Origin of the sequence: Paenibacillus sp. FSL W8-1187, assembly GCF_037965485.1 — a bacterium.
Taxonomy (GTDB): domain Bacteria; phylum Bacillota; class Bacilli; order Paenibacillales; family Paenibacillaceae; genus Paenibacillus_O; species Paenibacillus_O pasadenensis.
Genome location: NZ_CP150181.1, coordinates 3,772,439 through 4,233,811, shown reverse-complemented (window position 1 = coordinate 4,233,811; position 461,373 = coordinate 3,772,439). Strand labels below are relative to the sequence as shown.

Sequence of the window (461,373 nt, the reverse complement as noted above, 5' to 3'; positions counted from 1 at the left end):
CCATAGCGCGACCAAATATCTCGGCGGCCACAACGACGTGCTCGCCGGCCTCATCGTCACCAAGGGCAAGGAGCTGTCCGCCGAGATGGCGGTGCTGCACAACTCGATCGGCGCCGTCCTCGGTCCGCAGGACAGCTGGCTGCTCATGCGCGGGATGAAGACGCTCGCGCTGCGCATGGAGCGCCATCAGTACAATGCGACCCGCCTGGCCGAGTACCTCCAGGGGCATGACGCGATCGCGGAGGTGTTCTACCCGGCGCTCCCCGAGCATCCGGGCCATGACGTGCAGAACCGCCAGTCGTCCGGCAACACGGGCATTTTCTCCTTCAAAGTGAAGGACGCGCGCTACGTCGAGCCGATTCTGCGGCATATCCGGCTGATCGCCTTCGCCGAAAGCCTCGGCGGCGTCGAGTCGCTCATGACGTATCCGGCCGTGCAGACGCATGCCGACATTCCCGAGGAGATCCGCCGCGCCGTCGGCGTCGACGACCGGCTGCTGCGCTTCTCCGTCGGCATCGAGCATGCCGACGACCTGATCGCCGATCTCGGCCAGGCGCTGGAGGCGGCGCGCCGGGAGATCGCCGGCGAGGTGACGGCATGAGCGGCCGCGTACCGGGGCAGGACGACGCGCGCGGACCTCACAAGGCGCCCTCCGAGCGCCGCTTCGCCACGAAGCTGCTGCATTTCGGCGGAGAGATCGACGCGGTCACCGGCGCCTCCAGCGTGCCGATCAACCAGGCGTCGACGTTCCACCATCATGACATCTACGCCCCGCCGGCGTTCGACTACAGCCGCTCCGGCAACCCGACGCGCGCGGCGGTCGAGAGCGCGATCGCGCTGCTCGAGGGCGGCACGCGCGGCTTCGCCTTCGCCTCCGGCATGGCGGCGATCTCGAGCGCGCTGCTGCTGCTGTCGGCGGGCGACCACATCATCGTCACCGAGGACGTCTACGGCGGCACGTACCGGCTGCTGACGACGATCCTGACGCGCATGAACATCGAGACGACGTTCGTCGACATGACCGACCTGGGTGCGGTCCGGGCGGCGCTGAAGCCGAACACGGCCGCCGTCTTCATGGAGACGCCGTCCAATCCGACGCTCAAGATCACCGATGTCGCCGCCGTCGCCGCCTGGGCCAAGCAGCATGGCCTGCTGACGATGGTCGACAACACGTTCATGACGCCCTATCATCAGCGTCCGCTCGAGCTCGGCGTCGACATCGTGCTGCATAGCGCGACCAAGTTCCTCGGCGGCCACAGCGACGTGCTGGCGGGGCTGGCGGTGACGAAGGACGAGGCTCTCGGCAAAAGGCTGTACGCGCTGCAGAACGGCCTCGGCTCCGTGCTCGCCCCGCAGGAAGGCTGGCTGCTCATGCGCGGCATGAAGACGCTGCAGGCGCGCATGGACCAGAGCGAGCGCAGCGCGAGACGGCTCGCCGAGTGGCTCGCCGCGCGCCGCGACATCGTCCGCGTCTACTATCCGGGCTTGCCGGAGCATCCCGGCCGCGACGTGCATGAGCGCCAGTCGCTCGGCTACGGGGCCGTCGTCTCGTTCGACGTCGGCAGCGGCGAGCGGGCCAAGCGCGTGCTGAGCCGCGTCCAGCTGCCGCTCGTCGCGGTCAGCCTTGGCGCCGTCGAGAGCATCCTCTCCTACCCGGCGATGATGTCGCATGCCGCGATGCCGCCGGAGGTCCGCGCCGAGCGCGGCATCGGCGACGGACTGCTGCGCTATTCCGTCGGGCTGGAGCATATCGACGACCTGCTGGAGGATCTGGAGCAGGCGCTTGACGAGAACTGACGGTTTTCAGATGTGACTTTTTTCCTAGCAGTCCCGTCGGCTCGTCCGGCCGGGCTGCTTTTTGCATCGTGGACACAAGCCGAGCTCGGATGCAACACCGCGCGCGGCTTGAATGGAGCGGCTGCGGCGGGCGGAAGCTCCGCTTGCTCCTCCGTGCTCGCTCTACGTCACGGGATTGCAACGTGACGAGGGATGCCGTTCATGTTACGATAGGCTGTGAAAATAGGAACGTAGTGAATCATGACAGCGGCGGCGCCGCCGGGCGATCGGGCCCGGTCGCCGCCTCGCGATAGAAGGAGGCCGCAAGGATGCAACAAGTGGACCGCGTGCTGGACAAGGCGCTGCAGGGCGAGCGGATCAGCCTCGAGGACTGCATCGTCCTTCTGGAGTCGGACGAGATTGAAAAAATGGGACGGGCCGCGGACGAGATCATGAGGCGGCGCCATCCCGAGCCGATCGTCACCTTCAACATCGGCCGGAACATCAACTACACCAACGTATGCGACGTGTACTGCCGCTTCTGCGCGTTCTACCGTCCGCCGGGCTCCAAGGAAGGCTATGTGCTGCCGGACGAGACGATCCTGCAGAAGATCCAGGAGACGGTGGATGTCGGCGGCGACGAGATCCTGATGCAGGGCGGGGTCAACCCGGACCTGCCGTTCGAGTATTACCTCAATATCCTGCGCAAGATCAAGGACCGGTTCCCGGGCATCACGATGCACAGCTTCTCCCCGGCGGAGATCCAAAAGATGAAGGTGCTCTCCGGCCTGTCGCTCGACGAGACGCTGCGCGAGCTGCATGAGGCGGGTCTCGACTCGCTGCCGGGCGGCGGCGGCGAGATCCTCGACGACCGGACGCGCCGCAAGATCAGCCGGCTCAAGGGCTCCTGGACGGACTGGATGGACACGATGAAGGCCGCCTGGCGCAACGGCATGAACACGACCGCCACGATGGTGTACGGCTTCGGCGAGTCGATGGAGGAGCGGGCGCTGCATATGCTGCGCGTGCGCGAGGCGCAGGACGAGTGCAAGGAGCTCGGCTATCCTTCGCCCGGCTTCCTGGCGTTCATCACCTGGCCGTTCCAGCCGGACAACACGAACCTCAAGCGCGAGAAGTCCAAGCCGGAGGAATACCTCAAGATGGTCGCGATCAACCGGATCATGCTGGACAACATCCCGAACATGCAGGCGAGCTGGGTGACGATGGGGCCGGAGATCGGCAAGCAGTCGCTGTCTTACGGCGTCAACGACTTCGGCAGCACGATGCTGGAGGAGAATGTCGTCTCCGCCGCCGGCACGACGCATAAGGTCAACATCGAGCTGATCCTGCAGTATATCCGCGAGGCCGGCAAGATTCCCGCGCAGCGCAACACGCGGTATGACATTCTTCGCGTCTTCCACGAGGGCGAGCATGCCGAGCGCGATTTTGTGATGCAGAACTGAAGCTGGACGTAGTGGAGGAGCCTTTTCCCGATTCCGGGAAAGGGCTTTTTTGTCGTTGGACAAGAAGCCCGCTGCGCGAACCGAGCCACTCCCGGTGGACAAGCAGTCCGCTGCGCGATCCGAGCCACTCCCGGTGGACAAGCAGTCCGCTGCGCGAGCCGGGCCACTCCGTTGGACAAGAAGTCCGCTGCGCGACCCGAGCCACTCCCGGTGGACAAGAAGGCCGCTGCGCGACCCGAGCCACTCCCGGTGGACAAGAAGTCGGCTGCGAGAGCCGGGCCTTTCTCGGCAGGCAGCCGACAGCATACTAAGGACAAGAAGCCCGCTGCGCGATCCGAGCCACTCCGGTGGACAAGAAGCCCGCTGCGCGATCCGAGCCACTCCGGTGGACAAGAAGTCCGCTGCGCGAACCGAGCCTTTCTCCGATTCCACTGGAAGCCGGATGCCCGGATTGCCTGACCTCCCATGCGGAGGCCATCCGTCTTCCAAGAGGACCGCTGCCGCTTCTCCGAAAGGCATCGGCTCGCTTCGCTTGCCTTGTCCCAGCCCGCTGCTCCCCCTTTTTATTTGGGGGAGGGGTCGTCTCCCGCTTACCTGGGAGACGGCGGCGCTTATCGCAGCCGGCACGATTCGGCTGCCGCAGATCAGCCAGCAAGCCGCATGCGGCTTGCCGCCTCTCCCCCCTCGACTCGGGCGTATAAACCAAATCGCTGGCGCGAACCAAGGCGCTTGCGTGCCCCCCTCGTAGAGCCGGCACGCCAACTATCCTTTTGGAGATGCGCGGAAAAACCGAGTAACTCGGTCAAGTAGAGGGGCAAACGGAGGGAGTTACGCGGAAAAACCGAGTAACTCGGGCAAGCAGGGGCCAAACGGTCGGAGTTGCGCGGAAAAACCGAGTAACTCGGGCAAGCAGGGACCAAACGGTCGGAGATGCGCGGAAAAACCGAGTAACTCGTGCATTGGGAGGGCCAAACAGTCGGAGTTACGCGGAAGAACCGAGTAACTCGGGCAAGCGGAGGCCGACCCGGTGAGAGTTGCATGGAAAAACCGAATAACTCGGGCAAGTAGAGGGGCAGCAGAGGCGTTTCGAGAAAACACGGAACGAGTCCAAAGAAGCTGCAATGCAATTGGAACAAGGCAATGCAAACCGAATACCAAGCGCGAAGCATGAGTTTGAACTAGGCAGAGCTTGCGAGCAGCTGTAACCCGATTAATTCAGGTTGGAGGCCGAAAGACGAGCTTGCGAGCAGCTGTAACCCGATTAATTCGGGTTGGAGGCTGAAAGACGAGCTTGCGAGCAGCTGTAACCCGATTAATTCGGGTTGGAGGCTGAAAGACGAGCTTGCGAGCAGCTGTAACCCGATTAATTCGGGTTGGAGCCTAAGAGACGGGCTTGTGAGCCGCTGTAACCCGATTAATTCGGGTTGGAGCACGAAAGACGGCATTAGCACTTAACCGATCGGATCGTGATGGGGCTAGCGGTAATGAGCGAGGGCACCGAGCCTATCGTTGAAACCAAAGAGCGAAGCGGACGGGGGCTCGTGGAGAAGCGTCAGCGTTTCCCTTGGAGGCCGGATTCCTTCCGTTTCGGAAGAATAGAATCAAAGGAATCTGGGCTCCAGGGAGATCGGAACGAGTTCCCGCTCCGCGAAGCGGATGCAGGGTTCACTTGCTCCGCGAAGCGGATGCAGGTTTCACTCGCTCCGCGAAGCGGGTCCATGTTTCACTTGCTCCGCTTCGCGGGTCCCGGCTTCACCCGCTCCGCAAAGCTGAAAAAAAGCCCCTTCCCGCAGGAAAGGGCTGTCATAATACTCACTGCCACGCGAAGCGGGACTTCGACCCGGGGTCGGGCTCCGCTGCGGCGGTGACGATGCGATTTTTGCCCGTGGACTTGGCGGCGTAAAGCGCCTGATCCGTGCGCACGAAAAATCGCTCCTTGCCCTCGCCGAGGTAATCGGCGAAGCCGATGCTCACCGTGATCTTGCGCGAGCCGAGCTCCTCGTACGAGGCCGCCTCGATGTTATGGCGGATCGTCTCGAGGAGCTGCAGCGACTTGTCGGCGCTTTTGTCCGTGAAGATGAGCGCCAGCTCCTCGCCGCCGTAACGGGCGACGAAGTCGTTCATGCCGGCCTGGGAGCGGACGAGATCGGCGACCTGCTTGAGCACGGAGTCGCCGGCGCGATGGCCGAACTGGTCGTTGACGGACTTGAAGTTGTCGATATCGATGAGGGCAAGCTGCAGCGGCATCGAGGTCGTATCGTGATGCTCGATCAGCTTGTCCAGGTATTCGTGGAACGTAATATGGTTGTACAGCTCGGTCAGCGCATCGGTCTTGGCCAGCTTGTCCATCAGGATGTTCTTGACGAGCAGCTCCTGGTTGGACTTGGCGGCGTGGATGTAGTAGCTGCGCATCTCCTTGCCTCGGGAGATGACGCCCCAGGCGATGAGGCAGAACGCTCCCAGCATCGCGGTCAGCGACAGGATGCCGACGACGGAGATGTCCAGGCTCCGGTTGAAGAAGTACAGGCTGTACAGCGTCGTCAGCGACATGACGACGGCGGCGATGAGCTTGCGCGAAGAGAAGTAGAAGATCGAGACGAGCACGGGCAGGAACAGCGCCGGAATGATGTAGCCGATCTCGATATTGATGTCGACGATGATGAAGGTCAGCAGCGAGGAAGCCGCCAGCAGCGCATAGTCGCGCAGCCGCTCCTCGAGAAAGCGCAGGCAGAGCTCCGTCAGCACGAGCACGCTCAGATGGAGTGACGTCGGCAGCAGCATGTAGCGCCGCAGAAAGACATCCGGAGCAAGCGGAGTGATGAAGATCAGAAACAGGCCTTCCAATATGACCATCAAGACGAGCAGGCACCAGAAGCCGTTCATCAGCATCCGGTTCCAACGCGCCCGGGTGAAGTCGAGCAATTGATCATCCAAGGTTAGGTTCACTCCAGCTAGAAAGCTAATGATGCACGCACGTTAACCAATATACCATGAATATGGATTCAATCCAATCCTCCTCTAAATAGATATTTCATGATTAACCACCATTTTCCTACATCTATAGGGCTTGGAGCCGACTCCTTCCGAGCCGCATATCCGACCGCGCTCAGCCATATACTAGCGGAAGGAAGGGAGGCGGATGGCGATGGAACTGCTTGTCGTGGAGCTCATCGATAAAGGAGAGGACGGCGGAGCCGCGCTGCTGGACCGTCTGAACGCGCTCGCCGCCTCGGTCGCGAGCCAAAACGGAGCCGCCTCGGAGGAGCCTCTCTGGAGCTGGCGGCTGTCGGAGGAGGGCTGCCGGCTGAGCTGCATGGCGAATCTGCCCCGCTTCCGGCTCGGCGAGCACGGAGCGCTGCTGTACGACGGCGCGGCCAGCGTCCTGTCCGACTATATCGTCGATCGGCATGAGGGCGATCTGATCCGCCACATCATCCGCAAGAACTACCGCTATTCGCGGGAGGAGGAGCTTGCGGTCGAGCGCTGCTGCGGCCTCGTGCTGTCCGGCGAGCAGTGGAGCCCCGGAGAGGACGGTCCTTCGCCGACAGCCGGACGCAGCCAGCGGAGCGGCCGGATCGCCGCCGAGCTGAGGGCCTACATCGAGGAGAACTCGAGCCTGCATCTGCAGGGCTACGTGACGTTCCGCCTGCACGGCTATTGGCAGGAGCTGCGGGAGGCGGCGGAGTACGCGGTCGAAGAATACGTGATGGATAAGCAGTATCAAGAATTCATCTCGCTGCTCAAGTATTATGTAGCCTCGCAGCCGAGCCGCCGCGGCCTCGTGCATGTGCTGCATGAGCCCGAGCGCGGCATCCGGCTGCTCGACGAGCGCTGCGAGCCGCTCGACATGCGGTCGGAGGAAAAGGCGCTGTCCGAGCTCGTGGACGCGGAGCTGAACATGGAGGACATGGTGCTGAGCAGCCTGATCGCCGCCTCGCCGGCTTCGATCCGGATCCATACGTCTGATCCGGAGCATCAGGTCGTGCGCACGATCCGGTCGATCTTCGACAGCCGGATCGGCATCTGCGAGGGCTGTCCCGACTGCGCCGGACAGCGCAGGGAAGGATTGGGCGGCGGCGAGCCTTGACGGGCTCGCCTGATCGTCGCTATAATGGCATCACAAAGCCGTGACGAAGACACGCGGCATCCGACAGCCCTTTTTCAGAGACGGGAGCCTTGGCTGCAAGCCCCCGATGCGAGCGCGGATGGCGTACCCCTTCGAAGCTGCAGGATGGAACCCGGTCCCCCGGCAGTATATCCTGACGACTCGTCCCCGTTACCGGACATCAGGAGAACGCTCCTTTTTCGGCCGGCGCGGCCGAGGGACGTTGAATGAGGGTGGAACCACGGGTCTGAACCGACAGCACTCGTCCCTTTGCGGGACGCAGTGCTTTTTTGCGTCCTGACACACTTCTATTTCACGGAGGCGAATGGACATGGCAGTAGAAATCAAGCTCCCCGACGGAGCGGCGCGCTCGTACGAGGCGGGAGCGACCATCGAGGACGTAGCCGGCTCGATCAGCTCCGGCCTGCGCAAAAACGCGGTCGCCGGCAAGCTGGACGGCAAAGTCGTCGACCTGAACACGCCCGTGACCGAAGGCGCGGTCGTCGAAATCGTCACGCTCGACTCGGCCGACGGCCTCGAGGTGTACCGGCACAGCACGGCCCATCTGATGGCGCAGGCGATCAAGCGCATCTACGGCGACAAGACGGTGAAGCTCGGCATCGGGCCGGTCATCGAGGACGGCTTCTATTATGACATCGACATGGAACAGTCGCTTACGCCGGAGGATCTGGAGAAGATCGAGAAGGAAATGGAGCGCATCATCAAGGAGGACGTGCCGATCCGCCGCCGCGAGGTAAGCCGCGAGGAAGCGGTCCGCCTCTTCGCCGAGCTGGAGGACCCGCTCAAGCTGGAGCTGATCCGCGACCTGCCGGAGTCGGCCGTCATCTCGATCTACGACCAGGGCGAGTTCTTCGACCTGTGCCGCGGACCGCATCTGCCGAGCACGGGCCGCATCAAGGCGTTCAAGCTGCTCAGCGTGGCGGGCGCCTACTGGCGCGGCGACTCCAAGAACAAGATGCTGCAGCGCATCTATGGCACGGCATTCCCGAAAAAGGCTCAGCTCGACGAGCATCTGCATCTGCTCGAGGAAGCGAAAAAGCGCGACCACCGCAAGCTCGGCCGCGAGCTGAAAATGTTCACCTTCTCCAAGGAGGTCGGCCAGGGCCTGCCGATCTGGCTGCCGAACGGCGCGCGCGTGCGCCGCACGCTCGAGCGCTACATCGTCGACCTGGAGGAGCGTCTCGGCTACCAGCATGTGTACACGCCGGTGCTCGCCAACGTCGAGCTGTACAAGACGAGCGGACACTGGGAGCACTACAGCGAGGACATGTTCCCGAAAATGGTCATGGACAACGAGGAGCTCGTCCTGCGCCCGATGAACTGCCCGCACCATATGATGGTGTTCAAGAGCGACATGCGCAGCTACCGCGATCTGCCGATCCGCGTCGCCGAGCTCGGCACGATGCACCGCTACGAGATGTCCGGAGCGCTTACCGGCCTCCATCGCGTGCGGGCGATGACGCTCAACGACGCGCATATCTTCTGCCGTCCCGATCAGATCAAGGAGGAGTTCGCGCGCGTCGTGAACCTGATCCAGCAGGTGTACGAGGACTTCGGCATCAAGGAGTACCGCTTCCGCCTGTCGTACCGCGATCCGAAGGATACGGAGAAATACTTCCAGAACGACGAGATGTGGGAGATGAGCCAGCGCATGCTGCGCGAGGTCGTCGAAGAGCTCGGCTTGCCGTTCTTCGAGGCGGAGGGCGAGGCGGCGTTCTACGGGCCTAAGCTCGACGTGCAGATTAAGACGGCGCTCGGCAAGGAAGAGACGCTCTCCACCGCCCAGCTCGACTTCCTGCTGCCGGAGCGGTTCGAGCTGGAGTACGTCGGCGAGGACGGCAAGAAGCATCGTCCGGTCGTCATCCACCGCGGCATCATCAGCACGATGGAGCGCATGACGGCGTTCCTGCTCGAGAACTTCGCCGGCGCGCTGCCGCTCTGGCTGAGCCCGCAGCAGGCGCGCGTCATCCCGGTGTCCCAGGCGTACGAGAGCTATGCCCGCAGCGTCGAGGAGCAGTTGCTCGCCGCCGGCGTGCGCGCCGAGAGCGACCTGCGCAACGAGAAGCTCGGCTACAAGATCCGCGAGGCGCAGCTGGAAAAAATTCCGTACATGCTCATCGTCGGCGAGAACGAAGCCGGAGCCGGCACCGTCTCGGTTCGCAAGCGCGGCGAGGGCGACCTCGGCGCCCGTCCGGTCGCCGAGCTGGCGGCTCAGCTGGCGGAGGAGATCCGCAGCAAAGCCGTGCAATAGGATCACGTCTACAGGTATCATCGACACCGTATGGATCGTGATCAACGACCCGAAATCAGCGCTCTCCAGCAAGTGGAGGGCGCTTTTTTTGGCCCAAATCTGAATAAGCCCCGGCGGCGGCGGGTAACCTCCGTCTAAAGGGGAGATTGCCACCATGCCGAAAGGCTATCGAAAGCATCCATCTGCGAATCCGCGGTTCGCCTGGACGTTCGTCCATCCGCTGCTGCTCGTGCTCGTCGCCGCGCTTTGCCTGGCCGCCGGACGAATCGTCGTCGTGGCGGACGAAGCGAAGCAAGCCGCTGAGCCGGCAGCCGCTGCCGGGGCGAAGCGCGAGGAGCCGCGCGAGACGAGCCGAATCCGGATCGCGGCAGCTCCAGTCAAGCCGCTGCGCGAGACCGCCGGACTCGTCGCTCTGAACGCGCGAGCCGCCGTCCGTGACGGCGCGCAGGGCCAGCCCGGCATCGCCCGGCTGCAGCGCGTCATCCGGGCGCGCGAATCCGCGGCGGCGAGGCCGGCGATTCCACAGCGGCGCCATGCGGCGGACAAGCTTGCCTCCGCCGCTCCGGCGAGCCGCGCGCTTCCGGCCGCCCTCAAGTCGATCTCGGTGCTCGCGACCGGCTATACGGCCGGCATCGAGTCGACAGGCAAAAAGCCGGGGCATCCGCTCTACGGCATCACCCGCTCCGGCGTCAAGGTCCGGCGCGGCGAGGTGTCGACGATCGCCGCCGACACGAAGGTGATGCCGATCGGCACGATCGTTTATGTGCCCGGCTACGGGTACGGCGTCGTCGCCGATACCGGCTCCAAGATCAAGGGTCGGCGCATCGACCTTTATTTCGATACGACGAAGCAGGTATACAAGGAATGGGGCAAGAAGCAGGTCACCGTGCAGGTGCTGAAATACGGCAGCGGGAAGCTCGACCAGTCGACGCTGAACCGGTTGAACCAAGCGATGAAGACCGGCAAGGGACTGCTGCTCGACGAACAAAAAAGCTGAAGCCTCCCTCGGGAGGCTTCAGCTTTTTTGCGCTTCATATCGGAATGCTAGACGTCCAGCCCGCTGGCTGACTTGTATTTCTTGATCATGAGCTGGGTCTGCACATTGACGACGCCTGGGAGCACATAGAGCTTGTCGTAGAGAAACATCTCCAGCTCCTCCTCGTCCCGCAGCAGGGCGTGGACATGGAGCGTGCTGGAGCCGGTCATCTGGTAAATGCTGATGACCTGCACCTCCTCGGACAGCTGGAGGCCGACGGCGTCGACGTGGCGTGGCTCGACCTGCACTTCGAAAAAGGCCGAAACCGTCCGTCCGAGCTTGGCGACATTGACGCGGACGGTGAAATGCTCCAGCACGCCGCTCTCAAGCAAGGACTCGACGCGCTTTTGGATGGCGACGCGCGACAGGCTCAGTGTCTCCCCGATCTTGGCGTAAGGCATCCGTCCGTTCTCTAGAAGCAGCTGTACGATCCGTTGATCGATCTCGTCCAGGTGGGGGAGCTTCATGGCCGTTGAACTCCTTTCTAGAATCCACTTTAATGTTAATAAACATAACATATGGATAGGAAAATGAATAGAGGTTTTTGATTGCGAACAGCAACGCCGCCTCGTCCATTTAACGCTTTATGCAAGTAAAATGAGGAGGCTGGAGAGTGCGGCGGGAAAAAATGGATTCACTGGAGCGCTTGCGCCGCATGAGCTATGTGAGATGAATGTGAGGAAAGCGGCTTCGGGCGGCTTTCCCTTCCAGCTGCCGAAAGCAGGAGCCGCAACCTGTCCTCGGTCTGCAGACCGAGGCGGGCATCGACCGCCAGCCTCTGGAGGGATGCATTTCCATGCGCTATACTTCAACTATCACAAACGGTATTACATCCAAGGAGCGTGTCATAGATGAACCATGCCAAACTGAACCAGGTGCTGACGGGCCTCGCCATCATCGGAATCGGGGCGCTGTTCCTGTTCCATACGGCCGGACTGTTCGGCTTCGAGCCGCTCGGCATCGGCGAGTTCATTTCCCGCTACTGGCCGATCGCGCCGCTTTATGTCGGCGTGTCGATGCTGCTCGCCGGAGGGTTGCTGCCGGGAATCGCGGTGACGCTATTCGCGTTCGTCATGCTCAGCCGCAATACGGGCATCTACGATCTTGAATTCAGCGACGCGATGCGCTACCTGATTCCGGTGGGCATCATCGCCTATGGCCTCCAGCTGCTGCTGGTCCGCTCGGGCAAAAGCCATCGCAAGGAGCTCAAGGAGGATGAATGGACCTCCTACAATTCCTATCCGGACGACGTGCCGGAGCCGCCTCCGCTGCATCCCGATCCGCTCGGCAAGGATCTGGATCGGGAAGGCCGGCCGGAGGCCGGCTCCGCTCCTCCGCCGCCTTATGGCGACGAGGCCGGACGGCGCGGAGACGCCGGCGCGGGCCAAGGCGGCGGTGGCGGCGGTGGCGGCGGTGGCGGCGGAATATTCGGAGGCGGCGGTGGCGGAGGATCTCAGGGGAAGGACGACTGGCGGGAGGAGCTGCGCCGCGCCAAGCAGGAGCTGAAGCATGATTTCAAGGAGATCAAGGAAGATATCCGGGAAGCGGCCAAGCACGGCCGCCACTCCCATCGGTCCCATCGCCGCGAGCGCCAGGAGGGGGCCGGCGGGCGCACCGAATGGTGGAACACCGACGAGAACGTCCAGACCCGTTCCAACTTCATCGGGGACATCCATCTCGGCCATGACTATTGGGATCTGGTCCCGCTCAACATCTCGCATTTCATCGGCGACACGGTGATCGACTTGACGCGCGCGAACATCGCGCCCGGAGAGACGCGGATTACGGTCAGCTCGTTCATCGGCGACGTCAAGGTATTTCTGCCGACGGACTGCGACATCGGCATCCAGGTCGTCTCCAGCGCGTTCATCGGCGACTCCAAGGTGCTGGGACGCAAGGAAGGCGGCATGTTCCGCCACATGGACACGCAATCGTCCGGCTACCGCGACAACGAGCGCCGGATCAAGCTGGTATGCAGCACATTCATCGGCGATGTGCGAGTGACGAAGGTCGGGTGAGAAATCGGTCATGATGGTCAAGCTGCTGAGAAGCGGGAAGATGGAGCTCGTGATGTTTTTCATCGTCAGCTCCGTGCTTCCGTGGAGCATCCTTTATGCAATCAAGCATGCGGTCATGCCGGAAGCCTCTACGGCGCAGCTGTGGGCGATCGGCACGATCGTGTTCACGCTGACAAGCGTAGGCTTCGGGTACGGCGTGGGCCGCAGGCAGCAGTCGCGCATCGACGCTCTGCACCTGGCGCTCAAGCAGGCGGCGCAGGGCAATCTCGCCGTTCGCCTGCCGGAGCGCGAAGGCTACTCGCTGGGCGCCGCCTACGCGGAGTTCAACGAGCTGGCGAGCAAGCTGGAGCGGCGGCTGCAGGTGATGCAGCGGCAGAACGAGATGCATGTACTGCAGCAGGCGGCTTCTAATGAAGAAGCGGTGCTCGAGGAGCGCAAGCGGCTGGCGCGCGACCTGCATGACACGGTGAGCCAGCAGCTGTTCGCCATCCATATGTCGGCCTCCTCGCTGCCCAAGCTGCTCGCGGCGAGTCCGGAGCGCGCGGGCGAGGTGATGGAGCAGCTCATCACGATGAGCTCCCATGCACAGAAGCAGATGCGCGGCCTGATCGCCCAGCTGCGCCCGCTGGAGCTGGAGGGGCGCTCGCTCGAGGATGCGCTGGAGCGATGGTTCCCGGACTATTGCCGGCAGAACGGCCTGCAGGGCGAGCTGGACTGGCGCGTGCAGGGCAGCATATCCGAGGCCAAGGAGCATCAGCTGTTCCTGATCGTGCAGGAGGCGATGGCCAACGTCGTCAAGCATGCGCAGGCGACGAGCGTCACGCTCAGCCTGTCGGACAACAGGACGGGGCTGACGATGCTGCTGCAGGACGACGGCCATGGGTTCCGCGCGGATCAGGTCCGGCCGGGATCGTACGGGCTGTCGACGATGCAGGAGCGGGCGCTGCAGCTCGGCGGAGACGCCGCCATCGTCAGCAAGCCGGGAGGAGGCACCCGCATTCGGGTGTCGCTCCCTAATTATGGAGCAGAGGAGCGGGCGGAAGGATGACGGAGACGCAAACATGCCGGATCATGATCGTAGACGACCACGATATGGTGAGGATGGGACTGAAGACGTATTTGATGCTGGAGCCGAAGTTCGAGGTCGTAGCGGAGGCGGGCAGCGGCGAGGAAGCGCTGCGGCTGCTGGAGAAAGGCTTGCCGGACGGTCCGCCGGACCTCGTGCTGATGGATCTGATGATGCCCGGCATGGACGGCGTCGAGACGACGCGCCGCGTCATCGAGGCGTTCCCGGAAATGCGCATCGTGCTGCTGACGAGCTTCCTCGAGGACGAGAAGGTCGTCGCCGCGGTGGAAGCCGGGGCGGTCAGCTACGTGCTCAAGACGGTCAGCTCCGAGGAGCTCGTCTATGCGCTGAACGGAGCGCTGCGCGGCATGCCGGTCATGACCTCCGACGTATCCCAGGCGCTTACGCGCGGCTTGCGCCAGCGCTCCGCGCAGGGCGTCGACGAAGGGCTGACCGAGCGCGAGAAGGAAGTGCTGCTGCTCATCGCCGAAGGACGGGCCAACAAAGAAATCGCCGAGGAGCTTCATATCAGCATCAAAACGGTTAAGACCCATGTAAGCAACCTGCTTATGAAATGCGAGATGGAGGACCGGACCCAGCTGGCCGTCTATGCGCACCGCAAGGGCTGGGCCAAAAGCTGACCGGCCGGGCGCGGCACGAGCGCCTGCGCGCCTCTGGCGCCGATCCGCTCCGATGAACATCGGGCGCTGCTTGCATGGCGCCTCTTCTCTCGCACATAAGCCGGCTCCCGTCAGGGAATGCTGATCCTACTTGAGCCGACAAGGAGAGGTGTCCATGATCGCGATTCAATCCCCGCTGGAGGGGACCGAGCATGATTTCGTTCAGATCAAGCGCGTGCTGGAAAAGCAGGGCTTCGTGCTGGGAGGCAACTGGGACTACGGCAGCGGCTCCTTCGATCTGAACCTCGACGAGCAGAACAAGGTGTGGCTGCGCCTCGGCTTCGACGTGCTGCGCGGCAACATCGACGACCAGACGGAGGACAACGACGCCTCCATCAAGCTGACGACGCCGTATGTGCTTCGCCATCTGTACCGGGAAGGCAACGATCCCGAGGCGAAGGCGCGCACGGTCGGCGCGCTGTTCGACCAGTTTCAGGCGCCGGTCGATCCGGACGCCGAGGTGGACGGCAAGTGGGTCGATCAGGCCGGCGAGCAGCTCCGCCGCGCGGAAGATCAGCTGCTGACGGCGCGCTGACGTGGATATCCGGCTCGCGGACAGCGAGAAGGAACGGGAAGTTCAAGAGCCCACGCCCCGAAATTGGGGCGCATGGGCTTTTTTATGTTGTCTTAAACGCTTTTTCAGTTTCTTTTAAGGAAGGTTGTGCATGATAGGAACATACCAGTCAGGCGCCGCTAGGCGCATCTCATAGAGGACTAAGAGGAGGAACATGGACATGGACGATCGCAAGCGCTATGACGAGTTTTGGAACGGCAAGGACTCCGAGCCGGGGCAGGAGCGGGAAGAGCGGCAGGAGCGCGAGGAGCGCTCGGATCGAGCTCAAGGCTCTTCCTCCTACTATTATTCGTACGGGCCGTTCAAGCAGGGCCAGCCGGACGGCGCGCAGCGAGAAAGCTCCCGTCTGCCGGAGGAGCGGGCTCAGGCCGATAGCGAAGAAGCCGCTCCCCGCAACGTCGTCGTCACGCCGCCGCGCCAGCTCCGGCCGTTCGTGCCCGCCTCCTCGGCCGGCAAGGGCGAATGGCAGGGCGGCGGCGGCGGAGGCGGCAAGAAGCGCGGCAGCGGGCTGCGCACGGCGGCCGTCTCGTTCCTGGCCGGCGTCATCGCCGTCGGCGGCCTGATGTGGAAAGCCGACACGGACAATTGGTTCACCGGCGATTCCGCTCCGGCGGTCGCCCTCTCCGGCCAGAACTCCACGAACGTGCCGGCGAGCGGCAAAGCTTCCACGGCCTCCGACACGACCCGCCCGATGAACATCGCCCAGATTTCCGAGCAGGCGTCGCCGGCAGTCGTGCTCATCACGACGTTCGCGAGCGGGCGCAGCAGCAGCTCCGGCAGCAGCCTGTACGACGATCCGTTCTTCCGTCAGTTCTTCGGCGACCAGTTCGGAGGCGGCCAGGGCGGCCAGGGCAACGGCGGTCAAGGCGGAAGCGGCGGCGAGCTTCAGGAAACGGGCCTCGGCTCCGGCTTCTTCTTCGAAAAGGACGGCTACATCCTCACCAACCAGCACGTCATCGACGGCGCTCAGGAGATCAAGGTCAAGGTGCAGGGCGAAAGCAAGGAGCTGACCGCCAAGCTGCTCGGCTCGGCCAAGGATCTCGACCTGGCCGTGCTGAAGGTCGAGCCGGTGGACGGCAAGGAATTCCCGACGCTGCCGCTCGGCGACTCCGAATCCGCGGCGATCGGCGACTGGCTCGTCGCCATCGGCAACCCGAACGGCTTTGACCATACGGTGACGGTCGGCGTGCTCAGCGCCCGCGAGCGCACGATCCAGGTCGCGGCGGACAGCACGGGCAGCACGGCGCGCACGTATCAGCATCTGCTGCAGACGGACGCCTCCATCAACCCCGGCAACTCCGGCGGACCGCTGCTCAACACGAGCGGCGAGGTCATCGGCATCAATACGGCCATCAGCGCGGACTCGCAGGGCATCGGCTTTGCGATCCCGACGTCGACGATCAAGGAAGTGCTCGAGCAGCTGAAAAGCAGCCAGAACGTCACGATGCCGACGCCGTTCATCGGCGCGACGCTCGCGGACATCAGCGAGCAGATGCAGCAGAACCTCGGCCTGCCGAGCACGGACGGCTCGATCGTGCGCGAGACGCTGTTCAACTCGCCTGCGTACAAGGCCGGACTGCAGCAGTATGACGTCATCACCGGCCTGGACGGCAAAGCCTATGCCAAGAAGGAAGAGCTGATCGCGGAAATTCAGAAGAAAAAAGTCGGCGACAAGGTCGTCCTGGACGTCATCCGCAAGGGCGACAAGATGCAGGTGACCGTGGAGATCGGCGACAAGAGCAAGTTCGACGTGCAGTAATTCCCGGGAGCCGGCGATTTATGGCGGCAGGCCGGAGCCGCTCCAGACGCGCAGGCGCTTTGAACAGGCGCCTGCGCTTTTGCATGCGGCAGGAATACGGTACGATAGAGGCAGCATGGACGGAAGGGGAGCGGAACATGAGACCGCATATCGTCATCGTCGACGACGACGAGAAAATCATATCGATGCTGCGCCGCAGCCTGGCTTTCGAGGGCTATGAGGTGACGACGGCGAGCAACGGACTGGAAGGGCTCAAGGTGCTGCTCGGCATCGAGCCGCAGCTGCTCATCCTCGACGTGATGATGCCGCAGGTGGACGGCTGGGAGGTATGCCGCCGCGTGCGCGAGGGAGGCAGCTCCGTGCCGATCCTCATGCTCACGGCCAAGGACGACATCGGCGACCGGGTCAAAGGGCTCGATCTCGGCGCGGACGACTACCTCGTCAAGCCGTTCGCGCTGGAGGAGCTGCTGGCGCGGGTGCGCGCCCTGCTGCGGCGCAAGCCGGACAAGCTCGAGGAGCCGTCGAACCGGCTCGTCTTCGAGGACCTCGTGCTCGATCTCGATTCGCGCGAGGCGATCCGCGGCGGGCGGCGCATCGAGCTGACGGCCAAGGAGTTCGACCTGCTGCAGTATTTCATGAGCAACCCGAAGCGGGTGCTGACGCGCGACTCCATCATGGATAAGATCTGGGGCTACGACTACAGCGGCGAATCCAACGTGCTCGAGGTGTACATCGCCATGCTGCGCCAGAAGACCGAGGACGCGGGCAAGGAAGCCCGCCTCATCCAGACGGTGCGCGGCACCGGCTACGTGCTGCGCGGGGGAGGGGGCTGAGATGCCGATCCGCCTCAAGCTGACGCTCTGGTACAGCGGCATCCTGGCATTCGTGCTGCTGATCCTGAGCGGTTCGGTGTATGCTTTCCTCTACCACAACACGTACAACGAGATGAAGGGCAAGCTGCAGAATCAAGGCCAGAACCTGGGGCAGCAGATCGTGCAGAACAGCGTGTTCGATCCCGGCCGGCTGCAGCTCAACCGGTCTTCTTATCTTCAGGACGAGTATTACATCCAGATCTACAATTATCGGACCAGCGAGGGACAGCAGTCTACGGGCCTGGCGCAGCGCAAGCTCGTCTTCCCGTACGAGAAGGACCCCTCCAAAGTCGGCGAGGCGCGCTTCGTCAAGACGGTCGTCTCCGGCAATCCGTTCTACATCTACGAGGTGCCGATCCAGGCGACGAGCACCCAGCAGACGGTCGGCCTGCTGCAGGTCGGACTGTTCGTCGGCGCGCAGGAGAACCTGCTGCAGCAGCTGCGCACGATTCTCGTGTTCTCGTCGATCATGGGGCTGCTGCTGGCGTTCTCGGTCGGGCTCATCATGGCGCGGCAGGCGCTGCGGCCGATCGAGATCGTCATTCAGGCGGCGGAGCAGATCGACAAAGGCTCCGACCTGCGCATGCGCATCGCCTGGGACGGGCCGAGCGACGAGCTCGGGCGGCTGACCGACACGCTCAACGGTATGCTCGGGCGGATGGAGCGCGCCTACAACGAGCTCGACGAGGCGTACGACGCGCAGCGGCGGTTCGTCTCCGACGCCTCGCATGAGCTGCGCACGCCGCTGACGACGATCCGGGGCAACATCGACCTGCTTGAAAAGATGTGGACGCCCGCACTCGAAGCCGAGGCCGGCCGCTCCGAGCCGATCTCGGAGCAGGAGGCGCTGCGCCAGGAGATGTCGCGCGAGTCGATGCGCGACATCGGCGACGAGGCGCGGCGCATGAGCCGGCTCGTGAACGACCTGCTCGCGCTCGCTCGCGCCGACGCCGGCTTCGTCATGGAGAAGCAGCCGATCGAGCTGCTGCCGCTGCTCGACGATGTCGTGCGGCGAGCCGCGCTGCTGCCGCGCACGGCGCAGTGGCGGCCGGGCGACCTGTCGGTGCTGGAGGGCATCGGCGTGGTCGGCAACGCGGATTACTTGCGCCAGCTCATGTTCATTTTCATCGAGAATGCGTTCAAGTACACGCCGGAGGGCTTCGTGCGGCTGGAGGCGACGCTGAGCGGCGGCCAGGCCGGCATCCTGATCCGCGACACCGGCCTCGGCATGAGCCCGGAGCAGATCCCGCACATCTTCGAGCGGTTCTACCGCGCCGACGAGTCGCGGGGCGTGACGAGCGGCACCGGCCTCGGCCTGTCGATCGCCAAGTGGATCATCGACGAGCACGGAGGCTCGGTCGAGGTTCATACGAGCCCAGGCGCGGGCACGACGTTCACCGTCTGGCTGCCCGTCGCCTTTTCCGTCCCGGCTAGATAGAGTATACTGGAGACAGCTAGCGCCGCGGGCTCGGGATTCCTCAGCGGGATCTTCACGAGCGGCGGCAGGGAAGGCAGGTCATCCAAGTGGAAGTTGTCAAAATATCGCCCAGGGGCTACTGCTACGGGGTCGTCGACGCGATGGTGCTGGCGCTGCAGACCGCGCGCAATCTCGACCTCCCGCGCCCTATCTATATTCTCGGCATGATCGTGCACAACGCGCATGTCACGGACGCCTTCAAGGAAGAAGGCATCATCACGCTCGACGGCGAGAATCGCCTGGAAATCCTGGAGCAGGTCGAGTCGGGCACCGTCATCTTCACCGCGCACGGCGTTTCTCCGGAGGTGCGCCGCCGTGCCAAGGAGAAGGGGCTGACCGTCGTCGACGCCACCTGTCCGGACGTCACCAAGACGCATGACCTCATCCGCGAGAAGACGGCGGAGGACTACCAGATCATCTATATCGGCAAAAAGAACCATCCCGAGCCGGAAGGCGCCGTCGGCGTCGCGCCGGACCGCGTGCATCTGATCGAGCGCGAGGAGGACATCGAGCGGCTGGACGTGACGGGCGACCGCATCCTTATCACGAACCAGACGACGATGTCGCAGTGGGACATCCGCCATCTCATCTCCCGCCTGCTCGAGAAATTTCCGCATGCGGAGATTCACAACGAGATCTGCCTCGCGACGCAGGTGCGCCAGGAAGCGGTCGCCGACCAGGCGGGCGCGGCGGAGCTGACGATCGTCGTCGGCGATCCGCGCTCCAACAACTCCAACCGGCTCGCGCAGGTGTCGGAGGAGATTTCCGGCGTGCCGGCCTACCGGATCGCCGACCTGTCCGAGCTCAAGCTGGAGTGGCTGCAGGGCAAGCAGCGCGTCTCGGTCACGTCCGGCGCCTCGACGCCGACGCCGTTGACGCGCGAGGTCATCCAGTTCCTGGAGCAGTACGACGAGCAGGACCCGGCCACCTGGGAGCTGAAGCGGACGGTCGACATGGCCAAGCTGCTGCCCAAGGTCAAGGTCAAGTCGACCCCATGACCGCCCGTAGAGCAGCGGAAAGGCCGCGGCGGGCGGGACTTCGCGGCTGGCTGGCCGGCATCCGCCGCTGGGCGCGCTTCAAGCTGCTGCAGCTGCTGCGCGCCCCGGGCGGGCCGACCTTCGTCGCGACGGGCTTCGCCGTCGGCTTTTTCTGCGAGATGTTCACGCTGCCGACGTACGGTCTCGCGTTTTTCTTGATCTTTCCGCTCATCTATGTGCTGCGGGGGAGCTTGGCGGGCGCGCTCGTCGGCTTCGTGCTGGGCAAGGTCGTTTATTTGCCGCTCGCTTACCTGCACTCCGTCGTCGGAGGGTGGGTGCTGCCGACGCGGCTCAGCTTCCATCTGCCGCTCATCGGCGAGGAGATTAACCGCATGCTGCTGCTCAACCTCAAGCTGATCGTCGGCGGCATGGTCGACGGGCTGTGGATCGGCGCGGTGCTGTTCATCGCGATGCGCTCCTTGCTGCTTTATCTGGCGGCGCAGCGCAAGGAACGGCGCCGGCTTCGTCGGCGCCCCGGTGCTGCGGCCGAGCCGGACATCGCGCGGGGCTGAGCGGAGCGCTGTCCGCTTGGCGGCCTGCTGATGGCAGCCGCCGGCGCAGGCAGCGTCGCATTTGCCATTCACCTAAGCCGTCCGCGAGCTTCGAGCTCGCGGACGGCTTTTTGCGCGTCACGCCGGCCTTCGGAGTAGCGCGGAAAAACCGAGTAACTCGGGTAGGGGGAGGCCGAACCGGTGGGAGTAGCGCGGAAAAACCGAGTAACTCGGGCAGGCGGGTGCCGAACCGGTGGGAGCTGCGCGGAAAAACCGAGTAACTCGGGCAGGCGGGGGGCGAACCGGTGGGAGTTACGCGGAAAAACCGAGTAACTCGGGCAGGCGGGTGCCGAACCGGTGGGAGCTGCGCGGAAAAACCGAGTAACTCGGGCAAGCGGGTGGCGAACCGGTGGTAGTTGCGCGGAAAAACCGAGTAACTCGGGCTGGCGGGTGGCGAACCGGAGGGAGTTGCGCGGAAAAACCGAGTAACTCGGGCTGGCGGGTGCCGAACCGGCGGGAGTAGCGCGGAAAAACCGAGTAACTCGGGCAAGCGGGTGGCGAATCGGAGGGAGTTACGCGGAAAAACCGAGTAACTCGGACAGGAGGAGGGCGATGCGCATCAAGTACCTTTTGCCAAGCATGAGTTGGAACTAAGTGGAGCGAAGTAAACGGGGCTCGTGTAGCGACAGCGATTCCTCTGAAGCTGGATTCCTTCCGCTACAGAGGGGCTTACGAATAGCTGTAACCCGATTTAATCGGGTTGGAGCTTGAAGGACGGGCTTGTGGGCCGCTGTAACCCGATTTAATCGGGTTGGAGCTTGAAGGACGGGCTTGAGAGCCGCTGTAACCCGATTTAATCGGGTTGGAGCTTGAAAGGCGAGCTTGTAAGCCGCTGTAACCCTAAGTTTTCGGCATTCAGCTCGATATAGGATTTTTTCTAGGGTTCCGGAGAAATGCGCTCAAAGAAATCTGGGGTGCATGGAGAGCATAATGAGTTTCCACTCCGCGGTTGGAGGCAGATTCGGCATTATTCTCTAAACGATCGTATCGGTGAGGTCACGAGAGTTAGTGCTGATGAGCGAGGGCACCGAGCCTATCGTCGAAACCAAAGAGCGAAGCGGACGGGGGCTCGTGGAGAAGCGTCAGCGGTTCCCTTGGAGGCCGGATTCCTTCCGTTTCGGAACAGGGAATCAAAGGAATCTGGGCTCCAGGGAGATCGGAACGAGTCTCCGCTCCGCGAAGCGGGTGCAGGTTTCGAATGAGCTAGCTCGCAGCAAAGCGGGTGCAGGTTTCGAATGAGCTAGCTCGCAGCAAAGCAGGTGCAGGTTTCGAACGAGCTAGCTCGCAGCAAAGCGGATGCAGGTTTCGAATGAGCTAGCTCCGCTCCGCGAAGCAGGTGCAGGTTTCGAATGCGCTAGCTCGCAGCGAAGCGGGTGCAGGTTTCGAATGGCCAGCTCCGCGCAAAGCGGCCCATTCAGATCCCGAATCCTGGTCGTCCGCCCCAGTGGTTCGTTTTGAGCGCGGCCTCGTTCATTTTTCGTTCATTTTGATCCCGTAAGATGGTGGAATCAGCCCGGATTGGACGAGGAGAGTGGGAAACGATGAACGGACAAGAGAAGGCGGCGCGGCTGCGCCGCGGCATCGCCGTGGACGGCTGGCTGCTGGCGGCGGTCGCCGCCGCGGTCTTCCTGAACGGATACGGCATCTGGCAGGAGGCCTATGCCAACACGTACTACACGACGGCGGTCGGAAGCATGCTGCAGAGCTGGCACAACTTCTTCTACGGCTCACTGGACTCGGCCGGGTCGGTGACGGTCGACAAGCCGCCGCTGACCTTCTGGATCCAGGCGGCGTTCGCCTGGGTATTCGGCCTGCAAGGCTGGTCGGTCATCCTGCCGCAGGCGCTGGCGAGCGTCGCGACCGTACCGTTGCTGTACGCGTGCGTGAAGCCGACGTTCGGCGCAGTGGCGGCGCGTGCGGCCGCCTGGGCGATGGCGCTGACGCCGGTCGCGGTCGCGGTGTCGCGCACGAACAACATCGACGGGATGCTCGTGTTCACGCTCGCGCTCGCGGCCTGGTTCCTGCTGCGCGGCGTCCGCGAAGGACGCGCGGGCAACCTGCTGGCCGCCTTCGCGCTGATCGGGGCGGGCTTCAACATGAAGATGCTGCAGGCGTACATGGTGCTGCCGGCGTTTTACCTGCTCTATGTGCTGGGCGTGCGGATGAAGGCAAAGGCGAAGTACGGCCTGCTGGCCGGCTGCACGGCTCTGATGCTGCTGATCTCGGTCTCGTGGGCGGTCGTCGTCGACGCGGTGCCGGCGGACAAGCGGCCGTACGTCGGCAGCAGCGAGACGAACTCCGTGCTGGAGCTGGCGTTCGGCTACAACGGCATCTCCCGCCTGACCGGCGACCGCGGCGGCGCGGGCGGCCAGGCGGGACAGGGAGGCTTCCCCGGCGCGATCTCGCCGGACGGCACGATGCAGGACGCAACCGGGCAGGGCGGGTCAAGCGTCTTCGGCCAAGGCGCGGCGGATGGCGGTGGGGCTGGCGGGAATGCGGCCGGCAGGCCGGGCGCGGCTGGCGGCGCAGGCACAGACTCCGGAGCAGAGCGGCCGGAGGGCGGAGGCGCAGGAAGATTCGCTGCCGGAGGCTTCGGTTCTGCCGAAGGCAGGACGTTCGGCGATGGCGGAGGCCGGATGGGCGGCGGAGGCGGCATGTTCAACACGGGCGAGGCGGGGCCGCTGCGCCTGTTCCAGCAGTCGCTGTCCGGCCAGGCCAGCTGGCTGCTGCCGCTGGCGCTGCTGTCGGCGCTCGTCCTGCTCTTTCCGCTGCGTCTCCACAGCCTGACGGCGGCGCAGAAGGAGACGCTGTTCTGGCTGGCGTGGCTGCTGCCGGCAGCGGCATTTTTCAGCGTCGCAGGCTTTTTCCACTCGTATTATCTCATCATGCTGGCGCCGCCGATCGCCGCGCTGGCAGGCGCCGGAGCGTGGACCCTATGGGTCCGCTACCGCGAGGGGGCGGGCTGGCAGTCCTGGCTGCTGCCGGCCTCGATCGCCGCGACCGCGCTGTTCCAGTGGTACATCCTGCAAGCCTACGAATCCACGATCGGGCTCGGCTGGTCGATCGCCGTCGCCGGTCTCGGCCTGCTCGGCGCGCTTTTGCTCGGCGCGACCGCGACAGCGGGAAGAGACCGCCGCTCCGTCCGCTGGATCGCGGCAGCCGGGCTGGCCGTGCTGCTGATCGGCCCGGCCTACTGGTCGGCGACGCCGATCGTGTACGGGCAGAACTCGATGATTCCGGCCGCCGGACCGGACTCCGGCATGGGCGGCTTCGGCGGGGCGATGTCGGGCCGAGCTGCGGCCGGCATGGCCGGCGGTTTCCCCGGCGGTTTCCCCGGCGAAATGCCGGCCGCGGGGGGACCGGGCGGCGCCCAAGGCAATGGCGCGGATGACGGCGCAGGCGGCGGCTGGAGCGGGGGAGCCCCAGGCGGAGGGCAAAGCGGCGGGGCGAATCCGCAGGCGCAGGGCGGCATGGTCGGCATGATGCCCGGCTCGTTCTTCGGAGGAGGTCGCGGCGAGGCGGTTTCGGTCGATCCGGGCTTGCTCGCGTACTTGCGGGACAACCAGACGACGGACTACCTGCTTGCCGTATCCGACTACGGTACGGCGGCCCCTTACATTGTCGGCGAAGGCGAGAAGGTCGTCATCCTGCACGGCTTTCAAAACTCCGATCCGGTCTACGACGAACAGAAGCTTGAAGCGCTCGTCCGTTCGGGCAAGGTGAAGTATTTCCTCGTCGGAGGCGGAGGCTTCGGGGGCGGCGGACGCGGCGGCAGCAACGGCGGCAGCGGCAGCGATCTGAATGCCTGGATCGCCGAGCACGGCAAGGCGGTCGATCCGTCCGCCTACGGCTCCTCCGCGAGCGGAGCGGCGACGCTGTATGAAGTGACGCTCGATTAGCGGCAGGCGGCCGCTCCCTGGCTTCGGGGAGCGGCCGCTTTTCGTGCGAGGAGCGGGCCGCCTGCTCTGGAAGGGCGTCTTGACAGAGGGAGCGGAATCGCGTATATTTACTTTAGCAAATAAAAGCATAAAAGCTTAAAAGCGAACAAGTGCGAAAGTCTTGTCCGAATGCATAGCGCCACCTTATCCGAACCCCGAAGGAGAGAACCATCCATGATCGTCATCACTCAGCCATCCGTCACCGACGAGCGCATCGCCGAGATTGTCGCCCAGATCGAGCAGGCCGGCGTCACGGCCCATGTGTCGAGAGGAACGGACCGCACCGTCATCGGCATCATCGGCCAGGCCGCGCCGACGCTCGCCGAGCATCTGCGCCAGCTCAAGGGCGTCGAGAACGTCATCAAGATCTCCAAGTCCTACAAGCTTGCGAGCCGCGACTTCCATCCGGAGGATACGGTCATCGACATCAAGGGCGTCCGCATCGGCGGGGACAATCTGGTCATCATGGGCGGTCCGTGCGCCGTGGAGTCGGCGGCCCAGATCGACGAGATCGCCCGCCTCGTCAAGGCGGCCGGAGGCCAGGTGCTGCGCGGAGGCGCGTTCAAGCCGCGTACGGGGCCGTACAGCTTCCAGGGCGTCGGCGTCGAAGGACTGCAGATGATGCGCGAGGCGGGCGAGAAGCACGGCCTGCTCACGATCACCGAGGTGATGACGCCGGAGTACGTGGACATCTGCGCGGAGCATGCCGACATCCTGCAGGTCGGCACGCGCAACATGCAGAACTTCGACCTGCTGCGCAAGCTCGGCACGATCCAGACGCCGGTGCTGCTCAAGCGCGGCTTCAGCAGCACCTACGACGAATTCCTCAACGCGGCCGAGTACATCCTCGCCGGAGGCAATCCCAACGTCATGCTGTGCGAGCGCGGCATCCGCACGTTCGAGACGTACACACGCAATACGCTCGACCTGTCGGCGATTCCGGTGCTGCAAGGGCTGAGCCATCTGCCCGTCATCTCCGATCCGAGCCACGGCACGGGGCGGCGCGAGCTCGTCGAGCCGATGGCCAAGGCGTCGGTCGCCGCCGGCGCGAACGGGCTCATCATCGAGATGCATACCGATCCGGACAACTCGATGACCGGAGACGGCGTCCAGTCGCTCTTCCCCGACCAGTTCGCCGGCCTGCTCAAGGATCTCGAGCGCCTCGCCCCGATCGTCGGCAAGAAATTTGACACGAAAAAGGAGCAGCCCGAGGCGTTCGCCGTCTGGCAGCGCTGAACGGAGCTTTTCGAGGAGAGAGAAAGAAAGCGTTTTCGCATAAATATGTAGAGAGACGAATAACGACAGGCTCCGCATTCGCTCCTATTGTTCGTGAACATCCGTAAAACCTTGGATTCTCAGGGATTTACGGATGTTCGTGCGGAAAGGCGGTTCGCAATGTGAATATTGTATAAATGTTGTGAGTAATGCTTACACTTGTGCCAAAAATACCTTACATAGCTATTGACGGTGTTAATCGAGAGTTTTATAATTACTTCAAGGTTTAGGGTCAAAGTTGAACAATTTGGGCTCCAATCAATGCTAACGTTCGGAAATGGAGGAAATTTCAGATGTCAGTTCAAGGTGTTTTGGACAAAATCAAAGAAAACAGCATCCAGTTTGTCGATTTCCGTTTTGTGGATCTTGCCGGCCGCGCTCACCACATCACCCTTCCTGCGACGGAAGTGGATGGTGACACGTTCGTCAACGGCGTAGCGTTCGACGGTTCCTCGATTCCGGGCTTCCGCGGCATCGAAGAGTCCGACATGGTCATGATGCCGGATACGGAAGCCGTCTTCATCGATCCTTTCACGGACCATCCGACGCTCAACGTGATGTGCAACATCCACACGCCTGACGGCGAGCGCTACGATCGCGATCCGCGCAGCATCGCCCAAAAAGCGGAAGAATACCTCCAATCCTCCGGCGTTGGCACGGCGGCATTCTTTGCCCCAGAGTCCGAATTCTTCATCTTTGACGACGTGCGCTACGAGAGCTCCATGAACACCTCCTTCTACTCGGTCGACTCCGAGGAAGCGGCTTGGAACACGAACCGCAAGGAAGAGGGCGGAAACCTCGGCTTCAAGGTCGGCGTAAAAGGCGGCTACGTGCCGGTGGCGCCGGTCGACTCCCAGCAGGACATCCGCAGCGAGATGGTCCGCCTGATGCAAGAAGCGGGCCTGCGCGTCGAGCGCCATCACCACGAAGTGGCGACGGCCGGCCAAGCGGAAATCAACTTCCGCTTCGACACGCTGACCAAAACGGCTGACAACCTGCTGCTGTACAAATACCTCGTGCACAACACGGCTCGCCAGTACGGCAAGGTCGCGACGTTCATGCCGAAGCCGCTCTTCGGCGACAACGGCAGCGGCATGCACGTCCACCAGTCGATCTTCAACGGCGACAGCCCGCTGTTCTACGAAAAAGGCGCTTATGCCAACCTGAGCCAGATGGCGCTGCACTACATCGGCGGCATCCTGCACCACGCTCCGGCGCTGATCGCCCTGACGAACCCGAGCACGAACTCCTTCAAGCGCCTGGTTCCAGGCTACGAAGCTCCGGTCAACCTCGTGTTCTCCAAAGGCAACCGTTCCGCCGCGGTGCGCATTCCGGTCGCAGCGGTCACGCCGAAAGGCTGCCGCATCGAGTTCCGCACGCCGGACTCCACGGCCAACCCGTACCTCGCGTTCGCCGCGATGCTGCTTGCCGGCCTGGACGGCATCCAGCGCAAGATCGACCCGACGGCTCTCGGCTACGGTCCGTACGACAAAAACATCTACGAGCTGTCCGACGAAGAGAAAAAAGAGATCCGCAGCGTTCCTGGAACGCTGGACGAGGCTCTGGACGCTCTCGAGGCCGACTCCGCGTTCCTCACCGAAAGCGGCGTCTTCAGCCAGGACTTCATCGACAACTATGTGGCCTTCAAGCGTCAAGAAGCCAAAGCCGTCGCGATCCGTGTCCATCCGCACGAGTACGGCCTCTACTTCGACTGCTAGTCGGAACGCACTCATACCTTCAAGGCTCCCTGGTTCAGGGAGCCTTGTTTTCATGCGAGGAGCGGCGAGGCATAGTTCTAGCCTAAATCCGAATAATGTCGGGTCTTTTCCCGGTCAGCATTCGCGAATTTGCCCTTGAAGGATGAACTCAAACTTGTTAAGATACTCATAACTTTACTGGAGCGTTTCGTTCCAGCGACAGAGACAGGGGTGCGAGAGCGTGACGAAGAGAGCCTACAATTTCAATGCCGGTCCGGCGGCGCTGCCGCTTGAAGTGCTGCGGCAGGCACAGGAGCAGTTCGTCGACTACAACGGAGCGGGCATGTCCATCATGGAGATGTCCCACCGCAGCAAGGCGTTCGAGGGCGTCAACGACAACACGGAACGCCTCGTGCGCGAGCTGTTCGGCGTGCCGGACGGCTACAGCGTCATGCTGCTCCAGGGCGGAGCGAGCACCCAGTTCGCGATGGTGCCGATGAACCTGCTTGCGGACGGCAAGACGGCCGCCTACGTAAACAGCGGCAGCTGGGCCAAAAAAGCGATCAAGGAAGCGAAGCTGATCGGAGAGACGCGCGTCGTCGCCACGTCCGAGGGCGCGCGCTTCACCCGCATGCCGGACCTCGCCTCGGTGGAGCTGCCGGACAATGCGGCCTACCTGCATCTGACGTCCAACGAGACGATCGAGGGCACCCAGCTCGCTTCCTTCCCGAGCACGGGAGCGGTTCCTCTCATCGCGGACATGTCGAGCGACATCATGTCGCGTCCGCTCGACATCGCCTCGTTCGGCATGATCTATGCCGGCGCGCAGAAGAACCTCGGCCCGTCCGGCGTCACGCTCGTCATCGCCCGCGACGACCTGCTGGAGCCGAGCCGTCCCGGCGTGCCGACGATGCTCCGCTACGATACGCATGCCAAGTCCAAGTCGCTGTACAATACGCCGCCTTCCTTTGCGGTCTACATGGTCGGCCTCGTGCTGGAGTGGATCCGCGGCAAGGGCGGGCTGGCCGAGATCGACCGCCTCAACCGCGAGAAGACGGGCCTCATCTACAGCGCCATCGACGGCAGCGGCGGGTTCTATCGCGGCGTAGCGGAGTCCGGCAGCCGCTCGCTCATGAACGTCACGTTCCGCTTGACGAGCGAGGAGCTGGAGAAGAAGTTCATCCAGGAGTCCGAGCGGGCCGGCTTCGTCGGCCTCAAGGGCCATCGCGACGTCGGCGGCCTGCGGGCTTCGACCTACAACGCGGTGCCGCTCGAGAGCTGCCGGGCGCTTGCCGAGTTCATGGCCGAATTCCAGCGTAAAAACGGCTGAAGCGGAACGCGCCGCTTGGCCTGAAGCAGCAGCGCCCTTGCCGGAGATGCCGGCAAGGGCGCTGCTTTTTGGGGCGAGAAGGCGGGGAGCGATGCCCTTGAGCAGGTTGGCGAGCACGCTCTAGCACGCTCTAGGCCAGCGCGCTCCTCCGATCGTTCGGTCCGGGGCCGGTGAGCTTGTATCCGACGTTGCGCACGGTCATAATGAATTCCGGGGAACGGGCGCTGCGCTCGATCTTGTCCCGCAGATGGCTGATATGCACGTCGACGATGCGGGTATCGCCGAGGAAGTGGTAGTCCCACACGCCCTGGAGCAGCTGCTGGCGGCTCAGCACCTTGCCGCGGTGCCGGCAAAGGAAGGCGAGCAGCTCGAATTCCTTCGGGGTCAGCTCGATCGCGGCGCCGTTCAAGTGAACCTCGCGGCGGCCGAGATCGACGCGCAGCGGGCCAATCTCGTAATGGATCTCTTCCATCTGTCCGGGCTGCGCCTGCACGCGCCGCAGGACGGCCTGAATCCGCGAGATCAGCTCCTGCGGACTGAACGGCTTGGTCATGTAATCGTCCGCGCCGTTGTCGAGCCCGGCGATGCGGTCGGTGACGTCCTGCATCGCCGTCAGCATGACGATCGGAACGGCGTTGCCGCGCCGGCGCAGCTCGCGGCATACCTCGATGCCGTCCATCTTGGGCAGCATCAGGTCGAGCACGATCAGATCGGGGCGGAACGGCTTGAGCATATCGAACACGGCCAAGCCGTCGTGGACGGAGCGGACTTCAAAGCCGGCAAGGTTGAGATTGAATTCCAGAAGCATGGAGATGGAAGGCTCGTCATCAACAATGAGAACTTTTTTTTTCGTCACCTTGGTCGGTCTCCTTTTCCAGGTTCTTTAATTCAGAATAAAGCGTTACCTTCAGAAAGGAATTAATGGCGCGTAAAAGGAATGTAAAAGCGTAAACGAAAGGATGCATGAAAGCCATGGCTTTTCATATCGTACTCGTCGAGCCGGAGATTCCGGCCAATACCGGCAATATCGCCCGCACCTGCGCGGCGACAGGCGCTCATCTGCATCTCGTCCGCCCGCTGGGCTTCCAGACGGACGACCGGACGCTGAAGCGCGCCGGCCTCGACTACTGGCACGCGGTCCGCGTATCCTACTACGATTCGTTCCAGGAGGTGCAAGAGCGGTTCCCGGAAGGGCGCTTCTTCTTCGCCTCGACCAAGGCGAGCCATCGCTATGATAAGGTCGCATATCGCGACGGTGATCTGCTCGTATTCGGCAAGGAGACGAAGGGGTTGCCGCCGGAGCTGATCGAGGCCAACCGCGAGACGGCGATCCGCATGCCGATGACGGGCGACGTGAGATCGATGAATCTGTCCAATTCAGCGGCTGTCATTTTGTTCGAGGCGCTGCGCCAGAACGGGTTTCCGGGGATGGACTGAGCTTCGGAGCCGGAATCCGCTTTTCGGACCATCCAAACGAAGTCCATTTTGCCAAGAGTTGGACTATATTAAGAAATAAGGCGATTGCGGAAGGATTCTGATCGCGCAAAGCGAACAACAGGGGAATAGACATCCAATAGCCCTGAGACTGCAAGGTCCGCCGAGGGTTGGTTGTGACTAGATTTTCAGACATAAGGAGAGAATACAACCGATGAAACCGGCCGGAGTCGTGCGCAAAGTCGATCAGCTGGGACGAATCGTCCTGCCCAAATCGCTGCGCAAACGCTATCAAATGAATGAAGGCGATCCCGTGGAGATCCTCGTGCAAGGGGATCACATCATTCTCGAGCGCTATCGTCCCCGCTGCGTCTTTTGCGGATCGATGGAAGAGGTAAGGGAGTTCAAGGAACGGTTCCTGTGCGCGGAGTGCATGGGACAGATGCAGCAGCTGCGACGCTGAGCCGTTGCAGAGGCGGAGCACGCGCAAGAAAAAGGCCAGGCTGGCCGGAGAGATCCGGGCCGCCTGGCCTTTGTTGTTCGTCGTTTTGCAGTGCCGAGCCTAAGCCTTTTTAAAGGCCTTTGGTCTTGTCGTCGTTGTACGCCGCGGTAAGCATCGCCGTCAGGAAGAGCAGCGAGACCAGCACGACCACGATAAACGGTAAGGACATATGTAGCACCTCCGTACGAATTGTCTTCATTATACCCAACTGGGGAAAAAAAGAAAACGATTCAAGTTGTGAACAGAATGTGTCAGTCGCGATGGCGGTATTGGCCCGGCGAGCAGCCGGAATGCTTCTTGAACACTTTGCTGAAATATTTCTCGTCCGTATAGCCGACCTGGGCGGCGACGTCGCTGACGCGCAGCTCCGACGAGGACAGCAGCTTGCGGGCCTTGTCCATGCGCAGGCTCTCGACATGCTCGCTCAGCGTCTGGCCGGTCTCCTGCTTGAAGCGCCGGCTCACATGCTCGCGGCTGAGGAAAAAGCGCGAAGCCAGCGCCTGCAAGCTCAAGTCTTCCTCCAAATGCGAAGCGATATACGAGCTCATCTCGTCGATGATGCTGCGTTCCTGGCGGATGCTGCGCAGCAGCGCGTCGAGCCAGTCGAGCAGCAGGAGGCGCCATTCCTTCTCCGTCTCGTCGAGCAGCAGCCGGCCCTGGTCGCTGAACACCAGCGGCAGCTCCTGGTCGCGCAGCGTATCGATCTCGTACTCCTGCTCGATGCGGCTGCGGATGACGCCCATCTGCGTCTCCCACGCGCGGACGGAGGCCGGCGTGACGACGCCGTGGCTGCGGACGAGGCGGAACCAATTGCCGAGCGCGGAGGTCGCCTCGGCGGCGTTGCGCACTTGAATCGACAGGCGCAGCGCGTCGCCGAGCGCCGACAGGTTCGGGAGCGCCGCGCCTGCCGCCGCCGGAATGCCGCCGCGATGGATGCGCAGCTCCGGCGTCAGCAGATTGCGCTGGGAGAGCGCGATCCGAGCTTGCTTGACGGACTGCCAGGCGGCGGACGCCCGCTCTTCCTTGCCGCCGATGCCGGCATGCAGCTCCGCCTTGAGCGTCATCGACACCGCCTCGATCAGCAGGCGGACGCGCTCCTCCAGCAGGTCGAAGCGGTCCCAGAACAGGGCGATCAGCTCGTCGGGCGCCTCGGAGCTGCGGAACGCGTAGCCGCAGCGCCACTCCGAGCGCAGCAGGTCGTTCAGCACGTTGACGATTGCAAAATCGAGCAGCTCCCGGTCGCCGCGGAAGCGGCGCAGCAGCTTGTCCGGGATCGGGTACAGGCTGAGCAGCACCGCTTGCATCGGCGCCTGGTCGGGAAAGCCGGAAAACTCGGCCTTCAGCTGCACGGCGGCCGCCTCGGCCTCCTGGGAGCCGGCGAGCAGCCGGCCGAACAGATGGCTCCAGTACACGGGCTTGTACTGGTTCAGCGCGATGCCGCTCTCGACCTGGCGCTGCTTTTCCCTCGTCTCGCTCCGATGCTCCTCGAGCGCGCGCTGCACCGCCTCGTTCAGCTGGTCGGGGTCGATCGGCTTCAAAATATAGTCTCGGCCGCCGTACTTCATCGTCTTGCGGACGTACTCGAAGTCGTTGTAGCCGCTGATGGCGATCACCTTGGCTTCCGGATGATGCGTGCTGGTCCACTCCATGAAGCGGATGCCGTCCGTGATCGGCATATGGATGTCGGTCAGGATGAGCATCGGATTGTGTTCATCCATGAGCATTTTGGCGGCTTCGCCGTTGTCCGCCTCGAGCACGCGCTCGAAGCCGAGTCCTTGCCAGTCGACAAGCAGCTTCGCCGCATCGCGCGCGTGGCTCTCGTCGTCGACGATCAATACGTTCATGGGGACACCTCGCTGGTCTGGGATGGAAGCTGATCGGGCAGCAGGAGCGTGACGGAGAAGCCGCCGAGCGGCTCCAGTCCGGAATCGAGCCTCATCGAGGCTTCCTCGCCGCAGTGAAGGGCGAGCCGCGCCGCGACGTTGGCGAGTCCGATGTGCTCGCCGATCGAGGCGCTCTCGTCATCGACGCCGAGCAGGCTCGCGCGCAGCGCCTGCAGCCGCTCCGGCTTGACGCCGGGACCGTTGTCGGCGATCTCGATCCGGATCCGGCCGTCCTCGCGGAAGCAGCGGATCGATACATGGACTTCTCCGCCGGACGGATCGAAGGCATGCTTGAATACATTCTCTACGATCGGCTGGATGACCATGCGCGGCAGCGGCGCCTCGCCGACTCCTTCGTCCATCGCGATCTCGTAGGTGAGCTTGTCGTCGAAGCGATGGCGCTGCAGCTCCAGATAGGAGCGGGCATGGTCGATTTCCTGGGAAATAGCGACAAATTCCTCGGCCGTATTCATCGAGTACCGCATCATCTTGCCCAATTGCATGATGAGCTTGTACAGGTCGGGAACGCCGCGCTTGAGCGCGGTCGTGCCGATCGACTGCAGCGCGTTGTACAGGAAATGCGGATGCACCTGCGCCTGAAGCGCCTTGAGCTGGTTCGTCTTGTTGGCCAGCTCGAGCTTGTACTCGCGCAGGACGAGGTTGTTGATCGTCTCCATCATCATGCGGAACCGCCGGGCGAGCTGGCCGATCTCGTCGGCCTGGCCGAGATGGATGTCGGTCTGCAGCTGGCCGGACTGGATCTGGCTGACGTAGCCGGTCAGCCGCTTGATCGGGCCGGTGATCCAGAACGAGATGAACAGCGCGGCGGCTGCGACGATGAGCAGCGAGCCGATCAGCACGCCGGTATTGACCTGCGTCACTTGATTCGTCGCCCTTCTCAGCACGGAGTCGGGAATGCGCTTGACGAGCGTCCAGTTGCTGTCCCCCGCCTCGATCTGCTCGTAGATGAACACCGCTTCGTGATCGCCGCCGCCGAGCCGCGTCGAGCGGGCTCCGCCCGGAGCGTCGTGGCCATCCGGCAGCGACGACTGCTCGAGCAGCTCCTGCGCCCACTCGGCATCGAGCTTGAGGCCGAACCGGTCGGAATCGGGACCGTAGATGATGACGCCGGACGGATCGAGCAGGTACACCTCCTCGCCTTGGTCGCGCTGATACAGCTGATCGCAGATCGAGATGATCATCTCGGGCGTGATGTCGAGCGAGAGCGTGCCGATCTGTTTGTCGCTCGGAATTTGCAGGATCGGACGGATGACGGTGATGACGCGCTTCGAGAGGAACGGCGGCGCGGCGCTGATGTTGTAGTTGGTGCTCATATGCAGCGGCCGGATCGAATAGGCGACCCCTTCCGGCAGCGACGTGCCGGGAGCGTTGACGATCTGCTCCATCCGCTTGTACTGGCCCTTGGAGTACAGGTAGCCGCGTTCGGCAAGCGGAGAGTGGAGGTACACCTGGTAGATTTCCTTGACCGACGACGACATGAGCTGCAGGCTGACGAAGATCTGGTTGTCCGTCAGATAGTCGCTCCGTCCGGTCTCGAGCGTGCGGTACAAGGTCGTGTCGGAATAAGGCGCGAGCGAGGTCTGGAAAAAGGAACGGAAATAGTTGTCCAGATTCGTCTTCCCCTGGTAGAGCAGATTGGAATTTTGCCGGATCGTGTCTTCCTCGACGAAGCGGGCCGTCCGCGTATTCGTAATCGTGATGGAGACGAGCATCGGAATGCCGATCGCCAGCAGCAGGAAGACGGCCAGCTTGGTCCGGATGCTGCGCCTCACCCAGTAAAATTTCACGGCAGAGCGCTCCTTTGCCTGCCTTCCGGTCGGGAAGGGCTATCGTTCGATTATAGCGGCAAGCGGCTGCAGCATCAATATTTTACACCTTTCCCGTCATCATCCTCGGTGGGAGGAGGGTCCTTCCGCCTTTATACTTAAGGATAATCAGGCAAGCGGTGGGCATATTTCGACATTCTGCAGGCCAAACTGACTACGATTCAAGCGAAAGGGGAGATACGGGATGAAAAGCAGCGGATGGTCCAAATCATGGATCCAGCAGATCGTCTTCACGGGCCCGGTCACGCTCGCGTTCGCGATCATTGTTGCGCTTCCCTTCTTTATGGGCATGTACTACTCGTTCTTCGAGTGGAACGGCGTGTCCGACAACGCCGAATTCATCGGCCTGAGCAACTTCATCAACATTTTCAGCGATCAGACCTTTTTGAGCTCGTTCGCCTTCACGGCGCGGTTCACGGTCGCCGCGGTCATCCTCTCCAACCTCGTCGGCTTCCTGCTGGCGCTGCTGCTCGTGCAGCCTCTCAAGTCGCGGAACGTGCTGCGCACGATCTTCTTCATGCCGAACGTCATCGGCGGCTTGCTGCTCGGCTTCATCTGGCAGTTCATCTTCGTCAAAGGCTTCGCGGCCGTCGGCGAAAAGACAGGCTGGGCGCTGTTCAACCTGCCTTGGCTCGGCGACGAGACGACCGCCTTCTGGGGCATCGTCATCGTGACGATCTGGAGCACCGCCGGCTATCTGATGGTCATCTACATCTCCGCGCTCATCAACGTGCCGCGCGAGCTGATCGAGGCGGCGTCGATCGACGGAGCGACCCCTTGGCAGCGGCTGCGCCACATTACGGTGCCGCTCATCATGCCGGCCGTCACGATCTCGCTGTTCCTCGCGCTCAGCTGGTCGTTCAAGTCGTTCGACATCATCCTGTCGCTGACCAAGGGCGGACCGTACAACTCGACGCAGTCCGTCGCGCTCAATATCTACAATGAAGCGTTCCAAAACAACAACTACGGTCTCGGCACGGCGAAGGCGCTGGTCTTCTTCATCGTCGTCGCGCTGATCTCGTCGGCGCAGGTATGGCTGACGAAACGCAAGGAGGTGCAGGTCTGATGGAAAACAGCCGCTATCGCTGGTCGACGATTATCCTGGAAATCGTCGCGGTGCTCATCGCGCTCGTGTTCCTCGTCCCGTTCTACTTCCTCGTCAGCAACTCGCTGAAAAAGTACGCGGACATCCTGCTCGACTCCGCCGCTCTGCCGAATCCGTGGACGTTCGACAACTTCACCCGCGCCTGGGAAATCATGAAGTTTCCGGCGTCGTTCATGAACTCGTTCCTCATCACGGTGACGAGCATCATCGGCCTGGCGATCATCTGCTCGATGTGCGCCTACCGGATGGTCCGCCATCCGTCCAAGTACAACAACATCCTGTTCATGGTGTTCGTCGCGGCGATGGTCATCCCGTTCCAGTCGATCATGATTCCGCTGATGAAGGTAGCGGCTACGTTCGGCCTGACGAACAGCATCTGGGGGCTGTGGGTGTGCTATATGGGCTTCGGCTCGTCGCTCACGATCTTCCTGTATCACGGCTTCGTCAAGTCGATTCCGGTCGAGATCGAGGAGTCGGCGACGGTCGACGGCTGCTCGCCTTACGGCGTGTTCTGGCGCATCGTCTTCCCGCTGCTCAAGCCGATGACGGCGACGATCATCATCCTGAACAGCCTTTGGATCTGGAACGACTTCCTGCTGCCGAACCTGATGCTCGGCGAGGCGAACCGGACGATCCCGCTCTCGACGTATTCCTTCTTCGGGCAGTACACGAAGCAGTGGGACTTGGCGCTCGCCGGCCTCGTCATGGGCGTGCTGCCGATCCTCGTGTTCTTCCTGACGCTGCAGCGTCATATCATCGAGGGCATTACGGCCGGCTCGGTGAAGGGCTGATCGGATCAAAGGAGCATAGCCGGACATTCCCCGAGGGGGAGGATGTTGACCCGCGCGAAAGCGAGGTCAATATCCTCCCCCTTTTGCCGCAATATCGTATGTGCCAACGTTTGCACAGAACGGGTATACTAAGGCCATAAACCAGAGACGCTTCCGCATCCGATGCCGAAACATTGGCATACTAAAGGGAGCAAGGATAGGAAAGGGGCTTGAAAAAGATGAAAAAGAGCTTGATGACCGCGGTATCCGCGGGCGTAGCCATCGCCATGCTGGCCGGCTGCAGCACGACGAACAACGGCGGTGCCGGCAACGAGGCGGCGGGCAATTCCGGAGGCGCCGGAAGCGGCGAGAAGGTGACGCTGAACATCTTCCAATTCAAGGTGGAGATCGCCGACGCGATGAACCGCCTCAAGGCCGATTACGAGAAGGAGCATCCGAACGTCACGCTGAACATCGAGACGATGGGCGGCGGCGCGGACTACGGCGCGGGCCTGAAGGCGAAATTCGCCTCCGGCCAGGAGCCTGATATTTTCAACAACGGCGGCAACGCCGATCTGACGACCTGGGTCGACAAGCTGGAGGATCTCAGCGGCGAGCCTTGGCAATCCGACGTTATCGATACGGCGAAGGAAGGCATCACCTCGGGCGGCAAAAACTACGGCCTGCCGATGGGCATCGAAGGCTACGGCCTGCTGTACAACAAGGATCTGTTCGCCAAAGCGGGCATCGATACGCCTCCGAAGACGCTCACCGAGCTGAAGGCGGCCGTCGAGAAGCTGAAGGCAGCCGACATTACTCCGTTCGCGAACGGCTATCAGGAGTGGTGGGTCCTCGGCAACCACACGTTCAACGTCGCGCTGGCGGATCAAGAGGACCCGGCCGCGTTCATCCAGTCAATGAACGAGAAGAAGGGCGATCTGGCGGGCAATAAAGTCGTCGGCGACTGGTTCAACCTGTTCGACCTGATGATCCAGAACAGCAACAAGAACCCGCTGACGACGGACTACAATACGCAGGTAACGCTGTTCGCGAGCGGCAAGGCGGCGATGATGCAGCAGGGCAACTGGACTCAGGTGCAGATCGACGGCATCACCCCGGACATGAACATCGGCGTGCTGCCGATGCCGATCGACGACAGCGAGAAAAGCGGCAACATCTTCGTCGGCGTGCCGAACTATTGGGTCGTGAACAAAAACGCCAAGAACAAGCAAGCCGCCAAGGACTTCCTCAACTGGCTGGCGACGAGCGAGACGGGCAAGCGCTACACGGTCGAGGAGTTCAAGTTCATTCCGGCGCTCAAGTCGATCGAGGTGACCGACGAGAAGGTGCTCGGCGCGATCGCGAACGACATCATGGCCTATTCCAAGGACGGCAAGACGTCCGGCTGGTACTTCAACCAGATGCCGGAAGGGCTGCCGCAGGAAGTCGGCGCGGAAATGCAGGCGTACGTCGCCGGCAAGTCGAGCAAGGAGCAGATGCTTAAAAACATTCAGACCAAGTGGGGCACGTTCGCGAAATAAGGCGGCAAGCCCGCAGGGGGAAGATATTGATCCGGAGATTCGGCATCAATATTTTCCCCCTTTTTGTTCAACATCCTCGGTGGTAGCGTTTGCATGACCGAAGGTATACTTGGATTGTTCCCAGGAGAATCTAAGGGAACATCAGCCAATATAGAACTCAGGGCGCTTGCAGGACGAACGAGGGTCATTATCCAAGGAGGAAAAGCGAATGAAAAAAACGATGGTAACCGTCTTGTCCGCCGGTCTGGCGCTCAGCCTGGCGGCAGGCTGCAGCACTTCCGGCAACTCGGGCTCGAACGGCAACGAAGCCCCGGCCAATACGGCGACGAACGCCGGCTCCGGAACGAACGCGGGCAGCGGCGAAAAGGTCACGCTCAATATCTTCCAATATAAAGTCGAGATCGCCGATGCGATGAACCGTCTGAAAGCCGACTACGAGAAGGAGCATCCGAACGTCACGCTGAACATCGAGACGATGGGCGGCGGCGCGGACTACGGCGCGGGCCTGAAAGCGAAATTCGCTTCCGGCCAGGAGCCGGACATCTTCAACAACGGCGGCAACGCCGAGCTGACGACCTGGATCGACAAGATGGAGGATCTGTCCGACCAGCCGTGGGTAAGCGACGTGCTCGACACGGCGAAGGAGCCGATCAGCCGCGACGGCAAGATGTACGGCATGCCGATCGGCATCGAGGGCTACGGCTACATTTACAATAAGGACCTGTTCGAAAAAGCGGGCATCACCGAGCTGCCGAAGACGCTCACGGAGCTCGACGCGGCCGCCAAGAAGCTGCAGGACGCCGGCATCACGCCGTTCTCCAACGGCTACCAGGAGTGGTGGGTGCTCGGCAACCATCTGTTCAACGTCGCGCTCGCCGATCAGGATGATCCTGCGGCGCTGATCCAGGGCCTCAACGAGGGCAAGGGCGGCCTGGCCGGCAACCCGGTCGTGGAAAAATGGTTCAACCTGTTCGACCTGACGATGAAGTACAGCAACAAGAACCCGCTGACGACCGACTACAACACGCAGGTGACGCTGTTCGCCAGCGGCAAGACGGCGATGATGCAGCAGGGCAACTGGACGCAGGTGCAGATCGACGGCATTACGCCGGACATGAACATCGGCGTGCTGCCGATGCCGATCGACGACAGCGAGAAGAGCGGCAACATCATGGTCGGCGTGCCGAACAACTGGGCGGTCAACAAGAACTCCAAAAACAAGGAAGCGGCCAAGGAGTTCCTCAACTGGCTGGCGACGAGCGAGACGGGCAAGCGCTACATCGTCGAGGAGTTCAAGTTCATCCCGGCGCTCAAGTCGATCGAAGTGACCGACGAGAAGGTGCTCGGCGCGATCGCGACGGACATCATGGCCTACTCCAAGGACAACAAGACGTCCGGCTGGTACTTCAACCAAATGCCGGAAGGCTTGCCGCAGGAAGTCGGCGCGGAGATGCAGGCGTATGTCGCGGGCAAGGTGGATAAAGCCGGCCTGCTGAAGAACATCGAAGCGAAATGGACCAGCATGGCGAAAAAATAAGCGGTTCTAAGGCGCGTCCCTGAAGCATATATGCTTCAGGGGCGTTTTTTTGCGCGGAGGGATCGAGGCAGGCGCCGGGCAAGGGGCGGATGGAGCGGGCTGGGCGAAGGCGGCCGTGCGGCGGCGGCGTGGAATGGAGGGCCTGAGGCCGGGCCGAAAAAAGGAGGGCGCCGGGCATGGCGATGGAGAGAAGCTTCGGCTGCATAGCGCTGGACCGTCCGGGGGAAGCGCTGCGGCTGTACGCCGACAGCGAGGTGCTCGAGGCGGCTCGGCGGACGCTGGCGCAAGGGAAGACGGCCCTAGGCGAGGACGCCGGCCAGCGGCTGGCCGCGCTGCTGCAGCGCGCGCTCGGCGCGGAGGAGACGGCGCGGCCTGGCGAGGGCATCGTCGTCGCGGCGAGCGCGGAGGCGGCGCTGGAGCTGGTCCGGCGCGCGCTCGCCGCGACAGGCGGCAGGCTCGGCCCGGTGCCGCAGCGGCAAGGCGCAGGACATCTGCGCGAGCAGCCGCAGCGGAGCGATGGGCAGCGAGCGCGCGGGCAAGCGGGCGAGGAGCGGCAAAGTCCGGGGCGGAGCGGCGCCGCGCCGGACGACGCGAATGAGGAGCCGAATGCTTGGCAGGTCGAGCTGCGGCCGGACAGCGCCTGGTCATGGCGTCCGGCATCGGGAGCAGGGGCGGGCGCAGTAGCGGGAGCAGGTGCAGGCGGAGTCGCAGGGGGCGTGCAGGAGCAGGCGGCGGCGCAGGAGCGGATGCAGGAGCGGGGCGGCGGCGCAGGAGCGGATGCAGGAGGGCGTGCAGGAGCGGGCGAAGGCGCAGGAGCGGCGGCGCCGGCGAAGCGGGGCGCGCCTGGCGGGCATGCCGCCAGGCGGCTGCTCGCCGTCGGCTCGCTCGCGAGCGGCGTGCCCGGCCTGGGCGCAGCCTGGGCGAGCGGGCCGCCGGAGCTGCTGCGGCGGGTGCGCGAGGAGCAGCGGCGCTCCGGCGCGGCGAGCGGCTGGGAGCTGCTCGTCATGGAGGAGCTGCTCGGCCTGGGCGAGCTGGAGCCGCGCCGCGCCGCGGCGGCAGCGGCTTGCGAAGCGGCGCTGCAGGAGCTGGAGGAGGCGCTGAACGCCGCCTCCATGCCGGCCGGGCTGCGCTGGCGGCGCGATCCGCGCGGCGCAGCGATGGAGCTGCTGCTGCCCGAGGGGCTGGACGCGCGCGCTCTGCAGCGCGCGGCCCGGCTGCGCGGGCTGTGCATCGGGATTGCCGGCGCCGGCCTCGGCGCAGCGCCGGGTTCAGGCGCAGCGAGGCTGGCCGCCGGAGCCGCGAGCGGAGCGCAGCTGGCGTTGGCGCTGAGCGGACTCGCGGAGGCGATGCGCGAGTTCACCGCGCGCAGCTGAAGAAGCCGGGGAGCGTGGCCGTATCCTCCGCCGAGCGGGGAAGGCGCTCCGCCTCTCGAGGCGGGCGGTCCGGGCCGCCGAGGCAGATTCGAGCCTCGCCGGAGGGAGAGCCGCTTCCGGCTCTCAGTCCCGCTCCGCCTCCCGAGCGGCCGCGCCCTGCTGCAGCAGCCAGCCGTCGATGACTGCGGCATGCTCCGCGAGAGCGGCTTCGCCGGCCGGCAGCAGCCGGTAGATGCCGCGCTCGACCTTGGCGAACCAGCCGTAGTAGTTGGCGCGCAGGAACTCGCCTGACTTGGCGACGCCGGTCAGCTCGCGCGCGCGCGCCGGCGACAGCGCTCCGTGCGCCTGGAGAGCCCAGGCGAGGCGGAGCGCTTTTTCGCGGTAGGCGGTCATGAGCCGGCTGCCCCGGACGCGCCCGCTGCCGCCGACGTTGTAGTCGCCGCTGCGCTCGCGGAACTCCTGCAGCAGCCGCCGCTCGCGGGACGGGCGCCGTCCGCGCAGCGGCGCGTCGCCGGGCTCGCAGAGCAACTCCAGGACGGGAGATTTGGTCTTGTAGAACGTAACCGTCATCAGGCCGAGCCCGAGCATGCGGCACAGCTCCGCCAGCTCGCCGAAGCGCTGGTTGACCGCCCCTTTGCGGGAGCGGTTGCGTTCGACCGCGAGCAGCACCTTGTCCGCGATCCGCAGCCGCTGGACGCCCTGCAGCAGCAGCGCGAGCGTGAACGTCTTTTTCATCTCGACGATTAGCGTATCGCCGTCCGGCCGGACCGCCACCAGATCGCAGCTCAGCACCTCGCCCTTCACCTCGTAGCCCCGCGCCTCCAGATAGGCCTTCACCGGCCCGTACAGCTCCGCTTCCTCCTTCACCGCCATGCCCTCTCGGCCTCCCCGCCGCCCGCCGCTCCACCGGCACAGGCGTTCTCATTCCGTCCATTATAGGAGATCGCCGAAGGTCTGGCAAATCTTGTCCGACTCCAAATTTCCGGTCAAGTTATCGCCCCCCTCCGCATAGGCTTTAATACTTCGAATACGATGCTATTCAGGAGTGGGAAGCAGAGATACAGCCTGGGCGGAGCGGACGGCGAGGGTCTTGACGCGGAAGGAATGGGAGGAGGCGCAGCATGGATATTTTCAAACGGATCGCGGAATACAAGTCGGAGGGCGAGCGGCTCGCCTGGACGGGGACGTTCAAGGAGTACATCGAGCTGCTGCGGAACGATCCGGCGCCGGCGATGACGGCGCATGCGCGGGTGTACGAGATGATCAAGTCGCATGGCATCGACGAGAAGAACGGACAGAAGAGCTACAAGTTCTTCGAGCAGGAGATTTTCGGCCTCGACCGGGCGGTCGAGAAGCTGATGGAGGAATATTTCCACTCGGCGGCGCGGCGGCTGGACGTGCGCAAGCGGATCCTTCTGCTCATGGGTCCGGTCAGCGGCGGCAAGTCGACGATCGTCACGATGCTCAAGAAAGGGCTGGAGAAATTCTCGCGCACGGACCAGGGGGCGGTGTATGCGATCAAGGGCTGCCCGATGCACGAGGATCCGCTCCACCTCATCCCGCATGAGCTGCGGCCGGAGCTCGAGCGGGAGCTCGGCGTACGGATCGAGGGCAACCTGTGCCCGCACTGCCAGCTGCGGCTGAAAAACGAGTTCGAGAACGACATCGAGAACGTGCAGATCGAGCGGGTCTTCCTGTCGGAGGACAACCGCGTCGGCATCGGCACGTTCAGCCCGTCGGATCCGAAGTCGCAGGACATCGCCGACCTGACCGGCAGCATCGACTTCTCGACGATCACGGAGTACGGCTCGGAATCCGATCCGCGCGCCTATCGGTTCGACGGCGAGCTCAACAAGGCCAACCGCGGCCTGATGGAGTTCCAGGAAATGCTCAAATGCGACGAGAAGTTCCTCTGGAACCTGCTGTCGCTGACGCAGGAAGGGCAGTTCAAGGCCGGCCGCTTCGCGCTCATCAGCGCGGATGAGCTGATCGTCGCCCATACGAACGAATCCGAGTACAAGGCGTTCATCTCCAACAAGAAGAACGAAGCGCTGCAGTCGCGGATGATCGTCATGCCGATCCCGTACAACCTGCGGGTGTCGGAGGAAGAGAAGATCTACAGCAAGCTGATCGCCCAGAGCGACCTGCGCCATGTGCACATCGCGCCGCATGCGCTGCGCACGGCGGCCATCTTCTCGATCCTGACGCGGCTCAAGGAGTCCAAGAAGCAGGGCATGGACCTCGTCAAGAAGATGCGCATGTACGACGGCGAGGAAGTCGAAGGCTACAAGGACGCCGACCTCAAGGAAATGCAGAACGAATTCCTGGAAGAAGGCATGTCGGGCATCGACCCCCGCTATGTCATCAACCGCATCTCCAGCGCCCTCATCAAGGGCGAGATGGACCATATCAATGCGCTCGACGTGCTGCGGGCGCTCAAGGACGGGCTCGACCAGCATCCTTCGATCACGAAGGAGGAGCGCGAGCGTTACTTAAACTTCATTTCGGCGGCGCGCAAGGAATACGACCAGCTGGCCAAGAACGAGGTCCAGAAGGCGTTCGTCTATTCGTTCGAGGAGTCGGCGCGCACGCTGTTCGAGAACTATCTCGACAACATCGAAGCGTACTGCAACTGGTCGAAGATCAAGGACCCGCTCACCGGCGAGGCGCTCGATCCCGACGAGCGGCTCATGCGCTCCATCGAGGAGCAGATCGGCGTCTCGGAAAACGCGAAGAAGGCGTTCCGCGAGGAGATCCTTATCCGCATCTCGTCCTACTCCCGCAAGGGGCGCAAGTTCGACTACACGAGCCACGAGCGGCTGCGCGAGGCGGTGGAGAAGAAGCTGTTCGCCGACCTCAAGGACATCGTCAAGATCACGACATCGACCAAAACGCCGGACGAGAACCAGCTCAAGCGCATGAACGAGGTGACCAAGCGCCTCGTCGACGAGCATGGCTACACGCCTGCCAGCGCCAACGAGCTGCTGCGGTATGTCGGCAGCCTGCTGAACCGGTAAGGGCGAAAAACTTGGAGGAAACCTCCGGATTGTAAAACGTGGGATTCGAAAATAACCCGTTTCCAGAGGCTAACTTGGACGGGTTATTTTCGTTTTAAGTAAGCGAGCAATGCTAGCAGGAACATCCCGAGCATCATCACTTCCTGTAGCGAAAATGACATAGGCGTCACCTCCATTCTGGAGGCGAGCTTTTCCATCCAAGCGTCGTGCATGGACAAATAGACGAATTCAGTAAGCCCCTGTATAGGGGGCTTTTTTACGCTCCATTAATGTCAACTATATTGACATGAATTGATAGATCCTTGTATGATTGGGTAAATATACCCAAGCGCTTCGATCCATCATGGAGGGCACCTCGAGCGTTTCCCGCTGCAGGTTGACCCGGAGGGAGGCCGTCAGCCATGTCTACCGCAGAACCGACCCGTGTTCCAGCCTATGATTCCCGTTCCTTCTACGACGAGATGTATGACGAGCAAGGCCGCGTGCGGCTCCACTACGAGCAGGTGCATCGGAGCTTCGCCGCGATGGGGCCGTCCGAGCTGGCGAGACGCCGGCAGGCTTTCGGCAGCCGCATGCTGGAGGAAGGCATCACCTTCACGCTCCATGCGCCGGGAGCTCCGGACCCGCTGGAGCGCACGATTCCTTTCGACTGCGTCCCGCGCATCATACCTGCCGCCGAATGGAGCCTGCTCGAGGCCGGGCTGCGCCAGCGGACCATCGCGCTGAACCGCTTCATCCGCGACCTCTACCACGGCCAGCGCTGCGTGCGCGACGGAGTCATCCCGCGCCGCATGATCGTCGGCAACACCTACTACCGGCCGGAAATGGCCGGACTGGACGCGCCGGGAGACGTCTACGTCACGGCGGCCGGCATCGACCTGATCCGCGACGAGACGGGCTATTACGTGCTGGAGGACAATCTGCGCAGTCCGTCGGGCTTCTCCTATCTGTTCAAGGGGCGCAGCCTCATGAGCGAGCTGTTTCCCGACCTGTACCTGCCGAGCTCGATCGAGGATACCGAGCGCAGCCTGAACGTGTTTTTGACCAGCCTCCGCTCGCTCGCCCCCTCGGGCAAAAAAGACCCGTTCATCGTGCTGCTCACTCCCGGTCCGTACAATTCGGCCTATTACGAGCATACCTTCCTCGCGCAGCAGCTCGGCATCCATCTCGTCGAGGGACGGGATCTCGTCTGCAAGGACCACAAGATCTACTTGCGTGATCTGCGAGGATTGCGTCAGGTCGATGTCATCTATCGTCGCATCGACGACGAATTTCTCGATCCGCTTTCCTTCCAGCCCGACTCGATGCTCGGCGTCGCCGGCCTGATGAACGCCTATCGGGCCGGCAACGTGGCGATCGCCAACGCTCCCGGCACCGGCGTCGCCGACGACAAGGCGGTCTATGCCTATGTGCCTGACCTGATCCGCTATTATCTGGGCGAGGAGCCGATCCTGTCGAACGTGCCGACCTACATCCTGTCCCGCAAGGAGGAGCGCGAATATGTGCTGGATCGCCTGGAGGAGCTGGTCGTCAAGGAGACGTCGCTGTCGGGCGGCTACGGCATGCTGATCGGACCGCAGGCGTCGGCGCAGGAGCTGGCGGCGTTCCGCGAGCGGATCCGGGAGCAGCCGGGCCGCTATATCGCTCAGCGCACGATGAAGCTGTCGACCGCGCCGGTCATGGGGGCGGGCGGCATGATGCCTCGCCACATCGACCTGCGTGGCTTCGTGCTCAGCGGCAGCGGCGGAGAGCCGCATGTCGTTCCCGGCGGGCTGACCCGGGTCGCCTTGCAGGAAGGCTCGCTTGTGGTGAACTCCTCGCAGGGCGGCGGCGTGAAGGATACATGGGTGCCGAGGCGCGGACGTTCGGGCCCGCGCGGCGATCAGAGCCGGTGCGAGGCGCAGAGTCAAGACCAGGATCGGAACGAGGAGGAATGCGGATGCTGAACCGGAACGCAGAGGCACTATGCTGGATCGGACGGTATATGGAGCGGACGGAAAACCATGCGCGCTTCGTGGACGTGCTCTATCATCTGCAGCAGCTGCAGCCGCGCGAGGCGGTCGACGACCGCCTGAGATCGGAGGTGGACAACGCGGGCAAGTGGGCGCTCGTCGTCGGCGCCATCGGCGACCGCAAGGAGTTCGAGAGCGCGTACGACGGCTATTACGAGGATGACGTGCTCCAGTACGTCACGATGGACCGCGCCAATCCGAACTCGATGCTCAGTTGCGTAAGCGCCGCGCGCGCGAATTTGCGGACGCTGCGGGAAAAGCTGCCGGGGGAGCTGTGGGATGCGCTCAACGGCATGTACCTGTGGCTGCGGGAACGGCAGGAAGACGGCTGGCGCAAGGAGGCGCCGCATGCTTTCTTCCGCCAAATGAAGGATTGGGCGAGCCTGTTCCAGGGCTATAGCCAATCCGTCATGCCGCGCGAGAACGAATGGCGCTTCCTGGAATGCGGCCGCTATCTGGAGCGGATGGAGAACACGCTGCGCATCCTGCAGGCGGTGCGCGGATGGGTGCCGGGCGGAGGCTGGCACGAGCCGGAGGCGTATCCGTACCTGCAGGCGGTGCTGCGCTCGATCAGCGGCTACGACTCGTTCCGCCGCTATCATGCGGACGGGCTCGGCGTGGATGCGATCATGGAGTTCGTGCTGCTCAACGCGGCCTTTCCGCGCAGCGTGCAGTATTCCCTCCGCAAGATGGACGCGCATCTGAGCCTGCTGGAGGCGCAGGAGCCGGCGATGCGCGCCCGCCGCGACAAGCTGCTGCGCAGCTCGGCGCGGGTGCTGGCCGATCTGGCCTGCCTCGAGCGCGACGACCTGCTGCTCGATCGGGACGGCCGGATCGTCGCGCATCTGCTGGAGCAGTCGAGGCAGCTGGGGGCGGCGATGGAGGCGGCGTTCTTTCGCCTCGGGGAGGCTACCGCATGAAGCTGCGCATCTCGCATGTCACCACGTACCGGTACTCCGACCCGGTCCGGGACAGCGTCAACGAAATCCGGCTCACGCCGGTGACCAATAAGCATCAGTCCTGCTATCAGCACAGCATCTCCGTCGAGCCGAACGCGCCGCTGCTCGCTTACGAGGATGCGTTCGGCAACAAGGTGCATGCCTTCACGGTCAACGCCGCCCATCGCTCGCTGACGGTGCGGACGCACTCCATTGTGACGACAAAAGAGCCGGGCGGGGCCGCAGGACGGGCGGAGGCCGAAGCGGATGCGGCATGGAGCTGGCTCGGCGGGGACGAGGCGCTCGACCGCTTCGCGGAATATTTGCTGCCGACCGGCTATACGGAGCAGACTGCGGGCATCCGCTCCTACACGGACGGCCATCCGCCGGACGAGCGGGGCGTCGGCTCGTGGCTGGAGCGGCTCTGCGGCCGGATCCGCGACGAATTCATCTACGATCCGCTGGCGACGACGGTGCAGACCAAGGCGTCCGATCTGCTGCAGACGCGGCGCGGCGTCTGCCAGGATTTCGCCCATCTGATGATCGCCTGCTGCCGCTGCCAAGGCGTTCCGGCCCGGTATGTGAGCGGGTACCATTTCGTCGGCGACCTGAGCGGCGGCAACGCCGACTTCGAGCAGGCGTCCCACGCTTGGGTGGAGGCCTACGTGCCCGGCGCGGGCTGGAGAGGCTACGATCCGACCAATGCGTCGCTCGTCGGCGAGCGCTACGTCAAGCTGGGGCACGGACTCGACTATCGCGACATCGTCCCGTTCAAAGGCGTCTATCTCGGCAGCGGCGTCCAGACGCTCGAGGTCCATGTCGACGTCAGCCCGGCGGAGGAATGACATCGGGCAAAAAAAGCAGCCGGCTCCGTCATGAGGACGGGGCCGGCTGCTTTTTGGCGCGCGCGCGGATGAGGTGGACGGCGTAGAGGAGCAGAGGCGCGAACACGAGGAAGATCGAAGCGAACGGCGTCCAGTTCTTGGAGAGGAAGTCCTGGACGAACACCGTATTGGGGTAGCACAGCTGGGCGACGACAACCATGCCGACGCCGAGCGGCAGCGTCAGCGCCAGCGTGGAGCGCAGGCCGAACAGCTGGCCGAGTCCGATGAGGGTGGCGTCGAACGTGATGACGATCTTGATCAGGATGGACAACACCCAGATGAAGATGATCATGCCTTCGATCCGCTCCAGGAAATGCCCGATGCTGATGTTCTTGGCGAGCGCATAGGCCGGGAACAGCTGATTGGCCGTCACGCCGGCGCACAGCACGCCGATGCTGGCGGCAGTCGTGACGACGAGCACGATCCCGCCGAGCACCGTGCCTCCGATCATCGCGCCGGACCTGCCGGCCGCCCGGCGCACGTACGGATAGAGCATGAGCAGCACGATCATCTCCTGCAGCGCGAACAGATTGATGCCGCCCTTGAAGATCGGCCGCAAGCCGAACTCCAGCAACGGCTCGAAATTGCGGGGATCGATCCGCGGAAGCGTCGTCAGCACGAGCAGCGTGAACAGCAGCAGCAGGAACGGAAAGAACAGCTCCGCCGCCCGCGAATAAGCCGACTTGCCGAGACGGACGGCGTAGACGGCGAGCAGGACGAACAGCAGCTGCAGCACCTCGACCGGGGTTTCCGGCAAGTTCTGCGTCGTCAGGAAAAAGCCGAGATCTCCGATCATGAGCGAGGCGAGCAGGTAGAAGAAGGCGACGAAGGCGAGCCCGAGCAGTCCCCCTGCCCAGCGGCCGAGCGCGCTGACGCACATCTGCACGAGCGACTCGTGCCGGCGCAGCTTGCCGAGGGCGGCGTAGAGCGCGACAAGCGCGATGTTCAGGCCGACCCCGAACAGGGCGGCCATCCAGGCATCCTGCTTGGCCGCGACGGCGAGGCCGGCAGGGGCGATCAGGATGGAGGTGCCGATCATGAAATAAACCGTCAGCACGGCGAACCCGCGCGCGGAGATCGAGGTGTTCCGTTCCTCATTCATGATGCCAGCCTCCTTCGTTAGGAAAAGAGCGAATTAAAGACGTCGACGTACCCGTGCAGCGCCACGGCGATCCATTGCAGCGGATTGGGCGGCTCGGGGAGAGTCCCGTACAGCGTCGCTCCGATCGCCGCCGCCGCCCAAGCCGCAGCGGCGGCGAGACGTTCCTTCGCCGCTCCTTTGCGGCGCAGGCGGGGCCAATCGAGGAGCAGCGCGCCGAGCAAGCCGGCGCACAGTCCGATCCAGAGCCACATGGCTTTTCCTCCTAAGGTCGCGATTCGTCCTTCATAGACTTGAAGGTCGTGCCGATCCGGCGAATCGTCGTTTTTGAGCGGATGTCGATCTTGGCCCGGTCGTAGATGGAATCCCAGTCCTCGATGCGCCGCCACAGGCCGGGATGCTGGCGATGAAGCGCGCTTCCGAAGCCGAACACGTCGGACTTCAGCTCCTTCTGCGATTTGCGGATGCTCCGCTGGAGCAGATCGACGAGCTTGGCGTCGACCAGTCGCTCCAGCTTCTCCTGATTGGCCGGATCGATCACGTCCATCTTGCAGCCGATGTCGGCGATGTCCTGCTGCGAGCGCAGCTCGACCTCGAACGCATCCGGACGATGCGCGGTGATGCGCGCATGCGCCTGATTCAGCTCCAGCGTCACGAGCCCTTCCTCGTTCGGGCACTCGACGGTGAGGAAGGTATGATGCGTCTCGTTCTGCAGCAGGTTGAGCGCGCGGACGTCATTCTCGTTCAGCCAGCCGACCATGCGATCGTTGCGGAAAGCCGCCATGCCGTCGTATCGGAGCAGCGTCTGCGGCTCGATGTTCTGGGCGCTTTTCATCTCCTCGCCGCTGTGGCGGTTGCCGAGCAGCTCGATGGACGTGAGCGCGGGTCCCTTGCCTTCGGTCGCCAGATCGCGGATGAGGCGGTCGAGCGTCACCTTGCCGGTCGCCGACCAGATATCGTCCGACGTGTCCAGCTTCGTGTACAGGCTGTTCGCCGGGATCGGATCGATCGGGCTGTACATGTCGAGAATATCCGAGGCGGACGCCTTTTTGGCGACGACGAGATAAAAGTCCGTCCGCAGCTCGCGGTTGCGGGCGATGAAGTCGAGCGGCTTGCTCAGGCCGCTGCGCGCGATCTCCTCGCCGATGACGAGGATGCGCAAATGGGCGAGGTAGAGCTCGCGGGCCGCCTTGAGCGTCAGGCGCGCCAGAGCGTCGGGCAGCGTCTTCCCGTAGGAACGGAAGGTGACGACGGGACTGAAGGAGCTGGTGGACGTTTTTTTCGTCGTCACCTGGCTCGGATTGACGATCTGGACCGACACGATATACCCGTCGTCCTTTGCTTTGTCCACGCCCATGCCGACGACGATGTTGATGCCGTTGAGCTCGTTGCGGCTCCAGCAGCCGGAGAGCGGGGCGGCCAGCGCGGCGATCAGCAGCAGCGCGAGCAGCCTGGACGCCAGCCCGAAGCGGTTCATGGCTGCCTCCGCAGCTTCTGCGGCTTGAGGCTGATCGGCCGGTTCTTCATCCAGGGAATCGGCAGGCGGAACAGCGTATCCTTCTGATCGTCCCGCTGGTACGGAGCGAGCGGCGCCATATAGGGAACGCTGAAGGAATGGAGGCTGCACAGATGCAGCACGAGCGCGATGATCCCGATGAATACGCCGTACAAGCCGAACGAGGCGGCGAGCGTCATGAGGCCGAAGCGGATGATCCTCGCGGCGATGCCCATGTTGAACGCGGGCAGGACGAAGTTGGCGATGGCCGTGATGGAGACGACGATGACCATGGCCGCGCTCACGAGCCCGGCGTCCACCGCCGCCTGGCCGACGACGAGCGTGCCGACGATCGAGATCGACTGGCCGATCGTCTTGGGCATGCGCACGCTCGCCTCGCGCAGAATCTCGAACGTCACTTCCATGAGAAGCGCCTCGATGAACGCGGGGAACGGCACGCCCTCGCGCTGGCTCGCCAGGTTGTAGAGCAGCGTCGTCGGCAGCATCTCCTGATGGAACGTCGTGATGGCGATGTAGAACGACGGCGTGAGCGTCGCGAGCAGGAAGGAGAGGAACCGCAGCAGCCGGATCAGCGTGCTGAAGTCGGCTCGCTGGTAGTAGTCCTCGCTCGACTGGAAAAACTGGCTGAACAGGGCCGGGACGAGCAGCGCGAACGGCGTGCCGTCGACCAGGATGGCGACCCTGCCTTCGAGCAGGCCGGCGGCGATGACATCCGGCCGCTCCGAGTTGAACACGGTCGGAAACGGCGTGTAGATCCGATCCTGGATGTACTCCTCGATGTAGTTGCTCTCGAGGATGCTGTCCATGTCGATCGTCGCCATCCGGTCCTTGACCTCCTGCAGCACCTCCGGCGAGACGATGTCGCGGATGTATACGATCGCGACCGCGGTATTCGTCACCGTCCCGAGCGTCGTCGGCTCGAACCGGAGGTCGGGACTGGCGATCTTCCTCCTCAGCATGGCGATGTTCCAGGCGAGCACCTCGGTGAAGCCCTCGCGGGGGCCGCGCACGACCGATTGGACGTTCGGCTCCTCGATCGAGCGGGCCTTCACATCCTTGGTCGCGACGGCAAGCGCGTGCGGGCTGCCGTCCGCGAACAGGACGGTATGGCCGTCGAGCAGCATCGAGCAAACCTCCGCCAGCGTGCCCAGGACATGGATCTCTCCCTCCGGCAGGATGCGGGCGCGGCATAGGTCGAGCCATTCCTCGGCGCTGCCGCAGATGAGGCTTCTTCGTACATCCGGGGCGAACAGAGCCTGCAGCAGCGGAGCGGAGTTCGAGATGCCGTCGATCGCCCACGCCGTTCCGCGCATGATCTCCCCGCCGTCCAGCTCCGCCTGGAACTCGCGCGCGAGCAAGTCGGGGCTGATGCCGAAGCGGTCGCGGAGCCGGCTGTCATTGACCTTCAGCGAGCGGCTGAGCGAGTCCGCGGACTCGGCGGCCGACTGTTTCGTCATCCTCTCACCTGATTTCCTTTCCAGATTAGATGTCTTGAACTAGGATGTTCCAGTTGAGGGCCGGCTATCCATGACTTGCGAAGCGGGAGCGGCGGCATCGCAAAAAGCGGCTTTCCGCGCGGCGCCAGGCCGCGGGAAAGCCGCTTTGGGGACAGTGCGGGAGGAGACGTCCGCACTTGCCCGAGGGAAGGGAGGTCGAGGAAAGGGAGCGGCAGAGCCTCGGCTCAGCGCCGGTCCTTCACCGATCCGCTCTCGACGAGCGAGACGTAGATCCGCTCATGCTCGACCTCCTCGCCGGCGATCATCCGCAGCAGCTGCTCGGACGCCATCGCGCCCCAGCGGTACTTGGAATACTCGATCGTCGCCAGGCGAGGCTGGATGTAGCGGGTGAGGGCGATGTTGTCGAAGCCGACGAGCGACAGCTCCTCGCCGACGCGGATGCCGGAGTCCGACGCGGAGACCGCGTTGAACAGGCCGATCGCCATTTCGTCGTTGAGGCAGAAGACGCCGGCCGGTCCTTGCCACTGCTCCAGGATGAGCCGGCCGGCCGCTTCGCCGGAGCCCTGATTGAAGTCGCCCTCGAGCACGGTCGCTTCGAGCTCCGGATGCCGGTCCAGCGTCTGCCGCACGGCGCCCATCCGCTGGCGCGCGTCGAAGCTGTCGGACGGGCCGGCGACGATGTAGAGGCGGCGATGGCCGGTCTCGATCAGATAGTCCATCGCCAGATTGGCGCCGGCCTTGTTGTCGAGCAGCACCTGATTGACGGCGGGATGGTTCAGCTCGCGGTCGAGCACGACGAGCCGGTGGCCCCGGTCGGCGTAGTCGAGCAGCTCCTCGTCCGAAAAGGCCGAGTCAAGGATGATCGCGCCGTCGATCATCCGCTCGGGCAGCAGCCGATGCGACTGCAGTCCGCTGCAGACGATCAGGTCGTAGCCTTTGCGGTTGAGCACTTCCTTCATTCCTTGCAGCAGATCGCCGTAGAAAGCGCCGGTGAAATCGGTCAGGAACGCGCCGATGATCCGGGACTCCCGCTTCTTGAGCTGGCGGGCCGCCCCATTGGGGATGTAGTTCATTTCCTTGGCGATCGCCCGTATTCGAGCGCTCGTTTCAGGGGTTACCTTGGGATTGCCGTTCAGCGCATAGGAGACGGTCGAGATCGACACGCCGGCCTTGCGGGCAATATCCTTGATGCTGACCACCGCGATACCTCCCGTGGACGGCTTTTTGTTCACTATACCACAACTTTCCATCGCTGTTCTCGTGCGGCTGCGGCAGCGGAAGCTCAAGCCTCGACGAGAATGTCCTGCAGCGCCCCGGATTCATCGTTCCAGAGCGGCTCCAGCTCGTCCAGAGACAGCTCCGCGCCTCCGCTCCGGTACGGATGGGGCAGGCGGGCGAAGGCGGCCTCGCGGCCGTTGACGGAAATGCGCGACACCGGCGATCCGCTCAGGCGGTACACGATGCGGACCGGCCTGCCGGCGAGCTCGAAGCGGACGGAGAGGCCGTCGAGCGATGCGGGCAGCGCCGGGTCGAGCACGATCCGGCCGGCGGCCGCGCGGATGCCGAGCACGCTGGACACGAGCTGGTTGAGATAGATGCCTGGACCGCTCGAGTAGATGCGCCAGCCGCCCTTGACGGGCGCCGCGCCGCTGCGCAGCTCCTCGAACCGCGCCGCCGCCTCGCGGCGATTGGCGAAGGCGCCGTCCGAGCTGCTGAAATAAGCGTTGCTCTGGCGCGGAGCGGCGTTCGGGACCGCGTCCTCGATGCCGACCGGACTGATGACCTGCAGCGCATGCCACGCTTCCTCGCTTTGGCCGAGCTTGGCCATCGCCTCGATGTAGCGGATATGCGCATGCACGTACTGCAGCCCAATCTCGCGGCCGAAGTTGGCCGCCTGCTCGGCTCGCTTGAAGCGCACGCTCACTCCGCCCTCGTAAGCGGCCGGACGGTTCATGAGGCGGACGCCGTCCGGGAAGCGGAGCTCGCGCCGGATGAGCTCCCGATGCGCCTCCGCCTGCTCGGGCGTGAGCAGCTCCGCGATCATGCTGCGCGTCATCGGCAGCAGGCGGTAGCGGATGCCGGTGCGGACGTCGTCCGGATGGAGCAGCTTGGCCGGACGGGCCGGGTCGGCGAGATCGAGGAAGCCGGGAATGACGCCGTCCGGATCCATATAGGCGGCGAAGTCGCGGCGGATGCCGTCCGCCAGGGCGAGCAGCTCCTCCGACCAGGAGGCGTGCCCGGGCGCGGAGGCGAGCGCCCGGCCGAGCGTCCGCATCGCCTGATAGGTCAGCGCCACCGTCCAGCTGCTCGCCATCGAGGCGCGCAGCTCTGGACGCGCCGGCTGCAGCGTGTCGTCCCAGTCGCCGTCGCCGTAGGCGGACAGCATCGTGCCGGGCAGGAAGCGGTCGCGGATATGGGCGAGCTGCCGCTCGACATGCTCCCGCAGCGGATGCCGCCCCGCCGTAAAGTCGAACGTCGTCTCATCCGTGTACGGAAGCTTCTCGTCCAGCAGGCCGTAATCGCCGGTGGCGGAAAGATAATCGCCGAGCAGCTTGAGCGGCCACACGACGATGTCGCCGTGGCTCTCGTGCTGCTGGATGCGGCTGTAGCGGTCGAACATGAACCATTGCGGCCAGCCGCCGCTCTGCTCATATTGATGCTCGTACACGGTCCGCAGGATGCCGCGGACCGCGTCCCAGCGCTGCATCGCGAGGAAGAACTCGGCCGGACCCTGGCAGACGTCGCGCGTGCCCCAGGCGGCGCCTCCGTACTGCTCGAGGCCGTGCGGAGAGAGGAAATGCACGCGCATGTTGTGGACATACCACCATGACAGCAGATCAAGCCGCCGCACCGACGGATCGCCGCCGGGATGCTCGAGGCGGAAGCCGCGCATGAGCTCCGCCATGCCTGCGCGGTACGCCGCCGCCGACTGCGGGAGCTCCGGCGCCGGCGCAGCCGCGGCCGGCAGCCCGTCCAGCCGGCCCTCGATCCGCACGCTCCAGCTCGCCGACGCTTCCGTCTGCAGGACGAGCAGCGGCGAGACGCCGGGCTCCAGATCCGGCACGAGCCTGCGATCGTCGAAGCGCTCGAAGCCCGTGCCGGCGACCGTCAGCCGGTACGCGAGCTCGGGGTAGGCGCCGGCGATCGGCGAGCCGGCGGCCGCGCGGAAGCGCAGCGAGCCGTCCGCCGGCGCCTCGAGCCGATACGGGCCTTCCAGCTCCCGCTCGCCCATCGTAATCTGCGCCGTGAGCAGGTAGCGCCGCGAAATGCCGGCGGCGGACGCGATGTCCAGCGTCGCCTCGGGCGCGTCCGCGGACGTCCAGCTCGTCACCGTGACGGTGTCGCCGTCCAGCGCATACACCCAGCGGGCGTAGTTGAAGCCCATCTCGAACAGGCTCGGCATCGCCAGCAGGCGGAACCGGCCGTCCTGCTCGGCGTACAGGCGCAAGCCCGACGCATGCGCCGCGTTCAGCGCGCTGCGGGCATGGCCGATGAGCTTGTTGAAGCTGGTGTTGCCGACGACGAGCTGCGAATGGAAGATGCCGTACATATAAGCGGTCGTGGCCAGCACTTCCGCTCCGGGCATATCCGGCGCTCCGCTGAGCAGAATATGGCCATGCGGCCGCTCGAGGAGCAGCTCCTTGGCCTTGAGCGCGACATGGGCGTACTCCGGCGTGAAGAAGGCATGCAGCTCCCCGTCCCGCCGCTCCTCCTCGATCCGCAGGGGGTAGAGCGCCGCGATTTCCTGCTCGCTCAGCGAGCGAGCCTGCAGCGGCTCGCCGAGATCGTCCGCGCGGCGCGGCGTCGGCTGCGTCGGGACGGCTTCATTTTCCTCTCGGCAAAGCTCCGTCCATGCCCGCTCGATCTCCTCGCCGAACTCGGCCCGTTCGACCGCCTCGGGATGATCGTCGCGGAACAGTCCGTAAAATACGATCTCCGCGCCGTCGGCCGGATCGACCTCGCGCGACTGGAGCGCCGTATAGGCGAACTCATACTGCAGCACCTCGCCCGGCAGCCGGTCCAGCTTCAGCGCCTCCGGCTGATGCGTCTCCTTGAACGAGCGGCCGAAAAAGGCGAAGCCGTCGGTCGCGAACGAGACCGCCCCGGTCAGGCAGCCTTGCTGCGCATACGGGAAGCGCCCGTCCTGCGGCTGGTTCTGGCGGGTGCAGACGATCCAGCCGCGCTGCTCGTCCTCATAGGCGGAATGGTCCAGGTAATGAGCGTTGTACGCTTCGTTGCCGCGCACGGCGCCCGGAGCGCCCAGGCCGATATCCTGGCCGTAGACGATGTCGGCGGAGCGTCCGCGCTCGTCCGCCTCGAGCCGGACGCGCCAGAACCAGGCGCCGCCCGAGCCGAGCCGGAAAGCGGCCTCGTAGCGGACGCCGTCGGCCTCGCCGCTCCAGACGATGCGGTCGCTCCCGCGGCCGACGCGGCTGTCCGAGCGGATGCCGATCAGCGGATAGGCGCGCATGCCCTCGGGACCGCGCACGCGCAGGTACAGCTGGTTGAGCGAGCCGTCCAGCGGATGGCTGCGCAGCTGGTTCAGCATCATGCCGCTGCCGGACGCCTCATACAGGTCGCCGGTCGGGTGGAAGGTGAAGGCAAGTCCGTCGCGCTCGAGCCGCCAGCTGGCGGATGGCAACGGCTTGGATTGGGATCGCATGGTGCTTCCTCCTTTTCTTGCAGAGCCGCTTGATAAAAGTCGTAGAAACGTTTCGAAAACAACCAAGACGAGTATATACAATAGCGCTGAAGGAAGTCAAACGGCGCTCCGGGCCATGGCGTCGAACGGGTGTATCGACTTCCCCGCTATTAATGAAGCGAAAAATGATTGGCAAAGAGGACTTGAATGCGATTTCAATTTGATTTATACTTTGTTCGAAACGTTTCACTTATAACGGGAAGCAACCGGAATCCAGGGGAGGATATGGCGAATGGATACGAAAAGAACGATCGCGGCGCTGGCTGCCGCCGCGCTGGCAGGCAGCCTGATCGCAGGCTGCTCGTCTGGCGGAAGCGGCGCAGAGGAAGGCAAGACGAAGCTCACCGTATGGGCGATGGGAGACAGCAGCAAGCCGATGGAGCAGATGGCGGCCGCGTACCAGAAGGAGAACCCGGACGTCTCGATCCAAGTGCAGGCGATTCCGTGGGGCAGCGCGCATGACAAGCTGCTGACGGCCGTCGCCTCCAAAAAAGGTCCGGACGTGCTTCAGATGGGCACGACGTGGATGCCGGAGTTCGCGGCGGCCGGCGCGCTGGCCGACCTGACCGCCGACCTGGCCGACTACCCGGAGCTGGCCGCGGACAATTTCTTCGACGGCACGGTCACGTCCACGCAGTTCGACGGCAAGACGGTCGGCGTGCCGTGGCTGGCGGAGACGCGCGTCCTGTTCTACCGCACGGACGTGCTGCAGTCGGTCGGCTACGATCATGCGCCGAAAACCTGGGATGAGCTGCTCGACGCTTCGAAGAAGCTGACCGAGCGGGGCAAGGACAAATACGGCATCGGCCTCGATCCCAAGGAGCCGACGCTCAGCTTCATGTTCGCCCGCCAGAACGGCTCCAAGCTGATCGAGGACGGCAAGGCCCAGTTCGATCAGCCGGCATTCGCGGAGACGGTCCGCTACCTGGACGGGTATTTCAAAAACGGCTACGCGCCGGTCGATCTCGGCCTCGATACGTCCCAGACGTTCGGCGGCGACGGCATGGTGCCGATGTTCATCAGCGGCCCGTGGATGATCAAGACGGTCGCGGACCAGATCCCCGACATCGAGGGCAAGTGGGCGACGGCGGTGCTGCCGTCCAAGGACGGCAACATGAGCTCGCTCGGCGGCTCCAACCTGAGCGTATTCGGCTTCACCGAGCAGAAGGCGGCCGCGATGAAGTTCATTGCGTTCCTCAGCAAGCCGGAGAACCAGCTGGAGTGGATGAAGCAGACCGGCGAGCTACCGGCGAACAAGAAGGCGTGGGAGGACCCGCAGCTGAGCGGCGATCCGAACATGGCCGTCGTCGGCGAGCAGCTGAAAAATGCCGAGCCGATGCCGCTCGTCAAGGCGTGGGACAACATCTCCCAGAACTTCCTCAAGACGTTCGAGGAGATCTACCGCGCGGACGCGGACATCGACGCCAAGCTGAAGGACTTCAACGAGCAGTCGCAGAAGCTGCTCGACAAGTAAACGAACGAGGCCGCGGCGGCGGCCGGAGGACGGGAGCAGCCCGCCGCCGGCTTCCGCCTGCCGTTCGGAGCGGCCACGACTTGCAAAGGAAGTGAGTGTATGAAGGGTTCCTCCAAAATGGCGCCGTACGTGTTCATCGGACCGACGCTGCTGCTGCTGGCGGTGTTCTCGCTGCTGCCGATCCTCGTCGCGCTGGGCATCAGCCTGACCGACATGGACCTCGCCGGGCTGGCCGACTACTCGTCCATCTCCTTCGTCGGCCTGGCCAACTATGCCGACGTGCTGGGCGATCCGGTATTCCTGCTGGCGCTGCGCAACACGCTGTTCTACGTCGTCATCGGCGTGCCGCTCGTCATCGCCTGCTCGCTCGGAGTGGCGCTGCTCATCCAGTTCGGCCGCTCGCGCCTGTTCAAGGTGTTCCGCGTCGTCTACTACTTGCCGTCGGTGACGAACGTCGTCGCCGTGGCCGTCGTCTGGAGCTATCTGTACAACCCGGGCATCGGGCTGTTCAACTACATCCTGACGTCGATCGGCTTCGACAAGGTGCCGTGGCTGACGGAGCCGACGATCGCCAAGCTGTCGCTCATCCTGCTGGCGCTGTGGCGGAGCATCGGGCTGAACATGATCATCTTCATCGCCGCGCTGCAGGGCATCGACCGCTCCTACTACGAGGCGGCGCAGCTTGACGGGGCGAGCGGCTGGCAGCAGCTGACGCGGATCACGCTGCCGATGATGCGCTTCGCGATCTTCTTCGTGACGATCACGACGATGATCGGCTGGCTGCAGTTTTTCGAGGAGCCCTTCGTCATGACGCAGGGCGGACCGCTGAACGGCACCGTCTCGGCGTCGCTGTTCATCTACCAGAACGGCTTCCAGTACAGCCACTTCGGCTATGCGGCCGCCGGCTCGTTCGTGCTGTTCTTCCTCATCATCGCCGTCACGATGGTCCAGCTGCGCCTGCAGCGGAAGCAAGCCGAGGAATAGGAGGAGGCTCTCATGAAACAAGCGACGACTCGAAAGCCCGCCTCGGCCGCTCCGAGAGGCCGGCTCCAGCAATGGGCCGCGGGCATCGTGCTGACCGTATTCGGCATCGCCATGGTGCTGCCGTTCGTCTGGATGGTGCTGTCCGCCTTCAAGACCGAAGGCGAGATCAAGCGCATCCCGCCGACGCTGTGGCCGGAGGCGTTCACCGTGGACAATTTCACCCGGCTGTTCACGGAGATGGACTTCGGCACGTACTTGGGCAACACGCTGCTCATCACGCTGTTCTCGTTCGTCGGGCTGCTGCTGAACGCGATGGCCGGCTTCGGCTTCGCCAAGTACCGGTTCAAGGGGCGGGAAAAGCTGTTCCTGCTCGTGCTCGCCACGATGATGATCCCCGGCCAGGTGACGATGATCCCGGTCTACCTCATCCTGAACGGCGTCAGCCTGACCAATACGATGCTCGGCATCGTGCTGCCCGGCTTCACGAGCGCCTTCGGCATCTTCCTGTTCCGCCAGTTCATGAGCACGCTGCCGGAGGAGATCATGGAGGCGACGCGGCTCGACGGCGCGAGCGAGTACCGGCTGTTCGCGCAGGTCGTGCTGCCGATGTCCAAGCCGATCCTCGCCGTGCAGGCGATCCTGACGTTCATCGGCGGCTGGAACAGCTTCCTGTGGCCGCTCATCATCGCCAACGACGAGAAGCTGTACACGCTCTCGGTCGGCCTGCAGCTGCTCAAAGGGCAGAACACGACCAACTTCGCCCTGCAGATGGCCGGCGCGGCGTTCATGGTGCTGCCGATCATGGTCATCTTCATCTTCTTCCAGCGGCAGATCATCGAGAACTACAATATTTCCGGCATCAAGTGAGCGGTTGAGAAAATAATGACAGCGAAAAGCGCCCCTTCAGGGCGCTTTTTTCGCTTTGTTGCAGATCAGCTTGTAATGCCGTCCGTAGCCTTTGCCGTACTCGACGATGCGCCGGATGATCGCCGGATCGTCGAGCTTGGTGAACGGGCACGGATCGGGGCGCGTGTTCACCTCGAGGATCCACGGCTTGCCGCTCGTATCGACCGCGAGGTCGAGGCCGAGCTCGCGCAGCGCCGGGTACGACCGGCCGAGCTCGCCCGCCGTCTGCAGCGCGATCCGGTCCATGCGGCGCAGCAGCGCCTCGGCCTCCGTCTGGCCGAAGGCGGGCGCGAGCAGACGCATCGGCTCGAAGATCGTGCCGCCCTGGCTGCCGTTGCTGACGATCTTGGCGGGATGGGCGACGCGCGCCGCGGTGCCGTTGCATGCCCATGCCCCCGACCGGTCCTGCTGGATCATGAGGCGAAAATCGAACGGACGTCCTTCGTGCTCCAGCATGCGGATGCCCCTCTGCACCAGATAGGGCGTATCGCCGATGCGCTTGGCGAGCGAGCGGTACAGCCCGCTGCGCGTCGCGAAGCGCCGCACCTTCTCTCCGCTCTGGTAAGCCCAGCCGCTGCCGGTCCGCTCGACGCGCATGACGCCGATGCCCATCCGGCCGACGTCGGGCTTCACGTAGACCATGCGGTGCTTGCGAAGCAGCTCGGCGAGCGACTCCTCGCTCAGCCAGCGCGTCGCGGGCACGGACTTGGCCAGCTGCGGATGCTGAAGCAGCCGCTGCGTCTTTTCCATCTTGCTGGCGACGGATCGCCGGGTGGCGTCGCCGCCTTCGCCGCTAGACATGCCGCTGGCTCCTCTCGCTAGGGGATGGTTCCAGTGTATGGGCAATTGGCGGCGGGCGACTGGGCGGGCGGGGAAGGATCGTGACCGTGGAGCTCGTAGAGCCCAATTTGCCGTTGGCGGCGGCGTTGCGGGCACATACACACGAACCTGACAGGCGTCATGGGCATACGGTAGTGCGATGGGCGGAATCGACTCCGCCGACTAGAGGAGGCGAAGCGATGCGGACAGCGGAGTGGAGCGCGGCGATCGGACGGCTGCGCCGGAGCTTTCCGTGGATCGACGGGCTGGCGGGGGCAGCCGTCGAGGGAGCGGCGGGCAGAGCGGATGCGGCGGCCGGGGCAGCGGACGAAGCCGGCGACGGTCTGGCGGGGGCCGCGGATGCCAAGGACGAAGCCGGCGGCGGAAGGCCGGATGAGGCTGATTTCGGCGACGGTCTGGCGGGGGCCGCGGATGCCGAGGATGGAGCTGGAGGCGAAAGGCCGGATGAGGCCGATTCCGGCGACGGTCTGGCGGGGGCCGCGGATGCCGAGGACGAAGCCGGCGATGGAAGGCCGGATAAGGCTGATTCCGGCGACGGTCTGGCCGCGGCGCTGCAGCTGCTGGAAGGGTTGCCGCTGCTGACGGCGTCGGCGCTGGAGCGGCACTACTATGCCGAGGGCAACCCGCTCGCCGCGCAGCCGGGCCTGAACGTGTACCGCACGTCCGGCACGAGCTCCGGCCGGCGCAAGGCGATCTACTACTCGCCGCAGGACGAGGCGGATTACCTGCGCGTCAAGCTCGACGTGTTCCGCGAGCTGCTGGCCGGCGGCGAGTGGCGGACAGCCGTCTCCGACATGGGCACCGGCCATGCCGAGGCGACGGCGGGCGAGGTGTTCCGCGAGCTCGGCTTGTCCGTGGAGACGCTGCCGTTCCGGCTGCCGATCGCCGAGCATGTCGCCGCGCTCGAGCGGCTGCGGCCGGAGGTGCTCTACACGATGCCGTCGATTCTCGACCGCATCCTGGCGGCGGCGGCGCGGCCGGCGGAGCTCGGCATCCGGCGCGTGCTGCTCGTCGGCGAGCTGGCCTCGCCGGGATGGCGGCGCGCGGCAGCGGCTCGGCTCGGCTTGACCGAGCTCGACATCGCGGATACGTACGGCTCCATCGAGATCGGCACGATCGCCTCCTACTCCCCGGAGCATGGCCGCTATTTGCTGGCTGACGGGCTGCTTGCGGAGGGCGTGCCGGCGGAAGCGCTCGGCGACGGGCTGGAGCCGCTGCCGGAGGGCGAGGCGGTGCTCGTGCTCACCTCCGCGCTGCGCGAAGCGTTCCCGGCGCTTCGATATGTCACCTATGACGTCGTGCGCGACCTGCGGCCGATCGTCGCAGGCGGCCGGCTGCGCCAAAGCTTCGCCGGACTCGTCAAGCGCATCGGGCCCGACCTCAAGCATGGCGAGAAGATCAGCCTCTATGACATCGAGGACGCGGTCAGCCGCCGGCTGCCGGACGCGCGGCTGCGCGTCGAGGTGCGGGGCAACCGGCTGGCGATCGGCATCGACAGTCCGTCCGCCTCGGACGAGGAGTTCGAGCTGGCGGGGCGGGACGTGGAGGCGCGCATCCCGGCGATCGGGGAGATGATCCGCAGCGGCTTGCTGGAGGACATCGCGGTGCGGCGGGTGCGGCTCGGGGACGAGGCGGCCGAAGGGCCGATCAAGCGCAAGAAGATCTTTTACGGAGAAGGAGAGACGCCGTGATGCGGGAACCGGATCTGAATGGAGGCATCGCGTCGGCGATCGGGCGGACGCCGCTCGTGCGGCTCTCGCGGCTGTTCGAGGGGGAGGCGTTCGAGGTCCATGCCAAGCTCGAAGGGATGAATCCGGGCGGGAGCGCCAAGGACCGGGCCGCGCTCCATATGCTGAAGGAGGCGATCCGGCGCGGAGAGCTGGCCGCCGGCGGCACGGTCGTCGAGTCCAGCTCCGGCAATCTGGCGATCAGCCTCGCCCAGCTATGCCGGCAGGCGGGCCTGCGCTTCGTCTGCGTCGTCGATCCGCGCACGACCGAGGCGCATAAGGCGCTCATCTCCGCTTACGGCGGAGAGATCGAGCTGGTGAGCCGGCCCGATCCGGCGACCGGCGAGTTCCTGCCGGCGCGCATCGCCCGCGTGCGGCAGCTGCGGGCGTCGATTGCCGGGGCGTACTGGACGAACCAGTACGCCAACCCGGACAACGCCGCCGCGCATGAAGCCACGACGATGGCCGAGATCGCCGAGAAGCTCGGCACGGTCGACTGGCTGTTCTGCGGCGTCAGCTCCTGCGGCACGATCCGGGGCTGCTCCGACTACATCCGCGGCCGCGGCTGGCCGACCCGGATCGTCGCGGTCGACGCCCAGGGGAGCGCGCTGTTCGGCGGGGGCAGCGGCGTTCGCCGCTTTCCCGGCCTCGGGGCGGCGCTGGAGCCGGGGCTGCATCGCGCGGACTTGGCCGACGAGGTCGTCCGCGTCAGCGACGCCGATTGCGTGCGCGGCTGCCGCAGCCTGCTGCGGCGCGAGGCGATCCTCGCCGGAGCTTCCTCGGGCGGCGTCGTCGCCGCGATCAAGCGGATGGCCGGCAGCCTGCCTGCCGGAGCGGTCGTGGCGGCGATCCTGCCGGACCGGGGCGACCGCTATCTCGATACGGCGTTCGACGCCGGATGGGCGAGCCGCGAGCTCGGCCTTGGACCGGACGAGGAGCTGGCCGCCGCGCCGTGACGGAGCGTTTGAGCGGCAGCGAGACGGGCAGCAGCGAGACGACGGTCGGGGAAAAGGCCAGGAAGCGCAGGAAAGAGGAGGAGAAGCGATGCTTTACTTGAACGACGAGCATATCCGCGAGCTCGGCTGGGACTGGAGCCGCTTGGCGGATCTCATCGAGGAAGCGGTGCGCACGATGGACGCGGGCGGTAGCGCCGCTCCGCTCAAAGGCTATCTGCGCTTTCCCGGCACGCCGAACCGGATCATCGCGACTCCGGCCTATCTCGGCGGAAGCACGGAGCTGGCCGGCATCAAGTGGATCGCCGGATTTCCCGGCAACCCGCAGCGCGGGCTGCCGCGCGCCCGCAACCTGATCGCGCTGAACGATCCGTCGACGGGCGAGCCGCTCGCCGTGCTGCGCAGCGATCGGCTGAACGGACTGCGCGCGGCGGCGGTCAGCGGCGCCATGCTGCGCTGGTACGCCGAGCTGCGTCCGGCGTCCGGGGGCGGCTTCACGGTCGGCATCATCGGCTGGGGGCCGATCGGCCGCCTGCATCTCGACATGGCGGCGGCGCTGCTCGGGCCGCGCCTGGAGCGGGTGCTGCTGCATGACGTGCGCGGCATCGCGGAGGACAGCATCCCGCCGGAGCTGCTCGGCCGCGTCGAGGCGACGACGGACTGGCGGGAGCTGTACCGGCAGTCGGACGTGACCGCGACCTGCACGGTCGCGCCGAGCCGCTACATCGACGAGCCGCCGCCGCAGGGAGCGCTGCTGCTGCATGTGTCGCTGCGGGACTACGAGCCGCACAGCGTCGCCGGCCTGCGCACGTTCGTCGACGACTGGAGCCAGGTATGCCGCGAGGATACGGACATCGAGCGGCTGCACGCGGCGGGGCTGCTGGCGGAGCCGGACGCGCTGACGCTGGCGGACGCCGTCTGCCGCGACGCGCTGGCTCCGCTCGCGGGCGAGACGATCTTTTTTAATCCGATGGGGCTCGGCATCTTCGACCTGGCGCTGGCGGGGGATTTCTACCGCCGCGCGCTGGCGGAGGGGCTTGGGGTGGGGCTGGATTGACCTGACGAGATGATTAAGGTCGCAAGGATGATTCTGCAGGAGGGGGAAGGGAGCACGTTGCGCCGCCAGGCGTGATGCGCTTCCAGACCCGCTAAGCTCCATGCCCGCCAAGCTCCAGACCTGCCGAGCTCCATGCCCGCCGCGCCGCTTCGCTCGCCCATCGGGGCGAGCGAAGCGGCGTTCCCATACGCCTGCTCCGCGATCTAATGATACTCACAGACCTTATTTCGTCCGATTGGCGCCGAATGAAATCCTAACGATACGGACAGACCTTATTGCTGCCCAAGTCGCTCCCGAAGCTGCTTTTTCGACAAAATAGCGCTCCTCCGTATCGTTGGCTGCGAAAAAACCATCAAAACCGCCGAATAGCGTTTCCTGGTATCATTGAGACGTCAAAAAGTTCGATCTGGCTGCATAACCAGCCCCTCCTCCCAACGAATCTTCGTTCATGAACCGTCCGCGGTCGGGTCATGCCCGCGAGCTTCCGCATAAGTTCATCATCGTCATCTGATGACGGGATATGACTCGTTCTCGATTCGCGCGATAGGATCGCTTTGCTTTGGAGGAAATTTTAAAGTTGACGATCTTGCTTTTCATCCCTAGAATAGGTTGTGCAAACGTTTTCTGTGAAAGCGCTTTATATTTATCCTGGTGCTTGCCGTCCCGTGGATTGCCTTCGTTCCTTGGACGAGCGGGTATCTTTTTCCACCCTTATGCAAACGTTTGCTTAACGATCATTGTCTTAGGAGTCATTCATTCAGAGGAGGGTCTAGTTGAACATGATCATGAGCGCTACGACGAAGCGTTTCGCTTCCATCACCGCCATTTTCGCGCTGCTGCTGTCGCTGTTCGCCGGGGCTTTGCCCGTGCAGGCGAACGCGGACGCGGCGGCTGGCGAAAACGCAGCCGTGCAGGCGGAAACGGCGCCGCCGGTGGCGGATGGCCATCTGCGCGTCCATTACCAACGTACGGACGGCAACTATGAGGGCTGGGGGCTATGGCAATTCGAGGACGTCGCCCAGCCGTCTTCGAACTGGCCGAACGGCGGCACGCCTTTCCCGGCCGGACAGGCCGACGGATACGGAGCGTACGTCGATATTCCGCTGAAGGCGGACGCCAAGAACGTCGGCCTCGTCGTCATGAAGCCGGCCAACGGCGACAAGGACGCCGGCGACAAGAAGTTCTCGCTGGCCTCGCCGGCGATGAACGAGGTGTGGCTGAAGCAAGGCTCAGATGCGGTACATAGCTTCGAGCCGGTCGAGCTGCCGGCCGATACGGTGCGCGTGCATTATCAGCGCTCCGATGGCGAGCATGCCAAATACGGCGTATGGTCGTGGGGAGAGGTCGCGGCTCCTCCGTCCACATGGCCGACCGATGCGGCGATGTTCTCCGGCGAGGACGCCTATGGCGGATTCGTAGATCTGAAGCTCAAGGAAAACGCCCAGGAAATCGGCTTTCTGCTGCTTGATCCATCCAAGGGCGACGCCGGCAAGGACGGCGGCGACAAGAAGTTCGCCTACGTGAGCAGCTACAAGCATCTGTTCGTGAAGCAGGGCGACGACAAGGTGTATATCTCTCCGTTCGGCGAGCTGCCGGTGAACGAAGGAGCGCCTGCGCTCCTGTCCGCTCAGCTGCTCGCCGGTGGCCGCATTCATGCGGACTTCACGCTGACGACAGGTCTGGATACGGCGGCGCTCAAGGAGGCGCTGCAGCTCAAGGACAAGAGCGGAGCGCAGCTTTCGATCGCTTCCGTCGAGATCGACAGCGCGACGTCGATCCGCATCCAGGCGGATTTCTCCGACGCCCAAGCGCCGCTGCAGCTGACCTACGAGGGCAAGACCGTCGCCGCCGCTGCCGGCTGGCGCATGATGGACGAGCTGTACGCCTACGACGGCAGCGATCTCGGCGCGACCTATGCCGCCGGCGGAGCGACGCTCAAGCTGTGGGCGCCAAAGGCGTCAAGCGTCACAGTCAACGTCTACGACAAGGACGACGCGACCGTCAAGGTCGGCTCCCTGCCGCTCGACCAAGGCGAGCGCGGCGTCTGGTCGATCCAGCTCCAGCCGAACGATCTCGGCGTGACGGATTTCAAGAACTATTTCTACCAATATGAAGTGACCAATGGCGGCGTGACGAAGCGCGTGCTCGACCCGTACGCCAAGTCGATGGCCGAGTTCCACGTCAATACGAAGGGCGAGACGGGAGCGGACGGCGACGCGGTCGGCAAGGCGGCGATCGTCGATCTGGCCGGCACCGATCCGGAAGGCTACGGCTTCGCCGACATCGACGGCTACGAGAAGCGAGAGGACGCGGTCATCTGGGAGATCCACGTCCGCGACTTCACGTCCGATCCGTCGGTCGAGAGCGACCTCCACGAAGCGACCTGGGGCACGTTCGACGCCTTCAAGCAGAAGGTCGACTACATCAAGTCGCTCGGCGTGACCCATGTGCAGCTGCTGCCGGTGATGGCCTGGTACTACGGCGACGAGGCGGCAATGAAGGAGCGCGAGCTCGCCTACTCGGCGATGAACAATGAGTACAACTGGGGCTATGATCCGCACAGCTACTTCTCTCCGGACGGAGCATACTCCGAGAATCCGGCCGATCCGGAGCTGCGCGTCCGCGAGCTGAAGGCGATGATCGACGCGATCCACGACGCCGGCATGGGCGTCATCCTGGACGTCGTCTACACGCATATGGCCAAGGCGGACTTCCTGAACGACATCGTTCCGAACTACTATGCGTTCCAAGGACCGAACGGCAACTTCCTCGGCGGGTTCGGCAACAACCTGGCGACGAACCGCAAGATGGCCGAGAAGCTCATGGTCGACTCGGTGAAATATTGGTTCGATGAATACAAGATCGACGGCATGCGCTTCGACATGATGGGCGACGCGACCTATGAGTCGATCCAGAACGCTTACGACGCGGCCGCGGCGATCAACCCGCAGGCGCTGTTCATCGGCGAAGGCTGGCGCACGTTCGCCGGCCATCAGGCAGATCCTTACCTGGCGGGCCACGGCGCCGATCAGGACTGGATGGACAAGACCGACGATGTCGGCGTCTTCTCCGACGAGTTCCGCAACGAGCTGAAGTCCGGCTTCGGCAGCGAAGGCGAGCCGCGCTTCATCACGGGCGGGGCGCGGGACATCAGCGTCATTTTCAACAATATCAAGGCTCAGGCCGGCAACACGAAGCAGGACGATCCCGGCGACATGGTGCAGTACGTCGAGGCGCATGACAACCTGCCGCTGTACGACATCGTGGCGCAGGCGATCAAGAAGGATCCTTCCGTTCCCGAGAACAATCAGGAAATTCTGAAGCGCGTCCGTCTCGGCAACCTGCTGACGCTCACGTCTCAAGGGACTGCGTTCCTGCATGCCGGTCAGGAATACGGCCGCACGAAGCAGTGGCTCGGCGAAGGGGTGCCGGAGCAGAAGTACCATGAGCTCAAGGATGAAAAAGGCGTTACGTTCGGCTATTTCGTCCATGACTCCTATGACTCCTCCGACGCGATCAACAAGTTCGACTGGGCGAAGACAACGGATGCGAACGTCTACGGCGAGAACGTCAAGACCGTCGAGTATACGAAAGGCCTCATCGATCTGCGCCAGTCGAGCGACGCGTTCCGCCTCGGCGACAAGGCCCTGGTGGATCGCAACGTGACGCTGCTCCAGGTTCCGGAAGTGAACGCGCAGGATCTGGTCATCGCGTACAAGAGCCAGTCCTCCGACGGCAAGGACGACTTCTATGTGTTCGTCAACGCCGACAGCAAGTCCCGGAAGCTGACGCTCTCCGAAGACCTGACCGGCGGTCTGGTCGTCGCGGACGACGACGAAGCGTTGGCGGCGGGCGTATCCGCTCCGAGCGGCTTCTCGCTCGAGTCCGGCTCGATCACGCTGCAGCCGCTGACCGCGGTCATCATCCGCACGGAGGGCAAGACGGCTCCTCCGACGGAGAAGCGCTACGTGCAGGTCAACTATATCCGTCCGGACAAGAGCTACAAGGACTGGAATATGTGGGTATGGAATACGGGTGTCAAGAACGACCAAATCGATTTCCAGACGTTCGACAACGGCATCGCTTCGGTGCTCATCGAGGTCGCGCCGCAAGCGACCAGCGTCGGCTTCGTGCTTCGCAAAGGCACCGATTGGAATACGGCGAAGCAGGATATTCCGGATGACCGCATCATCCCGCTCGTTCCGGGCGAGGCCTTTACGAAGGTCAACGTGACGAGCATGGTCCGCGAGCTCGACATCAAGCCGAGCCTGACCGGTCCGACGCTCGACGACGGAACGATCACGTTCCGCTATCGGGACGATGCGCTGTTCCGCACGAACCGCATGAATGAGATCGAGGGCGTGAAGCTCCTCATCGGCGGACAGGAGCATGCGATGACGTATGTGCCGGAGCAGGAGCTGTTCCGCTACGTGCTGAGCGGCATCGAGCCGGGCACGCATGAGTATTCGTTCGCGGTGACGAAGAACGGCCAGACGGCCGAGATCACCGATCCGAAAAACACGGTGGATGGAAAGTCGACCGTCACTTATGTAAGGCCGGATGTAGCCATCTCCGCATCGGCATCCCCAGCAGCGATCGCTGCAGGCCAGCACGCCGTGCTGGAAGTGGAAGCGGAAGCTTCCGAAGAAGTTGCATTCAAGGAAGCTTATCTGGATCTGACGGCGCTTGGCGGACCGGCCAAGGTGAAGCTGGACACGGAGCTCATGCAGCAGACGGTCGCCGTCAAGGACTCGGTGCCTGCGGGAGAGAAGACAATCCCGATTACGCTCGTCGATTCGTACGGCAACCGCCACCATGGCAGCGCCGAGCTGACGGTGCAAGCGAAGAGCACGGCCGGCGGCAAGCTGGACTTCGACTTCGACGAGTCCCGCATCTACTTCGTGCTGACCGACCGCTTCGCGGACGGCGACGAGACGAATAACTTCAACGTGAACAAGAACCATCTGGAGGCGTATCATGGTGGCGACTTCCAGGGATTGATCGACAAGCTCGACTACATCGAGGATCTTGGCGTCAATACGCTGTGGATCACCCCGATCGTGGACAACATCGACTTCAACAAAGGCACCGACTTCGGCGGCGAGCAGTACGGCTACCATGGCTACTGGGCCAAGGACTTCGCCAAGCTCGACGAGCATCTCGGCGATCTGGACACGTTCAAGCAGCTCATCGACGAGGCTCATGACCGCGGCATCAAGATCATGGTCGACGTCGTGCTCAACCATACGGGCTACGGCATGAAGCCCGGAGATCAGTACCCTGGCGTGACGCAGGCAGACAAGGATCGCTTCGCGGGCATGCTTCGCACGGACGGCCTCTCCGCCGATACGGATGCGATCAAGGGCGAGCTGGCCGGCTTGCCGGACTTCTTGACGGAAAATCCGGATGTCCGCAGCCAGGTCATCCGCTGGCAGACCGACTGGCTGGAGCGCGCGAAGAGCGATCGCGGCGATACGATCGACTACTTCCGCGTCGATACGGTCAAGCATGTCGAGGACACGACGTGGAAAGCGTTCAAGAACGAGCTGACGCGCATCGATCCGAACTTCAAGCTGATCGGCGAATACTTCGGCGCGACCGTCGACAGCGACGGCGGCACGCTGCAGAGCGGCCAGATGGACAGCCTGCTCGACTTCGGGTTCAAGGGCCAGGCCAAGGCCTTTGTCGAAGGCAACGTAGAGGCGGCAGACGCTTATCTGACGGAGCGCGCCGCCAAGCTGGACAATACGCGCGTCATGGGGCAGTTCCTGAGCAGCCATGACGAGGACGGCTTCCTGAGCGAGTATGTCGGCGGCGACAAGGCCAAGCTGATGGCTGCCGCGGCCATGCAGATTACGGCCAAGGGCCAGCCGGTCGTCTACTATGGCGAGGAGCTCGGCCGCTCCGGCAAGAGCGGCGGCAAGTTCGAGAATGGCGAGTTCAGCGAGAACCGCGGCGACATGCCGTGGGACAAGCTGGAGTCCGAGTCCAAGCTGCTGGCGCATTACCAAAAGCTGCTCGGCATCCGCGCCGACTATTCGAAAGTGTACGCCAAAGGCGAGCGGGTCAGCCTGGAGGCTTCCAATGAGAAAGGCTACATGGCCTTCCTCAACCGCTATGAAGGCGAGCAGCTCGTGACGGCGCTCGGAGTCAAGACCGCCGCGCAGGAAGTGACTCTGGCCGTGCCGTTCGCGGCAGGCAGCAGCGTAAAGGATCTGTATGGCGGCAAGACCTACGCGGTCTCTGCCGACGGCAAGGTGTCGTTCTCGCTGCCAGCGATGGCGGATGGAGGCACGGTCGTGCTGGCGAGCGTGAAAACGACGCCGACGCCGACACCGGAGAATCCGACGCCGACGCCGGCAACCCCGACGCCGACACCGGAGAACCCGACGCCGACACCGGCAACCCCGACGCCGACACCGGCAACCCCGACGCCGACACCGGCAACCCCGACGCCGACACCGGAGAACCCGACGCCGACGCCGGCAACCCCGACGCCGACGCCGGAGAATCCGTCGCCGACACCGGAGAACCCGTCGCCGACGCCGGAGAACCCGTCGCCGACGCCGGAGAACCCGTCGACACCGTCGCCGGTCACTCCGACTCCGGCGCCGAGCTCCTCTCCTGCCAAGCCGGAGAACGTGGTCGAGCTGACCGCGGATGCGCTCAAAGCCTCGGCTTCCATCACGCTTGAAGCTGGGATCGCGGAAGTCCGCCTGCCGCTTGACGCGAGCACGATTCTGGGCTCGAAGCCGCTGGAGCTGAAGCGCGAGGGACTGACGGTGCAGCTGCCGTCAGCTCTGCTGGCGCAGCTCGCCAAGCTGATGCCGGCAGGCGAGTCGGAAGGCGCGTACCTCCGCTTCCAGGCCGCCGATCTGGATGCAGCGGCAGCCGTAGCGGCCGCGGATCAAGCGGCGACGAAGCTGGATGCCGAAGTCAAGCTCGGCAGCAAGCTGGTGGAGCTGAGCCTCGCCGTCGTGACGAAGGCAGGCCAAGCCTACTCGCTTGATCGCTTCGAAGCTCCGGTCCAGCTGACGTTCGCGCTGGACTCCGGCGTGAGCTTGCAGCTGGCCGGCATCTACTACCTGTCCGGCGAGCAGCCGGAATACGTCGGCGGCAAGCTGGCGGATGGACGTCTGACGGCCAGCGTAAGCCACTTCAGCCGCTATGCGGCGCTTGAAGTCGACAAGACGTTCGCCGATCTGTCCGGCCACTGGGCCGAAGCGGCCGTGAAGCGGCTGTCGGCGAAGCAGATCGTCGCCGGCACGAGCTCCACGACGTTCACGCCGGCCAAAGCCGTCACCCGCGCCGAGTTCGCCGCGATGCTGGCGAGAGCGCTCCGACTGGACGCGCCGGCAGCGGGCAGCGCGTTCAACGACGTTCCGTCCGGCGCCTGGTACGCCTCCGCCGTCGAGGCGGCTCGCCATCACGGCATCGTCACCGGCAAAGGAGACGGAACGTTCCAGCCGCACGCGGCGATTACCCGCGAGGAGATGGCGCTGATGCTGGTCCGTGCCTACCGCGCGCAAGCGGCGGATGCCGCAGCTGCCGCTCAAGCGGCTGCTGTCCGCGATCTCGACCGCGTATCCGCATGGGCGGCCAAGGACGTGCAGGACGCGCTGGCGCTCGGCCTGCTCAAAGGCCGCGCCGACGGCAGCTTCGCGCCGGCGGCTTCCGCAAGCCGCGCGGACAGCGCGCAAGCGATCCTCAATCTGGCGGATCGTCTCGGGCTGTAGCGAGCCGAGGCGACTCCAGCAGCATGCTGCATGCAAAAAGGACTGCCCTTACGGGGCAGTCCTTTTTCGGTCTTCAGGTACAGGCTGATTTTCGCCTTCCAGGGAGAGAAGCACACAAGCGGCGCGTCTCCGCATGGCTTACGAGCTGAAAGACGAAGCAGTCCGAAGCGAGCATGCTGGATTTCATCGAGAGCGTAGACAACCCGCAGAAGCGCGAAGATGCCTATCGGCTGCTGGACCTGTTCACGGGAACGACCGGACAGGAGGCGAGGATGTGGAGGCCGAGCATCATCGGCTTCGGCTCCCCTATCCTTACAAGTACGCCTCCGGTCACGAATCGGTGCAGGGGCCTTTAACCAACCCCGTCACCTTTTCGCCCACGCCGGTTCATTCAAGGCTGGCTTTTATGAGCTGCTTCCGATAAGCCATCAGCTCCGCGATCGCTTGAAACTGCCGCTCCAGCTGACCGTTCAGCTTCTCCAGAGCGAGCTCGAAGGAAGCCTCGACGCTGGAGAGCTGCCGGCCGTCCAGCTCATCGAGCAGCTTTTTCATGTTGTCTATCGAATAGACCGATTGTCTCAAGCTGCTGATGACAAGAATCCGGCGCAGCTGGCGATTCGAGAACAGGCGGTAGCCGTTGGCGGGATTCCGCTCGGAGGCGATCAGCCCCTCCTTCTCCCAGTGGCGGATCGCGGATGGCCGGACGCCGGCCAGCTCCGCCGCTTCTCCGATCGTCCTTCCTTTCTTGCGGTCCGCTCTCTCTGGCGGATCCGACTCAGCCGACCGGATCCAGACGAGGAGCGACTCGACCCGCTCCTTTTCCGCCTGGATATCGGCTTGCTGCCGATTGACGCCCCACAGCGCCTGCCCGCCTCGTCCCTGCTTGAGGAGCCGCATCGTTTCGTAGGCGAGCGGGATCGAGCCGGCCTTCAGCAGAGCCCGGATCGTCTGAAAAGCTTGCCGATGAAGCTCGGCATAGCCTCTGCGTCCGCTTTCCGTTCGAGGCACATCCGGGATCAGGCCCAGATCCTCGTAGCGGCGCAGCGTCGTCGTGCTGACCTTCAGGAGCTCGGCCAGCTGGCTAGGCGCGTAGAGCTTCTGCATCTTCTGCATCGCCTCACCTTTCCTCCTTCATGTAGAACCTTGAAGCGCTACAACAACATTGAACCGGATTGAGACCCGCAAATCAAGGCTTTCCGCCCGTCGAACCGAAAGCTTGCCTTCATGTAGTAGCCTGATAAGGAGAGGGAAAAGGAAAGGAAGGATGCCGAATGGACCGAAAGGCGAAGCTGTCTCGCGGGGAGATCGATGTCGGGGTTGCGGGGAGGCCGGATGGACGAGTCGTCCTGCTGCCGGGAGCAAAACGGAGCGTATACGGAAAGGAGGCCGATGCGCTCTTGCAGTGGGGAGTCGACCCGCTTCTTGGAGAGCGGTTCGTTCAAGGGCTGGCGGAATCGTTTCGGGTCGTATATTTCGACTATGAAAGCTATCTTTTCTCGAATCCGTATCCGGAAGGCTTGACTGCCGAGCGAGCCGCAAGGGACATGCTGGAGATCGCGGATGCCGCGGAGGTCGGGCGCTTCAGTTATTACGGGTACTCGTGGCTCGCTCTGGTCGGCTTGCAGGTGGCGATCCGCACCGATCGGATGGAAAGCCTCGTCATGGGAGGTTTCCCTCCTCTGGACGGGCCTTATGCAGAGATGCTGGAGGTGACCCGCCGCACGCATGAGCTGGCCCGGCAGAACTGGCTGCGGCCTGGCGCTTCCGTGCCGCCTCCAGAGTCTCCGCCATCCATGGAGGAGCATGACTGGGACAGCGCTCCGGTCACGGTCGATCCGCAGGTCGCGCTGCAGTTTCGGACGTTGTATGAAAGCCTGGCGGACTTCGATGATCGGCGCGTCCAGGACAAGCTGGGGATGCCGAGGCTGGTCTTTGCCGGAGAAAGGGACATGATCGCCTACGGGGAAAGGTTCGGCGGCGTGACCGTCGATATCGCCGGGCCGATCGAGCGCCATCGGAGATCCATGGAGCAGGCAGGATGGCGGGTGGAGCTTCTTCGGGGAGCGGATATGGACCATGTGAAAGCGATGCAGCCGGACGCCGCGCTGCCGCTGATCAAGCCCTGGCTGGAAAAAGCTCTGGCTCCCCGATGACCCGGCATCGGTCGCCCGAATAGCAAAAAAACGGAGGATCTCCATGCCAGGCATGGGGATCCTCCGTTCGTGGTTGCAGCCGTTTCTTAGAAGTCGGAAGCGACAGCCTTCACTTTGTCCAGACCTTCGCGCAGAATGTCGGCGGAGCGGTCGCGGAACTGGTTGTGGCCTTCGATGACGAGCTCTTGCACGTCGGCTCCGAACAGGCCGAATGCGCCTTTGAGCGGACGGACAGCCGCTTCGAAGTCGGCCATCGGACCTTCGGAGTACACGCCGCCGCGCGCGCTCAGCAGCACGACTTTTTTGCCTTTGGCCAGGCCTTCCGGACCGTTCGCCGTGTAGCGGAACGTCTTGCCGGCTTGGGCGATGTATGCGACATAGTTGATCAGCGGAGCCGGAGCGGCATAGTTCCACAGCGGAACCGTGATGACGACCTTGTCGGCTTCGAGGAACTGGTTGACGTATTGGTTGACGCGATCGGCCGCTTCCTGCTCCTCGGCCGTCAGCTCCATGCCTTGCGCGCCTTTGAACATCGCGGTCATCGCCGTGTTGCCGTAGAACGGCAGGAGCTCCGTGTACAGATCAAGCTCGGTCACCGTGTCGCCGGCATGAGTGCTCTTATAAGAGTCCAGGAAGGCGTCGTACATTTGAACGCTGACGGCCTGATCCGAAGGACGGTCGTTTGCTTTGATGAATAGAACATTTGCCATGAAAAAAATCGCTCCCTTGAAAATGAATTGTGACTGAATAAGTCACAGTATAGCGTGATAACTAAAAATGTGCAACTAACTTTTTTTAGGACTGAGGACAGGATCTGGGGATCGGTCCTGAGGATTCGATAGCTTGCCTGTTGGAAGCGATCTCAATGTGTCGATTCCGGGGCGGTCGGCATATTTACACGATAAGGAAAAATCTGTATGCTAGATCCATCGAAATGAGGTGGGTTCATTGAAGGATGGGTTGGCTTCGACCCTCGGCGAGCCGATCGGCAGGGGGAACACGGCGACGATTTACCGCTGGGGAAAAACGGAGGTCGTCAAACTATTCCATGACGGTTCGACGGCTCGTCAGGAAGCCGAGAAAGAAGCGGCCAAGGCCGTCTTTTTTCAGAAGCTCGGCTTGAATGCCCCTTCTTTTGGCGGATTCGTCGAGTTTGAAGGTCGGCCGGGACTGATTTATGAGCGGATCGAGGGCTTGACGATGCTATGGACGATCGAGCCGTCGGCGGCAAGCGTTTCCGCCTATGCCCGGATGATGGCTCGTCTGCAGAACGAGCTGCACGGCGTCCGCGCCGAGGGCGGTCCGGAGCTCAAGACGGATATGGCGCGGATGATCCAATGGGCGCCTTGGCTCACGGAAAGCGAAAAGCAGGCGTCTCAGGCCGTGCTGGACGTTCTGCCTGCAGGCGAGCGAGTATGCCATTATGATTTTCATCCGGACAATATCATTCTGTCTCCGCGAGGACCGGTCATCATCGACTGGATGAACGCGCTTGTCGGCGATCCGGCGGCGGATGTAGCCCGCAGCTCGATGATGCTCCAGGGGCGGTCGCTCCCGCCCGGCGCTCCGGAATGGGTGCGCCGGCGCGAGCTCAGGGAGCTATTTCATCACGACTATCGCCAGGAGTACTTCTCGCTGTCCGGGATGGACCCGGCGCTGGCGGATGCCTGGATGGTTCCGACCTTCGCGGTCCGCGCTGCGGAAATGGACCGTGGCGACGACGGCAGGCATGCGGCTCAGCTGCGCAGCCTGCTCGCCGCGACGCCAGGAGGATGGACATGATTCTAATCGTGCTTATCGCGCTTCTTATGCTGACGTTCAGCCTGTACCAGAAAACGAAGTCGGTTCAGGAGGATTTGACCGCCATTCGCGAAAAGCTCGGCCTGCTGCGGCCGGAGGAGCTCGCGGAGCGCGAGCTGAAGCGGGCGATGGAGGAGGAAGCGAAGCTTGCGGAGCGCGAGACGCATGATCCCGAGCTTGAGGCGTACAACCGCGAGATCGAGGAAGAGCTGGAGAGGATGCACGAACCAGAAGAATCCGTCTCTAGCGCTGACGGCTCGGGGCCTGGCGCGCAGGTGCGGTTGGTTCCGGCTGCCGTCGAGGATGCGCCGCGACTTGCGCAGATGAATCGGATGCTGATCGAGGACGAGCGCAGCTCGAACCCGATGAGCGACGAAGAGCTGCTGGAACGGATGCGCGGCTGGCTCCTCTCGGAGGAGTGGCATGCCCAATGGATCATGCTTGACGAGCGGACAGCCGGTTATCTGCTGCATCGGCGGAGCGAGGATGGGAACGGCCAGATCCGGCAGCTGTTCGTGGAACGGCAGCATCGGCGCAGCGGCATCGGGCAGCAGGCTGTCCGGCTGTATGTGGACCGCCATGCTTCTGCAGGCACGGAAGTGACCGTCGATGTTTTGGAGAGCAATCCCGAAGGGATGGCTTTCTGGAGAAGCGCTGGCTTTCGGCCCTATTCGACCCGGCTGAAACGGCCGACAAAATCTGCGGCAGGAAAAAATGCCGCTGAATCCGAGGAGGAGCAATGAATTCGGCTACCGGCTTTTCCGCATTTAGCTTCTTTTTGCCCCTTGGCATTGGCATCGTCTACCTGCTATTGATTGGTATTGGATTTTACGTGCTCTATCTTCTAATTAAGCTGCTGAAACGCGCTATCGCCGCGCTGGACATCTACCTGGACGAAAAGCGCAACCATCGGCTCTAGTTCCTTACGCTGATACAAAAAGAAATCCAAGGCTCTCATAAGCCTTGGATTTTTTGTTCAGCCGGCGTTGGCCGCTTGCCGGTTCAGCTGGCGGCGGATCGCCTGGACGGCTCCGATATGCAGTCCTTCGTGAAAGATCGTGCGCACAAGCACTTGCTCGATCGTATGCATCCCCATCTCCGTCGGCGGATAGCTCTCCTCGAGCCGATCGCCGTACCGCTCCCTCAGCTGCAGCGGCTGCTGCCGCAGCAGCTCCAGCAGCTGGCCGTACGAGGGGGTCTCGGCCGTGAAAAGGCTCGGGTTCGTGCCGTATCCGAACCAAGCGGGGAAGCCTGGCGGCAGGGGGACCTCCTCCTTCGTCAGCGCCCGGATCCACAGGTACTGGTCCGTGAACACATGTCCGAGATTCCAGCGGATGTTGTTGGCGAATCCGTCCGGGATCCGGTCGGCGGCGTCCTCGCCTGCCGCCTCGGCGAGTTCGAGCAGCTCGCTTCGATACGCTTCAAGCTGGTTGAACAACACTTCATGCCGGGTCTGCATCGCTCATTCCTCCTCCTTTTTCCACGACTACTTTGGCATCAGAGGGCCGAATTCCTCCAGTCGTGTAAAAATCGGGGAGAAAATGTCGCGTCGTCGTCCCGATCAGGCTATGCGCTTAATGCGCGTGGTCATGCTCCTCGCCATGCTCATGCCCTTCGCCGTGGGCATGGCCGCCCGCGCCGAGCAGCTGGATGCCGAGCAGGCTTTCCAGATCATGCTCCTGGATGTAGGCGGAGCCGCCGACGAGCCGGATCGGAGCATGCAGCTCCGCCGCCTTGCCGCCTGCCTTCGCCGTCCGGCCGCCGATCGTCAGCTGCACGGACAGGCCCTCCCCGCTCACCGCGATGCCGGCGCCGGCTTGCCACTGCACGCGCAGGCCGAACGCTGCGGCCGTGCTGCGCAAAGGCAGCCAGGCATGATCGTCCTGCATCAGCGGAGCGGCCGCCAGCGGCACGGATTTATCGCCGCGCTTCAGCGCCGGCTCCGCTGCCGCTGGAGAAGCGGACGGCTCGGAGGCGGACGGCGCATCGTCGCCGCCCTTTTTCTCCAGCAGCTCCAGCCGGGTCGGCTCGCCGCCGACCTCCAGGTAGCGGACGAGCTTGCCGGAGGCCAGCTCGACCTGGGCGATCCGTCCCTCGCCGGGCAGGCTGACATAGGCGTAGCGCGCGCTCGTGGCGATATCCGGCAGCACCGCCTTGTCGACATGCTCATGGAAGTCGGCGCTCCAGCCTTTGCCGATCGCCGTCGCGCGCAGCAGGCTGCCGCTGGCCGAGTCGCGGATCTCCAGCATGCCGGATCGGCGCAGGCTCAGCAGGTACGCCTGATCCGAGGACACCGCCTGGCGGATCGACGGCTCGATCGCGACCGTCTCATACGCATAGGGCTGGCGGCTGGCGTCCAGCTTGTACAGCAGCGGCAGCGTGCCTTCCGTGTAGCCCCAGAACACGCGGTCCTTGCCCTCCAGGAAAGCGGCGACGCGCTGCTTCTCCGGATAGTCGATGCGCGCGACGGCCTTCGCCGTCTCCGCGCCCTGCGTGCCGACGACCAGCGTGCCGTTCTGGCAGCCGAACAGCAGGCGGCCGCTCGGCTCGTCCTCGGCGATTCCGTGCAGCACCGGGCAGCCGGGGATGCGCGTCTTTTCCTGGCCGCTCTCGAGGTCGAGCACCTGGACGAAGCCTTGCTGCAGATGGCCGACGTAGAGCAGGCCGCCCGCCTCGGCATAGTGGTAATGGGCGTTGCCCGCCAGCGCGAGCTTGCGTACGCTCACGCCGTCCAGCGAGTCGAGATCGCCGCTGAGCAGCAGCAGCTCCGCTTTGGATTCGTTGGCGATCGTCGGCAAGCCGGCCACGGGATGCGAGCTGTCGGGCGAGTAGCCCTCGAACGTGCGTGAGACGATCGGAGGACGGGCGGCGCCGGTCGCCGGATCGAAGCCGGTGTTCACGACGGTGACGTAATCCTTGTCCGTGTCGCGGCCGCGCGTGACGAACAGATGGCGGGCGTCCGGCGCCAGGCTCAGGCTCATGATCGAGGCCGGCGTGGACAGCCGCGAGACCGTCTTGCCGCTCGGCAGATCGATCGTGACGAGATCGCCATTCTGGCCGTCAGCCACGAACAGCCGGGCTTCGGCTGAGGTGCTTTCCGAAATGCGTTCTACCGTCCCGTGCGCCATGGCGCCGGATGCAGGCAGCAATAGAGCAAGCGCGCTCAGCGAAAGCGCGAATGCGGACAGCTTGTTCAATCCAACCCTCTCCTATATGTAAAAATTACGAACAAGGATGATGCTACAGCTATTCGGCAATGCTTGTCAATGCTTTTTTCAAGGAATGGCGGCTGAAGGATGGACGAGCCGGCGGTGCTGGCCGTATAGTGGAAAGTAAAATCGGAACCGCCGAACGGAAATGAGGACGGAAGCATGATTACGCTGCGAATGACCCAGTCGCTGCTGAAGGACATGAAGGCAAAGCCGGACGAGCAGGCGGCGGACGGCCTGTACAGCTGGCATGCGAACATCATCAAGCTGAACAACCGCAAGCAGATCCTGCTCGTCAATGACGAGACGCTGCTCTGCCTTTTTCTCGAGGGCATCCGCGCCGGCCAGCTCGACAAGCTGCAAAGCGCCTTCGTGCAGACGCTGCGGGAGTACCTGCTGCAGCAAAAGCTGGAGGAGCGGGCGGTAAGCCTCTACCTGGAAGAAGCCACGACTTTCTCCATCGCAAAAACGAACAGCCGCAGCGTCATCGGCACGATGACGGAAATCTCCTTCTTCCAGCGGGATGATTTTGCCCATCCGCTTGACCGCATCGGCTATCATAACCGCATCATCCGAAAGCCGCTGAACTACGACCGGCCGATCGAAGCTTTCCAGAAAGCGCTGTGGCTGAACATGAAAGCAAGAGCGGGCGGCTGACGTCCGGAGTTTCCCTGCTCAGACAAGCAAGCCGTCCCGTTCGCGCGGGGCGGCTTGCTTTCGCTTCCGATTCAGATGAATTTCCGGCTCGTCTTTTTGCCGTCGCAGCTGAAGACGATTTTTTTGTCCTCGACGACCGTCTCCAGATGGACCGCCTTGCCCCAGAGGTTGACGACATGCGGCAAGGTGCGCTCGACGTACTTGAGGTCGAGCTCGACGCCCTCGTACTTGTGCCCGAGGTACAGCTCGCCGACGCGGTTGAAGTCCCCGTTCAGCACCTCGAGCACGGGGAAGCCGCCGTTGATGCGGGAGACGACGAGCTGCTCGCGGACGTTTTTCCACGTCTTGTCGGTGATTTTCCACTCCGGGCCCTTCTTCTCGAAAATGTACAGGTCCATGTCCTCGACGAGCTGCTTGGTCAGGTAGTTGCGGAGGAACGAGATGTCGGAATCGAGCTCGCGCACCTCGAAGATCTTCTCGCGGCCGCGTCCCGGCTTGTAGCCGAAGCGGCGCCGGTCGTCCTCGCTCGGCTCATCCCAGCGCTTCTCGATGTCCTCGAAGATCTTCAGCCCCAGGTAGTACGGATTGAGGCTGCCGCGTCCGGGGATGACGACGGAGGAGTTGAGCTTGGCGAACTCGATCGTCTCCTCGCTCGTCAGGTCCATCTCGCGGATGATGCGCTGATGCCAGTAGGAGGCCCAGCCCTCGTTCATGATCTTGGTCTCCATCTGCGGCCAGAAATACAGCATCTCCTCGCGCAGCATGCTCATGATGTCGCGCTGCCAGTCCTGCATCGTCGGACTGTGCTCCTCGATGAACCAGACGAGATCCTTCTCCGGCTGGCGGGGGAAGCGGTGGGGGTCCGGCTGCACGTCCTGGTCGCCGGCATCGTCCTCGTCGAGCGACCAGAGGTCGTCGTAGGCGCCCGCGGGCGGCGCTTCGGCTTCCTCGGCTTCCCGGCGCAGGAACTCGCCCTGCAGCGACTTGTCGAGCTGGCGCGGCTTCACGAGCGCGGGATCGATATGCTCCTGGATGGCGAGCACCGAGTCGATGAACGCCTCGACCGTCTCCGTGCCGTACAGCATCTCGTACTGCGTCACGCGCTCGGCCGTAGCGGACATGCTCTCCACCATGTCGCGGTTCGTATTGCGGAAGCGGGCGTTGTTTTTGAAAAAGTCGCAGTGGGCGAGCACATGCGCGACGATGAGCTTGTTCTGGATGAGCGAGTTGCCGTCGAGCAGGAAGGCGTAGCAGGGGTTGGAGTTGATGACCAGCTCATAGATCTTGCTGAGGCCGAGATCGTATTGCAGCTTCATTTTGTTGAAGGACTTGCCGAAGCTCCAGTGCGAGAAGCGGGTCGGCATGCCGTAGGCGCCGAACGTATAGATGATGTCCGCGGGGCAGATCTCGTAGCGCATCGGGTAAAAGTCAAGGCCGAAGCCGGCCGCGATCTCCGTGATCTCGTCGATCGCCCGCTCCAGCTGGCGGATCTCGTCCTGAGTCATGTCCGTTCCATCCCTCCGTGCGAAAGTTGAGGTTCATACCCAATCTATGCGACGGTGGACGGGACTATGAGGGATGGGGGCAAGTGCAGTCCCTGAAGAGATGGGGTATACTTTCCCTAGAACGATCCGAGGATGCAGGAACTCGAAGGAGGAGAGACCGATGTCATTTCCGGACGAAAAAGCCGTCTACAGCTACCAGGACTGGCAGACATGGGAAGGAAACTGGGAATGGATCAACGGGAAGGCGTACAGCATGTCTCCCGCCCCTACACCGCTCCATCAGTCCGTCGTCGGAGAGCTCCATTTCGCTTTGCGAGCTTACTTCCAGCGCAGAAGCTGCCAAGTCTTCGTCGCTCCCTTCGATGTCTTTCTCAGCGAAAGCGGTGATTACCGCTCGCCCGATCATGTGGTGCAGCCGGATCTCTCCGTCGTATGCGCCAAGGATCAGATCGGGAAAAAGGGCTGTCATGGAGCCCCGACGCTGGTCATCGAGGTCTTGTCGCCGTCCACCGCCCTCAAGGACTTCAATGAGAAATTCGAGCTGTACCAAAAATATGGCGTCGCCGAATATTGGATCGTAGACCCAGGCAACCGTGCCGTCCATGTGTTTGCGCTGGCAGATGGCGAGTACAAGGTCAAGGAGCTGTATATGGATAAGGGCAGCGTGCCCTCCTTTGTATTCGAAGGGTTTCAAGTCCAGCTGGAAGAGCTGTTCCGCTTGGAGGCGGATGCCTGATGGGGACGATCGGCATCACCTCCGACCTCGTCCAGAGGCTGATCGCCCGCCAGTTCCCCCAGTGGAGCCGTCTGGAGGTGCGTCCGGTCGACGAGAGCGGCCATGACAACCGCACGTTCCGCCTCGGTCCGGAGCTGGCCGTCCGCCTGCCGAGCCATGAGCGCTACGCATCCGCCGTGGAAAAGGAGCAGAAATGGCTCCCCGTCTTTCAGCCGCATCTGACGCTGCCGATCACCGTGCCCGTCGCCAAGGGCGAGCCGGATGAGGAGTATCCGCTGCCCTGGTCGGTCAATCGCTGGCTGGCCGGCGAGCCGGTCTCCCGTGCCGCGATTCGCGATAAAATCGAGTTCGCCGAGGATCTTGCCGCTTTCCTGCTGGAGCTGGAGGCCATCGACGCGACGGACGGCGTGCCGGCAGGCGAGCAGAATTTTCATCGCGGCGGCGATCTCGCGGTTTATGAAGACGATGCCCGCTCCGTGCTGGCGAGGCCGGGCGCTCCGTTCGATGCCGCGCTGCTGACTGAGGTCTGGGAGAGGGCGCTGGCGGCGCCGTTCTCCGGCCAGCCGGTCTGGCTGCATGGAGACGTCGCGGTCGGCAACCTGCTGGCGAGCGGCGGCCGCCTGAGCGGCGTCATCGACTTCGGCACGATGGGCGTCGGCGACCGGTCCAGCGATTTGGTGATGGCATGGAATTTTTTTGATGCCCCAAGCAGAGCCGTGTTCCTGGGGCGCATGGCCGCCGACGAGGGCGTGATCGACCGCGCCCGCGGCTGGGCGCTCTGGAAGGCGCTCATCACCTACGAGTGGCATGAAAAAGGCTCGGAGCTGTCCGAATGGGGCAGGCGCGTAATCGATGAGATCGCGGCGGAGCATCGCGGCCGGCGGAGCTGACGGATCGTCGGCTATCCGGGCCGATAGGAGGGGGACAGCGTTCGGGGCCGGCATCCGGCGCCGAGCGCTCTTGACCGTTGCGCAGCGGAGTGATATAACCCAGTGAGTAAGTACTTACTTTTGAATCGGGAAGAATGAGGTGAACGGAGGTTGACCAGCAACCTGTTCCAGGAAATCCTGCTCTCCGGCGCATCCAAGCTGACGGTCAAGCAGGAGCGGATCGTCGAGGCGGCCATTCAATTGTTCGCCGAAAAGGGCTATTCCAATACCTCGACGGCGGAAATCGCAAAAGCGGCCGAGGTGTCGGAGGCGAGCATCTTCAAGCAATACGGGACGAAGGAGAAGCTGCTGCTTCATCTGCTCGTCCCTCGCGTCAAGGAAATCTTTCCGGTCATGGCGGAAGAGGTCATTGGAAGCATCGTCCGCACCAACTCGTCGCTCGAAGGGTTCCTGCGGGCGTTCATCCGCAACCGGGTCGATTTCGCGCTGGAGAACAAGGACATCCTCCGCGTCCTGATCAAGGAGCTGATCTACAAGGAAGAGCTCAAAAACGACATCCTGCCCTATCTGGCCGATGTCGCGGCTTCCCGGCTCATTCCGGTCATCGAGCTGTTCCAGCAGCGGGGGGAGCTCATTGAACTGCCTCCAGCTATGCTGCTCAAAAATCTGTTCACGTTCGTCGGCGGATTTTTCGCTTCGCGCCTCGTGCTCCTGAACCAGGACGTCATCGAGGACGAGGAGATCGAGGAAGCGGTCCGCTTCCTGCTCCGCGGAATTGGAAATCCATCGTCTATCTAAAGGGAGGATCCTGACATGCAAGCCAAAGAAAAAAAGCTCGTCCTGCTCGCGCCGGTCATCGCGCTGCTGATCGTATTCGTATTCTCGCTCACGCTGTTCCCGAGCGTGCAGATCAAGCCTCGGCAGCTGCCGATCGCCGTCGTCAACGAGGATCAGGGAGTCGAGATCTCCGGCCAGCCGAAGCTCAATATGGGCGAGACGATCGTCGAGACGATCCGGCAAGCGCCGACGGCCCCCGGCGAGGAGCCGGCTGTCGAGTGGGTCGTCGTGAAGGATGAGGACGCGGCGCGGCAAGGCCTGAACGACAAGGACTATTATGCCGCGCTCGTCATCCCGCAGGATTTCAGCGCCAAGCAGGCTTCGCTGCGGACTCCGTCTCCCTCGTCGCCGGAGCTTCGGATCTACCTCAATCAGGGCTTGAACGCGGCGGCGGCTACCGCGGCCGGCCAAGTGCTGAACGGCGTCGTCGATACGTTGAGCGAGAAGATCCGCGCGCAGGTGCTGGATGCGTTCCAAGCCCAGGGAGCGACGCTGTCGCCCGACCAGGCGGCCGCGCTGGCCGTTCCGATCGCCAAGAAGGTGACGAACGTCAACGAGATCGGCACGAAAAGCGCAAACGGCAACGCGCCGATCTCGCTGTTCCAGCCTCTCTGGATGGCGAGCATGGCCTGCTCCGCCGTCCTGTTCCTGGCATTCGGCAAATCCGCGGCCTCCGATCGCAAGCGGTCGCTCGCGACGAAGCTCGTCCACATCGGCGCGGGAGCCGTCGTGGCGCTGCTCGTCGGCTTCGGCTTCGCCTGGATCGCGGAGGCTATGATCGGGCTTGCGATTCCGCAGTTCGTCGATACGGCTTTGTTCCTCGCGCTTGCCTTCTTCAGCTTTTTCCTGCTCATCACGGCCGTGGTGTCCTGGCTGGGGCTCAAGGGCATCGCCGTGTTCGCGCTGATGCTGTTCTTCGGCGCTCCGCTGCTCGCTCTGGCTCCGGAGATGATGTCGCCGTTCTACCGGGACTGGATCCATCCTTGGCTGCCGATGCGGTTTATGGTCGACGGACTTCGGGAGCTGTTCTTCTTTGGCAAAGGACTGAGCTGGAATCATGCCGTCGCCGCGCTGACCTGGATCGGAGCGGGCGGAGCCGCCGTCACGCTCGCTTCGGCTCTCAAGTCCGGCGCAGCCGAGAAGCGCCGCCGCCAAGACTCTGCTTTTCGCTGAAACAAGTCGGATATCTGTATGTCATCCCGCTCGTGAAGCCGTTATAATCCATTACAAACGACAGCATGCGGACGGAGCAGGCCGAATGTCCGCATGCTTTTCAGGAAATGGAGGGCTTGGACGGATGAACATACTGGCTTCCGCGGACCGGCTGAACCAGGTGGCGGATCGGGTGGTCGACTATACGTTCGGGATGGATCTGACCTGGGACTGGCCGGGCGGCGTCGCGTTTTACGGCGTCAGCCGGGCATACGAGGCGACGGGCGACAAGACGTATCTGGAGCGGATGATCCGCTGGGTCGACGAGTATATCGAGGTCGGCCTGCCCGGCTGGACGGTGAACACCTGCGCCATGGGGCATATGCTGCTCACTCTGTACGAGGAGACGAAGGATCAGAAATACCTCGACATCATCCTGAGCAAGATCGATTATTTGGAAAATCGCGCGCTGCGGTTCGGCGACCGGGTGCTGCAGCATACCGTGTCGTCCAAAAACGACTTTCCGGAGCAGTGCTGGGCGGATACGCTGTTCATGGCGGCGTACTTCATGCTGCGCGTCGGCGTCAAGCTGAACGAGAAGCGGCTGATCCATGACGGGCTGCATCAGTTCCTGTGGCACATCAACTACTTGCAGGACGAGGACAACGGCCTCTGGTACCACGGCTACACCCACGTCCACCAGAACCATATGTCCGGCATCCACTGGGCGCGCGCGAACGCCTGGGCGGCCTATACGATGTCCCGAGCCGCCGGCGAGGTGCCGGAGGGCTACCTGTATCCGCCGATGATGCATATCTGGAGCTCGTTGCGCGACCAGCTCGCAGCGCTCAAGAAGCTTCAGAAGGACGACGGCCTGTGGGGGACGGTGCTGGACTGCCCGGATGCGTACGGCGAGGTGTCGGCGACAGCGGGCATCGCCGCGGCGATGGTCCAGCAGGGCAACCCGCTTCATACGAAGTACGTTCAAAAGGCTCTCGACGGCGTGCTGGCGAATATCGCCGACAACGGGCGGGTCCGAAACGTGTCGGGCGGCACCGCCGTCATGAACGACGTCGACGCTTATCTTCAGATCGACCGCAAATGGGCGCAGGGCTGGGGCCAGGGACTGGCGCTCGCGCTCCTCTCGTCCGTCATCCAGCGGGCGGCAAAGCGGAATGAAGCCGCAGCGGCCGGGCCGGCGGAAGAAGAGGCGGCAAGCGCAACGGAATAGAAGGACAACAGCGTCGGCGGATCCCGCCGGCGTTTTTGCTTGCGGGGAAAAAAAGCGGCCCGCCGGTGGCAGCCGGCGAGCCCAAGATGATGCTCTATTCAAAGGGGGGTCATGTGTTCATTTTAAGCATCGAATCTTAAACCAACCTGAAGAAAAAATCTCAATCCCGTTACATCTCGTTTACAAATGAAACTGCCGGTGGAAAACAGGTTAAGCCGAATCGGGCCTCGCGGGGGAAGAGACGCGCCTCTATGATGGAGGGAGATGCAGAATAAAGGAGCAGGAACGACATGGCAATCGACAAGCGCGGCCGTCTGAACGAAGAAATATTTACCTATAAGCGCACCAAAAACAACGGGATATTCCTCTATTGGAATGGCAAACATGTAAAGACTCTCGCCGGCAAGGCAAGCGACAGGTTCTTGAGCGCGATTGCAGGCCAGGACCATAAAGGAACGCAGCTCGTCATGGCCAAGCTGACCGGAAACTTCAAGCACGGCAACGAGAAGGACGACAAGTCCAGTCATTGAGCCGCCTCCGCCGAAGAGCTCTTGCCGGCTGCAAGGGCTCTTCGGCGCGTTCAGGCCGAACGGGACGGCTCGAATTGCGTTTCGGAAGGATGGTTTTCGGTTGAAAGGAGAGAAGCAAGAAGCTTAGGTGTAAATGTTTATTTACAGCGATAAGGGCCGGGTGTAAGATACATCATGGCTCCGGCGCAGACGGGGCCGCCAGCACTCAACCATGTCAAGGCGCAGCGCGCGCAAAGGGGAAAGCAAGCATGATGGCAAACCGAATGAAACGGCTGCTGATCGGCCGGCCGATGAAAAGCAAGGAGCTCGAAGGAGAGAAGCTGGGGCGGCTTAAGGCGCTCGCCATCCTGTCCTCGGACGCTTTGTCCTCCGTCGCCTACGGCACGGAGCAGATCCTGATCGCCTTGATGGTCGCCGGCTTCGCCGCGGTCTGGTACAGCATCCCGATCTCGATCGCGGTGCTCGGCCTGCTGCTGATCCTCATCCTGTCGTATCGCCAGACGATCTTCGCCTATCCGATGGGCGGCGGCGCCTATGTCGTGGCCAAGAACAACCTTGGCACGACGACCGGCCTGCTGGCCGGCGGCTCGCTGCTGATCGACTACATCCTTACCGTCGCGGTCAGCGCCTCCGCCGGCACCGATGCGATCACGTCGGCGTTCCCGTCGCTGCACGACCACCGAGTGCTGATCGCGACGGTCGTCATCCTGTTCCTCACGCTCATGAACCTGCGCGGCGTCACCGAGTCGGCCTCGGTGCTCGCGATTCCGATCTATCTGTTCGTCGTATCCATCTTCGTGCTTATCGTCTCCGGCGTCATCCGCTACCTGACCGGCGGAGCCCATCCCGACATTCCGGAGCTCGGCACGGCCGTCAGCAACGTCAGCCTGTTCCTGCTGCTCAAGGCGTTCAGCTCCGGCTGCTCGGCGCTGACCGGGGTCGAGGCGGTGTCCAACGCCATTCCGAACTTCAAGCAGCCGGCCGAGCGCAACGCCGCCGCGACGCTCGTCATGATGGGCCTCATCCTCGGCGGCATGTTCCTCGGCATCAGCGTGCTGGCGTATTGGTACGGCATCACGCCGAGCCACAACGAGACGGTCGTGTCGCAGATCGCCGCCTCGACGTTCGGCCGCGGCTTCCTGTACTATTTCATCCAGGGCGTGACGGCGCTCATCCTGTTCCTGGCGGCCAATACGGCGTATTCGGCGTTCCCGCTGCTGGCGTTCATGCTGGCCAAGGACAAATACATGCCGCATGCGTTCATGGTGCGCGGCGACCGGCTCGGCTTTTCCAACGGCATTCTATTCCTCGCCGCGTTCTCGATCGTGCTCGTCGTGCTGTTCGGCGGCGATACGGAGAACTTGATCCCGCTGTACGCCGTCGGCGTGTTCATCCCGTTCACGCTGTCGCAGCTCGGCATGATGGTGCGCTGGGTGCGGCTGCGGCCCAAGGGCTGGGGAGGCAAGCTCGCGATCAATACGGTCGGCATGCTGACGACGCTGGGCATTACGCTCATCTTCATCTTCACGAAGTTCTCCCAGGTGTGGATGGTGTTCGTCTTCCTGCCGGTCGTCATGTGGCTGTTCCTGCGCATCCATCGCCACTACGTCAAAGTCGCCGACGAGCTGCGCATCGACCTCGCCGCCGACAAGCCGGTCATCAAAGGCAGCACGGTCGTCGTGCCGGTCGCCGGCATCACGCGCGTCGTGAGCAACTCGATCGGCTACGCCAAGTCGCTCACGGACAACGTCGTCGCCGTCTACGTCGGCTTCGACGACGACTCCATCGAGCGGATGGAGGCCAAGTGGGCGGAGTGGAACCCTGGCGTGCGCCTGATCGTGCTGCGGTCCAGCTACCGCAGCATCACGCGGCCGCTGCTCAAGTTCATCGACACGGTCGAGTGGAAGACGGCGGAGACCGACCATATTACGATCCTCATCCCGCAGTTCGTGACGAAGCACTGGTGGCAGCACATCCTGCACAACCAGACCGGCCTGCTGCTGCGGACGTATTTGTTCAACCGCAAGGACATCGTCATCGCGACGGTCCCTTATCATTTGAAGCATTGACGAGAGACAAGAGCGCTCCGCTCCGATCTCCTGCGGCCGGCTCGACTTTGAATGAAGCCGCTCGAAATGGATACGATAGGGAAGAGCCGAAAAGGGACGAGGCGGGCGCTGCTCGCAGCGTCCCTTTTTCATGGGAACGAATCGGATCCGCAGACGATTGCATCTATTTACTTAATGTATTATACTAACTAAAAATAAGTAACTAATGAGGTGCATCCATGATGAACAATCCTTTGCAGGGCTCGATCGATCCTGCCGTCCGCATCGGCAAGGTCCGGCTCAAGATCCGCGACCTGGACCGTTCCATCGCCTATTATCGCGACATCCTCGGCTTCCGCGTACTGAGCCGCAGCGGCGGCGAGGCCGCGCTGGGCCATGCCGGCTCGGACGAGGCGCTGCTGGAGCTGGAGGAAAGGCCGGATGCCGCGGCGGTCGACCGCCGCTCGGCGGCCGGACTGTATCATTTCGCGGTGCTCGTGCCGGATCGCCGGTCGCTCGGGCTCGTGCTTCGCAACATGGCCGAGGCGGGCATCCACATCGGCCAGGGCGACCACTGGGTGAGCGAGGCGCTGTACATCACCGATCCCGACGGCAACGGCATCGAGATCTACCGCGACCGTCCGCGCAGCGAGTGGACGTACGACGAGAGCGGTCATGTGCGGATGGGCACCGATCCGGTCGACGTCGAGGGCTTGCTCGCGCTGGCGGAGGGCCAGCCGTGGGAAGGGCTGCCGGACGGCACGGTCATCGGCCATGTCCATTTCCATGTGGCGGATCTGGAGGCGGCTCGCCAGTTCTACTGCGGCCTGCTCGGCTTCGATCTGATCGTCGACGGCTGGCAGTCGATGGGGGCGCTGTTCATCTCCGCCGGCGGCTATCACCATCATATCGGGCTCAACATCTGGGCCGGACGAGGCGCCAAGCATCCGCCGGAGAACGCCGTCGGCCTGAAGTTCGCCACGATCCTGTTCCCGGACGAGGCGGCGCGCCTGGCGGCGGCGGACCGGCTGCGGGCAGGCGGCGTCGACGTTCGCGAGGCGGAGGGCGGCCTTGAGGTCGTCGATCCTTCCGGCATCACGCTGCGCCTGTCGATCGGCTGAGCCGAGCGCGGCAGATGCCGGGAGGGGCGCGCTGTGGTATAATCGCCTGCGAGCAAGCTAGACGCGAGGGGAGGATGCCGCAATATGGCCAAAAAGAATCGGGGCCGCGCGCCGGAGCCGCGTCCGGAAGCGGCGGCGAAGCCGGCGACGCTGAAGGATCTGCTGCCGGCGGAGCTCGTCGACCGCCTGAAGAACCAGGCGGGAGACATGCGCGCGGAGCAGGAGCGCGTCCGCGAGGAAGAGCGCCGTCGCGCCGAAGAAGCGCGCAAGGCCGAGCAGAAGCGCAACGAGAGCAGCATGGAGTATCTGCTTGAGAACAGCAGCATGGACTGGAAGAAATTCAAGTAGAATCGAGCCCTTTTTCCGCATGGTCTGCGGCGGATGGACCCTTTCCTTTCCGGCAAGGCCCTTCCCTTCCATAAGGGAGGGCCTTTTCGTTGTTTCACTCGGGCTCGCGGTGGTAATAAAGGAAGCGGACGGCAGCGAGGGCTGCCCGGCTCGGAGCGAAACGAGCCCATCCGGACCGAAACGAACGCGAGAAATCAGGAGGTACGACAACGATGAATTCCATCATGATGACGATGAACGAATACAGGATGCAGGACGATCGGCTGAGCCAAGGCTTTGCCGCCAGCCAGGCCGAGCTTGGGGATCTGGAGGAGCTTGAGCTGACGCTGGCCGAGATGCGCCAATATGTCGAGCGCTACCCGGAGGACGAGACGGGGGTGCTGCATCTGCAGCAGTTCGAGCGCAAGCGCGCGGCGCTCGCCGGCGAGCTGGAGCTGCTCGATGCGGCGATCCTCGCCTGCTCGATCGGCGGCGCGGAGACGGCCGGCTCGCTCCATGTCTAGACGATGAGCGAATTTGCCAACTCCCAGTCCCGCCCGAAGCGCCGGCGCAGCACCAAGGCGGCGATGTGGATCGGCGCCTCGCTGCTCCTGCTGGCTGCGGCCGGACTGATCGTGCTGAAGGCGCTGAGCTACGGTCCCGCTGCCGAGGCCGAGGAAGCGCTGCGGGCAGCCGACGTCGAGGTCGAGCAAACCGACTCCTTTATCGCCTTTGTCCCGACAGGCGATCGCAAGAGCCCGTCCGTCCTGCTGTATCCCGGAGCGCTTGTCGATGAGCGCAGCTACGCGCCGCTGGCGCTTGAGCTCTCCCGCCGAGGCTACCCGGCCTATCTCATCCGCATGCCGCTCGACCTCGCCGTGCTGGGAGGGAGCCGCGCCGACGGGGTGCTGGACTCGGCTCGGGACGGGAGCTTTGTCATCGGCGGCCATTCCCTCGGCGGCGTGATGGCGGCCCGATATGCGGCGGAGCATCCGGACCGGCTGGCGGGCGTGTTTTTCCTCGCCTCCTACCCCGACCCCAAGGGCGACCTGAACGGCAGCGGCCTGAAGGCTCTGTCCGTGTTCGCGACGAACGACGAGGTGATGGACCGCGGCGATTGGGGCCAGGCGAAGCGCTGGCTGCCGCCGGACACGGCGTATGTGCCGATCGAGGGCGGCAATCATGCCGGCTTCGGCGCTTACGGCGAGCAGCGGGGCGACGGCAAGTCGACTCTCCCTGCAGGCGCGCAGGCGCGTCACACCGCCGAAGCGATGGCCGCGTGGCTGGAAAGCCTGCCGTGAAAGCGGTCCTCCCGCAAGGCGCATGGCGTAGAGGAATGGAAGCAGCAAACGAGACGAAGCCGCAGGAAGCGGCTTCGTCTCGTTTGCGTTGCATCATTTTCTTGACGGCGCGGCTCGCCTGGCGGAGAAGCTTCGTTGCGGCCAGGCCGGTTCGCTTGCCGTTTCCGTGCTGGCTTGCAAGCCAGCAGCCGGAATGATGCCGACTAGCAGCTGAACTGCTGCGCGGCTGACGGCATTCCGCGGCAACGATCCCTGGTGCGCTTAGAGACCCATATTCCGCCTTCATGATCGACTAACGACGCGTCATACGCTTAAACCGCTCCGACGCCCCCATTTCGCTCATTTTTTTCGTCTTTTTAACGGCTAAGCCCGCCACGCGTCGTTAGGCATGGAAATGGCGTCATTTCAACCTGCTAACGATCTGATTCGTCGTCAGCTCCCTGGCTTCGGCAAGAGAATTGCTTCGGCCGCTCGAGCCGCCGCTGAATCGTTCCAGATGGACGATGCCGATTCCGTCTAGAGCCGGTCGGCTTGCCCATTTGCGGACATTTCCATTCCACGATCTAGAAATACGTCCGGCATCTGCAAAAGGATGTCCTGGAAGCGCTTCCCTGAACCGAGTAGACTGGGCTTGGCGCATCTCGCATATGCGACCATCCCAAGGAGGAATCGATCATGATCAAACGCTTCGCCCTGATGGCCCTCGCCTGCTTCCTCGCCGTCACGCTGGTGCTGCCGCTCGGCGCCGAGCGCGCGCATGCCGCCCCGGTCTCGACCTTCTTCAACGTCATCAAGCAGGACGGCGCCGATCCATGGATGTACAAGCATACGGACGGCTACTACTATTACACGCAGACGACGGGCGGCAACATCACGCTGTCCCGCTCCAGGACGATCAGCGGCATCGACGCCGGCGAGAGCGCCGTCGTCTGGACGCCGCCCGCAGGCACGATGTACAGCTCCAACCTATGGGCGCCCGAGCTGCACTATCTCGACGGCAAATGGTACGTCTACTTCGCCGCCGACAACGGCAGCAACGAGAACCATCGCATGTACGTCCTGGAGAACGCCAGCGCCAATCCGCTGACCGGCAGCTGGACGCTCAAGGGCAAGATCAGCGACGCGACCGACCGCTGGGCGATCGACGGCACCGTGCTGACCGTCGGCGGCAGCCGCTACTTCCTCTGGTCGGGCTGGGAGGGAACGGTCAACGACAAGCAGCATCTGTACATTGCGCAGATGAGCAACCCATGGACGATCAGCAGCGCGCGCACGCGCATCGCCACGCCGACGTACAGCTGGGAGACGAACACGACGCCGCAGGTCAACGAGGGCCCGCAGGTCATCGTGCGCGGCAGCACGATCAGCCTCGTCTACTCGGCGAGCGGCAGCTGGACCGACGGCTACTGCCTCGGCCTCATCACCGCCGGCACGTCCGCGAACCTGCTGAACGCTTCGTCCTGGACGAAAAAGAGCACGCCGATCTTCGCCAGCGCGAACGGCATCTACGGCCCCGGCCACCACAGCTTCACCAAGTCCCCGGACGGCGCCGAGGACTGGATCGTCTACCACTCCGCCCGCTGGCAGGGCGCCGGCTGGACGCGCCAGGTGCGCGCGCAGAAGTTCGGCTGGAACGCCGACAATACGCCGAACCTCGGCTCCCCCGCCGCGCCGAATGCGCCGATCGCCGTTCCGTCCGGCGAGCCGTCCCGCGAGCGCTATGAGGCGGAGAACGCCGCGCTCGGAGGCGGCGCGGCGGCGACCAACGAGGCCAGCGCCTCCGGCGGCCGCAAGGTCGGCTACATCGATACGGCGGCGAGCTACGTGCAGTTCACGGTCAGCGCTCCTGCGGCAGGCTGGTACGTGCTCGCGGCGCGCACCGGCAACGGCACGAGCGGCCAGCCGTGGGCGATCCACGGGCTGTCGGTGAACGGCGGAGCGGCCTCGAACTTCTATGTCGCCTACTCCGGCTGGAACAACTGGGGGACGTCCACGGCCAAGGTCTATCTGAACGCCGGCTCGAACACGGTGCGCTTCACCCGCGTCAGCAACTACGCCGAGATCGACAGCCTGGATCTGTTCCCGAGCCTCTGACCGAAGCCGGCAGCCTCGAGGGATGCCGGCGCAGCGTCTTGTTTTTGGAACGACTCCATCGGAGTCCATCGAAAGATGAGGGTCAAGCCAAAATGGAGCGGACATTCTGAAGCACGCTCTTGAAAAAGTCCGATTCCGGCGCCGCGTTCCCGACGACCTTGATCTTCCTTTTCCGAACGTCAAGGCTCTTGAATTGATCGGTCAGGACAACTCCGGAAAACGCCAGGCCTTCCGGAATCGGCACTTCAAACGCATAGTCTTTGGCTTGATTGGTGATGGGACATACAACGGCAAAGCCGGTAAGCTCGTTGAACAAAGCTTCCGACAAGACAAGGGCGGGGCGGCGGCCTGCCTGCTCTCTGCCTGCCTGCGGATCAAAATCGAGCCAGACGAGATCGCCGCGTGCGGGAAAGGTCAAATGAGCTCGTCTCCTTCGATTCCCAAGTCGATCTCCTCATGCCGCGAGGAATCCGGCTTGATTTTCGAGAGCAGCATGTTCAGATGCTCCCGCAATTGTTCGTTCGCATCCGTCTGATTCAGTGGACGCAGCAAGATGCAATTATCTTCCGTCAGCACGGCTTCCATTTCCGCGCCTTCGACCAGATTCATCCTCTTGAGAAACTGGTTCGGAATTCGGATGCCGCTGCTGTTGCCCCAACGGCTGAGCGTTACCGTCGTCATAAGGACCCTATCCCTTCGTATTTGATGGCTCAATTATATCGCTCACCTCCCAAATTGTATATCCACAGGATATACAAATAAGCGGGTTTAGATTCCTCTTTCCCAAGACAGGACCTGTAAAAATGTCCACTTCATCTGTAGAAGCGCCATTTTTCGAAGCGCCTCCTTCCCTTACGATAAGGCTATCCAACGAGCCTCGCTCGTGGAAGACCGACATAAAAGGGGAGTATCTCGGATGAGCAAACGCAACCGGAAAAAAGCCTCGATCCTCGCCATGACGCTGATGGTGCCGCTTCTGGCCACCGCCTGCTCGGGCAACGGAAACGGAAATGGAAACGGCAGCGGCAGCGCGGCCGAAAATCAGTCCTCCGGAGGAGGAAGCGGCAAAGCGACGGAAATTCTGTTCTGGTCTCCTTTCTCCGGCTCGGACGGCCCGTTCATGAAAAAGATCGTGGACCAATACAACAGCTCGCAGGACGCCTACAAGGTGAAATTCGTCATCCAGCCGAACGGCGAGTACTACAAGCAGCTCGACGTCGCGCTCAGCACCGGCAAGGAGCGGCCCGACCTGATGATCATGCACGTCGACTCCGTGCCGACGTACCAGAGCAAGGATCAGCTGCAGCCGGTCGACGACCTGGCGTCCCAGGCCGGCATCAACGCCGCGGACTTCGCCGAGGCGCCGATCAAGTACGCGACGATCGACAGCAAGCTGTACACGATCCCGCTCGACATCCACCCGGCCGTCATGTACTACAACAAGGATCTGTTCGAGCAAGCCGGCATCTCCGCTCCGCCGACGAACCGCGCCGAGTTCGACGCCGCCGTCGAGAAGCTGACGAACAAGGACAAAGGCGTTTACGGCTACGTCGTGCCGACGCTGTGGCCGCAGCAGTTCATCTTCCCTTCGCTCGTCTGGCAGAACGGCGGCGAGCTGTGGAACGGCTCCGACGTGGCGTACAACTCGCCGGAGGCGGTCGAGATGGTGCAATGGCTGCGGGATATGGTCGAGAAGGGCATCTCCCCGGGCAACGTGCAGCAGGACGGCGAGAACACGCTGTTCCTCCAAGGCAAAAACGCGATCCAGTTCAACGGTCCGTGGATGAAATCGCAGTTCGACGAAGCCGGCCTGAACTACGGCGTCGCCGTCATGCCGCAGATCGGCAAGGCGAAAAAAGCGGTCTACGCCGGCTCGCACGGCTTCGTCGTGCCGAAGGCGGTCACGGATGCGGATAAGCTCGCCGCGATCGGCGACTTCCTCAAGTTCGTCTCCGGCGACTCGCTCGCTTGGGCGGAGTCCGGCCAGGCGGTCGCTTCCAACAAGGTGCTGGAATCGCCGGAGTTCAAGGCGCTGGAGTTCCAGAGCACGGTCGCCGGCAGCTTCGCCGACGTGCAGTTCGCGCCGAACGTGCTCAACTGGGGCACGATCGTCGAGCCGCTGTGGGGCGAGCTGAGCAACGCGATCCTCGGCAAGAAGCCGGCTCAGCAGGCGATGGACGACGCGGTCGCCAAGTCCCGCCAGGCGATGAAATAATCCGGCTTGCCGGGAAGCGAAAGCGGAAGGACGGCAGAGCGGGCTGTGCGCTCTCTCGTCCTTCTTTCCTTCTCGCCCGCCCGCTGCCCATGAAAGGAAGGACCCATCCATGAAATGGACCTCGCGGCTCACCTCGTTCCTGTTCGTGCTGCCCTATCTGGCCTGCTTCGGCCTGTTCCTGCTGTTCCCGATCCTGTACGGGGTCGTCATCAGCCTCCAGGACTTCGAGCTGCTCTCGAGCGAGCATGCGTTCGTCGGCCTGAGCAACTACATCTCCATCCTCACGCCGGGCACGTACGAGAACAGCCTGTTCTTCCGCGGCCTGTGGACGACGGCGCAGTTCGTCCTCTACTCGGTGCCGCTGCTCATCTTCGTCGCGCTCGCCCTGGCCATGCTGCTGAACGCGCTGCCGGCGCGCGTGCGCGGGCTGTTCCGCACGTTCTACTTCCTGCCGTACGCGCTCTCGGCGTCGGTCATGGCCGTCATCTGGCTCATGATGCTCGATACGAACGCCGGCTTCATCAACAGCCTGCTCGCGCGGCTCGGCTTCGCCGGCATTCCGTGGCTCACCGACACGCCGTGGGCGTGGGTGTCGCTGATCGGAGCGACGATCTGGTGGACGATCGGCTTCAACATGATCATTTTCATCAACGCGCTCAACGAGGTGCCGGAGGAGCAGTACGAGGCGGCCTCGATCGACGGGGCGGGCGCCTGGTCGAAGTTCGTCTCGGTGACGCTGCCGACGATCCGTCCAGTCATGCTGTTCGTCATGATCACCTCGACGATCGCCTCGTTCAACATCTACGCGCAGCCGTTCCTGCTGACGCGCGGAGGGCCGGGCGACACGACGCGCGTGCTGCTCATCAACGTGCTCGACCAGGCGTTCGCGCGCAAGGACGTCGGCTCGGCGTCGGCGATGGCGATCCTGATGGCGCTGCTCATCATGGCCGTGTCCGTCGTGCAGTTCAAGCTCACCAACCGAAAGGAGAAGGCTTAGATGACGACTTCGAAACGGAACCAGGCGATCCTTCTCCTGCTGGCCGCGATCATCGCCGCGGTCATGGTGCTGCCGCTGATCTGGATGCTCTCGACCGGCTTCAAGAACGACTTCGAGGCGCTGTCCGGACGGATGGACTTCCTGCCGCGCAAGCCGACGCTCGACAACTTCCGGCAAGGGCTCGGCGGCGAGCTGATGAACACGCCGGTGCTGCGCTGGATCGCCAACTCGCTGTCCGTCGGCGCCATCGGCACGGCGATCGTGCTGGTCATCGACTCGATGGCCGCCTTCGCGCTAGCGCGCCTGACCGACCTGCCGCTGCGCCGGCTGCTGCTGCCGATGTTCATCGCCTCGCTGATGATTCCGGGCGTGCTGACGTTCCTGCCGATGTACATGGAGTTCAATGCGCTCGGCCTCATCAACACGTATCCCGCGCTCATCCTGCCGGCGACGGCGGGCGCGTTCGGCGTGTTCCTGCTGTACCAGTTCTTCCTCTCGTTCCCCAAGGAGATCGAGGAGGCCGGGCGCATCGACGGCGTCAACAAATGGCAGCTGTACGCCCGCATCCTCATGCCGTCGGCCGTGCCGATCCTGGTGACGCTCGGCATCTTCACGTTCATGGGCATCTACAACGACTTCGTCTGGCCGCTCTACGCCACGACGTCGCCGGAGATGCGCACGATTACGGCCGGCATCGCGATGATGGCGACGGGCAGCTACACGCAGAGCTACGGCAAGCTGATGGCGATGACGACGGTCGCCGCGCTTCCGGTCGTGCTCATTTTCATCCTCGGGCAGAAGTCGTTCGTCCGCGCGATTACGAGCAGCGGCGTCAAATAAGGCAGCTTAGAAGGAGAACGAGGCGATGCGGCTGAAAAGGAATCGAGGGACGGCGACGCTGCTGGCGGCGCTGCTCCTGCTTTTGATCGCGGGAGGAGGCTATTGGATGTGGAGCAAGCAAGGACATCCGGATGAGACGGATGCGTCGTACGCCGGACACGGCGGCACGTTCAAGAACACGCTGGCCGAGATCGACACGCCGGACCCGAGCGTCGTCCATCACGGCGGATTCTACTACATGACGTTCACCCATGGCGGCACGGACATCATGGTCATGAAGTCGCGCACGCTCGACTTCCGCTCCGCCGAGCGCAAGGTCGTCTGGCATCCGCCGGTCGGCACCGCCTACTCGGCGAACCTGTGGGCGCCGGAAATCCAGCATGTGCGCGGAAAATGGCTGATCTACTTCGCGGCCGACGACGGCGACAACGCCAACCACCGCATGTACGCGCTCGAAGCGGCGACGGACGACCCGATGGGCGAATACGCCTTCAAGGGCAAGATCGCGGACGAGACGGACAAATGGGCGATCGACGGGCTCGTCATGGAGCATGAGGAGCGGCTGTACTTCATCTGGTCGGGCTGGGAGGGCGACGTCAACGAAGCCCAGAACACGTACATCGCTCCGATGAGCGATCCGCTCACGATCAGCGGGCCGCGCGTGCTGCTGAGCCGTCCCGACCTGGACTGGGAAAAGGCCGGCGGACCGCCGTACATCAACGAAGGGCAGTCGGTGCTGCGCCGGGACGGACGCGTCCATATCGTCTATTCCGGCGCCGGCAGCTGGACGCCGTACTACAGCATCGGCGCGCTCTCGCTGCGCGAGGGCGGCGATCCGCTGCGGGCGGAGGACTGGAGCAAGCATCCCAAGCCGCTGCTCGCGCCGGACGCGGAGGCCGGCGTGTACGGGCCGGGGCACAACTCGTTCGCGGCGTCGCCGGACGGCACGGAGACGTGGATCGTCTACCACGCGACGAGCGGCGAGTCCGACGGCTGGGCGAACCGCAAGGCGCGCGCCGCCAAGGTCGGCTGGACCGCGGACGGCCTGCCGGACTTCGGTCCGCCGCAGCCGCTGGAGGCGGCGATCGAGGCGCCGTCCGGCATGGGCGTCCTGCGGGCGGAGGACGCGCGGCCGGACGGCGAGGAGCTTGTGTTCAGCGACGTCGTCTCCACCGTCGAGACGGTCGTGCCGGTGCTGCTCCACTACCGGATGGCGGAGGGCGGCGCGGGACGCATCTCGCTGAGCTCCTCCGCCGGCAAGGCCGAGACGGCGGAGCTGGAGCCGACCGCGACGGGAGCAGTCGGCTATGCCTACGCCGAGCTGAAGCTGCCGGAGGGCGGCGGCGAGCTGCGGGCGCGGGCGAGCGGCGGAGCGGAGCTGCTGGCGCTGGAGCTGCCGCGCTTCGAGGCGGAATGGGGCGAGATGCTCGGCGGCGCGGAGGAGAACGAGAACGTGTTCGCCTCGCGCGGCGCTGCCGCGCTGCTGCATGAGGCCGGCGCCGGCGTGCGGCTGCCGAACGTGCGCGTGCCGAAGTCCGGCACGTACACGGTGTCCGTGGCCGTGCTGAACCCGGCGGACGGCTCCAAGCTGGAGATATCCGCAGGCGGCGCGAAGCGGACGCTCGACATCGAGCCGCAGCAGCGGGGCGAGCTGCGGATGTACGAGGCGGAGCTGAAGCTGCCTGCCGGCGCGAGCGCCATCGAGCTGACGGCGCGGGCCGGCAGCCTGCGCGTCGACTTTGCCGACATCTGGATTCGTCCCGGCGGTTGACGGCAGCCGCCTTGCCGGAGGAAACTTAAGGCGACAACGATGAAGCGGCAGGGGGATGGCGCATGAGAAGCGGCGGACAGCTCGGCAGGAGCGGCGGACGGCACGGATGGAAGCGCGAGGGCGGCAGCATGGACTGCGAAGCCGGAAAGGCGCGGCGGAGCGGAGCGCGCGCCGCCGGAGACGGCGGCAGGAGCGCCTGGAAAGGCAGCGGCGGCTGGAGAGGCTGGAAAGGCAGCGGCGGCTGGAGAGGCTGGATCGGCCGGAGAGGCTGGCGGCGGCTCGGATGGGCCGCAGCGGCGGCGGCGCTGCTCGCGGCGGGCTGCTCCGGGGCGGCCGAGCCGCAGCCCGATCCGGGCCCGGCGGTCGAGCCGATCGTGCTCGAGTACTGGACGCCGTTCAGCGGCGGCGACAACATTTTCATGACGGATATCGTGGAAGCGTTCAACTCGGAGCATCCGGACATCCGCGTCGAGCAGATCAACTCGCGGCTGGACGACTACTACTCCCGCCTGCGCACGGCGATTCTCGCCGGCAACGCGCCGGATCTGGCGATCGTGCATGCGACGAACCTGCCGCAGTTCGTGCAGAACGGCTACATCGAGCGGCTGGACGAGCCGGCGGCCGCGGCGGGGCTGGACTGGAGCCAGTTCAACGCCAACATCGTCGAATCGACGCTCTACGAGCAGGCCCACTATGCGGTGCCGCTCGACACGCATGCGCTCGTGCTGTACGCCAACCAGGCGCATCTGCGTCGCGCCGGGCTGCTCGGCGACGACGGCAAGCCGCTGCTGGAGCCGGGCAAGGAGGGCTTCCTCCGCTTCCTGGAGCGGCTCAAGGCGAGCAGTCCGCCCGGCGTCGCTCCGCTCGCGCTGCCGAGCACGCGCATCGACTCCGTATGGCTGTGGTGGAGCCTGTACAACCAGATGGACGGCGGCGGCGCGTTCTACAGCGCGGACGGCGGCAAGGCGGTGTTCGACAATCCGCAGGCGCTCGAGGCGCTGGAGCTCGTCGACAGCCTGTACCGCAAGGAGCTCATCCCGTCCGGCATCAACGACGCGTTCCAGCTGTTCCACGACGGCGACGCGGCGCTGCTCGTCACCGGCATGTGGGGCACGGGCGCGTTCGAGCAGGCGCCGGGACTGGAGCTGTCGGTCGTGCCGTTCCCCGTGCTGTACGACCATGCCGCCGTCTGGGGCGACACGCATACGCTGGCGCTGCCGGCCAAGGCCGGCTTGACGCCGGAGAAGCGGGCGGCGGCGCTGACGTTCGCCAAGTGGGCGGTCGAGCACGGCGACCTGTGGGCCAAGGCCGGCCATGTGCCGAGCTCGAGCCAGGTCGTGGCGAGCGAGGCGTACGCGCGGCTCAAGTTCCGCAGCGACTATGCGGAGGTGGCCAACGACGTCGCCTACTGGCCGCGCCAGGTGAAGCAGTGGAGCATGATCGAGCTGCTCATCAAGGAGTGGGAGCGGATGATCTACCGGCAGCAGACGCCGGCCGAGGCGCTGCGGCGGGCGCAGGCGGCGGTCGACGCGGCGCTGGCCAAGTAGCGGGCGAAGGAGAGAGGCAGCATGAAGGCATTCGGCATCTGGTTCCGCAGCCTCGAGCTCGCGCGCAAGCTCATCCTCATCAACGCCGTGTTCATCGTCCTGCCGCTCGGGCTGATGGGCGGCTTCGCCTTCGCCCGCTTCTCGGAGACGACGGAGGCCAAGGTCGGCGAATCGCAGCTGCAGGCGATCAAGCAGATGACGCTGAACATCGACACCTATATGAACGAGCTGAACCGGCTGACGGTCATGCCGTACCAGTATCCCAAGGTGACGGCGTTCCTGGAGTCCAAGCGGACGCCGGGGCAGCCGCTCACGCTCGAGGAGATCAGCGAGCTCAACAATTTCGTGACGCAGGTGTTCCTGAACGGACGGGTCGACATCCTCGGGGTGTCGCTCTACGGCCGCGACGGCGCCTCCTATGTCGTCCTGCCGGAGAGCCAGTACGTGACGACCTACAAGCTCGACGAAAGCGTCGCCTGGCTCGACCGCTTCGAGGGCCATTACGGCGAGCCGGTATTCGTGCCGACGCATGATGTGCGCTCGACCGGCGGCATCGTCTACCAGGCGTTCTCGATCGCGCGCGAGCTGCGCAGCTTCGACAGCGGCCGCACGCTCGGCCATATCGTCATCGACGTCGACCCCAAGTTCATCCGCGAGATCCTCTCCAAGGTGAAGCTCGACGCGGAGGAGTCGCTGTACATCGCCGACGACGAGGGAAAGCTCGTCATCCGCAAAGGCGGGGGCGGGGCGGCAGCCGCTCCGCTCGACCTCGCCGGAGCGGGAGCGTCGCTTGTCGCCGGAGGCGACGGGCTGAGCCAGGTCGAGGAGCGGGGCCGCGGCCTGCTCGTCTCCCGCTTCAAGTCGGAGGTGACCGGCTGGACGACGGTCGGCGTCGTGCCGCTCGCGAGCCTGATGAAGGACGTCGACACGCTGCGCACGTTCCTGATCCTGTTCGGCACCGTCTGCGTCGGCCTCGCGCTGCTGCTCTACGTGTTCATCGCGTACCGCGTCACGCAGCCGCTGCGCAAGCTGAGCCGGCTCATGCGGGGCGTCGAGCGCGGCGACCTGAGCCAGCGCTTCCCGGCCGAGGGGCGCGACGAGGTCGGCGCGCTCGGCCAGTCGTTCAACGAAATGACGGCGAAGCTGAGCGAGCTCGGCTACCTGCTCTACGAGACGGAGATCCGCGAGAAGGACGCGCAGATCGCCGCGCTGCAGAGCAAGATCAATCCGCATTTCCTCTACAACACGCTCGGCTCGATCAGCATGTATGCGGAGATCGAGGGCAATCGCGAGATCATCACGATGGCCAACAGCCTCAGCCGCCTGCTGCGCTACAGCCTGAGCGGGCGCAAGGAGCGGGTGACCCTCGGCGACGAGCTCGACCATGTGCGCGGCTACATGAGCATCCAGCAGATGCGCTACGAGGAGCGCATCAAGTTCACGCTGGAGGCCGATCCGGCGCTGCTCGGCTGCGAGGTCATCCCGCTGCTCGTGCAGCCGCTCGTCGAGAACGCGATCAACCACGCGATCGACAAGGGCGCCGGCGAAGGCCGGATCGTCCTGAGCGCCGCGGCCGAAGGGCAGACGCTCGTCATCGCCGTCGCCGACGACGGCATCGGCATGACGGGCGAGGCGCTGGAGGCGCTGCGCGAGCATCTGCGGCATACGCGCGAGCTCGGCGGCAGCTCCGGCAACGGACTGCTGGGCGTCCACCGCCGCCTCGTGCTGCACTATGGAGAGGAGTACGGCCTGCAGCTGGAGAGCATGCCGTACCGGGGCTTCCGCGCCGCGCTGCGGCTGCCGCTGCTGCCGCTCGATACCGGAAAGGAGGAGGATTCGGATGCCGAGCATCCTGATCGTCGATGATGAATCGATCTTCCGCAAAGGGCTCCGCAAAATGATCGGCGGCCTCGGCGAGGACTGGACGGTCGCCGGGGAAGCCTGCGACGGCCATGAGGCGCTGGACCGGCTCGAGGAGCTGGCGCCGGACGTGCTGCTGACGGACATCCGCATGCCGCGGATGGACGGCATCCAGCTGCAGCGGCTCGCCGCCAGCCGCCAGCCCGGCCTGCTGACCGTCGTCGTCAGCGGCTACGACGACTTCTCCTACGCGCAGCAGTCGATGCGCCAAGGGGCCAGGGACTACCTGATGAAGCCGATCGAGCGCGAGGAGCTGGCGCGCGTGCTCGGCCGGCTCGGGGAGGAGCTGCGGACGCGGCGCAGCGCCGAGCGCCGGGCGGAGGCCGGCTGGAAGGCGCAGCCGGAGGTGCGCCGCCATCTCGCCGGCCATCTGGCCGAGGCGCTGCTGGCGGGCCGGATCGGGCCCGGCGAGCTGGAGCTGCTGGAGCAGATGGGAGCGAGCTTCCGCCACCCGTACTTCGTCTGCCTCGTCATCAACCTCGACAAGCATTCGGTCGGCGAGGAGCGCTACCGCAGCGGCGATCCGTCGCTGTTCCAGCTGTACATCCAGCAGTTCGCCCAGGAAATGCTCGACCGCCATGCGGAAGGCATCAGCTTCGTGCTGTCGGAGACGAAGGTCGTCGCGCTCGTGAACCGGCCGACGCCGGAGCCGCTGCGCTCCGGCGCGGACTCGCTGGCGGAAATGATCCGCCGCCAGATCTCGTCGCTGTCGCGGCTGACGGTGACGATCGGCGTCAGCGCGCCGGCCGAGGGGCTGGGCGGCATCCCGCGCGCCTACGGCGAGGCGGAGATCGCCCTGCTGCACCGCCTGATCGCGGGCGGCGACTGCGTGCTCGACTACGCCGAGGTCGGCGGCCGCGGCTCGGCTGCCGGCGAGGCGGCCCGGCGCTCGGCCGACCGGCTGGAGCAGGCGGTGCTGGAGGGAGCGCCGGAGCGCATTGCCGCCGAGGCGGCCCTCTGGGTCGGCGAGCTGTGCGAGGCGGCCCGCTCGCCGGAGGCGATCCACCAGCAGCTGTGCAAGCTGCTGCTGCGCTACTACGAGCTCGCGGAGGAGCTCAGGGCGTCGTCCGCCTGGCTCGGCGGCCAGGACATCGGCAAGCGGCTCGCGGAGGTATGCGCGATCAGCTCGCGCGAGGAGCTGTCCGAGCGGCTGCAGGAGCTGCTCGTCCGGCTCGCGGCGGCGATCGCGCAGGCGCGGGCGCTGCAGGAGCGCGATCCGGTGGCGGCTGCGGCGCGCTACATCGCCGAGCATTACCGGGAGCCGCTGACGCTGCGCGACGTGGCGGAGGCGGTGTACCTGAATCCGGCCTATTTCAGCAATCTGTTCAAGCAGCGCACCGGCGAGACGTTCGTCGAGCATTTGACCGGACTGCGGCTGCGCGAGGCCGAGCGCCGTCTGGCGCTCACCTCCGACAAGATCCAGGCGATCGCCGAGGAGACGGGCTTCGCCCATGTGAGGCATTTCAACCGGGTGTTCAAGAGCCGGACCGGCGCATCGCCGAAGGAATATCGGGAACGCATGAGAGGGAGCGCCGAGGCGCGCTCCCGCTAACACGAGGAGGATTCGCAACATGGCAGAACAACCGCGCGCGGAGCATCCGCGGCCGCAGTTTTACCGCGAGGCATGGATCAATCTGAACGGGGAATGGGAGTTCCAGTTCGACGACGCCGGCGAGGGCGAGAGCCTCGGCTGGCAGCGGGGAGAGACGGAGCTCGGGCGGCGCATCGTCGTGCCGTTCGCGCCGCAGAGCAAGCTCAGCGGCATCGCCGAGCCGGGCTTCCACGACATCGTCTGGTACCGGCGGGAGCTGGAGCTGCCGGAGGCGTTCGCCGGCAAGCGCATCCTGCTGCACTTCGGCGCCGTCGACTACGAGGCGAGCGTCTGGGTGAACGGCGCGCTCGTCGTCCGGCACGAGGGCGGCCATACGCCGTTCCGCGCGGACATCACGGACGCGCTGCGGGCGGCGGGAGACGGGCCGCAGCGGCTCGTCGTGCGGGCGGCCGACTACAGCCGGGACGTGACGCTGCCGCGCGGCAAGCAGTATTGGAAGGAAGACTCGGCCAGCATCTTCTACACCCGCACGACCGGCATCTGGCAGACGGTATGGCTGGAGGCCGTCGAGGCGACGCGGCTCGACCGAATCAAGCTGACGCCCGACATCGACGCCGACCGCATCGAGCTGCGCTCCTGGGTGAAAGGTCCGCTGCCGGACGGGCTGACGCTGCGCGCCGACATCTCGTTCGAGGGCGAGCCGGTGGCGAGCGACACGTTCTCCGTGCGGCGGGGCGAGGAGTCGCGCGCCATCGCGCTCGGCGACTTCAGCGACCACGGCCTCGGCCGCTGGTGGTCGCCGGAGAAGCCACAGCTGTACGATGTCGCGCTGCGGCTCGTGGACGGCGACGGCAAGACGCTCGACGAGGTGCAGAGCTATTTCGGCATGCGCAAGATTTCCGTGGAGAGCGGGCGGCTGTGCCTGAACAACCGGCCGTACTTCATGCGGCTCGTGCTCGACCAGGGCTACTTCCCGGACGGCAACCTGACGCCGCCGAGCGACGAGGCGATCCGCCGCGACGTCGAGCTGACCAAGGACATGGGCTTCAACGGGGCGCGCAAGCATCAGAAGCTGGAGGACCCGCGCTACCTGTACTGGTGCGACCGGCTCGGCCTGCTCGTGTGGGGCGAGGCGGCCAACGCCTACGCCTACTCCGAGGAGTATGTCGGCCGCTTCACGCGGGAGTGGCAGGAGAGCGTCGAGCGCGACTACAACCATCCTTGTCTCGTCGCCTGGGTGCCGCTCAACGAGAGCTGGGGCGTGCCGAACATCGCCGTCGACAAGCGCCAGCAGCAGCATGCGCTGGCGATGTACCATCTGACCAAGTCGCTCGACGCGACGCGGCCGGTCGTCTCCAACGACGGCTGGGAGATGGTGCGCACCGACCTGTTCAACATCCACGACTACGAGTGGCGGCGGGGCGTGCTCGAGCGGCGGTACGCCACGGCGGAGAGCGCCGTCGCCGCCTCGCCGGCCGGCCGCGTGCTGGCGGTCGACGGCTTCCCGTACGAGGGACAGCCGATCCTCGTCACCGAGTTCGGCGGCATCGCCTACAAGAAAAGCGACTGGGAGGGCTGGGGCTACTCCGGCGCGTCGAGCGACGAGGACTTCGCCGAGCGGCTGGACAACGTCATCTCGCCGCTGGCTGGCGGCGTCGTGCAGGGCTGGTGCTACACGCAGCTGACCGACGTCGAGCAGGAGATCAACGGCCTGCTGACGTACGACCGGCAGCCCAAGCTGCCGCTGGAGACGATCCGCGCGATCGTCGAGGGACGGTACGCGCAGGGCTGAGGCGGGGCAGCGGGAATAGGAAGGCAAAAACAGGACGATGCGAGGGACCTCCCTCTGCATCGTCCTGTTCGGTTTCCATGAAGTTGAATCGGCTTCAGCTTCGCGCGGAGCTTTATTTCCTGCTCAGCGTGATGCCGAACGCCGAGCCAGGCTCGCCCGCGAAGACGACCGTTCCGCCCGCCGGCAGCGCGACGGAGGTCGTGCCGATGGCGACGCTGCTGCCTGCGGGGAGGCCAGCGGCGTCATACACGGTGAATCCGCCTGCGGCCGGCAGCTTCACCGTCATCGTCTTGCCCGCTGCCGCAGCGGGAATCGTGAACCATCTGGCATGGCCGTCCTGCTTCACCGTCACGGCCGACTGCTTGCCCGGATGCAGCGGCTTGACCGCATCCTCGCTGATATAGCGGATTCCGGCCGATTCCAGGTATTCGGCGCCGGCCTGGCGGTAGAAGCGGTAGGCGGCCAGATCGCGGCCGCCCATGGCGGGAATCTGCAGCCGGCTTGCGGCGCTGTTCGGGCCGGTGATCTGCTTGTCGTTCGCATACCCGCCGAACTCGACGACGCGCCGGATGTCCTGCTTCGGGTTCAGCAGGTAGAGCATCGACGTGTATTTTTCATTGAGCGGGTAGTAGGTCTTGCCTTCCCGTTTCGCCCAGGCCGAGGCCGTCTCCCGGGGAAGCGGATTGCTGGCGAGCTTCTGCATCGTATAGTGGGACAGCGCGGTCTGTCCGAGTCCCGGCACCGAAATGTACTGGCGGACCCAGACATAGGTCTGGCCGTTCGTTTCCTTCACGAGCTCGATCTTGACGGTTCCGGCTTCGTCCATGAACGTTCCGTCTGCCGTATACATATATTTCTCCGCGGGATATTCCGGCGCGTTAGGCAGCGTGACGGACATGCCGTCGCCCTTCAGCTCGACCTTCGCCAGCTGTCCGGACATGCCGTAGTAGCCGGCGAGCTTCTTCATGCCGGCCGGCAGAGGGGCCGGCGCCGGCTTGCCGAACGATTTGTCCGGCTTGATGTCTGGGATTTCTCCTTTTTCCTTCAGCGCCTCCAAAAGAATCTGGTTCGCCAGCAGCTGGGCGGTCGAGCTGCTTCCGCCCGAGGACAGGACGGCCGCCGCCATGTCCTGCTCCGGCAGGACGACGAGCGACGCATGGTAGAACATCGTGTCGCCGCCCTTGGTCAGCGCCTGGATGCCGTAATCGCCGAACGGATACAGGCGGACGCTGTCCCAGCCGAGGCCGTAGTCGATGCTGTTGTCCGCTTCTTCGGGCCACAGCCCCCTCTTGTATTCGGGCTGCTCCATGGCCTCCGCCGCCTCGGCCGAGAGGATGCCCTGCTCCTCGTCCGTAAACAGCTGCGAGAACCGCGCCAGGTCCTCCGCCGTGGAATAGATGCCGCCTGCGCCGAAGATGTTGACCGTCTCATTCGGCAGCTGCCGCGCCATCGCCGGGAAGTACAGTCCCGCCATCCGGGCGGGATCGACCCCGTCCGCAGGCGTCTTCGTATGCTCCATGCCGAGCGGATCGGTGAAATGCTGGTGCACGAAGGCGGTGAAGGCGATGCCGCTCACGCGCTCCACGAGCAGCTCCGCGAGCGTGAAGCCGTCGTTGCAATAGACGGAGAAGGCGCCGGGATCGGCTTTCAGGCTTTGCTCGGCCAGCTGCTGCAGCAATGTATCGTGGGCGTAGGAGTCCGGATCCTCGAACAGAAACACGTTGTTCAGGCTCGAGCCCGGCAGTCCGGAGGAATGGTTCAGCAGCATGCGCGGGGTGATCTGCTTATGCCGCTCGTCCTTCATCGTGAAGTCGGGCATGTACTGGACGAGCGGGACATCCAGGTCGATCTTCCCCTCGTCGACCAGCTTCATGACGGCTGCTGCGGCGAACATCTTGCTGACCGAGCCGATGCCGTACATCGTGTCCGCGGCCAGCGGAATTTTCCCTTGCTCGTCGTTCTTGCCGTTCTGGCCGGAGACGACGATGCTCCCCTCGTCGATGAGCGCGTACTGGACGCTGACCGTGCCGTACTGCTCGGTGAGCAGCCTTGCCTTGTCCGCGGCGATCCGCTCCAGTCCTTGTCCTTGGGCGGGAGCGGCCCCTTGCGGGGCGGACGGAGCCGCGGAGACGGGCAGCACGGGAGTCGCGACGAGCGCGGCGGCCAGCATCCAGGCGATCCTTTTTTTCATTGAAAATTCCCTCCTTTTGTAAGGCGATCCATCTTTCGTACGCCTGAAGCGCCGGCAAAGTTCAAGATCGGCGATAAAAAGGAGTTTGGTCGCAGCTTCTAGGCTCCTTCTAGGACCTGCCGGCTAGTACAGGTCCGAAGCAGCCCTCGCCCCGAGGCGGGGGCTCGAGCCGGCCCTCCGCCGGGGCGGGGTCCCGGTGTCAGCCCTCCGCCGGCATGCCGCCGCCGTAGCGCCGGACATACTGCGCCAGCACGCGCAGCGGCCAGATGTAGCGGCTGCTGCCGTAGTGCAGGTATACATGCCCCGGCAAGCCGCCGCCGGCGGGATAGCGTCCGCGCCAGTCGTCCGCCTCGAGCAGCGCGCACAGGCAGGCGATGCCGCGCTCGACCGCCTCCCGCGGCGCATGCGGATGGGCGAGCAGCCCCTCCAGCGCCCAGGCGGTCTGGCAAGGCGTGCTGGCGCCGAGCGGCACATACTTGCCCTCGACGTCGCTGGCGCAGGACTCGCCCCAGCCGCCGTCGCCGTTCTGCACGGAGAGCAGCCATTGCATGCCGCGGTACAGGGCGGACGCCGAGCGGGGCGCCTTGACGGCGAGCAGGCCGGCCAGCGCCGCGCCGGTGCCGTGCACGCGGCAGATGCCCCAGCGTCCGGCCCAGCTGCCGTCGCGGTCCTGCTGCGAGACGATCCATGCGCAGGCCCGGCGCACGGCGGCAGCGGCGGCGGCCGTTTCCGCATCGTCGTCCTCCGCCTGCAGCGCGGCGGCGAGCCAGCCCGGCAGCGGGGCGGAGGCCAGCGCCGCCCACTGGAGCGTGCGCGCGGTCAGGTCGACGGTCGGCGGATCGGTTACGATCTGCGCGCTTTGCTCGAACTGGATCAGCCCGATGAGCGGGCTGCCCGACTCGCGCTCGAACGCCGGCCAGCCGCCGCTGCGGTTTTGCAGCGCCCAGGCCCAGCGGCTGCCGCGCTCCTGCGCGGCCTCGCTCCAGTACGGAGCGCCGCCGCTCTTGCCTGCCGCCCGCTGCAGCAGCAGCAGCGCCGCCGTCGTATCGTCGACATCGGGATAGCGCGTGTTGACGGCGCTGAAGCCCCAGCCGCCCGGCTTGACGCCGGGAACGCGGCGCCGCCAGTCGCCGGCCTCGCTCTGCTGCCGGGCGGCGACCCAGCGGGCGGCCCGCTGGATCGCGTCCGCTTCGGGGGGCATGCCGCTTTCCAGGAGGGCATTGGCGATCATGGCCGTATCCCACAGCGCGGAGTCGGCGATCTGCAGATGCGCTCGCTCCGGCTGCGGCGCCGGGCCGGCCGCGGCATGCTCCGGAGGTGCCGATGCCGTTCCCGTGGCCGCCGCCGCCGCCGCGATTTCCACAGCCTCGGCCTCTTCCGGCTCCTGCCAGACGAGCGAGCGGACGCCGTCCAGCGCGCGCCGGATCGTCTCGTCGCCGGGATCGTAGCCGATCGACAGCAGCGCCGCGACCATGAGCATCGTGGCGGTCGAGTACGTGAGCAGCGTGCCGTTCGGCTCGATCCGCTCCAGCAGGTAGCGCTCGGCGCGCTCCAGCGAGGCCGGGTAGAGCGGCGTGTGGCCGTCCGCCATCGCCTGCAGCATGCCGGCGAGCGGCTCGGGCAGCAGCGTCGGCAGCGAAAAGCCGCGGTCCTCGCCGGCGATCAGCTCCGTCAGCTGCGGCAGCCGGCCCTCGCCGAGGCGGAACGAGCCGGAGCTGAGCATGAGCACCGGCACGAGATGGGCGCGCGCGTGGCCGGACAGGTCGAACAGCGACAGCGGCAGCCAGGAGGGGGCGAGCAGCGCCTCGACCGGCAGCCGCAGCTCCTTGGGCCACGGCAGCTGGCCCGTCATCGCCAGCAGCACCTGCGTCATCATCGCCCGCACGCGGGTCAGGCCGCCCCGCTCGAGAATGAAGCGGCGGGCGTGGACGAGCGCGGGATCGCCGTATTCCAGCGCGCCGCTCGCGAGCAGCGCGTAATACGCCTCCACGCTCGACTCCAGATGGCCTTCGCGCTGATCGGCATGCAGCCGCCAGCCGCCGTCCTCGTGCTGCAGCGAGGCGATGCGCGCGGCGATGCGGCGGATCAGCTCCTCGTCCTGCGGCGGGCGTCCGAGCGCCTGCAGCAGGATGAGCAGGTAGGCGTCGCTCATGACGCCGCTTTCGCATATCATTCTCCAGGCGCCGTCGCCGCTCTGGCTGCGGAGCAGCTCCTGCTGCAGCCTCGAGATGGCGGCCGAGGCGAGGCGGGCCGGGTCGGACATGGCGTTCAGGCCTCCTTTCAAGATCGGATCGTTCCGGCTGCAAGGGCATGGGCATGCGTCCAGAGCAAACGCCCGAACCGGGCATATGCTGGACTATTCAAGGCAAAAGGAGTGAAGCATCCATGTCATATGCTGCAGGAGCCGGGGCAGGCTGGACCAGCACGAGCGTCATCCTCGTCCTTTTCATTCTTCTCGTCATCATCAGCCGCATCTTCCTGGTGTAGCGCCTCGGGGCTGAAGCCCGGCGCGCCGCATCCCGCCAGCCAAAGGGCTGCGCATCTTCCGCGACCTGCATGCAGGTCGCGGAAGGGCGCAGCCCTTTTTCATGCCGGACGCCGGCGGACAGGCGGGGCGCCGGGCTCAGCCGGCGGGCTTGGCGAAAAACTTCTTGAGCGCGTCGTACACCTCGCTCTTGTCGCGGATGACGGAGAACAGGAATTTTTTGTCCTGGATATGCTTGTAGGCGGACATGAGCGTGCTGCTGCGGTTGTACTGGTTCACCTCGCCGTAGCCGAACAGGTTCGAGCGCTTCATCAGCTCGTCGATCAGCTTGACGCATTTCTCGTTGTCGGAGGTCAGGTTGTCGCCATCGGAAAAGTGGAACGGGTAGATGTTCCAGTTCGCGGTCGGATAGCGGCTGTCGATGATGTCGAGCGCCTTCTGATAGGCGGACGAGCAGATCGTGCCGCCGCTCTCGCCGCGCGTGAAGAACTCGTCCTCGGTCACCTCCTTCGCCTCGGTATGGTGGGCGACGAAGACGATCTCCACATGCTCGTACTTGCGCCGCAGGAACTTCGTCATCCAGAAGAAGAAGCTGCGCGCGCAATATTTCTCGAACGAGCCCATCGATCCGCTCGTGTCCATGAGCGCCAGCACGACCGCGTTGGAGTGGGGCTTCATGACCTCCTGCCACGTCTTGTAGCGAAGGTCCTCGGGCGTGATGCCGCCGATGCCCTTGCGTCCGCTGCCCGCGTTGCGGCGCAGGTTCTCGAGCAACGTCCGCTTCTTGTCGATGTTGCTCATGATGCCCTTCTTGCGGATATCCTGAAAGACGACGTCGGCCGCCTGCACGTTCTCCTTCTGCTTTTGCTCCAGCCGGGGGAGCTCCAGCTCCTCGAACAGCAGATCCTCCAGCTCATCCATCGTGACCTCGGTCTCGAAATAATCCTCGCCCGCCTGGTCGCCCGCGCCCTGGCCCTTGCCGGAGCCCTTGGCCGAGCTCGGATCGACGCCGAGCACGTCGCCGACCTGCGAGTCGCCGTCGCCTTGTCCGACATGCTGCTTCTTGTTGTAGTTGTACACGAACCGGTACTCGTCGATGCTCTTCACCGGCACCTTGACCGTCTCCCTGCCGTTCGACAGGATGATGCTCTCGTCGCTGACGATGTCCTTGAGGTTTTTCTTGATGGCCTCGCGGACCTTCTGCTGATGCCGGGTCTGGTCCTGATAGCCCTTGCGGTGCAGGGACCAGTCCTCGCGCGAGACGATGAACAACGGTTCCGTCATGCCGCTCACCCCGCTTCGTTCGATATTCAGAGTCCGCCGGACCTGTTCTCCAAGTATATTCAGATGGAGGACGATCATGACGGAGCGCCGGGCGGCGCGGACGGGACCGGCGCCGGCGGGTTGTGCTATACTACGGTAGAATCCGTTCCTTCCGGGACGACAGAAGAGGTGAGTCCAACCGATGTTTCCCCGCTACGTCGCCTTCGGCGCCCTTTACGCTCTTGCGGGCGTCGCTCTCGGCGCTTTCGGCGCCCATGGGCTGGAGGCTCATGTGGAGCCGGACCGGCTCGAGATTTTTGAAACGGGCGTGCGCTATCAGATGTACCATGCGATCGGCCTCATCCTGCTCGCCTTCGCCGCGAGCAAGCTCGGCGACCGGAGGCCGCTCCGCCTCGCCGGCCGCCTCATGCAGGCCGGCATCTGGATCTTCTCCGGCAGCCTGTACGTCCTCGTCCTGAGCGGCGTCACCTGGCTCGGCGCGATTACGCCGATCGGAGGCGTCTGCTTCATCGCCGCCTGGGGGATCGCCGCCTGGAGCGCCTGGAGGGCGAGGGGAGAAGGCTGATCTGCCGCATCGGCCCTCATGCTTTAAAAAAGAAGACCTTGCCTCGGACAAGCATCGAGGCAAGGTCTTTTGAGTTGGGAAAAGGTTCGGGCCGCCAGCCGCCAGCCGGCGGCTACAGCAGGAAGTCGTCGATCTCGCCGATGCCGAACGTGTACACCTGCTTCTCGTCGACATGGTAGACGGTCAGCAGCGAGGACGGCTCGTCCCAGCGCAAGATCCGGCAAGGCACGCTCAGCCGCACGCCTTTGCCGCGGTTGATGCTGAGCCGTACGAGGCGTCCGTCATCGACGCAGCGCCGGATCAGATCGAGCGCGAGATCGCGCAGGCCGTCGGCAGGCTGGCCCGGGGTCGGGACGGGCGCGGCCGGGACGGTCGCGGCGCCGGATGCGGCAGGGGCGTCGGTGTCGGGCAGGAGCGAGAAGCCGATGAGGGTTCCTTTGCCGATCCGGTAGCGGTCGAGCCCCGCCTCGTCGAGGCGCTGCCTGAGCAGCGCCTCGGCCGCATCGCGGGTGCTTGCCTCGACGACCAGATCGGTCTGGAAAGAATAGGTATGGAGTCCTTTTCCATTCTTGATAGCCATAGTTCCTCCGTACTTGATTGAGATAGTTCATTAACTATATCATTGGAATTGTTGAACATATAGTCCTATTTTTCTCGGCATTTCAAGGCTCTCTTTGAATATGGTGGGATGGGTGAATGGACGTTTTTTCTCGCTCCATGCCGGGATGTACGGCAGCGACATTTCCGCCGAGGCGGTTAAGGAAGAGGTGGATCATGGGCCAATCGATCATGGAACGGCTTCGCGGCCAGACCGCGGAGGAGCACGAGCGCATGGAGGAGAACCGGTATGCTCGGGCGATCATGGAAGGCACGCTGGATGCGGCGGGCTATCGCCGCTATCTGGAGCTGTTCTACGGCTTCATCCAGCCGGCGGAGGAGCGGATCTATCCCGATGCGGAGCTGGAGTCGCTCGGCCTCGAGGCGGCCGTTCGGCAAAAGGCGCCGCTGCTTGAAAGCGATCTCGAGAAGCTGGGGTTGTCGAGGGAGGAGCTCGGCGCCATTCCGCGCTGCGCGGAGCTGCCCGACTTGTCCGATCCGGCGCGCAAGCTCGGCTATCTGTACGTCCTGGAGGGCTCCACTCTCGGCGGACAGATCATTTCCCGCAAGCTGGCGGCCAGCCTCGGGCTGGACGAGGACCGGGGACTCGCTTATTTCCGCGCCTACGGAGACGACACCCGCAGCCGCTGGCTGGAGATGAGGAGCATCATCGAGCAGGGAGCGGCGGGACGCGAGGAAGAGACGATCGCCGCCGCCAAGGAGACGTTCGCCCTGCTGGAGCGCTGGGTCGCCGCCTCCGCCTGACGGACGCCGCGCGTTCCGCGAATCCAACCGCCGAGGAGGAGAATTCCCATCAAGAAGGAACGAGCAAGCATGGAGGAGGGGACGCTGGACCGGACTCTTCTGGACGAGGGAGAGTACGAGCACGGTGCGCAGATCGACCTGACGAACTGCGACAAGGAGCCGATCCATATTCCCGGCAGCATCCAGCCCCACGGGGCGCTGCTGGCGGTGACGCGGGACGAGCGGCCGCTCATCGTGCAGGCGAGCCGCAGCACGCTGGAGCTGTTCGGCTATCCGGCGGAGGAGCTGATCGGGCAGCCTCTCGAGCGCCTCGTCGGCCAGGACAAGGCGGAGCAGATCGCAAGCACGGATCCGGACGCGACGATGACGGCGGACCTCCATTATGTCGCCGTCCCGGTCTCGCGCGCCGACGGCAGCCGGATGACGTTCACCGGCATCGTCCATGTGAGCGAAGGGCTGCTCATCCTGGAGCTGGAGCCGTGCGAGGAGGAGCTCGGCCCTTCGCTTCACGATTTCCAGTGGATCAATACGTTCTTTTCCCGGATCAAGCAGGCGTCGAGCCGGATCGAGGCGAGCCAGGCGGCAGCCGAGCAGGTCAAGGAGATGCTCGGCTACGACCGCGTCATGATCTACGAGTTCGATGCGGACTGGAACGGCAAGGTCATTGCCGAAGCCAAGGAAGAAGGGCTGGAGCCGTTCCTCGGCCATCACTATCCGGCCTCCGACATTCCGAAGCAGGCGCGCGCGCTGTACTTGCGCAACTGGCTGCGGACGATCGTCGACGTCCGGTACGAGCCCTCGGCCATCGTGCCGACGGTGCAGCCGCTCACCGGCAAGCCGCTCAACCTCAGCCTGTCCTCCCTGCGCAGCGTGTCTCCGCTCCATATCGAATACTTGGGCAACATGGGCGTCGCGGCGACGACGACGATCTCGCTCATCCACGACGGCGAGCTGTGGGGCCTCATCACCTGCCACCACTATTCGCCCAAGTACGTTCCGCATCGGGTGCGGAGCCTGTGCAACTTTCTCGGCGCGTTTTTCTCGAACGAGCTGTACCAGCGCCAGCAGCTGGAGGAGTACGAGCGGACGCTGAGCACCCGCTCCGCCGCGTCCCGGCTCACCGGCCTGTTCGCGGGCGGCAATGCGCTGCGGACGATGCAGAAGGTGGAGCAGAGCCAGCGGCAGCTGCTCGAGCTGCTCGGAGCGAGCGGCGCCGCCGTCTGCTTCCGCGACAAGCTGCAGCTGTTCGGCAGGACGCCGACGGCCTCGCAGGTGCGCGAGCTGGCCGGATGGATGGGAGCGCAGTCGGCCGACTACGCGTACCATACGTCCAGGCTCGGCCAGGAATACGCTCCCGCCGCCGCTTATGCGGACAAGGCGGCGGGAGCGGTGTTCCTCGCGCTGTCGCCCGGCCTGCAGCATTACATCCTCTGGTTCCGTCCGGAGCAGGTGGAGGTCGTCGAGTGGGCGGGAGATCCGGCCAAGGCGGTCATCCAGGCCGATGACGGCTTGCGGCTCTCTCCGCGCAAGTCCTTCGAAAAATGGCGAGAGGTCATCAAGGGCAAGTCGGAGCCGTGGAAGGAATCGGAGCTGAGCGCGCTGCAGGAGCTGAAGTCGATCGTACAGCGCGAGACGGAGCATCAGCTCGTGCAGGCCGAGGAGCAGGCGCTGCAGAACGCCCGCGTGCTTCGCGACAACGAGAACCGCTATCTGCAGCTGATGGAGTACTCTCCGGTTCCGTTCCTGACCGTCACGGGCGGGCGCGTCGTATACGCCAACGGCCAGGCGGCGGAGCTGCTCGGCTGCAAGTCGGCCCGGGAGCTGGAAGGGGCCGGATTCCTCGACTTCTTCGACGAGCAGGGACGAGGCGAGCTCGGGGCGCGGCTGGACAGCCTGGGCGAGAACGTCGCCCTTTTGGACTCGTATCGGGGGACGTTCCTGCCCAAGGGGAGCGGTCCGGTCGAGCTGGATCTGACGCTGGCCTCCGTCATCCACGGCGGAGAGCCGTCCGCGATGGTCATCGCCAAGGAAGTCAAGGCGGAGCCCGAGCAAAAGGAGAATTTCTCCCATATCGCGAGCCAGCTGGAAAGCTATGTGACGAGCGATTCGCTCACCGACCTGCCGAGCCGGCTTACGTTCGAGCGGGATCTGGAAGCCGACTGGGACGAGCCGGAGCGGACCGGCGAGCCGCTGTCGCTGCTGCTCGTCGACATCGACGATTTCCGGTCGTACAACGCGCTGCACGGCTTCCGCGGCGGCGACTTGTGCCTGCAGTGGGTCGCTGACGCTCTCGGCGTCATCTCCAAGCAGCATGGAGCTTATTTGGCCAGAATCACGGGCGATACGTTCGTGCTGAAGCTGCGCGAAGACGAGGAGGCCGCGGCGCGTCTGGCGGAGGAGATCCGCAGCAGCGTGCTGTCGCTGCAGATTCCGCGCGACGGCGCGAGCGGCGGCTTCATCTCCGTCGGCACGGGCGCGGCGACGGCGCGGCCGGCCGACGGCCAAGCCTCCGCGCAGCTGCTGCAGGCGGCGCAGGAGGCGCTGCGGCAGGCGAAGGCCGCCGGCACGGGCCGCGGCGCGAGCGCCTCGCCGCAGTAGGCCGCGGCCGCGATCCGGCAGCGGCGCGCGTTCGCAGCGCGCGGCAGCCAGAGGCTGTGGCGGCGTCGGAGCTGATCGCCGCCGGCGATAGAGTGAAACGAGCGGGGAAGTCCAAGGCGGGCCGACTCGTCGAATCCAAGGCATAAATGTGCCTTGGATTGCCGGACGCAGGCCGACTCGTCGAATCCAAGGCATAAATGTGCCTTGGATTGCCGGACGCAGGCCGACTCGTCGAATCCAAGGCATAAATGTGCCTTGGATTGCGGACCGCCGGCCGACTCGTCGAATCCAAGGCACAAATGTGCCCTGGATTGCGGACCGCCGGCCGACTCGTCGGATCCAAGGCATAAATGTGCCTTGGATTGCGGACCGCCGGCCGACTCGTCGAATCCAAGGCATAAATGTGCCTTGGGATTCAACCCTCGTGACACCGTCACAAGCAGCGCGCAAAAGGCCCAATAGCACGAATAGCGCGAATAGCGCCAAACAGGCGCAAAAGCAAAAAAACCGCCGGCCTCCCAAGCAATCGCTGGGAGGCCGGCGGCCTTTCGCGTCCAGCTTCAGCCTTCGCCGAAGCCGAAGTAACGAGCGGCGTTGCCGTAGGAGATGTCGCGCACGAGCGCGCCGAGCGTCTCGGCGTCGTCCGGCGCTTCGCCGCGGGCGGCGTACTCGCCGAGCAGCTCGCACAGCACGCGCCGGAAGTATTCGTGCCGCGTGTAGGAGAGGAAGCTGCGCGAGTCGGTCAGCATGCCGACAAAGCGGCCGAGCAGGCCGTGGTCGGCGAGCAGCGTCAGCTGGCGGCGCATCCCTTCGCGCGTATCGTTGTACCACCAGCCGGAGCCGAGCTGCATCTTGCCGGGCACGTCCTTCTGGAAGCAGCCCATGAGCGCGAGCAGCGCCGGATAATCGTTCGGATTGAGCGAGTAGAGGATCGTCCGCGGCAGGCCGCTCGACGTCTCGGCCCGGTCGAGCAGCCGGGACAGCGCGGCGGCCAGCGGCCCGTCCTGGATCGCGTCGAAGCCGGTGTCCGGGCCGAGGCGGCGGCCCATCGGGGTGTTGTTGTTGCGGCTGGCATGGATATGCAGCTGCATCGTCCAGCCCTGAGCCTCGTACATGGCGATCAGCTCGAGCAGCAGCGCCGTCCGGTAGGCGGTCTTCTCCGACTCTTCCAGCTGCTCGTCGCGGATGCCTTTGGCGAAGATCCGCTCCAGCTCCTCCGGCCCCGCCTCGCCATAGGCGAGCGTATCGAGCGCATGATCCGACAGCCGGCAGCCCTGCTCATGGAAAAAGCCGACCCGCGCCCGCAGCGCCTGCACCAGCTCCGCATAGCTGCCGACCGCCGCTCCCGACGCCTGCTCCAGCCGTCCGATCCACGAGGCGAAGCCCTCGGCATGGATGTTCAGCGCCTTGTCCGGACGGAAGGTCGGATAGACGGAGAACTCGCTCTCCTCCTCGCGCAGCAGGCGATGAAACTCGAGGCTGTCGGCGGGATCGTCGGTCGTGCAGATGACGCGCACCTGCGAGCGCTTGATCAGGCTGCGCCGGCGGAACGCATCGGTGGCCAGCAGAGCGTTCGCGCGCTCCCAGATATCCGGGGCGGTCCGCTCGCTGAGCAGCTCGTCGATGCCGAAAAAGCGCCGCAGCTCCAGATGCGTCCAGCTGTAGAGCGGATTGCCGACGGCGAGCGGAAGCGTGCGCGCCCAGGCGAGGAACTTGTCGTAGTCCGGCGCGTCGCCGGTGATGAGCTCCTCGGGGATGCCGTTCGCGCGCATCAGCCGCCACTTGTAGTGGTCGCCGGCGAGCCAGGCTTCGGTCAGGCTGCGGAACGGCTTGTCTTCGTAGATCTCTTTCGGATCGAGATGGCAGTGGTAGTCGATGATCGGCTGGCCTGCGGCATGATCGTGGTACAGGCGGCGCGCGGTGCCGGTCGTCAGCAGGAAGTCGTCGTTCAGAAAGCTCATCGCAATATCGCTCCTTGTCGATTGAGGATCGGCGTGCCTGCAGCGTCACGCCGGTATTGAAGGGGGACGTTCCGGGACGGTCTCGGAAGGCGTTCCGTGTTTCGGTTCCGATTTCGCACACGTTAACATCTTGCTGCAAAAAGCGGACGCTACCGCAGGTCCGCCACGCTGTCCCTCGCCATCAGCTCGGTCTTCACCAGCAGCTGGGACGCCGCGAGCGACGGATCGCGCATGAGCGCCAGCAGCTGCTCCGCTCCGAGCCGGGCGATCTCCGCCACGGGACGGCCGACGGTCGTCAGCGCCGGGCTGGCATAACGCGCATAGGGGATGTCGTCGAACCCGATCAGCGACATCCCGGAGGGAATCGCGACGCCCTGGGCATAACAGGCGTTCATCGCGCCGATCGCCATGTCGTCGTTGGAGCAGATGACGACGCTTGGGCGCTCCTCCAGCTCCAGCAGGCGGAGCATGGCGGCATGGCCGCTTTCGGGGCCGTAGTCGCCCTGGACGAAGCATTCCTCGCACAGCGGCAGGCCGTGGCGGATGAGCCCGTCGATGTAGCCGGCCCGGCGCTGCGCGGTCGAGCGGAAGCCGCTTCGTCCCTCGATCAGCGCGAAGCGGCGATGGCCTCTGGCGGCCGCGTAGGCGACCGCTGCGGCGACGCCGTCCCGGTCGCTGGCCGACACCGTCGCGACGCTGGGATCGTCCAGCTGGCGGTTGAGCACGACGAGCGGCAGCGACGCCTGCCGGACATGGTAGATGAAGCCGTTGTCCGCGTCGCTCTGGCTCATCAGCAGGATGCCGTCGTAGCGCTGCGGCGTGACGGAGTCGTAATGCTCCATCATGTCGAGGCCGGCTACGGACAGCAGGTAGTCCTCGCCGATCTGCTGGCGGATGCCTCGGAGCGCCTCGGCGAGGAAGCTGGCCGACGTGCCTTGCGCGATGCTGGAGAAGAACAGGCCGATCGTGTACGTCCTGCGCTGGACGAGGCTCTTGGCGCTGAAGTTCGGCGCGTAGTTCATGTCGGCGGCGATGCGGGCGATGCGCTCGCGCGTCTCGCGCTTGATCTGCGGGCTGCCGCCGAGCGCCCGCGAGACGGTCGTGTGGGAGACTCCGGCCGCGCGGGCGATGTCCTTGATGGTGACCATGCTGTCGTCGTCCTTCCTTTCCCGCCGCCGGCTCGATTCCGTCCTTCGTGCATTTGGCGACGCCTTCATTGTAGGCCCGGCCCGCGAGCCCGTCAAGGACCGGAAAGCGTTTTCCGCACACGTTTTAAAAATATTGGCAGATCATGGAATGCGAATTATAATAGGGCAAGAACGCTGAAGAGGGGCTCATATCGCCATGACCATCCGGTTCCGCCAAGGCAAGACCTTCTACCGCATCTTCCTGCCGATCCTCGTGCTGGGTGTCGCGCTTGCTTCCGGGCTCGGCAGCTATATTTACATGACGACGACCCATTCGGTCATCGACCGGCTGGCCGCGGGCAAGCTGAGCTTCGTCTCCCAATCCAAAAATACGCTCGAGCAAAGCATACGCACGATTGAATACGCTTTCACAACCTACAGCACGACGAGCTCCTTCCGGGAGGCCGTCTCGCAGCCGATCAGCGAGCAGTCGTTCCAGGAGTTCCGGAGCGTCAACTCGCAGCTGAACTACATCGCCACGATGGGGATGGACGGCGCCGAGTATACGCTCATCAGCCTCCAGCAGCGCTGGCAGATCGCCAGCGGCAAGCTGACCCAGCTCTCGGACGAGGAGCTCCGGCGGCTGCAGGACGACTACATCGGCGGCCGCAGGACGGGCTTGTTCTGGATGCCGACGCAGGACGGCCTGCGGCTGGTCCATACGCTTCCGGCCTTCTCGATCGCCAAGACCGCCGTCGCGCTGTCGGACCTGCCGAAGGCGAGCCTCGACCGGATGCTGGCGACGCGCGAGGACTCGCCGCTGCTCATCCTCAACAGCGAGGGGACGCCGCTGTACGAGCCGCGTCCGCTCGGACTGGACGCCGCCGCGGTCCGCCTGCTGGCCGGGGAAGCCGCCAAGGGGACATCCGGCGTCGTGACGCTGACGGACAGCTCCGGGCGAAGGACCCAGGCGGCTTACGTCCGCTCGGACTACAACAGCTGGGTATACGCGACGCCGCTGCGTCCGCAGGAGACGGCCCAGGCGCTTCGCCCCGCTTTGTACGGCCTCATCCTGATGGGAGCGCTCATCGCCGGCCTGATCGTCGTCGTCGCTTATTTCATCGCCTACTACTTCGCCAACTCGATCCGCCGCATCCAGGTCCGCCTGCCGAGATCCGCCGGAGCGCAGGCCGCCGACGCGCCGGCCAAGGACGAGATCGACTGGATCGTCCGCTCGATCGACCATCTGCTCGTCGAGAAGCAGAGCCTGGAGAGCCTGCTCGAGACGGAGCTGCCCAAGCTGGAGACGCAGCTGCTGCTGAACCTGTTCCGCGGCCGCATGGAGGCGGACGAGCTCGCTCACCAGCTCCGCCGGTTCGGCTACCGCCTGTCGCCCGAATGCCGCTATGCGGTCATGCTGATCCAGCTTGACAGCTACGGCTCGCGAGGCGCGGCTGACAAGGACATGCTGCTGCTTGCGGCCAGCCATCTCGTGGAGGAGCTCGTGCCGCGCGAGCGAAGGCTGCTGCCGATCGTGCTCAATGAAGGCACGCAGGCGACGGTGTTCACGTTCGACGGCTGGACCGACGAGGAGATCCAGCGCTGCCTGCAGCAGGCGGCCAAGCAGGCGATCGTCGGCGCGCGCGAGCGTCTCGGCGTCTCGATCAGCGTCGGCTTCAGCCGGATCTACCGGGATCTTGCCGGCGGCAGCAGGGAAGCCGTCGAGATGGGCAAGCAGGCGCTCCATCAGCGGCTGCATCTCGGCAAGGAATCGATCATCTTTTACGAGGATGTGGCGGAGGTCGTCTCCGGTCCGGTGCTGCTCCGCTATCCGGCGCAGCTGGAAAACATCCTGTTCGACGCGATCCGCCTCGGCGACGAGCAGGCGGCCGCGGCCGCGCTGTATCCGTTCCTCGCCGAGTGGATGAAGACGAGCAAGAACTCGACCGACTTCGAGGTGATGCTCGTCCGGTTCGTGCACGACCTGATCCAGCTGGAGCAGCTGCTCGGCATCCAGGTGCTGCTGGCGCCGGACAACGAGTCGCTCTACCAGCGCGTGCTGCAGATCCGCAATCCGGAGGAGATCGAGCGGATCCTGATGGAGGGCGCGGTGCTGCCGATGGCCCGCTCGATGAAGCAGAAGACGAACGAGCAGTTCCGCTCGCTGTCGGACCGGATCGCCGCGATCGTGCGCAGCGAGTACGACCGGGAGCTGTCGCTGGAGTCGATCGCGGACCGGCTGCACTACAATCCGAACTACTTGAGCAGCATTTTCCGCAAGGAATACGGCATCACGTTCAGCGAGTTCCTCATGAACTACCGGCTCGAGACGGCGAAAAAATGGCTGGCCGAAACGGAGCTGCCCGTCAAGGAGATCGCGGAGCGGCTGCAGTACCAGAATCCGCAGAACTTCATCCGCTCCTTCCGCAAGAAGGAGAACATGACCCCGGGCGCCTACCGCAAGGAGCGCCGCGGAGCGTGAGCCTCAAGCGGCGCCGCCCTGCGGGCCGCCGGCCGCGCCCGCAAAAAAAGCGAGGAGGGAGCCCGCCCAGGCAGGCTCTCTCCTCGCTTTTCTCATCCCTTGACCGCCCCGAGCAGCGCTCCCTTCACGAAATGCCGCTGCACGAATGGATAGGCGAGCAGCATCGGCAGCGTGGCGACGACGATGACGGCCATCTTGATCGTCTGGGCGGGAGGGACGACGTCGACGGAGCCGCTTTCGGCCTGCATGCCGCTCGAGACGATGACGATCTGCCGCAGCAGCACCTGGATCGGCCAGCGGACGGAGTCGGTGATGTAGAGGATCGCGGTCATGTAGGTGTTCCAGTAGGCGACGGCATAAAAAAGCGAGATCGTCGCCACCGAGGGCAGCGCCAGCGGCAGCATGATCTTGAAGAAGATGCCGAGGTCGTTGGAGCCGTCGATCTTGGCCGATTCCTCCAGGCTGTCCGGGATCGCCTGGAAGAAGTTCCGCATGATGATGAGGTTGAACGCGTTGACCGCGACCGGCACGATCATCGAGGCATAGGAGTTGATCAGGCCGAATTCCTTGACGACGAGGAACGTCGGGATCATGCCTCCGCTGAACAGCATCGAGAAGACGACGATGAAGTTGATCGCTCCGCGGCCGCCGAGATAGCGGCGCGACAGGCCGTACGCCATGAGCGCCGTCAGCGCCATGCTGACGATCGTGCCGGCCGCCGTCACGCCGAGCGAGACGCCGAGTCCTTTGAACAGCGTCGGCGTGGAGAGGATGTAGCGGTAGGCGTCGAGCGAGAACGTCGTCGGGAACAGGATGAAGCGCCTCGAGACGACCTCGGATGTCGAGGCGAACGAGCTGGCGATGACATGGATGAACGGCAGCACGCAGACGAGCGCGGCCGCACCCAGAAAGCTGTAGTTGAACACATCGAACAGCCGGCTTCCGGGAGCGGGACGGTGGGATCGGTTCATGCGAATTCCTCCTTGGAGATGGTCCATGCTCCGACTGTATCAAGGGAACGGAGTTCCGCCTATAATCACCAGGCGCGGATCTGCGATGCCGTCCGGAAGCGCCGCCGCGCGGCGGCCGCCGCTGCGATGATCCTCAGCTGATTCCATGCGCTCCGTCTCAGCTCCATGACCGGAAAAGCCCGCAGCGGCAAGGAAAAGGCCACGATGATCAGCAAATGATTATAGGCGGAATGGCGGGCGCGGGCTATGCTGGAAACAGATTTGACAGCGCTTGCGAGGGGGCAATGATTCATGAAGGATTCCTTGGCGGCACCGGCGAGCCGCTCGCCCGGAGCCGCTCTGAAAAGCAGGGCCGCGCATCGATGGAAGGGATGGCGGCGAGACAAGCTCCTCTATCTGATGATTCTCCCCGGCTTCCTTTATTTCGTCGCATTCAAGTATTTGCCCATGGGGGGGCTGATCATCGCCTTCAAGGACTATCAGCCCTTCCTCGGCCTCGGCGGCAGCCCGTGGGTCGGACTGAAGCATTTCGAGCGGTTGTTCGCCGAGCCGACGTTCCTGATGCTGCTGCGCAACACGATCGTGCTGTTCCTGATGGACGTGCTGCTCGTGTTTCCGCTGCCGATCCTGTTCGCGCTGCTGCTGAACGAGGCGCGGGCGAGGCGGTTCCGGAACGCCGTCCAGACGCTGCTCTATTTGCCCCACTTCATGTCCTGGGTCATCATCGTCTCCATCTGCTACGTGTTCCTGTCGGTCGACGGAGGCGTCGTCAACGAGGCGCTCGCCAGCGTCGGGCTGCCCCGGATCGACTTCCTCACCTCGCCGGAATGGCTCCGCTTCATGTACATCGGCCAGATCATCTGGAAGGAGCTCGGCTGGTCGACGATCATTTTCATCGCGGCGATCTCCGCCGTCGATCCGCAGCTGTACGAGGCGGCGGACATGGACGGCGCGAGCCGGCTGCGCAAGATGTGGCATGTGACGCTGCCGGCCATCCGTCCGGTCATCATCACGCTGCTGATCCTCAAGATCGGCCATACGCTCGACCTCGGGTTCGAGCATATGTATCTGCTGCTCAACTCCATCAACCGCGAGGTGGCGGAGATCTTCGATACTTACATCTATACGGCGGGGCTGAAGAACGGACAGCTCAGCTACAGCACGACGATCGGCCTGTTCAAGGGGCTGGTCGGCCTGGCGCTCGTCATGCTGGCCAACCGGCTGGCGAAGAAGATGGGCGAGGACGGAGTCTATTGAATCAACCACATGAAGAAAAGGGGCGAGCGACATGGAAACCAAACGAATGAAGCAGGCTGGGCTGACGCTGCTCGGATGCGCGCTGCTGCTGTCGGCATGCAGCGGCAATGGGGCGGGAGGACAAGCGGAAGGCAAGGGCAGCGCAGGAGCGAATGCCGGAGCGGCAGGGACGGGCGGCGCGGCCGAGCCGGCCGAGCCGGTGTCGATCACCTGGCTGAACGTGCTGCATACCGCCTCGCCTCCGACCGGCACGGTCGTGAAGAAGATCGAGGAAGCGACGAATACGAAGCTCAGCTTCTCCTGGATCCCGGACGCTTCCAAGGAAGAGCGGATCAATACGTCGCTCGCGTCGGGCTCGCTGGCCGATATCGTGACGCTGACGATTCTGGACAATTCCTCGGTGCGCAGCGCGCTCAAGTCCGGCATGTTCTGGGAGGTCGGGCCTTATCTGGACGAGTTCCCGAATTTGAAAGGCATCTCCGCCGATACCCGAAAGTCCGCCTCGATCGAGGGCAAGCTGTATGGCGTGCCGCTGCAGAAGGCGCTCGCCCGCAACGGCGTCATCATCCGCAAGGACTGGCTCGACAAGCTCGGCCTGCCGCTGCCGAAGACGACCGACGAGCTGCTGCAGGCCGCCAAGGCATTCACCGAGCAGGATCCCGACGGCAACGGCATGGACGACACGACCGGATTTACGGACCGCAGCGATCTCGTTTACGGCGCGTTCAAGACGCTCGGCTCCTATTTCGGCACGCCGAACGTATGGAAAGTGGAGAACGGCAAGGCGACCCCGGAATTCGAGACGGAAGGCTACCTGAACACGATGAACTACATGAAGCAGCTCTATGACGGCGGCTACATCAATCAGGACTTCGCCGTGACAGCCAAGACGGACCAGCAGCAGAAGCTGGCGCAGGGCAAGGCCGGCATCTACGTCGGAGCGCTGTTCGACAGCAAGAACCTGCTGAACATGGCCAAGGGCGTGCAGGACGGCATGGAGCTCGCGATGGTGAACGACATTACGGCGCCAGGCCAGCCCCGCGCGCTGTGGAGCGCGAACAACGGCATCGGCGGACTGCTGGCCTTCCCTCGATCGGAAGTGAAGGACGAGGCGGAGCTGAAGCGGGTGCTGAAGTTCGTCGACGATCTGATGAGCGAGGACATCTACGCGCTCACGACCTACGGCATCGAGGGCGTCCACTATTCGGTCGATGCCGACAAGGCGGCGACGATCACGAACCAGGATCTGTGGCAGCAGGAGGTGCAGCCGCTCGCCGGCTCTCGGCCGAAGGACTACGATTACGCCATCCATGACGCCGACAAGCTCAAGCAGGAGGCCGACCGGCTGATCGCCGAGAACGCGGATTACGCCGTGCTGAACCCGTTCTATTCGCTGGAATCCCAGACCTGGTCGACGCAGGGCTCCGAGCTGCAGAAGATCATCACGGACGCGACGTACAAGTTCATCCTCGGCAAGATCGACGAGGCGCAGTTCAAGGCGGAGGTCGAGAAGTGGAGGAAGTCCGGCGGCCAGTCGATCATCGAGGAATACGAAGCGGCCTACAAGCAGGCGGGGCATTGACATGAGGGAGACGACCTGGGCGGTCCGGACGGCCGAGACGATCCTGCAGCGGACGCCGCTGCTGAGCCGCGACAAGGGTTATGGAGGCAAGTGGTCGTACGATTACGGCGTCGTGCTGCAGGGCTTCCTGCAGCTCTGGAAGACGACGGGGGAGAGCCGCTGGCTCGACTTCATCCGCACGAACCTCGACGAGTTCGTCGCGGAGGACGGCAGCATCCGCAGCTACCGTCTGGACGAGTTCAACATCGACCATATCAACAACGGCAAGCTGCTGTTCGACCTGCATCGCGAGACCGGGGAGGAGAAATACCGGCTCGCCGCCGGCAGGCTGCGCGAGCAGCTGCGCCGCCACCCCCGCACGGCGGAAGGCGCGTTCTGGCACAAGCAGATCTATCCTTATCAGATCTGGCTGGACGGCCTGTACATGGGAGCGCCCTTTTACCTGCGATACCTGCTCGAATACGAGGGCGGGGAAGGGCTGGACGACGTGACCCGCCAGTTCCTCCTCAGCGAGCGCCGCACCCGGGACGAGAAGAGCGGCCTGCTCTATCATGCCTGGGACGAAAAGCGCGAGCAGCCGTGGGCGGATCCCGTCACCGGGCAGTCGCCGAGCTTCTGGTCGCGCTCGATGGGCTGGTATGCGATGGCGCTCGCGGACGTGCTGGAGCTGCTGCCGGAATCCCACCGCGATCGCGGAGAGCTGATCCGCATCCTGAAGGACCTGCTGCAGGCGCTGCGCCGCGTCCAGGACCCGGCCTCCGGCGTCTGGTTCCAGGTGCCGGATCAGCCCGGCCGCAAAGGCAATTATCTGGAGGCGTCGGCTTCGTCGATGATCGCGTTCGCGCTGGCCAAAGGACTTCGCCTCGGCGTGCTGCCGGAAGAGTGGCGGCCGATGCTACATCAAGCGTTCGCCGGCATCGTGGCGGAGTTCGTGCTCGAGACGAAGGAGGGCTGGATCAACCTGAACAAGGTATGCCAGGTCGCTGGCCTCGGCGGCGCCGACAAGCGGGACGGAACCTACGCGTACTACATCAGCGAGCCGATCGTGGCCAATGATCAGAAAGGCTTGGGCGCGTTCCTCCAGGCCTGCGTGGAATATGAATGGAAGCTGCTGCAGGGAGTGCCGCCGTTGCAGGCGGGGCAGGCGGCCCAGACGCCAGGCGGGCCTGCCTGACGGCGGCACCATCCCTCCCCTGGCTCGCATACGATAGGGAAGCGAGCTTGGGAGGAGGTAGGGGAACGATGATGCAACTGGTTCCGATCCCGCTCGGGGACGGAATGACGGCGCTCGGCGTCGAGGTCAAGCTGCCCAAGACGACGCTGCTCGCCGTGACGACGGACAAAGGCTACATCATGTGCGGTGCGCTCGACGTAGCTCTGTTCGACAGCAATCCGAAGCTCAAGGAGCGGGGCGTGCTGGCCGCGCGGGCCGTCGGCGTGCGCACCTTGCAGGAGCTGCTGGACGCGCCGCTGGAGTCGGTCACGGAAGCGGCGCAAGCGGCAGGCCTGTCGGTCGGCATGACCGGCATCGACGCGGTGCGCAGGCTGGCTTCGCTTTAAGCGGGCCGAAGAAATGAAAAAAGGCATCGCGTTTTCCGAAATGGAAAGCGCGATGCCTTTTTTGCTCAGCCTTGCTTCAGCTTTTCGAACAGCTTTTTCAGGCTGTCGCCGTACGGCGGGCGGATGACGCCCTTCTCGGTGATGATGGCCGTGACGTACTCGGCCGGCGTCACGTCGAACGCCGGATTGAACACCTTGACGCCCTGCGGCGCGGTGCGCTTGCCGAAGCCCTCGGTCACTTCCTCCGCGTGGCGCTCCTCGATCGGGATCTCGGCGCCGGTCGGCGTGCCCATGTCGATCGTCGACAGCGGGCAGGCGACGTAGAACGGGATGCCGTGCGCCTTGGCCAGAACAGCCACGCTGTAAGTGCCGATCTTGTTGGCGACGTCGCCGTTCGCCGCGACGCGGTCGGTGCCGACGATGACGGCGTCGATCCAGCCCTTGCCCATGACCATGCCGGCCATGTTGTCGCAGATGAGCGTCACGTCGACGCCGGCCTGCTGCAGCTCGAACGCCGTCAGGCGCGCGCCCTGCAGCACGGGGCGGGTCTCGTCGGCGAAGACGCGCAGGTTCATGCCCTGCTCCTTGGCCAGATAGAACGGCGCGAGCGCCGTGCCGTACTTGGCCGTGGCGAGGCCGCCGGCGTTGCAGTGGGTCAGCACGCCCATGCCGTCCTTCATCAGCTCGAGCGCATGCTCGCCGATGCGGCGGTTCGTCGCTTCGTCCTCGCTCTGGATGAGGATCGCCTCGTCCAGCAGCGCCTGCTTGGCCTCGTCCAGCGGCACGATCGCTTCGGCGAGGGCGGCGGCGCGGGCCTTCATCCGGTTGAGCGCCCAGAACAGGTTGACGGCCGTAGGACGGCTCGTCGCCAGGTAGGCGGCCGTTTCCTGGACGCGTCCGAGCCAGGCGCCGAGGCTGTCGTCCGGCGCTTCCTGGCCGGGCAGGCCGCTGCCGAGGACGACTCCGTAAGCGGCGGCGATGCCGATCGCGGGCGCTCCGCGCACCTTCATGTGGCGGATCGCTTCCCAGACGCCCTCGGCGTCGGTCAGCGGCAGATAGACGGTCTCCTCCGGCAGCAGCCGCTGGTCGAGCAGCTGCAGCTGGCTGCCGGCCCAGATCAGTGAGATGAGGCCGGGATACGTGCTGGCAGTAGTCATGTTGAATGTTCCTCCATTTCAAATCGCCATGCGGTCAGGCCGGCATGAGGCGGCGGCCGGTCAGCGCGCGGCTGCGGTGAGGGCGATGTCGATCGCCTGCTCGATCGAGCGGATCGAGCGGTTCTGGCGGATGAGCTCCTTGCCGATGGCGAGGGCGAGGCGCTTGGCGCGCTCGCGGACGGCGTCGTCGGGAATCGTGTCGAGGTCCGCGACATGGGCGAAGCCGACGACGCGGCGCACCATCTTGGCGCCGGCGAAGCCGATCGTATCCTGAAGCAGCCGGTCCATATACAGGTCCTGATAGCCCGGAGCGTTGGAGAATACCGGGTCCTTGCCGTGCTCGTCCCACAGCGTGCGGAACTTGGCGCTGAACTGCGTCCACGTGCCGCGCACCGTCTCGAGCAGGAACTCGCGGTACTCCTTGCGGGACGGCTCGTCCGCGCTCCAATGCTCCTGGCCGGCGTAGTTCAGCAGCAGGTTGGCGATGACCGCGCCGATGTCGAAGCCCATCGGGCCGTAAAAGGCGAATTCCGGATCGATCACCTTGGTCGAATCCGGCAGGGCGAAGATGCTGCCCGTATGCAGGTCGCCGTGCAGCAGCGCCTCGCCGCGCGTCAGGAACTTCTCGCGCAGCAGCGCGATCTCCGTGCGCAGGGCACCGTCGGAGCGGAGGGCGGCCGCCTCGTCGGCGATGGCGTCCTCGTAGTTGTTGCGCTCATGCTCGCGGTACGGCTCGTCAAAGATGAGGTCCTCCGTGATCTGGCACAGCTCCACGTTGACGAACGCCTGCTGGCGCAGCTTCTTCTCCTGCTGGCTCATGCCGAGGTCGGAGGTGAAGAACAGCGTCTGCGCGAGGAACGTCGAGATGTCGCCCGCGAAGCGCGGGTAGACGGTCCGGTCCATCAGCCCCTTGCGCAGGATGACGTGGTCGCTCAGGTCCTCCATGACGGTGATCGCCTGCTCATGGTCCGTCAGGAACACCTGCGGCACGAGCTCGGGCGCGAGCGCATGCTGGATCTTGAGCGCCTCGCCCTCGATGCGGGCGCGGTCGATCGACAGCGGCCATGATTCTCCGAACACCTTTACATAAGGAAGGGCCTGCTTGATGATGAGGCCCTTGCCCGTCGCCGGCTCGGTGATGTGGAAGACGAGGTTGAGGTTGCCGTCGCCGATCTCGCGGCAGCTCAGCTCCGCTTCGGGAGAAAATACGTCCGGGAACGAGCGCGCCAGCTCGATCGCTTCGGCTTCGCTGTAGGGATGATAACCTGGCATGATGGTTGAACCGCCTTTCCTGCTCCATTTAATAAGGATTGTCCAATTATAGCCCATCTTTTTTCGACTTGAAATAGCGGGATTTGGTATAATGGCACGAGACATGGAAGGATAAGGAGCGTGAGGACCGTGACGAACGGGGAAGCAGCGGAGGCGCGGACAGCCGAGGCTGCGCTCATGGAAGGACCGGCCGCCCTCAAGGAGTGGGCCGCCACCGTGCGGGCGCTCGAGCAGGGCCGCCAGATCGTCGTGCTGCGCAAGGGCGGCATCGCCGAGGAGACGCGACGCTTCCGGCTGGAGACGCCGGACTTCTATTTGATGCCCGCGTACGAGCATCAGCGCCGGGAGCTGCTCAAGCCGGAGGCGCAGAGCCTGCTGGACGAGGTGCTGGGCGAATGGGAGGGGCCGCAGGCGGGCGCGATCGCCATCTCGAGCCGCGCCCATGCGGCCGAGGACATCCTCGTGACCGATCCGGAGGCGCTGCTGCGCATCCGCGATCTGCATATCTGGACCGACGCGTTTGCCGAGGAGCGGCTGAAATGGAAAAAGCGCGAGCCGCTGCATGTGCTGCTGCTTCGGGTGTACCGGCTGGCGGAGCCGATCCGGCTGCCAATGGAGCCGGCTTTCACCGGCTGCAAGTCGTGGATCGCCGCCGGGCCGCCGATGGCAGGGGACGGCGCCGTGCCGGTGCTGGACGACGCCGAGTTCGCCCGGCGCAGCGACGAGATCCGCCGCCGGTTGGGAACAGCTGGCGAACATTGATTTATAACGAGTTTTATACTAAAATTATTATTGAGAATCAAATGAGAATGACCTTCCTCGCCGCGGATCCGGTCCGCGCGGGGACGATGCATGCGAATACCCGCTTGACCGCCAGCGGCGGCAAGTACTCATAGGTCGAAGGGAGCAAGGTTCATTATGGCAACGCAATTCACGATTGAAGGACTCAAGGCCGAGATCGAGGGCAAGGAAATTCTCAAGGGGCTCAGCCTGAGCATGAAGGGCGGAGAGATCCACGCGATCATGGGTCCGAACGGCACGGGCAAGAGCACGCTGGCCTCCGCGCTGATGGGACATCCGAAGTATGAGGTGACGGAGGGCTCCGCCGAGCTGAACGGCGAGGACCTGCTGGAGATGGGCGTCGACGAGCGCGCCCGCGCCGGCCTGTTCCTGGCGATGCAGTATCCGAGCGAGATCACCGGCGTGACGAACTCCGACTTCCTGCGCAGCGCGATCAACGCCCGCCGCGAGGAAGGCAACGAGATCAGCCTGATCAAGTTCATCCGCCAGATGGAAAGCAAGATGAAGGAGCTGGAGATGAACCCCGAGTTCGCCCACCGCTACCTCAACGAAGGCTTCTCCGGCGGCGAGAAGAAGCGCAACGAGATCCTGCAGATGATGTTGCTCGATCCGAAGGTCGTCATCCTCGACGAGATCGACTCCGGCCTCGACATCGACGCTCTCAAGATCGTCGCCCAAGGCGTCAACGCGATGCGCGCCGATGATCGCGCGTTCCTCATCATCACCCACTACCAGCGCCTGCTGAACTACGTCAAGCCTGACTTCGTGCACGTCATGATGCAAGGCCGCATCGTCAAGTCCGGCGGACCGGAGCTGGCGGAGCGCCTCGAGGCGGAGGGCTATGACTGGGTCAAGGCGGAGCTCGGCATCGTAGACGAAACCGTCGGCCAGGCTTAAGAGAGACGGGAGGGATTAGGATGAGCACACAACTGGACAATCCCGTCGGACGGGAATTCGCGGAGGCGCTGTCCCGCAGCAAGGGAGAGCCGGCATGGCTCACTTCCCTGCGCGGCGAGGCGGCCGAGCTGGCCGAGTCGCTGGAATGGCCCAAGCCGGAGAAGATCCGCATCGACCGCTGGAACCTGACGGCATTCGGCGAGTATGCCAAGCCGCAGGCGCTGTCCTCGGAGAGCGAGCTGCCGGAAGCGGCCGCATCGCTCGTCTCCGGAGACGGCGCGCTGCTCGTGCAGCGCGGCTCGGGCACGGTGCTGCGGCGCCTGCCGGAGGAGCTGAGCGCTCGCGGCGTCATCTTCACCGATCTGGAGACGGCCGCGGCCGAGCATCCGGAGCTGGTGCAGAAGCATCTGTTCCAGGCGATCGCCAAGGACGAGAACAAGCTGACGGCGCTGCACGCCGCCCTCTGGAACGGAGGCGTGTTCCTGTACGTGCCTAAGGAAGTCGAGATCGACGTGCCGCTGCAGGCGTTGTTCTACAATGACGACGCGTCCGTATCGTTCGCGCCGCATATCCTTATCGTGGCCGAGCGCCACAGCCGCGTCACCTACGTCGACAACGCGCTGACGATCGGCGGCGGCGCGGATGCCGTGCACCACTCGATGATCGAGGTCATCGCCGGCGACGGCGCCAAAGTCGACGTCGCCTCGATCCACCAGCTCGGCGCCAACGTCATCGACACGACGATCCGCCGCGCGGTGCTGGGCAGCGACGCCCGCATCCAGTGGGTCATCGGCGACCTCAACGACGGCAACGTCCTCTCCGACACGCTGTCGGTGCTGAAGGGCAACGGCTCCTCGTCCGATGCGGCCGTCGTGAGCATCGGCGCCGGCAAGCAGCGCATGAGCCTGACGACGCAGGCCAAGCACTTCGGCCTGAACTCCGACAGCAACATGGTGACGCGCGCCGTCATGAAGGAAGAGGCGACGGCGATCATCAACGGCATCACCAAGATCGAGAAGGGCGCGACCAAGGCGAACGGCGTGCAGACCGAGAAGGTGCTCATGCTCAGCCCGAAAGCCCGCGGAGACGCCAACCCGATCCTGCTGATCGACGAGGACGACGTGACGGCAGGCCACGCGGCGAGCGTCGGCCAGGTCAACCCGGAGCAGGTGTACTACCTGATGAGCCGCGGCGTGACCAAGGCCGAGGCGGAGCGGCTGATCATCTACGGATTCCTGGCTCCGGTCGTGACGGAGGTTCCGATCGACGCCGTCCGCGAGCAGCTGCAGCAGCTGCTCGAAAGGAAGCTGGAGGCATGAACATAGAGGAAATCAGGAAGCAGTTCCCGATTCTCCATCAAGAGGTGAACGGGCATCCGCTCGTTTACCTCGACAGCGCGGCGACTTCCCAGAAGCCGCGCTCCGTCATTGAGGCGGTCAAGCGCTACTACGAGCTCGACAACTCCAACGTGCACCGCGGCGTGCATACGCTCGGCTCCCGCGCGACCGAGGCGTACGAAGGGGCGCGCGAGCGCGTCGCCCGCTTCCTGAACGCCCCGTCCGCGGAGCAGATCATCTTCACCCGCGGCACGACCTCGGCGCTCAACCTCGTCGCGACGGGCTACGCTCCGTCGGTGCTCCAGGAAGGCGACGAGATCGTCATCACGCCGATGGAGCATCACAGCAACCTGATTCCGTGGCAGCAGGCGGCGAAGCGCTCCGGCGCGGTGCTGAAGTACATCCCGCTGCAGCCGGACGGCACGATCGCGCTGGCGGACGTGGAGAAGGCGATTACCGGCCGGACTAAGATCGTCTCGGTCATGTACGTCTCCAACGTGCTCGGCGTCATCAACCCGATCAAGGAAATCGCCGAGATCGCCCATCGCCACGGCGCGGTCATGGTCGTGGACGGCGCGCAGAGCACGCCGCATATGCGGATCGACGTGCAGGCGCTGGATTGCGACTTCTATGCCCTCTCGGGCCACAAGATGTGCGGTCCGACCGGCATCGGCGCCCTCTACGGCCGCCGCTCGCTGCTCGAGAACATGGAGCCGATCGAGTTCGGCGGCGAGATGATCGACTTCGTCGATCTGTACGAATCGACCTGGAAGGACATTCCGTGGCGCTTCGAGGCCGGCACGCCGATCATCGCCGGCGCCGTCGGGCTGGCCGCGGCGATCGACTTCCTCGAGGAGATCGGGCTGGACAACATCGACCGCCACGAAAAGGAGCTGGCCGCTTACGCGTACAGCAAGCTGTCGGAGATCGACGGCATCACGATCTACGGCCCGCGCGAGGGACGCGTCGGCCTGATCACGTTCAACCTGGACGACGTGCATCCGCATGACGTCGCCACGGTGCTCGATTCCGAAGGCATCGCGGTGCGTGCCGGACACCACTGCTGCCAGCCGCTCATGCGCTGGCTGGATGTGACGGCGACCGCCCGGGCAAGCTTCTATCTGTACAATACCGAGCAGGACGTAGACCGGCTGGCGGCCTCGCTGCTCCGGACAAAGGAGTTCTTCGATCATGCAATTGGATGATCTGTACCGCCGGGTCATCATGGATCACTACAAGAATCCCCGCAACCGCGGCACGATCGACGAAGGATCCGTGACGGTCAACCTGAACAATCCGACCTGCGGCGACCGCATCTCGCTGCAGCTGCAGGTCGAGGACGGCAAGGTGTCCGACGCCCGCTTCACGGGCGAAGGCTGCTCGATCAGCATGAGCTCGGCCTCGATGATGACGGAGGCGGTCAAAGGCCGCACGCTGGACGAAGCCTACGCGATGGCGGAGAAGTTCTCCGCCCTCATGAAGGGCGAGCCGGTCGAGTTCGACGAGCTGGAGGACATCGAGGCGCTGTCCGGGGTCAACAAGTTCCCGGCGCGCATCAAATGCGCGACGCTCGCCTGGAACGCGCTGCGCAAGGGCGTCGAGTCGCAAGGCCAAGGCAAGCCGGAAGGGCATTGACCTTTCCATCCAAGCCCCACCACAAGGAGCGTGACCAAGATGGCAAAATCGATGCCGGAAATGGAAGAATATAAATATGGCTTCCGCGACGAGCACAAGGCGATCTTCCAGTCGGGCAAAGGCCTGACGCCGGAAATCGTCCGCACGATCTCGGAAATGAAGGGCGAGCCGGAGTGGATGCTGAACTTCCGCCTCAAGTCGCTCGACCAGTTCAACAAGATGGCGATGCCTAAATGGGGCGGCGATCTGGACGATCTGGACTTCGACGACATCCAGTACTACGTCAAGCCTTCCGAAAAGCAAGGCAAGACGTGGGAGGAAGTGCCGCAGGAGATCAAGGAAACGTTCGACAAGCTGGGCATTCCGGAGGCGGAGCAGAAGTTCCTCGCCGGCGTCTCGGCGCAGTACGAGTCCGAGGTCGTCTACCACAGCATGCAGGAGGACCTGGAGAAGCAAGGCGTCATCTTCACCGACACCGACACGGCGCTGCGCGAGCATCCGGAAATTTTCCGCGAGCACTTCGGCACGGTCATCCCGCCGGCGGACAACAAGTTCGCGGCGCTCAACAGCGCGGTCTGGTCCGGCGGCAGCTTCATCTACGTGCCGAAGGGCGTGAAGTGCGAGATTCCGCTGCAGGCTTACTTCCGGATCAACTCCGAGAACATGGGCCAGTTCGAGCGCACGCTCATCATCGCCGACGAGGACAGCTTCGTGCACTACGTCGAGGGCTGCACCGCTCCGGTATACAGCACGAACTCGCTGCATAGCGCCGTCGTCGAGATCATCGTCAAGAAAAACGCGCGCGTGCGCTACACGACGATCCAGAACTGGGCGCCGAACATCTACAACCTCGTCACCAAGCGCGCCGTCGCCGACGAGAACGCGACGATGGAGTGGGTCGACGGCAACATCGGCTCCAAGCTGACGATGAAGTACCCGGCCGTCATCCTGCGCGGACGCGGCGCCAAGGGCATGGTGCTCTCCATTGCCGTCGCCGGCAAGGGCCAGCACCAGGACGCGGGCGCGAAGATGGTCCACCTGGCGCCGGACACGACGTCGACGATCGTCTCCAAGTCGATCTCCAAGCATGGCGGCAAAGTGACGTACCGCGGCCTCTGCTCGTTCGGCCGCGACGCCGAAGGCGCCAAGGCGAACATCAAGTGCGACACGCTCATCCTCGACAACCAGTCGACGTCGGACACGATCCCGTACAACGAGATCAAGAACGACAACGTCACGCTTGAGCATGAGGCGACGGTCTCCAAGGTATCCGAGGACCAGCTCTTCTACCTGATGAGCCGCGGCCTGAGCGAAGCCGAAGCGACGCAGATGATCGTCATGGGCTTCATCGAGCCATTCACCAAGGAGCTGCCGATGGAGTACGCGGTCGAGATGAACCGTCTCATCAAGTTCGAGATGGAAGGTTCGATCGGGTAAATCCCCGCGAGCCTTGTTGCAGCAAGGCTCGCGAGGCATGGCTCACTGCGCCGAAAGGACTGGCGTGCCGATTTTGTGCCGAATCAAATATTTTTTCTGGTGTAGGAGGCGAACTTTCCAAGTTCGTCTTCTTCTATTTTCGGGTTTTAGAGAAGGGACGTATCTGCGGTCGTTTTGATCGTCTTGTGTCCCATTCGCTTGGATACATGAAGGAGGCTCTCCCCCGCTCCGAGCAAAAGAACAGCGTGTGTGCCTAAATTCATAATATGCGACTCCATCTTGTTCGCAATTGCTTTGGATGGTTTCTCTTATCGTAGAAGGGGTCACGTATCCATCAAGATAGTTGTAAGTAATCGCACATTCGGACGTGCGTGTTGCCGCTGCCAGGCAACTGCTGCCACTCGGCGGATGCTTCGCCAGTCCTGATAGAGTCCGAGCACGCCGTCGTCCGAGAGGAACGGCTTGTCCGTGGCGTGGCAGACATACTGGCTGTTCGCGCTTCAGCTCGGCTAGTAAATGAGCCACATCGCCTTTGTTGGGATAAATTTGAAGAAAACTTTAAATTAGTGAATAATGATTTCTATTTTGCCAATAAATAATACTGGGTTTGATATCCATAGAAACACTCCTTTTCCCTACATACATAAGGTCAATTAATTGATCTATGTCAGAACTTATTGTTCTGAATTCGCGTTACATAGGAAAAGGAGAGAAGGAAATGAAATTGAAGAGAGGTACAATGGAACTTGTGATTAGTCAACCTGTGCTCTTAATGGCTATAGCGCTTTTTGCCAGGAGCAAAGGAATCGACATCCCCCTAATCTGATTAGGGGGACTTTTATTTAAATCTCCGATAAGCGGGAAGGTAGATCCGCGTAGAAACGCTATTTGGATCGGCTACACTAAGTTGGACAAGGCGTGGTTTTAGAAGATTGCACAATTGGTCTATGAGGCTGTTGCGAGCCTGACTGTGGGACTGGATCGCATCCAGATGTTCCATACCGATCGTGGCAGCGAATCTGACAACCGTTTGATATCGGAGGCGCTCGAAGCTTTTTGATATTCAGCGTTCGCTTAGCAACAAAGGCTGCCCCTACGACAATGCAGTTGCGGAGGATACTTTCAAGATCTTTCAAGACCGAGTTCGCCAATCAACGGCAATTTAAGAGCCTGGAGCAGCTAGACTTGGAACTGCGTGATTAAATTCACTGGTACAACCACCACCGTCTTCATGGCACGCTGGGGTACAAGCCCCCCGTTAATGTAAGAAAACAGTCCTCATAATTTTTGTCCAGTTTAGTGTTGACAATCCAATTTGGAACTCGTCGAGCGACTGGCTCTGGCCGCGGGAGGTACAGCTGGCACCTCGCTCTCAAGGGCCTCGCGCAGCATCCGCTTCAGACCATCCGCGCAGTCATGGAAAAGGCGCATCGGCTCACCGTAGGTGGCCGAAGCCGCTGAATTTGCGGTTCATCAGACGAATTACTTCAGTTGTCGGAGCAACATCCGTCATCATGTTGGACTGTAAAAATCTGGCGCTTCATTGGAACCCCTTTTTTACCGTTAATTATATAAAAGGGGGACTTCATTTGAAAAAAATCTCAAAATGGTTCAAATCTTTAATGGCCCTTGCCGTTCTTTTATTCATCTTGTTTATTTTCGCGGCTCTCTTGATTGGACTCAGAGAACCCAATCTCTTAAACAATTCCGTATTTGTTAATCAAATGGCGTTTGTTCTTGCTATAATGGCGCTTCCCGGATTGGGGATGCAGTTTTTCTCAATGATTCACGAAGACAAGAAGGTGTACGTTTCTACTTCTGTTTGCCACTACTGCAAACAGAAAGTTGATATTGAGCTGAGGGAAAAAAAGGATTAATGAAAAGGAGCGTCTCGTATTCAATTCTCCTCTTCACCTGTTAGCTCCAGTGATCGCTAGGTTTATACTCGGGAGTGTTGGGCTAGAAACGTCTCACTTCGCCATTCATTTCAGGCCTCTTCCGGCTGCTTACCGAGCGGAGTCCTCCAACGCTTCCGAGCGAATCAGCACGACGGTCTCGCCGAACTGCGCGGCTCGTCCCACCAGTCCTTGGGCTATGGTGTTGGCATAGGCTGCGTTGACCAGGTCGTTAATGCGGCCTGGAGCGAGGCCGAGCGGCAGCGGAATCGTCTCCACACCCTCCTTCCCGTGCTCCCAGTAAATCTCGCCGTTCAGCATGAAAGGACTTGTCCGACTCGTGCGTGCGGATGACGACGTCAGTGGATCCAATTTTATCTAAAATCAAGCGCATCGAAGTTTGCGGCGAGATCGCAGGAAACCGGCTGCTCGAAGTGCTGCACCGTGCCAAATAGCGTGGTTCGCGCTGAATATCACAGCGCCAACTACTTTTTCCATATCCAGCAGATCTCGCATGACCGAGTTATCATGCCGATGGAACCCGATATGCATTATTATATTTTGAAAAGTGATTTAGATAGGATCGACGCCGAATCCAGTAGGAAATGAGCGGGCCTGAAAACAGGTGTTTATCAAATTTGAGATGGAAGGTTCGAATGGGTAAGCGATAGCAGATACAGGCAAAAAACCACGCGAGGCCGCCCTGACGGTTCGCGTGGTTTTTTACTATAGCACCCATCAGCGCTCGAACATCTCGACGACGCCGAGCGGATCGAAATAAAGCGTGAACCGGTCGAGCACGACCAACTGGCCGTACTTCTCCTGGTAGTGGACGATCGACTCCTGCAGGAACGCCTCGGTCACCTCCAGGTAGTCGGCGATCTCAAACGCGTTGCGGCAGCCGGCGAGATAAGCGCCGATCAGCTCCGACAGCGGGACGAGCTTCTCATAGCCCCAGTTGCGCGCGAGCTTCTCCTGCTTGCGGTTGGCGATGACGGACTGGTCGGTGATGTCGCCCGCAGTCGTATGGTAGTGCCCGAGCTCCTCGGCGAGAATGCAAGCCTTGTCGGCCGATGTGCGCAGGCTGCGGCTGAGCAGGATCGCCTGGACGGCGCGCGTTTCCATATACAGTCCCTTGACCGCTTCGGGCAAGTCGGCGTCCTCGCGAAGAAGGATGGGCGTCTGCTTCAGCAGGCGTTCATATTTGGACATAACCTCTCTCCTAAACGGGTCCTCGTGTCGTTCGTTACGGCTTGGCCAGGGCGATGCGCAGCGCAAGCTTGATCTGCTCCAGCTCCTGGCCGGTCAGCGGCCCTTCATGGCCGATCCGATGCGCGGCCAGCGTCAGGATCTGCTCTTCCGACAGCTCCAGCTCCAGTTCCTGAAGGCTCGGGGAGGCGGCAACGGAGCCGGCGAGCAAATAATCCGAGGAGACGCCGAGCAGCTCCGCCAGCTGGCTGAGCTTGTCGCTCGGCGGGGCGCTTTTGTCCCGTTCGTAGCTGGATATGTTCGCTTCCGACATTTGGAGCTTCGTCGCGAGCTGCATCTGGGTCAAGCCTCGTTTGACCCGGTATTCCCGAATTCGTTTGCCGAGCGACATGGCGGTCCTTCCTCCCTTTTCCATTTCCCTCTTGCTCAAATATAATTTGGGTGTTATGCTAGTATTCCGCAAGGATGCTCAAAGGAAATTCGTCTTTATGGATGCATTATACCTTGAAATAGGCTGATAGACAACAAGGGGTTGAAAAAAGGAATTTCAATGGCTTGAACTCAAATTAAATTTGAGTCAACGAAAAGGGGCTTGGAAAGAATGGAACGACTCGAAAATCGCGCTGAAGCGGAACGGGGACGGAGACCGCTCGATGAGCTGCTGGACGAGCTGGACAATCGGCAGCTGGAAAGCCTCGTCCGCGACGAATGCCGCCGCTGGCGAGAGCTGAAGATGCAGGTGAAGGTGCTCGGCAGCTATTCGATCGGAGCCGGAATGACCGTCAGCCGCCTCAATCAGGAGGACCAGCTGCAGGACCTTCACCGCCGTCTGAAAGGGATGCCTTCTTATATGTATCTGAACGCTCGGGAGCAGAAGCTGGAGACGATCGCAAATGCGTACCTCGATCCGGACAAGCATCCGGTCGGCACGAAAGCGCAGCTGGCGGCGATCCCGACGAGAGGGAATGATCTCGAGGACGACCGGCTGCTGCGGGAGCTCAGAGGCAAGCTGGAGAAGGTGATCGAGGCTCGCGCGGGGCGGATCGGCGATTATGATGCCGTGCTGGAGCGGATGGCGAAGCTGCAGCGGCTGCAGGCCGAGCTGGAGCAGCTGGAAGAAACGATGCGGCTCGCGGAGGAGCAGCAGGAAGGGTACGGCAGCCTCATCCGGCTTTACTACGTCGAGAAGCGGACAGCCGAGGCTTGCGCGATGGCGCTTTGCATCTCCCGCCCGACGTTCTTCCGCTGGAAGCCGCAGGCGGCCCGGCTGTTCCTGCGGATTCTGGAATGGCAGCGGGATGGATAGAGGACCGCCAAGCGGCGGCAGCATAGGATGGAGATAAGGACGGAGCGAAAAAGCGCTCCGTCCTTTTTCATGCGCCGAAACGACGCGAGAAGATCAGCCTCCCCCGGTGAGACTCCAATGAGACGGAGTGGAGACGCGAAAGAGACGGAGTTGAGCCGCTGAGGCCGTTTTGACCGTGGTAAGATGCTAGTATCAGGAACGATGACAAGAGACGAGCCGCCCCTAACCGGGCGGCTTTTGTCGTTCCTGTGCCTGTCGGAGGAGAAGAGGCCGCGAGGAGAGCTGACGATCGGTCTGCACGAGAAACGGCGGGAAGCAAGAGAAGGAAGGAGGAGCTGGCATGGGAGGAATCGCAGCTTGGAGGCTGGACGATCCGGACCAGCTGCTGCGCAAGCTGAGGGAGCTGGAAAAGCGGGCGCCGATCGTGCTGGAGCGGCATCTGCTGGAGCAGGCGGAAGCCGCGGCTCGATCCGCAGCGGCTCGAATGCCGCCGGGAAGCGGCGAGCTGGCGAAGGGCTGGCGCGTCGGACCAGTGAAGCGCGCGAGCCGGGTGCTGTCGGTGGAGATCAGCCACCCGGCGCCGGAAGCCGCCCGTCTCGAGTACGGGACGGAGGGCGAAGGCGGACAGCGGGGGCGCTTCATGCTGGCGCTCGCGCTGGCGGAGCTGGAGCGGGACTGGCCCCGGCGGCTGGAGAGCGTGCTCGAGACGCTGCTCTCCGGGAAAGGAGCAAGCCGATGAGCGAAAGCTGGATCGACGTGCTGCTGGACCGGCTGAGAGCGGCGTTCCCGGATTACGCCGTGTCCGCCGGCCAGTCGGAGCCCCCGCCTGCGCAGCCGAGCCTGGAGCTGGTGGAGCTGGCGGTCGAACGGCAGCGGCTGCTCGGCGGCCGCTGGCGAGAGGCGTGTCGACTGGCGCTGATTTGCCGGTCCGCGGAGCGGGCCGACCTTGTCGCGGAGCGGCTGCTGCCGCTGCTGGCGTCGGTGCCGCTGGCGGACGGGCGGTTCGCCAAGGGCTCCGCCGTAAGCCGTGAGCTGGCCGAGGGCAAGGTCGTTTTTACTTGGAGCGTACGCCTGGACGGAGCGGATGAGACGGATCGTCCGCCGCTCATGCGGAGCTTGCGCAAGGAGGTCGAGTCGAATGGCATTTAGGAAAAAGGCGGAAAAAGCGACTGACGCGTCCCGTGCGGACGTCAAGCCGCAGCAGCAGCAGGCAAGCCTGGAGCCGCGCTTTACGAAGGCGGCGCTGCTGGGGAGCCGCAGGTACGGCGCCAGCAAGGACTTGATTTCCGTGCTGGTCGGCGACGAAGAGCGCTGCGGGCATGAGGAAGTCGAACGGCGCATTCAAGCATTCATTAAAAAGGAGGCCGACTAAATGGCTGGAGGCATGTTTACGGCAATGAACAAGGTACGTCCGGGGGTCTACATCAATTTTGCGACGGAAGGGACGGCGGTGACGACGGGCGACAGGGGCACGCTGGCGCTGCCGCTGCCGCTGTCGTGGGGAGAGCCGCGGCGGATTACGGTGCTGGAGGGCGGCGAGAATCCGCTGGAGAAGCTCGGCTACGCGCTGAGCGCGCCGGAGCTGCTGCTGGTGCGCGAGGCGATGAAGCGCGCGGGCAAGCTGCTCGTCTACCGCATCAATGGTGGAACGGCGGCCAAGGCGACGCTTGGCGGCGTCACCGCCGAAGCCCGCTATCCCGGCGTGCGCGGCAATGATCTGCGAGTCTCGGTCGAGGCGAGCGTGGACAAGCCGGGCCAGATGGAAGTCGCGACGTTTGTCGGCGGCTCAGAGGTCGATCGCCAGATCGTGCTGAACGCACAAGGCCTGAAGGCGAACACGTGGATCGTCTGGACGGGCTCGGGAGCCCTCGAAGCCACGGCAGGCGTTCCGCTTGCGGGCGGTACGGACGGCGCGGCGACGAACGAGGATTATGCCGGGTTCCTGCAGGCGATCGAGCTGCAGGACTTCCATGTGGCGGTGTATCCGGGGACGGATGTCACGATGAAAAGCCTGTTCGCGGCGTTCGCCGCGCGGCTGCGCGAGGAGGAGGGACGCAAGATCCAGGTCGTGCTGGAAAACTACGCTTCGGCCAATCATGAGGGCGTCATCAGCGTGCGCAACGGCGTCACGCTGGAGGACGGCAAGACGCTGACGCCAGGACAGGCGGCGGTCTGGGTCGCGGCGGCGACAGCGGCGGCCGGTCCGGCCGCATCGCTGACCTACGCCGTTTATGAGGGCGCGAGCGACGCTTCTCCGCGCCTGACGAACTCGGCTACGGCGGCGGCGCTGCTCGGCGGCGAGTTCGTCTTCACGGCCCGCTCCGGCTCGGTCGTCGTCGAGCAGGACATCAACTCGTATCATAGCCCGACGCCGCAGAAGGGCCGCATTTTCGCCAAAAACTCTGCGCTGCGCGTGCTCGACGGGATCGCGACGGACTTCAAGGCGACCTTCGAGAGCCTGTATATCGGCAAGGTCGGCAACGATGCGAACGGCCGCGCGCTGTTCCGCAAGGACTGCGTGAAGCTGCTGGAGCAGTACCAGGAGCTGGGGGCGCTGCAGAACTTCGACGCCTCCAAGGACGTGACGGTGGAGCAGGGAGCGGAGGCGGACGCGGTTGTCGTATCCGTATCCGTGCAGCCGGTCGATGCGATCGAAAAAATCTACATGAAAGTACAGGTGAGCTAAATGAGCGTACTGAAAGCGGGAGACACGATTGCCGGGCACTCCGGGACGGCCTATGCGACGATTGGCGGACAGACGGTGGAGATGTTCTATGTGAAGAACCTGCGGGCAACCGCGAAAAAGAACAAGGCCGACATCAAGACGCTCGGCAGCCGCAACGTGCAGAAAAAAGCGGCCGGCTGGGAAGGCACCGGCACGATGACGCTGTATTACGTGACGTCCCGCTTCCGCGAGATGATGCGCGATTACATCAAGACCGGCGTGGACACCTATTTCGACATCCAGGTGACCAACGACGATCCGGCCTCGGCTGTCGGCAAGCAGATCGTCACGCTGATCGGCGTCAATCTCGACGAGGTCGTCATGGCCGCGCTCGACGCGGAGTCGGATGCGCTGGACGAGGAAATTCCGTTCACGTTCCATGACGTCAACATCGGCGAGCCGTTCAAGGACATCCAGGGACTGGGCTGATCGGGCGCGACGGCGCCGACTCCAGGCAGAGCAAGCGTCCCGCCGATCCGCCGGCCTCATTCGCGGTCATTTGCCGGGAGCGTCCGTCACGGACGCTCCCGCTTCATTCGATTTTCCATTCCAAGGAGGAACTGTTCATGTCCATGAAGCTGTTTTTTGCCCACAATGCCGTCGCCGCCGAAACGCAGGAGGTCGTCGTCTCGGACCGATTCCGCGACGAGTCGGGCCGGCCCGCCGCCTGGAAGCTGCGCGCCATCTCGGAGGAGCTGAACGAGGAGCTGCGCTCCGCGTCGATGAAGCGGACGAAAGGAAAAGGCGGCCAGGCGATGCCGGAGATGGACTACAACGCTTATCTCGGCCGCATGGTCGCGGCTTGCGTCGTGCATCCGGATCTCAATGACGTCGAGCTGCAGCAGTCGTACGGCGTGCGCGGCGCGGCGGCCGTCGTGCGCAAGATGCTGCTGGCGGGCGAGTTCGCCAACCTGGCGGCCAAGGTGCAGGAGATCAACGGCTTCGACCGCGAGGTCGGCGAGCTGGCCGAAGAAGTAAAAAACGACTAGAGGAGGGGGAAGGCGAGTGGAATTATGCGTACTTCGCTCTCAATGAATACGGGGTGCTGCCATGGGAATTCGCAGAGCTGGGAACGCGGCGCAAGGCCGCGCTGATCGGCATGATCCGCGTGCGGCTGGAGGCCGAGAAGCAGGCGCGGCTCCAGTCCTCGCGGAGCGGCAAGCGCCGATGACGGAAAGGAGGGGGCGAAGCGATGGCGACTTTGCAAGCGACGATCCGGCTGTATGACCGCTTCAGCGGCGAGCTGCGCAAGGTGAATCAGACGCTGGAGCGCACGATTCAGCTGAGCGACAAGCTGCAGCGCCAGCTGGCGAAGCCGCTCAAGGTGTCGGTGCAGACGAGCGGCGCGCATCAGGAGATCAATGGCGTGATGCAGCGGCTCGGACGGCTCCGGCAGTCCCGCCTCGCGCTGCAGGTCCGCCTGAACGTGCCGGAGGAGGACATCAGCCGGCTACGCAAGCAGATTCAGAAGCGGCTGGACGAGCCGTTCAAGGTGAGCGTGAAGGCGGCGGGGGATGGAGCGCAGAGGGATCCAGGCGGAGGATTCGGCAAAATGGACCGCGTTACGAGCATTTTTCGGTTCGTCGCTGGCGCTAAGGACTTCCTTAAAGCGCTCCCGGAGCTTACGAAAATGTTCCTGGCCTTCCGTGCGGGCGGGCTGAAGGCGCTGCTTGGGCTTGGCGCCGCTGGAGCCGGAGCTGCCGGAGCGGGCGCTCTGGGCGCCGGCGTGCTGGGAGGAGCGGCTGGCGCGGCCGCGGCAGGAGCGTCGCAGGCCGGAGAGGGAGCACCGAGCGTCGCTCAGCTGATGACAAGCGGCCTGACGGCGGCATTCCGAGCAGCGGTGCCGTTGTTCAAAAGCTCCGTCGGGGGCGCGATGGCGCAGCAGGAGACGATCGACCGCTACTCGGTGGCGGCAGGCAGCGACGCCGGCGGCCAAGCGATCTTCGATGCGGTGAGCAGGCAAGCGCTCGGCGCGAACGTGAATCCGGCGGAGGCGCAGCAGACGGCGCTGTCTTTCCTCAAGGTGACGACCGACCCGACGCAGGTGGCCGCTCTCAACCGGATGGCGATGCGGATGCAGAAGCTGAACCCTCAGAGCAGCCTCGAAGAATCGGCCGGCGCGATGAGCGCCATGATGGCGGGCGATCCTGCGGAACTGCTGAAAGGGCTTAATCTGTCCGAGAAGCAGTTGCAGGAGAGCGGAGCCGGCAAGGCCGTCGCTTCGGGCGACATGGACGGGTTCTTGCGCGCTATGGATGGATTGCTCGCCAAGCAAGGCATGAGCGATGCCGGCTTCAGCAAGCTCACCTCGACGCCTGGCGCGAAAATGGAAGGCATCCAGCAGCAGGCGCAGTTCAAGCTCGGTCAAGCCGGCATGCCGGCCATGGAAGCGCTCGTGCCGGTTCTGGACAAGATCATGGCTGCATTCGACTCCGGCAAGCTCGATCCTTTCTTCGACGCGCTTTCTGCCGGACTGTACATCATGGCGGAGCTGCTCTCCGCAGCGGCAGATGCCGCGCTGTTCCTGATGGACCTGTTCGTCTCGAACGGGGATGCGATCGGCGACGTGCTGACCGTGCTGACGGCGGTGCTGCTGCCGCTCATGGCCGTCTGGCTATGGAGCATGGTGGCGCCGATCATGGCGATGGCCGCTGCCTTCTTCATGGCGAACTGGCCGCTGCTGCTCATCATTGCGATCATCGGGCTGCTGGTGTACGCGCTGCTCCAGACGGGCACGAGCGCAAGCCAGATCATCGGCTTCATCGTCGGGCTGTTCTTCGTCCTCGGCGCTACGATCTACAACATCATCGCGTCCGCCTGGAACCTGTTCGCGACGTTCGCGGAGTTCCTGATTAATCTGTTCATCGACCCGGTGTATGCGGTGCAGAAGCTGTTCTACGATCTGGCGATGATGTTCGGCAACGCCTTGTATGAAATGCTGCTCATGACGGAGTCCTTCGCAGGCGGCTTCATGAAGATCATTCTGGAGGGGATCAACGGAGTCATCGGCTTGGTGAACGGGCTGGGAGCCGGCATGGCGAAGCTGTTCGGCAAAGAATACAAAGGTATCGCAGAGCTGGACGTAAAGGATCCCCATGCCCTGAGCAGCAAGCTGAAGGGCATGCTGGATAAAATCGAGCCGCCGACTTCGGAGAAGGACCCCGTCCGCATCGGACGGTTGGACGCGCTGGATCCATCAGCGGCAGGCAAGAAGGGCTACGACTTGGGCAAAGGAGCGCTGGACAAAGCAGGCTCGCTCTTCAACGGGGAGAAAGATCCTCTGAAGGAAATGTTCAAAGGGGAAAACAAGCTGGGCGGCGGAGGCGGCATGGCCGACAAGCAGAACAGCATGATGGGCGGCGCAGGAGCCGGCGCGACGCCGGGCGGAAACATCCCCAACATCGGCAAGGTCAACGAGGTCGGCAGCATCGGCAGCGAGGTCGACATCGGCAGCGAGGAGCTGAAGGTGATGCGCGATCTGGCCGAGATGAAGGCGATCCAGAACTTCGTCACGCTGACGCCGACGGTGCAGGTGACGACGGGACCGATCCACAAGCAGGTCGACGTCGACGACGTCGTGCGCAAGATCGCCGCGAGCATGGAGCAGGAGATCGAGTCGTCCGCCCACGGGGTGTACGCCCGCATTTAGCAACATTACGAAGCGCAGCATTGCGCGGAAAGGAGGTCGCCGATGGCTATACCGATTCGGGTCAGCCCTCAGCCGGCCAAAGCGTTCGCCGGCATCCGGCTCGACTTTAATCACGGCACGGAGGGCTGGGAGCTGCCGGTGCTGCCGTCCAAGCTGTCGATCCGCCGAAGCGGCTCCGGCAAGGACTACAATCTGCTCGGAGCGGGACCGATCGCGACGATCGAGAAGCCGGGACTGGCCGAGGTCGAGTTCGAGAGCTTTTTTCCCAGCCAGCCCGGCCCTTACGTCGCGACCCGGTCCATCCTGAAGCGTCCGGAGCAGTTCGCCGACGACACCGGCCGCTGGATGCGCTCCGGCTATCCGCTGCGGTTCATCTATGCCCGCCATGCCGACCGGTTCGAGAATCCGTACACGCTGCAGATTCCGATGACGATCACCGGCTTCGATCGCTGGGAGGAGGCCGGCTCGCCGGGCGACGTGTTCTACACGCTTAAGCTGAAGGAATACGTGTTCTACGCGCCGGTGAAGCTGCAGGCGGTGAAGACGGCGGACGGCTCGACCGCCGTGGCGAAGGAGCCGGACAAGCGGCCGGACCTGAAGGTGCCGCCGAAAGCCTACACGATCGTCAAGGGCGACACGCTCAGCGGCATCAGCATGAAGCTGTACGACGGCGACAGCAGCCGTTGGCCGGAAATCCAAAAGCTGAACGGCATCGGCAACTCGGAGCTGAAGCGGCTGCAGATCGGCCGCGTGCTTCAGGTGCCGCCGCCGAAGGAGTGAGGGCATGCTGAAGATTGAGCTCGACCTCCGCGACGGACGGCTGTGGGACGTCACCGGCATGGCCACCGAGCTGAGCTAGAAGACGTCCCGCATCGGCAAGGCGGGTACGCTGGAGTTCTCGATGATGCGGGGGCCGAGCCTGGCGGCGCAAAGCCAGCTGCCGATCGCTCCCGGCAACGTCGTGCGGGTGAGCGACGGCGGCGTACGGCTGTTCTACGGCTATGTGTTCACCTTGGAAGAGGACGAGGATCGGGTCGTGCGGGTGAAAGCGCAGGATCAGCTCCGCTATTTGCTGGAGACGGATACCTACGTCCGCACGAACGTGACGGCGACTCAGGTCATCCGCGACCAGGCGCTGGCCATCCAGGCCCGGCTCGGCCCTATCGCGGATACGGGCCATCCGATTCCGAAGTTCAGCCAGGACGGGCAGAAGCGGCTGGACATGATTTTCAAGGCGCTGGACGAGACGCTGCTGGCGAAGGGGAAGCTCTTCGTCTTTTATGACGATGCGGGCCTGCTGACGCTGCGCGACGTGGCCGACATGAAGGCGAACGTCGTCATCGGCGAGAACAGCCTGCTGACGGGCTATTCGTCCAGCCGCAGCATCGACAGCGAGACGTATAACCGCATCAAGCTCGTGCGCGACAACAAGCAGACGGGCGGGCGGGACGTCTATATCGAGCAGGACGGCGCCGCGATCGCCCGCTGGGGACAGCTGCAATATTACCAGAAGGTGGACGAGGGACTCAACGAGGAGCGGATCAAGGAGATGCTGAAGCAGCTGCTCCAGCTGAAAAACCGCGAGCAGCGGAAATTCAGCCTGGAGGCGCTCGGCCATCCGACGATCCGCGCCGGCTCGGTCGTGCAGGTGGCGATTCCGCGCTTGCAGCTGAACCGCCACTTTCTCGTCGAGGAGTGCACGCACGCCTATTCCGGCCGCTCGCACACGATGCAGCTTGAGCTGTACGTCATCGACGGCATGGTAAAGGAAGGATGAAGCATGAGCATCAACGATTCGATCAAGCAGATCATGGCGCGCTCGCTGGAGGCGCAGCAGCTGACGAAGGCGGTATTCGGCAAGGTGACGGGGCTCGAGCCGCTGGAGGTGGCCGTCGAGCAGCGCTTCACGCTGCCGGCGGAGCTGCTCGTCGTGCCCGAGCATCTGCGGGAGCTGGCGGTGGAGCTGGGCGGGGAGCGCTTCGTGCTGCGGCGCGGCCTTGAGCTCGGCGACCGGCTCGTCCTGCTGCGCTCGGAGGGCGGCAGCCCTTACGTCGCGCTGGGGAGGGTGGAGGCATGAGCGTGCCGGAGCAGACGGGATTGGACTGGACGGCGGCGGAGGCGGTCGAGCGGCCGAGCCTGACGTACCCGATCCATTTGGACGGACGCACGGGGGGGAGGATCGACGGGCTGGCCGCGATGCGCCAGTTCGTCTTCAAGCAGCTGTCGACCGTGCGCTGGGAGCATGAGGTGTACACGGGAGAGGTCGGGCTCGAGCGGTCGAGCTACGACATCGCCGCCGCGGTCGAGGAAGCGCTGCTGGCGGACAGCCGCGTGCTGGCGGTCGAGGACATGCAGATGAGGCGGGAAGGAGACGGCGTGTCCTTGACGTTCACGGTGCGCACCGTCTTCGGCTCGTTCAAGGAGGAGGCGATGGCCGGTGTATGAGCATCAGACGTACCGCGAGATCATGGGCCGCATGCTGGCCCGGATTCCGGATGAGCTGGACAAAAGGGAAGGCAGCGTCATCTTCGACGCGCTTGCGCCCGCAGCGGCCGAGCTGGCGGCGCTTTACGCCGAGCTGGACGTGCAGCTGGCGCTTTCGTTCGCCGATACGGCGGACGGGGAGTATTTGACGCGCCGCGCCGCTGAGCACGGCGTGCGTCGAAAGGCTTCGAGCCGGGCGATGCGCCTCGGCCGGTTCTTCGGCACGGCCGGAGGCCCGGCGGAGGTGCCGCTGCGCTCGCGCTTGGCGGCCGAGGGGACCGCCTACGAGGTGGAGGAGCGGCTCGCGCCGGGGACGTATCGCCTCGTGGCCGAGCAGCCCGGCCGAGCCGGCAACGAGGTGGCGGGAGCGCTGCTGCCGCTGGACTACATCGACGGCCTGGCCCGCGCCGAGCTGGCGGACGTGCTCGTGCCGGGCGAGGACGAGGAGGGAGACGCCGAGCTGCGGGCCCGCTTCTGGCAAGCGGTCAGCGAGCAGCCTTTCGGCGGCAATATCGCGGATTACCGGGCGAAGATCGGCGGCCTGCCCGGAGTCGGCGGGGTCAAGATCCATCCCGCTTGGAACGGCGGCGGCACCGTGAAGGCGACGGTAATCGCCAGCGACTTCGCTCCGGCGGCGGCCGCGCTGGTGCAGGAGGTGCAGGCGGCGATCGACCCGGAGTCGGCGGGACAAGGCATCGGTCTCGCCCCGATCGGCCATCGGGTGACGATCGTGGCGGCGGACGCGGTCCCCGTCGACATCGCCACGCAGCTCACGCTGCGCGCCGGCGTGAGCGCGGTCCAGCTGGAGCGGGACATCGAGGCGGCGGCAGAAGCGTATCTGCTGGAGCTGCGGCGAGCCTGGGCGGGAGAGAGCCGGCTGATCGTGCGCATCTCCCAGCTGGAGACGAGAGTGCTCGCGCTGCCGGGCGTCGAGGACATCGGCGGCACGACGCTGAACGGCGCGCCGGCCAATCTGGAGCTGGAAGCCGACGAGGTGCCGACGCTCGGGACGGTGACGCTGAATGGCTGAGCCGCTGATCGGAAGGCTACCGGCGTTTTATTCGGACAGCCGCGAGATGACGGAGCTGTTCCGTTCGGAGGATGAAGAGATCGCCTCGGCGGAGCAGGCGCTGGAGCGCCTGCTGGATGACCGCTTCGTGCTGACCGCGTCCGTGGAGGCGATCCGCCGCCACGAGCGGCTGCTCGGCATTCGGGCGGACGAGGCGCAGGAATCGCTGGCATTTCGGCGCGTGCGCGTCGTCAACCGGTATTCCACGAAGCCTCCTTTTACCCTGCGGTATCTGCAAGAGAGGCTGGACGATCTGGTCGGGAAGGGCCGCGCGCTGGCGCAGGTAGACCTGGAGGCGCAGGTGCTGACGATCTCGGCCGCGATCCAGAACGCGCCGCTGTTCCGCGAGGTGGAGCAGACGGTGACGGCGCTGAAGCCGGCGAGTCTGGTCTATGTGCAGCAGACGGCGGTTGCGGATACGCTGCGCCTGAGGGAGGGCATCCGCCATCGGCGGCTGGCCCGCGAGACGAGGCTCGGCAGCTGGAAGCTCGGCGCGACCGGATTCACGACAGAGAAGGAAGAGGTGATCGTACGATGATGGAGGCTTCGCTGATCCAGGACGTGGCCGCCTATGTGGACGGTCGGATCGCCCGCGTCTCGCTCAACGGCGGCGCGGTACTGCTGACGGAGTTCACGCTGAAGCGGGCGTCGCAGGGAGTTGTCGAGCTGAGGTATTACATTCCGGCGGAGGCGGTAGGCACGGTGCATCGGATCGAGCTGCAGGATGCGTACGGCAAGACGCTGAGCACAAGCGACGTGCAGATCCCGATTGCGAGCGATACGCTGATGCTGCAGTCGATCACGGTAGAGGAGGGATGACGATGGCCAAGACGGATTGGAAATTCAACGATGTCGTCACCGAGGCGGATCTGAACGCGCTCGGCGGCGAGGTGAACGCCGCGTCCGCCCATGCGGCGTCGACGAGCGGCGCTCACGGGGCGACGAGCGAGGCGTCGCCAGGCAAGCTCATGCAGCGCGACTCCGCCGGCCGCGTCAAGGTGGCCGCCCCGGCGGCCGCTGATGACGTGGCGCGGAAGGCGGAGGTAGATGCGGCGATAGCAAGGGCAGACGCATCGACAGCTCCCCTGGCTGCGGAGCTCGAGGATCGGATTCCGACAGCCGTTACGCTTGTTCCGGGCGTGCAGACGGTCCAGGTGCCGCGTCCTGCGCCGCTTCGGATCAAGAGCATCAAAGGACGGACGCTAGTGAATTTGTTAGGGCGAGTTGGTAACTGCGAAGATTTAAGCAAATTCGCTGCAACTGGAGCAACTGTCGCTCTTAGTGCTTCAGATGTCTATAGCGGTACAACGTCCCTAAAGGTAACCGCTAACGCTACCACGGCCTTTGCTTATTCGACTCAGCAATTCAGCCTGATCGCAAACCGCTTCTACATCCTTGTCGGCATGGTGAAGAATGGGAATGCGGCATCCGGAAAAGTGTATTTGGGAGGCACGTCCGCTTCCAAGGGAGACACGATTGCAGCTACCAGCACAACTTCCTACACTCCTGTCTGGAGAGCTTATGCGCCAACATCTGGCGTCTCCGGCTTAACGCTGCAGCTCGCCGTGACTGGAGCAAACGGGCAGTACGTGTTTGGAGATGCATTCAGGCTTTACGAAATTACGATAACGGAGTATGCAGCTTTGGATGGTATGACAGCCAATCAAATCGCGGCTAAGTATCCTTACGTCGATGACTTCAAAAACGTCAACGGTATTTATATTCGTCAGATTGCTGCGCAGTCTGCTGATGATCAATATATCTTTTATCCGGATTGCCAGCTCGCTGCTAGTACGGACGGGAATGTATCTGACGAGTTGTATATGGATTCGGATGGGCGGGCGCGGGTCAAGCGACGGTTTCGGTCACTGGAATTGACTGGGGACATGGCGTGGACTTTTTTAGGAGCTGCAACAGGGTATAAGACCTTGCTCTGCAAAATTCATAATCCCTTGAAAGACACAGGGCAGGTTGTTAAATATGACGGTAAATTAACAACTCGTATTAATCAAGGCGCAAATCCAATAGGTGTCGATCAGCACGTTATAACGGATGAAAGTGATCCTTCTAATAAATCGGTCGTGGGCCTTTTTGTTGCAAATATAGATTCTGGTTGGGGCGACAACTATATACCGTCGACGGATGAAATTAAGGCGTATTTTAACGGCTGGGTCATGTATGACGGTTCAGTTGGAGCGAATTATGCACCTTTTAATGGATCGGGCAGTAAATGGTGGGCCTATCGCCTTTCATCGTGGACGCCGACCAATCGATCGGCATTAGGGGGTGGAGGGGAGAATTCGGTCCCCTCAGCTAACGTCTGGGGAAATGGTTTTGCTCCTTACCGCTTGCAGTACCAACTATCTACGGCAGTTGACGAGCCACTGAGATCTGAAGGTGGGATTCTGCAGTTAGCGGGTACGAACAATGTGGAGGTCGGTTGCGGGGGAATCGTTCGGGAACTCGCTAACATTAAGATAAATACTACGAACGGTTTCGCAGAAATCAATTCGACAGGGGCAAGTGGCACGTCCGATAGTCGCCTTTCTTTTCGATCCAAAAAAATACTTTCAATATTTCGCAATCGGACGTTGGATCGGAATTGGATTGCGCATGAGCTGGCTGATATTACCGATTACGGAGTCGACCGGGCTTACATTCGGCTTAGTGAGTACGAAGCATCCGCCGTATACGAGGTAACCTATCTTGCATTGGACACACATCTAATCGGCATCCCGCCTGCACAGATTAGCGCGGAGTACACGACCAACCTGCGGACGATCACGACCGATGCCTCCAAGGCAGCCGTGCAGCTGGCGCGGCGGGTTTCGGTTCTGGAATACGGGTCTGCGCAAGTCAAGCAGCCTCAATGGATTACGCCGACGCTACTCAATGGGTGGGGACCTTATTCAGACCAGGTCTACTCCACCTCATATCGAACTGCGCAGTATCGTCTTAATACAGATGGATCTGTTTCCCTGCGTGGAGTCATATCCGGAAGTACGGGAACTTCTACTACCGCTCTGTTTATCTTGCCTCCGAGTTGCCGACCTCTTTATCCGGAGACATTCATTGTACCTTATTCGGGAAGTGGTGTGGCTTACACCAATCCCGGTCGTGTAACAATTATGCCTAACGGCATGGTCGTAATCGCAAACGACTTGACAACCCACAGTCAGACGGCGCCGTTTTGGCTTGCCTTGTTCGGCGTTAGAATCGGAGGTTCTCAATGAAAGAAGCCATCATCACAGACCTTGACGGCCTGCTCGCGGATGTCGCCCTCGCGGACGACAGCGAGACGGGCTATTCGCCGATCTACGAGACGGCGGCCGTGGGCGGCGAGCCGGAGCTGATCGGCTATCGCGTAGCCGTGCCGGTTCCTGCTGGACTGTACCGGCCGCGCTTTGACAAGCTGGCGTACGACGAGCACCAAGAGGCGTTGAGGCTGCACTTATCCGCTGTGGCTGCTTGGGAGGCTCTGCCGGAGCACGAGCGGAGCGAATGGCCCCAGCAGCCGGATGTTCCTGCTTTTTGGGTCGAAGGGTTGACCCCGGAGGAAATCGCATCGCTGCAGTCGGGCACACATGAGATTTCTCCAGTCGAGCAGCTGCAAGCCGATAATGCCTTGCTTCTGCTTGATCTTGCCGAGACACAGGCGCGCCAAGCCCAGACGGAGCAGGACAACGCCATCCTATTGCTGGCGGTGGCGGAGCTGGAGAGCAGGCAGCGCCAGATGGAGCAGGATTATGCGGCATTGAGGCTTGCGGTTGCCGAAAGAGAGGTGAGCTAAATGGACTGGCATGCCACGATCAAACGATATTACGAGCTTGGCTGCTACTCCGCGGCGCAAGTCCGTCGTTTTGCGGAGCTCGGAAAACTCACTGCGGAGCAGGCCGATGCGCTGCTTGACACGGCTCGGCAGGAGGTCCCCGCCAGCGAGCCGTAACTCGCCGCAAAAGCCCCCCGTTCGAAAGGAGAAACCCGGCATGAGCAGACCCGAGAACCAGCTCCAGGCGATCGTATCCCAAGTGGTGAAGCTCGAGACGCTGCAGGAAGTCAACACTCGGGCTCTCGGCGAGTTGGCCTCCGGAGTCGCGCGGCTCATCGAACGCCTGGAAAAAAGCGACGAGACGGCGCGCGAGGCCGCCCAGAGGGCGCGCGCCGCGCATCACCGGATCGACGAGATCCGAGCCAGCATCGACGGCATCAAGCAGGGCCAGCGCTGGCTGATCACGACCTCGTTCACGCTTATCGGCCTGGCGGCCTCGCTGCTGGGCCTCGTTTTCAAAATACTCGAATAAAGCGAAGCCAAAGGAGGAAGCCAGATGGACTGGACGCTCATCCAATCGATGATCCATCCCGAGCTGGCCGGCGTCGTCGCCGTCTGCTGGATCATCGGCTACGGCCTCAAGCGGACGGCCGGCATCCGGGACTGGATGATCATCTACTTTGTCACCGCGGCCGGCATCGTCTTCGCCGGCTTCACGGCCGGCTGGACCGCCGACGGCGTCATGCAGGGCATCTTTTGCGGCGCCGTCGCCGTCTACGGCAACCAGCTTGTGAAGCAGACCGCGCAGGCGCTGCGCAAGGAAGACGCCCATGATTGACCTCGGCTATCCGATCGAGCGCCGCTACATCCGCATCCGTCCGCAGACGAGGCCGGGCCTTCGGCTGACCGCCGGAAGCCCGGCTTTTTTTGTCGCTCATGATACCGGCAACCCGGGCGCGACGGCCGACGCCCATTACCGCTATTTCGACCGCCAGACGGAGCGGATCGCTTCGGCCCATGTGTTCATCGACGACACGCGGATTTTGGAGATCATCCCGACGGGCACGGGAGACGACCCGGCGGAAAAGGCGTACCATGTGCAAAGGCAGGCCCCGGAGGACAACCGCCGCTTCGGCGCAGACGCCAACGACGCCGCGCTCGGCATCGAGCTGTGCTATGGCGGCGCGATCCGCTTCGAGGCGGCCTACGACCGCTATGTCGCTTATCTGGCCTATTGCTGCGCCAAGTGGAGCAAGGTTCCTTCGACGCATATCGTGAGCCACGGCCAGCTCGATCCGACGCGCAAGCGCGACTGCGAGCAGGCGCTGGCGACGGCCGGCCGCACGCTCGCCGATCTGATCCGCGACGTCGAGCGCAAGCTGGCGGCGGCCGTCCAAGCGGAGGAATCCTCCGCCCGCCCAGCCGAGCCTTCCTCCGCCGGCTCCAGCGGGCGGAATCAAGCAGGAGCGGCCGCCGATTCGGCCAAGACGCAGCAAGACGGCGCGACTGCGGCCTCTTCGCCGGCTGCCCTTTCTGCCGCCACCTGTTCCCATCTTGTCCGCTCCTACATCCAGCCGGCGTGGCACGAGCGTATCCAGGCGGGAGACAGCGAAGGCGCCGCGCACTACGCCCGCTTGGCCGAGCGCCTGCGCCGCTGCGTGGACGGAGAAAGGCTGCTTAAAAGCAACGCGCAGGAAATCATCGTCGGCTGGCTGTCCCCGGCTTGGTTCAAGACCCGCGCCAAGGGCGAGAATCCGGACCGCTTCCGCGCCATGGCGGACGAGCTGCGCCGCTGCGCGGCCATTCCCCCGAGCGGATCCGCGCTATGGTAAGATAAGGCTATCTTTTCTTCCTCTTCGAAAGGAGAAGCCGATGACTCCAAGCTCCCTTTTTCTGCTCGCTCTCTTCGCTCTGCTCGTCCTGTCCCTCGTATCGGCTCGAACGAAAACTCGCCGATCGGCGGAGCGTCCCTTGTCCTCCTCCAAAAATCCGCGTCGGAACGCGGTCGCCGAGGCCGCCCGCGAAACCGCCGGCTGGCTGGATCTCGGCGCCTTGCCGGACGCGCCGCTGCAAGCGACGGCGGCCAAGCTGGACAAAGCTTTGCCCGCCTCCTATGTCGAGCAGCTCCGGCAGCGCTATTTGACGGAGCATCCCGACTGCTCGCCAGAGCGGTTCGAGCTGCTGCTGCTGGAGCTGAAGCGCTATTTCGTGCTCTGCTCGCTGCTGCGTACCGTGCCGATGTTCGGCGACGAGGTGGACGGGGTCTGGCATGAGATGCTGATGTACACCCGCGAATACGAGCGCTTCGGCAAAGAACTGATCGGCGGACCGCTGCATCACGCGCCGGCGGCCGAAAGCGTCCCGGATCCCGGAGGTCGCGCCTGGTTCGATCTGGCCTATGCGGCGCTGTTCCGTTTCCACGCTTTCGCTCCTGTCGCCTGGGGAGCCTTTTTCCGCCATCCGCTCAATGCAAAGAGGCTGGAGCGGCTGCAGGACGCGGAGCCGCGAGAGCTGCGCTCGGAGCTGTTCCGTCCCGAAGCGGACGAGCGGCTCGTCTCCTATATGCTGGATAAGCTCCGCCGTCAGGCCGCCGACGCGCGCGAGGCTCGAAGCGCCGATCGCAGCGACTCGCCTGGCCGATTGTCCGGGAGCAGCTATGCCGATCCCGGCTACGGAGCGATGCTGGGAGGAGCGCTGCTCATGAGCTCGATGGGCGGCTCGTTCGACGAGCAGATGGAGCGGCATCTGCCGGAGGCGGAGCGCGAGCGTTCCCAAAGCGGCTGCTCGGCATCGGGCTGCGCGGGCGGCGACTCGTTCGACGAACGGGGAAGCGGCAGCTCGGACAGCGGCGGAGATGGCTCTTCCGACGGCGGTTCCTCCAGCAGCTGTTCCTCGAGCAGCTGCAGCTCGAGCAGCTGCTCGTCCAGCAGCTGCGGCGGAGGAGACTGACGAGGGACAGCGAACGTCCGGGCCGACGCCCTGCATGCAAAAGACCCCCTAGCCGCCTCATGGCGGCTAGGGGGTCTTTTCAATTTACATATAAATCTGCGTAATCTCCAGCTCCCGCTGCTCGGACAGGTCGAGGAAATCCTCGCCGACCTGGATGAGCGGGCGGAAAAACTCGCTCGGATGCGTCATGATGAAGGTTCCGAACTGTCCGTTGTCGAGCTCGACGCTTTTGCCGATGAAGTTCGGAATCATATGGCGGATGAACGTGTGGGTCGTGTGCGGATCCAGCTCGTGGAAGCTCATGCGGTACAGCTCGCGCAGCACGTAGAGCAGGTCGCGCTTCTGCTGGTAGGAGCGGGTGGAGATCATGGCGCTGTACACGTCCGCGACGGCGACGATCTTGGCGATCGGGGAAATCTCGATGCCGTCGATGCCGTGAGGGTAGCCGGTGCCGTCCATGCGCTCATGATGCTGGAGAGCGGCGGAGGAGAGGAACGGATCGTCGTAGGTGCTGAGGATGATCTCTTCGCCGTACAGCGTGTGGCGCTTGATCTCGCGGTACTCCTCGCTCGTCAGCTTCTCCGGCTTGTTGAGGATGTCCTTGGAGATTCGGCATTTGCCGATGTCGTGCAGGAAGCCGGCCTTGCCGATGCGCGCCGCCTCTTCCTCCGGGAAGCCGAGCCAGGAAGCCAGGTAGTAGGACAGCATGCCCACCTGGACGGAATGCTGGTACGTATAGTCGTCGTCCGTATTGAGCAGCAGCAGCATCGAGACGACGTCTTTCTCCATCTGGAAGCTGGACATGAGCGGACCGAACGACCGGTCCACGTCCTCTTCGCTCACTTTGCCTTCTTCCAGCGCCTTGCGGAAAAGATCCTCGCAGCCGGAGATGGCGTTCTCGTAAAGGGGCTTTATGGACGGCAGCCAGCGCGGCGGCAGGCCGGACTCGATCGTCCGGTATCCGGCGGCGACAGGCGCCTCCATCTCGACCTCCACATAGTCGATGCTGTGCTGCGTCAGCTTGGCGATCTCGTAGGAGGTCAGCCGGGTTCCTTTGGCCATGACATTCAAGCCAAAATGGTTGAAGGCGTCGCTAGACAGCAGATCGCCTTCCTTTAGATCGGAAATATGAACCCTCATGGTGCACCTCGGCAAGGTTAGTCTTGGACGGCATCGTGCCGTCTGCTACTATTGTCGGATCTGAAAGCGGGGCAATATCGTTCGTCCGACCTATTATCATCCTAGTATATCGGCATAAACGGCTTTCGCTTTAATAGGATCTTCCAAGCCTTGGATGAGCGCTCTCGAATCGGGGAAAAAGACGACCGAAATCCGCTCGTCCCGCTCGTACCGGAGCGAGTAGGGAGTCAACCGGACTTCTCCCGCCATCGCGAGCCGTTCGGCCAGCGCGGGCAGATCGAGCGGCCGGCTGCGGGCCGGCCGGATCTGCACGGTGGCGCGCCCGCACAGCGCCGCCGCCATGTCCTCCTCCGGCTCGAGAAACGGAAATTCGCGGCGTCCGCAGCATTCGCAGTCGGAGCGCCTGGCTCCGGCTACGCCGAGCGGCATCCACGAGTTGCGCCAAAGATCCAGCTGCAGCAGGTCTCCCCGCATCTCCTCGCGCCGGCCGGAAAGCCACTTGATCGCCTCCATCGCCTGCAGCGAGCCGATCACGTCGACGAGCGGCGAGACGACGCCTGCCGTCTCGCAAGTATCCGCCAGCCCCGAGGCGGGCGGCTCGGGGAAGAGGCAGCGGTAGCACGGACCGGCGTCCGGCAGCACGCTCATCGTCATGCCCCCGGCTCCGACCGCGCCGCCGTAAATCCAGGGAATGCCGGCGCGCACGGCATAGTCGTTGAGGAGATAGCGAGTGTGGAAATTGTCCGTGCCGTCGAGGATCAGGTCCGTACCCCCGAGCAGCTCGTCGGCGTTGCCGGCATGCAGGTCCGCCGCATAGGCGCGGATGGAGACGCTGCTGTTGGCGCGGCGCAGCTTCGCCGCGGCGGCCTCCGCCTTGGGTAGGCTGGAGGCGGCATCGTCCTCGTCGTACAGCAGCTGCCGCTGCAGGTTGCTGAGCTCCACGATGTCGCGGTCGATCAGCCGCAGCTCGCCGACGCCGCCGCGCGCCAGATGCGAGGCGATGACGCAGCCGAGCGCGCCGACGCCGACGACGGCGACGACGGAGCCTCCGAGCCGCTGCTGGCCGTCCGGGCCGATCGGCGCGAAACGCGTCTGGCGGATGTAGCGGTCTGGGAGCGCCGGCCGGCTGCCTTCGCTCATTCGGATAGCTCCCGCTCGGCTCCGACCGCAGCCGCGGCTTCTTCCGCAGGAAGCTTGTCCGAGGCTGCGGGCGGGACCGGCGGAGCCAGGTCCGAGAGCGGATTCCAAGGCCCCGTCTGATGTCCTTTCCACTCCGAGCCGTCCTCCCACACTTCCTTCTTCCAGATCGGAACGATCTGCTTGAGGCGCTCGATCGCGTAGCGGCTCGCCTCGTAGGCGGCCGCCCGATGCGGCCCGGAGACGGCGATGACGACGCTCGCCTCGCCGATGCCGACGACGCCGATGCGATGATGGATCGCGCAGCGCGTGCCCGGCCAGCGCTCGTCCAGCTCGCGGCGGATCTGCTCCAGCGTGCGCAGCGCCATCGGCTCATAGGCTTCGTACTCGAGCTTGACCGTCCGCTGTCCGGCGGTCCACTCGCGGGTCGTGCCGATGAAGACGATCGCCGCCCCGTGGTCGGGATGCTCGACCAGCGAAGCGACCTCGGCCGCGTCGAGCGGCTCGGCGCAGATGCGGCAGGCGGCTGCCGCCGCGATAGGAGCGCCGCTGCCGTCGCCGCCGGATACCGGCGGCAGCAGCGCGAGCTCGTCGCCGCAGCGGACGAGCTCGCCGTCGGCGGCATAAGCTTCGTTGCGGGCCGCGAAGCAGACGGCGATCAAGCCGGCGTGGGCGGGATAGGCCTCGCTCAGCGCGGCCTTCAGCTCGCCGACGGTCATCTCGGACCGGTCGGATGAGAGCTCGGCCTGCCGCGTCCCGAGACGCTCCGGCAAGCCGGCGAACAAAGCGATGCTCCAGCTGTAGCTCATGGTAGATAACCTCACCTGTCCCCGCGGGGTTTTGCTTCCAGCATATCATAAGTCCGCCAAAAATGATAAACTGATAGACACGAAACTGCAGGCTTCCGGCAGGAAGCCCGGCCGAGGGGGAAACGCGATGCTGAGGGACCGATTCGGAAGAATACACGACTATTTGCGCATCTCGGTGACGGACCGCTGCAACCTGCGCTGCCTCTACTGCATGCCCGAGGAAGGAATGGAGTTCGCCGACTCGTCCGAGCTGCTGAGCTACGACGAAATCGTCCAGGTCGTCGAGGCCGCGGCCGGCCTCGGCTTCCGGAGGTTGCGCATCACCGGCGGCGAGCCGCTCGTGCGGCCGGGCCTGGACGGTCTGATCCGCCGGCTCAAGGCGATCCCCGGCATCGAGGAGATCTCGATGACGACGAACGGCATGCTGCTCGCGAAGCAGGCGGCCGCGCTGAAGGCGGCCGGCCTCGACCGCGTGAACATCAGCCTCGACACGCTGGATGCGGCCCGCTTCCGCTTCATCGCGCGGCGCGGCGGGCTGGAGCAGGTGCTCGCGGGCATTCGCGCGGCCGGCGAAGCCGGGCTCGGCCCGATCAAGCTGAACTGCGTGCTGCTGAAGGGCATCAACGAGGACGAGATCAAGAGCTTCCTGCGCCTGTCCGTCGAGCAGCCGCTCCATGTGCGCTTCATCGAATACATGCCGATCGGCCATGCCGACGAGCAGTGGCGCAGGACGTACCTGCCGCTGACGGCGGTCATGGACGCGGCGCGCGAGCTCGGCCTGCCGATGGCTCCGCTCGAGGAGCTCCGGGGCAACGGCCCTTCGGAAAACTGGGCGTTCGAGGGGGCGGCCGGCTCGTTCGGCCTGATCCATCCGGTCAGCGACCGTTTCTGCGCGCGCTGCAACCGGCTCCGGCTGACGGCGGACGGCAGCCTGCAGCCTTGCCTCTACTGGGTGGACGAACTGAACGTCAAGCCCGCGCTCGGCAGCCGCGCGGCGCTCGAGGCGCTGTTCCGGCGCGCCGCGGACATCAAGCCGGAGAACCATGAGATGGCGGCGAGGCTGCACGGCGAGGCGCTCAGCCATAGCCCGACGTCGCGGCGGATGTCGCAGATCGGCGGCTGAGCAAGAGTGCAGCGGATAGGAGAGATGGAGCATGGCAAAGGAAATTGAAATCCGGCAGCAGCGTCGGGGCGTCCGGGCCGCTGCGCCCGAGTCGCTCTCGGCGCGCATGATGGCGGAGCAGGCCGGCGCCGTCTTCCCGCTGTTGGAGCGGGTGCCGGACGGCAGCGGCGAGGCTTTCGGATTGATCGACTGGCATCGGGGCTGGCTGGAGCAGGCGGCCGCAGCCGGCAGGGAGGACGTCGTCGCGGCGCCGACCCATGTGAAGGTCGTCGCGGATGACCGCTTCGAAGCGGTCATTTCTTGGCGCGAGGCCGCTCAGGCGGCGTTTCTGTTCGCCCGCGAAGGCGTGCCGCTGGAGCGCGAAGGGCCGCTGCGCCTCTATGTGCCGGACGGCAGCAGCAAATGCCTGAACGTCAAGCGGGTCGTCTCGCTGACGCTGCTGGAGGAGCCCGAGCTCGGCGGCGACGCTGCGTACGGCTTCAAGTCGGATTTTTCGCCGGAGGACCTTAGGAAACGCCGCTGAAGCCGCCCGCCGGCCGGCACGCAGGCGAAAAAGGGCAGGCATGGAAGGAGCGCGCGCATGGAACGATCAACGGACAACAAACGAAGCCGGCTGCTCCTGCTGCACAGCAACGACGTGCACAGCCGCCTGGAGGAGGCGGGGCGGATCGCCGCCGCCGTCAAGGACGCGCGCCGGGATGAGGGCGAGCAGGGCGTGCTGTACGTCGACATCGGCGACCATCTCGACCGGATGCGGCAGGAGACCGAAGGCACCGGAGGCTCCGTCAACATCGCGCTGCTGAACGCGGCGGGCTGCGAGGCGGCCGTGCCGGGCAACAACGAAGGGCTGACGTTCACCCGGGACGAGCTGGAGCGCATCTACGCGGGCGCCCGCTTCCCGATCCTCTGCTGCAATCTGCTCGATGCGCGCACAGGCGAGCGGCCGGAGTGGCTGCTGCCCGGGACGGTGCTCGTCAAAAACGGGCTGCGCGTCGCGCTGATCGGCGCGACTGCGGCCTACCCGGCCTTTTACAGCCTGCTCGGCTGGACCGTCACCGATCCGCTCGAAGCGGTCCGCGAGCAGGTCGGCCGCCTGCGCGGGGCGGCGGACGCGGTCGTCGTGCTGTCGCATCTCGGCTTGCCGGTGGACCGCCGGCTGGCCGAGGAGATCGACGGCATCGACGTCATTCTCGGCGGCCATACGCATCATCTGCTGGAGGAGCCGGAGAGCGTCCGCGGCGCGCTGCTGTGCGGAGCCGGCAAGTTCGGCGAGCGGCTCGGCCTCGTCGAGCTCGGCCTCGATCCGTCGAGCGGGCGGCTCGAGGCGGCCGGCCGCCTGCTGCCGATCGCCTCGCTGCCGATCGACGAGGAGGCGGCCGAGCTGCTGAGCGAGCACGGCGAGACGGCCCGGCGCGAGCTGTCGCGTCCGGCCGCCACGCTCGAGCGGCCGCTCGAGCTCGACCCGGCCCGCGAATCGCCGCTCGCGAACCTGCTGGCGGCCGGCGTGCGCGAGTGGACCGGGGCGGACATCGGCCTCGTCAACGCCGGGCAGCTGCTCGGCGGGCTGCCGGCCGGAGAGATCAGCGAAGGGCTGCTGCATGCGCTATGCCCGTCGCCGGTCAATCCTTGCCGCATGCGGCTCATCGGCCGGCGCATCCGCGAGGCCGTGGAGCAGTCGCTGCAGCCGGAGTTCTACGGCAAGGAGCTGCGCGGCTTCGGCTTCCGCGGCACGGTGCTCGGCACGCTGGCCGTGGACGGGCTTGAGATCGACTGGAGTCCGGCCGCGGACGGAGGCGGCCGGATCGTGTCGATCCGCTGCGGCGGCCGCGAGCTGGAGGACGAGCGCGAGTACGACGTCGGCACGCTGGACATGTTCACCTTCGGCGCCGGGTATTTGCCGCTCAAGGAAGGGCGGGACGTCCGCTATTTTTTGCCGGAATTCATCCGCCAGGTGCTTGCCGCCGAGCTGAACAAGCCGGAGGCGCTGCGGCGCTGCGGCGAGCCGAGGTTCAGGCTCGTCCGCTGATCTGTCGAATCGACGCCGATCGGCTCGAAAAACGCTGTCGAATCTAATGTTTTTCCTCGTCGATGTCGATAGATAACAGGATAGGATTCTAATCGTACCCAGGGAGCGACCCGTCCATGATACTGATGCCCCTAAGCATGTGCCGGCCCGGGATGAGGCTGGCCAAAAAGGTTCTCTCCGGGGAGGGACTCGTCCTGCTTGGCGAAGGCTTCGAGCTGACGAGCCGGCTCATCGAGCGGCTCCAGGAATGCCAGATCAATTTCCTTTTCATCCAGGACGAGGCGACCGACGACATCCTGATCAACGAGCTGATCAGCGAGGATACGATGCGGGTCGCGATGACGGAGATCCGGGCCAGCTTCCGGCAAATGATGGATTTGCCCCAGCGCAGGCGCGGAGCGGCCTATCCTTTCGTCGGACCGCAGCTGCGCGACGTCATGAATCGGGTCATCGACGACCTGTCCGCGCATAAGGAATCCGTCGTCATGCTCATGAACATGGCGTCGGTGGACAATTATCTGTACCAGCATTCGTTCAACGTCTGCGTCTACTCGACGATGCTCGGCATCCATCACGGCTACTCGCGCGACGAGCTGACCGTGCTCGGCATGGGAGCGCTGCTGCATGACGTCGGCAAGACGATGGTGCCGGTCGAGCTGCTCAAGAAGCCCGGTCTGCTGACGCGGGAAGAATTCGAAGAGATGAAGCGCCATACGGAATACGGCTACGAGCTTCTCCGCCATGAGGCGGGCGTGCCGGCCGCCGCCGCGCTGTGCGCGCTGCAGCATCACGAGCGGCTCGACGGCAGCGGCTATCCGTTCGGCCTCAAGGGCAAGGAGATCCACGAGTTCTCCAAATGGATCGGCATGGTCGACTCGTACGACGCGATGACGACCAACCGGATCTACCGCGAGCCGATGCTGCCGCATCAGGCGGTCGAGGCGCTGTACGCCGGCACCGGCACCCAGTACGAGCAGTCGATGGTGCAGCTGTTCCGCGACAAGGTCGCCATCTATCCGGTCGGCATGACGGTCCGCCTCAAGACCGGCGAGATCGGCGTCGTCGTCGACGTGCGGCCGAGCTGCCCGCATCGGCCGGTCGTGCGCGTCCTGCGCGACGACGAGGGCGTGCGGCTGCGCGCGCCGTACGAGATCGACATGTCGCTGCAGCTTACCCGCATGATCGCCGGCGTCAACGACGAGTTGCCCGAGGCGCAGCTTGCGGGCGCGCCGTCTTGATCGTCTCGGCAGCATCAGGCAGCGGTTTCGGGGGAGCCTACGGGCTCCTTTTTTTGCGTTGGCGGCGCCCGGCGGTTTGATTCGATCGGGAAGGGGAAGTACAATAAAGGCCAAGTGTTTCATTAATAAACGATAAGGTGCTGGATCGAACATGAACCCAGAAATGACGCTTCAACCGCTGCTGACGCCGCTGTCCCCGCAAAACGACCCGTGGGACCCGCTCGGCAGCCTGGAGCGCTTCGGCCGACATGCCCTGACGAGCGTCGAATTCACGGTCACGAACCTGTGCAACATGCGCTGCGAGCATTGCGCGGTCGGCGACACGCTGACGATGCGCGAGCCGGACAAGCTGCCGCTCGAGCTGATGCTCTCGCGGCTCGACGAGGTCGAGCAGCTGCAGACGATCAGCATCACCGGCGGCGAGCCGTCCTATTCCGAGCGGACGGTGCGCGACTATATCGTGCCGCTGCTGAAGTACGCCCGCAGCCGCGGCATCCGCTCCCAGCTCAACTCCAACGTCACGCTCGACTATTCGCGCTACGAGCTGATCGCTCCTTACCTTGACGTCATGCATATCTCGTTCAACTACACGTCGGCGGACGACTTCCATGAGGTGGGCTTCGCGCGCTCGGGCCATTCGGTGCCGCGCTCGGCCGCGGTCCGGATGTACGAGCGGATGATCGACAACGCGCGCCGGCTGAGCGACGCGGGCGTGCTCGTCTCCGCCGAGTCGATGATCAACTACCGCACCTGGCGCAAGATGCCGGAGATCCACCGGCTCATCCGCGAGATGGGCTGCGAGCGCCATGAGGTGCATCCGATGTATCCGAGCGCCTGGGCCGGCGATCTGCCCGCACTGAGCAAGGAGCAGATGCGTCAGGCGGTGGAGGAGCTGCTCGACGCGCGCGACCCGCAGCTGTGGATGCTGTTCGGCACGCTGCCGTTCTACTCGTGCAGCTCCGATCCCGCCGACCGCGACCTGCTGGCGCGGCTCGGGCGCGAGCCGAACGTGACCGTGCGCAACGATCCCGACGGCCGCAACCGGCTCAACGTCAACCTGTTCACAGGCGAGGTGTTCGTGACGGACTTCAGCGACATCCCGGCGTTCGGCAACGTGCAGGACGAGCGGCTCGACGACGTGTTCGCCCGCTGGCTGGACCATCCGCTCAGCCGCAGCGTCAGCTGCCATTGTCCGGCTGCCGCCTGCTGCGGTCCGAACCTGCTCGTGAAGCAGATGTATTACGAAGAGGTCGATTTCATGAAGCAGAAGGCCGTGCTCTAGGGCGTGTTTGCAAACACGCCTTAGCCGGCGCATTCTGCCCGTAACGGAGGCCGAACGTCATGACAACCGAGTTCCATCCGGGCGATATCGCGCTGAACCTGCTCGTCGTCGTCGTGCTCGTGCTGCTGAACGGCTTTTTCGTCGCGGCGGAGTTCGCCCTCGTCAAGGTGCGGACGACCAGGCTGACGCAGCTCGCCTCGGAGGGCAGCAAAAAAGCCGGCTACGCGCTGCGCATCGCCCATCGCCTCGACGCCTATCTGTCCGCGACTCAGCTCGGCATCACGCTCGCCTCGCTCGGCCTCGGCTGGGTCGGCGAGCCGGCGATCTCCCATCTGATCGCCGAGCCGCTGCTGCACCGAATCGGCATCGCCGACGAGACGGTCGTCTCGACCGTGTCCATCGTCATCGGCTTTCTCGTCATCACGTTCCTGCACATCGTCATCGGCGAGCTGGCGCCGAAGTCGCTCGCGATCCAGAAGTCCGAGGGCGTGTCGCTCTGGCTGTCCGCGCCGCTGCTGTTCTTCTATGCGATCTTCAAGCCGGCGATCCTGCTGCTGAACGGGGCGGCGAACCGGCTGCTACGCCTGATCGGCATCGAGCCGGCGAGCGAGCACGAGTCGGCCCATACCGAGGAGGAGATCCGTCTGCTCGTCAACCAAAGCGCGCAGAGCGGCATCATCGACGACAACGAGATGAAGCTTGTCGGCAATGTATTCGACTTCGCGGACCTGCTGGCGCGCGAGGTGATGCTGCCGCGAACGGACATGGACTGCCTGTTCACGACGCGCTCGCTCGAGGAGAACCGCGAGATGGTGTATCGGACCCGGCATACCCGCTATCCCGTGGCAATCGAGGAGAAGGACCAGATCATTGGCTTCGTGCACATCGCCGACCTGCTGACTGCGGACCGCGGCAGCGTGCCGGATCTGCGCAAGCTGATCCGGCCGGTGCTGAACGTGCCGGAGTCGATGGAGGTCAGCCAGGTGCTGCAGCTCATGCAGGCGCGCCACAGCCAGCTCGCCGTCGTCGTCGACGAGTACGGCGGCACGGCGGGCATGCTGACGGCCGAGCTGATCCTCGAGGAGATCGTCGGCAAGATTCATGACGAGTTCGACGAGGCGCCGCCGGCGATCACGGTCCAGGGGGAGGCGACGACCGTCGACGGCCGCATGCTGATCGACGACATCAACCGCCTGCTGCAGCTCGATCTCGAGGACGAGGAGGTCGATTCCATCGGGGGGTGGATGTTCCGCCGGCTGGGCGGCACCCCCGAGCAAGGCAAGAAAATCGGCTATCGCGAATATACATTCGAGGTAGCGGAATGCCAGCCTCTGCGCGTGCTGCGCGTCCGCATCTACCGCAATCCCGAAGCCGCTGCAGATCGGGACGAGCCGGCAGAGGAGAGCTAGCGCGGAGCGTCCGGAGAGCTTCTTTTCGGGAGCCCGGCAGCGGCCAGCCTCGCCGGAAGGGAGATCTGCGGGGACTGCAGCCCCGGGGAGAATGGCCTTGCCGATCAAAACGCTCGTTTTCATTGCCGTAGGCTTGCTGCTGCTGTACCTCAGCTTCACCGTCGGCGCGCCGTTCCTGCTCGCGCTTGTCGTCGCCATCTTTTTGGAGCCGCTCAACCGGCTGCTGATGCGCAAGGCTGGCATGAGCCGGCTCGCGGCCGCGGCCGCGAGCAGCACGCTGTTCACCGTGCTGCTGCTGGCGCTTGCCGCCGGCATCGGCTTCAAGCTGGCGGCGGAGCTGATCGCCTTTTGGAACCGCGCGCCGGCGATGGTGGCGGATGCGAACGTCTTTTTCCGAGAAAAGTTCGAGCATGCCAAGGACGTCTACATGACGATCCCGCCGGAGACGGCCGTGCAGCTGGAAAAGGTGCTGAACGGGCTCGCCAGCTCGCTGACGGGCATGGCGACCGCGCTCTCAGGCTCGGTTGTCGCCGTCGCCTCGGGCCTGCCGGGAATGTTCATCTTCATGATCGTGTTCCTCGTCGCGGTGTACATGTTCAGCTTCGGCCTCGACACGATGAGGGCGTCGTTCCTGTCGCTGTTCCACGAGGACTCCCAGCCGCAGCTCGGGCAGGTGCTCGACAACCTCAAGGACTCGATCTTCGGCTTCCTGCGCTCGCAGCTGCTGCTCAGCCTCGTGACGTACGTCCTGACGCTGATCGGCCTGGCGAGCATGGGCATCGACTACGCGATGGCGATCGCGCTGCTCGTCGTTGTCGTCGACATCCTGCCGATCCTCGGCACCGGGTCGGTGCTCGTGCCGTGGGCGGCCTACATGCTGCTGGCCGGCCACAGCGGCACCGCGTTCGGCCTCGTGCTGCTGTTTCTCGTCATCACCGTCGTGCGGCGCATCATCGAGCCCAAAATTCTCGGCGACTCCGTCGGCATCGGCGCGATCTCCGCGCTGATCAGCCTTTATGTCGGCTTCAAGCTGGTCGGCGTCATCGGCGTTTTTCTCGGCCCGCTCGTCGTCATCATCTACATGGCGGCGCGCAAGGCCGGCCTGTTCCAGCTCAAGATCCGCCTGTAGCCGCCTTCGGCGCAGGCGAAAAAGCCCGCTTTTCCCGACTGTCGGGAGAAGCGGGCTTTTTTGGCGCGCACGGCCTTCCTCAAGGGAACCGCCTAAGGCGACGGGGCGCGGGCCGGCTCCCTTCCGCGCCGTCCGCTTCGCGCGAACGGCAGGTAGAGCAGCAGGAACAGCAGCAGCGCGACGGCCTCGAGCGACAGGATGTACCACGGGTACGGGCCGAGATAGTCGAGCAGCGACGAGCTCGGCGGCTTGCGGGCGAGGAACATGTAGTTCGCTCCGGTCAGCCGGTTGACCGCGAACACGAAGGCGGCGATCGCGTTGACCGCTCCCCAGGCGATGAACGGCGAGCGCAGCGTCGGGCGGAAGCCTTCGACCCAGACCATGTAGAGGGCCGCCAGGAGCAGCAGACCGTGCGCGGCAAAAAACTCGAGGAAGCGGAAATGCGGAAACGCATAGCCGAGCACGGGCGTGGCAAGCGCCTGCAACGCGCCGCCGATCGCGGTGAAGTAGACGATCTGGAACAGCAGCCGGCTGCGCAGCAGCAGCATGATGACGGACAAATAAAGCGAGATGCTGCACAGCTCCAACGGAAGGGTGGCCTCCGGGCGGAACACGCCGTTCGAGACGTACCAGACGTTCAGCAGAATCTCGCAGGCGGCGAGCAGTCCGGCCAGCGCGTAGCGACCGGACGCGGGGCGGCGGCGGGCCAGCGGCCCGCGGAAGGCGAACAGCAGCAGGACCGCGGCGAAGATGAGTCCGAGGCTGATCAGATGGGCAGGACTGTAGGCGACGAAGCGCTCGGTAATGTCGGAATCGAACATGGCGACCTGCCTTTCGGACGGAGTTGGGAGGAGGCGCAGGGAGCGCGATCGCTTCTACTTCGCCGTAGCCCCGGCAAAGTCCTATCGGATGGCATCGCCAAAAAGTAAAAGGCAAGTTGGATAAGCCCCGGCTCATACGCTTTAAGGAGCAGCACAGCATCCGGCCTGCAGCCGCTGCGTCGACAGAAGGAGGCTCGGCCGGGCAAGGAGGCAGGACATGAGGCTACAGGCAGCAAGAGGTATGTTCGGAGGCGGCCAGGGCGGTTATGCCGGCCAGCCCGGCGGCGTCGCGTATGGCGCCCCGGCCTATGCCGGCGGGGCCCCTGGCTTCGGCGCCCCGCAGCAGGCTTACCGCAGCGAGGCGGAGCTGGCGGCTGCGGCCGCTTACGGCCAGCCCGCATACGGCGCGGCGGCGGGCTACGGAGCGCAGGCGGGAGCAGCGGGCGAGCTGCCGCCGCCGGGCGTGCCGGGAGCCGGCTACAGGGAATGGCTTCCCTTTCGGGGAGCATGCGATCCGTGCCCGCCGATCGGCGTCAGGCGGTATGTCATTCCGCCGAATCAGTACATCCTGTACCAGCCGACGGGGTTGCCTCAATATCCGCTCGAGGAGGCGCTGCGCCTCGGCACGCTGTGGCCGGCGCTGTACAGTCCTTATGAGCCAGGCTGCGGAAGGAGCTGAACGGATTCGATGAGCGAGGAGCAGCAGAAGCAGGCATTCGACAAGGAGGCCTATCAAGCCGGACTGAAGGAGCTTCAGGTGCTGGATTTTGCGCTGGTGGAGCTGAACCTGTACTTGAACACGCATCCGGGGGACTTGCAGGCGATCCAGCAGTTCAACCAGCTGGCGCAGAAGCGGCAGGCCGTGGCGCAGCAGTTCGAGCTGCAGTTCGGACCGCTGGTCAATTTCGGCAACAGCTATTCCCGGTATCCTTGGCAATGGAACGAGACGCCGTGGCCTTGGCAGGTATGAGCATGGACGATCGGCGCGGAGCGGCGGAGCGGCCGCCCGGCCCGGCGGAGCGGCATGCGGCGCTGGCGGCGGAGCCGGGATGCAGCAGAGCCTGCTCCCGCCCGTGTCCGCGCAGGGAGGCGAGGGCCCGGGCCGAGGCGGCGGAGCGCGCGCCGCAGGCGGCCGGGCATGGACAAGAGCAACAATCGCGGATAGACGCCAGCGAGGGGGGATGAGGGCATGTGGCTGTATGAGAAGAAGCTGCAATATCCGGTAAAAGTCAGCAAATGCGACCCGATGATGGCGAAGTTCCTCGTCGAGCAGTACGGCGGCGCGGACGGCGAGCTCGCGGCGGCGCTGCGCTACCTGAACCAGCGGTATACGATTCCGGACAAGGTGATCGGCGTGCTGAACGACATCGGGACGGAGGAATTCGCGCATCTCGAGATGATCGCGACGATGATCTACAAGCTGACCAAGGACGCGACGCCGGAGCAGCTGCGCGAGGCGGGCCTCGGAACCGACTTCGTCAATCATGGCGGGGACTTGTTCTACAACAGCGCGGCCGGCGTGCCGTGGACGGCGACCTACATCGCGGCCAAAGGCGATCCGCTCGCGAATCTGTACGAGGATATCGCGGCCGAGGAAAAGGCGCGGGCGACCTATCAGTGGCTCATCGACTACACCGACGACGTCGACTTGCAGGACAGCCTGAAGTTCCTGCGCGAGCGCGAGATCGTGCATGCGATGCGCTTCCGGGAATCGGTCGAGATCATCAAGGCGGATATGGGGCAGAAGAAGATTTACTGACGGCTGCCCGACATAACAGGAAGGCACGGACATAGAAGCAGACGGAAAAAACGCCCGGAGGCAGGCTCCCGGCGTTTTTGCGCATAATCAGGGAATGATGCGGTCAAAGATGGACGGACGATGGCCGCCGCCATGGAAGCCGCCGCCGCCGTGGAAGCCGGGGCCGCCGTGAAAGCCCGGGCCGCCCGGCCCGAAGCCGGGACCGCCCGGGCCCCCAGGGCCGAAGCCAGGACCGCCGGGGCCGAAGCCGGGACCGCCCGGGCCGTGAAAGCCGGGACCGAAGCCCGGACCGAAGCCGGGACCGAAGCCGGGACCGAAGCCGCCGATCGGCAGCGGTATCGGCAGCGGCAGCACCTCCGGATAAGGAGGGTAGGGATACGGGTACGGATAAGGATAGGGATAGGGAGGATAGGCGGGCGGTACGGGAACAAAGGACATGGGATGCGCCTCCGTTGCAATGGGATGCTACAGCTTATGCGCGGGAGGGCTGGGAGGACACTCGCCTATTTGATCGCCGGCTTCCAATAGGCAGATTTTGGCTTGCTAACCGGGACTGGAGCCGCTACATTCATGTCAACGGGCAACGATTGCCGATCATGCCGCATGGACGGGGGGACAGCGCGATGGACAGAGAGCTGCGGGAAGAGATGGATCTGGCTTTGCTCTGGGACAAGGTGGAGGAAGCGGTGTACGTGCTGGATCCGGAGTGGAGGTTCATCTATGCGAATCGGATGACCGAGCATTTTGCGGGCAAGCCGCGGGAACAGCTGATCGGCACTCTGCTGTGGGATCTGTTTCCGGCGAATTGGGTCGAGCGGGCGAAGCCCGTCTTCGAGCAAGCAGCTGCGACGGGACGCTCGTCCCGCTTCGAGGAATATTCTCCCGAGTCCGACCGCTGGTACGCCGTGCAGGCGCTGCCGCTGCCCCCGGGGCTGGCCGTCGTCTTGCGCGAGATCACGGCGGAGCGCAAGAACAGCCAGCGTCTCGACCAGCGCTATGAGTCGCTGTTCCGGCAAAATCAGGACTCGGTGTTCCAGATGGATCTGGAAGGGCGCTTCGTGCTCGTCAATCCCGCGATGGCCGCGATCACCGGCTATTCGGAGAGAGAGCTGATCGGCAGCAGCTTCGAGCCGCTGCTTCATCCGGACGAGCTTCCTGAGGCGAGGGAGCACTTCCGGCTCGCCGCTGCCGGCCAGCCTCAGTATCGCGAATATCGGATCATCAACAGCCAGGGGCATGAGCTGTACGGGCAGGTGACGAAATTCCCGATTGTCGTGGACGGGCATGTGATCGGCATTTTCGGCATGGGCAGAGACGTCACGCTGCAGAAGCGGAGCGAGCTGAAGATCCGGGAAGCCGAGCGGCGGCTGCGGTCGCTGATCGCCCATCATTCGGATGCGATTCTGGAGCTGGACAACGACGGAAAAGTGAGGGAATGCAATCCTGCCGGTCTGAAGCTGCTCGGAGCGCAGCCGGAGGAGCTGGCCGGGATGCGGCTTGACGAGCTGATGAAGCTCGACGAAGAGAGGAGAGACGAGCTCACCCGGCTCTGGGATGGCGCCGATTGCCAGATGTCTCCGCTGGCGCTGCCGTTGCCGCTGCGGAGCGGAGAAACGATTTTGGCGGAGGTGGAGTTCGTGCCGATCCTGATCCATGGACAGCGGGACGGCGCGTATTTGATCCTCAAGGATCTGACGCAGAAGCTCGAGACGGAAAAGCTGCTGCTCAAATCGGAGAAGCTGCAGACGGCGGGCCAGCTCGCCGCGGCGGTCGCGCATGAGATCCGCAACCCGCTCACCTCGCTCAAAGGCTTCGTCCGGCTGCTGGAAACCTATAACGAAAGGCCGGAGAAAGCCTACATGTTCCAGATTCTGCAGGAGGAGATCAGCCGCATCGATTCGATCACGAACGAGCTGCTCATGCTGGCCAAGCCGCAGAAAAGCATCGTGAAGCAAGTGCGCTTGGACGGCATTCTGGAAGCGGTTGCAACGCTGATGAGCCCGCAGGCGCTGCTCAAGAGCATCGAGCTGAGGCTGGAGCCGCTTCCGGAGGCGGTCGTGCTCGGAGAGGAATACGGGATCAAGCAGGTGTTCGTCAACCTCGTCAAGAACGCCATCGAGGTCATGGAGCAGGGTGAGATCCGCATCGAGCTGGAGGCCGCTGCGGAGGGTTGGCATGTGCGCGTGGCCGACGAGGGCGGAGGCATGCCGGAAGAATGCCTCGACCGGCTCGGCGAGCCGTTCTATTCCACCAAGGAGAAGGGGACGGGGCTCGGGCTGATGGTGACGAAGCGCATTCTGGAAGCCCATGACGGCACGATCGAGTTCCGCAGCCGCAGGCATGTCGGCACGGTCGTGGAGGTGTATCTGCCTCGGGAAAGCCCGCTGCAGAAGCGTCGGATCGCGGAAGCGGGCGAGCTGCCGGGCGACCGGCTGCGCCTTGCCGGGGCGGACAGGCTGGGCTATAGTGGGAAAAGCGAGGAAAGGGGAGAACCGGGATGACGGAACAAGCGGCCGGAAACGTGCGGCTCGAGCGGCCGGAGGCGATCCTGTTCGACATGGACGGAACGCTGCTGCAGACGGAGACGCTGCTGATGGAGGCGCATGGGCGCATCTTCGCGGCGCTGCGCGAGGAGGGACTGTATGCGGAGCCGGAGCCGCCGGTGGAGGCTCTGCTCGGCTGCCTCGGCATGCTGCTGGAGGACATCTGGCTCAAGCTGATGCCGACCGCGTCCGAGGCGGCCCGCGAGCGCGCCAACGAGCTGCTGCTGCAGTTCGAGCTGGAGGAGCTGGCGGCCGGCAAAGGCGTGCTGTACGAAGGCGTAACCGAGACGCTCGCCGAGCTGCGCGCGAGGGGAATCCGGCTGTTCGTGGCGAGCAACGGCCTGCAGCCTTATGTCGAGGGCATCGTCCGGCACAAGCGGCTGGAGCCGCTGTTCGACGGCCTTTACACGGCCGGCGGCCGAGGCACGGCGACCAAGGCAGAGCTCGTCCGCCTGCTGCTCGCAGAGCATGGCGTCGCCCGCGCCTGGATGGTCGGCGACCGCTCCTCGGACGTCGATGCCGGCAAGCGCAACGGCTTGCCGGTCGTCGGCTGCGATTACGCCGACTTCGGCGCGTCGTCCGAGCTCGACGGGGCGGATGTCCGCATCCGCCGCTTCGGCGAGCTGCTGGAGCTGCTCGGAGAGTAGAGCGGCCGTCAGCCGGGGAGCGCGGCTGGACGTAGAGAAGCAAGGCGGGACGCCCGAGCGCGGCGCCGGCTGCGGAAAGCCCGCGGCCGGATTGCAAACGGAAAACCAGGACGAGGCCGGGAAGCAGCTTCGTCCTGGTTTTTTGATGTACGTATCTTTTCGTGTACAGCCGCTTTGCGGAGGAGCTGCGCCTTGGGGAGTCCGTAAGCCGATTTTATCGGGTTGCAGCCCGAGGAGCGAGCTCCGGGGAGTCCGCAAGCCGATTTTTTCGGGTTACGGCCCGAGAATCGCGCTCCGGAGAGTCTGCAAGCCGATTTTATCGGGTTGCAGGCCGAGGATCGCGCCCCGGGGAGTCCGCAAGCCGATTTTATCGGGTTGCAGCCCGGGGATCGCGCCCCGGGGAGTCCGTAAGCCGATTTTTTCGGGTTGCAGGCCGAGGATCACGCCCCGGGGAGTCCGTAAGCCGATTTTATCGGGTTGCGGCCCGAGAATCGCGCCCCGGGGAGTCCGTAAGCCGATTTTTTCGGGTTACGGCCCGGGGATCGCGCCGCGGGGAGTCCGCAAGCCGATTTTATCGGGTTGCAGGCCGAGGATCGCGCTCGGGGGAGTCCGCAGGCCGATTTTTTCACGAAATCGACCTTCCTAGGCTGCCCGGGTCCTTCCGAACGGACAAGACGGATTCTGTCTACTCCCCGTTCTCCTCCGTCTGCGGCGCGGCCGCTGTGTCGACTTGCTCGGCCGACGGATCGGCCTGCTTCGCCGACGAATCGGCCTGCCTCGCTGATGAATTGGCCTGCTTTACCGACGGATCGCCCTGCTTCGCCGCCGTATCGGCCGGCGCGGCAAGAGGCTCAAGCTCCGCCTCATCCATGTCAGCGGAAAGAGCGGAACTCGCCGGCGCCGGGACGGAGCGGATCGTCGGCTTGTTCGCCGCGAACGGACCCGATCCGGCCAGCGGTCTCGGCTTGCGCCGCCGATCCGGCGACTCGTTCTCCTCGCGCCGCCCGCCAGGCGGCTGCTTCGAAACGCGTCCCTGCGCGCCGCCTGCCGCCGAGCGCTTGCCGCCGTCCGCGGCCGAGCTGGCCGCGCCGCTTTTGCCGCTGCCTGCCGCCGATCCGGCCAATCCGCTCCTGCCGCTGCCTGCGGCCGTCCCGGCCGGACCGCTACTGCCGCTGCCTGCCGCCGATCCGGCCAATCCGCTCCTGCCGCTGCCTGCCGCCGTCCCGGCCGGGCTGCGGCTGCCGCCGGGCTCCGCATTCCGGCGCTTCGAGCCGGAGCCGAGCGTCGCCGCTTCGTCTGCCGCCGGCCCCGAGCCGACCGGCTGCGCGCCGCCCAGGCTTGAACCGGTCGTGCGCGAGCCCGTCGTCCTCGATCCGGCCGTGCGCGAGCCTCTCGTGCGCGACCCGGCCGTGCGTCCGCCTGTCGTGCGGCCGCCGGACTTGCGTCCGCGTCTCGAGTAGAGGTACAGCGCGTACTCCAGCGGCTTCACGATGGCCCGCTCATAGGTCGCGAGATCGCCGCTCTGGCGGAACACCTCGCGCGCGGGCTTCGGATTGACCTCGAGCAGCCAGATGCCGCCTTTCTTGTCGATCGCCAGGTCGAGCGCCAGCTCGCACAGGCGGCCGTACTGCCGCTCCAGATGGGCCGCGACTTCGACGCCGAACTGCTCCGCCTCGCGGCGTACGGACGCGGCCAGCTCCTCGTCGCCGACCCAGGAGGAGAGCAGCTCCTCCATGCGCATCGCCTTGCCGCCGCCGTGCAGGTTGGAGGTGATGCTGCCCGCCGCGCCGACCCGGCCCGCGCAGCCGGTCGGCTCCCATTCGCCGCGGCCGTTCTTCTGCACGAGCAGCCGGTAGTCGTGGACGCGGCCGCTCGGCAGCTTGATCATGATGCCCTGCTGCACGATGTACTTGCCGCCGCCGAGGCTCCAGGAGGAAAGCCGCTCCTGCAGCGCGGCCGCTCCGACCTTCTGCGGCCGGATGATGCGCCGAGACTGATCGCGTCCTTGGATGAGATAGACGCCTTCCTTCTGCCGCTCGATCCGCAGGATGCCGCGCCCGCCCGTTCCGTTGATCGGCTTGAGGAAGACGAGCGGGAAGCGGCGCAGCATGTCGGCCAGATCCTTGTGTCCGGCATACAGCACGGTCAGCGGCTGCCGTCCTTGAAACCGGCTTTGCGCGGCCAGCGTCTTGTACACCGTCCATTTGTTGCGCAGCATCCGGTTGAGGAAGGTCAGATGGCCGTAGCGGGAGCGGAATTTCTGAAGCTGCTCGAAGCGGTAGCTCTGCTGGATGCGGCAGCGGTCGAAGATCATATGGGGAAAGGAGGTCCAGCGCCGCGACCACGTCTTCGACGACGGATCGTAGATCATCGCCTGGATCCGGTTCTTCTCGTAATCGACGTCGGCAGGCGTGAAGACGAACACGTCGAGCCCCATTTTCTTGCCGGCGACGATCATCCGCTGATAGATCGGGCGCTCCTCGAGCGCCTTGTTCTCATTGAGGTATAACGTTAAGATGCCGAGCACCGGCTGAGCCATGATCATCCCTCCTTGCAGCAGCGGGCTTTTTCGGAAGGAGCTCGCGGCCGGAAGGCCGGGAGGAGGGGGTTCGCGCCGCGCCTGCGGTGCGCGCTGCTTTCGTCGCCCCCGCCTCGGACCGCCCTACCTGGGACCGCCCCACCTGGGACCGCCCCACCTGGGACCGTTCCGCCTGAGGCCAAGCCGCCTCGGACCGCTCCGCCTCGGACCGCCCCACCTGGGACCGCTCCGCCTGAGGCCAAGCCGCCTCGAACCGCTCCGCCTCGGACCGCCCCACCTGGGACCGCTCCGCCTGAGGCTGAGCCGCCTCGAACCAAGCCGTCTCGAACCGCTCCGCCTGAGGCCGCTCCACTTCGAAACGCTCTACCTCAGACCGACCCGCCTGGGAACGCGCCGCATTGACTTGCGCCGTCTCAATCCGAGCCGCCTCGCGTAGCGCCTCCGCCCGCGCTGCGCCGTCTTGCGCGCCTTGCGCGGCAAGCGCGCCGGCGCCGCTGCGGAACACGAGCGTCGGCTTGCCGGTCGGGCCGTCCTCCAGCGCCACTGCGGCCATGCCAGCGCGGAAGCACATCTTCATGCTCGCGGCGTTGTCCGCGGCGACGCGGCAGTCGAGCGCTCCCCACGTCCGCTGCAGCTCGCGCAGCAGCCGGCTGCCGGCTCCTCGGCCGCGGCAGGGCGGCGAGACGGCGACAAGGCAGGCCTCCCGGCCTGCCTTGCGGGCAAAGGCGATGCCCGCCGGACGTCCCTGCTCCAGCAGGACGGCCAGCGCCGCCGCCGGAGCCCCTCCGCCCGCGGTCTCCAGCTCCTCCGCCCGCAGCTCCTTCAGAGCCGCTAGGCCCGCCGCCGACAGCCGTCCGCCGCCCCAGGCGGCCATCAGCCGCAGGAGCGGCTCCCGGCTGCGGGTCCATTGCTTCGGTGTCAGAAGCATTGCCTTCATGTCAAGCGCCTCCAGCCTTTCCCGGCTTCGGCGAGCGCATCAGATAGCTGCCGTAATGGAAGATGCGCTCGAGCGATTTCTTGCGGATATGAGGCTCGTCGAACTTCATCGGCTTGGAGTTGGCTTCGAAGAACCACAGTCCGCCCGCGGCATCGACGCCGAGATCCATCGACATCTCGCCGTGGCTATGGCCGCTGGCCGACTCGATCTGACGGGCCAGCTGCACGCAGGCGCTGCGCGCACGGCTGATCAGCTGGCGCGCCTTCTCCGCGCCGAACGCATGGCTGAGCAGCTTCTCCGGATCCTCGATGCTGCCGCCGCGCGGCACATGGGTCGTGATGCTCTTGGAGCCGGCGACCCTCGCGCCGACTCCGGTGACCGACCACTGGCCGGCGCCGTTCTTTTGCACGAGCGCGCGCAGGTCGAACCGCCGCTCCTGGTACAAGGCAAGGTCGATCCCTTGCTGGGCGATGTACGTTGCGCCGCCGCTCTCTTTCAGGATACGCGCCCATAGCTTGGTTACCGTCGAACAATTATAGGTGCTGCTTTTTTTCCGGTTCTGGATGCTGAGCCGGTACGGCAGCGGCTTCTCCGGATAGACGCGGATCGTCATGATGCCCTTGCCGGCCTTGCCGCTGACGGGCTTGAGGTACAGGTACGGATGCTTGCTCATCATCCGGTCGAGTCCGCCCACGGTCGCCATCCGGCGCGTCGCCGGGATGTAGCGCTTCGTCGCCTGCGATTTCCGCAGCCATTCGAACAGCTCCCATTTGTTGAAAAAGGACGGGTTGAACACGCCCTTCACGCGGGGACTCGCGAGCAGCAGCTTCAGCTTGCGCTGGACGCGCGGCATGAGCTCATCCTCGCGCTGCGGGATGCGGTTGTAGACGAGGTCGGGGAAAGGGAACAGTCCCTTTTCCCACTCGCCGCCCTTGCCCGCCGAGTCGGCGAGCGAGAAGCCGGTCAGCATCGGCTGGGAGAACTTCAAGTAGCGCATCGGCAGCACGTAGACGATGAAGCCCATCTCCTTGCCGGTCCGGACCAGATCGGCGAAATTGGCCCGGTTGCCGCGGAAGCCGAGCTTCGGATCGGACATCGTCAATATCGCCAGCACAGGCTTGCGCGCGGTCAGCTCGGCTGAAAATCCGTACGGAAGCTCGTATTCCATCAGCTGTCCCTCCCCCGGAAGCGGCTCAGGTAGAGGCAGTGCTCGAGGATGTACTCCAGCGAGGCCCGGCCCTCCGGCTTGAGCGCCGGATGCTTGAAGATCGAGCGGCCGGGCTTGGCGTTGGCTTCGAACATCCACACCTCGCCGTCCTTGTCGATGCCGAGGTCGAGGCCGAGCTCGCCGAGCCGATGCGGGTAGTTGCGCTCGATCGCCTCGCTCATCCGGACCGCGACGCGCTTCGCCTTCTCCAGCACCTCGCCGGCTTGGCTGCCGAACGTGCGCGAGAGCGCGTTGCCCGGCGTCATGAGCACGCCGCCGTTCTTGATATGCGTCGTCACGCTGCCCTTGCCGGCTTTTTTCGCTCCGATGCCCGCCGTCACCCATTCGTTGCGGCCGTTCTTGTGCATGTGGAAGCGGAAATCGAGCGGGCAGCCCTCGATCTCGACGAGCCGGATGCCCTGCTGCACGACATAGCCGCCGAACGAGCTGCCGTGCCGCGCGTGCATCGTGCGCATGAGCGCCTGGAAGGTGCCGAAGCGCAGCAGCACGTTTTTGCCGCCGCTGCGGTAGCGGGCGAAGTAGCCTTGCTTCGGCTGGTACGTCAGCCGGTAGATGCCGGCGCCGAGGCTGCCGCCGCTCGGCTTGAAGTAGACGAAGTGATGCTTTTCCAGCAGCTCCTTGATCTTGGCGTCGCTCGGACCGGAGACGGATTCCGGCAGATGGCGCAGCGCCTCCACGTCCTTGTCGAGCAGCTTGTAGACGTCGGACTTGTTGAAGTAGCTCCAGTTGAAGAACGGGATGCCCTTGCGGACGAAGCGCTCGCGCAGCGAGCTGATATAGGAACCGGTCTCGGCCTTGCGGCTCGGCAGCCGGTTGTAGACGACGTCGGGGAGGGGCACGGTCTTGCGATACCAGGAGCCGTCGGCGTTCAGGAAATAGCCGTTCACCGTCTCCTGCGGCCAGTTGATGTCCTTGGGGGTGAAGCCGAAGAAATACGCCTTCTTCTCGCCGATGCGGATCAGGTCCTTGATGAAGCCCGTGCGCGAGCCGAACGGCAGGGAGGAGCTGACATAACCGTCGCTCAGGATGCCGACGAGCGGCCCGAGCTGCACCTCGTTCTCCGAGGCGTGCAGCATGAACACGTTGCCCGACTTCGGCACGCGGATCTGCTGGCGGAGCGCCGAGCTGAGAAACACATGATTGCCCTCGCGCTTGACCGCCTTGACCGAGGCGGTGACCGTCTCCCGGCCGAGCTTGATCTGCAGCTTCTTTTTGTCCGACAGCTTGAGCGATCGGTACAGCGGCCCGGATACATAGACGACACGGTCCTTCTTATCCGAAAAATGCACGTTGCACAAAGTAAGACTCATGATGAACCTCCTGAACGTTCTGTCGCTAGGTTGGGTCGATTTATCGCGAAGGAGCGGCCGACGATCGGGCGCCGGAACGCTCCGGGACAGGGCGCGCGCCCAGCAGGCGGGCGTAGAGCAGCGGGCGTTCCACCGCCGTACGGGCGATGCCGCCGGGAAAAGACGAGAAGGCGTCGCGGCCGGGACGGGAGTTGAGCTCCAGCAGCCAGAGGCGGCCGTCCGGCTCGACGCCGAAGTCGAGGCCGAGCTCGGCGAGCCGGCCGAAGGCGTTCTCGGCCGCTTCGGCGGCAAGCAGCGCCAGCCGGTCGATCTCGGCCGAGCAGCGGGCCGCCCCTTCGGCGCCGAGCAGCAGCTCGAGGCCGTCTCGGGCGGGCAGCGCCTCGCCGCCGCCGTGCAGGTTGGAGGCGATGCCGCCGGGACGTCCGCGCCGCAGCGCCGTGCCGGTCAGACGCCAGCGTCCGCGCCCGTCCTTCTGCACGAGCGCCCGCACGTCGAACGGCCGGCCTTGGCGGTCGCATAGCGGCAGCTGCGGCTGGAGGATGTAGCGGCGTCCGCGGACCAGCCGCTCCGTCCGCTCGGCCGCCGCCTCCAGGTCGGGCAAGCGGGCGGCCAGCGTCCGGCCGTCCCCGGCGCGGCCGCGCAGCAGCCAGCCGCTGCCGTCCGGACCGAGGGACAGGACGCCGCGTCCCTGCATACCGCCGTCCGGCTTGAGGAAGACTGCTCCCCATTCGCGCGCGGCCTCCGCGACGGAGGACGCCCCGTTCAGCAGGCGGGTCGGCGGCGCGAGCGCGGCCAGCTCGGAGCCGGCGCGGCGCAGCGCCTCCAGCTGCGCGAGCTTGCCGGGCAGCCAGCTGCTGAGCCGCGCATGAGGATGGAGGCGGCGCATCCGCTCCAGCTGCAGCTCGCTGAAGCGACGGCTGGACGCTCCGCTCGGTCCGCAGCGGTCGTAGACGACGGCCGGCAGCGCGACTTCCCGCTCCTGCCAGCATCCGCCTTCGCGGACGTAGCCGGTCAGGGAGCCCGTTTCGGCGCGGAAGCCTTCCGCGGCGAATAGATGCAGCGGCAGGCGCAGCTCGGCGGCCCGTTCGGCCAGAGCCGCGAGGAATCCGTCCTCGGGAACCGTCAGCCTGCCGGAGCCGTCCGGCCGTGGCGCCTTTCCGATCCATACTCCGATTACGCCTGCATCGCTTTTCATCGCGGGCTCCTCCTCACGGGGTTCAGCTGCTGCTGCCGGCGGACCGGCGGCGGGCTGGCGGGCCGGACGCTATTGGAAGCCGGCCAAGTAACGCGCGTATTGGATCATGTTCCGCACCGAGGGGCGGATCTTGCCCCCTTCGAGCGGCGTGTTGTCGTTTTTGGACGGCTTGGAATTGACCTCCAGCAGCCAGACGCGGCCGCCGGTATCCATCGCCAGGTCGATGCCGAGCTCGCCGAAGTGGGCGGGAATGCGCTCCTCGATCCCCTTCGCGATGTCGAGCGCGGCCTTCTCCAGCTTGGCGCTTGCGCCGGCCTTGTAGCCGGGAGCGAGGCTGCTGCGCCCGACCGCCTCCTTGACGCGGCTGAGCGTGCCTCCGCGAGCCAGGTTGGAGACGAAGTGATTGCTGCCGGCCGTGCGGGCGACGACCGACGTGACGATCCAGGCGCCGGTGCCGCTGCGCTGCACGAGCGCTCGGAAGTCGACCGGCCGCTTGCCGATGTCGATCAGCGTCAGGCCTTGCTGGAGCTGGTAGCGGACCGTCTTCATCTTGCCGCCGAGCGAGCCGTAGAACTTGGCGAGAGTCGGATACGCCTGCCGCCGGATGCCGGTAGGGGCGGTGTAGGTGGCGAGGATGCCCTCGCCCTCCATCCGGCTCGCCTTGATGATGCCTTTGCCGAGGCTGCCCCGCACCGGCTTGAGGAAGACGGTAGCGTGGCGGGAAGAGACCGTCTTGAGATCGGCGAAGCTCTTCAGCAGCCGCGACTCCGGCAAGTATTTGCCGAGCGAGGGGTCCTTGCCGAGCGCATCGAACACCTCATGCTTGTCGAGGAACTTTTCGTTGAACACTTGCGTGCCGTAGCGTGACTTGGCTTCCCTGAACAGCTGCTGGACGGACGGACGGTTCTCGAGCTTGCGCGCCGTCAGCCGATTGTTCACGACGTCGGGCACAGGCAGGCTCGCCTTGCGCCAGCCGCCGTCGCCATGCACCCAGCCGTCGATGCGCGGACCGGGACCGGCCGCCTCGGGCGTAAAGAAGTATACATGGGCGCCTTGCGCGGCGCAGGCGTCGACCAGCTCGCGGCAGAACATCGTGATCGAGCCGAACGGCCGATCGGGCTGCTGCGGATAGTCGCGGCTGACGAGCACGCCGATCAGCGGACCGAGCGACAGCGTCTGGGTGCTCGGCCGGAAGTGCAGCCGCAGCGAGACGGCTCCGTGGATGCCCAGGCTGCGGGCCAGCGCGGAGGGCAGCCGCATCGTGTCGCCCTTGCCGCCGGATACGACCCGCACGGCGGTGCGGTACGAGCCGAACCGGAGCGCGATCGGAGTGCCGGACGGAATCTTGTGATGCTTGAGGACGGACTCGCCGAGCACGATCGCATCGTCGGCTCCGTGGCCTCCTTGGGTCACCTGGACGGCGATCTTGGACTTGGATTTGAGCATCGGTGAATCTCCTTCCGGAACGAAGGGTAACGCATGGCAGGTCTAGGTGAATGAAGCGAATTAATTCATCATATGAGGACATCTATCTCGTGGTTCTAGGCGCGATCCAAGAAGGACGGGACGCTTTGTACCAGCAGCGAAGACGCGGAGCCGCCAAGCGATTGTCCTCCGCCTCTTCACGATTGCCTCGTCGAAGCCGATAAATAAGACCTGGAAATATTGATATGTAAGTAGTGGGTGGGGGCGGAACGGTTGTGGCGTAAGGGGTTGGGCGTCGTTGGGATCGTCGTGCTGTTCGGCATCTGGCTGCCGCTCGGCATCTTTTCGGAGCGATGGGGCGGACAGCAGCCATTCCGGGCGGAGCAAGGCGTGATCGATCTGGCGGGCTGGGACGGCTCCGGCCGGATCGCGCTGGACGGGGAATGGGAGTTTTATTGGAACGAGCTGCTGCAGCCGGGCGAGACGCCGCGGGGAGAGCGCTCGTGGATGGAGGTGCCGGGCGTATGGAGCGGCAGCCGGGCTGCAGGCGCGGAGCGGCCCGTCTACGGAGCGGCCACCTATCGGCTGCGCCTGACCCATCTGTCCGAGCCGGGCGTGTACAGGATCAAAAAGATGAACATCCGCTTCGCCAGCGCGATCTACGTCGACGGCCGGCTCGTGCTCGAGGACGGCAAGCCCGCCCTTTCGGCGGAAGCTTACGTTCCGGGCAACTCTCCCGGCCTGGCGGTCGTCGAGATCAAGGGCTCGGAGGCGGAGATCATCGTGCACGCGGCCAATTACGATTATATTGATGCGGGCGTGCCGATGTCGCTCTATTTCGGCAAGGAGGAGGCGATCAACGCAGCCCATGAGCGCAGCCTGATCCGCGAGTCGGCGATGGCGGTCGTGCTGGCGGTCATCGGGCTTATCCATCTCGTGCTGTTCGCGGCGGTATGGCTGTACGGACAGCGCGACGAGCCGCTGCTGCTGTTCGGCCTCACCTGCGTGACGATGGCCGTCTTCAACGGCTTGCTCGGAGAGCGGCCGCTTGCCCTGCTGCTGGACGGGCTTTCCTTCCAGACGCTGTATACGATCAAGGACATGAGCGCGCTGGCCGGCTTTCTCGTCTCGCTCTACCTGATGATGCTGCTCCAAGGGAAAGGGGCGGACCGGCGGCTGACGAAGCTGTTCGCGCTCCTGCTGCTGGGCAGCCTGGTGCTGTTCCCGTTCCTCAGCATCCGCGAGTACCTCCCCTTGTACCGCGTCACGATCCTGCTCGAGCATGTGCTGATGGCCCGGGTGCTGTGGAGCGCTGCGGCGCGGCATGTCGCCGCTCCTCGCGGCCAGCGCTACGAGTCGCTGCTGCTGCTGCTCGCCGTGCTGCTGCTCAACCTGTATTCCTACGGCTGCCTGCTGTTCGGCATGTCGATGCTGGGCTCCCTGCTGATCAGCCAGATCTATCTGATTCTGTTCAGCCTCGTCGTGTTTCTCGTCATCGTCTACCGCTTCTACGGGGCGTTCCGCGACATGGAGCGCATGCATCGCAAGCTGCTGCGGCTCGATCGGCAAAAGGATGAGTTCCTCTCGTCGACGACCTACCAGCTCAAAGCTCCGCTGCAGGACATCGTGCATCTGGCGGACAGCCTGGCGCATGCCGGCGGGCCTGCTCCCGGCTCCGCGCGCAGCCTTGCGCTGATCGCCGGCACGGGCCGTCGTCTCGGCTATCTCGTGCAGGATCTGCATGACTTCTCCCGCCTCAAGCATGAGGACATCGTGCCGGAGCCGCGCAACCTCGATCTCCGCTCCGCGGTCGGCTCGGTGCTGGAGCTGCATCGCTTCCTGCTGAGCGGCAGGCTGATCGAGCTGGCGAACGGAGTTCCGGAAACGCTGGCGGCTGTTTATGCGGACGAGGATCGGCTCGAGCAGATTCTGCACCGGCTGGTCGAGCGGGCGGCGCTGCGGGCGGAAGAAGGCCGGATCGAGGTGACGGCCGAGGAGGAGCTCGGCTTCGCGGTCGTGACCGTCGATTTCGACGGCCGGCCGAGGCCCGCTCCGGATCCGGATGTCGCGCCATGCCTCGCCGCCGCAGACGGGGAAGCTGCCGATCTCGCGCTGTCGATCACGCGCCGGCTGATCGAGCTGCAGGGCGGACTGGCGCTTCAGCCGCTGCCGGGCAAGGAAGGACGCTCCTTCCGCTTCTCCCTGCTGCTGGAGAAAAATCCTGCCGCTTCCCGCAAGGCCGCCTGGCCGGCCGCAGGGGAGGCGGCGGCGGCCTCCGAAACGCCTGTCGCCCTTGCCGGCGGCAGCAAGGGCCAGACGGTCGTGCTCGTCGCCGAGCCGGACGCTGCCAGCCGGCATGCGGTGTGCCAGCTGCTTGCCCAGGAAGGGCTGCGGGCCGTGAGCGTCCGCTCCGCGGAGCAGGCGCGCGCGGCGCTTGCGCTGGAGGGGGAGCTGAGCCTCGTGCTGCTTGGCGTCTCGCTCGCGGACGGCAGCGGCTTCGATGCGCTCGAGCAGCTGCGGGGCCGCTTCTCGCCCTCTGAGCTGCCGGTGCTCATGCTGACCGGGCGCAGGCGCGAGGAGGAGCGCAGGCTCGCTCTCGACCTGGGCGCCAACGACTACATCTCCAAGCCGTTCGAGGCGGAGGAGCTGCTGGCGCGAGTCCGCAGCCTCGTCAAGCTGCGGCAGTCCGTCCGCGAGGCGCGAGAGCGGGAAATCGCCTTCCTGCGCTCCCAGATCAACCCTCACTTCCTCTACAATGCGCTCGGGGCGATCGCCGAGCTATGCGTGGAGGAGCCGGAAAAGGCGGAGCGGCTGACGCTCCATCTGTCGGGCTATCTGCGGGGCAGCTTCGACTTCGGCCAGCGGGACGGCATGTCGACGCTCGGCGCGGAGCTGAGGCTGATCGAGGCGTATACCGAGATCGAGAAGGCCCGCTTCGGCTCGCGGCTCCAGGTGACGCTGCGCTGCGAGGCCGATCCGGCGCTGCGGTTTCCGCCGCTGCTGCTGCAGCCGCTCGTGGAGAACGCGATCCGGCACGGCCTGCTGTCGAGGCCGCAGGGCGGCGAGGTGAAGGTGACGGTGGTCGAGCGCGAAGGCTATGTGCATGCGGCGGTGGAGGACGACGGAGCCGGCTTCGACGCGCAGGCGATGCTGTTCCGGCTCGAGCAGCCGGAGCGCATCGGCGGCGTCGGCTTGTGGAACGTGAGCGAGCGGCTGCGGCTGCTGTACGGGGAGCGGCTCGGCATGGACAGCCGCACGGGCTTCGGCTCGCGGCTGACGTTCCGCATTCCGGCGTCGAGCCGGACGAGCGAACCGAAAGAAGGAGGATGACCGATGCTGAGAGCGATCATCGTGGACGACGAGGAGCTGTCGATGCGCAGGCTGGCGAGAATCGCCGGCGAGCTGGGGGGCGTGGAGATCGCCGCGACCTTTTTCCATCCGTCCGAGGCCTGCGCCTACGTCCGGGATCATCACGTCGACGTGGCGTTCCTCGACATCAACATGCCGGAGATCGACGGCATGGAGCTCGGGCTGCGGCTGAGGCAGCTGCGGGAGCCGCTGCAGATCGTCTTTGTCAGCGGGTATGACCGCTATGCGGTCGACGCCTTCGAGCAGGACGCGGTGGATTATGTGCTCAAGCCGGTCAACGCGGAGCGGCTCGCCAAGACGCTCGAGCGGCTGAGCCGGCGCGCGCGTCCGCCCCAGCCGCCTCCGTCGGCGCCGAAGCTCGGCGTGCGGATGTTCGGCGGCCTCCGCTTTTTCCGCACGGACGGCCCCGGACGCGAGACGCCGATCAAGCTGCGCAGCCCGAAGACCGAGGAGCTGTTCGCCTATCTGCTGTGCAAGGGGACGGCGAGCCGGGAGGAGGTCGCCGACACGCTCTGGCGCGGGCTGGAGCCGGACAAGGCGGCCAAGAACATCAACTCGACGCTCTACTACATCCGCAAGTCACTGGCCGAGGCCGGGCTGGAGCCGCTGCTGCTGGCCGGGCGCTACGACATCCGGATCGACGCCGCGAGGGTCGACTGCGACCTGTACGAGTACGAGCGGCTCGTCCAGCGCATCCGCGCCGAGGCGGCGCCGGACGCGCGGCAGTTCGATCAGGCGGAGGCCGCGGCTCCGGGAGGCTTCCTTCAGGGCAGGCTGTACGAATGGGCGGCGGAGCTGTCCCGGCGGCTGGAGCGGGAGCGCATGGAGCGGCTGGAGGGCAAGGCGCGGCTGCTCGTGCGGGACGGCAAGCCGGCGGCGGCGTTTCCGCTGTTCGAGCAGATGCTCGAGCTCGATCCGCTGCGCGAGGACATCCACGAGGAGCTGATCCGGCATTATTTGTTTCTCGGCCGCACGCATGACGCGGCCAAGCAGTACCGGGAGCTGGAGGAGCGGCTCGCCCGCGAGCTGGGCACTGCTCCCGCCCGGCCCTTCGCCTCCTACGTCGGCTTCGCCCATTTCTAATCCTTCAAAAAAGGGGCTGTCCCGAAAGCAAATGGAGACATCCCAAAATCTCAAAAAACAGCAAAGACCTCGGATGAAGCATGAAGCCAGTTGCCTCGGCTCCATTTCCATTCGGGGTTTTTGTGCATACACAGCTGGCTTTCTTCAGTAGAATGCGGGCAAGGGAAAGCGCCCCGGCCTCCAAGCCTACTTTTAGTAAGCCGCGAAGCAGGAACCCCCGGAACCCCCGGAACCCCCGGAACCCCCGGTTGTTTTTCAGTTGTCCAAACACACTTTCCGGCTCATGAATCCTCCGGACGGAAAGGGCGTGTCCTTCTTCACGGGAGAGTTTATCGCGCTCCTTCTTCTTTGGCATCATGTACTGCGGGCTGACGCTGATTTCTCGGTTTCCTTCCGCTTCCGTGCAGGCTGGTTTCCGGCGAATCGAATCCAAGGCACAATTCTGCCTTGGATGGCCCGGTTCCCGGCCGGAGAGCCGAAACCAAGGCACAATTCTGCCTTGGATGGCCCGGCTCCCGTCCGGAGGGCCGGAACCAAGGCACAATTCTGCCTTGGATGGCCCGGTTCCCGGCCGGAGAGCCGGAACCAAGGCACAATTCTGCCTTGGATGGCCCGGCTCCCGGCCGGCGAGCCGAATCCAAGGCACAATTCTGCCTTGGATGGCCCGCTTCCCGGCCGGCGTCTACTCCTCCCGGAAGAGGAAGTTTTTTTGTGTTAACCCATTTAGAAGAGGGTGTCCCTAAGCCAAGGCTGTCGGGACACCCTCTCTTTTTGCGCTTGTTTATCGGCTGTTTATTTTTCGTTTATTCCCTTTTCTTAGAATCGTCTCAGAATATGTCGAATCATCGGGACGTTCGTCTCAGTTCGACAAGGGGATAAGGGGGGCAACAATGTGTTGCTGCGCAAAAAAGGCAAGCGGGGACTTGGGCTGCTGCTGGCGGCGAGCCTGCTCGCGGGAGCGGCGTCCGGAGGCTGGGTGAAGCCGGCCGAGGCGGCCGCGGCGGACATCGAGGTCAAGCAGAAGTTCGGCAACCGGATCGGGAACCTCAGCTACGGGGCTGAGAACGCGTTCGGCAACTTTTACAACAACATGGAAAGCGGCTTCTACATGGAGCATGATTCGTCTACGTCGGCCGACTGGGGCGCCGGCGACGTCTTCACGGACGAGTCGGGCGCGACCTATACGCTGCGCGTAGGAGAGAACCCTCTGCTGTCGGCGATGGCCCAAAGCGGCCATGCGACGTTTAAGATCGGCTTCGCCGTGCTGCGCAAGCATTACGGCGTCTTTTCCGGCTCCGAGAATTCCAGCATCACCGTGACCGTGAACGGCCGGGAGCTGATGCACTACGATACGGACGACACGAGCGGAAGCACGCAGATCTACAACAAGTCGGAGCAAGAGACGCTGACGCCGGGCGCGGTCATCAAGATCCGCATCTTCGGCCAGGACGACGACGACGGCCCGACCGGCGTGCGCGGCCTGTACATCCTGTTCGAGGACAAGCAGCGTCCCGTGCTGGAGGACTATACGTTCACCGGCAACGGGGCGACGCGCTTGAACACCGAGATCAACCAGACCGAGCTCTACGTCAAAAAGAACGAGTTCGTCGACCTCGCCTACAACTTCAGCGAGCCGATCCGGCCGACCGCCGTATCGGCGGGCTTCTCGGACTACTTCCTGAGGCATCCGCTGTTCGTCAACCAGGCCAATACCGGCTTGCCGGCGGAGGGCCAGCAGCAGTACCTGCAGAACACGACGTACAGCGCGGCCAACCTCGGCACCTACCACGACCGGCTCGCCTATCGCTACGTCGCCTCGGCGTACCACAACAGCGGCAACCTGCCGCTCGAGCCGAGGGTCGACACGAGCACGCTGAACGCGCTGCCGATGGACCTCTCGCTCAAGGAGAAGCTCGAGCAGGCCGTGCTGGCGGACGCCGCCGGCAACGTCGCCTCGATGCGCTTCCCCAACAAGGCGAGCGCGGGGAGCCTGCCGGTCGTCGTCTCTGCCGGCCGCGCCGTCGATCCGTTCGACTACAAGTCCGGCGGCTACCGCGTCATCGTCGACGCGGTGCGTCCGAAGTACACGAAAAGCGGAAACGGCATCCAGCCGGAAATTCTGACCGGCACGACGCTGAACAAAGGCGACGTCATCGACTTCAGCGTGCAGCTCACCGAGCCGGGTATCGTCAATCGGCTGTGGGAAGGGCAGGAGAACGGCACGTACCTGCTGTTCAACAACGGCATGCGCGCCTACTACGTCTCCGGCTACAGCAAGTCGGTATGGAAATTCCGGGCGACGATTGGCGATTCCGTGGACCTCGAGACGCCGCTGCTCAAGGTCGTCTCGCTGTCCCATGACCGCAAGACGCCGCAGACATCCGATCTCGAGGTCATCCAGGACTATGCGGGCAACCTGCTCATCCAGCCGGCAAATTTCCAGGAAACCTATGCCAATGCGCCGCTTGATCTGGAGCCGTCGCTCGTAAACTCCAAAATCGACTGGGCCAATCTCATGATCGACAATACGAAGCCGATCATCGGCTACCGCTACGAGCAGGGCGGAGCTACGGGCTCGACCTACGCCAAGGACGGCAAAGCGACGATCGACGCCAACGATCCATCCCTGCTCGTGCCTCCGCTCGATCCGTCCGTCCCTGACCGCGGGCTGGAGCGTCCGAGCCGCGGCATCTACCGGCCGAGCAACATGAGCGCCGAGGCGTCGCCGTCGATCGGCCTCGTTTATTACACGTGGAGCCAGTCGCCGGCCGATCCGCTCGCGGGCAAGGAAAGCGACCATTTCGCCGCGATCAAGCGCTACTCGCTGTCGGCCAAGCAGCCTGCGGAGGAGCTGTATCCGGAGATGACCGGCCTCACGCTGTCGGTGACGAACAACAAGACGAACCTGATCGCGCCGCCGCCCGAGGCGCTGCGGCCGGAGAACAGCGGCAAGTGGTACCTGCATGCGTGGACGGCGGACATGACGTGGGATACCGCCCGCGAGCTGATGCAGTACGACAAGAGCAAGGACTACGTCGCCCAACATCCGCAGCAGTACGAGGCATGGAAGGCCGAGGCGCCGGGCGAGTCGGAGGCGGACAAGACCGTCTACGCCGACAACAAGGCGCTGCAGGCGGTCGGCCAGTACGGGGACTCCGACCTTTGGAAGCTGGAGGACTTCAAGCGGAACGACTCCAACTGGACGCATGAGGTCGGCATCCTGCGCCTGGACAACAAGCAGCCGATGCTGCAGCCGGCATCCGTCTCGGCGGACGGCACGGCCAACGTCACGGTCGAGGCGCTCGTCGAGGAGCCGCATAGCGGCATCCGCAGCATCGGCTACCAGTGGGTCAAGGAGGGCTTCGATCCGCAGGAGCTGGAGTGGAAGCCGGCGACGACGGTGGCAGGCGCCGTGTACGGCGATGACGCGCCGTCCTATACGGTGACGCAGTCGACCTACAGCGACGTGTTCGAGGACGGAGCCTACTGGCTCTACCTGAGAGCCGAGGACCAGGCCGGCAACTTCGTCGTCGACACGCCGCAGAGCGCGCCGATCACGGTGAGCTCGGAGCAGGCCGTGCCGACGAAATTCCTGCCGGAGCCGAAAGCGAGCTTCGTCCGCAGCTCGGAGCTGACGTTCCATATCGGCGAGGCGCTGCCGGATTCGCTCGGCTACGCCTGGTCGGACAGTCCGCTGCGTCCTGCGGACGGCGCGTTCTCGCCGCTCGATCCGCTCGGCACCGACGAGCTTGGCTGGACGAGCTATACGATCCCGGATGAAGGAAAAAGCGGCGTCCGCTACGTGCATGTGAAGGCGCAGCTCGGCGACCGTACGCAGTATTACTCCCGGGCCTACTATTTCGACAACGAGCCGCCGCAGATCGGCTTCGGCCTCGAGGGGCTGAGTTATCCGCTGCCCATTCAGAGCGTGCTCGTCACGGTAGCGGAGCTGTACAGCAAGAACAACCTGAACGCCTGGTTCCAATGGGTGCGCGAAGGGGAGTCGGAGCCGACGGAAGGCTCGGGCGGCTGGCAGGAGCTGAAGAGCGACCGCGTCGCGCAGCTGGATGGCGCGGAGCGGCTGGCGCCGGGCGAGACGGCGGACTTCCGCCTGTACGTCAAGGCCGTGGACGGCGCAGGCAACTCCGCGCTGGCGGCCACCTCCGGCACGTTCAAGCTGGCCGGCCCGGTCAAGGACGCTCCGGCCGCTCCCGGCACGTCCAAGCTCATCTCCCTGACCGGCGACGAGGAGGACGGCTACACGGCGATCGTCAAGCTGGGGCTGCAGACGGAAAATCCGTCGGGCTACGACTACTCGGTGTCCCCGGACGGGGGATCGACCTGGCTGAAATGGCGTCCGTACACGACGTTCGCCAGCCTGAAGGTGCCGTCGGGAGATCCGGCCGCGCTGCAGGTGCAGGTCAAGTACCGCTCGCCGGGCGGCAAGGTCGGGGCCGTCTATCCGGTCGACGCCGCGGGCTTCGACCCCGACGCCGAGCCGGTCTATGCGGTGGCGACGATCCCGTCGCTGACGCCGGTGAACGCCCAGACGGGAGCGACGATCGAGATCGCGCCTCCGCCGGGCATCCGCATCGTGCCGTCGAAGCTCAACCATGTGCAGCCGGTCCGCTCCGGCAACCGCTTCAACGTCAAGGAGAACGGCTTCTACACGTTCGATCTGAGCGATCTGAACGATGCGAAGCGCAAGGAGACGCTCGTTGTCGTCGTGAACCATGTCGACGGCACGCCTCCGGCCGGCATCATCCAGTACTCGGTCAGCAACAACGTGCAGACGAACGGCAGCGTGACGGCGATGCTGACCGGCACTGAGCCGATCGTCGTGACGAACAACGGCGGCAAGAGCGCCTACACGTTCACGGACAACGGCAGCTTCACCTTCACCTTCAAGGACGCCGCCGGCAACACCGGCGAGGCGACCGCCGTCGTGGCCAACATCGACCGCACGCCGCCGCGCGTCAAGATCGAGCGCTCCTACGCCTACGGCAAGGACGGCAGCCGGACGTTCGGCACGATCACCGACGGCAGCGGCAACGTCGTGCTGTCCTCGGGCGTGACGCTGTCGGTCGTCAAGGCCGACGCCGGGGCCCGCGACTTCGTCGTGCACAGCCAGAACAACGGCGTCGCCGTGACGCAAAACGGCGTGGTCTCGTTCACGGTCGGCGACGCGCTCGGCAATACGCTCGTCGTCAAGGAGCAGGTGGACGGCATCGCCAGCGAAGGTCCGCAGCCGGAGCGCGTGTCCTACACGTTCATCGACGCGAGCGGCGCGGAGCTGCCGGCGAGCCGCATCGCCACGATCGGCGGCAAGAAATACGCCGCAGGCAGGATGAAGGTGACGGTCAGCGGCAAGATCGCCGCGCCGAACGCCGTCTTCTCCGGCCTGCGTCCGATCGGGACGCCAGGCGCCTACAGCAATCAGGTGAGCGATGACAGCGGAGCCTACTCGTACTCTCGCATCTTTGAAACGAACGGCACGTCCGCGCTGGCAATTTCCGACGCGCTCGGCAACGCCACGCAGATTCCGGTGACGGTAGCGGGCCTCGACAACGCCGCGCCGACGCTGCGGCTGAAGCAGAGCTCCGTCGGCATCGTGCAGAACAAGGCCGGCTTTAATGCGGCAGCCGATCTCGGCGGCTACGAGGCTTCCGACAATGTGTCGGCGGCGGACAAGATCAAGGTGGAGATCAGCGGCCTTGACCTGGGCCAGCTCGGCCGCCAGCGCGTCGCCTACACGGCGACCGACGAGGTCGGCAACCGCACGGTCGCGTACCAGGACGTCGTCGTCGTCAAAAACGGCGGGCTGCTCATCTTCGGCAACGGCACGCTGCTGTCGGCCTTGTCCGGCGAGCAGGCGCTGTTCGATACGAACCGCATCACGTTCCGCGTCAGCGGCTACGGCGACATGAAGGTCGGCGGCAAGGCGGCGGTCAACGAAGCGGGCACGTTCGAGCTGCTGTACCAGCCGGGGCTGTACCGCGAAGGCCAGATGAAGTCGATCGCGACGAAGCTGACGTACGAGCAGCTGGCAGGCAGCGGCTTCACCGTAACCTTCCCGAAGGCGGGCTGGTATACGGTCATCGTCCGCACGCAAGAGCGCGATCGCGAATATGCGAGCTTCTTTGTCGGATCGGTCAAATAGAGTGATGAACGAAGGAACTGGGGGATGTTCGGTGAAGCTGCTTAAACGCGGACTGTCGTCGCTGCTGGCATTCGTGCTCGTATTTCCCGCCCTGTTCGAGAGCGGCCACGCGGTGGCCGCCGAGCTGGGCAAGAGCCGGACGACGACGATTCAGAACGACTATATCAAGGTGACGGTCGACAACGAGACGGGACGGTACGGCATCCGCACGATCGAGGGACAGCCGATCCGCAAGCAGGACCAGAACGTGAGCCTGCTGTTCCGCGGAGACGATCCGGAGACGTCGTTCACGACGTTCCGCATCGACGGCACGGACTATATTTTCGGCAACAAATACAAGTTCGGCAGCGAGCAGTCGCGGACGACGGAGCCGACGCTCGTCGAGAAGCCGAACGGCACGAAGCAGCTGGAGATGGTCTGGTCGATGAAGGGCGTGTCGATCAAGCAGATCCTGCTGCTCTATACGGACGGCAAGGACAAGATCAACTCGGGCAACGTGAACATCCGCTACGAGGTGACGAACGGCAGCGGCGCCAAGGTGGAGGTCGGCAGCCGGATCCTGCTCGATACGATGGTCGGCGGCAACGACGGCCCGGCGTTCCAGGTCGGCACGGCGTCCAAGGCGCCGCTGCTCGTCGAGCGCCGGCTGACGCATGAGCCGGAGAAGATCGGCATTCCTCCGGAAGACGCGCCGCTGCACAAGCTGCCCGCCTACTGGGTCATGCGCGACAAGCTCGACCTCGAGAATCCGCAGGCGACGAACGTCGTCGCCTACGGCTTCAACAACGTCGCCGAGCAGAACATCAACATCGTCGACGAGATGGTCGTCGGACATTGGAACGGTCTGGCGAACACGAAGTGGGACTATGAGGTCCATCCGAACCTCGACTTCACTCGCGACACGAACGACTACGGCAGCGCGGATTCCGCCGTGGCGTTCTACTGGAACCCGGATGCGATCGATCCGGGACGCATGCAGAGCTTCGAGACGATCTACGGCCTCGGCGAGATCGTCGCGCCGGACAAAGTGTTCTCCATCCGCTACGTCGATCCGATTCAGCAGCTCGCCACGCTGCCGGACGCGAGCGGCTATCGCGACGAAGGCGTGTTCGACATCATCGCCGAGGTCGAGAACCTGCCGTCGTTCAACATGGAGCATTCGCGCCTGGAGCTGGAGATGACGCTCGAGAGCGGACTGAGCTTCGTGCAGCTCGACGAGCAGGGGAACATCAAGCGCGACGGCTCCGGCAAGCCGCTCGTCGACACCGTGAGCAGCAAGCGCGTCGAATACCGCAAGGAGGCGACGCCGGAGGAGGCTAAGCTCGGCATCCAGCCGAAGTACAAGCCCGGCGATACGGTGACGGCGACGTTCAAGGTGATGGCCAAAGGCCGGCCGTGGCCGACGACCCGCCAATACATGCTGACGGCGCGCAGCCCGGAGACGCGCAGCAAGATCGAGGGCATCGCCGACGAGAGCATCCAGGCGCAGTACGAGTCCGTCAAGACGAACTTCATCCTGCTGCCGCCGGTCGGCCAGGCGACGCCGACGTACGTGTACGGCGTCTCGCCCAAGGAGCTGTACCGCACGGACGTCAAGTACATGACGGTCAACCTGTCCAACATCGAGGCGTACACGACCGGCGGGGGCGGCACGGAGCCGAACTTCGACCTGTTCCTGGTCGAGAAGTCGACCCGCGAGCGCTACCGGGTGCCGGTCGCCGATTCGGTGCTGCTGCAGCCGACTGACGACGGCCTGACCGGCGACATGCGCATCACCTACCGCGGCGGCGACAAGGTCGACGAGGCGGGCAGCGTGATCGAGGAAGGACTCGGTCCCGAGCTGCCGCTCGGCGAGTACGAGATCGTCATCGACTACAAGGGGACGGCCGGCGACGATCCGGACCTCGCCTCGATGTACGACATCGCGTCGGGCCAGACGATCCTCGTCACCGACAACGACGAGTCGCGCATCCGCGAGGCCGGCATCCTGGCGCTGTACAAGGAAGTCGTCGATCTGAGCGGCATCGACAACGGCGCGACGGTCGGCGAGGAGCGGCTGGAGCAGCTGAACAGCCTGTTCCCGGGCGAGCCTTTCGAGGAAGGCAGCTTCCTGTACGAGGCCGCGACGCAGTACAAGAAGACGCGCGCCCTGATCGGCGCGGCCAGCAAGGCGGTCGATCCGGAATTCGAGCTGAGCGAGTTCGCCGACGAGGCCGCCCTCTCGGAGACGCCGCTTTACAACTATCAGATCTTCGAGAGCGAAGAGGATCTGGAGGCGTTCGAGGAGCAGGCCGAGGAGGATGAGATCGAGCGCGAGACGCTCGTCGTCGTGCGCGGCATGGTCAAGCAGGTCGGCAGCGGCGACGACCAGCAGATCATCGTCGATACGAAGACCGAGCCGGCGATCATCAACGGCGCGGTCGCCTACAGCGGCAAGGATCTCGTGCTCGTGCGCGGCAAGCTCGACATCCTCGGCATCAAGCAGCCGGAGGGACTGCCGCTGCTCGACACGCTGTTCGTCAAGGGCGACGGCACGCTGAGCGTGGCCAGCAGCGGCTTCATTTTCCACAAGGGCGAATGGACGCTCGACTTCTTCAACGGCTTCGACAAGACGCTCGGCGGGGACGGCTACGGCATCCCGCGCGCCGGCAGCGGCGAGGACGAGGAGGAGGACGAGGAGGAAGATAGCCAGGACGCCAACAAGCAGTCGGCGACGAACCCGGAGGACGACAGCCAGAACGGCAGCCTCAAATGGGCCGTCGGCGGCGTCGGCGACCGGCTCAATCCGCTTCGCCAGATCATGCTGGAGAACGTGTACTTCAACAAGCACTCGCTGTTCAGCGCTCCGAGCTTCTCGATCGACGGCTTCGGGCTGTCGCTGAACGACTTCATCCTGCGCGAGGGCGGCATCTCGTTCGGCGGCTCGATCTCGCTGAAGATCGTGAACGCGGAGATCAACAACGTCATCTTCAACGACAAGGGCTTCGTCGGCATCGACGCCAAGCTCGGCTTCGACCTCAACGAAAGCCTCGGCCTGTTCGGGCCGAAGGAGGACAAGAAGTCGGGCGAGGAAGGTCCGAAAAAGCCGAGCGGCAGCATCGGCGTCACCCACTACGTCCAGAAGGTGGACGGCATCAACAACACGTACGGCCTTGAATTCGAGGCGCAGCTCAAGAACATGACCGAGGTCGCGATCGAGTTCTCGCTCAAGCAGGTCGACGACGGGCGCATCCTGCCGGATGTGATCGCCTTCGGCACGCAGCTCAAGAGCCCCGGCATCCTCATCACCGGCGCGACGTACCTGACCGCGATCCGCGGCGCGGTGCGCGAGCTGGCCGACACGATCGCCGGCGGCACGGCGGAGGATCCGTTCCCGCTGACGATCCAGGCGGGCGTCGGCGTGCGCTTCGGCATGGCGCCGGCGTACTTCTTCGGCGACATCGACCTGACGCTCAAGCGGACGGGCATCAAGATCGAGGGCGTGATGGATTATTCCCCCGACGCCAACGCGGAAAAGGACGACCGCATCGAGATGATCACGATGGCGCTGCTGGAAGCCCAGTGGGTGACGCCGTGGTTCGTGCGCGTCCAGGCCGAGGTCGACATCGGCGGCTGGGACATCATCGTCGGCAAGGCCGGCATCTTTGTCGGCCAGAACCTGGAGAAGAACCGCACCGACTTCGAGGGCTACATCGGCTCCAAGGTGCAGATTCCGGGCTCGGTGCCGGTCGTCGGCGGCATGCCGCTGGCGAGCGTGTTCCTCGGCGTCAACAACGACAAGCTGTGGGGCAGCGTCGGCATCCTGTTCATCAGCCTCGGCATCACCTACTACTGGGGCGGAGGCGTCGAGTTCGGCACGTCGACCGACCAGCTGCCGGAGGGCCTCGCGCATCTGGTCATCGAGGATCCGGAGCGCGGACCGCGGCTGCTCGTCATCGGCTCGGGCGTGCAGGCGCTGGCCGACTCCCGCGTCGCGGCGGAGCAGGAGACGCAGGCGATCGAGTACCGCGAGATCGGAAACGGCATGAAGATCGTCGACAACGGCGACATGACGCTCGGCCTCGGCGGCATTACGGTCAAGAACGGCGGACGCGTGCATGAGATTCCGCTCGGCGGCGTCAGCGGCAACGCGATCATCGAGGTGGAGTACGACAGCAAGGAGTTGCCGGCCTTCACGCTGAAGGACGGCAGCGGCAAGCCGTACCCGATCAAGTTCGACAACACGAACACCGACAAGACGGCCAACGCCTTCACGCAAGTCGTGTCTGCGAAGAACACAGGGACGGACGTCGACTCGCGCAAGGCGTACGTCATCATCCCGGCGGCCAAGGCGGCCGCAGGCGGCACATGGACGCTGACCGCGCAGGCGCCGGTCGAGACGAAGCTGCTGAACGTGCCGACGGCGCCGCAGCTGAGCGAGGTCGGGCTGACGGCGGATCCGGCGGACGAGAACAAGTTCGCCGCGACGTGGAAGGTCGATAATGCCAAGCCGGGCGATACGGTGAGCCTGTATTTGGCGAAGGACGCCGTAACGGACGCGACCGAGACGCTGGCAAGCGGCGACGTCGTGCGCAAGGCCGGCGACGCGGGCATGCTGATCGCCAAGGACTTGCCGGCAGCGGCGGGACGGGCGAGCATCGACGTCCGGCGCATCGAGCTGGCGGGCGGCACGGAGGACATCCGCGGCCTGCTGCGCCAAGGCAGCTATTATGTGCGGGCGGAGCTCAAGTCGGAAAACGCCTTCGCCACGAAGACGTCGGCGCAGCGCTTCGAGCTGAAGGATCCGATGGCTCCGGGCAAGGTCAGCGACGTAGCGGTGAAGCCGGCAGGCAACGGCTATTTCCATCTGTCGTTCAAGCCCGGCGCGGTCAAGAGCGGCCAGCAGGCTTATGAGCGCAGCTATGTCGTCGAGGCTTTCCAGAACGGGATCGCGTACGAGCCGTTCGGCGACGTGCTCATGACCGAAGAGGAGCTGCAGCCGTACTGGAACGCTGCGAGCGGCAAGTACGAGGGCATTCCGATCGGCGGCTGGGCGGCCGTGTCGGCTTCGGATCAGATCGATACGTCCGGACTTGGCGGCACGCAGCTGGTCGGCGAGGAGGGCAAGGAGGCGCCGAAGGTGTCTCATGCCGGACTCGAGACCGGCAGCATGTACGTCATCGGCGTCAGCGCCTCGGCGGTGCCGACGGAAGCGGACGACAAGAACCGCAACCCGCATTACGCGGATCGGGCCGACACGGCGGCGACGCTGCTGCCGCTCGTGCAGAAGCCGCAGCTGACGCTCGGCGGCGGTCCGGTCAGGACGAGCGAGCCGGGCAAAACCTTCTGGACCTACCTGACGAGCGGCACCGAGCAGACGATCTCGCTGCATTCGGCGCAGCCGAACGTCGAGGTGGAGGCTTATGTCGGGGAGGAATACCTCGGCAAGGCGGACATGCGCAGCGAGGGCGGCATCAGCCGCGGCTCGCTCAAGCTGACCCGCTTCGCGACGGACGGCACGTTCGCCGTCGAGCTGCGGTCCCGCAACACGGCGACGGGCGACGTCTCGGTCACGATGCTGTACCTGACGGTCGATACGATCGCGCCGGTGCTGTACATCGACGAGCCGGCGACGGGAGCGCGGACGCAGGCCGGCCGGGTGCGCGTCGCCGGATCGACGACGCCGGGCGACGTGCTGACGGTCGCCGGACAGCCGGTCGAGGTCGAGGAGGACGGCCGCTTCGGCGGCGAGGTGCTGCTGCCGGAGGACGCCGGCGCGTCGGCCGAGCTGAAGTTCGTCGCCCGCGACGCGGCGGGCAATGAGAACTCGGCCGTCGTGGACGTCACGAACGACGGCTACCGCGCCCCGAGCGCGATCGTGCTGAAGCCGATCCCGACGCTCCGTCCGGGCGACAGCGTGAAGCTGCAGGCCGTGCTCCAGGTGGCGGACGGCAAGGACGGCAGCGGCAAGACGCGCTATAAGGAAGTCGCGCTGACCGAGACCGAGCGCGAGCGCCTGACCTTGACGGTCGACGGCGACTCGGCGCTGCTCGCCGAGGACGGCACGCTGACGGCGCTTGGCGCCGGCGCGAGCCTGATTACGGCGGAGTACCGCGTGTCGGACGGCATGACGCTGCAAGCGATGGCGGTCGCCGAGGCGAAGCTGCCGCAGCCGACCTCGCTCGGCACGATCGGAGCCGAGGCAGAAGCGGTGCTCGGCGCGACGGACAAGACGCGCGTCGTCATGACCGATGCCGGAGACATGACGGGGCAGCAGCTCGCTTACCGCGTCTATAGCGCGGGAGCGAAGCTGCCGGCCTTCCAGGAGGACCTGTCGTCCTGGAGCCTGCTGCCGGCGGACGGCATCGTCGCGGCGAAATACGGCGACACCGTCGTCGTGGCGAAGCGCCTGTCCAGCGGCAAGCTGGCGATGGCGGCGAAGCTGCTGCCGGCGAGCATCTGGATGATGATGCCGGGCGGCTTCGGCTTCGGCGGAGGCGGCGGAGCGCCTGCGGGCGACAAGCCGCAGGCGAGCGTGAACGGCGCGGCGATCGAAGCCGCCTGGGAAGGCAAGACGGCGCTGATCCGTCTGGACGGCTCCGTCCTGGAGGGCGGCGTCGCGGCGGATCTGACGCTCCGCTCGGCCGAGGCGGGAGCCGAAGGCTACCGCGTCACGGTGGAGCGGGCGCTCGCGGACAAGCTCGCCGCGGCGGGCAAGACGCTGCGCATCGAGCTGCCGATGGCGAGCCTCGCGCTCGGAGCGCCGCAGCTGCGCGGCGGCAAGGACGATCTCGTGCTGGCGTTCGGCTTGAACGACAGCGGAGAGCGGACGCTGCTGGATGCGGCGGCCGCGGCTCAAGGCTTCCAGCTGCTCGGAGGCGGCGCAGGCTCCAAGCTGCAGCTCGGCCTCGAGCCGGCAGGCTGGAAGCCGGCGCCAAGCGCGACGCTGCCGCTGCCGGAGGGAGTCCGGACGAAGGACGTGACGGCGGTGCTGCTCCGCGCGGCGGACGGCAGCTGGACGCCGCTGCCGTGGAAGCCGGCGGCGGGAGGCGCGGCCGCCCTCGTGCGGCTGACCGGCTCGGGCAGCGTGTACTTCGCGGCGAGCACGCGGACGTTCACGGACGTCGCGCCGCTGTTCTGGGCGGCGGACAGCATCCGCCAGGCTTCGGCCCGGATGCTCGTCCTCGGCCAATCCGCGGACAAGTTCGCGCCGAACGCCAAGGTGACGAGGGCCGAGTATCCGACGATTCTGCTGCGCGCGGCAGGCTATATGAACGAGCCGGCCGCGGCGGTCCGCTTCGGCGACGTGCCAGCGGACAGCTGGTACGCCCGCACGGTCGGCATCGCAGTCGGCCTCGGTCTGGCGAGCGGCAAGAGCGCGGAGCGCTACGATCCGAACGCGGCGCTGACGCGGCTCGAGGCGATGGCCATGGCCGGCAGGCTGATGGCGATCGCGCAGCCGGGAGCGCAGCTTGAGGAAGCGGAGATCGCGCGCGTGCTGGGCGCCTTCGCCGACGTCAAGGCGATCCCGGACTGGGCGCGCGGCCCGGTTGCGGCCGCCGTCAAGGCGGGGCTCATTCAAGGCATCGACGGCAGCATCCGTCCGGGCGATCCGCTGACCCGCAGCCAGGCGGCTGCGATCGCGGTCCGGGCGAGTGACTGGATGAATTCATAACCGGCCGGCAGGCGAGCCCGCATCATGCTTCAGGCGTGATGCGGGTTGTCTGCTAAGAACGGATCTAAGTGGGGGGCAGGACATGAAGGCAAGGAAAAGATATCGGACCTGGAAGATGGCGGCGCTCGGCGCCGTCATCCTCGCCGGGGCCGCCGGCGGCACGGCCATGCTGGCCGGAGCCGGAGCCCAGACCTGGGACGGCTCCGCGGATACGAGCTGGTTCGACGCGACCTACACGACGTTCAAGATCGACACGCCGGCCAAGCTGGCGGGCATCGCCAAGCTCGTCAACGGCGAGAACGGCGTGGACGGCCTGAAGGGCAAAATTCTGGAGGTCGACCGGAGCCTCGACCTGTCGGCGTACGACTGGCTGCCGATCGGCACGGAATCCCATCCGTTCAAGGGCACGCTGATCGCCAAGGACGGAGCGATGTTCGGCATTTCCGGCATGCGCGTTCCGGCCGCCATTCCTTATCAGGGACTGGTCGGCAACATGGACGGCGGCACGGTCGGAGGCTTCCGCTTCGAGGCGGACGGCGAGATCGACGTCACCGTGGCGGGCAACGTCTACGCAGGCTCGGCCGTGGGCAAGATGACCGGCTACAGCATCGTCTATGATATCGAGAACGAGCTTGCGATCGAGGCCGAGAGCGGCTCCGGCGTCGCCTATGCGGGCGGCATCGTCGGCTCGGGATCTGGGCAGGTGTCCAATGCGCTCAACGAGGCGTCCGTCACCGTGGCGGGCTCCACCTATGCCGGCGGTCTGGTCGGGCATGTGTCCGAGGGCGGCCTGACGCTGAAAAAGGCGGCCAATGACGGGGCGGTCTCCGCGAGCGGCGGAGCCGCGAGCGAGCTGTACGCCGGCGGCCTGACCGGCCTGACGGCCGGGGCGCTCGACATGCAGGGCGAGAGCACTCCGATCCGCAACGGCGGCGCCGTGACGGTGTCGGGCGGCCGGCTCGCGCATGCGGGCGGCCTCGCCGGGCATTACGGCTCGCCGGTGACGTTCTCGGCCGATACGGCGAACAGCGGCGAAGTCAGCGTGACGTCGCCGGATGCGGAAGAGAGCTACGCCGGCGGCGTGGCGGGCTCGATCGGCGGCGTCCTGCCGGACGCCTCCGTCGCGCTGCGCCAGACGGCCGCGGTCCATCATGCCGGCGGCGAACGCGTCTACTCCGGTACGATCGCCGGCTTCGTCGGCCCTGCGCTGACCTGGTCCAAAGGCTTCGAGCAGGCGATTCCGATCACCGCCGAAGGCAAGGACGTTTATGTCGGCGGCCTGTTCGGCTATGCGGCGCAAGGCGTCAGCCTGACCGACGATGACCCTGCGGCGTATGTCTCGGCGGCCGCCGTCGAGGCGCAAGGCACGGGCGCCGTATACGCCGGCGGCATCGTCGGCTACAACGGCGGCGGCCTGATCCGCCATGCGTCGTTCAAAAGCGGCCTGACGGCCGACACGTCCGGCGACAGCGCCGTTTATGCCGGCGGCATCGCCGGCTATCTGGCGGCGGGAGCCGAGATCAGCAGCTCCGCTGCCGGCGGCACGGCGGCACAGCCGCTCGCGATCGTCGCCGAAGGCGAGCTGGGCGGCATCGCCGGCCATTCCGACGGCACGATCTCCGCTTCGTCGGCTTCCTGGCTGACGCTGCGGGCGCAGCGCTCCGGCAGCGCGGCCGGCGGCATCGCCGGCGCCGCCTCCGGCACGATTGCAGGCGCTCGCGCCGGCGATCCGTCTGCGTCCGATTCGGCGAGCCTTCGCTTCGAGACGGCGATTGCTTCGCCGGCGGGCGGACGCGACGACTTCGCTGCCGGCGGCCTGATCGGCCGCGGCATCGGCGAGCTGACGGTAAGCGGCAGCCGGGTCGACCGGGTATCCGCCGCTCTGCCCGCGGGCATGACGGGAGTCGCGTTCGGCGGCGCGGCGGGCCGGATCGACGGCGCGGCCGTGCTCGGCACCTCGGCGCAGCCGCTGGAGGTCCGCGCGGTCACGCTGGAGGCGCCGGCCGACGAAGCCGCGCTTGGCGGCGGCATCGGCCGGCTTGACGGCTCCGCTCAGGCGAGCCTGCTCGTATCCGGCTTCGAGGTTGACTCTTCCGGCGCCCGCGCCCGCATCGGCGGCATCGCCGGCGAGAACGCCGGCAGCCTGAGCGGCGGCGCGGCCGAGGCGGTCACGATCCGCTCGACCGGCGCGGACGCGCGGCTCGGCGGGGCGGCCGGCCTCAGCCGCGGCTCGATCCTCGGCGCCGCGGCGCGCAGCGTCGCGCTTGCGGCCGGAGGCTCCGGCGCGGAAGCGGGCGGACTCGTCGGCCGGCTGGAAGGCACGGCGGACAGCCGCGCCTCGCTGACCGACTCGAAGCTTGAAGGCGGCGAGTCGCCGACGGCAGCGGCGACGGCGGCGGGAGCGCGCATCGGCGGCATCGCCGGCTACGCCGTCCATGCCGATCTCATCCGTCCGGCGGCGCTCGCGGAAGCGCCGAACTACGTCGCGCTCACGCTGAGCGCGCCCGGCATCGAGGCCGGCGGCTTGGCCGGCCGCGCGGACAGCAGCCGGATCGAGGGCGACCTGCAGCGCGTGAATATGCAGAACCTGCTCTTGACCGCATCGGCGGACGCTTCGCAGGCGAAGGCCGGCGGCCTGGTCGGCAGCAGCGTCGAGACGACGCTGCGCGGCCTCGTCGGCAGCGGCGCGAGCTTGCTGCTGAGCGGTCCGGATACGGCGGCGGGCGGACTGGCGGGCACGCTGAAAGGCGGCGAGGGTGCTGCGATCGTCGATACGGTGTTCGGCGGCATGCAGCTGAAGGCCAACGCCTCCGCAAGCGGCAGCTTCGTCGGCGGCATGGCGGCACGGCTGGAGGCGCGCGCGAGCGACCCGGCAGCCGCTCCGGCCAGCTCGAGCGGCGTCATCGTCAACAGCCGCGTATCCGGCAGCGTGCAGGCGCTCGCGCCGGGCATGACGGTCGGCGGCCTCGTCGGCGAGAACGCCAGCCTGATCGCCAATGTCAGCGTGACGGACAAGATTCCGGTTTCCTCCAAAGGCGCGAACGCCGTCGTTGGCGGCTTCGTCGGCCGCAACGCGGCGGCGGGCAGTCTCTACTACACGTACACGAACGCCAATCTGACGATCGAGGGCCAGGGAACGCTGGCCGGCGGGCTCGTCGGCGACAACGCCGGCCGCATCCTCGCCTCCTATACGGACCTGGATCTGACGAGCAAAGCCTACGGCACGTCCGGCCAGCCGGTGTTCCTCGGCGGCCTCGCCGGCCGCAGCTCCGGCACGGTCGAGCAGTCGTACGCCGCCTCCAAGGTGACGGCTTCCGGCGCCTATGCGCAGGCCGGCGGCCTGCTCGGCGAGCTTGCGGGCGGCTCGGTCAAAAACGCCTACAGCGCCAAGAGCGTGACGGCTTCGGGCAGCGGCTCGTATGCCGGCGGCTTCGCCGGCCGGATCGTCTCCGGCCGCATCTCGTCGAGCTATTCCGCCGCCGAGGTGTCGGCGAGCGGGACGGCGCTGGCGGGCGGCTTCGCCGGCCGCTACGACAACGCGAGCAAGGAGCTGCTGTACAAGAGCTATTACATCAAGGACGAAAAGCTCAACCTGAACAAGGATCTGCCTGACTTCGCCGACGGCGAGTACCGCTGGCTGAGCGTGCTCGGCCGCCTGAGCACGATCCTGTCGTCGACGCTGTCGGACCGCTCGGAGTTTCCGGCGCTGTCGGGCTGGGATTTTGCCGGCGCCTGGAAATACGGCTCGCTTGGCGCCCAGTACCAATATCCGGAAGTAAACCGCGCGGCCAGCAGCGGCGGCGGGGAAGAGGGCACGGGCGGCAACGTCAACGCCAACCTCAACTGGTACTTGCGCGACAAGGACGCGACGACGTTCCAGATCGGCACGGAGGCCGAGCTGGCAGGTCTGGCGGCCATCGTCAACGGCACGCTTGTCGGCGTCGAGCCGTTCAGCTTCGCCGGCCGCACGATCGAGATCAAAGGTCCGATCCATGTGCAGTCCGCCCAGTGGAGCCCGATCGGCGTCAGCGAGGCGCTGGCGTTCCAGGGCGAGCTGCTCGGCGGCGGCCATCTGATCGACGGCTATGCCGTCAGCGGCGAGGTTCCGTTCGGAGGCTTGTTCGGCGTCATCGGCGCGGACGGCTCGGCGAGCGGCCTCGCGCTGGAGCCGAAGGAAGCGCGCGGCTCCTCGTATGCCGGAGCGCTGGTCGGCCTCAACTACGGCCGCATCGCCGACATCGCGCTGAAGCTGCCTGCGGGAGCGTCTGTCTCCGGCGGCGTCGCCGGCGGCATCGTCGGCCGCAGCGAAGGCGCGGCGGACAGCCTGCGGGCCGAGCTCGCCGGCGGCCGCGTCGAGAGCGCGGCGGCGGGCGGAGCGGCCGGCGGCATCGCCGGCGAGAACGTCTCCGCGATCGCGGCCGGCAGCTGGAGCCTGACGACGTCGGGCGAAGCGGCCAGCGTCATCGCGGCAAGCGGCGACGAGGCGGCGGCGGGTGGCCTGGCGGGACGCCAGAGCGGGACTTCCTCGGCGCTGAAGCTGGAGCTGACGCGGCTCGCCGTCGAAGCCTCCGGCATTGATTCCGCGGCGGGCGGCCTGTTCGGCTCCTACGCGGACGGCGACGCCTCGGAGCTGTCCGTCTCGTTCGGCGAGGCGGTCTCCGTGAGCGCCGGTGCGGACGACGCGGCGGCGGGCGGCCTGATCGGCCGCTCGGCAGCCGGCAACGGCCTCAGCGGCCTGAAGGTCGAGGCGGCTCCGTCCGCGCTCGGCGTAACGGGCGGCGGCTCTGCCGGCGGCTTGATCGGCGAAAAGACGGGCCGCGGCATCGTGGCCTGGGACGTGCGTGACGCTTCGGTCCAAGGACTGGCCGTAAAAGCTCCGGCCGGCTCGGACGAGGCGGCGGTCGGCGGACTGATCGGCCGCGCGGACCAGACAGCGCTTGGCGGCGTCAAGGCCAGCTTCGCGTCGCTGGACGCGCGCGGAGAGGCCGTTTATGCCGGAGGCATCGTCGGCCGCGCGGCGGAGACGACGATCCAGGACGCCGAGGCGTCCGGACCGATCGCCGCCGCGCTCGACGCCGGCTCCGCCGGCGCGCTGGCGGCTGGCGGCATCGCCGGCGAGCTGAGCGCATCGGACCGCGATGCAGGACTGCGCTTCGGCGGCCTCTATCCGCTGTACCGCGGCCTGTATCAGGCGGAGTACGAAGGCCAGCTGCACCTGGCGGCCGCAGGCGGCGAATCCGCGCTGCATGCGGGCGGCCTCGTCGGAGCGCTGCGCGGCGCCTCGATCTATGACTCGCAGAGCCGCGCGCATATCGCCGCCGGCTCGGCGGGCGAGCTCGACGCGGGCGGCATCGCCGGCTTCAGCAGCGGCATCCTCGTCCATGCCGATGCGTTCGGCGGCATCGACGCCTCCGGCAGCGGCGTCTACCGCGTCGGCGGCCTTGTCGGCCGCGCGCTGGACGGCGAGATCCACTACAGCCGGGCCGTCGCTGCCGGCGGATCGCGGATCGCGGTCGGCACGGCGCTGACGATCGGGGAAAATCTCCCGGCGACGTTTGTCGGCGGCGCGCTCGGCCAGGGCGACCGTCTCGTCGTCGCCCGCAGCTCCGCGTCGATCCCAGTCGACGTAGCTGACGGCAACATCGACACGACGCTGTATGCGGGCGGCTTCGCCGGACAGCTCGGCGAAAACGGCGCGGGCAGCGGCTCGATCCGCTACGCCTATGCGGACGGCGCGGTGACGGCTGCCGGCAAGCGCGGCTCCTACGCGGGCGGCTTCGCCGGCTCCATCAACCGCTTCGCCGTCGAGGACAGCTATGCGTCCGGCTCGGTCAGCAACACCGGCCAGGACACGCGTACCGGCGGCTTCGCGGCCGCCGTCGAGCGCAGCGGCAGCGTGCTTCGCTCCCATGCGCTGCAGGAGCGCGTCGCCACGACCGGCCTCGCCGGCACGACCCGCTCGTATACGGGCGGCTTCGCCGGCTACAACGACGGCAAGATCGAGCAGGCGTACGCGTCCGCGATCGAGCTGGCCGTCAGCGCCAAGGGCACGGACACGCATAAAGGCGCGCTCGTCGGCTACAACTTCCGCGACGGCCGCATCGCCTTGTCCGCCTACAGCGGCAGCGGCGCGGCGGTAGGACGCAACGCTGGGGCGGCGGCTTCGGCCGAGGCCGTGCCGGCGCGCGATCCGCGTCCGGCGGGCAGCTGGGCGGCGACGTACGATCCGTCCGTCCTGCTCCTGTCCGCAGACGGCGAGATTGCGATCGGCAGCCGCGCGCAGCTGGACGGCTACGTTCGGCTGAGCAACGACACCGGCGCCGCCTACTTCAAGCTGTTCGACCGCGCGGCCACGGCTTCGCCGCTCGGCTCCGGCGACAAGCTGCGGCTGACGGCGGACATCGACCTGTCCGCGTTCGGCTGGACGCCGCTGCAAGCCTTTGACGGCGAGCTGGCCGGCGACGGCCATCGGCTGATCGGCCTGCGCGCCGACGGCGGCAGCGGCGACGCGGCGCTCGCGCTCGTCAACCGCGGCCGCATCGCCGACCTGCAGCTCGTCGGCGCGAGCGTGCAGGCCGGCCGTCATGCCGGCCTCGTCGCCGCGATCAACGCGGACGGCGGCGACATCCGCGGCGTCACGGCCGAGGGCAAAGCTAGCGGCGGCGCTGGCGCGGGCCTCATCGCCGGCGTCAACGAATCGGGCGGCATGCTCCGCGACGTCACGGCCGAGGGCTCGGCGAGCGGCGCCGACGCGGGCCTCGTCGCCGGCATCAACGCGGACGGCGGCGACATTCGCGGCGCGACGGCCGAAGGCTCGGCCAGCGGCCGCCTGAGCGCCGGCCTCATCGTCGGCGACAATGCCGGCCTCATCGCCGAGTCCGGCGCCGCCGGCCTCGCGCGCAGCGAAGCCAGCGCCGGCGGCATCGCCGGCATCAACCGCCAGGACGGCGTCATCGAGCGCTCGTACAGCGCGGCCGATGCGTCGTCCAAAGGCGCGGAAGCCGCCGCGGGCGGCGCGGCCGGACGCAACGACGGCCGCATCTCCGACACGCTGGCGTCCGGAAGGGCGACGGCGGACGGCACGGCGCTCGCTTGGGCGGGCGGCCTCGCCGGCCGCAGCGCAGGCGCCGTCGAGCGCTCCGTCGCGGGCGGCGAAGCGGTCGCTTCGATCCAGGGCGCGCTCGTGCCGGGACGCAGCTTCTTCGGCGGCCTCGCCGGGCAGCTGGCGGACGGCGGCAAGATTGCCGGAGCGTCGTTCCATCGGCAGCTGGTCAAGCGCGGCGTCGCTTATTACGACGCCGCAGGCATCATCCGCACGGAGGGCGGCCTTGACGGCGCGGCTCTGACGAGCGGCACGCTTCCGTCCGGCCTGTCCGGCGGCGTCTGGCGCGCAGCGGCCGGCTTCTATCCGGCGCCGTCCGACAGCCCGCTCGCCCGCCTGGCGGCCGCGGCCGTCATGCCGGCGGCCGGCGACACGATCAACCGCCTGACGGCAGGCTTCGGCCTCAGCCGGGCGGACGGCCTCCTCTGGAGCGCCGATCCGTCGCTCGTTCAGCTCCATTCCGGCTCCGGCCGGCTGCTGGCCGACGGCGTCGCCGAGCTCCAAGCCTCGCTGGGCGGCTTCGCCCGTACGATTGTCCTGAACGCGCCGGAGCTGCGCTGGCCGCAGGCCGCAGCCGCTCCGCAAGTCGTCTCGGGCGATCGGGAGTTCAAGGAGAAGGTCGAGATCGTCCTGTCCGCCGAGCCGGGAGCCGTCATCCATTACACGCTTGACGGCAGCGAGCCGAGCGAGCAATCGGCCGTCTACTCGTCGCCGATCCTGCTCAAGGCGACGACGACGCTGAAGGCGATCGCAGTCGTGCTCGGCAAGGAGCACAGCCCGGCGCTGAGCGGCGAGTGGAAGCTGCAGCCGCCTTCATCGCCGTCGGGCGGAGGAGGGTTCTTCTTCCCGGCGCCGAGCCCGTCTCCGACGCCTGAGCCTAAGCCTGCCGTCGAATCGAACATCGGCAAGCCGGCGATCGGCGACGAGCAGCCCGCCGCCGTGCGCGCGCCGCGCGGCAGCATCCTGCGGCTGACCGCGCCGGAGGGCAAGTGGATCCGCTATACGACCGACGGCAGCGACCCGACGGAGTCCAGCCTGCGCTTCACCGGCGAGCTGGTGCTGAACCGCTCCGTGACGGTGAAAGCGCTCGTCGAAGGCGACAAGCGCATCCTGACGTACAAGTTCGACGTCGGCGCCGCGCAGTACAGCCTGCGCAAGGATGCCTCGACCGTGCGCTACGCTTCCGGCTATGCCGACGGCATGTTCAAGCCGGACGCGGCGATGAGCCGCTACGAGCTGATCGAAGCGCTTGCGCCGCTGCTTGACCGCGAGGAGGGCGAGCTGTACAACGCCTTCCCGGACAAGTCGGGACGCAGCGACCAGCTCGTCGCCTTCTTCGCATCCGCCGGCATCGTCGGCGGCTATCCGGACGGCACGTTCGGCGGCGACCGCGGCCTGACGCGGGCGGAGTTCGCTGTCATCGCCGCGCGGGCGCTCCAGATCAGCGTCGACGGCGATGCCGTGCCGAAGCAGAAGGATGCGCGCAAGCACTGGGCGTCGAGCTTCATCGCCGCCCTGACCGATGCGGGTTATATCCAGGGCTTCCCGGACGGCAGCTTCCGTCCGAACAGCCCGCTCACCCGCACGCAGGCGATCTCGCTGCTGAACCGCATGGCCGGCACGGCCAAGCGCGCGGACGCCGGGCCGCATTATGGCGACGTGCCGCCGAGCCACTGGGCGTACGCCGACATCATGGCCGCAGCCCGCGACTGAGCCGGCCGTCCGGCCAGGCATGATTTCCGATCCAGGAAAGGAAGTTAAGCGATGAAAAAAGGATGGATCGCCGTCCTGGCTCTAGCCGCCGTGCTGGCGGCAGGGCCGTATGCGGCAGGCACGACGCAGGCGGAGCGGCAGGCGCCGCTGGCGGCCGATGACAGCTACCGGCTCGCCTCGAGCGCCGTGTTTTACCTGAGGGCGCTCGGAGCCGACGGCACCGTCGGCGCGACAGGCACCGGCGTGATGCTTTCCGCGAGGGGCGATGCCGCGACCGCCTATCATGTCGTGAAGGGCGCGGCGAAGCTGGAGGCGGTGCTCGCGGACGGCAAGACCGTCTCGCCGGTGAAGGTCGTCCGCTACGACGAGCGGACCGATGCGGCCGTACTGGAGCTGCCTGCTCCGAAAAGCGGAGGCGGCTATCCGTTCGTCGCCCGGCGCGCGGAGAAGCTGGAGCATGGCGACGCAGTCTATGCGATCGGCTATCCGCTCAAGCAGACGCCGATCGTGACGCAGGGCATCGTCAGCAGCCCGGACGCGGTCGTGAGCGGCCGCAGCCGCGTGCTGATCGACGCCGCCATCGCGAGCGGCATGTCGGGCGGTCCGCTGCTCGACGAGCAAGGGCGGCTGGCCGGGATCATATCCGGCTCGCTGCGCACGATGGCCGGCATCCATCTGGCGGTCGGCATGGCCGATCTGAACGCTTTGCTGCCGGACGGCTTGCGGACGGCGGACTGATTTTTGCTTGGCGGGGCGGACGGGTGGTATGATGGGCTCAGCCATATCGAAGGAGATGAAGCCATGAACGTATACGACAAAGCTTACGAATTGGCCAAAGCTCTGGAAGACAGCCACGAGGCGAAGACGATGCGCGCCGCGCGCGCGGCCGCCGACGCCGATCCCGACGCCCGCCGGATGCTGTTCGATTTTCAAAAGAAGCAGGTCGATCTCCAGCAGCGCATGATGAGCGGCGAGGAGCCGTCGGCCGACGAGCTGGAGGGCATGAGCCGCCTGTACGAGGTGCTGAGCCTCAATCCGCTCGTGCAGAAGTATTTCGAGGCGGAAAAGCGCCTCTCTGTCGTCGTCGAGGACGTCAACCGCATCATCGGCAATTCCTTGCAGTCCCTGCTTCTCTCTTCCGAGTAGTCCAATGACCGGAACCGGAAGCTTGGCGGCCCATCTCCCTGCCCGGGGGGAGCGGGCCGCTTTTTTCATGCCGGGAGGAGACTCGAGCCTCTAACGGGACAACGGCGGCTTTCCAGTGCACCGGATCGGCATCGAACCGAACCTCTTGACCTAAACTTAAGTTTAGCGTTTATCATGAACTTCTGAACTTGCAGAGTTGGCCACAGATTTGGCGAGAGGTGGATGAAAATGGAATTGGATTATGCAAAGCTTTGCCAGGAAATTTTGAAGCAGGAAAAGCTGCTGCAATTTGACCAGTTTACGAATGAGATGGCTTTTGAAATTGGGCTGATGCTAAAAAACAAGGCAGAAAAGGATGGCAAATGCATCGTTGTCAATATCCAGAGATATGGGCAGACTCTATTTCATTTTGCACACGAAGATACCTGTATGGACAATGAAGTTTTTATTGCAGCCAAAAACAGGATTGTCAATCGCTTCTTCCATAGCTCTCTCTATTTCGTATATCGTCTCAGAGAATCAGGGAAGACGCCGGAAGAGGCTTTTCGTGTAGACTCCATGGAATTCATTCCTTGCGGAGGCGGATTTCCCGTTATGATAAAGAACGTGGGCGTTGTCGGTACCATTACGGTTTCGAACATGGCGGAGGAAGACGACCATAGGTACATCGTGGAGGTCCTGCAGGAGTATTTAAAGGTGTAAGACCAGCCTATTCATGAGAAGCGCCGAAAACCGTGCCGGACGATGCAGCCAGCTGCTTCCCTGTATATCCGTCACAGCGTAAACTCGTCATCGCGCCGATGACGAGTGTTTTTTATACGAACGAGATGCAGCACGATTGGCGAAAGCTTCTGGAACGTCATTTCGCCAAGGGGCATGGGAAGATCGCGATGCAGACGATCGAGCTGGCCTCGATGGTTATCGCCTCGATTCCGATGATCATCCTGTACCCGTTCGCGCAACGAAAGGAAGGGGGATCGCCATGCAAGCGCCATTGTTCAGAGATCCGATCTACGACGGAGCGACCGATCCGACGCTCATCTACAACCGGGCGGCGGGAGAATGGTGGCTCGTGTATACGAGCCGGAGAGCGACAGCGGAAGGGCCCGGTGTCGCATGGGTTCACGGCAGCGACCTCGGCGTCGCCTCCTCTGCGGATGGCGGCCGAACCTGGGTATACCGGGGCACGCTGTCCGGTCTGGACTTCGAATGGGGCCGCAATACGTTCTGGGCCCCGGAGATCGTGTGGCATGACGGCATCTACCATATGTACGTCAGCTATATTCAGGGCGTCCGAACGGACTGGTCTGGCCCGCGGACGATCGTGCATTATACGAGCGCGGATCTGCTCGACTGGAGGCTGCAAGGTCCGTTGCGGCTCAGCTCGGACCGGGTGATCGACGTCTGCGTGCACGAGAAGCCGGGCGGCGGATTTCGCATGTGGTATAAGGACGAAGGGAACGGCTCGGCCACCTATGCGGCGGACAGCGATGACCTGTACGAGTGGAAGCCGGTCGGTGCCGCGCTGGCCCATCGCGGACACGAAGGGCCGAACGTGTTCCGCTTCAAAGGCAGCTATTGGATGATTGTCGACGAATGGCGGGGGCAGGGCGTCTTCCGGTCCGACGATCTGGAGAGCTGGGAGCCGCAGGGCCTCATTCTGGACGAATCCGGGCTCCGCGACGACGACGCGGGCTTCGGCCATCATGCAGATGTCGTCGTGTCGGGCGACGAGGCGTACATCTTCTACTTCACCCATCCGGGACGCTCGCAGACCGAGGCGGGAGGCAAGGCAGGCTACGAGCAGCGCCGCTCCTCCGTGCAGGCTGCCCGACTGGAGGTTCGCGATGGCCGGCTCGTGTGCGATCGGAACGAGGTGTTCGAGCTGAATTTGAAGGCGGAATAGCAGCACATAGTCCCTGATCCCTGCCCCTCTTCAAGCAAGAGCATGTTCTTCCATCCGCCCGCATACAGTGGAAGAGACAAGCCAAGGGGAGGAACAGGGCGATGAGAAAGTGGAAGCACGGCATCTATCTGCTCGCCGCGCTCGGCATGCTGGTCTATGCGCTGCCGCGGCTCGAGCTGAGCGGCGCCTGGACGGCTGCGACCGTGTTCGGCATCATGTGGTCGGCGCTCGCGATGCTCGTCATCGCGGCCAACCTGCGGGCGCTGGCGAGCGACCGCGAGCGGGAGCGGCGGCGGATCGCGGCGATCCGCCGGCAGCAGGCGTACAGCCGCGAGCAGGCCGCCGCCCGCCGGCGCTCGGCCCGGCGGGGCGGCTGATCCGGCGCGGGACGAGCTTGCCGAGGTGTCGAAAACGGGCTCTCGAGCCGATATGTTCCATAGTCCGCCCTTGAGGAGGACGAAAGGAGGCTGACGGCCCATGAGCAGCGTCTCGCAAGGATTGGCCGCTTCGGCCGCGATGACCCAGCATGCGCTGGCGCTTGCGGTCGGCACCGGCGTCATGAACATCTCCAAGGACATGTTCGAGCAGCAGGGGCAGCAGCTGGCGGAGATGATCCGCCAGGCGCCGCATCCGACGCTCGGCGGCTCCCTGGACATCAAGGTGTAGGCCGCATCATCCAAAAAGAGCCTCGCCCCGGCCGGAACGGCTGGCGGCGGGGCTCTTTTTGCAAGCTATTTCCAGCCCGCAGCGAGCGGCTGAAATCTTGACCGCTGTAATTGAAAATGATAATCTTTATCAATAGGTATGCGATCTACATCCGAGGTGACCCGTACAAATGAAAATGATGGAACGATTGGAAACCTTCCTTGTCTTGGCGGAATGCGGCTCGTTCACGGAAGCGGCCAAAAAGCTGTTTTGCTCGCAGCCGACGATCAGCCATCATATTCAGAAGCTGGAAGAGCAGTTCGGGGCTCCGCTGTTCATTCGTACGGGCAGGACTGCGCAGCTGACGAGGCAGGGCGAGATTTTCCTCGACTACGCCAAGCAGATCGAGCAGACGATGCTGCAGGCCGGGAGCGCCATCGAGAGCTCCATGAAGACGGAGAGCTCGATCGTTTCCGTCTACGTCAGCCAATACTTCGCCAATTATTATTTCGACGAGATCCTCCCGACGCTCCACGCCTCCGATCCCCCATACCGGCTCGAAATCAACGCGTACTGCTACGAGGCTCTGAAACAGGCCTTGGTCGACCGCAAGACGGACTGGGCGATCATGCCCTATTACCCGGACGACGACTTCATCCGCTCGGACTTCGCCGTGCATGCGCTGTTCGAGGACGAATTCATGCTGGTGCTGCCTCCCGAGCATGTCCTGATGAATCGCAAGACCATTTATGCGAGAGATCTTCAAGGCGCGACCGTACTCCTGCCGCGGAGCCCGTTTTTGATCCGCTCCTTGCAGAAGGAGATGGATCGGCACGGGCTGCGGGTGCAGTATTTGCAGATGAGCAACTTCGAGGTCATCAAGCAGGCGGTCAAGAGCGGGCTTGGCGCCGCTTTCCTCCCGTATCGAGCGATCCGCAAGGAGCTAGAGGCCGAGGAGCTGACCGCGAAGCGGCTCCCCTTCTTCGGCTATCTCAGGCAGAACGGCGTGCTCGTCCGCAAGGGCGCCCGGTTCACGGCCGAGGAGCAAGCCTTCTTCGAACGGCTGCGTCCGCATTTCGACGAAGGGGCTCCTGCAGGGCGGAGCGCGTTTTCCTGATCCATCCCGGCCGCCGGCCATAAAAAAACAGAATCGAATCATCAAAAAAAAGAATAGGAGCGTTCCATTGCCCTGCAGTCAAGGAAAAATGGAACGCTTCGCCTTTTGATGATATTGATAATCATTATCACTGTTATTATACTTAAGCCAGTTCTCATCCTAGATAAAGGTGGAGGTCAAGTTCATGCAATGGACAAGGGGAAATAAACGATGGATCGGCTTCGCGGCAGCGCTGGTCCTGCTCGTCGCAGGATGCTCGAGCAACGGCGGCAGCGAGAACGCGACGAACGACGCCGCGGCGCCGTCCGCAGGCGAAGCCGCAACGGCAGCAAGCGTGAAGGAGCTCAAGATCGGCGTGGCCAGCGACTCGGGTCCGCTCAACCTATACACGACCAGCGACGACTATTTGCTTGATCTCGTGTTCGACAAGCTGTACGGCCCGTCTCCCTTCGTCGACGAGCCGCAGCCGCTGCTGGCGGAATCCGCCGAGCAGCTCGACGACTTCACCTGGACGCTCAAGGTCCGCGACGGCGTGACCTGGCATGACGGAACCCCGTTCACGGCCGACGACGTCAAGTTCACGTTCGAATACTACCGCGACGGCCCGCAGAACCGGTTCTCCCACCATGTGAGCGAGGTGCCGAAAATCAGCACGATCGACAAGGTCGACGATTCGACGCTCAAGTTCACCTGCGAATACGCTTGTCCGTCGCTGAAAAGCGTCACGTTCGCCGATCTGCCGATCTTGGCCAAGCATGTCTGGGAGAAGGTGGACAATCCGCGCAAATTCACCGAGCTGGCAGTCGGTACAGGCCCGTATAAGCTCGTCGAATATGTTCCGGACCAGTATTACAAGTTCGAAGCGAACGAAGCGTACTTCCTCGGCCAGCCGACGGTAAGCAAGATTACGATGCCGGTCATCAAGGACCAGACGGCGATGTTCAACGCGCTTCGCGCCGGCGAGATCGACGTCGCGGCCAAAAGCGTGCCGGCGGAGCTGCTCGGCAACATCGAGGACGGAGGCAAGCTGAAGGTCAAGCGGACGGCGGAGCTGGCCATCGTCGAGATCAAGCTGAACTACGACAAGGAGCCGTTCGCCAACGAATCGTTCCGCAACGCCTTGTCGCTCGCGATCGACCGCCAGACGATTACCGATACGGTCCTGCTGGGCCATGCCCGCGCCGGCTTGACCGGATACCCGCATCCGGATTCCCCGTGGACCAACCCGGATCTGAGCACGCCGTTCGACGCCGAGCAGGCGCGCGCCGTTCTCGACGGAATCGGCTACAAGGATGCGGACGGCGACGGCTTCCGCGAGGACGCCTCCGGTCAGCCTCTGAAGATCAAGCTCGCGGTATCCTCGGCAGAGCCGACGTACATCCGCACGTCCGAGCTGCTGAAGGAGCAGTTCGCGGCGGCCGGCATCGACGTCGCCGTCGAGGTGATGGATCCGTCCGCGCTGACCGCGATCAGCTCGGAGCGGACGTTCGACATGATGATCGGCATGATCGGGCCTCATGGCGTCGGCGACCCGGACCAGTTCGTCATGTCGCATTATGCCGGCTACCTCTGGAAAAAAGGCGTTCCCTATCCGGCGATGGACGCGCTGATCGGACAATGGAAGCAGGAGACGACGATCGAAGGGCGCAAGCAGATCTCCTTCCAGATGCAGGAGCTGTTCAACAAGCAGCCGACGAGCCTCGCCGTCTATTATCCGGAGCAGAACTGGGCGTACGACCCGGATAAATTCGCCGATTGGGTGGAGACGCCGGGCTACGGCATGATCCACAAATATTCGTTCCTGGGCGAGATCGGCAAGAAGTACGCGACGAACGAAGCGTGAGGATCGCCGGCAAGCTTCTGCAATACGCGCTCGTCATCCTCGTCGCGCTGACGCTGAACTTCGCCTTGCCGAAGCTTGCCCCGGGCGACCCGCTGAGCTTCGCGATCGGCGAGGCGCTCGCGCAGGAGATGACGCCGGAGGCGCGGGCCAAGGCGATGCAGGAGGCCGGTCTGGACGGCACCCTGCTGGAGCAGTACGGGAGCTTTTTGAAAGGAGCGCTGACGCTGGACCTCGGCCACTCGACGAAGCTCGGCGAGCCTGTCGTCGACGTGCTGGCGGATCGCCTGCCGTGGACGCTGCGGATCGTCCTGCCGTCCTTGGTCCTCAGCGCGCTGATCGCGGTCGCGCTCGGAGCTTACGCCGCCTGGAACCGCGGCCGAAAGCGCGATCTATGGCTGCTCGGCGGCATCCTGACGATGGAGTCGATGCCCGGCTTTTGGCTGGGCATGATTCTGATCGCGGTCTTCGGCGTCCAGCTCGGCTGGTTCCCGACCTACGGGGCGGCTCCGCTGTTCAGCGCCGGCGGCTGGTCGTACGCGGCCGCCGTGCTGCAGCGGATGGTGCTGCCGGTGGCGACGATCACGCTCGTCTCGCTCGGCTCCTATTTCCTGCTGACGCGTTCGGCGATGCTCGATTCCTTGGGGCAGGACTACATGATGATGGCCGAGGCGAAAGGGGCGGGGAAGCGCCGGCGGATCTGGCACGCGCTCCGCAACGCGCTGCTGCCGGTGTATACGCATATGACGATGAGCCTCAGCATGCTTGTCGGCGGAGCGGTCGTCGTCGAGACGGTCTTCTCGTATCCCGGCATCGGGAGCCTGCTGTACGAGAGCGTGCTCGCCCGCGACTTCCCGATGATGCAGGGCGTCTTCCTGCTCATCACGCTCGCGGTCATCGCGGGCAACATTTTGGCTGACCTGACCTATCCGCTTGTCGATCCGCGGGTGCGCAGCAGACGGCCTAGGGAGGGAACGAGATGAAGCTCGGAACGCTCGGCGGCACGGGCAGAGCCGGCATGATGGGGCGGATCGGCCTCTTCCTGCTCGGCGCGATGATTCTGTTCGCGCTGCTCGGCCCGCTGCTCATTCCGCATGATCCGATGGAGCGCACCGGCGCTCCGCTCGCGGCTCCCGGCGACGGGCATCTGCTCGGCACGAACGATATCGGCCAGGACATCCTCGCGGAGCTGGCGGCCGGCGCCCGCGTGTCGCTGACGATCGGCCTCGCAGGCGCTGCCGCGTCCATGACGATCGGCGTGCTCGTCGGCGTGCTGGCCGGCTATCGGGGCGGCTGGACCGATACGCTCCTGATGAGGGCGGTCGACGTCAGCCTGACGCTGCCGTTCCTGCCGCTCATGATTCTGCTCGGCGTCTTTCTCGGGCCGAGCATGTCCACGCAGATTCTGGTCATCGCGATCCTGATGTGGGCGAAGGTCGCCCGCGAGCTGCGCTCGCAGATTCTCTCGATCCGCACGCGCGGTCCGGTCCAATCGGCCCGAGCGATGGGAGCCGGGGACGGCTATATCCTCCGCAAGCACATCCTGCCGATGACGCTGCCGCTGCTGATTCCGCAATTCATCCAGGCGGTGACGGCTTCCATCCTGATGGAGTCGTCGCTCAGCTTTCTCGGACTCGGAGATCCGCTGGCGAAGAGCTGGGGGAGCATCCTCTTCTATGCGAACGCCCGCAGCGCGTTCCTCACCGACGCCTGGATCTGGTGGGTCGTGCCGCCCGGGCTGTGCATCGTCTGGACGGTGCTCGGCTGCTCGTTCATCGGCTACTGGCTGGAGGAAAAGGCCAGCCCTCGGCTCAAAAGCTATGCGGCGCCGGCGGAGCGGGGCGCCCGAGGCTGGTTCCGCAGCCGGCCGAGCCGGACGGCGGCGTCCGCCGCGAAGGCGGGCGAGACGCTCCGCATCGACGGCTTGACGGTCGAGTATCCGAAGCCGGACGCGCAGGAAAGCGTCGCCGCGCTCCGCGGAATCGAGCTTGTCGTCAAGCCCGGAGAGATCGTCGGCATCGTCGGCGAGTCCGGCAGCGGCAAGACGACGCTCGCCGCGGCGATCATGCAGATGCTCAAGCATCCGGCCGAGAGCGCCGGCTCGATCCGCTTCGCCGGCGAGGAGCTGACGGAGCTGTCGGATCGCGAGCTGAGGGCGATAAGAGGACATCGGATGGCGCTTGTTCCGCAGGCGGCGATGAACGCGCTGAATCCGGTCTGGACGGTGCGCAAGCAGCTGACGGAGGCGATTACATGCCACCGCAAGCTGAGCCGAGCGGAGATGGAGAAGCGGATCGGCACGCTGCTGGAGCAGGTCGGCATCGAATCGCGCTGTCTGCAGGCGTATCCGCATGAGCTGAGCGGAGGCATGAAGCAGCGCGTCGTCATCGCGATGGCGCTCGTGAACGAGCCGGCGTTCGTCATCGCCGATGAGCCGACGACGGGGCTGGACGTGCTGGTGCAGGCGGAGATCGTCGCGCTGCTGCAGCGGCTGCAGCAGCAGCTCGGCATCTCGATGATCTTCATCTCGCATGATCTGCCTGTCGTCAAGCGCATCGCCGACCGCATCGTCATTCTCGAGCGCGGGGCTGTCGTCGACGAAGGCGATCCCGAGCAGCTGTCCCGCCATTCGACGCATCCCTATACGAGAAAGCTGATGGACGCGATTCCATCCATCGGCCGGCTGGAGCAGCCGCTGGAGCGGCCGCGACCGGCGCAACCGACGCCATCGCCGGAGCCGCTGCATGCCGCTGCCGGACGGTAGCGCCAGCAAAGGAGAGGAACGGATGAGCCATTCAACGAATCGGGCGGAAAGCCCTCCGACAGAGCCGCTGCTCGCGGTCAAGGGCTTGCGCAAGCAGTACGAGGCGTCCGCCTTCAGCTCGGCGGGCAAGGAGGTTCTGCGAGGCGTAGACTTCCAGGTGCAGCCGACCGAGACCGTCGGCATCGTCGGCTTGAGCGGCGCGGGCAAAAGCACGATCGGCCGGCTCGTCGCCGGCTTGGAGCGGCCGGACGGGGGAGAGATCCTTTATTCCGGCCAGTCCATCGGCCGGCTGCGCGGCGCCAGACGGCGCCAGGCGGCCAGCGGGATCGAGATGATCTTCCAGGATCCGTACGAGTCGCTGTCTCCCCGCATGCGCATCGCCGACCTGGTCGCGGAGCCGCTGCGGATCCGCAAGAAATATCGCGGGAACCGGGCAGGGCTGGAGCAGGCGGTGCGCACGGCGCTTGCGAATGTCTCGCTTCCTCCCGAGCGGTATATGGCCCGTTATCCGCATGAGCTGTCCGGAGGAGAGCGGCAGCGCGTCGGGCTCGCTCGCGCTTTCGTCGATCCGCCGCGGCTCGTCATCGCCGACGAGCCGACCTCGATGCTCGACTCGTCGCTCCGGCTCGAGCTGCTGGCGCTGATGGATCGGCTTCGCCGCGACAGCGGCACCGCGACGATGCTCATCACGCATGATCTGGCGCTGGCCTACCGGTTCTGCGACCGGCTGCTCGTGCTCAGCGACGGGGAGATCGTCGAGAGCGGCACGCCGGCGCAGGTCATTGAGCAGCCGGCGCATCCGTTCACGCTCCGGCTCGTCCAGGCGCTGCGGGAGTTTCACCCATGACGGCGGCAGCGATGATCGCGGCCGAAGGGCTGCGCGTGCGCTATGGCGGCCGCACCGTTCTCGAGGACGTCGCCTTGCGGCTGGAACGCGGAGAATTCGCTTATTTGATCGGCCGGTCCGGCTCGGGCAAAAGCACGCTTTTGAGCTTGCTTTATCGGGAGCTGGTCGAATTCGAGGGAAGCCTCGAGGTGGCGGGGAGGCCGCTGCGGGATTATCCGAGGCATGAGCTGCGCAGACGGATCGGCGTCGTCTTCCAGTCCTATGAGCTGCTGGAGGACAAGACCGTCTTCGAGAACATCGCGATGGCCGGGGAAGTTCGCGGGATGGCGTCCGGGCCGCTTCGCCAGGAGATTCCGACGCTGCTGAAGCGGGTCGGACTGGACGGCCGGGAGCGGGATTATCCGGCGCAATTGTCGGGCGGAGAGCAGCAGCGCGTCGCCATCGTGCGGGCGCTGATCGGCAAGCCGGAGCTGCTGCTCGCCGACGAGCCGACCGGCAATCTCGACGCGCAGACGGCGAGCGGCGTATTGGGACTGCTGAGGGAGCTGCAGCGGGAGACGGGGATGGCGATGCTCGTCGTGACCCACTCCCGGGAGCTGCTCGACGCGTTCCCGGCGACGGCATGGGAGATCGACGAGGGAAAGGTCCGAAAGCATGAATATCGCGAATTATTACGTTAAAGAAGCCTGGAAAGGCGTCAGGCGGAACGCCGGAGCTTCGGCGGCCTCCGCGGCGCTCATCCTCGCAGCCTTGCTCGTCATGGGCTTGCTGCTGATGGCGCGCGCCGGACTGGCCGGGGTATCGCACTACTTGCATGCCCAGCTCGAGATCAAGGTTTATGTGGAGGAAGGCATCGATTCCGCGCGGGTGGCGGACATTTTGGCGGAGCAGCCGTTTGTCGCTTCGGCCTCGCTGCAGACGGGAGAGCAGCTGCTGGAGCAGCTGCAGTCCTTTTTCGCCGGCAAGCCTTATCTGCTGGAGGCGTTCCGCGACGGAGCCTTGCCGGACGCGGTCGTGCTCGTCCTGAAGGAGGCCGAGGACATGGAATTCGCGGCGCAGGAGCTGTCGCGGATGGACGGCATCCAGCAGGTCGTCTACCCGCAGGAGCTCGCGCAGCAGCTCGTCTACTGGTCGGGACTGCTGCAGTCGGCGGGCCTCGCGGTGTTGGCGTTCCTGCTCGCTCTCGCGTTCATGATCGTGTTCCTGGCGATCCGGCTCGCTCTCTATCAGCGCAGCAAGGAAATCCGGCTCAAGCTGCTGCTCGGAGCTCGCGCCGGCCATGTCAGGGGGCAGTTCCTGCTGGAGGGAGCGGTCGTCGGCCTGGCAGGCGGGGCCGGAGCCGCGCTCGTTCTGAGCGCGCTCGGGCTGGCCGTCAAGCGGCGGCTGACGGAGGCGTACGGCGAGATCCTCTCCCTGGACGGCCCGGCGATCGTCGTCCTTGCGTTGCTGGTGGCGCTGGCGGGTCCGATCCTCGCCGCGGCCGCCTCCTATGCCGCCGTGCGCAAGAGGATCCGCGATGCGTAGCGGCAGCGCGCCGCAGCCTCGCCAAGCAGGAAGGCGCCGCAGGGCCGGACTGCTGCCGGTGCTCGCCGTGCTGGCGAGCCTGCTCGTCGGAACGGCGGCTTACGCCCATCTTACGGGAGCGTTCGCCGAGTATCTGGCCGTCGTCTACGACGAGTCCACGACGGACAAGCTGCGCGAGGATCTGGAGACGGCGAGAAGGGAAATCGCGAAGCTCGAGCCCGAGCTGGACGCGAGGCGGAAGACGTTTTTGGAAAACCGCGAAGCCGCCGTGCCCAAGCTGCTTTTTTATCAGGATCGGGGGCTGGACCTGTCGCTGGAGCTGCTTCGCGGCGCGGGATCGGTCACGGACCTCCTGGGCAGCCGCTGGCTGCTGCAGCGGCAGATCGAGCTCGAGCTCAATCGGCTGGACGAGCTGTACCGGAGCTATCTGCAGGTCGGGCTGACGCGCCAGTCGCTGCAGAGCCGCCAGGAGCTGCTCGCGATGATCGAGAGCAATCTCGCGCTGCGGCAGCCGTTTCTGGACAGCGTCGGCGAGCTCGGCCTGGAAGAAATCGCGAACTATCTGGATATCGACTGGGTGAGCGAAGTCGAGGAGCCGCTGAAGGCCGCCTTGCTGGCGGATGCGGGAACGGTGGCGGAGTCGTGGCGCGAATGGCTGGCCGAGTCTCCGCTGGACGGCTCGCTGGAGCTGGCGGCGGGCTGGCTGAACGAACGCAGCGGGCTGTCCTACTATTTTCGCGCGGATCATCTCTATGCCGTCTACGAGCAGGAAGGAGCGAACGTCATCCTGATCGGACAGCTGCTGCAAAATGAACGCGGCGACGCGCAGCTCATGCTGGAGGCCGGCTTCTACAACGGCTTCGCCGTCCCGGACAAAGCGCTGGAGGAGCTGAAGGGCTTCGAGCTGCCTTATGCGGAGCTGAGGCGCCTGCCCGGAGCAGGCGAGCAAGCCTATCTGCAGCAGGCGGAAGGAAGAATCGTCGTCGTCGCAAAAAACGATTAGCGCAAGGGAGAGACGGAAGTGGAAAAACACGAAATCGCCGTATTGGACATCAAGGTAGGCGTCATGGGAGAGGTGCTGGGCAGTACCGGCTACAGCTACATCGACATGTACGAGCTGCCGCATGCCTCGCTCGACGCCTACGCCTGCCTCGTCATCAACGGGTCGAGCGATCAGGAGTTTCTGCTCAAGCATAAAGCGGTCATCGAGAACTTTCTGGATCAAGGCAAGGTCGTCCTGTTCGGCGGCCAATTGTTCCGTCCTTGGCTTCCGGGAGGCTCGGACTTCATCCCGCGCACGATCCACAGCCACCTGGACTATCATATTACCGTCGCCAAGGAGCATCCGATCTTCGAGGGCGTCGACCCGAGCGAGCTGACGTACAAAAAGGGAGTGGCCGGCTTTTTCGCGCGCGGCCATCATCCGGTCCCGGAAGGCGCCGAGGTGCTGCTCACGCTGCCGGACGGCGAGCCGACGCTGTATATCGACCGCAGCAGCACGAAGGGAACGCTCATGGTCAGCTCCGGCTACAACCTGCTCGGCTATCGCGACGGAGACTCGACGAGCCTGATCGGCGAGCGGGTCGAGGCGTGGATCGAGCAAGAATACAAGCAGCTGCAAGAAGGAGTGCCGTCCCGATGAGAAAAATCGCCGCTTTATATTCCGGATTGTCCTATCAGAACCGCGCCTGGAACGAGCCGAAATACCGCAAATACATCGCCGATATCGTCTATGTCCCCGACATGGGGCCGGAGTCGCTGGCGGGCTTCGATGTCGTGCTGCTTCCGTCGAGGCTGCACACGGGCCTGCTGATGAAGCTGAAGCCGCTGCTGGACAGCTTTGCGGCTCAAGGAGGAACGGTGGTCGTATTCTGGCCGAACGACGCCGAGCAGATCGTGCCGAATCAGAACTGGGAGGACCGGCCGACGAACTTCTGGTGGTGGCTCGACAAAAACGCCAAGAGCGGAATCGAGCAGCGCAATCCCGGGCATGACCTGTACAACTACATCACGCTGCAGGATGCGACCTGGCATTACCACGGCGTGTTCTGGCCGCAAGGAGACGTCGTGCCGCTCGTCGAGACGGAGGACGGCGGGGCGATCCTCTACGTCGACAAGAGCAGCACGGCGGGAACATGGGTCGTCACCAGCCTGGACCCGGAATTCCATTACGGCTCGTACTTCATGCCGGCGACGGAGCGGTTCCTCGACGGCTTCCTTCCGTGGCTCGCCGAAGGCGAGCTGTAAGGAGCGTGCTCGCGATGCTCCGGATGGGCAAGGGAGGAAGAACAATCGTGCTGGCGGCGATGCTGCTGCTGGCATCCGCGGCCCTCGATCCGTTCCGGGCGGCCGCCCATGTCGTGACCAGCGCGAACGCGTATGCGGACATCTCCTTGTCCCCCGCCCAGGAGGAGATCGTGCTGCTGACGGGGATGGGCATCATCGCCTACTCCCATGATGAGACGACATTCAGGCCGCTGGACAAGCTGAAGCGCTCGGAGCTCGCCTACTGGGCGGCGGAGTTCCATCGACAGGCCGAAGCGGGCGCGACGGCGGAGCAGGCGGCTCGGTCCGCGCTGTCGGCCGGCTTGATCGGATCGCTCGATGGGAATGCGGACTATGGGGATGTGAACCGGGCGTTTTTCGGCGGCGAGCTGACGCTGGAGCCGTCCGGGAAGCTCCGGCCGGACGACGAGCTGACGAGAGAGCAGTTCGCCGCGTTCGTGTCCGAGAGGCTGCAGGAGCCTCTCTCCGAAGGGACGCTGCCGGAGCAGGCGGGCTACGAGAGCGGCCCTGCCGGGATCGTCGAGCGGGTCGTCGTCGAAGAGGAGCGGGATGGGTATGACGTTCAGATCGGGGATCAGTCCTACCGGCTCTACGAGCATCCGAGAGTGATGGGGGCTTCCTCCGATCCCGCTCAATGGGAGGGGCAGGTCCTTGTCCGCTCCTGGACGAAGCCCGATGCGGCGGATTCGCGGAAGCTCGCGCTGCATGTGCTGGATTTCAGCGCGGCTGAGGCCGGGGCGGAAGCCGCTGCGGAAGCCGCTGCGGGAGCGGATGCAGGCGGAGCCGCCGGAGTGGATGCGGATGCAGGGGCCGATGCGAACGCGGGCGCGGATGCGGTTGCCGGCCATGCGGGGCATGCCGCGGCCGGCGAGGCCGCGTCGGCGCAGGCGCAGCCGGAAGGCAGGCTGTCGGCGGTTGCCGTCGGAGCCGTCGGAGCCGCCGCGCTGCTGTTCCTGCTCGCCGCAGCAGCTGCGCGGCGGCGGAGAAGAAGAGACGCCAAGCCGGCGGAATGATTTTGAATCGAAGCGGACCGCCAGTTTTTGCTGGCGGTCCGCTTCTTTGCGTTCAAGTGCGCGTCAGCCGCGCTCCCGAGCCGACTCGTGCTTCTTGATGACGCAGACGGCCAGCATCCCGTCCTCCATGCCGACGAGCGACTGCCGCGATGATGAGATCGCCCCCGAAAAAAGAACCTGCGCCGATCCAAGGATCTGGCGCAGCAACGGACCTAGATGTGCAGGAATCCTGCCCACCACGATTGATAAAGCTTCAGATACAGGGCGTTTCCTGCTTCATCGACTTCTTTTTGCGTGGCGAAGTTGCTGCTGTAGGCAGCGGCAGCGGCATCGTAGGCATCGCCGCTCACGCCGTTCGCGGCCGCATCGTCGAGGAGCTGCTTCAGGCGGGTTTTGACCGCCATGCCCGGCGCGATCCGCGCGTGAGTCGCTTGCTCGAAGGCATATCCCATCTGAATGAGCTGCTCTTCTGTAAAAGCGTCGCCGGTAATTTGCAGGTTGACCGGCTCCCCGTTGCTGCCTTCCGCCGTGCGGTAAGAGGCCGGCAAGGTGATGCTTGGATAACCGGCTTTGGCGGCGATGCCGGTCGTGGCGCCGTTCAAGCCGATAAGAGCGTCCAGCTTGTATTTGTCAAGCAAATAGTTGATGCCGTTTTTGCGGGAGTAGGCGATATCGGCCGCCCGATCCTTTTCGTAGCTTGCATAATCGGCGGATCCAGGCGTCATGTCATAGGCGACCGACTCCTCCAGGATGCTCTGGCCGTATTTCAGGACGCTTAGGTTTTTCTTGTTGTAGTCGATGACATCCTGGAGGCTTTTGATGACGGTTTGCTTGTCGCTCGCCACAATCGGGTTTTTCTGCGAGCTCAAGTAATGTTCGATATCCTGCTTGAAGTCGTAGTAAAGCACCTTCGATGCCGGAGCCGCCGGCAGCTCGCTGCTCATGCCGGCGCCGTTGGCGCCATACACGATGGAGGCTCCCTGCGCTTGCAGCGTCTTGATCACCTCGGTGAACGCCTTGTACAGATCAGGCTGAGTCTCCTGATTGGGAATGCTGTATACGCCGAGCACTTTGCCTTTAAGCCCGTCCTTTTTCAGGTAGGCCGTATAGTCTTCCATGCGGGGAGCCAGGTACGATTCGTCGACGACAATTTCGTTGTCTACGCCCATGTTGATCGGAATATCGCTTGCGTCATAGCCTTGAATTGCGGTGAGCAAGGACGCTACATCAGCGACATTGCGCCCCATGGGGCCGGCTGTATCCTGGCTGTGGGCCAGCGGGATGATGCCGCTGCGGCTGACGAGTCCTACCGTCGGCTTCAAGCCGACCAGGGAATTCCGCATCGACGGGGAGAGGATGGAGCCGGATGTTTCCGTGCCGATCGTTATGGCGGACAGCGCGGCGGCGCCGGCCGAGCCCGAGCCGGATGAAGAGCCGGACACATCGAGCACTCCGGGCAAGTAAGGATTGAGAACTTGTCCATTGAGCGTCGAATAGCCGTTCTTCATGCCGCGGGTAATGAAGTTGGCGAACTCCGACAGGTTCGTCTTGCCGAGGATGATCGCGCCGGATTTCTTCAGCTGCGCCGCGACATAGGAGTCGTCGGCGACGAAGTTGTTGGCGAGAGCAATCGAGCCTGCCGTCGTCGGCATGCCGTCCGCGTCATCGGTTCCGATATTGTCCTTTATGAGTACAGGGATGCCGAACATGCCGGCTGCTTTGGACGGATCGGCCTTCACGGCCGCATCTGCGGCTGCCGCCAGCTTCAGCGCATTGGGATTCAGGCTCGATACGGCATTGAGTTGAACGGTATGGGTGTTGTACAGATCGATTCGAGAAAAATACATTTGGAATAGTTTTTCGTAAGAGAGCTTGCCGGATTTGACCATCGCCTGGATGTCGGAGATCGTTGCTTTTTGCAGGTCGATCGTGAGCGTGTCGATCGCGACCCGCAGCTGAAGCCGGGTCTGGTCGATGTTGAAAACAGGGCTGTTCGGAGTGAGGTTGCTTACCTTCGAGAGGGCATGCTTGACTTGCGCCGCATACTCGGCCGGGTAATCGTTCAGCTGCAGCTTCTTCGCTTCTTCGACGACGGCCTTCAGTCTGTTCAGGGCAGCTGTCGTTGTTGCCGCTTCTTCGAACATTCCGTTGTCATTCAGGGCATAAGCCGGCAGGGCGCCTCCCAGAAGCATTGAAGCGAGGGCAGGAACACCTAACAATCGACGGTAGTTCTTTGTCTTCATCCCCATGCCAAAACAACCCCCTATGTAATGAATGCTTACACGAGGGATCTTAGTGCATATCGATTGACTTGTCAAAGCATTTTTAGAGCCTTTGCATGTACGATGTCGAAGCGGGTCTTCGCGAATATCGCCAGCGGCAGGCGAGCGCAAAAGACAGCGCCCGCCCGATTCGTTATAATCAAGGGAACAAAAGAAGCGTCAGCGAAAGGAAAGGCGGAAGGACCTCTCATGCCACCCGATAACCATCCCCCGTCGTCGCTCGAGACGATGACCAAGCACGAGCAGCTGATCCGGCACATCGAGGCGCTGGAGCCGGGCACGCGCATCTCCGTGCGCGGCATCGCCCGCGAGCTCGACGTCAGCGAAGGCACGGCATACAAGGCGATCAAGGAGGCCGAGGAGCTCGGCGTCGTCGCCACCAAAAAAAGGATCGGCACCGTCCGCGTGCACCGCTCCCGGCGGGGCTCGCTCGAAGGACTGACGTTCGGAGACGTTGCCGACATCGTCGAGGGCCAGCTGCTCGGCGGCTCCGGCGGCCTGCAGCGGACGCTGCACAAGTTCGTCATCGGCGCGATGGAGCTCGATGCGATGCTTCGCTATATTAATGAAGACAGCCTGCTCATCGTCGGCAACCGCGAGGAGGCGCACCGGCTCGCGCTCGAGCAAGGGGCGGGCGTGCTCATCACCGGCGGCTTCGATACGAGCGACGAGGCCAAGCGGCTTGCGGACGAGCGCGGGCTGCCGATCATCGTCTCGCGGCATGATACGTTCACGGTCGCCTCGATGATCAACCGCGCCATGTACGACCGCCTCATCAAGCAGAAAATCGTGCTCATCGAGGACATCATGAGCTTCGCCCGTCCCGCCGACGTGCTGAAGCACGGCGATACGGCGGCCGACTTCCACCGGCTGGCGGGACTGACCGGCAGCTTCCGCTTCCCCGTGCTCGACGAGCGCGGCCGCGTGAGCGGCATGATGACCGCCAAGGACGCTGCCGGCTCCGAGCCGGACGCGCCCGTGGAGCGGCTCATGACGCGTCATCCGATCACCGCCGCGCCCAACATCACGGTGACGTCGGCCGCGCATACGATGGCCGCCGAGGGCATCGACCTGCTGCCGGTCGTCGACCGCCACCGGCGGCTGCTCGGCGTCATCACGCGCCAGGAGGTGCAGGAGGCGATGCGCATCACCGGCCGCCAGGGCGAATCCGGCGAGACGTTCGACGAGCTGATCCTGGCCGGCTTCAAGCCGGACGGCAGCGCCAAGGGCTTCCGCTACGCCGGCGTCGCCGCCGCCCAGATGTCCGGCATGCCGGGCACTGTGTCCGAAGGCGTGCTCTCGACGCTCATGCTGCAGGCGGCGCGGCGCATGGTCCGCGAGAGCGGTCGAGGCGACCATATGGTCGAGAGCGTGACGACGTATTTCTTCCGTCCGGTGGCGATCGACGCCGAGCTCGTGCTGGAGCCGGCCGTGCTGGAGCTGAGCCGCAAAAACGCCAGGCTCGAGATCGAGCTGTCGGATCCCGGAGGCGTAGCCGCCAAGGCGATCCTGTCGATGCAGCTGATGGACGGCTAGAAGCGCTCTTCGCCGCCGCGGCTTTCGTTCGGGATTTCTTCACAGGGGATAGCTCCAACGGGTCATGCCGCGCCGCCCGCGGACGATTATGCTGGAGTCAGGCGCCAAGGACGCGCATCGACGGAAAGGAGGAGAGGATGATCGGCAAAATCGCGTATCGCCTGGCGCTGGCCGCCGTCCTCGCGGTCGGCGCAGGCGCGGCAGGGCCGATCCCGGCATCGGAGGCCGCCCAGGCCGAAGCGGGAGCGCTGCAGAAGCTGATCGACGAGGCGCCGCATGGAAGCACGGTCGTGCTGCCGGCGGGCGATTATGACGGGGAGCTCGTCGTCGACAAGCCGCTCGTCGTGCAGGGCGAAGGCGTCACGCTCCATAGCGGAGCGGCGGACAAGCCTGCGGTCGCCGTCCGCGCGGACTTCGCCTCCATCTCCGGCCTGTCAATCGTCAAGGACAGCGGCGGCGAGGCGGCGGCCGTGCTCGTCGAGGGCGACGGCGTCCGCGTGGAGGGGCTGCGCATCGTGACGAGGACGATCGGCATCCAGCTGCAGGAATCCGACGGCTCGGTCATCCGGAACAATGCCGTCGAGGCGACGCCGGAGCTGCTCGGCCGTTCCGCCCGCGCCTCGGAGCGGCGCAACGGCATCGACTTGTACCGGTCGCATGGCAATACGATCGAGAACAACCGCGTCAGCAGCATGTTCGACGGCATCTACCTGGAGGGCAGCAACAATACGGCCGTCCGCGGCAATGTCGTGGACTTTTCCCGCTATGGCGTGCATCTGATGTACACCAGGAACACCGAGGTGGAGGGCAATCGCGGCTCGCATAACGTGACCGGCATCATGGCGATGGTGTCGCGCGGCGGGACGATCGCGGGCAACGCCTTCAAGCTGCAGAAGGGGAGCGTCAACTCGCAGGGCATGCTGTTCTACGAGGTCGAGGACATGCAGGTGACCGGCAACGAGCTGGTCGGCAACCGCGTCGGCCTCTACATCGAGCGCTCCGCGAACAACGTATGGATGGGCAACGACGTCTCCTACAACTTCGTCGGCATCCAGCTACTCGACTCGGCGGACAACGAGCTGGCCGGCAACCGCTTCGTCTCCAACGTCATCGAGACGATGGCCGACGGCAGCGCGGGCAACCGGATCGAGGGCAACTACTGGGACGCGTTCCAGGGCCTGGACCCGAACGGAGACGGCAAGAGCGATCTGGCCTATCCGATGAATCCGTTCTTCCAGCGGCTGACGAAGGATACGCCGGCGTTCCAGCTGTTCTTTCAGTCGCCGGGCATGAAGTTTCTCGAGGGCCTCATGGCGGCCGATTCCGCGGACTGGACCCGCGACCGCGCTCCGCTCATGGAGCAGCCGGTCCTCGCCGGCGCCGCGGACTCCGCAGCGCCTGCGGCGAGAGAGGCGACCGCCGCGGCCGGAGCGGCGCTGCTGCTGGCGGCGTCGACCATCATTTTATTGGGGGTAAGGAAACGATGACAACAAAACGATGCCTGAGCCGGACGCTGCCGCTGGCGGCGCTCCTGACGCTGCTGCTGCTGCTGGCGGCCTGCGGCTCCAAGGACTACGGTCCGGTGCCGATCGACGAGTCCGTCGACAAATGCGCGATCTGCAACATGACCGTCAAGGACGACGCCTTCGCGACGCAGCTGACGACGACGGAGGGCAAAACGTTCAAGTTCGACGATATCGGCTGCATGAACGACTGGAAAGCGAAAAACGCCGCGGCGAAAATCGGCGGCGAGTACGTTCGCGACTACAACGACAAGGAATGGATCGCATACGCCGACGCGTATTACGTCTATGACAAGGATCTGAAGACGCCGATGGCGTACGGGGTCGTCAGCTTCAAGGACAAGGCATCGGCCGAGGCGTTCGCCCAAGAGCAGGGCAAAGGGCAGCTGCTGACGGCGGCCGAGCTCGCCAGCCACAGCTGGGAGCAGAACAAGGACATGATGATGGGCGAAGGGCATTCCCACGACGGCGACGCGGGCGAGAGCCATGGCGACGGCATGGACATGAGCGAGAACGCAGGTCATGAAGGCGGCATGGACATGAGCGAGAACGCATCCAATGCGGGCTCCGGCCACTAGGCGATGAACGCGGTCCATGTCGCCCGCAGGGAGATCAAGCTCGGCTTCCGCAACCCGTGGTCCTATTCGTTCCTCGTGCTGTTCACGATCTTCTCGCTGCTGCTGCTGCTGATCGGGGCGCAAAGCCCCGGCGGCGGCTACACGAGCACGACCGGCTCGATGCTCAGCCTGATCCTGTACCTGCTGCCGCTCATGACGCTGCTCATCGGCAGCTTTTCGCTCACGGCGGAAAAGGAAGAGGGCAGCTGGCAGCTGCTCGCGGTCTATCCGCTGCGCACCTCCAGCTTCGTCTTCGGCAAATATGCCGGCCTGTCGCTCGTGCTTGGCGCGATCGTCGCCTTCGCCTTCGGCGCCAGCGGAGTCGCGGGCGCGCTTGCGGGCGGGGGCTTCGACCTGCGGACGCTGCTGCTGTTCCTCGTCTTCTCGCTGCTGCTCGTGCTGCTGTACCTGGCCGTCGCGCTGCTGATCGGCACCGTGGCGGCGAATCGCTGGCAGGCGCTGACGTATGCGGTCGCCTTCTGGTTCTTCACCGTCATCGGCTGGCCGACGCTGCTTATCGCCTCGCTGGGCTACTTGCCGTATCTATGGATCAAGCCGGCGCTGACCGCGCTGACGCTGCTCAATCCGGCGGAGCTGGTGCGGCTGTTCGTCGTCGTCCGGCTCGGCGGCGGCTCGATCCTCGGACCGGACTATTACCGCTGGGTCGAGGTGATGGCGGGAGGCTGGGGGCCGCTGCTGTTCGCGGGCATCTGCCTCGCCTGGATCGCTGGAGCCGGCGGCATCGCCGTCTGGGCTTGGGAAAGGGGGCGGCGTCATGGCTGACGCAACGAAGCCGCTGCTGCGCGTCGAGCAGGTCGGCAAAACGATCAAAAGCCAGACGCTCGTGCGGGACATCTCGCTGGAGCTCGGAGCGGGCCGCGTGCTGGCGCTGTGCGGCGGCAACGGCGCAGGCAAAAGCACGCTGCTGCGGCTCGTCATGGGGCTGCTGCAGCCGACGTCCGGCCATGTGGAGGTGGACGGATTGCGCTGGCAGCAGGACCGGCGCGCTTATGCGGACAAGCTCGGCTACATGCCCGACGACTATACGTTCGCGCGCGGCCTGACCGCATGGGAGACGCTGCAGTTCTGGGCGTCGCTGCGCGGGCTGCCGAAAAGCCGCACCGAAGAGGCGCTGGTGGAGGTCGGCCTCGCGGACATGCGGGACCGCAAGGTGACGGCCTTCTCCAAAGGGATGCGGCAGCGGCTGCTGTTCGCCCAGGCGATGCTGGCCAAGCCGCCGCTGCTCGTGCTCGACGAGCCGACGAACGGGCTCGATCCGTACTGGATGGACTCGTTCGTGGAGCTTGTGCGCAAGCTGCGCTCGGAAGGCCACTCGGTGCTGTACTCCACGCATCAGCTCCCGGTCGCCGAGGCGAGCGCGGACGAGGTCGTGTTCATGCGCGAGGGCTCGGCGGTGCGCCAGGGCTCCGTCGCGGAGCTGCTGCGGCAATACGGCAGCGGCGGCCTGCACGCGGCCTTCACCGACAGCCGCCAGGCGGGCGGCGCGGCAGAGCGGGGGCAGACGTGAGCGCTTCGTCGGAGGAGTATCGCGACCGCACGGGCGCCGGGCCGGCAGGCGGCGAAGGAGAGGGCGGTGGCCCGAACGCCGGGCGTGAAGGCGGCGAAGGAGAGGGCGGTGGCCCGATTGTCGGGCGTGAAGACGACGGAGGGGCGGACGGTTCTGTCCGTCGGCCAAGGCGCAGGCGGGCGGCAGCCTGGCTGAGCTTGCTCGTCTTGGCGGGAACGGCCGCAGCTATCGGCTGGCTGCTGCTCGGCGGCGCTCCGCGAGCGTCCGACGGGCGGATCGCGGTCGGCGAGCCGGCCCCGGCGATCGAGGCGGCGCTGCCGGGGACCGGAACGCGGCTGCGGCTCGCCGACTTTCGGGGGGAGCCGGTGCTCGTCCATTTTTGGGCGACATGGTGCGAGCCTTGCAAGCGCGAGCTGCCGCGCATCGACTTGGCTGCGGCCAAGCTGGCGGAGCGGCCGCAGGGGAGCGGCGCGGTGCTTGTCGTCAACGTCGGCGACAGCCGCGCTACGATGACGGAGTTCGCCGAGGCGAGCGGCATCGCGCTGCCGCTCGCTTCCGACGCTGCCGGCGAGTCGGCGGGCGCGTTCCGCGTACGGGCGCTGCCGGCCTCGTTCATCATCGGGCCCGACGGCCGCATCGAGCGCATCGTGCAGGGCGAATTCGCCAGCGCGGACGAGGTGCTGGATGCGCTGGACGCGGCGCGCTAAGGCAGAAGCTCTGTCCTGACGGTTCTATGCTTTTTTTTAGATCGGCATCGGTCCGGCGGATGAGGGAGTCGAGAGTGCCTTGGTTGGTCGCAACCAGCCGGGTCGACGCCGCGAGGGAGTCGAGAGTGCCTTGGTTGGTCGCAACCAGCCGAGTCGACGCCGCGAGGGAGCCGAGAGTGCCTTGGCTGGTCGAATCCAACCTGGTCGACGTCACCAGGGAGTCGAGAGTGCCTTGGCTGGTCGGAACCAGCCGAGTCGAAGCCGCGAGGGAGTCGAGAGTGCCTTGGTTAGTCGGAACCAGCCGAGTCGACGCCGCGAGGGAGTCGAGAGTGCCTTGGCTGGTCGGAACCAGCCGAGTCGACGCCACAAGGGAGTCGAGAGTGCCTTGGTTAGTCGGAACCAGCCGAGTCGACGCCGCGAGGGAGTCGAGAGTGCCTTGGTTGGTCGGAACCAGCCGGGTCGACGCAGCGAGGGAGTCGAGAGTGCCTTGATTGGTCGTAACCAGCCGAGTCGACGTCACCAGGGAGTCGAGAGTGCCTTGGTTGGTCGGAACCAGCCTGGTCGACGCCGCGAGGGAGCCAAGAGTGCCTTGGTTGGTCGGATTCAGCCGAGTCGACGCCGCGAGGGAGTCGAGAGTGCCTTGGTTGGTCGCAACCAGCCGAGTCGACGCCGCGAGGGAGTCGAGAGTGCCTTGGTTGGTCGCAACCAGCCGAGTCGACACCGCGAGGGAGTCCAGAGTGCCTTGGCTGGTCGCAACCAGCCGAGTCGACGCCGCAAGGGAGCTGAAATTGCCTTGGTTGTTCTTATTGCCGAAGCCGGCATAAAATGGTAGAGTATTTCCATAGAAGAATAACCGTGACGAAGAACGTCCTGTTCGATTGCCTTCCCCATTTAAGATGGGCGAGGGGCAATCAAACAGGACGTTTTTTGTTGAAAAGGAGGAGCGTCATGAAAGGACTCGCTGAGTTTCAATCGGCTCACGCTTTATGGCTTCAAAAGCATGTCCAGTCTCGATCCGGAGAGAGAAAGGATCGCCTGCTAAGAGGACACGGCCATGGGGAGAGGCTCTTTCTCGAGCGTGTCTGGTGGCCTATGTTCGGCCATTTTGACGGCCTGCATCCGGAATATGAGGTGCGTGACTGGCGAGGCTCGCCTAGCTTTTTGGATTTTGTCTGGTTTCGCGGCGCATACCGGTTGAATTTCGAAATCAAGGGCTACGGCCCGCATGTCCAACAGAGCGACCGCACAAAGTACACCCGGGAGCTGCTGAGGGAAATGAATCTCTATGGACTCGGCTACCGGACGGTGTCGGTTCCCTATGACGCGCTTGCCTCCGAGCCGCAGCTGGTCCAAAGCCTTCTTCAAGCCATCCTGTCCCGACTTGACCTTTCATCCGGCTCCGAGCGTCGCTTCTCTCCCATTGAGGCTGGCTTGCTGCAGGTTGCCCGGAGAACGGACGGATATCTATATCCGCATCGAGCAGCTGAGCAATTGGGAATTCATACAAAAACGGCCCAGCGGTACATGAGGAAGCTGGCAGCAGAAGGATGGCTGGTTCCCGTCCAGAAAGGAACGAGAGTTTGCCGCTACTGGCTTCCCGCATGGAAGGACGATGTAACCTGATCTAAAAAAAGCCTGCCTGGCTTGTGAGGCCAAGCAGGCAGGCTTTGGATGGCCGGACCGTGCGGTGTCGAGGATTCCCGCCCGTTCCGCGTCGATCCGCCGCTCAGTGATGATGTCCGGCTGGAGCCGGAACTGCCGCAGCGGCGCCGGCTTTTTCCATCTCGGCCAGCGCCTCGACGGCTTCGGAGCCGATCGCGAAGCGCTTGGACGGCATGATCTCGTAGTCGGCCGAGACGCCGCTGAACTTGATCCGGTAGACGCCTTCCGGGCCGATGGCCTGCACGAAGGAATACGTTCCGGGCGCGGTCTTCTCGGCCTGCGCGGTCACCGGAGCGGACGAGCCGTCTTCGGGCCACAGCTGGAAGCGCGCTTGATAAAAGCCGTCATAAGGCTCGCCGTTCTCCTTCACGACGATGGCGAAGCGGCCTTCCTGGCCTTGCTCCAGCTGCTCCGGCAGCTGGAGATCGACGGTCAGATGGGGCTTGAAGCCTTTGTCGTCAAGCCCTGAAGTGTCCGCCTGGCAGCCGGCGAGCAGCATCGATGCGCCGGCCAGCAGCGCGCTGGCGGCGATTGCGATCCGATTTCGTTTCATTGTCGTCGACCTCCCTTTCAGACCGCGAACCAGCGGCGCAGCGCCGGCACGCGGCGAATGACGAGCCAATCCAGCGCGAGCACGGCCAGCAGCGAAAGCCCGACGAGCGGCATGAGCACGCCGAGGACGGCCATGATGATCAGGACGCCGATCGACGTTTTTTTCTCCCGCGGCTTGTTCGGAGCGCCCAGCTTGCCGGCTGGAGCCCGCTTGCGCCACATGACGTACGAGCCGGCGGAGATGAGAATGAGGCCGAGGCAGGCGAGCAGGCCGAGCAGCTGGTTGGCGATGCCGAACAGCTTCCCTTCGTGGAAGGCGATGCCGAGCGTGATCAGCTTGGCCATGACGCCGTATTGCTCATAGCGGACATCGGTCAGCACGGTGCCGCTGTACTGGTCGACGTGAAGCGTGGCCGAATCCCATGGCTTGGCATCGGCGGTTGAGATCGTATATACGCCTGTCTCGCCGCTTGGCATCGTAATCGTATACGGCCTTTGCACATGCTGGCGGTCGGCGATGCCGGCGACCTCGTCCACCGTGATGGGCACGTAGCCGCCTGGCGCCGATGCCGGCACGGGCAGGCTCTCGGCCGCCCAGGGCAAGTCCGCGGCGATGTCCTTGGCGCGCGTGACCGACTCCGGCGCGCCCATGAACGAGTAGGCGTAAGGCGGATTGTTCGTGTTCGTCGCGTTGGCAGCCTTGTCGATCTGGCCGCCCAGCACGCCCGACCAAGGCAAGCCGGTGAGGATGAGGGCAAGGATGAGGATCGACAGCCAGAACGCAGGCACGGCGTGCAGGTCTCTCCAGAACAGCCGATTGCCCGGCTTGCCGAGGCGAGGCAGCAGCGTGCCCCAGACGCTGAACCGTCCGCGCGGCCACCATAGATACAAGCCGGTCACCGTCAGCACGAGCCCCCAGCAGGCCGCGAGCTCGACGATGCGGTTCGGCAGCGTTCCCGGCAGAAGCAGCTGGCTGTGCAGCTTTTTGAATACGGCAGAGAACGTCTTGTCGGAATCCAGCGTTCCGGCGATTTTGCCCGTATAAGGATCCGCGTACAGCGTCGTCGGCACGCCTCCCTGAACGACGCTCATCTTGACCGTGGATCGCGCGTCGGACGGCAGCGTTAGCGATTGGATGGCAAGTCCCGGGTTCTCTTTGCGCACGGCGGCCGACAAGGCGTCCGGCGACATCCGGACCTGGCCGACCTCTCGAACCGTCAGCAGATCCTTGTAGAGCTGGCCTTCGATCTGAGGCTTGAACAGATAGGCTCCGCCGCTGACGGCGAGAAGAATCAGGAACGGCGCGAAGATGATCCCGGCATAGAAATGCCATCTCCAGACGCTTTGATACAGCGCCGGCAGCAATCCTTTCTGCCGCGCCTTCGTTCCCGGCGTTGCTCCTGCAAGCTGAGTGCTCATTCGAAACGACTCCCCCTGGTTGAATTGAATCATGACTGAACCAGTATAGGGGCTGAAGGCGAGCAGGACATGACTCTTTCAGGCTATGGACGTCATCGGCTGGGGTGAAATTTTAGTGACGGATCGGGGGAAAAAACGACGACTCGCGTTCTTTCGTTGGCGGCGAAAAAGGCAAACCGAAAAACGCCCCCGTCCGGACAGGCCGGATTCGGGGGCGCGGCAGCGGCTGGATGTCAGCGTCAGCGGGACTTGCCTTCGGCGGCGCGGGCGATGACGCCGCGGATGATGCTGCGGTTGCGCAGCCCGGCGAAGATGTTGAACAGGCCGAGCAGCATGAACACGGCGCCGACGATGACGCGGATCGTGGAGCCCTCGTACAGGAACATCTGGATGAGGGCGATCAGGATGAGCATCGTGCCCATGCTGATGTTCATCTGAGCGGCGTAGAGGATCTTGAGGTTCGCGTCCTTGGTGCGGCGCGAGCGGAAGCTGTTCAGCACCGAGAGCGTGCAGCTGAGGACGATGCCTGCAATGAGCACCCATTGCAGCCAGGCGACGGAGTCGTTCATAGAGCCGAGATTTCTCCTTTGGAATGGGCGGCAGGCCCGGGGGTTTTGGTAAAGACAAGCAAATGCAAAGGCGCATCGCGGCTGCAGATCTTGTCTTTCTGGATGCGAGACGTGCATCGCCGCCAGAGGACGGAGAGAGCCAGCCCGCCTTGCGCCATTGTATCATAAAAGCTCCGCTCGGCGAAGCCGTCCGACCGGCTCGACCGGCTCGTCCGGCCTGCGCCAGCCCTGCGTTTCTTCCGGTCCATGCTGGTTCTGCGGCTCGTCCGGCTCACGCTATCCCGGCCCGCGCTAGTCCTCCGGCTCGGCGCTGCTGCTGATCTCCGGCCCGCGGCGGCGGATGCTCGCCCACACCTGCAGCTTGTTGTCGACGACAAGCACGGTCTTGATCTCGAGCGAGAAGCTCTTGTCCTTGTCGCGGTACACCTTGCCCGCCAGCAGCTCGCGCGCGAGCCGCGACTCGCGGTCGATCTCATAGATGCTCTGGCCCTCGAGCACGAGCAGATCCTTGTGCAGCATCGCCTTGAGGCGGGCTTTCGTCGGCTCGTCGAGCCCGGCCGCGTCGGAGCTTTCCTCGAAGCGGATCTGGACGGTCTTGATGACGGAGTGCTGCTCCTTGAACTGGTTCAGCTTGCTCAGGTCGTTGTCGCGCTCGTTGAGCTGATCCTCCAGCTTGCCGATCTGGTTGGCGGCCCGGTCGAACTGCGCTTGGAACAAAGCATGATAAAAGGCCGCCCCGATGACCATGCCGGCGAGCACGAGGCCGACGCCTTGCGTGAAGCGGACGAAGCGCTCGAACGGAGGAATTCGCATCGCGCGCGCTCACCCCGATCCCCGGCAGACGAGGCGGATGAGCTCCGTGCCGGCATGGGCGCCGATGAAGGCGCACAGGATGAACAGCAGCTGCTGGGCGACAGGCGACAGCTGGCCGTGCATCATATGGCTCTCGATGACGCGCATCGGATCGATCGTGCCGCCGACGGCCGCGACGAGCGCCCATATTTTCAGCCGGTCCGCCGTGTCGAGCATCATCGCGCTGGGCGGGGAGAAGGCCAGCACCGAGCCGATGCCGGCGAGCAGCGAGCCTCCGACGACGACGCCGAAAGCGATGAAGAAGTCGATCAGGGCCTTGCTCAGGATCAGGTTCATGCTCCGCATCCGCCTCACCTTTCCGCTAGGGAGTATGGGAATGGCTTCCCTTGTCCATTGTATGGGACTGCGGCGCTCTTTTATGATAAGATAGAAAGAAAGAGCGAACAGATGTGCCCCAGGGCGCCGCCGGAGCCGAAGCCATGGGGCGACGGTCCGCGCAGCGGCGGGGCGGCGTCGGAAGGAGGGGCGGGATGAGCGGGAGCGAACGATTCGTGCACCTGCATGTGCACAGCGAATACAGCTTGCTGGACGGAGCGGCGCGGATCCGCGACCTGACGGCGCGGGCGGCGGAGCTCGGGATGGACTCGCTGGCGCTGACCGACCACGGCGTCATGTACGGGGCGGTGCCCTTTTACAAGGAATGCGTGAAGCGAGGCATCAAGCCGATCATCGGCTGCGAGATGTACATGGCGGGAGGCTCGCGCACGGACAAGGGAACGCGCAAGGACAATCCGATCTACCATCTGATCCTGCTCGCGCAAAACGAGGCCGGCTACCGCAACCTCATGAAGCTCAGCAGCATCGCCCATCTCGAGGGCTTCCACTACAAGCCGCGCATCGACCACGACGTCCTGCGGGAGCATGCCGAGGGACTCGTCTGCCTGAGCGCCTGCCTGGCGGGCGAGGTGTCGCAGCATCTGCTGCATGACCGTCCGGAGGAGGCGAGGCGGGCCGCGCTGCGGTACCGCGAGACGTTCGGCGACCGCTTTTATCTGGAGATCCAGGACCACGGCATGGCCGAGCAAAAAAAGGTGATCGCCGGCATGATCGCCCTCTCGGAGGAGACCGGAATCCCGCTGGCCGCCACGAACGACGTGCATTACCTGCGGCAGGAGGACGCGGCCGTGCAGGACGTGCTCATCTGCATCGGCACGGGCAAGAGCGTGAGCGATCCCGACCGGCTGCACATGCATGGGGACGGGATGTATCTCAAGAGCGCCGACGAGATGGCGCGGCTGTTCCCGCATCTGCCCGAGGCGCTGGCCAATACGGCCCGCATCGCCGACAGCTGCCGGCTCGAGCTCGCGCTCGGCGTGCATGCGCTGCCGGAATACCGGCCGCTGCCGGACGGTCTGAGCGCCGCGCATTATTTGGAGCGGCTTTGCCTCGCGGGCATGCAGGCTCGGTACGGAGAGTCCGGCGAGCGGCTGGCGGAGGCCGAAGAGCGGCTGCGCTACGAGCTCGGCGTCATCGAGCGGATGGGCTTCAGCGATTATTTCCTCATCGTCTGGGACTTCATCCGCTACGCGCATGAGCAGGGCATCCGCACGGGCCCCGGACGGGGATCGTCGGCGGGCAGCCTCGTGGCCTATTGCCTGCGCATCACCGACGTCGATCCGCTCAAGCACCGGCTGCTGTTCGAGCGCTTCCTCAATCCGGAGCGCATCAGCATGCCCGATATCGACATCGACTTCAACGACGAGCGGCGCGACGAGGTGATCGCCTACGTCAGCCGCAAGTACGGCTCCGACCATGTGGCGCAGATCATCACCTTCGGCACGCTCGCGGCCAAGGCCGCCGTGCGCGACGTCGGGCGGGCGCTCGACGTGCCGCCGGGCGACATCGACCGCGTCGCCAAGCTCATCCCCGGCCATCCCGGCACGACGCTGGAGTCGGCGATCGCCTCGGTGCCGCAGCTGCGGGAGTACGCCGAGCGCGAAGGGACTCGCGAGCTGATCGCCACCGCGCTCAAGGTCGAGGGCATGCCCCGCCACGCCTCCACCCACGCGGCGGGCGTCGTCATCTCCGGCCGTCCGCTGACCGACTACGTGCCGCTGCAGGGCGGCTCGGAGGCGGCCGCGCTGACGCAGTATTCCATGGAGAACGTCGAGGCCGTCGGCCTGCTCAAGATGGACTTCCTCGGCTTGCGCACGCTGTCGATCCTGGAGCGGACGCTCGACTGGATCCGGCGGCCGGACGGCGGGACGGTCGACTTCCGCGAGGTGCCGGACGACGATCCGGCGACCTACGAGATGCTCGGACGCGGCGATACGACCGGCATCTTCCAGCTGGAGTCGGCGGGCATGCGGCGCGTGCTGCGGGAGCTGCGGCCGAGCGGCTTCGAGGACATCGTGTCCGTGCTCGCGCTGTACCGTCCCGGCCCGATGGAGTTCATCCCCCGCTTCATCGCGGGCAAGCACGGCAAGGAGCAGGTCGAATACCCGCATCCTTCGCTCGAGCCGATCCTGAGGGATACGCACGGCATCATCGTCTATCAGGAGCAGATCATGCAGATCGCTTCGTCGATGGCCGGCTTCAGTCTGGGGGAAGCGGATCTTCTGAGGCGCGCCGTGTCCAAAAAGAAACGGGAAATTCTCGACGAGCAGCGCGCCGCCTTCGTCCGGGGCTCGCTCGGCCAAGGCTACGCGGAGGCAGAGGCGAACCGCGTCTACGACATGATCCTGCGCTTCGCCGACTACGGATTCCCACGGGCGCATGCAGCCGCTTACGGCGTGCTCGCGTTCCAGACCGCTTGGCTGAAGCGTCATCACCCGGTCGCCTTCATGGCCTCGATGCTGGCCTCCGTCACGGGCAACCAGCGCAAGACCGGCGAGTACATCGACGAGTGCCGCCGCATGGGCATCGAGGTGCTCCCGCCGGACGTGAACCGCAGCTCGGTCACGTTCAGTCCCGAGGGCGAGGCGGTGCGCTTCGGCCTCGCCAGCATCAAGAACGTCGGCACGCAGGCGATCGAGTCGATCCGGCGGGAGGCGGCGCTCCGGCCGTTCGCCAGCCTCATCGACCTGTGTCGCCGCGTCGACCTGCGCGTCGTCAACAAGCGCGTGCTGGAGAGCCTGATCGGCGCGGGAGCGCTGGAGTCGCTGCCGGGCCATCGCGCGCAGCAGCTCGCCGCGCTCGACGAGTCGGTGGAGGCGGCGCAAAAATGGCGCAAGGAGCGCGAGGAGCTGCAGATCGAGCTGTTCGGCTTCGAGGAGGTGCAGAACTGGGATATCGAGCTGCCCCAGGTGGAGCCCTATTCGCAGACGCAGCTGCTGGAGCTCGAGCGGGAGCTGCTCGGGCTCTACCTGTCCGGCCATCCGCTGGACGCGGCGGAGGAGCGGCTCGGCGAGCTCGGCCTCGACCGGCTCGTCGAGCTGGAGGAAGCGCCGGAGGGGACGCCGGCCGTAACGGCGGTGCGGATCGTCTCCGTGAAGACGCTGCGCACGCGCAAAGGCCAGCCGATGGCCTTCGCCGAGGTGGAGGACCGCATCGTCCGCGCCGAAGCGGTGTTCTTCCCGTCCGCCTGGGCGAAGCTCGGCGAACGCGTCGCTGCCGGCGGCCTGGCGGTCGTGCAGGCCTCCGTGCAGAGAGGGGACGAGGACTTCAAGCTGATCGTCGACGACCTCGTCCCCCTCGACGACTCCGAGCTGCGCTCCGGAGTCGAGCGGCTTCGCCGCCAGGCGCGCGCGCGTCGGCCGCGCTCCGGCGGCGCCGCGCCCGCGGCCGGGGGCAGAGCCACGGGCGCGGCGCAGGCGCCGGCTGCCGGCGCGGCATCGCCGCCGGCGAGGCGCTCCGGCGCTGCGTCGGCGGCGGGAGCAGGCGAAGCCTCGGCGCCAGCTGGCCGCCGCGTCGCGGCGCAGCCGGCAGGCGCTCCGTCGGAGCGCCCGGCCGCGACGGCGTCCACGCCGGCGCGTGCCGCCGCCGCGCAGCGGCTGTACCTCAAAATCAAGGCGGATCGGGAGACGCCCGTCGTCCTGGAGCAGCTCAAGACGCTCCTGGCCGAGCATGCGGGACCTCTCGGCACCGTGCTCTTTTACGAGCGGGAATCACGCACGATGGCGCTGAGCGAGCGCTACCGCGTCAAGCCTTCGCCGGAGCTGATCGAGCGTATCGAGAGCCTGCTCGGACCGGGCTGCGCGGTCGTGAAGTAGCTGGCGGAGTCTGGCGAGCGCTACCGCGTCATTGTCGATTTGAGCGTCGATGTCGGCACGGGCGTCAGCGAGGGCTTGTCAGCTCCCTCTTCGTCGCTTGCTTGTTCAACCGCTGCCGGCCTATGGCCGGCGGCGGTTTTTTTGGGCCGCGCAGCCTCTGCTGTCAGCGCAGAACAGACGACTACGCGCGGAAGAACTATGCGTAGCCGCACTACTCAGAGCAGAACAGACGACTACGCGCGGAAAAACTGTGCGTAGCCGCCGCCCTCAACGCGGAATAGACAGCTACGCGCGGAAAAACCGCGCGTAGCCGCCGCACTTAGAGCGGAACAGACGACTACGCGCGGAAAAACTGTGCGTAGCCGCCGCCCTCAGCGCGGAATAGACAGCTACGCGCGGAAAAACCGCGCGTAGCCGCCGCACTTAGAGCGGAACAGACGACTACGCGCGGAAAAACTGTGCGTAGCCGCCGCCCCCAGAGCGGAACAGACAGCTACACGCGGAAAAACCGCGCGTAGCTACCGCTCCCAGAGCGGAACAGACGACTACGCGCGGAAAAACTGTGCGTAGCCGCCGCCCTCAGTGCGGAATAGACGACTACACGCGGAAAAACCGCGCGTAGCTGCCGCCCCCAGAGCGGAACAGACAGCTACACGCGGAAAAACCGCGCGTAGCCGCCGCCCTCAGAGCGGAACAGACAGCCGTTGCACCCAGCCGCCGCATTCAGCAACCTTCGCACCTCCGCATCGCCGCCCTCGCACGACATGCCGCGATCCATGAGATGCCCATTCCTCCTTTCTATCCCTTCACTTGAAGGTTGAAATAGGCATCTGCGAGCACGAGTGCCTTCGTCGCAGCGGCTGCGGAGCGCCCTTCTGCTTCGTCGGCGTACCGCATCGACGCGGCCGCAGTCTCTTGGAGGCTCTATTTTTCCGGAACATTTCGCGGGACAGGTGCATAGAGTAGGAAGCACAGCAGCCTTAGGCTGCGAGCCGAGCGCCTCTGACGGCGGATAGGCAGGCGGTGGGGAGGCGGGAATCGCGTCCCTCTACGGCTGTCTCCTTCGCGGAATGGCGCTGCGGCGCAAGCGCCGCAGCCTGTCCCGAAAGATCAGGTCGGCGCTTTGGCAAAGCGGAAAGCGGGAGGAATGCGGATGAACATCGAATTGGAGCGCTGGCTGGAAAGGCGCGGAGTCACAGTAGCGGATGTCGCGGAAATCGTCCACTCCTTGCAGCTCCCCTACAACCCTCATCTCACGATGGACGAATGCGTGGACAGCGTGCGCACGGTGCTGGGCAAGCGCGAAGTCCAATATGTGCTCTGCACGGGCATCGCGCTCGACGAGCTTGCGGAGAAGCGGCTGCTGCCGGCTCCGCTGCAGCGAATCATGGAGAAGGACGAATCGCTGTACGGCGTCGACGAGACGCTGGCGATGGGCATCACGCATGTGTACGGCATGATCGGCTTGACGAGCTTCGGCTATCTGGATAAGGTGAAGCCTGGCATCATCAGCCGCCTGAACGACAAGTCGACGGGCGAGATCCACGTCTTCCTCGACGATCTCGTGGCCGGACTGGCCGCGGCGGCATCGGCCCGGATCGCGCACCAGGACCCGAGGGCGACGGACTACAGCGAGGACGGCACGAAAGCCTGAGGGCGTGCAGGAATCGGCGGCTGCGGGAGCGAATCGTTCCTGCAGCAAGCTGCCGCCGGCCGGCGGCCAAGCGGGCCGCTCCCCGGCCGGGACCGCGAAGCGCGGCCGTCCGCGCCGCTGCGGGACAGGCCGCTCCCCGGCTGCCCGCGCCGCCGGTGGACGGACCGCGCCGCCGGTGGACGGACCGCTCCCCCGGCCGAGCCGCTCTCCCTAGCGGCTTTCGGCCCGGATCGGCCTAGGCCTTTCTTGCTAGCAAAACTTCTCCTATGCTATGATTGTGAGATCATGTGACCTGTTTCCGGGATATCAGGAGGTACCTTTCATGTGGACGGTCATCTACATCGCGCCTACGGCGAAGATCGCGGAGAGCATCAAACGAAGGCTAACCGAAGAGGGGTTCCTCGTCCAGACAAGACCCATCAACATGTCCAAGCAGCAGTACGAGATCCTCGTGCCGTCCGGAGAACTGGAAGAAGTCCAGGAAGTGCTGACGTCCATTCTCCATTCCTGATTCCGGCCCGACTATACTTAGCGTCTTGAGAGGTGTCACTTGTGTTCAAGGACCTGTTCCATAAGCGAAAATACGCCACCGTGCCTTCCGAGAGGGAGCGCGGGGACCAGCAGGAAAGGCCGAAGCGGGACATTCCCGAAGGCTTGATGAACAAATGTCCCAAATGCGCGACGATCCAATTCTCCAAGGAATTGGACAAGAACCACAAAGTATGTCCGTCCTGCGGGCATCATTTCCGGCTGAGCGCTTGGGAGCGCATCGGAATGACGCTCGATGACGGACGTTTGTCTGAATTCGACCGCGACATGATTTCGGAGGACCCGCTGGAGTTCCCCGGCTACGCGTCCAAGCTCGAAGCGCAGAAGAAGAGCTCCGGCCTGAGGGACGCCGTCGTGACGGGCGAAGGCGCGATCGGGGGCTTCCCGGTCGTCGTCGCCATCATGAGCTTCGACTTCTTCAGCGGCAGCATGGGCTCCGTCGTCGGCGAGAAGATCACGCGGGCGATCGAGCAGGCGCGTCTGCGCAAGCTGCCGATGCTCATCTTCTCGACTTCGGGCGGCGCGCGCATGCAGGAGAGCATCCTGAGCCTCATGCAGATGGCCAAGACGAGCGCCGCGCTCGCCAAATTCCAAAGCGAGGGCGGCCTGTACATCTCGGTCATGACCGATCCGACGACAGGCGGCGTCACGGCGAGCTTCGCCTCGCTCGGCGACTACAACCTGGCCGAGCCCGGCGCGCTCATCGGCTTTGCCGGCCGCATCGTCATCGAGCAGACGATCCGCCAGAAGCTGCCGGACAACTTCCAGACTTCGGAATTCAACCTGCAGCATGGCCAGCTCGACCGCGTCGTGCACCGCAAGGACATGAAGTCCACGCTGACGCGCCTGCTTGACATGCATGCCGTGAAGGAGGAAACGGGACATGGCGGGTGAACTGCCGTTCGAAAAGCCGCTGGGCGACCTGAGGCGCAAGATCGAGGAGCTCAAAGGGCTCAGCCAAGGCAAGGGCATCGACTTCAGCGACGAGATCGCCCGGCTGGAGGCGCGCTGCCGCCAGCTGGAGGAGGAGCTCTACAGCGAGCTCGGCGCCGCCGAGAAGATGCATCTGGCCCGCCATCACCAGCGGCCGACGTCGCTTGATTTCATCCAAGCGATCTTCACCGATTTCCTGGAGCTGCACGGCGACCGGCTGTTCGCGGACGATCTGGCGATCGTCGGCGGCCTCGCCAAGCTGAACGGCATGCCGGTCACCGTCATCGGCCATCAGCGCGGCAAGGATACGAAGGACAATATCGCCCGCTTCTTCGGCAGCCCCCATCCGGAGGGCTTCCGCAAGGCGCTGAGGCTCATGCAGCAGGCGGACAAGTTCCGCCGTCCGATCATCACTTTCATCGACACGAAGGGCGCCTATCCCGGCAACACCGCCGAGGAGCGGGGCAGTCCGAGGCGATCGCCCGCAACCTGCGCGAGATGGCGCTGCTCGGCGTGCCGGTCATCTGCGTCGTCATCGGCGAAGGCGGCAGCGGCGGCGCGCTCGCGCTCGGCGTCGGCAACCGCGTGCTCATGCTCGAGAACGCGATCTACTCGGTCATCTCGCCGAACGGCGCGGCATCCATCCTCTGGAAGGACGCCTCCAAGGCGGACCAGGCGGCCGAGGCGATGAAGATCACCGCCAAGGACCTGCTGTCGTTCGGCATCATCGAGGAAGTCGTGCCGGAGCCCCAGGGCGGCGCCCACCGCGACTACGAGCAGCAGGCGGAGTCGATCAAGGAAGCGGTCTGGCGCCATCTGCAGGAGCTGCTCGCGATGTCGGCGGAGGAGCTCGTCGAGGATCGGTACATGAAGTTCCGCAAAATCGGCCGCTTCGCCTTCGCGGCGGAGGCGGGCTCGGAGCAGCCGGACGGCGCGCTGGAAGCGCCGGAGGCTGCCGGACTGCCGGCAGAAGCCGGAGCGGAGCCGGCCGCGCCGGGCGACGCCTCGCCCGCCGCGGAGTCGGCCCGAGTGCACTAAGCAGGAGTCAGGTTCGCAAGGAGCGGCCGCAAGCGGCCGCTTTTTCGCGTCTTGAGAACGCATTTCTTTTGCGGTCTGAATCGAAAGTCATGCTTTTTACCGGACGAAAGTCTTGTAAAGAGAGGAATGTCATGTCTATGCCGCTGCCAAATGTGATAGAATGAATGATAGTGTTCAAGCAAGCTAACTGATGGAGGAATCATGAACCATGCGTAAAACGAAAATTGTATGTACGATCGGACCTTCCAGCGAGTCGCTGGAAAATACAAAGAAACTGATTCTGGCCGGCATGAACGTCGCCCGCCTGAACTTCTCGCACGGCGACTTCGAAGAGCACGGCAACCGCATCAAGAACATCCGCCAGGCCTGCGCGGAGCTCGGCAAGACGGTCGCGATCCTGCTCGACACCAAAGGCCCTGAGATCCGTCTCGGCAAGCTGAAGGAAGAGCCGATCGAGCTGCAGCAGGACGACTACATCACGCTGACGACCGAAGAGATCCTCGGCGACCGCCACCGCATCCCGGTGACGTACAAGAACCTGCCGGCCGACCTGAAGGTCGGCTCGACCGTCCTCATCGACGACGGCCTCATCGGCCTGACCGTCGTGGACATCCAGGGCACGGAGATCAACTGCAAGATCGTCAACAGCGGCCCGATCAAGAGCAAAAAGGGCGTCAACGTTCCGGGCGTGCACATCTCCCTGCCGGGCATCACTGAAAAAGACGCCGGCGACATCGTATTTGGCGTCGAGCAGGGCGTCGACTTCATCGCCGCTTCCTTCGTGCGCAAGGCTTCCGACGTGCTTGAGATCCGCGAGCTGCTGGAGCGCCACAACGCGGGCCACATCCAGATCATCTCCAAGATCGAGAACCAGCAGGGCGTGGACAACCTCGACGAGATCCTCGAAGTGTCCGACGGCCTGATGGTCGCGCGCGGCGACCTCGGCGTCGAGATTCCGGCCGAGGAAGTGCCGCTCGTGCAAAAGTCGATGATTCAAAAGGCGAACCTCGCCGGCAAGCCGGTCATCACGGCGACGCAGATGCTCGACTCCATGCAGCGCAACCCGCGTCCGACCCGCGCCGAAGCGAGCGACGTGGCGAACGCCATCCTTGACGGCACCGACGCGATCATGCTCTCCGGCGAGACCGCCGCGGGCAAGTACCCGACGGAATCCGTGCTGACGATGTCCCGCATCGCCGAGCGCGCCGAGTCCGCGCTGGACTACCGCGAGATCCTGACCAAAACGGCGATCGCGCAGCAGACGACGGTCACCGAGGCGATCAGCCAAGCGGTGGCGAACTCCGCCCTCGACCTGCAGGCCAAGGCGATCGTGACGTCGACCGAGAGCGGCTATACCGCCCGCATGGTGTCCAAGTACCGTCCGAAGGCTCCGATCATCGCCGTGACGACCGACGAGCGCATCATGCGCCGCCTGAACCTGACGTGGGGCGTCATCCCGACGAAGGGCGTCGCCGCCGATACGACGGACGAGATGTTCAACTTCGCCGTCGAAGGCGCGCTCGGCACGGGCCTCGTCTCGCTCGGCGACACGATCGTCATCACCGCCGGCGTGCCGGTAGGCCGCGCGGGCACGACGAACCTCATCAAGGTGCATCACATCGGCGAGCTCGTCGCCAAAGGCCAAGGCATCGGCAGCCAGACCGCTACGGGCAAGATCGTCGTCGCCCGCACGCCGGAGGAAGCGATCGCCAAGACCAAGGAAGGCTCCATCCTCGTCACCGTCTCGACCGACAAGGACTACATGCCGGCGATCGAGAAGGCTTCGGCGATCATCACCGTATCCGGCGGCATCACGAGCCATGCGGCCGTCGTCGGCCTGAACCTCGGCATCCCGGCGGTCATCGGCATCGACAACGCGTTCGAGCTGCTGCATGACGACATGGAAGTGACCGTCTACGGCGAGATGGGCGTCATCTACACCGGTCAAAGCAAAGTCCTGTAAGAAGCCGGGCCGGCTCCGGCTTGGCTCTGACTGCCAAGCCCTGCGTCTGCTCAGGGCCAAGGCCGATCCTCTCCCGCCGAGAGGATCGGCTTTTTTGCATATTGCCTGATTTGAGCCGATAATAAAGGGACAAGGATAGAGGCAGGAAGGGGCAATTAGGGCTTATGGAGCAGGCGGAATGGACGCTGCACCCGCTGCGGGTGCGCTATCAGGAAACGGACGCGATGGGCGTCGTGTATCATGCGAATTATTTGACCTGGTTCGAGATCGGGCGCACGGAGCTGATCCGCTCCGCGGGGTACGCCTACGGCCGGATCGAGCAGGAAGGGCTGATGCTGCCGCTGACGGATCTGGACAGCCAGTTCCGCCAGCCGGCCCGCTACGACGACGCGATCGTCGTCTGCACCCGGGTGGAGCGCTTCACGCCGATGCGGCTCGGCTTCCGCTATCAGATCCGCCGGCTCGAGGCGGGGGCGGCGGAAGCGGCGCTGCCTGCGCTCGGCGAAGGCGCGGTCCGCGCCGCGGGCGAGGACGGGGCCGGACTTCCGGGCGAGCTGCTTGCCACCGGGGGCACTCGGCATGTGTGGGTGGATCGCAGCTTCCGTCCGGCGCGGCTCGACCGGCGCCTGCCGGAGCTGTACGCGCTGATCCGGCGCATGGCGCCGGCTGGAAAGGAGGAGGGGGCATGAACCGAAGACTCGGAACGGTGCAGAAGGCGCTGCTCGGCGGAGCGGCCTACGTGCTGCTGGAGGTGATCGCGATGGCCTGGCTCGGCAGCCGCATCGGCGTCGGCGGCGTGTTCCTGCTGCTCGTCGGCACGGCCGTGCTGGGCACGGTGCTGATGCGCACGCACGGGCGCAAGGCATGGGCGGAGATGCGCCGCAAGATGGAGCTCGGCGAGCCGCCGGGCCATGCGCTGCTGAACGGCCTTTGCCTGATGGCCGGCAGCCTGCTGCTCATTTTCCCCGGCGTGATCGGCGACCTGGTCGGCCTGACGCTCGTCCTGCCCGTCACCCGCGGCTTCTACCGCCTGCGCCTGTACCGGCTGCTGGAGCGGCTGCTGCGGCGCGGAGGCGGCGGAGGCTTCGGCGGTCCGGGCGGCGGGCGGTTCATCTTCATCGGGCGCCGCTGAGGCCGGCGTCCGGCATGCCTTCGATCCGCAGCGGGGGGCGTGCCGGCCCTCGCGGCCGCAGGCATTTACCTGGCCTTTACCGCATCTTAATATAGAAGTAACAGTGACGCTGCATAATAGGGACAACGACAAGGAGGCTCTTCAGCGATGAGTAAAGCATTGTCCCCCTATGTGAACCGCGACCTGAGCTGGATCGAGTTCAACCGCAGGGTGCTGGAGGAAGCGCAGGACCCGACGACGCCGCTGCTGGAGCGCGCGAAGTTCCTGTCCATCGTGTCCAGCAACATGGATGAATTCATGAGCGTCCGCATGGCGGGCATCCAGGACCAGCTCAAGGCGGGCTATACGAAGATGGATTTTACCGGCTATACGCCGCAGGGGCTGTGGAAGCGGCTCATCAAGCGGACGGGCCAGATGGTCGCCGAGCAATACCGCACCTATCGGGAAGTGATGAGGGGGCTGGCGCGAGAGGGCATACATATCCGCGAAATGGACGATCTGAACGCCTCGCAGGCCGCGGCGGTCGAGCATTATTTCCGGACGATCGTCTTTCCCGTGCTGACGCCGATGGCCGTCGACCAGAGCCGTCCGTTCCCGCTCCTTCATACGAAGGAGCTGTATCTGGCCGTGCTGCTGCGCGATTCCGAAGAAGAGCCGGAGGCCGAGCCGTACTTCGCGATCGTCCAGGTGCCTTCGATCCTGCCGCGCTGCGTGGCGCTGCCGATCCGGGGCAACAGCAAGAAGCTTGAGTACGTGCTGCTCGAGGACCTCATCCGTTCGTTCATCCATACGCTGTTCAGCGGCTACAGCCTGGAAGCCGTGCATCCGTTCCGCCTGACCCGCAACGCCGACCTGACGCTCAACGAGGAAGGCGCCGAGGATCTGCTCGAGGAGATCGAGAAGGAGCTTCGCCGCAGGCGCTGGGGCATGCCCGTGCGGCTCGAGATCGGCGAAGGCTTCCATCCGTACGCGCTCGACCTGCTGCAGGAGGAGCTGGAGATCGGCGATCATGTCGTCCGCATCGGCGGACCGCTCGATCTCAGCTTTCTGATGCGCTTCGCCGGCTCGATCGGGGGCAAGGAGAGTCTCCGCTATCCAAAGCTCGAGCCGGTCTACCCGCGGGAGCTCGAGGAGCATGAGCTGATCTTCGATACGATCCGCGAGCGCGACGTGCTGCTGCATCATCCGTACGAGTCGTTCGAGCCGCTGGCCGAGTTCGTCCAGCAGGCGGCGGACGATCCGCAGGTGCTGGCGATCAAGATGACGCTCTACCGCGTCAGCGGGCAAAGCGAGCTCGTGCAGGCGCTCGCCGCCGCGGCCGAGGCGGGCAAGCAGGTGACGGTCGTCGTCGAGCTCAAGGCGCGCTTCGACGAGGAGCGCAACATCGCCTGGGCGCGCCAGCTGGAGAAGGCGGGCTGCCATGTCGTCTACGGCCTCGTCGGCCTCAAGACGCATGCCAAGATCCTGCTCGTCGTGCGGCGCGAGGCCGACCAGCTGCGGCGCTACGTGCATGTCGGCACCGGCAACTACAACGACAGCACGGCCAAGGCGTACACCGACATCGGCCTGTTCACGTCGCATCCGATCATCGGCGCGGACGCGTCGGCGCTGTTCAACGAGGTGACCGGCTACTCGTCGCCTTATGAATGGCAAGCGTTCAGCGTCGCGCCGAGCGGGCTGACGGAGCAGCTGTTCCGGCTGATCGACCGCGAGCGCCGGCATGCCGAGGAGGGCCGGGGCGGCTACATCGCCGCCAAGATGAACTCGCTCTCCAACCAGGAGATGATCGACAAGCTGTACGAGGCGTCGCGCTCGGGCGTGCGCATCGACCTCATCGTGCGCGGCGTCTGCTGCCTGCGTCCCGGCGTGCCGGGCCTGAGCGAGAACATCCGCGTCGTCAGCATCGTCGACCGCTTCCTCGAGCATTCGCGGCTGCTGTACCTGCGCAACGCCGGCGAGGAGGAAGTGTATCTGTCGAGCGCGGACTGGATGACGCGCAACCTGACGCGGCGCATCGAGCTGATGTGCCCGGTGTTCGATCCCAGCCTGCGCGACAGCCTGATCGCGCTGCTGCGGCTGCAGCTGAGCGACAACGTCAAGGCGCGGGAGCTGCAGGCGAGCGGCGGCTACGAGCGGATGCGGCCTGCCGAGGGCGAGGAGCTGCTGCGCAGCCAGTTCCAGGCGGAGCGGATCTCCAGCTGGAAAAAGGCGCTGCCGCAAGCCGAGCAGGCGTAAGCGAAAAGGGGCTCTCCCGCAAGGCCGTCGAAACGGCCCTCGGGAAAGCCCCTTTTTGCCTGCATTGGCTTCGTCTAGCGGACGGACAGCTCGGGCTGAAGCCCCCACAGCTTGGCGAACTCGCGTCCGGCCTCCTCGACCTCCTGCCGCTCCAGAGCGAGCGAGCCGGACGGCCGCACGGCGCTGAGCCGCAGGCGGCCCTCCTCCGGTCCGAGCGACGCTTCGGCCTCGAGCCGGCTGATCGGCTGCGTCTCGCTGCGGTCGAGCGCGGCGGCGAGCTGGAGCAGGCTGCCCAGCAGGGCGGCCGCCTCCACGTCTCCGGGCTCCAGCAGCGCCGCGTACGGCTCCAGCTGCGACTTGCAGCGGCTGCGGCTGCGGAACGCCGCAATCGCGGCGGTCAGCACGTTCTCGCGATGCGACATGCCGTTCAGGCTGCAGTTGGTCAGCAGATAGAACGTATGCTTCGGATAGGCGGCGTGGTCGATCGACGCTCCGATCCGGTAGAGCAGGGAGGCGGCGTCCAGCAGCTTGGCCGCCCGATCGCCCAGCCGCTCCAGCGGACGGCCGGGAGCGGAGCCGCGGAGCGTCTCGAGCAGCTGCAGCGAGAGGCGGTTGACCTGGTTCACATGCGGGAGCGGCGCCTCGGGATAGAGCGCGTATGTGTTGCGCACGCTGTAGCCCAGCACGTCGTCGAGCCGCGGCCGCTCCGGCGACTGCACGGAGAAGAACAGGCCGTCGCGCAGGCCGGCCGCGCAGACGCGGTATTCCGCAGCGCCGGTCAGGCGCCGGAACAGCCGCAGCGCGGCGAGTCCGGGCACGATCAGGTCGACGCGGTCCTTGGACAGGCCCGGGAACTTGCGGCGCTTGTCCAGCGGCATCGCGCGCAGCGTATCGAACAGACGGTCGGCGTCCTCGGCCGGAATCGCATAGTTGTGCGTCTGCGGGAAAGGATAATGGCGGACCGCCTGATGGATTTTGGCCAGCGCGCGGATCGTGCCGCCGACGCCGATGAGCGGCAGTCCCGGCGACCAGCGCAGCCACGGATGCTCCTCGCTCGCCCGCAGCGCCATCTCCTCGAGCCGGCGCAAGCCGTCGTCGCCGAGCATGCCGCGGTCGGCATAGCTGCGGGCGAGGTTGACGCAGCCGAACGGAAAGCTGACGCTCTGCACGAGCGTGCGCTCCTTGAACAGGGAAATTTCCGTGCTGCCTCCTCCGATATCGATGAGGAAGCCGTCGCGGACGTCCATCGTGTTGACCATGCCGAGGAAGCCGTAGCCGGCTTCCTCCTCGCCCGGCAGCAGCTCGATGTCCAGTCCCGACTCGGCGCCCAGCCTCCGCAGCACCTCGGCGCCGTTGACGGCGTTGCGCATCGCGGCCGTCGCGACGGCGCGAACGGCGCTCGTCCCGTGATGCGCGCAGAGCATGCGGAAGTGGCGGAGCGTCTCGGCAAGCTCGGCGACGGTCTCCTCGTCGATGCGCCCGTCGGCCGTGATCCTCTGGCTGAGCCGAGCCGGACGCTTGCTGCCGTCGATGACGCGATGCGCGCCGGTAGCCGTCGTCTCGTAGACGACGAGGCGGATGGAGTTGGAGCCGATGTCGATGATGCCGATGCGTTGCTCGTTCATGGAGCGGATTCCCCTTCCCTCGGACTATGGCTTGGCTGAAACGCTGATTCCATCAGTGTAACACCTTGCCGGCCAACCTCCAAACGGGCGACAAGTAAATTCTATGAAGGCGATAAAGCATTTTTATCTTCGATCGGTTGGATTCATCATGAAAATACTTTATGATAAAAAGGATTGCTGCGGTCGCCGATTTGCCCATCCTTGACATCCGCTGTTCTCGCCTGCGCGACCCGGAGGCGTGAATGCGCTGTCAAAGGCGGTGCAAGCCTTTTTCCGCAGCCTGATGTTGACAGTCCCATTACCGGCCGCTTCCTATCCGCGCGCCGAAGACAAAGGAGAGAGTTCAATGACAGCTACCAAAGGTCTCGAAGGCATCGTCGCCACGACCTCGTCCATCAGCTCCATCATCGACGGAGTGCTGACCTATCGCGGAATCAACATCGACGAGCTGGCCGAAGGCGCTACGTTCGAAGAAGTCGCCTACCTGCTCTGGTACGGCAAGCTCCCTACGGCATCCGAGCTCGAGGAGCTGAAGTCCAAGCTGAGCGCCTCCGCCCCGATTCCGGCCGAGGTGATCGACGCGATCCGCCTCTATCCGCAGGACGCCAACTCGATGGCGGCGCTCCGCACGGCGGTATCCGCCCTGGCGCTGTACGATCCGGCCGCCCAGGACATGAGCCGCGAGGCCAACGTAGACAAGGCGATCCGCCTGCAGGCGCAGCTGCCGACGGTCATCGCCGCTTTCGACCGCATCCGCAGCGGCCAGGAGCCGATCGCTCCGAAGGCCGGCCTGTCCGTCGCGGCCAACTTCCTCTACATGCTTACCGGCGAGACTCCGGACGATGTAGCGGTCAAGGCTCTCGACCAGGCGCTCGTGCTGCATGCCGACCATGAGCTCAACGCCTCCACGTTCGCCGGCCGCGTCACCGTCGCGACGCTGTCGGACATCTACTCCGGCGTCGTCTCCGCGATCGGCGCGCTCAAGGGCCCGCTGCACGGCGGCGCCAACGAGGCGGTCATGGTCATGCTCGAGGAGATCGGCTCGCCGGACCGCGTCGAGTCCGTCATCAACGAGAAGCTGGCCAACAAAGAGAAGATCATGGGCTTCGGCCATCGCGTCTACAAAAACGGCGACCCGCGCGCCAAGCATCTGCAAAAGATGTCCGAGGAGCTCGGCAAGCTGAAGGGCAACCTCGACCTGTACGACATGAGTGTGAAGATCGAGGAGATCGTGACCGGACAGAAGGGCCTGAAGCCGAACGTCGACTTCTACTCCGCGTCCGTCTACACGACGCTCGGCATCAAGCGCGACCTGTTTACGCCGATCTTCGCGATCAGCCGCCTGTCGGGCTGGACAGCGCATATCCTGGAGCAGTACGATAATAACCGTCTGATCCGCCCGCGCGCGGAGTACACGGGTCCAGCAAGCGCCAAGTTCATTCCGATCGAGCAGCGCTGATCTCCCTCCCCCCGGCTTCATGTCCGGGGGGCTTCGGCTGCGCACGCAGCTTGTCCCGTTTCCGCCGCTTGGCCGGCGCAGGGACCCGCATGATTTTCATACCAAGAGGAGGAATCATCCCCAATGGCACAACTCGAAAAATTCGCCCTTCCGACCGAAGGCGAGCAGATCACGATTGAAAACGGCAAGCTGAACGTTCCGAACAACCCGATCGTTCCGTTCATCGAAGGCGACGGCACGGGCCGCGACATCTGGCGCGCCTCCAAGCGCGTCCTCGACGCGGCAGTCGAAAAAGCCTACGGCGGCGAGAAGAAGATCGCCTGGTACGAAGTATTCGCCGGCGAAAAAGCATTCAACCAATACGGCGAATGGCTGCCGGCCGACACGCTGACGGCGATCCGCGAGTACATCGTCGCGATCAAAGGACCGCTGACGACTCCGATCGGCGGCGGCATCCGTTCCCTGAACGTAGCGCTGCGCCAGGAGCTCGACCTGTACGTCTGCCTGCGCCCTGTGCGCTACTTCGACGGCGTGCCTTCCCCGGTGAAGCGTCCGGAGCTGGTCAACATGGTCATCTTCCGCGAGAACACCGAGGACATCTACGCCGGCATCGAGTACCAAGAAGGCACGGACGCGGTTAAAAAAGTGCTTTCCTTCCTGCAGAACGAGATGGGCGTGAACAAGATCCGCTTCCCGGAAACGTCTGGCATCGGCATCAAGCCGGTATCGGCCGAGGGCTCCAAGCGCCTCGTGCGCGCGGCGATCGAGTACGCGATCGAGCACGGCCGCAAGTCGGTCACGCTGGTCCACAAAGGCAACATCATGAAGTTCACCGAGGGCGCCTTCAAAAACTGGGGCTACGAAGTGGCGGAAGCCGAGTTCGGCGACAAGGTGTTCACATGGGGCCAATATGACCGCATCAAGGACGAGCAAGGCACGGATGCGGCCAACAAGGCTCAAGACGAAGCTCTGGCGGCCGGCAAGATCCTCGTGAAGGACGCCATCGCCGACATCGCCCTGCAGCAAGTGCTGACCCGTCCGACGGACTTCGACGTCATCGCGACGCTGAACCTGAACGGCGACTACCTGTCCGACGCCCTGGCGGCTCAAGTCGGCGGCATCGGCATCGCGCCGGGCGCCAACATCAACTACATCACCGGCCACGCGATCTTCGAGGCGACCCACGGCACGGCTCCGAAATACGCCGACAAAGACGTGGTGAACCCGGGCTCCGTCATCCTCTCCGGCGTCATGATGCTCGAGCATCTGGGCTGGCAGGAAGCGGCCGACCTCATCTACAAAGGCATGGAAACTTCGATCAACAACAAGACGGTCACCTACGACTTTGCCCGCCTGATGGAAGGCGCCAAAGAAGTGAAGTGCTCCGAGTTCGCGGATCAAGTCATCGCCAACATGTAAATCGTGCAAGAGTCCGCTTCGGCGGGCTCTTCTCTTTCGGCGCTGCTGCCGAGGCAAGGCCGCGTATCGTTTCATGCAGGAGGCTGGACATTCCAATCCGATGGAGGGATTCTCATGGCTATCGCACGCAAGAAGATCACGGTCGTAGGAGCCGGGTTCACGGGAGCGACGACGGCGCTCATGCTCGCGCAAAAGGAGCTCGGAGACGTCGTGCTCGTCGACATCCCGCAGCTGGAAAATCCGACGAAGGGCAAGGCGCTCGACATGCTGGAGGCTTCGCCGGTGCAAGGCTTCGACGCGCGCATCACCGGCACGTCCGATTATGCCGATACGGCTGGCTCCGACATCGTCATCATCACGGCGGGCATCGCGCGCAAGCCGGGCATGAGCCGCGACGATCTCGTCGCCGTCAATGCCGGCATCGTGCGCTCCGTCTGCGAAAGCGTCAAGGCGACGAGTCCGGACGCGTACGTCATCCTGCTGTCCAACCCGGTCGACGCGATGACCTATGTCGCCTACGAGACGCTCGGCTTCCCCAAAAACCGCGTCATCGGCCAGTCCGGCGTGCTCGACACGGCCCGCTACTGCACGTTCATCGCGCAGGAGCTGAACGTGTCGGTCGAGGACGTGCGCGGCTTCGTGCTCGGCGGCCACGGCGACGACATGGTGCCGCTCGTGCGCTACTCCAATGTCGGCGGCATCCCGATCGAGACGCTCATCCCGGCGGAGCGCATCGAGGCGATCGTGCAGCGCACGCGCGTCGGCGGCGGCGAGATCGTCGGCCTGCTCGGCAACGGCAGCGCCTACTACGCGCCGGCGGCATCGCTCGTGCAGATGACCGAGGCGATCCTGAAGGACAAGAAGCGCGTCCTTCCGGTCATCGCGCTGCTGGAGGGCGAGTACGGCTACGACGGCTTGTTCCTCGGCGTGCCCGCGATTCTCGGCGGCGACGGCATCGAGAAGGTGTTCGAGCTGGAGCTGACGGCGGAGGAGCAGGCGGCGCTCGACCGCTCGGCCGACTCCGTGCGCGCGGTCGTCAAGCTGGTGGCGACGCCGCAAGGCTGAGCCTGAATGAAAAACAGCCCCGAATCCGAAAGACGGATTCGGGGCTTTTCGGTTAAGATGGAAAAGAAAGGGGGTGCTTGCGATGAGCGCATGGCGCCATGGACGCTGGATGCGAGCCGGAATCGCGGCGGTCGTCCTGCTGCTGGCCGGCAGCCTGATCTGGTGGTTCTTTCCGCAGCGCATCGACCGCACGCTCCAAGGCTACGAGTTCACCGCCGGACAGCCGGAGCGTCCCGGACGTTCCTTGACGCTGAAACTCGAAGGCACGCTTCAGCGGACGCTGGCCGGCTTCTGGAAAGGTGCGGGCAAGTTCGAGGGCAAGCTGGTCATCGTAGGCGAGTCCTACTCCGGCGTGCCGGAGGATGCGACGCCGTTTTTTTATATGAGCAGAGGGGGAGGAAGGCTGGGGCTCAATTGGGTCGAAATAAACCCTGAAGGTCAGACCGTGCCAAGAATTCACCTCATCGGTGAGGTGATGGCCGAGTACGATTGGAGCAAGCTTGCGATCATCCGTTTACACGAAAAGAAGGGCTGGAACAGCAACGAAGGGGTGACGATTGCCGCGCCTGCCCGAAATCGAGAGGAAGCGCTGGAGCTGGCGAACCGGGTCATGTCCGAGCGGCTCGGTGAAGGTCCGCCTTTGAAATGAACGGGGTTCGCTTGAACCAACCATGAGCCGACAATCGATCGCAGCGGCTCGCCAGCATACCTTCACTTCCAGCAAGGCCATGCTCAATCCCGCATCAACGCCTCCGTCTCCCGGATAAGCTCCTGCAGCCGGGAAGCGGCCTGCGCCAGCTTCTCGGAGTCGTCGCCGAGCGCCGCGAACAGGCGGCCGATGCGGCCGGAGTAGTCCGCAGGAGCGAGCGGAAGCGAGCCGGCAATCGCGGCCGCGCCCTTCTCGTTCATCCAGTACGCTTCGTTCAGCGCGAACAACGTCTGGTTGAGGCAGGAGACGGAGCGGAAAAAGCAGCCCGCGACATACGAGGCGTCCCCTTTGGGGATGCCTTTTCGGCCGTTGTCGAGAGCGAACGAGGCTTCCCAAAGGAAACGGCCGATCGTCGCTCGCTGCAGCGCAGGCGGATAAGGGCGCACGCTCCGCTTCAGCCGCTCCAGCACGCCATGCGGATCCCACAGCGGCTGGCAGAGAGCGGCTTCGGCCAAGTAGATGGAGCTCACGAAGCCATGCGGATGCCCGGGCTGGTAGTCGATCCGGATCGAGCCTTGCCGGCAATCGCCGATGACGCGCTCGACCTGATCCAGATCGCGGTACAGCAGGTCGACCGGCATGCCGCCGACCCGCAGCCAGCCTCCGCCGTTGATCCAAGGTCCCCAGTCGCCGAGCGGGGTGACCGCCTCCGCGCGGCTCTCGTCGTCGAGCCTGCGCGCCGCCTCCCGCAGCTGCGTCAGGTCCGGCGGGGCGTCCGGCCGGTAATACAGGCCGAGATCGAAGTCGGAGCCGGCGTGGGCGGTTCCGCGGGCGCGCGAGCCGCCGAGCGCGATCGCGGCGATGCCTTGCACGTTGGACAGCTCCTTCACGGCAAGCTCGAGAATGCTTTCTGCCTCCATGGGCTAGCCTCCTTTTTCACGCAACTGGGGATCAATCATCCGCCAACAGCTCGTCGAGCATCGCCTGCTTGCGGTTGACGAACTGCTTCATGACGGACCAGTGGGGCGTCTGCTCCAGCTCGACCCGCTCGGCACCGTCCGGTCCGAGCAGGTAGATGTCGGCGTCCGGGTAGGCCATCAGAATCGGCGAATGGGTGGCGATGATGAACTGCGAATGCTTCTGCACGAGCTGATGGATGCGCGAGAGCATCGACAGCTGGCGCTGCGGCGACAGCGCCGCCTCCGGCTCGTCGAGGATGTACAGGCCGCGCCCGCCGAAGCGGTGCAGGAACGCGGCGAAGAACGACTCGCCATGCGACTGCTCGTGCAGCGGCTTGCCGCCGTAGGAGTCGATGATCGGCGGGCCGGAGGCTCGCGCGCCGTCGGGACGGTCCAGCCGTTCGATCTCGCTGGCGAGATTGTAGTAGCTTTCCGCCCGGAAGAAAAAGCCGTCCCGCGGCTTGTGCACGCCGCGCGCCAGCCGCAGATGGCGATGCAGCTCCGAGTGCGTCTCGGCGGTGGAGAAGCTGAAGTTGATCGTGCCGCCCTCGGGATTGAAGCCCCAGGCGACGGCGATCGCCTCCAGCAGCGTCGACTTGCCGGTGCCGTTCTCGCCGATCAGGTAGGTCACCTTGGGATGGAGCGGCAGCCGCTCCAGCGTGCGGACCGCCGGCAGGCTGAACGGGTACTCGCGCGGATTCGCGATTCCGGAGCGCAGCAGCTCGATGCTCTTGAGGTAGCCGGGTCCTTGGCTCATTCTAATCTCCCCTTCCTTGAAAGAGCTTCCTCCACCCAGTATACTCGATGGACGGTTGGATCACGAAGATCGACAAGGCTAGGGGGAACGCGGAAATGGAAGAGGAATCCTGGATTACGCATGAAGAATACTTGGCATCGGCGGAGCTGTTCCGCTCGGCGTTCCCGGCGTTCGCTGCCGAGGTGGCGCGCGTCGAGGCGATGCGCGGCAAGCTCAACGAGTTCCAGCTGAGCCGCGCGGTGACGATGGCCGCCGACAGCGTGGAGATTCTCGGCTGGAACAGCCGCCGCACCGTGCTGGCGATTTTCGACGTCTATGTCGAGCTGTACCGCGGAGAGGGGCGCGAGGCGGCCGACCGCTGGGTGGAGGCGACGTTCGGGGCCGGACTGCTGCCGGCGCCAGGCGGCGCGCCGGACTCGGCCGATCCGGGGCTGCTGGCGCGGCTCGGCGAGGTCGAGGAGGAGATCCGCGAGCGCGAGGCCGAGCTGCTGGAGCTGTACCGCGAGCTGACGCGGCTCAAGGCGGCGGCGAGCGGGACGCGGCCGGCGGATGGACTGCGCGGGCACGGTGAGGACGAGGGCGAGGCGGCTGCCGGCAGGTAGACACCTTTTCTCCGACCTGTCACAATAGAGGGATGAGCGCTGGACGGGCCCGCTCAGGGAGTCCGGCCGTCCACGGAAACAGGAACAGGAACAGGAAAGGGAGTCGAAGGCCTATGCTGCAGGAAGCGCGCGAGCTGCTGAAGCGCGTCTATGGATACGATTCCTTCCGCCAGGGGCAGGAAGGGATCATCGAAGCGATCACGGGAGGCAGGGATACGCTGGCGATCTTGCCGACAGGCGGAGGCAAGTCGGTCTGCTACCAGATCCCGGCGATGCTGATGACCGGCACGACGATCGTCGTCTCGCCGCTCATCTCGCTCATGAAGGACCAGGTCGACGCGCTGCGGCGCGTCGGCGTGCCGGCGGCGTACCTCAACAGCTCGCTCGGCGCGGGCGAGTACCGGGACGTGCTGCGCGCGGCGCTGAACGGGGAGTACAAGCTGCTCTACATCGCGCCGGAGCGGCTCGACGGCTCGATGTTCGGCGAGCTGTCCGAGCGCATGCGCATCCCGATGATCGCGATCGACGAGGCGCACTGCGTCTCGCAGTGGGGCCATGACTTCCGTCCGAGCTACCGGCAGCTGGCCGGCTGGATCGGGCGCATGGAGGATCGGCCGCTCGTCTCGGCGTTCACCGCGACGGCGACGCCGGAGGTGGCGGACGACATCACGGCGATGCTCGGACTCCGCGAGCCGAGCGTGTTCGTCAGCGGCTTCGCGCGGGAGAACCTGTCGCTGTCGGTCGTCACCGGCGCGGACAAGAAGCGGTTCCTGACGCAGTTCCTGCAGGAGCGTCCGGACCAGTCCGGCATCATCTATGCGGCGACGCGCAAGGAGACCGAGGCGGTCCATGAGGAGCTGCTGCGCCAGGGCATCCCGGCGGGCAAGTACCACGGCGGCCTGGGCGACGCGGAGCGCGCGGAGGCGCAGGAGAAGTTCCGCTTCGACGAGACGCGCGTCATGGTGGCGACCAACGCGTTCGGCATGGGCATCGACAAGCCGAACGTGCGCTTCGTGCTGCACTGGCAGATGCCGGGCGACGTCGAGTCGTACTATCAGGAAGCCGGACGCGCGGGCCGCGACGGCGAGGAGTCGGAATGCGTGCTGCTGTTCGAGCCGCAGGACGTGCAGATCCAGCGCTTCCTGATCGAGCAGGGCCAGGGGGACGAAGGGCGCAAGTCGGTGCAGCTGTCCAAGCTGTACGCGATGATGAATTTCGGCCGCACGGAGCGCTGCCTGCAGCAGTTCATCGTCGACTATTTCGGCGAGAAGGGCGTCGAGCCCTGCGGCAAATGCGGCAACTGCCTCGACAAGAGCGAGCGGCTCGACATGACGAGCGAGGCGCAGAAGGCGCTCAGCTGCGTCGGCCGCATGAAGGGGCGCTTCGGCGTGACGATGGCCGCCAAGGTGCTGAAGGGCTCGCGCGACAAGAAGATCATCCAGTTCGGCCTCGACCGGCTCTCCACCTACGGACTGCTGCGGGAATGGCCGGAGCGGGAGATTTCCGACTGGCTGTACTGGCTCGTGGCCGAAGGCTATCTGCGCCTGAGCGAAGGCCAGTATCCGACCGTCTCGCTGACGGCCGAGGCGCTGCCGGTGCTCGAGGGCAGCAAGACGGTCGTGCGCCGCAAGTCGACGTCGGTGCGCCGCGCGGCCTCGGCCGCCGCGTCCGGCGAGGCGTCGCCGCTGTTCGAGGCGCTGCGCCAGTGGCGCAAGGAGACGGCCGCGCGCGAAGGCGTGCCGCCGTTCATGCTGTTCTTCGACGCGACGCTGCGCGAGCTGGCGGCCGCCGCTCCGGCGAGCCGCGACGAGCTGCTGCGAGTCAAGGGCATCGGCGCGGCCAAGGCCGACAAGTACGGCGACGCGCTGCTCGCGATCACGTCCGGCGAGGAGGCGCAGGCGGGACGGCAGCCGGACTTGTTCCAGGCGGCTGACGCCGGCCGTGCGCCGGCGCGGGCGGAGGCGTCCCTCTCCGGTCGGGGCGAGAGCGGCAGCCATCTGGCGACGTACGAGATGTTCCAGGCGGGCGGCACGATCGAGCAGATCGCCCAGGAGCGCGGCATCAGCCGCGTCACCGCCGAGAGCCATCTGATGCGCTGCGCGGACGAAGGGCTGGAGCTGGACTGGAGCCGCATCATACCCGAGGATCAGGAGCCGCTCATCCTGGAGGCGGCGAGCCGCCTCGGCGCCGACAAGCTGCGTCCGCTTAAGGACGCGCTGCCGCCGGAGGTCGACTATTTCGCCATCCACGGCGTGCTGCGCAAGCATGGGCTGAAAAGCGGCTGAGTTCCGGAAGCGCCGCGCCCCCTGAGCGAAAGCGAAAGCGGGGCGCGCGGTCCGATGCGGCCGGATAAAGGCCCAAATAAGTCGGAAATAGGACGAGAGCGGCCGAAAACGGAAGCAAATGAAGCGTTTCCTTTTGTCATGGCCGATTTCATCTAGTATACTTGTCGTAGACAAGCCTAGGAGGATGAAAGATGACGCAAATTATGGTATTCCTGCATGTGCTCGGCGCGGGCGGACTCGGCTTCTACCTGATCCTGCCGTTTCTCGTCGGCCGCGCTTCCCGTCTGGCCGGAGCCGGACAGCAGGGACTGGCCGAAGGACTCGTGACGGGCAACCGGATCGCGCAGTACTTCCTGATCCTGCAGTTTCTGACGGGAGGCTACCTGATCTCCAAGGCCGACTACACCGTCGCCTGGATGATCCTCTCGATCGTGCTGTTCCTCGCCATCGCGGCGCTGGGCGGCATCCAGACCAAGCCGCTCAAAGGCATCGTCAGCCAGATCCAGGCGGGCCAGAGCGCGACGGCAAGCATCGCCAAAGTGCGCATGTTCAGCTTCATCCTGCTCGCTCTGTACGTGGTGATCCTGTACTTCATGGTCAACCCGTTCTTCGAATAAGAGCAGCGGATCCGACGCCTTGCTTTCCCTTCAGGCCGCGAGGACTCGCCAAACCGCTCCTGCGGCGGACGCGTCCTCCGGCCTGATGGACGAAGCAGAGGCTTTATTCCTTTAACGCGAGCAATCAGGAGAGGGGAAGCAGCACATGACGGTTTCACCGGATCTCATCACCTTCGGCGAAAGCATGGCTCTGTTCATGCCGCAGGAGAACCGCGCCTTGGAGCATGCGGACTCGCTGCAATCCGCCTTCGGCGGCGCGGAGAGCAATCTGGCCATCGGCGTATCCCGCCTCGGCGGCTCGGCCGGCTGGTGCGGCGCGCTCGGAGCCGATCCGCTCGGGCGCCGCATCTTGAAAGCGCTGCGAGGCGAAGGCGTCGACGTGTCGCGCGCGCATCTCAGCCCGGAAGCGCCGACGGGGCTCATGTTCCGCGAGGAAGTGGCGGGGCGCCTGGCGGTCCACTACCATCGCCGAGGCTCGGCGGCGAGCCGGATGACGCCCGATCGGCTGGACGCGGACTACATCCGCGGGGCCAAGCTGCTGCATGTGACGGGCATCACGATGGCGCTGTCGGACAGCGCCCGCGAGACGGTGCTGGAGGCGATGCGGATCGCCCGCGACGCCGGAGTCAAGATCAGCTTCGATCCGAACCTGCGGCTCAAGCTGTGGAGCATCGAGGAGGCGCGCCGGGCGCTGCTGCCGGCGGCCGAGCTGGCGGACTATTTCCTGCCGGGATGGGACGAGCTCAAGCTGCTGTACGATACGGACGACGAGGGGGACATCCTCCGGCGCGTCCAGGCGCTCGGCTCGGTCGCGGTGATCAAGAGCAAGGGCGACGGCACGCTGCTGCTGGAGGGCGGACGGAGCGCGTTCATTCCGTTCTACCCGGCCGAAAAGGTCGTCGACACCGTCGGCGCGGGGGACGGCTTCTGCGCCGGATTCCTGGCCGGGCTGCTCAAAGGCATGGAGCCGGCGGAAGCGGTCCGGCTCGGCAGCATCTGCGGCTCGCTGGCCGTGCAGGGGCGCGGCGACTGGGAAGCGCTGCCGGACTGGGCCTCTGCCGAGCAGCGGCTGAACAATTCCGTATGGGTGGAGCGTTGAACCGATGACCGAAATGAACAAGGGAGAACGCAGGCGCGAAGGCATCCTGACGGTGCTCAAGCAGCAAGGGCGGATCACGATTTCCGATATCGTGGAGCGGTTCGGCTGCTCGGAGGCGACGGCGCGGCGCGACCTGGAGCTGCTGGAGCGGACCGGACCGCTCGTGCGGACGATCGGCGGGGCGATGTACGACGGGATGAATCCGGTGCGGGACAGCTCGTTCGCCGAGCGTCAGGGCATCTCGCTGCTGGAGAAGGAGCATATCGCGGCCGAGGCGGCCCGCCATATCGTGGAGGGCGACGTCGTCGGCCTGTCCGGGGGAACGACGAACTATCTGATCGCCAAGCTCATCAAGATGCGCCGCGGCATCACGGTCGTGACCAATGCGGTCAACATCGCGATGGAGCTGGCCGGCAGCGACATCCAGGTCGTCGTCACCGGGGGCATGATGCGGCATAACAGCTTCGAGCTGTGCGGGCCGCTCGGCGAGGGCATGGTGTCGCATCTGAACATCGGCAAGATGTTCATCGGCGTCGACGGCATCTCCGAGAACGGCGGCATCACGACGTATTCCGAGCAGGAGGCGCAGATCGCCAAGGCGCTCATCAGCCGCTCGCAGATCACCTATGCGGTGTTCGACCAGAGCAAGGTCGGGCGCACGTCGCTGTTCTCGATCGCCCAGCTCAAGGATCTGGACGCGGTCATCACCGACCGTCCGCTCGAGGGGGCGCTGTCCGATTACGCCCGCCGCTGCGGCGTGACCGTCTATTTGGCGGGCGACGAGGACGAGGAAGAAGCGTAGCGCCGATCCCGAAGCTTGACGAAGGCCGCTTTCGGGCGCAAACGATCGTTCCGCGCCCGAAGCCTCTCTCCGATTCCGATGAAGGCGGATTCCGCCGATTCTCCTATTTTAAGCGGATGGCGTCGACGCCGCTCTGGAGCGGAGCTTCCGCAAGCCGATCCAAAAAAAAGCGTCCTGCCCGATGAAAAATCGGGCGGGACGCTTTTTTGGAATTCAGCGATAAAGGGCGGAGGCTTCGCGGACGACGCCGATACAGCTCGCGCGAAGCGGGCTTCAGCGCGGCTCGGCTTCGAAGACGCGGCGGCCGCACACCCAGGTGCCGACGACGTCGAGCTCCTCGGTCAGCAGCACGAGGTCGGCCCATTTGCCTGCGGCGATGCTGCCGGTCTGCTCGGAGAGGCCGAGCAGCTGCGCCGGGTTGGCGCTTGCGAGCACGCTCGCTTGCGGCACGGTCCAGCCGGTCGCTTGCACGAAGCGCTTCAGCGCCGCCTCCATCGTCAGCGTGCTGCCGGCGAGATTGCCGCCATCGGCGAGGCGGCAGACGCCGTCCTTCATCGTGACGGCCAGGCCGCCGAGCTCGTACATTCCGTCCTCGAGGCCGGCTGCCGCGATCGCATCGGTGATGAGCGTCAGCTTGCCGGGCGGCTTGGCGCGGGCGAGCAGCCGCATCGCCGCATCATGGACATGATGGCCGTCGGCGATCAGCTCGGCATGGATGCGGTCGTCGGTCAGCGCCGCCCCGACCGCTCCAGGCTCGCGATGGTGCAGGCCGCGGCAGGCGTTGAACGTATGCGTCATGCCGCGCAGGCCCGCGTCGGCTGCCGCCTGCATGTCGTCGAAGCGCGCGTCCGTATGGCCGGCGGAGGCGACGATGCCTCGCTCGGAGAGCCAGGCGATCATCTGCAGCGCGCCTTCGCGCTCCGGAGCGAGCGTCATCTGCTTGATCAGCGTCGGATAGGCGTCATGCCACTCCTGCAGCCAGTCGAGCCTCGGATCGACGCGATGCGCGGGGTTCTGGGCGCCCATCCAGTCGGGACTGACGAACGGCCCCTCGAGATGCACGCCGGCCAGACGCGCATAAGGCATCGGCGCGCTGCGGTACTCGTCGACGGCATCCAGCGTAGCGCGGATGCGGCCCGGCGATTCGGTCATCGTCGTGGCGAGCATCGTCGTCGTGCCGTGCTGGGCATGGAATCTGGAGATCGTGTCATAGGCCTCGTGGCCGGCATCCATGAAGTCGGCGCCGTAGCCGCCGTGCACGTGAAGATCGATGAAGCCCGGCAGCAGCCAGCCGCCGCGCCCGTCGATCGTCGTCTCGCCGGCCGCCGGCTCGGCGCCTGCGCCGGGCGAGATCGAGTCGATCCGGCCGTCCTTCACGGAGATGGAGCCGTGAACAGCGGCTCCGTCGACGGCGATCGTTACATTGCTGATGCGAAAGGGCTGCATCCTTGGTTCCCTCCTGTTGCCAGCAGGCTTGCTGCCTCCTTGTCGAGCAGGACCGTGACGTCGGCGTGAAGCTGCAGCAGCGAGGCCGGGCAGTCCGTCGTGACCGGACCGGCCAGCGCGCGCTTCACGACCTCGGCCTTGTCGGCGCCGCGGACGACGAGCAGGATGCGCGCCGCCTTGAGGATGGAGCCGACGCCCATCGTGACCGCCTGCGTCGGCACTTCGTCGAGCGAGGCGAAGAAGCGGGCGTTCGCCTCGCGGGTCGCCTCGTCGAGCGTGACGACATGGGTGCCGGCGGCAAGCTCGCGATCCGGCTCGTTGAAGCCGATGTGGCCGTTGTGGCCGAGGCCGAGCAGCTGCAGATCGACGCGCGCGCTTTCAAGCATGCGGTCGTACTTCGCGCAGAAAGCGTCCAGATCGGCCGCCATGCCGTCCGGCAGGAACGTCTGGTTCAGCGGGATGTCGATTTTGGAGAACAGATGCTGGTTCATGTAATAAGCGTAGCTTTGCTCGTTGTCAGGCGTCAAGCCTACGTACTCGTCCAGGTTGTAGGTCGTGACGTTTTTGAAGGTGATGCCCTCCGCAGCGGCCGTCTCGACCAGGCTGCGGTAGATTCCGACCGGAGTCGAGCCTGTGGCGAGCCCGAGCACCGCGTTCGGCTTGGCTTTCGTCAGATCGGCGATGAGCCGCGCCGCCGCCTGGTCAAGCTCCAGATTGTCTTCAAAGATCCGAATGTCCATCTCAGCTTCCCCTCCGATAAACTTCCCTCATGGTTTCCTTTAGTTTACGCGCTTTCTAGCTCGGTGACAATAAATTTGATTGAAATGTACATAAAATTGAACAATGCAATCAAGTCGATGCCGAGAGAAGCGCCATTTGCCCCTGCGGCACTTGAGCGGGTATGATGGGGACACGAAAGGCCGGCGCAGGACGGCGCCGCAGGCCGAACAAGGAAGGATGGGGAACGCGATGACGGAACCGTATCGCCAGCCCGGAGGCGAGGATACGGGCTCGCGCAAGGCCGAGCATATCCGGATCTGCCTCGAGGAGCAGGTGGAGAGCCGGTCGTCCGGCGGAGCAGGCTTCGACCGCTACCGCTTCGAGCATGAGGCGCTGCCGGAGCTGGACTGGCAGGAGGTGGACCTCTCCGCCAGCTGGCTCGGCCGCAAGCTCAAGGCGCCCCTGCTCGTCAGCTCGATGACGGGCGGGACGGACGAGGCGGGACGCATCAACCGCGGCTTGGCGGAAGCGGCCCAGGCGAGGGGCTGGGCGATCGGGCTCGGCTCGATGCGGGCGGCGTGGGAGAAGCCGGAGCTCGCGGCCTCGTTCGAGATCCGCCGCGACGCTCCGGACGTGCCGATCATCGCCAACGTCGGCGCGGTCCAGCTCAACTACGGGCTCGATGCGGACGCCTGCCGGCGGCTGGTGGAGATGGCCGAGGCGGATGCGCTCGTGCTGCATCTCAATGCGCTGCAGGAGGTGTTCCAGCCGGAAGGAGACACGAACTTCCGGGGGCTGCTGCGGCTGATCGAGACGGTATGCCGCAGCAGCGGCGTTCCGGTCGGCGTCAAGGAAGTCGGCTGGGGGCTATCGGCCGCGACGGCGGAGCGGCTCGCCGATGCCGGAGCGGCGTTCATCGACTGCGCCGGCGCCGGCGGAACGTCGTGGAGCCAGGTCGAGAAGCATCGCGCTCGCAGCCGCCTGCATGCGGAAGCGGCGGACGCGTTCGCCGACTGGGGCATTCCGACGGCCGAATGCGTGCCGGCGATCCGCTTGCGGCTGCCGCAAGCGACGCTGATCGCCTCCGGCGGCCTCCGCAGCGGCGTCGACGCGGCCAAGGCGATCGCGCTCGGCGCCGATCTGGCCGGGTTCGGCCGGCTGCTGCTGCCGGACGCGGCCTCCGGCAGCGATGCCGCGCGGAATATCGCCGCCCGCATGGAGCAGATCGAGTTCGAGCTGCGGACGGCGATGTTCGCCACCGGCTCGGGCACGCTGCGCGAGCTGGCGCAAGGAGACAAGCTGAAGCCTGTCCGCCTCTAGGCGGACAGGCTTCTTTTATTTGATCCGTCCGGCGCCTTGGATGTCCACGTCGGTCCGGACCTGGAATTTCAGCGTCGGGTACATCTCCTGCCACTCCTCGAACGCCTGCTTGCTCCTATGGGTCGCCCGAAAGCGCAGGCCGAACTGCAGCGGATCGACGCCGCTGCGCTGGATTTTGCGGAGCAGAGCCTCCGTTTTTGCCGCGAGATCGCGCTCGAAGCTCGCTTCGACGACGGCGGCATGCCGGTGCAGGATGTCGTTCGGGCCTTCCTCAAGCGTGCCGCCCGCATGGATGCTCAGGTCGAGCGTTCCCTGGCCGGCGCCGGCGCGCCTGATCTTCTCGCGCACGGTCAAGTCCATGACGGCCAGCATGACCGTACGATCCTCAAAGGACGTCTTGATCGTGGAGTTGATGTACTGCTGGTCGAGCTGGTTGAACAGCTGGGTCTCATCGGGGCCGAGCACGGCTCGGATGCGCGTCTTGTCGAGCAGGGCGAGCCGGTCGACCTCATAGCCGTTTTTCGTCAGCGACACGATAGGCAGATACGGGTCCATCCCATGCTCGTTGATGCGCCGGAACAGATCGAACAGCTTGATCGGCCGGATGAACGAGGACTTGGTGGCGTCGCCGCCGAAGGTGAGGAACAGCGTATTGCCGGAATAGCGCTCGGAGAGCGGCATCTGCTCGAGGATGCGGCGGCCGTCCGGCTGGCCGACGGCGACGAACGCGGACGACTGGATGTCGCGCCGGCGCATCATCCATTCGACCGCGTCGGAGATGTCGTCGCGAGCCAGCTGCTCGCCGAGGAGCAGCACCTTGCAATGCCCGAGGTCGATTTCCTTGTCCACGCGGGACTTGAGGATGCGCAGTCCTTCGGATATTTCCTTGGCGTCGATCGTTTCGATCTGCGACTTTTCCATGCCGGGCTCGGTCTTGGAGTTCGGGATCGACAGCCGGATCGTGATGCGGTACGGCTTTTTGTCGTTGCCGGACTTGTCGACGGAAAGCGCGACGACGAAAAAGCGCTTGTCGATGTCGATGAACCCGCAGCCCGTCGCCTGCAGGAGCAGAGCGGCGGCGAGCAGCAGCGCCGCGAGCCGGCGCGAGAAGGCGCGCAGCGGCAGAGAAGGCCGGCGCGGCGCGTCAAGCCGAATCATGGGCGGCCTCCTTCGCGGCGTCCGGCGGACGCTTGAAGCTCAGCAGGAACAGCAGGGCCGCCGCTCCCTGCTCGATGAACATGCGGAAGGTCAGCCAGATCTCGGCCACGGCGAGCGTCAGCTTTTCATCCAGGAAAAACATGCTGGCGACGCTGAGCGCGAAAAAGATGCTGCCGATCCACCAGGACGAGGCCGGCGTCTCCGTGGAGTCGACCTCGAACTTGCGGTCCTTGCGCAGGCTATGGATGAACTCGATCGCCTGATGCCAGCCGATGCTCGTATAGAGCAGCGTGAGCGCAAGATAGACGAGCAGGAACAGGAACAGCACGCGCTCGATGAAGCCGAAGCTCATCGTCATCGAGTCGGCGGTCTGCGTCCAGACGTACATGTAGCGGTCGACCGCCATCGTGCCGTGATAGCCGATCGGGAGGAAAAACGTCGTCAGCAGGATGCCGCTGCCGAGCAGCGGAATGAGCCAGCGGCCCTTCAGCCGGAAGTTCGGCGGATTGAGGCGGTTGAAGATCGCCAGATTGATGTAGCCGGTGAAGATGAACGTGCCGGCGGCGACGCTCGTCAGCGTCGGCCGCACCGTGACGTACTGGGCGATCGTATAGATGGCGTTCCAGGCGACGTCGGGGCTGCGGATGCCTTTGAACAGGATGAACAGGATGACCGGGATCGTCAGCACCATCGTCATCTCCATCAGGAACAGCAGCGTCATCGACGAGCGGGTCGACCCGTAGATGCAGATCAGGCCGAGCACGAGCAGCAGGTTCCACGCCGGCAGATCGGGCGTCAGCACGCGGTTCAGGAGCAGCGTATAGCCGACGAGCGCGAAGCTGGAGGCGAAAAAGAAGACGAACGCGAACAGCGAGAGCAGCGTCTTCACGATCCATTCCGGCAGGTAGAGGCGGAGGATCTCCGGGACGCCGAGCCCGGGATAGCGGGCCATCGCGCTCGTGACGGCATAGGCGGTGAGCGTGCCGAGCCCGATCGCCACGAGCAGCGAGGATACGGCGCCGGTCATCCGTTCCTCGAGGAGCACCGACGGGACGTACAGCATCAGGTTGAGCATCGCCACCATGATGAAGCTGTAATAAAAATAGCGGTTCACTCCGCTTTCACCTCGCCGATGTCCGCATGCCTCCAGTCGATCGGGAGCCGCAGACGGAAATAGGGCTTGCCGAAGCTGCGCTGGCTGCACAGGTAGATCAATCCGGCGAATACGCCGCCCGCGACGCCCGGCAGGCCGAAAAAGATCGCGAGCGCGATGAGCGGATATTTGATGAAGCGCACCGAGAGCGACAGCGAGTAGACGGGGATGACGAAGTTCGAGATCGCCATCACGGAGGTGACGATGATCATGATGCTGCTGACCAGTCCGGCCTGCTGGGCGGCCTGGCCGAGGATGAGGCCGCCGACGGTCGTCGCCGTCGAGCCGATGTATTTGGGCAGCCGCACGCTCGCTTCGACGAGCATTTCGATCATGAACAGCATGATGAACACCTCGATGAAGGACGGATAAGGCACGGAAGCGCGGCTGCCGGCGATCGAGAACGCGAGCTGCGCCCGGAACAGCTCCGGATTGTAGGAGATGACCGCGATGTAAAGCGCCGGCAGCGTCGTCGTCATGAGCAGCGCGATGAAGCGCAGCGACAGCAGCAGCAGGGACGTCCAGAACGACTCGTAGCGGTCCTCCGTGGCGCTCATCAGGTCGGTGAAGACGATCGGTAGCAGCAGCGCGAACATGCTTCCCTGCATCATGACGATGATCTTGCCCTTGCTGAGCCCGACGGACAGCCGGTCGCTGCGCTCGGTGACCATCTCGACGGGAAACAGCCGCTTCCGGTTGTCGTTCATGAACTTGGCGAGCTGCCCGGACGCGCTGAGCACGTCGGTCTGGATGCTGCGCAGCTTCAGCCGCACGATCTCGAGCACGGCCGGATCGACGCGGACCTGGTCGTAGAGCATGACGACGCGCGTCTTGGACAGCGAGCCGACCGTGAATTCCTCCTCCAGCAGGTCGGGACTGGCGTAGCGGCTGCGGATCATGTTGATCGAATCCATCAAGTCCTCGCTGAGGGCGATCTGCGGGCCTTCGATCGTGCTCTCGACCGTCGTTTCCGGCGTGGAATTGCGGATGATGCGGGCCGCGTCCATCTTGTAGATGGCCGAGTTCAGCTTGACGAGCACGAAGCCGCGCAGCAGCGAATCGGTCCAGCGGGCCGGATCGTCCAGCGGCTGGAAATTCGGATTGCGGCGCAGCAGCTCGTCGAAGGGCACCTCTTCCTTGGCGAAAGGAACGAGCACCATGTCGCTGACCTTGCTCTCGTCGACAAGGGTGGCGATGAAGGCGACCTCCGCGATGAAGCGGCTGTTCGTGATCCGATGGGTCTTGACGTCCGTCGCGCTCGCGAACCGTTCGCGGATCGCCTGCAGCATGTCCTTCCTCTCCCTTCCAGTTCAGCCGTAGTATGTCGCTCTGGCGGGCAGTCTATGCCAAGCTTTGCCGGATCGGCCGCTGTTGGAGTACAATAACAGGACGATAGAGAGGGGCCTGGAAGCGGGTCCTTGAAGAAGGAGTGGACTGGCTTGTCGGAATGGTTCGTGCGCAGTTTTGGCGAGGATTACAAGATCGCATACCGGCATCGCGACTGGGAGCAGGCGGAGCGGGAGGTTGGACGGCTGGCCGCGCGGCTGGAGCTGAGGCCCGGAGCTCGGATCGCCGATATCGGCTGCGGCATGGGCCGGCATTCGCTGGCGCTCAGCCGGCTCGGCTATGAGGTGAGCGGCCTCGACCTGTCGCAGGCGCTGCTGCGGGAGGCGCGTTCGCAGCCCGGCAGCGAGGCCGTGTCCTGGTTCGAGGGAGACATGCGCCGGATGCCGTTCGAGGACGGACAGTTCGACGCGGCCGTCAATCTGTTCACCTCGTTCGGCTATTTCGAGGAGGACCGGGAGCATCTGCAGGTGCTGCGCGAGATGAGGCGGATTCTCAGGCCCGGAGGGCGGTTCGTCATCGACTTCCTCAATGCCGAGCAGGTGAAGAGCACGCTCGTGCCGGAGTCGAGGCGGGTGGACGAGGAGACCGGCACCGTCATCGTCGAGCGCCGCTGCATCGAGCATGGGCGCGTCGTCAAGAAGATCGAGCTGACGGATGCCGCAGGCGGCGAGCCGCGGCGCTACACGGAAAGCGTGCGCCTGCTCGGCGAGCCGTGGTTCCGCTCGGCGCTGGCGGAAGCGGGTCTCGTGCTCGAGGCGACTGGCGGCGGGTATGACGGCGAGCCCTATGAGCCCGAGCGCTCGAAGCGCCTCGTCCTGTTCGGACGGAGGCCATGACGGAGCGCCGGCAGCACGGCGAAGCGCCGGAAGCCGGAGCCGTCCGGCCGTCGGGAGCGGTGGACGCCTCCGGCCGGCCGCCGGGAGATGCGAGCGACGCCGGCAGGCCGGGCATGGGAGCCGGACGCGATCCGCTTCAGGCGGAGCCGCTTGGCGGGGGCTGGCTGCGGGTACCTGTGCCGCTGCCGTACTCGCTGCGCTTCGTCAACGCCTACCTCGTCCCCGAGCCGGACGGCGGCTGGACGGTCATCGACCCCGGCCTCAATACGGAGGATGCGCGGACGATGTGGCGCGAGCTGCAGCAGCGGGCCGGCATCGCGCGCGGAGACATCCGCCGCGTGCTGCTGACCCACCAGCATCCCGACCATTACGGCCTGTCGGGATGGATGCAGCAGGAGCATGGCTGTCCCGTCTGGATGACGCGGCAGGCGCATCGGTACGCGGTCCGCATGTGGGGAACGGACAGCCGCTTCCCGCGCGAGCTGGAAGCGTGGTTCCGCAGCCACGGCATGCCGGACGAGCTGCTCGCGCTTCTCGGACCGCATCTGGATTCGTTCCGCGAGCGGGTCGAGCCGCAGCCGCAGCCGTCCTATCTCGAGCCGGGAGAGAGCGTCGGGCTCGGGGGCCGCAGCTGGAGGCTGATCGACGCTCCGGGCCATGCTCCCGGCGCGGTATGCCTGTACGAGCCCGGCCGGCGCGAGCTGATCGCGGGCGATCAGGTGCTGGCGCGCATCACGCCCAACATCAGCCTGCTGCCGGGCGACGGCGTCGATCCCGATCCGCTGCGCTCCTATCTGGCGAGCCTGGCTGAGCTGGCGGAGCTGCCGACCGAGCGCGTCTATCCCGGCCACCGCGAGCTGTTCGCGGACGCGGGCAAGCGGGCTCGCGAGATCGCCGAGCATCATGCGCGCCGGCTGGAGCATCTGCTCGGATTGCTTGCGGAGCGGGGGGAGGCCAGCGCGTTCGAGCTGTGCGAGCTGGAGTTCGGCGTCCATCTGCGGCGCAACATCCATAACCTGCGCTTCGCGCTCAGCGAGACGCTGGCCCATCTCGCCTACCTCGAGCGGGACGGGCGGGCGGAGGCTCGCTTCCGCGCGGACGGGGCGATCCGCTATCGCGGGGTGGCTCGCGAGAACGGCATCGGATAGCAGCGGGCAGCAGCAGGCAGGGCGCCGCAAATTGCCGTTTCGGCGGCGGACAGCAGGATCGTGACCGGCAAAAGAAGAAGCGAGAGGAGTCGAGCGGATGAAGATCTACCAGTTGCCGGGCCGGGAGTGGCCGATCGATGCCTTTTCGAGCCAGGGCGTCATGTTCTCCGGCATTACCCGTCATGACGGGCGGATTCAGCTGAGCAGCGTGCGGATCGAGGCGAACGGCATCGTCGGCAGGCATGTCGCGGAGGCGAGCCAGCTGTTCCTGCTGATCGACGGGGAAGGCTGGGTGAGCGGAGCGGACGGCAAGCGGATTTCCGTAAAGGCGGGCCAGGCCGCTTATTGGGAGGCCGGCGAGGAGCATGAGTCCGGCTCCAGGACGGGCATGACCGTCATCGTCGTCGAGGGCGGGCAGCTCGTCGTCGAGATGGAGGAGCTCGCTTCATTCTAGCCTGGCTTGCCGGGCTGGCTCGGCGCCGGCCGGTTCACGAGCAGACGCGTCAAAAAAAGCGTCCTTCCCCGTTCGCACGGGGCGGGACGCTTTTTGGCGATCGGGTCGGTCGGGCCGGCGGACGGCTCCCGCGCCGGTGCTGCTCCCGGCCTAGGGCGTGTTTGCATCCCCCGAATGAAGCAGGGGGCAAAAAGGCGGTGATAGATGCCCTTGAGCAGGTTTGCAAACATGCCCTAGGGCAGAGGCACGTCGTCCTGGCGCTCGCCGCGGGCTTCCTCGCGCTCGGCCTGCTTGCGGTGGGCGATGCGGCTTGCGGCGGCTGCCGCGATCGCGCCGACGATGTCGTCGAGGAACGTATGGATCTGGCCGTCATGCTTGTCGTTGAGACGGACGAGGATGCCGGGCTTCAGCTTGTCGACATAGCCGAAGTTCGTCAGGCCGATGCTTCCATAGACATTGACGATGGACAGGGCAAGAATTTCGTCGCAGCCGTACAGCCCCTCGTCGTTGCGAATCATTTCCTGCAGCGGCGGCAGCAGCCGGCCTTCCTCGGCAAGCAGGTCGAGCTGGATGCCGGTCAGGATCGCATTTTGGACTTCCCGTTTGGAAAGGACCGCCTCGATGTTCTCTTCGCATTCCGCCAGAGACAGGTCCGGATAATAATCCTTCTGCAGGAAGAAGGTCAGCTCGGCGATCTCGGCTTTTGTCACGCCTCGCTTGGCGAGCCATTCGGCTGTCGCCTCGGCGACAGCCTTGCTGTTGAGGGCATAAGCGGCAGGTTTGGACATGCTGGAAACCCCCTTGGACGGTTTTGGGAACAAGCTTGGTCTAAAAGGATGGTACAACCCATACAAATAGTACTACAAACGGGCTAGTACCACCAGGCGGCGCAAACGCGGCCGGTAACCAAGGGAGGATACAGGAACATGGAACAGCAGCGCTACAGATGGATTCGCAAGGCGGCGTTGACGGGAGCTCTGACGCTGCCGGTCATGGTGGCCGGCTGCGGCTGGTTCTCGCCGTCGGACAGCAAGGCCGTCGATCCGCCGCAAGGCGAGACCGGATCGGCCATTACAGGCGCGGACGGCCAGACGTCCGCGGCGGCGACAGGCTCGGCCGAGGTGTCGGCGCAGGGCGAGGCATCCGGCCTGACCGTCTACCTCAAGGACGCCGAGGGCTATCTCGCTCCCGTCACGATTCAGGCCAAGCTGGACAGCAAGCTGACGGCCGAGGCGCAGGCGCTCGAGCTGCTCGTGGACGGTGGCGCTTATTCGAAGCTGCTGCCTGAAGGCTTCAGCGGCGTGCTTCCCCAAGGCACGCAGGTGCTGAACGTTCAGGTCAACGAAAAGACGAAGCTCGCCACGGTCGAGTTCTCCAAGCAGTTCAGCGACTACAACGAGCAGGACGAGCGCACGATGCTCGAGGCGATCACGTATACGCTGACGGGCCTGGACGGCATTCAAGGCGTGGAGCTGTGGGAGGAAGGCGAGCGGCTGCAGGAAATGCCGGTCGGCCAATATCCGCTCGACCGCGCCCTCACCCGCGCGATCGGCATCAATCTGGAGGCCGACAGCGGAGTCGACTACAGCTTGTCCACGCCGGTGACGCTTTATTTCTCCAGCAAGACCGAGCTTGGCGATCCTTACTTCGTGCCGGTCACCCGTCTCGTTCCCCGGACGACCGACAAGCTGACGGCAGCGCTCGACCAGCTCACCGAAGGCCCGCTGGAGGAAAGCCGGCTGCTGCCCGTCTGGCTGCAGGACGTGAGCGTCGACAAGATTACGCAGAACAAGGATACGATCACGCTCGACCTGAAGGACGAGGCGTACAAAAAAGGCGATGTCGCTCCGGCCGAGATGATGCGCGCGGTCGTGCTGTCGCTGACCGACAACGCCGGCGTCGACCAGGTGCAGATCAAGCTGAACGGCGCCTCCGACTTCAAGGATGAGCTCGACACGTCGTACACGGAGCCGGTCAGCCGGCCGGAGCAGCTGAACGCCTTCAAGTCCTAGCCCAACGATTCCGGCAGGAAACCCTTGCCGCAGCGATAGCCCGCTTCCGTCCGGCTCAGGCCGCCCGGAGCGGGCTTTTCCGCGTCCGGCTCATGACGGGATGGGGAAGGCCCGCAGGCGGCGGGATGATTTTCGCGGGCGCGTCTGCTACAATGGGGGCTACTTGCACGGATGCGAATGAAGGAGGAGTTCAGTCAGAATGAGATCGGATGGACGCAAGCCGAGCCAGCTGAGGCCGGTCGCGATCGCGGTCGGCGTGAACAAATATGCGGAGGGCTCGGTGCTGATCGAGGCCGGAGACACGAAGGTGCTGTGCACCGCCTCGGTCGAGGAGCGGGTCCCGCCTTTTATGAAAGGACAGGGCAAGGGCTGGGTGACGGCGGAGTATTCCATGCTGCCGCGCGCGACCCATACGCGCAGCCAGCGCGAGTCGCAGCGGGGCAAGGTGAACGGCCGCACGATGGAGATCCAGCGGCTGATCGGGCGCGCGCTGCGCTCGGTCGTCAACCTGCAGGCGCTCGGCGAGCGGACGATCACGCTCGACTGCGACGTGCTGCAGGCGGACGGAGGGACGCGCACGACGTCGATCACCGGGAGCTTCGTCGCGCTGGCGCTGGCGGTCGCCAAAATCGACGCGCGCTCGCCGTTCGCCGTCTATCCCCTTACGGATTACCTCGCCTCGACGAGCGTCGGCATCATCGGCGGCGAGCCGCGCCTGGACCTGCACTATGAGGAGGATTCCCGCGCCAAGGTGGACATGAATCTCGTCATGACGGGCGCAGGCTCGTTCGTGGAGCTGCAGGGCACCGGCGAGGAGGAGCCGTTCTCGCGCGAGGAGCTGGACCGCCTGCTGTCGCTCGGCGAGCAGGGAATCCGCGAGCTGATCGAGATTCAGCAGATGGCGCTTGGAGCCGCAGGCGCGCGCATCGGGACGGGCCGAGCATGAGCGGGGGCTATATCGTCGTCGCCACCGGCAACGCCGGCAAGGTGAAGGAATTCGCCCATGCCTTCGCCGGGCTCGGCTTGTCCGTGCGCAGCCTGAAGGACTACCCCGAGCTGCCCGAGCCGGTAGAGGACGGCGACACGTTCGCCGCCAACGCCCGCATCAAGGCCGGCACGATCGGCCGCCTGCTCGGCGCGCCGGTGCTCGCCGACGACTCCGGGCTATGCGTCGACGCGCTCGGTGGAGCGCCGGGCGTCTACTCCGCCCGCTACTCCGGGCCGGGCGCGACGGATGCGCGCAACAACGCCAAGCTGCTGCGCGAGCTGGAGGCGGCCGGAGCGGACGCGTCCAGCCGCGCCGCCGCGCCGCCGGACGGCGGCCGGCTGCTCAGCGCAGGCCGCTTCGTCTGCGCGCTGGCGCTGTACGTGCCGGAGCGGGACGGCTACATCGAGAGCGAGGGCGCGATGGAAGGCTTCGTGCTGGACGCTCCGCGCGGCAGCGGGGGCTTCGGCTACGATCCGCTGCTCTGGCTGCCTGAGCTCGGCCGCTCCGCCGCCGAGCTGAGCGTCGAGGAGAAGCAGCGCGTCAGCCATCGCGGCGAGGCGCTGCGCCGCCTGCTCGCCGAGCTGGAGCGCTCAGGCATCCGGCTGTAGCGATGCCGCGCAGCTTCAGCTGCCTGGACGGCGCGGTCCTTGCGGCCGCGCCGCCGCCGCGAGAAGCGTCCCGCCGCAGCGTTGCCGCCGCGAGAGGCGTCCCGCCGCAGCGACGCCGCCGCGAGAGGCGTCCCGCCGCAGCGTCGCCGCGAGGGGCGGTCCCGCCACAGCTCGAACGTTCTGCGCTGGCGGAGCCAGCCGGTTCGCAGGCGGCTCGCCACATCCCTCAAAAAAGGCGTTTCCTTCCTCGGTCCGGCCGAGGGAGGAAACGCCTTTTGGCTTTGCAACTAAGTAGCTCGTCTCGAACGAGTGACCCATTGGCGGAGCTGCGCGGAAAACCCGAGCAGCTCGATTCAAACGTGGGCCCGGACGGCGGAGTTACGCGGAAAACCCGAGCAGCTCGGTTCAGATGTGGGCCCCGACGGCGGAGTTACGCGGAAAACCCGAGTAACTCGGTTCAAACGTGGCCCGAATGGTGGAGTTACGCGGAAAACCCGAGCAGCTCGGTTCAGATGTGGGCCCCGACGGCGGAGCTGCGCGGAAAAACCGAGTAACTCGGTTCAAACGTGGCCCGAACAGGGGAGTTACGCGGAAAAACCGAGCAGCTCGGTTCAAACGTGGCCCGAATGGTGGAGCTGCGCGGAAAACCGATTAACTCGGGCAAGCGGGTGCCGAACCGTCGGGAGCTGTGCGGAAAAAAACTGTTGGGAGGCGGTCGGAGGGGAGCGAGGTTGGTTCCGCAAGTCAAAGGAATCGACTTGGTTGGGTGTGAGGAGGTTCTTCCGGACAAGCTGCGCAAAAAAGAGCAGCTGACCAATCGGGGAACGATCGGTCAGCCGCGAAATCGAGTTGCAGATGGCGAGCGAAGCGGCAGGGATGAGAAACCGGGGGAGCGAAGTGGACGGGGGCTCGTGGAGAAGCGGCAGCGGTTCCCTTGGAGGCCGGATTCCTTCCGTTTCGGAAGAATAGAATCAAAGGAATCTGGGCTCCAGGGAGATCGGAACGAGTCCCCGTCCGCGAAGCGTCTTCCGGTCTCGGTTCCCGCTCCGCGAAGCGTTTTCCGGTTACGGATTCGGTCTCGGACTGCCGGTCAGACGACCCGCACGCCGTACTGCGTCAGCCAGCGGTTGACCTGGTACAAGTAGGCGAACAGCTGCGGTCCGCTCATCAGCTGGCCGAACCACGGGATATTGGAGCTGGCGGCGTCGGACTCGGCGATCTCGCGCACCTTCTTGGCGTTGATGAGCGGCAGGATCGGCGAGGACGGATCGTCCAGCACCTCCATCAGCTTGGAGCGGACGGCGTTCAAATAGTTCGGGTTATGCGTCTTCGGATACGGGCTCTTCTTGCGGAACAGCACGTCGTCCGGCAGCGCGCCGCGCAGCGACTGGCGCAGGATGCCCTTCTCGCGATCCCCTGCGGTCTTGATCGCCCACGGGATGTTGAAGACGTACTCGATCAGCCGATGATCGCAGAAAGGCACCCGCACCTCGAGCCCGGCCGCCATGCTCATCCGGTCCTTGCGGTCAAGCAGCGTCGGCATGAAGCGCGTGATGTTGAGATAGCTCATCGTGCGCATCTTGCGCTGCAGCTCGTTCTCTCCGCTCAGATGCGGCACGGCGGCGACGGCCTCGCTGTAGCGGTCGCCGATGTACTCGAGCGGCCGCGTCCATTCCTGCATCTCCGGCGACAGCAGCTCCGCCCGCATCGGCGAGGCGAGCGCCCACGGGAACGTGCCGGCGTTGAGCGACTCCTCGCGATGGAACCAAGGATAGCCGCCGAAAACCTCGTCGGCCGCCTCGCCCGAGATCGCGACGGTGACGCCCTTCTTGATCTCCCGGCAAAACAGCAGCAGCGAGGCGTCGACATCGGCCATGCCCGGCAGGTCGCGCGCCGTCAGCGCGTCGTCGAGCGCGGCCACGAGCTCGGGCGTATCGAACTTGATGTCGTGATGCGCCGTGCCGAGACGGCTCACCATCTTTTCGATCCACGGCGCGTCCGCGTTCGGCTGGAACGCATGCGACTTGAAAAACTTGTCGTTGTCGACATAGTCGACCGAGAACGTATCGAGCGAGCCGGCTCCGCTGCGGCCGTAGAAGTCGACCGCCAGCGCGGTCAGGGCGCTGGAATCGAGGCCGCCGGAGAGCAGCGTGCCGACCGGCACGTCGGAGGCGAGCTGGCGCTCGACCGTGTCGCGCAGCAGCTCGCCGACATGGGCGGCCGTCTCCTCGACGCCGTGCTCATGCTCCCGGCTGCGCAGCTCCCAGTACGTGTGCACGCGCGCGCCGCCGCGGTCGACGGTCATGCATTTGCCGGGCAGCAGCTCGGTCAGGTCCTTGTACACGCCGACGCCGGGCGTACGGGCCGGGCCGACGATGAACAGCTCGGCGATGCCCTGGGCGCCGACATCGGACGAGACGGCGGGATGGGCGAGCAGCGCCTTCGGCTCCGAGCCGAAGACGAACTGTCCGCCCGCATGGCTGACGAACAGCGGCTTCACGCCGACGCGGTCGCGCGCGAGAAACAGCTTCTGCTCCTGATCGTCCCAGATGGCGAAGGCAAAGATGCCGTTGAATTTCTCGACGGCAGCCGGTCCCCATTCCATATAAGCGGTGAGCAGCACTTCCGTATCGCAGGTCGTCGTGAAGCGGCGTCCGCGGCCCTCCAGCTCGCGCTTCAGCTCCGGCGCGTTGTACAGCTCGCCGTTGTAGACGATGACGAATTTCTGGCCGTCCTGGCTGCGGATCATCGGCTGAGCGCCGTTTTCCGGGTCCATGACCGACAGCCTGCGGTGTCCGAGGGCGCAGGAGCCCGAGATCCAGGTGCCGGAAGCGTCCGGTCCCCGCAGTGCAAGGGTAGCGGTCATCCGTTCCAAATCCTCGCTATGCAAGGTCAGGTCGCGCGTCCAATCGATCCATCCGGTGAATCCGCACATGGGGTTCATTCCTCTCTTGTTCGTAAGCTTGCGGCGTAAAGCGACATACGACCATGAATATGCGGAATCGGGGCATAACATGTCTGTCCGCCGGGAGAAACTACGGGGGAAATGACGGATCCGGGCGGATCCTCGAACCCGAAAGGAGAGGGCGGACGAGATGGCAGACTATGGCACGGAAGGCAAGCGGAAGCATTATTACGTGGCGGTTGGAGCGGGACAGGTGCTGGAGGACAAGGAGGCGGCGGCCTATGAGCTGGAAATCGTCGCGACCGAGGAGGAGAAGGACGGACTGAAGGCGCTGTTCGCGGAGATGTCCAGCATGGACGAAGCGACGATGGTGCATTTCCACAGCCATCCGTTCGGATCGGCCAGCGTCGAAGAGATGAACCAGGGCTACGAGGGCATCCTCAAGCAGATCTATACGCTCGTCTACCGTCTCGGGACGGAGGAGACGCGACGCCATGTGGCGTCGCTGGACCTGGACATCGGAGGGCTGCCAGGATGAACGTGCTGGAGGCTCATGTCGCCCGATCGCTCGAAAAGGACGGGACGCCCTGCGCAGAGGTGCAGGTGCGCACTGACGATCCGCAATGCGAGCAAGTGCTGGCTTATTTCAGCCTGTCGGCAGATCAGGACTATGACCTCGTCTCGATCGTCCGCGACGATGCCGACCTGCTGACCGACTGGTTCGACAACAGCATGCACACGGCTTACGAGGACATCACGATGCAGTGGTTCGAGAACGAGTCGCTCAAGACCGACTGGGGACGGCGCGAGACGTTCAAGCAGCAGGTGCTGGCGAGCGGACAGGTGCGGGAGGACTTGAGGGAGCTGCTCGGTTGACGCCGAACGACAATGGGTTACGCGCAAAGGCCCGCCGGACATGGGTGCATGACCGGCGGGCCTTTGCGTATGCGGATGGGTAAGGCGGGGCGCTGCTTCTACAACGGAATGCGCTTGTCCGGACCCGGCGCTCTACCGGACGGGACGCCCTTCTTGCGGAACAGGCGCAGCCCGAACGACTTGGCGGGCCGCTTCTTTTCGACGCCCGCGCTGCCGAAGCTCAGCGCCGCGTTGATTTCTCCGCCGAGCACGATGATGATCGAGCTCAGGTACAGCCAGATCAGCAGGACGATGACGCCGCCGAGGCTGCCGTACGTCTTGGTATAATTGCCGAACTGGCTGACGTAGTAAGAGAAGGCGATCGAGGTGACGACCCAGCCGAGCGAGGCGAAGCAGGCTCCCGGAAGCGCCTCGCGGAACGTCAGCCGGCGGTTCGGCGTGAACCAGTACAGCAGCGTGAAGACGAGCGCCATCGCCGCGATAGGCAGCACGTAGCGGACGATCGTCCAGAGCGCTTCGAAGCCGGCCGGATAGTCGAGCCACTGGAACAGGAACTCGCCGACTCCGCGGCCGAAGACGAGCAGGACGACGACGAGGATGACGACGGCGGCGAGCACGATCGTCGCCAGCAGCGAGAGGCCGCGCACCTTCCAGAACGGGCGGTCCTCCTCTTCGTCGTAAGCCTTGTTGAGCCCTTTGATGATGGCGTTGACTCCGTTGGAGGCGGCCCAGATCGTGCCGATCATGCCGACGGACAGCAGCGCGCCGCTGCCTCCCGTGGACACCTCGCCGAGAATGGTGCGCACCGTCTCGCCGCCCTCGGCGGGCATCATCGCGATCATGTCGGCGATCAGCTCGTCGCCGTTCAGGTTGAGGAAACCGAGCAGGCTGACGAGGAAGATCAGGAACGGAAAGAAGGACAGCAGCAAATAGTAGGTCAATTGGGCGCCGAGCGCCGGCACCTCGTCGTCCTGGAAGCGGGCGTACAGGTTTTTGCCGAGCTCGACGGCTCTCGTCATGAAGGGGGCTTTGGCAGCCATGGCGATTCCTCCGTTTCCATTCGCTTTCTTTGTTCCTCCATTACCCTGGCGCGCAGCCCCGAAAACGAGGGCGGCGGCAGGAAGGCGGCTTGTTCGTTTCTTTTATTGCTTTTATCCACTAAAGGATTCTATAATCGAAGGATCAAGCATCGGCTGCGCGCGGACTCGAGGTGGAAAGACATGTCAGAAAAGCTGGAAAAAATCGTGGAAGCGGCCAGGCTTTATTATCAAATGGACTTCAGCCAGCAGGACATCGCCAAAAAGCTCGGCGTATCCAGGCCGACGGTGTCCCGCTTCCTGCAGCAGGCCAAGGCGGACGGCATCGTGCAGATCACGATCCATGATCCGCTGGAGAACAACGATCTCGTCTGCCGCCAACTGGAGAAGCGGTTTGGACTGAATCGGGCGATCGTCGTGAGCACGCCTTCCCACGAGGACGCCGTCGTCAAGAAATACATCGGCGAGGCGGCTGCGGCACATCTGTACGAGACGGTGGCCGAGGGCGATACGATCGCGGTGACCTGGGGCTCGACGCTGTACGAGGTCGCCCAGCGGCTGCCGCTCAAAAGCGTGCGCGACGTGAAGGTCGTGCAGCTGAACGGCGGGCTGAGCTATTCCGAGACGAATACGTTCGCGTCGGAGATCGTGCATCTGTTCGCGGGAGCGTTCAATACGTCTCCGCATCTGCTGCCGCTGCCGGCGATCGTCGATCAGCCGCTCGTCAAGCGGGCGATCGAGGCGGACCGGCACATCGCCAAAATTTTGGAGATGGGACGGCAGGCGAACATCGCCGTATTCACCGTCGGCGTGCCGACGGCCGACTCGCTGCTTGTCCGCGCCAATTACCTCAGCGCGGAAGAGCTCGACATCGTGCATCAGGCGGGCAAGGGCGACATCTGCTCCCGCTTCATCGACATCGACGGCAACATCTGCCTGAGCGAGCTCGACGACCGTACGATCGGCATCCGGCTCGAGGAGCTTCGGCGCAAGGAGCATTCCGTGCTCGTCGCCGGCGGCATCGACAAGGCCGATGCGGTATTCGCCGCCGTCAAGGGCGGGTATCCGAACACGATCGTGACGGACGCGTTCACGGCGCGCCATCTGCTCGAGCGGGATCAGGCGCGGGTGACGGCCTGAGGCGTACCGGCCTCACGGCGCGCCTGTCGCCGAGGCCGGCGTCGCGATTGCTGCCCGGCCCACTTGCGGGCATGGCGCCTGACGTCCGAGCGCCAAAAAGGGTCCCTTGGCTCATGAGCCGAGGGACCCTTTTTGGGGTTGGAACGGAGGAACGGGAGGGCGTCACTTGAGCGAGGTCAGAATGACTCCGGCCGTGATCATCAGCACGCCGACTCCGTTCCAGACGGTGATCTTCTCTCCGAGGAACAGCAGCGCGAGCACGATGGCGAACACGACGCTCAGCTTGTCCACCGGGCCGACTTGAGAGACGGTGCCGGCCTTGAGCGCCAGGAAGTAGAACAGCCACGACAGCGCCCCAGCCGCTCCGCTCATGGCGACGAACGCGAGCGCCTTGCGCTGGGCGAAAATCTCGCCGACCTGGCCGAACTTGCCCTGGGCGGCCACGACGCCGAGCAGGAACAGCGCCATGATGACGGCACGCAAGGCGGTCGCGGAGTTGGCGTCGAGATCCTTCAGGCCGATCTTGCCGAAAATCGAGACGAGCGCCGCGAACACGGCGGACAGCAGGGCGTACGGAAGCCAAAGCATGATGGAATCCTCCCGAAGGCGGCCAGGCCGCCGGTGATAGGCTTGCCCGGACAGCCTCCTTTGCGGCAGGACTCGGGACAAGCGGCTGCTAGCCATAGCATGCCGCGCGGGACGGGCGGTATGCGGCCGATGCAGCAAAAAGCCCCTCCGAAAGAGGGGCGTGCATGCGGAATGATGGCGTCCCGGAAGGGATTCGAACCCCCGACCGTGCGCTTAGAAGGCGCATGCTCTATCCGACTGAGCTACCGGGACAAACGGCTCGCTTGCGGTCCCGAAAGGACAGGTCCAAAAAAGCGATACTTGTAGATCATACAGGAAGATCATGCATATTGCAAGGATCGCGCCGTTTTTCCTTCTTTGCCGGCTCATGTTATAATGTAGCCAAACTTTGGTGAATAAAGGTCGTCACAGAAGATGAGGCGGTGATCCCATTACGACGATAGACGATTCAACCCGCGGCGAAAAAGACAACCTTTATCTATTCCCGAGCTCGCTCGATCATTATCAGGAACAGCTCACCCGCCTGCTTGAGTCGGAGCACTATGCGGAAGCCAAGCGGCTGCTGCAGTTCCTCCTCCAGTGCCGGGGAGAGGAGCCCCGCCATTATGAGGAATTGAGCAATCTGCTCGCATGGCTGGAGATGGCGTTCCCCGGCGGAGCCGAGGAGGAGGACGGCGAGCCGAGCGAGGACGACTTGCGGCGGACGGCGCTCAGCCCGGCCGAGCAGGACGAGTCCTACGTGCAGCAGGTGCTGTACATCATGAAGAACCATCCGATGCTCGACCAGCAGCTGCTGGCGCTGGAGCGGGCCGCCCATCTGCGCAGCTCCGAGGTGGACGAGACGATCCGCACGTGGCTGGAGCAGGAGACGCTGCATCCGATGGTGCAGTTCAAGGCTCTCCAATGCCTCCGCCGCAGAGGAGATGCGGGCGTCGTCCGGCTGGAGCGGCTCGGCGAGACGGCGGAGCTCGAGATCGAGCGCACGCCGCTCGATCTCGACGACTATCCCGAGCCGGTGCGGCTGATCCTCGAGCGGGTCGAGGGCGTGACCGAGACGATGGACCCGACGCTGCCGCATTTCGCCCGCGAGCTATGGAAGGAATGCCTGCAATATTTGTACGGCAGCTCCGCCTACGCCCGCATGCTGAGCGAGGAGGAGGCGGTCGTCGACAGCTACGCGGCGGCGCTGCATCTGACGCTGCTCCTGGCCGTGTACGGCACGGCCGAAGAAGAAAAGATCCGGCATACATACGGCATCACCGACGAGCTGCGATTCCGCTACGAGCAGGCTTGCCGCGCGATGCGGCAGATCACCGACTTGCAGGAAGGTTATGGCGATGGCTAGCCTGTCTTGTAATCGGACGCCCAGTTGATTATAATGGAATGGTTTATTACAACGCAGATAATTGGGGCTAGCGCCTATTTTTTGGAGGGGACAGCATAAATGACAGCAACTTGGGAGAAAATAGAAACGAACGTCGTCGCAATCGACGTGGAAGTAGGCGCGGAGCAAGTGAAGGAAGCGCTCGATCAAGCGTTCAAGAAAGTGGTTGGACGCGTCAACGTGCCGGGCTTCCGCAAAGGCAAAGTGCCTCGCTCCATCTTTGAATCCCGCTTCGGCGTAGAAAGCCTGTACCAGGACGCGATCGACATCCTGTTGCCGACCGCTTATTCGGAAGCGCTGAAAGATACCGGCATCGAGCCGGTCGACCGTCCGGAGATCGACGTCGAGCAGTTCGGCAAGGGCCAGCCGTTCAAGTTCAAGGCGAAAGTCACCGTCAAGCCGGAAGTGAAGCTCGGCGAGTACAAAGGCATCGAAGTGCCTGCCGCGAGCAGCGACGTGACGGACGAGGAGCTGAGCGCCGAGCTGGAGCGTCTGCAGCAGCGCCATGCGGAGCTGGTCGTCGTGGAAGAGGGCGCGGCTGAGAATGGCGACACCGTCGTCATCGACTTCGAAGGCTTCGTCGACGGCGAGGCGTTCGAGGGCGGCCAGGCCGAGCGCTACTCCCTGGAGCTGGGCTCCAATTCCTTCATCCCGGGCTTCGAGGAGCAAGTCGTCGGCCTGGCGACAGGCGACTTCAAGGACGTGGAAGTGACGTTCCCGGAGGAGTACCATGCCGAGAACCTGGCCGGCAAGGCCGCCGTCTTCAAGGTCAAGCTGCATGAGATCAAGCGCAAGAACCTGCCCGCTCTGGACGACGAGTTCGCCAAGGACGTGAGCGAGTTCGACACGCTGGACGAGTTCAAGCAGGATCTCTCCAAGAAGCTGCAGGAGCGCAAGGAAAAAGAAAACGAGCAAGCGCGCGAGACGGCTCTCGTCGACAAAATCGCGGCAGCGGCCGAAGTGGAGATCCCGGAAGCGATGATCAACACGGAAGTGGACTACCTGCTGCGCGACTTCGAGAACCGCATCAAGCAGCAAGGCCTGAACATGGAGCTGTACTACCAGTTCTCCGGCCAGGACGAAGCGGCTCTACGCGGACAAATGCGCTCCGACGCCGAGAAGCGCGTGCTGAACAACCTCGTGCTTGACGCCATCGCCAAGCAGGAGTCGATCGAGATCTCCGAGGAAGAAGTCGGCGAGGAGCTCGAGAACCTGTCCAAAATGTACAGCCGTCCGGCGGCCGAGCTGCGCGAAATCTTCGAGCGCAACGGCAACCTCGACAACATGAAGGAAGATCTGAAGCTTCGCAAGACGATCAAGTTCCTTCTCGACAACAGCAAAATCGCGAGCGAAGTCGCCTAAGGCGGCTTCCGCTCCACTCCGCAAGGCACGTCGCTCGCACGTGCCTTCTTTTTACCCGCTGAACCCACATAAGCATCGCCCCTGCCTCGCGCAGGAATGGGGACTCCGTCCCTTACATAAGATTGGAACACGGCAGGCAGGCCAGGAGATCCGGCAAAAATGACATGGAAGCTCCAAACATGCTAGAATGAAAGTGGTTCTGAACTCCAAAGCGGAAAGTAGGTTGGTCGCATGAATCTGGTACCGATTGTAGTAGAGCAGACGAATCGCGGGGAGCGTTCTTACGATATCTATTCGCGTCTTTTGAAGGATCGCATCATCTTCCTCGGAAGCGCAATCGACGATGACGTTGCCAATTCGATCATCGCCCAGCTGCTCTTCCTCGCGGCTGACGACCCGGAGAAGGATATTCACCTGTATATCAACTCTCCCGGCGGTTCGGTGACCGCGGGCATGGGTATTTATGATACGATGCAATTCATCAAGCCGGACGTATCCACGATCTGCGTCGGCATGGCCGCGAGCATGGGCTCGCTGCTGCTGACGGCAGGCGCCAAGGGCAAGCGCTTCGCGCTTCCGAACAGCGAGGTCATGATCCATCAGCCTCTCGGCGGCGTGCGCGGCCAGGCGTCCGACATCAAGATCCATGCCGACTGGATCCTCAAGACCAAGCAGAAGCTCAACCAGATCTATGTCGATCGTACGGGCCAGCCCTACGAGAAGATCGAGCGAGACACCGACCGCGACAACTTCCTCAGCGCGGACGACGCGCTTGCCTACGGGCTCATCGACAAGGTCATTGCCGTCCCGGAAGCGGGCCTTTTGTAACATCTTCCTTTAAGGGGTGATCGAGTGTTTAAATTCAACGAAGAAAAGGGCCAGCTGAAATGCTCTTTTTGCGGCAAATCCCAGGACCAGGTCCGCAAGCTGGTAGCCGGTCCCGGCGTCTATATATGCGATGAATGCATCGAGCTCTGCACGGAAATCGTGGAGGAGGAGCTTGGGCACGAGGAAGAGCTGGATCTGAAGGATATTCCGAAACCGAAGGATATCCGCGCGATCCTCGATTCCTACGTCATCGGGCAGGAAGCCGCCAAAAAATCGCTGTCCGTCGCCGTCTACAACCATTACAAGCGGATCAACTCCCAGAGCAAGCTCGAGGACGTCGAGCTGCAGAAGAGCAACATCATGCTGGTCGGCCCGACGGGCTCCGGCAAGACGCTGCTCGCGCAGACGATGGCCAAGATCCTCAACGTTCCGTTCGCGATCGCGGACGCGACCTCCCTCACGGAGGCCGGCTATGTCGGCGAGGACGTCGAGAACATCCTGCTCAAGCTGATCCAGGCGGCCGACTACGACGTGGAAAAGGCCGAGCGCGGCATCATCTACATCGACGAGATCGACAAGGTCGCCCGCAAATCCGAGAATCCGTCCATTACCCGCGACGTGTCGGGCGAAGGCGTGCAGCAGGCGCTGCTCAAAATTCTCGAGGGCACGGTCGCTTCGGTGCCTCCGCAAGGCGGCCGCAAGCATCCGCATCAGGAGTTCATCCAGATCGACACGACGAACATCCTGTTCATCTGCGGCGGAGCCTTTGACGGCCTCGAGCAGATCATCAAGCGCCGCATCGGCAAAAAGGTCATCGGCTTCAACACGGGCGACGGCACGAAGGACATGAAGGCGGGCGAATACCTGTCCCTCGTCCTGCCGGAGGATCTGCTCAAGTTCGGCTTGATCCCCGAGTTCGTCGGCCGCCTGCCGGTCATCTCGACGCTGGAGCCGCTCGATGAGGCGGCGCTCGTGCGCATCCTCGCCGAGCCGAAAAACGCGCTCGTCAAGCAGTACCAGAAGCTGCTCGAGATGGACAACGTCAAGCTCGAGTTCGAAGCCGGAGCGCTGGACGCGATCGCCAAGGAAGCGATCAAGCGCAATACCGGCGCCCGCGGCCTGCGCGCCATCATCGAAGGCATCATGCTGGAGATCATGTACGAGGCGCCGTCCCGCGAGGAGCTCAGCACCTGCGTCATTACGGAAAAGGTCGTCCAGGACCGGGTCGTTCCGGAGCTGACGGCCAAGAAAGGCAAGAAAAAAGAAGAAAGCGCCTGACCTTGTCGCGGCTCCGGCCGCGCGGATGGCGGCTGCTCTTTTCAACCCGCCATCGTTCCACCCGATTCCGGATCGCCGTCCGGGATCCGGTGGACTTTGGCCTTTCATAGGGAGAGATGCTACGTATGTATTCTCGCAAGGACACGGTGCCGGTTCGCGTCGGCGGCTTGACGATCGGCGGCAGCAATGAGGTCATCATCCAGAGCATGTGCACGACCAAGACGGCCGACGTGGAGGCGACGGTAGCCGAGATCCTCCGTCTCGAGGAAGCGGGCTGCCAGGTCGTGCGCGTCACGGTCAACAACAAGGAAGCGGCCGAGGCGATCAAGGAGATCAAGCGCCGCATCCATATCCCGCTCGTGGCGGACATCCACTTCGACTACCGCCTCGCGCTGCTCGCCATCGAGAACGGGGTGGACAAGGTCCGCATCAATCCGGGCAACATCGGCCGCCGCGAGAAGGTGGAGGCCGTCGTCGCCGCCTGCAAGGAAAAGGGCATTCCGATCCGCATCGGGGTCAACGCCGGCTCGCTGGAGAACCATCTGCTGGAGAAGTACGGCTATCCGACGCCGGAGGCGATGGTCGAAAGCGCCTTGTTCCATATCGGCATTCTCGAAGAGCTGGACTTCCATGACATCATCGTCTCGCTCAAGGCATCCGACGTGCCGATGGCGATCGCGGCTTACAGCATGGCGGCGGAGAAGATCAAGTATCCGCTGCATCTGGGCATCACCGAGGCCGGCACGCTGCACTCGGGCACGATCAAGAGCTCGGCGGGCATCGGCGCCCTGCTGGCGATGGGCATCGGCAACACGGTGCGCATCTCGCTCAGCGCCGATCCGGTCGAGGAGGTCAAGGTCGCGCGCGAGCTGCTCAAGACGTTCGGCCTGATCACGAACGCGGCGACGCTTATCAGCTGTCCAACCTGCGGACGGCTCGACATCGATCTGTTCTCGATCGCCAACGAGGTGGAGGAGTACATCTCCAAGATCAAGGTGCCGATCAAGGTTTCCGTGCTCGGCTGCGCGGTCAACGGCCCCGGCGAGGCTCGCGAGGCGGATATCGGCATCGCCGGCGCGCGCGGCGAGGGCATGCTGTTCCGCTACGGCCAGATGATCCGCAAGGTGCCGGAGGCCGAGCTGCTGTCCGAGCTCAAAAAAGAGATCGACGAGATCGTGCGCGTCTTCGAGGAGACGGGCGAGATTCCCGGCCGCAAGGAGCATCTGCCTGCCTGACGCTCCAGCGGCGAGAATGAAAGAGCCTTCGCAAGTCCTGTGGACTGCGAGGGCTTCTTTTCGCTTGTCCGGGCTTTTTTGGGGCAACGAGGCGCCGAGCGGCGCCGTATACAACCGATGACAATCGAACGGGAGGGATTTCGGATGGAACGGATTCAGGAAGCGCTGCGCCGCAAAAAGACGAGGGCTTGGCTGGAAAGGTCGCTGCACGATCCGGTCGTCGCCTGGGTGAAGGGCGGCGAGCGGGGCTATTGGAGCCGCGACGATGCGGACGAGGAAGCGCTGAAGAGCCGCCGGTACGAGATCGGTTCGATTACAAAGACGATGACCGGCTGCCTGCTCGCCTCGCTGGAGCGTGACGGGCGGCTGAGCCGAGAGGACGCGCCGGCGGCGCTGGCGCCGGAGCTGGCGGCGTCGGCCTTCGCCTCCAAGACGACGCTGGCCGAGCTCGTCTCCCATACGTCGGGGCTGCCCCGGCTGCCGGCCAACATGCGGGCGCATGTGCGCGACAAAGAGAATCCATATGCCGCTTACGGCACGGATGCGCTCGTCGAAGCGGTGCTGAAGGAGCCTTATCGGGACGGAGCCAAGCCGTCCTCTTACTCGAACTACGGCTTCGGCCTGCTCGGCTGGCTGCTCGCGCGAAGCTCAGGCGAACCGCTCGCCGAGCTGCTGCAGGCTCGGCTGTTCGAGCCGCTCGGCCTGGAGCGGACGACGCTCGATTCCGACGCGGAGGACGGCGCCTCCTTGCGGCCGGTGCATCGCAGCTCGGGCGCTCCCGCCAAGCCGTGGACGTTCGGCGAAGCGATGGCGGGAGCCGGAGCGGTCCGCTCGACGGCGCCGGATCTGCTTCGGTACGCCGAAGCCCAGCTGGCCGCGGCGTCAAGCCGCGAGACGGGGGATCCCGTCCGCGAGACGATGCGTCTCGCCCAGACGCGGCTGGCGGGATCGCCGCAAGGCGTCGGCATCGGCTATGCGTGGATCATCCGTCCGGAGCCGGACGGCAGCCATACGTTCTGGCACAACGGCGGAACGTACGGCTCCAGCAGCTTCCTCTCCTTCAATCCCGAGCATGGCGCCGCGATCGCCGTGCTCTCCAACCGCGGCGCTTCGGCCGCGAGCCAGCTCGCTCCGCTCATCGGGCTGAGGCCGATGAGCGCCGACTTGCTCGGCGCCGAGCTCGGCAAGGAGCTGTACCGCGCCGAGTGAGGCGGCCGGCCTGTCCGGAGCGATCGTCCGATGCGGTCCGCTTCTCCATTTTTCGGGACTAACTCCTGCCGGGGCAGGCAATACTATCCGGTATGGGTCTTTTATTCCGGCAAGCATGAGAGGAGCGGATAGCATGACGTTAAGTCTATTTTTGATGCTGGTGCAGGTGTTTTTCGCGGTCGTAATCGGGGTGTATTTCTGGAACATGCTGCGCAGCCAGCGCACGAACAAGTCGGCCGTCGACAAGGAATCCCGCAAGGAGATGGACAAGCTGCGCAAGCTTCGCTCCATCTCGCTGACCAAGCCGCTCGCGGAGAAGACGCGGCCGCAGACGATGAACGACATCGTCGGCCAGCGGGACGGACTGCGCGCGATGAAGGCGGCTCTGTGCAGCGCCAATCCGCAGCATGTCATCGTCTACGGGCCTCCGGGGGTGGGCAAGACGGCGGCGGCGCGCGTCGTGCTGGAGGAAGCCAAGAAAAATCCGACCTCGCCTTTCCTCGCGGAAGCGAAGTTCACGGAGATCGACGCGACGACGGCCCGCTTCGACGAGCGCGGCATCGCCGATCCGCTGATCGGCTCGGTCCACGATCCGATCTATCAGGGAGCCGGCGCGATGGGCGTGGCGGGCATTCCGCAGCCGAAGCCCGGCGCGGTGACGAAGGCGCATGGCGGCATGCTGTTCATCGACGAGATCGGGGAATTACACCCGATCCAGATGAATAAATTGTTAAAAGTGCTCGAGGACCGCAAGGTCTACCTGGAGAGCGCCTACTACCATTCCGAAGATCCGAATATCCCGATGTACATCCACGACATTTTCCAAAACGGCCTGCCGGCGGACTTCCGGCTCGTCGGAGCGACGACGCGCTCGCCGCAGGAGCTGCCGCCGGCGCTCCGCTCGCGCTGCATGGAGATCTACTTCCGGCCGCTGCTGCCGGACGAGATCGCCGAGATCGCCGACAACGCGGTCAAGAAGATCGGCTTCGCCCCTTGCCCGGAGGCGGTCGGCGTCGTCAAGCGCTATGCCACCAACGGCCGCGAGGCGGTCAACATCATCCAGCTGGCGGCGGGGCTGGCGCTGTCGGAGAAGCGCGAGACGATTGGCGCGGCCGACATCGAGTGGGTCGTCAACAGCAGCCAGATTCCGCCGCGTCCGGACCGCAAGGTGCCGGCCGCGCCGCAGATCGGCTTCGTCAACGGCCTCGCCGTCTACGGGCCCAACATGGGCACGCTGCTGGAGATCGAGGTGAGCGCCATCCCGACGGCAGCCGGCAAGGGCAGCTTCACGATTACCGGCGTCGTCGACGAGGAGGAGCTCGGAGGCGGCCAGCGGACGCTGCGCCGCAAGAGCATGGCCAAAGGCTCGGTCGAAAACGTGCTGACGATGCTGCGCCGCATCGGACTGCGTCCGCAGGACTTCGACCTGCACATCAACTTCCCGGGCGGGACGCCGATCGACGGTCCGTCCGCCGGCTCGGCGATGGCGACGGCGATCGCCTCGGCGATCCGCGGCGTGCCGGTCGACCACACGATCGCGATGACCGGCGAGGTCGGCATCCACGGCAACGTCAAGCCGGTCGGAGGCGTGCTCGCCAAGGTGGAAGCGGCCTTCCAGGCCGGCGCCCTCACGGTGTACATTCCGAAGGACAACTGGCAGGCGATCTTCGCCGATCTGAACGGCCTCAAGGTCATTCCGGTCGATCGCGTCGAGGAGATCTTCCAGGATCTGTTCCCGGACGACATCCGCCAGGGCCAGGAGGAGCTTTCCCCGATCGCGGATCTGTTCCTGACGCCTCAAGTACCCTATTTGCAGGCGGATTCGCGGGAATGATACAATAGGAAGACTATCTTAAGGTGGGAGGTGTTGGCATGGGACCTGCCAAAGGAAAAAGCCGCAGGCTGCCGCTGCTCCCTCTGCGGGGACTTCTCGTTTATCCCAGCATGGTGCTTCATCTCGACGTCGGAAGGGAAAAGTCCGTCAAGGCGCTTGATCGGGCGATGCTGGGCGATCATATGATTCTGCTCAGCTCCCAGTCGGAAGTGAACATCGAGGAGCCGACGGAGGAGGACATCTACCGCATCGGCACGATCGCCAAGGTGCGCCAGATGCTGAAGCTGCCGAACGGCACGATCCGCGTGCTCGTCGAAGGCGTCATGCGCGCCGAGATCCAGGACTACCTGCCTCAGGAGGAGTTCTACGAGGTGACGGCGCGGGAGCTGCCGGAGGAGGAGTCGACCGATCCGGAGATCGACGCCCTCATGCGCTCGGTGCTGAGCCAGTTCGAGCATTACATCACCCTGTCCAAAAAAGTGACGCCGGAGACGCATGCGGCGGTATCCGACATCGACGAGCCGGGCCGGCTCGCCGACGTCATCACGAGCCATCTGTCGCTCAAGATCAAGGATAAGCAGGAGATTCTCGAGACGGTCGACGTGAAGGCGCGGCTCGAGAAGCTGCTCGACCTGCTCGGCAACGAGCGCGAGGTGCTGGAGCTCGAGCGCAAGATCAGCCAGCGCGTCAAGAAGCAGATGGAGAAGACGCAAAAGGAATACTACCTGCGCGAGCAGATGAAGGCGATCCAGAAGGAGCTCGGCGACCGCGAGGGCCGCGCCGGCGAGGTCGAGGAGCTGCGGGCCCAGATGGATGCGGCGGAGCTGCCCGAAAAGATCAAGGAAAAGGTCGTCAAAGAGATCGACCGGCTGGAGAAGATGCCGGCGTCCTCGGCCGAGGGCGGCGTCATCCGCAATTATATCGATTGGCTGCTGTCGCTTCCATGGAGCAAGCGGACCGAGGACGACCTCGATCTGGCCAAGGCCGAGGCCGTTCTTGACGAGGACCATTACGGGCTCGACAAGCCCAAGGAGCGCGTGCTGGAATACTTGGCCGTGCAGAAGCTCGTGCAGAAGCTCAAAGGGCCGATCCTCTGCCTCGTCGGCCCTCCCGGCGTCGGCAAGACGTCGCTCGCGCGCTCGATCGCGCGGTCGCTCGGCCGCGAGTTCGTCCGCATCTCGCTCGGCGGCGTGCGGGACGAGGCGGAGATCCGCGGGCATCGCCGCACGTACGTCGGCGCGATGCCGGGCCGGATCATCCAGGGCATGAAGACGGCCGGATCGATGAACCCGGTGTTCCTGCTCGACGAGATCGACAAGATGGCGTCGGACTTCCGCGGCGATCCTTCGGCGGCGCTGCTCGAAGTGCTCGATCCGGAGCAGAACGGCACGTTCAGCGACCATTTCATCGAAGCTCCGTTCGATCTGAGCTCCGTCATGTTCGTCACGACGGCCAATGCGCTGCACAATATTCCGCGGCCGCTGCTGGACCGGATGGAAGTGCTGTACATCCCCGGCTACACGGAGCTCGAGAAGGACCAGATCGCCCGCCGCTACTTGCTGCCCAAGCAGAAGCGCGAGCATGGCCTCGAGGAGGAGCAGCTGACGCTCGAGCCGGATGCGCTGCTCGCCCTCATCCGCGAGTATACGCGCGAGTCGGGCGTGCGCAACCTGGAGCAGCAGGTCGCCTCGATCTGCCGCAAGGCCGCCAAAAAGCTCGTCTCGGAGCCGGGCAGCGCGCCGATCTCCGTCGACCGGGCGCTCGTCAAGGAGTGGCTCGGACCGGCCAAATTCCGCTACGGCCTCGCCGAGGCGGAGGATCAGGTGGGCGCGGTGACGGGCCTTGCGTGGACCGAGGTCGGCGGCGACACGCTCGTCATCGAGGTGACGGTGCTGCCGGGCGCCGGCAAGCTGACGCTGACCGGCAAGCTGGGCGACGTCATGAAGGAATCCGCGCAGGCCGCGTTCAGCTTCACGCGCTCGCGGGCGGAGGAGCTGGGGCTCGATTCGCAGTTCCATGAAAAGAACGACATCCACATCCATATTCCCGAAGGGGCGATTCCAAAGGACGGTCCGTCCGCAGGCATCACGATGGCGACCGCGCTCATCTCCGCGCTCACCGGCCGCAAGGTCAGCAAGACGGTGGCGATGACCGGCGAGATCACGCTGCGCGGCCGCGTGCTGCCGATCGGCGGCCTCAAGGAAAAGTCGCTCGCCGCGCATCGCGCCGGCATCCGCAAGGTGCTGCTGCCTGCGGACAACGAGCGCGACCTCAGGGACATCCCGGACAGCGTGCGCGCCGACATGGAGTTCGTGCCCGTGGCCCATATGGACCAGGTGCTCGAGCATGCGCTGCTGCCCGAGGCCGCTCCCGTTTCCGCGCTTTCCGCGCCGGAGGCGGCAGCAAGCGAAGAGAAAGCAGGGACACCGATTCTATGAAAATCACGAACGCCGAATTCATCATCAGCGCGGTCCAGCCGCATCAATATCCTAGCGACGCCTTGCCGGAGATAGCTCTGGCAGGGCGTTCCAATGTCGGCAAATCGTCATTGATCAACAAGCTGATCCTGCGCAAGAATCTCGCCCGGACGAGCTCCCAGCCCGGCAAGACGCAGCAGCTCAACTACTACCGCATCAACGAGGCCTTATATTTCGTCGACTTCCCGGGCTACGGATACGCCAAGGTTTCCAAGACCGAGCGCGAGGCCTGGGGCAAAATGATCGAGCGCTACCTTCAGAACCGCGAGGAGCTGAAGCTCGTGCTGCTCGTCATCGATATTCGCCACGACCCGTCCAAGGACGACGTGCTCATGTTCAACTGGCTCAAGCATTTCGGCATTCCGATGTGCATCGTCTGCACCAAGGCGGACAAAATTCCGAAGAGCAAGTGGGACAAGCATAAAAAGGCCGTGCGCACGACGCTCGGCGCCACATCGAAGGATGCGCTCGTTTTGTTCTCCTCCGAAACGGGTATGGGAAGGGAAGAGCTTTGGGACGTTCTGGCGCAATCGGCCGGAATTGCGAGCGAAGAGCAGCAAGGAACAGCGAATTCCTAAGGAAATCGGGTTTTGCCTTCTCCGAATCGCGGCTGGCCGCTTCTAATTCTGAAATACGGCGGATTATCAAGCGCGGCTGGCAGGAAACGCCGCCGCCGATCACGTATAATGAAGATAAGAAACGAAATCCAGAGTCCCTTTTTCAAACCAGAGAATTGAGGAGATTTTTATGGCTCAGCGGATAGCCACCGAGTATGTTCAAGCCAAACTGCAATTGACCCGTGAAGAGATGACCCGTTTTTACCGCTTCATCAAGGACCAGCATGTGCGCATAAGCGTCATGGTGCTTGAGGGCGGCAATCAGGAGGCGGTTCTCGAAGACAGCGCAGGGAGGGAAAAAGTCCGCTTTGTATTTCAGCAAGAAGATGGCTGCTTCGTGTGCGAATGGTCCTGCCGGATCACGCAGCCTGCGCTCACGAACGTGATGCGCAAGCTCGTCGCGACCTTCAAGGGCGACGCGGTCGTCAACCGAATCTATAGCCATTATACGATGACGTACGAGTATCAGGCCGGAGCGGTGCAGCGCATCAGCGAGCAGACGGCCAAGGGCACCCGGCTCGTCTATCAGTTCAAGGACACGCTGGGCGAGCTGGAGCGCACGTTCCGGCTGAATGCCGCCGAGCAGGAGATCGACTGGCTCAAGGCTTCGGTGAACCGGCTGCTGGACAGCCGCCTGACTGCCGCGGACGATGCCGAGCGCCGCGAGATCGACCGCCTGCTGGCCGATCATTCGAGCCGCCTGTTCGCGCTGGAGGCATAGCTTCCGAGCGCGGGCCCGCATCCAGCGGCCTTTTCATTCCAGACCGTCCGGACCTCGCGTCCGGCGGTCTTTTTTCGTTCTCCGCAGCCGCCCGTTTTTTACAGAAAAAAAGGTTGCATTTGGGGGGGATAGATGGTATTTTTAATTTCGTTGAAAAAAACCCAATATAGGAACCAGGATTCACTCAGGACATGGATATGTTGCGAGAGAGAGTTATCCCTCGGGAAGTGAATGACGTAGGTCCTAGCGGATGAAATTTTTAATCATTTTATTCCTAGGAAGGGGGAGCCGGAAGATGGAATACTCAACTTTCGGAAGACATGTTGCGGTTGATGCTTGGGGAGTAGATTTCGAACTCATTAACAACGCCGAGTTTCTGCAAGCCCACATGGTAGAAGCGGCGGAGGCATGCGGCGCATCTGTGCTCTCGGTTCAAGCCAAGCAATTTGAGCCCCAAGGCGCAACGGTACTGGTGCTCTTGTCGGAGAGCCACCTCTCGATTCACACGTATCCAGAAAGAGGCTTCGCCGCGCTCGACTGCTACACCTGCGGCGAGACGGTAGATCCGCAGCTCGCGATCGACTACATGCTGGCCGTCCTGAAGCCGAAGACGACGCACGCCAAGAAGCTCGTACGCGGTATGGGAGAGCTTCAAGTCGTAGAACCGGAACTGAAAGCAACCGAACTGGTTTAAAAGACCGGAACTCTGTACAAATGACCATGGAGCTCTCCATGGTTATTTTTTTTAGGGAGAATACGGATCTGCAGCCAGGACCAAACTAGATGCCGTAAGGATAGACAGGCTTCGCGTCAACAAAACGTCAAAGTTTGCGCGAGCGGACTTGTGCTTGTATGTTATAATGATTCTAATGTACGGAATAGACTCGTCTTATAAGGCACAGACATAGAGAGGCGGTGATGTCACATGCATATTGTTGTGGTCGGCCTGAACTACCGTACCGCGCCGGTCGAAGTCCGCGAGAAGTTCGCGATCTCGGACTCCGACCTTCCTCGTGCGGTAGAGGCGCTGAAGGCGACCTCCAGCATCCTTGAATGTGTCATTGTCGCGACCTGCAACCGCACCGAGCTGTATGCCGTCGTCGATCGGCATCAGCTGTGCGCCTATCATATCCGCTCCTTCATGGAGCAGTGGTTCCATCTGCCGAGAGAATCGTTCACGAACCATCTCTATATGCATGAGGACGACCGTGCGATCCGCCATCTGATGCGCGTGACGAGCGGCCTCGACTCGATGGTCATCGGCGAGACCCAGATCCTCGGCCAGGTGCGCAGCGCGTGGCTGCTGTCCCAGCAGAAGCGGGCGACCGGCACGATCTTCAACATGCTGTTCAAGCAGGCGGTGACGATGGCCAAGGCGGCCCACTCGGAGACGTCGATCGGCGAGTCGGCCGTGTCGGTCAGCTATGCGGCCGTCGAGCTCGGCAAGCGCATCTTCGGCCAGTTCAACCGCAAGACGGTCATGATCATCGGCGCGGGCAAGATGAGCGAGCTGACGGCCAAGCACCTGTATGCCAACGGCGCGGACCGGGTGCTTGTCGTCAACCGCACGTTCGAGCGCGCGGCCGAGCTGGCCGCCAAGTTCAACGGCATTCCCTGCTCGATGGACGAGGCGGTGCGCCGTCTCCATGAGGCCGATATCGTCATCAGCTCGACCGGCTCGAGCGGCTATGTGCTGGCTCGGGACGTCGTCGTCGCCGCGATGCAGCGCCGTCGCTCCAAGCCGATGTTCATGATCGACATCGCCGTTCCGCGGGATCTGGATCCGGCCATCGCCTCGGTCGACAATGTCTTCCTGTATGATATTGACGACCTGGAGGGGATCGTGGAGATGAACCTGGAGCATCGCCGTCAAGAGGCGGAGAAGATCGAGACGATGATCGCTTCGACGATGGACGAGTTCCACCAGTGGTATCGGACGCTTGGCGTCGTGCCGCTGATCCGGTCGTTGCAGGAAAAAGCCGACGACATCCATCGCCAGACGATGGACAGCCTTGCCAAGAAGCTGCCCGATCTGGACGAGCGCGAGCTCAAGGTCATCCAGAAGCTGACCAAAAGCATGTTGAACCAGATGATGCAGGATCCGATCCATGGCATCAAGGAGCTCGCCGGGGAGCGGAAGGCGGACGACGCGATGGAGCTGTTCGCGAAGCTTTTCGACCTCAAGGATCAAGAGCCGGAGCCGGAAGGCGGAGCCAAGGGGAAAGTCCTAGCCGACAAAACGACGGCGGCCCGTTCCCAAGCCGCTTCTCCGCTTGCGATTGTCGCGCCCTGACCGATCCGCAGCCGCCGTGCGGCCTCGCCTATGCAGGAATAGGACAGGAGGGCGCCATGTATGGGTACGTACTGGTTTTACGATAGCCTGTTGTATATATACGCCCTGAGCCTTCTGTTTTACTTCTCCGACTTCGTGGATTCGAACCGGAGGGCGAAGCGGATGGGCGCAGGGCTGCTTGTGTTCGTCTGGGTGCTGATCACCGGGGTCGTGCTGTACCGGATCTGGGCGCATATGGACATGACGCTGTTTTCCCGGTTTGAATATTGGCTCGGCGTTTCCTGGCTGCTGCTGACGGCCTCGCTCGTCATCAGCCGCTTCTTCCGAATTGAATTCATCGTTTTTCTCGTCAATCTGATCGCTTTCAGCGTGCTCGCGCTCAACCTGTTCAGCGACCCGAGCGCGGAAATTCCGCTCGCCCCGTGGAAGCTCGCCCAGGAGCTGCTCATCCTGCATATCAGCCTCGTGCTCTGCGCGTTCTCGCTGCTGGCGATCTCCGCCGTATTCGCCGGAATGTACCTGTTCCTGCACGGCAGGCTCAAAACCCGGCGCTGGAGCCGCGGCGTGGCGCGGCTGCCGAGCCTGGAGCAGCTGGATCGGTTCTCGTATCGGCTCGTGCTGTTCGGCGTGCCGCTGCTGGCGCTGTCGCTTTCGGTCGCGGTCGTCTCGGTCGTCGTCGAAGGCCGCCTCGGCTATCTGCTCGACTGGAAGGTCGTGAGCTCGTTCGCCGCGCTCGGGCTGTACGCCTATGACCTGTTCCGGTGGGCGGTCAAGCGCAGGCCGGCGCTGCAGAGCGCGCGCTGGAACCTGATCTGCTTCGCGATGCTCGTCCTCAATACGCTCATCAATCCCGCATCCAACTTCCATCGCTGGTCCTGAGCCGGACCGGCCGACCCCGAGGAGGCTCCCTGGGATGACCGCATACCCCGCCATGCTGCGGCTGTCCGGCCGCCGCTGCCTGATCGTCGGCGGCGGCCCGGTCGCTCAAAGAAAAGCCGCCGGACTGCTCGCCGGCGGCGCCGACCGGCTGGAGCTGGTCGGCCTCTCCTTTACGCCCGGCTTGCTGGAGCTGGCCGGTCAGGGGCGGCTTCAGCTCCATGCGCGCGAATATCGCAGCTCGGATCTAGACGGGGCTTTCCTCGTCGTCGCGGCAACGGACGATCCTGCGCTCAACGCGCGAATCGGACGCGAGGCCGAGCGGCAGGGCCGGCTGTTCAACGATGCTTCCGGCTCGTGGCCAAGCAGCTTCGAGACGGCCGCGGCGGTCCGCGACGGAGCGGTTTTGCTCGCGGTGCATGCCGGCGGCGAGGCGCCGGCGCTGGCCGCCGTGCTGCATTCCGAGCTGGAGCGGCGGTACGGCGGCGGGCGTTACGCCGAGGCGGCGCGCCGCATGGGCGAGCTGCGGCGGCGATTGCTGGAGCAGGAGCCGGATGCCGACGTCCGCCGGGAGCGGCTGCGGCGCGAGGCTGTCCGCCTGGCCGCCTGGGCTGCCGGCGAGCACGGGCCTGGCGGCAGTGCCGACGGACGCGAGGAGGCGCCCGGGGCGAAGCGGACGGAGGGCAAGGACGACAGGCAGCAGTCTACATAAGGAGGAACTCCCATGCAGCAACTATCCAGAGAAGCGCGGACGATCGTCGTCGGCACGCGCCAGAGCGCGCTGGCGCTGACCCAGACGGGCCATGTCATCGAGGCGCTCCGCCAGATCAGCGAAGCCCGCGGCTTCGGCTACGAATTCGAGATCCGCAAGATCGTCACCAAAGGCGACCGCATCCTTGACGTCACCTTGTCCAAGGTGGGCGGCAAAGGGCTGTTCGTGAAGGAGATCGAGCAGGCGCTGCTGGACGGAGAGATCGACCTGGCCGTCCACAGCATGAAGGACATGCCGTCCGAATTGCCGGAAGGGCTCATGAACGGAGCGGTGCCAAAGCGCGTCGATCCGCGCGACTGCGTCATTACCCGCGGCGGCGTCCCGCTGTCGGAGCTTCCTCGCGGAGCTGCGATCGGCACGAGCAGCCTGCGCCGCGCGAGCCAGCTCAAGGCGTACCGGCCTGACTTCGAGATCCGCTCGATCCGGGGCAACATCGACTCGCGCATCCGCAAGCTGGAGACCGACGGACTGGATGCGATCGTGCTGGCGACGGCGGGCCTGCTGCGCATGGGCTGGGAAGACCGCATCAGCTCTCCCGTCGATCCCGACATCTGCCTGCCGGCCGTCGGCCAGGGAGCGCTCGGCATCGAGTGCCGCGAGAGCGACGCCGGCGTGCGCGAGCTGCTCGCGCTGCTTGACGATGCCGATACGGCGCTGGCGGTCGCGGCCGAGCGCACGTTCCTCGGCGCGCTGAACGGCGGCTGCCAGATTCCGATCGGCGCCCATGCCGTCATCACGAGCCGTACGGAGCAAGGACCGGAGCTGACGCTGACCGGCATGGTCGGCTCGGCGGACGGCGCGACGATCCTCAAGGAGATCCGCAAGGGCACGGATCCGCAGGCGCTCGGCCTCGAGGTGGCGCAGGCGTTGCGCGACCAGGGCGCGGACCGCATTCTCGCGGAGCTCGGAAGCTGACATGACCGCCAAGGGGATCGTTTATCTGGTGGGCGCCGGGCCGGGAGACCCGAAGCTCATCACCGTGCGGGGGCTGGAGCTGCTCTCGCGCAGCGACGTCGTCGTTTATGACCGGCTGGCCAGCCCGCGCCTGCTGCGCCAGCTGAAGCCCGGCGCCGAGACCATCTATGTCGGCAAGCTGCCGGATCGCCACACGATGAAGCAGGAGGAGATCAACCGCCTGCTCGTCGACCTCGCCCTCCAAGGCAAGACCGTCACCCGGCTCAAGGGCGGCGACCCGACGATTTTCGGCCGCGTCGGCGAGGAGGCGGGGCTGCTCGCCGAGCACGGCATCGAGTTCGAGATCGTGCCGGGCATCACGTCGGCGATCGCAGTCCCTGCGTATGCCGGCATTCCGGTGACGCATCGCGACCACGCGTCCTCGTTTTCCGTCATCACGGGCCACGAGAGCCCCGACAAGCTTGACCAGTCGATCGACTGGGAAAAGGTGACGAACGCCACCGGCACGCTGCTGTTCCTGATGGGCGTGGCCAAGATCGGCTACATCGCCGCGCAGCTGATCAAGCATGGCCGTCCGGACTCGACGCCGGTCGCGCTCGTCCGCTGGGGCACGCGGCCGGAGCAGCGGACGCTGACCGGCACGCTCGGCGACATCGAGGCCAAGGTCGAGGAGGCCGGCTTCAAGCCGCCGGCCGTCATCGTCGTCGGCGAGGTCGTCCGCCAGCGGGAGGCGCTGCAGTGGTACGAGCGCAAGCCGCTGTTCGGCTGCCGCGTGCTCGTCACCCGCGCGCGCGAGCAGGCGAGCGGTCTGTCCGAGCTCATCGAAGAGATGGGCGGGGAGCCGTGCGAGTATCCCGTCATCGAGACGGTGCCGGTCGAAGGAGCGGCTGCGGACGCGGAGCTCGCGGCCGCGCTGGACGCCGCCGCGACGTATGACTGGCTGTTTTTCACGAGCGTCAACGGCGTGGAGCATTTCTTCCGCCGCCTGCGCGGCGCCGGAGGCGACATCCGCCGGTTCCATCGGGCGCGCATCGCCGCCGTCGGGCCTAAGACCAAGTCGGTGCTCGAAGCCCGCGGCCTGCAGGCCGAGGCGCTGCCGATGGAGTTCCAGGCCGAGGGCATGCTGGACCATCTGTCCGGCCTGATCGAGGCCGGGCAGCGCGCTCTGGTCGTGCGCGGAACGCTGGCGCGCGATACGTTGCCGCTCGACCTGGAGCGCCGCGGCTTGCTGACCGATCGGCTGACCGTCTACGATACGGTGCTGCCCGAGCGGCAGGACGAGTACGCGCTCGAATGCCTGCGCGACGGCCGCGTGCAGGCGGTCACGTTCACGAGCTCGTCGACCGTAACCAATCTGCTGACGATGCTGCGCCGCGCCGGCGAGGACGATCCGCTGCGGCTGCTGGCCGGCTGCGAGATCGCCTGCATCGGGCCGGTGACGGCCCGCTCCGCCCGCGAGGCGGGACTTGAGCCGACCGTGCTGCCCGAGGCGGCGACGATCGAGTCGCTCGCAACCGCGCTCGCCGCAAGGATGGCGGAGCGGCGTCTATCCGCATCTGCCGGCGATGCGCCGGCCTAAGCGTCTTGCCCGAGCGGCGGCGGCATCCGGCCCCGCCGCTCCTGCGTTTCTTGCTATTTTTTTCGAGTCGAATGACCAGACCGTACGACCGAACGAACGAATTCTAAAGGAGGCCCATCCCGCCATGACCCATCCCATAGTCCGACACCGCCGCCTGCGCCGCACATCCGCGCTGCGCTCGATGGTCCGCGAGACGCTGCTGACGCCAAGCGACTTCATCTATCCGGTGTACGTCGTGCACGGCGAGAACAAGGTGGAGGAGATCTCCTCCATGCCGGGCGTATTCCGCTATTCGCTGGACCGCCTGGAGGCGGAGATCCGCGACATCGCAGCGCACGGCATTCCGTCGATCATGCTGTTCGGCATCCCGGAGAGCAAGGATGAAGCCGGCAGCTCGGCCTACGACGCGAACGGCATCGTGCAGCAAGCGACGCGCCTCATCAAGCAGTGGGCGCCGGAGCTGGTCGTCATGGCCGATACCTGCCTCTGCCAATTCACCGATCACGGACACTGCGGCGTCGTGCATCAGCATCCGCGCACGGGCGAGGTCGAGGTGGACAACGATCCGTCGCTCGAGCTGCTTGTGCGCGCGGCCGTCTCCCAAGCGGAGGCGGGAGCGGACGTGATCGCTCCTTCCAACATGATGGACGGCTTCGTCGGCGCGATCCGAGCCGGCCTCGACGAGGCGGGCCATGCCGACATCCCGATTCTTTCCTACTCGGTCAAGTACGCCTCGGCCTACTACGGACCGTTTCGCGAAGCGGCGAATTCGGCGCCTCAGTACGGCGACCGCAAGGCGTATCAGATGGACCCGGCGAATATCCGCGAGGCGCTGCGCGAGGCGGACACGGACGTGGCGGAAGGCGCGGACATGCTGATGGTCAAGCCGGCGCTCGCCTATCTCGACGTCGTGCGCGCGCTCAAGGAGAACTTCGATCTGCCGCTCGTCGCCTACAACGTCAGCGGCGAGTATGCGATGGTCAAGGCCGCGGCCGCGAACGGCTGGGTCGACGAGCGCAAGATCGTGCTGGAGACGCTGCTCGGCATGAAGCGGGCCGGAGCCGATCTCATCATTACGTACCACGCCAAGGACGCGGCCCGGTGGCTGAAGGAGGAGCAGGCATGACAAGCGGACAAGAACAGGCAGGCGGATTCGGACGGAAGGACGACACGCGCTCGCGCGCGGCATTCGAGGAAGCGAAGCGCTTCATCCCGGGGGGCGTCAACAGCCCCGTGCGCGCGTTCAAGTCGGTCGGGCTGACGCCGGCCTACATGGAGCGCGGCGAAGGCGCGGTCGTCTACGATCTCGACGGCAACAAGTACATCGACTACATCGGCTCCTGGGGGCCGCTCATCCTCGGCCACGCGCATCCCGAGGTGATCGAGGCGATCAAGTCCACGGCGGAGAAAGGCACGAGCTTCGGCGCGCCGACGCTACTGGAGACGGAGATGGCCAAGCTGGTGTGCGAGCGCGTGCCTTCCTGCGACATCGTGCGCATGGTCAACAGCGGCACCGAGGCGACGATGAGCGCGCTGCGCCTCGCCCGCGGCTATACGGGCCGCAGCAAGATCCTCAAGTTCGAGGGCTCGTACCACGGCCATGCGGACAGCCTGCTCATCAAGGCCGGATCGGGCGTCGCGACGCTCGGCCTGCCGGACAGCCCGGGCGTGCCGGAGTCGACCGCCTCGCATACGATCACCGTTCCCTACAACGACCTCGCGTCCGTCCGTCTCGCCTTCGAGAAGTTCGGCGAGGAGATCGCCTGCGTCATCGTCGAGCCGATCGCCGGCAACATGGGCGTCGTGCCTCCGCTGCCGGGCTTCCTGCAAGGGCTGCGCGACGTGACGAGCGAATACGGCAGCCTGCTCATCTTCGACGAGGTGATGACCGGCTTCCGCGTCCACTACAACTGCGCGCAAGGGCTGTACGGCATCACCCCGGACCTGACCTGCCTCGGCAAAGTCATCGGCGGCGGCCTGCCGGTCGGCGCCTACGGCGGACGCCGCGACCTCATGGAGCGGATGGCTCCGGCGGGGCCGATCTATCAGGCCGGCACGCTGTCGGGCAATCCGCTGGCGATGGCGGCGGGCTTCACGACGCTCAGCCTGCTGACGCCGCAAACCTACGAGCAGCTCGAGCGGCTGTCGCTGCGGCTGCAGGCGGGCTTCGAGGACAACGCCCGCGAGGCCGGCGTGCCGGTGACGATCAACCGCGTCGGCTCGATGGTAGGCCCGTTCTTCAACGAGCGGCATGTCGTCAACTTCGAGACGGCGCAGGCGAGCGACCTCGGCCGCTTCCGCGCCTACTTCGGCTCGATGCTCGAGCTCGGCGTGAGCGTCGCCCCGTCGCCGTTCGAAGGCATGTTCGTCTCCGCGGCGCATACGCCGGAGCTGATCGACCGCACGATCGAAGCGAACCGCGAAGCGCTGCGGCGGCTGTAAGCGATGGATCCGTCCGCGAGGGAGGCTGCGGCGGCCGGTTCGCGGCCTGACGCGCCTGAGGCGCCGAAGGCGAGTCCGCAGAGCTCCGCGCTGCTGCTGGACGCGGCGGAGCGGAGCGGCGAATGGCTGCGCGTGCCGCTCGGGCCGGGAGCGGAGCAGGCGGGGCTGAAGGCAGGCTCGCATCCCCATGAGGCGAGGCTGCGCTTGTTGGAGCTGAACCTGTTTCCGGCGAAATGGCTCGGGCTGCTGCTGTCCACCGGCGGCATCCGCTGGAGCGGGGCGGCCGGCGCACGAAGCGAGGCGAGGAGCGGCAGCGGCGGGCCGGAAGGCGGGCTAGGCGCTGCCGAGGGCGGCTTGCCGGCGCTGGAGCTGCGGGCGTTCCCGGCGGCGGATGTCCTGGCTTCGCCGGAGCAGCGCGCGGCTCGAGAGCGGCTGGCCGGCTGGGGCGGCCGCTACCCGGACAGCTGGCCGCAGCCGCTGTACGAGGATGACTGGTGCCTCGTCCTGGACAAGCGGGCCGGCCTGCCGGTGCACGGCAGCGGCGCCGCGCCGTCTGCATCGCCCCGAGTGAGCGACGGACGGACGCAGAGCCGCTTCCGCGGCGCGGAGCGGACCGGGAAACAAGGCGGTCCGGCGTCCGGATTCGAGGAAAGCGTCGGCTCGCCTGCTACGCTCGACGAGGCGGCGCTCTGCCGCTGCTTGAGCCTGGGCGACCCGCTGCCGGTCCGCCATGTCCACCGTCTCGACGACGACACATCCGGTCCGGTGCTCTACGCCAAAAACGATCTCGCCCAGCAGACGCTCGACGCCGCCATGCGCGAAAAAGCGATCCGCCGCGTCTATTGGGCGATCGTCCGCGGAGTCCCGCGCCGCCGCGAGGGCGTCGTCGACGCTCCGATCGGCCGCGACCGCCATCACGGCGCGCGCCGCCGCGTCTCGCCGACCGGCGACCATGCGCTTACCCGATACCGGGTGCTGGAGGCGTTCGGCGGCGAGGCGTCGCTGCTCGAGCTGGAGCTGGAGACCGGCCGTACGCATCAAATTCGGGTGCATATGAGCCATATCGGGCATCCGCTGCTCGGCGACGTCCTGTACGGCGGGGCTTCGCCGCTGCTGGGCCGCCAGGCGCTGCATGGCCGGCGGCTCGAGTTCCGGCATCCGTGGAGCGGACGCGAGCTGGCCGTCGACGATCCGCTGCCGGCGGATCTGGAGGCGCTGCTGGAGCGGCTGCGGCGGACAGCCGGGCGCTGAGCCGGAGGCGTGCCTGTCTTTTCGGCGTGAATCGCGCATCCAGCCGCCGAGCGGGCCGAAACAGGCGCGCGTCCGGTCAAAGTAGTCATGCTCCCGACTCCCTGCCCATATAGATGGTAAGGAGCAAATCGCATGCCCAAGCACCATCATGGGGAAGGGAGGCTTTAGCGTGAGCGAACAATCGCAAGGACTGCGCTTCGACGTCTACGAGCGGGTGCATCTGCCCGAAGAGGTCGCGGCCATCGAGGAGCTGGAGGAAATCGAGCTCGTCCCCCGCATCCAAGTCATCCAGCAGGGGGAGCAGGCCATTCTGAGGGGAAGGCTGCTGCTGAACGGCGTGTATCGGAGCGCGGACCGCTCCGGGGCCGCGCAGACGATGGAGCATCAGATTCCGGTCGAGATTACGCTGCCGATGAACCGGATCGAGAGCCTGGAGGACATTTCGGTCGAGATCGACAACTTCGATGTCGATCTGCTGTCCTCGCGGACGCTGAACATCACCGGCGTGCTGTCTTTGAGCGGCATCCGCGTCGAGGCGGCGGCAGACGACGGCGCGCAGTGGCAGGAGGAGCCTTATACGGTCGTGCATCGCGCGCCGGCTTCGGCCCAGGCGACCGGCGATATTTCGCCGGGCCGCTATCTGGAGCTGGAGGAGGAGGGGCAGGAGGCTTCGTTCGAAGAGGACGAGACGGCGGCCGTCGCGGAGTACCGGGACGATGGACGTCGAGAAGCCGCGTCGGTCGCGCAAAGCCGGGAAGAGGCGGCTTTCCGCTCCTATGAGCGGGAGGAGGACCAATGCCCTCCGGAGGCGGCGGATTCCGCGCAGCCTGCAGCCCACTCGTCCGCTTACTCGGGCTTCGAGCAGCCGTCCGCGGCCGGGCCGGATTCGTCCGGGCAGACGTCAGGCTGGACGCAGCTCGGCGCCTGGAGGCAGGAGCCGGAGCCGTCCGGCGGCAGCGAGGCGGAGGAGGACGCCTCCTTCTCGTTCGCGCCGCCGCAGGCGGAATTTCCGCCGCCGGCCGCGGCGCCCCGCTCGGCCTCGTCCGACGAGGCGGAGGCCGACCGCAGCGGCGCCTTCAGCTCCCTGCGGTCCATCGCCTCGGGCGAGAGGACGGCCGAGCCGGCGGAGGAAGCGGAGCCGGCTGCCGTGCTGTACGGCCGGCCGCAAGCCGAGCCGGCCGCCGATACGGCGGAGCCGCCGGTGCGGGAAGCGGCCTCGCCGCCGGAAGCCGCCTCTGCGCCGGAAGCCGCGGCTTCCGCCTCCGCCTTTGGCGAAGCCGACGTTCAAGCGGCCGAAGCCGAGCCGGAGCGCCAGGAGCTGCGAGTCGCCTTCGGCGCGAAGCGCAGCGCCGCGGCCGCCCCGGACAGCGGCGAGGAAGGGCTGACGTCGCTCATCGGCTCGAGCCGGCGCGAGCGCGAGCAGCGCCAAGCGTCGGAGCGCAGCCGCCAGCAGGAGGCTCCGGCGGCTCCGCCTTCGGAGGAGGTCGAGTGGCAGTCGCTGTTCCTCAGCCGCACGGTGGAGGAGCAGCCGTTCCGCAAGGTGCGGATCTGCATCGTGCAGCGCGAGGAGACGCTCGACACGATCGCCGACCGCTACCAGCTGCAGGCGCGGGAGATCGCGCTCCACAACCGCCTCGCCGATCAGGGCGTGGCCGAAGGGCAAGTGCTCTACATTCCTTGACGGCCTCGCCCGAGCTGCGCCGGCCCTCGCCGCAACGGCTCCGGGCCGACCGCTCCGGCGTCCGCCGTCCCAGGCCGCTGCCCATCCGATGCGCTTCCCGCTCCGGCAGGAAGCGCCTTTTTCATTTTGGGCGGAAGCCTAGGCGAGTTGACTATGCCTCTCAACAACGGTAAACTGGAAGGGATATTCAAAGCATCATTCCATTCAACGACGAGGATGGGGAAGAGTGCGCCGTGCGCCTACAGAGAGCAGACCGCAGCTGGTGGAAGGTCTGCAGGCCGCAGAAGCGTGACAGGTCGCCCCGGAGTCGCGGACCGCATTCTGCCAGCATGCCCTCAGGGCCGCTGCAGGAGCAGCTCCGCCGGCCGCAGCCGTTATCCTGCTCCAAGTGCCGTCCATGGACTCGAGGTCCCGGGCGGAATGAAGGTGGTACCGCGGAAGCTGAAGTCTTTCGTCCTTTGCGTTCAAGGGGCGGAAGGCTTTTTTTGTCGGTCAGCCGCCTTTTTTCAAACTCCATCAACCAAACGAGGGTGAACTTGCCAATGTCAGAGCAGCAGCATACAACCGAAATGCCGACGACCTACGATCCACGCAGCGCCGAGCAGAACAGCACCGAGCTATGGAGCAAGGGCGGCTTCTTCAAGGCCGGCCGCGTGCCGGAAGCGAAGCCGTACACGATCGTCATCCCGCCGCCGAACGTCACGGGCATGCTCCATATCGGCCATGCGCTCGACTTCACGCTGCAGGACATCATGATCCGCACGAAGCGGATGCAGGGCTTCGACGCCCTTTGGCTTCCGGGCACCGACCATGCCGGCATCGCCACGCAGACGCGCGTGGAGCAAAAGCTCCGCGAGAGCGGCAAGACGCGCCACGACCTCGGCCGCGAGAAGTTCCTGGAGCAGGTGTGGGAATGGAAGGACACCTATGCCGGCACGATCCGCAGCCAGTGGGGCAAGATGGGCCTGTCGCTCGACTACTCCCGCGAGCGCTTCACGCTCGACGAGGGGCTGTCCAAGGCCGTGCGCGAGGTGTTCGTCCGCCTCTATGAAAAAGGGCTGATCTACCGCGGCGCGAAGATCATCAACTGGGACCCGGCCGCCCGCACGGCGCTGTCGGACATCGAGGTCGAGTACAAGGAAGTGCAGGGGAGCCTGTACCACCTGCAGTACCCGCTCGAGGACGGCAGCGGCCATGTGACCGTGGCGACGACCCGTCCGGAGACGATGCTCGGCGACACCGCCGTCGCCGTCCACCCGGAGGACGAGCGCTACCGGGCTCTCGTCGGCAAAAATCTCGTGCTGCCGGTCATCGGCCGCCTCATCCCGATCGTCGCCGACGAGTACGTCGAGAAGGACTTCGGCTCCGGCGCCGTCAAGATCACCCCGGCCCATGACCCGAACGACTTCGAGGTCGGCCAGCGCCATGACCTGCCGCAGATCATCGTCATGGACGAGAGCGGCGTCATGAACGCCGAAGCCGGTCCTTACCAGGGACTCGACCGCGCGGAGGCGCGCAAGAAGCTTGTCGCCGACCTGAAGGAATCCGGCGTGCTCGTCCGCATCGAGGACCACGTGCATCAGGTAGGCCACAGCGAGCGCAGCGGCGCCGTCGTCGAGCCGTACCTGTCCACGCAGTGGTTCGTGGCGATGAAGCCGCTGGCCGACCGCGCGATCGAGGCGCAGAAGTCGGGCGCCGGCGTGAACTTCGTGCCGGAGCGCTTCGAGAAGACGTACCTCAATTGGATCGAGAACGTGCGCGACTGGTGCATCTCCCGCCAGCTCTGGTGGGGCCACCGCATCCCGGCCTGGTACTGCGACGCCTGCGGCACGATCCATGTCTCTGCGGACGACATCGGCTCCTGCCCGGACTGCGGCGGCGAGCTGCGCCAGGACAACGACGTGCTCGACACGTGGTTCAGCTCCGCGCTGTGGCCGTTCTCGACGCTCGGCTGGCCGGACGAGGAGAGCGCCGACTTCAAGCGGTACTACCCGAACGACCTGCTCGTGACGGGCTACGACATCATCTACTTCTGGGTGGCGCGCATGATCTTCACCGCCCTCGAGTTCACGGACCGGATTCCGTTCAAGGACGTGCTCATGCACGGCCTCGTGCGCGACGCCGACGGCAAGAAGATGTCCAAGTCGCTCGGCAACGGCGTCGACCCGCTCGACATCATCGAGCAGTACGGCGCGGACGCGATGCGCTTCATGCTGTCGACCGGCAGCACGCCGGGACAGGACCTGCGCTTCCGCATCGAGAAGGTCGAGCAGGCGCGCAACTTCGCCAACAAGATCTGGAACGCCTCGCGCTTTGCGCTCATGAACCTGGAGGGCTTCCGCTACGAGGACATCGACCTCGGCGGCAAGCTCGGCACGGCCGACCGCTGGATCCTGCACCGCCTGAACGAGACGGCGCGCGACGTGACGCGCCTCATCGACGCCTACGACTTCGGCGAGACGGGACGGCTGCTGTACAACTTCATCTGGGACGATCTGTGCGACTGGTACATCGAGGTATCCAAGCTCAGCCTGTACGGCTCCGACGCCGAGGCCAAAAAGGCGACGCAGTCCGTGCTCGCCTATGTGCTCGACCGCACCCAGCGCCTGATCCACCCGTTCATGCCGTTCATCTCCGAGGAGATCTGGCAGCATCTGCCGCATGAGGGCGAGAGCATCTCGATCGCCGCCTGGCCGCAGTACGACGCCGCCTTCGAGGCGCCGGACGCCGTGCGCGAGATGGAGCTGCTCATGAGCACGATCCGCGCCGTGCGCAACATCCGCGCCGAGGTGAACGTGCCGATGAGCAAGAAGATCGAGCTGCAGATCAAGCCGAGCTCGGATGCCGAGCTCGCGATCCTGCAGGCCAACGAGGAGCTGCTGCGCCGCTTCGCGGGCACGTCGTCGCTGACGATCGACGCCGCCCTGTCCGCGCCGGACAAGGCGATGACGGCGGTCGTGACGGGCGCCGAGCTGATTCTGCCGCTCGCCGGCCTGATCGACATCGAGCAGGAGATCGCGCGCCTGCGCAAGGAAGCCGCCACGCTGCGCTCCGAGGTGGAGCGCGTCGACAAGAAGCTGTCCAACGAAGGCTTCGTCGCCAAGGCTCCGGCCAAGGTCATCGACGAGGAGAAGGCCAAGCGGACAGACTACCAGGCCAAGCTCGACAAGGTATTGGCCCGGATCGAGGAGCTGCAGGGCTGATGGACAACGAACAGCGGCAGTTCGCCGGGATGGCGTCGTACGAGGAAGCGCGCGAATGGATCGAGGGGCTCGTCAGCTTCGGCGTCCGCCCGGGCCTCGACCGGATGCGGATCATGATGGAGCGGCTCGGCCATCCGGAGCGCCGCCTCCGCTTCATCCATGTCGCGGGCACGAACGGCAAGGGCTCCGTCTGCGCGTACTTGACCGAGGTGCTCGTGCGCGGCGGCTATGACACGGGGACGTACACATCCCCTTATATCACGAAGTTCACCAACCGGTTCCGCTACAACGGCCAGGACATCGAGGAGGAGACGCTGCTGCGGCTCGCCAACGAGCTGCGGCCGCTCGTCGAGGAGATCGCCGCGACCGAGCACGGCTCTCCGACGATGTTCGAGGTGTCCACGGCGCTGGCGATCCTCTACTTCGCCCGCGTCACGTATCCGGACTATGTCGTCTGGGAAACGGGCCTCGGCGGCCGGCTCGACGTGACGAACATCGTCACGCCGGTGATCTCGATCATCACCAACGTCGGCCACGACCATATGGACGTGCTTGGCGACACGATAACGGACATCGCCCGCGAGAAGGCGGGCATCATCAAGCCGGGCGTGCCGGTCGTCAGCACGGTCGAGAACGAGGAGGCGCTCGCGGTCATCCGCGAGGCGGCCCGCTCGTCCAAGTCGACGCTGTATCAGCTCGGCGAGCAGTTCGAGGAGACGGCGATCGAGGCGACGGAGTCGGGACAGAGCTTCGGCTTCAAAGGGCCGTTCCGGTCGATGTCCCGGCTGGAGCTGACGCTCGCCGGCGCGCATCAGCGCAAAAACGCCGCCGCTGCCGTCATGGCGCTGGAGGTGCTGCGCCAGTACAACGCGCTGCTCGTCGACGACGAGCAGCTGCTGGAGGGACTGCGCCGAGCGCAGTGGCCGGGCCGGCTCGAGATGGTGCGCCGGGAGCCGCGGCTGCTGCTCGACGGCGCGCACAATCCGGAGGGCGCCGAGTCGCTCGCGGCCGCGCTGCGGGAGCTGCACGGAGGCGAGCGCATCCATGTCATGATCGGAATGCTCGGCAACAAGAATCACCGCGGAGTGCTTCGGCATATACTCCCTATAGCGGACACACTCGTCGTGACGCAGCCCGCTTTCCGCAAGGCGCTGCCGGCCGAGGAGCTGGCGGAATTCGCGCGGGAGCAGGCCCGCGAGCTGGGCGTCTCGCCCGAAATCGCCGCCGAGCCCCGGTGGCCGGACGCGCTGGAGCGGCTGGAGCGCGCCGCCGCCGGCGGCGGCCTGCCCGTCGTCACCGGCACGCTCTATCTCATTGCCGATGTCCGCGCCTTCGTGCTCGGACTGCCGGATTCTGAAAAAGGTTGGTGACCGTCATGACGACGACAGCAGAACACGTTCATTTTATCGGGATAGGCGGATACGGCATGAGCGCGATCGCGCGCGTCATGCTGGAAATGGGCTATAAAGTGACGGGCTCGGACGTCGCGCGGGCGGAGCTGACCGAAAAGCTGGCCAAAAAAGGCGCGGAAATCCATATCGGGCATGACGCGAGCCATGTGCGCGGCGCCGATCTCGTCGTCTACAGCACGGCGCTGTCCAAGGACAACGTCGAGCGCAGGGCGGCCGAGGAGCTGAAAATTCCGGTGCTGCACCGCAGCCAGATGCTCGCCCGCCTCATGAACGCAGGCAAGGGCATCGCCGTCGCGGGCGCGCACGGCAAGACGACGACCTCGTCGATGATCGCGCTCGTCATGGAAAGCTGCGGCGCCGATCCGACCTACATCATCGGCGGCGAGATCGTCAATGTCGGCACGAACGCCAAGGCCGGCAAGGGCGAATACGTCGTGGCGGAGGCGGACGAGAGCGACGGCTCCTTCCTGCACTACCATCCGGCCATCGCCGTCGTCACCAATATCGAGCCCGACCATCTCGAAAACTATGACGGCGACTTCGAGAACCTGAAGTCGGCCTACGTGCAGTTCTTCTCGCAGGTCAAGGAGGACGGGCGCGCCGTCGTCTGCATCGACGACCCGATCGTGCGCGAGCTGCTGCCGCGGGCGGCGGGCGCGCTGCCGGCGGAGCGCATCGTCACGTACGGCATCGACAGCGCCGACGCCGAGTACAGCGCCTCGAGCCTCGTGCTCGGCGACCGCAAGGTGACGTTCACGCTGTCGCGGCGCGGCCAGGAGCTCGGCGTCGTGCAGCTGTCCGTGCCGGGCCGCCACAACGTGTACAACGCGGTCGCGACGCTCATCACATGCATGGAGGCGGGCGTGCCGTTCGGAGCGGCCGCCGCGGCGATCAAGGACTTCATCGGCGCCAAGCGCCGCTTCCAGGTGCTCGGCGAGGTGAACGACATCCTCGTCATCGACGACTACGCGCATCATCCGACGGAGATCCAGGCGACGATCAGCGCCGCCAAGGCGACCGGCAAGCGCATCGTCGCAGTGTTCCAGCCGCAGCGCTACACGCGCACGTTTTTCCTGCTGGAGCCGTTCAGCCGCGCGTTCGCCGAGGCGGACGAGGTCATCATCACCGACATCTACTCGCCGGCCGGCGAGAAGGAGATCGAGGGCGTCAACTCGCGCCGCCTCGTGGAGCTGATCGTCAAGAACAGCAACGCGAACACCTTCTACCTGCCGACCAAGGAAGAGGTGCAGGCCGAGCTGGCTACGCGCCTCGCCCCGGGCGACCTCGTGCTGACGATGGGAGCCGGCGACATCTGGAAAGCCGGCGACGCGCTCGTCGGGCTGCTGCGCCAGCGGTTCGAGCCGGCGGGCGAATAAGGGATTTGCGGGATGGAAGCATCCTGCCACAGGCAAGAGACGAAGCGGAGGGCGGATGCCCTCCGCTTTTTGTTGCGTCCGCGGCGGACGCGGAACGAGTACCGGGTCAGAAGCGCGGCGGGCTCTCCGCGCCTTTCGCTTGCTCTCTTTCTATCGGTCATAATCGAGCCGCTAGTCTCATAGAGTAGAGCAGAGTCCACCACAGGGAGGAGAAAAACGATCATGACGAAGGGTCGAGTCACGTATCGTCCGGATGGCAGCGGCAGGCTCGTGCAGGAGGGACGCGCGGCGTCCGGCCTGCCGCGCTCCGGCAGCGAGCCGCGCTCCGGCCTCCGCTCCGCCGTCAGCATGGACGCTGCGGCGGGGATGGGGGAGAGGGCCGAGCTGGCGTTCGCGGAGTCGTATTCGCCTTGGATCAGTCCGTTTCAGGACAAGCCGATCTGGGAGACGGCTCCGGACCTGCTGCGGGCGGGACAAGCCGAGGGCGATGCCGCCGAAGAGCCGGCTTGGTCGGCTTGGCCGGGCGAGCCGCCGGAGCCGGGCTTCGAGGCAGCGCCGTCTTCCGCCGCGCCGGGAACAGCCGATCCGGAATCGGATCATCCGGCATGGTCCGGGAACAGCGGCCGCAGCCAGGCAGGCAAGGCGGATCGGGTCGAGCCGGACGGTGCGGAAGAGCCGGAAGATTCGGAAGAGCCGGGCGAATGGCCTTGGGCCGCCGCGCCGGCTTCCGGCGGCCGGGCCGTTCAGAGCGGAGCCGCCGCCTATGAGGTCGGCTACGACGAGCCGGAGGCGTGGCCGGCCGGGCCGATCGTCGAGCCGGACGCCGCGCGTCCGGCGCGCGCGGGGGGGATCGGCGCCCGGATGAAGCGCGCCTCCGGGACGGGAGGCGGAGCGGGACCGTCCTGGCTGGCGGTGCTGCTGTCCATCGGCGGAGCGATCGCGACGGGAGCCGTGCTCGGCTACATGACGCTGACGCTGTTCGCCGGGCAAGGCCTGCTGCCGGCGCGGGAAGGACAAGCGGCCGATGCGTCCGCTGCCGCCGAGGGAGGGCTGGCTGAGCCGGCGGCTTCCTCTGCTCCGGCCTCTGCGCCGGCGGCGGAGGCCGCGCAGGGAGCGGCGAAGGTACAAGTCGTGGCTGCCGGGTGGCCGGAGCGGACCTACCAGCTGCTTCAGTACGGCGTGTTTTCTTCCAAGGGAAGCGCCGAAGCGGCCGCCGCGGAATTGAAAAAAGCCGGCTTGGCCGCGGCGCTGCGCCACGACGGCGATTATCGCGTCTACGCGGGCGTCGCTTCGAGCCGCGGACAGGCGGAGAAGCTGGCCGCCGGCATGACGGGCACCGAGGTGTATCTCAAGGAGATGAAGCTGCCGAGCGTGTCGGAGCTGGCCTTCGCGGGCACGGCCGAGCAGCTGAAAGCTTATGACGAGGGCGCGGCGGACTTGATCGGCGACTTGGCCGGGCAGACGTCGGCGCTGCTGGCGGGAGATGCCGCAGGCATGGACGCCGCGAGCCGCGCCGCCTGGGCCGAGCGGCTGGACGGCTGGCTGAAGAATGCCGCCGCCGTCGAGCCGGCTTGGTCCGGCAAGGCGGCGCAGGAGGCGGCGGGAGCGCTGGCCGACGCGCTGCGGCAAGCCGGCGCGAAGCTGACGGCGTACGGCGAATCGCCGCAAGCGGAGCGCCTTTGGGCGGTGCAGGCGGAGCTGACGGCGGCCGCGCTGGCCCAGCTGCAGCTTCGGGAAGCCGCGGTCGCGGGCTGAGGTCCGTTGCTCCTTCGGTCCGCTTCCCTTATAATGGGACGAGAATTCGGACCGGGAGAGGGCGCGGACGCGATGAAGAAAAACGGATGGACGCTGCTGTTGTTCGGCGCGCTCGGCCTGCTCGCCGGGGCGCTTGCCGACCGGTGGCTCAAGCAAGTTCCGGCGCTGGCGCAGCTGACGCGCTCCGCCGAGCTGAACTGGAGGCCCGCCGCCGACCTCGGCGTGCTCCGCTACGAGCTTGATCTGACGCTCAATTTCAGCGTCGTCAGCCTCGCCTGCCTCGTGCTGGCGTTTCTGCTCTACCGCAAGCTGTAGCGGGCGCTCGACTAGCCAAGATGGAGGAGTTCAGACGTATGAATGAAGACAACCTGCCGCAGCGGCTCGTGCTCGCCTCGTCCTCGCCGCGAAGGCGGGAGCTGGCGGCCGCGCTGCGGCTGCCGATTCCGCTCGAGGTGCTGGCGACGGATGCGGACGAGACGGTCGCGCCGGAGCTGCGGCCTCATGAGATCGTCGCGGAGCTGGCTCTGCGCAAGGCTACGGCCGCCGCGCTCAGGATCGGGGAGGCCGCCGGAGCAGAGGGCGGCCGCGCGCTCGTGCTTGGCGGCGACACGATCGTCGTGCTGGACGGCGAGGTGCTCGGCAAGCCGGCCGACGCCGAGGATGCGCGCCGCACGCTGCGCCGGCTGAGCGGCCGCGTCCATGAGGTGTACAGCGGCGTCGCGCTGCTGGCGGCAGGCGAACCCGTCGCGGGCGGCGCGGCGACGCTGCCGCCGGCCTTTCCGCCGGCCGGAGCGGACCCGTCGCAAGCGTCCGGCGCCGTCTGGGGCGATCGGCAGCGGCTCGGCGACATCGGCGCTTACCGCGTGGCGGCGCCAGGCGGGACGGCTTTCGCGGCCTGCGGCTATACGCGCAGCGCCGTCCGCTTCCGCGAGCTCGACGACGCGCAGATCGCCGCCTACGTGGCGACCGGCGATCCGCTTGACAAGGCGGGCAGCTACGGCATCCAAGGGCTCGGCAGCGTGCTGGTCGAGCAGATCGAAGGCGATTTTTACAGCATCATGGGCTTGCCGCTGAATCTGCTTTACGAGCTGCTGCGGCGATTCGGACTTGATCCGCTGCGGGCGTAAGGCGCTGGCCAGGCAGCGCGAGTCAAAAGGCATCGGGAAGGCATCTCTTTCCGATGCCTTTTTGTCGTCGTTCCTTCTTCGCTATTCAAATTCCTCCTGAGCAGACCGAAATAGAAGGAAAAATGCATGGATCGCTGATCTGTGTCCAGGAGGCAAAAAATGAAACGGAAGCCCAAAGCAATTCTTTCGTCGGCGGCTGCGCTGGCGCTCGCCTTGCAGCTCGCCTTCGTGCCCGCCGCATCCGGCGCGCCCGCGGGAGTCACCTTGATCGTCGATGGAGCCAAGGTCGTCACCGACGCGGCTCCGAGGCTGTCCGGCGGCACCGTGCTCGTGCCGCTCTATGTCATCCGCGATTCCTTGGGAGCCGAGGTCGCGTGGGATGCCGCGACTCGCGTCGTGACGGCGGCGAAGGGCGATACGAAGGTCGTTCTCGCCGAAGGCGAGAAAAAGGCGGTCGTCACGAAGGGCGGCAAGGAGACGGCGCTCGAGCTCGACGAGCCCGCCGTGCTGGAGAACGGGCGGCTGCTCGTTCCGGTCCGCGTCTTCGCCTCGGCGTTCAGCGCCGAAGTCGGCTGGGACGCGAAAAGCCAAACCGTGCGCCTGACGTTCGCCATCGCCGGCGAAGAAGGGAAGGCGGGTCCGCAAGGTCCAGCTGGAGCGAAAGGGGACAAGGGCGACACGGGCGCGCCAGGCCCGGCGGGAGCCAAAGGCGACACGGGCGCTCAAGGTCCTGCGGGAGCCAAGGGCGACACGGGCGCTCAAGGTGCGGCGGGAGCCAAGGGCGACACAGGCGCTCAAGGCCCGGCGGGAGCCAAAGGCGACACGGGCGCTCAAGGTCCGGCAGGAGCCAAGGGCGACACGGGCGCGCCAGGCCCGGCAGGAGCCAAAGGCGACACGGGCGCTCCAGGCCCGGCGGGAGCCAAGGGCGACACAGGCGCTCAAGGTCCTGCAGGAGCGAAAGGTGACAAGGGCGACACGGGCGCTCAAGGTCCTGCGGGAGCGAAAGGGGACAAAGGCGACACGGGCGCTCAAGGTCCTGCGGGAGCGAAAGGGGACAAGGGCGACACGGGCGCGCCAGGCCCGATCGGCCCGCAAGGCGCGACCGGCCCGGCCGGCCCTCAAGGGCCTCCGGGAACGGGGGGAGCGGCGGCCATCCTGCCTTTCGCGTCAGGCGTTCCGGCGACGGTGACGACGATTGCCGGCGGATTGCCCGGCACCTTCTCGCTGCTCGGCTTCGGCAGCTCCGTCAGCGGCGTCAGCTCTATGGCCGGAACGATCGACCTGACCGGAGCCAGCGGCACGCTCTTGAATTTCGGATTCTCCATGCCGCGGGCCGGCACCGTCACTTCGATGTCGGGCTTCTTCAGCACGACGACGGCGATGTCATTGGTCGGCACGAACGTCACGATCCAGCTTCAGCTGTACAAGGCTTCGTATGGCAATGTGTTCGAGCAGGTGCCCGGCGCCACGGTCACGCTTGCCCCGTCGCTGACGGGCGTCATCGCAATCGGCTCGTCTTCTACGGGCGTGACGGACGGGCTGTCCATCCCGGTCGAGGCGGGCAGCCGCCTGCTGCTGGTCGCGAGCGCCACGGCAACCGGCCTTTCCCTCATCAACACGGTGCAGGGATATGCCAGCGCCGGCTTGGAAATTCAATAACAAGCTTTTTTCGTCCACCTCCGTCCGGGGGTGGACTTTTTTGATGCTTCGCTCGTCAAGGAAGAGATGAAGATCGAAATTCCTCGAAAAGAGGAGGAGATAATGCCGGAAATCAATGGTAAACTAGAGGGAACCTAGCGCAAAGGCGGTCGTCGAACGATGTCGGATTCCGTTTCTCTCAAACAATGGCCGGAGGAGGAGCGTCCGCGGGAGCGGATGCTGCAGCATGGAGCGGAAGCGCTCAGCCATGCGGAGCTGCTCGCCATCCTGCTGCGGACAGGCTCTTCCAGCGAGACGGCGGTGCATCTGGCTGCCCGCATCCTGCAGCAGTCCGGCAGCTTGCGCGGGCTCGTGGACATGGGCCACGGCGATCTGACCCGCATCAAGGGCATCGGTCCGGCCAAGGCGCTGCAGATCCGCGCGGGCATCGAGCTCGGACGCCGGCTGGCGCGCAGCCGCCGCGAGGAGACGGTCGCCGTGCGCCGTCCCGAGGACGCCGCCGACTATTTGATGGAAGACCTTCGCTATCTCCAGGTGGAGCATTTCGTCTGCCTGTTCCTGAATACGAAAAACCACATCGTCGCCCGCGAGACGCTGTCCGTCGGCACGCTCAACGCCTCGCTCGTGCATCCGCGCGAGGTGTTCCGAGCGGCGATCCGTCACGGCAGCGCCTCGCTCATCTGCGCCCACAACCATCCGAGCGGCGATCCGACGCCGAGCGCGGAGGACCGGGCGCTGACGGCGCGCCTGCAGGAGGCCGGACAGCTGGTCGGCATCGAGGTGCTGGATCATATTGTCATCGGCGATGGACGCTTTATCAGTTTGAAGGAACGAGGCCTCATGTAATATAATGAATAGGATTGCCGCATTTTAGAAGGGAGTAGTACGATGTTCGGAGTTTCAAAAGATTTGGGGATTGACCTCGGCACAGCCAATACGCTGGTCTATGTAAGAGGAAAAGGAATCGCCGTCAGGGAGCCGTCCGTGGTCGCCCTTCGTACCGATACAAAAACGATTGAAGCCGTCGGCGAGCACGCCAAGAAGATGATCGGCCGCACGCCGGGCAACATCCGCGCCATCCGTCCGATGAAGGACGGCGTCATTGCCGACTTTGAGACGACGGCTACGATGATCAAATACTTCATCCGCCAGGCGCAGAAGCAGCGCTCGCTGTTCCCGCGCCATCCCAACGTGATGGTATGCGTCCCTTCCGGCATCACGTCGGTCGAAAAGCGCGCCGTCGAGGACGCGACGCGCCAGGCCGGCGCGCGCGACGCCTATACGATCGAGGAGCCTTTCGCCGCTGCGATCGGCGCTGACCTGCCCGTATGGGAGCCGACCGGCAGCATGGTCGTCGACATCGGCGGCGGCACGACCGAGGTGGCGGTCATCTCGCTCGGCGGCATCGTCACGAGCCGTTCCGTCCGCATCGCGGGCGATGAGATGGACGAGGCGATCATCCAGTACATCAAGCGCCTGTACAACCTGATGATCGGCGAGCGCACGTCCGAGCAGCTCAAGATGGAGATCGGCTCGGCGATGCCGCTGGAGCAGCCGGTGACGATGGAGATCCGCGGCCGCGATCTCGTGACGGGCCTGCCCAAGACGCTGTCGATCACGTCCGAGGAGATTACCGAGGCGCTCGCCGATACCGTATCGGCGATCGTCGACGCGGTCAAGATTACGCTGGAGAAGTGCCCGCCGGAGCTGTCCGCGGACATCATGGACCGCGGCATCGTGCTGACCGGAGGTGGAGCCCTGCTGCGCAACCTGGACAAGCTGCTCTCGCGGGAGACCGGCATGCCGGTCATCGTCGCGGAGAACCCGCTGGACTGCGTCGCGATCGGAACGGGCCGCGCGCTGGAGAACATTCATCTTTTCAAGAACAAAGGCGGCTCGCGGTCGAAGAGGTAAGGCGCGAGCGGAGCTGAATAAGACGGGCGGGTGGACCCATGTTTAAGCATTTGCGAAACAGGCGGCTCTTCGTCCTCATGGTCAGCTTCATTCTCTTCATCGCGGTCATCGGCTTCTCCATCAGCTCCAAGGCGGGGCTGACGACGCCGGAGAAGTTCCTGCGCGATACGACCGGATACGTGCAGCAATGGTTCTACAAGCCCGCTGGCTACATAGCGGGCTTGTTCCAGGCTGTCGGCGATCTGCGCAAGGTGTACGAAGAGAATGACCGGCTGCGCATGACGGCAGCGGCCTACGCGCGCGACAAGGTGGAGTACAACGCGATCCGGCAGGAGAACGAGCGCCTGCAGGAAAAGCTCAAGTTCACCGAGGAGCAGAAGAAGATCTACGATTACAACTATCTGATCGCCCAGGTCGTGGCGGTGAGCCCGGACGCCTACAACCGGACGCTGACGATCAACCTCGGAGCCCGCGAGGGCATCCGCGAGCGGATGGCCGTCATTTCCGAAAAGGGCATGATCGGCTACGTAAGCAAGGTGTCGGAGCTGACGTCGACCGTCATGCCGATCACGAGCCTCAACTCGGAGGAGTCCGGCATCTCGGCGACCGTGCTCGGCAAGCAGAATCAGTCGTTCGGCATCCTGTCCGGCTATAATTCGGAGTCGCAGCGGATCCTCATGACCAAGATCGCCGCGGACGATCCGATCAAGAAGGACGACATCGTCATCACCTCGGGGCTCGGCAACGTGTTCCCGCGGGGGATGGTCATCGGCACGGTCGAGAGCATCCAGGACAGCGACATCGGCCTGACGCGCATCGCGAGCATCAAGCTGTCGGCGGACTTCGACCATCTGAGCGAAGTGTTTGTCGTGCAGACATCGGGGACTGCCGAATGAAGATGCAGAGCATGGTGCTGCTGACCTTCCTCGCATTCCTCGTGCAGACGAGCCTGTTTCCGTGGCTCGTGCCGTCTGCCTTTTCCGATCGGCTGCTGCCGCATTTCACGTTTGTCCTTATCCTATATGCCGCGCTTTATCGCAGCCGCCATGCGGCGCTTCTGCTCGGCGCGGGCTTCGGCCTGCTGCAGGATATCGTGTTCCGCGGCCATCTGCTGGGGCTGCATGCCTATGCGATGGGGCTGATCGCCTACTTGATCGGCCTGCTGCTCGGAGGACGCCGGCTCACGATGCTGTCGGCGCTGGCGGTCGTCGCGATCGGCTCGCTGCTGTACGATATCGCGGTCTATTACGTCTACGACGTATTCCGCTTTACGGCGGAGCCGCTCGCCTGGGCGCTGCAGCATCATATTTTCCCGAGCCTGTTCCTGCAGCTGGCATTCGCGCTCGCCGTCTACATCCCGATCCGACGGGCATTCGAGGGCAATCCGCGCGCCAAGCCTACGGCTTCCGCTTGACTGGCCGAGCAGGAATCGGCCGGCTTCGGGACGAATGATATCGTCAAGGAGGGACCGACGTGACCGACAAACCGCATATTACGATTAAAGGAGTCAAGGACGGTCTCATCTTCCTCTTTGACGATAGTTGCGAATTCGCCGAGCTCATGGACGAGCTTCGGTTCAAGCTCGAAAAATCCCACCAGCAGCTCCTGTCGGGGCCGCTGGTTCACGTTCATGTGAAGCTCGGCTCGCGGCCGGCTTCCGAGGAAGACAAGGAGCAGATCCGCAGCGTCATCCGCCAGCGGGGCAATCTGCTCGTCCAGACGATCGAATCGGAGGCGCCCCGGCCGGACCCGGCAGGCGCCTCGGAGGCGTTCAAGCTGATGACCGGCACGATCCGCTCCGGCCAGACGGTCGAGCATGACGGCAGCCTGCTGCTGCTCGGCGATCTCAATCCCGGGGGGGCGCTCCGCTGCACCGGCGACATCTACGTGCTGGGCGCGCTGCGCGGGATGGCCCATGCGGGGACGGAAGGACGGACCGACGTCATCATCGCCGCCTCGCAGCTGCGTCCGACGCAGCTGCGGATTTCCGACGTCATCAGCCGGCCGCCGGAGGAGTGGATGAGCGCCGACGCCTCGATGGAGTACGCCTATCTGGAGGACGGGCGGATGCAGATCGACAAGATGAACCAGCTCGTGCGCATGCGCAAGGAGCCGATGCTGTTCAAAGGGGTGTAGAGCATGGGAGAAGCAATCGTCATCACATCAGGCAAAGGCGGCGTCGGCAAGACGACGACCTCCGCCAATCTGGGCACCGCCCTGGCTCTGCTGGGCAAAAAGGTTGCGATGGTCGACACGGATATCGGGCTGCGCAATCTCGATGTCGTCATGGGGCTGGAGAACCGCATCATCTATGACCTGGTCGACGTGGCGGAAGGAAGGGTGCGGCTACAGCAGGCGCTCGTGAAGGACAAGCGCTTCGACGACCTGAGCATGCTGCCCGCCGCCCAGACGAAGGACAAGTCGGCCGTGACGCCGGAGCAGGTGCGGGACATCGTGCTGGAGCTCAAGAAGGAATACGATTATGTCATCATCGACTGCCCGGCGGGCATCGAGCAGGGCTTCCGCAACGCGATCGCCGGAGCCGATCGCGCGATCGTCGTGACGACGCCCGAAAATGCCGCCGTACGCGACGCCGACCGCGTCATCGGGCTGCTGGAGCAGTCCCAGGTGCCGGCCAAGCTGGTCATCAACCGCATCAAGCATGCGATGGTGAAAAGCGGCGACATGCTCGACATCGACGACATCTGCCAGGTGCTGGCGATCGATCTGCTCGGCGTCGTCCCGGATGACGAGCGCGTCATCAAGGCCGCCAACTCCGGCGAGCCGACGGTCATGGACCCGACGAGCAAGGCGGCGATCGCCTATCGCAACATCGCGCGCCGCATCCTCGGCGACATGGTGCCGCTCATGCCGCTCGACGACAAGCCCGGACGCTTCCGCAAGCTGCGCAAGTTTTTAGGGATTGGATGATTTGAAGTGATCAACAAGCTCAAAAAAATGGACGTCGGCATCCTCACGCTGCTCGTCTGCTTCATGGCGATCAGCGCGATCCTGCTCTACAGCGTCGGGAACGCGGACGCGAACTTTGCCAGCCATTACAAAAAGACGCTGGTGTTTTATGCTCTTGGCTTCATCGTCCTTTTCGTAACGACGCTGGTCGACTATCGGCTCGTCCTCAAGGCATGGCCGGTCATCTACGGGGTCGGCGTCATCCTGCTCGTCGCCGTCAAGTTCGCCGGAGCGAAGCTCAACGGCGCCTCCGGCTGGTTCACGATCGGCGAGCTGAGCTTCCAGCCGGCCGAGGCGGGCAAGATCGTGCTCATCATCGCCGTCGCCTACCTGATGGGACGCAGGCAAGGGGAGAAGCTGCAGGTCATGCGCGACCTGATGCCGATCGCGGCCGTGGCCGGACTGCCTTTCCTGCTCGTCGTCATCCAGCCGGATCTCGGCAACGCCATCATCTACCTCGTCATCCTGCTCGGCATGCTCTGGATCGGCAACGTCAAGTACACGCATGTGCTGCTCGGGCTGGCCGTCGTCGTCGGCACGCTGACGCTGTTCGTGACGCTGTTCACGACCTACAACGACCAGATCAAGGAGTACGCCAAGAAGCATGACGTCACGCACTGGTACGAGCGGATCAACACGTTCGTCGATCCCGACAACGCCGACCCGGACGCCAAGTACCAGTCCCGCAACGCCCGCATCGCCGTCGGCAGCGGCGGCCTGACCGGCGATGGCTTCCTTCAGGGCGACTCCAAGAAGCGCGGCGTCGTGCCGTATACGTACTCCGACTCGATCTTTGTCGTCGTCGGCGAGGAGTTCGGCTTCCAGGGCTCGGCGGTGCTGCTGCTGCTGTATTTCCTGCTCATCTACCGGATGATCATGATCGCCTTCCAATGCTATGATTTGCGAGGGGCGTTCATCATCATCGGCATCGCCTCGATGTACGTGTTCCAGGTGTTCCAGAACGTCGGGATGATGATCGGCATCATGCCGATCACCGGCATCACGCTGCCGTTCGTCAGCTATGGCGGCACGTCGCTGCTGCTCAACATGCTGTGCGTGGGGCTGGTGTTCAGCATCCGCGCGCATCAGGAGCGGTACCAGCTGGAGAACTGACGGAGGCGGGCTGGAGAGAGAATTTTCCATTATGAGGCGGACGGACGGTATACAGAAGATCGTTTTCGGGTATAATAGACGTATCTGAGGGATACGCAACCAATAGCGAGACAACAAGGAAGAGAGCGCCGCCAGCGCTCTCCCCTGTACAGCCTCACTATAGGCGGAACCCTCCCTATTGCTCTAACATGAGAGTAACCCGTCAGGCGGTCAACCTGTGGCGGGTTACTTTCGTTTGTCGATGTAGGTCAGGAGAGCCAGCAGAAAGCTGCCGAAGGCAAACATGGCCATGATCGCTTGGAAAGTTTTCATAGCATCCCTCCTTTCCGGAGGGAGCCGCCACAAGTTGAGCTGTACTGGACAATTATACCAGCTGGCCAAGCCCCCGCACAGGGGGCTTTTTCATGCTTGCCGCAGCCGGCGGCTCCGTCTCCCGCATACTCGGATAAGCCCTCACATACAGATAGAACAAGCCTTTCCGCTGCCAGCGGAGCGGGGGAAAGAAGGAGGGAACGGGCATGTGGGGCAATCCGAACGACAGGCGCGGCCAAGCCGGCCGGGAAAAAAAGGACAAGGCGGCGCGCGGCCTGACGAGCGCGAATCGGGAACGCAGGCAGGAACGCATCCGGGAGCTGACGGAGCGGATGGAGGCGGAGGCGGCGAGGCAGGCGGAAGCGTCCGCCCGGCGGGACGGCAGTTCCGGCGGGACGCTCTTCAGGGATTCGGGCCAGCAGCCGCCTGCCGGCAAGTCAGCCGGCTCGAGAGCGCGGCCGAACAGCCGCAAGGCGCCTGAGGCGCTGCGCTCAGCCGGCCCGCGCGACGGGAAAGGCGCGGTCACGGACGGACCTTACGGAACGAGAGTGTACCGGCCGGGCGCTCCCGCGGAGTGGGAGCAGCCGCTCGGCAGCGGCTGGCCGGACGAGGCTTGGCCGCAGCCGCAGGAGAAGGACCCGGAGGCGGAGTGGAAAAACAATGCCAATCCGTGGGAGCGGCTGGAGCAGGCCGGCGGAAGCTTGACCGGGCTCGCTCCGCGTCCGCTGCGAGGAACCGCCTCCGGCGGAGGAGGCGGCTATCGGCCCGCCCCCGGCGCCGCGGGGCGCTTCGCGCGCAGCTTCGGCCGCAGGCTGCTCGTCTCCGCCGCGTTGTTCGGCGCAGTATGGGGGCTGTTCCAGCTCGACAACCCGGCAGCCCGCGAAGGCCAGCTGATCGTGCGCGAGGCGCTTTCCGAGCCGATGGACATGTCGGCGATCGCGGGCTGGTACGAAGGCGTCTTCGGCGCTCCGCCGTCCTTCCTTCCCGGCTTCGGCAAGCTCGGCGGCACGCAGCCGGCGACGGCGCCGGCCGAGCGGGCGGCAGTCGCGCCGGTCGCGGGCGGCAGCATCGTGCATCCGTTCGCGGAGCTGCTCGGCGGCGTGGAGATTTCGGGAGCGCCGGGAGCGGACGTGCTGGCGGCGGAGGAAGGGCGCGTGCTCGTCGTCTCTGCGGACGACGCCAAAGGCCCGACCGTCGTGCTCCAGCATGCCGGCGGACGGACGACGTACTACGGCCGGCTGGGCGAGGCGCGGGTCGCGGCGAACGACTGGGTGACGGCCGGAGAGCCGATCGGCCGTCTCGGCGCCGCGGCGGAGGGGAACGCGGAGGCGCTGCTTTATTTTGCCGTGAAGGAGCAGGACCGCTACATCGATCCGGCGGACGTGATTCCGCTTGATTGAGCTCGGCGGAATCCGCTGGAGCCTCCATCCGCTGCTGGCGGTGCTCATGCTGCTGTCGGTGCTGACCGGCTATATCGGCGAGCTGCTGACGCTGTTCGTGCTCGTCTTCGTCCATGAGCTCGGCCACGCGGCGGCGGCCTACGCTTTCGGCTGGAAGGTGCTCGAGATCCGGCTGCTGCCGTTCGGAGGAGTCGCCGAGCTGGAGGAGAAGCCCGGCGCGCCGGCCTGGGAGGAGGCGGCCATCGCCCTGGCCGGCCCGCTGCAGAACGTCTGGATGGCGGCAGCGGCATGGGCTCTCGGCGCGGGAGGGGCGATGGACGCCCAGCTCGCTGCCTATCTTGTTCAAGCCAATCTGCTCCTGCTGACGTTCAACCTGCTGCCGATCTATCCGCTCGACGGCGGCCGTCTGCTGCGCTTCGCCTGCGGCCTGCGCATGAACTATTACGGCACGCTCCGCTTCAGCGCTTGGGCGGGGATGGGCTGCAGCCTGCTCATGATCGGCTACGCGCTCCTGCCGCAGCTCCAGCGCGGCGGCTCCGGCGGCGTGCAGGCGAACCTGCTGGCCGTCGGCTTGTTTCTGCTGGCCGCCAACTGGACCTATCGCAAGCAGATTCCGTTTCTGTTCATGCGTTTCCTGATGACGAGGGGCAGGTCGGCGAAAAGGAGAATCCAAGCCGGCTCCAGAGCGCGTCCGATCGTCGTGACGGGACGCCACCCGATCTGGACGACGGCGCGTCTTTTTCTCCGCGACCACTACCATCTCGTCTACGTGATGGACGATCCGGGCCGGATCGTCGGCGTGCTTCCGGAGCAGCGGGTCGTCGAGGGGTATTTGTCGGGGGACCGTGCAGTTTCGGATCTTTTGCGGTAAAATAAGAGCCAACTAGGTCCGGCTTGGGACCGGAAGGCGGTGTGCCGCTACAATGAACAAAGCGATGCTCGTCCACGGCGACGGCGCGATGCTGCAGACGGCTGTGCTGCAGGACGGCCGGGCCGTGGAATTTTTCATGGAATCCGTCCAGCAGGACGGCCTTGTCGGCAACCTGTACAAGGGAAGGGTCGTCAACGTGCTTCCCGGCATGCAAGCCGCTTTTGTCGATATCGGACTGGCCAAAAACGCCTTTCTCTACATCGACGAGCTGCTCCATCCGGCAGCCGCCAGGCAGGCGGACAAGCCGTCGATCGCGGAGCTGGCGCGGCCCGGGCAGGAGCTGCTCGTGCAGGTCATCAAGGAGCCGATCGGCGGCAAGGGCGCGCGCGTGACGACGCATTACTCCTTGCCGGGACGCTGGCTCGTCTACATGCCCGGCGCGGATTACGTCGGCGTCTCCAAGAAGATCGCCTCCGAAAGCGAGCGGGCGCGGCTGCGCGGCATCGGAGAAGGCTTTCGCCGCAGCGGCGAAGGCGTCATCATGCGCACGGTGGCGGCCGGCGAGAGCGAGGAGTCGCTGCAGGGAGATCTGGCGCAGCTGCGGCGGCAATGGGAGGAGGTCGAGCGGCGGGCCCGCGAGGCCAGGCCGGCCGAGCCGGTCATGCTTGAGGCCGGGCTCATGCGCCGCGTCTTCCGCGACAGCTACGCCGCCGGCATGGAGGTGCTGGTCGACGACCGGACCCGCTTCGCCGAGGCGCAGCAGCTGCTGCGGGAGCTCGCTCCCGGCAGCGAGCGGCAGCTGCGGCTGTACGACCGCGAGCTGGAGCGCAAGCCGCTGTTCGACCGCTTCGGCGTGACCGCCCAGCTGCAGGCCGCGTTCGCGACCCGCATCTGGCTGCCGAGCGGGGGCTACCTCGTCTGGGAGCAGACCGAGGCGCTTACGGTCATCGACGTCAATACCGGCAAATTCACCGGATCGAGCGGGCTCGAGGACACCGTATTCCATACGAACATGGAGGCTGCGCGGGAAATATCCCGGCTGCTGCGGCTGCGCGATGTCGGGGGCATCGTCGTCGTCGACTTCATCGACATGGAGGAGGGGGCCAATCGCGAGCGGGTCCGGCAGGAGCTGGAAAAAGCTTCGCGAGAGGACCGCAGCAAGTGCCAGATCCATGGCTGGACCCGGCTCGGCCTGCTCGAGATCACCCGCCGCAAAGCCCGCCGCAGCGTCGGCGCCCAGCTGTTCCCGCTCTGCGGCTGCTGCGGCGGCAGCGGACACCGCGCGCCGGAAAAGCGGCGCGACGACTCGACGAAATAGCTTGATCGGGCTTTTCGCCTATGATACAATGTCTTGGTGTATGTCTCGGATGAGGCATCATGGTACCGCACAGGACGGGTTTTCCAAGCCTCGGCCGCGCCCCGCGCGTCCGTCACCCGATCGTGGCGAGTCTTCGACTACAAGGAGGTGCACCATCCATGTTCGCAATTATTGAAACGGGCGGCAAGCAATACAAAGTCCAGCAAGGCGATGTGCTCTACATCGAGAAGCTGAACGCCGGCGAAGGCGAGAGCGTGACGTTTGATCGCGTCCTGGCCGTATCCAAGGACGGAGGTCTCGTGACCGGTTCCCCGGTCGTTGCGGGAGCAACGGTTTCCGGCAAGATCGAGAAGCACGGCCGCGGCCAAAAGATCACGGTCTACAAGTACAAGCCGAAAAAGAACTACCGCCGCAAGCAAGGCCATCGCCAGCCGTACACGAAAGTAACGATCGAAAGCATCCAAGCGTAAGCTCAGGGCCATGATTGTCGTTACCTTCACCCGGCGGTCCGATGACCGGCGTATCGTCGCTTTCTCCGTAGAGGGGCATGCGCGGTATGCCAAAGCGGGCAAAGATATCGTATGCGCAGGTGTATCCGCCGTCACGGTGGGCACCGTTAATGCTATCGAAGTGCTTGCGGGAGCCGAGCTTCCGGCAAGCATGAAAAATGGATGGCTCCAGTCGGATATTCCGGAGCTGGCCGACTCCGAGGCGGATGCCCGGATGCAGCTGCTCCTGGAATCCATGAAGGTCATGCTGGAAGGAATCGCGGATTCCTACAGCGCCCATGTGGCCCTCAAAGAACAACTCAAGTAAGAAGGGAGGACTCCGTCATGTTGAAACTGAATCTTCAATTGTTCGCATCCAAAAAGGGTGTCGGCTCCACGAAGAACGGACGCGACAGCCAATCGAAGCGTCTGGGCGCGAAGCGTGCGGATGGACAGACCGTAACGGCAGGGAACATCCTGTTCCGCCAGCGCGGCACGAAGATCCACCCGGGCAACAACGTAGGCATCGGCAAAGATGATACGCTGTTCGCACTGATCGACGGCGTGGTCAAGTTCGAGCGTTGGGGACGCGACCGCAAAAAAGTCAGCGTATACCCGGTTGATCTGGCTCCGGTAGCCGCAGCAGTAGAAGCTTAAGAACCAGAGACACGCGACCCGGCCTGATACGAGCAGGCCGGGTTTTTTTATCATCCGGGCAGAAAGTGGGATCGACGTATGAATCGCTATCATTCGGCCAAGCTGTATGCAGCGGGCTCGGTTCTGCTGCCGGCGGCTGCCGCGGCCGCTTGGCCTTCGTGGCTGTGGACACAGCTGCTGTTCCTGCTTTGGACGGCGGCTGCGGCGGCGGTATGGATCCGTCTGGAGAGGAAGCAGCATCGGCTGCAGCTGCAAAAAAGCCTGGCGGCGGTGCAGCAGGCTTCCATCCAGACGCTGGGCCATCATCGCCATGACTGGATGAACGATCTGCAGGTGCTGTACGGCTATATCCGGATGAACAAGCCGGATCGAGCGCTGGCGACCGTCGAGCGGATCCGGGAGCAGATGCTTCGCGAGAGCAAGATCTCCAAGCTTGGCTGCCCGGCGCTGACCGCCTACCTGCAGTCCTTCCGCACGCTCTCGCAATCGATCGTGCTGGAAGTCGACATCGAGGACAACCTGTCGCTGGAGGAGCTCAGCGAAGGATGCGACGGGGCCGGAGAAGCGATCATTGAAGTCATCAACGCCTATCGCTTCAGCATCAAGCCGGGCGGAGGCGATCCGGCCCGGCTGCAGCTGAGGCTTTCTCGCGGCAGCGGCGAGCTTTTAGTGGAGCTGGAGTTTGCCGGCGAGCTGATGGACGACGCTGAACTCGTGGAAAAATTGGAGCAGCGCCTGCGCGGAACGCCGCTGCAGGCAGACAGTCTGAAGCAGCATCGCCATGTTCTGCTGAAGGCACCGCTCTGCGCATAGATGGAGGAACTGAATCATGTTTGTCGATAAAGCCAAAATATTTGTCAAAGGCGGCGACGGAGGAGACGGCATCGTCTCGTTCCGCCGGGAAAAGTACGTTCCCGAAGGCGGTCCTGCCGGCGGCGACGGAGGACGCGGCGCGAACGTCATCTTCCGCGTGGACGAAGGCCTGCGCACGCTGATGGATTTCCGCTACCAAAAGCATTTCAAAGGCGACCGCGGCGAGAGGGGCCGTCCGAAGACGATGCACGGAGCAAGGGCGGAGGACATGATCGTCCGCATCCCTCCGGGCACGATCATCATCGATGACGACACCGGCGAGATCGTCGGCGACCTGACCCGCCACGGCCAGGAAGTCGTCGTCGCCAAGGGCGGACGCGGCGGACGCGGCAACCCGCGCTTCGCCACGATCAGCAATCCTGCGCCTGAGATCGCCGAAAAAGGCGAGGAAGGCCAGGAGCGCTGGCTCGTACTGGAGCTCAAGGTGATGGCGGACGTCGGCCTCGTCGGCTTCCCGAGCGTCGGCAAGTCGACGCTGCTGTCGATCGTCTCGGCGGCCAAGCCGAAGATCGGCGCCTATCACTTCACGACGATCACGCCGAACCTCGGCGTCGTCGACGTCGAAGAGGGCCGCAGCTTCGTCATGGCGGATCTGCCCGGCCTGATCGAGGGCGCGCATGAAGGCGTCGGCCTCGGCCACGAGTTCCTGCGCCACATCGAGCGGACTCGCGTCATCGTGCATGTCGTGGACATGTCCGGCTCCGAGGGCCGCGATCCGTTCGAGGACTGGCTCAAGATCAACGAGGAGCTCGTGCTCTACAACGCCAAGCTGGCGGAGCGCCCGCAAATCATCGCCGCCAACAAGATGGACATGCCGGATTCGGAGGCCAACCTCGAGCGGTTCCGCGAGCAGCTCGCCGAGCGCGCTGAGGAGCGGGAATACGAGATCATGCCGATCTCCTCGCTGACCAAGGAAGGCATCCAGGAGCTGCTTTACAAGGCGGCGGCGACGCTCGAGGCCATCCCCGAAGCGCCGGAGCTCGAAGAGGTCAAGGGAGTCGAGGAGCGCAAGATCTTCCGTCATTCCGAGAAGGAAGAAACGCCGTTCCGCGTCTACAAGGAGAACGACTACTTCGTCGTCGAGAGCGAATCGTTCGAGCGTCAGATCAAGCGCATCCATCTCAACTCCTACGATGCGGTCATGCGCTTCGCCCGCATGCTGCGGCGCATGGGCGTGGACAGCGCCCTGCGCAAGATCGGAGCCAAGGACGGCGACACGGTGCGCATCGGCGAGTTCACCTTCGAGTTCTTCGAGGGCAGCGACTATTCTCCTGAATGAACAAAGCTTGCTTCTGTCTATGGTCCGCTTGGCGGGCTTGGACCGGCAGCTTCAAAGCAGCGGCCCCCGGCGGGGGCCGCTTTTTTATTGGCTTCGCGCTCGACGGCTGGATGGACGATCATACGGAATCGCCTGAGCCGCAGAATCGCTTCGGTCCTATCGGACGATCGAGCAATAGCGACGCTCGGGTGCCCGCGCTGGGCTGGAGGTCAGGCCCTTACTGATTATAGATAAAGACAATATATTAATCCATATTCTATATTTCAAAATAATAACGTTCCGTGTTAAGCTGAACCCATTCCAAAGGGAAGAGGCGAAGCGGAGATGGACGAAAAGGTGAAGGAGCAGTTCGAGCTGGCGGCAGCCCGGTACGACGAGGAGCGCAGGGTGCTCATTCCCTGCTACGACGACTTTTACGGCAGCGCCTTGAAGTCGGCGCGCACCGATGCCGAAAAGCCGCGCATCCTGGAGCTCGGGGCGGGAACGGGGCTGTTCTCGGCGATGCTGCGGCAAGCGTATCCGTCCGCGGAGCTGACGCTGATGGACTTCAGCCCGTCCATGCTGGGCAAGGCGCGCGAGCGGTTCGCCGCGGACGACGGAGTCCGCTTCGCGGAAGGCGACATGGCGGACGGCTTGCCGAAAGGGCCGTTCGACCTCGTTGTCTCCTCGCTGGCGATCCATCATCTGCCTCATGAGGCGAAGCGGAGGCTGTTCCGGCATGTCCGAGGCAGCCTGGCTGCGGGGGGCCGGTTCGTGAACGCGGACCAGGCGGCGGCCGAGTCTCCTGTCTTCGATGCGATCTACCGCGAGCTGTGGCTCGAGGAGATCTACGACGGGCGCATCCGCAAGGAAGCGGCCGACGCCTCGGTCAAGCGACGGGAGACGGACATCAACGCCAAAGCCTCGGAGCAGCTCGCCTGGCTGCGGGAGGCGGGCTTCGCCGATGCGGATGTCGTCTATAAGTTCCGCGATTTTGCGGTCTTCTGCGCGCTCGTATGAGACGGCGCCGATGCAACGCCCTCGCGGGCGTTGTTTTTGTTTCTTTTCCAGAGAGAAGTGCGTTATAATGTACAAAATTACTCTATCAAGAACAATCTCAACGGAAGCTGCATAGAAAAAAGGTTGCTGTCATCGACGGGCATCCGGTATAATGTCCACTATATGAAAACAACTGTCTATGGTAGGAGGACGCCAGCTTGACGGAGCGATACTATGTCGTTCGCGAAGACCTGCTGCCGGAGGCGATCGTCAAGACGATCGCGGTCAAGGAGATGCTCGGCCGCGGCGAGGCGGCGACGATCCACGAAGCGGTGGAGCGGGCGGGCTTGTCCCGCAGCGCCTTTTACAAGTACCGGGAAGGCGTGCTGACGCTGGGCGAGCTGGAGCGGGGGTCGATCATCACGATCTCGATCGATCTGGAGCATCGCTCCGGCATTCTGTCCCATGTGCTTGGACTCGTCGCGTCGCGAGGCGGCAACGTGCTGACGATCCACCAGAGCATCCCGCTGCAGGGCTACGCCAATGTCGTCCTGTCGGTGGATACGGCGCCGATGAAGGAGGACCGCTTCGCCTTTCTCGACGAGCTGCGGCTCCAGAATGGCGTCAAGCGCGCCTCCGTCATCGGACAGGGTTGAGCAGCGGAACATATGGAATACGGGAGATGATGAAGGATGAAACCAGTCAAAGTCGGCCTGCTTGGCCTTGGAACGGTAGGGACGGGCGTCGTGCGGATCGTGGAGCGCCATCAGGAGGATCTGATGAGCCAGGTCGGCTCGCCGATCGTCATCGAGAAAGTGCTCGTGCAGAACGTCGACAAGTCCCGCAGCATCGACGTCGACGCCGCGAAGCTGACGACCGATGCGTGGGAGATCATCCGCAACCCCGACATCGACGTCATCGTCGAGGTGATGGGCGGCATCGAGCGCACCAAGGAATATTTGCTGGAGGCGCTGTCGCTCGGCAAGCATGTCGTCACGGCCAACAAGGACCTGATGGCGCTGCATGGCCGCGAGCTGCTCGCCACGGCGAGCGAGAACCGCTGCGACGTGTTCTATGAAGCGAGCGTCGCCGGCGGCATCCCGATCATCCGCACGCTGATCGAGGGCTTCTCCTCGGACCGCATCACGAAGATCATGGGCATCGTCAACGGCACGACGAACTACATCCTCACCAAGATGAGCCAGGAAGGCGCCTCGTACGCGGACGTCCTCAAGGAAGCGCAGGAGCTCGGCTACGCCGAGGCCGACCCGACCTCCGACGTGGAGGGGCTGGACGCGGCGCGCAAGATGACGATCCTCTCCCGCCTCGGCTTCCGCTGCGAGGTCGGCCTGGAGGACGTATCCGTCAAAGGCATCTCGTCCGTCGGCAAGGAGGACATCGCCTACGCCAAGCGGCTCGGCTACGAGGTCAAGCTGCTCGGCATCGCCGAGCGCCAGGGCGAGTCGATCAGCGTCAGCGTGCAGCCGACGATGGTCAAGGCGAGCCATCCGATCGCTTCGGTGAACGGCGTGTTCAACGCGGTTTACGTGCATGGCGAGGCGGTCGGGGAGACGATGTTCTACGGTGCCGGGGCCGGCGAGCTGCCGACGGCGACGTCGATCGTCGCCGATCTCGTCGCCGTCGTGAAAAACCTCAAGATCGGCGTGAACGGCCTTGGCGGAGCGAGCTCCTTCAAGGAGCGCGTGCTGAAAAGCGACGAGCAGATCAGCTCGAAGTATTTCCTCCGGCTGCATGTAGCGGACCGCGCCGGCGTGCTCGCCCGCATCACCCAGGTGTTCGCGGAGTACGAGGTGAGCCTCGAATCGGTCATCCAGCAGCCGAACCCGGAGCTGAAGGAGGCGGAAATCATCGTCATCACCCATAACGCCAGCAAGGCGGCCATGAACAAGGTCGTAGACGCCTTCGAGACGCTCGACGTCATCCAGAAGGTTAAAAGCGTCTACCGGGTGGAGGGCTGATGGGCATGACCCGCGTGCTGGTGCGCGTCCCGGCCAGCACGGCCAATCTGGGACCGGGCTTCGACAGCCTCGGCATGGCTCTCTCGCTGCATGCCTGGGTCGGGATGGGCGTCTCCGAGCGCACGTCGATCCGGCTGCATGGCGGCGGACTGGACGGGATCCCGACCGACAAGAGCAACCTGCTCTACAAGGTCGCGGCGCTGCTGCATGAGGAAGCGGGACTGCCCGTGCCGGAGCTCGACATCGACATGAGCAGCGACATCCCGCTGACGCGCGGCCTCGGCAGCAGCGCGAGCGCGATCGTCGGCGCGCTGGCCGCGGCCAACGAGCTGGCGGGGCGCCCGTTCGACCGGGACGGCCTGCTGCAGCTGGCGACCCGCCTCGAGGGGCATCCCGACAACGTCGGCGCCTCGCTTTACGGCGGCCTCATCGCCGCCGCCTGGGACGGCAGCCGCGCCGATCTCGTCCGTCTGGACCCGCCCGAGCGGCTGGCCGCGATCGCAGCGATTCCGCGCTTCGAGCTCGCCACCGAAAAAGCCCGGCATGCGCTGCCGACGCAGCTGCCGATGAAGGATGCCGTATTCAACGTCGGCCGCAGCTCCCTCCTCGTGGCGGCGCTGGCGTCGGGCCGGCTCGAGCTGATCGCGCGGGCGATGCAGGACAAGCTGCATCAGCCGTACCGCGCCCCGCTCATTCCCGGCATGGCCGAGGTGCTGGCCGGCGCGGCCGAGCACGGCGCGCTCGGCGCCGCGCTCAGCGGAGCGGGCCCGACGCTGCTCGCGCTCGTCGACCGGGAGAGCCCGCGCCTGGCGGAGCTGGAGACGTTCCTGCTCGGCACGCTGGCGGCGGCGGGCATCGAGGCCGACCTGATCCGGCTGGAGCCGGACCTGGAAGGTCCCGTCGTGCTGGACGAGCATCTGGCGCCTTGGCTGGCGCCGCAAGGCCATAGCAAAGGAGATTCCGAAGCATGATGAAAGTCGCCCTGCTTCCCGTCGTCTCCACCTCCGACGAGGCTGCCCGCAGCCTCTGCGGCGAGGACGGCGCGGAGCGCGTTTACTGCCCGATGATTTCCGACGTATTCCTTTCTACGGTAGAAGGCCGGACGGACTACAGCGTCATCCCGATCGAGAATACGATCGAGGGCTCGGTCAACCTGCATATGGACTGGCTGCTGCACGAGGTCGACCTGCCGATCCAGGCGGAATGGATCTACCCGTCCCGCCAGCAGCTGATCGGCCATCGCGGCGAGCTGTGCGGCGAGGACGGCGAGCCGGAGTACGGCCGCATCGTGCGCGTGCTGAGCCATCCGGTCGCGATGGCGCAATGCCACAGCTTCCTGCGGGCGAACCTGCAGCATGCCGAGTGGGAGCATGTGAGCAGCACGGCCGAGGCGGTCAAGATCGTCAGCGAGAATCCCGGCAAAGGCTGGGCGGCGATCGGCCTTACGCTCGCCGCGGCCCATTACGGGCTCGACGTCATCCGCCCCGGCGTGACGGACCACGACAACAACTACACCCGCTTCCTGCTCGTCGGCCGCGAGCCGTTCGAGCTGCGGGAGTCGCCGGTGCGCAAGACGTCGATCCTCGTCACGCTGCCGGAAGACTTCCCGGGCGCGCTGCACCAGGTGCTGTCGGCGTTCGCCTGGCGGCGCATCAACCTGGCGCGCATCGAGTCGCGTCCGACCAAAAAGCGTCTCGGCACGTACCATTTCGTCATCGACATCGAGATGGCGCTCGACACGGTGCTGCTGCCCGCCGCGCTGCAGGAGATCGAGGCGATCGGCTGCCAGGTGCGGGTGCTCGGCTCGTATCCGAGCTTCGGCAGCACCGCTCCGGAGCTGGCGCAAGCGGCGGCGGAGAGCCGCGCTTGAAGCGTTATTCGACAAGAGAAAGCGTCCATTCGGCCTGAGGAGCTGGTCGGGCGCTTTTTTTATTCCAACGATCACAACGGCAGGAGGAGAGGAAGAGATGGACAAGCGCAGCGATCGGATCGCGGAGATCGACAGCCTCTACGGGTCGATGACGGAGCAGGAGCGGGAGAAGTGGCGTCAGACGGCGGGAAGGTCATGGATCGGAGAGGTGCCGGAGCTGGCAAGCGGCGATTGGGACGGATGGGAGGAGGAGCGGCTGGAGGCGCTGGCGGGCATGCTGCGCGGCTTTCTCCTGACGGTTCGGCAAGCGGTGCCCGACATCCGGGAAGCCTATGCAAAGTTTCAAGCGGAAGGGCGGCAGCTGCCGCGGAAGGTCAGCTTCGGCTTCGAGCCGGAGCCAGGCAAAAAGAAAGACGAGGAAGAGTAGCTTTCGCTTCGCCGTTCAGGCGCTCCGACGGAGCGCTCTTTTTTTTGCAATGCGCGCGGGGCTTGGATTATTTTGCGGAAAAGGGTGGCAGATGCCTAGTCGCTGCATACGATGTAACGACGGGCAGATGGGCGGGCAGCCGCCGCATTCGCAAGCATGCGAAGAGGAGGGAGTCGGCAAAGTGAAGATCCATATCGTGAAGAAGGGCGACACGCTGTACCTGATCGGCCAGAAATACGGGGTGAGCGTAGAAGAGCTGCAGAAGCTCAATCCGACCTTGACGAATCCTCATAACATCCTGATCGGCACGAAGGTCAAGGTGCCGGCATCGGCGAGCAAGCCGGGAGCGCCGGAGCTGATCCACAAGTACAAGGCGAAGATCGGCGATACGCTGTGGAAGCTGGCGAAGGCTTGGGGCGTCTCGCTGCAGGAGCTGATCAAGGCCAATCCGCAAATCGTGGATCCGGCCGAGCTCAAGGAAGGCGATACGGTCCATATTCCGAAGCCGTCCTCATCGCCGCTCACCGCGCAGCACAAGGCGGAGCCGGAATCCGGCGAGGGCGGCAAGAAGAATACGGCGCCGAAGGAAACGCCGGTCCCTGAGCCGGCAGCCGAGAAAAAGACGGAGGTCCAGGCGGAGCCCGTCACGCCGCCTCCGGTCGTGCAGACGGAGGAGCTGGTCGTGGCCGTCGTCGAGAAGCCTTCCTACGGTTCGTACGGCTCCGAGCACAAGGACTATGCTCCATCGCCGCTTTCCGCCGCCGCTCCAGCCCAATCCGGCTATGGCCATAGCCACGCGGCCGGGGAAATGAACGAGGCGGCGCATCCGTTCCTGCAGGAGAAAATTCCGGCGACGGAAGCCTTCGCTCCGCTCTATCAGATGCCGCAGCTTCCGGGCTCGGTCGCCGGTGCGGCGGGAGCGGGCTACGGCGGATACGGCCCTTACGGCTCGGGCTATTCGCAGGAAGTTCCGGGGCTTGTCGCGGGCGCGGGAGAGGGCGGCTATGGCTCCGGTTACGGCGGTTTCGGCAGCCAAGGAAACTACGGCGGCTATGGCAGCCCTAGCGGCCAAGTCGGCTACGGCGGCTATGGCGCTTCGCCGATCGCCTCGTCGGAGCCGGTCCATGGCGGATACGCCGGCCACGGCGGACCGTCGCCGTTGGCCGCGGCCGAGTCGGCATTCGGCCCTGGCCACGGCTATGGCGGCTACGGCTCCGGCGTTCTCGGGGCGGAGAGCGCGGGCTACGGATCGCCTTACGCTCCTTACGAGCCGTTCGCCGCCGGCGCCGCAGACGGCTATGGCCAGCCGGGCGGCTGGCCGGCCGGCATCTCGCCTGCCGCCGCTCCTTGGGGCGGCCAGCCGATGTACGGCGATCCGTATGCATCGGTTTATGGCGGCCAAGGCTATGCCGGCGGTTACGGCGGCTACGGCGGCTATCCGGCCCAGCCAATGGCCGGAGCGGCCGCCGGTTATCCGGCGGCTGCGGAGCAAGGCGCCGCGCCGTGGGCCCCCGGCCTCAGCGGCTCCTACAGCTACGGAGGCAGCGGCACCTGGCAGCCGGAGGCGGCGCTGCCCGCCTCCGCCGGGCAGGGCGGCTACGGCGCGCCGATGGCTGCCGGAGCGGCAGCGGGCTATGCGCAGCCGTCCTGGCCCGGCGCCACCGCCGGACTGCATGCGGGCGGCTACGGCCAGCCCGCGGCCGCCGCTCCGGCGCAGCTGAGTCCGGTTCAGGCGCAGCCCTGCGGATGCGGGGAGCGCGAGCAGGAGGCCGGCGAAGCCGAGCCCGCTGCCGCCGCGGCGGCGGGAGGGCTGACGGTCAAAGGGCCTTCGAAGCCGGCCAAGACCGGCACGGCGTCGCCGCGCAAGCCGGCCAAAAAGGCGGTCATCCGTTCGGCGGCAAGGCCGACCGTGCGCCAGTCCAAGGGCAGCCGGCCGTGGATCAACCGCCGCTAGCCCTAGGTCCTGTTTGCACCCCCGCTCAGGGGCATCTATCCCCGCCTTTTTGCCCCCTGCTTCCTTCGGAGGTTGTAAACACGCCCTGGCGGATATGCATGCATAATTCCTCCAGCATCCGCTCATCCTAACGGCAAACGCGCCGGAAAGGGTGAAGGATGTCATGCTCAAGCTGTTCCGCCTGTGGCCCAAACGGAATTGGAACCTTCTGCGCCGCCTGCCGCTTCGCCTCGCCTGCGCCGCGACCGGCGCGGCGCTGCTGCTCGCCGGCTATCCGCCTGCTTCGGCCGCCGCCGCGCCTCAGCCTGCAGCCGCGGCGGCTCAGCCTGCCCGGACGGCCGAGCCGGCGGATGGCGGAGCCGGCGCGATGGAACCGGATCAAGGGGCGGCCGCTTTCCTTCGAGGCCGCGAGGCCGCTCCCGTCGTGCTGCGGAAAGTATATTTATGCGGCGTCGAGACGCAGCCGCTCGGCCGGCTGGAGGCGGAAGAAGTGCATCGGCTGCTGCTGGAGCAGCCCCGGCTGACCGCTACGGTCGATAGCGGCGAGGTGCTGCTGACGGAATGGATCGACGATCTGTCGGACGCATGCCGCCGAAGCGCCACGTTCGGCGTGGACGCCGACGGCAGCCTCACCCTTTTCGAAGGACCGCCGGAGGAGGAGAAGGTCATCAAGACCTTCTATCAGCTCGATCTGCAGCATATGGAAAGCTCGCTGCCGAAGGAGGAGCTTGACCGCCTGTTCGGCGGCATCCGGGTGGAGGACAAGGACGAATACAACAGCGTGCTCTCGAGCTACGGCGACTTCGCGGTCGGCGTCAGCCAGGGCGCCATGCATCAGACGTATTGACCGCTTGCGCGGGCATACGTACCCCGGGGCGGCTTTCCTTGCCGCTCCGCGTCTTTTCCCGCAAGGCTTCGCCAGCCCCTGATCTCCCGTCGGAGACAGGGGCTTTTTGCCGGCTCCGCCAGCTCCTCTGAGAAACGCTTGTTCTCATGAGAGAGTTATTTTGCTATACTGATAGAGTCTGTACCCCGGGCATCGGGGTTTTTTCTTTTTTCAGAAATGACGGCAGGGAGTGGCGCGGGTGCGCATTTTAGGGATTGACCCGGGCATCGCCATCGCCGGGTTCGGCTTCATCGACAAGGACGGGAGCAAGCTGGCGCCGGTGCAGTACGGCTCGATCGAGACCGAGGCCGGGACGCCGCACGAGCTGCGGCTCAAGCAGGTGTACGAGTCCGCCTCGTCGCTCATGGATACATACAAGCCCGACTGCGTGGCGGTAGAAAAGCTGTTCTTCAACCGCAACGTCACGACGGCGTTCACGGTCGGCGAGGCGAGGGGCGTCATCCTGCTCGCCGCCGCGCAGCGCGGCTTGCCGATCAGCGAATATACGCCGATGCAGGTCAAGCAGGCCGTCGTCGGCTACGGCAAGGCCGAGAAGCGCCAGGTGCAGGAGATGGTGCGGATGTTCCTGCGCCTCGCCAAAATTCCCAAGCCGGACGACGTGGCGGACGCGCTCGCAGTCGCGGTCTGCCATGCGCATTTTTCCGTCCTCCAGACCAAATTGAACGAGGTGCGCCGAAGATGATCGATTATGTGAAGGGTCGCGTCGCCCAGGTCGATGCCGACTCCGTCGTCATCGACGTCCGCGATATCGGATACCGCGTGTACACGCCCAACCCGTATGCCTTCGCGCGCAGCGAGGAGGCGGTGACGGTGTACTGCCACCATCATGTGCGCGAGGACGCCGCCCAGCTGTTCGGCTTCCAGACGCGCGAGGAGCAGGCGCTGTTCCGGCAGCTGCTGGAGGTGTCCGGCATCGGGCCGCGCGTCGCCGTCGGCATCCTCGCCGGAGGGCGGCCGGAGGCGGTCGTCGCCGCGATCCACCGCGAGGACCTGAGCTTCCTGACGCGGCTGCCGGGCATCGGCAAGAAGACGGCGCAGCGCATGATCCTCGACCTCAAGGACAAGCTCCAGCTCGCCGTGCAGACGGTCGAGCTGCAGTGGGAGGCGGAAGCCTCCGGCGGCGGCACGGTCGCCGGAGCCGGCAGCGAGGCATGGACCGAGGCGCGCGAGGCGCTCGCCGCGCTCGGCTATACGGCGGCGGAGCTCGATCGCGCCTGGGCCGGCATGGGCGGCGCCCAGCTGCCCGGCGAGACCGTCGACGCGCTCATGAAGCGCGCGCTGCAGCAGCTGTTCAAGGGCTGAGCGCGCAGGAGGAGGGGAGCAGATGGAGGATGATCGCATCATTTCCGCCAATCTGATGATGGAGGACCAGGCGGTGGAGTACAGCCTGCGCCCCCGCTATCTGAACGAATATATCGGCCAGTCCCAGGTGAAGGACAACCTTAAGGTGTTCATCGAGGCGGCCAAGCTGCGCAAGGAAGCGCTCGACCACGTGCTGCTGTACGGCCCTCCGGGCCTCGGCAAGACGACGCTGTCGAACATCATCGCCAACGAGCTCGGCGTCAGCCTGCGCACGACGTCGGGTCCGGCGATCGAGCGTCCGGGCGACCTTGCCGCGCTGCTGACGAACCTGCAGGAGAACGACGTGCTGTTCATCGACGAGATCCACCGGCTGAACCGCTCGGTCGAGGAAGTGCTCTATCCGGCGATGGAGGACTTCTGCCTCGACATCATGATCGGCAAAGGCCCGAGCGCGCGCTCCGTGCGGCTCGACCTGCCTCCGTTCACGCTGATCGGCGCGACGACCCGCGCCGGCCTGCTCAGCGCGCCGCTGCGCGACCGCTTCGGCGTCGTCAGCCGGCTGGAGTATTACGGCACGGACGAGCTGGCGTTCATCATCTCGCGCTCGGCCGAGATTCTGGACGTGCGCATGGTCGGCGAAGCGGCGCATGAGATCGCGCTGCGCTCGCGCGGCACGCCGCGCATCGCCAACCGGCTGCTCAAGCGGGTGCGCGACTTCGCGCAGGTGCGCGGCGACGGCATCATCACGAGCGAGCTCGCGGAGCTGGCGCTGTCGCTCATCGCCGTCGATCCGCTCGGACTCGACCGCATCGACCACAAGCTGCTGCAGGCGATGATCTCCCATTATCGCGGCGGCCCGGTCGGGCTCGACACGCTGGCGGCGACGATCGGCGAGGAAAGCCAGACGATCGAGGATGTGTACGAGCCGTATCTGATGCAGATCGGCTTCCTGCAGCGCACGCCGCGCGGGCGCGTGGCGACGCCGCTCGCCTACCGGCATCTCGGCTTGCCGGTGCCGGAGTAGCGCCATGAGAGGCCGGTCCGGCGCCGCTGGCGCGGCGGGAGAGCGGCGGCGCGGCGGGGCGGATGCCGCAGGGCTGACGGTGCTTTACGACGGCGGCTGCCGTCTCTGCCAAGGAGCGGCGGATCGTCTTCAGGCACTCAAGCCAAGCGAGCCGATCCGATACGCGGCCGTGCAGGAGCTGACGGAGGACGAGCTGCAGCAGCTGTTCCGCGGAGCGCCTCCCGCCTCCGGGCAGCTGCTGGAGAAGATCCACGCGGTCGCAAGCGACGGCGCCGTCTACGCCGGCAGCGCTGCGGTCGTGCGGGCGCTGCGCTCCGTGCGCGGCTTCGGCCGCATCGCCTGGCTGTACCGGCTGCCGGGCATGCGGCCGCTCGCCGATGCGCTCTACCGGTACGTCGCGGCCCGCCGCTACGCCTGGTTCGGCCGCGTCTCGAACGGCTGCGGCGCGGACTGCGCCATGCCTTCGGGGCGCGGAAGCGACGGGGGCGGCGACGGACATGAAGCGGAATGCGACCATCGAAAGGAGACCCAATGAAGCGATCGAGAGCATATAAAGCGGCGGCCTGGCTCGGTCCGGCCGCGCTGGCGGCAAGCCTATGCCTTCCTTCCGCGGCGATGGCTGACGGAGAGGCAGGGCGCGCCATCCGGGTCGGCATCTTCATCACGGTTCCGAACAAATACACGCTGTCGACGCCTGCCGCTACGCTGAGCTCGGCGGGCGGGCTGCGTCTGGCCGTCAAGAAAAACGGCGAGACGGGGCTGCTGGACGCCGTTCCGGGAGGCGTCGAGCTGCGGGCGATGGCCGAAGGTTATTCGGCGCTGCTGGGCCAAAGCGCCGACTTCTCGGCGGCGCTGGCCGTGGCCAAGGCGGTCAAGTCAGCCGGAGGCAATCCGGTGCTGGAAAAGACGTCCCGCGCAGGCATGGCGGCGTATGAGGTGACGGAGGGGTCTTATGCGACCGCCTCCGCGGCTTCGACGGCGCTCGCCAAGTGGATGCAGAACGCGACCGTCAAGACGTTCGGCGGCGGAGCCGGCGCCGTGCGCGGTCCGCTTCATCTGGAGACGGCCGCCTATGCGACCGAAGCGGAGGCGCTCGCCGCCGCCGGCGCGTTCGGCGCGGCCGGCGTCGAGACGTTCGTGGCGCTTCGCCCGGGCGGGAGCGGCACGTCCTATTCCGTGCTCGTCGGGGCGGCGGCCGAAGCGGCCGGCCTCGACGCGATCCGGCTCAAGCTGGCGGGCGTCGCCGAAGCGGCCGGCCTCGCGCCGGCTTCCGCCGGCGCCTACCTGATCAAGCGGCAGGAGCTGACGGTCAGCCAGAAGGAGGGCTCGCCGACGCCGCTGTACCAGGCGCCGTCCGGCTCCTTCGCCGTCATCCGTCCGGCGGGCGCCGAGCCGGTGAAACTTGCCGAGAGGTACGGACGTACATACAGAGGTCAGGTCGAAGTCGGCAGCTACAACGGCGTGCTCGCCGTCATCAACGAGCTCGATTTCGAGGAGTATCTGTATTCCGTCGTCGGCGGCGAGATGCCGGGCTCCTGGCATGCGGAGGCGCTCAAGGCGCAGGCCGTCGCCGCCCGTTCCTACGCGCTCGCCCAGGGCAGCGGCTTCGGCATCGCCGAGGTCGTCGATACGACGCTCAGCCAGGCGTACAACGGCACGTCAGCCGAAAAGGCGACGACGATCCAGGCGGTCGACGCGACGGCCGGCATCGTTCTGAAGTCGGGAGGAAAGCCCGTCGAGGCGGTGTTCTCCTCCAGCTCGGGCGGCCGCACGGCGGACCCCGCCGAGGTGTGGGGCAACCCGGTTCCGTATCTGGCTAGCGTGGACAGCCCCGACGACACCTCCGAAAAAGGCCTTCTCTCCTGGCATCGGGTGCTGACGCCGTCGGGCAAGAGCGGCTTCGTCCGCTCGGACACCGTGACGCTGTCCGGCACGAATGGCGCCGCCGCCCAGACCGCCGTCGTCAAGTCGGCGGATACGAACGTGCGCCCGATCCCGCTCGTCCAAAGCGGCGTCGATGCGGTCGAGAAGCTCGGCGCGGGAGCCAAAGTGACCGTGCTCGAGACGGTGCCCCAGTCCAACGAGATGAACTGGATCCGGGGGCCGTTCACGAGCCAGCAGCTGGTGGACGCGATGAAGGGCAAGACGACTTCGGCGGTCTCGGGCCCGATCACGCGCCTCGAGGTCGGCGAGCGCGGACCTTCGGGCCGCGTGACCAAGCTGCTCGTCAACGGCAAGGAGCTCGGCGTCAAGTCGCCGGACAGCCTGCGCGGCGCGCTTGGCGGATTGCCGAGCACGCGCTTCTGGATCGAGCCGGCGTCGCTGTCGCTGCTCGGCGGCGGCGGCCAGCCGGGCTCCAAGGAAGCCGGCGCAGCCGTGCAGGTGCTGGGCGCAGGCGGGGCCAAGGCTTCCTCCTCCGGAGGCGCGTCGCTGAACGTCATCGGCGGGGACGGCTCGATCCGTCCCGTCGCTTCCGCGGCGTCGTGGTATATCCGCGGCACGGGCTACGGCCATGGCCTCGGGCTGTCGCAGTACGGAGCAAAAGGCCTCGCCGAGCAAGGGTATGCGTACGATGCGATTCTGAAATACTACTATAAAGAGATTGAACTCGTTAAGGACGGATCCTGACCTTATGAATGTAGAAGACTACGATTTTCATCTCCCGGAGCATCTGATCGCGCAGACGCCGCTCGCGGAGCGGACCGCCTCGCGCCTGCTGACGCTGGACAAGAAGACGGGAGAGCTCGGCCATCATGCGTTCCGCGACCTCAAGGACTATCTTCGTCCAGGCGATACGCTCGTCGTCAACGACACGCGAGTCATTCCGGCCCGTCTGCTCGGCGTCAAGGAAGACACGGGAGCCAAAGCGGAGCTGCTGCTGCTGAAGCAGCTGCACGGCGATACTTGGGAGACGCTGGCCAAGCCCGGCAAGAAGCTGCGGACCGGAGCCGTCGTCGCCTTCGGCGAAGGAGAGAACGGACAGCCGCTGCTGCGCGCCGTCGTCGAGGCGGAAGGGGAGATGGGCGGCCGCACGGTCCGCTTCCTTTACGAAGGCATCTTCCCCGAGCTGCTCGACCGGCTCGGCGAGATGCCGCTTCCGCCGTACATCAAGGAGCGTCTCGACGACCGGGAACGCTACCAGACGGTCTATTCCCGCCAGGCGGGATCGGCTGCCGCGCCGACGGCGGGACTTCATTTCAGCCAGTCCTTCCTGGAGGAGCTGCAGCAGGCGGGCGTCGAGGTCGCGCCGCTGACGCTTCATGTCGGCCTCGGCACGTTCCGTCCGATCTCGGCGGATACGATCGAGGAGCATGTGATGCACTCGGAGTATTATGAGCTGAGCGAGGAGACGGCCGCCCGGCTGCGCCGCACGCGCGAGCGCGGCGGCCGCATCGTCGCCGTCGGCACGACGTCCGCGCGCACGCTGGAGACGGTCGCGGCCCGCTTTCCGGACGGATTGCAGGCTTGCAGCGGCTGGACCGACATCTTCATCTACCCCGGCTATGAGTTCAAGGCCGTGGACGCCCTGCTGACGAATTTTCATCTGCCCAAGTCGACCCTTGTCATGCTGGTCAGCGCGCTGGCCGGCCGCGAGAACGTGCTCGCCGCCTACGAGGCTGCCGTCCGGGAGCAATACCGGTTCTTCAGCTTCGGCGATGCGATGTTTATCTACTAGGAATGGAAGAGTGAACCGTGGCTGTAACTTACGAACTGATCAAAACCTGCAAGCAGACCGGAGCGCGGCTCGGCCGCGTCCACACGCCGCACGGCGTCATCGAGACGCCGGCATTCATGCCCGTCGGCACCCAGGCGACCGTCAAGACGATGAGCCCCGAGGAGCTCAAGCAGATGGACGCCCATATCATCCTCAGCAATACGTACCATCTGTGGCTGCGTCCGGGCCATGAGCTCATCGCCAAGGCGGGCGGCCTGCACCGCTTCATGAACTGGGACCGTCCGATCCTCACCGACAGCGGCGGCTTCCAGGTGTTCTCGTTGAGCAACATGCGCAAGATCCGCGAGGAGGGCGTGGACTTCCGCTCCCATCTGAACGGAGACAAGCTGTTCCTTTCCCCGGAAAAGGCGATGGAAATCCAGAACGCGCTCGGCTCGGACATCATGATGGCGTTCGACGAGTGCCCGCCTTATCCGGCGGAGTACGACTACATCAAGCAATCGCTCGAGCGCACGACGCGCTGGGCCGAGCGCTGCCTCAAGGCGCACGCCCGTCCGGGCGACCAGGGACTGTTCGCGATCGTGCAAGGAGGCATGCATGCCGACCTGCGCCGCCAGAGCGCGGCTGATTTGACTTCCCTTGATTTTCCGGGGTATGCTATTGGTGGTCTGAGCGTCGGCGAGCCGAAGCATCTCATGTACGAGGTGCTGGAGGAGACCGTGCCGCTGCTCCCGTCGAACAAGCCCCGCTATCTGATGGGCGTCGGCTCGCCGGACGCGCTGCTCGACGGCGCCATCCGCGGCATCGACATGTTCGACTGCGTCCTGCCGACGCGCATCGCGCGCAACGGCACGACGATGACGAGCCAGGGCCGCGTCAATATCCGCAACGCCAAGTATACGGAGGATTTCGGACCTTTGGATCCCGAGTGCTCCTGCTATACGTGCCGCAACTACTCGCGCGCTTATCTCCGCCATCTCATCAAGGCGGACGAGACGTTCGGCATCCGCTTGACGACGTACCACAACCTGCATTTCCTGCTGGAGATGATGCGGGGCGTGCGGCAGGCGATCCAGGACGATCGGCTGCTCGACTTCCGCAATGAGTTCTTCACGATGTACGGCCTGCACGACAACGAAAAAGGCTTCTAGAATCCGGCCGAGAGGCCGGATGAATCGACACGCAACTGAAAGGGGTCCTTTCCATGTATCTTGCATCTCAAGCCGGAGGCGGCAACATCTGGACGATGCTGTTTCCCTTCATCCTCATGTTCGTGGTGTTCTACTTCCTGCTGATCCGTCCGCAGCAAAAGAAGCAGAAAGCCCGCAACGCGCTGCTCGGCGCGCTTAAAAAAGGCGACAAGATCTCGACGATCGGCGGCATGCACGGCACGATTGTCGAGCTGACTGACGATACCGTCGTGCTTCGCGTCAACGACACGACCCGCATCACCTTCGAGCGCAGCGCCATCAACACGGTGCTGAACAGCGCCCCGGCTCCGGCAGAGAGCAAAGCGGCCGCGAAGGAAGAGAAGAGCGACAAGGTAGAGCCGGAAGGCACGCTCTAACGCGCGCATCGGCCTGCATCGCCGGCCATGGGGCGGCTTCGGCCGTCGAGGCCGGCGGCTTAAAAAGGACCAAGCTGATTTTCAGCTTGGTCCTTTTTCGCTATTGCGGCTCCTCATGGCCGCGGACGGCCCGCAGCGCGCGCTCTCGAACGAGGCGGCGCAGCTCCGGGGGGCTCAGCGCGGCCGCCCCGGGAGCAAGCGACAGGATGACGCTGGCGGCGTAGTCCATCGTGTCGAAGCGGACTTCGGCCTGCAGCCAGACTTGCGCAGCCGCCGCAGCCGCCTCGTCCGGCTCGCCTGCGGAGCCGTCGGCGGAGACGGTCGGCAGCTCTGCTGCGGCGCTGCCGACGGCAGGCACCGGCGGCTGTCCGGCACAGCTGCCGGATGCCGTGATCGACGCGCCCTCGCGCAGACGGACGGAGCCTTCGTCGACGCTGACGTAGCGCATCCGCTTCAGGCGTGCCAGCGCGTCCGCAGTGACGAGCAGCCCGGCCGTCATCGGCTTCGGCAGCGCCGACTGGAAGTCGGCTACCGACGCGGCCCACCAGGAGGGCAGGTCGAACGTCTTCGGACGCTGGAAAGCTTCCGCCTCGAGCCTTGCTTCAAGCACCCGCGAGACGCGGAACGTTTTGCGGACCGGCTCCTGCGGGGCGGAATCGGGCCGCCCGCTCTCCAGCTCGTCGGCGACGAGATACCAGGAGCTTCCTTTGCGCACAAGGCCGAGCGGACAGGCGAGCCGCTCGCGGGGAAGCGGGCTGGAGGACGGCGCCGCTGGCGCCGGCGATGCGGCCGGCGAGGCGTAGCGGAAGCGGATGCGCCGATCCTGAAGCACCGCTTCCATGAGCAGGCTGAGATGCGGCTGCTCCTTCTCGGCCGCCGTCCAGCCTTCGCCGTCGAGCAGCAGCCTCGACTGCAGCGCGGATGCATGCGGCAGCGAGGCGCTCGGCTGCACCGCCCTGAGCTTCAGCAGCGCGCTCTCCAGCTCCGCCGACCAGCCGAGCTCGTCAGCGGCCGGGCTGCCGGAGGCGAGCAGCAGCGCTCTCCATTCCGCGTCCGTCATGCCGGTCAGCCGGGTGCGATAGCCTTCCATCAGCCTCCAACCGCCGCCGCCGCCCCGCTCGGCGACGACGGGCACGCCTGCGGCGGAGAGCGCATCGAGGTCGCGCTGCACGGTGCGAGGCGATACTTCAAGCTGCCGGGCGAGCTCGCGCACGCTTTTTTTGCCTTCTGCCTGAAGCAAGAGCAGCAGCTCCAGCTGTCTCGTCATGGTTCCAAGCCTCCTTTTCTACATTATATCCTCGTGAATAGGACAGAGGATGGCTTATTCGCAAGTTAGGATGGAAGGGAACGCGAAAAAAGAAGGAGAGTGGTTGGGCATGATATGGAAGCCGGAGCAAGACTTGAAGGGCAGGATCGCGCTCGTTGCCGGCGGCACGAGGGGAGCCGGTAGAGGCATCGCGGAGGCGCTCGGCGAGCGCGGCGCGACCGTGTACGTCAGCGGCCGGACGACGCGCGAGGCGCGTTCGGAGCTGGGGAGGCCGGAGACGATCGAAGAGACGGCGGAGCGGGTCGAGCGGGCCGGGGGCAAGGCGGTCGCGGTCCGCACGGACCATATGGTGCCGGCTCAAGTGGAGGCGCTCATGGAGCGGATCGGCCGCGAGCAGGGACGGCTCGACATTCTCGTCAACGACATCTGGGGCGGGGAGAAGCGTTCCCACTGGGGCAAGCGCTACTGGGAAAGCCCGCTTGACGATGCGCTGGCGATGCAGCGCACCGTCATGGAGACCCACTACATTACCGCTTACCTTGCCGCGCCGCTGCTGGCGCTGTCGGACGGAGCCCTGATCGCCGAGATCACGGACGGCATCGACTACCGCTATCGCGGCGAGCTCGCGTACAGCCTGATCAAGGCTTGGGGCATCCATATGGCGGCAGGACTTGCCGAGGAGTGGAAGGCGGCAGGAGCCGCAGCCGTGTCGCTGACGCCGGGCTTCCTGCGCTCGGAGGAGATGCTGGACCACTTCGGCGTCTCGGAGGAAAATTGGCGCGATGCGGCGAGCCAGGACCCGCATTTCCTCGAATCGGAGACGCCGCTGTTCGTCGGGCGGGCGCTCGCATGCCTGGCTGCCGATCCGCGACGGCAGGAGCTGTCCGGCCGCGCGCTCAGCTCATGGGAGCTGTCGGATCGGTACGGCTTCACGGACCGCGACGGCCGGCGGCCGCATTGGGGGGCTTATTTCGCCACGATCGAGAATGCCGTCCACTGAGCTTCTCTGAGGGTCAGGCAAGCGAAAGCATGAGTCTGCGCAAAAAAGGACCGCGATCATCCCGCACGCGGCGGAAGGATCGCGGTCCTGCTTGCTGCCCATGAACGAGCAAAGCTTCAGCCCTGCACCGTCGGCAGCGGCTTGCGGATCGAGCTCAAGTCGGCGAGCCGATAGGCGAGCGCGACGGAGAAGACCGCCAGGCCGAGGCCGCCGAGCATGTCGGTCAGCCAGTGGATGCCCATGTAGAAGATGGTGAAAATAATGATGGCGGCGTTGATGCCGGCGAACCAGGCCCAGCGGCGATTGCCTGAACGGGCGGCGAGCAGCGCCATCGTGACGGAGATCGACGTATGCAGGCTCGGGAAGCAGTTGTCGAGGCCCGACAGGCCGCGATACATCGACTCGAACGCCGGGAATGCCTCCAGCATGTAGAAGTGGACGTTCGGATCGTACGCCCATACCTCCTTCACCGGGAGAAACAGATAGAACGGAATGGCGACGAGATAATTGATCATCACGGCATAACAGGTCGCCTTGAACTGCCGGCCTGAACGGTCGCGGAACATGTAGATGCCGAGCGAGGCGACGAGCACGCTCTGGAACACGACGATATAAAAGAAGGCAAGAAACGGCGTCAGCCATTCGGCATGGAACAGCTGCTGGAAGTTCTCGACGAAGCGGCCTTCGAAGCTGAAGATGTACGGCGTGAAATCCGGCTGCGGCTTCATCGCCTTTTCGAGCGTGAGCTCGAACTTGTTCAAGAACAAGATGCCCAGCAAAGAGGCGAACAGCAGCAGGTAGCGAGGACGGGTCGCCAAATTGCGGACGAACACCCAGGCCGCCCGCAGCGGATTGCGGCCGGTGCCGAAGCCGATGAGCAGGGCCGAGGTCAGGATCGTATATATCGTGACTTGATTCATGGAATGAAAGATCGCCAATATGCTTCCCCCTAAAGGTCAACCTGATGCGCCGCCGGCCGAGCGGGTCCCGGCAGACGAACGTAAGCAAGTATAGCATATCGGCTTGTTATTTACACGGCTCTCAGTTGATTCCAGATTATTTGCGCAAATTGACGCCGACCATGCCGCCGAAGGCGCCGGCCAGCGCGACGATCAGGAACAGGATGCCCGTGCGCGCCCCGATGCCGGCATCCGCCGCCAGAAAGCTGATGATCAGCACGAGCAGCCCGTAGCCGAGGCCCAGCAGCCCGCCATGGTACCAGCCCTTCGAGCCGCTTCGCTTGCCGGAGGTGAAGCCGCCGCACAGCGCGGCCGCGCCATGGATGCCGAGCGACCATGCCGGCAGCGACGATTCGTTCAGGCTGCCGGCATAGAGGAGCAGCGACAGGAGCAGCGCGCCGAGGGCGAGCCATAACGCGGCGAAGACGAGTCCGGCCAGCATCGGCGAGCCGAGCCTTACTTTAGGTACGGTCTTGATCGGATTCATTCGGATCCCCACCTTCCGAGAGTTCGGTTTATTCCACCATATGGCCAAGCCGGCAGAAATAGTACAAGTCGCGGCATGGCCGCAGTGGCGCGGACCGAGGCAATTGCCAACATTTCGATGCGGCAAGGGCCGCATGGCGGATCGGCGGGAAGGCGACAATAGCCCATGAGCAAGCGCCAGAGAGGGGAGGCGATCCGGTCATGGACCTTGGATCCTTGCTGCTTCGCACGGTTCTGATTTATTTCGTCGTGTTCCTGATCATGCGGCTGATGGGCAAGCGCGAGATCGGCAAGATGAGCGTCTTCGACCTCGTCATCTCGTTCATGATCGCGGAGATCGCGGTGCTCGTCATCGAGGATACGGAAAGGCCGCTGCTGGACGGCATCGTGCCGATGGTCATCCTGATGGCCGTGCAGGTCGGCATCGCCTATATCGGCATGAAGAACCGGCGCATCCGGCTGCTGTTCGACGGCAAGCCGAGCGTCATTATCGCCGACGGCAAGCTCGATCCGGAAGAAATGAAGAAGCAGCGCTACAATCTGGACGATCTGCTGCAGCAGCTGCGGGAAAATCAGATCGCTCGCGTAGCGGATGTCGAGTTTGCGATTTTGGAGACGAGCGGCAAGCTGTCGGTCATACCCAAGGAGCAGGAGGAGAGCGGGGCGGGCGGCGGAAAAGCGGACGAGCAAGGCGGCCAGGACAGCGCGGGCGGCTCCGGCGCGAGCCCCAAGGCAGACGGCGTGCAGCACAAGCCGGTGCAGATGAAGCTGCCGGCCAGCTACCGCTTCGAGACGCTTCCGATCCCGCTCATCATGGACGGCAAGGTGCTCGACCAGAGCTTGGAAAGGCTCGAGAAAAACCGCTTCTGGCTCAAGCAGCAGCTTCGCAAGTTCAATGTGTCGGATTACAAGCAGGTGTTTTTCTGCTCGGTCGACCACAAGGGAGAGCTGTTTGTCGATGTGAGGAAAAAACAATGAGCAGCCGTTTTCCGCGGCTGCTTTTTTTGTCGTAGGGACCGCCTCGTTCAGAACCAGCGTCCGATGCCGGGGATGCGCCGGAGGTCATGCCGGTCGATAATGCCCATGACGGCCATGAGCGCGAGGTAGAGGAGCGCGCTGATCGTGCAGGCGGCGGCGAGGCCGAGCCATTCGAGCGACAGCGGATGATGGGACATGATCCAGCGGCAGGCCGCCCCCATGATGATCATGGCAGCGCCGACCTTGACGAAATCCGGCAGCTTCATGCGAAAGCCGGAAATCCGCAGCACGCTGATGCCGTGCAGCAGCGTGACGAGCACGATGTTGACCGAGATGGCGATGACGGCGCCGTAGATGCCCAGCTCGGGACGCGAGGCCAGCTCGACGATCAGATACAGCTTCACGGCGGCTCCGATCGTCGTGTTGAGCAGCGCCGTGCCCGGCTTGTCGAGCGCCTGCAGCGCGGCTTGAAGCGGCCCTTGCAAATAGATGAAGATGCCGACGGGGGCGAGCAGCGTCAGCAGCGGTGCGATCTCGGCGTGGTCGTACAGAATGCGGCAGAGCGGCTCGGCGAGCAGCCCCATGATGACGACGAACGGAGCGCCGCTGACGAGCGCGAGCCGCAGCGACTGATGCAGCCGCTTGTGGATGGCGGCTCGGTCGCCGCGCGCCGCCGCCGCCGACAGCGACGGGACGAGCGAGACGGACAGCGAGTAGGTGAGGGCGGTCGGCAGCAGCAGCAGCGGGATGATCATGCCCTGGAGCGCGCCGTACTGGGCGGTCGCCGCTCCGGTAGCGATGCCGGCTGCGGCAAGGCTGCGGGCGGTCAGGATGGATTCGAGCAAATACGACAGCGATCCGACGAGCCGGCTTCCGGTGATCGGCACGGACAGCCGGAGCAGCTTGCGCAGCACGGGAGCCCGTCCGGCCGGCAGCGGCTCCAGCGGCAGCGCGGCCCCTTCCGCCGGCATGTCCAGCCCGTCCCGCTCGCGGGGATGCTCCAGACGGTCCTTGCGCGCATGATGCAGCATGACGAGCAGCGAGGCTACCTCGCCGAGCACGGTGCCCATCATCGCTCCGGCCGCCGCCCATTGCAAGCCCATCGGCAGCAGCAGCGCGGCGAGCGTCAGCTGGGCGGCGATCCGCAGCACCGTCTCCACGACCTGCGACTGAGCGGTCGGAATCATGTTCTGCTTGCCTTGGAAATAGCCCCGATAGACGGAGGAGACGCCGATCAGCAGCAGCATCGGCGCCATTACGAGAAACGCCTCGTACACCCGCGGATCGGTCAGCACCCGCGTCGTGATCCATTTGGCCGACAGCAGCATGACGCTCGTCATGATCAAGCCGAGGGCGACGGTCAGCCCCATCGCGGTGCGGAAGATCTGCCGCACCCTTGCCCCGCCTCCCTGGGACTCGGCTTCGGCGACCCATTTGGCGACCGCGACCGGGATGCCGCCGGTGATGAGCGTCAGAAGGACGCCGAGAAAAGGATAGCAGAGCTGGTACAAGCCGACGCCTTCGGCGCCGATGACCCGGGGCAGCGCGATCCGGGGCACGAAGCCGAGGATGCGGTTGACGACGCCTGCGGCGAGCAGGATCATCGCTCCCTTGATGAACGTTTGTTTCGTCATGGCAACCTCTCTTTTCCGCTAGACCGTAATTTGGCTCTGCCGGCGCCTTGAAGATGGCGGCGAGGCGCAGAGCGCGTCCGTAGAGGAGTCTATGCGGACAGGGGGCGGGGGCATGTCTGCCATTTTCAAAAGAAAACAGGCATACCGGCAGGAAAAGGCGCCTCGGTGTCGAAGGGGTACAACTGGAAACGATGACGGCTGGACGATAGGAGCAGCGAGGGAGGCGGCAGGCCGAATGACGGAAATTCATCCCTTCAGGGAGCAGGCGGGCGGGATGTCGGAGGACGAGATCGCGGCAGAGCTGTTCGTCCTGTGCGAGAGCAAGGCGGAGGAGTTCCGCTGGATCGGATACGAATCGGTGACCGGACCGGACATATGGGAGTGCGTGCACGCAAAATATGCCAAGAGCGGAGCGCCGCCGCTGTATCGGCTCGTGAACGACATCCTGTCGCTCAAGCCCCAGCAGCTGATGCATCATCTGACGATGAGCGCCTGGCAGAACCCCTGAGAGCAGGGGTTTTCTTTTTTGACTCCCATTTTAGCGCTCGGTATAATAGATACGATTGAGAACTTAAGGAGGAACATCAGGCATATGAAACGGATGCTGGCATTCCTGCTCATTGTCGTCGTAAGCTTAGGCGTCATTGGTGCAACAAGCCCCGCCCTGCTTGACAAGACTAGACTCGGCCTCGACCTCAAGGGCGGATTCGAGATCCTGTACCAAGCCACGCCCTTGTACGAAGGCGGCACTGTAACGAAGGAATCGTTGAACGAGACGGCCAAAAGCCTTGAAAAACGGGTGAACCAGACCGGCGTCTCGGAGCCGGAGGTCACGACGGAAGGCGCGGACCGGATCCGCATCCGCATCGCCGGCATGGAAGAGAGCAAGGAAGCCGAGCTTCGCGAGACGCTCGTCAAGCCGGCGAACCTGACGTTCCGCAGCGCGCGCGGCTGCAAGGACGGAGAAGGCTACTGCAAGATCGAGCTGACCGGCCAGGACTTCAAGGAGAACGGGGCCGCCCTGCAGCAGAGCGCGCTCAACGAATACGGCATCTCCATCAAGCTCAAGGACGCCTCCAAGTTCGCCGAGGTCACCCGCGAGGTGGCCAAGCTTACCAATGGCAAAAACGTGCTTGCCATCTACCTTGACGAAGAGGAGATCTCCGCGCCGAGCGTACGGAGCGAGATCAACCAAAGCGAAGCCTCCATTACGGGCAGCTTCACGCGCGACGAGGCGATGGCTCTGCGCGACACGATCAACCTCGGCGCGCTTCCGCTGAAGCTCGAGGTCAAATACACCCAGTCCGTCGGCGCGACGCTGGGCCAGAAGTCGCTGGACGACACGATTTTCGCCGGCGTCATCGGCACGGTGTTCATCGTACTCTTCATGCTGATCTTCTACCGCGTTCCGGGCATCGCGGCCAGCGTATCGCTGATCATCTACACGTGGCTGCTGCTGGCGGCGCATATCGCGCTGGACGCGACGCTGACGCTGCCGGGCATCGCGGCGTTCATCCTCGGGGTCGGCATCGCCGTCGACGCCAACATCATCACCGCCGAGCGGATCAAGGAAGAGCTGCGATCCGGCAAGAGCCTGAACAGCGCCTTCCGCGCCGGCTCCAAGACGTCGCTGCGCACGATCATCGACTCCCATGTGACGACGATCATCGCTTCGCTCGTGCTGTTCTTCATCGGCGTCGGCTCCGTCAAGGGCTTCGCGATCACGCTGCTGCTCAGTGTGCTGATCAGCCTCATTTCCAACGTCGTCGTATCCCGCTACCTGCTCTGGCTCATGATCAAGAGCGGACGATTCGCCAAGCCGGGCTACTACGGGGTAAAGGAGAGTGAAATCCGTGCCCTCTAAGGACAAGGACCTGCGCAACTTCAAGGAGTCGAAAATCGACTTCGTCAAATACAGCAAATATTTCTATCTCTTCGCGATCGTCGTGACGCTTGGCGGCATCATCTCGCTCGCCTCGCTCGGCTTGAATTACGGCGTCGACTTCAGCTCGGGATCGAGCGTGGACGTGCAGTCGTCCAAGAGCCTCGAGAGCCAGCGCGCCGAGATCGAGACGTTCCTCACCGAGGGCGGATACGGCAAGCACAATGCGCCGACCTTCGGCCAGGACCGCATGACGATCCGCTTCGACGAAGTGCTGAGCCAGGATCAGGAGAACAAGCTCAAGACCGACCTCAAGGCCAAGTTCGACCCGGCCGCCTCGGTCGAGGTCAACACGGTCGACGTGGAGATCGCCCGCGAGATGCAGTGGAACGCGCTCAAGGCGATGATCGTCGCCAGTATCGGCATCGTCCTCTACATGGCGATCCGCTTCGAGTGGCGCTTCGGCCTCGCGGCCATCGTCTCGCTCGTGCATGACGCGTTCCTCGTCATCAGCATCTTCTCGGTGTTCCGGCTTGAGGTCAACCTGCCGTTCATCGTGGCGATCCTGACGATCATCGGCTATTCCATCAACGATACGATCGTCATCTTCGACCGGATCCGCGAGAATCTGCGCTTCGCCAAGATCAAGTCGCCGGACGATCTGCGCAAGCTCGTCAACGACAGCATCTGGCAGACGATGACACGCTCGATCAACACGGCGGTAACCGTCCTGTTCGCCGCCGCCGCCCTGTTCGTGCTGGGCAGCGAATCGATCCGCCTGTTCTCGCTGGCGATCTTGATCGGCCTGTTCTGCGGCGCTTATTCCTCCATCTTCATCGCGAGCCCGCTGTGGCTGCTCATGAAGTCCAAGTCCAAGCAGAAGCAGGCGCCTGCGGGCAACCCGGCCGCTTCGTAGTCAGGAGGCGCGTCCGATGGCCATCAAGCTACAGCCCGCCGCCGATTCCGGCAAAAGGGGAACCGCTGTCCATATCGGCCTGGCGCTTGCCAAAGGAACGTCGGGAGCGCTGCTCGGCAGCTCGGCCGTGCTCTCCGATGCGTTCCGCTCGGCGGCTGACGCCTGCGGCAGCTACTTGTCGAGCGGAGAAGGGGCCCGGCGCGGACGTTCGGCTCTTTCCCGCCGATGGCTGGGCGGAGCCGAGCATGCGCCGGCCTATCTGTTCTCGATCCTGCTCATGCTGATCGGCCTGGAGCTGGCGATGCTGGCCGTGCAGGATCTGCTTGATCCGCCCGACCTCTATCCGAGGTGGCCCGCGGCTTTTGTCGTACCGGCCTGCCTTGTGATCCGCCTGCTTCTGGTGCGCGGAGCGGCTCCGGCGACCGAATGGCTGTCCTCGATCGCGGCTACGGCCGGGTCGGGAGCGGCATGGGCAGGCGGAGAAAGCGGCATCGAATGGCTGCTGTACATGGATCCGATCGCTTCGGCGCTGATCGCAGCCGTTCTCGTCAGCAAGGGCTACGGCCTCATCATGCAGGCCGGGAGGCCGCGCATCGAGACGCGGCAGGCGGATGACGGCCTGGCGAGCGACCTGATGGAGCTGATCCAGCGCGTCGACGGCGTCGTCACGGTCGAGGCCGTGCAGCCTGTCCACAACGGGGGCAAGCTGGCGGCGGACATCGTCATCAGCGTCAACCCGCGCATCTCCGTGATGGAGGGCTCCGAGATCGCCGGCAGAGTGAGGACGCTCGTGCAGAAGCGCTTCCTGCAGATCGTGGAGATGCGCATCTGCGTGGAGCCCTACAACCCCGGCTATCCGTACAAATCGAACCATGATCCGAATCAGGAGCATATGCCGACCTTATTGCAATAAACAGGTGAGTCGACGCTGCCGCTAAGCGGCAGCGTTTGTTTGCTGGAAAGGCTGGTGACGGATTGATCCCGTCCAAAACCCGCTGGCGCATCCGCGAACTGGATGCGTCCGGCGAAGAAAAAGCCGCCAAGCTGGCGGCGCAGCTGCGGCTGTCGCCGCTGGCGGCGCGCCTGCTCGTCCTGCGGGGCCAGGAATCGCCCGAGCAGGCGGAGCGTTTTTTGCGCGGCGGCGTGGAAGAGCTGCATGATCCTTATGAGCTCCTCGGCATGGAGGCGGCCGTGCGGCGGATCCGCCAGGCAGCCGACGGCGGCGAGCGGGTGCTCGTCTACGGAGACTACGACGCGGACGGCGTATCCTCGACGTCGCTCATGCTCTATCTGCTTCGCGAGCTGGGCATGCGCCATGATTATTATATTCCGCACCGGATGAAGGAAGGCTACGGTCTGAACGTGCCGGCCGTCGAGCGGGCCGCCGAGCAGGGCTTCTCCCTCATCATCACGGTCGACAACGGCATCAGCGCGGTGGAGCCGATCGCGCGAGCGAGAGAGCTCGGCCTGTCGGTCGTCGTGACGGATCATCACGAGCCGCCCGAGTCGCTTCCGGAGGCGGATGCGATCGTCAATCCGAAGCAGCCGGGCTGTCCGTATCCGTTCAAGGGACTTGCCGGCGCCGGCGTCGCCTTCAAGCTCGCTCAGGCGCTGCTCGGGCGGCCGCCGCTGGAGTGGAGCGACATCGCGGCGCTCGGCACGGTCGCGGACCTGATGCCGCTCGAGGACGAGAACCGTTTCCTCGTACGCTGCGGACTCGAGACGATGCGCCGCTCGCCGAAGCCGGGCTTCAAAGCGTTGGCCGAGGCTTGCGGAACCGCGCTCGAATCGGTGACGGCGTCCGATATCGGCTTCCAGATGGGACCGCGCATCAACGCGGCGGGCCGGCTGGAGCATGCCGATGCGGCGGTGCGGCTGCTCGTGTCGGAGGATTTGGCCGAGGCGGCTGGACTCGCCGGCGAGCTGGACGAGCTGAACGTCCGCCGCCGGGCGATCGTCGAGCAGATGACGCTCGAGGCGGAGGAAGCCTGGCAGGAGCGCTGCCGCCGCGCCGACGAAGCCGGCGAGCCTCATCCCGGCGTCATCGTGCTCGCGCGCGAGGGATGGAATCCGGGCGTCATCGGCATCGTCGCCTCGAAGCTGCTGGATCGGCATTTCCGTCCGGCGGTGCTGCTCGGCCATGATCTAGAGACGGGGCTTTGCAAAGGGTCGGCCCGATCGATTCCGGGCTTCGACCTATACGAGGCGCTGAGCGCCTCCAAGCACCTCATGGAGCATTATGGCGGCCATGCGGCAGCTGCAGGCATGACGCTGAAGCATGAGCATCTGGCCGAGCTCGAGCGCGGCCTTTGCCTGGAAGCGGCCCGTCAGCTGCAGCCGGAAGATTATGTGCCGGTGAGCGAGATCGATCTTGTCTGCCTGCCGGAAGAGGCGTCGCTGAAGACGATCGAGCAGCTGGCGCTGCTGGAGCCGTTCGGCAGCGGCAACCCGCTGCCGAAGGTGCTGCTGCAAGGAGCGAGGCTGGCCGAGCTGCGAACGATCGGCAAGGACCAGTCCCATCTCAAGCTGTCTCTCGGCAAGCCGGGAGCCTCCGCGCTGGACGCGATCGGCTTCGGCCTGGGCGGGCTGTCCGAGCAGCTGGCAGGCAGCTCGGCCGCCGACATCGTCGGAGAGCTGAGCGTCAACGAGTGGAACGGCCGGAAGCGTCCGCAGCTCATGATCCGCGACCTTGCCGTCCGGCAGCCGCGCGTATACGATCATCGGGGCACGCGCGATCCGCTGGCGCTCGTCGCTCGGCTAAGGGAGCGGCTGCTCCGAGAAGGCGCGACAGGAGCGGTCATCGCATCGCCTGCGAGACTGCAAGGGCCTTTGCGGCAAGAGACCGCCGCCGCCGCTTCCGGCGCGGCAGGCGGCTTCCGCTGCTGCGACCCCGCCGAGCTGCCGGCAGGCGGCTTCGGCTGCCGCGAGCTGGCGCTGCTGGAGCCTCCGTCCTCGTGGGCCGAGCTGGAGGCTGGCCTGCGCCTCACGCCAGGACTCGCGGCTGTCCATCTGCTTTATCCGAAGCAGCAGCCGGCCGGCGCCGATTGGACCGAGCGGGAGCGGATGGGCCAGCTTTACGCGCGCCTGCGTCGCCTGGCGCCGCTGCCTGGCGGTCGCGCCGAGGCGGTACGGCAGCTCGCGCAGCAGGCGGGCTGTCCTAGCGCCGCGGCCGCGCTCGCGCTGGCCGTATTCACGGAGCTGGGTTTCCTTCGGGAGGAGGGCGGCGCGCTTGCGCTGGAGCCAGCTCCCGGCCGGCGGGAGCTGACGGAGTCGGCCTCCTGGAGAGCGGCGCGGGAAGAAAGCCGGCTGGCCGCTCTTCTTCAGGACAGTCCGGAGGCGATCAGCGCCTGGCTGTCGCAGCTCCGACCGGAGCTTCAAGCCGAATCCATTTTGAATTGAACAAAAGGAGATCAACGACCATGAATTATAAAGACTATATCCGCGTCATCGAGGACTTCCCGCAACCGGGCATCCGCTTCAAGGACATCACGACTCTGCTCGGCGACGGAAAAGCGTACCGCGCGGCCATCGAGGACATGAAAGCCGCGCTCAAGGACAAGCAGATCGACCTGATCGCCGGACCGGAGGCGCGCGGCTTCGTCATCGGCGCTCCGCTGGCGCTGGCGCTCGGCGTCGGCTTCGTGCCGATCCGCAAGAGCGGCAAGCTGCCAGGCGAGACCGTCGAGGCTTCCTATGACCTGGAATACGGCAAGGACAAGCTGGCCATCCACAAGGATGCGATCGCGCCGGGACAGCGCGTGCTGATCGCCGACGACCTGCTGGCGACCGGCGGCACGATCGCGACGACGATGGACCTGATCCGCCAGGTCGGCGGCGAGGTCGTCGGAGCCTCGTTCCTGATCGAGCTCTCCTACTTGAACGGACGCGAGAAGCTGGGCGGAACCGATGTTTTCTCGCTCATCCAATATTAATTATTTCTCAGGAAATAATGACGGCCGGCCGGGACGATTCCCGGCCTTTTTTGGTTTTCGGCGGACGAACAGGCCGCAGTGTGAGCCGAGCCTTTCTCCAGGTGAAGCCGGGGAAGCAAGTTTGGGAAACGAACAAGCCGCAGCGCGATCCGAGCCTTTCTCCGGGCGGTCTGGAGAAGCGAGAGAGGTGGGACGAACAGGCCACAGCGCGATCCGATCCTTTCCCAGGTGAAGCCGGGGAAGCAAGTTTGGGAAACGAACAAGCCGCAGCGCGAGCCGAGCCTTTCTCCGGGCGGTCTGGAGAAGCGAGATAGGTGGACGAACAGGCCGCTGCGCAAGCGAGCCTTTCCCAGGCGGTCTGGAGAAGCGAGATAGGTGGGAGGAATAGGCCGCAGCGCGAGCCGAGCCTTTCTCCGATTCCACTGGAAGCCGGATGCCCTGATTTTCTGACCTCCTAGGCGGAGGCCATCCGTCTTCCAAGAGGACCGCTGCCGCTTCTCCGAAAGGCATCGGCCCCCTCCGCTCTCCTCGTCCCACAGCCAGCCTTCCCCCTTTTTTAGGGGGTGAACCGTCTCCCGCATACCTGGGAGACGGCAGCTCGCTCGGCACGCGGCAGCATGAACGGCCGCTGCGGAAAGAGCCAGCAAGCAGCCCCAGCTTGCTGGAAATGACCCAGACTGCAACGACTTGGGCGCATCGGAGTTGCGCGGAAAAACCGAGTAACTCGGACAAGCGGAGGCCGAACGGATGGAGTTGCGCGGAAAAATCGAGTAACTCGGGCAAGCGGAGGCCAAACCGGTCGGAGTTGCGCGGAAAAACCGAGTAACTCGGACAAGCGGAGGTCAAACCGGATGGAGTTGCGCGGAAAAACCGAGTAACTCGGACAAGCGGAGGCCGAACGGATGGAGTTGCGCGGAAAAACCGAGTAACTCGGGCAAGCGGAGGTCAAACCGGATGGAGTTGCGCGGAAAAACCGAGTAACTCGGGCAAGCGGAGGCCGAACCGGATGGAGTTGCGCGGAAAACCGAGTAACTCGATCAAGCGGAGGTCAAACCGGATGGAGTTGCGCGGAAAAACCGAGTAACTCGGGCAAGCAGAGGTCGAACCGGTCGGAGTTGTGAGGTCAAATCAGTAACTCCGGTAGGCAGGCGTGTCGGTTGGAGCCCAAAAGACGGACTTGTGAGCCGCTGTAACCCGAATTATTCGGGTTAGAGTCCCAAAGACGGGCTGGTTAATCGCTGTAACCCGATTTATTCGGGTTAGGGCCAAAAAGACGGGCTTGCGAGCCGATGTAAGCCGATTTAATCGGGTTGGAGCTTGAAAAACGGGCTTGAGAGCCGATGTAACCCGAATTATTAGGGTTAGAGCCCAAAAGACTGGCTGATTAATCGCTGTATCCCGATTTATTCGGGTTAGGGTCAAAAAGACGAGCTTGTGAGCCGCTGTAACCCGATTTTTCCGGGGGTTCAGCTCGTTATAGAAGCTTTCGAGGGTTCCGGAGATTGCGATCAAAGAAATCCTGTGTGCATGGAGATCGGAATGAGTCTCTAAGAAGCGGAGCGGGGGCGGGTTCGGCATTAGCGTCTAACCGATTGTACGGTGACGGGGCTAACGGTGCTGAGCGAAAGCACCGAGCCTATCGTCGAATCCAAAGAGCGAAGCGGACGGGGGCTCGTGGAGAAACGGCAGCTGTTCCCTTGGAGGGCGGATTCCTTCCTTTTTGGAAAATAAAATCAAAGGAATCTGGACTCCAGGGAGATCGGAACGAGTCCCCGCTCCGCGAAGCGCGAGTCGGCTTCAGCGTCAATCGCCTGCGAAGCGGGAATCGGCTCAGCGTCAATCGCCTGCGAAGCGGCAGCCGGATTCAGCGTCAGTCGCGGCTGAAGCGCGAGCCGGTTTCAGCACATCTACCTACGTCGGCATCCTGTCTGGGATTGTCGAAAAGCGTCTGCCGGGCAGCGAGTTGACGGACGCCGCATGATGGGGGCATAATAAGAGTTAAACCAATTTTCATAGGTACGGGGACACGGCTGGAGTCGAATCCTGACACTCAGAAAGGGACGTTCCATGGGCATAGACCAACTACTCGCTAAGGCGTCAACTTATATGAAGGAACAGGATCTCGCCCGAATCAGGGAGGCCTATGTTTTTGCCGACCAGGCTCACTTCGGCCAAGTGCGCAAGTCCGGGGAGCCTTACATCCTCCATCCGGTAGCGGTGGCGGAGATTCTCGTGAACATGCAGATGGACGTGACGTCGATCATCGCGGCCCTGCTTCACGATGTCGTCGAGGACACGACGGTGGAGGTCGAGCAGGTGAGAGCGCGCTTCGGCGACACCTGCGCGATGCTTGTCGACGGCCTCACCAAGCTGGAGAAGATCAAGTTCCGCTCCAAGGAGGAGCATCAGAACGAGAACTACCGCAAGATGTTCGTCGCGATGGCGCAGGATATCCGGGTCATTCTGATCAAGCTGGCCGACCGGCTGCACAACATGCGGACGCTCAAGTTCCAGTCGGAGGAAGCGCAGCGGCGCATCGCCTACGAGACGCTGGAGATTTTCTGTCCGATCGCGCACCGGCTCGGCATCTCGGCGATCAAGTGGGAGATGGAGGATACCGCGCTTCGGTACCTCAACCCGCAGCAATACTACCGGATCGCCAACCTCATGAAGAAAAAGCGCGCAGAGCGCGAGGACTTCATCGGCCAAGTCATCTCGCGCATCAGCGAGAAGCTGGACGAGATGGGCATCGAGGGCGACATCTCCGGCCGCCCCAAGCATATTTACAGCATCTACCGCAAGATGACGATGCGCAACAAGCAGTTCAACGAGATCTACGACCTGATGGCGATCCGCATCATCGTCGACAACATCAAGGACTGCTACGCCACGCTCGGCATCATCCACACGCTGTGGAAGCCGATGCCGGGCCGCTTCAAGGACTATGTCGCGATGCCCAAGGCGAACATGTACCAATCGCTCCATACGACCGTCGTCGGTCCGAACGGAGAGCCGACCGAGGTGCAGATCCGCACCTGGGAGATGCACCGGACGAGCGAGTACGGCGTCGCCGCGCACTGGGCCTACAAGGAAGGCACGGCGCCGGGCGGCAACATCGAGGACAAGATGAGCTGGTTCCGGGAAATTCTGGAGCTGCAAAACGAGGCGGAGGACGCGTCGGAGTTCATGGAGTCGCTCAAGATGGACTTTTTCTCCGATCTCGTCTTCGTCTTCACGCCGAAGGGCGAGGTGATCGAGCTGCCGGCCGGCTCGGTGCCGCTCGACTTCGCCTACCGCATCCATACCGAGGTCGGCAACCGGACGATCGGAGCCAAGGTCAACGGCCGCATCGTGCCGCTCGACCATAAGCTCAAGACCGGCGACATCGTGGAGATCCTCACGTCCAAGCATTCCTACGGGCCGAGCCAGGACTGGATCAAGCTCACCAAGTCTTCACACGCACGGGCCAAGATCAAGCAGTGGTTCAAGAAGGAGCGCCGCGAGGAGAACGTCGTCAAAGGCCGCGAGGCGCTCGAGCGCGAGCTGCGCAAGCTGGGCCTGGAGCCGTCGGCGTGGATGACCGAGGACAAGCTCATGGAGGCCGCCTCCAAGTTCAGCTTCCACGATCCCGAGGACATGATGTCGGCGATCGGCTTCGGCGGCATCACGGCTGCGCAGATCTGCACCAAGATGACCGAAAAGATGCGGCGGGAAGCCGAGGCGGCGCAGCAGATCGAGCTGACGAGCGAGCCCGTCGAGATGAAGTCTCCGGGCACGCGCAAGAAGGCGGCTACGGGAGGCGTGACGGTCAAGGGCATCGACAACCTGCTCGTCCGTTTCGCCCGCTGCTGTAACCCGGTCCCGGGCGACGCCATCGTCGGCTATATCACGCGCGGGCGCGGCGTCAGCGTGCATCGCAGCGACTGTCCGAACATCCCGATCGAAGAAGGCGGAGAGGACGCCGAGCGCGTCATCGAGGTCGAGTGGGAGGAATCGGCGGAGTCGAACTACAGCGTCGACATTGAGATTACCGGGTACGACCATCGCGGGCTGCTCAACGAGGTGCTGCAGGCGGTCGCGGAGTCCAAGACGAACATCTCCGCCGTCACCGGCCGCACCGGCCGCAACAAGATGGTCATCATCCACATGACGATCCTCATCCGCAACATCGAGCATTTGCAATCGGTCGTGGAGAAGATCAAGCGCGTCAAGGACATCTACTCCGTCCAGCGCATCATGCAATAAGAGGAGGCGGCATGCCGTGAAAGTAGTCGTGCAGCGCTGCTCGTCGGCTCACGTAGCCGTCGACGGCGAGACGACGGGCCGCATCGGGCGGGGACTCCTGCTGCTCGTCGGCCTCACCCATGAGGACGGCGAGGCGGATTTGCGCTGGATGGCCGACAAGATCGCCGGGCTGCGCATCTTCGAGGACGAGTCCGGCAAAATGAACCTCAGCGTCAAGGAAGCGGGCGGCGACATCCTTTCGGTGTCGCAGTTCACGCTTTATGGCGACGCCCGCAAGGGCCGGCGGCCGAACTTCATGGCGGCGGCCCGCCCGGAGCAGGCGGAGCCGCTGTACGAGGCGTTCAACGAAGCGCTGCGCTCAGCCGGACTCAAGGTCGAGACCGGCCGCTTCGGAGCGATGATGGACGTGGCGCTCGTCAATGACGGGCCGGTCACGCTGGTGATCGACAGCAAGGAGTAAGTCGGATCGAACGGCCTCCCCGGCGACGATTAAGTCCGGGCGGGCGTGGCAACACTACTTATCGGAATGGTTCGCGGTAATCGTGGCTCAATTTTCGAAAGGAAGTGCATGTCATGCGAGTGGGACGCAAGCAGCTCGTGCTGGGCGCCGCGGGGCGCCGTCTGCTGCAGGCCGAACGGCGGGAGGCGCTGCTGCTGGAGGAGCTGGAGGAGGATCTCGAATTCGCGGAGGACTGGGCCTGCTCGGCACCGCTGCCGGAACGCAAGCAGCCCGAGCCTGACCGCCCTTGACCGTTTTGTCATCGAATTGTAATCCGACCGGAACGCTGCCTTAACATAAGAGGGCTATACTGAACCTCGACCCCCTTTTTAATAGGTTCACCTGTTGCCCGGAGCTGCCGCTCCGGGTCCTTTTTTTGCCGGCGGCGCCACGCTTCTTGACTTGATCCCTGCAGCGCGGTAGAATGGTGGAAATTCACTCATATGACTTCGATGATGGGAACGAGTAGTTCAGCGCACGTACGCAGAGAGGGACGCCGTTACGGCTGCAAGCGTCCTTATGGTGGCTGAAGGAAGGACATCCCGGAGAACGGTCGGCGAACGAGGAACGAAAGTAGCCGATCGCGTGTGGCGGGCGTTAACCGCATCGGAGCGGACGCGCGGGCTGGCCATGGCCTTCGCATTCGGAATCAGGGTGGCACCACGGGAGATACAGCTCTCGTCCCTGGCGACATGTCGTCGCCGGCGGACGGGAGCTTTTTGCTGTTCCGCAGCGCGGGGACGCAAACGACGCAAGACGCAAGCGATGCAAGAGAGACAGGAGGGGCGCTACATGAAATTTCAAAAAATGCCGGGCACGCAGGACCTGCTTCCCGGAGCGGTCGAGCGCTGGCAGCTCGTCGAGGCCAAGGCGCGGGAAATTTGCCGACGCTTCAACTTCCGGGAAATCCGCACGCCGATCTTCGAATCGACGGATCTGTTCCGCCGCGGCGTCGGCGAGACGACCGACATCGTCGAAAAGGAGATGTACACGTTCGAGGACCGCGGCGGACGCAGCCTGACGCTCCGTCCGGAGGGCACGGCGGGCGTCGTGCGCGCCTACGCCGAGAACAAGCTGTACGGCGAGCCCGATTTGACTAAGCTGTATTACATCGGTCCGATGTTCCGCTACGAGCGCCAGCAGGCGGGCCGCTACCGCCAGTTCCACCAGTTCGGCGTGGAGGCGCTCGGCTCGGCGGAGCCTGCGCTCGACGCCGAGGTGATCGCGCTCGGCTACACCTTCTACACCGAGGTCGGACTGCGCGGCGTGCGCGTCGAGATCAACTCCGTCGGCACGCCGGAGGTGCGGGCGGACTTCCGCGCCAAGCTGCTCGGCTTCCTCGAGCCGAAGCGGCAGCTGCTCTGCAAGGACTGCCAGTCGCGCATGGACCGCAACCCGCTGCGCGTACTCGACTGCAAGGTCGATCAGGCGCATTTCGAAGGCGCGCCGTCGATTCTCGACAGCCTCGACGAAGCATGCGCGGACCACTTCGCCAAGGTGAAAGCGGGCCTCGACGACATGGGCATCCCGTACGAAATCAATCCGCGCCTCGTGCGCGGCCTCGACTACTACACCCACACCGCCTTCGAGTTCAAGGCGGAGGGCATCGGCGCGATCGACACGATCGGCGGCGGCGGCCGCTACAACGGCCTCGTCGGCGAGATCGGCGGACCGGATCAGCCTGGCGTCGGCCTCGGCCTCGGCCTCGAGCGCACGGTGCTCATCCTCGAGCATCAGCAGGGCGAGGCTTCGACGGCGCAGCCGCTGGATGTCTACCTGGTCGCTCTCGGCGAGGCGGCCGAGCGCGAAGTGTCCCGGCAGCTGCACGCGCTCCGCGCGGCAGGACTGTCGGCGGATCGCGACTACCAGGGACGCAAGATGAAAGCCCAGATGAAATCGGCCGACCGCTACGCCGCCCGGTTCACGGCGATCCTCGGCGACGACGAGCTGGCGCAAGGCCAAATCGCGCTCAAGCGAATGGATACGGGCGAGCAGCGGATGGTGCCGCTCGGCGAGCTGGCCGCGGCAATCCAGGGCGAATAGCGCAATCATGCAGAAATTACCGACAAGGAGTGGGGATTAATGAGCAGCATCATTCATTGCGGACGCCTGAGCAAGGCGGACGTAGGCAAGACCGTTGAACTGAAAGGATGGGTGCAGCGCCGCCGCGACCTCGGAGGCGTCCTGTTCATCGACCTGCGCGACCGCACGGGCATCGTGCAGATCGTTTTCAACCCGGACTTCTCCGGCGATGCGCTGGCAGTCGCCGACCGCGCGCGCAGCGAGTACGTGCTTGCCGTCAAGGGCAAGGTCGTCGAGCGGGACGAGGAAACGCGCAACCCGAACCTGGAAACGGGCGAAATTGAAGTGCGCGTCACCGAGATCGAGGTGCTGAACGCGGCCAAGACGCCGCCGTTCCCGATCGAGGACGGCATCGAGGTCGACGAGACGCTGCGCTTGAAGTACCGCTATCTGGACCTGCGCCGTCCGGAAATGCAGCGCACGCTGCTGCTCCGCTCCAAGGCGGCCAAAATCTTCCGCGACTTCCTCGACGGCGAGCAGTTCGTCGAGGTGGAGACGCCGATCCTGACCAAGAGCTCGCCGGAAGGCGCACGCGATTACCTCGTGCCGAGTCGCGTGCATGCGGAGGAATTCTTCGCGCTGCCGCAGTCGCCGCAGCTGTACAAGCAGCTGCTCATGGTCGGCGGCATCGAGCGCTATTACCAGATCGCTCGCTGCTTCCGCGACGAGGACCTGCGCGCCGACCGCCAGCCGGAGTTCACCCAGGTCGACATCGAGACGTCCTTCCTGAGTCAGGACGAGCTGCTCGCCATGATGGAGAGCCTCGCCCAGCGCCTGTTCAAGGAGACGATCGGCGTCGACATCCCGGCTCCGTTCCAGCGCATCACTTACGCCGACGCCATCGACAAGTACGGCTCGGACAAGCCGGACCTGCGCTTCGGCCTGGAGATCGAGGACATCACGGACATCGTCTCGACGAGCGACGTCAAGGTATTCGCCAGCGTCGCGGCGGGCGGCGGCGTCGTGCGCGCGCTCAACGCCAAGGGCTGCGCGGGCTGGAGCCGCAAGGAGCTCGACGACCTGCAGCCGTTCGCGGCCCGCTACGGCGGCAAAGGCCTGGCCTGGATCACCGTCAAGGACGGCGAATGGCGCGGACCGATCGTCAAGTTCCTAAAGGCCGAAGAAATCCAGGCGCTCACCGAGCGGCTCGGGGTGGAAGAGGGAGACCTGCTCACGTTCTCCGCGGACAAGAAGAAGGTCGTCGCCGACGTGCTCGGCAACCTGCGCCTGAAGGTCGGACGCCAGCTCGGCCTGATCGACGACTCGGCGTACAAGTTCGCCTGGGTCGTGGACTTCCCGCTGCTCGGCTGGGACGAGGAAGCGAAGCGCTACGTGGCGGAGCATCATCCGTTCACCCGTCCGAAGGACGAGGACCTGCATCTGTTCGAGACCGATCCGGGCGCGATCCGCGCGCAAGCGTATGATCTCGTGCTGAACGGCTACGAGGTCGGCGGCGGCTCGATGCGGATCTACAAGCGCGAGGTGCAGGAGCAGATGTTCCAGGCGCTCGGCTTCTCGATGGAAGAAGCGCATGACAAGTTCGGCTTCCTGCTGGACGCGTTCGAGTACGGCACGCCTCCGCACGGCGGCATCGCGTTCGGCTTCGACCGCCTCGTCATGCTGCTGACGAATCGCAGCAACCTGCGCGAGACGATCGCCTTCCCGAAAACGGCCAGCGCGACCGACCTGCTCATGGACGCTCCGGCGCAGGTCGACCTTGCCCAGCTGCAGCAGCTGCACATCCGCACCGTGCCGAAGCCGGGCTCCAAGCCGGCCGCGCCGCAAGGCGGCCAGCCGGCCGAAGCGGCAGCAGGGGCCCCGGCCCAAGGCTAGCCGCCAGCCGCGGACAAGACGCAACTCGCCCGAAGCGGCGGCAAGCCCGCTGCTTCGGACCATAGCACGGCCGCCAAAGCCGCACCGGCTCCGGTGCGGCTTTGGCATCGCCCGCGGGCAAGATAACCCAAGAGGAAAGGAAGGCGAAAGCCATGTTGAACCAATTTTCCCGCACCGAGCTCGCGTTCGGTCCGGAAGGCATCGACGTCATGAAGCGCAGCACGGTCGCCGTGCTCGGCATCGGCGGCGTCGGCTCGATCGCCGCGGAGGCGCTCGCGCGCACCGGCGTCGGCCGGATCATCCTGATCGACAAGGATGTCGTCGACATCACCAACATCAACCGCCAGATCCACGCTTTGACGACGACGGTCGGCCAGCCGAAGGCGGATCTGATGCGCGACCGCATCCAGCTCATCAACCCGGAGTGCGAGGCGATCAGCCTGCGCATGTTCTATACGGAGGAAACGTACGAAAAGCTGTTCGAGTACCCGCTCGACTACGTGCTCGACGCCTCCGACACGATCTCGTACAAGGTGCATCTCATCAAGCAGTGCCTGGAGCGGAACATTCCGATCATCTCCAGCATGGGCGCGGCCAACAAGATGGACCCGACGAAGTTCACGGTGACGGACATCTCCAAGACGCATACCGATCCGATCGCGCGCGTCGTCCGCCAGAAGCTGCGCCGGGAAGGCGTGCGCAAGGGCGTGAAGGTCGTCTTCTCGTCGGAGATGCCCAAAAAGCCGCGCGAGGACGTGACGCAGCGGATCGTGCCGGACAACGCGCCCGAGATCCGCAAGGCGCAGCAGCCGCCGGCGAGCAACGCGTTCGTGCCGCCGGTCGCCGGCCTTATCATGGTGAGCGTCGCCGTGCGCGACCTGCTGGAGAAGAACGGCATCGAGGTGTAGGCGGGGGCATGCGGGCCGGATGCCGAACCTAAACGGTTTCATCCATTCGCATCTAGGTTAGGTCAATGTCATATATTTTGGGAATAAGCCTATTTTGGGTCAGGTATATTGACATTGACCTTGTGAGGAAGTACCATCGTTCTAATACCCTGCGGGAAGGTGATGGACGATGGAGATGAGTTTGATGCGCCGCTTGCCTAAGATCGAGCTTCATTGCCATCTGGATGGAAGCGTGCGTCCGGCGACGGCGGCCGAGATCGCGGAGGAGGAAGGAATCGAGCTCAGCTGCGCCGATCTGCGCGAGCTGACCGGCCGGATGACGGCGCCGCCTTCCTGCTCGAGCTTGGTCGAATATCTGGAACGGTTCGAGCTGCCGCTGCTGCTCATGCAGACGCGCTCGGCGCTGAGGCGGATCGCCTATGAGGCGGCGGAGGATGCCGCGCTCGACAACGTCCGCTATCTGGAGGTGCGGTTCGCTCCGCAGCTGCATACGCGCGGTGGCTTGTCCGTAGACGAGATCGTCACGTCGGTGGCGGCGGGTCTGGCGGAGGCCGAGGCCAAATACGGCCACTGCGTGCGCATGATCCTCATCTGCATGCGCCATCACGGCCAGATGGACAACGAGGAGGTCGTGCGCGCCGCCAGCCGGTTCATGCCGCTCGGCGTCGTCGGCGTCGATCTGGCGGGCGACGAGGCCGGCTACCCGAACGAGCTGCATGCCGAGGTGTTCGAGCTGGCGCATCGGCTCGGCCTGCCGATCACGATCCACGCCGGCGAGGCGGCCGGAGCGTGCAGCATCCGCTGCGCGGTCGAGAAGCTGCGCGCCCGCCGCATCGGACACGGCGTCCGCCTGCGCGAGGACGCGGAGGTGACGCAGCTCATCCGCGAGCGCCGCATCCCGCTCGAGCTGTGCGTCATCAGCAATGTGCAGACCAAAGCGGTGCCGTCGATGGATCTTCATCCGATCCGCGACTACCTCGACAGCGGACTGCTCGTGACGGTCAATACGGACAATCCGACGGTGTCGGGCACGAACCAGACGCGGGAATACGAAAATCTGGCCCATCGTTTCCGCTTCTCCGAGCGGGACATCAAGAAGGTCGCGCGGCATGCGATCGAGGCCGCTTTCGTCGACGAGGAGCGCAAACGGCAGCTGAAGGCGAGCTTCGAGCGCGAATGGCAGGAGCTCGGCCTGACCGCCGCGGAGGCGCAGGCCTGACCTGCGCTTCCACGGCGTGCACGCAGCCGCAGACGCGCCGGCGTCGCCCCGAGCCGGCGAGCCGTGGCGGTCCGGGCTGCGGCAATCGTAGCTGAAGACGAAGCAAGCAACGATGCCGAACGGCGACGCAGCCGACATAAGACGAGGCGGACGCGAACCGATGTCATCAAGCTCAGGCATGACGGGGCTTGATGACATCGGCCTGCTGGCCGCCTCGTCTTTTTGCCATGCCCGCCCGCGCGTCTTCGGACGCGCAAGCGAACGTTTGTACGCCGAAGCCGCGGTATGGTACACTTTCAGGAGACATTTTTATGAACCGAGGTGGCAGGCATGGACTTGTTCGACTACAAGGAAGAGGAGCGGCAGCCGCGGGCAAGGCTGCTGGCCGATCGGATGCGGCCCCAGACCCTCGACGAATATATCGGCCAGGAAGACGTCGTCGGCCCGGGCACGCTGCTGCGCCGGGCGATCGAGGGCGACCAGGTCAGCTCGCTGCTGCTGTTCGGTCCCCCCGGCAGCGGCAAGACGACGCTCGCCCACATCATCTCCCGCCGGACGGAGGGCGAGTTCGTCAAGCTCAACGCCGTCGACGCGACGGTCAAGGACGTGCGCGACGTCATCGAGCGGGCCAAGAGCTCCAAGTCGCTCTACGGGCGCAAGACGATCCTGTTCCTCGACGAGGTGCATCGCTTCAACTCCTCGCGCCAGGACGCGCTGCTGCCTGCGGTGGAGCAGGGCATCATCATCTTCATCGGCGCGACGACCGAGAATCCGTTCCACTCCGTCAACGGAGCCTTGCTGTCGCGCTCGACGCTGTTCCGGCTGCATGCGCTGGAGAGCGGGCATGCGCTGGAGGCGATGCGGCGCGCGATCGCCGACAAGGAGCGCGGGCTCGGCTTCATGAAGCTCGACGCGCGGCCCGAGGCGCTGGAGCATATCGCCGGCATGGCGGGCGGCGACATCCGCCGCGCGCTCAACGCGCTGGAGCTCGCTGCGGTGACGACGCCTTCCGAGCCGGACGGCACCGTCGTCGTCACGCTCGAGGTCGCCCAGGAGTCGATCCGCAGCCGTGCCGTGCAGGCTGACGAGTCGACCCAGTACGACGTGCTTTCGGCCTTCCACAAAAGCATCCGAGGCTCCTCCGACGCGGCGCTCTTCTGGTTCCTGTACGCCGTCGAGAAGCTCGGCATGGATCCGATGGTGTTCATCCGCCGCCTCATCGTCGCCTGCAGCGAGGATATCGGCCTCGCCAACCCGCAGGCGATGCTGCAGGCGGTCGCCAGCATGGACGCCTACCACAAGATCGGCTGGCCCGAGGCGAAGTACAACGTCGCGCAAGCGATCCTGTTCGCGGTCGAGAGTCCCAAGTCCAACGCGACCGCGCTCGCCATCGGCAAGGCGATGGCCAAGATGGACGCCGTCGGCACGGCGGAGGTGCCGCTGCATCTGCGCGATACCCACTACAAGGGCTCGCAGCAGCTCGGCCATGTCGGGTACCAATACCCGCATGACTTTCCCGGCCACTACGTCGACCAGCTCTACTATCCCGAGCGGCTGGCCGGCTCGACCGTCTACGAGGCGACCCGCCAAGGCATGGAGGACAAGATCCGCCACAACCAGCAGCAGCGCCGATCGGCCCCAAGCCAGCGTCGCTGAAGCGTAGCTCAAGCCGGCTGATCCCGGCCGACCTATTGCATCGACCCCGGAGGCTTCAGTCCCGGCCCGTCGCCCACCCAGGCGGCGGGCTTTTTCGCATGACCAGGCGGCAGGCCATTTCGCATGAGGATAGCCTTCTCCGAGCTGCGCGGAAAAACCGAGCAGCTCGGCTCGGATGTGTGGTCGGATGAGGGAGTTACGCGGAAAAACCGAGTAACTCGGGTCGAACGAGTGCCCGAACGGGGGAGTTGCGCGGAAAAACCGAGTAACTCGAGTCGGAAGTACGGTCGGATGAGGGAGTTGCGCGGAAAAACCGAGCAGCTCGGGTCCAACGTGAGCCCGAACGGGGGAGTTACGCGGAAAAACCGAGCAGCTCGGATCGAATGGGTCGAAAAAATCGGGTTACAGACTGTTGGGAGGCGTGTTGGTGAGGCAGTAAATCGAAAAAAAGGATTACAGGCTGACCAGAGGCACGATAACCGAATTGCTCGGATGTGAGGAGAGCCAAACGGGTGCAATCGGGTTGCGAATGGCAAAGCAAAGCGGCGGGGAGGAGAAACCGGGGGGCGAAGCGGACGGGGGCTCGTGGAGAAGCGTCAGCGGTTCCCTTGGAGGGCGGATTCCTTCCTTTTGGAAAATAAAATCAAAGGAATCTGGGCTCCAGGGAGATCGGAACGAGTCCCCGCTCCGCGAAGCGGGTTCCGGTATCGGTGTTCTCCCGCTCTGCTAAGCGGGTTCCGGTTTCGATGTTCTGCGACGAGAGGGAATTGGTTTCCCGCTCTGCGAAGCGGGGGCTCCGGTTTCGGTATTCTCCCGCTCCGCGACGAGAGAGTGCCGCCATCGGCCTTCGTCCAGCCGTAAAATTGCCGCTTAACAGCGACAATGTTTAGAGTTAAACTATATAGAGGTGTAACACTTGCGATCCCCTGTCATATTCATAACGGGAGAGGAATCGTCGGCTCTAAAAGTTTCCCTAACTCAACATAGATGTGCGTGCGCAAAAGGAGAGATGAGCGATGAAGAACGAGCGAGCGGTCGGAAACGAAGCGGCGCTGGAATCAGGCGGCTGGAGAAGAAGCGGAGGGGAGCCGTCGCTCGCCGAAGCGAACCGCAGTCTCCAGGTGCCGAGGAAAGGAAGCTGGCTGCGCAAGCTGCTCGCCTTCATGGGACCGGGCTATCTGGTCGCCGTCGGCTACATGGATCCCGGCAACTGGGCGACCGATCTGGCGGGCGGCTCCTTGTTCGGCTACACGCTGCTGTCGGTCGTGCTGCTGTCGAACCTGATCGCGATGGTGCTCCAGTCGCTCGCCGGCAAGCTCGGCATCGTCACCGGGCGCGATCTGGCGCAAGCCTGCCGCGACCACTACAGCAAGCCGGTCGCGCTGATGCTGTGGGCGCTGTGCGAGCTGGCGATCGCCGCCTGCGACCTGGCGGAGCTGATCGGCACGGCGATCGCGCTCAACCTGCTGTTCGGCCTGCCGCTGCTGTGGGGCGTCATCCTCACCTCGCTCGACGTCATGCTCGTGCTGCTGCTGCAGAACAAGGGCTTCCGCTACATGGAGGCGCTCGTCATCGTGCTGATCGGCACGATCGGCGGCTGCTTCCTGCTGGAGCTGATCTGGGCGCAGCCGGTCGTAGCCGACGTCATGAAAGGCTTCGTTCCGTCTGGCCAGATCGTGTCCAACCCGGCCATGCTCTACATCGCGATCGGCATCCTCGGCGCGACGGTCATGCCGCATAATCTGTACCTGCACTCCTCGATCGTGCAGACGAGGCGCTTCGAGCAGACGCCGCTGGGCAAAAAAGAAGCGATCCGCTTCTCCACGATCGACTCGACGATCGCGCTCGGGCTGGCGCTGTTCATCAACGCCGCGATCCTGATCGTCGCCGGAGCGGTGTTCCACACGAGCGGCCATACGGACATCGCCGAAATCGGCGACGCCTACCGGCTGATGGCGCCGCTCATGGGCGGCGCGGCAGCGAGCGTGCTGTTCGGCGTGGCGCTGCTCGCCGCCGGCCAGAACTCGACGCTGACCGGCACGCTCGCCGGCCAGATCGTCATGGAGGGCTTCCTCGGCTTGCGCATGAAGCCTTGGCTGCGGCGGCTCATCACCCGCCTCATCGCGCTCGTGCCGGCCGTCATCGTGACGGCGCTCTACGGCGAGAGGGGCACGACCGAGCTGCTCATCTTCAGCCAGGTCATCCTGTCGCTGCAGCTCAGCTTCGCCGTCTTCCCGCTTGTCAAGTTCACGAGCGATCCGCGCAATATGGGCGAATTCGCCAACCGTCCGCTGCTCAAGGCCGTCGCCTGGAGCTGCGCGGCGCTGATCGCGGTGCTGAACCTGTATTTGCTCGCGATGACCGTGGGCGGCTGGTTCTGATCCTGCAAAAGGGCGGAGGCAACAGAAAAAAACAGCATGCAGTTATTTTTATCTTGAATGAACGTTCCAAAACTGCTATAGTCGAAACATGGCCAGATCGAAAACTTTTGATGTTGATGCCGCTCTTGACGCCGCGACGAACGTGTTCCGCCAATACGGATTCGAAGGCACGTCAGCGCAGATGATTGTTGATGCGATGGGAATCGGTCGCCAGAGCCTCTACGACACTTTCGGCGACAAGTGGCAGCTCTATTTGACAGTAGTCCGTCGTTATGCCGTCTCGGAGAGCAGCGCGCATCGTGCAGCACTGGGTCAGGGGGAGCGCGCGGTCGACGGAATCCGGGCGATGCTCCACCGGGTCGTTCGCGAGGCCTACACTCCTTGTCTCGGCGTCAGCTCGATTGCCGAATTCGGATGCTCGCGTCCCGAGCTCACGGCGGTCAATGCTGCGGCCGAGCGCGAGCTTCGCGCCGTCATGATTGAAAGCATCCGCAAGGCGCAGTCCGAAGGTGATATCGCCGAAGGACTCGATCCCGATCAACTGGTGACTTTCCTCATTGCAAGCATCTCAGGCATTCGGCTTGCGGCTCGTGGCGGAGCTCAGCCGAATGATCTCGCCAATCTTGGCGAAATGGCGCTTCGGATAGTACGATAGCCATTTTTTTTTGCTAATAACGGAACGATCATTCAAAAAAGGTGATGACGATGAAAGCGATTGTAATGAATGGGGTCGGCGAAGCCGACCGACTTGAATATGTGGAGCGCCCTGATCCCATGCCCGGAGTCGGAGAAGTACGGATTGATGTCGCTGCTGCTGGAGTCAATTTCATGGATATCGGTGTCCGGCGCGGGAGCGCATGGGTGGAAATGCCCAACCCGAAAATTTTAGGCGTGGAGGGCGCGGGGCGCATTGAGGCGGTTGGAGAAGGCGTGACGGACTTCGCTGTCGGAGACCGCGTGGCATGGGTCTTTGTGCCTGGCAGCTATGCCGGGAAGCTGGTCGCGCCTGTCGATTCGCTCGTTCGCATTCCAAACGCCATCGATGACCGAACTGCCGCTGCGGTCATGATGCAGGGGTTGACCGCCAGCCACTTCGCCACCGACTTCTATCCCGTACAGGCAGGCGACTCCGTGCTCGTCCATGCGGCGGCTGGCGGCCTCGGCCAGCTCCTCACCCAGATCGTAAAGCTGCGCGGCGGCACGGTAATCGGTCGCGTATCCAGTGAAGAAAAGGCTGAAGCGGCGCGCAAGGCCGGCGCCGATCACGTCATCGTCGACAGGGAAGGAAAGTTTGCTGAGCAAGTACGCGACCTGACTAACGGCGAGGGCGTGCATATCGTCTACGACGGATCCGGTCCAACGACATTTGCGGGGTCGATGGCGGCTCTGCGCCGTTCGGGAACGTTCTGCTGGTACGGACCCGTTCTCGGCGGTCCCGGCTCGTTGGATATCATGAGCTTGCCGAAAAGCATCAAGCTGGGCTATGCCGTCTTCACCGACCACATTCCCACGACCGCGCTGCTGCGTGAGCGCGCCGCGCGCCTTTTCGATTGGATTGCTCAAGGCAAGCTGAACATTGAGCTCGGCGGCGTTTATCCGTTGACAGAAGCTGCGAAAGCTCACCGTGAGATGGAAAGCCGCCGGACAACCGGCAAGCTCCTCCTCATTCCCTGACAAGCCTGAAGCTTGAATATTGCGGCTCCTCCGTCCATACACATAGAGATAATCGACTTGAACTGGAGGAGGTGCGCCCGACTTCCGCATCCGTCAAGGAGCGGAAGAAGGGAAGAGCGTGTCCGACGACCCCTTGCCGCTCGGCATCAGCTTGCTGCTTATTGTGCTTCTCGTTTTCCTGAACGGCTTTTTTGTCGCCGCGCAGCTCGCGATGGTGAAAGTACGCGGTAGCCGCATCAGCGCTCTCGTCTCCGAAGGCAACGGTAAGGCGCGGTTCGCCTCCCGCCTGACCGGCAGCCTCGATTCCTTCGTCTCCGTCTGCCAGCTCGGCATTACGCTCGCCTCGCTCGGCCTCGGCTGGGTCGGGGAGCCGGCCGTCGCGGCGCTGCTCGAGCCGCTGCTGCTGCGCTTCGGCTTCGGCGGTCCGGCGGCCGGGACCGTCACGTTCGTCGCCGCCTTCGGCTTCATCGCCTTGTTCCACATCGTGCTCGGCCAGCTCGCTCCCAAGACGCTTGCCATCCGCCAGGCCGAAAAGGTGACGCTCTGGACCTCGCGCCCGCTTATCCTGCTCCACTCGCTGCTCTATCCCGTCATCCGCGTGCTGGACAGCATGGCCGGCCGGCTGCTGCGCTGGAGCGGACTCGAGCCGGCTTCCGGGCCGGAGCCGGCGCATAACGAGGAGGAGCTGCGCCTGCTCATGCAGGAGAGCCGCAGGAGCGGGCTGATCGATCCGGCGGAGCTGACGCTCATGGACAATATTTTCGACTTTGCGGATACGCAGGCGAGGGAGATCATGATTCCGCGGACGGACATGGTCTGCCTGTTCGTGGACCGTTCGCTGGAGGAGAATAAAGCCGCCGCCCTGCAGCGCATGTTCACACGCTATCCGGTATGCGACGGCGACAAGGACGACGTGATCGGCTTCGTCCACATCAAGGACCTGCTCCGCGCGGGCATGCAGGCGACCGACCTGCACGGCCTGATCCGTCCGGTGGCGGCGGTGCCGGCGTCGACGCGCATCCATGCGCTGCTGGCAAGGATGCAGCAGGACAAGGCGCAGCTCGCGATCCTGATCGACGAATACGGCGGCACGGCGGGGCTGGTGACGCTGGAGGACATCGTGGAGGAGATCGTCGGCGACATCACCGACGAGTTCGACGCGGAGCGGAGCCTGCGCGATACGGGCAGCTGAAAGGCCGGCCGAAGGCAGGCAGCAGCCTGCCCTCGGCGCCAGCCAGGGCGTCGGCAGTCAGCATTCAGCAGTCAGCAGTCAGCATTCATAAGGCTGTTTCGGGCATCCGTCCCTTCTGGACGTCCGAATCAGCCTTTTTCGCGGTCCATGCGGCGGAGGCAGGCCGCCAGCCGATCCCAGGTCTGGCTCATGCCTTCGACGACGCCGAGCTTGAGCGAGCGCTTCAGCGCCTGGGAAGAGACGAACTCGGCGCGGCTCGCGAGCCGGGTGCGGCCGCCTTCCTCCCGGAACTCCAGGGAGACGAGCAGGCCCTGTCCCTCGGGCACGGCTCCGGACTCGTCCGCGGCGTAGTCCTCGTAGACGAGCCGCTCGTTTTCCTGCAGCTCGCGGTAGACGAACTTGCCCCAAGTCTTCCGGCTGCCGTCCTCGGCTGCAAGCCCGTAATGCCAAAAGCCGCCCGGCTGCAGCTCCATGCGGCTCTCCGCCACCGTCCAGCCCTTCGGCCCCCACCACTCGCGGAGCAGCTCCTCCTCCGTATAGGCCCGGTACAGCTGCGAGGGCGAGGCCTCGAAAGCCCGCTCCAGCAGCAGCGTGTTTCCTTTAGCCTTGGAGACGACCGCAGGCGCCGGTTTTCGTTTCAACATCAAGCATCGATCCTCTCTGTCGCTTCAATTGAATTCTATTATGGGGGAGAGCGCCCGGCCATTCAAGGCGCCTATGCCGAGCCGCGTCCGTATTCCGGCGTCCGCATGCCGCGGAAGGCGGGGCTTCGCGACTGCCGCGCCGGCGTCGCTCCCGCTCACGGACAAGCGGCATCCTCTCGACGTCGCTGGCCAAAAAAACAAAAAGGGCGAATTCCCTTGCACGGTTCCGTCCGCGCCGCAGGAACAGCCTGCACCCCAATCTGCTTCTCGCAATCCATCATCCATAAATGCCTCGCGATTTCCTTTGATTCGGTTCAAATCGAGTTCACATTCGAGGGTTATGCTTGCAGCGAACGATAACCAGGGAGGATGAACAACGATGAAATCCAATCCAGCCAGCACGAGCGAGTGGGCGGTCGAAGCGCGCGGACTCGTGAAGCAGTTCGGCGACAATCGGGCTGTCGACGGCGTGGACCTGAAGGTGCGCGCCGGCTCGATCTATGGCGTGCTCGGCCCGAACGGAGCGGGCAAGACGACGACGATCCGCATGCTCGCGACGCTGCTGCGCCCCGATGCGGGCGAGGCGCGCATCTTCGGCGTCGACGTGATGCAGAAGCCGCAGCAGGTGCGGCAGCTGATCGGCGTGACGGGACAGTACGCCTCGGTCGACGAGTCGCTAAGCGCGACCGAGAATCTCGTAATCTTCTCTAGGTTGCTCGGTCTTGGCCGCGCCGAGTCGCGCCAAAAGGCGGCGGAGCTGCTGGAGGAATTCGGCTTGACCGAAGCGGCCAAGCGGCCGCTCAAAAACTTCTCCGGAGGCATGCGCAGGCGGCTTGATCTGGCGGCCAGCCTGATCTCGCAGCCGCCGCTCATCTTCCTCGACGAGCCGACGACGGGCCTTGATCCGCGGACGCGGGCGCAGATGTGGGACACGATCCGCAGGCTCGTCAAAAGCGGCTCGACCGTGCTGCTGACGACGCAGTATCTGGACGAGGCCGACCAGCTGGCTGACCGCATCGCGGTCATCGACCGCGGTCGCGTCGTCGCCGAGGGCACCGGAGACGAGCTGAAGGCGTCGGTCGGCAGCTCGTCGCTCCATCTGCGCGTGACGGATCCGGGCCAGATCGCGACCGCCCGCGAGACGGTGGAGCGCGTGCTTCAGACCCGCTCCAGCGCGACGGCGGAAGCCGGGCGGATTACCGCTCCGATGGCGGAGGCCGGCCAGGTGACCGACCTGCTGATCGCCCTGCGCGGCGCCGGCGTCGACTTGGCGGAGATCAGCGTGCAGAAGCCGACGCTCGACGAAGTGTTCCTGACGATAACCGGCAGCGGACCGGCGGCTACGGCGCCGGACGCGTCCAGCGCCAACGAACGAATGGAGGCTAGAAACGCATGAAGACCGAAATTGCGCCGGCAGGCGCTTCCAGGCGGATCGTCCAGCGGGGCGGCATCGTCCAGGCCTTCCGCAACTCGCTGACGATGGCGTACCGAGGGCTGCTCAAGATCAAGCGGACGCCGGAGCAGCTGTTCGACGTGACGCTGCAGCCGATTCTGTTCACGCTCATGTTCACGTACATTTTCGGCGGCGCCATCTCCGGCGACGTGGCCAGCTATTTGCCGGTCATCATCCCCGGCATCCTCGTGCAGACGGTCATCGGCACTTCGATCGTCACCGGCGTGCAGCTGCGCGAGGATATGGACAAAGGCGTGTTCGACCGCTTCAAGTCGCTGCCGATCGCGCGCATCGCGCCGCTCGCCGGCTCGCTCCTCGCCGATACGGTGCGGTATACGATCGCCACGGTGCTGACCTTCGTCATGGGCTATCTGATGGGCTACCGTCCCGAGGGCGGCCTCGGCTACGTGGCCATCGCCGCCGTGCTCGTCATCGTCTGCTCGTGGGCGGTCAGCTGGATCTTCGCCTTTTTCGGCGTCATCGCCCGCAGCGCCTCCAGCGTCCAGGGCATCTCGATGATCGTGCTGTTCCCGCTGACGTTCCTGTCCAACGCGTTCGTGCCGGTCGAGACGATGCCGGATTGGCTGCAGTGGTTCGTAAAGTTCAATCCGGTCTCGCATCTGGTCAGCGCCGTGCGCGATCTGGCGAACGAAGGGACGCTCGGGGCCGAGGTCGGCTGGTCGCTGCTCGCCGCGGCCGCCATCGTCGCGATCTTCGCGCCGCTGACAGTGAAGGCGTATATGCGCCGCACTTGAGGGCTTGAGCGCCGGCGTGCTCGAACCGTCCTGTGGCTTATTCTTATTCGGGCGGAAAACATTTAGGGACACCCTTCTAGAACGGGCTCGCTGAAGCTGATCGGCGCTAGGGAGCGCCGGTCAGCTGAAGGAAAGTCGGCGCTCCCTAGCGCCGCAGCCAAGGAGACACGCTTGCTGAAGGAAAATCGGCGCTAGCAATCGCCGCAGCCAAGGAGATGCGCTCGCTGAATTGCTGCACGACGAAAAAGGGTCTGTCCCGAAGGTCATCGACGATGACCGGGGACAGACCCTTTCCATTCTCGGCCTGAACCGGCGGATCCAAGGCAGAAAAGTGCCTTGGATCCGAAATCTCGGCCTGAACCGACGGATCCAAGGCAGAAAAGTGCCTTGGATTCCGAATCTCGGCCTGAACCGGCGGATCCAAGGCAGAAAAGTGCCTTGGATCCGAAATCTCGGCCCGAATCGGCGGATCCAAGGCAGAAAAGTGCCTTGGATCCGAAATCTCGGCCCTAATCGGCGAATCCAAGGCAGAAAAGTGCCTTGGATCCGAAATTTCGGCCCTAATCGGCGAATCCAAGGCAGAAAAGTGCCTTGGATCCAGAAATCTCGGCCTGAATCGGCGAATCCAGGGCACAAATGTGCCTTGGATTCCCGATCTCGGCCTGAACCGAAAGATCCAAGGCAGAAAAGTGCCTTGGATCCCCATTCTCGGCCTGAACCGACGGCTCCAAGGCAGAAAAGCGCCTTGGATTCCCAATTCCGGCATCATTCCCGGCCGTCCCGCCGCCTCCGTCAGGCGCGGCCGGACTCCGCGAACGTCCGCTCGTCGACGAGCGACACGGTCTCGATCGTGCCGCCGCCGAGGCAGCGCTCGCCGTCGTAGAACACGACGGCTTGCCCGGGCGTGACCGCCTTTTGCGGCTGGTCGAACACGACCTCCGCGCCGCCGTCCGGGCCGAGCCGCAGCGTGACGCCCTGATCGGGCTGCCGGTAGCGGAACTTGGCCGTGCAGCGGATGTCGCCCGCCGGACGCTGCGGGTCGATCCAGTTGACCTCGCTCGCGGTCAGCGAGGAGGAGTACAGGCGCGGATGCGCGTCGCCCTGCACGACGTAGAGGATATTCGCCTCCAGATCCTTGTCCGCCACGAACCACGGCTCGCCTGTGCCGGAGCCGCCGATGCCGAGGCCCTGGCGCTGGCCGAGCGTGTAGTACATGAGCCCGTCATGCCGGCCCTTGGTCTCGCCGGTGCGCAGATCGACCATCGGCCCGGACTGGGCCGGCAGGTAGCCGCTCAGGAACTGCTTGAAGTTGCGCTCGCCGATGAAGCAGATGCCGGTGCTGTCCTTCTTGCGGGCAGTCGCGAGGCCGTTCTCCTCGGCGATCCGGCGCACCTCGGGCTTCGGCAGATGGCCGATCGGGAACATCGCCGAGGCGAGCTGCTCCTGGCTGAGCTGATGCAGGAAGTACGTCTGGTCCTTGCCGGCGTCGATGCCGCGCAGCAGCGTCGTGACGCCTTCCTCGTCGCGGACGACGCGCGCGTAATGGCCCGTCGCCAAATAGTCCGCGCCGAGCGACTTGGCCTTGGAGAGGAACTCGCCGAACTTGATCTCGCGGTTGCACATGACGTCCGGATTCGGCGTGCGGCCGCGGCGATACTCATCGAGGAAGTACGAGAATACCTTGTCGTAATACTGGCGCTCGAAGTTGACCGTATAATAGGGAATTCCGATCTGCTCGCAGACGCGCCGCACGTCCTCGGCATCCTCGTCCGCGCTGCAGACGCCGTTCTCGTCGGTCTCATCCCAGTTCTTCATGAAAATGCCGATGACGTCGTAGCCTTGCTCCTTGAGGAGAAGGGCGGTCACGGACGAATCGACTCCGCCGGACATGCCGACGACAACCCGCTTGGAGCGGTTGCTTTCCTGCGCTGCCATAGTAATCCACCACCTTGACAATCTGGAGCCTTCCCTGCTATTCTGACAACTTGTGTCCGTCCCTGCCGCTGACGGCCGGGCGGGAAGAGTTCTCCCATTGTAGCACAACGGAGCCTAGAGTTTCATCCGATGATGAATTTCTGGCGGCCGAACGCCGAATTTAGCGGACGTACAGCCCTGAACTGTGCTAACATATCAGTATTATGGGAATACCTTGATTTAGTTTGTCGACCAATCAGGGAAAGAGGTGCAGCCATGAAAATTTCTACGAAGGGCCGGTACGGCCTTACCATTATGATGGAGCTTTCCGCCAAGTTCGGAGAAGGTCCGATCTCGCTCAAGAGCATCGCCGAGAAGAATCAGCTGTCGGAGCACTACCTCGAGCAGCTGATCGCTCCTCTGCGCAACGCCGGCCTCGTCAAAAGCATCCGCGGAGCCTACGGCGGCTACATCCTGTCCAAGGACCCGGACACGATTACGGCCGGCGACGTGATCCGCATCCTCGAAGGGCCGATCTCGCCGGTCGACTTCACCGAGGAGGACGATCCGGCCAAGCGCAACCTGTGGCTGCGCATCCGCGACAGCATCGCCGAGGTGCTCGACTCCACGACGCTGCTCGACCTCATCCAATATACGGACAAGAGCGAAGCCGACAGCTATATGTTCTATATTTGATTCCGATTCGAGAAAGGTCTTGAAACGCGATGGAACGGATCTATTACGACCATGCCGCCACGACCCCGCTGCATCCCGAAGCCGCGCGGGCGATGCTCGAGGTGCTGCAGGGGCCTCCGGCGAACGCCTCGAGCCTGCACAGCTTCGGGCGCGACGCCCGCAAGCGGGTGAGCGCGGCGCGGGACGCGATCGCCGCCACGATCGGCTGCCGTCCGGATGAGCTCGTCTTCACCTCCGGCGGGACGGAGGCGGACAACTACGCGCTGCGAGGCGTGCTGGAGGCGCAGGCCGCGAGCGGCAAGCGCCATCTCGTCACGAGCGCGGCCGAGCATCATGCCGTGCTCAAGGAATGCGAGCGGCTGCAGCGCGGCGGCTGGCGCGTCACCGTGCTGCCCGTCGACGGCGACGGTCTCGTCTCGCCCGATCAGCTGCGCGACAGCCTGAGCGACGATACCGGGCTCGTGAGCATCATGTACGCCAACAACGAGACCGGCGTCCTCCAGCCGATCGCGGAGCTGGCGGCGGCGGCGCAGGAGCGCGGGGTGCCGTTCCATACCGATGCGGCCCAGGCGTACGGCAAGCTGCCGATCGACGTCGCCGAGCTGCCGATCTCGCTGATGACGCTCTCGAGCCACAAGATCAACGGCCCCCAAGGAGTCGGCGCGCTGTTCGTGCGCCAAGGCACGCCGCTTGCGCCGCTGCTCGTCGGCGGCTCGCAGGAGCGCAAGCGGCGGGGCGGCACCGAGAACGTCGCCGCCCTCGCCGGCTTCGCCCGCGCGGCCGAGCTCGCCGCGCGCGAGCGGGAGCGCCGCGCGGCCGCGATGGAGCAGCTGCGCGAGCTGTGGCTGCGCAGGATGGCGGAGGTTACGGACGGAGCGGCCGTCCTGCTCGGCCATCCCGAGCGGCGGCTGCCGGGCATCGTCAACCTGGCGATTCCCGGCTTCGACCGGGAGTCGCTGCTGATGAATCTCGACCTGGCCGGCATCGCCGCCTCCGGCGGCTCCGCCTGCACGGCGGGCGCGCTGGAGCCTTCGCATGTGCTGCAGGCGATGGGCGTGCCGGAGGAGCTTTCCGGCTCGGCGGTAAGATTCAGCTTCGGATTGGGCAATACTACAGAAGAAATGGAGCTTGCGGCCGAGCGCGTTGAAACTTTTCTCGGCCGTAATCGTAAATCTTCTTAGGAGGCGCTTTGCGTGCCGAATGCCGCCGACCGCATGCTGAAGCTGCAGGAAGTCATCGGGCAGCCCGCCTTTTTCGCCGCTTCCGGCGCCCGCGCCGGCAAAATCCGCGACGCCTGGTTCGACGAGCACTGGACGCTGCAGGGCTTCGTGCTCGACGGCTGGTGCTGGCGGCCGGGCCATGCCCGAACCGTGCTGTGGGACGACGTGCTCGTCTGCGGCGCCGACTGCGTGTTCCTCCGCTCGGCCGAGTCGATCGGGGTGAGGCGCCTGAAGTCGCTGCCGCGCTCGTTCCTCGGCGGCTGCGTGCGGCTCAAGGAGCTTCCCGTCGTCACGGCGGAGGGAGATCAGCTCGGCCGGATAAGCGATGTTTATTTTGACCCGAATCAGGGTACACAGGTAGTAGGCTTTGAACTGACGGACGGATTTGTCTCAGACCTTAAGGACGGTCGGAGATGGCTGAGAGCGCCCCGGGATCCGGATGTCTTCTTGTTAGGGGAAGATGCGATTGTCGTCCCGCCGCTGGACGAGAGTGCCCTGGAGCGTGTCGCAGCTTCCGATCCGTAATGTAGGGAGAAATGAATCGATGAGCATGAGATGTCCCAACTGCAATTCCCGAGATATCGGCAAGATCGGCTCGCATCAGTTTTACTGCTGGGGCTGCTATATCGAGCTGACGGTCAACGGCGATAAAATGTCGGTCTATCAGGTCGAGGAGGACGGAACGCTCAGCTCGCTGGACGATCTGTTCTTCGAGGACGACATCGCCTCGTCCGAGATCCACGCGAACTGAAGCAGGCCGACCGAGATATCGGGAGCTGCGCCCCTGACGGATTTCCGTCAGGGGTTTTTCCTGTCCGTCGAAGCGCGAAGCGCGGCAGCGGACAGGCAAGGTATGGGAGCGGCGGAAGCCGCATATACTTTAACGGACCTGCCGGGCAGACAGGCTCTCCAGCAAGCTTGGACGGTCCCGGCTTTCGGACAGCGGATGCGAGAGGGGAGGGGCTGGGATGGAAAAATGGACGCAGAACCGGATGCTGCTCGGGCTCGTCTACGCGATCCTCGGCCTGCTCGCCCTGTTCCTGCTGCTGCTGCTCAAGCCGCTGCTGCTGACGGTATACCGCTTCGCGAGCGCCGTGCTGACCCCGTTCCTGATCGCGATGGTCATCGCCTACGTGCTTCACCCGATCGTCAGCCTGCTCAGCGCCAGGCGGGTGCCGCGCTCGCTTGCCGTCCTGCTCATCTACGCCGTGTTCTGCTCGGCGCTCGCCGTCATCCTCATGAACCTGATCCCGATGGTGACCGAGCAGGTGCAGGAGCTCGGGGAGCATGCGCCGGAGCTGACGATGCGGGCGCAGAGCCTCGTGCGGGACTTCAACCATACGTCGTTCCTGCCGGAGAGCTTCCGCGAGGCGATGATCCGCGCGCTCGCCGGGCTGGAGAAGCGGCTCGCGGAATCGACGACCGACTTCATCAACAACATCGGCTCCATGCTCGGCGCCGTGTTCTTGTTCTTCATCATTCCGTTCCTCGTGTTCTATATCCTCAAGGACTTCGAGGTGATGGAGCGCGCGGTCATCGCCTGCGTGCCCAAGTCGCATCGCAAGCCGGTCGTCCGCATGCTCAAGGACATCGACGAGGCGCTCGGCAGCTACATCCGCGGGCAGTTCCTCGTCTGCGTCATCATCGGCCTGCTCGCTTACGCCGGCTATGCCATCATCGGGCTGCCCTACGCGCTGCTGCTCGCCTCGATCGTCGCGGTGACCAACGTCATTCCGTATCTCGGACCGTTCATCGGAGCGGCGCCCGCGCTGCTCGTCGCCTCGACGGTTTCGTTTAAAATGATGCTGCTTGTCGCCGTCGTCAATACGGCGTGCCAGATCCTGGAGGGGAACGTCATCTCGCCTCAGGTCGTCGGGCGCACGCTGCATATCCATCCGCTCATGATCATCTTCGCGCTGCTCGTCGGCGGCCAGCTGGCCGGCATTCCCGGCATGATCCTCGCCGTGCCCGTGTTCGCGGCGCTCAAGGTGATCCTGCAGCATGTGTTCGCGTATTACGTGCGGCGGCGGACCGTGTAAAGCGTTTTTGCAACCTCGCCAAGGCTCCTATAGCCGGCAGAGCAATCCAACCGCTTCCAGTCGCGTCCGTCCGCCCATACAAATTGACAATCCTGCCGCTCTATCCTATAATCGGCGGTATATGGCCGAAATACGTCCCGCTGGGGCGAGGCCGCATAGACACAGCGTTGATGGGATGCCAAGTAGGGCGCAGCCCGGCAATCAGAGAACGGATTCCTTTCGGATGGAGCGCCGAGCGCCCGCCGGACGGCTGCGAGAATCCGCCTGCCGAAGAGCGTGCCGAAGCTGATCTCGGAGCGTGGATCAACTCCACCGGCCGCCGGAGCCGTTATCTGCCGGATCGAGGAGATCGCTGCCCGTCCGCACATCGCGGAGCCGGAGCGATAACCAGGGTGGTACCGCGAGTTCAATCGTCCCTGTCGGCAGACAGGGGCGTTTTTTGTTTTTCACATTCCGCGATAGGAAAGGTTGGATTTGTCATGAAAGCAGCAGAAATCCGCGCCAAGTGGCTGAAATTCTTCGAAAGCAAAGGACATAAGGTCGAGCCGAGCGCCTCGCTCGTGCCGCATAACGATCCGTCCCTGCTCTGGATCAACGCCGGCATCGCGCCGCTCAAGCCGTACCTCGACGGCCGCGAGATTCCGGACAATCCGCGCATCACCAACGCGCAGAAGTGCATCCGCACGAACGACATCGAGAACGTCGGCAAGACGCGCCGCCACCAGACGTTTTTCGAGATGCTCGGCAACTTCTCCATCGGCGACTACTTCAAGGACGAGGTCATCGTCTGGGCGTGGGAGTTCCTCACGTCGAAGGACTACATCGGCTTCGATCCGGAGCGCCTGAGCGTGACCGTGCATCCGGACGACGAGGACGCGTACCGGCTCTGGAACGAGACGGTCGGCCTGCCGGCGGAGCGCATCGTCAAGCTGGACGGCAACTTCTGGGAGATCGGCGAAGGCCCTTGCGGCCCGTGCACCGAGATCTTCTACGACCGCGGCGAGCAGTACGGCAACGATCCGTCCGATCCGGAGCTGTATCCGGGCGGCGAGAACGAGCGCTACCTCGAGGTGTGGAACCTCGTCTTCACGCAGTACAACCTCAATAAGGACGGCAGCTACACGCCGCTGCCGAACAAGAACATCGATACCGGCGCCGGCCTCGAGCGCTTCGCCTCGATCCTGCAGGACGTCGACTCCAATTTCGACACCGACCTGTTCCTGCCGATCATCGAGAAAACCTGCGAGATCGCAGGCGTGACGTACAAGGACAGCGTGGAGAAGGACATCGCGCTCAAGGTCATCGCCGACCACGCGCGCACGGTCGTGTTCGCCGCAGGCGACGGCGTGCTGCCCTCCAACGAGGGCCGCGGCTACGTCATCCGCCGCCTGCTGCGCCGCGCCGTCCGCTACGGCAAGACGCTCGGCGTCGACCGTCCGTTCCTGTACCGCCTGACCGAGACGATCGGGGACATCATGGGCGTCTACTACCCGGAAGTCGTCGCGAAACGCGAGTTCATCGAGAAGGCCATCCGCAGCGAGGAGGAGCAGTTCCACCGCACGCTCGAAGGCGGTCTCGGCCTCTTGGAGCAGTTGGCCCGTGCGGCCAAGGCGGAAGGGCGGACGGAGATCGGCGGCGAGGATGCGTTCAAGCTGTACGATACGTTCGGCTTCCCGTTCGACTTGACGGAGGACTACGCCAGCGAGAACGGCCTCGGCGTCGACCGCGGCGGCTTTGACCAGGCGATGGAGGCGCAGCGCAGCCGCGCCCGCGCGGCGCGCCAGGAGACGGGCGGCATGAGCGTGCAGGGCGGCGCCCTGTCGGAGTTCACGGAGCCGAGCGAGTTCATCGGCTACTCCCGCCTCGTCGGCGACGCCGTCGTCACCGGCATCGTCCTGGACGGCGAGCTTGTCGACATCGCCGGCGAAGGCAGCCGCGTGCTCGTGCTGCTCGACCGCACGCCGTTTTATGCCGAGAGCGGCGGCCAGGTCGGCGACAAGGGCCTCCTGCAAGCGCCGGGCCTGAAGCTGCAGGTCGAGGACGTCACCAAGGCGCCGCACGGCCAGCCGGTCCATCATGCGCTCGTCGTCGAAGGCGCGCTGCGCAAGGGCGGCCAGGTGGCGGCCGAGGTATCCTCCTCCTCGCGCGGCGACACGGTCAAAAACCATACCGCGACGCATCTGCTGCACAAGGCGCTCAAGGAAACGCTCGGCGGACATGTCAACCAGGCCGGCTCCCTCGTCGAGCCGGACCGGCTGCGCTTCGACTTCTCCCACATCGGCTCGATCTCGGCCGCGGAGCTGGCGGAAATCGAGCGCCGCGTCAACGAGCAGATCTGGGCCGGCACGCCGGTCGTGATCGAGAGCAAGCCGATCGCCGAGGCGAAGGCGATGGGTGCGATGGCGCTGTTCGGCGAGAAGTACGGCGACGTCGTGCGCGTCGTGCAGGTCGGCGACTACAGCATCGAGCTGTGCGGCGGCTGCCATGTGGAGAACACGTCGCAGATCGGACTGTTCAAAATCGTAGGCGAGACCGGCATCGGCTCGGGCGTACGCCGCATCGAGGCCGTAACCGGCCGCAGCGCCTACGCGTATCTCGAAGGACGGCTCGAGCTGCTGGAGCAGGCGGCGAGCCTGCTGAAGGCTGGCGCGGCCGACGTGCCGCGCCGCCTGGAAGCTCTGCTCGGCCAGGTGAAGGAGCTGCAGCGCGACAACGAATCGCTGCAAGGCAAGCTGTCGCGCATCGAGGCGGGCCAGCTGGAGAGCGGCGTCAAGAATGCGGGCGACGTCTCCGTGCTGGCGGCTCAGGTGAGCGCGCCGACGATGGACGCGCTGCGCGGCATCGCCGACGAGCTGCGGCTCAAGCTGCCGGCGGCGGTCATCGCGCTCGGAGCTCCGGCGGACGGCAAGGTCAACCTTGTCGTATCGGTGCCCCAGGAGCTCGTCAAGAAGGGCTTCCACGCCGGCAAGATCATCAAGGAAGCGGCAGCCGCTTGCGGCGGCGGAGGCGGCGGCCGTCCGGACATGGCCCAGGCGGGCGGCAAGGATCCGTCGAAGCTCGGCGAAGCGCTGCGCCTTGTCGAAGAACTGGTTCTCGCCCAGGCAAATGTGATATAGTGAGGATGTATCTTTAATCGCGCCCTTACGATCCGGGCCAGAGGAAAGCGAGGTGCTGGCGGTGAGCTCCATGGACAAGACAATGAAGTTCGACGTGGTTGCAGACGGTCCTGAGGCTTCCTCCAAGGAGATCCTGCTGACGGTGTATGACGCGCTGGTCGACAAGGACTACAATCCGATCAACCAGATCGTCGGGTATCTGCTATCCGGAGATCCCGCCTACATCCCGAGGCATAACAACGCACGAAGCCTGATCCGCAAGAAGGAACGAGACGAGCTGATCGAGGAGCTGGTCCGCTCGTATCTGGCCGCTCACCGCTGATCAGGCCGCGACAGGAGAATGCAGACTGACTAGACTTATGGGCTTGGACTACGGCGACCGCCGCATCGGCGTTGCCCTCAGCGACCCGATGGGCTGGACCGCCCAAGGGCTCGAGGTGCTGCAGCGCAAGGGCGGCGGCGAGCTGCAGCGAATCGCGCAGCTTGCCGCGGAGCACGAGGTGTCCGAGATCATCGTCGGGCTTCCTAAAAATATGAACGGCACGATCGGTCCGCGTGGCGAAATTTGCATCGCATTTGCCGAGGAATTGAGGCAAGCAGTCCACTTACCTGTACACCTATGGGACGAACGACTGACGACGGTATCCGCGCAGAGGACGCTGCTCGAAGCGGATGTCAGCCGCAACAAACGCAAGCAGGTCGTCGACAAGATCGCGGCCGCGCTGATTTTGCAGAATTATCTCGACTCTAAGATGAAAAGGTGAGGGTAAACGATGGCAAAGGACGACATGCAGTTTGAAGAGCCGGAAATCATCTACATTCCGGACGAGGAAGGCAACGAGGAAGAGTTCGAGGTCATCATGAAGTTCGAAGTCGACGGCTCGGACCAGAAATACATGATGGTCGTTCCGCTCAGCGCGGAGGAAGGCGAGGACGAAGAGGAAGACGAAGTCTACGCGTTCCGCTACGAGGAGGACGGCGACGACCTCAAGCTGTACACGATCGAGGACGAGGAAGAGTGGAGCATGGTCGAGGAGACGTTCAACACGCTTCTCGGCGAGCTGGAGGACGGACAAGGCTGATGAGCGCAGGACTTCCGCAGCGCGTGTCGCTGCTCAAGCAGGCTTTTGGCCGCGAAGTGCTCCTCGTCGACGAGGACGGGGCTGAGATCGCCTTTGTCATCCTTGCCGAATTCGAGCTGGACGGCTCGAATTACGCGGCGCTCCAGTCTCCGGCCGGACGCAAGGAAGGCGAGGTCGAGATGTTCCGGGTCGCCGCGCATGGCGGCGAGCCGCAGCTCGAGACGATCGAGGACGACGAGGAATGGGAGCTTGCCGCCGAGGCTTACGACGTTTTGCTTTTCGAAGAATCGGGCAAGGAATAGCAGGCGGGTTGGGGCGGGCAATTGCCGCCCCTTTTCTACTGCCCGGGCGCGCCGCGAGGGCGGGCTGCGGAATTCAGGTACAGTCGGAAGCGGGGGACAGAAGCCAGATGCGAAGGAACGATCGAGTCGAAGGGGACGCGCAGCAGCCTGCAGGACCTTCGAGAAGCCGGATTACGGTATGGGTATTGCTGACGCTCGTCACGCTGCTGCTGCTTACGGCAGCGGGGCTGGGCGGCTATATATGGAACGGCCTGAGGCCGGCGGAGGCGGGCGAGGCCAGGCAGGTCGCCATCGAGCGGGGCATGTCCCCGAACCGGATCGCCGACCGCCTGGAGCAGGAGGGCATCATTCGCGATGCGTTCATTTTCAAGTACTACCTGAAATTCCGGGAGCAGGGCGGCGCGTTCAAGGCCGGCACCTACGAGCTGTCCCCCGGCATGGAGCATGACGCCATCATCCGCAAGCTGAACGAAGGCGATACGGTCAAGGAGGAGACGATCCGCTTCACGATTCCCGAAGGCTTCACGCTGCTGCAGATCGCGGACAAGCTGGCGGCGGAGGGCTTCATCGACAAGACCCGCTTCCTTGCCCTTGCGGACGAGAAGAGGGACTGGGAGGCGGAGGCGGTCAAGTCGATTCCGGACGACGCCAGGCTGCGCCACCGGCTGGAGGGCTATCTGTTCCCCGAGACGTACGAGCTCAAGAAAGGCAGCACCGAGGAGGACATCCTGCAGCGGATGCTCGCCGAGACCGACCGCAAGCTGGCCGAGCTGGGAGAGATCGACGAGCCGCTGGCAGAACGCGGGCTGACGCTGCATGAGCTCATGACCGTCGCCTCCCTCGTCGAGCGCGAGGTCGTCGTCGACCAGGAGCGCGCGGCCGTGGCCGGCGTCATCTACAATCGGCTCGCCAAGCCGATGCGGCTGCAGATCGACGCCACCGTCCAGTATCTGCTCGACAAGCCCAAGGAGCGGCTGTTCGAGAAGGATCTGGAGGTCGAGAGCCCGTACAACACCTATCGCAGCGACGGGTTGCCGCCGGGGCCGATCAGCAGTCCGAGCCTGAAGTCGATCGAGGCGGCGCTGCAGCCGGAGAAAAACGACTTCTACTACTATGTGACGAAAAAAGACGGCTCGAGCGAGCATCTGTTTGCCGTCACCTATGACCAGCATCTGAAAAACATCCGCGAAAGCGGCAAGCAATAGAAGCAGGAGCAAGGAGGAATCAATGGTGGCGACAAAACCGGAATTGCTGGCGACGGCCGCTTCCCTGGAGGAGCTCCGCCTGCTGGCGGACGCCGGCGCGGACGCCTTCGTCATCGGGGAATCCCGATTCGGAGCCAGGCTGCCGGGAGAATTCGGGCTGGAGCAGATCGGCGAGGCCGTGCGGATCGCTCGCGGCTCGGAGCGCCGTCCGCGCATCTACGCGGCGGTCAACAACCTGATGGACAACCGCACGGTGGGCGAGCTGCCCGCTTATCTGGGCCGGCTCGCGGAGATCGGCGTCGACGCGATCGTTTTCGGCGACCCGTCGGTGCTGATGGCAGCGCGCGAGGCGGCGCCGCAGCTGCGGCTGCACTGGAACGCCGAGATGACGTCGACCAGCTACGCGCAGGCCGACTATTGGGGCAAGCGGGGGGCGTCGCGCATCGTGCTCGCCCGCGAGCTGAACATGGAGCAGATCGTCGAGGTCAAGCAGCGCACGTCGCTGGAGGTCCAGGTTCAGGTTCACGGCATGACCAACATCTACCACTCCAAGCGCTCGCTCGTGGACAGCTACCTCGGCCATCTGGGCAAGGCTCCGGAGCAGGTGGACAGCGCGCTCGGGCAAGGCCTCTTCCTGATGGAAGCCGACCGCCGCGACGAGCGCTATCCGATCTACCAGGACGCGTACGGGACGTACATGATGAGCTCGGACGACATCTGCATGATCGAGAACCTGCATGAGCTGCTGGAGGCCGGCATCGACAGCCTGCGCGTCGAAGGCCTCATGAAGACGCCGGCGTACAACGAGACGGTCGTGCGGGCCTATCGCGCCGCGATCGACGCTTATGCCGCCGATCCGGCCGGCTACCGCTTCGACCCGTCCTGGCTCGCCGCGATCCGCCGCGTGCAGGATCCGTCCCGCGAGCTGAGCTACGGATTTTTCTATAAGGAGCAGGTCTATTGACGGCCGAGCTTCAGGAGGTGAACGAACGATGGGCATGACGATGAACAAGCCCCGCTATCAGGGGAAACGATACCGGCTCGACCGGCCGGAGCTGCTTGCGCCCGCAGGCAATCTGGAAAAGCTGAAATTCGCCGTCCATTACGGCGCGGACGCCGTCTACATCGGCGGACAGAAGTACGGCCTGCGCTCCGGCGCCGACAACTTCAGCTTCGAGGAGATGCGGGAAGGCGTCGAATTCGCCGCCCGTTACGGCGCCAAGGTGTTCGTCGCGACGAACATCTACGCCCACAACGAGGACATCGACGGCCTGGAGGCTTATTTGCGCAAGCTGGAGGAGGTCGGCATCGCGGCGATCATCGCCGCCGATCCGGCGATCGTCGAGACGGCGCAGCGGGTCGCTCCGGGCCTCGAGGTGCATCTGAGCACCCAGCAGTCCGTGCTGAACTGGCGGACGGTGCAGTTCTGGAAGGAGGAAGGGCTGCCGCGCGTCGTGCTGGCGCGCGAGACGAGCCTGGAGGAGATCGCCGAGATCAAGTCCCATGTGGACATCGAGATCGAGGCGTTCATCCACGGCGCGATGTGCTCCTCCTTCTCCGGCCGCTGCGTGCTGTCCAACCACTTCACCGACCGCGACTCCAACCGCGGCGGCTGCTGCCAATCCTGCCGCTGGAAGTACGACCTGTACGTCGACGGCGACACGATCGCCGAGGGCGAGGAGCAGATGTTCACGATGGGCTCCAAGGATCTGTGCATGATCCGCCACATCCCGGAGCTGATCGAGGTCGGCGTGGACAGCTTCAAGATCGAGGGCCGGATGAAGAGCCTGCACTACGTTGCGACGGTCGTCAATGCGTACCGGCAGGCGATCGACGCCTACTTCGCCGACCCGGACGGCTACGAGCTGCGGCCGGAATGGCTCGAAGAGGTCCACAAGGCGGCCAACCGTCCGCTCAACACCGGCTTCTTCTTCGATACGCCGGGCACCGAGGACCACATCTACGAGCCGGAGGAAAAAGCCGCGCCGTACGATTTCGCCGGCGTCGTGCTGGAGTATGACGAGCAGACGGGACTTGCCGTCGTCCAGCAGCGCAACCACTTCAAGCCGGGCCAGGAGATCGAGTTCTTCGGCCCGGGCGGCACGTTTTTCAAGCAGACGGTCGACGAGCTGCGCGACCGCGAAGGCAATCGGCTCGACGCGGCGCGCCATCCGCTGCAGGAGATCGTGCTGCGCGTCGCCGAGCCGGTGCGCCCGATGGACATGATGCGCAAGCGCATCCGCTGATCGCCGAAGCGAGACAGTCCGGACCTTTACACAGGTCCGGGCTTTTTTTTGCGCGATTGAATACGGTTACATGAATTTCGATTGATTTCTTTATTGCCTTATCTCGTTAACGAGTGAAAGAAAATATCGCAATCACTGGATAATGGAATTAAAATCCAAAATAATTCATGAATATAAAGCTGACATAGGCATAAAGGACCATCTCGGACGATCCGATACAAGGGAATACAAGGATACTAGCAAACGGATGGAGTGTGGCTGTCATGCGGAATGGATGGAAGAGCCGATGGGAGCGGGCGAGGAGCAAAATCAAGCCGGACGATGGAAGCGGGCAGATCGGGGAGGCCGAGCGGCATCAGGCCGTCGCGGGCCGTCCCCCGTCCGTTTCCCCGCCCAGGCGGACGCTGTCGATCGGATTGAAGCTGTTCCTGACGGTATTCGCCAGCATCCTCATCTGCGTGCTTGCGATGGGGCAGCTGTCCTACAGCATCTCCAAGTCGATCATCGAGCAGCAGGCGACGGACTCGTCGAGCCGGACCTTGAAGCAGCTGGCCGAGAAGCTGGAGCTCGTCTTCGGCAAGTTCAACGACATCGCCGTGCAGTTCGTCTCGGACACGACGCTGCAGAACATGATCGGCAGCACGCTTTACGCGAGCAGCGAGACGGCGCTCGCGAACGCGCAGCGGGAGCTGAACAACAAGATCCAGAGCATGGTCATCGGAATGTCCGGCGTCGAGAATCTGAACCTCATCCCGCTGCGGGAAAGCCTCGGCAGCAAGGTGCTCGGAACGGGCAGCCTCGACAAAGCCAAGCTGGAGCAGCTGGACTGGTACCAGGCGGCCGTGAAGACCGAGAACAAGTCGATCTGGATTCCGACGCAGACCGCCGGCTTCCAGGACGGCGGCAAGCCGACGATCGGCCTGGCGCGCGCGCTGCGGGAGCCGGGCGGCACGGACGCGGTCTACCTGCTGCTCGTCGAAATTCAGGATTCGGCGCTGCAAGATCAGCTCAAGGGCGCCGAGCTGGGAGAAGGCAGCGGCATCTCGATCGTCGACGAGACGGACCGGGTGCTGCTGGACAGCTCCGGACGGGAAGCGATCGGCAAGCAAGCGCGCGTGAAGGTGGCGGCGGAGGCGGCAGCCCGTCCGAGCGGCTCGCTGGTCAAGGAAGAGGAAGGCGGAAAGGCGCTGGCGATCTACGACCGGCTTCCTTCCAACGGCTGGGTCCTGACCGGCGTCGTTCCGGTCGGCCTGCTCGTGCAGGAAGCGGACGCGATCTACCGGATGACGTTCCTCGTCTCCGCGGCGGCGGCCTTGCTGGCCGCGCTCATCGGGCTGTTCGTCATGCGCCTGGTCGGCCGCCCGCTGCAGCGGCTGCGGAGCTTGATGCAGAGGGGCCGCGAAGGCGATCTGACGGTACGGGCGCAGCCGCGCAGCACCGACGTGATCGGCCAGACGGAGACGAGCTTCAACGATATGATGGCGCAGATTACGGAGCTGGTCCAGCAGGCGCGAAGCGGCTCGGTGCAAGTGCTGAGCACGGCGGGCGAGCTTGGAGGGGCCTCGCGGCGGACGGCCGAGGCGGCGCGAGAGATCGCGACCGCATCGGAGGAGATTGCCGGCGGAGCGACTAGCCTGGCGGCCGACGCCGAGCGCGGAAGCGATCTGACGGCCGACATGAGCCTTGGGATGGAGCAGCTGCGGCGGAGCAACAGCCAGATGGGCGAGACGGCCGCTCTGGTGGAGGCTTCCAGCCGCCGCGGGACCGAATGCATGACGCAGCTCGTCGAGAAGACGGCGCTTACGGAATCGGCGACAAGCTCGCTGGCGGCGCAGGTCGAATCGCTGCAGGAGAGCACCCGCTCCATCCGCCAGATCATGGACGTGCTCGGAGGCGTCGCCAAGCAGACGAACATCCTCTCGCTCAACGCCTCCATCGAGGCGGCCCGCGCGGGAGCGGCCGGCAAAGGCTTCATGGTCGTGGCGGCGGAGATCCGGCAGCTGGCGGAGCAGAGCCGGCAGTCGATCGCGCTGGTCGAGACGATTACCGGACGGATCCAGCAGCAGATGGCCCAGACGGCCGCTTCGATCGGCGAGGCGAAGCCGATGTTCCAGGAACAGATTCAATCGGTCAAAGAGACGAGCCAGATTTTTCTGGAGGTGCAGGGCCGGATGGGCGAGTTCACGGAGTCGCTCGACCGCGTAAGCGAGTCGGTCCGCCTGCTGGACGACGTCCACGCCCAGCTGAGCGAAGCGATGAGCAGCGTAAGCGCCGTCTCGCAGCAGGCATCGGCTACATCCGAGGAGGTGGCCTCGCTTACCCAGGAGCAGCAGGGCGTGAGCCAAGGCCTGGTCGAGCTGTCCGCGCGGCTCGAAGGCGTCTCGCAGTCGCTGCAGGCCGCGCTGGAGCGTTTCCGCACCGAATGATTCGATCCCGCAAGCCCGAGTTGACGAAGCGTCCCGCCGGCCCATGCAGCCGACGGGACGCTTTTTTCGTTCGGCCCGCTCGGAGGAGGCAGAGGCTTCTCGATCGACCGGATCGAGGCTTGTCAAGAGCCGGCAGCCTTGTTTATTTTTAAGATGGATTAAACTTCGTCCACGCAGACTCCGATATGGATAGGGAAAGCTTTCATGAATAGAGGATGGTGTATACAGATGCAGAATCCATTCCAACGCCGTATGCGCAAGTCGGGCGGCGGAACAAGCACGGAGCCTTCCCTGTCGGACAAGCCCACCGGCGCCAAGGCAGATGCGCGGGCCCGGCTCCGCAATCCGCTACATCTTTTAAGCGTGAGGCTGTTCCTGATCGTTTTCGTCAGCATCGTCGCCTGCGTCGCCGTCGTCGGCACGCTCAGCTTCCAGATTTCCAAGGGCGTCATCGAAAAGAAGGTGACCGCCGCTTCCAATGAGACGATCGATCAGATCCGCGGCAAGCTGGATCTGATTCTGGGCAACTACGAGAACTTCTCGATCCAGTTCATTACGGACAAGTCGCTGCAGGACAACATCCGGGAGCTCGGGAGCAGCGCTTCCGACGAATACGCGATTTTCGAGAATCAGCGCGCTTTGTCGACCAAGCTGAGCGCGATGGCGATGTCCAACGCGGAAGTCATGAACGTCAACTATATTCCGCTGCAAGAGAAATACGGAACGAACGTGCTCGGCACGGGCAATCTGAAGTACGAAACGGTCAAGGACGCGCCTTGGCTCAAGCAGGCGGTCGAGCTGGGAGGCAAGTCGATCTGGATCCCGATCCAGGAAAAGGGCTTCCAGGGCAACGACCAGAGGTCGTTCGGCCTGGCCCGGACGATCCGGGATACGTCGGGCAGCTACGCGTACGCGCTGCTGATCGAGCTCAAGGCCTCGCTGCTCGAGCAGCAGCTGCAGAACGTCAAGATCGGAGAAGGCAGCCGCATCCGGATTCTCGATGGCGACAATACGATCCTGATCGACAATATCGAGTCCGGCCTCGCCGGGGAGAAGTCCGTCATCGACTTCGCCGGCAGCGGCGCGTCAGCCGATAGCGGCAGCTTCATCACGGAAAGCAACGTCGGACAGGTGCTGGCCGTCTACCAGACGCTGGAGACGGTCGGCTGGAAGGTGCTCGGCATGATTCCGACGTCGGAGCTGGTGCGCGATGCCAAAGAAATCGAGAGAATGACCTGGCTGATCGCCGCGGCTGCCGCCCTGATCGCGATCCTTGTCGGCGTCTATGTCGTCGCGAGCGTCGGCAGGCCGCTGCAGAAGCTGCGCAATCTGATGGGGGAGGCCAAGGACGGCAATCTCGCCGTCCGCTCCGACATCCGCTCGCAGAACGAGATCGGCCAGCTGTCGGAGAGCTTCAATGACATGATGGGCCAAATAACGGCTCTCGTCGGCCAGACGAGGGACAACGCCCAGCATGTCCTGCATACCGCCTCCGAGGTCGGAGAAGCCTCCCGCAGGACGGCAGGAGCGGCGCGGGAGATCGCGGTCGCGACGGAGGAGATCGCGGGCGGAGCGACCAGCCTCGCGATGGAAGCCGAGCGAGGCAGCGATCTTGCCGGCGGCATGGATCAGAACATGCGCCAAGTGAAGGCGATGAGCGACGAGATGCGGCTGTCGGCCGAGCAGGTCGACCAGGCGAGCCGGCAGGGCACGGAGCATATGGCTGCGATGATCCAGAAGACGGGAGAGACCGAGCAGATGGTCCGCGACATGACCGAAAAAGTCGGCCGCCTCCAGGAAAGCACCAGCTCGATCCGCAAGATTCTGGAAATGCTCGGCGGCGTCGCCAAGCAGACGAACATCCTCTCGCTCAACGCGTCGATCGAAGCCGCCCGGGCCGGCGAGGCCGGCAAAGGCTTCATGGTCGTCGCTGGAGAGATCCGCCAGCTGGCGGAGCAGTCCCGCCAGTCGATCGGCATGGTGGAAAGCATCACGACGACGATCCAGACGGAGATCGAGGAGACCGTCGAGGCGCTCGGCAAGGCGCAGCCGGTATTCCAAGAGCAGATCGGCTCCGTCAAGGAAGCGAACGGCATTTTCCATGAGGTCCAGGCTCGCATGAATTCGCTTGCGTCGACGCTGGAGAACGTGGCCGAATCGATCCGTCTGCTCGATGAGTCGCAGCAGCAGATCGGCTCCGCGATGGGCAGCGTCAGCGCCGTAGCGGAGCAGTCGTCCGCCACCTCCCAGGAGGTCGCATCGCTCAGCAGCGAGCAGCTCGGCGTGAGCGACAGCCTCGTCGGACTCGCCGCCCAGCTCGAGCAGGTCTCGCAGTCGCTCCAGCGATCGCTCGACCGCTTCAAGGCATGACTTCTGACTCCTTCCTGCTTCGACCCAGCCCCGCCTCCGGCGGGGCTTTTCGCGTGTAGGCGGGGAGCGGCAGGGGAATACTGGATTCCAGAACAACCGCGACATCTGGAACCGAAGGAGGAACGGCCCATGTCCGCTTCCCGAATGAAGACGGCGGCGGCTCTGATCGCCGCTTTGCTGCTTGTCGCTCTGCTCCGCCTCGGCTGGGTGATGCTTTGGCCGTGGAGCCCCGCTTCCTCGGCCCGCCATGCGACAGCGTCCGAGACAGCGGTTAGGCAGCGCAGCCACCGCCTGCTGCTGGACGCCGGAAGAGGCGATTTCGTCGACCGCTCCGGGCTGCCTTTGACAGGCTTCGCTTATGAGGCGCTGGCGATCTTTCCGCATCCGTCCGGCCAGCCGCGCGGCAGCGGCCGGGACATGGCCGAGCTGGCGCGAGTGCTGCAAGCCGGCTCCGAGGAGCTGTGGCAAGAGCTGGAGCGGAGGAAGGAGCCGGGCTTCTGGATGGATGCGAAAAGCGGCCTGCCGCTGCGGCTCAGTCCGCGGCAGCGGACCGAGCTGGCGGGCCTGAAGCTGGAAGGCGTGGCCATCCTGCCCTACCGCGCCCGCCGCGATCCGTCGTCCGCTGCCGTCCAGGCGATCGGATATGTCAGCGAAAATCCCGAACGGATCGCCGCCGCATACGGCAAGCGGCTGGCCGCAGGCAAGGCGAGCCTGCGCGACGCAACGGGAGGCGGCGGTCTCGAGCTGTCGCTGGACGGGCTTCTTCGGGGGACGGGGCCGGCCTATGCCAGCTATATGACCGATGCGGCCGGCCTGCCGCTCAAAGGGCTCGGCCTGACCGTGGAGCGCCCGGCCAACCCGCGTTATCCGCTGCAGGTGCGGACGACGCTCAGCCTGCCTCTGCAAGTCGAGCTTCAGCGGTATGCGGGCGAGGCCGGGCTGAAAAAAGGCGCGGTCGTCGTGCTGGATGTCCGGAACTCGGACATTTTGGCGATGGTCTCCAAGCCCGACATGGAGCTTCCGGCACGAGGAGAAGCTTTTTTTGACGGAGCGGCCAATCGGGCCGTGCGCGCCTATGCGCCCGGCTCGATCTTCAAGCTTGTCACCGAGGCGGCAGCGCTGGAGGCCGGAGCGGCCGAGCCGGGCGAGGAATTTTATTGCGGAGGCGAATACGGCCATCATGGCCTGTCATGCTGGAAAGAAGGCGGCCACGGCCGGCTCACGCTGGAGCAAGGGCTGGCGCAGTCCTGCAACATCGTGTTCGCCGCTCTGGCGGAGCGGCTGCGGCCGGATGAGCTCGCCGCGGCGGCGGACAAGCTCGGTCTCGGCAGGCGCATCGGCTGGCATCTCGAGGCGGGCCGCAGGGAAGGCGCGCTGTCCGGACCGCTGCGCCTGATCGGCGAGGAGGAGGCGGGCACGGTATTCGGCGCGGCAAGCCCATGGAGCCGGCTTGAGCTGCTGCGCAGCGGCAAGCTGGCCCGCAGCGGCATCGGGCAGGAGGATGTGCGGATGACGCCGCTGCAGGCGGCGAATTTGGCGGCGACGATCGTCAATGGCGGCAGGGTGGCCGAGCCGGCGCTCGTGAAGGAAATCGACTTTGCCGACGGCCAGCGTCTCGCCGCGCTGCGCAGCCATGCCTCGCCCTCCGCGCACGGGCAAATCTCGCCGCGCACGGCCGCCATGCTGAGGAGAGGCATGGAGCAGGTCGTAGCCAGCGGAACCGGACGCGGCCTTCACCGAGCCGCCTGGCCGCTGGCCGGCAAGTCGGGGACGGCGGAAAGCGGCAGGCCCGGAGCGGGGAACAGCCAGTGGTTCATCGGCTACGGGCCTGCCGACCATCCCCGCTATGCCGTCGCCGTCCTGGCCGAGGAACGTCCGGAGGGAAGCGCCAACCTGGCGGCGCGGCTGTTCGGCGGCGTCATGGATCGGATCGCGGCCTGGGAGCGCGCCGCCTTGGCCTCGTCCGCCCAAGAAAAGTGAAAAAGAGCCCTTTGTTAATAAAAATATCCCCTCTACGTTCCGATAGGTATAAAGACACCCCTTTTTCGGAATTGGAGGCGATTTCAATTGAATCAATTTGTTTCGAAGTGGATCCTTCGCCCTTTTCGCCTCATCAGCGTAAAGCTGTTCCTGATCATTTTCGCCAGCATCGTCGCTTGCGTGCTCGCCATGGGCTTCATCTCGTATGGAATCGCCAAATCGGTGATCGAGCGCAAGGTGACGGAATCGACGGTGGAGACGGCCAATCAGGTCGCGGATCGGCTGGACATCGTGCTGGATGACTACCTGCGCTTCTCCATGCACTTCCTGACGGACAAGATCGTTCAGGAATCCGTCAGCGAGCTGGTATTCGCCCATAAGGAAGAAAACGTATTCGAGCGCTTCAAGGCGCAGCGGACGCTGTATGACCGCATCTCCTCGATGGCGATGGCGAACAAGACGATCCGCCATATCGCCTTCATCCCGATCGACGACCGGCTGCAGACCGAAGCGGTCGGCACGTTGACGCTCGACGTGAAGCTGGCGAAGGAGGAGGCCTGGTACAAGGAGGCGGTCAGCCTGGACGGCAAGCCGTATTGGACGCCTTACCAGCCGGGAGGCTTCGATGCGAAAAGCCCGCCTTCGATCGGTCTGGCGAGAGTCATCAAGTCGATCTCGGGCGATCCGGCCTTCCTGATGCTGCTGGAGCTGGATGCCGACTTCGTCGGCAGCCAGTTGGAGGGCATCCGGCTCGGATCCGGCGGCGAGATCAGCCTGATCGACGAGCGGGGAATCGTGCTTTCGGATTCGAGCGGAGGCCAGCGGGCCGGCCAGGCGAGTCCGCTGCAGCTCAAGGGCTCGGAAACGCCCATCCATTATTGGAGCGGCTCGCTGCTCATGATCGAGGATCATCTCAAGAACAGTCCTTGGACCGTGGCGGCCACGATTCCGGGCGGAGAGCTCGTCAAGGATGCCAAAAGCATTTTCGTCATGACGGTCTGGGTCGCGGCGGGAGCCGCCCTGCTGGCGGTGCTCGTCGGCGCGTTCGTCGTCTGGAGCGTCGGCAGGCCGCTGCGCAGCCTGCGCTCGCTCATGCGGCGGGGCAAGGACGGGGAGCTGAGCGTCCGGTCGAGCCACCGCTCCAAGGACGAGATCGGCCAGCTTGCGGCGAGCTTCAACGGCATGATGGAGCAGCTCGGCCAGCTTGTCGGCCAGACGAGCCGCATGGCCGCCCAAGTGCTTGATACCGCCGGCCAGATGGCCGATCAGTCTCGCCGAACCGCCACGTCCGCGCGGGAGATCGCAGCCGCCACGGACGAAATCGCGGCCGGAGCCTCCAGCCTCGCCGTCGAGGCCGAGAAGGGAATCGAGCTGACGGAGAAGATGGATGAAGGCATGGAGCGGATGAAGCTCAGCACGGACGAGATGCGCGCATCGGCCGGCCAAGTGGAGTCCGCGAGCCGGGAAGGGACCGGCCATATGGAGAAGATGCTCGGCAAGACGGAGGAAGCGGATCGGATCGTAAGCGACATCTCCGCCAAGATCGCCCGCCTGTCCGACAATACGCGCTCGATCCGCGGCATCCTGACGCTGCTGTCGGGCATCGCCAAGCAGACGAACATCCTCTCGCTCAACGCTTCAATCGAGGCGGCCCGCTCGGGCGAGGCCGGCAAGGGCTTCGTCGTCGTCGCCGGCGAGGTGCGGGAGCTGGCGGATCAGTCCAAGGCTTCCATCCAGCAGGTCGAAGCCATTCTCGCCGCGCTTCAGACCGAGGTGGGCGAAACGGTCGAGACGCTGGCGACGGCTCGCCCGGCATTCCGGCAGCAGCTCGATTCCGTGCAGGAGGCGGGCAGCCTGTTCCTTCAGGCGCAGTCCCGGATGGCGCTGCTCGGGGAGAGCCTGGCGCGCGTCGACGAGGCGATCGTCGAGCTCGGCGCTACGCAGCTGCAGATCGGCCAGGCGATGTCCGGCGTGAGCTCGGTCTCGGAGCAGTCGGCCGCCGCCTCCCAGCAGGTCGCTTCGCTGAGCAGCGAGCAGCTCGGCGTGAGCGACAGCCTGGTCGGCTTGTCCGCCCGCCTGGAGGAAGTCGCCTCGTCGCTGCGCGCTTCGCTGGGGCATTTCCGGCTGGAGCAGGAAACAAGCTCTTCCGCCGGCAAAAACGGACCCGCCGCCGGATAGGTTGGAATGAAGCAGGCAAAGGGCCGCATCCGCTGTCATCATGACAGCGGATGCGGCCCTTTTGGGCTTGGCTCGAGGCAGGAACGGCGTCAGCCCTTCTCCGCCAGCTCGACGTCGTACTCGTCCTTGGGAGGAGTGATCCAGCGGCGGAAATAGCCCTGGTCGTACAGCGCCTTGACGAGAATGACGAGCACCGGAGAGAGGATGACGCCGGCGACGCCGAACAAGGACAGCGAGATGACCATGAATGCGAGCATCGTGAAGGCGGAGACGCCGAGCGTGTCGCCGGTGATGAGCGGCTCGAGAATTTGCCGGGCGGCGACGATGACGAGGAACAGGATGCCGAGCCAGATCGCCAGGTTGTAGTCGCCGACGACGAGCAGGTAGGCGATCCACGGGACGAACACGGTGCCGACGCCGAGCAGCGGCAGCACGTCGAACACGGCGGCGATGGCGGAGATCGTCAGCGCGTTGTCGACGCCGAGCGCCAGCAGCGAGACGAAGATGACGATGAAGGTGATCGAGATGAGCTTCATCTGGGCTTTCAGGTAGCCGACGATGCCCGAGAAGACGTTTTCGCGCAGGAAGACGAAGGCTTTCTTGAACGTGCGGGGCGTCTTGCTCGAGGCGATCCGCTTCCAGTCGGCGATCTCGATGCTCAGGAAGTACGCCAGGATGACGCCGAGCACGAAGTTGAACATGAACGTGGAGACCGAGTTCAGGTAGCCGGCGGCCTTCAGCAGGAAGCCTTCCGCGACCTTTTGCCCCCAGCGGGTCAGAGCGTCGATGTAGTCCTGGATCTTGTCCACCGTATCGGGCGGCAGCGCGCTCGTCTTGTCCTTGAGCCAGGTGGACCCTTGGGCGAGCTGCTCCTGCAGGATCGCCTGGTATTGAGGCAGCTTGTGGGCGATCGAGTTCGCTTCCCGCACCATGATGTAGCCTGCGCCGAAGAAGATGCCGAGCACGATCGCGGAGAAGAGCAGGATCGAAAGCGCCGAGGCGATCGACTTCTTGAGGCCGAGCCGGTGGAGCAGCCTTGCGAGCGGCTCGATGACGGCGAAGATGAGCAGGGAGAGGAAGATCGGAGCGGCGATGGAGTAAAGGAAGCTGAACGCGAGCATAATGAGGTACACGGTTAGGGCGATTAGAGCGATATCGAATGCGGTGCGCCAATATTTGCGGTAAAACATCAGCATGAGAGAAATCCGGCTCCTTTGCAGCGTCAATTGGAAATCGATTCATATTTCCGCTTTGATTGTACTATAGATTTTAAAGATGCAGGCGGTTTTTTGAAACTCGTTTATGCTACAATGGGTGGTAGACTTCTAGAGAATATGGTGGGGAACAGAAACATGGAGAATTTGCTCGTCTGGGGATTCTACTTCCTATCGCTCTATGCGTTTATCCCGGGACTGATCAGCCGCCTGTTCGGCTTCCGCGTGTTCAAGCGCGGACTCGCGGACAAGGAGATCGCGCTTACCTTCGACGACGGCCCGGATCCCGTCTACACGCCCATGCTGCTCGATCTGCTCGCCAGGCATCGCGCCAAGGCGACTTTTTTTGTCGTCGGGTCCCATGCGGAGCAGCATCCGGAGCTGCTTCGGCGGATGAGGGACGAGGGGCATACGGTCGGCATCCACAATTACGTGCACAAGAGCAACTGGATCATGCGGCCGAAAACCGTCAAGCGGCAGATCGCCCTGACGAGCGCGGTCATCGAGCAGGCGATCGGGGAGACGCCCGTTTATTACCGACCGCCCTGGGGAATCGTCAACCTGTTCGATTTCTCCAAGAAGGGCCAGTACAAGATCGTGCTCTGGTCGGGCATTTTCGGCGATTGGAAGGCTCATGAAACGTCCGACAGGCTGAAAAGGCGCCTGCTCAAGAAGCTTCGTCCCGGCGAGGTGATGCTGCTGCATGACTGCGGCCGCACGCTCGGAGCGGACGAGGACGCGCCGGCCCAGATGCTGGAGGCGCTGGAGGTGTATTTGGAGGAGGGCGGCCGCAAGGGCTTCCGCTTCGTTGGCGTCCCGACGCTCATGGAGCTGACCGAGAAAAACAAGGCGAAGCGTCCGACGGCGTTCAACCGTCTGCTGGCGGGCGCCTGGCTGCAATACGAGAAGCTGTTCCATCTCGTGTTCCGCTTGAAGCCGGTCGCCAGCGAGAAGGGCGGCAGGCCGGTCTTTCACTATCGCAAAGTCGCCTATAACGGTCCGCCGATCGAGCTGAGCGAAGGCGAGCGCATCGTCAAGGGAGATCCGCTCGCCGAGATCCATCTCGACAATGAGATGCTCCGCCAGGCGGCGGTCCGCTCCTCCTCTCCGCTCGCGGTCATCATCCGTCTCCTGCGCGAGATGGAGTCGGCTCTCCCGGCCCTGTCCGCCGCGGTGCTGAACGATCCTGCGATGGACAAGGTCAAGGCGCTCTACGGAGTGACGATGATCCACAACGGAACCGACAAGCTCGGCTTCCAGGTGTTCGACCTGCCGGAAAACCTGTTCGCCAAGGCATCCCGCATTTATTTGAAGATCCTTTTCCGAATTCTATCCGCCAAACCGCGCGCCAAGTCCCGCAAGCCTCGCGGAGCGCAACCGCGCGGCGAGGCCAAGCCGATGTATCCGCGCATGCTGTTCCTCTCCCGCAGAGACATGGAAAGCTATACGAGCACTTCCGCTCCGGCTCCGCGCCAGCCTGTCGCGGCCAAGCCGGAAGCCGCTTTGGCCGCTCTGGCGAGCGAGCCTGCGGCTGCTCCGGGCGTGCTGTCCTGACCTTGCCGGCCGGTCCCCTTACGGGAGGACCGGCTTTTGTTTTTGCGTCGGATTGGACTTTTGTCCCCTAGGGGATATGATAGATAGGAAGGGAGAGGAACACATGACCGAGGCAGACTGGGAGGAGCATCTGATGCTTCAGATCGCCTCCCGGAGCAGCGATGCGCTGGAGAAGCTATACGATCGCTACGAGAAGCCGTTGTACTCGTTCGTCTACCGAATCGTGAAGGACAGCATGGCGGCGGAAGAGATCGTTCAGGAGCTGTTCCTCAAGCTCTGGAACCATGCCGAGGCGTATGTATCGAACGGCCGCTCCGGGAAGGTCAGCACCTGGATCTTCACGATGGCGCGCAACGGCGCGATCGACTGGCTGCGCAAGCGCGACCGCCGGCCAGCCGCCGGCGGCCAGGACGGCATGGATGAGCTGCGGGACCCGGTCACGACGGAGCTTACCGTCGAGAACCGGATGCTGGCGGAGCAGATGAGGCAAGCTCTGTCCGGACTCAGCCAGGAACAGCAGCAGGTGATCGAGTGGGTTTATTTCGGCGGGTATACCCAGCAGGAAATTGCGGACAGGCATGACATCCCGCTAGGCACGGTCAAAAGTCGGATCCGCCTCGGTCTTCGCCAGCTGCGCAGTCAGCTGGGCGAATCGTGGAGGGGGGAGGTTCGATCATGAGGGAAGGACATGAGGAGGAAAATCGCAAGCCATGCTCGGACATCGATCTGTATGCGATGGGCTTGCTGGAAGGCGAAGAACGAGAGCGCATGGAGCGGCATATCGCAGGCTGTAGCGATTGCCGTGAGGAGCTGGCCCGGATCGAGGAGCTGCTCGGCCTGCTGCCGCTAGCCGCCGAGCCGGCCGAGCCGCCGCAGGGAATGCGCGAGCGCGTGCTAGGCCAGGTGCTGGGCCGTCCTCAGGCGGACCGCCTGGAGGAGGACGCGGCCGAGCGCTCCGAGCCGGCGCTGCCTCCGGACGTTTTTGCGCTTCGCCAAGACGAGGACGGAACGGACGCGAGGCAGCAGCTCGCGGACCGCAACGAGCGTTCGTCGGCTGCGCCGCTCTCCGGAGCGGACCGGACAGAGCGCCCGGCCGAGCGCGCGCAGGAAGCGCCAGCCGCGGAGGGGACCGGGAGGAGAAGGCGGCTCGCGGTCGGAGCGCTGGCCGGAGCGGCAGCGGTCATGCTGCTCGTGACCGGGGTGCTGGCCCAGCGCATGGACAGCCTCGGGCGCGAGAACAAGCGGCTCTCGGCCGAGCTGCAGGCGTCGACGCAGACGCTGGACAGCACGCTCGAGCAGCTGCGCAAGACGGAGCAGCCTTTTGCCGGCGCGATGGTCAGCCAGATCGTCACGCTCAAGCCGGTCAAAGATCTCGTCGCCAGAGGGCAGGCCTATCTCGTCGTGGACGATCGCGGCACCCATCTGATCGTGCAGGCGAGCCGGCTTCCGGAGCTGAGGGACGAGCAGGCGTTCCAGGTGTGGCTGATCAAGGGCGACAAGCCGGTCAATGCCGGCACGTTCATGCCGACGGGCAACGCCGGCGCGGTCACGTTCACGTTCCCCGGCGGCTCGTACGACCAGGTCGCCATCACGCTGGAGCCGGACGCCTTCGGCCAGGAGCCGCGTGGCAGCATCGTGCTCGCCGGAGCTCTCAAGACATAGATGGACAGCACCGCGACAATTCAACCTGTAAACCAAAAGCTCCCCGGCGCTTCGAGCGCCGGGGAGCTTTTTGGGTAAGGAATCAGATTTTCATGACGCCGCCGGTGCTGGCAGAGGTGACGAGATGAGCGTAGCGGGCGAGGTAGCCGCGCTTGATCTTGAGCTCGAAGCCGGTCCATTCGGCGCGGCGCTTGGCCATCTCCTCGTCGCTGATCTCAAGCTGGATCGTGCGGTTGTTCATGTCCAGCTCGATGATGTCGCCGTCGTGGACGAACGCGAGCGGACCGCCGTCCGCCGCCTCCGGCGAGATATGGCCGATGCTGATGCCGCGCGAGGCGCCCGAGAAGCGGCCGTCGGTGATGAGGCCGACCTTGGCGCCGAGGCCCATGCCGACGATCTGCGACGTCGGAGCGAGCATCTCCGGCATGCCGGGGCCGCCCTTCGGCCCTTCGTAGCGGATGACGACGACATGGCCTTCCTTGACGAGGCCTTTGCTCAAGCCTTCCAGCACGGCGTCCTGCGAGTCGAAGCAGATCGCCGGGCCGCGGTGGTAGCCGCCCACGGACTTGTCTACGGCGCCGACCTTGATGATCGCTCCGTCCGGAGCCAGGTTGCCGAACAGGACGGCGAGGCCGCCGCGCTCGGAGTGCGGATCGTCGATCGGGCGCACGACGTCGCGCCGCTTGATTTCCGTATTTTCAACGTTCTCGCGGATCGTCTTGCCGGTGACGGTCATGCATTCGGTATGCAGGGCGCCCGGCTTGTTGAGCAGCTCGCGCAGCACGGCGCTGACGCCGCCGGCCTCATGCACGTCCTCCATGTGAAGGTCGGACGCCGGAGCCAGCTTGGACAGATGCGGCACGCGGTTGGCGACTTCGTTGATGCGGGCGATCGGGTACTCGATGCCGGCTTCATGCGCGATCGCGAGCGTATGGAGGACGGTATTGGTCGATCCGCCCATCGCCATGTCGAGCGCGAACGCGTTGTCGATCGCCTCCGCCGTGACGATGTCGCGCGGACGCAGGTCCATCTCGATCAGCTTCATGAGCTGGCGGGCGGACTCCTTGACGAATTCCTTGCGCTCCTCCGCTACGGCGAGGATGGAGCCGTTGCCCGGAAGGGCGATGCCGAGCGCCTCGGCGAGGCAGTTCATCGAGTTGGCGGTGAACATGCCGGAGCAGGAGCCGCAGGTCGGACAGCCGAACTGCTCGAGCTCGGTCAGGCCGACCTCGTCGATCTTGCCGGCCATGAACTGGCCGACGCCCTCGAACACGCTCGTCAGCGAGATCGCGCGTCCGTCGCTCGTGCGGCCGGCCTTCATCGGGCCGCCGCTCACCATGATGGACGGGATGTTGACGCGCAGCATGCCCATCATCATGCCGGGAGTGATCTTGTCGCAGTTGGGGATGCACACCATGCCGTCGAACCAGTGCGCGTTGACGACCGTCTCGACGGAGTCGGCGATGATCTCGCGGCTCGCCAGCGAGTAGCGCATGCCGATGTGGCCCATCGCGATGCCGTCGTCGACGCCGATCGTATTGAACTCGAACGGCACGCCGCCCGCTTCGCGGATCGCTTCCTTGACGACCTTGCCGAATTCCTGCAGGTGGACGTGGCCGGGGATGATATCGATATAGGAATTGCAGACGGCAATGAAAGGCTTGTCGAAGTCTTCTTCCTTGACGCCGGCAGCGCGCAGCAGGCTGCGGTGCGGGGCTCGGTCGAAGCCTTTTTTGATCATGTCAGAACGCATCTTCTTCGGTGCCATGCTTGTCCCTCCCAGGATTAACATCATTCCAATTAGTGTACCATATGTGCCTTGAATTGACTACCGATTGCCGCATTCCTGCATTAAAGTGGAATGAATCCTATCGGCATCGCAACTTCTTGATATCGTCAGCGTTTAAGTCGTTCGGGAAGCGGTTTAATGAGAATCAAATCCGCTCCGAGGAGGCATGTTCATGAGTACATATCAAAGCAAGAAAGCGGCCGGCCTGCTGCTGGCCGGCATCCTGATCGCCGGCGCGGCCGCGCCGGCCGCAGAAGCCGCCAAGGAGGCGCCGAAGGTGCTGGTCAACGGCGTGAATTACGCGCTCGACAAGGAGCCGCTGGTCAAGGACGGACGCACGCTCGTGCCGCTGCGCGGCATTTTCGAGGCGCTCGGGGCGACGGTCGACTGGGACCAGTACGAGCAGACGATTACGGCGACGCGCGGCAAAAACGAAATCTTCCTGCAGGTGAACAAGACCAAGGCCAAGGTCAACGACATGGAGATCGAGCTGTCGGTGCCGGCGCAGAACATGAGCGGCACGACGATGGTGCCGCTGCGCTTCATCGCCGAGGCGCTGGGCACGTACTGCGTGTACTATGCGGACCAGAACCTCATCACGATCACCGACCGCGTGGAATCTTAAAGCACTCATAAGTTCGAAACCATCCGTTCCAATCTAAAGCAGATAAGGTAAGAAGAAAAAAAATCAAATGAGCATTTAAGCCGACGAGTATCAGGTGTTTTATCCTGACATTCGTACGGTTTTTTTTATTTTCCTCATCTTAATTTCAAAGCCCCATCATTCCGGGAAGGCTCTTTTGTCTTTTTCTGAAGAAAGCCTGAAGATTCCTTAAACGGCCCTTTCGATCGGGCGCGCGCGCTTCCAAGGCCGGCGGCCGTGCGGTATAGTGGCTGTAAGGAGTGGTAATCGGTGAAAAAGCTGCTGATCGTAGACGACGACCGCGAGATCGCGGAGCTGATCCAGATCTATCTGGCCAACGAGGGCTATGCGACCGTGCTCGCCCATGACGGGGAGGAGGCGCTCGCCATGGCCGCCGCGGAGCCGTTCCATCTGATCGTGCTCGACATCATGATGCCCAAGGCGGACGGGCTTGAAGTATGCCGGCAGCTGCGCCGCGAGGGATCGGCCCAGGTGCCGATCCTCATGCTGAGCGCCAGGGCGGCGGACATGGACAAGATCATGGGGCTGATGACCGGAGCGGACGACTATATGGTCAAGCCGTTCAACCCGCTGGAGCTCGTCGCCCGCGTCAAGTCGCTGCTGCGGCGGGCCTACCAGTTCCCCAAGGCGGGCGGCGGGTCCGACGCCGGCGGGGCGGTGGAGCTCGGGCCGATCGTCATCGACAAGTCGACCCATACGGTCACCTGCCGCCAGGACGGGCGGCAGCTGCATCTGACGAGCACGGAGTTCGGCATCCTCCATCTGCTCGCCTCGCATCCGGGCAAGGTGTTCAGCGCGGAGGACATTTTCCAGCAAGTGTGGAAAGAAAAATTTTACGAATCGAACAATACCGTCATGGTGCATATCAGCAAGCTGCGGGACAAGCTGGAGCAGGAGACGGGAGACAAGTTCATCGTGACGGTGTGGGGGGTCGGCTACAAAATTGAAGGATGACAACGTCGTCAAGGACATGACGTTCCGCCTGCTGCTCCATCTCGCGCTGAGCGCCGCGCTCTCGGTCATCTCGTCGGTGCTGCTCGTCGTCGTCGCGGAGCGGCTGGCGAGCGAGCTGCCCGCGCTGCGCTGGATCGCGCATCTGCTGATCGACCAGTTCGGCGACTTCACGCTCGTCATTCTCGCGATCGGGCTGTTCCTCGTCTTCCTGCTGCTGCTCCAGCAGCGCCAGTTCCGCTATTTCCGGGACGTCAGCCGCAGCGTGCGCTACATCGCCGACGGCAACTTCGACTACCAGGTGCCGGTGCGGCAAAAAAACGAGCTCGGCGATCTCGCCGCCTACATCAATTATCTCGTGCACAAGCTGCAGCTGTCGCTCGACGACGAGCGGCGGGCCGAGCAGACCAAGAGCGAGCTCATCACGAACGTCTCGCATGACCTGAGGACGCCGCTCACCTCGATCATCGGCTATCTCGGCCTGATCGAGCAGGACCGCTGCCGCGACGAGGTGGAGGTGCGCCAGTACGTGCATATCGCTTATGAGAAGTCGAAGCGGCTCAACGTGCTGATCAACGACCTGTTCGACTATACGAAAATGCGGTACGAGACGTCTCCGCAGCGCATCCATACGTTCAATCTGACCGAGCTGCTGCGCCAGCTGCTCATTCAATACCGAGTGCCGCTCGAGGAGGCGGGACTCGTCGGCGCGCTCCATGCCCCGTCCGGCAAGCTCGCCGTCACCGGCGATCCGGACAAGCTCGTGCGCGTGTTCGAGAACCTGCTCGCCAATGCGATCCATTACGGCAAGGACGGCGGCAAGGTCGATCTCCATGCCTCGGCGGAAGGCGAGGAGGCGGTCGTGGAGGTCGTCAATTACGGCGAGATGATTCCGTCGGTCGACCTGCCGCATCTGTTCGACCGGTTCTACCGCGTCGACAAGGCGCGCGGCCTCGACAGCGGCGGCTCCGGCCTCGGCCTGGCGATCGCCAAGAGCATCGTCGAGCAGCACGGGGGCGGCATCTCGGCCGCGAGCGATCCGTATCTGACTTCGTTCCAGGTGCGGCTGCCGCTGGCGCAGGATCACGATCTTTAGACTTTCTTAAGGTTTTTTTAGGATTGCTTTACGGCATGAACGATCCGTCCTGCGGTACAATGATCCTATCGAAACCAAGCGGAAGCGGAGGGACGTCCATGAGATACCTGTGGATGATGGTCATGGCATGCGCAGTGATGCTGATGGCCGTCTTGCTGATCGGCAGCCAGGAAGGGGAGTCCGCCGGACTCGTCGACCTGCTGCTGCGCATCTGGTAGCGCCGGCTGCCGGCGCCCTTTTTTCCGGACCCTGTTCCGACTCGCCTGCCCCGTCGTCCTTCTGGACGGCGGGGCTTTTTTCGCGCTTCCCGGTTGCTTTATGTTAGATAATCTCACATAACTCATTTACTTTCCTGCGGCAGCGCGCCTATAATGGAGCTATTCCGGAGAAGAGGTGAAGGGCATGCAGTTGACCGAGCGCGAGAAAGAAAAGCTGCTCATCACGGTGGCGGCCGACGTCGCCCGCCGCAGGCTGAACCGAGGCGTGAAGCTCAATTATCCCGAGAGCATCGCGCTGATCACGTCCGAAATCATGGAGGGCGCGCGCGACGGACAGACCGTCGCCCGCCTGATGGAATACGGCACGCGCATCCTGACCCGCGACCAGGTGATGGAGGGCGTGCCGGAGATGATCCACGAGGTGCAGGTGGAAGCGACCTTCCCCGACGGCACGAAGCTCGTGACGGTGCATCATCCGATCGGCGGCTAGAGAGAACAGGCCGTTCGGCGGCCATGAGGGAGGAACAGTCATGATACCGGGGGAATACCGCACGGCTCAGGGGAGCATCGTGCTCAATGAAGGACGCCGCACGGCGGAGCTGATCGTCGTCAACGGAGGAGACCGGCCGGTGCAGGTCGGCTCGCATTACCATTTCTTCGAGGTGAACCGCGGCCTCAGGTTCGATCGGGAATCGGCCTTCGGCATGCGGCTGGACATCCCGGCCGGCACGGCGGTCCGCTTCGAGCCCGGCGAGGAGAAGCCGGTCCAGCTCGTCGAGCTCGGCGGCAGCCGGCTCGGCTACGGCCTCAGCGGGCTGACGAGCGGTCCGGCCCCGGCCGGCGCGATGCCGGACGACGTGCGGCGCAGGCTGGAGCAGTGGGAGGGCGGCCGATCATGAGAGAGATGGATCGGAGCAGCTACGCCGGCATGTTCGGCCCGACGACGGGCGACGCGGTGCGGCTGGCGGATACCGAGCTGTGGGCCGTCATCGAGCGCGACCACACGGTGTACGGCGACGAGTGCAAGTTCGGCGGAGGCAAGGTCATCCGCGACGGCATGGGCCAGTCGAGCTCGGCGCTGCGCAGCGACGGCGTGCTCGACACGCTCATCACCAATGCCGTCGTCATCGACCACTGGGGCATCGTCAAAGGCGACATCGGCATCCGCGACGGGCGCATCGTCGCCATCGGCAAGGCGGGCAATCCCGACATCATGGACGGCGTGACGCCGGGCATGGTCGTCGGCGCGAGCACGGAGGTGATCGCGGCCGAGGGCAAGATCGTCACGGCGGGCGGCATCGACGCGCATATCCACTACATTTGCCCGCAGCAGATCGAGACCGCGCTCTCGTCGGGCGTGACGACGATGATCGGCGGCGGCACGGGCCCGGCGACGGGAACGAACGCGACGACCTGCACGCCGGGCGCCTGGCATATGCGGCGCATGCTGGAGGCGGCGGAGGCGTTCCCGATGAACCTCGGCTTCACCGGCAAAGGCAACGCCAGCTTCATGGAGCCGCTGATCGAGCAGATCGAGGCGGGGGCGATCGGCCTCAAGCTGCATGAGGACTGGGGCACGACGCCGGCGGCGATCGACGCCTGCCTGCAGGCGGCCGACCGGTACGACGTGCAGGTCGCCATCCATACCGACACGCTCAACGAATCGGGCTTTCTCGAGGATACGCTGGCCGCGATCGGCGGCCGCACGATCCACACCTACCATACCGAGGGCGCCGGCGGCGGCCACGCGCCGGACATCATCCGCGCGGCGGGCGAGCTGAACGTGCTGCCGAGCTCGACGAATCCGACGCGTCCGTTTACGGTGAACACGATCGAGGAGCATCTGGACATGCTCATGGTCTGTCATCATCTGGACTCGCGGATTCCGGAGGACGTCGCGTTCGCCGACTCGCGCATCCGGCCGGAGACGATCGCCGCCGAGGACATCCTGCACGACATGGGCGTGTTCAGCATGCTGAGCTCCGACTCGCAGGCGATGGGACGCGTCGGCGAGGTCATCCTGCGCACATGGCAGACCGCGGACAAGATGAAGCGGCAGCGCGGCCCGCTCGCGCCGGACACGGAGGGCGGCGACAATTTCCGCATCAAGCGCTACATCGCCAAGTACACGATCAATCCGGCGATCACGCACGGCGTCTCCCATCTCGTCGGCTCGATCGAGCCGGGCAAGCTCGCTGACCTCGTCGTCTGGAGCCCGATGTTCTTCGGCGTCAAGCCGGAGCTCGTGCTCAAGGGCGGCATGATCGCCTACGCCCAGATGGGCGATCCGAACGCTTCGATTCCGACGCCGCAGCCGGTGTTCGGCCGTCCGATGTTCGGCGCGTTCGGCAAGGCGATGCAGCGCACGAGCATCACCTTCGTCTCCCAGGCGGCGTACGAGGGCGGCATCGCCGAGCGGCTCGGGCTGCAAAAATGGGTCGAGCCGGTCAAGGGCTGCCGCTCCGTCACGAAAAAGGACATGATCCTCAATGACGCGACGCCGGAAATCGTCGTCGATCCGGAGACGTACCGGGTGACGGTCGACGGCGAGCCGGCCGTCTGCGAGCCGGCCGAGGTCGTGCCGATGGCGCAGCGGTACTTCCTGTTTTGACGGGGGCGATGCCGCCGCGGGGCGGGGCGCCGCTCGTGCCGTGGCTCGTGCTGCAGCAGCTGCTCGACTCGGCGCTGCCGATCGGCGGCTTCTCGCATTCGTTCGGCCTCGAGACGCTCGTCCAGGAAGGCGACATCGCCCGTCCCGACGAGCTGGAGGCGTACTTGCGGGCGATGCTGCGGCAGAGCTGGACGACGACCGACGCGCTCGTCGTCCGCGCCGTCTACCGAGACGCGCCCGTAGAGGCGTGGGAGCGGCTGTGGGCGGCCGAGCGGCTCGTGCATGTCGGCCGCATGAGCGCCGAGACCCGCTCCGGGATGGAAAAGATGGGCCGCCGCCTGCTCAAGCTCGCGGGCAGCAGCTATCCGGAGCTCAACCTTGCCCGGCTCGAGGCGGCTTATCGGAGCGGCGACTGCCTGCTGACCCATCCGCTCGTGTTCGGCTGGATCTGCTGGCAAGCCGGCATCGGCGAGGAGCAGGCGCTTCAGGGCTGGCTGTACGGCTGCCTGAGCAATGCCGTGAACAGCGCGCTGCGCCTGATGGCGATCGGCCAGACCGAGGCGCAGCGGCTGCTGGCGCTGCTGTCGGGCGAGACGGTCCCGGCCGCGCGCGCGGCGCTGGCGATGGAGCCGGAGGACGCCTGGAGCGACATGCCGGGCTCGGAGCTCGGCATGATCCGCCACGAGACGCTTTACTCCCGGCTGTTCATGTCCTGATCGAATTCATTTATTCCAAGGAGGAATTCCCCATGTGCCAAGGCCAAGGACATACCCATATCGAGTGGAACACGAATCCGATCCCGCAAGGACGTCCGGTGCGCATCGGCATCGGCGGCCCGGTCGGCTCCGGCAAGACGAAGCTGGTCGAGACGCTGTCCCGCGAGCTGAAGGACCGCTGGAGCCTCGCCGTCATCACCAACGACATCTATACGAAGGAGGATGCCCGCATCCTCGCGGCGACCGGCGTGCTGCCGGAGGAGCGCATCATCGGCGTGGAGACGGGCGGCTGTCCGCATACGGCGATCCGCGAGGACGCCTCGATGAACTTCGAGGCGATCGAGGAGCTGGAGGAGCGCTTCTCGCCGCTTGACCTGATCTTCATCGAGAGCGGCGGAGACAATCTGGCGGCGGCGTTCAGCCCGGAGCTGGTGGACCGCTTCATCTATATCATCGACGTGGCCCAAGGGGAAAAGATTCCGCGCAAGGGCGGCCCGGGCATCATGCGCTCCGACCTGCTCGTCATCAACAAGATCGACCTCGCGCCGCATGTCGGAGCCAGCCTTGCGGTCATGGAGGAGGACTCGCGCCGGATGCGCGGCGATCGGCCGTTCGTCTTCACCAATCTGTTCGGCGGGAACGGGGTGGCGGAGATGGTCGACTGGATCGAGCATGAGCTCGCCCATGCCAAAGGGATCTCGCATGGCCACGGAGCGGATGCTGCCGCGCTGAGCCCGACCTTGACGCCGCTCCGAATGGCCGGTTCGGGCGGCGCGCTCGCTTGAGCCGCACCGCCCGGGCCGGCGGCGGTGCGGGCGCGTCTGCGGGCGCATCTGCGGACGCAGCGGAGAGGAGCTCGCTCGGAGGCGTGTCCGCTGAGCGCGCCTTCTCCCACGGGGGCGCGGAGCATGCGAAGGCGCGAGCCTTCTCCGCCGGCGAGCTGACCGGCGCCGAGACGGCGGCGCGCGGAGCCTCCGTCCTGCAGGCGCGCTTCGAGGAGCGCGGCGGCCTGACCCGGCTCGTCTCGCGCTACCACACGTCGCCGATCAAAATCGCCAAGGCGTTCCCGCTCGGCTCCGGCGCCGGCGTGCTCGTCATGGACGTCTCTCCGGGCATGCTGAGCGGCGACCGCTACGAGCTCGACTGGAGCCTCGGCGCCGGCGCTTCGGTGCAGATCTCCAACCAGAGCTTTCTCAAGGTCCATCCTTGCGAAGAGGAGGGAGGCGCGTCGCTGCGCCAGCGCTTCGCGCTGGAGAACGGCGCCGTATGCGAGCATCTGCCGGAACCGGTCATGCTGTACGAGGACGCTTCGCTGCTGGCGGACACCGAGGTGCGGCTCGCTCCGGGCGCCGTCTGGATGCAGACGGAGGTGCTGTGCCCGGGACGCACGCTGCGCGGAGAAGTGTTCCGCTATCGCCGGCTCGACAACCGGCTGACGGTGTACGCCGACGGCGAGCTGATCTTCCGCCAGCGCCAGCGGGTCGAGCCGCGCGCGCAGCAGCTCGCGGCTCCCGGCAGCTGGCATCGGTTCACGCATTGGGGCACGTTCTGCCTGTTCGGGCGCGGCGCGGACGCGGAGCTGGAGCAGCGGCTGCGCCAGCTGCTGGACCGGCTGCCGCAGGTGCCTGGCCGGGAGGTGCGGACGGGCGTGTCGCGCACATGGCGGAGCGGCATCGTCGTGCAGGCGGCCGGCCATGCGGCATGGACGGTGCAGCGCGTGCTGGAGGAAGTCCGGCTCGAGTCGCGCAAGGCGCTTTGGAGCGAGCCGCCGCCGCCTTTCGTCAAGTCTGTCTGAATAAAAAATGAAACCCGATCCCTGCCTCCGGCGTAGGAAGCCTCTAAGGATGCTTCCGTCATGCGCGGAGCTGCCCGAGGATCGGGTTTTTGTCTTTTTTTGCTTTACCTACAAGAAGTTGACCTTATAAGGTTATCCTACATCAAGATTGCGAGAGAAGAAGCAGGAGGCGAAAGCATGGTACAGGATGGGGCATTGGAAGAGCTGACCAAGCAGCTGGATGACCGGTTCCGGCTGGTGCGCAAGCTGATCACATCGGAATGGAACCGGGACAACGAGCACGGGCTCGGCCTTACGCATGCCCGCATACTGACCTTGCTGGCCACGGAAGGGCCGCAAAAAGCGTCGGTGCTCGCGGACAAGCTGCTCATCACGTCGGGAGCGGTGACCGGTCTCGCGGACCGGCTCGTCGAGCTCGGCTATATCGCGCGAGAGCGCGGGGAGTCGGATCGGCGCGTCGTGGTGCTGAGCATCGACAAGAAAGGCCTCAAGCTGCTCAAGCAGATCGACGAGACTCGGCATGCGCTCATGCTGAAGCTGTATCGCGGCATGGAGAAGCAGGAGATGGATATGATGCTCAAGCTGTTCGACCGCATGATCGCCAATCTGCAGAAAGAGTAGGCCGAAGCTGCAAGGGCGGTCTGCGGGAAGTGCCGGGCGTGATGCGCGGCATGAAGCGGACGGGAGCTATGGGAGCCGAGGAAGCGTTCAGACCCGCAGGCGGGCTTGGACGCTTTTTTTGTCCGCAGCGCCAAGGTTTAGGCGAGCCGCAGCCGCAGCCGCCCTGCGGTTGACAAGCCCTGGCCGATTGCCTATTCTAGGCACGAATGGAATCGAGGAGGAACGGGAGGGTTCGCGATGAACGAAAGCAAGAAGGAGCGGCCGGACGCGCTGCGCATGGAGGAGACGCTGTCGCTGCTGGAGCGCCACCGCTCGATCCGCCGCTATGCGGACAAGCCGGTGACGGCCGAGCAGCTGGACCGGATTCTCGGATGCGCGCAGATGGCCTCGTCGTCGAGCCATATGCAGGCTTACAGCGTCATCGGCATTACCGATCCGGAGCTGCGCGGACGGCTCGCAGAGCTGGCCGGAGGCCAGCGCCATGTGCGCGAGGCGCCGACCTTCCTCGTCTGGTGCGCCGATTTGAGCCGCTTCGCGGAAGCGGCGGGCATGCACGGCGCGCAGCTGCAGACGTCGACGGAGTATTTCCTCGTCGCGACCGTGGATGCGGCGCTGGCGGCGCAAAATGCGGCGATCGCCGCCGAGGCGCAGGGACTCGGCATCGTCTATATCGGAGGCATCCGCAACGACATGCGCGCCGTCTCGGAGCTGCTGGAGCTGCCGCCGCTCGTCTACCCGGTGTTCGGCATGTGCATCGGCGTGCCGGCCGAGGAGCCGGACCTCCGGCCGCGGCTGCCGCGCTCGGCGGTTTATGCGGAAAACCGCTATCCGGCGGGCAGCCGTGCCGAGCAGCTTGAGGCATACGACGACGAATACCGCGGCTACATCCGCGGCCGCTCCGGCGGCGGCCGCGATACGACGTGGACGCAGGAGATGAGCGGGCGGACGGCGTATCCGCCGCGCACGTTCACCGGGCTGCTGCGCGAGAAGGGGTTCCGGCTGGAGGATTGACGCTGCCGCGGGCGGCGGGGCGAGGCGGTGGAACGAGGAATCGGAGCGCCGCAGCTGGTGAACCGAGGGAACAAGGGAAGAAGCTCCCTTGTTGGAGCGCCGCAGCACGCGAAGCCGTGGAACAAGGGAAGAAGCTCCCTTGCTGAAGCCCCGCAGCTGGAGAACCGAGGGAACAAGGGAAGAAGCCCCCTTGTCCCCTCGGCAGCATTCCGCAGCGAACCAAAAAAGGGACGGAGCCGAAGCTTCGTCCCTTTTGCAACAAATCAATCCGCGCCGCGCATGGCGTTGCGGCCAGCTTGCTAGCGGCTTTCCTCCTGCGGAGCGGAGCCGACGCCGTTCAGCAGGTCGGTGCCATGGAATTCGTCGGGCGGCGCGACCGGATCGACCGGCGTGCCTTCCGTCAGATCGAGCTCGGCGTCGGAGCTCGGCCTGGCCGCCGCCCGGCCCGGCTCGGAGTCCGCCTCGACGCTTGTCGGCGCGGGCGCCGGCGACTCTCCTACCGGCGTCTCGACGGCATAGTCGCCGCCTTCGCGCTGGCGGGCATAGTCTCCCGGGTCAGGGCCTTCCGCATAGGCGATATCGTCCGCGAGGCGCTCGTTCGCCTCGGCGGAAGCGATCGTGTAGCGGTCGACCTGCACGCCGCCGTAGGTGCCTTCTCCGGACGGATACGTGCGGAGAAGCTCCTCCTCGGCGCTGGGGACGCGGCTGCCCTCCGCCTGATCCTCGAACAGGCCGTGCCGCGGATCGATGTCCTTTTCCGTCGAGAGTCCGTGATCGTTGTCGTTGCGCTTCATGAAGATTCCTCCTCCGTCGAATCGAGCTTGGCTACTCGGATACGTTGATCTTACCCTCCTGCAAGGGTTTCCAATCGCCGGCGCGTCCATACGCCGGCAGGGGAGCAGGACGATTATCCGTGCGCAGCCAAATCGAGTATAATAGGTTCATTATGGTTATACCGGAAGGAGCTTTCACGCATGACCCTGATCAGCACGCTGACCGACAAGCAAGAGGTGACCGGATTCTTTCTCGTCAAGGAGCTGGATGTCAAGCAGACGAACGCGACTCCGCCGAAGGATTACTGGGATCTCGTGCTTGCCGATTCAAGCGGCCAGATTACGGCCAAATACTGGGATCTGAAGCCGGCCGAGAAGGAGTCGCTGCAGTCGCTGCAGGTCGCCAAGGTGCACGGCATCGTGCAGCTGTACCGCGACCGGCTCCAGCTGAAGATCATCCGCATCCGCCCGACGAGCCCGGAGGACGGCGTGCAGCTGACCGACTACATCCGCGCCGCGCCGGTCGAGGCCAAGGAGCTCGTCGCGCAGATCCGCGCCAAGGTCGACAGCATCGGCGACGCCGATATCCGCAACATCGCCGCTTATTGCGTCGTCAAGGCCGGCGACCGGCTGGAGCATTACCCCGCCGCCAAGAGCCATCATCATGCCTACTATGCCGGTCTCGCCTACCACACCGTGCGCATGCTGGAAATCGGCGAGTTCCTGTGCGCGCAGCGTCCGTTCCTGAACCGCGACGCGCTCATCGCCGGCATCGTCCTGCATGACCTGGCCAAGCCCGAGGAGATGAACGCGCAGCTCGGCATCGTATCCGAATACAGCGACCGCGGCCGCCTGATCGGCCATCTGGCGCTCATCTCGGGCTGGATCGTCGAGGCGGCGCTCAAGCTGGGCGTGCCCGCCGACTCGCCGAAGGTGACCGTGCTGCAGCATCTCGTGCTGTCGCATCATAATCTCGGCGAGTGGGGCAGTCCCGTGCAGCCGCAGATGGCGGAGGCGGTGGCGCTTCATTATATCGACTCGCTGGACGCCAAGCTGCAGATGGTCGAGGACGCGCTCGGCTCCATCCCGGAGCAGGAGGCTTGGACGCCGATGATCCGCGGCCTTGAAAACAAGGCCGTCTATCGGACGAGGCTCTAGAGCGGACAAGGACGAGCCGTCCTCCGACGAGCGGCGCGGCCGCTCCGGCTTGACGGAGCAAGCTGTTCCAGCCGAGGCATCATCTACCCTGACTAGAGGAGAGTGGCGGCCATGACGGGTCCAGACTATCGCGAGGCGATCGGCCGCAGCCGGCGCATCGTCTTTTTCGGCGGCGCCGGAACCTCGACCGAAAGCGGAATTCCCGACTTCCGCTCGGCCGGCGGCCTGTACGAGCAGCGCACGAGCAAGATGTACGCGCCGGAAGAGATTTTGAGCCGGGACTTCTTTTTCGACCATCCCGGCGACTTCTATGCGTTCTATCGGGAGCATATGCTGCATCCGCAGGCGCTGCCGAACGCGGCGCATCTCAAGCTCGCCGAGCTGGAGCGGGAAGGCCGGCTGAAGGCGGTCGTCACGCAGAACATCGACGGGCTGCACCAGCGCGCGGGCAGCGTCAACGTGCTGGAGCTGCACGGCTCGGTGCATCGCAACCGCTGCCTCGACTGCGGCCTGTTCCATCCGCTGACGGCGGTGACGGGAGATCCGCGGCCGGTGCCGCTCTGCTCGGAATGCGGCGGCATCATCAAGCCGGATGTCGTGCTGTATCAGGAAAACCTCGACTTCGAGCTGCTCGAGCGCGCCGCCGAGCAGATTCGGCAAGCGGACACGCTGCTCGTGGCGGGCACCTCGCTGACCGTGCAGCCGGCGGCGGGCCTCGTCTCGCTGTTCCGCGGCGACAGCCTCGTCATCATCAACCGCACGGCGACGCCGCTGGACCGCATGGCGACGCATCTCGTGCGCGGCAGCATCGGCGAGGCGCTCGGGTCGCTGTAGCCGACCTGGGCCGCCCTTGGATCGTGAGGACGAAGGCGCTTCACGACAAAAGGCCGGCCGATTCGGGTTTCGTCCGAATGGAGGCGCAGGAACAGATCATAAACGAGCCGCCTCGCCAGTCCAACGACTGGCGAGGCGGCTTTTTGCGCGCTTGGCAGGACGGATCGCGGCCGAGCGGGCGGTTTTTTTGTCCATGCAAAAGGGGCAATGCTCTCCATAGCCTCGCCGGCGCAGGCACGGTTATGCTAGGACATGCGGGCGGCAAGCCGCTCCGCAGCTCGAGACGGAGGTAGCCATGGAACTGAACGAACTGATTCGCGGACGGCGCAGCGTGCATGTATTCGAGGATCGCGAGGTCGATCCGCAGCTCGTCTCCGACCTGCTCGATACGGCGGTGTGGGCGCCCAATCATCGCATGACCCAGCCGTGGCGGTTCATCGTCGCCGCAGGCGAAGGACGCCGCAAGATCGCCGACGCCTGCCGCGCGATGAACGAGCGCTGGGAGCGGGATCCGGCCAAAAAGCAGGAGACCGGCCAGAAATATTACCGCAAGATCATGAGCAATCCGCTGATCGTCACGGTCGTCATGAAGGAAAATCCTTACCTGCAGGTGAGGGAGGAGGATTATGCCGCGACGGCGACGGTCATCCACAACTTCAGCCTGCTCGCCTGGGAACAGGGAATCGGCATGGTATGGGAAACGTACGAGTGGCTGCACGAAGACGTCTTCCGCGAGGCGGTCGGCATCCGGCCCGGCGAGCGGGCCGTCGGCAACCTGCATGTCGGCTATCCGAAAGCGATTCCGAAGGCCGAGCCGAGAATCCCGGCCGCGCAGCTCATCACCTGGCTGTAGCCGGCGGAGGCGGCCAGGCGCGAGGCCCGAGCCGGATCAGCGCACGCGCGCGGCTCCGCGGGGCATGCCGCTGAAGTAGCGGGCGCAGTCGTAGATGGCGAATTCCCGCCCCGAAGGTCCCCATGGATCCCATTCGCGGCTGTCGGGCACATGCAGCCGGCCTTCGCGGACGGCGCGCAGCTCCCTCCAGGCCGGGTGGGCGCGCAGCCGGGCCAGCTCGCGCGCGTCGCTCCATACGACGAGGATGCTGTCCGGATCCATCGACAGCAGCTCCTCGAACGCATGGCTGCGGTAGAAGCCGTGGCGGATGCGGCTGTGCGGGCAAAAGCCGAGCGCTCGATAGAACAGATCGCTGAAGGCATGGCCGTCGGCGCCGAACAGGCGGAAGTCGCCCGGCAGCACGCGCACGATCGCCAGCTCTCCGGCCGCTTCGGCGGCGGAGGCGAGCTGGCCGCGATACGCGAGCTCGATGCCTTGCACGCGGCTTACGGCGGCTTCCGCCTCGGCTTCCCGGCCGAGCATGGCGCCGAGCGATTCGAGGTAGGCCTGCCAGCCGCCGAAGCCGTCCATGCAGACGGTGTTCGGCATGCCGCGCCACGGGCCGTCGGTCGGATTGCCGCCGAAATCCATCTTGATGATGAGGTCGGGCGACAGGCTCTGCACGTCGCGCGGGAGGATGGAGGTCTCGGCGTTGAGCGGCTTCGTGCCCTCCAGCTGCGGCTGCAGATAGTCCGGGAATCCCGAGGGCGTGCGATAGACGCTCGGAAAGGCGGGCGCGGCGACCGGCTTGATGCCGAGCGCCAGCAGATGATCCTGCAGGAACAGATGGCTGACGATCGCGACGCGCGTCGCGCTGCGTCCGGCGAAGGCGCTGGGCGAGACGCCGGCCGTCTTTTTGAACAGCCGGCTGAAATACAGCTCGTCCGCGTAGCCGACGCTGGCGGCGATGTCGCGCAGCGTCGGCCGTCCCGGCTGCCGCAGCAGCTCCTTAGCCTGGCGCATGCGCAGCTCCGTCAAATAGGCGGTCGGCGACTGCCCCGTCGCTTTTTTGAACGAGCGGCAGTAGGCGCTCGGCGTCAGGCTGGCCATCCGCGGCAGCTCCCCGACCTGGATCGGCTCCATATAGTGCGTCTCCAAATAACGGATCGTGCGCTGGACCGCCTCCTGAGCGCCGTTCTCCTCCTCGCCCGGCATGAGGCTGACCCGGTGCAGCAGCTCGTAAAGCAGCGCCTGCCGCCGGAAAAAGGCCGAGGGCGTCCGGCTGCGGCCAAGCTCGAGCATGCCGCCGAGCAGCGTGAGCACGGAGCTCGGGGCGGCGATGCGGACGCTGCGTCCCGGCAACTCGGGAGTGCCCGGCCGAGGCTTGGCCGCGGCGCACAGAGGGAGCACGGACGGCCCGCTGCCGTCGTACTCCAGCACATAGGCGTCGAGCGGCCGATCCGGCTGCAGCTCCGCCTTGATCCAGGTGCCGGGAGCGAGCGCCCAGCAGCTTTCGGGCTCGAGCGGGCAAGGCTGTCCGTTGAGCTCGAGCCGGCCGGAGCCGTCGAAGAGGAAGATGAGGGCATGGCGGAGCAGGCGGAACGGCTGGACCGGCGATCCGCCCTCGAGCCGATGGCGTTTCAAGGAGACGAACGTATAAGAAGAAGCGCGCTTCGTGACGCTGGGCATGGAAAGCTCCTTTTTTTTGTGGATTTAATGAGAATGATTATCATTATTATAATCGTTCCTTCCTGATCCTGGCAAGCCGCCCGACCAAAGCGGATGCCTGAATAAGTTGAACAAGGGGGTCTATTATGAACGAGGCCAAATCGGTCGCGGAGCGGACAGCTCTGCAGGCGATGGTCAACTGTTATGCCCGCGAGGCGGGAGCGGACGCCGAGCTGCGGCTGCCGCAGGAAACGCCGGCCGGCGCGCAGCCGGGCCGGGCCGGCATGCTGGAGCTGCGGCTGAGCGCGCAAGGCATCGTGCTGTGGGTCGGGCTGGACTACCATTCGCCGACCGGCCGGCATGCGGCCAGCGGCAAGGCCTGGTACCGGCCGGAGCTCGGCGGCGCGCTGGCGGAGGCCGACTACATCACGGCGTCGGCGCTGCTCGTGCAGGAGCTGGCGCTGACGAGGCCGGGCCTCGCGCGACGCGACGAGCTGCTGCTGCGCATCATCCAGAGCTGCCGCAACGTGGAGGAGATCGTCGCCGCCGCGCTCGCCCGGCCGGAGCCGGAGTCCGGCGGGAACGACTTCCTGTCCGCCGAGCAGTCGCTCGTCTTCGGCCACGGCTTCCATCCGACGCCGAAAAGCCGCCAAGGCATGAGCGGCGCGGAAGCGGGCGTCTACTGTCCCGAGCTCGGCGGGCGCTTCCGGCTGCATTATTTTCAGGCGCATCGGTCGATCGTCAAGGAGCGGTCGGCTGCCGGCAGCCCGGCCTCGGAGCTGCTGCGCGGCGAGCTGCTGGCCGATCCCGAGGCCGCGCCGGAGCTCAAGAAGCGCTGCGCCGAAGCCGGCTGGACGATGCTGCCGGTGCATCCGCTGCAGGCGCGCTGGCTGCTGGAGCAGCCGCGCACGCAGGACTGGCTGGAGCGCGGGCTGCTGCGGAGCCTGGGGCCGGGGGGCAGAGAGTATTTTCCGACCTCCTCCGTCCGCACGGTGTATCATCCGGATGCCGCCTACATGCTGAAGTTCTCGCTGCGGGTGAAGCTGACCAACTCGCTGCGGGTGATGAAGATCAACGAGCTGGAAAGCGGCATCGAGATTCGGCGGCTGCTCGATACGCGCATCGGCGAGGCTTGCCGGGCGTACCCCGGCTTCGCGGTCATGACGGATCCGGCCTACGCGACGCTCGGGGAGGAAGAGGGGCCGGCGAGCGGCTTCGAGGTCGTGCTGCGGGACAATCCGTTCCGCAGCGGCGGCTCCTGCCGCGCCGTCACGCTCGCCGCGCTCGCCCAGGAGGCGCTGCCGGGCCGGCGCTCGCCGCTCGGCCGCCTGATCGGCCGGCTCGCCGAGCGGACGGGCCTCGCCGAGGCCGAGGCGTCGAGGCGCTGGTTCCGCCGCTATCTCGAGCTGTCGCTGCGGCCGCTCGTCCGGCTGCATCTCGCGTACGGCATCGCGCTCGAAGCCCATATGCAGAACAGCCTCGTCGAGCTGGACGGCGACGGCTGGCCGGTGCGGTACTGGTTCCGCGACAACCAGGGCTATTATTTCAGCCGCTCCATGCTCGGCGCGCTCGAGCGCGAGCTGCCGGGCATCGGCAGCAAGAGCGGCGACGTGTACGCCGACGAGGTGACGGACGAGCATCTGATCTACTATTTGATGGTCAACCATCTGTTCGGCCTCGTCGGCGCGTTCGGCGTCGAGGGCTTGGCGAAGGAGGAGGAGCTGCTGCTGGACATCCGGCGGGAGCTGGAAGCGTTCCGTCCGCTGGACCGGGAGGGCTCGCGCTTCCTCGAGCGGCTGCTGCAGGCGGAGGAGCTGCCGTGCAAAGGCAATCTGCTGACGCGGCTCCATGACATGGACGAGCTGGAGCTGCCGCTGGAGCGGCAGTCGGTCTATGTGCCGATCCCCAATCCGCTGCTCGCCGCGGCAGGGCTTGGACGAAGGAGCGGCGGGCGCCGGGCGCTCGCCGAAGCGATGGGAGGAGGAGCTTCATGAGGCCGGACAGGCGGGAGGAAAGAACGCGGCAGGACGAGCTCGTGCAGAAGGACGAGCGATCGACGCAGGGCGAGCTCGTGCAGAAGGACGAACGATCGACGCAGGACGAGCCGATGCCGCAGGACGGGCCGTCCGGGCAGGACGAGCTCGTGCAGCGGGCGCTGCGCTCCGCCGCTTATGACGAGGTCGGCGAGCGGATGCGCCGCCAGCTGGTCGAGTCGATGCTGTTCGAGCGGCTCGTGCCGTTCGAGGAGCTGGAGGCGGCAGGACATGCGGAAGGAGACGGCGCGGCAGGACGCGGGCGGCTAAGGTTCGCGCTGCGGGCAGCGGACCGGGACGGCGCCCCCGTCCGCTATGAAGCAGAGGGGCGGCGGACGGCGACGTTCGGCCGCATCCGGCTGGACGGGCCGGTACGCCGCAGATCGGCCGGCGGCACGGCGGAGGGAACGCCGCTCGGCATGATGATGGCGGAGCTGCTGCGCGGCACGGAGGTCGAGCCGGACAGCCTCGCCGCGTTCATCCGCGAGCTGGAGGAGACGCGCCTCAAGGACGCTGTCTATCGCTGCCTGCATCCTTCGCCGGTCGCCGAGCTCCGCGAGCTGCCGTACGGCGAGCTGGAGACGGCGCTCGGCGAGGGCCATCCTTATCATCCCTCGTACAAGTCGCGGGTCGGCTTCGACTACGCCGACAACTTCCGCTACGGGCCGGAATACCGCCCGCAGCTGCGGCTGCTGTGGGCGGCGGTGCGGGACGACGGCTGGCTGCATCTTGCCTGCGCGCCGGAGCGGACGCTGGAGAGCCTCGCCCGCGAGGAGCTGGGGGACGAGACGCTGGAGGCGTTCCGCTCCAAGCTGCGCGGGCTCGGGCATGATCCGGACGCCTACGCGCTGCTGCCGGTCCATCCTTGGCAATGGCGGCGTCAGATCGCGCGGGCGCTGGCGGACTGCATCCGCGAGGGCACGGTCGTGCTGCTGGGCGAGGGCGGGGACCTCTATGCGCCGCAGCAGTCGATCCGCACGATGACGAACCGGTCCCGGCCCGAAAGGCCGTACGTCAAGCTGGCGATGAGCCTCGTCAACACGTCGGCCTCGCGCTATCTCAGTCCGCACTCGGTGGCGAGCGCGCCGCAGACGTCGCGCTGGCTGAGCGGCATGATCGGGCGGGACGCCTATCTGCGCGACGAGGCGAGGCTCGTGCTGCTGGAGGAATTCGCCGGCGTCGTCTACGATCCGCCGCCGGCGGACGAGAGCGTCGAGCCGGACATCTACGGCGTGCTCGCCTGCCTCTGGCGCGAGTCGCTGGAGCCGAAGCTGGAGGAGGGCGAGCAGGCCGCGCCGTTCAACGCTTTGTTCGCGGAGGATGCGCGCGGCACGTTCGTCGGCCCCTGGCTGGAGCGCTACGGCGCCGAGCGCTGGGTGCGCCGGCTGCTGGAGGTGTCGCTGCTGCCGGCCGCGCATCTGCTCGTCGTCCATGGCGTCGCGCTGGAATCGCACGGCCAGAACATGGCGCTGCTGCATCGCGGCGGCTGGCCGGAGCGAGCCGCGCTCAAGGACGTGCACGAAGGCTTCTACTACCATCCGCCGCTGCTGGCCGAGCCGCAGGCGGTTCCAGACTACCGCTCGATCCACGAGAACTTCCGCCTCGCCGCGCCGAACGCGCTGTTCGAGCAGGACGATCCGGCGGCTGTGCGCGATACGCTGCTGGACGCGCTGCTGCTGTTCAACCTCGGCGAGCTGAGCTGGATGCTGGAGCGCCGCCACGGCTTCGCGGAGGAGGCGTTCTGGGAGCTGGCGGCAGAGCTGCTGGACGCGCATTTCGAGCGCTTCCCGCAGCCTGCGGAGCGGATGGAGGCGTTCAGCCTGTTCCGTCCGCTCTGCCAGGTCGAGGCGCTGACCAAGGGCCGCCTGTTCCCCGATCCGACGGTGACCTACTGCCACGAGGCTCCGAACCCGCTGCTGGCCGCCCGCAGCCGAATTCAGGAAAGGAAGGCGATGCTCCATGTCCAGCCGATTTGAATCGCATTGGTCCGGCTTCCGCCGGCTGCCGCATCTCGCGCGGCCGTCGGGGAGGCTGTACGCGCTATGCCTCGAAAGCCGCGAGGAAACGGCCGCGCTCGCGCTCTATTTGCGGGAGGAAGGCGGGTCCGCGCTGCTGCTGAGCGAGGACATGCCGCTGGACGCGGCGTTCGAGACCTCGCTCGAGAGCGGCTGCTGCGGCCTCGTCTACGGCCGCGCGGAGCAGTTCCTGGCCGGTCCGCAGCCGCAGGAGCGGACGCCCTGGGAGCCGTCGCTGCTCCAGCACTCGTCCGGCACGACCGGCCGCTCCAAGCTGCTGCGGCGGACATGGGCCGAGATCGCCGAGGAGACGGCCGACTACAACCGGGCGCTCGAGCAGGCCGGCGCGGGGGCGGACAGCGGCCTGACAACGGTCGTGCTCGCGCCGGTGTCGCATTCGTTCGGGCTGCTGTGCGGCGTCGTCGCCACGCTGGCGCGGGGAGCCGAGCCGGTGCTCGCTCCGGCCCGCAATCCGAAGGCGATGCTGGCCGCGCTGCGCGAGCATCCGCGCCATCTCGTCTACGGCGTGCCGCTGCTGTTCCATCTGATTTCGTCGCTCGCGGGAGAGGGCATGCGCTTCCACAGGCTGCTCTCCTCCGGCGCGCCGATGACGGAGCCGCTGTTCAAGCGGCTGCAAGCCCAGGCGGATACGCTGATGCAGCAGTACGGCTGCACCGAGCTCGGCTGCGTCTCGCTGTCGGCCCGCATGGCCGGCGTGCAGGACATCGGGACCGAGCTCGGCCGCTTCGAGGCGCGGGCGGGCGGCGGCCCGGACGAGCCGGCGGAGCTGACGCTGCGCCGCCGGGGGCCGCTTGCCGCGAGCTCCGGCGAATACGGGCGCGGGGTCGGCGCATCCTGGCGGCCGCTGTCTGCGGCGGAGAAGAGAAGCGGCGAGCGTCGTCCGGACGGGATCGTGCTTCCGGATCCGGGAGGACGCCTCCCGGAGCGCGGAGCTGCCGCCGCGCAAGCGGAGTTCCGCACCGGCGATCTGGCCTACCGCGCCGAAGACGGCGGGCTGCGGCTCGTCGCCCGCGCCGACGACGTCATCAACATCGGCGGACGCAAGGTGTATCCGGCCGCGGTCGAGCGGGCGCTGCTGCAGGTGGCCGGCGTGCGCGAGGCGGTCGTCTACGGCAGCCGTCATCCGGTCATGGGCGAGCGCGTGAGCGCGCGCGTCGTCGCCGACGGCAGCGTCGGCGAGGAGGCGATCCGTGAGGCTTGCCGCAGGCTTTTGCCCGCCTACCAGGTGCCGGCCGCGATCGCGCTCGTCTCCAGCCTGCCCGCGCTGCCCTCGGGCAAGATCAGCCGCGCGCGACTGCGCCGGGAGGAGGAATCATGATGCCGAGAGAAGCGAGAAGGAGCGGGCTGCGCGGCCTGATGGAGCAGGACCTCGGCCTCGGACAGCTGCCGGAGCGGCTGGACGACGAGCTGCGGCTCGCCGAGGACCTGGGGCTGGACTCCATCCTCGTCATGCAGCTGATCGTCTGGATCGAGGTGCGGCTCGGGCTGGCGGTGCCGGATGCGGAGGTCGATCCGCGCGCGCTGGCGACGGTCGGATCGGTGCTGGACTTCATGGGGGAGCTGCGCCCGCTCGCAGCGGAAGGGAAGGGTTGACATGAGCATCAAGATCCATTGCCTGATGAGCTGCCTGTGCGAGATCGTGAAAAGGCGCGGAGAGGCCGACCACCGGCCGTTTTATTTCGGCGTGTGGGATGCGGAATTCGACGTGACGGACGACGGCCGCCTCGCCTATCATTCCGAAAGGCTGTCGCATCAGCGGCGGTTCGACGACTACGAGCGGCTGTTCGGCCTGCGCGCGCAGCGCTGGCATGACCCCGGCCTCTCGCCGGAGCGCAACGTGGAGCGGCTGCTGGAGCTGATGAAGGAGCAGCCGGAGCATCGCTACCTGCTCGTCATGCTCGACATGAGCCGGCTGCCGGACCGCGAGACGAAGGCGAGCATGAGCCCGTTTCCTCATTATCTGATGGTGTCGAAGACGGATCGCGACGATACGTGGTTCGTGTTCGACCCGGACTTCCGCTGGGAGGGCGAGGCCAAAAAGGACGACGTCGTGGCGGCCATCCTGGCGATGGGCGAGGACGGGGCCGGCTACTCGATCGATGCGCAGGCCGTGGGCGCGCCGAGCCTGGAGCTCGTGGACGCGTACTTCCGCGAGACGTTCCGGCCGGAGCGCAACGAGCTGACGGAGCAGGTGCGCGCCATCGTGGCGAGAGCGGCCGGAGCCGGCACGCCGGAGGCGCTCGCCTATCTGCTGCCGGCGCTGAAGCAGCTGAAGGTGCTCGCGATCCGCAAGTACGGCTACGAATACGCCTTGATGTATTTCCAGGATACGCTCGGCTACTCGCGCGACCGCTTCCTGAAGTGGGCGAACCAGATCGAGGACCTGTGCCAGACGTACTCGACCGCCCACTACTTGTCCGTGAAGATCGCCATGACCGGCAAAAAAGCGCTCGTCGAGACGCTGCTTGAAAGCCTCGACGAAGCCGACGCGATCGAACGCGGCATCAAGGAGGAGATCTGGCGCCAGTACGACGGCTGGCGGCAGGCGGCGCTCGGCGAGCCGGCCCCGCCGCTGCGGGGGCAGGCGGAGGTGCCGGCATGAAAACGGCGCTGTGCACGATCTCGTTCCGCCACCAGCTCGTCTCGTTCCGCGAGCTGGCGGAGCTGGCTGCCCGGCTCGGCTATGACGGCATCGAGCTGTGGGGCGCCCACGCCGCCCAGCTCCATGAGCTGAACCGCCGGCAGGCGGAGGAGGATCTCGCGCGGCTGCGCGCGCACGGCCTCGGCATCTCGATGGTGAGCCATTATGTCGACATCTCGCCGGAGGCCGACTTCGCCGCGAGTTGCGACAGCTGCCAGCGGCTGATCGAGCGCGCCCTTTGGTGTGGGGCTCCGCGGCTGCGCATCTTCGCCGGCAGCCGCGGCAGCGCCGAGCTGGACGGCGGCGAGCGCCGCGTCGTCATCGAGCAGGCCTGCGAGCTCGGGGCGCTCTGCCGCGAGGCGGGCGTGCAGCTGCTGCTGGAGACGCATCCGGCGACGCTGCTCGACACGCCGGCGATGGCGGCGGAGATGATGCGGCTGGCCGATGCGCTGCGGCCGGGAGCGGCGCTGCTCAACTTCGACGCCCTCCATCTGTGGGAGGCGGGAGGCGAGCCGTCCGCCTGCTGGCGGGAGCTGAAGCCGTGGATCGGCTATGTGCATCTCAAAAACATCGACCGGCTGGAGCATGTCGGCGTATTCCGGCCGGACATCGTTTATGCGGCCGGCGGCAGCCGCGAGGGCATGGTCGCGCTCGGCGACGGCGCGATCGACTACGAGCCGCTGCTGGAGCTCGCCGCGGGCGAGCCGGAGCTGTACGGCTCGGTCGAATGGTTCGGCGGAGACCCCGCCGGCATGCTCGCCCGCGAGAGCGTCTGGCTGCGCGGCCGAATCGCGCGGGCGCAAGCGACGGCCGCAGGCGCTCTGCGCTGAGGCTTTCTTTAGGGTAAAAAAAAGCTGCTCCGCCAAGTCCGTCGACTTGGCAGGGCAGCTTTTTTGCGGCTAGCTTCCGCTCGCTACGATCAGCGCGCTCAGCATGGAAATGGCGAGTCCGACGCCGATCAGGATCAGGAAAAGCAGCAGGTAGGCGCGGCTCAGGTTGCGCTTGTTGACGTTGGCATTCTCGCCGAACGCCCATACGAAGAGCAGGATGAGGCCGACGATCGGAATCGCCAGGAGCAGCTGGGTGACGAACCAGTTGCCGGTCGTCATGACCGAGCTGGGGCCGCCCCCGTGATACGGATCGCGAGCCGAGCCGGAATAAGGCTGTGCATTCATGTCGAAATTCCTCCTTTAGACCGGCATTTCGCTCAACGCGCTGATCATGACAGCGCCGAAGATCGCGAATAGGACGAAGTAGAATGCAATGCCGATGAGCGCCCAGAGCAGATAGGCGCGCGAGAAATGCTTGCGGTTGAGATTGGCGCTGTCGCCGAACGCCCAGACGAACAGCATGACGATGTTCACGATCGGAATCATCAGGATGACGAGCGTGATCAGCCAGGATTTGACGCTGACGGGCTCGTCGCTGCGATAAGGCGCGTAAGGATTCGGGCCGGACGGGCTTCCGTCAAGCGGTTGGATGGTCGTTTCCATCGGTGGACTCTCCCCTTGTCTATAATCGAACCCAAAGATTATCGGCAGGAAGACATGGGAAGTTGAGTGTTTTTTATGAAAAGGATGGAAATGCGAGGATCGACGTGTTCGTGCCGTGACCGGTCATTCCGGCCCGGTCTCTCCGCCCGAGCCGCCCGGGTTGCCGGAGCCAACCGGTCCGCCCGAGCTGGCCGAGCCGTCCGAACCAACCGGCCCGCTCGAGCCTCGCTCGTAGTGCAGCGAACGGTACTCCAGCGGCGAAAGCCCGAAATGCGTCCGGAAGACGCGGTGGAAATAAGAATAGCTGGCGAAGCCGCATGCTTTCGCGATCCGCTCGAGCTTCAGCTCGCCGTATTTGATCTGCTCGACGGCCGCCTGCAGCCGGATCTCGATGGCGTACTGGATCATCGTCTTGCCGAACTGCTCCTTGAACAGCCTCACCGCTCGGGAGAGGCTCAGTCCGGCATGCCGCGCGGCTTCCTCGAGCTTGAAGGTGGAGAAGGCCCGCTCCTCGATGAACCGCTTGATCTTGAGCGCCGCCGTTCCCGGCGTCCCGCTCGGCGCGCTTTCGGCGATCGCCCGGTCGATATACAGGCAGAGGCTGCGCAGGAGCGCGTCCTTCAGCTCCGCATCCTCGTCGAGGGCATGGCGGCGCTTCTCCAGCAGAAGGCTGCGCCAAAGCGTGATGAGCTGCTCGTCGGCTCCGACGCGGCTGACCGTCGGGCGCTCTTTGCGGCTCCACCAGGCGTCGATCCAGGGACCATGGCAGAACAGATAATAGTCCCCGCTCGACAGCCGTCCCTTCCTGGCCGGCTCGCTCACGCTCAGATGATAGTCGTCGCCGGGCCGCAGCAGGAGCAGGTCTCCTCCCGCAAGCCTGTAGGAGACGCCGCCCGAGGCGACCTCGCAGGTGCCTTCGGCCTGCAGGCGAAATAGGTAATGCTGCAGGCCGCTCCTCACATCATGGAGAAACGGCTTGTAATGGCTGGAATAATCGCAGATCAGCAGGGAAGTTTCCACCGGGAACGGCCTCCGTCTTCAGATTTCCAAGCAAATCGTTCATGTTTTGCCGGAATTGTATATGTTCATTCTAGAGGGGAATCGCCTAGAATGAAACCTGAGCCTAAAATCCTTTCCGCAGAGGAGATTGACTACCAATGACCAAGATCAGCATCGGCCTGCAGCTGTTTACGCTGCGCGAGGAGACCGCGTCCGACTTCAAGGGCACGCTGCGCAAAGCGGCGGCGCTCGGCTATCAAGGCGTCGAGTTCGCAGGATACGGAGACCTCTCCGCCGAAGAAATGAAAGCGACGCTGGACGAGCTGGGGCTGAAGGGCTTCAGCAGCCACGTCTCGCTGCACGCGCTGCGCCAGAACCTGCAGAAGGAAATCGACTATCTGAAGACGATCGGCGCGACCTACATGATCTGCCCTTATCTGATGGAGGAGGACCGGCCGCAGACGGGCGAGGGCTGGACCGCTCTGTTCGCCGAGCTGCAGGCGATCGGCGCCGAGGCGGCCAAGCAGGGACTGGTCTTCGGCTATCACAACCATGACTTCGAGTTTCACGGTCAGGTCGGCGAGGAGAATGCTTTCGACGCCATGTTCCAAGCGACGGCGCCGGAAGCGGTCCAGGTCGAGATGGACGTCTGCTGGGTGCAGTTCGCCGGACGGGATCCGGTGGCGTACATCGGCAAGTATGCCGGCCGGCTGCCGCTCCTTCATCTCAAGGACTTCGCCCTCGACGAGCAGGGCGGCATGAAGACGCTGGAGCTCGGACAAGGCGGCGTGGACCTGCCGGCCGTCATCGAGGCGGCCGAGGCAGCGGGCGTGCAGTGGCTGATCGTGGAGCAGGACCATTGCCAAAATCCGCCGCTCGAGAGCGTAGCGAACAGCTACGCCTGGGTGCAGCGCCATTATTTGAACGCTTGATTCCAATTCCGAAGGGAGAACCGATCCGATGAGCAAAATCAAAATCGCGGTCTTCGGCTGCGGCGCGATCGCCCAGCGCAGACATATTCCCGAGTATGCCGAGAATGAGCTGGCGGAGCTGGTCGCCTTTGCCGATCCGATCCTGGAGCGGGCGCAGGCGATGGCGGACCAATACGGCGGCAAGGCTTACGCCAGCTACGAGGAGCTGCTCGCGAGCGAGGACGTCGATGCCGTGAGCGTGTGCACGCCGAACCATCTGCATGCCTCGATGGCGATATTCGCCGCGAACGCGGGCAAGCATGTGCTGGTAGAAAAGCCGATGGCTGCCACGGCAGAGGAAGGCGAGCAGATGATCGAGGCGGCGCGCAGGAACGGCGTTTTCCTCATGGTCGGCCACAATCAGCGGCTGATGCCTCCGCATGTCAAGGCCAAGGAGATTCTCGACTCCGGCGAGCTCGGCCGCGTGCTGACGTTCCGCACGTCGTTCGGCCATCCCGGTCCCGAGGGCTGGAGCGTCGACGGCGCGGGCAGCTGGTTTTTCCGCAAGGACGAGGCCGTCATGGGCGCGATGGGCGACCTCGGCGTGCACAAGTCGGACTTCATCCGCTATCTGCTGAACGATGAGGTGGCGGAGGTCGCCGGCTTCATCGGCACGGTGGACAAGAAGGATACGGACGTGGACGACAACGCCGCCTGCCTGCTGCGCATGAAGAGCGGCGCGATCGGCACGCTCGTCGCCAGCTGGACGCAGTACAAGGGCGGGGACAACAGCACGGTGCTCTGGTGCGAGCGCGGCGTCATGAAGATCGGCACCGTCGACGGCGACGAGGTCATCGTCGAGCCGACCGAGGGCCTCACCCAGACGTACAAGGTCGGCGCCATGGCGACCAACGAGAAGCAAGTGCCGAGCGGCGTCATCGACGCGTTCCTGGAATCCGTCTCGACCGGCACGCCGCCGGCGATCTCCGGCGAGGAAGGCTTGAAGTCGCTGAAGGTCATCCTCGCGGCGTTCGAGTCCCAGCGGACCGGGCAGTTCGTCAAGCTGTAAGAGGCTGCCTGCAAGAAGCTGCCGATTGCGGCGGCAGGCTGGGGGGAGAGTCGAAGGCTCGCCGACAGCGGCAAGGAGCGAAGCGATCGACGCTTCGCTCCTTTTTTAGGTTCAGGCAGGCGGGAGTGCCATCGGCTCCCCTTATCCGGATCGAATGAAACCGCGCGCCGAATGTCTAATTTTGCGGCTCGATGGCGGAGTACAGGCACTTCTGGGCGGCCGCCCACATAAACTAACCGTACATCTGCACCGCCTGCCCCTGGCAGAGACGGTAGTACCGCATGGGGGTGGCCTCCGAAATGCCTGGACTTTTTGCCGCAATCGCCCTGTTCATCAAGCAGCTCAGCCTGCTTGTGTCCTATGTCAAAAACAATGCGTTTCCGCAGCCGTTGCAGGAGGAGGATGAGCTCCGCCATCTGAAGCTGATGGCCGAGGGCAACCAGCAGTCGCGCAATCTGCTCATCGAGCACAATCTGAGGCTCGTCGCGCACATCGTCAAAAAATTCGACAATACAGGCGAGGACGCGGAGGATCTCATCTCGATCGGCACGATCGGGCTCATCAAGGCGATCGAAAGCTTCCAGACCGGCAAGGGCACGAAGCTGGCGACATTCGCCGCCCGCTGCATCGAGAACGAGATCCTCATGCACTTAAGGTCGCTCAAAAAGACGCGCAAGGATGTCTCCCTGCATGATCCGATCGGCACGGACAAGGAAGGCAACGAGATCACGCTGATCGACATCCTCGGCTCGGAGCATGACGACGTCGTGGAGAAGGTGCAGCTGAAGATCGAGAAGTCGAAGATCTACAAAAACCTCGACATTCTCGACGAGCGGGAAAAGGAAGTGGTGATCGCCCGCTTCGGGCTGGAGCACGGCGGAGAGGAGCGCACGCAGCGCGAGATCGCCAAGGAGCTCGGCATCAGCCGCAGCTATGTGTCGCGGATCGAGAAACGGGCGCTCATGAAGCTGTATCATGAGTTTTACAAGGCGAAGAAATAAAGGCCGGCTCGCATGGCCGGATCAAAAGGCCGCTCTCCTGCTTTAAGCGCAGAGGGCGGCTTTTTGCTGCGCTTGCGGCATGAGCCATGCGGGCGGCTGCGAGCGCCGTCAGCTGGCCCCGCCTTCATATCCATATTTCTTTCGGAAATCGCTTGGCGTGATGCCTTCCATCTCCATGAAGACCTTATTGAAGTAACTGGCCGTAGGATAGCCGGATGAAATCGCGACTTGATGAATGGGGCGAGCAGGATGGCTCAGCAGCATTTGTTTGCTTTTCAAAATCCGGCATTTCGTGATATAAGCAAGAGGAGTCGTCCTGGTCACCTTTTTAAAGAGGCTGAAATCCTTTACGCCCGATTCGCGTTGAACATCATGCTCGTCCGGGCTGGTGTATTTGCCGACCGAATGAGGGGAACAGAAGAAGTTGAGCTCATCGCTGTTGTATGTTTCTATTTGCGGCTGTCCAGAACTGATTTATAATTTATGTGAAATTGTAGCATCGTTCCAACTCTAATTGAATGCGCTTACACGAAAGGCGTTTTTATCGGGTATACTTGAAGACTAGGGGGAATCTGAAGATGACGATCAAAATCGGCCTGTTCGGAACAGGAGGATTCGGCAGGATGCATGCCGATCTGCTGTCTGCCATGGACGGCGTGGAGATTAGCGCGATATGCGGCTCCTCGCAACAAAAAGCGGAAAGCATGGCCCGCAACTATCCCAACGCAAGAGGGTACGGCTCCGTGACGGAAATGCTGGATGACCGCAGGCTGGATGCGGCCTATGTCTGCGTACCGCCTTTTGCGCACGCTCATCTTGAAGAGTCTCTCGTGCAGCGCGATATTCCATTTTTCGTAGAGAAGCCGCTGGCCGCCGACCTCGAAACGCCGACGCGAATCAGGAAGGCCGTGGAGGAGAAAAAGCTTCTCACCTCGGTCGGGTACCATTTCCGTTATATGGATGGAACGGCCAGAGCGCAGCAGCTGCTGAAAGATCGGACCGTCGGCATGGCCCTCGGCTATATGATGGGCAATATGCCTGGCGTATACTGGTGGCGCAAACAGGAAGGCTCGGGCGGTCAGTTCGTCGAGCAGACGACTCATATCGTAGACCTGCTGCGGTACTTGCTCGGAGATGTCGATGAGGTGTACGCCGCATTCGCAGGACGCTTCATGCATACGAAGGAAGACGGAGTGGAGGTGCCGGATGTTGGAACCGTGACGCTGAAGATGAAAAGCGGCGCCGTCGCGACCATTTCCAATACATGCATGCTGCCGATGGGACATACGGCGGGACTTCATGTGTATACGGACACGGGCGTTCTGGAGGTGAGCGGGAAAGGATTGAAGGAAGTCGCGGCCGGGAGGACGACGGAATATGCGAGCCGCTCGAATCCCTACGAACTGGAAAACAAGGCTTTCATCCATGCCCTGCGGACCGGAGACGCTTCCGGCATCCTTTCCACCTATAGCGATGCGTGGCGGTCTCAGCAAGCAGCGACGGCAGCCAGCCTTTCTGCATCGACGAACCGGCCGATCAAGCTCCAGGACTGATTGCATCCGGCGCTGATGCGCCTTGCTGACGGAAGCCGAGTAGGGGAGAAGCTCATGAATAAAATATGGCTTCGAAAGATGATCTGGTCCTATATTCCGCTCTTCCTGGTCGTTTTCTCCTTTTTGGTTTTTTTCTTCCTGCAGGCGATGGTGGAGCAAAACCGTAAAAATGCAAAGGAATCCAATGAAGTATTCGCGGCGCAATTGCTGCAATCGGTTGAGGTTTCGTTGAAGACGGTCGACCACATGGTCATTCGGGAGCTTCTTAACAATAAGCTGCTGGCAAGCTACTACGAGGAATCCGACAGCAGCAATGTCGTGTTGAGCTATGAAGTGCTTAAACGCGTGAATGAGCTTAAGCAAGAAGTGTCGTTGATCGATTCTTTTTACCTGTATCGCTATAGCGACGGAACCATATTTTCAGGCAGCATGCAGAACAAGCTCGATCAGTTTGAGGACCGTGAGTTTGCTCGTTCGATGAGCGGCATGTCTGCAAGGCCCAATTGGACGAATATTCGCCGCTATCAGGAGTTCTCGTTCCAGAACCCGAGGCAAGTGATCAGCGTCGTGCATGAAGTGCCGGTCAATTCCGGGACGCAGGGGCTATTTGTCATCAATATCGACATTTCTTCTTTTCGAGCTACGGTGTCCTCGCTCTACAATGAATCCAGTACGTTCGTGAATATATTCGATCGCCAAGGCAACCCGATTTATGCCGACAACCTGCAGCAGGACCGGAAGGTGATGGCAAGCCTCAAGTCCTCTTATACCGGATGGAGCATTGAGAGCGGGATGAACAGCGGGCTGCTGGCCAGCTCGACGTCCGCATTCTCAAGCGTTTGGTTCGCTGTCGGCGTGCTTGTTTTTATATGCGGGCTGGTGCTCATCATCTACATTACTCGCGCGAACTACAAACCGCTCGAGGAGCTCGTCGTCAAATTGAACCATACGCTGTTCTCGAGCGGCGGTTCAGCCGTCAGCCTGGCAGCAGATGAGTTCGCCTTTATCGAATCTGCCATCAACAACTTTGCCGCCCAGTCGAAGCTGGCGGAAAGGGAGTTCATCAAGGCGGCTGTTCTGAAACGCAAAAACGCGTTCAGCATCATGATCTACGGGGATCATGAGCAGCGGGACGCCGCCGAGGCGTCGCCGTTCGAGGGATTGAGCTTGCCGACCTACCATGCCCTGAAGGCTGTTGTCATCGAGGTCGACAACCCGGAGCAGACGTTCTTCACCTACAGCGGCCGAGATCGTTCGTTGTTCAAGTTCGTCATCAGCAGCGTCGTCAACGAGATGGTGCAGCAGCGGGGGATGGCGGTGTGGCTGGAATGGACATCCCCGACCCATTTGACCGGCATTCTGTTCGTGGATGAGCAGCAGGACTTGACTCCCATCTATGAATCGATCATCGACTGGGTCGCCAAAAATCTCAAGTTCACGGTAACGATCGGCGTCGGCCGTTCTTCATCCAGCCTCGAAAAGGTGCGATTATCCTATGAGGAGGCCTGTTCGCTGCTTCACTTCAAGGCTGTGCTGGGTACGAACCGCATCATCCGCTACACAGATGCCCAGAATCAGCAGCAGAAGGATGCACATGAACATCTCCGTACGATTCATGAGATTTCCACCGCTTTCCGCCTGGCAGACGAAGGATGGAGGAAGCTTTTCCGAACATTCTTTGACGATATTCGCGCAGACAAGCCCACCAAGGCCGAGATCGTCAAGCTCATGAACTACATGCTGGCCCACTTGGAGCTCCATCTCTCGAGCAGTTCGAGAGAGGAATATCAGATGATTCGACAGGCGCTGGAGGAAGCGCGCCAAAAAATGGAGTCGTTCGATACGTTGGATGAAATGAGCGAGGCGCTATACGTCACGTTGGATGCAAGCGTCAAGAAATTGCAGGAGGTTCGGGAATCCCGCCACCATTATCACATGCTGCAGGACGTGAAGGAGTATATCGAAAGAGAGTATGCGAACCCGGATCTGTCGCTCGATTATTTGAGCGAGAAATTTTCCATTTCCGCGAAATATTTGAGCCGGCTGTTCAAAGAGTCGTTTGGCGAGAATTTTCTTGATTCTTTAATGTCCATCCGGATCGGCATAGCCAAAGAGCTGCTTCTCCAAAATCAGCATTCGGTCCAAGAGGTCGGGGAGAAGGTCGGGTACTCCAATGCAGCTACATTCCGCCGCGTGTTCCGGAAAGTGGAGGGCGTCTCGCCGCAGGACTACCGCAGCCGATCGCACCATTAGCCATGTCAGGAGGCCCCAGCCTTCCGGGAGGTGGACGATGAAAACAGCTCGTTTTTTTGCCCTGGCATTCATTGGGCTCGTTGTCTTGGCGGCCTTGTTTCTCTATTTGAGTCCGCGAGCCGACCGCGCCGAGCACGAAGGCGCGGAGCAGGCCATATACGGTCCCGGCGAATTTCCGATCGCCGACAGCCGGGTAGAGCTTGAGGTATTGATCGCGTCTGAATCGACGAAGGAAGAGCTGGAGAAGAACCAATTCACCTCCTATGTGGAACAAAAGCTCGGCATCAAGTTCAACTTCGTGACGACGAGTCCGAGCACGATCGACGAAGCGGAGGATGTTCTATTCGCCAGCGGCGATTACCCCCCGATCATCCTCAGCGGCAGCCTGACGACGGATGAGCAAGTCCGTTACGGCAAGCGCGGCATTCTTCGTCCCCTGAATGCGCTTATCGACCGCTACGGCGATCGTCTTCATGAGATTTTTCAGCAACGGCCCGATCTGCGACAGTCGCTGACCGCTCCGGACGGAAACCTATACGCGCTTCCCGCCATCAATGAATGCTTTCATTGCTGGTACGCTCAGAAATTATGGATCAATACATCGTGGCTGGAGCGGCTGGACCTGCCCATGCCGAAAACAACGGATGAGCTGTATCAGGTGCTCCAAGCCTTCAAACGAGATGATCCGAACGGAAACGGACTTCATGACGAAATTCCGTTAAGCGGGGCGGTGAACAGCTGGCATTCGGAGATTACAGGATTTTTGATGAGCGCCTTCATCTACAATACGGATAGGAACTACTTCTATATCGAGAACGGCCATGTCGGCTTAGCCGCCGTACAGCCGCAATGGAGAGACGGGCTTGCCTATATCCATAAATTGTACAGCGAGGGTCTGATCGATCCGCAAGTATTCACGCAGTCCATCGACGGAGTGATCGAAAAAGCGACCCGTCAGGATAATGTCCTTGGCGCCATCACGGTCGGACATATCCGGATGGCGTACAATAACGGCAACAATATCAGGCAGAGCGAATACGAAGCGGTGCCCCCGTTGATCGGTCCTGCCGGCTACCAAGCAGCCGGATTTTTCAGTTCATTTGACCGATCGACCTTTGCGATTACTGACAAAGCAACGGAAACCGAAGCGGCAGCCGCGATGCGGCTGGCTGACTTTCTTCTGACGGAAGAGGCCACGGTACGCAATGAATGGGGGATGGAGGATCTATGGTGGCGAAAAGGAAAGCCAGGCGAATTCGATGAGCATGGACGTCCTGCGAAATACTGGCTCGCGCCAGAGTTTGCCCAATCGGATACGCAGAACGAGATTTGGGCTCAGATGGGCCTGCTCTATCGCGATCGAAACTTGCGCGAATCATGGGCCGTGTCGCAGGATCCTTACTCCATTGTAGGCTACGAACACCGGCTTTATCAGGAGACACAGAACAAGTACGAGGGCAAGGAGCCGGCTGAGGTCTATCCCGATTACATCTTCATGGAGATGGCGGAAGCTCAAGAAGCCGCAAGGCTCAGAATTCCGATCAACGATTACATCCGGTTCAATATGGTTCAATTCATCACAGGCGTAAAGAATGCCGATGCCGATTGGGATGACTACGTAGAAGGGCTGGAAAAATTAAAGCTGGATCGTTACCTCGAGCTTCATCAGAACGCGTATGACTCCTATCGGCAAAAATGAGCGTTAGCAAAGGCCTTGACCCAGAAACCCTTCTGGATCAAGGCTTTTTTCAATCGGCGAATAGTAATCGGCATGTGAATATTGAGCGATACGGCTCCAGAACGCAGCTGGGAAGCGCTTTTAGAATTCTGTGCCGCAAGTGATTTCTGTTCGTTGACGGTCCTCGGGATGATTCGCTAACGTGGAGCCAGACGAACAATTCCGCTTCACGATGAGAGGGGTGTGGTCACAGAGATGGGAACAACCGGGACAGTAAAGGCTTTGCACGACGTTCAAAAAGAAAGTAAAGCGCTGGCTGCAAGACGTCTCTGGAAAGGAATCAAAAGGCATTGGCAGCTGTACCTTCTTGTACTTGCACCGCTGGTCTATTTCATTATTTTCAAGTACATCCCCATGTACGGGGCGCAGATCGCATTTCGCGATTTCAGCATTGTGAAGGGGATTACGGGAAGCGATTTTGTCGGCTTGTCTCATTTCGAAGCTTTCTTTAAGTCGCCGAATTTCTGGCTCCTCATCAAGAACACGATGGGGATCAGCCTCTATTCGCTTCTCATCGGATTCCCTGCTCCAATTCTTCTGGCGCTTGCGCTAAATGAAGTCAGGAGCATGAGGTTCAAGAAAACCGTTCAATTGGTGACGTTTGCGCCGTTTTTTATTTCGACCGTCGTCATGGTGTCGATGCTGATCATCTTCCTTTCTCCCCGTCTCGGGTTTGTCGATCAGATCGTCCAGGCACTCGGCTTCGAATCGATCAACTTCATGGGGGTTCCAGGCTATTTTAAAAGCATTTTCGTCTTTTCGAACGTCTGGCAGAGCATCGGGTACGGCGCCGTCGTCTATTTAGCCGCCTTGGCCGGAATCAATCCAGAGCTCTATGAAGCCGCCAAGGTTGACGGCGCCTCTAGATTTCAGAAGATTCGGAATGTTGATCTCCCAGGCATCGCGCCCGCTGCCATTATTTTGCTGATCCTGAGCGTGGGACAGATCATGAATGTCGGATTCGAGAAAATCTATCTGATGCAGAACCCGCTTAATGTAAGCACGTCCGAGGTCATCTCGACCTATGTCTATAAAACCGGTCTGCTCGGCGCGAATTTCAGCTTTTCCGCCGCTGTGGATCTGTTCAACTCCGTGATCAACCTGATTTTGCTGATTACGGTCAATTCAATTGCTAAGCGCATCTCTGACAGCAGCCTATGGTAGAGGAGGAATTCGAATGAGTCGTACCCATGCCATCCGAGAGTCGCTTGGCGACCGGATCTTTCTGGCCTTCATCTATGCCTTTCTCATCCTTGTCCTGGCGACGGTCATTTACCCGCTCATCTTTATTGTAAGCTCCTCCTTCAGCTCGTCCGAAGCGGTCGTCAGCGGCAGGGTATGGTTGTGGCCGGTCGACTTCAGCCTGGAAGGCTACAAAGTCATCTTCAGCAACCCCATGATCCTGACGGGATATAAGAACTCGATTCTATATACCTTTTTTGGAGTGCTGGCCAATGTCGTGCTGACGGTTGCATTAGCCTATCCGCTGTCGAGGTCCACGTTCATCGGCCGCAATCTGATCATGATGCTTCTCGTTTTTACGATGCTGTTCAACGGCGGCCTGATTCCGACGTATCTGACGGTCAAATCATTGGGCATTCTCGATACTCCATTGGCGATGATTCTGCCAGGCGCGATTGCCGTTTTCCAGGTCATCATTGCCCGCACGTTTTTCCAGTCCACCATCCCCAAGGAGCTTGGCGAGGCTGCTGAGCTTGACGGATGCTCGGACATCGGTTTCTTGTGGAGAGTCGTTCTTCCGCTCTCGAAAGCGATCATCGCCGTATTGGTGCTGTTCCACGCTGTCGGGACGTGGAATGCCTACTTCGATGCTTTGATCTATCTGAAGTCGCCGGAACTGTTTCCGCTGCAGATCATTCTTCGAAACATCCTGATCCTCAACTCGGTCGATGCCGGATCGCTTGTGGATGCCAATCAGTTTGCCGCAAGGCAGGGGCTGCGGGATCTGTTGAAATTCTCGCTTATCGTCGTTGCGACCGTACCGATCCTGTGCATCTATCCATTCGTGCAGAAATATTTCGTACAGGGAATCATGATCGGATCGGTCAAAGGCTGATCCGCGAAGGAGATTTCGAAGGGAGGTGAGGCTTCGAGGTCGGGCTTCGAAGTCAGGCAGCAGGTACAGGTCTTCGTTTTTTATGATTCAAGACTTTCCATACGCAAATCAAAGGAGGAGTCATTCTGAATCAGAGAAGGGGAATGGGGTTCGTCACGAGCATCGCGCTGCTGCTTGTCCTGGCGATGAGCGCATGCAGCAGCAACAACGCGGGCAATAACGTTTCTGGCGATGACGCCGGCAACGGACCGGTTACTTTGGATACCTTCATTGCCGTAGTGCCCCGTATAGAGGATATCAATACGAACACGATAACGAAGCTGCTTGAAGAAAAGATCCATATCAAGTTCAAGTTCGAAGCGGCGCCTGAAGTCAGCGCAGCCGACAAGAAGAAGCTGCTCCTGGCCAGCGGCGATTATCCGTCCGTGTTTTTGTCCGGCGACTTCACCCAGGCGGAACAGATCGATTATGGCCAGCAGGGAGTTCTGCTCCCGCTCAATGACTTGATCGATAAGTACGGCAATGAGATCAAGCGGGCATTCGAAGAGGATCCGGATCTGAAGGCGGCCATTACAGCTCCGGACGGCAACATTTACGCGCTGCCGCATATCAATGATTGCTTCCATTGCTGGTATTCCCAGAAAATGTGGATCAACAAAGCATGGCTGGATAAGCTCGGCCTCGAAATTCCGAAAACGACAGAAGAGTTCTATCAGGTTCTCAAGGCGTTCAAGACGCAGGATCCGAACGGGAACGGCAAAGCGGATGAGATTCCGCTCACGGGCGCCTACAATACATGGCACGGCATTCCCTCTCATTTCCTCATGAACTCGTTTGTATACGACGACGACAACACCTTCTTCACGATGAAAGACGGCAAGGTAAGCCTCGCCGCAAACCAGCCCGAGTGGAGGCAAGGTCTGGAATATGTGAACAAGCTGTACAGCGAGAATCTGATCGACAAGGAAGCGTTCACGCAAAACAACGATGCCGTCATGCAAGTCGCCAACAAGGAAGGGGACAATGTAATCGGAGCGGTATCGATGGGTCACATCGGGATGGCGTTCAATGTCTACGAGGGACAGACGCGCCATAAAGACTATGTGTCGTTGGCCCCGCTTGCCGGCCCGAACGGTGTCGCGTATGCAGGATACTACAAGGGATACGGCAACGGCGCCTTTGCGATCACGAACAAGGCTACGGAAGCGCAGCAGATCGCCGCGATCAAAATGGCCGATTATATGTACTCCGAGGAGTTTGCAATCGCAAATGAGTATGGCCTAGAGGGGAATTATTGGGAGAAGGCGCAGCCCGGAGAAAAAAATGTCCACGGCGAACAGGCGAAGTACAAGCTTACGCCGGCATTTTTCGAGATCGGCTCAACGTTGAACGATCATTGGGACCAGATGGGCATTACCCGGCGCACGCGCGAAATCAGGGAGTCGTGGGTTGCCCCGAGCGATCCGTTGTCGGAGCAAGGCTTCGAGTACCGGTTGTTCCTGGAGACCGCGAACAACTACGAGAACAAGCAGCCGAAAGAAATCTATCCGCCTGCCGTCTTCCTGGAGGTGTCCGACGCCAAGCAGGTGAATAGGATCAAACCGCAGCTGGTCGATTATATCAACTCGAATATGGCGCAATTCATTACGGGATCCAAGCGTCTGACGGATAGCGAATGGGATGGATATGTGAAGGGCTTCGATGGATTGAATCTCCCAAGCTATCTGGACATCTATCAGAAAGCGTATGACCGAATAGAGGGCAACTAGAAAAGAAGCAAAGGAGCTGTGACGGAATGGTGAACAAGGAAATTGCCAAGGGCCCGTTTGAACCGACGTTTGAATCGCTTCGGACATTTGAATGCCCGGAATGGTTCCGGGATGCCAAGCTCGGCATCTGGTCGCATTGGGGAGCGCAATCGGTTCCCATGTTCGGCGATTGGTATGCCCGCAACATGTATTATGAAGGATCGGATCAATACCGGTACCACATCCGGCATTACGGTCACCCGTCTACATTCGGCTACAAGGATCTCGTGCAGCTCTGGAAAGCCGAGAAGTTCGATCCCGAAGGGCTGATGGACTTGTTCGAGCAGGCGGGAGCGAAATATTTTGTTGCGCAAGCGATGCATCACGACAACTTTTTCAATTACGATTCGAAGATCCATAAGTGGAATTCGGTCCAAATGGGTCCCAAGAAGGATATCGTCGGCCTGTGGAAGGAAGCGGCTTCGAAGAGAGGCCTGCCGTTCGGAGTGACGGAGCATCTCGGGGCGACGTTCAGCTGGCATCAGTGGAATAAAGGGCACGACAAGGAAGGACCGTTCAAAGGCGTTCCGTATGACGGCAATGATCCGCAATTCGAGGATCTGTACTTGCCGAATCGGGAGCATTACGATCCAGACAAAAAGCAGTACGATCTGGATCCGTGGTACACCTCCAACGCCTGGTGGCATCAGCGCTGGTTCGACGTGATGAAAGAAGTGATCGACTTGTACCAGCCGGATCTGCTGTACTCGGACGGGGCCTTGCCGTTCATCAATTCGTGGGGCAAGTCGTCGGAGAACGGACTGGACAACGCCGACGTTGAAGCAGGCCTGCATGCAGTCGCGCATCTGTACAATACGAGCGCTTCGCTTAACGGCGGTCGGAACAAGGCGGTGTACAACCAGAAGGATCGTAGGAAAGAAGTCTACTCCGTAGGCGTGATGGATATCGAACGGAGTCAGGAGCAGGGAATCAAGCCTGAGCCTTGGCAAACGGATACCTGCGTCGGCGACTGGTTCTACAACGTGAAAACCGTATACAAGCAGCCGGGACATGTCATCGAAATTCTCATTGATATCATTTCCAAAAACGGCAATCTGCTGCTGAATATTCCCCAGAAGCCCGATGGCACGATCGACGACGAGTGCACGCACATCCTGAAGGAAATGGCCCAATGGTTCGCTGTGTGCTCGGAAGGCGTCTACGGCACGCGTCCGTTCCGCGTGTCGGGCGAAGGGACCTCCAGCGTGGTGATCGATCATTTCAAGGAAGACAAGGTGGAATGGAACAGCTCGGATTTCCGTTTCACGCAAAAAGGCAATACGGTCTATGCGTTCCAGATGCGCGCTCCGAGCGACGGTCTCGCTGTGATCCGGTCGCTGACCCCGCAGCATAAAGTGAAGAAGGTGCGGCTGCTCGGCGTCGGAGACGTGCCGTTCCAACAGGCTTACGGCGCTCTGATCGTATCGCTGCCGGAGCATCTTCCGACCCCGTATGCCAATTGCATGGCCATAGAGCTGGACCATTAGGGACATCGGGAAGAACAGAGACAAAGGGGATCGGTAGGGATGCTCGACGAGAAATGCCTGTACGTTTCAACCGACGGCAACGACCATGCCAGGGGCACGGCGGAGCAGCCCTATGCTTCGATCGGGCGCGCGATGCGCGCCGCCAGGGAAATCATCGCCGCTGGAACACCGGTACGCGTGAAGGTCCATGGAGGCATGTATGACTTGACGGAGCCGCTTCGGTTCGGACCGGAGGACTCGGGATCAGAGTCCTCGCCGGTCCTGTACGAATCCATCGGAGACGATCCGGCGGTCATTACGGGCTCCAAGGTTCTGCAACTGGATTGGAAGCCTTATCGCGACGGCATCATGCAAGCGCGCGCGCCAGAGGGACTGGTGCTGGATCAGCTCTACATCGATGGCCGGCTCTACCATATGGCCCGCTATCCGAATTATGACGAAGAGATCCGCATCATGAACGGCTATGCGGCCGACAGCATCCGTCCGGAACGGGCGGCCCGATGGCGCAATCCGGAAGGCGGCTATGTCCATGCCATGCACAGCCATCTATGGGGCGACTACTGGTACCGGATTGCCGGCAAGACCCAGGATGATGTGCTTGAGCTGGAGGGCGGGTGGCAGAACAACCGGCAGCTGGGCATGCACAGCGAATTTCTTTACGTCGAGAATATCGTGGAAGAGCTTGACGCGCCCGGAGAGTGGTACTACGACGACAAAGCCGGCCTCTTGTACGTCTTCCCCTATCCAGGCACAGATCTGCTGACCGCGGAAACGAGAGGCGCTCATCTGCCTCATCTCGTCGAGATCATAGGCACGCCCGGGACAAGCGCGCAGCATCTTGCGCTCAAAGGCTTTACGTTCGAGATGACTTCCCGCACGTTCATGGAAAACCGCGAGCCTCTTCTGCGCAGCGATTGGACCGTATATCGAGGCGGAGCGGTACTGCTGCGCGATACGGAGCATTGCTCGATTGCGGATTGCAGCTTCAGGAACCTTGGCGGGAATGCCATCTTCGTGGATGGCCGCAATCGCCATGTCCGCATCACAGGCTGTCACCTGGAGGAGATCGGATCCAACGGAATCGCATTCGTAGGGCGGCCGGACAGCGTAAGAAGCCCGCTGTTCGAATACGGAGAGCGGCAGCAGCTGTCGGAGATCGATCGGATGCCAGGTCCGAAATCGGAAAATTATCCCGGTCCGTGCCTTGTCGAGGATTGTCTGATCACTCGTGTAGGGCGAGTGGAGAAGCAGTCGGCTCCCGTTCAGCTATCGATGGCGATGGACATTACGATCCGCAGCTGCAGCATATACGATGTGCCGCGGGCCGGCATCAATATTTCGGAAGGCACGTTCGGCGGGCATCTGATCGAAAACTGCGACGTGTTCGATACCGTGCTGGAAACGGGAGACCACGGTTCCTTCAATTCATGGGGCAGGGACAGGTATTGGCTGCTTGAGGATATAGATATGGATTCCATAAATGAGAATCCAGGCGAGCCGGACGATCCGCTTCCCTTACTCGATGTCGTACGGCCCATCGTCATCCGCCATAACCGGTGGCGCTGCGATTACGGCTGGGATATCGATCTGGATGACGGATCAAGCGGGTATGAAATCTACAACAATCTGTGTCTGGCAGGCGGGATCAAGCTGAGGGAAGGCTTCTACCGCCGGTGCGAGAACAATGTCCTCGTCAACAATTCGCTTCATCCGCATGTATGGTTCAAGGGCAGCAGAGACATCATCCGGCGCAACATTGTGTTTACGGCGTATGTGCCGATCCGGGTGCCGCAGCCGTGGGGGACAGAATGCAACGACAATCTGCTTCATGTACCAGGCGCCCGGCCGTCGCCGGCAGCCGAGCTGCAAGAGATGAGCGGGCGCGATCACCGATCGCTGGCGGCAGACGCGCAGTTCATCGATCCGGATAGCGGCGACTATCGTGTCCGTGACGGATCGCCGGCGCTGGCGCTCGGCTTCAAGAACTTCCCGATGGACGCGTTCGGTGTCCGCAGTCCCCGGCTGAGGAAAAGAGCCAAAACGCCAAGACTGCCGCAGATCGGGGAGAGGACGGGCGAGTCGGGGCGTCTCCACCAGCATTCGCTCTGGGGCCATTGCAAGGTGAAAAACATTGTCGGCCTCGGCGAAGTCTCCGCTTCCGGCCTACCCGATGAGACAGGCGTCCTGATCGAGACGATACCATGGGGGAGCTGGCAAAATGAACGAGGCTTTCAGATCGCAGACGTTGTCCTTGACCTGAACGGAAGCAAGGTGGACACCGTGAACGATCTGCTCGAAAGCTATGAAGCGGTCCGAGAAGGCGAGACGTTCACGATTGCCGTGTTTCGTGGACAGAAGCGGGTCGTGCTCACGATCGACAACGCCAAGAATGACTAATGGAAATGGAGGGCAGCACAATGACGACGGAGCTGATCCGATACGCCGCCCAGATTCGGCCGTCCGAACGCCAGCTGGCCGTGCAGGAATTGGAGTTTTACGCATTCATCCACTTTACGGTCAATACGTATACAGGCAAGGAATGGGGGACGGGGGACGAGGACCCGTCCATCTTCAATCCGGTCGAGTTCGACGCGGACCAATGGGTAGCGGCCTGCACGTCTGCCGGGATGAAAGGACTGATCCTGACCTGCAAGCATCATGATGGCTTCTGCCTGTGGCCTAGCCGCTATACCGAGCACTCTGTCAAAAACAGCCCTTGGAAAAACGGAACGGGCGACATGGTCAAGGAGGTTTCGGAGGCTTGCCGCAGAGCCGGCATTAAATTCGGCGTCTATCTGTCTCCGTGGGACCGGCATGAACCGACCTACGGAGACTCGCCCCGCTATAACGAGCATATGCTCAACCAGCTGACCGAGCTGCTTTCGAATTACGGGGATATATTCTGCGTATGGTTCGACGGCGCCTGCGGGGAAGGGCCTAACGGCAAGCGTCAGCAGTACGATTGGGATGCCTACTATGCACGGATTCGCGAGCTGCAGCCGAATGCCGCGATATCGGTCTGCGGGCCGGATATCCGCTGGTGCGGCAATGAGGCGGGGCATTGCCGGACCTCGGAATGGAGCGTCGTACCGGCCTCTCTCCGAGATAATGAGAAGATCCAGGAGAAGTCGCAGCAGGCCGATGACCGGGAGTTCGCAAGGCGCTACCAGTCGGACGAGAACGATCTAGGCAGCCGTGCCGTCATTCAGCATGAACGCGAGCTCGTGTGGTACCCGGCTGAAGTGAATACATCGATTCGCCCCGGCTGGTTCTATCACGACTTCGAGGACGATCAGGTGAAATCTCTCGATGAGCTGCTGCAGGTCTATTATGGATCGGTCGGCGGCAATGCGACCTTCCTGCTGAATCTCCCGCCGGATCGACGGGGACTCATTCATGAGAATGATGTCGCACGTCTGCAAGAGCTCGGAGACAAGCTGCGCGAGACATTCCGGACGAATCTGGCCATCGGCGCTTCGGCAGCTGCAACGGAGTCGTCGGCAGGCTTCGAAGCGGGCAGGCTGCTGGACGGGAACCGGGATACGTTCTGGGCGCCAGAGGAAGGCACGGAGCAAGCGGTTGTCGAGCTCGACCTCCAACGCGAGCAGACCTTCAGCCACGTGGTGCTGCAGGAGTATCGATATACCCAGCGCATCGAGCGTTTCGAGCTCGAATACAAGGATGGGGAGCACTGGAAGCCGTTGTTCGAGGGCACGGTCGTCGGGCATAAGCGCATCTGCCGGTTCCATCCCGTCGCCTCGCGGCATATTCGATTGAAGATCACGGAATCCAGATGGCAGCCGCAGCTTGCCGCTATTGAAATCTATTCATCCATCCCATCAGCTTAAGCGAGGTAATCGAACCTTATGATCAAACAGGACTTGAACCGGCAATGGACCTTCAAATCTTCGCAGCTGCCTTCCGGCATCGTTGATCTGCCGCATGATTTCAGCATCTTGCAGAAACGGGATCCCGATACGCCTGCCGGCATCGGAAACGGATATTTCCCTGGCGGCGTAGGCGAATATCAGAAGATTTTGTTCGTTCCAGAGGAGTGGAGAGGCAAAAAGGTGATGCTGGAGTTCGAGGGCGTATACATGAACGCCACGGTCCGCATCAACAGTCATATCGTCGCGCAGCAGCCGTACGGCTACACCACGTTCCACTGCGACTTGTCTCCTTATCTGATGTACGGGAAGGACAATACGATCGACGTCCATGTCAACAACAGCGCGATCCCCAATACGCGCTGGTACAGCGGTTCCGGAATCTACCGCCCTGTATGGCTGATGGTCGGCGAGCAGGTTCATATCAAGCCATGGGGCGTATTCGCAGCCGCTCAGGAAGTCTCTGCCGAGTCTTCGACGACAGCGGTCAGGACGGAAGTCGAGAATAGCGGCGAAGCAGCCGCTGCGGCCATCGTACGCTCGACGCTGCTCGATGCTGCCGGATCTGCCGTAGCCTCTCACGAGGTCGAGGTGCAGATTCCAGGCAAGTGTTCGATCGAGGCCAGTCAGACGCTTGTCGTTGAGCCGGCACGGTTGTGGTCGGTGGAGGATCCCTATCTCTACACATTGAAAAGCGAGGTCTTGCTGGAAGGCAAGGTCGTGGATCTCGCGGAGACAAGCATCGGGATCCGTTCCATTTCCTTCGATGCCCGGCAGGGGTTCCGGCTCAACGGCGTGCCGACGAAGCTCAAGGGCGGCAACGTCCATCATGATACCGGATTGCTGGGGGCGGCCGCTTACGGCCGTGCCGAAGAACGAAAGATCGAATTGCTGAAGGCGAGCGGCTACAATGCCGTACGATGCGCCCACAATCCGCCGTCGCCAAGCTTTCTGGATGCCTGCGACCGTCTAGGCATGCTGGTGATGGACGAAGCGTTCGATGTCTGGCGGGAAAGCAAGGTGACCAACGACTACCATCTGCATTTTGCCGACTGGTGGGAGCGGGATCTGGCCGCGATGGTGCTTCGCGACCGCAATCATCCCAGCATCATCCTGTGGTCGACAGGCAACGAGATCGGCGAGAGGGACGGCCGTTCGGACGGTTATGCCTACGCCCGAAAGCTGGCCGACTATGTCCGCTCGCTTGACGATACCCGGGCCGTAACGAACGGCATTTGCTGGGTCGGTTCCCTGCGCTTCTCCCCGATCGGCATCGATCCCTCGGCGATCCCCGAAGGGTTCGACTACTGGGGCGAGACGACCGAGAGCTATGCGGAGCCGCTCGATGTCGTAGGCTACAACTATGAGCAGAAGCGCTACAAGAGCGATTCGGTCAAATACCCGGATCGAGTCATCTGCAGTACGGAGAACTACCTGATGGATTCGCTGGAGTACTGGATGACGGCGGACGAGCATCCGAATGTCATCGGCGATTTTTATTGGACCAGCTTGGACTATCTCGGTGAAGCCGGAGTCGGAGCGGTCCGATACGGCGGCGAAAAGGAAGTCATCCGCTATCCGTGGCACGTGGCCTACTGCGGCGATATCGACATCTGCGGCTTCAAGAGGCCGCAGTCGCATTATCGCGACTGTGTCTGGGAAATCGCGAAGGCTCCCTATATCGCGGTGTACAAGCCGGAACACTACGGGAAAAATCCTGTCCTGTGGGGCTGGTCTTGGCCGGATGTGGTCCCATCCTGGACTTGGCCCGGCTACGAGGGGAAGCCGACCGTCGTGGAAGTGTACAGCACGGATGAAGAGATCGAATTGTTCCTCAATGGAACATCGCTAGGCCGGCAGGGAGCCGGCAAGCCGAACAAGTACAAGGCGGCATTCGAGCTGCATTACGAAGCCGGAGAGCTGCTGGCCGTAGGCTATCGGGGAGGAAGCGAGGCTTCCCGCGCCGCGCTCCGAACAGCAGAAGCGCCTGCCGCCATCCGCCTGACGCCGGATCGAAGCCGCTTGGAAGCCGAATTCGGCGATTTGTCTTATATCACGGTCGAAGTGGTCGATGCATCGGGGAATGTCGTGCATGACGCAGCCGACGATATTTATTTCACCGCGTGCGGAGCCGGTACGCTGATCGCTGTCGGCAACAGCAATCCCGTCAGCGAAGAGATGTATGTCGGCCATCGACGCAAAGCCTATGAAGGCCGGGCCATGGCCGTCGTACGGGCTGATGGCGAGTCCGGGGAGATCGTCTTGACTGCGATGGCCGAAGGGATTCCTGCCTCTACGGTTGCGATAGCGGTAGGCTAGATTGAAACAGAAGCGCCGGGAGATTCTCCCGGCGCTCTTTAGGCTTCGGCGGATGCGCCGCAGCACGGTTGAAGCGCAGCGGCCTGCTCTTCCTACGAAGTAAACTGCTTCCGGAACTTGAGCGGCGAGACGTTCGCGAACCGCTTGAAGCAGCTGGAGAAATACGGCGCGAACTGGAAGCCGACCTGCTCCGCGATTTTGGCGATGGGCCAGTCGGTCTTCAGCAGCAGCAGCTTGGCCTGCTCCATGCGGTAGTCATGCAAATATTCCATCGGCGTGCAATGGTAGATCTCCTTCATGCACCGGATGATGTAGTTCGGATGGTAGTGCAGCGCCTCCGCGAGCGATTCGTTGGTCAGCGGCGATTGGTAGTGCTGCCGCAGATACGCCTCCGTCTGCTCGGCGAGCCGCACGATCGGAGAGCTCTTTTTGCCGCTGAACCGCTCCTCAAGCAGCTTGAGCAGCTCCATGAACAGCTGCTGCTCGTTCCAGAACGCCTCATGCCGGAGCTCGCCGGAATAGGCGAGCAGCTGGTTCAGATGCCGCTCGGCCATCGACAAGTCGACGGACGTCGAATATTGCCGCATCCGGATCGAATACCGGTTTTCCCAGGCGTTCCGCGCCGAATGATAGGGACTGGAAGCCGTCTCCGCCTGGACGGCCGCTCCGGCATAGTCGAAGTGGATCCAGTAGAAGACGGTCTCCTCCGCGCACGGCTTGACCGCATAATGGAATCGGTCCGGCAGGAGCAGCAGCGTCTGGCCCGAAGAAACCTCCCACTCCCGATCGTCCTCGCCGATATAGAGCGTTCCCTTGACGACCCACAGCAGGTCGAACAAGCCGAGATGGCGGCGGCTCGGATGCTGCTCGCCCGGCTGCAGCGTCGCCCGGCCGATCGCCACATAGTGGGGGATCGGCGGGACCTCCATGACGACGAGATTCCGTTCGTTCATCTCCCCACCCCTTGGTCTCGTTTGGTCGTTCGCAATCCATTTGCTAGAAAAGATACCCTTAAACGCTTTCATAGTCAACTCGAGCCGCGCGGTCTGCGCCGAGGGCCTGCCCGCGGTAAACGCCGGAAAGCCTCGACATACGCAGCTGCTGCTGCGGGATGCCGAGGCGGAGGCTTGCGTTCGCGAAGCGGCAGCCCGGAACGGAGATCAGCCTTTGATCGATCCGATCAGGACGCCTTTGTAGAAGTACTTTTGCAGGAACGGGTAGACGATCAGCACCGGCAGGGTGGAAAGCCGCGTTTGTTCATAAAAGACAGAATTGTATACTGGAACAATCGACTGTATGCGCTTACAGTCGTGGGGAAGGAGGTGAAGAACCGCCGTGTTCCAAGGGGAATATCGCCCCGTCTCTAGACTCATCTAAATAAAGAGGAGGAATGAAATGATGACTGGAGGAAAGAGGATCGTTTTGCTCGCGCTGATGCTGCTGATCTCGGCGACGATCGGGTTCATGCCGCTGGGCAGTACAGGGGAAGCCGCTGTCGTGGGCGTCACGAACGGCATCGCCTTCAAGAATACGAGCGGCGGAGTCGTCCACGCTCATGGCGGCGGCATGATCAAGGTAGGTGCCTACTACTACTGGGCGGGGGAGAATCGGGACGGAACGAACTATGTCTCGCTCTATCGCTCGACCGATCTCAAAAACTGGGAGTTCAGAGCAAATATTTTGTCCAAGTCGTCCGCCGCGGAGCTGGCGACCGCAAATATCGAGCGTCCGAAAATCATCTACAACGCGGCGACCTCGAAGTACGTCCTGTGGGCGCATAAGGAAAACGGAGTCGATTATGGAGAAGCTCGCGTAGCGGTCGCTTCCTCCTCTTCCATCGAGGGGCCGTACACGTATCACGGCAGCTTTCGCCCGCTCGGCTACGATTCCCGGGACATGACGGTGTTCAACGACAACGGGACCGCGTATCTGATCTCCGCGACCCGGGTCAACGCGGATCTGAACATCTATCGCCTGACGCCGGACTTCCTCGGCGTGGAATCGCTCGTGCAGACGCTGTGGCCGGGATCGTACCGCGAGGCGCCGGCTATGTTTAAGCGCGGCTCGACCTACTTCCTGATCACTTCCGGAGCGACCGGCTGGAGCCCCAATCAGGCGAAGTACGCGACAGCGTCCAGCATCAGCGGCTCCTGGAGCGCACTGGCGAATCTCGGCGACTCGACGACCTTCGGCTCCCAATCGACCCATGTCGTTCCGGTCGAAGGTTCTTCCGGAACGTCCTATCTCTATCTGGGCGACCGCTGGGCGGGGGCCTGGAGCAGTCCGGTCAACGACTCCAAGTATGTGTGGCTGCCGCTAAGCTTCCCATCCTCGACCACGCTGTCGATGAGCTGGTATCCGAAGCTGAACATCGACGCGGCGGCAGGCACGGTCGCGGGCGTGCCGTTTTCGGTCAACTCCAACGTCAATTATGAGCTGGTGAACCGCAAGAGCGGCAAGCTGCTGAACATCAAAGAAAGCTCGACCGCGACAGGCGCCGACGCGGAGCAGCGGGCCGACGGCAACCTGGGCAGCCAGCGCTGGCGGCTCATCGACGCCGGCAGCGGCTATTACAAGCTGCAGAACCAGAACGGCGGCCTGCTGCTCGGGCCGACGGGCGGCGCTTCGGCGGACGGCACCGCGCTGGAGCAGTGGACCGATGGCGGCTGGACCAGCCAGCACTGGCAGCTGATCGACGCTGGCGGCGGATTTTTCAAGCTGACAAATCGGGCCACGGGCAAAGTGATCGACGTCTCATCCGGCTCGCTCGTTGACGGCGCGAACGTCATCGGCTGGACGGACAACAACGGCGCGAATCAGCAATGGCAGATCGTAGAAGCGAATTGAGCCTTGCATAAACGATGGAGCATCGAAGCGGCACGCGCCTTTCTGGCGCGTGCCGCTTTTTTCTCTAAAGGGAAAAGAGCAGAAGCAGCCGGGAAAGAGCTTGCACGCAAGGGCTGACGATGCTACGATAATGCAACCGATTTCAAATTGGGTTGAAGGAAAGGGAGAAGTCCGCCAATGAAGACGGTCACCGTCTATGATATCGCCAGAGAGGCCAACGTCTCGGTAGCGACCGTTTCGCGGGTGCTGAACAACACGGCGCCGGTCAAAAAGGAAACGAGAGAGCGCATCAGCGCGCTGATTGAGAAATACCAGTTCCAGCCGAATGCTCTGGCCCGCAGTCTGATCCGCAAGGAGACCGGCATGATCGGCTTCATTTTGCCGGACATCACCAATCCCTTCTTTCCGGAGGTGCTGGCGGGCTTCGACCGCGAGGCGCGGAAGATGGGGTATACGTACTTTTTGTGCGACACGTTCTCGACCAACGAGGAGACTCTCAATCAGTACGAGCGGGAGTCCCAATATATCAGCCTGCTGATGGAGAAGCAGGTCGACGGCATCGTCATGCTCGGCGGGCGCATCGATCTGTCGCGACCGGATCCCCAAATGATTCGCGAAGTGGAGGAAGCGGCGCGGCGCGTTCCGTTCCTGCTGCTCAACGGAAGCCTGCCGCAGGTCGGGCTGAACCGCGTCGCCACCGACCAGAAGCTCGGCGCCGTGCTGGCGACGCAGCATCTCCTCGAGCTCGGGCATCGCGACATCGCCGCCGTCGGCGGCTATTCGGCGATGAGCAATACGCAGCAGCGGCTGCAGGGCTTCCGCTCTGCGATGAGGGAGCATGGCCTGCAGCCGCGCAAGGAGTGGATGCTGCAGGACGGTTTTTCGGTCGAGGCTGGCGTGGAGTTCACCTCCCGGCTGCTCGCCATGAACCCGCGTCCGACCGCGATCTTTTGCCTGAACGATCTGGTTGCGATCGGAGCGCTCAAGGCGGCGAGCCGCGCCGGCGTGCGCGTGCCCGAGGAGCTGTCGATCATCGGCTACGACGACATCCAGTTCGCTGCCAACAGCATCCCGGAGCTGACGACCGTATCGCTCAAGGCCGCCGAGATCGGCCGCCTCGCCGCCGAGACGCTGCATCGGATGATCGGGAAGAAAAAGGTGCCGAAGCTGCTTTCGGTCCTGCCCGAGCTGGTCGTGCGCCAATCGACGGCCGCCGTCCGCAAGGGGGGATGAGCGCCCCCCGGCTCCCCCTGCTCATCGGCAGGAGCGGGTACGGAGAGCGCGCGGCAAGGGACATTCCTAAAAAATTTTACTGACAGCGATTGACATCCACGAGGCCTCGGACTAGAATGACATTATCCAAATGAAACCCCTTACAAAAAAACGGCATCGATTCGATTTCCTCTATTTCACTTCCTTATCTATGAAACCCATTACATAAAAATCATTGAGATCGATCCTGTGAAGGAAAAAGCATCGGATCTATTTCAACGAGGCTGTACCGTTTCTGCTCCTGGCTTGATTCCGATGGGAAGCAATTCGTTCTAATCTTTAGTGAAACCCGTTTCATAGTCTGACTATGGAGGATGAACCGATGATGAAATCGCCCGCCCTCGCCGCAGCTCCCGTCAGTCTGGCGGCAAATGAAGTCCGCATCCAGGGAAAGTCCGAGCTGCTCCTTTGCGCCTCGCTGTTTTACTTCCGCATACCGCGAGCCTTATGGCGGGAAAGGATGCTCCAGCTGAAGGCATTCGGCTACAACGCGATCGATGTCTACTTCCCGTGGAATTACCATGAGCCGGAGGAAGGGCAATGGGATTTTGCCGGCGAGAAGGATGTCCGCGCCTTCTTGCAGGAAGCGCATGAAACTGGACTGTTCGTCGTCGCCAGGCCGGGTCCCTATATCTGCTCGGAGTGGGATGGAGGGGCGCTGCCTGCCTATCTGTCCGCCGCCGAAGGCATGAGGCTGAGGGACAACGATCCGCTTTTCCTCGCAGCGACAGCGAAGTGGTTCGACCGCATCCTCCCCGTATTGAAAGCTTATGAGATCGGCAGCGGCGGCACGATCGTCGCCGTGCAGCTGGACAACGAGCTGGACTTCTACGGCTGCAAGGACCCTCGCGGCTACATCTCCGCCTTGCGCGAGATGGCCCTCGAGCGGGGCATCGCCGTGCCGCTGATCGCCTGCGCGGGGCA

Annotated in this window: 386 protein-coding genes, 1 tRNA gene and 4 pseudogenes (2 of these 391 only partly in view); 309 read left to right on the top strand and 82 right to left on the bottom strand. The window is 64.3% G+C overall.

All coding sequences use genetic code 11. The annotated features are described in order from the left end of the window. From NYE40_RS18245 to mqnC, 3 genes are all read left to right on the top strand, one after another. A protein-coding gene (locus NYE40_RS18245) for an aminotransferase class I/II-fold pyridoxal phosphate-dependent enzyme (RefSeq protein ID WP_028599251.1) crosses the window boundary here: on the top strand, positions 1 to 601 show its 3' portion. It extends 569 nt beyond the left edge of the window; only the last 601 of its 1,170 coding nucleotides appear in the window; the start codon falls outside the window, past its left edge; the stop codon is at positions 599 to 601. Further along, positions 598 to 1,797, top strand: coding sequence for an aminotransferase class V-fold PLP-dependent enzyme (locus tag NYE40_RS18240; protein WP_043111415.1), 1,200 nt, complete (start codon positions 598 to 600; stop codon positions 1,795 to 1,797). The genes NYE40_RS18245 and NYE40_RS18240 overlap by 4 nt, the downstream gene beginning before the upstream one ends. Positions 1,798 to 2,105: 308 nt before the next feature. Next, positions 2,106 to 3,239, top strand: a complete 1,134-nt coding sequence (gene mqnC, locus NYE40_RS18235) for a cyclic dehypoxanthinyl futalosine synthase (RefSeq protein ID WP_028599250.1) — start codon at positions 2,106 to 2,108, stop codon at positions 3,237 to 3,239. 1,812 nt (positions 3,240 to 5,051) lie between these two features. Here mqnC and NYE40_RS18230 read toward each other — a convergent pair. After that, positions 5,052 to 6,173 (bottom strand): GGDEF domain-containing protein, encoded by a 1,122-nt coding sequence (locus NYE40_RS18230; protein WP_043111414.1) that lies wholly within the window; start codon positions 6,171 to 6,173, stop codon positions 5,052 to 5,054. A gap of 205 nt (positions 6,174 to 6,378) precedes the next feature. On the opposite strand from NYE40_RS18230, the gene NYE40_RS18225 reads away from it, so the two are divergent. The 3 genes from NYE40_RS18225 (at position 6,379) to NYE40_RS18215 (ending at position 10,613) form a co-directional block, all read left to right on the top strand. Beyond that, the gene (locus NYE40_RS18225) at positions 6,379 to 7,326 is read left to right on the top strand and encodes a putative sporulation protein YtxC (protein ID WP_052333319.1); all 948 of its coding nucleotides are present in this window, start codon (positions 6,379 to 6,381) and stop codon (positions 7,324 to 7,326) included. Between the two features lie 349 nt (positions 7,327 to 7,675). Further along, entirely contained in the window at positions 7,676 to 9,616 is a 1,941-nt protein-coding gene (thrS, locus tag NYE40_RS18220) for a threonine--tRNA ligase (protein ID WP_028599249.1), read from the top strand. A gap of 154 nt (positions 9,617 to 9,770) precedes the next feature. Next, positions 9,771 to 10,613 carry a 3D domain-containing protein gene (locus NYE40_RS18215; RefSeq protein ID WP_339278767.1) on the top strand — a complete coding sequence of 281 codons (843 nt, stop codon included), beginning with the start codon at positions 9,771 to 9,773 and terminating at the stop codon, positions 10,611 to 10,613. Between the two features lie 47 nt (positions 10,614 to 10,660). Here NYE40_RS18215 and NYE40_RS18210 read toward each other — a convergent pair whose 3' ends face one another. Then, positions 10,661 to 11,119: an Lrp/AsnC family transcriptional regulator gene (locus NYE40_RS18210; RefSeq protein ID WP_028599248.1), complete on the bottom strand. Its 459-nt coding sequence runs from the start codon at positions 11,117 to 11,119 to the stop codon at positions 10,661 to 10,663. 384 nt (positions 11,120 to 11,503) lie between these two features. Here NYE40_RS18210 and liaF point away from each other — a divergent pair, with 384 nt between their 5' ends. The 13 genes from liaF to serC all read left to right on the top strand — a co-directional run bounded on the left by liaF (position 11,504) and on the right by serC (position 28,926). Beyond that, positions 11,504 to 12,670, top strand: coding sequence for a cell wall-active antibiotics response protein LiaF (gene liaF / locus NYE40_RS18205; protein WP_339278766.1), 1,167 nt, complete (start codon positions 11,504 to 11,506; stop codon positions 12,668 to 12,670). Between the two features lie 10 nt (positions 12,671 to 12,680). Next, positions 12,681 to 13,718 carry a HAMP domain-containing sensor histidine kinase gene (locus NYE40_RS18200; protein WP_101808030.1) on the top strand — a complete coding sequence of 346 codons (1,038 nt, stop codon included), beginning with the start codon at positions 12,681 to 12,683 and terminating at the stop codon, positions 13,716 to 13,718. Next, positions 13,715 to 14,377 (top strand): response regulator transcription factor, encoded by a 663-nt coding sequence (locus tag NYE40_RS18195; RefSeq protein WP_101808029.1) that lies wholly within the window; start codon positions 13,715 to 13,717, stop codon positions 14,375 to 14,377. The genes NYE40_RS18200 and NYE40_RS18195 overlap by 4 nt, the downstream gene beginning before the upstream one ends. Before the next feature lie 154 nt (positions 14,378 to 14,531). Then, positions 14,532 to 14,951, top strand: coding sequence for a YugN family protein (locus NYE40_RS18190; protein WP_028599244.1), 420 nt, complete (start codon positions 14,532 to 14,534; stop codon positions 14,949 to 14,951). 199 nt (positions 14,952 to 15,150) lie between these two features. Continuing rightward, entirely contained in the window at positions 15,151 to 16,749 is a 1,599-nt protein-coding gene (locus tag NYE40_RS18185) for a trypsin-like peptidase domain-containing protein (RefSeq protein WP_028599243.1), read from the top strand. Between the two features lie 137 nt (positions 16,750 to 16,886). Further along, positions 16,887 to 17,582 (top strand): response regulator transcription factor, encoded by a 696-nt coding sequence (locus NYE40_RS18180; RefSeq protein WP_028599242.1) that lies wholly within the window; start codon positions 16,887 to 16,889, stop codon positions 17,580 to 17,582. A gap of 1 nt (position 17,583) precedes the next feature. After that, positions 17,584 to 19,059: a HAMP domain-containing sensor histidine kinase gene (locus NYE40_RS18175; protein ID WP_339278765.1), complete on the top strand. Its 1,476-nt coding sequence runs from the start codon at positions 17,584 to 17,586 to the stop codon at positions 19,057 to 19,059. A gap of 86 nt (positions 19,060 to 19,145) precedes the next feature. Next, positions 19,146 to 20,096 carry a 4-hydroxy-3-methylbut-2-enyl diphosphate reductase gene (locus tag NYE40_RS18170; protein WP_028599240.1) on the top strand — a complete coding sequence of 317 codons (951 nt, stop codon included), beginning with the start codon at positions 19,146 to 19,148 and terminating at the stop codon, positions 20,094 to 20,096. Then, on the top strand, positions 20,093 to 20,647 hold the full coding sequence (locus NYE40_RS18165; protein WP_101808026.1) for a DUF2062 domain-containing protein: 555 nt from the start codon (positions 20,093 to 20,095) through the stop codon (positions 20,645 to 20,647). The genes NYE40_RS18170 and NYE40_RS18165 overlap by 4 nt, the downstream gene beginning before the upstream one ends. Before the next feature lie 1,580 nt (positions 20,648 to 22,227). Continuing rightward, the gene (locus NYE40_RS18160) at positions 22,228 to 24,585 is read left to right on the top strand and encodes a glycosyltransferase family 39 protein (protein ID WP_339278764.1); all 2,358 of its coding nucleotides are present in this window, start codon (positions 22,228 to 22,230) and stop codon (positions 24,583 to 24,585) included. Positions 24,586 to 24,798: 213 nt separating this feature from the next. Then, the gene (aroF, locus tag NYE40_RS18155; protein WP_028599237.1) at positions 24,799 to 25,860 is read left to right on the top strand and encodes a 3-deoxy-7-phosphoheptulonate synthase; all 1,062 of its coding nucleotides are present in this window, start codon (positions 24,799 to 24,801) and stop codon (positions 25,858 to 25,860) included. Positions 25,861 to 26,192: 332 nt separating this feature from the next. Beyond that, positions 26,193 to 27,617, top strand: coding sequence for a type I glutamate--ammonia ligase (glnA, locus tag NYE40_RS18150; protein WP_028599236.1), 1,425 nt, complete (start codon positions 26,193 to 26,195; stop codon positions 27,615 to 27,617). Positions 27,618 to 27,837: 220 nt separating this feature from the next. Further along, positions 27,838 to 28,926 carry a 3-phosphoserine/phosphohydroxythreonine transaminase gene (gene serC / locus NYE40_RS18145; protein WP_153784118.1) on the top strand — a complete coding sequence of 363 codons (1,089 nt, stop codon included), beginning with the start codon at positions 27,838 to 27,840 and terminating at the stop codon, positions 28,924 to 28,926. A 130-nt stretch (positions 28,927 to 29,056) separates the two neighbouring features. Here serC and NYE40_RS18140 read toward each other — a convergent pair whose 3' ends face one another. Beyond that, positions 29,057 to 29,782: a response regulator transcription factor gene (locus NYE40_RS18140; RefSeq protein ID WP_028599234.1), complete on the bottom strand. Its 726-nt coding sequence runs from the start codon at positions 29,780 to 29,782 to the stop codon at positions 29,057 to 29,059. A 116-nt stretch (positions 29,783 to 29,898) separates the two neighbouring features. Here NYE40_RS18140 and trmL point away from each other — a divergent pair, with 116 nt between their 5' ends. Beyond that, complete coding sequence (gene trmL, locus NYE40_RS18135) at positions 29,899 to 30,363, top strand: tRNA (uridine(34)/cytosine(34)/5-carboxymethylaminomethyluridine(34)-2'-O)-methyltransferase TrmL (RefSeq protein ID WP_028599233.1); 465 nt, start codon at positions 29,899 to 29,901, stop codon at positions 30,361 to 30,363. 211 nt (positions 30,364 to 30,574) lie between these two features. Then, positions 30,575 to 30,823 carry an AbrB/MazE/SpoVT family DNA-binding domain-containing protein gene (locus NYE40_RS18130; protein ID WP_028599232.1) on the top strand — a complete coding sequence of 83 codons (249 nt, stop codon included), beginning with the start codon at positions 30,575 to 30,577 and terminating at the stop codon, positions 30,821 to 30,823. A gap of 290 nt (positions 30,824 to 31,113) precedes the next feature. Here NYE40_RS18130 and NYE40_RS18125 read toward each other — a convergent pair whose 3' ends face one another. Continuing rightward, complete coding sequence (locus NYE40_RS18125) at positions 31,114 to 32,706, bottom strand: helix-turn-helix domain-containing protein (RefSeq protein WP_028599231.1); 1,593 nt, start codon at positions 32,704 to 32,706, stop codon at positions 31,114 to 31,116. Beyond that, positions 32,703 to 34,553, bottom strand: coding sequence for a sensor histidine kinase (locus NYE40_RS18120; RefSeq protein WP_052333316.1), 1,851 nt, complete (start codon positions 34,551 to 34,553; stop codon positions 32,703 to 32,705). Before NYE40_RS18120 ends, NYE40_RS18125 begins: the two co-directional genes overlap by 4 nt. Before the next feature lie 223 nt (positions 34,554 to 34,776). Here NYE40_RS18120 and NYE40_RS18115 point away from each other — a divergent pair, with 223 nt between their 5' ends. The 5 genes from NYE40_RS18115 to NYE40_RS18095 all read left to right on the top strand — a co-directional run bounded on the left by NYE40_RS18115 (position 34,777) and on the right by NYE40_RS18095 (position 40,918). After that, the gene (locus tag NYE40_RS18115) at positions 34,777 to 35,658 is read left to right on the top strand and encodes a sugar ABC transporter permease (RefSeq protein WP_028599230.1); all 882 of its coding nucleotides are present in this window, start codon (positions 34,777 to 34,779) and stop codon (positions 35,656 to 35,658) included. Then, entirely contained in the window at positions 35,658 to 36,488 is an 831-nt protein-coding gene (locus NYE40_RS18110; RefSeq protein ID WP_028599229.1) for a carbohydrate ABC transporter permease, read from the top strand. Before NYE40_RS18115 ends, NYE40_RS18110 begins: the two co-directional genes overlap by 1 nt. A 218-nt stretch (positions 36,489 to 36,706) precedes the next feature. Next, positions 36,707 to 38,008 (top strand): ABC transporter substrate-binding protein, encoded by a 1,302-nt coding sequence (locus NYE40_RS18105; protein ID WP_043111412.1) that lies wholly within the window; start codon positions 36,707 to 36,709, stop codon positions 38,006 to 38,008. Between the two features lie 208 nt (positions 38,009 to 38,216). Continuing rightward, on the top strand, positions 38,217 to 39,545 hold the full coding sequence (locus NYE40_RS18100) for an ABC transporter substrate-binding protein (RefSeq protein WP_028599227.1): 1,329 nt from the start codon (positions 38,217 to 38,219) through the stop codon (positions 39,543 to 39,545). Positions 39,546 to 39,721: 176 nt separating this feature from the next. Then, a complete protein-coding gene (locus NYE40_RS18095; RefSeq protein ID WP_339278763.1) occupies positions 39,722 to 40,918 on the top strand; it encodes a hypothetical protein in 1,197 nt (398 codons plus the stop codon). Positions 40,919 to 41,041: 123 nt separating this feature from the next. Here the strand turns inward: NYE40_RS18095 and NYE40_RS18090 are convergent, their stop codons facing one another. After that, positions 41,042 to 41,791 (bottom strand): DUF2161 family putative PD-(D/E)XK-type phosphodiesterase, encoded by a 750-nt coding sequence (locus NYE40_RS18090; RefSeq protein ID WP_028599225.1) that lies wholly within the window; start codon positions 41,789 to 41,791, stop codon positions 41,042 to 41,044. A 248-nt stretch (positions 41,792 to 42,039) separates the two neighbouring features. Between NYE40_RS18090 and NYE40_RS18085 the strand changes: the two genes are divergently transcribed. The 4 genes from NYE40_RS18085 (at position 42,040) to NYE40_RS18070 (ending at position 47,730) form a co-directional block, all read left to right on the top strand. After that, on the top strand, positions 42,040 to 43,935 hold the full coding sequence (locus NYE40_RS18085; protein WP_339278762.1) for a PrkA family serine protein kinase: 1,896 nt from the start codon (positions 42,040 to 42,042) through the stop codon (positions 43,933 to 43,935). 401 nt (positions 43,936 to 44,336) lie between these two features. After that, positions 44,337 to 45,881, top strand: coding sequence for a circularly permuted type 2 ATP-grasp protein (locus NYE40_RS18080; protein ID WP_084137351.1), 1,545 nt, complete (start codon positions 44,337 to 44,339; stop codon positions 45,879 to 45,881). A 38-nt stretch (positions 45,882 to 45,919) separates the two neighbouring features. Continuing rightward, on the top strand, positions 45,920 to 46,867 hold the full coding sequence (locus NYE40_RS18075) for an alpha-E domain-containing protein (RefSeq protein ID WP_339278761.1): 948 nt from the start codon (positions 45,920 to 45,922) through the stop codon (positions 46,865 to 46,867). Continuing rightward, positions 46,864 to 47,730, top strand: coding sequence for a transglutaminase family protein (locus tag NYE40_RS18070; protein WP_028599222.1), 867 nt, complete (start codon positions 46,864 to 46,866; stop codon positions 47,728 to 47,730). Before NYE40_RS18075 ends, NYE40_RS18070 begins: the two co-directional genes overlap by 4 nt. 28 nt (positions 47,731 to 47,758) lie before the next feature. On the opposite strand, the gene NYE40_RS18065 is transcribed toward NYE40_RS18070, so the two are convergent. The 6 genes from NYE40_RS18065 to NYE40_RS18040 form a co-directional block, all read right to left on the bottom strand. Continuing rightward, the gene (locus tag NYE40_RS18065; protein ID WP_052333315.1) at positions 47,759 to 48,871 is read right to left on the bottom strand and encodes an endospore germination permease; all 1,113 of its coding nucleotides are present in this window, start codon (positions 48,869 to 48,871) and stop codon (positions 47,759 to 47,761) included. A gap of 17 nt (positions 48,872 to 48,888) precedes the next feature. Then, on the bottom strand, positions 48,889 to 49,122 hold the full coding sequence (locus tag NYE40_RS18060) for a hypothetical protein (RefSeq protein WP_028599221.1): 234 nt from the start codon (positions 49,120 to 49,122) through the stop codon (positions 48,889 to 48,891). 11 nt (positions 49,123 to 49,133) lie between these two features. Continuing rightward, entirely contained in the window at positions 49,134 to 50,345 is a 1,212-nt protein-coding gene (locus NYE40_RS18055; protein ID WP_028599220.1) for a Ger(x)C family spore germination protein, read from the bottom strand. After that, positions 50,342 to 51,841 (bottom strand): spore germination protein, encoded by a 1,500-nt coding sequence (locus NYE40_RS18050; RefSeq protein WP_052333314.1) that lies wholly within the window; start codon positions 51,839 to 51,841, stop codon positions 50,342 to 50,344. The genes NYE40_RS18055 and NYE40_RS18050 overlap by 4 nt, the downstream gene beginning before the upstream one ends. Positions 51,842 to 52,065: 224 nt before the next feature. Then, the gene (locus NYE40_RS18045; protein ID WP_028599218.1) at positions 52,066 to 53,040 is read right to left on the bottom strand and encodes a LacI family DNA-binding transcriptional regulator; all 975 of its coding nucleotides are present in this window, start codon (positions 53,038 to 53,040) and stop codon (positions 52,066 to 52,068) included. A gap of 83 nt (positions 53,041 to 53,123) precedes the next feature. Further along, positions 53,124 to 56,504, bottom strand: a complete 3,381-nt coding sequence (locus NYE40_RS18040) for a cellobiose phosphorylase (protein ID WP_052333313.1) — start codon at positions 56,502 to 56,504, stop codon at positions 53,124 to 53,126. Between the two features lie 271 nt (positions 56,505 to 56,775). Here NYE40_RS18040 and NYE40_RS18035 point away from each other — a divergent pair, with 271 nt between their 5' ends. The 3 genes from NYE40_RS18035 (at position 56,776) to NYE40_RS18025 (ending at position 59,868) form a co-directional block, all read left to right on the top strand. Then, positions 56,776 to 58,017 carry a sugar ABC transporter substrate-binding protein gene (locus NYE40_RS18035; RefSeq protein ID WP_028599216.1) on the top strand — a complete coding sequence of 414 codons (1,242 nt, stop codon included), beginning with the start codon at positions 56,776 to 56,778 and terminating at the stop codon, positions 58,015 to 58,017. A gap of 99 nt (positions 58,018 to 58,116) precedes the next feature. Further along, positions 58,117 to 59,001, top strand: a complete 885-nt coding sequence (locus NYE40_RS18030) for a sugar ABC transporter permease (protein ID WP_028599215.1) — start codon at positions 58,117 to 58,119, stop codon at positions 58,999 to 59,001. A 12-nt stretch (positions 59,002 to 59,013) separates the two neighbouring features. Then, entirely contained in the window at positions 59,014 to 59,868 is an 855-nt protein-coding gene (locus tag NYE40_RS18025) for a carbohydrate ABC transporter permease (protein WP_028599214.1), read from the top strand. 36 nt (positions 59,869 to 59,904) lie between these two features. Here NYE40_RS18025 and NYE40_RS18020 read toward each other — a convergent pair whose 3' ends face one another. Then, a complete protein-coding gene (locus NYE40_RS18020) occupies positions 59,905 to 60,708 on the bottom strand; it encodes a YheC/YheD family protein (RefSeq protein ID WP_339278760.1) in 804 nt (267 codons plus the stop codon). Between the two features lie 218 nt (positions 60,709 to 60,926). On the opposite strand from NYE40_RS18020, the gene NYE40_RS18015 reads away from it, so the two are divergent. The 5 genes and pseudogenes from NYE40_RS18015 to NYE40_RS17995 form a co-directional block, all read left to right on the top strand. Continuing rightward, the gene (locus NYE40_RS18015) at positions 60,927 to 62,438 is read left to right on the top strand and encodes a CoF synthetase (protein WP_339278759.1); all 1,512 of its coding nucleotides are present in this window, start codon (positions 60,927 to 60,929) and stop codon (positions 62,436 to 62,438) included. Further along, positions 62,438 to 63,430, top strand: coding sequence for a 2,3-diaminopropionate biosynthesis protein SbnA (sbnA, locus tag NYE40_RS18010; RefSeq protein WP_043111411.1), 993 nt, complete (start codon positions 62,438 to 62,440; stop codon positions 63,428 to 63,430). The genes NYE40_RS18015 and sbnA overlap by 1 nt, the downstream gene beginning before the upstream one ends. A gap of 88 nt (positions 63,431 to 63,518) precedes the next feature. After that, complete coding sequence (locus tag NYE40_RS18005; RefSeq protein ID WP_028599211.1) at positions 63,519 to 64,484, top strand: ornithine cyclodeaminase; 966 nt, start codon at positions 63,519 to 63,521, stop codon at positions 64,482 to 64,484. Between the two features lie 779 nt (positions 64,485 to 65,263). Next, positions 65,264 to 72,220 carry a pullulanase gene (locus NYE40_RS18000; RefSeq protein WP_101808014.1) on the top strand — a complete coding sequence of 2,319 codons (6,957 nt, stop codon included), beginning with the start codon at positions 65,264 to 65,266 and terminating at the stop codon, positions 72,218 to 72,220. A 173-nt stretch (positions 72,221 to 72,393) separates the two neighbouring features. Continuing rightward, positions 72,394 to 72,557: pseudogene (locus tag NYE40_RS17995) on the top strand (DUF1801 domain-containing protein); the annotation flags it as partial. Positions 72,558 to 72,607: 50 nt separating this feature from the next. On the opposite strand, the gene NYE40_RS17990 reads toward NYE40_RS17995, so the two are convergent. After that, positions 72,608 to 73,333, bottom strand: coding sequence for a MerR family DNA-binding transcriptional regulator (locus NYE40_RS17990; RefSeq protein ID WP_307719985.1), 726 nt, complete (start codon positions 73,331 to 73,333; stop codon positions 72,608 to 72,610). A 158-nt stretch (positions 73,334 to 73,491) separates the two neighbouring features. Between NYE40_RS17990 and NYE40_RS17985 the strand changes: the two genes are divergently transcribed. Continuing rightward, a complete protein-coding gene (locus NYE40_RS17985) occupies positions 73,492 to 74,373 on the top strand; it encodes an alpha/beta hydrolase (protein ID WP_028599208.1) in 882 nt (293 codons plus the stop codon). 86 nt (positions 74,374 to 74,459) lie between these two features. Here the strand turns inward: NYE40_RS17985 and NYE40_RS17980 are convergent, their stop codons facing one another. After that, positions 74,460 to 75,083 carry an FMN-dependent NADH-azoreductase gene (locus NYE40_RS17980; RefSeq protein WP_028599207.1) on the bottom strand — a complete coding sequence of 208 codons (624 nt, stop codon included), beginning with the start codon at positions 75,081 to 75,083 and terminating at the stop codon, positions 74,460 to 74,462. 238 nt (positions 75,084 to 75,321) lie between these two features. On the opposite strand from NYE40_RS17980, the gene NYE40_RS17975 reads away from it, so the two are divergent. From NYE40_RS17975 to NYE40_RS17965, 3 genes are read left to right on the top strand one after another with little or no spacing between them, the layout of a single operon-like run. Next, a complete protein-coding gene (locus NYE40_RS17975; protein WP_240479030.1) occupies positions 75,322 to 76,155 on the top strand; it encodes an aminoglycoside phosphotransferase family protein in 834 nt (277 codons plus the stop codon). Beyond that, positions 76,152 to 76,916: a GNAT family N-acetyltransferase gene (locus tag NYE40_RS17970; RefSeq protein WP_180968389.1), complete on the top strand. Its 765-nt coding sequence runs from the start codon at positions 76,152 to 76,154 to the stop codon at positions 76,914 to 76,916. Before NYE40_RS17975 ends, NYE40_RS17970 begins: the two co-directional genes overlap by 4 nt. Beyond that, positions 76,913 to 77,092 (top strand): hypothetical protein, encoded by a 180-nt coding sequence (locus tag NYE40_RS17965; RefSeq protein WP_028599205.1) that lies wholly within the window; start codon positions 76,913 to 76,915, stop codon positions 77,090 to 77,092. Before NYE40_RS17970 ends, NYE40_RS17965 begins: the two co-directional genes overlap by 4 nt. Positions 77,093 to 77,149: 57 nt before the next feature. Here NYE40_RS17965 and NYE40_RS17960 read toward each other — a convergent pair whose 3' ends face one another. Then, positions 77,150 to 77,632, bottom strand: a complete 483-nt coding sequence (locus NYE40_RS17960) for a DinB family protein (protein ID WP_028599204.1) — start codon at positions 77,630 to 77,632, stop codon at positions 77,150 to 77,152. A gap of 115 nt (positions 77,633 to 77,747) precedes the next feature. Continuing rightward, a complete protein-coding gene (locus NYE40_RS17955) occupies positions 77,748 to 79,370 on the bottom strand; it encodes a stalk domain-containing protein (RefSeq protein ID WP_028599203.1) in 1,623 nt (540 codons plus the stop codon). A gap of 174 nt (positions 79,371 to 79,544) precedes the next feature. Between NYE40_RS17955 and NYE40_RS17950 the strand changes: the two genes are divergently transcribed. Beyond that, positions 79,545 to 80,039: a hypothetical protein gene (locus NYE40_RS17950; RefSeq protein WP_028599202.1), complete on the top strand. Its 495-nt coding sequence runs from the start codon at positions 79,545 to 79,547 to the stop codon at positions 80,037 to 80,039. Between the two features lie 71 nt (positions 80,040 to 80,110). Here the strand turns inward: NYE40_RS17950 and NYE40_RS17945 are convergent, their stop codons facing one another. Continuing rightward, positions 80,111 to 81,544: a SpoVR family protein gene (locus NYE40_RS17945; protein WP_028599201.1), complete on the bottom strand. Its 1,434-nt coding sequence runs from the start codon at positions 81,542 to 81,544 to the stop codon at positions 80,111 to 80,113. A gap of 160 nt (positions 81,545 to 81,704) precedes the next feature. Between NYE40_RS17945 and NYE40_RS17940 the strand changes: the two genes are divergently transcribed. The 12 genes from NYE40_RS17940 to NYE40_RS17885 all read left to right on the top strand — a co-directional run bounded on the left by NYE40_RS17940 (position 81,705) and on the right by NYE40_RS17885 (position 93,811). After that, entirely contained in the window at positions 81,705 to 82,280 is a 576-nt protein-coding gene (locus NYE40_RS17940; protein WP_028599200.1) for a Uma2 family endonuclease, read from the top strand. Then, positions 82,280 to 83,170: an aminoglycoside phosphotransferase family protein gene (locus tag NYE40_RS17935; RefSeq protein ID WP_028599199.1), complete on the top strand. Its 891-nt coding sequence runs from the start codon at positions 82,280 to 82,282 to the stop codon at positions 83,168 to 83,170. The genes NYE40_RS17940 and NYE40_RS17935 overlap by 1 nt, the downstream gene beginning before the upstream one ends. Positions 83,171 to 83,320: 150 nt before the next feature. Further along, entirely contained in the window at positions 83,321 to 83,968 is a 648-nt protein-coding gene (locus NYE40_RS17930; protein ID WP_052333311.1) for a TetR/AcrR family transcriptional regulator, read from the top strand. Positions 83,969 to 83,983: 15 nt separating this feature from the next. Further along, positions 83,984 to 85,180, top strand: a complete 1,197-nt coding sequence (locus tag NYE40_RS17925; protein WP_028599197.1) for an ABC transporter permease — start codon at positions 83,984 to 83,986, stop codon at positions 85,178 to 85,180. Between the two features lie 124 nt (positions 85,181 to 85,304). Beyond that, entirely contained in the window at positions 85,305 to 86,390 is a 1,086-nt protein-coding gene (locus tag NYE40_RS17920) for a glycoside hydrolase family 88 protein (RefSeq protein ID WP_052333310.1), read from the top strand. 290 nt (positions 86,391 to 86,680) lie between these two features. Beyond that, complete coding sequence (locus NYE40_RS17915; protein ID WP_028599196.1) at positions 86,681 to 86,920, top strand: hypothetical protein; 240 nt, start codon at positions 86,681 to 86,683, stop codon at positions 86,918 to 86,920. Positions 86,921 to 87,171: 251 nt separating this feature from the next. Continuing rightward, positions 87,172 to 88,989: an APC family permease gene (locus NYE40_RS17910; protein WP_028599195.1), complete on the top strand. Its 1,818-nt coding sequence runs from the start codon at positions 87,172 to 87,174 to the stop codon at positions 88,987 to 88,989. A 218-nt stretch (positions 88,990 to 89,207) separates the two neighbouring features. Further along, the gene (locus NYE40_RS17905; protein ID WP_339278758.1) at positions 89,208 to 90,089 is read left to right on the top strand and encodes a VOC family protein; all 882 of its coding nucleotides are present in this window, start codon (positions 89,208 to 89,210) and stop codon (positions 90,087 to 90,089) included. An 84-nt stretch (positions 90,090 to 90,173) separates the two neighbouring features. Beyond that, on the top strand, positions 90,174 to 90,437 hold the full coding sequence (locus NYE40_RS17900) for a DUF3886 domain-containing protein (RefSeq protein ID WP_028599193.1): 264 nt from the start codon (positions 90,174 to 90,176) through the stop codon (positions 90,435 to 90,437). A gap of 212 nt (positions 90,438 to 90,649) precedes the next feature. Next, the gene (locus tag NYE40_RS17895; protein ID WP_153784099.1) at positions 90,650 to 90,940 is read left to right on the top strand and encodes a hypothetical protein; all 291 of its coding nucleotides are present in this window, start codon (positions 90,650 to 90,652) and stop codon (positions 90,938 to 90,940) included. Positions 90,941 to 90,943: 3 nt separating this feature from the next. Next, entirely contained in the window at positions 90,944 to 91,717 is a 774-nt protein-coding gene (locus NYE40_RS17890; RefSeq protein WP_339278757.1) for an alpha/beta fold hydrolase, read from the top strand. A gap of 675 nt (positions 91,718 to 92,392) precedes the next feature. Further along, positions 92,393 to 93,811 carry a family 43 glycosylhydrolase gene (locus NYE40_RS17885; RefSeq protein WP_339278756.1) on the top strand — a complete coding sequence of 473 codons (1,419 nt, stop codon included), beginning with the start codon at positions 92,393 to 92,395 and terminating at the stop codon, positions 93,809 to 93,811. An 82-nt stretch (positions 93,812 to 93,893) separates the two neighbouring features. Here NYE40_RS17885 and NYE40_RS17880 read toward each other — a convergent pair whose 3' ends face one another. After that, on the bottom strand, positions 93,894 to 94,229 hold the full coding sequence (locus NYE40_RS17880; protein ID WP_028599189.1) for a type II toxin-antitoxin system PemK/MazF family toxin: 336 nt from the start codon (positions 94,227 to 94,229) through the stop codon (positions 93,894 to 93,896). Continuing rightward, positions 94,226 to 94,492, bottom strand: a complete 267-nt coding sequence (locus tag NYE40_RS17875; RefSeq protein WP_240479028.1) for an AbrB/MazE/SpoVT family DNA-binding domain-containing protein — start codon at positions 94,490 to 94,492, stop codon at positions 94,226 to 94,228. Before NYE40_RS17875 ends, NYE40_RS17880 begins: the two co-directional genes overlap by 4 nt. A 235-nt stretch (positions 94,493 to 94,727) precedes the next feature. On the opposite strand from NYE40_RS17875, the gene NYE40_RS17870 reads away from it, so the two are divergent. From NYE40_RS17870 to NYE40_RS17835, 8 genes are all read left to right on the top strand, one after another. Next, complete coding sequence (locus NYE40_RS17870) at positions 94,728 to 96,026, top strand: ABC transporter substrate-binding protein (RefSeq protein ID WP_028599187.1); 1,299 nt, start codon at positions 94,728 to 94,730, stop codon at positions 96,024 to 96,026. Between the two features lie 109 nt (positions 96,027 to 96,135). Continuing rightward, the gene (locus NYE40_RS17865; protein WP_028599186.1) at positions 96,136 to 97,023 is read left to right on the top strand and encodes a sugar ABC transporter permease; all 888 of its coding nucleotides are present in this window, start codon (positions 96,136 to 96,138) and stop codon (positions 97,021 to 97,023) included. After that, on the top strand, positions 97,024 to 97,863 hold the full coding sequence (locus NYE40_RS17860; protein WP_028599185.1) for a carbohydrate ABC transporter permease: 840 nt from the start codon (positions 97,024 to 97,026) through the stop codon (positions 97,861 to 97,863). It abuts the gene before it with no gap. A gap of 25 nt (positions 97,864 to 97,888) precedes the next feature. Beyond that, positions 97,889 to 99,634, top strand: a complete 1,746-nt coding sequence (locus NYE40_RS17855; RefSeq protein WP_339278755.1) for a family 43 glycosylhydrolase — start codon at positions 97,889 to 97,891, stop codon at positions 99,632 to 99,634. Positions 99,635 to 99,696: 62 nt separating this feature from the next. Beyond that, positions 99,697 to 101,181: an extracellular solute-binding protein gene (locus NYE40_RS17850; RefSeq protein WP_240479027.1), complete on the top strand. Its 1,485-nt coding sequence runs from the start codon at positions 99,697 to 99,699 to the stop codon at positions 101,179 to 101,181. Positions 101,182 to 101,202: 21 nt separating this feature from the next. Beyond that, complete coding sequence (locus tag NYE40_RS17845) at positions 101,203 to 103,047, top strand: sensor histidine kinase (protein WP_052333309.1); 1,845 nt, start codon at positions 101,203 to 101,205, stop codon at positions 103,045 to 103,047. After that, positions 103,022 to 104,653 carry a response regulator gene (locus NYE40_RS17840; RefSeq protein WP_339278754.1) on the top strand — a complete coding sequence of 544 codons (1,632 nt, stop codon included), beginning with the start codon at positions 103,022 to 103,024 and terminating at the stop codon, positions 104,651 to 104,653. The genes NYE40_RS17845 and NYE40_RS17840 overlap by 26 nt, the downstream gene beginning before the upstream one ends. Positions 104,654 to 104,672: 19 nt before the next feature. Then, a complete protein-coding gene (locus NYE40_RS17835; protein ID WP_101808009.1) occupies positions 104,673 to 106,445 on the top strand; it encodes a sugar-binding domain-containing protein in 1,773 nt (590 codons plus the stop codon). 112 nt (positions 106,446 to 106,557) lie between these two features. Here NYE40_RS17835 and NYE40_RS17830 read toward each other — a convergent pair whose 3' ends face one another. Next, positions 106,558 to 108,636 (bottom strand): serine hydrolase domain-containing protein, encoded by a 2,079-nt coding sequence (locus NYE40_RS17830; protein ID WP_101808008.1) that lies wholly within the window; start codon positions 108,634 to 108,636, stop codon positions 106,558 to 106,560. Between the two features lie 199 nt (positions 108,637 to 108,835). Further along, positions 108,836 to 110,899, bottom strand: a complete 2,064-nt coding sequence (locus tag NYE40_RS17825; RefSeq protein WP_101808007.1) for a prenyltransferase/squalene oxidase repeat-containing protein — start codon at positions 110,897 to 110,899, stop codon at positions 108,836 to 108,838. 122 nt (positions 110,900 to 111,021) lie between these two features. On the opposite strand from NYE40_RS17825, the gene NYE40_RS17820 reads away from it, so the two are divergent. After that, positions 111,022 to 111,123, top strand: a complete 102-nt coding sequence (locus tag NYE40_RS17820; RefSeq protein WP_028599177.1) for a hypothetical protein — start codon at positions 111,022 to 111,024, stop codon at positions 111,121 to 111,123. A 136-nt stretch (positions 111,124 to 111,259) separates the two neighbouring features. On the opposite strand, the gene yhbH is transcribed toward NYE40_RS17820, so the two are convergent. Continuing rightward, positions 111,260 to 112,405 carry a sporulation protein YhbH gene (gene yhbH / locus NYE40_RS17815; RefSeq protein WP_028599176.1) on the bottom strand — a complete coding sequence of 382 codons (1,146 nt, stop codon included), beginning with the start codon at positions 112,403 to 112,405 and terminating at the stop codon, positions 111,260 to 111,262. A gap of 181 nt (positions 112,406 to 112,586) precedes the next feature. Here yhbH and NYE40_RS17810 point away from each other — a divergent pair, with 181 nt between their 5' ends. Beyond that, a complete protein-coding gene (locus NYE40_RS17810; RefSeq protein ID WP_028599175.1) occupies positions 112,587 to 112,970 on the top strand; it encodes a DUF423 domain-containing protein in 384 nt (127 codons plus the stop codon). A 112-nt stretch (positions 112,971 to 113,082) separates the two neighbouring features. On the opposite strand, the gene NYE40_RS17805 is transcribed toward NYE40_RS17810, so the two are convergent. Then, positions 113,083 to 113,550 carry a hypothetical protein gene (locus NYE40_RS17805; protein WP_101808006.1) on the bottom strand — a complete coding sequence of 156 codons (468 nt, stop codon included), beginning with the start codon at positions 113,548 to 113,550 and terminating at the stop codon, positions 113,083 to 113,085. A 194-nt stretch (positions 113,551 to 113,744) separates the two neighbouring features. Here NYE40_RS17805 and NYE40_RS17800 point away from each other — a divergent pair, with 194 nt between their 5' ends. Then, complete coding sequence (locus NYE40_RS17800; RefSeq protein WP_180968387.1) at positions 113,745 to 114,332, top strand: biliverdin-producing heme oxygenase; 588 nt, start codon at positions 113,745 to 113,747, stop codon at positions 114,330 to 114,332. 69 nt (positions 114,333 to 114,401) lie between these two features. Next, positions 114,402 to 116,930 (top strand): diguanylate cyclase, encoded by a 2,529-nt coding sequence (locus NYE40_RS17795; RefSeq protein WP_052333308.1) that lies wholly within the window; start codon positions 114,402 to 114,404, stop codon positions 116,928 to 116,930. 560 nt (positions 116,931 to 117,490) lie between these two features. Here the strand turns inward: NYE40_RS17795 and uxaC are convergent. After that, positions 117,491 to 118,891 carry a glucuronate isomerase gene (uxaC, locus tag NYE40_RS17790; protein WP_043111406.1) on the bottom strand — a complete coding sequence of 467 codons (1,401 nt, stop codon included), beginning with the start codon at positions 118,889 to 118,891 and terminating at the stop codon, positions 117,491 to 117,493. A 149-nt stretch (positions 118,892 to 119,040) separates the two neighbouring features. Then, positions 119,041 to 120,039 (bottom strand): LacI family DNA-binding transcriptional regulator, encoded by a 999-nt coding sequence (locus NYE40_RS17785; RefSeq protein WP_028599171.1) that lies wholly within the window; start codon positions 120,037 to 120,039, stop codon positions 119,041 to 119,043. Positions 120,040 to 120,235: 196 nt separating this feature from the next. Between NYE40_RS17785 and NYE40_RS17780 the strand changes: the two genes are divergently transcribed. Next, positions 120,236 to 122,500 carry a helix-turn-helix domain-containing protein gene (locus NYE40_RS17780; protein ID WP_043111405.1) on the top strand — a complete coding sequence of 755 codons (2,265 nt, stop codon included), beginning with the start codon at positions 120,236 to 120,238 and terminating at the stop codon, positions 122,498 to 122,500. A 92-nt stretch (positions 122,501 to 122,592) separates the two neighbouring features. Here the strand turns inward: NYE40_RS17780 and NYE40_RS17775 are convergent, their stop codons facing one another. After that, entirely contained in the window at positions 122,593 to 123,471 is an 879-nt protein-coding gene (locus NYE40_RS17775; protein ID WP_028599169.1) for a carbohydrate ABC transporter permease, read from the bottom strand. A 399-nt stretch (positions 123,472 to 123,870) separates the two neighbouring features. On the opposite strand from NYE40_RS17775, the gene NYE40_RS17770 reads away from it, so the two are divergent. The 4 genes from NYE40_RS17770 to NYE40_RS17755 all read left to right on the top strand — a co-directional run bounded on the left by NYE40_RS17770 (position 123,871) and on the right by NYE40_RS17755 (position 127,870). After that, on the top strand, positions 123,871 to 124,728 hold the full coding sequence (locus tag NYE40_RS17770) for an ABC transporter permease subunit (RefSeq protein ID WP_240479031.1): 858 nt from the start codon (positions 123,871 to 123,873) through the stop codon (positions 124,726 to 124,728). 31 nt (positions 124,729 to 124,759) lie between these two features. Then, positions 124,760 to 126,310 carry an extracellular solute-binding protein gene (locus NYE40_RS17765; RefSeq protein ID WP_028599166.1) on the top strand — a complete coding sequence of 517 codons (1,551 nt, stop codon included), beginning with the start codon at positions 124,760 to 124,762 and terminating at the stop codon, positions 126,308 to 126,310. Between the two features lies 1 nt (position 126,311). Beyond that, positions 126,312 to 127,484 carry a glycoside hydrolase family 88 protein gene (locus tag NYE40_RS17760; RefSeq protein WP_052333307.1) on the top strand — a complete coding sequence of 391 codons (1,173 nt, stop codon included), beginning with the start codon at positions 126,312 to 126,314 and terminating at the stop codon, positions 127,482 to 127,484. Between the two features lie 68 nt (positions 127,485 to 127,552). Further along, positions 127,553 to 127,870, top strand: coding sequence for a DUF1805 domain-containing protein (locus NYE40_RS17755; RefSeq protein ID WP_028599165.1), 318 nt, complete (start codon positions 127,553 to 127,555; stop codon positions 127,868 to 127,870). 65 nt (positions 127,871 to 127,935) lie between these two features. On the opposite strand, the gene mtnA is transcribed toward NYE40_RS17755, so the two are convergent. Together mtnA and mtnK are read right to left on the bottom strand one after the other, a co-directional pair. Then, a complete protein-coding gene (gene mtnA, locus NYE40_RS17750; RefSeq protein ID WP_339278753.1) occupies positions 127,936 to 129,027 on the bottom strand; it encodes an S-methyl-5-thioribose-1-phosphate isomerase in 1,092 nt (363 codons plus the stop codon). Positions 129,028 to 129,087: 60 nt separating this feature from the next. After that, the gene (gene mtnK / locus NYE40_RS17745) at positions 129,088 to 130,299 is read right to left on the bottom strand and encodes an S-methyl-5-thioribose kinase (protein WP_339278752.1); all 1,212 of its coding nucleotides are present in this window, start codon (positions 130,297 to 130,299) and stop codon (positions 129,088 to 129,090) included. A 129-nt stretch (positions 130,300 to 130,428) separates the two neighbouring features. On the opposite strand from mtnK, the gene NYE40_RS17740 reads away from it, so the two are divergent. The 8 genes and pseudogenes from NYE40_RS17740 to NYE40_RS17705 all read left to right on the top strand — a co-directional run bounded on the left by NYE40_RS17740 (position 130,429) and on the right by NYE40_RS17705 (position 138,283). Continuing rightward, positions 130,429 to 131,061, top strand: coding sequence for a DUF1802 family protein (locus tag NYE40_RS17740; protein WP_228551637.1), 633 nt, complete (start codon positions 130,429 to 130,431; stop codon positions 131,059 to 131,061). Positions 131,062 to 131,217: 156 nt separating this feature from the next. Then, positions 131,218 to 131,997 carry a Fe-S cluster assembly ATPase SufC gene (sufC, locus tag NYE40_RS17735; RefSeq protein ID WP_028599161.1) on the top strand — a complete coding sequence of 260 codons (780 nt, stop codon included), beginning with the start codon at positions 131,218 to 131,220 and terminating at the stop codon, positions 131,995 to 131,997. Positions 131,998 to 132,017: 20 nt separating this feature from the next. Beyond that, positions 132,018 to 133,316 (top strand): Fe-S cluster assembly protein SufD, encoded by a 1,299-nt coding sequence (gene sufD / locus NYE40_RS17730; RefSeq protein ID WP_028599160.1) that lies wholly within the window; start codon positions 132,018 to 132,020, stop codon positions 133,314 to 133,316. After that, the gene (locus tag NYE40_RS17725) at positions 133,313 to 134,539 is read left to right on the top strand and encodes a cysteine desulfurase (RefSeq protein ID WP_028599159.1); all 1,227 of its coding nucleotides are present in this window, start codon (positions 133,313 to 133,315) and stop codon (positions 134,537 to 134,539) included. Before sufD ends, NYE40_RS17725 begins: the two co-directional genes overlap by 4 nt. Beyond that, positions 134,526 to 134,969 (top strand): Fe-S cluster assembly sulfur transfer protein SufU, encoded by a 444-nt coding sequence (gene sufU, locus NYE40_RS17720; RefSeq protein ID WP_028599158.1) that lies wholly within the window; start codon positions 134,526 to 134,528, stop codon positions 134,967 to 134,969. The genes NYE40_RS17725 and sufU overlap by 14 nt, the downstream gene beginning before the upstream one ends. A gap of 39 nt (positions 134,970 to 135,008) precedes the next feature. Further along, positions 135,009 to 136,406 carry a Fe-S cluster assembly protein SufB gene (gene sufB / locus NYE40_RS17715; protein ID WP_028599157.1) on the top strand — a complete coding sequence of 466 codons (1,398 nt, stop codon included), beginning with the start codon at positions 135,009 to 135,011 and terminating at the stop codon, positions 136,404 to 136,406. Between the two features lie 985 nt (positions 136,407 to 137,391). After that, positions 137,392 to 137,606, top strand: a pseudogene (locus tag NYE40_RS17710) (IS3 family transposase); the annotation flags it as partial. 389 nt (positions 137,607 to 137,995) lie between these two features. Beyond that, positions 137,996 to 138,283, top strand: a complete 288-nt coding sequence (locus tag NYE40_RS17705; protein ID WP_339278751.1) for a hypothetical protein — start codon at positions 137,996 to 137,998, stop codon at positions 138,281 to 138,283. A gap of 129 nt (positions 138,284 to 138,412) precedes the next feature. Here the strand turns inward: NYE40_RS17705 and NYE40_RS17700 are convergent, their stop codons facing one another. The 3 genes from NYE40_RS17700 to NYE40_RS17690 form a co-directional block, all read right to left on the bottom strand. Then, on the bottom strand, positions 138,413 to 138,622 hold the full coding sequence (locus tag NYE40_RS17700; protein WP_339278750.1) for a hypothetical protein: 210 nt from the start codon (positions 138,620 to 138,622) through the stop codon (positions 138,413 to 138,415). Positions 138,623 to 139,039: 417 nt separating this feature from the next. Continuing rightward, positions 139,040 to 139,513 carry an ImmA/IrrE family metallo-endopeptidase gene (locus tag NYE40_RS17695; protein WP_101807998.1) on the bottom strand — a complete coding sequence of 158 codons (474 nt, stop codon included), beginning with the start codon at positions 139,511 to 139,513 and terminating at the stop codon, positions 139,040 to 139,042. Positions 139,514 to 139,547: 34 nt separating this feature from the next. Continuing rightward, the gene (locus NYE40_RS17690; protein ID WP_084137343.1) at positions 139,548 to 139,901 is read right to left on the bottom strand and encodes a helix-turn-helix transcriptional regulator; all 354 of its coding nucleotides are present in this window, start codon (positions 139,899 to 139,901) and stop codon (positions 139,548 to 139,550) included. Between the two features lie 210 nt (positions 139,902 to 140,111). Here NYE40_RS17690 and NYE40_RS17685 point away from each other — a divergent pair, with 210 nt between their 5' ends. The 23 genes from NYE40_RS17685 (at position 140,112) to NYE40_RS17575 (ending at position 157,461) form a co-directional block, all read left to right on the top strand. Next, positions 140,112 to 140,816, top strand: a complete 705-nt coding sequence (locus NYE40_RS17685) for an RNA polymerase subunit sigma-24 (RefSeq protein WP_146000460.1) — start codon at positions 140,112 to 140,114, stop codon at positions 140,814 to 140,816. Between the two features lie 340 nt (positions 140,817 to 141,156). Next, positions 141,157 to 141,555: an HK97 gp10 family phage protein gene (locus NYE40_RS17680; protein WP_101807997.1), complete on the top strand. Its 399-nt coding sequence runs from the start codon at positions 141,157 to 141,159 to the stop codon at positions 141,553 to 141,555. Further along, positions 141,552 to 141,965 (top strand): hypothetical protein, encoded by a 414-nt coding sequence (locus NYE40_RS17675; protein ID WP_101807996.1) that lies wholly within the window; start codon positions 141,552 to 141,554, stop codon positions 141,963 to 141,965. The genes NYE40_RS17680 and NYE40_RS17675 overlap by 4 nt, the downstream gene beginning before the upstream one ends. Continuing rightward, positions 141,955 to 142,188 carry a hypothetical protein gene (locus NYE40_RS17670; RefSeq protein WP_339278749.1) on the top strand — a complete coding sequence of 78 codons (234 nt, stop codon included), beginning with the start codon at positions 141,955 to 141,957 and terminating at the stop codon, positions 142,186 to 142,188. The genes NYE40_RS17675 and NYE40_RS17670 overlap by 11 nt, the downstream gene beginning before the upstream one ends. Beyond that, positions 142,189 to 143,502 carry a phage tail sheath family protein gene (locus NYE40_RS17665; RefSeq protein ID WP_339278748.1) on the top strand — a complete coding sequence of 438 codons (1,314 nt, stop codon included), beginning with the start codon at positions 142,189 to 142,191 and terminating at the stop codon, positions 143,500 to 143,502. Then, positions 143,503 to 143,970 carry a phage tail tube protein gene (locus NYE40_RS17660; protein ID WP_101807993.1) on the top strand — a complete coding sequence of 156 codons (468 nt, stop codon included), beginning with the start codon at positions 143,503 to 143,505 and terminating at the stop codon, positions 143,968 to 143,970. 137 nt (positions 143,971 to 144,107) lie between these two features. Beyond that, complete coding sequence (locus NYE40_RS17655; RefSeq protein WP_339278747.1) at positions 144,108 to 144,530, top strand: phage portal protein; 423 nt, start codon at positions 144,108 to 144,110, stop codon at positions 144,528 to 144,530. Positions 144,531 to 144,583: 53 nt separating this feature from the next. Further along, a complete protein-coding gene (locus NYE40_RS17650) occupies positions 144,584 to 144,712 on the top strand; it encodes a hypothetical protein (RefSeq protein WP_255309683.1) in 129 nt (42 codons plus the stop codon). Positions 144,713 to 144,733: 21 nt separating this feature from the next. Next, entirely contained in the window at positions 144,734 to 147,190 is a 2,457-nt protein-coding gene (locus NYE40_RS17645; RefSeq protein ID WP_339278746.1) for a hypothetical protein, read from the top strand. A 42-nt stretch (positions 147,191 to 147,232) separates the two neighbouring features. Then, the gene (locus NYE40_RS17640; protein WP_339278745.1) at positions 147,233 to 147,970 is read left to right on the top strand and encodes a LysM peptidoglycan-binding domain-containing protein; all 738 of its coding nucleotides are present in this window, start codon (positions 147,233 to 147,235) and stop codon (positions 147,968 to 147,970) included. 121 nt (positions 147,971 to 148,091) lie between these two features. Next, positions 148,092 to 148,967, top strand: a complete 876-nt coding sequence (locus NYE40_RS17635) for a hypothetical protein (RefSeq protein WP_339278743.1) — start codon at positions 148,092 to 148,094, stop codon at positions 148,965 to 148,967. Positions 148,968 to 148,970: 3 nt separating this feature from the next. After that, positions 148,971 to 149,267 carry a DUF2577 domain-containing protein gene (locus NYE40_RS17630; RefSeq protein WP_028599145.1) on the top strand — a complete coding sequence of 99 codons (297 nt, stop codon included), beginning with the start codon at positions 148,971 to 148,973 and terminating at the stop codon, positions 149,265 to 149,267. Continuing rightward, positions 149,264 to 149,635: a DUF2634 domain-containing protein gene (locus tag NYE40_RS17625; RefSeq protein ID WP_052333303.1), complete on the top strand. Its 372-nt coding sequence runs from the start codon at positions 149,264 to 149,266 to the stop codon at positions 149,633 to 149,635. The genes NYE40_RS17630 and NYE40_RS17625 overlap by 4 nt, the downstream gene beginning before the upstream one ends. Beyond that, positions 149,628 to 150,704, top strand: coding sequence for a baseplate J/gp47 family protein (locus tag NYE40_RS17620; RefSeq protein WP_101807992.1), 1,077 nt, complete (start codon positions 149,628 to 149,630; stop codon positions 150,702 to 150,704). The genes NYE40_RS17625 and NYE40_RS17620 overlap by 8 nt, the downstream gene beginning before the upstream one ends. Beyond that, a complete protein-coding gene (locus tag NYE40_RS17615) occupies positions 150,697 to 151,281 on the top strand; it encodes a putative phage tail protein (RefSeq protein ID WP_028599142.1) in 585 nt (194 codons plus the stop codon). The genes NYE40_RS17620 and NYE40_RS17615 overlap by 8 nt, the downstream gene beginning before the upstream one ends. Beyond that, positions 151,278 to 151,562 carry a hypothetical protein gene (locus NYE40_RS17610; protein WP_028599141.1) on the top strand — a complete coding sequence of 95 codons (285 nt, stop codon included), beginning with the start codon at positions 151,278 to 151,280 and terminating at the stop codon, positions 151,560 to 151,562. Before NYE40_RS17615 ends, NYE40_RS17610 begins: the two co-directional genes overlap by 4 nt. 2 nt (positions 151,563 to 151,564) lie before the next feature. Then, a complete protein-coding gene (locus NYE40_RS17605; RefSeq protein ID WP_028599140.1) occupies positions 151,565 to 153,976 on the top strand; it encodes a hypothetical protein in 2,412 nt (803 codons plus the stop codon). After that, positions 153,973 to 154,533: a hypothetical protein gene (locus NYE40_RS17600; RefSeq protein WP_052333302.1), complete on the top strand. Its 561-nt coding sequence runs from the start codon at positions 153,973 to 153,975 to the stop codon at positions 154,531 to 154,533. The genes NYE40_RS17605 and NYE40_RS17600 overlap by 4 nt, the downstream gene beginning before the upstream one ends. Further along, entirely contained in the window at positions 154,534 to 154,689 is a 156-nt protein-coding gene (locus NYE40_RS17595; RefSeq protein WP_084137341.1) for an XkdX family protein, read from the top strand. Positions 154,690 to 154,729: 40 nt separating this feature from the next. Continuing rightward, a complete protein-coding gene (locus NYE40_RS17590) occupies positions 154,730 to 155,044 on the top strand; it encodes a hypothetical protein (protein ID WP_028599139.1) in 315 nt (104 codons plus the stop codon). A 24-nt stretch (positions 155,045 to 155,068) separates the two neighbouring features. Next, the gene (locus NYE40_RS17585; protein ID WP_101807991.1) at positions 155,069 to 155,350 is read left to right on the top strand and encodes a phage holin family protein; all 282 of its coding nucleotides are present in this window, start codon (positions 155,069 to 155,071) and stop codon (positions 155,348 to 155,350) included. After that, positions 155,343 to 156,344 carry an N-acetylmuramoyl-L-alanine amidase gene (locus NYE40_RS17580; protein WP_101807990.1) on the top strand — a complete coding sequence of 334 codons (1,002 nt, stop codon included), beginning with the start codon at positions 155,343 to 155,345 and terminating at the stop codon, positions 156,342 to 156,344. Before NYE40_RS17585 ends, NYE40_RS17580 begins: the two co-directional genes overlap by 8 nt. A 40-nt stretch (positions 156,345 to 156,384) precedes the next feature. Beyond that, positions 156,385 to 157,461, top strand: a complete 1,077-nt coding sequence (locus NYE40_RS17575; protein WP_101807989.1) for a hypothetical protein — start codon at positions 156,385 to 156,387, stop codon at positions 157,459 to 157,461. 84 nt (positions 157,462 to 157,545) lie between these two features. On the opposite strand, the gene NYE40_RS17570 is transcribed toward NYE40_RS17575, so the two are convergent. The 3 genes from NYE40_RS17570 to NYE40_RS17560 all read right to left on the bottom strand — a co-directional run bounded on the left by NYE40_RS17570 (position 157,546) and on the right by NYE40_RS17560 (position 160,547). Continuing rightward, on the bottom strand, positions 157,546 to 158,601 hold the full coding sequence (locus NYE40_RS17570) for an HD-GYP domain-containing protein (protein WP_101807988.1): 1,056 nt from the start codon (positions 158,599 to 158,601) through the stop codon (positions 157,546 to 157,548). A 96-nt stretch (positions 158,602 to 158,697) separates the two neighbouring features. Next, the gene (locus tag NYE40_RS17565; RefSeq protein ID WP_101807987.1) at positions 158,698 to 159,741 is read right to left on the bottom strand and encodes a ThiF family adenylyltransferase; all 1,044 of its coding nucleotides are present in this window, start codon (positions 159,739 to 159,741) and stop codon (positions 158,698 to 158,700) included. Further along, positions 159,738 to 160,547, bottom strand: a complete 810-nt coding sequence (locus NYE40_RS17560; RefSeq protein WP_101807986.1) for a molybdenum cofactor biosynthesis protein MoaE — start codon at positions 160,545 to 160,547, stop codon at positions 159,738 to 159,740. The genes NYE40_RS17565 and NYE40_RS17560 overlap by 4 nt, the downstream gene beginning before the upstream one ends. 127 nt (positions 160,548 to 160,674) lie before the next feature. Here NYE40_RS17560 and moaA point away from each other — a divergent pair, with 127 nt between their 5' ends. From moaA to ytvI, 7 genes are all read left to right on the top strand, one after another. Continuing rightward, complete coding sequence (gene moaA, locus NYE40_RS17555; RefSeq protein WP_101807985.1) at positions 160,675 to 161,670, top strand: GTP 3',8-cyclase MoaA; 996 nt, start codon at positions 160,675 to 160,677, stop codon at positions 161,668 to 161,670. Positions 161,671 to 161,701: 31 nt separating this feature from the next. Beyond that, a complete protein-coding gene (locus NYE40_RS17550; RefSeq protein ID WP_101807984.1) occupies positions 161,702 to 162,193 on the top strand; it encodes a hypothetical protein in 492 nt (163 codons plus the stop codon). A 57-nt stretch (positions 162,194 to 162,250) separates the two neighbouring features. After that, on the top strand, positions 162,251 to 163,696 hold the full coding sequence (locus tag NYE40_RS17545) for a bifunctional UDP-sugar hydrolase/5'-nucleotidase (protein ID WP_339278742.1): 1,446 nt from the start codon (positions 162,251 to 162,253) through the stop codon (positions 163,694 to 163,696). A 116-nt stretch (positions 163,697 to 163,812) separates the two neighbouring features. Further along, on the top strand, positions 163,813 to 164,934 hold the full coding sequence (locus tag NYE40_RS17540) for an HD-GYP domain-containing protein (RefSeq protein WP_028599130.1): 1,122 nt from the start codon (positions 163,813 to 163,815) through the stop codon (positions 164,932 to 164,934). A 151-nt stretch (positions 164,935 to 165,085) separates the two neighbouring features. After that, positions 165,086 to 166,216 (top strand): radical SAM/CxCxxxxC motif protein YfkAB, encoded by a 1,131-nt coding sequence (gene yfkAB / locus NYE40_RS17535; RefSeq protein ID WP_052333300.1) that lies wholly within the window; start codon positions 165,086 to 165,088, stop codon positions 166,214 to 166,216. Between the two features lie 59 nt (positions 166,217 to 166,275). Then, complete coding sequence (locus NYE40_RS17530; protein WP_101807982.1) at positions 166,276 to 167,625, top strand: hemolysin family protein; 1,350 nt, start codon at positions 166,276 to 166,278, stop codon at positions 167,623 to 167,625. Positions 167,626 to 167,722: 97 nt separating this feature from the next. Beyond that, the gene (ytvI, locus tag NYE40_RS17525; protein ID WP_339278741.1) at positions 167,723 to 168,754 is read left to right on the top strand and encodes a sporulation integral membrane protein YtvI; all 1,032 of its coding nucleotides are present in this window, start codon (positions 167,723 to 167,725) and stop codon (positions 168,752 to 168,754) included. Between the two features lie 92 nt (positions 168,755 to 168,846). Here ytvI and NYE40_RS17520 read toward each other — a convergent pair whose 3' ends face one another. Continuing rightward, entirely contained in the window at positions 168,847 to 169,575 is a 729-nt protein-coding gene (locus NYE40_RS17520; protein ID WP_101807981.1) for a TIGR02206 family membrane protein, read from the bottom strand. Between the two features lie 217 nt (positions 169,576 to 169,792). Between NYE40_RS17520 and NYE40_RS17515 the strand changes: the two genes are divergently transcribed. The 3 genes from NYE40_RS17515 (at position 169,793) to NYE40_RS17505 (ending at position 171,334) form a co-directional block, all read left to right on the top strand. Beyond that, positions 169,793 to 170,254 (top strand): spore coat associated protein CotJA, encoded by a 462-nt coding sequence (locus NYE40_RS17515; protein ID WP_339278740.1) that lies wholly within the window; start codon positions 169,793 to 169,795, stop codon positions 170,252 to 170,254. Positions 170,255 to 170,263: 9 nt separating this feature from the next. Continuing rightward, the gene (locus NYE40_RS17510) at positions 170,264 to 170,545 is read left to right on the top strand and encodes a spore coat protein CotJB (RefSeq protein WP_028599124.1); all 282 of its coding nucleotides are present in this window, start codon (positions 170,264 to 170,266) and stop codon (positions 170,543 to 170,545) included. 219 nt (positions 170,546 to 170,764) lie between these two features. Further along, positions 170,765 to 171,334, top strand: a complete 570-nt coding sequence (locus NYE40_RS17505; RefSeq protein WP_028599122.1) for a manganese catalase family protein — start codon at positions 170,765 to 170,767, stop codon at positions 171,332 to 171,334. Between the two features lie 87 nt (positions 171,335 to 171,421). Here the strand turns inward: NYE40_RS17505 and NYE40_RS17500 are convergent, their stop codons facing one another. Next, positions 171,422 to 171,772, bottom strand: coding sequence for a hypothetical protein (locus NYE40_RS17500; protein ID WP_052333299.1), 351 nt, complete (start codon positions 171,770 to 171,772; stop codon positions 171,422 to 171,424). A 185-nt stretch (positions 171,773 to 171,957) separates the two neighbouring features. Here NYE40_RS17500 and NYE40_RS17495 point away from each other — a divergent pair, with 185 nt between their 5' ends. Both NYE40_RS17495 and NYE40_RS17490 read left to right on the top strand, forming a co-directional pair. After that, a complete protein-coding gene (locus NYE40_RS17495; RefSeq protein ID WP_052333298.1) occupies positions 171,958 to 173,835 on the top strand; it encodes a PAS domain S-box protein in 1,878 nt (625 codons plus the stop codon). Further along, entirely contained in the window at positions 173,832 to 174,524 is a 693-nt protein-coding gene (locus NYE40_RS17490; protein ID WP_043111399.1) for an HAD family hydrolase, read from the top strand. The genes NYE40_RS17495 and NYE40_RS17490 overlap by 4 nt, the downstream gene beginning before the upstream one ends. A 685-nt stretch (positions 174,525 to 175,209) precedes the next feature. On the opposite strand, the gene NYE40_RS17485 is transcribed toward NYE40_RS17490, so the two are convergent. The 6 genes from NYE40_RS17485 to NYE40_RS17460 all read right to left on the bottom strand — a co-directional run bounded on the left by NYE40_RS17485 (position 175,210) and on the right by NYE40_RS17460 (position 183,179). Next, positions 175,210 to 177,063 carry a YheC/YheD family protein gene (locus NYE40_RS17485; protein ID WP_084137333.1) on the bottom strand — a complete coding sequence of 618 codons (1,854 nt, stop codon included), beginning with the start codon at positions 177,061 to 177,063 and terminating at the stop codon, positions 175,210 to 175,212. Continuing rightward, complete coding sequence (locus tag NYE40_RS17480) at positions 177,020 to 178,000, bottom strand: GNAT family N-acetyltransferase (RefSeq protein WP_052333297.1); 981 nt, start codon at positions 177,998 to 178,000, stop codon at positions 177,020 to 177,022. The genes NYE40_RS17485 and NYE40_RS17480 overlap by 44 nt, the downstream gene beginning before the upstream one ends. Before the next feature lies 1 nt (position 178,001). Next, on the bottom strand, positions 178,002 to 179,168 hold the full coding sequence (locus NYE40_RS17475; protein WP_028599120.1) for a YheC/YheD family protein: 1,167 nt from the start codon (positions 179,166 to 179,168) through the stop codon (positions 178,002 to 178,004). Beyond that, positions 179,168 to 180,538, bottom strand: coding sequence for a YheC/YheD family protein (locus NYE40_RS17470; RefSeq protein ID WP_153784051.1), 1,371 nt, complete (start codon positions 180,536 to 180,538; stop codon positions 179,168 to 179,170). Before NYE40_RS17470 ends, NYE40_RS17475 begins: the two co-directional genes overlap by 1 nt. Before the next feature lie 40 nt (positions 180,539 to 180,578). Next, the gene (locus tag NYE40_RS17465) at positions 180,579 to 181,733 is read right to left on the bottom strand and encodes a YheC/YheD family protein (RefSeq protein ID WP_052333296.1); all 1,155 of its coding nucleotides are present in this window, start codon (positions 181,731 to 181,733) and stop codon (positions 180,579 to 180,581) included. 69 nt (positions 181,734 to 181,802) lie between these two features. Then, positions 181,803 to 183,179 carry a YheC/YheD family protein gene (locus NYE40_RS17460; protein ID WP_043111398.1) on the bottom strand — a complete coding sequence of 459 codons (1,377 nt, stop codon included), beginning with the start codon at positions 183,177 to 183,179 and terminating at the stop codon, positions 181,803 to 181,805. Between the two features lie 267 nt (positions 183,180 to 183,446). Here NYE40_RS17460 and NYE40_RS17455 point away from each other — a divergent pair, with 267 nt between their 5' ends. Together NYE40_RS17455 and NYE40_RS17450 are read left to right on the top strand one after the other, a co-directional pair. Continuing rightward, on the top strand, positions 183,447 to 186,488 hold the full coding sequence (locus NYE40_RS17455) for a histidine kinase (protein WP_339278739.1): 3,042 nt from the start codon (positions 183,447 to 183,449) through the stop codon (positions 186,486 to 186,488). A 3-nt stretch (positions 186,489 to 186,491) separates the two neighbouring features. Further along, the gene (locus NYE40_RS17450) at positions 186,492 to 187,610 is read left to right on the top strand and encodes a response regulator (protein ID WP_339278738.1); all 1,119 of its coding nucleotides are present in this window, start codon (positions 186,492 to 186,494) and stop codon (positions 187,608 to 187,610) included. Positions 187,611 to 187,614: 4 nt separating this feature from the next. Here the strand turns inward: NYE40_RS17450 and NYE40_RS17445 are convergent, their stop codons facing one another. Further along, entirely contained in the window at positions 187,615 to 188,043 is a 429-nt protein-coding gene (locus NYE40_RS17445; protein ID WP_240479026.1) for a transposase, read from the bottom strand. Between the two features lie 459 nt (positions 188,044 to 188,502). Here NYE40_RS17445 and NYE40_RS17440 point away from each other — a divergent pair, with 459 nt between their 5' ends. The 20 genes from NYE40_RS17440 to NYE40_RS17345 all read left to right on the top strand — a co-directional run bounded on the left by NYE40_RS17440 (position 188,503) and on the right by NYE40_RS17345 (position 225,327). Further along, complete coding sequence (locus NYE40_RS17440; protein ID WP_028599116.1) at positions 188,503 to 193,770, top strand: hypothetical protein; 5,268 nt, start codon at positions 188,503 to 188,505, stop codon at positions 193,768 to 193,770. Positions 193,771 to 193,801: 31 nt separating this feature from the next. Next, entirely contained in the window at positions 193,802 to 201,424 is a 7,623-nt protein-coding gene (locus NYE40_RS17435) for an S-layer homology domain-containing protein (RefSeq protein WP_339278737.1), read from the top strand. Positions 201,425 to 201,506: 82 nt separating this feature from the next. Further along, positions 201,507 to 210,239 (top strand): chitobiase/beta-hexosaminidase C-terminal domain-containing protein, encoded by an 8,733-nt coding sequence (locus NYE40_RS17430; protein ID WP_339278736.1) that lies wholly within the window; start codon positions 201,507 to 201,509, stop codon positions 210,237 to 210,239. Between the two features lie 51 nt (positions 210,240 to 210,290). Beyond that, positions 210,291 to 210,977: a serine protease gene (locus tag NYE40_RS17425; protein ID WP_339278735.1), complete on the top strand. Its 687-nt coding sequence runs from the start codon at positions 210,291 to 210,293 to the stop codon at positions 210,975 to 210,977. A gap of 63 nt (positions 210,978 to 211,040) precedes the next feature. Then, positions 211,041 to 211,385, top strand: a complete 345-nt coding sequence (locus NYE40_RS17420) for a YlbF family regulator (RefSeq protein WP_153784042.1) — start codon at positions 211,041 to 211,043, stop codon at positions 211,383 to 211,385. Positions 211,386 to 211,613: 228 nt separating this feature from the next. Continuing rightward, positions 211,614 to 212,087, top strand: a complete 474-nt coding sequence (locus NYE40_RS17415) for a heme-degrading domain-containing protein (protein ID WP_339278733.1) — start codon at positions 211,614 to 211,616, stop codon at positions 212,085 to 212,087. Positions 212,088 to 212,367: 280 nt separating this feature from the next. Next, positions 212,368 to 213,291 carry a glycosyl hydrolase gene (locus NYE40_RS17410; protein ID WP_339278732.1) on the top strand — a complete coding sequence of 308 codons (924 nt, stop codon included), beginning with the start codon at positions 212,368 to 212,370 and terminating at the stop codon, positions 213,289 to 213,291. 101 nt (positions 213,292 to 213,392) lie between these two features. Next, positions 213,393 to 213,668, top strand: a complete 276-nt coding sequence (locus NYE40_RS17405) for a hypothetical protein (RefSeq protein WP_101807972.1) — start codon at positions 213,393 to 213,395, stop codon at positions 213,666 to 213,668. Between the two features lie 100 nt (positions 213,669 to 213,768). After that, positions 213,769 to 213,957, top strand: coding sequence for a YjfB family protein (locus tag NYE40_RS17400; protein WP_028599110.1), 189 nt, complete (start codon positions 213,769 to 213,771; stop codon positions 213,955 to 213,957). Positions 213,958 to 214,126: 169 nt separating this feature from the next. Continuing rightward, positions 214,127 to 215,053 (top strand): LysR family transcriptional regulator, encoded by a 927-nt coding sequence (locus tag NYE40_RS17395; RefSeq protein WP_084137328.1) that lies wholly within the window; start codon positions 214,127 to 214,129, stop codon positions 215,051 to 215,053. 184 nt (positions 215,054 to 215,237) lie between these two features. Next, positions 215,238 to 216,896 carry an ABC transporter substrate-binding protein gene (locus NYE40_RS17390; RefSeq protein ID WP_339278731.1) on the top strand — a complete coding sequence of 553 codons (1,659 nt, stop codon included), beginning with the start codon at positions 215,238 to 215,240 and terminating at the stop codon, positions 216,894 to 216,896. After that, a complete protein-coding gene (locus tag NYE40_RS17385) occupies positions 216,893 to 217,876 on the top strand; it encodes an ABC transporter permease (protein ID WP_028599108.1) in 984 nt (327 codons plus the stop codon). The genes NYE40_RS17390 and NYE40_RS17385 overlap by 4 nt, the downstream gene beginning before the upstream one ends. Continuing rightward, positions 217,873 to 219,657, top strand: a complete 1,785-nt coding sequence (locus NYE40_RS17380) for a dipeptide/oligopeptide/nickel ABC transporter permease/ATP-binding protein (RefSeq protein ID WP_084137326.1) — start codon at positions 217,873 to 217,875, stop codon at positions 219,655 to 219,657. Before NYE40_RS17385 ends, NYE40_RS17380 begins: the two co-directional genes overlap by 4 nt. Before the next feature lie 22 nt (positions 219,658 to 219,679). Beyond that, positions 219,680 to 220,504: a dipeptide/oligopeptide/nickel ABC transporter ATP-binding protein gene (locus NYE40_RS17375; RefSeq protein ID WP_052333292.1), complete on the top strand. Its 825-nt coding sequence runs from the start codon at positions 219,680 to 219,682 to the stop codon at positions 220,502 to 220,504. Next, the gene (locus tag NYE40_RS17370) at positions 220,501 to 221,184 is read left to right on the top strand and encodes an ABC transporter ATP-binding protein (RefSeq protein WP_240479025.1); all 684 of its coding nucleotides are present in this window, start codon (positions 220,501 to 220,503) and stop codon (positions 221,182 to 221,184) included. Before NYE40_RS17375 ends, NYE40_RS17370 begins: the two co-directional genes overlap by 4 nt. Beyond that, the gene (locus tag NYE40_RS17365; protein WP_028599106.1) at positions 221,159 to 222,028 is read left to right on the top strand and encodes a permease-like cell division protein FtsX; all 870 of its coding nucleotides are present in this window, start codon (positions 221,159 to 221,161) and stop codon (positions 222,026 to 222,028) included. The genes NYE40_RS17370 and NYE40_RS17365 overlap by 26 nt, the downstream gene beginning before the upstream one ends. Further along, positions 222,021 to 223,031: a hypothetical protein gene (locus NYE40_RS17360; RefSeq protein ID WP_052333291.1), complete on the top strand. Its 1,011-nt coding sequence runs from the start codon at positions 222,021 to 222,023 to the stop codon at positions 223,029 to 223,031. Before NYE40_RS17365 ends, NYE40_RS17360 begins: the two co-directional genes overlap by 8 nt. A gap of 18 nt (positions 223,032 to 223,049) precedes the next feature. After that, positions 223,050 to 223,670 carry a hypothetical protein gene (locus tag NYE40_RS17355; protein ID WP_052333290.1) on the top strand — a complete coding sequence of 207 codons (621 nt, stop codon included), beginning with the start codon at positions 223,050 to 223,052 and terminating at the stop codon, positions 223,668 to 223,670. After that, entirely contained in the window at positions 223,667 to 224,275 is a 609-nt protein-coding gene (locus tag NYE40_RS17350; RefSeq protein ID WP_028599104.1) for a hypothetical protein, read from the top strand. Before NYE40_RS17355 ends, NYE40_RS17350 begins: the two co-directional genes overlap by 4 nt. 14 nt (positions 224,276 to 224,289) lie before the next feature. Continuing rightward, complete coding sequence (locus tag NYE40_RS17345; protein WP_052333289.1) at positions 224,290 to 225,327, top strand: hypothetical protein; 1,038 nt, start codon at positions 224,290 to 224,292, stop codon at positions 225,325 to 225,327. A 212-nt stretch (positions 225,328 to 225,539) separates the two neighbouring features. On the opposite strand, the gene NYE40_RS17340 is transcribed toward NYE40_RS17345, so the two are convergent. Beyond that, positions 225,540 to 227,645, bottom strand: a complete 2,106-nt coding sequence (locus tag NYE40_RS17340; RefSeq protein ID WP_339278730.1) for an amidase family protein — start codon at positions 227,643 to 227,645, stop codon at positions 225,540 to 225,542. 153 nt (positions 227,646 to 227,798) lie between these two features. On the opposite strand from NYE40_RS17340, the gene NYE40_RS17335 reads away from it, so the two are divergent. From NYE40_RS17335 to NYE40_RS17300, 8 genes are all read left to right on the top strand, one after another. Continuing rightward, positions 227,799 to 229,145, top strand: a complete 1,347-nt coding sequence (locus NYE40_RS17335) for a DRTGG domain-containing protein (RefSeq protein WP_052333287.1) — start codon at positions 227,799 to 227,801, stop codon at positions 229,143 to 229,145. 137 nt (positions 229,146 to 229,282) lie between these two features. Continuing rightward, entirely contained in the window at positions 229,283 to 230,632 is a 1,350-nt protein-coding gene (locus tag NYE40_RS17330; RefSeq protein ID WP_339278729.1) for a NosD domain-containing protein, read from the top strand. Then, positions 230,629 to 231,246 (top strand): nitrous oxide reductase accessory protein NosL, encoded by a 618-nt coding sequence (locus tag NYE40_RS17325; RefSeq protein WP_339278728.1) that lies wholly within the window; start codon positions 230,629 to 230,631, stop codon positions 231,244 to 231,246. The genes NYE40_RS17330 and NYE40_RS17325 overlap by 4 nt, the downstream gene beginning before the upstream one ends. Positions 231,247 to 231,249: 3 nt before the next feature. Continuing rightward, positions 231,250 to 232,068, top strand: a complete 819-nt coding sequence (locus NYE40_RS17320) for an ABC transporter permease (RefSeq protein WP_028599101.1) — start codon at positions 231,250 to 231,252, stop codon at positions 232,066 to 232,068. After that, complete coding sequence (gene ccmA, locus NYE40_RS17315; RefSeq protein ID WP_052333284.1) at positions 232,061 to 232,813, top strand: heme ABC exporter ATP-binding protein CcmA; 753 nt, start codon at positions 232,061 to 232,063, stop codon at positions 232,811 to 232,813. Before NYE40_RS17320 ends, ccmA begins: the two co-directional genes overlap by 8 nt. A 66-nt stretch (positions 232,814 to 232,879) precedes the next feature. Beyond that, positions 232,880 to 233,008: a hypothetical protein gene (locus NYE40_RS17310; protein ID WP_276203377.1), complete on the top strand. Its 129-nt coding sequence runs from the start codon at positions 232,880 to 232,882 to the stop codon at positions 233,006 to 233,008. Between the two features lie 2 nt (positions 233,009 to 233,010). After that, entirely contained in the window at positions 233,011 to 233,520 is a 510-nt protein-coding gene (locus NYE40_RS17305) for a TlpA disulfide reductase family protein (RefSeq protein ID WP_052333283.1), read from the top strand. Between the two features lie 948 nt (positions 233,521 to 234,468). Next, positions 234,469 to 235,143 (top strand): hypothetical protein, encoded by a 675-nt coding sequence (locus NYE40_RS17300; RefSeq protein ID WP_028599100.1) that lies wholly within the window; start codon positions 234,469 to 234,471, stop codon positions 235,141 to 235,143. A gap of 103 nt (positions 235,144 to 235,246) precedes the next feature. Here NYE40_RS17300 and NYE40_RS17295 read toward each other — a convergent pair whose 3' ends face one another. From NYE40_RS17295 to NYE40_RS17275, 5 genes are all read right to left on the bottom strand, one after another. Further along, positions 235,247 to 235,735 carry a FixH family protein gene (locus NYE40_RS17295; RefSeq protein WP_028599099.1) on the bottom strand — a complete coding sequence of 163 codons (489 nt, stop codon included), beginning with the start codon at positions 235,733 to 235,735 and terminating at the stop codon, positions 235,247 to 235,249. A 17-nt stretch (positions 235,736 to 235,752) separates the two neighbouring features. Continuing rightward, positions 235,753 to 237,153, bottom strand: a complete 1,401-nt coding sequence (locus NYE40_RS17290; RefSeq protein ID WP_339278727.1) for a PepSY domain-containing protein — start codon at positions 237,151 to 237,153, stop codon at positions 235,753 to 235,755. A 239-nt stretch (positions 237,154 to 237,392) separates the two neighbouring features. Further along, the gene (locus tag NYE40_RS17285) at positions 237,393 to 237,722 is read right to left on the bottom strand and encodes a YtpI family protein (protein ID WP_043111396.1); all 330 of its coding nucleotides are present in this window, start codon (positions 237,720 to 237,722) and stop codon (positions 237,393 to 237,395) included. A 291-nt stretch (positions 237,723 to 238,013) separates the two neighbouring features. Next, a complete protein-coding gene (locus tag NYE40_RS17280) occupies positions 238,014 to 238,535 on the bottom strand; it encodes a hypothetical protein (protein ID WP_052333282.1) in 522 nt (173 codons plus the stop codon). Positions 238,536 to 238,544: 9 nt separating this feature from the next. Then, positions 238,545 to 238,871 carry a YtrH family sporulation protein gene (locus NYE40_RS17275; RefSeq protein ID WP_028599096.1) on the bottom strand — a complete coding sequence of 109 codons (327 nt, stop codon included), beginning with the start codon at positions 238,869 to 238,871 and terminating at the stop codon, positions 238,545 to 238,547. Between the two features lie 194 nt (positions 238,872 to 239,065). On the opposite strand from NYE40_RS17275, the gene NYE40_RS17270 reads away from it, so the two are divergent. Next, the gene (locus tag NYE40_RS17270; protein WP_339278725.1) at positions 239,066 to 242,746 is read left to right on the top strand and encodes a DNA polymerase III subunit alpha; all 3,681 of its coding nucleotides are present in this window, start codon (positions 239,066 to 239,068) and stop codon (positions 242,744 to 242,746) included. A 649-nt stretch (positions 242,747 to 243,395) separates the two neighbouring features. Here NYE40_RS17270 and NYE40_RS17265 read toward each other — a convergent pair. Next, positions 243,396 to 243,524, bottom strand: coding sequence for a hypothetical protein (locus NYE40_RS17265; protein ID WP_255309748.1), 129 nt, complete (start codon positions 243,522 to 243,524; stop codon positions 243,396 to 243,398). 375 nt (positions 243,525 to 243,899) lie between these two features. Between NYE40_RS17265 and NYE40_RS17260 the strand changes: the two genes are divergently transcribed. The 8 genes and pseudogenes from NYE40_RS17260 to ppk1 all read left to right on the top strand — a co-directional run bounded on the left by NYE40_RS17260 (position 243,900) and on the right by ppk1 (position 252,250). Next, positions 243,900 to 244,400, top strand: coding sequence for a phosphatidylglycerophosphatase A (locus NYE40_RS17260; protein ID WP_101807961.1), 501 nt, complete (start codon positions 243,900 to 243,902; stop codon positions 244,398 to 244,400). 322 nt (positions 244,401 to 244,722) lie between these two features. Then, positions 244,723 to 244,911: a hypothetical protein gene (locus NYE40_RS17255; RefSeq protein WP_028599093.1), complete on the top strand. Its 189-nt coding sequence runs from the start codon at positions 244,723 to 244,725 to the stop codon at positions 244,909 to 244,911. A 41-nt stretch (positions 244,912 to 244,952) separates the two neighbouring features. Further along, entirely contained in the window at positions 244,953 to 245,843 is an 891-nt protein-coding gene (gene accD / locus NYE40_RS17250) for an acetyl-CoA carboxylase, carboxyltransferase subunit beta (protein WP_028599092.1), read from the top strand. Beyond that, positions 245,833 to 246,920: pseudogene (locus NYE40_RS17245) on the top strand (acetyl-CoA carboxylase carboxyltransferase subunit alpha). Before accD ends, NYE40_RS17245 begins: the two are co-directional and overlap by 11 nt. A 208-nt stretch (positions 246,921 to 247,128) precedes the next feature. Then, complete coding sequence (gene pyk / locus NYE40_RS17240) at positions 247,129 to 248,883, top strand: pyruvate kinase (RefSeq protein WP_028599091.1); 1,755 nt, start codon at positions 247,129 to 247,131, stop codon at positions 248,881 to 248,883. A 164-nt stretch (positions 248,884 to 249,047) separates the two neighbouring features. Next, positions 249,048 to 249,572, top strand: coding sequence for a thioesterase family protein (locus tag NYE40_RS17235; protein WP_028599090.1), 525 nt, complete (start codon positions 249,048 to 249,050; stop codon positions 249,570 to 249,572). Continuing rightward, on the top strand, positions 249,569 to 250,015 hold the full coding sequence (locus NYE40_RS17230; RefSeq protein ID WP_028599089.1) for an FxsA family protein: 447 nt from the start codon (positions 249,569 to 249,571) through the stop codon (positions 250,013 to 250,015). The genes NYE40_RS17235 and NYE40_RS17230 overlap by 4 nt, the downstream gene beginning before the upstream one ends. 147 nt (positions 250,016 to 250,162) lie before the next feature. After that, positions 250,163 to 252,250: a polyphosphate kinase 1 gene (ppk1, locus tag NYE40_RS17225; RefSeq protein ID WP_028599088.1), complete on the top strand. Its 2,088-nt coding sequence runs from the start codon at positions 250,163 to 250,165 to the stop codon at positions 252,248 to 252,250. 74 nt (positions 252,251 to 252,324) lie between these two features. Here the strand turns inward: ppk1 and NYE40_RS17220 are convergent, their stop codons facing one another. Beyond that, positions 252,325 to 253,875 (bottom strand): Ppx/GppA phosphatase family protein, encoded by a 1,551-nt coding sequence (locus NYE40_RS17220; protein WP_339278724.1) that lies wholly within the window; start codon positions 253,873 to 253,875, stop codon positions 252,325 to 252,327. A gap of 346 nt (positions 253,876 to 254,221) precedes the next feature. On the opposite strand from NYE40_RS17220, the gene citZ reads away from it, so the two are divergent. From citZ to NYE40_RS17200, 4 genes are all read left to right on the top strand, one after another. Further along, on the top strand, positions 254,222 to 255,334 hold the full coding sequence (citZ, locus tag NYE40_RS17215) for a citrate synthase (RefSeq protein ID WP_028599086.1): 1,113 nt from the start codon (positions 254,222 to 254,224) through the stop codon (positions 255,332 to 255,334). A gap of 123 nt (positions 255,335 to 255,457) precedes the next feature. Continuing rightward, positions 255,458 to 256,753 (top strand): NADP-dependent isocitrate dehydrogenase, encoded by a 1,296-nt coding sequence (icd, locus tag NYE40_RS17210; RefSeq protein ID WP_028599085.1) that lies wholly within the window; start codon positions 255,458 to 255,460, stop codon positions 256,751 to 256,753. Between the two features lie 114 nt (positions 256,754 to 256,867). Next, positions 256,868 to 257,818 carry a malate dehydrogenase gene (gene mdh, locus NYE40_RS17205; protein ID WP_339278723.1) on the top strand — a complete coding sequence of 317 codons (951 nt, stop codon included), beginning with the start codon at positions 256,868 to 256,870 and terminating at the stop codon, positions 257,816 to 257,818. 82 nt (positions 257,819 to 257,900) lie between these two features. Continuing rightward, positions 257,901 to 258,467, top strand: coding sequence for a hypothetical protein (locus NYE40_RS17200; protein ID WP_339278722.1), 567 nt, complete (start codon positions 257,901 to 257,903; stop codon positions 258,465 to 258,467). Between the two features lie 83 nt (positions 258,468 to 258,550). Here NYE40_RS17200 and NYE40_RS17195 read toward each other — a convergent pair whose 3' ends face one another. Together NYE40_RS17195 and NYE40_RS17190 are read right to left on the bottom strand one after the other, a co-directional pair. Next, the gene (locus tag NYE40_RS17195) at positions 258,551 to 259,387 is read right to left on the bottom strand and encodes a nucleotidyltransferase domain-containing protein (protein ID WP_339278721.1); all 837 of its coding nucleotides are present in this window, start codon (positions 259,385 to 259,387) and stop codon (positions 258,551 to 258,553) included. A 31-nt stretch (positions 259,388 to 259,418) separates the two neighbouring features. After that, on the bottom strand, positions 259,419 to 260,183 hold the full coding sequence (locus NYE40_RS17190; protein WP_339278720.1) for an AAA family ATPase: 765 nt from the start codon (positions 260,181 to 260,183) through the stop codon (positions 259,419 to 259,421). 95 nt (positions 260,184 to 260,278) lie between these two features. Here NYE40_RS17190 and NYE40_RS17185 point away from each other — a divergent pair, with 95 nt between their 5' ends. The 5 genes from NYE40_RS17185 to NYE40_RS17165 all read left to right on the top strand — a co-directional run bounded on the left by NYE40_RS17185 (position 260,279) and on the right by NYE40_RS17165 (position 265,588). Further along, positions 260,279 to 260,785 (top strand): hypothetical protein, encoded by a 507-nt coding sequence (locus NYE40_RS17185; protein WP_028599080.1) that lies wholly within the window; start codon positions 260,279 to 260,281, stop codon positions 260,783 to 260,785. A 113-nt stretch (positions 260,786 to 260,898) separates the two neighbouring features. Continuing rightward, the gene (recQ, locus tag NYE40_RS17180) at positions 260,899 to 263,070 is read left to right on the top strand and encodes a DNA helicase RecQ (RefSeq protein ID WP_339278719.1); all 2,172 of its coding nucleotides are present in this window, start codon (positions 260,899 to 260,901) and stop codon (positions 263,068 to 263,070) included. A gap of 191 nt (positions 263,071 to 263,261) precedes the next feature. Continuing rightward, entirely contained in the window at positions 263,262 to 263,687 is a 426-nt protein-coding gene (locus NYE40_RS17175) for a hypothetical protein (protein ID WP_028599078.1), read from the top strand. A 145-nt stretch (positions 263,688 to 263,832) separates the two neighbouring features. Next, positions 263,833 to 264,786 carry a sugar kinase gene (locus tag NYE40_RS17170; RefSeq protein WP_028599077.1) on the top strand — a complete coding sequence of 318 codons (954 nt, stop codon included), beginning with the start codon at positions 263,833 to 263,835 and terminating at the stop codon, positions 264,784 to 264,786. Between the two features lie 4 nt (positions 264,787 to 264,790). Beyond that, entirely contained in the window at positions 264,791 to 265,588 is a 798-nt protein-coding gene (locus tag NYE40_RS17165; protein WP_028599076.1) for a DeoR/GlpR family DNA-binding transcription regulator, read from the top strand. Between the two features lie 273 nt (positions 265,589 to 265,861). Here the strand turns inward: NYE40_RS17165 and nagA are convergent, their stop codons facing one another. Further along, complete coding sequence (nagA, locus tag NYE40_RS17160; RefSeq protein ID WP_028599075.1) at positions 265,862 to 267,034, bottom strand: N-acetylglucosamine-6-phosphate deacetylase; 1,173 nt, start codon at positions 267,032 to 267,034, stop codon at positions 265,862 to 265,864. Further along, positions 267,007 to 267,774, bottom strand: a complete 768-nt coding sequence (gene nagB, locus NYE40_RS17155; RefSeq protein WP_052333279.1) for a glucosamine-6-phosphate deaminase — start codon at positions 267,772 to 267,774, stop codon at positions 267,007 to 267,009. The genes nagA and nagB overlap by 28 nt, the downstream gene beginning before the upstream one ends. A gap of 229 nt (positions 267,775 to 268,003) precedes the next feature. Here nagB and fni point away from each other — a divergent pair, with 229 nt between their 5' ends. After that, positions 268,004 to 269,074 (top strand): type 2 isopentenyl-diphosphate Delta-isomerase, encoded by a 1,071-nt coding sequence (gene fni, locus NYE40_RS17150; protein ID WP_028599074.1) that lies wholly within the window; start codon positions 268,004 to 268,006, stop codon positions 269,072 to 269,074. 15 nt (positions 269,075 to 269,089) lie between these two features. Here the strand turns inward: fni and NYE40_RS17145 are convergent, their stop codons facing one another. The 3 genes from NYE40_RS17145 to NYE40_RS17135 are packed head-to-tail and all read right to left on the bottom strand — an operon-like array spanning position 269,090 to position 272,674. After that, positions 269,090 to 270,232 carry a Ger(x)C family spore germination protein gene (locus NYE40_RS17145; protein WP_052333278.1) on the bottom strand — a complete coding sequence of 381 codons (1,143 nt, stop codon included), beginning with the start codon at positions 270,230 to 270,232 and terminating at the stop codon, positions 269,090 to 269,092. Beyond that, positions 270,219 to 271,346 (bottom strand): GerAB/ArcD/ProY family transporter, encoded by a 1,128-nt coding sequence (locus NYE40_RS17140; RefSeq protein WP_028599072.1) that lies wholly within the window; start codon positions 271,344 to 271,346, stop codon positions 270,219 to 270,221. Before NYE40_RS17140 ends, NYE40_RS17145 begins: the two co-directional genes overlap by 14 nt. Then, positions 271,343 to 272,674: a spore germination protein gene (locus NYE40_RS17135; protein WP_043111394.1), complete on the bottom strand. Its 1,332-nt coding sequence runs from the start codon at positions 272,672 to 272,674 to the stop codon at positions 271,343 to 271,345. The genes NYE40_RS17140 and NYE40_RS17135 overlap by 4 nt, the downstream gene beginning before the upstream one ends. Positions 272,675 to 272,824: 150 nt before the next feature. Between NYE40_RS17135 and NYE40_RS17130 the strand changes: the two genes are divergently transcribed. From NYE40_RS17130 to NYE40_RS17120, 3 genes are all read left to right on the top strand, one after another. Then, positions 272,825 to 273,568, top strand: coding sequence for a class I SAM-dependent methyltransferase (locus NYE40_RS17130; protein WP_028599071.1), 744 nt, complete (start codon positions 272,825 to 272,827; stop codon positions 273,566 to 273,568). Continuing rightward, on the top strand, positions 273,565 to 274,716 hold the full coding sequence (locus tag NYE40_RS17125) for an MBL fold metallo-hydrolase (RefSeq protein WP_240479024.1): 1,152 nt from the start codon (positions 273,565 to 273,567) through the stop codon (positions 274,714 to 274,716). Before NYE40_RS17130 ends, NYE40_RS17125 begins: the two co-directional genes overlap by 4 nt. 97 nt (positions 274,717 to 274,813) lie before the next feature. Then, positions 274,814 to 275,170, top strand: coding sequence for a cupin domain-containing protein (locus NYE40_RS17120; RefSeq protein WP_028599069.1), 357 nt, complete (start codon positions 274,814 to 274,816; stop codon positions 275,168 to 275,170). A gap of 233 nt (positions 275,171 to 275,403) precedes the next feature. Here NYE40_RS17120 and NYE40_RS17115 read toward each other — a convergent pair whose 3' ends face one another. Beyond that, on the bottom strand, positions 275,404 to 275,958 hold the full coding sequence (locus NYE40_RS17115; RefSeq protein ID WP_028599068.1) for a phosphatidylglycerophosphatase A: 555 nt from the start codon (positions 275,956 to 275,958) through the stop codon (positions 275,404 to 275,406). Between the two features lie 138 nt (positions 275,959 to 276,096). On the opposite strand from NYE40_RS17115, the gene NYE40_RS17110 reads away from it, so the two are divergent. From NYE40_RS17110 to rdgB, 3 genes are all read left to right on the top strand, one after another. Further along, entirely contained in the window at positions 276,097 to 277,182 is a 1,086-nt protein-coding gene (locus tag NYE40_RS17110; RefSeq protein ID WP_028599067.1) for a GerMN domain-containing protein, read from the top strand. Between the two features lie 199 nt (positions 277,183 to 277,381). Beyond that, positions 277,382 to 278,128: a ribonuclease PH gene (gene rph, locus NYE40_RS17105; RefSeq protein WP_028599066.1), complete on the top strand. Its 747-nt coding sequence runs from the start codon at positions 277,382 to 277,384 to the stop codon at positions 278,126 to 278,128. Then, on the top strand, positions 278,125 to 278,778 hold the full coding sequence (gene rdgB / locus NYE40_RS17100) for an RdgB/HAM1 family non-canonical purine NTP pyrophosphatase (protein ID WP_028599065.1): 654 nt from the start codon (positions 278,125 to 278,127) through the stop codon (positions 278,776 to 278,778). Before rph ends, rdgB begins: the two co-directional genes overlap by 4 nt. Before the next feature lie 1,090 nt (positions 278,779 to 279,868). On the opposite strand, the gene asnB is transcribed toward rdgB, so the two are convergent. Beyond that, positions 279,869 to 281,713, bottom strand: coding sequence for an asparagine synthase (glutamine-hydrolyzing) (gene asnB / locus NYE40_RS17095; RefSeq protein WP_028597474.1), 1,845 nt, complete (start codon positions 281,711 to 281,713; stop codon positions 279,869 to 279,871). A gap of 160 nt (positions 281,714 to 281,873) precedes the next feature. Here asnB and NYE40_RS17090 point away from each other — a divergent pair, with 160 nt between their 5' ends. Together NYE40_RS17090 and NYE40_RS17085 are read left to right on the top strand one after the other, a co-directional pair. Then, positions 281,874 to 282,221, top strand: coding sequence for a hypothetical protein (locus tag NYE40_RS17090; RefSeq protein ID WP_028597475.1), 348 nt, complete (start codon positions 281,874 to 281,876; stop codon positions 282,219 to 282,221). Further along, entirely contained in the window at positions 282,218 to 282,559 is a 342-nt protein-coding gene (locus tag NYE40_RS17085; protein WP_028597476.1) for a hypothetical protein, read from the top strand. The genes NYE40_RS17090 and NYE40_RS17085 overlap by 4 nt, the downstream gene beginning before the upstream one ends. Positions 282,560 to 282,657: 98 nt before the next feature. On the opposite strand, the gene NYE40_RS17080 is transcribed toward NYE40_RS17085, so the two are convergent. Continuing rightward, the gene (locus NYE40_RS17080; protein ID WP_228551624.1) at positions 282,658 to 283,599 is read right to left on the bottom strand and encodes a YihY/virulence factor BrkB family protein; all 942 of its coding nucleotides are present in this window, start codon (positions 283,597 to 283,599) and stop codon (positions 282,658 to 282,660) included. Between the two features lie 180 nt (positions 283,600 to 283,779). Between NYE40_RS17080 and NYE40_RS17075 the strand changes: the two genes are divergently transcribed. Beyond that, the gene (locus NYE40_RS17075) at positions 283,780 to 284,736 is read left to right on the top strand and encodes a sugar-binding transcriptional regulator (protein WP_028597477.1); all 957 of its coding nucleotides are present in this window, start codon (positions 283,780 to 283,782) and stop codon (positions 284,734 to 284,736) included. Positions 284,737 to 284,898: 162 nt separating this feature from the next. On the opposite strand, the gene NYE40_RS17070 is transcribed toward NYE40_RS17075, so the two are convergent. Together NYE40_RS17070 and NYE40_RS17065 are read right to left on the bottom strand one after the other, a co-directional pair. Then, positions 284,899 to 285,327, bottom strand: a complete 429-nt coding sequence (locus NYE40_RS17070) for an EamA family transporter (RefSeq protein ID WP_028597478.1) — start codon at positions 285,325 to 285,327, stop codon at positions 284,899 to 284,901. 172 nt (positions 285,328 to 285,499) lie between these two features. Beyond that, a tRNA-Arg gene (locus tag NYE40_RS17065) sits at positions 285,500 to 285,576 on the bottom strand. 361 nt (positions 285,577 to 285,937) lie between these two features. Between NYE40_RS17065 and NYE40_RS17060 the strand changes: the two genes are divergently transcribed. The 9 genes from NYE40_RS17060 to yihA all read left to right on the top strand — a co-directional run bounded on the left by NYE40_RS17060 (position 285,938) and on the right by yihA (position 297,509). Continuing rightward, positions 285,938 to 286,669: a hypothetical protein gene (locus NYE40_RS17060; RefSeq protein ID WP_240478926.1), complete on the top strand. Its 732-nt coding sequence runs from the start codon at positions 285,938 to 285,940 to the stop codon at positions 286,667 to 286,669. Positions 286,670 to 286,768: 99 nt separating this feature from the next. Further along, positions 286,769 to 288,070 (top strand): trigger factor, encoded by a 1,302-nt coding sequence (gene tig / locus NYE40_RS17055; protein ID WP_028597479.1) that lies wholly within the window; start codon positions 286,769 to 286,771, stop codon positions 288,068 to 288,070. 231 nt (positions 288,071 to 288,301) lie between these two features. Continuing rightward, positions 288,302 to 288,898, top strand: a complete 597-nt coding sequence (gene clpP, locus NYE40_RS17050; RefSeq protein ID WP_028597480.1) for an ATP-dependent Clp endopeptidase proteolytic subunit ClpP — start codon at positions 288,302 to 288,304, stop codon at positions 288,896 to 288,898. Positions 288,899 to 288,922: 24 nt separating this feature from the next. After that, entirely contained in the window at positions 288,923 to 290,176 is a 1,254-nt protein-coding gene (clpX, locus tag NYE40_RS17045) for an ATP-dependent protease ATP-binding subunit ClpX (protein ID WP_101807938.1), read from the top strand. Positions 290,177 to 290,301: 125 nt separating this feature from the next. Next, positions 290,302 to 291,411 carry a flavodoxin-dependent (E)-4-hydroxy-3-methylbut-2-enyl-diphosphate synthase gene (gene ispG, locus NYE40_RS17040; RefSeq protein WP_028597482.1) on the top strand — a complete coding sequence of 370 codons (1,110 nt, stop codon included), beginning with the start codon at positions 290,302 to 290,304 and terminating at the stop codon, positions 291,409 to 291,411. A 144-nt stretch (positions 291,412 to 291,555) separates the two neighbouring features. Beyond that, positions 291,556 to 292,620, top strand: a complete 1,065-nt coding sequence (locus tag NYE40_RS17035; protein ID WP_052332941.1) for a serine hydrolase domain-containing protein — start codon at positions 291,556 to 291,558, stop codon at positions 292,618 to 292,620. A gap of 133 nt (positions 292,621 to 292,753) precedes the next feature. Then, positions 292,754 to 294,454, top strand: a complete 1,701-nt coding sequence (gene lonB, locus NYE40_RS17030) for an ATP-dependent protease LonB (protein ID WP_028597483.1) — start codon at positions 292,754 to 292,756, stop codon at positions 294,452 to 294,454. 38 nt (positions 294,455 to 294,492) lie between these two features. After that, a complete protein-coding gene (gene lon / locus NYE40_RS17025) occupies positions 294,493 to 296,892 on the top strand; it encodes an endopeptidase La (RefSeq protein ID WP_028597484.1) in 2,400 nt (799 codons plus the stop codon). Then, the gene (gene yihA, locus NYE40_RS17020) at positions 296,889 to 297,509 is read left to right on the top strand and encodes a ribosome biogenesis GTP-binding protein YihA/YsxC (protein ID WP_028597485.1); all 621 of its coding nucleotides are present in this window, start codon (positions 296,889 to 296,891) and stop codon (positions 297,507 to 297,509) included. The genes lon and yihA overlap by 4 nt, the downstream gene beginning before the upstream one ends. Positions 297,510 to 297,651: 142 nt before the next feature. Here yihA and NYE40_RS17015 read toward each other — a convergent pair whose 3' ends face one another. Continuing rightward, positions 297,652 to 297,870, bottom strand: coding sequence for a hypothetical protein (locus NYE40_RS17015; protein ID WP_228551621.1), 219 nt, complete (start codon positions 297,868 to 297,870; stop codon positions 297,652 to 297,654). A 15-nt stretch (positions 297,871 to 297,885) separates the two neighbouring features. Here NYE40_RS17015 and NYE40_RS17010 point away from each other — a divergent pair, with 15 nt between their 5' ends. The 25 genes from NYE40_RS17010 to NYE40_RS16890 all read left to right on the top strand — a co-directional run bounded on the left by NYE40_RS17010 (position 297,886) and on the right by NYE40_RS16890 (position 326,607). Next, positions 297,886 to 298,269 carry a non-ribosomal peptide synthetase module gene (locus NYE40_RS17010; protein ID WP_228551619.1) on the top strand — a complete coding sequence of 128 codons (384 nt, stop codon included), beginning with the start codon at positions 297,886 to 297,888 and terminating at the stop codon, positions 298,267 to 298,269. Positions 298,270 to 298,564: 295 nt separating this feature from the next. After that, the gene (gene speD, locus NYE40_RS17005) at positions 298,565 to 298,963 is read left to right on the top strand and encodes an adenosylmethionine decarboxylase (RefSeq protein WP_028597487.1); all 399 of its coding nucleotides are present in this window, start codon (positions 298,565 to 298,567) and stop codon (positions 298,961 to 298,963) included. A gap of 231 nt (positions 298,964 to 299,194) precedes the next feature. Further along, positions 299,195 to 300,562, top strand: coding sequence for a glutamyl-tRNA reductase (gene hemA, locus NYE40_RS17000; protein ID WP_028597488.1), 1,368 nt, complete (start codon positions 299,195 to 299,197; stop codon positions 300,560 to 300,562). 60 nt (positions 300,563 to 300,622) lie between these two features. Then, positions 300,623 to 301,441: a cytochrome c biogenesis protein CcsA gene (ccsA, locus tag NYE40_RS16995; protein WP_028597489.1), complete on the top strand. Its 819-nt coding sequence runs from the start codon at positions 300,623 to 300,625 to the stop codon at positions 301,439 to 301,441. Between the two features lie 34 nt (positions 301,442 to 301,475). After that, a complete protein-coding gene (locus NYE40_RS16990; protein ID WP_052332942.1) occupies positions 301,476 to 302,150 on the top strand; it encodes a bifunctional precorrin-2 dehydrogenase/sirohydrochlorin ferrochelatase in 675 nt (224 codons plus the stop codon). A 12-nt stretch (positions 302,151 to 302,162) separates the two neighbouring features. Next, complete coding sequence (gene hemC / locus NYE40_RS16985) at positions 302,163 to 303,125, top strand: hydroxymethylbilane synthase (protein WP_028597490.1); 963 nt, start codon at positions 302,163 to 302,165, stop codon at positions 303,123 to 303,125. A gap of 1 nt (position 303,126) precedes the next feature. After that, positions 303,127 to 304,704: a uroporphyrinogen-III C-methyltransferase gene (gene cobA / locus NYE40_RS16980; RefSeq protein WP_043110894.1), complete on the top strand. Its 1,578-nt coding sequence runs from the start codon at positions 303,127 to 303,129 to the stop codon at positions 304,702 to 304,704. A 124-nt stretch (positions 304,705 to 304,828) separates the two neighbouring features. Further along, complete coding sequence (hemB, locus tag NYE40_RS16975; RefSeq protein WP_028597491.1) at positions 304,829 to 305,830, top strand: porphobilinogen synthase; 1,002 nt, start codon at positions 304,829 to 304,831, stop codon at positions 305,828 to 305,830. Beyond that, entirely contained in the window at positions 305,827 to 307,146 is a 1,320-nt protein-coding gene (gene hemL / locus NYE40_RS16970; protein WP_028597492.1) for a glutamate-1-semialdehyde 2,1-aminomutase, read from the top strand. The genes hemB and hemL overlap by 4 nt, the downstream gene beginning before the upstream one ends. Before the next feature lie 3 nt (positions 307,147 to 307,149). Further along, positions 307,150 to 308,397 (top strand): RluA family pseudouridine synthase, encoded by a 1,248-nt coding sequence (locus NYE40_RS16965; protein ID WP_219623310.1) that lies wholly within the window; start codon positions 307,150 to 307,152, stop codon positions 308,395 to 308,397. A gap of 169 nt (positions 308,398 to 308,566) precedes the next feature. Continuing rightward, a complete protein-coding gene (locus NYE40_RS16960) occupies positions 308,567 to 310,078 on the top strand; it encodes a LysM peptidoglycan-binding domain-containing protein (RefSeq protein WP_028597493.1) in 1,512 nt (503 codons plus the stop codon). Positions 310,079 to 310,620: 542 nt separating this feature from the next. Then, entirely contained in the window at positions 310,621 to 313,281 is a 2,661-nt protein-coding gene (locus NYE40_RS16955; RefSeq protein WP_339278718.1) for a valine--tRNA ligase, read from the top strand. After that, positions 313,281 to 314,651 (top strand): folylpolyglutamate synthase/dihydrofolate synthase family protein, encoded by a 1,371-nt coding sequence (locus NYE40_RS16950; RefSeq protein ID WP_339278717.1) that lies wholly within the window; start codon positions 313,281 to 313,283, stop codon positions 314,649 to 314,651. Before NYE40_RS16955 ends, NYE40_RS16950 begins: the two co-directional genes overlap by 1 nt. A gap of 5 nt (positions 314,652 to 314,656) precedes the next feature. Beyond that, entirely contained in the window at positions 314,657 to 316,069 is a 1,413-nt protein-coding gene (murC, locus tag NYE40_RS16945; protein WP_028597496.1) for a UDP-N-acetylmuramate--L-alanine ligase, read from the top strand. 222 nt (positions 316,070 to 316,291) lie between these two features. Beyond that, positions 316,292 to 317,824 (top strand): SPOR domain-containing protein, encoded by a 1,533-nt coding sequence (locus tag NYE40_RS16940; RefSeq protein ID WP_339278716.1) that lies wholly within the window; start codon positions 316,292 to 316,294, stop codon positions 317,822 to 317,824. 72 nt (positions 317,825 to 317,896) lie between these two features. Beyond that, positions 317,897 to 318,139: a DUF4321 domain-containing protein gene (locus NYE40_RS16935; RefSeq protein ID WP_028597498.1), complete on the top strand. Its 243-nt coding sequence runs from the start codon at positions 317,897 to 317,899 to the stop codon at positions 318,137 to 318,139. A gap of 38 nt (positions 318,140 to 318,177) precedes the next feature. Next, complete coding sequence (locus tag NYE40_RS16930) at positions 318,178 to 318,951, top strand: Maf family protein (RefSeq protein ID WP_339278715.1); 774 nt, start codon at positions 318,178 to 318,180, stop codon at positions 318,949 to 318,951. 159 nt (positions 318,952 to 319,110) lie between these two features. After that, positions 319,111 to 320,610, top strand: coding sequence for an exosporium glycoprotein BclB-related protein (locus NYE40_RS16925; RefSeq protein ID WP_339278714.1), 1,500 nt, complete (start codon positions 319,111 to 319,113; stop codon positions 320,608 to 320,610). A 159-nt stretch (positions 320,611 to 320,769) separates the two neighbouring features. Then, a complete protein-coding gene (gene radC, locus NYE40_RS16920) occupies positions 320,770 to 321,456 on the top strand; it encodes a DNA repair protein RadC (protein WP_028597500.1) in 687 nt (228 codons plus the stop codon). A gap of 42 nt (positions 321,457 to 321,498) precedes the next feature. Continuing rightward, positions 321,499 to 322,524 (top strand): rod shape-determining protein, encoded by a 1,026-nt coding sequence (locus NYE40_RS16915; RefSeq protein WP_028597501.1) that lies wholly within the window; start codon positions 321,499 to 321,501, stop codon positions 322,522 to 322,524. A gap of 38 nt (positions 322,525 to 322,562) precedes the next feature. Continuing rightward, positions 322,563 to 323,420: a rod shape-determining protein MreC gene (gene mreC, locus NYE40_RS16910; RefSeq protein WP_028597502.1), complete on the top strand. Its 858-nt coding sequence runs from the start codon at positions 322,563 to 322,565 to the stop codon at positions 323,418 to 323,420. After that, positions 323,417 to 323,938, top strand: a complete 522-nt coding sequence (gene mreD, locus NYE40_RS16905; RefSeq protein ID WP_043110895.1) for a rod shape-determining protein MreD — start codon at positions 323,417 to 323,419, stop codon at positions 323,936 to 323,938. Before mreC ends, mreD begins: the two co-directional genes overlap by 4 nt. A 59-nt stretch (positions 323,939 to 323,997) precedes the next feature. Continuing rightward, the gene (locus NYE40_RS16900; RefSeq protein ID WP_339278713.1) at positions 323,998 to 324,660 is read left to right on the top strand and encodes a septum site-determining protein MinC; all 663 of its coding nucleotides are present in this window, start codon (positions 323,998 to 324,000) and stop codon (positions 324,658 to 324,660) included. 3 nt (positions 324,661 to 324,663) lie between these two features. Continuing rightward, a complete protein-coding gene (gene minD / locus NYE40_RS16895; RefSeq protein WP_028597505.1) occupies positions 324,664 to 325,455 on the top strand; it encodes a septum site-determining protein MinD in 792 nt (263 codons plus the stop codon). A 6-nt stretch (positions 325,456 to 325,461) separates the two neighbouring features. After that, a complete protein-coding gene (locus NYE40_RS16890) occupies positions 325,462 to 326,607 on the top strand; it encodes an FtsW/RodA/SpoVE family cell cycle protein (RefSeq protein ID WP_028597506.1) in 1,146 nt (381 codons plus the stop codon). 225 nt (positions 326,608 to 326,832) lie between these two features. On the opposite strand, the gene NYE40_RS16885 is transcribed toward NYE40_RS16890, so the two are convergent. Then, positions 326,833 to 326,919, bottom strand: a complete 87-nt coding sequence (locus tag NYE40_RS16885; RefSeq protein WP_339280071.1) for a putative holin-like toxin — start codon at positions 326,917 to 326,919, stop codon at positions 326,833 to 326,835. Between the two features lie 206 nt (positions 326,920 to 327,125). On the opposite strand from NYE40_RS16885, the gene NYE40_RS16880 reads away from it, so the two are divergent. The 24 genes from NYE40_RS16880 to yajC all read left to right on the top strand — a co-directional run bounded on the left by NYE40_RS16880 (position 327,126) and on the right by yajC (position 349,489). Next, a complete protein-coding gene (locus NYE40_RS16880) occupies positions 327,126 to 328,319 on the top strand; it encodes a M23 family metallopeptidase (protein WP_339278712.1) in 1,194 nt (397 codons plus the stop codon). After that, positions 328,312 to 329,190, top strand: a complete 879-nt coding sequence (locus tag NYE40_RS16875; protein WP_339278711.1) for a M50 family metallopeptidase — start codon at positions 328,312 to 328,314, stop codon at positions 329,188 to 329,190. Before NYE40_RS16880 ends, NYE40_RS16875 begins: the two co-directional genes overlap by 8 nt. 52 nt (positions 329,191 to 329,242) lie before the next feature. Next, positions 329,243 to 330,508, top strand: coding sequence for an Rne/Rng family ribonuclease (locus NYE40_RS16870; RefSeq protein ID WP_339278710.1), 1,266 nt, complete (start codon positions 329,243 to 329,245; stop codon positions 330,506 to 330,508). Between the two features lie 158 nt (positions 330,509 to 330,666). Further along, complete coding sequence (gene rplU / locus NYE40_RS16865; RefSeq protein ID WP_028597508.1) at positions 330,667 to 330,978, top strand: 50S ribosomal protein L21; 312 nt, start codon at positions 330,667 to 330,669, stop codon at positions 330,976 to 330,978. A gap of 10 nt (positions 330,979 to 330,988) precedes the next feature. Further along, positions 330,989 to 331,324 carry a ribosomal-processing cysteine protease Prp gene (locus NYE40_RS16860; protein ID WP_028597509.1) on the top strand — a complete coding sequence of 112 codons (336 nt, stop codon included), beginning with the start codon at positions 330,989 to 330,991 and terminating at the stop codon, positions 331,322 to 331,324. A 17-nt stretch (positions 331,325 to 331,341) separates the two neighbouring features. Then, positions 331,342 to 331,653, top strand: a complete 312-nt coding sequence (gene rpmA / locus NYE40_RS16855; protein WP_028597510.1) for a 50S ribosomal protein L27 — start codon at positions 331,342 to 331,344, stop codon at positions 331,651 to 331,653. Between the two features lie 78 nt (positions 331,654 to 331,731). Next, positions 331,732 to 332,466, top strand: a complete 735-nt coding sequence (locus tag NYE40_RS16850; protein WP_028597511.1) for a Spo0B domain-containing protein — start codon at positions 331,732 to 331,734, stop codon at positions 332,464 to 332,466. A 16-nt stretch (positions 332,467 to 332,482) separates the two neighbouring features. Next, entirely contained in the window at positions 332,483 to 333,805 is a 1,323-nt protein-coding gene (obgE, locus tag NYE40_RS16845) for a GTPase ObgE (protein WP_028597512.1), read from the top strand. A 324-nt stretch (positions 333,806 to 334,129) separates the two neighbouring features. Continuing rightward, positions 334,130 to 334,804, top strand: a complete 675-nt coding sequence (locus NYE40_RS16840) for a methyltransferase domain-containing protein (protein ID WP_339278709.1) — start codon at positions 334,130 to 334,132, stop codon at positions 334,802 to 334,804. Between the two features lie 197 nt (positions 334,805 to 335,001). Beyond that, positions 335,002 to 335,439 carry an ACT domain-containing protein gene (locus tag NYE40_RS16835; protein WP_028597514.1) on the top strand — a complete coding sequence of 146 codons (438 nt, stop codon included), beginning with the start codon at positions 335,002 to 335,004 and terminating at the stop codon, positions 335,437 to 335,439. A 36-nt stretch (positions 335,440 to 335,475) separates the two neighbouring features. Continuing rightward, positions 335,476 to 336,762 (top strand): homoserine dehydrogenase, encoded by a 1,287-nt coding sequence (locus NYE40_RS16830; protein ID WP_028597515.1) that lies wholly within the window; start codon positions 335,476 to 335,478, stop codon positions 336,760 to 336,762. Continuing rightward, entirely contained in the window at positions 336,762 to 337,733 is a 972-nt protein-coding gene (thrB, locus tag NYE40_RS16825) for a homoserine kinase (protein ID WP_052332946.1), read from the top strand. Before NYE40_RS16830 ends, thrB begins: the two co-directional genes overlap by 1 nt. After that, on the top strand, positions 337,730 to 338,632 hold the full coding sequence (gene pheA / locus NYE40_RS16820; RefSeq protein WP_339278708.1) for a prephenate dehydratase: 903 nt from the start codon (positions 337,730 to 337,732) through the stop codon (positions 338,630 to 338,632). The genes thrB and pheA overlap by 4 nt, the downstream gene beginning before the upstream one ends. Before the next feature lie 97 nt (positions 338,633 to 338,729). Then, a complete protein-coding gene (locus NYE40_RS16815; protein WP_028597517.1) occupies positions 338,730 to 339,059 on the top strand; it encodes a hypothetical protein in 330 nt (109 codons plus the stop codon). 181 nt (positions 339,060 to 339,240) lie between these two features. Next, positions 339,241 to 341,013, top strand: a complete 1,773-nt coding sequence (locus tag NYE40_RS16810; protein WP_339278707.1) for a LysM peptidoglycan-binding domain-containing protein — start codon at positions 339,241 to 339,243, stop codon at positions 341,011 to 341,013. A 163-nt stretch (positions 341,014 to 341,176) separates the two neighbouring features. Then, positions 341,177 to 341,860, top strand: a complete 684-nt coding sequence (locus tag NYE40_RS16805; protein ID WP_339278706.1) for a BofC C-terminal domain-containing protein — start codon at positions 341,177 to 341,179, stop codon at positions 341,858 to 341,860. A gap of 238 nt (positions 341,861 to 342,098) precedes the next feature. Continuing rightward, on the top strand, positions 342,099 to 342,602 hold the full coding sequence (ruvC, locus tag NYE40_RS16800; protein WP_028597518.1) for a crossover junction endodeoxyribonuclease RuvC: 504 nt from the start codon (positions 342,099 to 342,101) through the stop codon (positions 342,600 to 342,602). Continuing rightward, positions 342,599 to 343,222, top strand: coding sequence for a Holliday junction branch migration protein RuvA (ruvA, locus tag NYE40_RS16795; RefSeq protein ID WP_153783996.1), 624 nt, complete (start codon positions 342,599 to 342,601; stop codon positions 343,220 to 343,222). Before ruvC ends, ruvA begins: the two co-directional genes overlap by 4 nt. A 22-nt stretch (positions 343,223 to 343,244) precedes the next feature. Beyond that, a complete protein-coding gene (gene ruvB / locus NYE40_RS16790; protein ID WP_028597520.1) occupies positions 343,245 to 344,246 on the top strand; it encodes a Holliday junction branch migration DNA helicase RuvB in 1,002 nt (333 codons plus the stop codon). A gap of 4 nt (positions 344,247 to 344,250) precedes the next feature. Next, the gene (locus tag NYE40_RS16785; RefSeq protein ID WP_339278705.1) at positions 344,251 to 344,781 is read left to right on the top strand and encodes a DUF393 domain-containing protein; all 531 of its coding nucleotides are present in this window, start codon (positions 344,251 to 344,253) and stop codon (positions 344,779 to 344,781) included. Beyond that, complete coding sequence (locus NYE40_RS16780; protein WP_339278704.1) at positions 344,778 to 346,874, top strand: SpoIID/LytB domain-containing protein; 2,097 nt, start codon at positions 344,778 to 344,780, stop codon at positions 346,872 to 346,874. The genes NYE40_RS16785 and NYE40_RS16780 overlap by 4 nt, the downstream gene beginning before the upstream one ends. A 4-nt stretch (positions 346,875 to 346,878) precedes the next feature. Beyond that, positions 346,879 to 347,922, top strand: a complete 1,044-nt coding sequence (gene queA / locus NYE40_RS16775; RefSeq protein WP_028597522.1) for a tRNA preQ1(34) S-adenosylmethionine ribosyltransferase-isomerase QueA — start codon at positions 346,879 to 346,881, stop codon at positions 347,920 to 347,922. Between the two features lie 17 nt (positions 347,923 to 347,939). Then, complete coding sequence (gene tgt, locus NYE40_RS16770; RefSeq protein ID WP_028597523.1) at positions 347,940 to 349,073, top strand: tRNA guanosine(34) transglycosylase Tgt; 1,134 nt, start codon at positions 347,940 to 347,942, stop codon at positions 349,071 to 349,073. A gap of 53 nt (positions 349,074 to 349,126) precedes the next feature. Next, a complete protein-coding gene (gene yajC, locus NYE40_RS16765; RefSeq protein ID WP_043110898.1) occupies positions 349,127 to 349,489 on the top strand; it encodes a preprotein translocase subunit YajC in 363 nt (120 codons plus the stop codon). A gap of 100 nt (positions 349,490 to 349,589) precedes the next feature. Here yajC and NYE40_RS16760 read toward each other — a convergent pair whose 3' ends face one another. Continuing rightward, a complete protein-coding gene (locus tag NYE40_RS16760; protein WP_101807926.1) occupies positions 349,590 to 350,756 on the bottom strand; it encodes a WYL domain-containing protein in 1,167 nt (388 codons plus the stop codon). 109 nt (positions 350,757 to 350,865) lie between these two features. On the opposite strand from NYE40_RS16760, the gene NYE40_RS16755 reads away from it, so the two are divergent. Further along, entirely contained in the window at positions 350,866 to 351,756 is an 891-nt protein-coding gene (locus NYE40_RS16755) for an SDR family oxidoreductase (RefSeq protein ID WP_101807925.1), read from the top strand. A 116-nt stretch (positions 351,757 to 351,872) separates the two neighbouring features. On the opposite strand, the gene NYE40_RS16750 is transcribed toward NYE40_RS16755, so the two are convergent. Next, a complete protein-coding gene (locus NYE40_RS16750; protein WP_101808235.1) occupies positions 351,873 to 352,676 on the bottom strand; it encodes a phosphatase PAP2 family protein in 804 nt (267 codons plus the stop codon). Between the two features lie 136 nt (positions 352,677 to 352,812). Next, positions 352,813 to 353,202, bottom strand: a complete 390-nt coding sequence (locus NYE40_RS16745; RefSeq protein ID WP_028597526.1) for a TIGR04086 family membrane protein — start codon at positions 353,200 to 353,202, stop codon at positions 352,813 to 352,815. Between the two features lie 200 nt (positions 353,203 to 353,402). On the opposite strand from NYE40_RS16745, the gene NYE40_RS16740 reads away from it, so the two are divergent. Continuing rightward, a complete protein-coding gene (locus NYE40_RS16740) occupies positions 353,403 to 354,179 on the top strand; it encodes a DUF421 domain-containing protein (protein ID WP_101807924.1) in 777 nt (258 codons plus the stop codon). A 47-nt stretch (positions 354,180 to 354,226) separates the two neighbouring features. Here NYE40_RS16740 and spoVB read toward each other — a convergent pair whose 3' ends face one another. Next, positions 354,227 to 355,813, bottom strand: a complete 1,587-nt coding sequence (spoVB, locus tag NYE40_RS16735; protein WP_101807923.1) for a stage V sporulation protein B — start codon at positions 355,811 to 355,813, stop codon at positions 354,227 to 354,229. Between the two features lie 235 nt (positions 355,814 to 356,048). Between spoVB and NYE40_RS16730 the strand changes: the two genes are divergently transcribed. The 18 genes from NYE40_RS16730 (at position 356,049) to NYE40_RS16645 (ending at position 380,232) form a co-directional block, all read left to right on the top strand. Next, on the top strand, positions 356,049 to 356,321 hold the full coding sequence (locus NYE40_RS16730; RefSeq protein ID WP_084136561.1) for a post-transcriptional regulator: 273 nt from the start codon (positions 356,049 to 356,051) through the stop codon (positions 356,319 to 356,321). A gap of 84 nt (positions 356,322 to 356,405) precedes the next feature. Beyond that, positions 356,406 to 357,677, top strand: a complete 1,272-nt coding sequence (secD, locus tag NYE40_RS16725; protein WP_052332950.1) for a protein translocase subunit SecD — start codon at positions 356,406 to 356,408, stop codon at positions 357,675 to 357,677. Then, positions 357,667 to 358,611, top strand: coding sequence for a protein translocase subunit SecF (secF, locus tag NYE40_RS16720; RefSeq protein WP_052332951.1), 945 nt, complete (start codon positions 357,667 to 357,669; stop codon positions 358,609 to 358,611). The genes secD and secF overlap by 11 nt, the downstream gene beginning before the upstream one ends. Before the next feature lie 16 nt (positions 358,612 to 358,627). After that, the gene (locus NYE40_RS16715; RefSeq protein WP_101807922.1) at positions 358,628 to 359,524 is read left to right on the top strand and encodes a cation transporter; all 897 of its coding nucleotides are present in this window, start codon (positions 358,628 to 358,630) and stop codon (positions 359,522 to 359,524) included. 62 nt (positions 359,525 to 359,586) lie between these two features. Further along, on the top strand, positions 359,587 to 362,010 hold the full coding sequence (gene recJ / locus NYE40_RS16710; RefSeq protein ID WP_101807921.1) for a single-stranded-DNA-specific exonuclease RecJ: 2,424 nt from the start codon (positions 359,587 to 359,589) through the stop codon (positions 362,008 to 362,010). Positions 362,011 to 362,030: 20 nt separating this feature from the next. After that, on the top strand, positions 362,031 to 362,543 hold the full coding sequence (locus NYE40_RS16705) for an adenine phosphoribosyltransferase (protein WP_101807920.1): 513 nt from the start codon (positions 362,031 to 362,033) through the stop codon (positions 362,541 to 362,543). Positions 362,544 to 364,610: 2,067 nt separating this feature from the next. Then, positions 364,611 to 366,788 carry a bifunctional (p)ppGpp synthetase/guanosine-3',5'-bis(diphosphate) 3'-pyrophosphohydrolase gene (locus NYE40_RS16700; protein WP_153783987.1) on the top strand — a complete coding sequence of 726 codons (2,178 nt, stop codon included), beginning with the start codon at positions 364,611 to 364,613 and terminating at the stop codon, positions 366,786 to 366,788. A 16-nt stretch (positions 366,789 to 366,804) separates the two neighbouring features. Further along, positions 366,805 to 367,248: a D-aminoacyl-tRNA deacylase gene (gene dtd, locus NYE40_RS16695; RefSeq protein ID WP_028597534.1), complete on the top strand. Its 444-nt coding sequence runs from the start codon at positions 366,805 to 366,807 to the stop codon at positions 367,246 to 367,248. 113 nt (positions 367,249 to 367,361) lie between these two features. Beyond that, positions 367,362 to 367,538: a hypothetical protein gene (locus tag NYE40_RS16690; RefSeq protein WP_153783986.1), complete on the top strand. Its 177-nt coding sequence runs from the start codon at positions 367,362 to 367,364 to the stop codon at positions 367,536 to 367,538. Positions 367,539 to 368,079: 541 nt separating this feature from the next. Next, positions 368,080 to 369,330 (top strand): histidine--tRNA ligase, encoded by a 1,251-nt coding sequence (hisS, locus tag NYE40_RS16685; RefSeq protein ID WP_028597535.1) that lies wholly within the window; start codon positions 368,080 to 368,082, stop codon positions 369,328 to 369,330. Positions 369,331 to 369,369: 39 nt separating this feature from the next. Beyond that, the gene (gene aspS / locus NYE40_RS16680) at positions 369,370 to 371,202 is read left to right on the top strand and encodes an aspartate--tRNA ligase (protein ID WP_043110899.1); all 1,833 of its coding nucleotides are present in this window, start codon (positions 369,370 to 369,372) and stop codon (positions 371,200 to 371,202) included. Between the two features lie 152 nt (positions 371,203 to 371,354). After that, positions 371,355 to 372,110 (top strand): tRNA threonylcarbamoyladenosine dehydratase, encoded by a 756-nt coding sequence (locus NYE40_RS16675; RefSeq protein ID WP_028597536.1) that lies wholly within the window; start codon positions 371,355 to 371,357, stop codon positions 372,108 to 372,110. A gap of 169 nt (positions 372,111 to 372,279) precedes the next feature. Beyond that, positions 372,280 to 373,329: an adenosine deaminase gene (add, locus tag NYE40_RS16670; protein WP_028597537.1), complete on the top strand. Its 1,050-nt coding sequence runs from the start codon at positions 372,280 to 372,282 to the stop codon at positions 373,327 to 373,329. 330 nt (positions 373,330 to 373,659) lie between these two features. Beyond that, a complete protein-coding gene (locus NYE40_RS16665) occupies positions 373,660 to 374,985 on the top strand; it encodes a replication-associated recombination protein A (RefSeq protein WP_339278703.1) in 1,326 nt (441 codons plus the stop codon). A 1,016-nt stretch (positions 374,986 to 376,001) separates the two neighbouring features. Continuing rightward, a complete protein-coding gene (locus NYE40_RS16660; RefSeq protein ID WP_339278702.1) occupies positions 376,002 to 377,366 on the top strand; it encodes an Nramp family divalent metal transporter in 1,365 nt (454 codons plus the stop codon). 88 nt (positions 377,367 to 377,454) lie between these two features. Further along, positions 377,455 to 378,021, top strand: a complete 567-nt coding sequence (locus NYE40_RS16655) for a TetR/AcrR family transcriptional regulator (RefSeq protein WP_101807917.1) — start codon at positions 377,455 to 377,457, stop codon at positions 378,019 to 378,021. A gap of 50 nt (positions 378,022 to 378,071) precedes the next feature. Further along, positions 378,072 to 379,040, top strand: coding sequence for a quinone oxidoreductase (locus NYE40_RS16650; protein WP_028597541.1), 969 nt, complete (start codon positions 378,072 to 378,074; stop codon positions 379,038 to 379,040). Positions 379,041 to 379,158: 118 nt separating this feature from the next. After that, on the top strand, positions 379,159 to 380,232 hold the full coding sequence (locus tag NYE40_RS16645) for a hemolysin family protein (RefSeq protein WP_101807916.1): 1,074 nt from the start codon (positions 379,159 to 379,161) through the stop codon (positions 380,230 to 380,232). A gap of 128 nt (positions 380,233 to 380,360) precedes the next feature. On the opposite strand, the gene NYE40_RS16640 is transcribed toward NYE40_RS16645, so the two are convergent. Then, positions 380,361 to 380,876 carry an SRPBCC domain-containing protein gene (locus NYE40_RS16640; RefSeq protein ID WP_052332952.1) on the bottom strand — a complete coding sequence of 172 codons (516 nt, stop codon included), beginning with the start codon at positions 380,874 to 380,876 and terminating at the stop codon, positions 380,361 to 380,363. 379 nt (positions 380,877 to 381,255) lie between these two features. Here NYE40_RS16640 and NYE40_RS16635 point away from each other — a divergent pair, with 379 nt between their 5' ends. Next, complete coding sequence (locus tag NYE40_RS16635; protein WP_028597543.1) at positions 381,256 to 382,272, top strand: daunorubicin resistance protein DrrA family ABC transporter ATP-binding protein; 1,017 nt, start codon at positions 381,256 to 381,258, stop codon at positions 382,270 to 382,272. Positions 382,273 to 382,340: 68 nt separating this feature from the next. Further along, positions 382,341 to 383,084 (top strand): annotated as a pseudogene (locus NYE40_RS16630) (ABC transporter permease); the annotation flags it as partial. 145 nt (positions 383,085 to 383,229) lie between these two features. Here NYE40_RS16630 and NYE40_RS16625 read toward each other — a convergent pair. Both NYE40_RS16625 and mnmA read right to left on the bottom strand, forming a co-directional pair. Continuing rightward, the gene (locus NYE40_RS16625; RefSeq protein WP_146000457.1) at positions 383,230 to 383,559 is read right to left on the bottom strand and encodes a hypothetical protein; all 330 of its coding nucleotides are present in this window, start codon (positions 383,557 to 383,559) and stop codon (positions 383,230 to 383,232) included. Positions 383,560 to 383,876: 317 nt separating this feature from the next. Then, positions 383,877 to 385,019 (bottom strand): tRNA 2-thiouridine(34) synthase MnmA, encoded by a 1,143-nt coding sequence (gene mnmA / locus NYE40_RS16620; protein WP_028597546.1) that lies wholly within the window; start codon positions 385,017 to 385,019, stop codon positions 383,877 to 383,879. A 255-nt stretch (positions 385,020 to 385,274) separates the two neighbouring features. Here mnmA and NYE40_RS16615 point away from each other — a divergent pair, with 255 nt between their 5' ends. The 17 genes from NYE40_RS16615 (at position 385,275) to NYE40_RS16535 (ending at position 405,858) form a co-directional block, all read left to right on the top strand. Continuing rightward, positions 385,275 to 385,694: an Rrf2 family transcriptional regulator gene (locus tag NYE40_RS16615; RefSeq protein ID WP_028597547.1), complete on the top strand. Its 420-nt coding sequence runs from the start codon at positions 385,275 to 385,277 to the stop codon at positions 385,692 to 385,694. 29 nt (positions 385,695 to 385,723) lie between these two features. After that, the gene (locus NYE40_RS16610; RefSeq protein WP_028597548.1) at positions 385,724 to 386,875 is read left to right on the top strand and encodes a cysteine desulfurase family protein; all 1,152 of its coding nucleotides are present in this window, start codon (positions 385,724 to 385,726) and stop codon (positions 386,873 to 386,875) included. Between the two features lie 12 nt (positions 386,876 to 386,887). After that, positions 386,888 to 387,439 (top strand): PRC-barrel domain-containing protein, encoded by a 552-nt coding sequence (locus NYE40_RS16605; protein ID WP_228551615.1) that lies wholly within the window; start codon positions 386,888 to 386,890, stop codon positions 387,437 to 387,439. Between the two features lie 25 nt (positions 387,440 to 387,464). Then, the gene (locus NYE40_RS16600) at positions 387,465 to 387,665 is read left to right on the top strand and encodes a hypothetical protein (protein ID WP_028597550.1); all 201 of its coding nucleotides are present in this window, start codon (positions 387,465 to 387,467) and stop codon (positions 387,663 to 387,665) included. A gap of 217 nt (positions 387,666 to 387,882) precedes the next feature. Next, positions 387,883 to 388,953 (top strand): AI-2E family transporter, encoded by a 1,071-nt coding sequence (locus NYE40_RS16595; protein ID WP_028597551.1) that lies wholly within the window; start codon positions 387,883 to 387,885, stop codon positions 388,951 to 388,953. A 479-nt stretch (positions 388,954 to 389,432) separates the two neighbouring features. Continuing rightward, positions 389,433 to 392,069 carry an alanine--tRNA ligase gene (gene alaS / locus NYE40_RS16590; protein ID WP_028597552.1) on the top strand — a complete coding sequence of 879 codons (2,637 nt, stop codon included), beginning with the start codon at positions 389,433 to 389,435 and terminating at the stop codon, positions 392,067 to 392,069. 61 nt (positions 392,070 to 392,130) lie between these two features. After that, positions 392,131 to 392,391 carry an IreB family regulatory phosphoprotein gene (locus NYE40_RS16585; RefSeq protein ID WP_028597553.1) on the top strand — a complete coding sequence of 87 codons (261 nt, stop codon included), beginning with the start codon at positions 392,131 to 392,133 and terminating at the stop codon, positions 392,389 to 392,391. Positions 392,392 to 392,428: 37 nt separating this feature from the next. Further along, positions 392,429 to 392,833: a Holliday junction resolvase RuvX gene (gene ruvX / locus NYE40_RS16580; RefSeq protein ID WP_043110901.1), complete on the top strand. Its 405-nt coding sequence runs from the start codon at positions 392,429 to 392,431 to the stop codon at positions 392,831 to 392,833. A 9-nt stretch (positions 392,834 to 392,842) separates the two neighbouring features. Beyond that, on the top strand, positions 392,843 to 393,151 hold the full coding sequence (locus NYE40_RS16575) for a DUF1292 domain-containing protein (RefSeq protein ID WP_028597555.1): 309 nt from the start codon (positions 392,843 to 392,845) through the stop codon (positions 393,149 to 393,151). Further along, positions 393,151 to 393,453: a DUF1292 domain-containing protein gene (locus NYE40_RS16570; protein WP_339278701.1), complete on the top strand. Its 303-nt coding sequence runs from the start codon at positions 393,151 to 393,153 to the stop codon at positions 393,451 to 393,453. The genes NYE40_RS16575 and NYE40_RS16570 overlap by 1 nt, the downstream gene beginning before the upstream one ends. 185 nt (positions 393,454 to 393,638) lie before the next feature. After that, positions 393,639 to 394,658, top strand: a complete 1,020-nt coding sequence (mltG, locus tag NYE40_RS16565) for an endolytic transglycosylase MltG (RefSeq protein WP_028597557.1) — start codon at positions 393,639 to 393,641, stop codon at positions 394,656 to 394,658. Positions 394,659 to 394,683: 25 nt separating this feature from the next. Beyond that, positions 394,684 to 395,622 (top strand): peptidase U32 family protein, encoded by a 939-nt coding sequence (locus tag NYE40_RS16560; protein WP_101808234.1) that lies wholly within the window; start codon positions 394,684 to 394,686, stop codon positions 395,620 to 395,622. Between the two features lie 28 nt (positions 395,623 to 395,650). Continuing rightward, entirely contained in the window at positions 395,651 to 396,904 is a 1,254-nt protein-coding gene (locus NYE40_RS16555; protein ID WP_339278700.1) for a U32 family peptidase, read from the top strand. 263 nt (positions 396,905 to 397,167) lie between these two features. After that, on the top strand, positions 397,168 to 399,330 hold the full coding sequence (locus NYE40_RS16550; RefSeq protein WP_339278699.1) for a methyl-accepting chemotaxis protein: 2,163 nt from the start codon (positions 397,168 to 397,170) through the stop codon (positions 399,328 to 399,330). A 228-nt stretch (positions 399,331 to 399,558) separates the two neighbouring features. Then, positions 399,559 to 401,700: a methyl-accepting chemotaxis protein gene (locus NYE40_RS16545; protein WP_028597561.1), complete on the top strand. Its 2,142-nt coding sequence runs from the start codon at positions 399,559 to 399,561 to the stop codon at positions 401,698 to 401,700. A 129-nt stretch (positions 401,701 to 401,829) separates the two neighbouring features. Then, entirely contained in the window at positions 401,830 to 403,680 is a 1,851-nt protein-coding gene (locus tag NYE40_RS16540) for a penicillin-binding transpeptidase domain-containing protein (RefSeq protein ID WP_101807911.1), read from the top strand. Between the two features lie 87 nt (positions 403,681 to 403,767). Next, positions 403,768 to 405,858, top strand: coding sequence for a methyl-accepting chemotaxis protein (locus NYE40_RS16535; protein ID WP_101807910.1), 2,091 nt, complete (start codon positions 403,768 to 403,770; stop codon positions 405,856 to 405,858). Between the two features lie 89 nt (positions 405,859 to 405,947). Here the strand turns inward: NYE40_RS16535 and NYE40_RS16530 are convergent, their stop codons facing one another. Further along, on the bottom strand, positions 405,948 to 407,054 hold the full coding sequence (locus NYE40_RS16530; RefSeq protein WP_101807909.1) for an AI-2E family transporter: 1,107 nt from the start codon (positions 407,052 to 407,054) through the stop codon (positions 405,948 to 405,950). A gap of 156 nt (positions 407,055 to 407,210) precedes the next feature. On the opposite strand from NYE40_RS16530, the gene NYE40_RS16525 reads away from it, so the two are divergent. From NYE40_RS16525 to NYE40_RS16515, 3 genes are all read left to right on the top strand, one after another. After that, positions 407,211 to 408,626: a polysaccharide deacetylase family protein gene (locus NYE40_RS16525; RefSeq protein WP_339278698.1), complete on the top strand. Its 1,416-nt coding sequence runs from the start codon at positions 407,211 to 407,213 to the stop codon at positions 408,624 to 408,626. Between the two features lie 103 nt (positions 408,627 to 408,729). Then, positions 408,730 to 409,305: a sigma-70 family RNA polymerase sigma factor gene (locus tag NYE40_RS16520; RefSeq protein WP_028597565.1), complete on the top strand. Its 576-nt coding sequence runs from the start codon at positions 408,730 to 408,732 to the stop codon at positions 409,303 to 409,305. Next, on the top strand, positions 409,302 to 410,288 hold the full coding sequence (locus NYE40_RS16515) for an anti-sigma factor (RefSeq protein WP_339278697.1): 987 nt from the start codon (positions 409,302 to 409,304) through the stop codon (positions 410,286 to 410,288). Before NYE40_RS16520 ends, NYE40_RS16515 begins: the two co-directional genes overlap by 4 nt. Positions 410,289 to 410,370: 82 nt before the next feature. On the opposite strand, the gene ilvD is transcribed toward NYE40_RS16515, so the two are convergent. Then, a complete protein-coding gene (ilvD, locus tag NYE40_RS16510; protein ID WP_028597567.1) occupies positions 410,371 to 412,056 on the bottom strand; it encodes a dihydroxy-acid dehydratase in 1,686 nt (561 codons plus the stop codon). A gap of 193 nt (positions 412,057 to 412,249) precedes the next feature. On the opposite strand from ilvD, the gene NYE40_RS16505 reads away from it, so the two are divergent. The 11 genes from NYE40_RS16505 to nfsA all read left to right on the top strand — a co-directional run bounded on the left by NYE40_RS16505 (position 412,250) and on the right by nfsA (position 421,760). Continuing rightward, entirely contained in the window at positions 412,250 to 412,702 is a 453-nt protein-coding gene (locus tag NYE40_RS16505) for a copper amine oxidase N-terminal domain-containing protein (protein ID WP_339278696.1), read from the top strand. Positions 412,703 to 412,990: 288 nt separating this feature from the next. Further along, a complete protein-coding gene (locus NYE40_RS16500; RefSeq protein ID WP_339278695.1) occupies positions 412,991 to 413,695 on the top strand; it encodes a response regulator transcription factor in 705 nt (234 codons plus the stop codon). Next, positions 413,685 to 414,788, top strand: coding sequence for an ATP-binding protein (locus tag NYE40_RS16495; protein WP_228551611.1), 1,104 nt, complete (start codon positions 413,685 to 413,687; stop codon positions 414,786 to 414,788). The genes NYE40_RS16500 and NYE40_RS16495 overlap by 11 nt, the downstream gene beginning before the upstream one ends. 402 nt (positions 414,789 to 415,190) lie before the next feature. Continuing rightward, positions 415,191 to 415,496, top strand: a complete 306-nt coding sequence (locus NYE40_RS16490) for an urease subunit gamma (protein ID WP_028597570.1) — start codon at positions 415,191 to 415,193, stop codon at positions 415,494 to 415,496. A 40-nt stretch (positions 415,497 to 415,536) separates the two neighbouring features. Then, positions 415,537 to 415,905 carry an urease subunit beta gene (locus NYE40_RS16485; protein WP_028597571.1) on the top strand — a complete coding sequence of 123 codons (369 nt, stop codon included), beginning with the start codon at positions 415,537 to 415,539 and terminating at the stop codon, positions 415,903 to 415,905. Next, a complete protein-coding gene (ureC, locus tag NYE40_RS16480; protein WP_028597572.1) occupies positions 415,902 to 417,617 on the top strand; it encodes an urease subunit alpha in 1,716 nt (571 codons plus the stop codon). Before NYE40_RS16485 ends, ureC begins: the two co-directional genes overlap by 4 nt. A gap of 8 nt (positions 417,618 to 417,625) precedes the next feature. Next, the gene (locus tag NYE40_RS16475; protein WP_043110903.1) at positions 417,626 to 418,333 is read left to right on the top strand and encodes an urease accessory UreF family protein; all 708 of its coding nucleotides are present in this window, start codon (positions 417,626 to 417,628) and stop codon (positions 418,331 to 418,333) included. A 32-nt stretch (positions 418,334 to 418,365) separates the two neighbouring features. Further along, entirely contained in the window at positions 418,366 to 419,118 is a 753-nt protein-coding gene (gene ureG, locus NYE40_RS16470) for an urease accessory protein UreG (RefSeq protein ID WP_052332955.1), read from the top strand. 83 nt (positions 419,119 to 419,201) lie between these two features. Continuing rightward, complete coding sequence (locus NYE40_RS16465; RefSeq protein WP_052332956.1) at positions 419,202 to 420,128, top strand: urease accessory protein UreD; 927 nt, start codon at positions 419,202 to 419,204, stop codon at positions 420,126 to 420,128. Positions 420,129 to 420,305: 177 nt separating this feature from the next. Then, entirely contained in the window at positions 420,306 to 420,749 is a 444-nt protein-coding gene (locus tag NYE40_RS16460) for a MarR family transcriptional regulator (protein WP_164820097.1), read from the top strand. Positions 420,750 to 420,986: 237 nt separating this feature from the next. Continuing rightward, the gene (gene nfsA / locus NYE40_RS16455) at positions 420,987 to 421,760 is read left to right on the top strand and encodes an oxygen-insensitive NADPH nitroreductase (RefSeq protein WP_240478928.1); all 774 of its coding nucleotides are present in this window, start codon (positions 420,987 to 420,989) and stop codon (positions 421,758 to 421,760) included. A 299-nt stretch (positions 421,761 to 422,059) separates the two neighbouring features. On the opposite strand, the gene NYE40_RS16450 is transcribed toward nfsA, so the two are convergent. Then, positions 422,060 to 422,554 (bottom strand): hypothetical protein, encoded by a 495-nt coding sequence (locus NYE40_RS16450; protein ID WP_028597576.1) that lies wholly within the window; start codon positions 422,552 to 422,554, stop codon positions 422,060 to 422,062. A 180-nt stretch (positions 422,555 to 422,734) separates the two neighbouring features. Between NYE40_RS16450 and NYE40_RS16445 the strand changes: the two genes are divergently transcribed. The 3 genes from NYE40_RS16445 (at position 422,735) to NYE40_RS16435 (ending at position 425,378) form a co-directional block, all read left to right on the top strand. After that, positions 422,735 to 423,691, top strand: a complete 957-nt coding sequence (locus tag NYE40_RS16445; protein WP_028597577.1) for an HD domain-containing protein — start codon at positions 422,735 to 422,737, stop codon at positions 423,689 to 423,691. 111 nt (positions 423,692 to 423,802) lie between these two features. Next, positions 423,803 to 424,525 (top strand): NAD-dependent protein deacylase, encoded by a 723-nt coding sequence (locus tag NYE40_RS16440; RefSeq protein ID WP_028597578.1) that lies wholly within the window; start codon positions 423,803 to 423,805, stop codon positions 424,523 to 424,525. Between the two features lie 295 nt (positions 424,526 to 424,820). Continuing rightward, complete coding sequence (locus tag NYE40_RS16435) at positions 424,821 to 425,378, top strand: nitroreductase (protein WP_153783969.1); 558 nt, start codon at positions 424,821 to 424,823, stop codon at positions 425,376 to 425,378. Between the two features lie 36 nt (positions 425,379 to 425,414). Here the strand turns inward: NYE40_RS16435 and NYE40_RS16430 are convergent, their stop codons facing one another. Beyond that, positions 425,415 to 427,046: an AraC family transcriptional regulator gene (locus NYE40_RS16430; protein ID WP_339278694.1), complete on the bottom strand. Its 1,632-nt coding sequence runs from the start codon at positions 427,044 to 427,046 to the stop codon at positions 425,415 to 425,417. Positions 427,047 to 427,171: 125 nt separating this feature from the next. Here NYE40_RS16430 and NYE40_RS16425 point away from each other — a divergent pair, with 125 nt between their 5' ends. The 6 genes from NYE40_RS16425 to NYE40_RS16400 are packed head-to-tail and all read left to right on the top strand — an operon-like array spanning position 427,172 to position 434,565. Next, entirely contained in the window at positions 427,172 to 429,019 is a 1,848-nt protein-coding gene (locus NYE40_RS16425; protein WP_052332958.1) for an IucA/IucC family protein, read from the top strand. Further along, positions 429,016 to 431,034, top strand: coding sequence for an IucA/IucC family protein (locus NYE40_RS16420; protein ID WP_339278693.1), 2,019 nt, complete (start codon positions 429,016 to 429,018; stop codon positions 431,032 to 431,034). Before NYE40_RS16425 ends, NYE40_RS16420 begins: the two co-directional genes overlap by 4 nt. Next, on the top strand, positions 431,018 to 432,412 hold the full coding sequence (locus tag NYE40_RS16415) for an AMP-binding protein (RefSeq protein ID WP_028597580.1): 1,395 nt from the start codon (positions 431,018 to 431,020) through the stop codon (positions 432,410 to 432,412). Before NYE40_RS16420 ends, NYE40_RS16415 begins: the two co-directional genes overlap by 17 nt. 38 nt (positions 432,413 to 432,450) lie before the next feature. Then, positions 432,451 to 432,687: a phosphopantetheine-binding protein gene (locus NYE40_RS16410; RefSeq protein ID WP_339280068.1), complete on the top strand. Its 237-nt coding sequence runs from the start codon at positions 432,451 to 432,453 to the stop codon at positions 432,685 to 432,687. 1 nt (position 432,688) lies between these two features. Next, a complete protein-coding gene (locus NYE40_RS16405) occupies positions 432,689 to 433,696 on the top strand; it encodes a DUF6005 family protein (protein ID WP_101807903.1) in 1,008 nt (335 codons plus the stop codon). Next, entirely contained in the window at positions 433,693 to 434,565 is an 873-nt protein-coding gene (locus tag NYE40_RS16400) for a sugar phosphate isomerase/epimerase family protein (RefSeq protein WP_339278692.1), read from the top strand. The genes NYE40_RS16405 and NYE40_RS16400 overlap by 4 nt, the downstream gene beginning before the upstream one ends. A gap of 69 nt (positions 434,566 to 434,634) precedes the next feature. Here the strand turns inward: NYE40_RS16400 and NYE40_RS16395 are convergent, their stop codons facing one another. From NYE40_RS16395 to NYE40_RS16385, 3 genes are all read right to left on the bottom strand, one after another. Further along, positions 434,635 to 434,910 carry a hypothetical protein gene (locus NYE40_RS16395; protein WP_028597582.1) on the bottom strand — a complete coding sequence of 92 codons (276 nt, stop codon included), beginning with the start codon at positions 434,908 to 434,910 and terminating at the stop codon, positions 434,635 to 434,637. Positions 434,911 to 434,925: 15 nt separating this feature from the next. Continuing rightward, the gene (locus tag NYE40_RS16390; RefSeq protein ID WP_028597583.1) at positions 434,926 to 435,228 is read right to left on the bottom strand and encodes a hypothetical protein; all 303 of its coding nucleotides are present in this window, start codon (positions 435,226 to 435,228) and stop codon (positions 434,926 to 434,928) included. 123 nt (positions 435,229 to 435,351) lie between these two features. Next, positions 435,352 to 436,248, bottom strand: coding sequence for an AraC family transcriptional regulator (locus NYE40_RS16385; protein WP_084136572.1), 897 nt, complete (start codon positions 436,246 to 436,248; stop codon positions 435,352 to 435,354). A gap of 137 nt (positions 436,249 to 436,385) precedes the next feature. Here NYE40_RS16385 and NYE40_RS16380 point away from each other — a divergent pair, with 137 nt between their 5' ends. From NYE40_RS16380 to sigK, 3 genes are all read left to right on the top strand, one after another. Continuing rightward, a complete protein-coding gene (locus NYE40_RS16380) occupies positions 436,386 to 437,159 on the top strand; it encodes a sugar phosphate isomerase/epimerase (protein ID WP_028597584.1) in 774 nt (257 codons plus the stop codon). A 28-nt stretch (positions 437,160 to 437,187) separates the two neighbouring features. Next, a complete protein-coding gene (locus tag NYE40_RS16375) occupies positions 437,188 to 438,207 on the top strand; it encodes a Gfo/Idh/MocA family oxidoreductase (RefSeq protein WP_028597585.1) in 1,020 nt (339 codons plus the stop codon). 299 nt (positions 438,208 to 438,506) lie between these two features. Next, positions 438,507 to 439,208 (top strand): RNA polymerase sporulation sigma factor SigK, encoded by a 702-nt coding sequence (gene sigK, locus NYE40_RS16370; protein ID WP_339278691.1) that lies wholly within the window; start codon positions 438,507 to 438,509, stop codon positions 439,206 to 439,208. Between the two features lie 108 nt (positions 439,209 to 439,316). On the opposite strand, the gene NYE40_RS16365 is transcribed toward sigK, so the two are convergent. Continuing rightward, positions 439,317 to 439,532, bottom strand: coding sequence for a helix-turn-helix domain-containing protein (locus tag NYE40_RS16365; RefSeq protein ID WP_255309588.1), 216 nt, complete (start codon positions 439,530 to 439,532; stop codon positions 439,317 to 439,319). 254 nt (positions 439,533 to 439,786) lie between these two features. Here NYE40_RS16365 and NYE40_RS16360 point away from each other — a divergent pair, with 254 nt between their 5' ends. From NYE40_RS16360 to NYE40_RS16315, 10 genes are all read left to right on the top strand, one after another. After that, positions 439,787 to 440,761, top strand: a complete 975-nt coding sequence (locus NYE40_RS16360; RefSeq protein WP_339278690.1) for a Gfo/Idh/MocA family oxidoreductase — start codon at positions 439,787 to 439,789, stop codon at positions 440,759 to 440,761. A 54-nt stretch (positions 440,762 to 440,815) separates the two neighbouring features. Next, entirely contained in the window at positions 440,816 to 443,014 is a 2,199-nt protein-coding gene (locus NYE40_RS16355) for a helix-turn-helix domain-containing protein (RefSeq protein WP_339278689.1), read from the top strand. A gap of 37 nt (positions 443,015 to 443,051) precedes the next feature. After that, on the top strand, positions 443,052 to 444,713 hold the full coding sequence (locus NYE40_RS16350) for an extracellular solute-binding protein (RefSeq protein ID WP_339278688.1): 1,662 nt from the start codon (positions 443,052 to 443,054) through the stop codon (positions 444,711 to 444,713). A 234-nt stretch (positions 444,714 to 444,947) separates the two neighbouring features. Continuing rightward, positions 444,948 to 445,916 (top strand): ABC transporter permease subunit, encoded by a 969-nt coding sequence (locus NYE40_RS16345; protein ID WP_043110911.1) that lies wholly within the window; start codon positions 444,948 to 444,950, stop codon positions 445,914 to 445,916. A 13-nt stretch (positions 445,917 to 445,929) separates the two neighbouring features. Then, complete coding sequence (locus NYE40_RS16340) at positions 445,930 to 446,829, top strand: carbohydrate ABC transporter permease (protein ID WP_339278687.1); 900 nt, start codon at positions 445,930 to 445,932, stop codon at positions 446,827 to 446,829. A gap of 143 nt (positions 446,830 to 446,972) precedes the next feature. Beyond that, a complete protein-coding gene (locus NYE40_RS16335) occupies positions 446,973 to 448,598 on the top strand; it encodes an ABC transporter substrate-binding protein (RefSeq protein WP_153783943.1) in 1,626 nt (541 codons plus the stop codon). A 26-nt stretch (positions 448,599 to 448,624) separates the two neighbouring features. Continuing rightward, a complete protein-coding gene (locus NYE40_RS16330) occupies positions 448,625 to 450,124 on the top strand; it encodes an alpha-L-fucosidase (RefSeq protein ID WP_028597615.1) in 1,500 nt (499 codons plus the stop codon). A 132-nt stretch (positions 450,125 to 450,256) separates the two neighbouring features. Continuing rightward, entirely contained in the window at positions 450,257 to 452,521 is a 2,265-nt protein-coding gene (locus tag NYE40_RS16325) for a hypothetical protein (protein ID WP_339278686.1), read from the top strand. Positions 452,522 to 452,541: 20 nt separating this feature from the next. Next, positions 452,542 to 453,972, top strand: a complete 1,431-nt coding sequence (locus tag NYE40_RS16320; protein WP_153783941.1) for an alpha-L-fucosidase — start codon at positions 452,542 to 452,544, stop codon at positions 453,970 to 453,972. Positions 453,973 to 453,990: 18 nt separating this feature from the next. Beyond that, the gene (locus NYE40_RS16315) at positions 453,991 to 456,330 is read left to right on the top strand and encodes a glycoside hydrolase family 2 TIM barrel-domain containing protein (protein ID WP_339278685.1); all 2,340 of its coding nucleotides are present in this window, start codon (positions 453,991 to 453,993) and stop codon (positions 456,328 to 456,330) included. 92 nt (positions 456,331 to 456,422) lie between these two features. Here NYE40_RS16315 and NYE40_RS16310 read toward each other — a convergent pair whose 3' ends face one another. Next, positions 456,423 to 457,283 carry a helix-turn-helix transcriptional regulator gene (locus tag NYE40_RS16310; protein WP_339278684.1) on the bottom strand — a complete coding sequence of 287 codons (861 nt, stop codon included), beginning with the start codon at positions 457,281 to 457,283 and terminating at the stop codon, positions 456,423 to 456,425. A gap of 442 nt (positions 457,284 to 457,725) precedes the next feature. Here NYE40_RS16310 and NYE40_RS16305 point away from each other — a divergent pair, with 442 nt between their 5' ends. The 3 genes from NYE40_RS16305 to NYE40_RS16295 form a co-directional block, all read left to right on the top strand. After that, the gene (locus NYE40_RS16305; protein ID WP_028597620.1) at positions 457,726 to 459,177 is read left to right on the top strand and encodes an RICIN domain-containing protein; all 1,452 of its coding nucleotides are present in this window, start codon (positions 457,726 to 457,728) and stop codon (positions 459,175 to 459,177) included. A gap of 177 nt (positions 459,178 to 459,354) precedes the next feature. Continuing rightward, positions 459,355 to 460,410, top strand: coding sequence for a LacI family DNA-binding transcriptional regulator (locus tag NYE40_RS16300; protein WP_028597621.1), 1,056 nt, complete (start codon positions 459,355 to 459,357; stop codon positions 460,408 to 460,410). A 361-nt stretch (positions 460,411 to 460,771) separates the two neighbouring features. Further along, positions 460,772 to 461,373, top strand: partial view of a beta-galactosidase gene (locus tag NYE40_RS16295; RefSeq protein ID WP_180968382.1) — the 5' end (the start) only. It continues 2,203 nt past the right edge of the window; only the first 602 of its 2,805 coding nucleotides appear in the window; its start codon is at positions 460,772 to 460,774; its stop codon lies off the right edge, out of view.

Coding starts and splice junctions, on each gene's coding strand:
- NYE40_RS18240 (WP_043111415.1), top strand. CDS start 598: ATGAGCGGCCGCGTACCGGGGCAGGACGACGCGCGCGGACCTCACAAG.
- mqnC (WP_028599250.1), top strand. CDS start 2,106: ATGCAACAAGTGGACCGCGTGCTGGACAAGGCGCTGCAGGGCGAGCGG.
- NYE40_RS18225 (WP_052333319.1), top strand. CDS start 6,379: ATGGCGATGGAACTGCTTGTCGTGGAGCTCATCGATAAAGGAGAGGAC.
- thrS (WP_028599249.1), top strand. CDS start 7,676: ATGGCAGTAGAAATCAAGCTCCCCGACGGAGCGGCGCGCTCGTACGAG.
- NYE40_RS18215 (WP_339278767.1), top strand. CDS start 9,771: ATGCCGAAAGGCTATCGAAAGCATCCATCTGCGAATCCGCGGTTCGCC.
- NYE40_RS18210 (WP_028599248.1), bottom strand. CDS start 11,119: ATGAAGCTCCCCCACCTGGACGAGATCGATCAACGGATCGTACAGCTG.
- liaF (WP_339278766.1), top strand. CDS start 11,504: ATGAACCATGCCAAACTGAACCAGGTGCTGACGGGCCTCGCCATCATC.
- NYE40_RS18200 (WP_101808030.1), top strand. CDS start 12,681: ATGATGGTCAAGCTGCTGAGAAGCGGGAAGATGGAGCTCGTGATGTTT.
- NYE40_RS18195 (WP_101808029.1), top strand. CDS start 13,715: ATGACGGAGACGCAAACATGCCGGATCATGATCGTAGACGACCACGAT.
- NYE40_RS18190 (WP_028599244.1), top strand. CDS start 14,532: ATGATCGCGATTCAATCCCCGCTGGAGGGGACCGAGCATGATTTCGTT.
- NYE40_RS18185 (WP_028599243.1), top strand. CDS start 15,151: ATGGACGATCGCAAGCGCTATGACGAGTTTTGGAACGGCAAGGACTCC.
- NYE40_RS18180 (WP_028599242.1), top strand. CDS start 16,887: ATGAGACCGCATATCGTCATCGTCGACGACGACGAGAAAATCATATCG.
- NYE40_RS18175 (WP_339278765.1), top strand. CDS start 17,584: ATGCCGATCCGCCTCAAGCTGACGCTCTGGTACAGCGGCATCCTGGCA.
- NYE40_RS18165 (WP_101808026.1), top strand. CDS start 20,093: ATGACCGCCCGTAGAGCAGCGGAAAGGCCGCGGCGGGCGGGACTTCGC.
- NYE40_RS18160 (WP_339278764.1), top strand. CDS start 22,228: ATGAACGGACAAGAGAAGGCGGCGCGGCTGCGCCGCGGCATCGCCGTG.
- aroF (WP_028599237.1), top strand. CDS start 24,799: ATGATCGTCATCACTCAGCCATCCGTCACCGACGAGCGCATCGCCGAG.
- glnA (WP_028599236.1), top strand. CDS start 26,193: ATGTCAGTTCAAGGTGTTTTGGACAAAATCAAAGAAAACAGCATCCAG.
- trmL (WP_028599233.1), top strand. CDS start 29,899: ATGGCTTTTCATATCGTACTCGTCGAGCCGGAGATTCCGGCCAATACC.
- NYE40_RS18130 (WP_028599232.1), top strand. CDS start 30,575: ATGAAACCGGCCGGAGTCGTGCGCAAAGTCGATCAGCTGGGACGAATC.
- NYE40_RS18125 (WP_028599231.1), bottom strand. CDS start 32,706: ATGAACGTATTGATCGTCGACGACGAGAGCCACGCGCGCGATGCGGCG.
- NYE40_RS18115 (WP_028599230.1), top strand. CDS start 34,777: ATGAAAAGCAGCGGATGGTCCAAATCATGGATCCAGCAGATCGTCTTC.
- NYE40_RS18110 (WP_028599229.1), top strand. CDS start 35,658: ATGGAAAACAGCCGCTATCGCTGGTCGACGATTATCCTGGAAATCGTC.
- NYE40_RS18105 (WP_043111412.1), top strand. CDS start 36,707: ATGAAAAAGAGCTTGATGACCGCGGTATCCGCGGGCGTAGCCATCGCC.
- NYE40_RS18100 (WP_028599227.1), top strand. CDS start 38,217: ATGAAAAAAACGATGGTAACCGTCTTGTCCGCCGGTCTGGCGCTCAGC.
- NYE40_RS18095 (WP_339278763.1), top strand. CDS start 39,722: ATGGCGATGGAGAGAAGCTTCGGCTGCATAGCGCTGGACCGTCCGGGG.
- NYE40_RS18090 (WP_028599225.1), bottom strand. CDS start 41,791: ATGGCGGTGAAGGAGGAAGCGGAGCTGTACGGGCCGGTGAAGGCCTAT.
- NYE40_RS18085 (WP_339278762.1), top strand. CDS start 42,040: ATGGATATTTTCAAACGGATCGCGGAATACAAGTCGGAGGGCGAGCGG.
- NYE40_RS18080 (WP_084137351.1), top strand. CDS start 44,337: ATGTCTACCGCAGAACCGACCCGTGTTCCAGCCTATGATTCCCGTTCC.
- NYE40_RS18075 (WP_339278761.1), top strand. CDS start 45,920: ATGGAGCGGACGGAAAACCATGCGCGCTTCGTGGACGTGCTCTATCAT.
- NYE40_RS18070 (WP_028599222.1), top strand. CDS start 46,864: ATGAAGCTGCGCATCTCGCATGTCACCACGTACCGGTACTCCGACCCG.
- NYE40_RS18065 (WP_052333315.1), bottom strand. CDS start 48,871: ATGAATGAGGAACGGAACACCTCGATCTCCGCGCGCGGGTTCGCCGTG.
- NYE40_RS18060 (WP_028599221.1), bottom strand. CDS start 49,122: ATGTGGCTCTGGATCGGACTGTGCGCCGGCTTGCTCGGCGCGCTGCTC.
- NYE40_RS18055 (WP_028599220.1), bottom strand. CDS start 50,345: ATGAACCGCTTCGGGCTGGCGTCCAGGCTGCTCGCGCTGCTGCTGATC.
- NYE40_RS18050 (WP_052333314.1), bottom strand. CDS start 51,841: ATGACGAAACAGTCGGCCGCCGAGTCCGCGGACTCGCTCAGCCGCTCG.
- NYE40_RS18040 (WP_052333313.1), bottom strand. CDS start 56,504: ATGCGATCCCAATCCAAGCCGTTGCCATCCGCCAGCTGGCGGCTCGAG.
- NYE40_RS18035 (WP_028599216.1), top strand. CDS start 56,776: ATGGATACGAAAAGAACGATCGCGGCGCTGGCTGCCGCCGCGCTGGCA.
- NYE40_RS18030 (WP_028599215.1), top strand. CDS start 58,117: ATGAAGGGTTCCTCCAAAATGGCGCCGTACGTGTTCATCGGACCGACG.
- NYE40_RS18025 (WP_028599214.1), top strand. CDS start 59,014: ATGAAACAAGCGACGACTCGAAAGCCCGCCTCGGCCGCTCCGAGAGGC.
- NYE40_RS18020 (WP_339278760.1), bottom strand. CDS start 60,708: ATGTCTAGCGGCGAAGGCGGCGACGCCACCCGGCGATCCGTCGCCAGC.
- NYE40_RS18015 (WP_339278759.1), top strand. CDS start 60,927: ATGCGGACAGCGGAGTGGAGCGCGGCGATCGGACGGCTGCGCCGGAGC.
- sbnA (WP_043111411.1), top strand. CDS start 62,438: ATGCGGGAACCGGATCTGAATGGAGGCATCGCGTCGGCGATCGGGCGG.
- NYE40_RS18005 (WP_028599211.1), top strand. CDS start 63,519: ATGCTTTACTTGAACGACGAGCATATCCGCGAGCTCGGCTGGGACTGG.
- NYE40_RS18000 (WP_101808014.1), top strand. CDS start 65,264: ATGATCATGAGCGCTACGACGAAGCGTTTCGCTTCCATCACCGCCATT.
- NYE40_RS17990 (WP_307719985.1), bottom strand. CDS start 73,333: ATGCAGAAGATGCAGAAGCTCTACGCGCCTAGCCAGCTGGCCGAGCTC.
- NYE40_RS17985 (WP_028599208.1), top strand. CDS start 73,492: ATGGACCGAAAGGCGAAGCTGTCTCGCGGGGAGATCGATGTCGGGGTT.
- NYE40_RS17980 (WP_028599207.1), bottom strand. CDS start 75,083: ATGGCAAATGTTCTATTCATCAAAGCAAACGACCGTCCTTCGGATCAG.
- NYE40_RS17970 (WP_180968389.1), top strand. CDS start 76,152: ATGATTCTAATCGTGCTTATCGCGCTTCTTATGCTGACGTTCAGCCTG.
- NYE40_RS17965 (WP_028599205.1), top strand. CDS start 76,913: ATGAATTCGGCTACCGGCTTTTCCGCATTTAGCTTCTTTTTGCCCCTT.
- NYE40_RS17960 (WP_028599204.1), bottom strand. CDS start 77,632: ATGCAGACCCGGCATGAAGTGTTGTTCAACCAGCTTGAAGCGTATCGA.
- NYE40_RS17950 (WP_028599202.1), top strand. CDS start 79,545: ATGATTACGCTGCGAATGACCCAGTCGCTGCTGAAGGACATGAAGGCA.
- NYE40_RS17945 (WP_028599201.1), bottom strand. CDS start 81,544: ATGACTCAGGACGAGATCCGCCAGCTGGAGCGGGCGATCGACGAGATC.
- NYE40_RS17940 (WP_028599200.1), top strand. CDS start 81,705: ATGTCATTTCCGGACGAAAAAGCCGTCTACAGCTACCAGGACTGGCAG.
- NYE40_RS17935 (WP_028599199.1), top strand. CDS start 82,280: ATGGGGACGATCGGCATCACCTCCGACCTCGTCCAGAGGCTGATCGCC.
- NYE40_RS17925 (WP_028599197.1), top strand. CDS start 83,984: ATGCAAGCCAAAGAAAAAAAGCTCGTCCTGCTCGCGCCGGTCATCGCG.
- NYE40_RS17920 (WP_052333310.1), top strand. CDS start 85,305: ATGAACATACTGGCTTCCGCGGACCGGCTGAACCAGGTGGCGGATCGG.
- NYE40_RS17915 (WP_028599196.1), top strand. CDS start 86,681: ATGGCAATCGACAAGCGCGGCCGTCTGAACGAAGAAATATTTACCTAT.
- NYE40_RS17910 (WP_028599195.1), top strand. CDS start 87,172: ATGGCAAACCGAATGAAACGGCTGCTGATCGGCCGGCCGATGAAAAGC.
- NYE40_RS17905 (WP_339278758.1), top strand. CDS start 89,208: ATGATGAACAATCCTTTGCAGGGCTCGATCGATCCTGCCGTCCGCATC.
- NYE40_RS17900 (WP_028599193.1), top strand. CDS start 90,174: ATGGCCAAAAAGAATCGGGGCCGCGCGCCGGAGCCGCGTCCGGAAGCG.
- NYE40_RS17895 (WP_153784099.1), top strand. CDS start 90,650: ATGAATTCCATCATGATGACGATGAACGAATACAGGATGCAGGACGAT.
- NYE40_RS17890 (WP_339278757.1), top strand. CDS start 90,944: ATGAGCGAATTTGCCAACTCCCAGTCCCGCCCGAAGCGCCGGCGCAGC.
- NYE40_RS17885 (WP_339278756.1), top strand. CDS start 92,393: ATGATCAAACGCTTCGCCCTGATGGCCCTCGCCTGCTTCCTCGCCGTC.
- NYE40_RS17875 (WP_240479028.1), bottom strand. CDS start 94,492: ATGACGACGGTAACGCTCAGCCGTTGGGGCAACAGCAGCGGCATCCGA.
- NYE40_RS17870 (WP_028599187.1), top strand. CDS start 94,728: ATGAGCAAACGCAACCGGAAAAAAGCCTCGATCCTCGCCATGACGCTG.
- NYE40_RS17865 (WP_028599186.1), top strand. CDS start 96,136: ATGAAATGGACCTCGCGGCTCACCTCGTTCCTGTTCGTGCTGCCCTAT.
- NYE40_RS17860 (WP_028599185.1), top strand. CDS start 97,024: ATGACGACTTCGAAACGGAACCAGGCGATCCTTCTCCTGCTGGCCGCG.
- NYE40_RS17855 (WP_339278755.1), top strand. CDS start 97,889: ATGCGGCTGAAAAGGAATCGAGGGACGGCGACGCTGCTGGCGGCGCTG.
- NYE40_RS17850 (WP_240479027.1), top strand. CDS start 99,697: ATGAGAAGCGGCGGACAGCTCGGCAGGAGCGGCGGACGGCACGGATGG.
- NYE40_RS17845 (WP_052333309.1), top strand. CDS start 101,203: ATGAAGGCATTCGGCATCTGGTTCCGCAGCCTCGAGCTCGCGCGCAAG.
- NYE40_RS17840 (WP_339278754.1), top strand. CDS start 103,022: ATGCCGAGCATCCTGATCGTCGATGATGAATCGATCTTCCGCAAAGGG.
- NYE40_RS17835 (WP_101808009.1), top strand. CDS start 104,673: ATGGCAGAACAACCGCGCGCGGAGCATCCGCGGCCGCAGTTTTACCGC.
- NYE40_RS17830 (WP_101808008.1), bottom strand. CDS start 108,636: ATGAAAAAAAGGATCGCCTGGATGCTGGCCGCCGCGCTCGTCGCGACT.
- NYE40_RS17825 (WP_101808007.1), bottom strand. CDS start 110,899: ATGTCCGACCCGGCCCGCCTCGCCTCGGCCGCCATCTCGAGGCTGCAG.
- NYE40_RS17820 (WP_028599177.1), top strand. CDS start 111,022: ATGTCATATGCTGCAGGAGCCGGGGCAGGCTGGACCAGCACGAGCGTC.
- yhbH (WP_028599176.1), bottom strand. CDS start 112,405: ATGACGGAACCGTTGTTCATCGTCTCGCGCGAGGACTGGTCCCTGCAC.
- NYE40_RS17810 (WP_028599175.1), top strand. CDS start 112,587: ATGTTTCCCCGCTACGTCGCCTTCGGCGCCCTTTACGCTCTTGCGGGC.
- NYE40_RS17805 (WP_101808006.1), bottom strand. CDS start 113,550: ATGGCTATCAAGAATGGAAAAGGACTCCATACCTATTCTTTCCAGACC.
- NYE40_RS17800 (WP_180968387.1), top strand. CDS start 113,745: ATGGGCCAATCGATCATGGAACGGCTTCGCGGCCAGACCGCGGAGGAG.
- NYE40_RS17795 (WP_052333308.1), top strand. CDS start 114,402: ATGGAGGAGGGGACGCTGGACCGGACTCTTCTGGACGAGGGAGAGTAC.
- uxaC (WP_043111406.1), bottom strand. CDS start 118,891: ATGAGCTTTCTGAACGACGACTTCCTGCTGACGACCGGCACCGCGCGC.
- NYE40_RS17785 (WP_028599171.1), bottom strand. CDS start 120,039: ATGGTCACCATCAAGGACATCGCCCGCGCGGCCGGAGTCTCCCACACG.
- NYE40_RS17780 (WP_043111405.1), top strand. CDS start 120,236: ATGACCATCCGGTTCCGCCAAGGCAAGACCTTCTACCGCATCTTCCTG.
- NYE40_RS17775 (WP_028599169.1), bottom strand. CDS start 123,471: ATGAACCGATCCCACCGTCCCGCTCCCGGAAGCCGGCTGTTCGATGTG.
- NYE40_RS17770 (WP_240479031.1), top strand. CDS start 123,871: ATGATTCTCCCCGGCTTCCTTTATTTCGTCGCATTCAAGTATTTGCCC.
- NYE40_RS17765 (WP_028599166.1), top strand. CDS start 124,760: ATGGAAACCAAACGAATGAAGCAGGCTGGGCTGACGCTGCTCGGATGC.
- NYE40_RS17760 (WP_052333307.1), top strand. CDS start 126,312: ATGAGGGAGACGACCTGGGCGGTCCGGACGGCCGAGACGATCCTGCAG.
- NYE40_RS17755 (WP_028599165.1), top strand. CDS start 127,553: ATGATGCAACTGGTTCCGATCCCGCTCGGGGACGGAATGACGGCGCTC.
- mtnA (WP_339278753.1), bottom strand. CDS start 129,027: ATGACTACTGCCAGCACGTATCCCGGCCTCATCTCACTGATCTGGGCC.
- mtnK (WP_339278752.1), bottom strand. CDS start 130,299: ATGCCAGGTTATCATCCCTACAGCGAAGCCGAAGCGATCGAGCTGGCG.
- sufC (WP_028599161.1), top strand. CDS start 131,218: ATGGCAACGCAATTCACGATTGAAGGACTCAAGGCCGAGATCGAGGGC.
- sufD (WP_028599160.1), top strand. CDS start 132,018: ATGAGCACACAACTGGACAATCCCGTCGGACGGGAATTCGCGGAGGCG.
- NYE40_RS17725 (WP_028599159.1), top strand. CDS start 133,313: ATGAACATAGAGGAAATCAGGAAGCAGTTCCCGATTCTCCATCAAGAG.
- sufU (WP_028599158.1), top strand. CDS start 134,526: ATGCAATTGGATGATCTGTACCGCCGGGTCATCATGGATCACTACAAG.
- sufB (WP_028599157.1), top strand. CDS start 135,009: ATGGCAAAATCGATGCCGGAAATGGAAGAATATAAATATGGCTTCCGC.
- NYE40_RS17700 (WP_339278750.1), bottom strand. CDS start 138,622: ATGCTGAACGGCGAGATTTACTGGGAGCACGGGAAGGAGGGTGTGGAG.
- NYE40_RS17695 (WP_101807998.1), bottom strand. CDS start 139,513: ATGTCCAAATATGAACGCCTGCTGAAGCAGACGCCCATCCTTCTTCGC.
- NYE40_RS17690 (WP_084137343.1), bottom strand. CDS start 139,901: ATGTCGCTCGGCAAACGAATTCGGGAATACCGGGTCAAACGAGGCTTG.
- NYE40_RS17685 (WP_146000460.1), top strand. CDS start 140,112: ATGGAACGACTCGAAAATCGCGCTGAAGCGGAACGGGGACGGAGACCG.
- NYE40_RS17680 (WP_101807997.1), top strand. CDS start 141,157: ATGGGAGGAATCGCAGCTTGGAGGCTGGACGATCCGGACCAGCTGCTG.
- NYE40_RS17675 (WP_101807996.1), top strand. CDS start 141,552: ATGAGCGAAAGCTGGATCGACGTGCTGCTGGACCGGCTGAGAGCGGCG.
- NYE40_RS17670 (WP_339278749.1), top strand. CDS start 141,955: ATGGCATTTAGGAAAAAGGCGGAAAAAGCGACTGACGCGTCCCGTGCG.
- NYE40_RS17665 (WP_339278748.1), top strand. CDS start 142,189: ATGGCTGGAGGCATGTTTACGGCAATGAACAAGGTACGTCCGGGGGTC.
- NYE40_RS17660 (WP_101807993.1), top strand. CDS start 143,503: ATGAGCGTACTGAAAGCGGGAGACACGATTGCCGGGCACTCCGGGACG.
- NYE40_RS17655 (WP_339278747.1), top strand. CDS start 144,108: ATGTCCATGAAGCTGTTTTTTGCCCACAATGCCGTCGCCGCCGAAACG.
- NYE40_RS17645 (WP_339278746.1), top strand. CDS start 144,734: ATGGCGACTTTGCAAGCGACGATCCGGCTGTATGACCGCTTCAGCGGC.
- NYE40_RS17640 (WP_339278745.1), top strand. CDS start 147,233: ATGGCTATACCGATTCGGGTCAGCCCTCAGCCGGCCAAAGCGTTCGCC.
- NYE40_RS17635 (WP_339278743.1), top strand. CDS start 148,092: ATGATGCGGGGGCCGAGCCTGGCGGCGCAAAGCCAGCTGCCGATCGCT.
- NYE40_RS17630 (WP_028599145.1), top strand. CDS start 148,971: ATGAGCATCAACGATTCGATCAAGCAGATCATGGCGCGCTCGCTGGAG.
- NYE40_RS17625 (WP_052333303.1), top strand. CDS start 149,264: ATGAGCGTGCCGGAGCAGACGGGATTGGACTGGACGGCGGCGGAGGCG.
- NYE40_RS17615 (WP_028599142.1), top strand. CDS start 150,697: ATGGCTGAGCCGCTGATCGGAAGGCTACCGGCGTTTTATTCGGACAGC.
- NYE40_RS17610 (WP_028599141.1), top strand. CDS start 151,278: ATGATGGAGGCTTCGCTGATCCAGGACGTGGCCGCCTATGTGGACGGT.
- NYE40_RS17605 (WP_028599140.1), top strand. CDS start 151,565: ATGGCCAAGACGGATTGGAAATTCAACGATGTCGTCACCGAGGCGGAT.
- NYE40_RS17600 (WP_052333302.1), top strand. CDS start 153,973: ATGAAAGAAGCCATCATCACAGACCTTGACGGCCTGCTCGCGGATGTC.
- NYE40_RS17595 (WP_084137341.1), top strand. CDS start 154,534: ATGGACTGGCATGCCACGATCAAACGATATTACGAGCTTGGCTGCTAC.
- NYE40_RS17590 (WP_028599139.1), top strand. CDS start 154,730: ATGAGCAGACCCGAGAACCAGCTCCAGGCGATCGTATCCCAAGTGGTG.
- NYE40_RS17585 (WP_101807991.1), top strand. CDS start 155,069: ATGGACTGGACGCTCATCCAATCGATGATCCATCCCGAGCTGGCCGGC.
- NYE40_RS17580 (WP_101807990.1), top strand. CDS start 155,343: ATGATTGACCTCGGCTATCCGATCGAGCGCCGCTACATCCGCATCCGT.
- NYE40_RS17575 (WP_101807989.1), top strand. CDS start 156,385: ATGACTCCAAGCTCCCTTTTTCTGCTCGCTCTCTTCGCTCTGCTCGTC.
- NYE40_RS17570 (WP_101807988.1), bottom strand. CDS start 158,601: ATGAGGGTTCATATTTCCGATCTAAAGGAAGGCGATCTGCTGTCTAGC.
- NYE40_RS17565 (WP_101807987.1), bottom strand. CDS start 159,741: ATGAGCGAAGGCAGCCGGCCGGCGCTCCCAGACCGCTACATCCGCCAG.
- NYE40_RS17560 (WP_101807986.1), bottom strand. CDS start 160,547: ATGAGCTACAGCTGGAGCATCGCTTTGTTCGCCGGCTTGCCGGAGCGT.
- moaA (WP_101807985.1), top strand. CDS start 160,675: ATGCTGAGGGACCGATTCGGAAGAATACACGACTATTTGCGCATCTCG.
- NYE40_RS17550 (WP_101807984.1), top strand. CDS start 161,702: ATGGCAAAGGAAATTGAAATCCGGCAGCAGCGTCGGGGCGTCCGGGCC.
- NYE40_RS17545 (WP_339278742.1), top strand. CDS start 162,251: ATGGAACGATCAACGGACAACAAACGAAGCCGGCTGCTCCTGCTGCAC.
- NYE40_RS17540 (WP_028599130.1), top strand. CDS start 163,813: ATGATACTGATGCCCCTAAGCATGTGCCGGCCCGGGATGAGGCTGGCC.
- yfkAB (WP_052333300.1), top strand. CDS start 165,086: ATGAACCCAGAAATGACGCTTCAACCGCTGCTGACGCCGCTGTCCCCG.
- NYE40_RS17530 (WP_101807982.1), top strand. CDS start 166,276: ATGACAACCGAGTTCCATCCGGGCGATATCGCGCTGAACCTGCTCGTC.
- NYE40_RS17520 (WP_101807981.1), bottom strand. CDS start 169,575: ATGTTCGATTCCGACATTACCGAGCGCTTCGTCGCCTACAGTCCTGCC.
- NYE40_RS17515 (WP_339278740.1), top strand. CDS start 169,793: ATGAGGCTACAGGCAGCAAGAGGTATGTTCGGAGGCGGCCAGGGCGGT.
- NYE40_RS17510 (WP_028599124.1), top strand. CDS start 170,264: ATGAGCGAGGAGCAGCAGAAGCAGGCATTCGACAAGGAGGCCTATCAA.
- NYE40_RS17505 (WP_028599122.1), top strand. CDS start 170,765: ATGTGGCTGTATGAGAAGAAGCTGCAATATCCGGTAAAAGTCAGCAAA.
- NYE40_RS17500 (WP_052333299.1), bottom strand. CDS start 171,772: ATGTCCTTTGTTCCCGTACCGCCCGCCTATCCTCCCTATCCCTATCCT.
- NYE40_RS17495 (WP_052333298.1), top strand. CDS start 171,958: ATGGACAGAGAGCTGCGGGAAGAGATGGATCTGGCTTTGCTCTGGGAC.
- NYE40_RS17490 (WP_043111399.1), top strand. CDS start 173,832: ATGACGGAACAAGCGGCCGGAAACGTGCGGCTCGAGCGGCCGGAGGCG.
- NYE40_RS17485 (WP_084137333.1), bottom strand. CDS start 177,063: ATGGCTCAGCCGGTGCTCGGCATCTTAACGTTATACCTCAATGAGAAC.
- NYE40_RS17480 (WP_052333297.1), bottom strand. CDS start 178,000: ATGAAGGCAATGCTTCTGACACCGAAGCAATGGACCCGCAGCCGGGAG.
- NYE40_RS17475 (WP_028599120.1), bottom strand. CDS start 179,168: ATGGAATACGAGCTTCCGTACGGATTTTCAGCCGAGCTGACCGCGCGC.
- NYE40_RS17470 (WP_153784051.1), bottom strand. CDS start 180,538: ATGAGTCTTACTTTGTGCAACGTGCATTTTTCGGATAAGAAGGACCGT.
- NYE40_RS17465 (WP_052333296.1), bottom strand. CDS start 181,733: ATGAAAAGCGATGCAGGCGTAATCGGAGTATGGATCGGAAAGGCGCCA.
- NYE40_RS17460 (WP_043111398.1), bottom strand. CDS start 183,179: ATGCTCAAATCCAAGTCCAAGATCGCCGTCCAGGTGACCCAAGGAGGC.
- NYE40_RS17450 (WP_339278738.1), top strand. CDS start 186,492: ATGCTGAGAGCGATCATCGTGGACGACGAGGAGCTGTCGATGCGCAGG.
- NYE40_RS17430 (WP_339278736.1), top strand. CDS start 201,507: ATGAAGGCAAGGAAAAGATATCGGACCTGGAAGATGGCGGCGCTCGGC.
- NYE40_RS17425 (WP_339278735.1), top strand. CDS start 210,291: ATGAAAAAAGGATGGATCGCCGTCCTGGCTCTAGCCGCCGTGCTGGCG.
- NYE40_RS17420 (WP_153784042.1), top strand. CDS start 211,041: ATGAACGTATACGACAAAGCTTACGAATTGGCCAAAGCTCTGGAAGAC.
- NYE40_RS17415 (WP_339278733.1), top strand. CDS start 211,614: ATGGAATTGGATTATGCAAAGCTTTGCCAGGAAATTTTGAAGCAGGAA.
- NYE40_RS17410 (WP_339278732.1), top strand. CDS start 212,368: ATGCAAGCGCCATTGTTCAGAGATCCGATCTACGACGGAGCGACCGAT.
- NYE40_RS17405 (WP_101807972.1), top strand. CDS start 213,393: ATGAGAAAGTGGAAGCACGGCATCTATCTGCTCGCCGCGCTCGGCATG.
- NYE40_RS17400 (WP_028599110.1), top strand. CDS start 213,769: ATGAGCAGCGTCTCGCAAGGATTGGCCGCTTCGGCCGCGATGACCCAG.
- NYE40_RS17395 (WP_084137328.1), top strand. CDS start 214,127: ATGAAAATGATGGAACGATTGGAAACCTTCCTTGTCTTGGCGGAATGC.
- NYE40_RS17390 (WP_339278731.1), top strand. CDS start 215,238: ATGCAATGGACAAGGGGAAATAAACGATGGATCGGCTTCGCGGCAGCG.
- NYE40_RS17380 (WP_084137326.1), top strand. CDS start 217,873: ATGAAGCTCGGAACGCTCGGCGGCACGGGCAGAGCCGGCATGATGGGG.
- NYE40_RS17375 (WP_052333292.1), top strand. CDS start 219,680: ATGAGCCATTCAACGAATCGGGCGGAAAGCCCTCCGACAGAGCCGCTG.
- NYE40_RS17370 (WP_240479025.1), top strand. CDS start 220,501: ATGACGGCGGCAGCGATGATCGCGGCCGAAGGGCTGCGCGTGCGCTAT.
- NYE40_RS17365 (WP_028599106.1), top strand. CDS start 221,159: ATGAATATCGCGAATTATTACGTTAAAGAAGCCTGGAAAGGCGTCAGG.
- NYE40_RS17360 (WP_052333291.1), top strand. CDS start 222,021: ATGCGTAGCGGCAGCGCGCCGCAGCCTCGCCAAGCAGGAAGGCGCCGC.
- NYE40_RS17350 (WP_028599104.1), top strand. CDS start 223,667: ATGAGAAAAATCGCCGCTTTATATTCCGGATTGTCCTATCAGAACCGC.
- NYE40_RS17345 (WP_052333289.1), top strand. CDS start 224,290: ATGCTCCGGATGGGCAAGGGAGGAAGAACAATCGTGCTGGCGGCGATG.
- NYE40_RS17335 (WP_052333287.1), top strand. CDS start 227,799: ATGCCACCCGATAACCATCCCCCGTCGTCGCTCGAGACGATGACCAAG.
- NYE40_RS17330 (WP_339278729.1), top strand. CDS start 229,283: ATGATCGGCAAAATCGCGTATCGCCTGGCGCTGGCCGCCGTCCTCGCG.
- NYE40_RS17325 (WP_339278728.1), top strand. CDS start 230,629: ATGACAACAAAACGATGCCTGAGCCGGACGCTGCCGCTGGCGGCGCTC.
- NYE40_RS17320 (WP_028599101.1), top strand. CDS start 231,250: ATGAACGCGGTCCATGTCGCCCGCAGGGAGATCAAGCTCGGCTTCCGC.
- ccmA (WP_052333284.1), top strand. CDS start 232,061: ATGGCTGACGCAACGAAGCCGCTGCTGCGCGTCGAGCAGGTCGGCAAA.
- NYE40_RS17300 (WP_028599100.1), top strand. CDS start 234,469: ATGAAAGGACTCGCTGAGTTTCAATCGGCTCACGCTTTATGGCTTCAA.
- NYE40_RS17295 (WP_028599099.1), bottom strand. CDS start 235,735: ATGAAACGAAATCGGATCGCAATCGCCGCCAGCGCGCTGCTGGCCGGC.
- NYE40_RS17290 (WP_339278727.1), bottom strand. CDS start 237,153: ATGAGCACTCAGCTTGCAGGAGCAACGCCGGGAACGAAGGCGCGGCAG.
- NYE40_RS17285 (WP_043111396.1), bottom strand. CDS start 237,722: ATGAACGACTCCGTCGCCTGGCTGCAATGGGTGCTCATTGCAGGCATC.
- NYE40_RS17280 (WP_052333282.1), bottom strand. CDS start 238,535: ATGCGAATTCCTCCGTTCGAGCGCTTCGTCCGCTTCACGCAAGGCGTC.
- NYE40_RS17275 (WP_028599096.1), bottom strand. CDS start 238,871: ATGAACCTGATCCTGAGCAAGGCCCTGATCGACTTCTTCATCGCTTTC.
- NYE40_RS17270 (WP_339278725.1), top strand. CDS start 239,066: ATGAGCGGGAGCGAACGATTCGTGCACCTGCATGTGCACAGCGAATAC.
- NYE40_RS17265 (WP_255309748.1), bottom strand. CDS start 243,524: ATGGATCGCGGCATGTCGTGCGAGGGCGGCGATGCGGAGGTGCGAAGG.
- NYE40_RS17260 (WP_101807961.1), top strand. CDS start 243,900: ATGAACATCGAATTGGAGCGCTGGCTGGAAAGGCGCGGAGTCACAGTA.
- NYE40_RS17255 (WP_028599093.1), top strand. CDS start 244,723: ATGTGGACGGTCATCTACATCGCGCCTACGGCGAAGATCGCGGAGAGC.
- pyk (WP_028599091.1), top strand. CDS start 247,129: ATGCGTAAAACGAAAATTGTATGTACGATCGGACCTTCCAGCGAGTCG.
- NYE40_RS17235 (WP_028599090.1), top strand. CDS start 249,048: ATGGAGCAGGCGGAATGGACGCTGCACCCGCTGCGGGTGCGCTATCAG.
- NYE40_RS17230 (WP_028599089.1), top strand. CDS start 249,569: ATGAACCGAAGACTCGGAACGGTGCAGAAGGCGCTGCTCGGCGGAGCG.
- ppk1 (WP_028599088.1), top strand. CDS start 250,163: ATGAGTAAAGCATTGTCCCCCTATGTGAACCGCGACCTGAGCTGGATC.
- NYE40_RS17220 (WP_339278724.1), bottom strand. CDS start 253,875: ATGAACGAGCAACGCATCGGCATCATCGACATCGGCTCCAACTCCATC.
- citZ (WP_028599086.1), top strand. CDS start 254,222: ATGACAGCTACCAAAGGTCTCGAAGGCATCGTCGCCACGACCTCGTCC.
- icd (WP_028599085.1), top strand. CDS start 255,458: ATGGCACAACTCGAAAAATTCGCCCTTCCGACCGAAGGCGAGCAGATC.
- mdh (WP_339278723.1), top strand. CDS start 256,868: ATGGCTATCGCACGCAAGAAGATCACGGTCGTAGGAGCCGGGTTCACG.
- NYE40_RS17200 (WP_339278722.1), top strand. CDS start 257,901: ATGAGCGCATGGCGCCATGGACGCTGGATGCGAGCCGGAATCGCGGCG.
- NYE40_RS17195 (WP_339278721.1), bottom strand. CDS start 259,387: ATGGAGGCAGAAAGCATTCTCGAGCTTGCCGTGAAGGAGCTGTCCAAC.
- NYE40_RS17190 (WP_339278720.1), bottom strand. CDS start 260,183: ATGAGCCAAGGACCCGGCTACCTCAAGAGCATCGAGCTGCTGCGCTCC.
- NYE40_RS17185 (WP_028599080.1), top strand. CDS start 260,279: ATGGAAGAGGAATCCTGGATTACGCATGAAGAATACTTGGCATCGGCG.
- recQ (WP_339278719.1), top strand. CDS start 260,899: ATGCTGCAGGAAGCGCGCGAGCTGCTGAAGCGCGTCTATGGATACGAT.
- NYE40_RS17175 (WP_028599078.1), top strand. CDS start 263,262: ATGACGCAAATTATGGTATTCCTGCATGTGCTCGGCGCGGGCGGACTC.
- NYE40_RS17170 (WP_028599077.1), top strand. CDS start 263,833: ATGACGGTTTCACCGGATCTCATCACCTTCGGCGAAAGCATGGCTCTG.
- NYE40_RS17165 (WP_028599076.1), top strand. CDS start 264,791: ATGACCGAAATGAACAAGGGAGAACGCAGGCGCGAAGGCATCCTGACG.
- nagA (WP_028599075.1), bottom strand. CDS start 267,034: ATGCAGCCCTTTCGCATCAGCAATGTAACGATCGCCGTCGACGGAGCC.
- nagB (WP_052333279.1), bottom strand. CDS start 267,774: ATGGACATTCGGATCTTTGAAGACAATCTGGAGCTTGACCAGGCGGCG.
- fni (WP_028599074.1), top strand. CDS start 268,004: ATGACGGAACCGTATCGCCAGCCCGGAGGCGAGGATACGGGCTCGCGC.
- NYE40_RS17145 (WP_052333278.1), bottom strand. CDS start 270,232: ATGATTCGGCTTGACGCGCCGCGCCGGCCTTCTCTGCCGCTGCGCGCC.
- NYE40_RS17135 (WP_043111394.1), bottom strand. CDS start 272,674: ATGCTGCAGGCGATCCGCGAACGGTTCGCGAGCGCGACGGACGTCAAG.
- NYE40_RS17125 (WP_240479024.1), top strand. CDS start 273,565: ATGACGGAGCGCCGGCAGCACGGCGAAGCGCCGGAAGCCGGAGCCGTC.
- NYE40_RS17120 (WP_028599069.1), top strand. CDS start 274,814: ATGAAGATCTACCAGTTGCCGGGCCGGGAGTGGCCGATCGATGCCTTT.
- NYE40_RS17115 (WP_028599068.1), bottom strand. CDS start 275,958: ATGTCCAAACCTGCCGCTTATGCCCTCAACAGCAAGGCTGTCGCCGAG.
- NYE40_RS17110 (WP_028599067.1), top strand. CDS start 276,097: ATGGAACAGCAGCGCTACAGATGGATTCGCAAGGCGGCGTTGACGGGA.
- rph (WP_028599066.1), top strand. CDS start 277,382: ATGAGATCGGATGGACGCAAGCCGAGCCAGCTGAGGCCGGTCGCGATC.
- rdgB (WP_028599065.1), top strand. CDS start 278,125: ATGAGCGGGGGCTATATCGTCGTCGCCACCGGCAACGCCGGCAAGGTG.
- asnB (WP_028597474.1), bottom strand. CDS start 281,713: ATGTGCGGATTCACCGGATGGATCGATTGGACGCGCGACCTGACCTTG.
- NYE40_RS17090 (WP_028597475.1), top strand. CDS start 281,874: ATGGCAGACTATGGCACGGAAGGCAAGCGGAAGCATTATTACGTGGCG.
- NYE40_RS17085 (WP_028597476.1), top strand. CDS start 282,218: ATGAACGTGCTGGAGGCTCATGTCGCCCGATCGCTCGAAAAGGACGGG.
- NYE40_RS17080 (WP_228551624.1), bottom strand. CDS start 283,599: ATGGCTGCCAAAGCCCCCTTCATGACGAGAGCCGTCGAGCTCGGCAAA.
- NYE40_RS17075 (WP_028597477.1), top strand. CDS start 283,780: ATGTCAGAAAAGCTGGAAAAAATCGTGGAAGCGGCCAGGCTTTATTAT.
- tig (WP_028597479.1), top strand. CDS start 286,769: ATGACAGCAACTTGGGAGAAAATAGAAACGAACGTCGTCGCAATCGAC.
- clpP (WP_028597480.1), top strand. CDS start 288,302: ATGAATCTGGTACCGATTGTAGTAGAGCAGACGAATCGCGGGGAGCGT.
- ispG (WP_028597482.1), top strand. CDS start 290,302: ATGTATTCTCGCAAGGACACGGTGCCGGTTCGCGTCGGCGGCTTGACG.
- NYE40_RS17035 (WP_052332941.1), top strand. CDS start 291,556: ATGGAACGGATTCAGGAAGCGCTGCGCCGCAAAAAGACGAGGGCTTGG.
- lonB (WP_028597483.1), top strand. CDS start 292,754: ATGACGTTAAGTCTATTTTTGATGCTGGTGCAGGTGTTTTTCGCGGTC.
- lon (WP_028597484.1), top strand. CDS start 294,493: ATGGGACCTGCCAAAGGAAAAAGCCGCAGGCTGCCGCTGCTCCCTCTG.
- yihA (WP_028597485.1), top strand. CDS start 296,889: ATGAAAATCACGAACGCCGAATTCATCATCAGCGCGGTCCAGCCGCAT.
- speD (WP_028597487.1), top strand. CDS start 298,565: ATGGAATACTCAACTTTCGGAAGACATGTTGCGGTTGATGCTTGGGGA.
- hemA (WP_028597488.1), top strand. CDS start 299,195: ATGCATATTGTTGTGGTCGGCCTGAACTACCGTACCGCGCCGGTCGAA.
- ccsA (WP_028597489.1), top strand. CDS start 300,623: ATGGGTACGTACTGGTTTTACGATAGCCTGTTGTATATATACGCCCTG.
- NYE40_RS16990 (WP_052332942.1), top strand. CDS start 301,476: ATGACCGCATACCCCGCCATGCTGCGGCTGTCCGGCCGCCGCTGCCTG.
- hemC (WP_028597490.1), top strand. CDS start 302,163: ATGCAGCAACTATCCAGAGAAGCGCGGACGATCGTCGTCGGCACGCGC.
- cobA (WP_043110894.1), top strand. CDS start 303,127: ATGACCGCCAAGGGGATCGTTTATCTGGTGGGCGCCGGGCCGGGAGAC.
- hemB (WP_028597491.1), top strand. CDS start 304,829: ATGACCCATCCCATAGTCCGACACCGCCGCCTGCGCCGCACATCCGCG.
- hemL (WP_028597492.1), top strand. CDS start 305,827: ATGACAAGCGGACAAGAACAGGCAGGCGGATTCGGACGGAAGGACGAC.
- NYE40_RS16965 (WP_219623310.1), top strand. CDS start 307,150: ATGGATCCGTCCGCGAGGGAGGCTGCGGCGGCCGGTTCGCGGCCTGAC.
- NYE40_RS16955 (WP_339278718.1), top strand. CDS start 310,621: ATGTCAGAGCAGCAGCATACAACCGAAATGCCGACGACCTACGATCCA.
- NYE40_RS16950 (WP_339278717.1), top strand. CDS start 313,281: ATGGACAACGAACAGCGGCAGTTCGCCGGGATGGCGTCGTACGAGGAA.
- murC (WP_028597496.1), top strand. CDS start 314,657: ATGACGACGACAGCAGAACACGTTCATTTTATCGGGATAGGCGGATAC.
- NYE40_RS16940 (WP_339278716.1), top strand. CDS start 316,292: ATGACGAAGGGTCGAGTCACGTATCGTCCGGATGGCAGCGGCAGGCTC.
- NYE40_RS16935 (WP_028597498.1), top strand. CDS start 317,897: ATGAAGAAAAACGGATGGACGCTGCTGTTGTTCGGCGCGCTCGGCCTG.
- NYE40_RS16930 (WP_339278715.1), top strand. CDS start 318,178: ATGAATGAAGACAACCTGCCGCAGCGGCTCGTGCTCGCCTCGTCCTCG.
- NYE40_RS16925 (WP_339278714.1), top strand. CDS start 319,111: ATGAAACGGAAGCCCAAAGCAATTCTTTCGTCGGCGGCTGCGCTGGCG.
- radC (WP_028597500.1), top strand. CDS start 320,770: ATGTCGGATTCCGTTTCTCTCAAACAATGGCCGGAGGAGGAGCGTCCG.
- NYE40_RS16915 (WP_028597501.1), top strand. CDS start 321,499: ATGTTCGGAGTTTCAAAAGATTTGGGGATTGACCTCGGCACAGCCAAT.
- mreC (WP_028597502.1), top strand. CDS start 322,563: ATGTTTAAGCATTTGCGAAACAGGCGGCTCTTCGTCCTCATGGTCAGC.
- mreD (WP_043110895.1), top strand. CDS start 323,417: ATGAAGATGCAGAGCATGGTGCTGCTGACCTTCCTCGCATTCCTCGTG.
- minD (WP_028597505.1), top strand. CDS start 324,664: ATGGGAGAAGCAATCGTCATCACATCAGGCAAAGGCGGCGTCGGCAAG.
- NYE40_RS16885 (WP_339280071.1), bottom strand. CDS start 326,919: ATGAAAACTTTCCAAGCGATCATGGCCATGTTTGCCTTCGGCAGCTTT.
- NYE40_RS16880 (WP_339278712.1), top strand. CDS start 327,126: ATGTGGGGCAATCCGAACGACAGGCGCGGCCAAGCCGGCCGGGAAAAA.
- NYE40_RS16870 (WP_339278710.1), top strand. CDS start 329,243: ATGAACAAAGCGATGCTCGTCCACGGCGACGGCGCGATGCTGCAGACG.
- rplU (WP_028597508.1), top strand. CDS start 330,667: ATGTTCGCAATTATTGAAACGGGCGGCAAGCAATACAAAGTCCAGCAA.
- NYE40_RS16860 (WP_028597509.1), top strand. CDS start 330,989: ATGATTGTCGTTACCTTCACCCGGCGGTCCGATGACCGGCGTATCGTC.
- rpmA (WP_028597510.1), top strand. CDS start 331,342: ATGTTGAAACTGAATCTTCAATTGTTCGCATCCAAAAAGGGTGTCGGC.
- NYE40_RS16850 (WP_028597511.1), top strand. CDS start 331,732: ATGAATCGCTATCATTCGGCCAAGCTGTATGCAGCGGGCTCGGTTCTG.
- obgE (WP_028597512.1), top strand. CDS start 332,483: ATGTTTGTCGATAAAGCCAAAATATTTGTCAAAGGCGGCGACGGAGGA.
- NYE40_RS16840 (WP_339278709.1), top strand. CDS start 334,130: ATGGACGAAAAGGTGAAGGAGCAGTTCGAGCTGGCGGCAGCCCGGTAC.
- NYE40_RS16830 (WP_028597515.1), top strand. CDS start 335,476: ATGAAACCAGTCAAAGTCGGCCTGCTTGGCCTTGGAACGGTAGGGACG.
- thrB (WP_052332946.1), top strand. CDS start 336,762: ATGGGCATGACCCGCGTGCTGGTGCGCGTCCCGGCCAGCACGGCCAAT.
- pheA (WP_339278708.1), top strand. CDS start 337,730: ATGATGAAAGTCGCCCTGCTTCCCGTCGTCTCCACCTCCGACGAGGCT.
- NYE40_RS16815 (WP_028597517.1), top strand. CDS start 338,730: ATGGACAAGCGCAGCGATCGGATCGCGGAGATCGACAGCCTCTACGGG.
- NYE40_RS16805 (WP_339278706.1), top strand. CDS start 341,177: ATGCTCAAGCTGTTCCGCCTGTGGCCCAAACGGAATTGGAACCTTCTG.
- ruvA (WP_153783996.1), top strand. CDS start 342,599: ATGATCGATTATGTGAAGGGTCGCGTCGCCCAGGTCGATGCCGACTCC.
- ruvB (WP_028597520.1), top strand. CDS start 343,245: ATGGAGGATGATCGCATCATTTCCGCCAATCTGATGATGGAGGACCAG.
- NYE40_RS16785 (WP_339278705.1), top strand. CDS start 344,251: ATGAGAGGCCGGTCCGGCGCCGCTGGCGCGGCGGGAGAGCGGCGGCGC.
- NYE40_RS16780 (WP_339278704.1), top strand. CDS start 344,778: ATGAAGCGATCGAGAGCATATAAAGCGGCGGCCTGGCTCGGTCCGGCC.
- queA (WP_028597522.1), top strand. CDS start 346,879: ATGAATGTAGAAGACTACGATTTTCATCTCCCGGAGCATCTGATCGCG.
- yajC (WP_043110898.1), top strand. CDS start 349,127: ATGTATCTTGCATCTCAAGCCGGAGGCGGCAACATCTGGACGATGCTG.
- NYE40_RS16760 (WP_101807926.1), bottom strand. CDS start 350,756: ATGACGAGACAGCTGGAGCTGCTGCTCTTGCTTCAGGCAGAAGGCAAA.
- NYE40_RS16755 (WP_101807925.1), top strand. CDS start 350,866: ATGATATGGAAGCCGGAGCAAGACTTGAAGGGCAGGATCGCGCTCGTT.
- NYE40_RS16750 (WP_101808235.1), bottom strand. CDS start 352,676: ATGAATCAAGTCACGATATATACGATCCTGACCTCGGCCCTGCTCATC.
- NYE40_RS16745 (WP_028597526.1), bottom strand. CDS start 353,202: ATGAATCCGATCAAGACCGTACCTAAAGTAAGGCTCGGCTCGCCGATG.
- NYE40_RS16740 (WP_101807924.1), top strand. CDS start 353,403: ATGGACCTTGGATCCTTGCTGCTTCGCACGGTTCTGATTTATTTCGTC.
- spoVB (WP_101807923.1), bottom strand. CDS start 355,813: ATGACGAAACAAACGTTCATCAAGGGAGCGATGATCCTGCTCGCCGCA.
- NYE40_RS16730 (WP_084136561.1), top strand. CDS start 356,049: ATGACGGAAATTCATCCCTTCAGGGAGCAGGCGGGCGGGATGTCGGAG.
- secD (WP_052332950.1), top strand. CDS start 356,406: ATGAAACGGATGCTGGCATTCCTGCTCATTGTCGTCGTAAGCTTAGGC.
- NYE40_RS16715 (WP_101807922.1), top strand. CDS start 358,628: ATGGCCATCAAGCTACAGCCCGCCGCCGATTCCGGCAAAAGGGGAACC.
- NYE40_RS16705 (WP_101807920.1), top strand. CDS start 362,031: ATGAATTATAAAGACTATATCCGCGTCATCGAGGACTTCCCGCAACCG.
- NYE40_RS16700 (WP_153783987.1), top strand. CDS start 364,611: ATGGGCATAGACCAACTACTCGCTAAGGCGTCAACTTATATGAAGGAA.
- NYE40_RS16690 (WP_153783986.1), top strand. CDS start 367,362: ATGCGAGTGGGACGCAAGCAGCTCGTGCTGGGCGCCGCGGGGCGCCGT.
- hisS (WP_028597535.1), top strand. CDS start 368,080: ATGAAATTTCAAAAAATGCCGGGCACGCAGGACCTGCTTCCCGGAGCG.
- aspS (WP_043110899.1), top strand. CDS start 369,370: ATGAGCAGCATCATTCATTGCGGACGCCTGAGCAAGGCGGACGTAGGC.
- NYE40_RS16675 (WP_028597536.1), top strand. CDS start 371,355: ATGTTGAACCAATTTTCCCGCACCGAGCTCGCGTTCGGTCCGGAAGGC.
- add (WP_028597537.1), top strand. CDS start 372,280: ATGGAGATGAGTTTGATGCGCCGCTTGCCTAAGATCGAGCTTCATTGC.
- NYE40_RS16665 (WP_339278703.1), top strand. CDS start 373,660: ATGGACTTGTTCGACTACAAGGAAGAGGAGCGGCAGCCGCGGGCAAGG.
- NYE40_RS16660 (WP_339278702.1), top strand. CDS start 376,002: ATGAAGAACGAGCGAGCGGTCGGAAACGAAGCGGCGCTGGAATCAGGC.
- NYE40_RS16655 (WP_101807917.1), top strand. CDS start 377,455: ATGGCCAGATCGAAAACTTTTGATGTTGATGCCGCTCTTGACGCCGCG.
- NYE40_RS16650 (WP_028597541.1), top strand. CDS start 378,072: ATGAAAGCGATTGTAATGAATGGGGTCGGCGAAGCCGACCGACTTGAA.
- NYE40_RS16640 (WP_052332952.1), bottom strand. CDS start 380,876: ATGTTGAAACGAAAACCGGCGCCTGCGGTCGTCTCCAAGGCTAAAGGA.
- NYE40_RS16635 (WP_028597543.1), top strand. CDS start 381,256: ATGAAATCCAATCCAGCCAGCACGAGCGAGTGGGCGGTCGAAGCGCGC.
- mnmA (WP_028597546.1), bottom strand. CDS start 385,019: ATGGCAGCGCAGGAAAGCAACCGCTCCAAGCGGGTTGTCGTCGGCATG.
- NYE40_RS16615 (WP_028597547.1), top strand. CDS start 385,275: ATGAAAATTTCTACGAAGGGCCGGTACGGCCTTACCATTATGATGGAG.
- NYE40_RS16610 (WP_028597548.1), top strand. CDS start 385,724: ATGGAACGGATCTATTACGACCATGCCGCCACGACCCCGCTGCATCCC.
- NYE40_RS16600 (WP_028597550.1), top strand. CDS start 387,465: ATGAGATGTCCCAACTGCAATTCCCGAGATATCGGCAAGATCGGCTCG.
- NYE40_RS16595 (WP_028597551.1), top strand. CDS start 387,883: ATGGAAAAATGGACGCAGAACCGGATGCTGCTCGGGCTCGTCTACGCG.
- alaS (WP_028597552.1), top strand. CDS start 389,433: ATGAAAGCAGCAGAAATCCGCGCCAAGTGGCTGAAATTCTTCGAAAGC.
- ruvX (WP_043110901.1), top strand. CDS start 392,429: ATGGGCTTGGACTACGGCGACCGCCGCATCGGCGTTGCCCTCAGCGAC.
- NYE40_RS16575 (WP_028597555.1), top strand. CDS start 392,843: ATGGCAAAGGACGACATGCAGTTTGAAGAGCCGGAAATCATCTACATT.
- NYE40_RS16570 (WP_339278701.1), top strand. CDS start 393,151: ATGAGCGCAGGACTTCCGCAGCGCGTGTCGCTGCTCAAGCAGGCTTTT.
- NYE40_RS16555 (WP_339278700.1), top strand. CDS start 395,651: ATGGGCATGACGATGAACAAGCCCCGCTATCAGGGGAAACGATACCGG.
- NYE40_RS16550 (WP_339278699.1), top strand. CDS start 397,168: ATGCGGAATGGATGGAAGAGCCGATGGGAGCGGGCGAGGAGCAAAATC.
- NYE40_RS16545 (WP_028597561.1), top strand. CDS start 399,559: ATGCAGAATCCATTCCAACGCCGTATGCGCAAGTCGGGCGGCGGAACA.
- NYE40_RS16540 (WP_101807911.1), top strand. CDS start 401,830: ATGTCCGCTTCCCGAATGAAGACGGCGGCGGCTCTGATCGCCGCTTTG.
- NYE40_RS16530 (WP_101807909.1), bottom strand. CDS start 407,054: ATGCTGATGTTTTACCGCAAATATTGGCGCACCGCATTCGATATCGCT.
- NYE40_RS16525 (WP_339278698.1), top strand. CDS start 407,211: ATGGAGAATTTGCTCGTCTGGGGATTCTACTTCCTATCGCTCTATGCG.
- NYE40_RS16520 (WP_028597565.1), top strand. CDS start 408,730: ATGACCGAGGCAGACTGGGAGGAGCATCTGATGCTTCAGATCGCCTCC.
- NYE40_RS16515 (WP_339278697.1), top strand. CDS start 409,302: ATGAGGGAAGGACATGAGGAGGAAAATCGCAAGCCATGCTCGGACATC.
- ilvD (WP_028597567.1), bottom strand. CDS start 412,056: ATGGCACCGAAGAAGATGCGTTCTGACATGATCAAAAAAGGCTTCGAC.
- NYE40_RS16505 (WP_339278696.1), top strand. CDS start 412,250: ATGAGTACATATCAAAGCAAGAAAGCGGCCGGCCTGCTGCTGGCCGGC.
- NYE40_RS16490 (WP_028597570.1), top strand. CDS start 415,191: ATGCAGTTGACCGAGCGCGAGAAAGAAAAGCTGCTCATCACGGTGGCG.
- NYE40_RS16485 (WP_028597571.1), top strand. CDS start 415,537: ATGATACCGGGGGAATACCGCACGGCTCAGGGGAGCATCGTGCTCAAT.
- ureC (WP_028597572.1), top strand. CDS start 415,902: ATGAGAGAGATGGATCGGAGCAGCTACGCCGGCATGTTCGGCCCGACG.
- NYE40_RS16475 (WP_043110903.1), top strand. CDS start 417,626: ATGCCGCCGCGGGGCGGGGCGCCGCTCGTGCCGTGGCTCGTGCTGCAG.
- ureG (WP_052332955.1), top strand. CDS start 418,366: ATGTGCCAAGGCCAAGGACATACCCATATCGAGTGGAACACGAATCCG.
- NYE40_RS16460 (WP_164820097.1), top strand. CDS start 420,306: ATGGTACAGGATGGGGCATTGGAAGAGCTGACCAAGCAGCTGGATGAC.
- nfsA (WP_240478928.1), top strand. CDS start 420,987: ATGAACGAAAGCAAGAAGGAGCGGCCGGACGCGCTGCGCATGGAGGAG.
- NYE40_RS16450 (WP_028597576.1), bottom strand. CDS start 422,554: ATGAAGCGCAACGACAACGATCACGGACTCTCGACGGAAAAGGACATC.
- NYE40_RS16445 (WP_028597577.1), top strand. CDS start 422,735: ATGACCCTGATCAGCACGCTGACCGACAAGCAAGAGGTGACCGGATTC.
- NYE40_RS16440 (WP_028597578.1), top strand. CDS start 423,803: ATGACGGGTCCAGACTATCGCGAGGCGATCGGCCGCAGCCGGCGCATC.
- NYE40_RS16435 (WP_153783969.1), top strand. CDS start 424,821: ATGGAACTGAACGAACTGATTCGCGGACGGCGCAGCGTGCATGTATTC.
- NYE40_RS16430 (WP_339278694.1), bottom strand. CDS start 427,046: ATGCCCAGCGTCACGAAGCGCGCTTCTTCTTATACGTTCGTCTCCTTG.
- NYE40_RS16425 (WP_052332958.1), top strand. CDS start 427,172: ATGAACGAGGCCAAATCGGTCGCGGAGCGGACAGCTCTGCAGGCGATG.
- NYE40_RS16420 (WP_339278693.1), top strand. CDS start 429,016: ATGAGGCCGGACAGGCGGGAGGAAAGAACGCGGCAGGACGAGCTCGTG.
- NYE40_RS16415 (WP_028597580.1), top strand. CDS start 431,018: ATGTCCAGCCGATTTGAATCGCATTGGTCCGGCTTCCGCCGGCTGCCG.
- NYE40_RS16410 (WP_339280068.1), top strand. CDS start 432,451: ATGGAGCAGGACCTCGGCCTCGGACAGCTGCCGGAGCGGCTGGACGAC.
- NYE40_RS16405 (WP_101807903.1), top strand. CDS start 432,689: ATGAGCATCAAGATCCATTGCCTGATGAGCTGCCTGTGCGAGATCGTG.
- NYE40_RS16400 (WP_339278692.1), top strand. CDS start 433,693: ATGAAAACGGCGCTGTGCACGATCTCGTTCCGCCACCAGCTCGTCTCG.
- NYE40_RS16395 (WP_028597582.1), bottom strand. CDS start 434,910: ATGAATGCACAGCCTTATTCCGGCTCGGCTCGCGATCCGTATCACGGG.
- NYE40_RS16390 (WP_028597583.1), bottom strand. CDS start 435,228: ATGGAAACGACCATCCAACCGCTTGACGGAAGCCCGTCCGGCCCGAAT.
- NYE40_RS16380 (WP_028597584.1), top strand. CDS start 436,386: ATGACCAAGATCAGCATCGGCCTGCAGCTGTTTACGCTGCGCGAGGAG.
- NYE40_RS16375 (WP_028597585.1), top strand. CDS start 437,188: ATGAGCAAAATCAAAATCGCGGTCTTCGGCTGCGGCGCGATCGCCCAG.
- sigK (WP_339278691.1), top strand. CDS start 438,507: ATGCCTGGACTTTTTGCCGCAATCGCCCTGTTCATCAAGCAGCTCAGC.
- NYE40_RS16360 (WP_339278690.1), top strand. CDS start 439,787: ATGACGATCAAAATCGGCCTGTTCGGAACAGGAGGATTCGGCAGGATG.
- NYE40_RS16355 (WP_339278689.1), top strand. CDS start 440,816: ATGAATAAAATATGGCTTCGAAAGATGATCTGGTCCTATATTCCGCTC.
- NYE40_RS16350 (WP_339278688.1), top strand. CDS start 443,052: ATGAAAACAGCTCGTTTTTTTGCCCTGGCATTCATTGGGCTCGTTGTC.
- NYE40_RS16345 (WP_043110911.1), top strand. CDS start 444,948: ATGGGAACAACCGGGACAGTAAAGGCTTTGCACGACGTTCAAAAAGAA.
- NYE40_RS16340 (WP_339278687.1), top strand. CDS start 445,930: ATGAGTCGTACCCATGCCATCCGAGAGTCGCTTGGCGACCGGATCTTT.
- NYE40_RS16335 (WP_153783943.1), top strand. CDS start 446,973: ATGGGGTTCGTCACGAGCATCGCGCTGCTGCTTGTCCTGGCGATGAGC.
- NYE40_RS16330 (WP_028597615.1), top strand. CDS start 448,625: ATGGTGAACAAGGAAATTGCCAAGGGCCCGTTTGAACCGACGTTTGAA.
- NYE40_RS16325 (WP_339278686.1), top strand. CDS start 450,257: ATGCGCGCCGCCAGGGAAATCATCGCCGCTGGAACACCGGTACGCGTG.
- NYE40_RS16320 (WP_153783941.1), top strand. CDS start 452,542: ATGACGACGGAGCTGATCCGATACGCCGCCCAGATTCGGCCGTCCGAA.
- NYE40_RS16315 (WP_339278685.1), top strand. CDS start 453,991: ATGATCAAACAGGACTTGAACCGGCAATGGACCTTCAAATCTTCGCAG.
- NYE40_RS16310 (WP_339278684.1), bottom strand. CDS start 457,283: ATGAACGAACGGAATCTCGTCGTCATGGAGGTCCCGCCGATCCCCCAC.
- NYE40_RS16305 (WP_028597620.1), top strand. CDS start 457,726: ATGATGACTGGAGGAAAGAGGATCGTTTTGCTCGCGCTGATGCTGCTG.
- NYE40_RS16300 (WP_028597621.1), top strand. CDS start 459,355: ATGAAGACGGTCACCGTCTATGATATCGCCAGAGAGGCCAACGTCTCG.